This window comes from Capnocytophaga sp. oral taxon 903 (genome assembly GCF_013394785.1).
In the GTDB taxonomy this organism is placed as follows: domain Bacteria; phylum Bacteroidota; class Bacteroidia; order Flavobacteriales; family Flavobacteriaceae; genus Capnocytophaga; species Capnocytophaga ochracea.
The window spans coordinates 1008871-1470243 of the sequence record NZ_JABXYW010000002.1; the positions used below are offsets into that span (position 1 = coordinate 1008871).

Consider the following 461373-nt stretch of genomic DNA (forward strand, 5'->3'; position numbering starts at 1 on the left):
TGCGGCTCGCACCTAATTATTTTGGTATTAACTGAATCTTATCAACTAAATTTTTCCAATTGTTATCCCCTTTGTATATATCTAATAAATCCTTAGGTTTTCTCGGGATATAAAAAGTAGGAAACTTAGTTTTGGCTATCCCAGAAAAAGGATCTCCCTCTAAATACGGCGGGTAAAGCGCAAGAATAGTAACACTCTCTAACGAAGTACAGTTCGCAAACGATTTATCTCCTATCGTCTTTAAGTTCATAGTTACCGAAAGGATTGCCTTTTTCAAAACTTTACAGTTAGCAAAAGCCTCTTTCCCTATATGAGTAACTCCCGCATCTGTTAAATCTACTAATTCAAGAGTTCCACAAGACGAAAAAGCCCCATCGCCTATAATACCCGTTCTTTTAAAAGTAACGTCTTTTAAGTTTCTACATTCAGCAAAAATCCGGTTAGATAACGCTTTAGTATTAGGGAGCACCACTTTTCTAATATTCGAACGATAAAAAACCCTCTCGCCAAAAACAACGTCTGAATAAGAGTTGAAGTTTACACCATCACTGAGGTTCGTTCCTGAAAAGGCATCAGAACCTATTTCTTTTAAATTGTCCGAAAAAGTAATTGCTCTTAAACTTTTAAGGTCTTTAAAAGCATTTTCGGCAATAGTGTTTACTTTCCGCAAATTGCTATCCCCTTGCATATCAACAGAAATAGTACTACTATTAGTCCATTTTATTAAGGTAAGACCATCGGTACTGAGAGTGTAGTCATTAGGCGATACGTTTACCTCGTTACCGTTGTCATCGTTCTTACGACAACTCACCAAAGCAATAGCCACGAAGGCCAAAAAGAAGACTTTTCTCATTGTAAAATCATTTTTATGATGTTAAAGACGCCACAAAGGTACTAAATAAAGAACAATTAACAACGAAATATTCACAAAAAAAATACCGACTATCTTTAAGCCGGTATTTGTATGTTTTCCTATTTTAAAAATCAAATAAATCTAAGCTATTAGGATTTCTTCGATTGTCCCAAAAAGAAAGAATACGAATAATATTGTTTTCTACTCTGTAAAAAATAGAGTAATTATAAAATACTAAAACAGAACGTACATCTTCATATCCTTCTTCTATAGGCCAGATATATGGATCTTCAATAAGAGATTTAACTACTTTTTGTGCCTCTGTATTCAGTTTTACTGAATAAGTATTACTTTTGTTCCGTTTTTTCCAATAAACAAGAATTTCTTTCAGTTCCTCCTTTGCTTTAGGAGTCCAAACTACGACCATAATATCGCATTCATTTCTTGTTCTACATCTTCTTGAGGAATATGTAACCCTGCTTTATCTTCCTCCAAACCTTTTTGTATGCTATACTTTTTCGCTTCTTTTTGTTGTTCAAGAAGGAAGTCGTCTTCAGTTAAGATATTATCTATAAGCTCTGCGTCCATAGTTTTTTATGTTTTTACATTGCAAAAGTATAAAATAAATGTCAATTAGCAATGAATAAAGAACAATTTTAACCACTAATCATTAACCATTAATCACTGCCTCTCTACTGATGCACTTGCATTTGTGGGAATGGTATCTCTATACCAGCTTCGTCGAAGCGGTTTTTGATAGTCTCTAAAGTACGGAATATACACCCTGCGTGCTCGGAAGTCAAGCACCAATAGCGCAGCGAAAGGTTCACCGAACTATCAGCCAATTCCTCTACATACACTACAGGTTCAGGGTCAGGCAAGGCTTTGGGCTCTTCTTTAGCAATTTGCAGGAGCACTTCGCGAGCTTTTTGAATATCCGAACTATAACCTATACCCACTAACACGTACACCCTGCGCTTCTCTTCCCTACTGTAATTGATAATACTATTGCTAAAAAGTTGGGTATTGGGGATAATCGCCTGCTCGTTGTTGGCTTTGTTAAGGGTCGTAGCAAAGAGTCCAATGGTTTTTACTGTCCCTTTTTCGCCATTACCTTCAATGGTATCGCCTACGCGGAAAGGTTTAAAGATAAGAATCATTATCCCGCTCGCAAAGTTAGAAAGCGACCCCTGTAAGGCTAATCCTACTGCTACAAAACCACTGGTAATAATCGCGATAAACTGAGTTGCAGGCAAACCTATCACTTGCACGATAGTAAGGAACAAAGCAATATAGAGTATCCACCGTACTACTTGCAAGAGGAATCCCTGCAACGCCACGTCTACTCCACGGCGTACCATCAAGCCTTTAAGGAGTTTTGCAATAAACCGAATAATGTATCGCCCTATAAAATAAAGCGCAATTGCCCACAATAGTGTAGGCGCAAATTTAATAAGTCCGGTAATCCACTCTTTTATGAGCCCTTCAAAATCCGCAGTCGAAAATTCATTCATTTTTGTTTGTTTTATTTTTTAGTTTCTAAATCTCAACAGCCCCTCTCGTCTCTCTGTCCTATCTCGATTGATGCGCAAAATTACAAACTAATTCTCAACCTCCCAAAATTTATTTCTCGTACCCCTTCATTTGCCATTGTAGAGACGTAGTTAAAAACTCCTTTCTTCCAATTTCTGATTAGGCTCTCGAAATCAATAGCTGAAAATCCTGTCATTTTAATTTAAATATTAAGATTCTGGCGACAAAAGTAAGAATAATTTACGAAGCTACTAATAAAAACTCTAAAAAGAAATTAAAGAAAAGATTTGTTTTGTAAAAAGAAAATTATACCTTTGTGGCATTCTAACCTATATAAACCTGATTTATTATGGACAAAAAGAAATTCATTACAATTCTAACAGCAGGTTTTGCTCTATTTGCGATGTTTTTTGGGGCGGGCAATTTGGTTATTCCCCCTTATATAGGCTTAAAAATAGGAGCTTTAAGCGGTGTGGCTTTTGCAGGTTTTTTTGTGTCGGACATACTACTGTCGTTCTTAGCGGTGGTAATGGTAGCCTCTGTAGGACTTACTTTCACCGATTTAGGCAAGCGCTTCCCTCCGTTATTCGTAAATGCGCTTGTATTTCTCATCATTGTTACCTTAGGTCCTCTTATCTGTGTACCGCGTACGGGGTCTACAACCTACGAGGTGGCAGTACAGCCTTTCTTCCCTCAAATAGGCAAAATTACTTTTGGGGTGCTGTACTTTGGCATCACGCTTTTGCTCTCTATCTCGAAAACCAAAATAGTAGACATCATCGGTAAAATACTCACACCTTTTCTTATCCTTTCACTTACTATCCTGATAGTCGTGGGCACCATCAATGCGCCTAAGGAATTGGTAGACAACGGTTATAGCTTTGGAGAGGCGTTTGCGTTTGGCTTTTCAAAAGGCTACTTAACCTTAGATGTGCTTGCGGGAGTTATTTTTTCGGGGCTTATCATCTCGTCAATCGTACAAGAGGGCTACCGCAGTGAAGCTGAGAAAAAACAAGTAACCATACTCTCTGGGGTGATAGCCGCTGGCTGTTTGGTGTTTATCTACGGAGGATTGCTATATCTGGGAGCTACCTCTAACCTTTCTTCTTCCGAAGGGATTAGCTATATAGATATTCTCAAGCATATAGCTTATAGCGTATTAGGCGACAATGGTGGTATTGTAATATCGGTAGCGGTAGCTTTTGCTTGTCTTACTTCGGCTATTGCTATTGTATCGGCTATGGGTGAGATTTTCGAGAACATCAGCAAAGGGCGTATCCCTTATAAATGGGGAGTGTGGATTTGTACCTTAGTGTCGTTTGCGCTTTCTATCAGAAGTGTAGATGAAATCATACACTACGCTGGCTATCTGTTAGATTTTTCATATCCTATCACCATCGCTCTTACCTTATTTGTGCTTTTCTTTGGCAAACGAGTGCAGAACAATGCTCCTTATATAGTAGGGGTAACACTCACGGCTATATTATCAGGACTTTTCATCATAGGTGATTTGCTACATATAGCCTGGATTAATAACTTCAAAACGTTATTACCCTTGGCTGACTACCGAATAGAGTGGTTTATTCCTGCTTTTCTATCATTTATCATAACGGCAATAATAGTGAAGAGAGTATAGTATTTTTTATAAATAATGTCCGTCCGATGTATAATACTGATTTACAGTTGTACGTATATTGTAATCAGTGAAATCAATCTTTCACATACCCAGCAGAGACCACCTGCTGGCTTTGTGTGAGATTTTAAAGTAGCAAAGCAATTTATTTGTTTGACATATATAACTTTAATAACATTTTCCTCATATCGAATTCATATTAAATTAATTACCCATCGCACTACACCTACCCACCTGGCTCACACCGGCTTGTTGTACTAAGATTTTGCACCGGCTTCCCGTCACCACATTTCCCCTTTTCCGTCGCTACATTCCCCCTCATTGAGGGGGCCAGGGGGAGGTTTCTTTTGATTTTCCGTTATACTCCCGCCTAGTGCCTATGGCCTAAGGCCTATTGCCTATTCCTCTTTTTTTCGCCTCGAAACCCTCTTTTCACCATTTTTTGCATCGCTATATTATATTATGAATCAACTACTTATATACCCTTTCTATACCAATCGTCCAAGATTCGTATAAGCTTCCTATAAGCTCTCTATAAGCTAATCACACCCATCTCACACCCTTTTTTCACCAAAACTTCTCTCAGCTCTCTTCCGAACTTCTCCGTTTTCTTCCGCACGACTCAACCCTTCCCCATTTGCTAATTTTTCCCCGCCTGCCGTGCTACGGCTGCCCGTCGTGCTACGACGGCCTGTGCGACTTGCACCTTTGGTAAAGTTGATTGTTTGGTATTATTGGCATTTCTGGTATTATTGGCATTTACTCCATTTTCTCATTTTCCTCGCCCGTGCGGCTCGCACCGCCCGTCGTGCTACGACCCTTGTAATTAGTGATGTTTAGAGGGTAGTTATCAAAATCATTTATAGCACTATTGATAAAAATATAAGTTAAAAAAGTTGCATTTGGCATTTTTTTTGTAATTTTGCCCCCGAAATAATTTTAAGCAGGTGTACTTCTTCTGAAGAACAGATGTAAGTCTTAAAGAAAACAATTTTTATGAAAAATATAAAAAAGAGGTATTATTGTGCCGTGATGATGGCCGTATTTTTTATGTTGGGTTTTACTGTAAAAAGTGATGAAGAGAGAACTACCGTAGTACCGCCCAGCTTTGTAGTAGATATACCTCGTTTGGTTACCGCTATGCCAAAAGAAATAACAAGCGAACCCAATCTGTTTTCCTTAAATCCACCACAAGTAGGAAAAAGTTTTATAGGCTTTAAAGAAGCCTTAGCCTACCGCGAGTCACGAGGCAATTATTTTATAGTGAATAGGTTTGGCTATATGGGGAAATATCAATTCGGAAAATCAGCTTTGCAGTTCTACGGAGTAAAAGACGCTCAGCAATTCCTCAATTCCCCCGAACAACAAGAACGACTTTTTACCCTTAGTCTTCAGCGCAACAAATGGTATTTGCGCAATGAAATCAAGCAATACGTAGGCACTAAAATTAACGGTATAGAAATTACCGAGTCAGGCATATTAGCCGCAGCTCACTTAGTCGGAGCACAATCAGTAAAAAAATATTTGAAGAGAAAAGGACGCTATGCCTTTGCCGATGGCAATGGTACTACGTTGCAAAACTACCTAAAACACTTTGCAGGGTACGACACAGCATACATTATCCCTGAAAAACTCCCACGTTTTTAGAAACATAAGTTAATCGAAAAACATAAACTTTCTTCATCTTTGTCAAGGTTTTATAATCTTGGCAAAGATTTCTATTTTATTACTTCTCAGCATTTGCCAATCCCTAAATTTGCTCATTTGCTAATTACTTCATACCTTTGCACAAAAATAGAAGAAATATGAGAACTACAAATTACAAAATGATGAATTACAATGTAAGCATTCCTGAAGTTGATATGCCTATTTTTGAATCTCTCTTCAAGAAATACAATGTAATAGTAAAACCCGTGCACATATCCGAACCTACTGAAGAGTATGTACCCAATAAAAAAACCATTGAAGCTATTGAAGAAGGCGATATGTTAGTAGAAAAATACAAAAAAGGACTTGTGAAAGGCTATACCAATACTAAAGAAATGTTTAACGACATATTATCTGAAGATGATGAATGAAGATGATGAAAGCCAAGAGTTTTTGTACACCATTATCCCTACCTCCATTTATAAAAAAGAGTTGAAAAAATATAAAAAGCAACCTAAAAAGTTTGATAAAATAGAGAAGATAGTACAAATCTTAATGGAAAAAGGAAGTGATGGGATTCCTTTTGATAGAAATCCTCATTTGCTGACAGGAAATTATAAAGGTTGTATGGAATGCCATATAGAACCTAACCTACTCTTGATTTGGAAACAATACGAAGAAGAAAAACTAATCACTCTAAACAGAGTAGGAACACATTCCGAATTGTTTAATTAAAACAAAAAGCCCGTGTGGCTCGCACTATGACCTATAATCACAAAGAAATAGAAGCCTTTTGGCAAGAATATTGGGCTAAACACCAAACTTTCAAAGCCCAGAATAATAGTACCAAACCCAAGTACTACGTGCTCGATATGTTCCCTTATCCTTCAGGAGCGGGCTTACACGTAGGGCATCCGCTGGGGTATATCGCCAGCGATATTGTAGCGCGCTACAAGCGTCACAAAGGCTTTAATGTATTGCACCCTCAGGGTTATGATAGCTTCGGTCTGCCAGCCGAGCAGTATGCTATCCAAACAGGGCAACATCCAGCCCTCACTACGGCACAGAATATTGCCCGTTACCGCGAACAATTAGATAAAATGGGCTTTTCTTTTGATTGGAGTCGCGAAGTAAAGACCTCCGACCCCGATTACTATCGTCATACCCAGTGGATATTCATACAGTTGTTTAATTCGTGGTATAACAACGCAACCAACAAAGCAGAGCCTATCGAAACGCTTATCGCTCTCTTTGAAACAGAAGGCAATAGCAAGGTAAATGCTGCCTGTGACGACGATACCCCAACCTTCACTGCTGCCCAATGGCATGCAATGACAGCTGAAAGCAAACAACGTCATTTACTAAAATACCGACTTACCTATTTGGCAGAGACCGAAGTAAACTGGTGTCCTGCTTTAGGAACTGTTTTGGCTAATGACGAGATAGTCAATGGCGTATCTGAGCGTGGGGGTCACCCTGTTATCAGAAAGAAGATGACCCAATGGAGTATGCGCATTACCGCTTATGCCGAAAGACTCTTGCAAGGTTTAGACACCATCGATTGGAGTGAGAGCATCAAAGAAAGCCAACGCAACTGGATAGGAAAATCAGTAGGAGCAAGTATTGATTTTTCAGTGGCTAATAACGACGGCAAAATCACTGTATTTACTACAAGACCCGATACCCTTTTCGGCGTTACTTACCTTACTCTTGCCCCCGAGCACCCCTTAGTATTGCAAATTACTACTGAGGAACAACGCGCTGAGGTAGAAGCCTACATCGCTGCTACTGCCAAACGCTCAGAGCGCGACCGTATGGCAGACACCAAAACCGTATCAGGAGCTTTCACTGGTGTGTATGCTGTGCACCCACTTACCGGCAAGCAGCTTCCTATCTGGATAGGCGATTATGTGCTTGCCAGCTATGGTACGGGTGCTGTAATGGCGGTGCCTGCTGGTGATGACCGCGATTATGCCTTTGCCAAACACTTCAAGGGTGTCAAAGGAATGCCCGAAGTGATTAACATCTTCGATAAAGATATTTCGGAAAACGCCTTTACCGACAAAGAGGGAATGACTTACCAAAACTCTGATTTCCTCAATGGTTGCACTAACTTTGGTGAGGCAGTTACTAAAGTATTAGCAGCCTTAGAAGCCAAAGGAGCAGGTAAAGCTAAGGTGAATTACCGCCTTCGCGATGCTGTCTTCTCTCGTCAGCGTTATTGGGGCGAACCTTTCCCAGTATACTATGAAAACGGCTTGCCACAGATGATAGGCGAGGAACACCTACCTATTCTCCTGCCTGAAGTAGAGAAATACCTCCCTACCGAAGAGGGCAACCCGCCATTAGGCAATGCGACTACTTGGGCGTGGGATACTGCAAACCACAAGGTAGTGAGCAACGAACTCATTGATAACCAAACCGTATTCCCGTTAGAATTGAATACAATGCCAGGTTGGGCGGGCTCTTCGTGGTATTGGTTAGAGTATATGATGGAAAAAGACGCACGTGGAACCTTCCCTACCAAAGCCGTAGTAGACTACTGGCAAAACGTAGACCTTTACGTAGGAGGTAGCGAACACGCCACAGGGCACCTTTTGTACTCACGCTTCTGGAACAAATTCCTCAAAGACCGCGGTTTTGCTCCTACTGAAGAACCTTTTAAAAAGCTGATAAATCAAGGAATGATATTGGGTATGAGTGCCTTTGCATACCGAGTGTTATGGGAAGTGAAAGATGAGCAAGGTAATGAAGTGAATTTAGTTGAAGTAAAAGAGCTTTCATCTAATAACTTTCCTCCTATATTTGTTTCAAAGAAATTCAAGGATGATAAGTTGGCGATTGTTTTATTAGAGAAGATTTTCCCTAAATATCCTCAATGGGTGGAGTTTATGAAAAAACTCTCAGGAAAAATAATTAATACTATTATCCAACCTATTCACGTAGATGTTTCTCTCCTCAAAGATACTTCTGATGAATTAGATATTGAGAAATTTAAAGCGTGGCGTAAAGAATTTGCCAATGCCGAATTTATCTTTGAGGGGCACAATTCCCCTCTTGAGGGGGGTAAGGGGGATGTTTTCCTCTGTGGTCGTGAAGTAGAAAAGATGTCCAAATCCAAATACAACGTAGTAAACCCCGATGATATTTGCGAGCAATACGGGGCTGATACTTTACGTTTGTATGAAATGTTCTTAGGTCCGTTAGAACAAGCCAAACCTTGGAACACAGCAGGTATATCGGGGGTGTATAATTTCTTGCGCAAGTTATGGCGTTTGTATTTCAATGATAACGGCTGGCAAGTAACCGACGAAGCTCCTACGCCTGAGATGCTCAAAGCACTGCATAAAACCATCAAAAAGGTAAATGAAGATATCGAGAATTTCTCTTTCAATACCTCAGTGAGTCAGTTTATGATATGCGTGAATGAGTTATCATCGCTAAAATGCCACCATAGAGACGTTTTAGTGCCTCTTGCGGTACTGGTAGCTCCCTTTGCTCCACATATCGCTGAAGAGCTCTGGAAAAGGCTCGGAAATACCGAAAGTGTAACTTATGCACCTTATCCCGTACACGAGGATAAGTATTTGCAAGAGGACAGCAAGGAGTATCCTGTATCGTTCAACGGCAAAGTACGCTTTAAACGCGCTTTTGCAACCAGTATGAGTGTGGCAGAGATAGAGCAAGCCATCCTCTCCGACCCTCAAACCGCAGAACAGCTACAAGGCAACACTCCTAAAAAGGTAATTGTAGTGCCTAATAGGATTATCAATATTGTAATGTAATAATACAAAGAGGCTTTACCCACAGTGGTGAAGCCTCTTTTTTTGTCGTAGTTGTATTATTGAGGGTTTAAAAACACAACCTCACAGTGAATCAAAAATTAAAAGTATTTATACAATGAATACTATAATTATTCTCATATTCGTGCTTGTAGTTGTTTCGGTATATTTTATTGTGCAGTACAAAAGTAATTTCGAAAAACGCTTGTCCTATCATACCCCTCGACTTCTTACCCCCGAACGACAGGAATATATAAATAGAGCAGAGCGATATATCAAAAAAGTAAGTATAATAATAGGCTTATTTGCTAGCTTTCCGTTAATGGTTGTATGCGCTTTTCTATTACTTGATGCTGGTATTCCTATCATTTTTCTTCTTTTAATTATTTTCATAGCAATAGAGTGTTTGGTTATTTATTTAATATATCGTATTTTAAAAAGAAATATTAAAAACCAACAAGCACTCTTAGAACAAATGAGTGATAGCGATTTTGAGCTATTGCTCAGTGTACAAAAAGAATTATTTCTCTTCAAATACTTTCCTCCTTTTATACTTTGCAAAGATAAGCTGTACTTATTTGTATCTCTTACCGTTGATGAGATTGATCCTACAACAATAAAAGAAGTAAGTTTTGTTTATGCTAGGGGAGGGAGAGTAATTGTACGTATTAAATCGATAAAATCTACTTCAATTGTGATGTATAGGAATGTATATCCTATTTTTGGGGAGATTATCGAGAAATATAATCCTAATGCTCAAATAAGAACTTTAAAATAAACTATGAACTAAACAGAAAAATGAACGATACTATTATCATTTCATTTTTATCTACCAACAAAATAAAACCCTTAACTCTTACCTAAAATTATGGATACAGTTTATTTTCTCTGTTTTGTCCCTTCGTTAGTGTTTCTCTTGGTTTTTATGTACTTTACGATGGTGCGCGAAAACGAATTTGAAGAGCGCTTGGCACTTTATCGCCCTCAACACCAGTTGTCGCAAAAGCGGGAGGCTTATTTGAAAAAAGTGCGTAAGTTCCGCTTGTGGGTTACCGGTTTTATTATTGTGGTGTTTACAGCGCCTTTGTTTGTCTATCTTGTGCTGATGATACAAGAAGGTGTAGAGGTGCTACACTTGTTGTTTGCCGATGAAATAATAGGGGAGACCCTCCTTTCTTTACTCATTACCTTTTTGCTGTATTGGCTTTTCACCTTTGTGCTAAAACGCAAAGAAAAAGCTTTGCGTATGCTAGTAGAACAAATGAGCGATAGTGATTTCGACTTGCTGTTAAAAGTAAAGGATAGTCTGTTCTTTCTCACTCGCTATAATCCGCCGTTTGTGTTGTGCAATAAGCAACTGTACTTCTTTATTTTCTATGCGATTCGTGAAATTGACCCTACTAAAATCACGGATATGGGTTGGGGTTATAGCCAAAATGGTTTATATGTAAAAATCAAATCACCTAAAGTCACAAGGATTACAATGTCGACTGGAGCATTGCCTTACCTCTTGCAAATCATTAAAAAATATAACAAAAAAATATGAACTTTTAATTAGAAAATGAGAAAATGAGAGAATGAGAAAATGGAGTAAATGCCAATAATACCAGAAATGCCAATAATGCCACCAAGGGAAATGGACGAGTCGGACAGGTCAGAGGAGAGGTTGAGTCGTGCGGAAGAAAACGAAAAAGAACGGAAGAGAGCTGAGAGAAGTTTTGGTGAAAAAAGGGTGTAAGATGGGTGGGGTTAGCTTATAGAGAGCTTATAGGAAGCTTATACGAATCTTGGACGATTGGTATAGAAAGGGTATATAAGTAGTTGATTCATAATATAATACAGCGATGTAAAAAATGGTAAGAACGGGGTTTCGAGGCGAAAGAAAAGGGAATAGGTGATAGGCCTTAGGCCACAGGCACTAGGGGGAGTGTGACGGGAAGGAGAATTAGCAAATTGGAAAATTGGGAAATTAGCAATTTATGGAAGAAGTTTAATGGGAGTGTGGTGACGAGAAAAAATGATAAAACATCCCCCTATTCACATACTCCGCTCTCGCGGACTTCCTCAGAGAGGGGGAATTAAGAACGAAAAAAGGGGAATGTGGTGACGAAAGGTGGAGGTAAGATGGAGGAAGTTTATAAGATAGAAAGTCTTTTATTTTGTCCACGAGAAAAGGCGCATATCTCCTGCTTCTAAGGTGTATGTTTTAGAGGTTGTCCAATCGACGGGGAGCAAGCGGGCTTCTTTGCTTACTTCTTGTACTTCGGCAGTGGCTTTTATCTCTAAGGGCAACGTTTTGAGAGGACTGTGGTTTACAATCATCAAATAGTAGCGTGAACCGTTTTGCAAAAGCGAAACAGTTGCCCCTATATCACCTGTTTTGAGAACTTCAAAGTTTTTGGGCAATACTAATCTTTTTGTGCCTGCGGGAATGCTTTTGCCGGTATGCCATACGTTGAGCATTTTTGCTCCCACGAACACGCCGGAAAGTTTCTGTACTTCGGCATTGGCTTGGGCTAATCGGTAATAGGTAGCATTTTTAGAGCCATCGGGCGCAATAGGCGCTTTGTAAGTTAGATTATCAGGAGGGGTGGTATAGGTGAAGAACTGCATCAGTTGCGAACCATAGGCTAAGTTGGTGTACAGTTGCAAGCGGAGGTCGGCAAGAGTAGGTTCTGGGTATCCACCTTCACCGAGAGGGTGGGACGATGATAACACGAGCGTCCATAGAGGAATGCGTAATTCTTTGGCTTTTGCCGAGAAAACTTCTAAGTTTTTATACCACAATCCGTTTACGGTTCTCTCTTTTGCTCCTTTGTTCAGTACAATGGGGTAAAAGGTAGAAGAGAGCATTTGCAGAGGGAGGGTGCGGGTAGCTTTTTCAAGATAAGCATTGAAGGAGGCGCCTAATTGCTTTTCGGAAGTGTCTATTGAGAGGAAATTCACATAGCAGATACCTTTTTTATCAATTTGCTGAAAGCGTTTCATCTTCGCAGCTATCTTATCTAAATCTTTCATTGAGGGTTCGTCTGCCATAAACCAGCCCGCCACAGCAGGGTGGTCTTTTAGAGCTTTAATGGTTGCTTCGGTATCGGTAGAGAGTTCTGAGCAACTTACAATACTCTTCATTTGTAGGTTTTGCATCTTATTTAAAGCCTCTTTCACTTGGGAAAGGGTGGAATAATAGGGGTACATATTGTAATTTAAGCCCGCTTGTTTCATCTCTTGATAGGCTTCAGTAGAGGATTGAGGGGAGAGTCCTATCCACGCCATCATTGGAAAGGGGGTGTTGCTGGAGATAAGAGTGCTATTATCTTCGCTGTTGTTGTCTTTTTGGCAACTTGTGAAAAGGCATAAAGCACTTAAAGTGATGTAAAGAAATCTTTTCATTTGGGTGATGTTTATGGTCTTGATAGTGCAAAAATACAAAATAAATTGTAAAAAAGGTGACGATATTAAGGAAAATGATTACTTTTGTCGCAATAGAAGTCGTAGCACGGTGTGAGCCACACAAGCAGTGTGAGCCACACAGACATCCGTAGCACGGAAGGCATCCGTAGCACGGAAGGCGGAAGAAAAACGATTTGAGAACTAAGAACTCACGAGTGAAAATTAAAAACTAAATAATAGAACAATGAAAAGAACGATTTTAATGCTCCTTATTGTCTTTGGAGGACTCTCTTGTAGTAAAGAGGATATTAAGAGATTAGAAGGTAAGGTAAATGTTACCGTCTACGTAAAAGACAACAACGGTACGCCCTTAAAGAATTGGGAGGTATATGCTTACGATGAATGGGCGTGGGAACACAAAAGTGACTCGCACCCTACTTTTCACGCGAAGCAGTCGGCGACTGATGATGAGGGGATAGCCTCGTTTGTACTAAGTGTGGATGTGATTGATGAGCAGGAAGTGTATCAGTTTGTGGTGTATTACACTGAGGACAACGCAGGGAAAAAGAATCTTTCGGGTACTGAAATTACTAAGAACAGTTTGAAAACAGTGAAAACGGTTACCCTTAAAGCGAAAGAAAAATCAACGATTACAATTACGTTGTAGTAGTTATCGGACAGATTTTCCCCTTGAAACTTAAAAACGCTAAAACATTATGGATAGGAACAGTGTTTTACAGTACAAAAATCTGTTTGACGGCATTACTCATTATATAGAAAGTGAAGATGCCAAAGAGAAAATAGAAGTATGGTTTGCCCGTGAATTACAAACCATATTGGGCTATGCCCGTTGGGAAAACTTTTTAGTGGCTATACACCGAGCAGTTGCTTCGTGTAAGTCGCAACAAATCAATGTAGATGACCATTTTCGTGAGGTCACGAAAATGGTCGAATTAGGCAGTGGTTCTAAGCGTGAAATAATGGATTTTATGCTTACTCGTTACGCTTGCTATCTCATTGCACAGAATGGCGACCCTAAAAAAGAGGAAGTAGCCTTTGCTCAGAGTTATTTTGCTGTACAAACCCGTAAGGCGGAACTCATAGAAGAACGGCTCAATTTACTCTCTCGTTTAGAAACACGCGACAAACTCAGAAGTGCCGAAAAGCAACTCTCACAGAATATTTATGAGCGAGGCGTTGATGATAAAGGCTTTGCGCATATCCGCTCCAAAGGCGATACCGCTCTTTTTGGCGGACATACTACTGAGGATATGAAGCTGCGGTTAGGAATAAAAGCCAACCGACCTTTGGCAGATTTTTTACCAACGCTTACCATTGCCGCTAAGAACCTCGCTACCGAAATGACCAATTACAATGTGGAAAGTAATGATTTGCACGGCGAATCTGCCATTACACACGAGCACGTACAAAATAACCAAACTGTACGACAAATGTTAGGACAGCGTGGTATCAAACCAGAAGAATTACCTCCTGCCGAAGATATTAAGAAATTAGAGCGCAAAGTAGCGCGTGATGAGAAAATGATAGTTGAACGCTCTCAAAAATTGCCTAAAAACTAAAATAATAATAACTTACCTGTTATCTATGCTAAGATTCACCGCTCTTACTACCGCACAAAACCGCAAACCGGTGGCGGTACCCGAAAATGGCAAACGCTCCGAACTGTTTGCCCAAAATGTATTCAACGAAGAGGCTATGCGCCAACTGATGACCCGCGATGCCTTTGCCGCTGTAATGAACGCCATTCACAATGGCACTAAAATCGACCGCCGTGTAGCCGACCAAGTGGCGACCGCTATGCGCGATTGGGCAATCTCCAAAGGCGCTACTCACTATACCCACTGGTTCCAACCTCTTACAGGAGGTACTGCCGAAAAACACGACGCTTTCTTTGAACCCGTTACCCGCGACCGTGCTATCGAACGCTTCGGAGGCGGACAGCTCGTACAACAAGAATCCGACGCTTCCAGCTTTCCCAATGGCGGTATCCGCAATACTTTCGAGGCGCGTGGCTATACCGCTTGGGATCCTTCTTCACCGCCTTTTGTATATGGCACCGTGCTTTGTATCCCTACCATCTTCATCGCCTATACTGGCGAGGCGTTAGACAATAAAACGCCTTTGCTTAAAGCTCTTAGCGCTCTCGACCAAGCAGCTACCGAAGTAGCCCGTTATTTCGACAAGAATGTAAGCAAAGTCACCACTACCTTAGGTTGTGAGCAGGAGTACTTCCTCATTGATAAAGCTCTTGCTAATACCCGTCCCGATTTGATGATTACCGGTAGAACGCTTTTAGGGCATCAAGCGGCGAAAGGACAGCAGTTAGACGACCACTATTTAGGGGCAATTCCTAGCCGTGTGTTGGCTTTTATGCGCGATTTGGAGCAAGAGTGTCTATTGCTTGGTATCCCCGTGAAAACGCGCCATAATGAAGTCGCTCCTAACCAGTTTGAGTTGGCGCCTATTTTTGAAGAAGCCAACCTTGCTGTCGATCAAAACTCTCTGCTGATGGACGTGATGCGCAAGGTAGCCGAGCGCCACGACTTTGTCATCCTATTCCACGAAAAACCCTTTGCAGGAGTGAATGGGTCGGGCAAGCATAATAACTGGTCGCTTGTAACCGATACAGGCGTAAACCTCTTAGCACCCAGCAAAACGCCTATCAAAAACCTGCAATTTCTCACTTTCTTCATCTGCACTATCAAGGCAGTATGTGAATACGAGTCTTTGTTAAGAGCCTCGGTAGCCTCAGCGACTAACGATTACCGATTAGGTGCCAATGAAGCACCGCCTGCCATAGTATCGGTGTTTATAGGCGAACAACTCACCCAAGTGCTGAACGCCTTAGAAGTATCCTCCGATAACCTATCTCCTGAGGAGAAAACCGAACTCAAACTGAACGTAGTAGGCAAAATACCCGACCTCTTCCTCGATACTACCGACCGCAATCGTACCTCGCCTTTCGCCTTTACGGGCAATAAATTCGAGTTCCGTGCAGTGGGCTCTAAAGCCAACTGTGGCAAGCCTACAATGGTACTGAGCACCATCGTAGCCCAACAGCTCACCGAGTTTAAGAAGGCAGTTGATGCGCTCATCGAAGGAGGCAAGAAGAAAGAAGATGCTATCTTTAAAGTATTGCGTCGCTACATTAAGGAAAGTAAGAAAATACGCTTTGAGGGCGACGGTTATAGCAAAGAATGGGAGGAAGAGGCTGCCCGTCGTGGTTTGAGTAATCATAAAACTACTCCTGAAGCGCTGAAAGAAAACATCAGTGAGAAGGCTGTGGCTTTGTTTGAAAGTACAGGAGTACTCAGCAAAGTAGAGCTTTTAGCGCGTTATGAAATTGGCTTAGAAGAATACGTGAAAACCGTGCAGATAGAATCGCGTGTATTAGGCGATATTGCCCGTAATCACGTGGTGCCAACAGCCGTGCGTTACCAAAACACCCTTATTGAGAATGTGAAAGGCTTAAAAGAAATATTTGGCGATAGCTATCAAGAAGTCGCTGCCGAGCAATTAGAGCTCATACGCCATATTTCCGAGCATATCAAGGTGATCCACAGTCAGGTAGAGGCAATGGTAGAGGCGCGCAAGCGCGCTAATCACTTACCCGACTTTGAAGCCAAAGCCGATGCTTATTGCACGCAAGTAAAACCTTTCTTTGAGGTAATACGCTACCATTGCGACAAACTCGAACTTATGGTAGACGACGAGCTTTGGACACTGACGAAATACCGCGAATTGTTTTTTAATTAAGTGCGAGCCGCACAGGCAGTGTGAGCCACACAGGCTGTTGAATTAGCAAATTTGGAGGGTTGAGAAGTTCGAAAGGAAACGGAGAAGTTCGGAATAGAGCTGAGAGAAAATTTGGTGAAAAAAGGGTGTAAGATGGGAGGGGTTAGCTTATAGAGAGCTTATAGGAAGCTTATACGAATCTTGGACGATTGGTATAGAAAGGGTATATAAGTGATTGACTCATAGTATAATACAACAAGGCTAAAAATGTTAAAAACGGGGTTTCGAGGCGAAAGAAAAGGGAAGAAATGACGAGGGACAAATGACGAATGACGAAGGTAATGTGGTGAAAATATTTTCCTTTATACATACTCCGCTTTCACGAGGCACATACTCAGCTATTGCTGGCTATCTTCAAAAGAGGAATGTGGTGACGGGAATGGTGAAGGTAATGTAGGGTCGTGGTACGACGAGCAAGTAGAACCTTTGGTAAAAAGTAGGACGAAAATTCGCAAAGCAATTTTGATAAGCTATAATAAAAAAACACTTTGTCAAAAAGTATCGTAGCAGTACGTGCGGTTAGAGACTTTGACAAAGTGTAGTATGACGCTAACTATGAGTGTTATAACTCCATAATTACTCTGTTGAGAGCTCCGATGGTCTTATCTAAATCTTCGTAAGTAAGGGCGTCATTGAGGAAATAACTTTCAAAAGCGCTTGGAGGTAAGTAGATACCTTCGCGTAGCATTCCGTGAAAATACTTGCGGAAGCGCGCTGTATCGCTCTTAGCTGAGCTGGCGAAATCGGTTACGGGTTCTTCGGCAAAGAAGAGGGTAAACATCGAACCAAAGCTATTGATTTGGTAAGGGAACCCTGCGCGTTTTAGTACGTTGTCGAAGCCTTCGTGCAAGTAAGCTGTTTTTTTCGCCAAACTGTCGAACACCTCAGGTTGTTTATTCAGAGCTGTGAGCATTGCCAATCCAGCACTCATCGCCAAAGGATTTCCGCTAAGAGTCCCCGCTTGATACACGGGACCTTCGGGAGCTAAATAGCTCATCACCTCTTTGCTACCGGCAAAAGCCCCTACTGGGAGTCCGCCACCAATCACTTTTCCGAAGGTAACGATATCGGCTTTGATACCAAAGACCTCTTGCGCTCCGCCTTTTGCTAAGCGGAAGCCGGTCATCACTTCATCGAATATCAAAAGCGTTCCGTTTTCGGTACAGAGTTGTCTCAATCCTTCCAAAAAGCCTTCGGCAGGAGGAACACAGCCCATATTTCCTGCTACGGGTTCGATAATTACGCAAGCGATTTGCTGTGGATTGGCTTCAAAGAGGGTTTTTACGGAGGCTAAATCGTTGTAGTTTGCTAAAAGCGTATCTTTAGCCGTGCCTTGGGTCACGCCAGGACTATTGGGACTACCAAAAGTTGCGCCACCACTACCAGCCTCGATGAGAAAAGCATCGGAATGTCCGTGGTAGCAACCGGCAAACTTGATAATCTTCTCACGACCGGTATAGCCACGAGCTAAGCGTACGGCGCTCATACAAGCCTCAGTTCCGCTGTTCACAAAGCGAATCTTATCAATATGAGGCACCATTGAGACCGCTAATTCGGCGATTTGGACTTCGACTTCGGTAGGAATACCGAAAGATGTGCCTTTCTTGGCGCGCTCGGTTACTGCCTCAATTACCGGAGGATAGGCGTGGCCTAAGATGAGCGGTCCCCAAGAGGCGATATAATCGATGTACTTGCAGTTGTCCTCATCGGTGAGGTAAGCGCCTTGGGCTTCTTTGATGAAAATGGGGTGTCCCCCTACGGCATTGAAAGCGCGTACGGGAGAATTGACTCCGCCAGGGAGTACTTGTTGTGCGGCTGCGAATAGTTCGCTACTTCTTTTGTAAAGCATATCTTTTTAGGTAAGGGGTAAGAGATAAGAGGCAACAGACAATAGTTTTACTTCTTATCTCTTACTTAAGTTGAATGTCAAATTGAGTAAGGTCACGGAATTGTTGTAAACGGGCGTGGCGCTCGTCTTGGGTGAGGGTAAGTAGGCGCTCAGCCCCAAATTTCTCGATGCAAAACGAGGCGATGTTCGAGCCGTGAACAATAGCATTTTTTAGATTGCTGAACGAATAGTCGCGGGTTTTGGTGAGATAGCCCACGAGTCCGCCAGCAAAAGCGTCACCGGCACCTGTGGGGTCGAATACTTCGGCTAAGGGGAGTGCTGGCGCAAAGAACACTTTGTCGCCGTGGAATAAAAGCGCCCCGTGTTCGCCTTTTTTAATCACCACGAACTTCACACCCATTGCCATAATGCGCTGGGCGGCTTTCACGAGCGAATACTCTTTGGTAAGTTGGCGTGCTTCTTCATCGTTGATTGTAATCATATCTACGCGGGCGATTACCTCCATTAGCAAGTCCCAAGTGTGGTTCATCCAGTAGTTCATTGTGTCCATCACCACTAATTTGGGGCGTGATAGCATTTGGTCGAGTACGTCCATTTGCAGAGTAGGGTGGAGGTTGCCGAGTAAAAGCACTTCGGCATTGCGGAAGGCTTCGGGTACTACGGGCTTAAAATTGGCAAGCACGTTCAGTTGGGTGTCGAGGGTATCGCGTTGGTTCATATCGTTACGATACTTGCCACTCCAAAAGAGCGTTTTTCCTCCGTGCACTATCTCAATGCCCGATACGTCGATATGGCGCTGGGCGAGGAGGTTTAAGTAGTCTTGTGGATAGTCGTCGCCTACGATAGAGACGACGGCTGAGGAAACTTCGAACTGAGCGGCAGCAAGGGCTATATAGTTAGCTGAGCCCCCCATAATAGCGTTGCTTTTTCCGAAAGGAGTTTCTATTTGGTCGAAAGCAATACTTCCGAGAATGAGTAGTTTATTCATTTAAAATAGGTAAAACCAGTAAACACTGGATCTGTGAGTAATAGATTTCGGGGGCAAAGGTAATGAAAAAAGTGCATAGAGAGAAGGGAAAGACGAAAAAAAGTTGAGAAAGAGTGTAAGTGGGGAATTATTTAAACAAAAGAAGAGGGGGAGAAAGAGAAACTATTTTTGGTTATCTCATCAAGATGTTATACTTTTGCATTATTAGTTAGTGTTTCTAATTGCAAGAAGACTTATTTGTTTGTTGAGAAATGATAAACAAGTTGCTAAAAAATTGGATATTCTTACTTTCCTTACTAGTTATTGTCTTAGCCTTTTTTCTTTCATATATTTTCCCAGATTTATGGATAAGGGAGGGGTTTAGTAAAGGCTTTTTAAAAGGGGGGTTCTATTTCTGTGGTTTTTTTTCTGCTTTATGGATGTTACAAAATCACTTGATTCTTTTTAGAAAAGAAGAATGTTTACGTTCACTTATAATATGTGTAGGAGCCGCAACAGTTTTTTTGTGGACATATAAGCATAAAATCACATTTCGTATGGATCTACTCTTACTTTTTTTATGTGGTTTTTATTCTTTAGTTTACCGAAAATGGATAATGCCTGATAGAGTGATGATTGTTTTCTTTTTGCTGATAATATTGCGGTTTTTAGGAATACTATGGGCAGAAGACAAAGCCTTTGCTTGGCAAGATGTTAATACAGATAAACTCTATTTTTTATTACTTGTTCTTATTACTTGCATTGGTTTTCGGATAAAAGAACAAGAGAGTATGAGTTTTATTACTCTATGTTTTAAGTTGTTTTTACTATTACTTACTTTGAATATAAGTGCTTATATTTTTATACAAAAAGCTATAAATCTTTATTTTTTTAGTTTTTTGGCTTTTAATAAAGGTTATATGAATTATTATGAGCTCTTATTAGGATGGTCTATTTTTAAGCATCCTAGTTTTATAGCTTGGATAATGCTTGTAATATGGGGATTAGGAGTTTTGGTGTGGAGGAAGAATAAAGAACTTATATCATTACCAGAAGTTATTTTGTATGGAGTTCTCTTGTTTTGTTTTGTTTTTATGCTACAAGCGAGAGTAGCTATAATAGGTTTCCCTTTATGTCTTTTGATATTAGGCTGGTTTTATATTTCTAAAGAATGGACTATTCGAAAGCGTATTATAACTGAAATAGGACTGTTTTCAATGGGCTTATTAGGTATTTATTGGTTAGTTAGTCATACGACCTTTTTTGCTGATTCTGCGCGAGAGAAAATGCTTATAAAAGCAAAAGAAAGTATTAATCATCATTTTATAATAGGGGCAGGCACCTCCTATGAAAAACTTCTAGCAAACGAAACGATAGGATTAGTACACATTCACAATGATTTTTTAGCCACATTTATTGATTTAGGAATGGTTGGGTTTTCTTTGCTTTTATTATGGATATTCACTATTTACCAAAAAGGGATTTACAATAGGGATAATTATATTATATATTGCCTTATGACCTTTCTTTTATTTATGAATACGGATGTTGTTTTAAATTATCAACCAGGGGTGCTTATTTTACTTCCTTTTTTAATATTTGTTTTTTTTAAACAGGAGAAAACACTTAATTTATACTATAATAAGGGTTGAAAGAGATGTAGAATTTTATTCCAAATAGAGATAGTATCTTTTTCCTCTCGTTCCATTGAGTAGTTAGAAAGTACAAAATCAGAAGCTTTCTTCCCTTTCCCTATAATTATTTCAGGAGACTTTTCATAAATCAATAGTAGTTCTTCTACTTTCTTCGCATATTCTATGATGTTACCACCCTCTATAGGAGAAGAAAATTTGGGATTAAAATATTCTCTACCTCCTTCTCCGTGGTAACCAATCACGTAGCAACCACAAGCCATAGCTTCTATTGGTGGAAGTCCAAAACCCTCTCGATGATTGAAACTTAAAAAGAAAACACTTTGTTTCATTATATTAGCGACCTCTAGTTCGTTTTTATTATCAATAGACACCAAATTCCAGTTACGAAGCACTCCCCTAAGTTTGAGAATAAGGATTACTTGGCGTACATCATCAGTTAACTTTCGAGGCATAAAGCATATTTGTTTTTGCTTTTTAGAAGAATAAGAAAAAATCGAAGTGTCAATACCTAAGGTCATTTTATATGTGTTTAACTTAGGGAAAGTATAATTCATATAAGTTAAAGCATCTTTAGAAGCAACAATTGTTGCTAAAATATTAGGGTTATTATAAGGTGTTTGAGTATATTCTTTTTCAAAAAAATAGTGGTTGAAAGTATAATAGCAGTTTTGATTAAAGATTACTTTCTTAATATTTGGGGCTATCTTATCTATTTTATCACCGTATATTTCAGGAAAAACTAATATAGTATTCTTGTCTATAGGAATACTTCTCTTGTTTAAAAACCATAGTTTTATTTTTTTTATAAAAGTAATTTTTCTATTCCCAAGTATATATTTTAGTAATTTAAATAAGTAAGGACTATGTGATATTTGTGCATCACTATGAAACCACTTTTGCTTACTTTTACCTTGTAGTAGGACAGAGGCATTAAAGCCATTTTTTTTTAATGTTTCTGCTTGGCGAAAAATCTGTTTTACCCCACCACTCATAAAATTGTTATTAGGGCAAAGAAAGAGTATTTTAGTTTCCATTAATAATATTATGAATCCAATTTTTAATATGGTATTTTTCTCTTAGTTTTATATCTATTTCTTGATAGTCAGTTTTAAAAAATTCCAAAGGGATAGTAATGTTGTCAATATCTTCTATAACAAAGATGTTATTAGGATTGTAAAAATCATAATTTACAATATCTTTATTAGTGGTAATAAGTTTTTTTCTTAGTCCTATAGCCTCATATGGACGAAAAGACAGCCCTTTTTGGTTAGGATGTGCAATATCCAAAATAATTTTACTATCTAAATAGTATTTATATGATTTTGAAAAAGGAATAATCTCTTTAATACGTTCAATACTTTTAGGGAGCCTTTGTCGCCTACGAACGAACATTTTTCCTTTGACTGAAATATTATGTTCATCAAAATATTTAAAGATACGTTCAGCAACTTTTATTCTCTCATCATAGGTGGCTAAATAACAAACATCGTATAGGTTATTTGAATCATTATTACTTTCTGCAAAGTAGAAATTGGTAATCTTTTTTAAATGGTACTTTGCACAATCGTCTGGTTCGAAACTATAGATAATGTCAAAATCTTCTAAATATTTCTTCTGCATAGGTATTTTTTCAATACTATCCCAAAAAATAACTACTGATAATTTTGTTTTCTTTAAAGCTATTTCTATCTGATTATTAGTTAGAAGGTATGGGGCATTTATTAGTAAAATATCATAATCATTACTTTCGTTAATAAATTTAATAAACTCTTTTATATATTCATCTTTTTTTTCTCTTTTAGATTTCTTCCTAAAAGAGTTTTTAAAAAGAAGTTGTAAATCCTTTCCCCCCAATTTTTATATTGGTACTTAAAGTTTGAGACTATATAGCTCACATCACAATCACTATATTCTTTTAATCCCTTAAGAACAACTTCATTAAAACCATAATAGTCGGGGGCGATGAACAAAAGCTTCCTTTTCATCATTTTAATAGTTGTTTTATCCAACTTGAAAAACTGTATTTATCTTGTATCTCTTTTTCTAAAGGTTGATAAGGAGCGTTTAAAAACTCATCAATGTTATCAAAAGAACCTTTTTCAATTATAAATATATTATTGGGATTATAAAAATCATACTCCTTCACTAAAAGATTGTTTGTTATTAGTTTTTTACCATAGCCAATACTTTCGAATGTCCTAAACGAAAGTCCATTATGTATAGGGTTATGTAAATCTAATAAATATTCTGATTTTTGCATTTTCAAAATACTTTCTTTAAAGCTAAATTCCTTATCAATTATTTTAAACTTATAATGATAAGATTTTTTCCGCTGTGAAACTAAAAAAATATTAGGTATCAATCCTTTATTTTCTAACAAAGTACTTATTTGCTCCAACAATAATACTCTATTTTTCATATAAGTACCTACAAAGAAAACAGTTTTAGGAGTTACTACTTCTTTTGAGATTATATTATCAAAATAGAAATTAGTAGTATGTTTTAGACGCCTGCTTAAATTCAAATCTTTCTTGTCAAAAACATAGAATTTATCAAATAAGTTGATATACTTCTTAGCTAAAGGATATCTGTTTAAACCGTCCCATTGATAAGCTACTGTTTTCTTAGATATTTGTTTTACTTTATCTATTACTTCAAAATCAAATAAATCTGGGCGGATGAAAAGAGCATAGTCTGTTTTTTTGATGTGTGATAATTGGATCAGTATATCTTCTTTTGCCTTCTTATTTTTGATAGAAGGTTTATAACTTCTGTCACCAAAAAATAGTTTCTTATATCCGTGAGTAATTTTATCTTTCAAAGAAATGGCATTTGTTCTATTAGATATATCCAATACAAAAACCTCAAAGCCTAAAAACTCTAAATTATCTTTGAATTGTTCAAGTAACCCAAAGTGGTTAGGCATTGCTATAATTATTGTTTTTCCCTCAAAATCCTTCTGTTTCATCTTTTATAAATTGTGCCCAAATCTCTCTGTTTTCTTTTTCCCACCGATGGCACCCCATAGGCAGAATTTGGTTGTTAAAAGCAAGTGCTTTTTTTACTTTATTTTCAATAGAAAAAAGACAAGCTTCTTTATAGTTTGGCTTTTTAAAATCAATCCCATTTCGCTTAGGTTCTATACTAAAAAAAACATCTTCAGCATAAAAGGTACTTCTATTAGAAGGTTTTAGATACACAGCAGTTTGTTCGGTAAGCTGTTTTAATACTTCTATGAATTTTTCTCTTTTTCGCAGAGAGAAACCTCCGTTGCCTACCTCATTATAAAGCAAAATTTTGTTTTTTTGAGTTTTCCGATTGCCTTTATAGTTTATAGCTTGCTTTATAAAACAGATTGAGCTATCCCAAATTTTCTTAATAATAGGTGCTTTCTCTCTGCGACGAATCCAAGGAGCTCCTATATAATCATAATCTTTTTTACACCAAAATAATAAGTCATCTCTAAAGATATACGCATCAGTCTGATAGATAAGTATATATTTTTCAGTAAAAGCCTCGTAAAAATCTATACTAAGCATCAGTTGATTATAACCATCAATACTTTTAAAATAGGCATCATCGAAATCTCTAAAAGTAACCTTACCAAACTCTTCATAAGCTCTTATATCTAAACTTTTAGGGTGAACGAAGGTAATAGGATATTCCTTTAATACTCTAAAAACACGTTTGATAGAGATTATATCATTGCCAGACGGCTCTTCTTTATATATAGGGATAACTATATTTACCATTTTTCATTTTAATTTAGAAAAGGCAAAGATAAAACCATTTTTAAAAAACAAAATTACTTCAATAACTACTGATATTTTCATTCTTCTACACTATCTTTTGTAGTAGTTTGAGGTTCAACAAGCGTATCCGCCTCCTCATCCATTAGCATCTTCATATACTCATCAAGCTCTTGCGATTTCATAAACGGACTCGCCTTCGCTCTGAGCACCTCTACTTGTCTTTCGTAAAAATCCTTATCCAAAGGCGCTATGAGCAATAATAATTCTCCATAGCGGTCTATGGTATACTGTATTCTGGCAGTATTAGCGTATCGCTCATCTGGCGATAAGTGTGCGTAATAATTCAGTTCTTCTTGATATTTCCCAAATATCTGCAAGGCTAATTTACGAGCGGTTTCTTTCTCACCTACCTTAAAATAACCTTGTACAAAAGGATCGAGAGTGAAGTAATAGCCATAAGCCTCCAAAGGCATATGCTTCATTCCGATATCCAAGATATCTTTGGCTTTATTTAACTTGCCTTCTTCTATCAGTTTTTCGGTAAGACGTGCCAAATTACCGCGGAAGATAATACTGTTCTTACGCGTTTCGGGGTCTAAGTAAATACCTGCTTTACCCATATTGCCCCAATCCCATTTCTTTATGATGTCGTACATCAAATTACTGTCTATACGACCCATATCAAAGGGGTGCTTCTTATCGATTTCTGTTTTAATAGGCACAAGTTTGTACACCAGTCCATCTAATTGCAAGTACTCCTTCATCCAGATATACTCAGCAGAGTCCATACTACCTCCTGAGAAGTATATCGGGCGTTTCCAGTCGTTATAAGCCAAAATATCCAGCATCACAATACGTGCTTTATCGATAGCACTAGGGAGCGTGATATCTATATAGTCTACTATCTTATCAGCGTCTTCGGGTTTTACAATACCGCTCTTTAATACGTTTTCTTTATTTACAGGAATCCGTATTTTGTTCGTAGGGTAGTAGTTAAAAGTTCTACTTTCACTACTACTGCTACTCAGCTGTGTATTGGGGTCATCGCTGGTTACCCATTTCACAAAGTCTTTAATATTCCAGCGGTTCTCGGTGCGTTTTTGGAAATACACCCCTTCACGCACCCCGTGAGCATATTGTTTGTGCACCATTTCACCTGGGATAGGACTACTTTGGTACGCTTGGCGCTTCATTTGGTCTATATACCAATCCGTTTGCAACAAACTTGTGTTGATAACACGCACATCGGTGCGATAGCCTTCTATTTCTTGGGCATACCACAGTAAGAACGTATCGTTATCGCCAATGGTGAATATCATAGCGTCCTTATCTTTAGCTACCGAGCTCAAATAAGCGTCCGCAATAAACTCTGCCGAATACTTTTGCGAGCGGTTGTGGTCGTCCCAATTCTCACTTGCCATCAGCACAGGTACAGCAAGCAAACTCGCTACCACTGCCAAAGGTGCTCCTATTCGTGGCGAAAGCACCTTCCTAAGTGCGTGGAATAACGCGTATACACCCACTCCTATCCATATAGCAAAAGCGTAGAACGAACCTACTAACGCATAATCTCGCTCTCGCGGTTCAAACGGTCGTTCGTTCAGGTATATTTTCATTGCCAAACCCGTAAAGAGGAAAAGCATCATCACTACCCACGTTTGGCGTTCGCTCTTCGTCGCCATAAAAAATAACCCTAAGAGTCCTAAGAGCAGAGGCAGGAAATAGTAAGTATTACGAGCTTTATTGTTCAGCACATCGGCTGGAAGGTTGTCTTGCGAACCAAGGCGCAAACTATCAATAGGCTTAATGCCCGATAACCAGTTGCCGTGGTCATTTTCCATCTTGCCTTGCACATCGTCTTGCCTGCCTATAAAGTTCCAAGCAAAATAGCGGAAGTACATATACCCAAACTGATACTCGAACAAGTAGTGCATATTCTTCCAAAAACTTGGCTTCTCTACTTCTATATAGTCCCGATATTCGGTAAGAAATTGGTCGTAACGCTCAGGCGGAAGCGGTTGTATTTGCATTTGCCTTTGCACTTCTTGTAAGAACTGATAGAGCTTCGGCTCGTTATACGCTTCTTCTTTTATTCTAAACGTAAGTAGTCCTGTGAGCTTCATATAATTCGCCGCGTGTTGCGCACTCCACATTCTCGGCAAAACACCCTCTTGTTTGCTATTCGATGCCATCTGAGCGTTTTTGTACTGATTCACGATGATGTATTTCCCTAAGGCATAATCGCGCTCGTATTTTGGCTTCGCGTCTTCATATGGGTTCTCTTCGTCTAATCCAGCGTATTTATCTGAATACATAGGACCGTAGAACAAATGCGTTTCGGGATATTGTTCAAGGTTGTAATAAGCTAATAGCAAACGCGCATCAGTCGGACTGTTCTCATTGATAACCGTATCAGCATTCGCGCGAATAGGGATCATTAGCCAAGACGAAAACCCTATAAACACAAACAACAAGCATAAAATGCCCGTTTGCAAGCGCACTTTGTTTTGCTTATAAGCGTAGTTCAGCGTAAAATAGAAGAACGCAATAACCGAAAGCCCCGCGATAATAGTCCCTGAGTTGAACGGCATACCGAAGCTATTCACAAAAAATACTTCCAAATAACCAAAGTACGCCAAGGTGTAAGGTAATATCAGTTTAAATATCAACAGCAAAATAGCGATAGAAACTACATTAGCAATGATGAAGTTCACTACCGTTTTCTTGTAGTTACTCTTGAAGAAATAAAGCATACCAATAGCAGGAATGGTCAGTAGCGCCATAAAGTGCACCCCAAACGACAGCCCCACTACTAACGATATCAGTAACAACCAGCGGTCGCCACGTGGTTCGTGCAAACTGTCCGTCCACTTGATGCCTAACCAAAACATAGCCGACATAAATAGCATTGCCATTGCATACACTTCTGCTTCCACCGCGTTAAACCAAAAACTATCCGAGAAAGTATAGGCAAGAGCCCCTACAACCCCACTCCCCAAAACAGCGATAAACTGCCCTTGGGTAAGCGTAGCAGGCGTTTTTTCTTCAACAGAATCGGTTCTTTTTAAAGCGATTTTCTTGGTCAAATTTACAATGATGAAGTACAAGAAAAGAACTGTAAAAGCACTCGATAAAACCGACATATAATTCACAAACAGCGCAATCTTATCCGAGTTCGGAGCAAAAGCAGCTATAAAAGCGCCCATCATTTGGAATAAAGGCGCTCCAGGAGGGTGACCCACTTGCAATTTCGCTGAGGTAGCAATATACTCGCCACAATCCCAAAAGCTAACCGTAGGTTCTACCGTAAGCCCATAAGTGATAAGAGCTACGGCAAAAACAGCCCACCCCACAATGAGGTTATATTTCTTAAATTGATTATCTGTCATCAGTACTTTATATTTCAAAGTGCAAAGGTAAGAAACAATTACCAAATGAGCAAATTTGTCAATCAGATATAACCCCCTCACTTCTCCATTTTCTCATTTTCAAATTTGCTAATTCTCTAATTTCTCTTCCCCTTTTCCGTCCCTACATTCCCCCTTTGGAGGGGGCTAGGGGGAGGTTTCCTCCGCTTTTCCGTCGCTCTCTACTCGTCACTACACCCCCTCTCCTTGGGAGAAGTCTCCGAATAGGAGAGTATGTGATTGGGGAGAGGATTCCTTTTCTTTCGCCTCGAAACCCCGTTTTTACCATTTTTCGCATCGCTGTATTATACTATTAATCAATTTTTTACACACCCTTTCTATACCAATCGTCCAAGATTCGTATAAGCTTCCTATAAGCTCTCTATAAGCTAACCCCATCCATCTTACATCCCTTTTTCATCAAAAACCCTCCCTCCCCTCTTCCGAACTTCTCCGTTTCCTTCCGAATCCTTCTAACCTATCCAATTTGTCCGACAAGTCTGACCTGTCAAAAAAAAGATTTTTATCACTATTCATTTCCTAATTTCCACATCTGCTAATCTGCTAATTTTCTCCCGCCCGTCGTGCTACGACTGCCTGTGCGGCTCGCACCTTTGCCAAAGTTAATCCCCTCCGCTGGTTTACAAGGCGCAGCCTTGATTTTGTTTAAATTTTGTTTGATTTCTGAGGCACAGCCTCATTCCTCTAGCTCGCATCACATTTTCTCATTTCCTAATTTGCTAATTTTTTTCCTGCCTGTGTGGCTCACACTGCCCGTGCGGATCGCACCTCATTTTCCCATTTTCTAATTTTCTCATTTCTCTCACCCGTGCGACTTGCACCCCCTTATTTCCATTTCTTTTTTCGTTATAGATATATTTGTCTTATATTTTAATCATAAAACGTTAAAGATTGTTAAATAAAATAGATTTATCGCTATTTTATTTGTAAATGTGAAATAATTTTTCTTACTTTGCCCAAAAATAAAAAACAAATTGTACTATGGAAAACACAGCAAAACTGATTTTTGAAGGGAAAGAATACGAATTTCCTATCGTAGTAGGCACCGAAAACGAAAAAGCGATTAATATCGAAAAATTGCGTGCCCTCACTGGTTTGGTAACCTTGGATTCGGGTTACAAAAACACGGGTTCTTGCAAGAGTGCCATTACCTTCCTCGACGGCGAACGGGGCATCTTGCGCTATCGTGGCTATAACATCGAAGATTTAGCTGCTAAAGCCGAGTTCCTCGAAGTAGCCTATCTTCTTATTTTTGGAGAACTCCCCACTGCCGAACAGTATGACGATTTCAAAAAAACAATTCACAAGTACACCCTTGTTCACGAGGATATGCGCCATATTATGGACGGTTTCCCGCGCTCGGCTCACCCTATGGGGGTATTAGCATCAGCTACCAGTGCGCTCACCGCTTTCAATCCGGTACCGGTAAACGTACATTGTCCTAAAAACGTGTATCAAGCGGTCTGTAAAGCCATTGCCAAAGTAACTATCATCGCTTCTTGGGTGTACCGCAAACGCGAGGGCTTACCGCTGAATTATTACGACAATAGCAAGGGCTATATCGAGAACATTTTGCGCCTCTTCTTCGAAATCCCTACTGAGGAATATAAAATCAACCCTACGGTAGTGAGTGCTCTCAACAAACTGCTCATCCTTCACGGCGACCACGAACAGAACTGCTCTACTTCTACGGTGCGTTTGGTGGGGTCTTCCGAGGCGGGTCTGTTTGCGAGTATTTCCTCTGGAGTTTCAGCCCTTTGGGGTCGTCTCCACGGCGGGGCAAACCAAGCGGTGATTGAAATGCTTGAAGAAATTCATAAAGACGGAGGCGATGTCGATAAGTTCATTAATAAAGCAAAAGACAAAAATGACCCTTTCCGTTTGATGGGCTTTGGGCACCGTGTATACAAAAACTTCGATCCACGGGCTAAAATCATCAAAGCCGCTGCCGATGATGTGCTCAATGCTTTGGGTATAGAAGACCCTATTTTCAGTATTGCTAAACATCTCGAAAAGGTAGCTTTGGAAGATGAGTACTTCAAATCACGCAATCTCTATCCCAATGTCGATTTCTATTCGGGTATCATCTACAAAGCCTTGGGTATGCACTTAGAGATGTTCACTGTGCTTTTTGCTATCGGTCGTCTCCCTGGTTGGATTGCCCAATGGAAGGAAATGCGCCAAGGAGGAGAACCTATCGGTCGTCCACGACAAATATACGTAGGTGCCACCGAAAGAGCTTTTGTTGAATTGAATAAACGATAAGAATGAAAAATATTATCTATACCATTACCGATGAGTCGCCCTATTTAGCTACGCATTCGCTATTGCCTATCATCAAACGCTTTTGCGCCTCTTCGGGTATCAACTTTGAAGCCAAAGATATCTCATTGGCAGGGCGTATTTTAGCCTCTTTCCCCGATTTTCTCACAGCAGAACAACGGGTGCCTGATGCCCTCAGCGAATTGGGGGCGTTGGCAACACGTCCAGAAGCCAATATCATCAAGTTGCCTAATATCAGTGCTTCGGTACCCCAACTGAAAGCGGCTATTGCCGAATTGCAATCACAAGGCTATGCGCTCCCCGATTACCCTGAAAATCCTGCCAATGAAGCCGAAACAGCTATCAAACAGCGGTATGACAAGGTGAAAGGCAGTGCGGTGAACCCTGTCTTGCGCGAGGGTAATTCCGATAGGCGCGCACCTAAATCGGTAAAACAATACGCTCAAACGCACCCGCATTCAATGGGAGCGTGGAGTGCTGAGAGTCTCACGGAAGTCGCTACGATGCAAGCGGGCGATTTCTACCACAACGAGCAATCAGTAACCCTCAAAAAAGCCGATGTGGTGCGCATAGAGTTGGTAAGCCCTAAACACGAAATGCAGGTGCTCAAAGCCGGACTTCCTTTGCAAGCGGGCGAAGTGATAGATGCTACTTTTATGAGCAAAGAGGCACTTTGCAAATTCTATAAAAAAGCCTTTGTCGAAGCGAAAGACAAGGGCGTACTCCTCTCTTTGCACCTGAAAGCCACGATGATGAAGATTTCTGATCCCATTCTCTTTGGCTATGCGGTTGAAACGTACTTTGCTAATTTGTTCCAAAAACACCCACGTGAACTGAAAGCCTTAGGGGTGAATGCACGCAATGGTCTTTCGGATATTCTGGCGAAAATAGCACAATTACCTGTTGAAGAACAAGAACCTTTAAAGCACGATATCGAGGGAGCACTTACACGAGCAGCAGCCTTGGCAATGGTGAATTCTGATAAGGGGATTACCAACTTGCATTTCCCTAACGACGTGATTGTAGATGCTTCTATGCCGGCAATGATTCGCAATGGGGGTAAAATGTGGAATGCCAAAGGGGAGGCACAAGATACTTTGGCGGTACTGCCCGATAGCACTTATGCGCGTATCTACCAAGTGGTGATTGACTTCTGTAAGAAACACGGGGCGTTCAATCCTGCTACGATGGGAAGTGTTGCCAATGTGGGCTTAATGGCACAAAAAGCTGAGGAATACGGCTCGCACGACAAGACTTTCGAAATCCCTCATAGCGGACGTGTACAAGTGGTAGGCGCCGATGGTAAAGTGTACTTATCGCACAAGGTAGAAAAAGGTGATATTTGGCGTATGTGCACTACAAAAGATACCCCAGTGCAAGATTGGGTGAAATTAGCGGTAACACGCGCACGCCTCAGCAAAACGCCAGCGGTTTTTTGGTTGGACGAGCACCGCGCTCACGATGCGCAACTCATCAAAAAAGTAAAACACTATTTGGCAACCCACGATACCGAGGGGGTAGATATCCGTATAATGTCGCCCGAAACGGCGATGCTCTTCACCTTAGAGCGTACTCGCAAGGGCAAAGATACCATTTCAGTAACCGGCAATGTGTTGCGCGATTACCTCACCGATTTGTTCCCTATCTTAGAATTAGGCACCAGTGCCAAAGTGCTCTCTATCGTCCCTTTGATGAACGGTGGCGGACTCTTTGAAACGGGTGCAGGGGGCTCAGCACCTAAATTAACCGAACAGTTTCTTGCCGAAAATCATCTTCAATGGGATTCCTTAGGAGAATTTCTCGCCTTAGGAGCTTCGTTAGAGCATTTTGCGCAAAAACACAAGAACCCCAAAGCCTCAATCTTAGCCCAAACCCTCGATGAGGCAACGAGTAAGCTGTTGAACAACGATAAATCGCCACAAGCCAAAGTAGGCACGCTCGACAATCGCGGAAGTCACTTCTATTTGGCGCTCTATTGGGCAGAAGCTTTAGCGACACAAACTCAAGACAGCGCACTTGCCAAAGAGTTTGCTCCTATCGCCAAAGCCCTAAAAGACAACGAAGCGACTATCGTGGAAGAGCTGACCCGCATACAAGGCACACCGGTAGATTTAGCAGGTTATTACCACCCCGATTTCACCAAAGTAGCAACAGTAATGCAAGGAAGTAAAACACTAAAAAAGATATTATGATTTTTGATATTGAAATGATAAAGAAGGTCTACGCCCAATTTCCTGAGCGCGTAGACAAAGCCCGACAAGTGGTAGGACGACCCCTTACCCTTGCTGAAAAAATATTGTATACCCACTTGTGGGACGGCACTCCTTCACGTGCTTTTGAGCGTGGGAAAGACTATGTAGATTTCGCTCCCGACCGCATCGCTTGTCAAGATGCGACCGCTCAAATGGCGCTCTTGCAGTTTATGCAAGCGGGCAAAAGCAAAGTGGCTGTCCCCACCACCGTGCACTGTGACCACCTTATCCAAGCCAAAGAAGGCGCGGCAACCGACCTGAAAGTGGCTACCGAACAGTCTAAAGAAGTATTCGATTTCCTCTCTTCGGTATCCAACAAATATGGTATTGGTTTCTGGAAACCTGGCGCAGGGATTATTCACCAAATAGTCTTGGAAAACTACGCTTTCCCTGGCGGAATGATGATAGGCACCGATTCGCATACGGTGAATGCTGGAGGATTAGGAATGCTCGCCATTGGCGTAGGCGGTGCCGATGCCGTAGATGTGATGGCAGGAATGCCGTGGGAACTGAAATTCCCTAAGCTCATAGGCGTAAAACTCACGGGTAAACTCAGCGGTTGGACTGCCCCAAAAGACGTGATTCTTAAAGTCGCCGATATACTCACCGTAAAAGGGGGTACGGGTGCTATTGTAGAATACTTTGGCGAGGGTGCTAAATCGCTTTCGTGTACGGGGAAGGGTACTATTTGTAATATGGGTGCCGAAATAGGGGCTACTACCTCTACTTTTGGCTATGATGAGGCGATGCGTCGCTATTTGCTCGCCACTGGGCGCGAAGAAGTAGCCCTCGCTGCCGATGCGATTGCGCCTTACCTCACTGCCGACCCCGAAGTCTATGCCGACCCCGAAAAGTATTTCGACCAACTCATCGAGATAGACCTCTCTACCTTAGAGCCTTATATCAACGGGCCTTTCACCCCCGATAGAGGTACTCCTGTATCCAAGATGAAGGAGGTAGCCCGTGCCAACGATTGGCCCTTGGAGGTGCAATGGGGGCTCATCGGTTCGTGTACTAACTCGTCTTACGAAGACCTCACCCGCGCGGTTTCGGTGGTAAAACAAGCCTTAGAAAAGAGAATTACCCCTAAAGCTTCCTTTGGTATCAACCCAGGCTCTGAACAAATACGCTATACTACCGAACGCGATGGCATCATAGACGCTTTTGAGCAGTTGGGCACCCGTGTGTTTACCAATGCTTGTGGTCCCTGCATTGGTCAGTGGGACAGAGAAGGCGCTGAGAAACAAGAGAAAAATACGATTGTCCATTCCTTCAACCGCAACTTCTCTAAGCGCGCCGACGGGAACCCTAATACGCACGCTTTTGTCACTTCCCCCGAAATGGTAGCGGCTTTGGCAATTGCCGGTAGGTTAGACTTCAACCCTATCACCGATACCTTGCTAAACGACAAAGGTGAAGCGGTAAAACTCGATCCTCCTTATGGTGATGAATTGCCTTCTAAAGGTTTTGCGGTTGATGACCCTGGCTATCAGGCTCCCGCCGAAGATGGTAGCAATATCGAGGTAGTGGTATCGCCTACCTCTAACCGTTTGCAACTGCTCACGCCTTTCACTCCTTGGGACGGTGAGAATATCACAGGGGCTAAACTCCTCATCAAAGCGCAAGGCAAATGCACCACCGACCATATTTCGATGGCAGGAGCTTGGTTGCGTTTCCGCGGACATTTGGACAATATTTCTAACAATATGCTCATAGGGGCGGTAAATGCTTTCAACGGTAAAACCAACTCTGTGAAAAACCAACTTACAGGCGAATACGACGAAGTGCCTAAAGTACAGCGCGCCTATAAAGCTGCGGGTATCCCTTCTATTGTAGTAGGCGACCACAACTATGGCGAGGGCTCTTCACGTGAGCACGCTGCTATGGAACCTCGTCATTTGGGCGTACGAGCGGTATTGGTAAAATCGTTTGCGCGCATTCACGAAACCAACCTTAAAAAACAAGGAATGCTTGCCCTTACCTTTGCTAATGAAGCCGATTACGATAAGATTCAAGAAGACGATGTAATCAACTTCCTCGATCTCACCGCCTTTGCGCCTGGCACTCCATTACATTTGGAATTTGTACATAAAGACGGCAGTAAAGATGTGATTACCTGCAACCATACCTACAATGCTCAGCAAATAGGTTGGTTTAAGGCAGGAAGCGCACTGAACCAGTTAAAAGAGAAAAGTGAAAGATAAAATGAATGGTGAAAAAGAAGCTGTCCGAAAAGGTCTCAAAATAGCATTTGCGTCGCTACACTTTGCCAAAGTTAATCGTCCGTCGTGCTACGACTGCCTGTGCGACTCGCACCTTTGGCAAAGTTAATATAGCCATCTTTGTCTTTGGTTCTCCCCTTTTGAGCCTCTCCGACCCCTCCCCCGATAGCTTCTTCTTTCCGTCGCTACATTCCCCCTTTGAATGGAAGTCCGCGATAGCGGAGTATGTGATAGGGGGAATGTTATCCCCTAGTGCCTATGGCCTAAGGCCTAGTGCCTCTTCCTCTTTCTTTCGCCTCGAAACCCTCTTTTTATCATTTTTTGCATTGTTGTATTATACTATCTATCAACTACTTATATACCCTTTCTATACCAATCGTCCAAGATTCGTATAAGCTTCCTATAAGCTCTCTATAAGCTAACCCCACCCATCTTACACCCTTTTTTCACCAAAACTTCTCTCAGCTATCTTCCGAACTCCTCCGTTTTCTTCCGAATACACCTAACAGTCTCAATGCGTCGCTTTTTCATCTCAAACTTTGCCAAAGTTAATCGCCCGTCGTGCTACGACCTTTGGCAAAGTTGATTACCTTGATAATCAATTGCATTTAGTTACATTATAGGGGCGTTTGCAAACGCCCCTATAAACAGAATTCTTCAGATAGATTCATTTTTTTATTGGAATAGTTGTATCAAATTTTCTATGACCCCGAAGTTTGTTTGCTGCGCTAATTCATTCAAAAGTGTTTTTGTAATTGTTATTAGTCTTTAGTAAAAAAGATTTGGAAATATTATAAAAATATATTACTTTTGTAGCACAAAATAAGCTATTTAAATAATTGTAAAAAATATTGAATATGAATACTTTACAACAAATAGAAGAAGATATAAAAGAGTTTTTAGATAAAGAACTAAAAGAAGAAGGGAGAGTATTCCTTAATGAATGGGATTTTCAAATGAGCTTATCCCTATTCCTAACACATATAAAAGGTTATAAAGTTCACTTAGAGTATGTTGTGCCTTTAAACTTTTTAAAAAAAAGAGAATATCCATTTGCTAACAAAGAAAATATCAACATTGATATTGTGATAGAGAAAGAAGGTCTTTTTTATCTTATAGAACTCAAATATAAAACTCAAAGAGCAACTATAAAATTTGAGCGATTTGGTGAAATAAATTGTGTTTCATTAAAAGACCAGTCTCGCATACCTATGAGTAAATATGATTTTTGGAAAGATGTAGCTCGTTTAGAATTCCTAAAAGAAAGTTTTGAGAAAGTTAAAGGTGGACTTTGTATATTTCTAACGAATAATAAAACTTATACAAAGGGAGATAAAGGTATTTCAGAAGAATTTACTATGGAGGCTCAGAAGCATCATATAGGTACATTAACTCTTAAAGATGGCAAGACGAAAAAAAAGTGCCCAGAATTTTCATTGTCAAAAGACTATCAGATAGAGAAATGGCACGAATTGACAAATGAGGAAACTAAAATAGCTTTTCACTATTGTATAGTAAGAGTTGATTAAAAATAACGAATTGGCTAATTCTCTCATTTCTCTCATTTCTCTCGCCCGTGCGACTCAAAAAAGTATTAATTGGTATTATTTTTGCATACAAAAAACCATTAATAATAAAACATATGAGTAAAAATGTATCCGACCAATTGGTCGAAATGTTAGTACAAGCAGGCGTAAAAAGAGTTTATGCCATTACCGGCGATAGCCTCAACCCTGTGAACGACGCCATCCGTCGCGATGGTCGCCTTGAGTGGATACACGTCCGCCACGAGGAATCAGCAGCTTATGCAGCCTCTATGGACGCCGAACTAAACGGCATAGGCTGTTGTATGGGGAGTTCAGGTCCTGGACACGTACACCTTATCAACGGACTCTACGACGCCAACCGCTCAGGCAACCCTGTGATTGCCATTGCCAGCACCTGCGCTACCCATAAATTTGGTACCCACTGGTTCCAAGAAACCAACCCCTTCTTGCTGTTTCAAGATTGCAGTAAATACGTATATGTAGCCAATACCCCAAAACAGTTCACCACAATGATGCAACGCGCCATACAAACGGCTATCAACGAGAAAGGCGTGGCGGTGTTGGGACTCCCAGGTGATGTAGCAGGTGCCGACCTCGAAGAGGTACCTACTGCTACACAAACCTTCTTAGCAAAACCTGTGGTACGCCCTTCCGATAGTGAACTCGACAAATTATCAGCCGTACTAAACGACGCTAAAAACAAGAAAATAGCCCTTTACTGCGGTCACGGTTGTCAGTATGCGGTGAAAGAAGTAGAACAGCTTGCCGAAACCCTTAAAGCGCCTATCGTGGCTTCTTTCCGTGGCAAAATATTCTTCGACCGCACCGATAGCCCTTATATAGCGGGAATGAACGGCTTGCTCGGACACCGTTCAGGTTATGATGCTTGCGCCAAAGCCGATGTGCTCGTAATGCTCGGCACCGACTTCCCTTATGCGGAGTTCTTGCCTAAGAAAAGCACTATTATCCAAATAGATGAACGCCCCGATATCATTGGTCGTCGTGCCAAAGTAGATTACGGCTTTGCAGGCGATGTGAAGGATACGATTACCGCCTTATTGCCTAAACTCACCCCTCGCACCGACGATAGTTTCCTCAAAGACATTCACAAAGAGTATTTGGAACTCGAAAAATCATTAGACGATTACACCAAAAAGAAAACCGAAGAGAACCAAATAGACCCCGAATATGCAGCTAAACTCTTAGATAAATACGCCGCCAACGATGCTATTTTCACCGTCGATACGGGTATGAATGTAGTGTGGGCAGCGCGCTTTATCAAAGGTACGGGTAAACGTTATCTCACCGGTTCTTTCAACCACGGTTCTATGGCAAACGCCCTCCCAATGGCAATTGGCGCAGCAGCTTCCTCCAAAGGCAGACAAGTGGTAGCAATGTGTGGCGACGGCGGTCTATCAATGCTCTTGGGCGATTTGGCTACCCTGATGCAATACCAATACCCTGTGAAAATATTTGTGTTCAACAACCGTTCGCTCGCAATGGTGAAACTCGAAATGGAAGTATCGGGCTACCTCGATTGGCAAACCAATATGGTAAACCCACCTTTCGACAAACTCGCCGACCTGATGAACATCAAAGGTTATGAAGTGCGCAAAACCGAAGACCTCGAAGCTACCGTAAAAGCAGCTTTCGAGCACGACGGACCTACTTTGGTGAATATCTACACCAATCGCGATACCTTAGCGATGCCTCCTCATATCACTTTTGAACAGATGAAAGGCTTTGCGACCAACATCATCAAGAAGATAGGTCAAGGCGACTTTGCAGAAGCCAAAGGCAGTATTGCCAACAGTATGAAACACATCAAGGACGTTTTTTAGATTTTAATTTTGATAATAAAAAAGTCGCTAAGCATCTCGCTTAGCGACTTTTTTTTCTTGTATTTACTGTGTTACTCTCATTTTTTCAATTCTTAGCCTTGTACCTCAAACGCACAACCCTTGTCCTAAAATCCTACAATCCTTGCATAAGAATTTGCCCATAAAAAATTATCGCCAGAATTTTGCACCGTAAAAACTTGATAAGAGAAAAGCCGAAAGACAAAAGGTAAATATAAAGTCGACGCCTTCCATCTTTTAGTTCTTGACCTCTTATCTAAAAAATCAATCATTATGGCAAAAAGTAGAAATAATGTAGTAACCGAAGGATTGAGCGGTATGTTAGCTCGCCAAATCGTATTCCGCCAACGCGCAGGACAAACCATCGTAGGGAAAGCCCCCGTTCGCTCTCAGAAAGCAAGCCAAGCACAACAGCTACATCAGCAAAGGTTTGCCCGAGCAGCTTTCTATGCAAAAAGCGCTTTGCAAAATAGTGCACTTAAGCAAAGCTATGCCGAGGAAGCTAAAAAGCGTCCAGGTACCACCCCCTATAATATGGCAATTGCCGATTATCTTAAAGCTCCTGTGATTGACGCGGTAGATACCTCAAACTATACAGGTTCCGTTACCGGAGAAAAGATTGTCGTACAAGTGTCCGACACTTTTAAAGTAACAGGCGTGAAAGTGAAAATCACCGACCACGATGCTACACTTGTAGAAGAGGGGAATGCTACCTTCCAAGAAGGTAAGTGGGTGTATACCACCACTGTGGTAAACGCTTCTCTTACCGGCGATAAGGTAATAGTAACAGCCACCGACCGTCCTGCCAATGTTACCACTAAGGAATTTATCCTTTAAAGTGAGTAACAACAAGAAAGGTAAAGCCAGTTTTACTGGCTTTACCTTTTATCTTTTACTTTATAATCACCCTTATTACAAAATAATTCGTACCTTTGCATCGCTTGTTACCTTTTACCTACTTGTACGGCTCGCACCTTTTACCTTTATCTAAAAAATATTATTATGGAACATTCACACCTCGGTCACGACCATCATCACCACGGTCACGACCACCATCACCACACCGTAACCGACCTCAGTACTCTCAATCGTGCCTTCTACATAGGCATTGGGTTGAATCTGCTTTACACAATAATTGAGTTTGTAGTAGGCTTTCGCGTCGATTCCTTAGCACTTATCTCCGATGCAAGTCATAATTTAAGCGATGTTGCCAGTTTAGTGATTTCACTTATCGGTATGAAACTCACCCATCGCACCGCTACTCAGCTCTATACCTATGGCTACAAAAAGGCATCTATTCTCGCATCGCTCATCAATGCGGTACTACTGATGTATATTGTGATAAAAATCTTTATCGAAGCCTTCGAGCGTCTTGCTAATCCGCCCGAAATGGTAGGTTCAGCAATTATGCTTACAGCTTTTATAGGAGTAATAATCAATGCAGTTTCAGCATTCCTATTCTACAAAGGACAGAAGACAGATATCAATGTCAAAGGAGCTTTTCTGCACCTAATGCTCGATGCTTTGGTATCGGTAGGGGTAATTATCTCAGGGGCAATAGTATATTTTACCGGTTGGAACTTAGCCGACCCTATCAGTAGTTTTATGGTAGGTATTGTGATTCTGTTCTCCACTTGGGGATTGCTCAAAGAAAGTGTAAAACTCATCTTAGATGGAGTGCCTCACGACATCGATAAGGAGCATATACAGCACCTTATAGAAGAGCACCCAATGATAGAAAGCGTACATCACTTGCATATTTGGGCGCTCAGTAGCTCACAGAACGCTCTCACGGCTCATATTGTACTAAAAGAGTGTATTACGCTTAAAGAATTTATGAATATTAAAGCCGAGTTAAAGCACAAGCTCTCACACGAAGGGATTACCCACAGCACTTTTGAAATAGACACCGATAATTGCCACTGCGAAGAAGAAAAATGTAATTAATACCACAATGTTAATAGCTTAAACGAAGAATAAACTACTATATAAAATCACTATTTATTACCAGTATTATTGGCATTACTGGTATTATTGGTATTAGAAAGGATTCCGCCACTGAGGGCAAACTCCATTGCTTTTTGGGAAGAGAAACCTTCAGCAGGCTTTATGTTATCTTTGGAAGTAACAATCACCCAACCAGAAATAGCATATGAATGCGGAAGATAAACACTTACCATTTCGCTGAGTTCAGCAAAATCCATAGAAGGTTGGGTAAGGAACCCAATGCGCCATATTTCGGGCGTTTCATTCACTTTTACCCATACCGGATTAGTAAGCTTTCGTTTGTCACCTACAAAAGAAGCTAAAATATCTTTAATAGAAGAATAAATAACCTTTACACCGGGAATATGGGCTACTAAATAATCTAATAGTCCCACGAACAGTTTCCCTAAAATCAGTCGGCTACCAATGAAACCAATAATAGCAGTACCAAGTAAAACCAAAGCAAAAACTAACCCAGGGTAAGCCTTTGAAATATCAGGCACAAGGTTATCTACACTCTTGAAAATCGACCAAATAATCCAGATAGTAGCGCTCAGCGGACCTATGATAAGAATCCCCTGAAAAAAGTATTTGATAAAGGTACTGAAATAATGTTTTGACATATTATTTATTACTAAAAAATAGAAGTATGTGTTTGTGCGGTAAACTCTTCTAAGAACTTCATTCCTCTATATGAATTGCCTTTGTTATTAAGTTTCGGACTCCATACCGCAATGCTATAATGATTAGGCAAAAGGGCTACAATACCGCCTCCTACACCGCTTTTACCTGGTAGTCCTACCTTAAAAGCAAACTCCCCCGACTCATCATAGAAACCGCACGTTTGCATCAAAGCGTTTACCCGTTTAGTACAAGTTTCAGTAAGGATTTGAACTCTATCGTGCATACGAATACCATCGTTGGCAAGAAACGAGAAGATATATGCCATCGATTTGCAAGTAAGCTCTAATGAACAGAGCTTAAAGTAGAAATTGAGTACCTCAATAGGGTCATTCTCTATGTTCCCTAATGATTTGATATAATAACATAAGGCAAAATTGCGGTATCCTACTGATTTCTCCGATTCGGCTACTAATATAGAGTAATTTATACTATCATCATTAGCTAATTCTCTTACAAAAGTTAAGAAATCGGCTTCAGCATCTTCTAAGATAGAGAGGAGAATATCACAAACTACAATAGCCCCTGAATTGATAAGAGGGTTACGTGGAATACCGTTGTCGGCTTCTAACTGTATTAATGAATTGAATGAAGTGCCCGAAGGTTCTACATCTACACGTCGCCATAGTTGGTCGCCTATAATACTATATGCCAACGAAAGGGCTAATACCTTAGAAATACTCTGTGCTGAAAACTTTTCATCGCAATCACCAATCCCATACGATTGTTTGTTGAGGCTATAAAAATATACCCCAAACTTATCGGGGTTCACTTGTGCCAATTCTGGGATATAAGTAGGAACTTTACCTAAATTATCAGCAGATAAAACAGATTGGTATATAGTGTCAATTATTTTAGAATATTTCATATGTATTTATTGGGGATTGTTCGTTCTGATGATTTTGATTTGCTTGATGCGTTTTTTGTCAAAAGCCTCTACAATGAATTTATAGTTACCAAAGAGAATAGGAGTTCCTTTCTGAGGGAAGTTGCCCGAAATCTCCAAGAGAAAGCCTGCAAGCGTTTCGGCATCACCGCGATTTTCGTCAAATAGAGCCTCTTCTTCATCGGTAAATTCAAGAATGCGATAGAAGTCCTTCAATACCGTTTTTCCTTCAAAAATAAAGACATTATCATTGATTTTGGAGTGTGTTACATCTTCATCGTCAAACTCATCGTTGATATTTCCCACAATCTCTTCTATGATATCCTCTAAGGTAATCACTCCACAAGTACCACCGTATTCATCTACTACAACAGCGAGGTGTATCTTCTTCTCTTGAAACTCGCTCAACAAATCGTCTAATTTCTTGTTTTCGGGAACGAAGAAAGCATTGCGTTTCACACTATTCCAGTCGAAATCAGTTTTGTCTAAATGTGGCAATAGGTCTTTGATGTAAATTACCCCTGTGATATGATCTAAATTCTCGTGGTATACGGGAATGCGCGAATAGCCTATCGCCACTATTTCGTTTAGCAACTCCTGATATGAGAGCTCTTCGCTGAGAGCAAAGATGTCTACACGGGGTACCATTACTTCTCGGGTTTCGGTATTACCAAAAGAAACAATGCCCTCTAATATCTTCTTTTCCTCGTTGGTGGTATCTTCTTCGGAGGCGAGTTCTAAGGCTTGCGAGAGTTGCCCTACTGAAATATTACTTTTCTGTTTGCCCAATTTTTTTTGTATCCATACGGTAAAGTTTTTCATCGGCATACTGATGGGCGTAAAGAAGGTGTCGAGGGAATAGATGAAGTAAGCTATGCGCTGTGAAAACAAAATATTGTTGCGATTGGCGTAGATTTTAGGCAGGATTTCACCGCAGAGCAAAAGCACAAAGGTAACCACACCCACATCGAGTACTGCCCGTACCCAAGGAGTTGTAATTTCTCCGAAGAGGAAGTCGCCTAAATCTACAAAGAGGAGTACGATAGAGATGTTTACCAAGTTATTGGCAATAAGTACCGTTGCCAATAGCTTTTTAGGATTCTCTGCGAGTTTGGCTATAATATTGCCGGTAGGCGTTTTTTCTTCTTTGAGTGTTTCAATCTCAGCAGGAGTAAGCGAAAAGAGAGCTACCTCAGCTCCTGAGATAAGAGCAGAGCAGAATAATAATAGTATAAACACTGCAAATTGAATAACGATACTCAAATCGATGTTTAAGAAAGGCATTAATGAGAGTACCGACAAAGGTTCTGTTTCCAAAATATTATTATTTCGTTACACATTTAGAAAGGAGGCTCTGTGCTTACGGGCGGTTCAGGAGCCTTAGGTTCAGCTGTTTTAAGAGCTGGTTTAGGTTGCCCATCACGTTTAGGATTTGGTAGGAAAGTTACATCGGAAGCGTGGATTTCAGTTGTTTGGCGCATCACGCCGTCTTCCGTTTGCCATTTACGTGTTTTGATGCGCCCTTCGACATAAATAAGGTCGCCTTTGTGAGTGTATTTCTCTACGAGTTCTGCCAGCTTGTTGCGTACGATGACAGTATGCCATTCGGTACTGCTAATGCGCTCGTTGGTAGCGCGATTGGTATACTCATCGTCAGTGGCTAAGGGGAACTGACCAATGCAGTTACCTTCGCTGAAATAGGTAAGCTTTACAACATCTCCCATACGACCTATGAGAATAACTTTATTTAAAGTTCCGTTCATTGATATATATAAATATAAAGTTGATAATCTAAATATTCTCCAAAAGTACGACAAAATTTTAAAACTACCAAAATTTGGTAATGAAATTTGCAGTGAGAGCTGATACGGGATAGCTGTGTATGTCGGTGATAAGTATGCTATTATCAAGGAGTTCGGTGGTGGTAACTATCCAAAAAGAAGTATAAATATGCTGGTGAGTGAGTTTGTGGATTACAGGCATTTCGTTGTACAAACTCACGGTAGCGGAAGGTAAGATAGAGGCTATTTCTTCGGTAGTAGCAGGAGCGTGAGTTTCGAGTAGAGGGAACTCATAGAGTCCGTGCCAGATATCTTTGCCTTTGCGCTTTTGCAAAAGGGTTTGTCCGTAAGGATTGAGCCATACGAGATAGTTGAAATAGCGTTTTTTGATAGTGATTTTCTTGATTTTTACAGGCAGGACGTCCACTTGCTGATGATGAAAAGCCCAACAGTGGTCACGTAATACACAATTTGCACAATCGGGACTCTGGGGAGTGCACTGCAAGGCACCGAACTCCATTAGGGCTTGGTTATAAGTGCCGGGATTGTGCTTGTCTAAACATTCGTAAGCTAATGCTTTGAACTCTTTGGCACCTTGTGTACTGTTAATAGGTGTTGCAACACCAAAAAGACGAGAGAGCACACGGTATACATTACCATCGACTACGGCGCAAGGTTCGTTATAACAAAAGGAAGCTATGGCACTTGCGGTATAATCGCCTATACCTTTGAGTTTTACAAGTTCTTTATAGGTTTTGGGGAAGACACCTCCCAATTCAGTAGCGATATATTGCGCTGTGTGGTGTAGATTCTTAGCACGCGAGTAATAGCCTAAGCCCTGCCATAGTTTGAGCACTTCTTCTTCGGGGGCATTGGCTAAATCGGTGATGGTAGGGTACCGACTGATAAAACGCTGGTAGTAAGGCAGACCTTGCACTACGCGCGTTTGCTGTAAAATCACTTCGGAGAGCCACACCTTATAGGGATTAGCAGTGCCACGCCAAGGCAAAGACCTTTGCGCAACTTTATACCAAGAAGTTAGTTTGTTGATGAGCCAATTTGTCAATTTGTGAATTTGCTAATTAGATAACTACGGCAGTGCCGCTAACAGTAACCATTAGCATACCGCCGTTAGCGCCTACGGTTTCATAATCGAGGTCGATGCCAACGATCGCATTAGCACCTTTTTGGGCAGCACGTTGTTGGAGTTCAGCAAGGGCAGAATCTTTAGCTTCGCGGACTTTTTGCATAAAATAGTCAGTAGGACTTTCTGTATCAAATCCATAAAAAATCTTTTCTGACTTGATATTTTTTATGACCACATTTGCTACAGCAATATCCTTCTTTCCATTTTAAGGAAGCTACTTAGGCTTGTTCATACTTATCATTCCAAAGCCTAACATAGGAATATCTTTTAAAATAAAGAAATCAGTAACGGGAACTCCTTCTATATAGTAATAGGTTTTAGCAGAAGTAAAAAGAAAACTCAAAGTAATAAGAAAAGTAATTGTACAACCTACAAAGGCTAATTTACGCACTATCGGAGAGAATATCCCTATTATCAGTGCTACTGCTATAGCTATCTCTATTACACCTATGAGATTGGAAACTCCTTGCAAACTTAGAATTTTATAAAGCCATGATAGCAGGAAACTTTGTTCTACCAAGGATTTAATTCCCTCTGCCTCAGCATGCGTAAACTTGAATGCGCCTATCCAAAGTAGAATAGTTGCCACTCCAAAAAGACTAATGTAATACCCTATTTTGTAACATAGGGAGATACTACTATTTTTCATTTCTTGTGATTTATTATATTGCAAAGTTGCGATTTTTTTAAGTAAAAAAATTACTGAGGTGCCTGTTTAGTTAGATACTAAGGAATTTGAGTTATATGAAAGTCTTTTATAGGTTTATATCCTTTCCATTCGTCAGTAGTAACTTGTGCTGTTTCCCTTCTTTTTTTTCCTCCTATGGTAATTTTATCAACCTAAACGCTATCATTCATTTTGTGCAATTCAATGGATTTCATAGCTTCACGGACTTTTTGCATAAAATAGTGTTCCTGCAGTAGGTCTTTCTGTATCAAATCCATAAAAATCTTTTCTGACTTGATATTTTTTATGACCACATTTGCGACAGCAATATCCATCTTCCCATTTTAAAGAAGCTAAATATTCTTCGCAATCTAAGTCTGTTTTAAAGCGTTCAGTAAACACTAAGAGGTTTTGTTCATTAAATAATCTCGTAATGCATTAATTTTCAGAGTGCAAAATATATGAAATTATTTTGACATCTCAATTTCTGATTTCTCAGTGTTTTCGGGTTTCTTTTCGTTAGGGTCTTTAGTAGCATCTTTGAACTCGCGAATACCTGTGCCCAAACCGCGCATTAATTCGGGAATCTTCTTGCCTCCAAAGAGCAATAATATAAGGGCTACAATGATGACTACTTGCCAGGGACCTACTACCCCTAAAAATATACTTAGCATAGTTATTAGATTTTAGTTGTTAGTTATTAGTGATTAGGTGTGTCGGAATTGCCAAACTTGTCGGACAATTCTGAACAAAGAAATATAATAGTGCAAAATTACAAAACTTTTTTAAATTGACAATCTTTTTCTAACGACTAAATTCTATCGACTTGATAATGGCTTCGAGTTCGAAGAGCATATCGCGTTTGGCAACGCCTGGGGCATATAAAAAACCTTCGGCTACTACCAGACGGTTATGGGCTTTGTCTTCAATAATATAATTGATATAGGGACCTCCAAGGGCGAAATCTTTTACTTCCCACAAGCCTTTGCTTTCAATGGTTTTTCGTCCTTTTATCTTCGTTTCGCTGATGCTGGGAGCTAAATAGGTTTCGGTAACCATATACATACCTTCTTTGGGGCCTGGAATATATTTTTTGCCTATGGAATCGCGCATCTTTACGATGGTTTTAGCACGCCCTTCTTCATCGGCAGGGATACTTCCCAAAGGCATTTCGTAGAGGATAATACTTGCTCTACCGCCTTTGATAGGGCGTTCTATCCAGAAGAAATTGTCGCCGTATTTTCTCACTTTGTACACGGCGGGCATCACGAATTTGAAGCCTAAGGTTTGTTCTACTTGATTGTCTTTGCTAAGGGCATTGTTAAAACGATGACGTGTTTCTTTGAGGTCGTTGTTCTTGAACGCAAGGATAAACTGGTCGTGAAATTCTTCGACTTTGCAGGCTATATCGCGCACTTGTTTGCCTTGTACTTCGCATACTACTTGTGGTTTTGCGTATACATCGTCGCTGATAGTTGCTTCGTTTTTATTACCGCGATGCACAATGAGCACATTGCGACTGTTACGGGTGTTGCCTTCAAATACTTGTGGGGGTACTTGATGTAACGAAAAGATGGGTTCTTCGGTAGGTAGCCCATCGATAGGAGCGGCGAAGTAACGGCGAATGGTATCGCCTACGGCGCCTTCCCAGAGGTCGTTATCGATGACCACGGCGAGGGTGTTGATTTGCCCTACTGAAGGGGGGAGGTAAGTTTCTCCGTTTTTATTGTTGCTATTGTTACAACCCAATAGGAGCAGGGAGCAGGCGATGCTTGCAAATAAAAAGCGTTTCATAAAAATAACTGATTATTTCTTTATAGGAAAAGATACAGCTAAAATCGTTCCAAAATCACTTTTTTGGTAAAAAATGTTGTTAGATTAGGGAATTAGAGAATTAGAGAATGAGGAAATTAGAAAATGAGAAAATGAGGTAAAAGCTAATAATACCAGAAATGCCAATAATACCACCAAGGGGAATGGGCGGGGCGGACTTTTCAGACGAATCGGACAGTTTAGAGGAGGTATTGGAGGATTCGGAAGAAAACGGAAAAGTTCGGAAGAGAGCTGGAAGAAGTTTTGACGGAAAAAGGGTGTAAGGAGGGTGGAGTTAGGATATAGAAAGGATATAGGAATGATGAACGAATGATGGACGATTGGTATAGAAAGGGTATATAAATAATTGAATAATAATATCATACAACAAGGCTAAAAACGGTAAAAACGGGATTTCGAGGCGAAAGAAAAGGGAATAGGTGATAGGCCATAGGCCATAGGCACTAGGAGGGAGTATGACGAGAAGGAGAAGGGATAATTAGGGAATTAGCAAATTAGAAAATGAGAAAATGGGGTGGTGTGGAGGCTTAGGGCATAGGTAATAGGGGGGAGTATGACGGAAAATCAAAAGAAACCTCCCCCTAGCCCCCTCAGTGAGGGGGAATGTGGTGACGGGAAAGGGGAAGAAAAATTAGAGAATTAGGAAATTAGAAAATTAGTAAATGGGGAGCAGTGGGGTGGGAATCCCTGAATAATATGTAAATTATTAATGGGGCGAATGGTGCTACTTAGGTAATTGTTAGCCAATGAATAATAGGAATAATTTGTTTAAAGGCTTAAATGGCTAATTTGCTACATTGCGAAAATTAGATTTCTGAACAATAACAGTAGCGAGAGCTGTGGTAAAACCCCAATGAGCCAACTTAAAAACATTAGCCATAAGGACTTCTGGTTGAGGTAAGCTTGTGCTGAAATACAGGCTCCGCTGAGGAATAAGAAAAAGGCTACTATATAGGTCATATCTTTTTCTACGGCAATACTGAGCAATACTGAGAAGGTAGTAAGCGCCCCCATTCCCATAGCAAACATATTGACTTGCAATCGCAGAAAATGTAAAAACAAAATTATAAAACAGCTGATGGCTAAGTTCATCACATAGAAGTAGAGGATAGGATAGGGGTCGATAGGGGTGATGCCGAAAGCTACCCCTAAGAGCATTGCTATATAGCCGTACAAAAGCCATTTTTGTTTTTCTAATGGAATGATAAAAGGGTTCTGCAACCAGCCTACTACAAACAAGATGAGGTAGATGAGTGTAGGGATAGCAATGGTAACTATTAGTAATAATAGCCACGTAAACTTCATTTGCTCTACCGGGAGAGGAAAAGGGATATTAAAAAGCACCACCATAGCTCCGTAGATAGGGAACCAGATGGGGTGAGTGAAAAAGGCTATGATATAACTCAAAAAACGCATTGTATTCTTCTTTTTTGCAAAGGTAGTACAAAATAGCAAAATAGCAAATTTGAGAAAGAGCAAAAAAGCCCCTCGCGTGAGCGAGGGGCTTTTTATTTAAGGAGTGTAAATAATGTTTTCTACTAAGTCGTTGTCGGTATTCTTGGCGAGCTGTGAGTTTTTCTCGTTAAAAGGAGTGGTGTAGAGAAACTCTTCGCTACTTAGATGTCCTGTGGGCATCTCGTCGGGGTTCGTCTCGGCAACTTTGTTGGTTCCAGACAGTTCTTTCAGTTCTTCAGCGACAATCTCTTCAAAGAAATTGTCTTTCCTTGTTTTTACATTTTTCATCTTGTCTGCTTTTAAATTATTATTAAACTTTCTTTTACTCCTTAGGAAACACGCCATAGGGCATAGGTTTCAAGGGATAGCGTTTCTCAAAAGAGGATAACCTCTCCCTAATTTCACATACTCAGCTACGCCAGCTGGCTGACTTCTCTTAAATAGGGGGAGAAGGGGACTGAAAAGTGACTTTTCACTTTTTCCTTGTCTGCCTCTTTTTCTTTGTTACTTGTGTAGTTTGCACCTCTTCTTGCTCGTGTGGCTTACATCTTTCGATAAAATCGCTGAGCACATTCATATAGTTGATGAAGGCTTCGTAAGGCGAGTCGTAGGGCAGGCGATACTTGTGATAGTCGGCACCTGAAAAGAGCTTAGTGCGCATAAAATAGAAGTGCTCACTGGCTTGCAGACGAGTATAATCGTCTATCAGGTCGGCGTTCTTTTTCTTTCTTACTTCTGGTTGTATCTTAAAGAGCTCTCGGAAGGCTTCTTTTTGCAACTCGTTACCCAGCCAAGAGGTGGTATCGCGCTCTTCGTCTGTCCACGAAATAGGGTAGGGTACAGGCAAGACATCTTTGACAGGGTGCTTTTTGGCTACTTCCTTCGGTAACAAGAACTGATAGTTGTCGTCTTCCATCATATAGGTGATGAAATAGCGCAAGAAGTCGAAAATGCCACTTTGAGCATTGTTGTAATAACCTATCACTTCGTAGTTCATAAAGAGGTTGAGCACCTCGCTATCTTGTAAGCTGTTTTTCACCCAACTGATATACTTTTCGGAAGTGAGAGGGTATTCACTCCAATTTCTATCGGAAAAGCGTATGGCGATATCATCACTGAGTTTGCTGTTTTTGAGCAAAAGGTTGAGGTTTTCGTCGATAGCGTTTTTATAGACAAAGTTTGGACTCTTCCAACCCAATACGTGCTTAGCTCCATCGGTGAGCATTGTCTTGAAACCGAGTTTTGCGACGCGTTCGCCTATGGCATCTGAATAGATGAGAGAGGTGTTGCGAAAAGTTACAGGCTTCTTGCCAAAGAGCTGTTTGATAGCCGTAGTATGGCGTTTTACTTGTTGTTCGAACTCATCGGTATCATCGGAAAGCGAAGCCAAAGAGTGGGAATAAGTCTCTGCCAAAAATTCTACACTACCGGTTTGGGCGAGTTCTTGGAAAGAGCGTATCACCTCAGGAGTGTGCATTTCGAGCTGGTCGATAGCACTTCCTGTGATAGAAAAAGCTACTTTGAACTTGCCTTTGTATTTATTGATAAGCTCCAAGAGCAAGGCGTTAGCAGGTAGATAGCAATGCTCAGCCAAATCTTCAAGCTCAGAGCGATTGGCGTAATTATCGAAGTAATTATGTTTCTTGCCGATGTCGAAGAATTGATACTTTCTAAGACGTTCGGGGTGATGGATTTGGAAATAGATACAAATTGACTTTTTCATCGTTGGTTATTTTATATTAAAGATTCGTAAATGTTTTTGAGTTTCAAGGAAGCTTTTTCCCATTTCAGTTGGTTTACCTCGTCGTAACCTTCTCGCTGCATATAGTGAGCGAGTGTAGGGTAAGCCAAAATGCCATAAATAGCATCGGCAAGGGCGTTGATATCCCAATAGTCTACTTTGATAGCGTGGTTCAGTACCTCAGCTACTCCCGATTGTTTGGAGATGATAGTAGGTACTCCTGAGCGCATTGCTTCCAAAGGAGAAATTCCAAAAGGCTCGGATACTGAGGGCATCACATACACATCGCTGTATTGGAACATACGCTGTACGTCGTTACCCCTGAGGAAACCTGTGAAGTGGAAGCGGGTTCCTAATCCCAATTGTGCAACACGGCGCACTAAGGGGTTCATCTTCTCGCCACTACCTGCCATTACAAAGCGTACGTTAGGCATACGCTTCATCACTTTTGCAGCTGCCTCGACGAAATATTCGGGACCTTTTTGCAAGGTGATACGCCCTAAGAAAGTAACGATTTTATCCTTAATACCGCGTTCTTCTTTGGCGTCGGTTTCGGCTTTAAAGTCTACTGCATTGTGTACAGTAATCACTTTCTCGGCAGGGATACCGTATTTTTCAATGACGATATTGCGGGTCCAGTTGCTCACGGTTACTACTCTATCGGCAGCTTCCATACCGCGTTTTTCGATGTCGTATACCAGAGTATTGCGGTTATACTCGCCCCCACGGTCGTATTCGGTAGCGTGCACGTGTACGATAAGGGGTTTGCCGGAAATCTTTTTGGCGATGATACCCGCGCTATATGTAAGCCAATCGTGAGCGTGAATCACGTCGAACTCATAGCGTTTTGCAACAGTTCCTGCTACTAAGGCGTAGCGGTAGACCTCCTCCATCAGATTTGCTCCGTATTTGCCCGAAAACTGAAATTTGTTATGATACGAAATGCGCTCGCGGTGTTCACCTTCTTTGAGGTAAGCATCACGTTCGCGGGCGAAGGTTTCGGGGTCGAGGTAAGGCACGAGGTTCGAGCCTATCTCCATAAAATTGATGTGTTTCCAGAAATCTTCAATCTTTTCAGCGTTTTGCAACATCTCTACATCGCTAGCGTTGATAATCTTAGCCACGTTACCGTCCTCATCACCGGAGGCTTTTGGCATCACAAACAGCACTTTTACGCCGTTTTTAGCCAATCCTTGGGCTATACCCAAGCAGGCTGTTCCTAATCCCCCACTGATATGAGGGGGAAATTCCCATCCAAACATTAATACTCTTGCTTTCTTCATATGCTTTTATTTATTCCTTCCCCAATCCCCTCCCACGCAGGGAGCAAGAAGAGCGTTATTCTAATTTTTGTTTTGAGATGATGCTGATTAACTCATAATCATCGGGCAGATTACCATCTTGAATAGGGTAGTCATAGATGATTCTCTTGACTTTCAACTGATATTTATAACCTTTTTCAAGGGTAATACCTTTTATTTGGTCGTTGCCAAAACAAAGTTCTTTATTACCTATTAGTGCTTTAAAACATTCGAATTTCACTTCAGGCCAACTAAAGGCTTCTCCCATTTCTCCTGTAATTGTAAGTGTCACTTTTTGTACTTCTTTAACTCCATTATTGGTGTAATCACTTTCTTTACTAAGGCAAGAACAGCACAAGACACATATCAATAATATTAAAATATTTCTTATCATATTAAAATAACTTTCTCAAAGTGTTGCAGGCATTTGGCTCAGTAGCCATTGAGCACGTAATATCTCAGCTACATTCTTAGCTTTGGCAATACAACCGCGTGAGTGGAATGGTGGATTGCCGTCGTAAATATCCGATATAGTACATACGCCGTGTTCGTTGAGCTCTTCTTCAAAATTTTCCAAGATAGCTTGTGCTTCTGGTAGGTATTGCTCTCCAAAGATTTTCAGATAAGCCTCAACATAGAACCCAATAAACCAAGGGTGTGCTGACCCGTTGAAAGAGGCTTTGTCGCGCACATATACATTGCCTACACTCACGCCTTCATAACGGGGGCTTTGAGGAGATAAACTGCGCAACCCGCGAGGGGTGAGCAACTCTTGGGTGACAATGTCCAATACTCTCTTCTTGGTTTTCTCGTTTATGGGAGCATAGTCAAGCGCACAAACGATGAGCTGATTGGGTCGTACATCTATGTTTTTATTCGTGCGGTTGGCATAGTCGGCAAGGTATTTCTTGTCGTCTATCCAAAAAGTCTCTACAAAGCTCTTTTCGATGGTTTCAGGTAGCGTAAACCACTCGCCTAAGAAAGCCTTGTCTTTCGCTTCTTCTGCTAAGGCAAGCGCGTAACATACAGCATTATACCAGAGGGCATTCACTTCTACTACATAACCGTTGCGTGGCACGATAGCGCCGTAATCGCCTTGCGCATCAAACCACGTGAGCGGACGTGTAAGGTCATCACTCCATATAAGTCCGTTAGCTTCCATACGGATATTCTTATGAGAACCTTGCTTGTACGAGTTTAAGATACTTTTGAGCGTATCGCCATACTCCTTCCAAAGTTGTTTCTTACTCTTAATAGTTTCCTTTTCGTACTGTTGAAGCGTCCAGAAGAACCACAGAGAGGTGTCGGCATCATACTCAGGGTGTATATTGTGTGTACTGATTTCCTTAGCAAAAAGCCCTTCGTAGAAGTATTTTTGAGTAGAGGTGAGCACGTCTTCAAATATCTTGGCTGTACTGCCCGATAAAGCAATACCTGGCAAGGCAATAAAAGTGTCGCGCATATTGCTGTCGAACCAGTGATAACCTGCTTTGATGCGGGTTTCGCCTGCCTTGTGAATAATAAACTGAGAGGCGGCGTACTGCAAGCATTCTTCAAACGAATTGCGGTCGGCGCGTTCTTTGAGGTACTTGGTAAAGTCCTTAGCGAGGTTTTTAGGATTAGCTTCCTCTAAGCTGGCTGAGAAGACGATACTTTCTCCTTTTTTGAGGCTCACTTCGAAAGCTCCTACGCTGAGGAGGTCTTCTTGGTAGTCATAACCACGCTCTTTTTCCTTGGTGTAATAGATGTTGTTGTTCCAATAAGCCCCACCGCCAAAATTAGCGGATTTACTGAGTTGCATATAGAGATAAGGAAACTCTGGGTATAGTTTTACACGCACGCCACCGCCTACCGCTTCAGCTTGGGTGTTGGCTACGGGGTTTTGCTTGCTAAGCGAATGGATATTGCGGAAAGCCAAGAGAGGGTTTAGGCGCAAAAGGGTAGCCGAATGGGCTTCTAGTAGCGTATAGCGTATCAATACTTGGGGAGCATTGTGCATCATCAAGATTTCTTTTTTCAGCAGTACGCCACCTACTTGGTAAGTAACGGTAAATGCTTTTTCGTAGGAAATATCTACGATATACTTATGCCCGCGTGGTTCATAGGTGCCTTCGTATTTATGAACGCCGAAATTAAAATCGCGTCCGTGCTGAATGATACTTTCGTCTAAGGAGGAAAGCATCACGTAGTTCTTGCCTCTGAACTTTTCAATAGGCACTACCAGTAGCCCGTGGTATTTACGGGTATTGCAAAATACGAGAGTAGAGGAGCAGTAACCTCCACCGCGGTTCGTACCGAGAAACTCTCTATCCAGAGAGTATTCAAGATTAATTAGTTGGTCTTTTTTGAATGATAGATAACTCATATTTCAATTAACAATTAATAATTGACAATTGACATTGTCAATTGTCAAATGGGTGTGATTATTAGTTTTTATTAGAACTTTCCTTTTTGATGTTTTCTTTTTTAGTTTTAATTATCGAGATGAGTAGTTTTAGAATTTCTTTGCAGTCAGCTATTATTGATTCATATTCTTTCTCATTAAGATATTGTGTTGCATATAATAGATCTAACCAATATTCAGTTTCGTTAGCTTCTTTGAGTCCTATTTGTAATTTATGTATAAAATCACTATCACTTTCAGCGTGTTCTGATTCTCTTACGCAAGCACCTACTGAAGTAGCACAACGCAACAATTGCTTGCTGATTACAAAATCTCTTTTGTCTTCTTGTAATATTCTTGTAAGTTTTACAATTCGAATAGCAAAATCAAAAGACTTTTCTTTAACAATATTGTTTTTCATAATTTTTCAATAGATGATTAATAGTAATCACAATTAATAATTAACACAATCTGCCTCACAACCAATTGTCAATTGTCAATTATCAATTGTCAATTTTTAGCACTATTCCAATTCTCGCGGGTATATACAACGACAGCAAATTCTCCTTGCCGGTATATTGCGTAAAATGCTCTACGCTTTCATCAATGCGGTTGTCGCCTCCAAAAGCGGGGTTATCAGTATTCAGTACCGTTGTGTATTTGCCTGCTGGCACATCAAACTGATAATCGGTGTAGGAGGTAGTGGGGTTAAAACTGAAAACAAATAAATAACCACTCCGCTCGAATATGAGTAGCTGTCGCTCGATGTCGCGCACCAATATGTGGGGCTCTCGGTCTAGGAACTTGCTATTGGTGGCAAAGTGTATCATCGCACTATCAAAAGCGTTGAGGTATTTAAACTTTAAGTTAGAGTCGTCTACCAAACTCCACAGTCTGCGTGCGTGGGCATAACTCCAACCATTACCTTGGCGAGGAAAGTCAATCCACTCAGGGTGTCCCCATTCGTTGCCCATAAAGTTGAGGTATCCCCCACCTGCAGTACCAAGAGTTACCAAACGTATTATCTTGTGTAAAGCCATCGCACGGTCGATAATCAGACTGTGGTCGAATACGCTCATACCCGTATACACTTCCTTATCGGTGAGCCAGAAAAATATCGTTTTATCACCCACCAAGGCTTGGTCGTGGCTTTCGGCATAACTAATAGTGCGTTCTTCGGTGCGTTTGTTAGTCAATTCGTAATAGATATTGCCTACGTGCCATTGCTCATCGGGTACTTCTTTGAGGAGCTTAATCCAATAATCGGGGATACCCATACTCAGCTTGTAATCGAAGCCTACGCCTTTTTCAGCAATAGGCGAAGCAAGACCGGGCAATCCGCTCATCTCTTCGGCAATGGTCAGCGCTTCGGGGTAGAGCTCGTGAATAAGTTGGTTAGCCATAGTGAGATACACCAAAGCGTCGTCGTCCTCATTGCCATCATAATAGAAACTATAATTGGTAAAGGCTTTGCCCAAACCGTGATCGTAATAAATCATACTGGTAACTCCGTCGAAACGGAAACCATCGAAGCGATATTCTTCTAACCAATACTTACAGTTAGAAAGTAAAAAATTCAGTACTTGTGGCTTGCCATAGTCAAAACAGCGGGAGTCCCAAGCAGGGTGTTTACCGCGCTCACCGCGGTGGAAGTAAAGATAGTCGGTACCGTCGAAGTGGCTGAGCCCTTCTGCCTCGTTGCTCACCGAATGCGAGTGTACAATATCAAGCAGTACACGTATGCCCAAGCCGTGCGCAGCATCGATGAGTTCTTTGAGTTCTTCGGGCGTACCAAAGCGTGAACTCACCGCAAAGAAGTTGGCTACCTGATAGCCAAAAGAACCGTAGTAAGGGTGTTCTTGTATTGCCATCAGCTGGAGGGTGTTATAGCCCAAAGCAGCGATACGGGGGAGTACATAGAGACGGAACTCTATAAAGGTACTCACGCGCTGGTGCTCAGTACTCATCCCTATATGTGCTTCGTAGATAAGAGGGTGCGGGGTAGCTTTGGGGCGTGGGTGTTGCCAAGGGTAGGGGTGCTCCGGGCACCACACTTGGGCGGAAAACACCTTGGTATACTCGTCCTGCACGGCACGGGTAGTATGTGAGGGGAGGCGTTCGCCACTGCCTCCTTCCCATTCCACAAGTAGTTTGTAAAGCATTTCGTGGCGGAGGATATTAGCAGGAACACGCAATTCCCAGTCTTGGTCGTTTAGTTTAGTGAAAGAATAGTGTTTGTTTTTTTGCCAGTCGTTGCTATCACAAAGAAGAAAGATAGCCGTTGCATTTGGAGCCCACTCGCGTAGCACCCATTCTGTATGAGTACGGTGCAGACCGTAGTAGAGGTGCGAATTACAAGCATCAGCCAGGCACTTAGCGTCCCCTTGCACTCTACGAAGTGTATCTATAAAGTGCTGATGCCTTCCCTGAATAACAGGGAGGTATGGTAGCAATAGTGGGTCGTTCATAAGGTTTGGTATTCTGGCTACGGAAAAGTCAAAAGATTGGCTTTTAGGTAAGTCAATTAAATTCGCTGTAAAATTAAAACAATATTTTGATAACTGCAAATTTTTTTGCAATTATTTTACAATAATTTTATAGTCTGTTATGATAAACTTATGTAGTTTAATAGAATACAAACACTTATAAAGTAGAAGACATCACTGTTAAGGCTCTGTAAAAACAACTTTTTGTTACTTTTTACCCACATAAATATACCCCAAAGTGCCTATCAGTAGCAAATGTAAGTAAATAGCATACATCACCAGTTGGGGGTAATCTATCGTGTCGGCAAATTTGTATAGGGCTATTACCTGCGCTCCATACGGGATAAGCCCCTGCGCATAACAAGAGAAGATATCCAATACCGATGCCACACTGCGCAACGGTATTTTAAACTGTTCAGCAATCGTTTTGCTCGTCTTCGAAGCGATAAGAATAGCCACCGTGTTATTCGCCACGCACACATCGGCTACTGTCACCAAAAAGCCCATCCCTAAAAGAGCCGACGAGCCACTTTTGATGCGTTGAGTAATGAGGTTCATCAAAAACCGAATCCCGCCAAAATGCTCTACCAAAAACGCCAATCCTCCTATGATAAAGTATAAGAAAAAGGTATCAGCCATTCCCATAAAACCTTTGTGAATATCGGTAGCAAACTGCAAGAAATGAAACTTGCCATATGTAAACCCTATCACTCCCGAGATAAGAATACCCAAGAAAAGCGACACAAATACGTTTACCCCAAAAAGCGCTATTACCACCACTGCTACATAAGGCAAAATAAGCACAGCGTTAAAATCGCTATACAACTGATTGTGAAGCTGATTTTCGGCATCAGGATTTCCTATCAACAGCAGTATGATAACCGCCAGAATCGCCATTGGTATCGCAATTTTAGCATTCGCCTTCATCTTTTCGTTCATCTGACATCCAACCGACTGCGTGGCGGCAATCGTCGTGTCCGAAATAAGAGATAGGTTATCGCCAAACATCGCCCCCGATAGCAGTGATGCGCCTATGAGTGCCGTGTTCGACTGGCTTTGGGTGGCAAGGTCAAACACTATCGGCGAAAGCGTCATAATAGTACCCACCGAAGTGCCCGTAGCAAATGAAAGAAACGATGCAATGATAAAAATCCCTACCGGGAAATACTCTGGCGAGATATAATACATACCCATATTCACAATACTATGCGTACTTCCCAAAGCATTAGCCACCGAAGCGAATGCCCCAGCCAAAAGTGCAATCATACACATTTGTAGCACATTGCTATCACCTGCCCCTTTAAAGAACAATCCTATTTTCTCCTTCATAGGAGCTCGGTAGATAAGCAAAGCCACTACCACCGAAAAAAGTGCAATAATAGGAGCAGGTAGCGAGTAGAAGTTGTCGAAATACAACCCACTACCTAAAAATAATGCTACGAATACGAGCAGAGGAATAATACTGATGATAGTTGTTTTCTGCATAGTTATTGTCTGTTTTATAGCAAATCAAAATCACTTTTGTGTCCCTTCCCCCCTTCGCTTTTGCAGATTGTCCCCCTTCGGGGGCTCGGGGGCTTTATACTAACACTTGCCAATCTCCTTTATCTTTACCCTACCATAAAAATAAAAAAGCCTTAATTCACTACTGATGAATTAAGGCTCTTGTGCGGGTGAAGGGACTCGAACCCCCACGCCGTGAAGCACTAGATCCTAAGTCTAGCGTGTCTACCAATTTCACCACACCCGCAAATGATGAACGTTTCAATGATTGACGGCGCAAAAGTACAACAGTTTTTTTTAACTGCAAATTTTTTCCGTGTTTTTTTATCCTTAATCTCACCTTAGCTTCACCAATACATTAATTATCAGTTAAATTTATTAACCAAAAATCATTCCTTCATCTTGCTTTCCTCTTGTTATCGCTACCCCTCTCTTTTTTCGTCGCCACATTCCCCCTTTGAAGGTAGCCAGCAATAGCTGGGTATGTGTATCGCGAGAGCGGAGTATGTGTAAAAGGGGAGGTTTGTCTCCTTTTCCAGCTTGTCCCCCTTCGGGGGTTCGGGGGCTTACCGAATAAATGACTCGCCATTGAAGGGGGCTAGGGGGAGGTTTCTATTACACTTTCCCCTTATTGCCTATGACCTAAGACCTCACACTTCCCCATTTACTAATTTTCTAATTTGCTAATTTCCTAATTATCTCTTCTCCTTTTTGTCACTACATTCCCCCTCTCCTTGGGAGAAGTCTCCGGATAGGAGAGTATGTGAACGGGGTGAGGATTCTCTTTCTTTCGCCTCGAAACCCCGTTTTTACCATTTTTAGCCTTGTTGTATTAAGTTATTAATCAATTATTTGCATACCCTTTCTATACCAATCGTCCAAGATTCGTATAAGCTTCCTATAAGCTCTCTATAAGCTAACCCCACCCATCTTACACCCTTTTTTCACCAAAACTTCTCTCAGCTCTCTTCCGAACTTTTCCGTTTCCTTCCGAAAACTCCTAATAGTCCCAATACATCACTTTTGCGGTACACACTTTGCCAAAGTTTTTGCCTGTGCGGCTCGCACCTTTGGCAAAGTTGATTACTGGTATTTCCGGTATTATTGGCATTATTGGCATTATTGGCATTATTGGCATTATTGGCATTATTGGCATTATTGGCATTATTGGCATTATTGGCATTATTGGCATTATTGGCATTATTGGCATTAACCTCATTTTCTAAATATTTTTCTTCATTATTTATTGTCAATTACTAATTATTTTGTACTTTTGCACTTTCTAACACAACAACACCAATTTTCAACAACAAAAAAATGATTAAAATCACACTACCCGACGGCTCTGTAAAAGAGTACCAAAGTGGGATTACTCCCGCCGAAATCGCAGCCTCTATCAGCGAGGGACTGGCGCGTAACGTCCTTTCTGCCAGCTTCAATGGCAAAACCATAGAAACCGTTACCCCCCTGACGACCGACGGTAGTTTAACATTATACACTTGGGATAGTCCCGAAGGTAAAAAAGCTTTCTGGCACTCCTCAGCGCACATCTTGGCACAAGCGCTCGAAGAGCTCTACCCCGGCATCAAGCTCACCATAGGTCCTGCCATCGCTAATGGTTTCTATTACGATGTCGATTTCAACGGCAAACCGATTTCCGAAAAAGATTTTCCTGCTATTGAAGCTAAATTCTTGGAAATCGCTCGTGGCAAACACCCTTTCAAAATGCGCCCTGTGAGCAAAGCCGAAGCCTTGTCGTACTACGCAGGCAAAAATGAGTACAAAACCGAACTCATCGAAGCCCTCGAAGACGGCACTATCACCTTCTGCGACCACAGCACCTTCACCGACCTTTGTCGTGGGGGGCATATCCCCAACACAGGCTTTGTAAAAGCCGTAAAAGTACTCAGTGCTGCTGGGGCTTATTGGCGTGGTGATGAGCACAACCCACAACTTACCCGTGTGTATGGTATCTCATTCCCTAAACAAAAAGAACTCACCGAATATCTCGAACTGCTTGAAGAAGCTAAAAAACGCGACCACCGCAAGCTCGGTAAAGAACTCGAACTCTTTACCTTCTCTAACAAGGTAGGACAAGGCTTACCACTCTGGTTGCCCAAAGGAGCTGCCTTGCGCGAACGCCTCGAAGCCTTCTTGCGCAAAGCTCAAAAACAAGCTGGTTATGAGCAGGTAGTTACCCCGCATATCGGTCATAAGAATTTGTATGTAACCTCAGGTCACTGGGATAAATACGGGAAAGATAGTTTCCAACCGATTGCTACCCCTAACGAAGGCGAGGAATATTTACTAAAACCGATGAACTGTCCGCATCACTGCGAGATATACAATTCACACCCTTGGAGTTATAAAGATTTGCCAAAGCGTTTCGCCGAGTTCGGTACGGTATACCGCTACGAGCAAAGTGGCGAGTTACACGGCTTAACCCGCGTGCGTTGCTTTACCCAAGACGATGCGCACATCTTCTGTACTCCCGAGCAGTTAGACGACGAGTTCAAACACGTAATCGATTTGGTGCTCTATGTATTTGGTTCTCTTGGATTCGACAATTTTACCGCACAAGTATCGTTGCGCGACCCCGAAAACCCTACCAAGTACATCGGTAGTGATGAGAATTGGGCAAAAGCCGAAAATGCCATCATCAACGCTGCGAAAGAAAAAGGTTTGAGCTATGTAATCGAAACAGGCGAAGCCGCTTTCTATGGCCCTAAACTCGATTTTATGGTGAAAGATGCCTTAGGTAGAAGCTGGCAACTCGGTACCATTCAGGTAGATTACAACCTCCCTGAGCGTTTCGACCTTTGGTATAAAGGCGCTGATAATGAAATGCACCGCCCTGTAATGATTCACCGTGCGCCTTTCGGAAGTATGGAGCGTTTCGTAGCCATTTTATTGGAACACACTGCTGGAAACTTCCCATTATGGCTCAACCCAAATCAAGCTATCGTACTATCTTTGAGCGAAAAATATGAAAATTATGCTCAAAAAGTTTTGAGATTGTTAGAAAATTCCGATATTCGCACCCTGATAGACAATCGTGCTGAAACTATGGGCAAAAAAATACGCGAAGCCGAAACCCAAAAAATCCCGTATATGCTCATTGTTGGCGAGAATGAAGAGAAAGAAGGCACCGTATCAGTGCGCAAACGCGGTGGTGAAGATTTAGGAAGTATGAGCGTAGAAGCATTCGCTAAACTCATTAACGACGAAATTAACAAGAGTATTAAACAATTCCAATAGCCCTTCTCCCTCCCCTTGGGGGAGGGATTGGGGTGGGGATAAAATTTAAATAGCCATCATAAAAAAAAGTAACACACCGGGCAGAGATGACAAACAACCTCATCGTATCAATCGCGACATCCGCGTTCCTGAGGTGCGTTTGGTAGGGGAAAACGTCGAAGGAGGCGTATACCCCACTCGCAAAGCATTAGAAATTGCTAATGAATTAGAACTCGATTTGGTGGAAATTTCACCAAACGCCACACCTCCTGTTTGTAAGGTAATCGATTATAAGAAATTCCTTTACGAACAAAAGAAGCGTGAGAAAGAGATGAAAGCCAAAGCTACCAAAGTAGTAATTAAGGAAATTCGCTTCGGCCCTCAAACCGATGACCACGACTATGAGTTTAAGAAAAAACACGGCGAAAAGTTCCTCAAAGAAGGTTCTAAAGTAAAAGCCTACGTATTCTTCAAAGGTCGTTCTATCATCTATAAAGACCAAGGGGAAATCCTCCTCTTGCGCCTCGCTACCGACCTCGAAGACTATGGCAAAGTAGAACAAATGCCTAAACTCGAAGGAAAACGTATGACGATGTTTCTCGCACCCTTACCCAAGAAAAAATAATCCCCTCCCTAACCCTTCCCCAAGGGGAGGATAAAAGTGAGGGCAAAAATAAACTCCCATAACTCCCCTCCTTGGGAGGGGAAGGGGGAGGACGGAATTATATCAATAAAAATCTAAGCAAATGCCAAAAATTAAAACTAAATCTGGAGCTAAAAAGCGTTTCAAGCTCACCGGCTCTGGTAAAATCAAGAGAAAACACGCGTTTAAAAGCCACATCTTAACTAAGAAAGCTAAAAAACGCAAGTTAGCACTCACCCACGCTACACTCGTTCACTCTAACGACGAAGCAAGCGTGAAGAAACAATTAGGCTTAAAATAATTGTTTAAATAGTAGGAAATTAATAACCGTGGAGTAGGTACCCCTAAGAGTTTGTTTTAAGCACAAACCACCTGCTACAAAAATTAAAAAAAGGAATTTATGCCAAGATCAGTAAATGCTGTAGCTCGTAGAGCTCGTAGAAAAAAAATAATGAAGCAAGCCAAAGGTTTCTTTGGCCGCAGAAAAAACGTTTGGACGGTAGCCAAAAACGCTGTTGAGAAAGCAATGCAGTACGCTTATCGCGACCGCCGTAACAAGAAGAGAACCTTCCGCGCTTTGTGGATTGTGCGTATCAACGCAGGGGCTCGCTTGCACGGATTGTCTTACTCTCAATTTATGGGTAAACTTAAAGCAGCTGATATCCAGCTCAACCGTAAAGTTCTTGCCGATTTGGCAATGAACCACCCCGAAGCGTTCAAAGCTATTGTAGAAAAAATAAAATAAACGTTTAACTAAAGATATAATTCCGTATAGAAAAAGCGACTCCTCAGGAGTCGCTTTTTTATTTTTCTTGTTACGGTCTTTCTGATATTCCACCTGCCTGTGCACTTATTTCGCCCATTTCCTTTTGTAGTCAAAGCCGGCATTGAGCAATATTTTTTCCTTGTGCAGGTCTTCTAAATAGGCTAAATCGTTGTTGTAAAGAGGTTTGCTGAGGCATTCTACAGCTACGGGCTTGCCTTCTTTGGGCTCTAACAAAATATCGATAGTATAACCACCAAACTCGTAGTCCATTGTGATGCGCTGGTCGGGGTATTTTTCTTTGAACTGACGGTAGGTTTGTTCTTTAAAAGCACTTTTACTTTGCTGGTCGATATCGGTGTGTTTGTGTCCGTAGAGGTCGAGTTCCGATAGGATTTCACGGCGGAGAGCATCATTGCCGTCGCTTACAGCACGAGCGTAGGCGAGGTAGGCGTAGAGCACAGCGCGGCGGTTGTTAGCACCTTCTTGTGCTAAAGCCTCTTTATAGGTTGCTAACAATTCTTCGGGGATAGAGTTGTACACGTATATCTGTTCCTTGGCGCGGGTGATAATCACGTTTAGCAGTTTGTAGCCTTTGGAGAAGTTCAGCGGACCAAAACTCTGTACAAACTTGCCGCCTTTCTTCTTGCCATAAGTTACCGATAAGATAATGATATCGCGCTCGTCTCCTTGTATGTTCTCCAAGTTCTTGATAAAGAGTCCTGCTTGCTCTAAGGCGTTGATTTTCTCTCGGAAAGCCGTTTGAGTAGGATCGTTTTGCTTTTGGAGTATCTGTTTGCGTATGTAGTTGCGCTGGGTGATGTTGAAGGTCGCAATCCCCACCGATGGGTAACTACCGTCAGGACGAGGCTCTATTTGCGAGAGGATACGCAATACTTCGGCGGCTTCCTCACGGTTGATATGCTCATCGAATGTGCCATTTACCTGAGTAAAATGGATAGGGATACGACTTTCGGTGCTGGGTAGCGGACGCAATCGGGCGTTGTAGAAAGCGTGGTTAGAAAAATCAATCAGATAAGGGTGTTTAGAACGATAGTGAAAATCTAAATGGTTCTTACTGAATTGGTATTCCAAAGCGTAATCCAAGAGCGACTCTATGTTCAGCATCGCATTTTTGTAGGTGAGGACTTCATCTTCTTCCTCGTTGTCGTCCTCATCTTCAGCACTACCGTCGAATACTTTGCTAAAGTAGTTAGACGGTGGCATTTGGTGTTCATCACCTGCAATGATAATCGTCTTGCCTTTGAGCATAGCCGGCAGGTTGTCTTCGAGTTTCAGCTGACTCGCCTCGTCAAACACCACATTGTCGAAATAGAAATTCTTGCCCTCAAATAGGTTGCAACAAGCATCGGGGGTGGTGAGGATAATAGGGAAGAAGCTCGTAAAGAGGTCGGTGTCCTTCATTGCTATTTGTCTCAAGGTAAGTCGGTTGTGCTTTTCACTTTTGCGTTTGTTGTAGAGGTTCGCCACAGTGAGCTCTTTGTTGGTCTCTTCAAACGTTTTTACAGCTTTGCGTTGCTGGGCATTCCAGTATCCCTCGATAAAATCTTTTTGGGCAGAGGCAAAGTAGTGTACTTTCTTTTTAAAGTCAGTGTAATTTTGCTCGTTGAAGTTCAGCGTATCATCGGCATTTCGTTGCAAGAGCAAGGTGTAATAGGCGTAGAGGAAGGAAGCTTCCCAATGGGTTACTTTGGTAAGTGATAAAACAATGCGCTCTTGGAAATCGTTGAGCGATTGGAAGAATGCAAACCACTCGTACTGAGTCACCAAAGGCTGTGCAGGGTCGGCTTGATAGCTGTTGTAAGTCGCCAAGCTGCGGGTGATAAAGGCTTCAAACTCGGCAAAGGTATTGCCAAAATTGATAGCGTCGAGCCAACTGTCAGCTTCTATGCGGTTTTTAAGCGATTTTACTTCGCTTATGAGCTTGTCTAAATCAGCGTTTACAAATGAGCGTTCGTAGTAATTCAGCAGGTCTAAGGTAGCAAAATCAGCATTGGCTTTGCTGTCGAAATCGATTTGCGCTTGGGCAATGGCAGGAGTGTACTCGGCAATGACAGTTTTGTTGAGCAATAAGTTATCCGAAATAGCAATCGACGAAAAATTGCGGTGCAAACTGAGCGCTTTAATGGCAGTACAGAGTTCTTGTAAGCGTTTTTGAGTTTTCAGCACCTGCTTTTTCTCAGAAGAAAAGAGTGCTGAGAGCTTGTAGAAAAATCCTTTGGTGACCTCAGGTTGATACACAGGTGAAGTAGGAGGGAGGGTAGCAGTAATCAGCTCATACTCATTGCGGTATTGCGCTAATATGTCTAACTGTTGTATAAACTCCTCTTTGCGTTTGTGCAAGTAATAGGCTTTATAAACGGCTATTTGTTGCTGGATAACCTCCCACTGTTGTGCGTATTGCTTGAAGGCTTCGGCGAGTTGTTGTTGGGTGTTAAACAGATTGGTAGCGGTGAGTTTTTTGGGGTTGAACAGATGATTTTGAGCGTAGGGCGCATACCGCTGATAGAGCACCTCACCTTGTTGCCAAAGGGGTGCGAGAGAGGCGAATTCTTCATCAGTAAACTGAAAGGAAAAAGCCGAGAGGTCGAGTTCTTCTCTATCTGTTTCGTAGCGCATTAGCTCCGCCATTACATCTGTCCACGACAGTTGGTTGAGGAGCGGTTGGTTGAGTTTGTGGTGAATAGCATTGATATCTGTTGTGATTTTGCGCATTGCTTGCACTTGTTCGGCAAGGAGATTTTCGAGGAAGGCTGGTGTTTCTTTTTTAAACTCGACATTATCAATATGGTTACGCACGGCGTCTACAATGAGCCTGCGGTCGGCAATAGCGTCTTTTATCATTGTACAATACCTGTCCAAACCTTTGTTTTGCAAGGCGTTGTAGAGTACTTCGAGGGCAGTTTGCTTCTCGCAGACTACTAATGTTTTCTGTTTGTTTTCCAAAGCATTGATGAGAATCGCCGTGAGCGTTTGGCTCTTGCCCGTACCTGGGGGACCTTGAATAAGTATTTTCTGCTGACTTTTCAGCGATTCCAAAATCAATTGTTGAGAGGGGTCGGTTTCAATAGCACTCAGCGATTGGAATTGTTCGTTGGCTGTTGTCTGCAAGGGTACAAAATCCTTTTTCAGCGATTCGTAATCGTTGATGATATTCTGTTTTTGCACTTCAAAGAGGGAGAGAATACCGCTTTTTTCTATAAAAGCATCGCCCTTGTTAGGCAAAAGTTCTTCGTATGCCGCTTTGGTTTTTAGAGGGAGAATCTCGGTATAGTTGTTCAGCAGGAAATCCAAGTTTTGGGTAACTTTCAGTTGGTTGAGGATATCCGAGCAAAGAGAGTGCAGTTCAGGTTTATCGATTTTGCCGTCTTCCAGCATCTCGTCGGGGATGGGTTTAAGGCTTACGCCCGAATCGTTTTGCAGGTGGTTGATGAGCACCTCATTTAGGTAGATAGGGTCTTCCTCGCTACGGCTTATTACCCACGTATTCATTTGGTTAGCTGGCTTTATCTTCACCGACCAAATTAGAATAGGGGCAGCCGTTAGTTGTCCATCGCCCATATCCCGACGCAACAGTATCGGAAAGCCAAAACCCAGTGTGTTCACCCCTTTTTCCGAAGTGATAACCTCGCTTTGAAACATCAGGTTTTCGATACTATCTACGAGTTTTTCTAAGGTAGCCTCACGTTCTTTAGGTATCTTTTTAGAGGCTTGTCCCCCTTGGGGGGAACGGGGGATATCTATATCCGTACTTTCGGTATCGTGAATAGAAAACGAAAAGTTGAGGTTGCGTAAGGTGAGTAAGTCGAGAATAAAGCGTTCGGGCAAGCTCTTGAATATAGCTGAAAGTCGTGCGATATCAAACTTATAGCGTGAAGCACCAGGAAGTGCATTGAGGTGCACGCCACGACGGTTACCCACTTTCAGTTTGTTTTGTAGAGCAGTAAATACTTCTTGGTTCATCTTCTATGAAATGCTAAAATAACGAGGCAAAGGTAGTGTATAATTAGTAGATAAGCAAGTACACTCATTAACAAATAAGTAATCTTAACGTAGCAGTCGTAGCACGGCAAGTTTTGTTTGTGATATGAAACTATTGTTGTTTTTAAGTTCTCTTCTTGTAGCGTTTAGCTTTAAGGTCTTTGGTTGTTACACAAATATCGTATCCCTTTTCTTTTAAACCATTCGATAGTTTTAAGTCACAAGTCCAGATTTTATGTCCTTTCTCAAGGTGAAGTGCAATAAAAGGATAGTCATCAGGGTCTATTGATTGTGCTATATCTTTAGCTTTGTTTATATATTCCTTTGGAATATCTTTAACTTTGAAAAAAGTAATATTCTGTATAAATTCTTTGAGAAGGGCATTTGCTTGTTGTTTAGACAAATGATTGTCTTTCATAATTTCAGGCAAGTGCTCTTCTACCTCATCTAAAAGATAATCAGGGGCGGTAAACTGAATTGTTTTCTTTTTATCACTCAATATGGTAGCTATAACTCCTTCTGGTTTATAGAAACAGCTATAAATAATGTTCGTGTCCGAAATTACTATCATATAGCTTGTTTTTCTTCTAATTTTGCAAGGTCTTCGTCCCAACGGCGTGCGATGTTTTTATTAGATTCTTTAGACATTGCCATAATTTTTTCACGGTATTTAATTGGAATACCGTACTCGTCTTCTTCAACTTCTTCAGTTGTTGCAGGTATTACTTTTTTAGTCTCTTTTGTTTTGGTAACCTTTACAAAGTCAAGACTTTTTGCGTACTTTATAAAGTTCATCGCCATTGGGCTATCACTGGTAATAGTAAGGGTATAAGACATAATATTCTGTATTTTTTGAGGCAAAGATATAAAACTTTTATCAATTAACAAAATGGTTTTTTCTGAAGTTCTCTCTGGCTTCTTTCCTAATCCATATAGTCCTCAAACCACTCTTGTACTTTCTCTTCTTCAATAGCAAAAGGCGCACAGGTAGCTAATTGCTATATGGCTTCAGCGGTGTTTGCGCGTTCTTCTAAACCTGTGGGTACTATCATAGAGTGATTGTTCTGTTGCAAAGATAATAAATAATAGACAATCTTTTACTTCAAGTAGCTGATATTTCCGTTCTCGAAAACCCCTATCCCATTTTGGGAGGTGAGGAACAGCAATTTGCCTCTCACAAGTAACAACTTCTTTATCGCCATTTTAGCACCGATAGCCAAGGGCTCTCTCTCCCAGCGAAGCTTAGGTTCGCAGAGCAGTTCTAAGTTGCCTATTTTTCCGCTTTCAGATAAAAAGGTTTTGTAAATACCCTTTTGGGTGGCAATATACAGCGTTTGGGTCACAGGGTCAATGGTGGAGGCTCCTATAAAAATACGGTTGTTTAGGTCAAAATCATCATCATTGAGTATTTTCTCGGCAGTGTAATTGTCTATCTTAAAAATATCGCCCGAGTTGATGAGATGTTGTAAGCCTGAAGCAATATACACGGCATCGGTTTTGCCATCACTGAAAATGCTCTGTGGGAAAAACAATCCTAGCTCAAGGTTTTCGATAGAGCGGTTAAGAGGTTTGCGTTCCTTGCTATCGAACAATTGGAAGCTACCGCCAAATTCACCATAAAAATTGGTCATCCAAATCACGTCGTGCGCATCAACGAACACGCAAGAAGGAAAGCGAAAGAACTCTTTTGCGCGCTTTTCTATCCTAATACCTACAGTGGTCTGCTGCGGAAAGGCTGTCCAATAAGTATGGGTAAGTGGTGCGTAGAGCGCATTGCGGATAATGAGATAAGGTTCGTTTTGCGAATTGAAAACAATATGTTCTATAGTATAAGGCTTTTGCATCCCGTGCAGTAATTGCAAGCCATTATCAGAAAGGGTGAAGAGTTTACCGTTGTTCGTGCCTACTACTACGTTTTGTTGTTTGTCCGAACCGATTGCCGTAAAAGTAAATCTTGAATTATGAGTTACAGTGTTTTTCTTTTCGGTAGAAAGATTCCAGCACTTGAGTTTACCGTCGGTTGTGACGGCATAAAGCAGGGAGTCTTTGGCAATCATATCCTTAATAGTAGGTTGGGCAAAGGTAAAGCAAGAGACGAAAAAGGCAATGAATTTAAGCATTTTAGAGTTTATTATTTAGAGAGCAAAGATAAGAATAATTAACCGAATTGCCTAATTCAGTAATATACTAATTTTGCAGTTTTTTTTAATCATTTTACATTTTCAACATTTTTCTTCAGTATTTCTTAGAACCTCTTTTTCTTATTGATATTCAGTTTTCTAACACCTTATTTTTGCCTTACTTTCGGTCAAAGTAGGTCAAAAGCAAAAGATAGGAGCAAATAAGAAATATTGATTGTTAATGATTTCTATTTAATTGTTAGCTTATCTCCTTATAACTGAAACCTAATTTCTATTTCCTAAATTTAAATAAAAATCCTTTGTGAGCGATTTGTACGCCTCAGTATAAACCCCACGTTCCTTCTCAATAATAAGCACATCGATAGGGTAAGAGGAGAGCTCTTTTCTACTCAGTAGAAGCATACTCCGTTTTAGTTCAGCCATAGCATTGCCTCGCGTATGAGTGATTTTCTGAGGGAAAAGACCATAACCCGACGCAAGAGCGATAAACCCTTCGGTTTCACTATAAGGTAAAATAACACTAAAAACACCCTCATCGGTCAGTAATTGGCTTACCCCTTCTAAGAGCTCCGAAAACGAAAGCGTATCAGTAAACCGAGCCGTGTTGCGCGCTTTTTCAGTTGTTTTATAATCAGCGGTATAGAAAGGCGGATTAGAGATGATAAGGTCGTACACTTCATCTATCTCCAAAGCAAATTCCTGAAACGAAGCGTGATAGCAAAACAAGCGGTCGCCCCATTGGCTCTCTTCGAAGTTCTCCGTGCATTCTATATAGGCTTTTTCGTCTATTTCTACGGCGTCAATCACAGGAGCGTCAGAGCGTTGAGCTAACATTAGCGACAATAAGCCCGTTCCCGCCCCAATATCCAGTATACTTTTAGGATTCTCAATAGGCGTCCACGCCCCCAATAGCACTCCATCAGTGCCTATCTTCATCGCACTTTGTGCTTGCTTTACGTTAAATTGCTTAAACTTAAATATCATATTTTCTTTGCTCCTTCCTCCGAGGTTATCAGAGCTTTTCACAGATACTCCCGTTGACTCCTATTCTCTTTTCTGTTAAAAACTGACAAATCTTTCTTGATTTTTTTATGATTTCACTCATAATCGTCCTGTTTTTAATACACAAAAGTCGTTCTACCCCTTTTTCAACCTCTTTTTTTTAATTCAAGCAAAGATACAAAATAATTACCAATCAGCAACCCCCTTCTAAATGTTTTTTTGACTTTCAGAGTTGGTATCAGTTACATAGGAAATATATTCTACCTATCTACCAATAAAGCAGAATATATTACCGTAAAATCATCTTTTTATAGATTCCCACCTTCCAAAAAAACACCTTTTATCCTATACCAATCGTCCAAGATTCGTTCAAGGTTCGTATAAGGTACCTATATCATAGTATATTTTTCTTTTTGAAAATCCCTATTTTATTCTTCTTAAAAACTACCCGTGCGGCTCACACAAAATGCCCGTGCGGCTCGCACTTTCATTTGCTAATTTTCTAATTCTCTAATTTTCTAATTTCCCAATTTGTATATTAAAAATTGTTTTTGTAGTTTTGCACCCTCAGTGAAGAATTATATAATAAAATAAGCATACAATGATATATTATTCTATTCTCGCAATAAGCGTAGCCTACCTCATTTATATACTTGTAATGCAGGCAACTACCAACTTAAAAAGAGAAAAATCCATTGAAGAAAAACGCCAAAAATGGCAAAATGCTTTGGTAGACGAAGAAGATACCAAAGACAGAATTATGGAGCTCATCAAAAGTGAATACGGTGAGCCCACCACAAGTTCCGTCGAAAAAGGCGTATATACCGAAGGTATGCCCGACTTTTTGGTGAAAATGGCGCTCGGTAAGCCGATAGAAGTCCAAAGTGCAGGATTCAAAGGCTCTACTACCGAACGTTGGCACTACAAAACCCTTACCCTCACATTCCAAAATAACAAACTTATCGGCTGGGAAAGCCACGATAACACCTCTCAAAAAGCAAGATTATAATGTTAAAGGATTACTACGAAATATTAGGAGTTAGCCAAAAGGCTTCTGACGACCAAATACGCGATGCCTACAAAAAGCTCGCAAAAGCTTATCACCCCGATAAACATCAGGGCGACGATTTCTTTGCCGAAAAATTCAAAAGCCTACAAGAAGCTTACGCAGTCCTTTCCGACCCCGAAAGTCGTAAAGACTACGACACCGACCTCGCCGCCGAGTTAAAAGGACAAAAGAAAACCGAAGAACCCAAAAAGCAAGCTAAAAAGAAAACCACACAAAAAAACAGCAATAGCACCTCCTCAAAAGCTCGTACCGTAAAGGATTTGCCCTCTTTAATAGATATTTATTTCGAACAGAAAATCGCTACCGTAAAAACCCGTAAAGAGTACGACACGTTCTTAGCTTCTCCCAAAAAAAAGTACTCCTCTTGGGTGAAAATTGTGCTTGTAGTACTTGTCATCATTCTAAGCACCATTTTGCTAAACCCTTCTTTCGGTCTCCTAAAAGAACTTTTGCCTTAATTAAGCTCAGTCGATAAATATAAATTGGATAATCAATAAAATTTGCGATATACACTTTGTCAAAGAGCTAAGCCTTTGATAAAGTCTATCAATCAGGCAAAAACTTAATTTTTGATTAATTTCTATAGCCCAAGCGATACTTCACTTTAACGAACGACAAAATTCAACTATCAGCAAACATAGATTTTACAGCTGTTGCCTTGGATACTTTTCGGTATCAATACGAAAATAACGAGGTATACCATCGCTTTTGTACCCTATTGAACTGCCTTCCTAATGAGGTAAACACACTTGAAAAAATACCTTTTCTTCCCATCGAATGTTTTAAAACTGAAAAAGTGTACTGCGGTCATACCACACCTCAGCAGATATTCACCAGCAGTGGCACCACAGGCGCACAAACCTCCCGACATTATGTGAAAGACCTCAGTATTTACGAAGAGAGCTTTCGCAAAGGATTTGCATACTTCTATGGCGATATCCGCAATTATGTGGTATTAGCCCTTCTTCCCTCGTATTTAGAACGCACCGGCTCTTCCCTCATCACTATGGTAGTCGACCTTATTGAGCGTTCGGGTAGTGAGTACAGTGGTTTTTACCTCAATGAATACGACCTCTTAGCCCAACGCTTACAAACCCTTGATGCTTCGGGTAAAAAAGTGTTGCTCATAGGAGTGTCGTTTGCCTTACTCGACCTTGTTGAAAAACATACTTTCTCCTTAAAAAATACGATTGTAATGGAAACAGGGGGTATGAAAGGTCGTCGCAAAGAACTCGTGCGCGAAGAATTGCACGCGCTCCTCTGTAAAGGTTTTGGTGTCGAAAAGATTCACTCCGAATACGGAATGACCGAACTGCTCTCGCAAGCCTATTCTGCTGGTAAGGGTATTTATAAGTGTGTACCTTGGCTAAAAGTCCTTATACGCGATACGAATGATGCGCTGAGCTATCTGCCTACGGGCAAAACCGGCGGACTCAATATCATCGATTTGGCTAATAGAGAATCGTGTAGTTTTATCGCTACCCAAGATTTAGGAAAGCTACACCCCGACGGTACTTTTGAAGTATTAGGACGCTTCGACAACGCCGATATCAGAGGTTGCAATTTGCTCATTAGCTAATTTCCCAATTTGCTAAATTCCTAATTATTTTTTATTTTTGCCGAAAATATAAGAATTATGGGTACAGTAAGATTACAAGCAACAGTACAAGAATATGATATTCCATACTTAGAAAGGTTTTTAAAAGGCATTTCAGCTACCGAAATCAACTTTGAAAGAGAAGAAGATGCTTTTGATATTCTTACTCCTGAAGACCTCAAAGCCATTGCGCTCTCAAAAGAGCAAGGAAACCTCGGTATGGTTACAAGCAATGACGATGTTTTTAAAGAGATTCGAGAGTTAAGAGAAAGAAAATGGAAATAGTTTGGACTGATAAAGCTAAAGAAAGCTTCAAAGAAACTCTTGAGTTTTGGGATATACACAATGGGAGCTATTTGTTTTCAGATAAAATATTATTAGAAACAGAAAGATTAATGCTTGAACTTTCTAATAATACACTCTATTTGGGTAGATATAACAAAACATTAAACCTTTATGTAAGACCTATTTTAAAAGGTAGGTATTTTATATATTTTGAGGTTAAGAATAATGGGAAAGAAGATTTTATAGAGATTCAATATTTTAGAAGTTCAAAACAACAACCCTTATTTTAACAGAAAAACTCCCTTGCAACATCAGCTGCAAGGGAGTTTTCTTAAGTAAAGTAACTATTTCGTAATTCGTCTCTCGTAATTTGTAATTCGTCATTCGTAACTATTTTACTTTGGTAAAGTGCATTACTACACGTCCGTTATTGGTATCTACGGCAAAAGTCATATAGTGGTTGTTGTTGGAGAAATTGATGTCCCACAACTCCTTTTCTGCGGGGTTGCTTACGTTGTAGTACTTACCCCCTTCTTTTACCCATTTGTAGCTGTTTATTGTTTTATTACATTGCCCATTCTCTGGATAATTAAGGTATAGGGTAGCTCCCAAAGAGTGGGCTACTATTTCGCCGTATAAGCATTTGCCGTCCTTTACAATTAATTCTTGTTGTCCCACTACGTATTTGGTCATTAGCCAACGACCTGTAAGTGGGTCGAGGTGGCTGTAATCTACACCTTTTTTGTGGCGGACAGTTATTATATCATTTATCCCATCATAATAACGCAAGATGAGTTCTTTATCTTTCATCTCGTATTTAACAGAAGAGGTATTCCCTTTTTTTCCAGTTGGAGAATCGTTGGAAATGGTCATATGAAAAGTACCGTTGGAGGAGGTATAATCATAATAGATAGGGTTATATTGGCAGTTATTGTTATTATCTAACAAATACGATTCCAGCTTTATTTTTTTATCAGCTATTGACCAATAGCTTTGCTCAGAGCAAGTATTAGGAATACTCCATCGCATTCCTTTATTATTTTCATCGGCGTAAAGAACATATCCATACCAATCCCCATTGAGCGAAGTGCTACCTCCGCCGTTGTCGTCGTCTTTCCCACAAGAGGAAACGAATAATGCTGTGGCAATGAATGCCGAAAAAATTAGTTTTTTCATATAATTATTATTATTTAATGTTGTTTATAATTTATTATCAGACGAGTCGGATAAGTCAAACAAAGTAGCCTATAATTGTTCATTTTTAATTGACTTCGGGGCAAAGATAATAAAAAATATCTTTATATCCTAATTTATATAACTAATTAATCATTAACCATTAAAAAATCCTCCCCTTGCAGTTGTACTGCAAGGGGAGGATTTTTTAGGGTAAACTTCACAACCCCACTCATTCTCTCATTTTCTCATTCTCTCATTTTCTCATTCTCTAATTTGCTAATTTTCCAATTTTCCTATCGAATCTTTCATTTTTTCAATTTCTTTTTGAGTCTCTTCTACAATTTTAGTATCTACACCTGCCTTTTCAGCACCGCGTTGTATTTCAGTTTTAATCTCATCGGTAGCATCGCGCAGTTGGCGCATTGCCTTTCCTAAACCCCGCGCAATACTTGGGAGCTTATCAGCCCCAAAAAGCATTAAAACCATAAAAAGTATGAATATAATTTCTGAAAAACCCATAATATAATTAGCAAATTTGTAAATTAGCAGATTAGCAAATGCGGAGCAAAATTACATTTTTTTTGTCATAAAACAGCAAATATCATATTTTTTTTATACTTTTGCCCGTATGAAAAAGGTAAAATATTATTACGACCCCGATACGCTCTCGTATAAACGCATCCTCTCCCGAAAGCGTACAAAGGTGCGCAATGCTTTAATTTTTCTTACAGCTGCTGCACTCTTCGGGATTTTATTCTCTTTTATAATGATTAACTCGCGCTTGTTTTTCACCCCTCGCGAGGTGGTATTGGCACGCGAGATTAAAACCTATGAAACCAACTACCAAATCCTGAATAAAAAGATGGAATTGGCGGAAGATGTGCTTGCCGACCTTGAAGAACGCGATAATAATATGTACCGCCTTTACTTCAATGCTCCTATTATCCCCGATAGTGTTCGCAAAAGCCTCAAAGACCCTAACCGCTATAAAAACCTCGAAAAATACGGAAACTCCAAACTTGTTGCCAATACAAACAAACGCTTAGATATATTGCGAAAACAGTTGGTCGTACAGTCGAAATCGTTAGATGAGATTGCTAAACTTTCTAAGGCAAAGGAAAAATTCTTGTCTTCCATTCCTGCCATTCAGCCTATTAATAATAAAGATTTAAAGCATATGGCATCGGGATATGGTTGGCGTATCGACCCTTTTACCAAAGCGCGTAAGTTCCATTATGGTATGGACTTCACTGCGCCCCAAGGCACTCCTGTATATGCTGCGGGCGATGGAGTAGTAGCACGTGCCGATAGCAATGCCTCAGGTTATGGTAACCACATTCGCATCGACCACGGTTATGGCTATGTAACTCTCTACGGACACCTTTCGGCTTACAATGTGCGTGCAGGACAACACGTCAAACGTGGCGACCTCATAGGAAGGGTAGGAAGTACCGGTCGCTCGGAAGCTCCACACCTGCACTACGAAGTGATAAAGAACGGCGAACACATCAACCCGATACACTTCTATTATGGCAACCTCACCCCGAGCGAATACACCGAGATGCTACACGTTTCTACCCAAGAAAATCAATCGCTTGACTAAGATGATTGGAAATAGTATTTTGTTAATTAAACTCATATGACTCACCATAATCTTCCCCAGAATTGGGACTTCTTTATGTGCCATATCGAAGGCGTCCCAGCTTCTATACGCACCAATTTAGCCTTGTTTGAGGTTGCTCCTCTCGAGGGCTTATCGCAACGTTTACAGTTTTATATAAAAATGCAAAACCCTACTCCTGATGGATTTCCTTCAAAGGAGGAGTATCCTATACTCTGTGATATAGAAGATGCCATAAACGAGAAAGCCGAAGCCACAGGAGCAGTATTGGCAGGTGTGGTAAAATCCGAAGGCTTTTTAGAGCTTTGGTTTTACTGTAATAATGCGGAAGTTTTAGCACAGACTTGCGAAGAAGCGTTACAAGCTTTTGAGGGTTATAAATCGGGATATAATACCGCTGAAGATGCCCAATGGGAAGATTATTTCGACTTCCTTTATCCTGATGAGTTTTCTTATCAAACGATGCAGAACAGAAAAGTGCTAATGCAACTTGAGAAGAAACGGGATAAGCTGGAAGTACCTCGTGAAATCGACCATTTTATCTACTTCAAAAGTGAGGCACAACAACAAGGTTTTGCCGAGAAAGTAGCCGAAAAAGGCTATGAAGTGCGTTTGAGTGATGAAAAAACAGTAGAGGAACGAAAATCCGAAGGACATACTTTTCCTTACACCGTCGAAGCCACACGTGAGGACAGTCCGTTAGATATCAACAATATCGTATGGGAACTGATAGAGCTCGCTTCTTCTTTTGAAGGAGAATATGACGGCTGGGGCTGTGTGAATGTAACTGATAACTGATAATTTCTTAGAGAAATGGATATTGTATTACCCGATAAACTATATTACACCATAGGAGAAATAGCAAAGGCTTTCAATGTGAATGCTTCTCTTATTCGCTTTTGGGAAAAGGAATTTTCTATTATCAGCCCGAGAAAAACGACTTCGGGAAGCAGGAAATTCTCTCCTGATGATGTTAAGAAACTCCAGCTCATCTATCATTTGGTAAAAGAACAAGGCTACACCCTTGAAGGGGCGCGTCAACGTCTTAAAGAAGACAAGCAGAAACCTCTTACAAACCTTGATGTGGTTACAAAGTTAGAGCGTGTAAAGCAAATGCTTATCGATATCAAAGAAAATCTTGAATAACAAAAAAGCTGTACGATGTAACTATACTCGTACAGCTTTTTTAGGAAAAAACATCAATATTAATTTGTATCTATTTCCAAAGAATCACCAACGTTTCTTCAGAGGATAGGCGTGCGGTGTTAGCTGTTGCACTTCCTCCCTTATCCGCAAAAACGACCGAAGGATTTACTCCTTTGGGGCAACGCAATGCCACTGAGGTAGCTTGTGGGCGTTTGTTAATGAGTATCGTAAGATATTGATTGCCTTTTTGCATTGTATACATTTGCACTCCTTTTTGGTAAGTTTCAAACTGAAAAGGGACTGTAGCTTGCGCTTCGGCGAGTAGCAAATGCGAAAGCGCTTCCCCTTTGCCACTGCGCAAAGCGCCCAACCCCAATAGTGATGGAAACCAAAAGGTCTCTCCCCTCGTAAAGCGATGTCGCGTTGCCAACACACTATTCCCCTCTTGGGCAACTATTTGTCCTTGAGTATTGTAGATACTTCCTTTCCAAAGATGGGCGGGCAGGGGTGCGTTTTGGTAATTTACACTGAAATCGGTAGGGAGGCATTTTACTTCTTTCAGAGCTCCTCCCAATACATCTTGTAGCGGAAATCCTGTGTGATGTAGGGCAAACATATTTTCGTCGTAGAACCCGCTGAGTCCTTCCATTATCAGTTTGCCACCATTGCGTACAAAGTTGCGCAGGGGTTCCCAATAACGCGATGGGAGGCTTATTTGTCCTGATAAAATAATCGTTTCGCCTTTGTAAGAGGGTTTGTTCCAGTTGAACTCATCAAAGCACTGAAACTGACTATTGATACCGTTTTCAAGTAGAGTTTCGTACATTGCAAACGCCGATTTCATAGCGCCTCCCGTGTTTCTGCCCTCGTAATCATTGTTGGTATTATCATTTAGTTGCGCTTTCTTTTCTACCCAAAGTGTTTCGCGGGTATAGAGGATATGAATGTTGGCTACTACGGGTTTAAATTTGCTATTGTTGATTTTTCGGAGTGTTTTGGCAACTTCGGAGGCAGCAATGAGTCGGTCGGTAGGTTGGTTTTGGAAATCTACGAGCGCCCATTCACCTGCTTCATCGCCTACAGCACGTGGGTTTAAGCACCAAAACAAGATGTGTTCAGCTCCGTTGCCAATGCTCGTCCACAGCCATTGGGTGATTTCTTCTTTGGTAGGACAGAAGGCTTTATAACCGCTGAAAGTGTTGTTGCCTCCTTGCAATTCGGTTACCCAAAAGGGCAATTCGCCTGCTCCCGAACGTATGATAGCACAATTTGCCCCCAAAGCTGTAGCGTACTGATTTCTGTGAAACATAGTGTAATGCCAACTGGGGTGAGCGGAAGCGCCTAACGAACTGAGGAAGTTGCGCCAAGCAGGGAAGTTGTATTCGGCAATATTGCTAAATATTTGGTGAGAATTGACGTGCAGATAGGCATTAGGGTCGTACTTTTTCACCTCGTTGGCAATCCATTGCAGGTACCAAGTGTTGTAGTGTAGCAAGAACTGTTGAGGGGTGAAATCTACTATTTGTGGGTAGCCTTTGCTGTTGTAAGTAGTAGGTTGTAGTGTTTTGAGCCATTCACTTTTTTGAGCATTGGCAAAAGCATCGTTAGGCACCCAACCCCCAGTGCCAGGTTCGTTCATCAGCACCCAACCATAGAGGGCAGGAGAGGTTTTGAAATGGGTTACTACTTGCTTGATATACGTAGCAATTTCTTGTAGATGCGATTGCGAATAAGGGTGCTTAAAGCCTCCTAACGAATTGTCGGGGGCAGCGGGAAAGAGCGTGCCTACAATCTTCACATTGTACCGCTCTGCTGCTTTAAAAGCCTTGTCAAAAAGAGAGAAATCCCAAGTACCGTCGGGGCGCTTCATATAGTTTTCGAACATACGAATGCGGCAACAGTTCATTTGGTGCTCGCTGAGGAGTTTGAACCAAGTATTTATCTCCTCATCGGTTTGACCAGACTCTATGAACACCTGTGCACCAATGGGTGATACATAGGGTTGCGCTTTCACAGTGGTAGTGATGGAGGCAATCCCAAGGCATAAAAGCCATATATAACTTCTTAAAAACATACAAATACTTTTTTGGTGGTACATTTTGTGCTGCAAAGGTAAGGTGATAAAGCATTTATCCACTTATCTTTTCTTTTATAAAACTTATCAAATTAGCTTATACGCTTCACATTTCACTTTCCCCTTTCAAATACTCTCTCGGTGAGACATTGTAGAACTTCTTAAACGAGCGACTGAAATTCGATAGCTCTTGGTAACCCACCTTATAGGCTACTTCCGAGATGTTCAAATTGCCTTGCTTCATCAGTTGGGCAGCGGCGGTCATACGTATTTGTACAATCACGTTGTAAGGGGTGGTGTTCATAATGGCTTTTACCTTTTTAAAGAGTTGGTTAGTGCTCATATTTAGGGCATCGGCGAGGGCATCGATACCAAACTCGGGGTCGCTGAGGTGTTCCATTACAATGTTGTTCACTTTATCTACAAACTCTTTTTTCCAAGGTTGCCCAATGAGTTTTTCGCGGTACACATTCAGGTCAGATGAAGAGCTGTACTGTTCCCACAGCTTCTTGCGCGAAAGCAGTATATTTTCGATGCGCTTGCTGAGGATTTTAGCCGAAAAAGGTTTGGTAATATAGTCTTCCACTCCCAAACTGTACCCCTCTACCACTTGCGATTCCTTGTCTAAGGCGGTGAGCAAAATGATAGGAATATGGTTTGTTTTTTCGTTGGCGCGCAGTTTTTTTACCATTGAAATGCCATCGCGTTTAGGCATCATAATATCCGATACGATAAGGTCGGGGATATGGGCAATTGCCAATTCTAAGCCCTCTTCGCCGTCGCGTGCCAAGAGTACGTGGAAATGCTCGTTGAGAATGTGCTGTATATAATCGCGCATATCGTCGTTGTCTTCCACTACCAAAATAGTCTCTTCCTTGTCGGTTGCATTTTCTTGTGGAGCTATTTCTTTTACCGCTTGGGTAGTGTCTATCTGTTGCAAGGTGATAGACGCCTCGTCGTGGAGTTGTGGCACATCTAAAATAGGCAACAATACCGTGAAGGTAGCCCCTTGTTTTTCTTCACTTTCTACCTCTATATGTCCTTGGTGTAGGTCGACGAGGTCTTTGGTAAAGGCGAGCCCTAAGCCAGCCCCCTCGTTGTGGAGTTCTTTTTGACGTTTGAATTGCAAGAAAGCGGTAAAGAGCTGTTTTTGTTCTTCTTTGGAGATGCCAATGCCTGTATCGGCTATCTTTATTTGCAAAAACTTCTGCTGATTTTGCACCACAGTGGCAATGAGTACGGTGATTGCACCTTTTTCGGGGGTGTATTGGAAGGCATTTCCGATGAGATTGTAGAGAATTTTGTCTAATTTATCGGCATCAAAAGGCATCCACAAGCTGGTCATTGTACTTTTTATGGTGTATTGTATTTGTTTTTCTAAAGCCAGATAAGCAAAGGTTTCACTCACTCCTTTCACAAATTTCACCACATCGTCGTATTGCAAATTCAGCTCTAATTTGTTTTTTTCTAACTTTCTAAAATCAAGTAATTGGTTGATGAGGCGCATCAGTTTTTGGGCGTTGCGCAACATCATTGTATACTTATCTTTGTATTCCTTAGGAGAGTTCTCATCATCTACCATTTGGTTCAGCGGACCTACAATAAGTGAAAGCGGTGTTTTGAACTCGTGAGAGATATTAGAGAAAAAGTTGGTTTTCATCTCGTTGATTTCGTACATACGCTGTGCTTCCAATTGCGAGATACGCAGGTTTTGCTTGTCTCTTTCCTTGATGGTGTAATACTTGACGATAAGCACGAGTAAGCCTACCCCCAGCAAGGCATAGAGGATATAAGCCCAAGTTGTACGCCAAAGCGGAGGGGCTACTACTATCTTAATTGTAGTAGGTTTTTCGCTCCATACCCCGTCGTTGTTAGTGGCTTTTACTTTGAAAATGTAAGTACCTGGGTTGAGGTTTGTATAGGTAGCGATGCGCTCGGAAGTGTCGTAAATCCAATCGCTGTCGAAACCTTCGAGCATATAGGCGTATTGGTTTTTGAAAGAGGCGCGGTAGTTTAATGCCGAAAAACGGAACGATATTACTGATTGCCAATGTTTCAGGTGAATGCTTTGGGTCTCATCTATCACCTCGGTGAGCACCCCGCCTTCTTCTGGTCGTACCGATTTGTTGAATATTTGAAAATCGGAAATTACTACTTTGGGTTGGGTTTGGTTAAGGGTAAGCTGTTGAGGATAGAAAGTATTAAAACCGTCCTTTCCTCCAATGAGTAGCTCGCCGTCTTTGGCTTGTGCAAAAGCCCCTAATTGAAAGCCCGAATTTTGCAATCCGTCGTACTCGTTGAACACTTGAAACTGCTGGCTTTTTGGGCTGTATTTCAGTACTGCCGAAGGGGTACTCATCCACAGATTGCCACTGTTGTCTTCTGCCAAACCGAAAATAGGGTCGCCATAGTCGGTGCCTTTACGGCAAATGAGCTCAAAGCGTTCGGTTTTCTTGTCGAACTTGTGTAGCCCTCCTTTGGTGCCTATCCACAAGGTGCCGTCCTTGCTCTCGTGGATAGCCGTAATAAAGTCATTGCTCAGGGTGTGTGTGTTGTTTTTTAGGGCTGTATAGGTCTGTTTGAGTTTTAGGTCGCGGGTGTAACAACGCAAGCCTTTTTCGGTGCCTACCCACAAAAGAAGGTCTTGGTCGCGGTGAATTACGTGGGTTTTATCTTCGGGGTAGATAATGTTCTTGCTTTCGAATAGCGGGGTAAAAACACCCGTAGCGGGCTGGTAGTTGACAGCCCCCAACTCGGTAGCAAGCCAAAAGGAATGATCCCAATCTTTGGTAATTTGATAGACGTTGCGGTAGGTGTAGTTCGTACCGGTAGGCACTGGAATGGGTACTTGACTAAAACTGTTGGACGAAGGGTTGTACTTAATGAGGTAATTGGCGTAGTTGCCTATCCAAATATTGCCTTCGGCATCTTCACAAAAAGCCTGATAGAGCTGGGTATTAGGGTTGTAGGACTGGTTGCTAAAAGCGGTGAGTGTCTTTCTGTCGGGGTTGAGTTTATCAATATGGTTTAAGCCACCTAACCAGAGGTTGCCTTTGCTGTCCTTAAAGATAGCGCGCACTTGTTTTTCCGAAAGAAAATTCTTGTACCTCACCCATTTGAATTGGGAAGGGGTAGGACTAAAATAGTAAATCCCTGAGGCGGTACTCACCCACATCAGTTGGCTTTTATCTCGGTAGATGTGATTCACACTTTCATTAGCGAGTTGCGGGTTTTGCAAGTCGGTAATGGAGTGAGTGTTTTTGTTGAGGAGTTTGATGCCCTCGTTGGTCTCTATCCAAATGTTGTGCTGACCGTCATCGGCGACCGAAAGCACGTTCACATTATGCGTGCAATGGGTTGCGCCACACACCGCATAACGTTGGTAGTTTTTTGTTTTTTCATTTAAGCTATACAAACCACCGTGAGCTGATGATACCCAAACAGTGCCTTCTGGGTCTTTGTAGAGGTTGAAAATGTGCTTGCATACCTTCTCATCAGTGTCGTTTGTATGCCAATAAGGGTGTAGCTCAAATTGTTTTTCCTTGCGGTTAAAACGGTACACCCCACCACCCCACGAACTGAGTATGAGCGTGCCATTGGTCGCTACCATACCCGTAAGGGCGTTGTTCAGGGGTTGGGAAGTGCCTTTTTCTCGGATGTCGTAATGAGTGAAAACTCCTGTTTTGGGGTTGAGCATATCCAGTCCGCCACGGTCTACGGCTATCCAAATCATACCCGCTTCGTCCTCTACTATGCCTGCTACATCGTTATAGCTGAGGCTATTACTCCCTTTTTGATGTTTGTAGGTGGTGAAGATACCCGTGCGCAGGTTCAGTTTACTGAGTCCTTCGCCTTTTAAGCCAATCCAAAGGTTATGCTGACTGTCTTCAAACAAACACCTGATAGAGTTCCCTGCAAGGCTGTTCTTCTGGGTGCTATTGTGTTTATACACAGTGATATCATAGCCGTCGAACTTGTGCAAACCGTCATCAGTGCCTATCCATATAAAGCCTTTTGAGTCCTGCAACATACTGGTAACCTCATTGCTTACCAATCCGTTGTGGGTGGTGATTTTGGATAGATACGCCCAGTCCTGCGCTGAGAGCAACGCAGGAAATAACGCCCATATTATGTAGAGTAGTTTTCTCATTTCCAAATTTGCTAATTCTCTAATTTTTCTTCCCCTTCCCCGTCACCACATTCCCCCTCTCCTTGGGAGAAGTCTCCGAATAGGAGAGTATGTGAACGGGGTGAGGATTCTCTTTCTTTCGCCTCGAAACCCCGTTTTTAACATTTTTTGCGTTGTTGTATCACAGTATGAATCAACTACTTATATACCCTTCCTATACCAATCGTCCAAGATTCGTATAAGCTTCCTATAAGCTCTCTATAATCTAACCCCACCCTCCTTACACCCTTTTTTCACCAAAATCCCTCTTAACCTTCTTCCGAACTTTTCCGTTTCCTTCCGAATTTCTCAACCCTCCCCATTTCCTCATTCTCTCATTTTCTAATTTGCTAATTCCCAAAAGTTACTTCACAAGGCGTAGCCTTGATTTTGTTTAATTTCTGAGACACAGCCTCATTCCTCTAACTCAAGCTCGCGCCTCATTTTCTCATTTTCTCATTTTCCCATTTCCAAATTTCCTAATTTTCTCATTTCCCCCCTACCTGAATGCTAAATTCGTAATGATAATACGGTTGGTTGAGCAAAAATTCTTTATGTACGCGTGGCGACCAACTGTCGTCTCCTCCTACACCCATTTGAGCCTCATCGATGTGCAAATAAGTGTGGTCTCCACGGCGCAGTTCTTGGGTTTCTTTGGATTGGTTCAGCGCGTCGTCTGAATAGTCTTGCACGTTGAAATTAAAGAGTTTAGGAGCACTGATGTACAGTTCGGTAGTACCCGAAAGGAGTTTGAGCCAACGGGTATCGGTATGGTTACCGTTTTCAGAAGGCATCACATAAGGGAAGTGCATATCCTTTACTGCACCGCTGTGAATACCCACAAAAGCCGATTCTTTTCTATCGGCATAAGTTTCATAAGGACCTTTGCCGTACCATTCTACTTTGTTAAAACTCTTGTCGAGCGTTAGGAGCATTCCCACTCTTGCCAAAGGAGGCACAGAGGCAGGCACTTCCACATTTGTGTTAATATCAATACGCCCGTCTCCATTGATGAGGTAAGTTACTTGTTGGCTGATATTGCCCGCTTTGGTTTCAATGCGGTTGTGTGCTACTATCTTCACTTGGGTTTCCCCTATGGGCGTAGCTTTCATTTCGGTAGCTGTTACCGTAGCTTCTTTTAGTCCTGCTTTGCGCCAAGCTGAGGCATAGGAGTGCTCAAAACCACCTTCATCGTTATCGGTAGGCACACGCCAAAAAGAGGGCACCATCGCTTCTGAAAGTAAATTTTTCCCTTTATGCGTAAATTGACTTAAACCGCCTGTTTTTTTGCTGAATACGGCTGTAAAATTGTCGCCTTTTACGGTGAAGTTTGTAGCTTCGTCAGTAAAGGTTAGTTTTTTATCGGAAGGCTTGGTGAGTTCTCTCTCAACACGGTTAGGAAAGGCAAGTTGTTCTTTGGCTACTTCAAAATCTTTTGAAGCCCAAGCAGTAGCCTTTTTATTCTTAAAACGGAAGTTCATAAAGTATTCCTTGCCGTTTTGTACTAATTTTGTATCGAAAGGTATTTGTAGGGCTCTTTGGCTTTGTGGGGCAATGTTCAAGTCGTTGATTACCCCATTGGCGATAGACTTTCCATTCTCGATAAGTTCCCATTGCAAATACACCTCATCGCTATTTACAAAGTAGTTGCTATTGCTGATAAGCACCAGACCTGTGTTGATATCAATATCCTTTACATTGAAATACTGATATACCTTTTTCAGTTCGTGCATTTCTGGTTGAGGAACGCCAGTGGCATTTACCAATCCGTCGTTCACATTTGCCTTGTCGATATGATTGATGATGTTCCAATACTCTTTGCCGTTCTTATCTTTGCAACGCAACGCTTGATCTTTCCAGTCCCACGTAAAACCACCTTGGTAGCGCTCATTGGTAGCAAAAAGCTCCCAATACTTGCGGAAGTTGCCTAAGCTGTTACCCATAGAATGGGCATATTCGCAAATAATCACAGGGCGTTTAGGGTCTTCGGTAAAGAGATTGTTCAGGTGGTTGAGCTCGGTGTACATATTAGAGATGATATCGTAATGCGAGAGCACGCCTGCATAAGCAGGGTTTTTGGATTCGTAGTGCACGGGGCGCTTTTGAGGGTCGAGGGCTTTTATCGCTTCGTAAGCCGCATCGAAGTTCTTACCCCAACCCGATTCATTCCCCATCGACCAATAGATGATACAAGGGTGGTTCTTGTCGCGGGCAACCATATTCACATTGCGCTCCACGATATCTTTTTGCCATTCGGGGCGTTCGCCTATGTAGTAGCCACTCTCCCACAATCCGTGGCTCTCGATATTAGCTTCGTCTACCACATATAAGCCATATTCGTCGCAGAGGGTATACCACTCAGGCTGATTGGGGTAGTGAGAGGTGCGCACCGCATTGATGTTATGCGTTTTCATCAGGATAATATCGTCAATCATCGATTGGCGGGTGATGGTGCGACCATTATAAGGGTCGAACTCGTGGCGGTTCACTCCTTTAAACTTCACAGGCTTGCCATTCACAAGGAGCAATCCGTTGCTTAGTTCAATCTTCCTAAATCCTACATTTTGAGTAAACGATTGTAACACTTTGCCTTTGGCGGTGAGCAAACTGAGTTCCACTTTGTAGAGGTTAGGGGTTTCGGCAGTCCATTTCAACGGATTTTTTACAGCTATTTGGGCACTAACGGTAGCTTCTTTTCCTGCAGCAATATCCGTAATAGAGGCTTTTTCAGTGCCTATCACATTGCCTTTGCTGTCTTTAAGGGTGGTTTGTACCACAAGGGCTTCACTTACTTTTTCGCCTAAATTCTGTACCTCTACTTGCACCTGCAAGGTAGCATCGCGGTATTGCGCATCGAGCTGAGGATAAACCGAAAAGTCACGCATACGCAACTCGGGGGTAGCAAAGAGGTATACATCGCGATAAATACCGCTGAGTCGCCAAAAGTCTTGGTCTTCTATATAACTGCCGTCCGACCAGTTCAAGACTTCTACATACAGCTCGTTTTTGCCTTTTTTTAGGTAAGGAGTGATGTTGAACTCGGCAGGTAGCATTGCATCTTCGTGATAGCCCACTTGCTTACCATTGATGAACAACTCCATTGCCGATTGCACTCCCGCAAAGTGAATGAACACCTGTTCGCCTTTCCATTTGTTAGGCACAGTGAACTGCGTTCTATACACTCCCGTAGGGTTATAGTCCTTAGGGGTGTAAGGAGGATTCATTTCAAACGGATATTTGATATTGGTAAAAACAGGAGGGTCATATCGGTTGCTTTGCAGTTGCCAATTTGAAGGTACTTTTATAGCGTCCCATTGGGTAATGCCTTTGCCCAAAAAGAAATCGGCAGGCACTTGTGAAGGGTGCTTGAAGTAGGCAAACTGCCAATTGCCGTTGAGGAGTACTTTTCCAGCCGGCTCATAGTGGCTATGGCTTTTTTCGGTGTTGATACTGCTTACCGCTAAGTTTTCCCAATCGTGGGTTTGCGCTATGCTGAGGCTACTCGCCAAAGCAAGTACTGATAAGAATAAGGTACGTTGTATTCTCATAATCGTTTACTATTTTATGGTTTGTTATTCTTCTATTGTAAAATGTTGTTCGTTACTATTATCGGCAGAATGTAAGCCCACCCACAGCAGGCACTCGCTGGGCTCAGTGTCCTTTTTCCCATTGATGCCGTAAAAGGCAAGAGCTTCAGAAGGCAGTTCAAAACGGACTTGTTTGCTTTCACCTGCTTTGAGAGGGATTTTCTGAAACCCTTTCAATTCCTTTACGGGGCGACTAACACTTGCTACTAACTGTCGAGTATAGAGTTGTACCACTATTTCGCCCTCAGTTGTTCCTGTATTCTGCACAGAGGCATTTACTATAATGCTATCGTTATAGCGTTTTATACTTTTTTTATTCAGATGCACATTACTAATAGCAAAGGTAGTATAGCTGAGTCCGTAACCAAAAGGATAAAGAGGCGTAATGGAACTATCCAAATATCCTGCGTTATAATGAGGACGGTGGTCTACTTCTTCATTGTTTGTATATACAGGTCGCCCTGTGCTCTTGTAGTTGTAGTAAATAGGAATTTGCCCTACACTGCGTGGGAAAGACATCGTTAAGTGTCCCGAAGGATTCACATCGCCTGCTATCACATCAGCAATGCCATTGCCCCCTTGCGTACCAGGAAACCATGCTTGCAAAATAGCTTGTACATTCTCGTTTTCCCAAGAAAGGTCGAGCGGTCGCCCGCTAAAAGTAACGATAGTTATAGGCTTGTTTATGGCTTTTAGTGCTTCGAGCAATTGGCGTTGTGCTTGAGGCAAACGAATGTCGGTGTGCACCGCTGACTCTCCTGCCCAGCTACTTTGTTCTCCTACGGCTACTAATACCCTATCGGCTTTGCGAGCTATAGCAACCGCTTCTTTGAGTTGTTCTGTTGAAATAGTTGTAAAACCACAGCCTTCGGCATAGAGAAGTTTTACATTTGTACCCTTGTATTTCTCGGTAAGCCCTGTGAGTAAACTCACGCTTTGTTTGCCGTCGCCTAAGCACGTCCAACTGCCGTTGATATCACTTGTGTTGTTCATTATAGGTCCTATTACAGCAATCGTTTTACCGCTATCCTTTTTGATGGGTAACGCTTCAGCTTCGTTTTTCAAGAGTACTACTGACGAAGCAACAGCTTGTCGTGCTACTTTCAGATATTCCTCAGTAAAAGTATTTTCTTTGGCACGGGTTTCATCTAAGTATCGGTAGGGGTCATCAAAAAGACCTAAAAGGAACTTCATTTCCAATATATGCCTTACTGCTTTATCAATTTGATTTTCGGTTACTTTGCCTTCTTTCACTAAGGCACTAAGGTATTTAATAAAGGTTGCCCCGTTCATATCCATTTCTATTCCTGCATTGGCTGAGAGGTTTGCCGCTTGTTTATCATCTTTGGCTACCCCGTGTCGCACCAACTCGTTGATACCTGTGTAATCACTCACTAACAAGCCGTTAAATCCCCATTCTTTGCGAAGCAACTCAGTAAGTAGCCACTTGTCGGCGGTGGCAGGTACTCCGTTTATTTCGTTCAAAGAAGCCATTATACTGCCCACCCCTGCGTTTAGGGTCGCCTCATAAGGAGGTAAATAAACATTGCGCAAGGTGTGCATAGAGAGTTCAGCTGTATTATAGTCCTTTCCTGATTCGGCAGCTCCATAGCCGGCAAAGTGTTTACCGCAAGCTAAAAGCGTGTGAGGACTACTCAACGTTTGCCAATTGTCTCCCCCTTGAAATCCTTTTACGCGTGCTTCGGCAATAAGGCTTCCTAAATAAGGGTCTTCGCCTGCGCCTTCCATTGCGCGTCCCCAACGAGCATCGCGGGTAATATCTACCATAGGGGCAAACGTCCAGTTGATACCATCGGCACTAGCTTCACGGGCAGCGAGTTCAGCTGTTTTGCGCATCAATGCCAAATCCCACGAGCAAGACTCAGCTAACGGAATGGGAAAGATTGTTTTATAGCCGTGAATCACATCTTGACCAAAGAGGATAGGAATACCCAAACGCGTTTGTTCTACCGCTATTTTTTGCAATTTTCGTATACCTGCAACCGAAGTAGCGTTAAAAATACTTCCTACCAAGCCTTTTTCGAGGTAAGGTTGGTACTTGTCAGCCATTACAGGTCCTGTAACCGACCAATCGGCTGAGAATTGCGTCATTTGTCCGATTTTTTCTTCAAGAGTCATTAAACGCAGTACCGAATCTACGCGCTGTTCTATGTGTTTATCGCCACTGAAACTCTTTTGGGAGAGTTTTTCATTATCCAATTTTAGGATAGCAGATGTTGCACAACCTATCATAAGTAACGAAATAAGCGTTTTAAAGATGTGTTTGCTATATCTCATAGATACATTAACGTTTTTATAAAAAACACCTTCCTGCCTGTACCCTTCCCTTGAAATGAGAATTACATATTACTTTGTTTTTATAATTTTGCCCTTTGCTCATCTATCAGGGCAATAAGAAAACTAAGGAAAGAAGACAGGAAGATGCTATGGGTTTTCTAATACCACTACTATCGAACGCTTGAAGGCTGGAATCAATGCCTTTCCGTCATACATAGGCATATGTCGTTCCCATTTATCCGTCCAAGGGTCGTAAACACTGTAATGAGTATATTTTATATTTATAAGGTTAAGTGGTATTTCGAAATCTCGTTTCATTTGGGCAGGACGCCCCTCACGCAACTCTGTTTTCCAATTGTTAGCGAGGTCTCTGCACCACAATATCGTTTTTGTCTTGCCTTTTAGTCCGTAACAGGCTACGGTATTTCTTTTGAAATAAAAGGGTTGCATCGCTTCTTTCACGGGGTCAATTCCTTCAATAGCGTTTTTGAAACGTCCAAAGTGATACCACAGTTGGTTAGGCTCGATATAATGATCCCAATGCCAAGTATTGCCCGAACCTGCACTACCTCCAAAGAAAGGTGCAAAGATAAAATCGTGTAATAAGATACCCTCTGTGTCTTTCGGATAAAGCGACAAAGGCCCTGCGTGGTTAGGGTTTACAGCTCCTATCTCATTGATGATAACAGGCTTGGGGTCGTTTTTGGTAAATGTCAATCCCATAGCTACGGCATCGGTTGCTAAAGCACTCACAGCTCCTTTCACTATCGGGTATTGATGCCACTTATCGCCCTCGTCTAAATAACGGTGAATGCTCAAAAACTCGTTGTCAGGTATTACTGCTAACTTCTTGTAGTAGTCGTCCATATAAGGGGCGTGCATACTGCCTAAGGTTTGGGTAACCAACTGATTAGGGCATAACTTTTTCACTTTACCGAGCATCTCTTCGGTAAAAGGTAGCCACTCTGCTTCGGGGACTGCTGAATCCATTTCGTTCCACAACTCCCACCCATATACATACGGGTGGTTTTGGCATTTTTTAGCAATCGCTCTGAGGCGTTTTAAGTAGGACTTTTTCCCTTTTTTAGTACTTACATACTCGCTTACATTCTTGAACTTGGTAGCTAATGAATAGCTGTTACACCAAGAAGCCTCAGGTGAGATGTTATTAGAGATAGTACGCAAGTGATGCAGGGTGAATTTAAGGTAAATATGATACTTTTCTGCAAGTTGCAGCAACTGTTCTATACGCGCTAACTTCTCAGGATTGTATTTTCCTTCCCTTTGGTCTTCTATTTCTAAGAACTCAGTGCTTATCCAAATGCGCATTGCATTTCCACCATTCTCGGCAAAGTGTTTAAAGTACTTTTCTACCTCTTCAAAATTATGCGATGGTAGATAATTGGTGCTAATAGGAATCCACGTCGCACCGTTTTTTTCAAAATAGCGCGGGTGGGTTTTGCTTACCGTTATATTTGCTTGTGCCAAACATAGCAGACAGCTTAGGCAAAGCATTAAAAACAAAGCACTTCTTAGTGTTTTATGTAGGGTTATGTTCATTTTAAATCAAGTAATAGGTAACAAGTTTTAAAAACGTTTTTGTTTTCATATGTAATAGTCTTTTTTATTACTTATTGTTTTATGAGAGTCGTTTTATAACACTTCTATTTTAGTTAAAGTAATATGATTATAACTATAAGTTGCTGGGTGAATCCATTTTTTACAAAGAGTTTTTACCTCTCCTTGAATTTTCACTTTTATAGTAGTGCCCTCTTCCTTATATTTTAAATCTCTTATTTTTTGAGGTAAAATATCCTCATTGCAAACTATAAAAAAATGAAACCCCTTGCCTATCCAAAATGTATTAGGATAATAAGTATTTTGATTGTTTGCATAACTTATTTCTTTTTCAAGAGATTCTTTAATAGTCCAAACAGTAGGACTATTGCACCCACAATCTTCTTGTGGAGGAGTCTCTTTTTTTGAGCAACCGCACTCCACTATTGCCAATAACAGTAGTGCTAAAAACGTTTTTGTTTCCATAATGCTTTATTTTTATAAGTGGTGTTTTTATTTGTCTTACGAAATTCAATCGTACAGAAAGCAGGCAGGTTATTCTGATGAGCCTCTCAGACTCCCTCCAACAAATCTGCTAATAATCCCGTGTGACTCACACCCTCATTTGCTCATTTCCAAATTTCCTAATTCTCTAATTTTCCCACCTGTCTTGCTACGACCTCGTGCCTAAATATCTTTGTTCACTTCAAGAGGCAACACTTCTACGGTTACAGTAGCGTTTTCAGGTAGTTTTTGTACTACCGCACCGTAGTATAACACTACTGGTCCAAATAGTCCAAGTAAGTCGAGGTCTACCGTAAGCACGTAGCTATTATTGTTTTTCTTGCTAAACCTACATTTCGCCTGTGCCATTTCAGAAAGTCCTTTTCTTCCTATGATAAGAGTCTGTGTACCGAAATCAATATCGTTAAATTCCTTTATAGTACTGAGGTCGGTATTAGGGAAGAGAGCTTGTAGAGCTTCTTTATTTTGCACAACTCGGTAACCATCTTGGGTAAGGGCAAAATTCACAAAACTATGCTCAGGTGTATTTTCTACAGTCGCAAAACTCTTAACCATTACAGCTTCAGGGAATGTTGTTTCCTCTTCTGTTTTAGAACAACCGCAAGCTGTTATCACCAATAACAACATTGCTAAAAATGCTTTTGTCTTCATATATAATTGTTTTTAAGATTACTTACTGTTCTTTTCAATTCCTGCACCAAAGCATTTTCTATTATAAAAATACTCTTTGGCAGAAAGTCCTCCTTTGGGATTGTCGGCAACAGTCGAGTATGTATATAGGGTGATGTTTCACCATATTTCCTTCGTCATTCGTCCCTCGTCATTCGTCATTTCTTCCCTTTTCTTTCGCCTCGAAACCTCGTTTTTACCATTTTTTGTATCGCTGTATCATACTATTAATCAATAATTTATATACCCTTCCTATACCAATCGTCCAAGATTCGTATAAGCTTCCTATAAGCTCTCTATAAGCTAACCCCACCCTTCTCATAGCCCTTTTTCATCAAAAAGTCTCTTAGTCTCCTTCTGAAAATCTTCGTTTCCTTCCGCACGACTCAACCCTCCCCCATTTGCTAATTCTCTAATCTGCTAATTTTCTCCGCCCGTCGTGCTACGACTGCCTGTGCGGCTCGCACCTTTGGCAAAGTTAATTCTTTCCGCTGGATTACAAGGCACAGCCTCATTCCTCTAACACAACCTCACTCCCCATTTCCTCATTTCCTCATTTCCTAATTCACACCACAAAGTTATAAAATATTTGTCAATACAGCAATATGCTCTCTCACTTTTCTCTCTAAGTCAGTTTTTTCCTTTATTTATTCTTCGTTCAAGCCTTAACTTACTTTTTACTCACATACCCAGCTCTGAACCCTCGCAGGCTTTACTTTTTACCTTAATTCATTCTCACCACCGCCTCTTTCAGTCCGTTACTTGTAGCGCGTAGCTGTACCTTTCCGCCTTTTTCACCTGAGCGGATAATCACTTGGCATTTGCCATTGAAAAGTTTGCGCTCTACACGCTCTCCTTCGGCAAAAGTATCTTTCTCGTGCGAACTGGGGTCGCCGTTTCCTACTCCTATAATGCGAGCATCTCCTGTAAGCTGAAACTGTATAAGGGCATCGGCATTGGGTACTTCACGTCCTTTTTTATCTACTACACTCACGTTCACTACTACGGCATCTTGCTTACCGGCTTTCAGTTGTGTTTTATGAGGAGAAAGCACAATCGCAAAGGGTTTTTCGGTAGTAGTTATTTCGGAGGTAATCCGCTTCCCATTCTTAGTGCCTACCGCTTTCAGCGTACCTTTTTCGTAGGGTACTTCCCAATATAAGTGTCCAAAAGCAGGTGTTTTTTGTTTGCCGAGCGTCTTTCCGTTCAAGAAAAGTTCCACTTCTTCGGTATTGCTATATACCCACACTTTTACCACAGTGCCTTGGGGCAGATTCAGATTCCAATGAGGGGCTATGTGCAATACGGGCGATTCGCTCCAATGGGCTTTGTAGTAGTAATACACGTTCTTAGGGAAACCACACACGTCCATTACCCCAAAATGCGAACTGATATTAGGCCACGCAAAAGGGGTAGGCTCTCCGCGATAGTCGAAACCCGTCCATACGAAACCGCCCATAAAACGAGTGTCGTTAGCAGTCGTGCTGTACCATTGCTGTGCTTGTGATGCCCAACTGGGGTAACTTTTGTCTTGGTCGAGCAGGTAAGCGCGTAGGGTATCAGCTACAAAATGACCACTGTACCCCCCTGCTTTGTCAAGCACAGTTTCCCGAAGATACACCCCTCGAGTACCCACGGTGCTGGCTACTTCGGTACCGATGATAGGTTGATTAGGGTGTGTTTTTTCATAGTCGGTAAGTCCATAGAGGTTGTAATTGAAGCCTCGTACGGGTATGGCAGCACTCACACCTTCATTTTCATTACCTACGTTGGCGCCATAAGTGCTCACGCGTGAAGGGTCTAAATGCTGTTGTAAACTCACCAACGTACGAGCGATGCGCTCGCCAGTTTCGGTGCTTTGTATTTTTTCTTCTTCATTCCCGATACACCACATAAAAACGCTAGCGTGATTGCGGTCGCGCTTGATAAGGTCTTCAAACTGTTGACGGTATTCTCGCCCGCTGTTTAAGAGTCGGGTTTCGTCCATCACTAATAAACCCAAACTGTCGCAGGCTTGTAACACGGCAGGGCTATGAGGGTGATGGGCAGTGCGGTAGGCATTGGCGCCCATCGCTTTGAGTAACCCGATACGATAATACTGCAATTCGTCTAATAGTGCAGTACCTACGCCGGCGTGGTCTTGATGTACACACACGCCTTTAATTTTCATTTTTTTGTTGTTAAGGTAAAAGCCGTCGGGTTTATAACTAAAAGTGCGTACCCCAAAGCGGGTGTGAATAAGGTCAATGGTCTTTCCGTTGGAAATGATTTTCGTTGTTAAGGTGTACAGATAGGGGTGTTCAGTGTCCCAAAGCTGTGCATTAGGAATGTTAAGGTTACTCTTTACAGTTACTTTTTCATTAGGGGCAAAAGTAGTATTTGTAGATTTGTGAGTAGCTATTACTTTCTTTTCACGGTTAAGAATACTCCATTCCACCTGAAAAGTTTGCGGACTTGTTTCTCGGTTATAAACAGTAGCTTCGGCGTGCATTTCGGCTTGTTTGCCAATGCTTTTGGTATAGATAAAAACCTCTTCGGGGGAAGAGTGAACAGGGCTGTAAGTATTCAGCCACACGTGCCGATAGATACCTGCGCCTTCGTAAAACCAACCCTCGTTTTGAGTAGCGTCTACCCTTACGGTAATCACGTTAGGTTTGCCAAAATGCACCAAATCGGTAATATCGTACTTTATTCCTGTATACCCGCTGAGGAGATGCCCTACATAAATGCCATTTATCCAACACCGACTGTCCCTAAAAATACCGTCGAATTGCAGTTCGATGCGTTTGCCTGCTTCGGATTTGCTGAGGTCAAAGGTTTTTCTATACCAACCGATACTATGCTCGGGGAAGGTACTGCCTAAGGCTTTATATCCGTGTGACCAATCGCCTTTTTCACTAAAAGGGAGAGTTACTGCCCAATCGTGAGGGAGGTCTACGGTTTGCCACGCGCTATCGTCGTAGTCTATGCTCGAAAAGTTAATGCCTTTGGAAAGTGTTTTAGAGAAGTCGTTATACACGCGGTAAAACAAATCTTTAGTAGGGTCGGTAGCGTGCCCTAAGCTGAATTTCCAACCGTTATCTAACAATATATGCTCCCTAATGGCTTGCCCATAGATGGGGTGAGCAAGCCATAGGAGCATACCGATGAGAAAGGGAAGAAACTTGTATGGATATCTCATTTACTTTTTAGGTACATATTTGTATACCTTTACCCAATCTACTTGTAGTTTGAGTTGTTTGGTAAAAGGTTTGTTAATGTCTTTTTCAGTTTGAAAGCATAAATGGTGAGGTGCTTTAGCCATTGCTATAGGGTCTTTAAGAGTCCATTCGAGTTTACCGTCGATGTAAATCTTTATGTACTCAGGAGCCCATTCCATTGCTACAATATGCCAATCGGTTTTGCTGTAGTTGCGAAAGCTCTGTTGATACTGTTGGTCTTTACCAGATACTGCGTAATGGATATAGGTATTCCAAGCGTTGTCCTCGTGATTTGTTTCATAGATGTCGTTTTCGCCATCGTCAGGCCATTTTTCACTCTCAGGCCAAGTAAGTCCTAAACCGCTGGAAGACTTATGAGGATCTTCGTCCATACGTATTCTGAACTCAAACTTGCCGTATTTGTAGATCTTCTTATGGGCTATCCCTCCTGTTATAAACATTCCTTCGCGTTTATAATCTCTGTCGATAAGGCAATTCAAGAAGCCGTCTTTCACTTCTATAGCGTAGGTACGGCGCGTATTCTCAGGTTTGAGTTTACCTTCTTTTTCGAGGTATTCATTGTCGTACACAGCCCAATTATCTGTCTTTAAGGCATTGCCATCGAAGTTGTCTTGGAAGTCTAACACCCATTCAGTAGGGGTTTCAGGCATAGGGTTGTCTTCAATAGGAGCGTCTCCTCCCGATTTGTTACAGGCAGTAAGCCCGCACAATAACATTGTAATAAAACTAAAGGTTGTTGCGTTTTTCATATGTTTTTTAATTATCTATTTAATAAATTCATTTAAGGTGCTTTTTTAATAAAGATATCCGAAAAAGTCAAGTCTTCGTAATTGTTATCCCAGCTACCTATCTTTATCACAAAGTATAGCTTACCACTTTTAGTAGCTGTATAAGTCTTTTCACCTGAAGCTAATTCCGACATCAGTCCGCTTTTAGGTGTTTTGATTTCTCCCGATAGGTCAAACACTTTACCGTCGTTAAAGTCTTTGCCCTCTTCTGGTTCCCACTGACTTATATACACTTGTATCCAGCCCCACGCTTTACCTTTGGCGGTGAGTGTCATATCGTAAGTATAAGTTTCACCTCCGCTTACTTCAATAGGCTGATAAATTACGTGGTTGAGCATCTTTCCTTCGGTGCCCGAAGTGTAATGAATATTACCGTCGGTAATGGTGATATCAGCTTTTTCTGAAAGACCTCCATTGATGCCTTGCAACAGTATTTTCCAAGCGTCTTTCTTGATGCTAGTCTCTACCGGAGGTTTAGGAGGCTTAGGACTATTATCTTTCTTGAATACGATATCAGAGAGGGCTAAATCCTCAAAGTTGTTATCCCAGCTACCTATCTTTATTACAAAGTATAGCGTACCGGTTTTACCAGCGGTATAGGTTTTTTGGTCTTGGATAGATGAAAGTTCGGCAAATGAACCACTCATAGGAGAGGTGATGTTGTTTTGGAGCTCTAATACCTTGCCATTGCCGAAGTCTTTGCCTTCTTCGGGTTCGTGTTCACTCACATACGCTTGTATCCAACCCCACGCTTTTCCTTTGATTTCCACGTGCATATCGTAAGTGTAAGTCTGTCCTTTTTCTACGCTTACTGGTTGATAAATCACGTGGTTGAACTTGCCACCCACTTTACCAGATGAATATTGGATATTACCATCTACGATATTAATCTTAGCATCGGCTGTAATTTTTCCGTCTATACTTTGTTTTAGAATCTTCCAAGCGTCTTTTTTGAGCATATTTTCCACAGGAGGCTTAGGAGGTTCAGGTGGAGTAGGCAAGAACTTCGCCCCGTCAATCACTACAATAGTAGTTGCTTTGTTTTGGAGGATTCTCTCATTGCCATAAATGCTTACTGCCAAAGCGATGCGATTCTTGTAGTAATCGGGGTGGTCGGTAAGGAGCTTTTGCACATCTACGTCCAAGTAAAACGATTCTTCACTTTTACCAGAGGCAACGCTTACGCTTTCAGGTAAAGTGTAAGAGCCTTCGGGTAGTACTACAGCCGGTTTTTTCTCGTCGTTTTTGTACTTTTCTACATAAGCATTAGTAGCTTGTGCGTCAACTTTTACTTTTACAGCAAAGCCATCGGTAGAGAGACCTGAATTTTTCACGCCGAGCACTATTTTCAATTTCTTAGTACCCTCGTCGAAAGTGTAGTTTTCGGAGTTTCCGCCGAAAGGCACATTGTATTCATTACCTCCGTTGTTCAAGGAGGCTTGTGGCATATAGATATTGTTTATACCAGGGTCTTCAAATATATCGTCTTTTTTACAAGCGATGAAGGCTACGAATAGGAGTAGCAATAATGTAATGTTTTTTGTTTTCATATATAAGAGTTTGTCCTCACCCCCTCCTTCTCCCCCTCCCCGAAGGGAAGGGGGAGAGAATCCGCAAAAGCGATGAGGTTTGTTATTCAATTATTTTATCAAATTGACGTATTTCGTCACTCGTCATTCGTCACTACCAACCTGGGTTTTGTTTTACAATTCCGTTAGATTTATTGATTTCGCTATGAGGGATAGGGTAAAAGTACATCTTTTCGGCAAAAGAGCGCTTTTCTACTTCTTTTACTTGATAGCTAAAATGATTGCCGTTTTTAGTAGCTTGTACTCCCGTAAGCGGTTGGTTGAGCACGGTAGTAGCGTCTTTCCAACGGCGCAAATCCCAATAGCGGTGTTCTTCAAAGGCGAGTTCTATACGTCGTTCGTGTTTTACTTTCTCTCTGAACTCCTCTTTTGATGCCGTAGTAATTGCAGGCATTTCCACACCTGTTCTGCCTCTCACCAAATTGATAGCCTCTTTGGCAGTGAGAGCATAACCGTTGTTAGCATCAGGTCCATAGGCTTCGTTCATCGCCTCGGCATAGTTGAGGTAAATTTCAGCCAAACGGAACACTATCCAAGATCGGAGTCTCTTCTCGTCTTGTACTAAATCGAGGTTGTCGTTCAAAAACTTTTTGAGGTAGTAGCCTGTGCGAGAAGCGTTTTTGGCGTTGTAGTTGTCAGTGCCACCTGCGTATATTTCTATCGTGCGTCCGTTCCACTGACTGTTGTTGGTTACTATCGTATAGCCGAGTCGAGGGTCGCGATTGGCGTATATATCATTAGGGTCGGGGGCACCTTTGTACTCATAAGCACTTACCAAATTATGTGAAGGCGTGATGCCACTATTACCTCCTGCACTGCCAATAGGGTAGTTTTTCCTTTCTAAATCATTGGTGGCACTTTGGCGAATAGCAAAAATGGTTTCAGAGCTTTTCGCGCTTCTGTCGCCAAGGAACAAATCGCGGTAGCTATTGTCGAGGCTGTAGAGATTTAAGCTGAGGAGCTCATTAGCCGCACTGGCAGCTGCTTTCCACTTGTTCACATCGTTGGTGGGGTTGTACAGCGGACTTGCCGCATAAAGCAACACTCTGGATTTGAGGGCTAAGGCAGCGCCTTTGGTAATACGCCCGTCCAAGCCAATATCAAAATCTCTTCCCCAATTGGTAATCAAGCTATCTTTGGAAGCATCGATTTCACTTACGATATAGTTCACTACCTCGTCCACTGTGTTGCGGGGTAAATGCGTGTTACTATCGGCGGAAAGCGTTGTTTTTACAATAGGCACCCCTCCATAGCGTTTCAGTAGTTCGAAATAGAAATAAGCGCGCAACACACGGTTTTCAAAGCGTAAAGCCCGTATGCTCTTCACATCGCGATTGTAGTTGTTGATGTCGTTTTGAGTGATAAGGTTGCGGTTCTGCTTTAAGAAAGAAGCATAGTTAGGGAATTTTTCCAAGAAATAAGTAGCCGCTTGTATACCTTCGTAGTTGTAAGCATACGTATTATCGGGGTTGTTGGTGCTATTCCAGCTTCCTTCGTTAAAAACTTGAGTGTTTGAAGGCGAAAGCGTATATTCAGCCTCGTCGCTCACTGCCGCAAACAGATTGCCATCGATGGCATCAAAGCGGTTTTGCAAACGCGTATAGGCAGCATAACCAAAGTCGTACAACACTTGGTAATTGGTTTTTATCTGCTCGTCGGTATCGTAAATATCTTCTTTGGTGTCTAACACATTACACCCGATGAGTGTACTCATCAGCGCAATGCAGCCCACTGCAAAGATTGTTCTGCTCGGTTTATTACTCTTTAACATAGCGATATATTTTCGGTAGTTCATTTGTTTAAAACTTTAAAGACACACCCATAGTAACCGATTTGAGGGCAGGGTAACCCGATAGTACTTCGGGATCTAAGTCGTAATCGGTAAGCAGTGATGAGAAAGTAAACGGATTGGCGGCATTCACATAAATGCGCAATTTGCTAACGCCTATCTCGTCGAGCATTCGTTTAGGAATGCTGTAACCTAACTCTATGTAGCGTACTCTTAGGTAATTAGCTTTCTTTATCCACAAGGTGGAAGGCTGGGTGTTATTGTTGTTGCTCAATAACGACAAACGTGGGTACTGTGCGCTACTACGGGTATCGATGCCTTGTGCAGGATAGTAAGCCCAGCGGTTTTTGGCGATAGCATACACATTGCCGTTGTTCTCGAAAGCAACCGTTTTTTGGCGTGCATCGTCTAATAAATTCACCTCTCTGCCTTGTACTCCTTGCACAAGCACTCCAAGGTCAAATCCTTCATAACCAAGGTTGAGCGTACCAGCATAGGTGAGTGTAGGGAGGTAACTTTTGCCTATTTCGGTTTTATCGGCAGGGTCTATACGGTTGTCACCATTTAGGTCGCGGTATTTCACATCACCAGGAGCAACGTTTCCAAACGAAGGTTTAGGGAGTGAAGGTAGCAGGTTGCCATTGCTGTCAAAATCGTTTATGTCGTAAAATCCAGCAGCTTCATAGCCAAAGCGTGTGCCGATAGGTCTGCCTGTTTGAGCTGATCTCTCGCTAGTAGCATCGTACTCAGCCATATAGTCTATTTTGTTTTTAGCATACGAAGCATTAGCGCCTATACTGTAAGTGAGTTTTCCTGCTGCATTGCTGTAAAGCGTACTCACTTCAAAACCTCGGTTAGTTACTTTTCCTATATTTTTATAGGGAGGGGTAGCCCCAAAGACACTTGAAATACTGTAATCAGGGGTGATAATACCTTCGTGTTTGTTGAGGAAAGCCTCTATCATCACGTCCCATTTGTTGAAGAATTTAGCTTCCGCGCCTATGTTGTACTTATAGGCTTTTTCGGCAAAGATATGTTCATTAGGCACGTATTTTAGTCCGATAGCACTATGCCACGACGGGTCGTCGTTTCCTGTGGCAAAACCGCCTCCTCCGTAAGAACCGTAATAGCGCTCGTACAAGTAGCGACCTTCGTTGTACACATCATTACCCGTAGTACCTACTGAAGCGCGCAATTTCAAACGATTGATATTGGCATTCGCCGAAGGGTGTTGCTCATTGAAAACCTGATAGGCTGCTGAAAGGGCGTGATAAAAACCAAATCGATTGCCTTTCTTGTAATTATCCGAGCCACCGAAAGCAAAACCAAATTCTGCCGATACGCGTTTGTTCCAATCGTAGAACACACGTCCGCCGATGTTCTGATAGGCGTAGTTGTTGTTCAAACCCGCTTTTCCGTTGAGATTATCGTCTATATTATAAACGTATTGAAGGTAGTTTACTGCTGTTTGGAAAGTGTTTTGTCCAAATTCACGGGCATAACCTGCACCCAACAGAAACTGCAAACGGTTCCATTGGTTGGTACCCCAGTCGTCGTCTACTTTGTAGTTGCTATCGCGATGGGTGGTTTGTGCTACCCCATTGAACATACGGGTGTAATCTCTACTTACAATGCGCGTGCCTCGTGTCCACGAACTGAGCGATACGCCTTGTTGTATGTACAACCCAGGGGTGATGAAGTCTAATTTCTCTTTTAGGTTGAAATTAGCCCCTAAAGTGCGGTCGTGTAGCGTTTTGATACCTAAGGCTCGGATAGAGGCGTAGGGGTTATCGGGGTGGATGGCTGTACCAGGGAACGACCCATTGGGGTTTTGCGCCGGATAAATGATATTAGGGTAGCTCGCCAAGTTTTGCCAGAGCTTATACTCGTTGTAATTAGGCGATTTACGGTCTTCTATACGCCCGTTGATATTTACATTTCCTTCAAATATTTTGAGCATACTGAAGTCTAAATTTGCCTTTACGAGATATTGGTCGAACCTTCCGCTGGAATGCGAATCGTCGTTCTTAGAGGCGTACAAACCACTGTTGCCAGCGTGCCCTAATAGCACAAAATACTTAGTAGTAGCCGAGCCCCCGCGTATGCTCACATCTTGCCTATCAAACAAAGCCGATTTTTTGAGCACTTTGTCGTACCAATCGGTGTTGTATTTCACATCGTTAGGGATATTGTAAAAGCTCGTCCAAGCCCCTGCATCGTTACTGTAAGCCTCGTTGTATAGCTGAGCATACTCGGTAGCCGATAGCGGTTTGCTCAGTACCGTAGGCATTTGCACGCCTGTTTGGAAATCTACCTCTACCACAGGCTTGCCTTCTGTACCGCGTTTGGTGGTAATCCACACGATGCCGTGCGCTCCTTTCATACCAAATGGCGCTAAGGCAGCCGCATCTTTCAAAACCGTAATCGACTCGATTTCGGAAGGCGATAGCAGTATAAAATCACTTTGGTAACCATCGATAAAATAGGTAACCGAAGGGTAGTTGTAAGAACCCAACCCACGAATATTTAGGCTGGCATTGTCCATTCCTCCGCCTTGCAATACAGTGAGCCCAGGTAGCACCCCAAACAAACTGTTGGTAAAGTTAGTTGTAGGCATTTTTAAGAGTTGTTCTCCTTTTACCGATGAGGTAGAAAGCGTCGAGAGCTCTTCGGGTACGTTCAGAGGGCTTTGTGCTTGCACAGCACCTGCCCAGAGCATACAGCCCACAAGGCTACAAAATAATATGTTATGTTTATATTTCATTTCAGTTGTTTTATTAATTGGTTATTAGTACCCTGGGTTCTGTATCAAATAGCCTTTGTTCACTTCCGATTGAGGGAAAGGCTCTAAATACTGACTGTTGTCCCAATATCCTGTATAGACAGGTTTCACAGCATAAGAAGCGTAATCCCAAGCGTTCCACCCTTCCGATTTTCCTGGGGCGTACTCAAAAACTACTCCTTTCTTTTCCCCTCCAATGATACCATTAGCAATATCAGTGAGTTTCCAGTGTTTTACATCAAAGTAACGGTGATTCTCTTCGTAGAACTCTACCGCCCATTCTCTTTGCACGAGTTTGCGTAAAGCGTCTTGTCCTATTTCAGTAACATTGGGTAGCCCTGCACGCGAGCGGATAACGTTTAGGTTTTGCAAAGCCTGAGCAGGATTACCTGCTTCGTTATAGGCTTCAGCGAGATTTAAGTAGAACTCAGCCAAACGGTATAAAGGAAATTCAAACCAATCGCGGGTATCAGCCATATAGAAGAACTTCACACGGCGTCCTGCGCCTTCACTACCCGCTCTTTTTTCCCAAGTAGAGGCATTTGCCAAAGTCTCACTCGACCAATAATGCGAACCAGGGTTGTTCCACGCTTGTTGTCCTGCAATCGCTGCTGAGGCTTTAAAGCGGGCTTCTAACTCATTGCACTTGTTCACATAAGTTGCGTAGCTTTCCCAGTTTTCACCTGTCCAGGTTTGGTCAGTTCCATCAGTTTTGTAGTATTGGGTAAGTTGTAAGTAACTCATAGAATTTGCTCCACCTGGTTGGCTGTGAGGGTTATAAGCCTCTATAAAGCTTTGTGATTTGAAGGCGAGGAGCACTTCTCGGTTGTTAGGGGTTGCTACTGCTGTACCGTAATCGGCTAAGGGGTTGCCCGTATTAATGATTTGGTAACCATTGGCAGTTGCCCAGCGTATTACTTGCTCATTTGCCTCTATGGCTTGTTGCCATAACGAAGCATCTTGTGTACCAAAACAAATCAGGTTGTTATTACCTCCCAAACTCATATAAGGCGTATTGCTATTGAACAGCGGACGCGCGGCGTACATCAGCGCTTCAGCTTTGATACACATAGGGATACCTTTGGTTACACGTCCTTTTTCCGAAGCGTTGTAGCTATCGGGTAGGTCGCTAATCGCTTTGTTGCAAAGGGCAATAATGTGGTCTAAGGTAGCGCGCAAGGTAGCGCGAGGGATATTTAGGTCGGAATCTACTGAAAGTGTACCCTCTATAATAGGCACCCCGCCGTAACGTTTAAACATCTCCTCATATCGGTAGGCGATGAGGGTGTACATTTCGGCTTTGATACCTTTCTTTTGTACCTCAGTAAGATCGGGGACTTTATCGATATTCTCAATCACCAAATAGCACTGACGGATAGATTGATAGTTGAACACAAAACCATCGGAGCTAAGGGCTTTGCCATCGGAGTCGCTGGCTACCATTCCAGAACGTTGGATTTTATAGGTGTCTTCCCAACTGAATTTCACATCGTTCACTTCTCCCGATAGGTGAGAGAGCGTTCCCGCTTTCAGTCCGCTAATGCGCCCATTGTCGTAACGCAAGGTAATACCCGATTGCAGGCTCATCGCGTAGGCTTGGGCAATAGCCGAGAGAGATTTCTGTTTGCTCGAAAAGATAGAATCGACATTCACATCGCTTCCTAAACTCTTTTCGAGGAAGTGGTCTTCTAACTTACAAGAAAATACTTGTGAGAAAAAGACGAGGATTAAGGTGGTATAAATGAGCTTTTTCATTGGTTGTATTTTTTAGAATTGAACGTTGAGCCCTACGCTATAAGTGCGGGTCATAGGGTAGAGATATCCAGAGGCAGCGCCGTTAGAATCTTGTTGTTCGGGGTCGTAACCATCGTGCATTTTAGACCACGTATAGAGGTTGTTACCACTCACCGATAGTTTCACCGATGAGATGCCTGCTTTGTCCAACCACATTTTCTTTTGCAAGAGATAACTTACTTCTACGTTTTTCAGCTTGATATGGTCGGTAGAGAGCAACCAGAAGTCACTAAACAATCCGTTGATATTATCACCGGTGCGCATAGAAGCACGTGGAAAAGTAGGGGTAATGCCGTTTTGAGCTTTCTCGGGTGTCCAACGTCCGTCGTACTGATGTTGGAAAGCAGCCCCTGTACCCATATAGAAAGGGTTGCGCGTATAGAAATCCAAAGGCATAGAACCTTGAGCCGTACCAGTGAACAACACCGATATTTCAAATCCTTTGTAACCTACATTGAGGTTTGCCCCAAAAGTATAGCGAGGGAAGTTTGCATAACCAATAGGCACGCGGTCTTTCTCGTCGATAACGCCATCGCCATTCACATCTACATAACGGAGGTCACCAGGTTGCACTTTATTGCCATCAAAACGCGAATAAGGGCGTTGCATTACCTCTTGCCAAGTGTTGTAGAAACCATTGGTGAGATAACCTCTGTACTGCCCGATAGAATAGCCTGTTTCATTCATCCAAGGATAAGGATTGTTAGGCTCATCGCGGTAGTCAATTTTGTTTTTAGCATAGGATACATTCCCCCCGATACCATAAGTGAAATCGCCTATCTTGTCGCCCCAGTGCACTTGTATTTCGTAACCTTTATTGGTTACCTTACCTATATTGCTCGCAGGAAGGTCGGAACCTACAATCCCAGGCACTGTCCCTCTGTTCCACAAGATGTTGTCGCGTTTTTCTTGGAATACATCGGCATTGATAGTAAGCCTATCTTTAAACATATTCAGGTCGATACCTGCATTGCTTTTTTTGGCGCGTTCCCAAGTAACATTGGGGTTCCCAACACGCGTTTCCCAAGCACCAGTATAGAAAGGGTCTTTGGTAGTACCATCACTACTACCAAAATAATAACCTCCTGCACCATAGCCATCGTTGCGGTAGCCTTCATAGCCGTAGCCCCAAGTACTGGGCAAGTATAGAAAACGGTGACCACCTACTTGGTCATTTCCTACTTCGCCATAAGAACCTCTGAGCTTTAAGTAAGTAATAATATTGTTTTTAGGGAAGAACTTTTCGTTAGTAACTACCCAACCCAATGAGAAGGCAGGGAAGAACCCGAAGCGTTTGCCAGGAGCGAAATTTTCGGTACCATTATACCCCATATTACCTTCAATGAGGTAACGGCGGTCGTAATCGTAAGTAACCCTACCGGCGAGCCCCATAATACCAGCAGGCACGTTGAACTCAAAACCAGGGTCATACGTTTTTTGTCCGTTAGCCAAAAGTAAGGCAGTGATATTGTGTTTTCCGAAAGAGCGGTCGTAGTTGGTAGCTACTTCAAAATAGAGGCGACGCCACTTGCTTGACTTAAAGCGGTCGGTAAGGGTAGTGTGTTTGAGTCTGCCGCCAAAGAAGAGTAGTTCAGCAGGGTTTTTAGGGTTGCGAGTTACGCTATACGAAGGGATAGAGCGTTCTCTTTTTACCCCTTTTCTATACAAATCGTTGTAAGAAAAAGTACCCGAAATAGAAAGCCCCTGAGTGATATAATCGAGTTTGTGTTTCAGTTTTAAGTTTAGGTTTAAGTCGGTTTGATAGGTAGTAAGGTAAGGTCGCCAGAGCAAGCTGGACAACACCGAATAACCTGTACCTCCTTTGCCTACTAAAGGATTTACCCCATCTACATACCCATCGATTAAACGCCCGTCTACAATACCAGGACCTGCAAAAGGTGTATTAGCCAAGATATGCACTAACATCGACTTTTTGCGGGCTGTTTCGCTGTTCACATCGCCGTCTTGCTCACTACCTAAAATCCCTCCTACCTTTGAAGATACAGCAGCAAGGTCGAGCGTGAGGTTAGTACGGTCGGTAAGTTCAAAATCGAAGTTAGAGCGGAAGTTGTAACGCTGATATTTAGAGTTTACATCGGCGTTGTGGTAGTTAGTTTCTTTGAAAGTACCTCCTTGATAGAAATACCCCAAAGAAGTAAAATAACGCGTTTTCTCACTTCCCCCTGATACGTTTAGGTTGAATTGCGTTTGAGGAGATACCCCGCCAAAAGCCTCTTTGAAATAGTTATGACTTGTGTAATAAAGCGCGGGGCTATTTAGCAGAGCTTGTTTTTGTTCAGGAGTGAGGTTCATCGCTTCCACCTCTTGAGGCGTATAGTCGCGATTGTTCTTGAACTTCCACAACTCGTTGTGAAAACCGCTTTCGCTGAACAGTTTATCGAAGTTACTTGGGTCGTTGTCATTGCGAATAGCTTCGTTGCGGAAACGAGCATAATCATAAGAACTGAGCAGGTCTAACTGAGTAGCCAACTCACTCATACCAAAGTTATAAGTAAGACTTACCTTAGGAGCGCCAGAGCGACCTCTTTTGGTAGTTACTACCACCACCCCATTAGCGCCTTTCACACCATAGACAGCTGTTGCCGAAGCGTCTTTCAGCAAGTTAATACTTTCAATTTCGTAAGGATCCATTGCGTTTACGGCATTCATAGAGCTTTGGATACCATCTACTACTACCAAAGGTTCTTGGCTACTTGCATTGAAGGTACTCACCCCGCGAATACGAATGGTAGTAGCGTTCCTACCAGGCTCACCACTGGACTGAGTGGAGGTAATCCCTGGCATACGCCCAACCAGCGCATTGGAGACGTTGGCAACTGCATTTTCTACGAGTTTATTTCCTTTGACAGAAGAAATAGCACCTGTTACAGTTTCCTTCTTTTGGGTACCATACCCCACCACCACCACTTCTTTCAGTTCGGTGGTTTCGGGCAATAGCTTTACGGTGATGCTGTTGCGGTTTTGCACCTGCACTTTGGTACTCTTATATCCCATAAAGGATATTTCTAAGGTAGCATTTCCGTTCTTTAAGCTGAGTTGGAAGTTACCGTCGAAATCGGAGGTTACGCCGTTTTTGGTACCTGCTTCCAATACGGTAGCACCCATCAGAGGCATATTGTCTTCATCAACTACTTTCCCTTTTACTGTTTGGGCAAACAGGGATTGTGCTCCTACGCATAGCCCGAACAACCAAGCGAGCATCAGTAGTTTGGTTTTGTATGAATGTAATCTATCCATAATTTTGGAATTTTAGTTATATGGAAAATGTCTTATTTCGATGGGGCAAAGGTAGGGTGTTATAGTTAAAGGGTTGTTATCATTTCTTTTCGTTTATTTATCAAATTCTATCTACTGTAAGAAATATTAAAGTAAAGGAAATGTTTAGGCATTTGTTATATTGTGTTTATCAAAGGTTTATAACAAAATATTTTTTTCTTTAACAAGTGCAATATTACATATTTTAAAATAAATAAACAAATAGAGGTTTTACAGTGGGTCTACAGTGGGTCTACAGTGGGTCTACAGTGGCTCTACAATGGAGACTAACCGAAGATTAATCGAATACCGAATGCACACTGATTGGATTTAGAATGTTACTAAAACCAATCGAGGGCGGGAAAAAATCAGCAAATTAAAAAATGAAAGAATTAGAAAATGAGAAAATTAACAGATTAGTAAACGGAGACGAAGAAAATTGGAGAGGTTCGGAAGAGGTAATTCAGGTAAAAGATAAGGAGAGAAATGAGTGGGCTTAGCTGATAGGAAGCTGTATAAAGAAGAGATATTTTTTTGTTATGATACAAAAATGCAATTTAAAGAGCTAGTGTAACCCATAACAACTGACTTCGACAATTGGTTTGTAATCGGAATCAGCTAAAAACCTTAGGTGTGAGTGAAAAAGGAAAGTTAAGAGGGGAAAAAGCAGAATTTAACCAGTCGGGAAGTTTGAAGAGAAACAATCCGCGTTTAAACCTTAAAACAAAGAGGGCTAACGGAGAAATCTTTGTTAGTCCTCTAATATTATTGTATTCCCCCTATTTTTACTAAACTGCCCAGTACAACCATTACTACCCCTATGAGGGTTACACAGATAATATGTACTGCCATTTCGGGTAATTTGTTGAGCTGACCTTTGCGTAGTTTGGGCAAAACGCGCGTTTGTGCCGAAATAGCAAAACAAATAGAGGTGAGCAAGCAAGTGAGTTTCAGTGATACCACGCGCTCAATAGGAGTAGCGAAAGAAAACCAAGAACTCAAACCTGCATTGTAGTCGTAAGCCATCAGAATACCTGTGATAACTAATACGGCAAGAGAGGGCATACCGATAGGCTCGTAAGTCTTCTCGAAATTGCCTATATAGCTGAAATCTTTGCGTTTAAGAGCTTTTGGCAAAAAGCCAATAGCCAATACTAAGTGTCCGCCTACCCAAATAGTGGCAGCAATGAGGTGCAGAATGAGAATGAGGTGATGTGTGTACATAGTTTGTTAGGTTTTAGGGGTCAGGTTTCAGGGGTCATAGGGCAGGAATGTTATTTCTAATTCCTACTTATTATTAAAGGTATTCATTGTGATATTAAGGCCTGCTAAGCCAAAAGAAAGGACGGCTTGGGCAGATTTCTGTAGGCGTTCGGGCAAGAGGGTTTGCTCTTCGGGAGTCCACTCACCAAGTACATAGTCTATTTGCTTGCCCGATTCAAAATTGCTACTGATACCAAATCGCAAACGCGCATATTGTTGGGTGTTCAGTTGGGCTTGTATATCTTTAAGTCCGTTGTGACCTCCGTCGCTACCTTTGCCTTTGATTCGGATAGTGCCAAAGGGGATATTCAAATCGTCGCAAATGACTAGGAGGTTTTCTAACGGAATGTTCTCTTTTTCCATCCAGTAGCGTACCGCTTTGCCACTGAGGTTCATATACGTGGAGGGTTTCAACAATATAAAAGTACGTCCTTTCACTTTAATTTCGGCGAGGTCACCGAGCTTCTGAGTAGTAAAAGAAGCATTATGGTCTTTCACCAATGTATCGGCTATAAGGAATCCTATATTATGACGTGTGTTGGCGTATTCAGCCCCTATATTGCCGAGGCAGGCGATTAAAAATTTCTTCATAGTGCAAAGGTAGTAATAATTTGCGAATTAGCACGGCTCTCCATACAAATCGTAATCGGTAGCATCGATAATCTTTACATCTGTAAAATCACCTATCTTTACATAGTGTTTTTTAGCATCGATAAGCACCTCGTTGTCTACATCGGGCGAGTCGTATTCGGTGCGACCTACAAAGTAGTTGCCTTCTTTGCGGTCGATAAGGCAACGAAAACTCTTCCCTACTTTCTCTTGGTTGAGCTCCCACGATATTTGCGACTGTATTTCCATAATCTCGTTAGCACGTGCAAGCTTTACTTCTTCCGGCACATCGTCTTCGAGCGCATAGGCGGTAGTGTTTTCCTCGTGACTGTAAGTAAAACAACCCAAACGGTCGAAACGCATCTCTTTTACAAAGTCTTTCAGCTTCTGGAAGTCTTCTTCCGTTTCTCCTGGGTACCCCACAATAAGGGTCGTGCGTATAGCCATTTCGGGTATCGCTTCGCGGAACTTTTTCAGCAGTTTAGTAGTCTTCGCTTGAGTAGTACCGCGCTTCATACTTGCGAGGATAGAGTCAGAAATATGTTGAAGCGGAATGTCTAAATAGTTGCAGATTTTAGGTTCAGTCTTCATCACCTCCAATACGTCCATCGGGAAGCCCGTAGGGAATGCGTAGTGGATACGTATCCATTCAATCCCTTCTACTTTCACAAGAGCACGCAGTAAGTCGGCTAAGGCGCGTTTCTTGTAGAGGTCGAGACCGTAGTAGGTAATGTCTTGGGCGATGAGTATAAGTTCTTTCACCCCTTTGGCAGCCAACTTCTCCGCTTCGGTTACGAGAGCTTCAATAGGGGTCGATAGATGCGCCCCGCGCATTAGCGGAATCGCACAAAAGCTACAAGGGCGATCGCAACCTTCCGATATTTTCAGATAGGCGTAGTTCTTAGGGGTAGTAGTGAGGCGCTCGCCTATGAGCTCGTGTTTATAGTCGGCGCCGAGTACTTTCAAAAGAGCAGGCAGTTCGCTAGTACCGAAGTATTGGTCTACATCAGGGATTTCTTTCTCCAAATCGGGTTTATAGCGTTCAGAGAGACACCCCATCACAAACACCTTATCTACCAATCCGGCTTCTTTCTGTTGCACATAGTCCAAAATAGTGTTGATACTCTCCTCTTTGGCATTGTTGATAAACCCACAAGTGTTAATCACCACAATATTGCCCTTTTGCTCGTGCACCACCTCTTTACCACCTGCTTTGAGTTGCCCCATCAGCACTTCGCTGTCATATACATTTTTAGAGCACCCAAGGGTTACGACGTTTATAGTGTTTTTCTTTATACTTCTTGTTCGCATTTGTTGTTAGTTTCAGGGGGCAAAGATAAGAATAATTTTGTGGTTCACGCTTAAAAATGGAAATTCAGCTGTACAAAGCCTATTTTAGCTAAACGACTCTCAAACCACTCGGTTTGAGCATCGGGGTCGAAGCTTCGGCGATCGCGACGAATGCTGTATTTTACAAAGAAACCTGGCTCGGTAGCTACCGAAAAATTCTTGCTCAATCGAAATAGTACCCCGAAAAAAGGATTAAGAGCAATATTAGTAAAGTGTTGTTGGCGGTCTTTGTAATAAAGATAACGCCCCCAAACATCAATTCCATAGTAGAATTGCCATTTCTTATAGTCTTTGAAGAGTTTATCAATACCTATCTTCAAAGCGAGTTCATAACTGCTATCCTTAGCAGTTTCTGCGCGATAATCTCCCCCAATACGATAGGCAAAAGAAGGTGTTTTTAGGTAACGGTATTCCAATAGGAAAGCATTGCTATCACTGGGGAAAGCAGCATTTACAAATTTGGAAAGCCCTATGCCTATTTGATGCTTACATTCTGGTATATCATTCACAACTGTCGTAGGAGAGGTAGTGGCGACGATACTATCAGTAGTCCTAAAAAGAACATTGCCCTCTTGAGCGAGAGCAATGCCTTTAATTATAGTTAAAATGAATAATAAGAAGTTTCTCATTACTTATTTAGTTTTAGTAAAACGTTTGAATATTTCAGTTACTCTCTCTTCAAAGTCCGATACGTATTTTTCTGCTTTTTCTTTCGTACCGTCAGAGAAAATAAAGTAAACTACCTCTTCGCCATTTTCTTTATCAAATTTCACATCAGCTACTTTACGACCATTTTTGTAGAGCTCTGCTTTTACATAAGTATTTGCTTCTTCCACTGTTAAGTCTCCTATTTTTTTACCTGACTTATGCACTGATTTTACATCTGCTTGTGCTATAATTTGAAAGTCATTTTGAATAGCTAACACGTGAATGTTATCAACTGCTTCTTCAAAAGTAGCAAAGCTATCATAATTGCCAGAAGTAAGTTTTACATTGGCTTTTAATCCAGTTGTGCAACCTTGAGGAGAACTAAAGGCAAAGTCAAAGATAAAGTTCTCAGCGGTTTGTTTGGTAAGTCTGATAGTAGTGGTAAATGGATTGGTAAAAATAGTAATATCTGCTGAAGTAGGAACTGCAAAATTAGCGTTTTGTTCATATCTCACATTGCCAATTGTTACTTCAAGCATTTTTACGTTATCTACCGTAACAACAGCGTGACCTTTTATAGGAAGTTTACTTACATCTCCTCCTTCAAAAGTAGCTTTAAAATCTTCATAATTTTCTACTACCCCACGGGCATTGTTGGTAGTACTGCTAGCCGTAGCTGGGAACAACCAAACAATGTTATTGGTAGTATTAGCCGTTTTGTCCCATTGTTTAGTATTGCTATTCCAAGTGTAGGTACCTTTGAGCTCTTGGTAGTTAAAACCATTGTCTTTGTTCAAATCAAACTGACGGTCGAATTGGTCACCTAATTGGTCAAACCACGTTTCTTTTCTACCATATTGGTCTCTACCTGCTTCTTTGAAAACAGTATTGTAAAAGAAGTTAGCAAAACCGCCGTCGTTGGCTTTTTTAAGACAGTCGTAGAAACTGTTCATCGTAGCGGTAACCGCCGCTTTTGCTTCCTCTGCAGAGTATGCAGGAACATCATCGTTTTTGTCGCCACACCCCACAAGCGTAGCGGTTGCCAAAAGGCTTAATAAAAATTTCTTCATAATGCTAGTATTTAAATTTTGGGGCAAAAGTAATGCTTTTTTTTATTCTCTACTATTAAAGGAATGTTAAACTTTTACACAATGACAAAAAACCAACCTCTTTCAGAGATTCTCCAATTAATCACACTTCTCATTTGCTAATTTCCAAATTTGCTAATTCTCTAATTATTCCTTCTCTTTTCCGTCGCTATATCCCCATCTCCTTTGGAGAAGTCTCCGAATAGGAGAGTATGTGATCGGGGTGAGGATTCCTCTTTCTTTCGTCTCGAAACCCCGTTTTTACCATTTTTTGCATCGCTGTATTATACTATGAATCAACTACTTATATACCCTTCCTATACCAATCGTCCAAGATTCGTATAAGCTTCCTATAAGCTCTCTATAAGCTAACCCCACCCTCCTTACACCCTTTTTTCACTAAAAATCCTCCCTCCTATCTTTCGAATATTTTCGATACCTTCCGAACCCCTCAACGCTTCCACATTTGCTAATTTTTTCCCCGCCTGCCGTGCTACAATTGCCTGCCGTGCTACGGTTGCCGTGTTACGACCTAGCACCTCCGAGCTTTCCAAAAACCTTTCAAATAAAAAACTGCCCACATTACTGCAGGCAGTTTTTATATCACATCTTATTTGTTAATTTCCTCATTTTCTCATTTTCTCATTTTCTCATTTTCTCATTCTCTCATTTTCTCATTCTCTCATTTTCTCATTCTCTCATTTTCTCATTCTCTCATTTTCTCATTCTCTCATTTCCTAATTACCTCCACCCATTTACCATTGGTACGGGTGTTGTAGCGGTTGCTGTACATTGCCTCAGCATAAGTACCTGGCAGATAATAGTGTCCCGCATACGAAGCATTCAGCTTGAGCTTGATATACTTCGTTTGTTTGGCTTTCAACGACAAGTAGAAATTCGCACGGTCGTCACGGAAATCAGTGTAGTCTATATAGCCGTTGCCATCACCTTCGTCGTAATCCGTAAAGCGGGTGTTTACAATCTCCCAGCCCGAAGGGATAATTTGGGTGAGTGCTACATTGTCTACTCTCTCCCCTGTGAGGTTTGTAATCTCAATAGTAGCTACAAACTGAGTGCTTTGGCGCAAATTGGTCACATCAAGTGTGTGTCCGTTGCTATCACGGTAAGTCGTGTTAAGAGCAAGTCCGTTTTGCATAGCCAACTCTTTGCCTACAGGTAATATACCGCTGGTGATGAGGCGTACATAAAGGGTTTGGTTGCCGTTGTTCTTCACTTGTAAAGTCTCATTACCTTTGGCTGTAAGCGTCTTCTGTAGCATTGGCTCGGTAGATTTTAAGTTTTCGGTTTTGCCACTAAGGGTATAGCTTGCATTGATATTTCTACCGCTCTTGTTCTTCTGTACATATTTTGCCATTGCATAAAGAGAATAGGCTGTAGTTTGAGTGCTGAGCCAATCGTTAGTCGAGAGCTTTTCGGCAATTTCCAATGCCCAGCGTCCTGCATCTTCTTTCCTACCGATAAGCAAAGCGGTTTCCATTGCCATTGCTTTATTGCGCAACACCGAGCCGTAATAGCTATCAGCATCGTCGTCTATGGAAGTAGTTTGGAAGAGCTTTTCAGCGGTTTGCTTTTGTCCGGCAAGAGCGTAGGCAGCTGCCAAAGTGCGTTTAGCGTTAGGAGTGAGCTCACTGAGTTCACGCAAGCGGTTCATAGCACCTATGTTAGGATTTCCGGCAAGAGCCAAAGTATAGAGGCGATAGGCTTGGGCGAAATCGTTTTGGTATTTACCCTCGTAACGCCATTGGCGCGCCTCATTGTTCTGATAGTCGAGCCAACGCTGTTTGCTACCTGAGGGTAACACATAACCTTTCTTCTCGGCTTCTACAAAAAACTGACCTATATAGGAGGTTACCCAATCATCGGCATATTTGCCTCCTTTCCAATAGGTAAAGCCTCCATTAGAGAGTTGGTTTTCATACAATTTGCTAATGGTAGCACTTACATTGCGGTTCACCTCATCTGCTTTTTCTTTAGAAAGGGTTACAAAGTCGGCTAAGAAAAGTTGAGGGAACGCCCCCGAAGTGAGTTGCTCGCTACAACCGTGCGGATAAGCGATAAGATAACCCAAACGCTGGGTAAGGTTCACCCCTGGGAAGCTTGATACTTCTAATACAGTTTTGGCTTTTTCACCAAAGAGATTAATATTTAGAGAATGCGACTGTCCGCCTTGTAGTACGGCGTTTTGCACTACATAAGTTACAGGATTAGGGTTGTACACATCCATTTCCACCTCATAAGTCGCTTTTTCTTTACCCGAAGTAGCAATGATTTTTACCTTACCGATACCTGTTTGCGAGGTGGTTTCAAGTTCAAAGTAAGCCATTTGCTCCCCTGTTTTCTCGAAGTGCAACTGTTGGTTGCGTGAGCTTACTACTCTAAACAAACCGTTAGTCTCTACTTGTAGCGATACGTTCTTCACTTGTTTTTCCATAGCAAAAACGGTTACCGGCAACACGATTTTCTCGTTAGGCACTGCTTTGCGTGGTAAAGAACCTAAAATCGATAACGGACTCACCACAGGTATATCCTTTTTCTCAGCACTACCATAGGCGTTGCCTTTCACATCGCTGGCTACTACCATCACACGAGCAGAGCCCATATAATTAGGAATTTTCACGGTGTGAGTATTCCCTGCCCCTTTTTTCAGTTCAAAAGGACCTCTAAATATCACAAACGGTTTGAAACGGTTTGCTTTCTGCGCATCGGCACCGCCTAAATCTTCATCTCCTCCTATACTGAACGCTTGATTGATAGTACCTCCATAAGCACCTATTACATCATCGTACACGTCCCAAGTCTTTACTCCAAGAGCAGTTTTGCTAAAGAAAGTATTCCAAGGGTTAGGAGTTTTGAAGCGGGTGAGATTCAACAATCCATCTTCTACGATAGCCAAAGTGTATGTCATCGGTTTACCCGATTTCTCACTTACTTTTATCTGTACCTTTTGGTTGGGTACCAATCGGTCGGGCATTTGGATTATAGGATTGAGGACGGTATTCTTGTCTACCACCTTCACCGGTATCACCCCATAGAGGCGTATAGGCGCATCATTGAGCGTTTTGTTGTGCGGTTGCAAGAGGGTAACATAGAAATACACATTAGGCGTCATCTTATTGGTGATAGGTACCTCAAAAGTAGTTTCTTTATTAGCGGTCTCTACCCAGTGAGTTTCGAGTACATCGTTCCCGTTTTCTACCGAGATGAGCGCACGTCCACCTTTGTCTGACGGGAAACTAATCTTAGCTTTTTCGCCTACACTGTATTCTTTTTTGTTAGTACCCAAAGCGAGCATTACCGCTTCACTACCCTCACTGCCACGCGATTTGCCAGTCCAGTCACCCCAATCAAAATAAGCAGTCGTGCCACACTTATGACCGCTTTGGTCATCAGTGAGCATAATAAAATAGCGACCCCAGTCGGCATCCGGAATATTGAGTGTAAAACGTGCTTTACCACTGTTGTCGGTAGTGATGTTTTTAGTGGTGTAAATAGCATTGCTACTACTGCTATTATAGGTAGAGATATTCTGGTTCGAAGCGTCCCACCACCAGTTCCATCCTACTTTATACACGGTTACCGATACGTCTTTATGGCTGAGCGGTTTGCCGTCTTCGCTGAGTACTACTGCATCGAAAGTGTGGTTTTGTTGGGTGTTGTAATAATCGTATTTGTTGGTTTCGGGCAAGCGTAAACCTACGTACTCACTATAAGGCGAGAAAGAGGCGGTACTCACATCGGTACTGAAATCGCCACCACTTTCGTTGGCTTGGGTGAGGAAGTTCACTTTTAGCATACCAGGGGCATCTAAGTCGTTCGTTCTGAAGTAGAAATTCGCATTCCCGTTGCTATCGGTACGCCCTTCAAATACGTTCATTTCTTCGCTCTCAAACTGATAAGCGCGATTGTTGAATACGTATTTTTCATAACCTTTGAAGGCAGTTTCTAAGGGGTAGAACTTCGCTTTCACGCTCACACCTGTATTACCTGCTGGAGTGCCGTGTAACCACAACACTTGCAAGCGCACATTGTCGCCCTTTTGACTGATAAGTTTACCGTTGAGGTTGTTCTCTATCTTCAAGCGGTTAGGCTTAATGGTTTCAATTTTGATGCGTTTACTGAATTTCGTAGCCCCTGCCGAGATACTCACACTCCAATTGCCCGTAGGCGCATCGGAGTTAGTTTTCAGTCCAAATACATACTGGTTGGTAGGGTTGCTACTCTGCATACGCTCGGCTATCACCTTTCCGTAAGGGTCAGTAAAGCGCAGTTTGATAGGCAGTTTTTCAGGGGTCTTTTGGGCAAAGTCATTCAAGATAAAGCCCACATAAATGCTATCACCGGGTCGCCATACCCCACGTTCGGTATAGATAAAGCCGTTGAGCCCTTTCTGTAAGCGCATACCATCTACATCGTATTTGCTTACCGACTGTGGTGCGCCGTCGTCTAACTTCACATAAGTAGTGAATTTGTCTTTTTTCACTTTGGCAAAGTAAGCACGGCTACTGAGATTTAACCGTAGTATTCCCTTACTATCGGTTTTGCCTTCTTGTATTTTCTGCTGTTGGTAGCTGAATACCTCTACTATTGCTCCAACTACTGGTTTGGTAGTGAGCAAGTCGTTTACTACTATGGTAAAGTTGTTCGTTTGTCCTTTTTTTACAATCACCCCAAGGTCGGAAGCAAGCACATTGGTACCCACCGTTCTGCCGTAGTAATAATTGTCTTTACAAGGACTATCCTCGTCTTCTTCCCAATAGAATTCTTCGTCGTAATCATAGTATTGAGAGTAGGTTACATCGTCGTCATTTAATGGTTTTTGTTCAAACGAAAGGTCAAGAGGTTCTTCGTTTTTAGCACCACAAGCGTAGAGTGAATAGTTTTTGGTCATTCCTAATTCTACTCGGTAAATTGCCCCTGGTTCGGGTGTAATCACCGAAGCAAGGTCGAGCGAATAAGTGTTCCACTCGTTCAGCGGATAGAGCGCACTGTCATTCAGTTTGAGTACTTTTCGTGCAATAGGCTTGCCTACACGCTGTATATACGAGCCTCCGCCCAAATCGTTATCTTGCAAAAACTGAAAGATATTGTTCTCGAAAATGCGGTATACTGTTACATTCACCGCGCGCAAGTTGATAGTTTGGAAGTTGATTTTCAAATTCTGTGAGCTCGGTAAGATAGTACCGCTCTTAAGGAAGCGAATATCGGGTTTTTGCTGTAAAAATTTGATGTCAAAAGTTGCTTCTTTTTCCAATCGGTCGCCATAGATATTCTTGATACCTTTAGAAACGTGCACCTTGTAGTCACCCTCTTTTTGTTCCTCGCGGAAGACTTTCACTACGTTGCCGTTTACGCTGTATTTCAGTGCAGTATTGGTATTGCTGAGGCTTATGAGTCCTGTAAAATCTTGTTCTTTTTCTAAGGGGTCAGAAAAGTTTACACTAAAAGCCTGGTTGGCACCGTAGGTTTTAGCGTTCAGTGCCTTGAATACCCCCTTTTGCGGAATAGTATAAGAGAAAGGTATGAGGTTTTCTTTAGGTATGTCTTTAACGTCCCATTTTATTTGAAGAGTTTGTTCTTTGTTGAGACGAGGCAAGCTGTCGAAGATAATCACAAACTTGTTATTAGTGCCTTGCGACTGGAACTTCACTCCTACTTTCTTCCCATCAAGAGTCGCTTTTAAAATCTCTTTAGCGGTTTCGTAAGGTATTTGGTCATTAGCCAAGAGTTCAGCACTAAGAAAATAATAATCACGGTTGTACGACTGTAACTCGTTTGACCTTACTCGAAAGGCTTGTTGAAAAGTTTTCACTGTAAAGTTGAAAATCTCCAGTTCCTTTTTTGGTACTGCATAGAGCTTTTTCACGTGAAACGACACGCGGTACTCTGTGTTTTGAGCCAAAGGTTTCTCAGGCATAAACTCTACAAGTGTAGGGTTTACGCACACCACTTTTCCTTTCACCTTAGGCGAAATTTCAAAGAGGTTAAGGTCGCTCACCTTGTCCATTTTGTCTTGTGACAAAGGTTCGTTCAGTAGTATTTTTATTCCTGAGTGAGCAGAGATAAGCCCTGAGGTATACCCTGAAATATAATCTTTAAAAGCCAGTGGGTCGCTGTTGAAATTTACATTCTTCTTACAAGCGATAGCGACCAACAACGCTATCAGTACAAAGCTTATTTTTTTCATATTTTGATGACACTAATATTTTAAGGTACAAAGGTAGGAATTAATTATCAAATTAGCAAATGCTTTCTGAAAAAGCGTACTCTCTAAAAATAATACTTGTGTCGCTCACTCTAATTGCTTGTACTGTTACGACTGCCTGTGTGGCTCGCACTTAGTTAAATATCTGCTCTAATATTTTAAAGGTGATGAGGTAGGTAGGCTTTACTCCCGTAGTGCCCAAGCCTCCTGAGGCAAGAGTGCTACCAGTCTCCAAAGGATTGTCGGAAGCGTAGTAAGCATAACGCACTTTCACATCTTCACGTATACTCTTGCGTATTTTTGATGCCGACTGTATGGCTTTTTGGTAATGTACACCTTCCATCTCCAAGCCTACTGCATTCCACGTAGAGTGTAGGAAGAATTTTAATATATCTTTGTTTTGTAGCGAAGTTCCCAGTACAGTAATCATAGAGCCCTCAAACACTTTCAGTCCATTACCTTCAAAGTCGGCTTTGGTAAATTCGTTGTGGAAAGGATAGTTATCTGCTGTACCTTCAAAGATGTGTGCAGTAGGAATCATTAGGTCTCCTTTCTCGCCTTCCAAGATGCCTGCCTTACCCATAATTGAGATAGAAAGTACGTCTAAGAAATAGGTCTTACCGCCTTTGTGATAAGGTTTTAGTAGCTCATCTATGGTCTCAAAGGCTTGTTCACCAAAAGCGTAGTCCATTACAAAAATCACAGGTTTTTCTCCCTTCTCAAGATGATGTACTTCGTATGGTGTATCTGTAAAGTCTATTTTCGCAGTGTCAAACAGTTGCACATCGATGTTCGTACCAGAAGTATCGTCTACCGAAATCATTCCGTGTTTATGAGCGTATTCCTTCACTTTTTTGCGTAAAGGTTCACTTTCAGGCAGACTTAGGAGCTCGAAGAGTTCTATACGTGAGTTTACTTCCACTTCTTTGGCAAGTGCTTTTTCAGCAAACAAGCTGTTCATCACGCTGTGCATATTGGCACTGATGATGTGTAACGGGCGTTCTAAGAGTCCATTTTTTAGTAATATATGTTTGATGTGTTCCGCCCATATCTCTCCGTGCAGGTGATGCCCGATACGCTCGCGCAATACAGTGCTAAAGGTGATAGTGCGTTTATCGTCATTCACGCGCTCGTTCAGAGCGAGCTTACCTAACCAGTAAATAATGTGGATAAAGCGGTCGGGTAGGGTAGGAGTAGCTAAGGCCTTGTAAGCTCCCAGCACCTCTTCAAAAGTGCGCCCCAAAAGGTTGCCTATGTGTATAAAGGTAGCCTCACGCTCGGCAAGGGTGAGTTTACTCTTTTGTATATTAGCTTCTAATTTTGCCCAATCGTGCGAAATTTTATTGTCGTCTAACAGAATGCGGTTAGCGATTTTGTGTGACTCTATAAAAAGGAAAGTAAGGTGCGTAAGCACGTCGTAAATATCCGAACGACCACGAGTGATTTCAATATTCATCTGCTCAGGGTCTATACGGTAACAATTGCGACGACGCTTCGGTGGGATAATAGGCTTGAAGTGCGATTGGCGGTATCCCTCATCAGCAATTAGGTTGATGTATTTACACTGCTCAATTCCTTCAGGCAGACGGTCAAGTACGTAAATAAGCCCACTCAGTTCCGATTTGCTCTCAGCAATACTGCCATAGATTTCTGGACGCAATACCAGTAGTGATTCCCGTAGTGCCTCGCCCGAGATACCCATAGGTTTATAGAAACCCCTTGAAAAGAGGTGTCTCATCGTTACATACATACGCTCTATAGCGTTCGTTGATTCCTGTGCTCTACTTTTCATATAATTCTTCTACTTTCTCATAAACCAAATCCGGCTCCCAACCGCGGTACAGTAGGTAATTAGCCAGTTTAGCTTTAGCTTTATAAAGGTTCTTTTCTTTAATGGTAGCTTGTTTTTTCTCAGCCACTATCTCAAAAGTATCTATGTATTCTTCTTCGTCAATTTCTTCTAAGCCCACTTCAATATTGTAATCCGAAAGCCCTCTGGTCTTCAGTTCCCGCTCTATGCGCACGCGTCCCCATTTTTTGATGCGAAACTTCCCACGGGCAAAGCTTTTAGCAAAGCGCTCTTCGTTTAGGAAGCCGTTCTGTATCAGGTGTACCACTATATCATCAATAGCCAAAGGTATCATACCCATCGCACGCAACTTCGTTACTACCTCGCGGTGGCAACGCTCTTGGTAGGCACAATAGGCTTCCAGTCGCTCTTTTGCCTCTTGTACGGTATAGGTCTTTGCAGTAGCTTCCATTATATTTTGTAATTGGGCAAAGATACAAGAAAAGCTACCAATACGGTAGCTTTCTTTTAATAATAACTTCTTTACAATCTTTTACTAACTTAATTTTGTGGGAATTAGAGCTGTGATTAGAATATAGCTGCTAAATCTTTTTTGTACTTAGCGAGTAAAGCTCTTGTTATACCATAGTTTGCTTTAGTCGAGTCTACTACTAAATAAATGAAATAACTACCATTTGCTGACACATCAATAATGTGATTTTGGTCAGTTAAAACAATTACAATCTCATCTATTTTTTCCTTAGTAGCCAATCCTAATGCTTGAAGTGCATTTTGTTTAGCCTTCACTACCTCTAAGTTATAAGCAGAACCTAAGTTAGGGTCAAAACTAGGATCTACTGATTCTGCACCGTAAGAAACCCCTGAACGTACTTCAGTTACTGAAACGGCGATAAAACCAGGAATGTTCTCTTTTACATCCTGAATGAATTTGTCTAAAACGTTTGTCATCTTTTTGAAATTTTTACTTTGTGGATTAATTATTTAGTTAAAAAGTGAGGCATCGAGCGGATTTGAACCGCTGTAAAAGGTTTTGCAGACCTCTGCCTAGCCCCTCGGCCACGATGCCTTTTTATGTTTTGTAGTATCAGCGTGCAAAGTTACTACCTTTTTTTTAATTAGCAAGTTTTTTCTGTTTTATTTTTACACTCACCGAGGCTACGTCGCCATTAATAGGGGGATTGATTTTCGCAATTTCAAGTGTTATCTTCTGAACCTCAGAAAGCTCTTTGAATATCCTGTCTATAATGCGACCCGCTACGTGCTCTAATAATTCGGACCGTATAGCCATCTCTTCTTTTACAATCCTGTTCAAGTGTACATAGTCTACCGTGTCAGCAAGTCGGTCGCTCTTAATAGCTTTTTCAAGAGGAACTTTCACCTTCACATCCACGCGGTAATCACTCCCTATAATACCCTCTTCAGCAAGGCATCCGTGATTGGCGCGAACGCGTATGTTCTTTAAGATAATATGTTGCATTCTATATTGTTATACTACTATCGCTGTGCACATTTACAGTTACTTACTCCTTGGAATAGGTCAAGACCTAAGGTTATCACGTGAGTACCTGAGTTGTATCTGATAAGTTCGTTTAAGTGGAGTTGGTAAGAGTATGCAAAGTACACCATTCCGCGTTTGAGCCCCGCCATAGGACCAATGTTTAGTGGTTTGAAGATTTGGTCATTTAACGAGCGATAATTCACCCCTACCCAATAATAATCGTCTAAATCCATCCAGCGGAATTTAAGGTTAAAATCAGTAGTAGAACGCCCGTCGCTTTCGTAGTACTGATAAAGTACTGAAGGCTCTATTTCAAAACGACTGTTCTTGTCTTTTTTATAACGGTATCCTGCGTAAACAAGGTAGTTGCGCAAAGCCTTAGGCTCTTCTTTGTAGAAACGCTCAATATCCTTGTTTAAGATGTTCAAACCCGATAGGTTTACAAACCATCTTTTATAGCGGTAAAGCACCGCTACATCAAAGTTGTGATTCACAGTAAAGCGGTCGTTAGTAACTTGTGGGTCAGGAATATTGTCGAACTTGTCGATATCAATCCTAAAAGTGTTTAAGGCATACGAAATACCAAATGAAATAAAGTGGTTGTCATAACGGTCAAGTGTAAGGTGGTGCGCAAACGTAGCTTTACCCCCCATTTGCTTGGTGTTCCCGTTGCGGTCATTATAAAGCATAAGTCCCACGCCGCTGCGTTCTCCTAAACGCATATCTCCCGCAAGCGATTGATAATCAGGAGCGCCCTTAACGCCTACCCATTGAGTACCTGCTGAAAGACGTATTCTCACAAAGTCCCCAATACCTGCATAGGTAGGGGCAATAAGAAATTCGCTATCTGCCAAATATTGGTTCATTTGTGGCAAGTTCAGCTCTTGCGAAAGAGCTTTCCCCCCCATAGTGCATAGTGCGAGCATTAACAATACTATTCTTTTCATTGTCGATAAAAATTTACTTAAACTATTTTCTTGCTATAAAATTACTAATTATCTCACAACACCTATATAGTACGTAGCTATAGTGTGCAAAATTTTCAGCAAATATACTCATTATTTTTTTACTGCACTATTTTTTTACAAAAAAAATGTGCATATTTAACACATTTATATTTTTATTAACATTTTTAAAGCTGTTTTTCAGCTTTTTATATTTTTATGTTTTGTGAATAATTAACATATAAAAATAGCCTATTTATACTTTTTTATGAAGATTATAATGCTAAAAACGGCTTTTAATACATTTTTTCATATGTGTAAAAAACACCGTATCTTAATAACCCCACCTAAACAATTTTAACGTTTCAAAATGATGATTTTTTTCTATAAACCATAAAACTTCTTCTCAAAACCACCCTAAAATCACCCTTCCGGCATTACATTCCCCCTTTGAAGGGGGCTAGGGGATGTTTTCCCCGATTTATCTATAGCCTAAGACCTCACACTTCCCCATTTACTCCACTGGCGCGAGCTTTTAGCTCTTGCTTTTACTGCTAATTTGCTAATTTTCTAATTTGCTAATTCCCTAATTATCTCTTCTCCTTTCCGTCGGCACATTCCCCCTTTGAAGGTAGCCAGCGATGGCTGGGTATGTGCCCCACGAGAGCGAAGTATGTGTAAAGGCGGAAGTTTGTCGCCTTTTCCAGCTTGTCCCCCTTCGGGGGTTCGGGGGCTTACCCAATAAATGATTCGCCACATTCCCCCTCTCCGAGTAAGTCCGCGAGAGATTTTCATCACATTTTCTTCGTCATTCGTCTCTCGTCATTCGTCATTTCATTATTTTTTCCGTCATACTCCCTCCTATTGCCTATGGCCTAAGGCCTATTGCCTATTCCCTTTTCTTTCGCCTCGAAACCCCGTTTTTACCATTTTTTGCATCGCTGTATTATACTATGAATCAACTCTTTATATACCCTTTCTATACCAATCGTCCAAGATTCGTATAAGCTTCCTATAAGCTCTCTATAAGCTAACCCCACCCTCCTTACACCCTTTTTTCATCAAAAATCCTTCCTCCCCTCTTCCGAACTTCTCCGTTTCCTTCCGACAGCTCCTATGCGTCACTTTTTGCGGTATACACTTTGCCAAAGTTTTTGCCTGTGCGGCTCGCACCTTTGGCAAAGTTGATTAGTGATATTATTGGTATTATTAGAATTTCTGGTACTATTGGTATTATTGGCATTTATCTCATTTTCTCATTCTCTCATTTTCTCATTTCCCTGCCCGTGCGGCTCGCACCCAAATTCTCTAATTTTAATTGTATACAACCTAACACTTTTTTTCTTACCTTTGTAGCTTAATATAAAACATTCTTACTTTCTAAGAATACTAACCAATGAAAAAGCGATTTTTCTTTATCACACTCTTACTCCTTACCGCCTTTGCTTGCGCACAAAAAAAGCCTCTTAAAGTGGCGTGCGTAGGCAATAGTATTACCTATGGCTATGGCATTGAAAACCGCGAGCAAAACAGCTATCCTTCGGTGCTTCAACGTCAGTTAGGAAAAGGCTATGAGGTGGAGAACTTCGGTCATTCAGGAGCTACTTTGCTCAGCAAAGGGCATAAGCCTTACATTCAGCAAGAAGAATACAAAAAAGCACTTGCCTTTGCAGCAGATATTGTGGTCATTCACTTAGGTATTAACGATACCGATCCCCGCAACTGGCCTAACTACCGCGATGATTTCGTAAAAGATTATCTATCTCTCATCGCTTCGTTTAAAAAAGCGAACCCCAAAGCGCGTATCCTCATTGCTCGTATGACCCCACTCGCACATCGCCATAAGCGATTCGAATCTGGTACCCGCGATTGGCACGCCGAAATACAACAAGCCATAGAGCGCATCGCCAAGCAAGCGGGCGTCCAACTTATCGACTTCCACGAGCCTCTATATCACTTCCCTCAAATGCTCCCCGATGCGGTACACCCTAATGTTCAAGGGGCGGCTATCTTGGCACAGGTAGTTTACAGTGCCATTACAGGTGATTACGGAGGCTTGCACCTCCCCGCTATCTATTCCGATAATATGGTATTGCAACACGGCATACCTCTCACCCTCGGCGGTATCGCCAATACGGGTACTAAAATCACTGTGAAGATAGGCAAACAACAACTCACCACTACCGCCGATAGCAATGGCAAATGGCAAGTAACCTTATCGCCACTTACTGCCAAAGAAACCTATACGCTCCAAATCACAGCAGGTAAAGAAAAACGTACCTTTACCAATGTAGTAGCCGGCGAAGTATGGCTCTGCTCAGGGCAATCGAATATGGAGTTTTATATGAATCAAACTTCTACGGGCGAAAAGGATATTCCGCAAGCCGATAATCCTAATATCCGCCTGTTTGATATGAAAGAACGCTGGCGTACCGACCCCGTAGAATGGAATGCCTCAGTGTTAGATTCGCTCAACCATTTACAATATTACCGCCCTACTCAGTGGCAAGTGTGCTCTCCTAAAACAGTAAGTCATTTTTCTGCGGTAGCTTATTACTTCGGGCGTACTCTCCAAAAAGATTTGGATATGCCTGTGGGGCTCATTTGCAATGCTGTGGGGGGCTCACCTACCGAAGCGTGGATAGACCGCCGTACTTTGGAATACAACTTCCCAAGTATTCTTTATAATTGGCGTGAAAACGATTTTATAATGGATTGGGTGCGCTCTCGTGCTTCCGAGAACATCAAAAAGTCTACGGATAAACTCCAACGTCACCCCTATGAGCCTGCTTATTTATTCGAAGCGGGAATACTCCCTTTAAATCATTATGCTATCAAAGGGGTAATATGGTATCAAGGCGAATCGAATGCGCATAACAAGGACGCTCATAGCAAGTTGTTTCCTCTATTGGTGAAGAGTTGGCGCACTGAGTTTGGCAATCCACAAATGCCTTTCTACTACGTACAGCTATCCAGTATCAATCGTCCGTCGTGGGGTTGGTTTAGAGACAGTCAACGTCGATTGATGAAAGACATACCACACAGCGGAATGGCAGTATCTTACGACCACGGTCACCCCACCGATGTACACCCAAAGAACAAACAACCCATAGGCGAACGCTTAGCGCAATGGGCTTTGAATGATACTTATGGCAGGACAAATATAATCCCTTCAGGACCTTTGTTCCGTTCAGCGACTTTCAGTGGGAAAGTAGCCACAGTTTCTTTTCAGTATGCACAAGGCTTGCACACCGCCGATGGCAAGACCTTACGCGGTTTTGAACTGTCTGACGGCAATGGTATTTTCTATCCTGCTACCGCCGAAATAGTAGGTGAAGAAGTGAAAGTAACCAGCGACCAAGTCGCTACCCCTAAAACCGTGCGCTATGGTTTTACCCCTGTTACCGACGCCAATTTAGTAAATCAAGCCAACCTCCCCGCCAGTACCTTTACAAGTGAAGAATAATGGTTAGTGGTTAACGATTAGTGATTAGTATAAAGCAATCGCTTTTGCGTCGCGTTTCGCCCTCTCTGAGGCAGAACTGGTTTGCAAATTTTGCATCGCTACACTTTGCTAAAGTTTTGCCTGTGCGGCTCGCACCTCATTTCCTAATTCTCTAATTTTCTGCCTGTGCGGCTCGCACCTACGACTAAATAAGGCTTCCTGATATCTCATCAGGAAGCCTTCATTACTGTATAATTTAACTAGTTGCGGTGAAGAAAAAAATCACCTTATGAAAAAAACCTTCTTATTCTTGGTCTTAAAATGATGTTCTTAAAAAACTCCCACAGAGGCTAAAAACAGTTTTTGTGTATCATTGTGATGAAGTTCTATCGCCTATTTCTGTGGGAGACTGCCATTACTACTGATTATCTTTCACTACGTTTATTTCCACCCTACGGTTAATTTCCTTTCCGCGTTCAGTCTCATTGCTCTCAATAGGTCGTGTTTGTCCATAACCTTTGGCGTCGAGGCGTTTTTTGCTTACACCGTGGCGAGAAAGGTATTGCTTGATGGCATCAGCACGGTCTTGTGAGAGTTTGAGGTTGTGCTCAGGAGTCCCGGTGTTATCAGTATGACCTTCTACTACAAAGTTAAAATCAGGGTTCTCGTTCATAATGATAGCAATGTTATCCAAGATAAACTCAGCCTGTGGTTTCACTACCGATTTATCAGTGTCGAACAAGATAGTCTTAGCATAAAGGTTTATCTGTTTCACCACGCGCTTAGTACGTTCTTCACGTTCTTCGGGAGTTTCTACACGCGTGATAGCTCCTGTTTTGGTTACGCGTTTGCGCTCTTTCTTTACCTTAGGTTCTTTTACCTTAGTGCGTTCTACGTGGTCTACAATAGGATTCTCACGGGCAGTAAGAGGCAATTTAAGCACTACACCAGCACCCCATTGGTAATAATCGTGACCTGTTCCACCTCCTACGTTGTAGGCAGTGTTCACATTGGCACCTACTACATCAGTAAACCAGAAGTTCACTCCTGCACCAGCGATAAACTTAAACTTGCTCTCATTATCTACTGAGGCAACGCCTACACCCACTTGCGGATAAGGGTCGAGCCAAGGCAATCCGTTCCATAAGCGGTTTAGGTGATAACGACCACGTACATCAAAAGCCCAATAACTCTTGGCATTGGTGAGTTTCGTTTCCTCTACATCGGGGAAGTAATTTTGGTCTTTCTTAATGCTTGCATAAGCAAAACCAGCTTCGGCAGTAATGCCTTTTTTGATATATCGAGCAGCGTTCACGCGGAAGCCCACATTCATATCAGGATACCCGAACCAGTCTTTTACTACACTTCTTTCAGGTACTTTAAAGTCTACGGTGCTCACGCCCGCTCCTACGAGCCAAGGGCGGTAGTTATCTTGTGCTGATAACACACCTGTGCTAAGGGTTGCTAAGGTGGCAACCATAAGTATTTTTATTCTGTTCATTCTCGTTTTGTTTTAGAAATTAGTTTGTCGCTACACGCGCTTTTCTTACATTCCTTTTATTCCCCCTTTAAAAGCTTGTTCTATCCAAGGGAATTTAAGTTTCCAATCATTCACATAAGCAGTTGGCACATACAATGTTGTATTGTTGTTATAACCTGTAGGACTATACCAAGAAGGTGTTGATTGGAAAGTCATTGAAATTTGGTTAGGAGTAGTAACATTTATGCGCACCTCTCTCGTTCCATCAGGGAATATGCTGTATTGTAAACTTTTAAGTTTACTACCAATAATAACTGATTGTATAGGGGTTGACCAGAAAGCATCATACTGTATTGATTCTACCTCAGGTAAGTTAATCCTAGAGATTTTTGTACCCCAAAAAGCTCCTTTATATATGTATTTTACTTTATCTGCCACTACAGTTGTTAAGTTTTGAGAATTATAAAAAGCATATTCATCAACAATTTCTACATTGTTAAGGTCTATTTTAGTAATCTTAGTATTTCCGTAAAGCAAATAACCACCACCAGTACTAGTAGTGCTACCAGGGTAGACTCTTTTTACTGTATAAGGTACTTTTGGTGGATTTTGCAACATATCAAAACTGCGTTTGGTTACGTACGTATCACTAGAAAGCCCTGTCAATCGGGTGCCATTATTATCAGTTCCCCAGAACTTAGTTACACGTTTAATAGTTACCACACGGTCTTCCGCATTGGCTTTTGTCAATCTAAAGGTAATAGGGGTTGTCTCATCGTAATGGTTTTTAGCCGTTACTTTTAATAAATTACCTGTTTGCTTAACGGTTACCCTTTCGCCGGCACCATCTGGTTTTAAAGTAGAGTCATCGTAAGTAAAGCCTTCGGGAACCTCTATGTCTACATAGTCCTTAGCGTCTTTGGTAGTTTTGTCACCGTCAATATTCTCAATAACAAAATTATTGCCGTCCCAACCTCTGTCACGTTCACCCACTATTACAGTAAGGGTAGCAGTAATGCCTACACCATTAGCAGTTTTATCGCTGATACGAATATCGTGACTGCCTGTACTGCCGTCTTCAGCTTCAATAACAAGTGAGGGAGAGGGGTCTGTACTCTTGCTTACAGTCAAATAACCCACAGGAGCTTCATAAGTGAAGTTATCAGTCGCACCGTCAATAGTAACCGTGCGTTTTTCTTTTTCTTGCATATGGATAGTGTGCGTAGCACCATCGCGGAAGAAAAAGTTGGTCTCGGTGCTAGAACGTGGTTTTTCGCCCACACCGTCATCGGCTTCTGATTTGCATCCTAAAGTAAGTGCTGTAAAAGCTACTAATGCAAAGATGTTTTTTCTCATATTTCTTTTCGTTTTTTAGTAAAAATTGAACGTTGCAAAGTTAAGGTGGCTGTCAAGTACTTGCCAAACTTTTTAAGATTAATTTAACGCGTTTTACCTCAATGACGTACTAATGACGTAGTTTTTTAACAATTGTTAATAAAAATTATTTATCCACGTAAAATAAGGGACTGTGACAAATCTCAAAGTACCAAAAACATCCTAAAAACTACCTAAAATTTCATTTGTAACCTATTGTTCTCTAATTATTTACTAAATCTTGTAGTACTTTTGACGTAGTACCTTAAACGCACTGAAAAATTAGTTTTTTTGTAATTCCCTTTTTTTCTCTATTTTTCTTCCATTTTCTACCTATGATTCCCTCTCGTGATTCGTTCCTCGTTCCTCATCATTTGTCATTTCTCCTCAGGTGCATTTCTTTTTTTAGTGAAATTTTGGTCTGTTCCACCTAATTTGTTAGTTATTTTATATCTGATAACTCTACCTAGTAGAACGAGAGATATTAGAAGATAGTAGCTCTATAAGTTCGATTAATGTTCAATTATAATTTAATTAATCATCATCGTAGACCCACTGTAGAGCCACTGTAGACCCACTGTAGACCCACTGTAGAGCCACTGTAGACCCACTGAAGACCCACGATAGTTTCGTTTGAAGTATATTTAAAGTCCATCAGAATTGGTTTGCATATATTCCTCCTCTCTGAAGAAGTCCGCGAGAACGGAGTATGTGATAGGGGGGAGGTCTCTCCGAGTCTCTCCGAGTTCTTCGAAGTCCTCCAAATCTCCAAAATATCTGAACAATCTGAAATCCCAGCCACCCCTCAACTCCCTAATTTTCTAATTTTCTCATTCCCTCATTTCCTAATTTTCTTGAGAGCTTCGGCTACATCGTTATATGTTACGGTTTTATCTTTAAAATAAGAAGAAAGTACACGTTTTTCCTCTTCGGTAGCCCCTAATTGATTAAAAATGTTGTTCAAGTGCATTTTCATATGCCCCTTCTGGATTCCCAAACTAATGAGAGAGCTTACAGCCGAAAAGTTCTGTGCTAACCCCACACAAGCCACTATTTGCATTAGCTCACGGGCGTTAGGCTTTTCAAGGATTTCAAGAGCCGTTTTCACCAAAGGGTGCAATGTAGTAAGTCCGCCCACGGTGCCCAAAGCCAAAGGCAGTTCAAGGGCAAAGAAGAAAGTATCGCCCTCTATCCACGCATCCGATAAGCTCTTGTACTGCCCGCTACGAGCAGCATAAGCGTGCGCACCAGCTTCTATGGCACGAAAATCATTACCCGTAGCCAAAATTACCGAGTCAATACCGTTCATTATACCTTTGTTGTGAGTGGTAGCACGGTACACATCAGCATTGGCAATAGCGAGAGCTTGCACAAATTTCTTCGCAGCTTCAGCTCCTTTTAAGTGAGCAATCTCCAGCTCCTCAATAGGGCATTGCACTTTTGCGCGCACCAAACAGTTAGGCACATAGTTCGAGAGTATCGACATTACGATTTCATACTTATCACCGATAGAGGCGTCCCGTTCCGCTTCTTCTCTAAACGTCTGTGCAAAGGATTCTAAGCACGAATTGATGAAGTTCGCACCCATAGCGTCTAAGGTTTCAAAAGTAGCCGAAAGCTGATAATAGTGCGCCAAAGCATCGGTTTTGTCCACTAAGGTAAGAGAAGTAATACCACCCCCGCGTTTTTCCATATTGGCAGTAATGGGTTGCGCTTTGGCGAGCATCAAGGGTTGTATGTGGTTGAAGAAGTTTTCTAAATTAGTTTTTTCACCGTAGAAGAAAAAATGTACGTGCCCCGTTTTTTCGGTAGAAAGCACTTCAGTATGAAAACCGCCACGGCTTTGCCAAAATTTAGCCGCCCTGCTAGCAGCTGCCACCACCGAGCTCTCTTCAATAGCCATAGGTACAGTATAAGTGCGCCCGTTGATGAGGAAGTTAGGAGCTACCGCAAAGGGCAGATAGTAGTTAGAGACCGTATTTTCAATAAACTCGTCGTGCAGTTTTTGAAGGTCAGTATCAGCGTTGTGGTACTTTTCAAAAAAAGATGCAGCATTCTCTATATTAGGGAAATAAGTATCGCAAAGCCACGCAATCTTTTGGGCTTTGGTAAGTTTAGAAAAACCGTCTATCTGTTTCATCAGTTGTTAAGTATTAGTGTTCAGCTTTTAGTTTGGGAGGCAAAGGTAATAATAATTAATATATTCGCAAGTTTGTTCATTTACAAAATATTTTGTATCTTTGTACTTAAATAACAAAAATCAATATAGAATGAAAAGAACAAAACTATTTTTAGCTGTAATGTTATTCAGCAGTATAGCGATGTTACAGGCACAGGTAAAGCCAGGTTTAGAAGTGAAAATAGGAGGCAATATAGCAGGACTTTATTACGCCGATTCTTCTAATAGTGATAGAACTTTTACCCCAGGTTTTCATACAGGGGCGTTGTTCAGTCTGAACTTCCCTACTGGACTCGCTCTTGAAACAGGTTTAATGCTCAACACCAAAGGGCAAGCCTATGAGTATAAGTATAAAGAAGGTAAAGAAAAACAAATCAGTGAGTTGCATTACACTTATGGTTATTTAGAGATGCCTTTTTATGTAGGCTATAAACTTAAACTCAGGAATGTAAAACTCGTTTGGAAAGCAGGTCCTTATGTAGCAGCAGCTTTGTGGGGCAATAGCCGTGAAGAATGGGCTTACTACAAGAAAGATAAGTTAAAGGACTATAAAGTAACCAATCGCCATTCTCTCAGCATAGGTAATCGTTCTTCTGATGATTTACGCCCTTTTGATGCAGGATTAAACTTAGCCACAGGCGTAGAAATCAAACGATTTACAGCAGGCATTCAGTACGGTATTGGTTTCAGCGATGTGCTCCCTAACCGTTCTGAAAGTACTTCAAACCAAGTGTTTAGCCTTTCAGTAGGATACAGAATATTTTAAATAGGAAAGTATAAAATAAAAAACAAAAGCCTCAGCATTACGCTGAGGCTTTTGCAATTCCTAATCCTTAAAAATATGAAAAATTTCCTCTATGAAGAAGATCTCGTGGTACCTCCAGGAATCGAACCAGGGACACAAGGATTTTCAGTCCTTTGCTCTACCAACTGAGCTAAGGTACCTTCTTTCATTACGGGTGCAAAAGTAATACTATTTTCGAAACTTGCAAAATATTTAGTGATTATTTTCTAAGTTTTTTCACTACTTTTTTTCAATACTTTGACATTCAGAATAATTATTAAAGAGTTTTTGTGTAAAATTCTCTGCTTTTTTAGCTAATGAACCTTTCGTTATTTACTAATCTGCCAATTTATTTAGGTAGAGTTGTATTACATTTTCTAAACCTAAATAGAGTGCTTCACAAATAAGTGCGTGCCCTATGGATACTTCCGATAAATTAGGAATATTATCTTTGAAGTACTTCACATTGTCGAGACTCAAATCGTGTCCTGCATTGAGTCCTAACCCTACTTTTTGTGCTTCTAAGGCTGCTTTTATATAAGGGGCAATCTGGGTTTTATCACCGCGAGCATACTCACGCGCATACCTCTCAGTATAAAGCTCCACACGGTCAGCTCCTATGGTAGCGGCAGCCGTTACCATTGCTTCTACCGGGTCTACAAAAAGAGAGGTGCGAATGCCGTTGCGCTTAAATTCGGCAACTACTTCGGTTAAGAAACTTTTGTGTTTTACCGTATCCCAACCTGCATTAGAGGTAATAGCATCTTCGGCATCAGGAACAAGAGTTACTTGGGTAGGTTTTACTTGCAACACTAAATCTATAAACTTAGGGATAGGGTTGCCCTCAATATTGTACTCGGTGGTTACTACTTTTAGCAAATCGAAGGCATCTTGGTAGCGGATATGACGTTCATCGGGGCGAGGGTGAATAGTGATACCTTCGGCACCGAACTGTTGTACGTCTTTAGCTACTTGTAACAAATCGGGGATATTGCCTCCACGTGCATTGCGCAAGGTGGCAATCTTATTGATGTTTACACTTAGTTTTGTCATTGTTTTTTGTATTATAAACTGTCTTGAGGTTGAGGTTGTGTCTCTTCCTCTTCTACTTCTTTACGAAGAATAGAATCTTTTTTTGTAGGAGTTGTCCTGTAAGCCTTAGGGTCGTATTTAGGGTTGGAGATGTTAAAGCTGGTAGTATCTTTGTCTTGTTGAGGTTTGATATTGCCTACAAGCACCTTTTTCAGTGAAGCGAGATACTCATCATTACTTTGCATTTTGCCTTCTAAGGAATCTACCCTAAAGACCAAATTTAAAGTCTCACGTTTGTTTTCTACGGCGGTATACCCCAAGATATACTGACGTAAAGGTGAATAGATAATCAACAAGGTGGTGAGCGTAATGAGCACAAAGGCAAACAAGGAACCAAACACAAAGATATTAAGACGACTCAAGCGGAAGGAAGTTTTCTCCTCATAAGTACTGTCGTCCATCACTACCAAGCGATATTTACTGAGCCACTTGCGTTTCCAATATTCTTTTCTCGATTCTTTATTCGTTGCCATTATACTGATTAGTTATTCCACACTGATTACCTTTTCTATTTGAGGTACAAACTCTTTGATGGTCATTTCCACTCCGCTTTTAAGTGTGACTTGGTTTACTGAACAGTTAGTACAAGTACCTTCTAATCGCACTTTTACGATTTTGCCATCTTCGATATCCACTAAAGAGATATCTCCCCCGTCGTTTTGCAAATAGGGACGTATCTTATCTAAAGCTTTTATTACTTCTTGTTTAAGTTCTTCTGGGTTCATTGATATTAGATGTTAAGAGTTAAAAGATAAAAGGGTAAGTATAACTCTTTTGGTTTCTTATTACTTACTACTGCACCCTGCCATATTGGTAATCTTGATAGCCTCAGAGGGTGGGAGGTTTTCGTTGCGAGCGACTACATTCTTCACCACTTCTTGTGCTAAGGAGTGGAAGGCTTTTGCTTGCGGACTGCCTTCTTGCAACGCTATGGGCTGCCCAGTATCGCCTGCCTCACGAACGGCTTGTACTAAGGGTATTTCGCCTAAGAAAGGCACTTTTAGTTCTCCTGCCAAGTGTTTAGCTCCTTCTTTACCAAAGATATAATACTTGTTGTTCGGCAATTCCTCAGGGGTAAAGTAAGCCATATTTTCTACGATACCCAACACAGGCACATTGATATTTTCTTGTCCGAACATTGCTACCGCACGACGAGCATCGGCAAGGGCGACGGGCTGTGGAGTGCTCACTACTACTGCCCCCGTGATAGGTAAGGCTTGCATAATGCTCAGGTGAATGTCGCCTGTACCTGGAGGGAGGTCGATGAGGAGAAAATCTAATTCGCCCCAAAAAGCCTCGAAAATGAGCTGGTTAAGAGCCTTGGCTGCCATAGGACCTCTCCATATCACTGCTTGATTAGCATTGGTAAAGAACCCAATTGAGAGTATTTTTACCCCGTAGTTTTCGATGGGCTGAATAAACGATTTATCCTCAATGGTTACTGAACGCGGACGCTCGGTGGCTACATCGAACATCATAGGGATAGAGGGGCCATATACATCGGCATCGAGCACACCTACTTTGAAGCCCATTTTGGCAAGTGCTGTTGCTAAGTTGGCTGTAACAGTACTCTTTCCTACGCCTCCTTTGCCTGAAGCAACGGCTATGATATTCTGAATACCTGGAATAGGTTTCCCTTTGATTTCAGGAACTTCGGGGGCGATTACTTTTACATTTACCACTACTTTGGCTTTCTCGTTTACTTCGCCGTGAATGGCTTTCATCACCTCTACTTCGGTGCGTTTTTTGGCTTGCAGACTGGGGTTGTTTATCACTACATCTACTACCACTTCATCACCAAAAACTACTATATTTTGTACAGCACCGCTATCTACCATATTTTTTCCTTCACCAGGAGCGGTAATCTTGCGGAGCGCTTCTAATACGTCTTTTTTTGAATAATCATTTTTTTAGTTATGAAAGCGAATCAAGGGTTGGATAAACTTACTGATTATAAACATCCCCCTGCCCCCTTCAAAGGGGGAAACGCGACGTAAAAGCAACAACGTGCTGTTAATCAATAATTATTATTTTTCAACTCTTGATTCATATTATGAGTTAAGAGTTAATAGTTAAAAGTTTTGCAAAGGTAGAACTTTAAAATGAGAAAAGCAAATTTAAAGAATTGTTTGTAGGGCGAACAAGCGAAATTAAAGATAAGAGGAAGTATAGCTTGGGCTAAGTGTATGATAAGTAATAAGTAAAAAGGGAAAGACCTAAAATAGTAGTCTTCCCCTTTCTTAGAATGAGAGTATTAATTTTTTATTTTTTAGTTTTTTTCTCTAAGAGGGATATATATTTGCCATAACCTTCTTTTTCCATATCGGCTTTGGGGATAAAGCGCAATGAAGCACTGTTGATACAATAGCGCAAGCCTCCTTTATCCTTAGGTCCATCGTTAAAAACGTGACCCAGATGTGCGTCGCCTAACTTACTGCGCACTTCGGTACGAATCATATTATGAGATTTATCGGTTTTTTCTTCTATGAGTTTTTTATCAATAGGTTTAGAGAAACTTGGCCAGCCACAGCCTGATTCGAACTTATCGGTAGAGATAAAGAGGGGTTCGCCGGTGGTAATATCCACATAAATACCTTCGCGGAACTCGTTGTAATAGGCGTTGGCAAATGGGCGCTCGGTGGCGCTTTCTTGGGTGACGGCGTATTGCTCGGGGGTGAGTTGCTTACGAAGGTCGGCTTGAGAAGGCTTTTTAAAGCCTTTCTGTTTGACTGGATTGGCTTTGCGGGCTATTTCAAACAAGGCTGGTGAAATATGGCAATAGCCTTGCGGATTCTTATCTAAATACGCCTGATGATATTCTTCGGCTTTATAAAAATTCTTTAAAGGGAGCACTTCTACTACTATGGGTTTACTGTATTGAGCGGCAAGTGTAGCAATAGCTTTGTCGATAAGCGGTTTTTCGGTTTCGTTTACGTAATAGATGCCTGTGCGGTATTGCGTGCCACGGTCGTTGCCTTGTTTGTTGAGGGAAGTGGGGTCGATGATTTTGAAATAGAGGTCGAGCAATTGGTTGAGGTCGATGAGTTGCGGGTTGTAGGTTACTTTTACGGTTTCGGCAAAACCTGTATTGCCTGTAGATACTTGTTCGTAACTGGGGGCTTTGGAGAGTTTGCCATTGGCATAGCCTACTTCGGTGGCGAGCACTCCGCGAATTTGTTTAAAGAAGTGTTCGGTGCCCCAGAAGCAACCTCCTGCAAAATAGATATCAGTAGATTTTGATTTGTTTGTTTTTTTCATTTCTGCTTGTTGATGAGTTGAATTTTCGTCGTTAGTGTTAAGTGGGGTTGTTCTTTGGCTATTGCCGTTAGCACACCCTGTTGTGAAAGCTATTGCCATAAGGCAAAAAAAATAGGTTTTCATTCTTAATGACTTTTTAATTGATGAGTTCTTGTTGATGATTTATTTTACCGCAATAGAGCTTCAAAAATAATGCCAGATTGATTAGTAAATTAGAAAATTAGAAAATGAGAGAATGAGGAAATTAGCAAATGGGTAGTGATAAAAAAGGTTTTTTGACGGGTCTGATTTGTCGGACAAATTGGACTGGCCTGAGCTATCGAAAGGAAATAAAAAAGAACGGAAGGGGCTGAGAAAAGTTTTGGTGAAAAAAGGCTATTAGGAGGGTGGGGTTAGCTTATAGAGAGCTTATAGGAAGCTTATACGAATCTTGGACGATGGGTATAGAAAGGGTGTGTAAAAAATTGATTAATAGCTTAATACAACAATACCAAAAATGCCAAAAACGGGGTTTCGAGGCGAAAGAAAGAGAAAGAGGCACTAGGCCTTAGGCCATAGGCAATAGGGGGAAGTACGACCGAAAGGAGAAGGGATAATTAGGGAATTAGCAAATTAGAAAATTAGTAAATGGGAAAGTATGAGGTATTAGGCCATAGGCACTAGGAGGATAACATCCTTCTTTACACATACCCAGCTGTCACTGGCTACCTTCAAGAGGGGGATTAGTGACAGGAAAGATAAAGGAGAGGTGGTGGAAAGGTGTTTTTTACTGGAATTTTACAAAAAAGTCGTACAGGTTATCGGTTTCGGAAAGGTTGAGTTTTTTGCGGATACGGTAACGGGCAGTTTCAACCCCACGAATGGATACACCTTGCATAGTGGCGATTTCTTTGGTGGTGTAATTAAGCCTTATCAGTACGCAAATACGCAAATCGGTGGTGGTGAGTGAAGGGAAACGTTCTTTGAGATTCTTGAAGAAGTTCTTGTGAATCATATCGAAGTTTTCTTGGAATACTGCCCATTGGTCTTCTTCTGAGATATTCTCGCGGATATGTTGCAAAATAAGATGACTTTTGGCTTTACTTACTTTCTGGTTGTCCATTAGTTGTTCGAGCTCTACTATGAGATTGGTAAGGAACTCGTCGCGCCTGATGTTTAGCATAGTGGCTTCGGCAAGAGCCTTACTCTTGTACTCTAACTGGTTGGCGAGTATTTGGTTTTGGAGTTTAGTCACTTCTTGTTCGCGTGACTCGATCAGGCGTTGACGACGTATTCTTTCACGCAAGAAGGAACGCTCTTTTTTCTTCATTTTATAACGGAAGTAGATAGCTGTTGCTACGATACTTACCCCGATGAAGCTGACGAAATACAATATATAAGCCCAAAGGCTTTTATACCAAGGGGTGGTGATTTGAAACGGGAGAGAATAGAGGGAGAGCTCTTTGTTTAGTTCGTTGAGCACTTTTACTTTGAGCCTGTATTTACCGGGAGGGAGATTTTGATAGCTGATGCTAAAATCGGGGTCGGCTTGCGCCCACCGCTTGTCATATCCTTCTAAGACGTACCACAGTTGGTAGTGTTCTTTACTAAAATTGGGATACTGAAATTGGAACACCAAATTGTTTTTGGCGTAAGGGAAAGAAGGATTAGCGGTAATTTCTTCTAAAAGATATTGGTCGGTATCGCGTTCGTAGGAGCGGAGGCTTTTTAGGCTGAGGTTATCAGGGTAGGAGGTTTGGGGGGTGTTATCGGTATAACGGGCGATACTACCGTCTAAACAAAAGAAAGAAGCACCATCGGAGGACACGAATACGGAGGCGCGGTCTTCGGTGGTAGGGTGTTGGAGGTCATCGAAAGCAATCTTTTCGGTTATTTTGTATTGACCATCGACAAACGAAACTAAAAAGTAATCGGTGGCAGTGATAAACCAGAACCGATTATCGTTTACGGGTACTATATTGCGGGTTTTGGTGAGCTGAGGGAGTTGTTCATTGAGGATAGTATAAGGTACAATTTCTTCTTTATCTTCGTTGTAGTAGTAGAATTGAGAGCCGTCGGCAAAGACTACTTTTCCGCGTATTTTGAGGAGGCGGAGGGCTTCTTTGGTTTTAGGTTTATTGAACACTGTTTTGTGTTTCACCTTTTTTAGGTCTTCGGTAAGTGAAAGTTTGCAGACGCCTTTATAGATGTGATTCGTCCAGATGTTGCCCATAGGGTCTATTTCGATGCGATAAGTAAGGTCGAAAAAGCCATCGACGATATGTGAGGGTTCCCACCTGCCAGCTTTGTCTCTCTTGTAAATAGTAAGTACAGAATACGAAGAGCCGACGAGCACCTCCTGACCGTGAATCGTTCCTTTCTTTAAATCCATACCGCCGACGCCTACATTGCTGAGGGGACGTAATTGGTCACCTACGAGTTCGGAGACTCCTTTGTTATGTCCTACAAATAACTGGTGGTCGAATTGCTTTACGAACCACACTTGGCTTGAGAAGTTGGGCAGTTTGTTGAGTTTTCCGTTAGTAAGAGAAAAGACTCCTTTATTAGAAGCTAAGTAATAAGAGTTGCCTTGCTCAGCCATATCGCTGATGAGCTCTACATCGCCATTTAAATTTAAGAAGCGGAGTTTGCTAGGGATTTCAATCATAGCAATACCGTTGTCTAAGGCTACCCAGAGGTTGTGCTGGATATCTTCATAAAGCCCGAGTACGGTGTTATTGTTCAGTCCGTTTTTCTTGTGGATATGCCACAGGACTTTACCTGTGCTGACATTGATAGCATACAAACCTTCGGAAAGGCTTCCTAAGATGAGGTTACCTTCATCGGTAATGAGCGCGCGGTTGAGCCTAATGGAGGGTAATACGGCGTCGATATCGGTAGTGAACTTGCGCAACTGGTCGGTTTGAGGGTTGAAAAAGAACAAGCCGTTCTTATCGGTTACCAGAAGGAGTTCTTTTTGATAGGGGATAGTAGCGATTACCAAGCCTCCTAAGCTGTTAGTAGAGAGTTTTTGGTGGAGGCGATGCTGAGAGTCGATGGTATAAAAGTCGGCATTTACGCCTTGCATATAGAGGGTATTGCCGTCGGAGAACATTGCAAAAGGGGCGGGTTTAGGGCTGAAAGCGCGTACTTGGTTGCCGTCGAACACAAAATAGGAGGAGAAAGTTTGGAAGTAAATTTTATCTTGATGTTTGAATATGCGCCAGACTTCATCGTTGTGAAAACGGTAATCTTTGAGTTGGTCTTTTAGAGAAGTGTAGACCAATTGGTTTTGAGCATTGCGCTGGAAGTAGCCAAACTCTTCAAAAGAGCCTACATAGACGCGCAGTTTGGGATCGTTATTATCGGCAAGAACAGAACGGGCTATTTTTTTCTGGGGCAGGTAGTGGAGTTGCCATACCTGTCCGTCGAAAGTAAGTAGCCCTTGGTTATTAGCCACGTAGAGGACGCCCGTTTTGCATTGGCTTATTTGCCAATTTTGCAAGCCTGCCTTGTATTGAGTTTGAGAGTAGTTATAGATAGGTGGGACAAAAGGCAAGTCCTGATTTTGGGCTGTGGTGGTGGGGAAATGCCCCAAAAGAATGATAAGTAAGATGATGAAGTGCTTCATATCTATCGCACAATAGTGAGCGACAAAGGTACGAAAAAAAATTAAATAAGGTGCATTAGGAGGGTAAAAGATATGAGGGAAATTAGAAAATTAGAAAATTAGAAAATTAGAAAATTAGAAAATTAGAAAATTAGAAAATTAGAAAATTAGAAAATTAGAAAATGAGGAAATGAGGAAATGAGAGAATAAAAGAAAAATCGATTAAAAAAATAAATAATTTAGGTGTGAGTAAAAAGTAGTAACGGTTATGAGGGTGAAAGACAAGATTTGTCAGGAGGTAGAGCGGGGATAAGATGAAGGTAGGGTGAACGATGAGTGGGTCTACAGTGGGTCTACAGTGGCTCTACAGTGGGTCTACAGTGGCTCTACAATGATGATTAATCAAATTATAATCGAAGATTAATTGAGTTTATAGTGCTACTATCTGCTAATATCATTGGCAACTGGTTAGATTTGTCGGACATAAAAAAACTAACGTGAGTTCAATGTAAGAAAAGTGTAGCTTACGCTACAGAAATCTTACAATTCTTTACAAATCAAACAAATAGGCAACAAGTTGCCTTTAGACACATATTCTGCTATGCCAGCTCGCAAACTACACACAGATTACACGGATTGCACTGATAGTCTTTCAATTGACAATTGACAAATGTGATGCGCACGGATTGGCAACTTCGTTGCTGGATTTCACGGATTATAATACAAATACAATTGTAAATCAGTGTTGTATATATTGAACAGATATTATAGTCAAACAAAAATAGATTACGACTCAATAGGCTTGCTTTTAGAGGACGATTTGCAAATCGCCTTTACAATATACTGAAAAAGCGACTGATTATCAGTGTGTGAATTTTACTAAGGGTCGTAGCACGACGAGGTGAGAGCTACACGAGCAGGTGGAAAATTAGAGAATTAAAAAATGAGGGTGTGTAGTTAATCGGAGTTCTCAGAAAATCTCGGAGAGGCTCAGGACATCACTGATGACTAAAAACTAAGTACTAAATTTTGCTAATTTACAAATTAGTTATTATCTTTGTCGCCAGATTACTAATGGAGTGATTACCTTAATAGGGCGAATTGCCTCACATACTCAGCTGCGCCAGCTCGCTGACTTTGCCCCTACGACATAACACAAAACTTGATTTATATTAATAACTAAAAACAATGAAAACATTACGTACTTACAGCGATTTTAAAGATATCGTTTTTGATAAGAAAGAAGTGGCTATTAGCAAAGAAGCTAAAGCCCTCATTGAAGAGAGTTACGCTTTCTTAAAAGACTTTGCAGAGAACAAAATCATTTATGGCGTGAATACGGGCTTTGGACCGATGGCGCAATATCGCATTGAAAAAGAAGACCAATTGCAGTTGCAATACAACCTTATCCGCAGTCATAGTTCGGGCTTAGGGGAGGTGTTTGATGAAGAAACCGTGCGTGCGGCTATATTGTGTAGACTTACGAGCTTGTCGTTAGGCAAATCGGGGGTGCATATAGAGGCAATTGAACTGATGCGCGACCTATTGAACTACCGCATTACCCCGCTTATCTTCCAACACGGAGGCGTGGGAGCTAGTGGCGACCTTGTGCAGTTAGCCCATCTCGCCTTAGTGCTCATAGGCGAAGGAGAAGTGTTCTACAAAGGGGCGCGCAGACCTACGGCTGAAGTATTTGCTGAAGTGGGACTCAAACCGCTACAAATACATTTGCGTGAAGGACTTTCGCTGATGAACGGCACGTCGGTAATGACGGGCTTGGCAGGGGTGAATGTGTATTACGCACAAAAGCTATTGGATTGGACAGTGAAGTTCACAACGGCTATCAACGAGCTAGTACAGACTTATGACGACCATTTTTCGGAAGAGTTAAACAACGCCAAACAACATACTGGGCAAAAAGAAATCGCCCGAATGATGCGCGACTTCTTGCACGATAGCAAGCGCACCCGTAAGCGTGCAGAACACCTTTACAAAGGGCAGCACAACGAAACTATATTTAAAGAAAAGGTGCAAGAATACTACTCCTTGCGCTGTGTGCCACAGATACTCGGGGCTGTATACGACACTATTGCCCATACTGAGCGCATCGTAGAAGAGGAACTGAACTCGGCTAACGACAACCCAATAGTAGATGTGCCTACCCAGCAGGTATATCACGGGGGCAACTTCCACGGCGATTATATATCCCTTGAAATGGACAAGCTTAAACTGGTAGTTACCCGTATGACAATGCTTGCTGAGCGACAGCTCAACTACCTTTTGAATCCTAAAATCAACGAGCTATTGCCACCATTTGTAAACGCAGGGAAATTGGGCTTTAACTTCGGTATGCAAGGGGTACAGTTTACCGCTACTTCTACCACTGCCGAAAACCAAACCCTCTCTACCTCGATGTATGTGCATAGTATCCCGAACAATAACGACAATCAGGACATTGTGAGTATGGGCACCAATGCCGCAACGCTCACCCGCAAGGTGATAGAGAACGCTTTCCAAGTACTCGCCATTGAAGCGATTACCATTGCACAGGCTATTGATATCTTAGGCTGTTATGACGAGCTTTCAAGCACTACCAAAGAATGGTACAACGAAATAAGAAGTATTATCTCATTCTTTAAAGAAGATATGGTGTTTTATCCTTATTTGAAGGAAGCCACAATGTGGTTGAAGAAATAGAATGTTTTTCAACTTTGGTAAAGTTTCAAACTTTGCCAAAGTGTAGCCACATCGTGGTTGAAAAAATAGAACAATCTGACTTGTTGGACTAATGATAGAAAAACAAAAAAAGAAGTAAAACTAAATAAAAAAACAAATGAGAAAGTATGCTATTATTACAGGTGGTTCGCGAGGTATAGGGCGTGCTATATGCGAAAAACTCGCACAAGACACCGATTATCATTTACTCATTACTTACCAAAGCAATGAGGTAGCTGCACTTGAAACCCTCAATCACATCAAGAAATTAGGACGTGAAGGAGAGATTATACGCTTTGACGTATCTGACCACCAAAGTACTACCGAAGCCCTTACCAAATGGCAACACGACAATAAAGATGCCGTAGTAGAGGTGATTGTGAACAACGCGGGTATTAACCGCGATGGGCTCTTTATGTGGATGCCCCAAGAGGATTGGAGCAAAGTGATTTCCACTACTCTCGACGGCTTCTACAATGTAACTAATTTCTTTATCCAAAAGATGTTACGCCATCGTTATGGACGTATTATCAATATCTCATCGGTATCGGGGGTGAAGGGAACCGCAGGGCAAACTAACTATTCGGCTGCCAAAGGAGCCATTATTGCCACTACTAAAGCCTTGGCACAAGAAGTAGCCAAAAGACACATCACCGTGAATGCTATTGCACCTGGTTTTATCCGCACCGATATGACCTCTTCGCTCAACGAAGAAGACCTCGTGAAACTTATACCGGTAGGTCGTTTTGGGGAAGCCGAAGAAGTAGCTGACCTCGTATCGTTTTTAGTCTCTAAAAAAGCTTCGTATATCACCGGAGAAGTGATTAATATCAATGGGGGAGTGTATAGTTAGGTAAAAGATAAAAGGTAAAAGGTAAAGTCAGCCAGGGCTGACAGCTGGGTATGTGAATAAAAGAAAAAAGTATTGCACAAAAAGCGTTGCCCAAGGTCGTAACACGACCTTGGGCAACGCTTTCTTAATAATGTCAATTGTTAATAGAGGATTATCCTTGGTGAGTTTTCTTCAATAAATCGTTTACTACTTTTACGGGGTTGAAGGTGATGATAGGTACTTCTACGAAAAGGGTAATCCAGTGAGCCATAGAACCGTTCCACAAACCTGGCAATTCGAGAGCTTTTAGCGGTCTGCCCATAAAGGTTTTGGAGGTTATAAAGGCTTGGTTAGGGTCTACGTACTGTTGTAGATCGAATTTCTCGCCTTTGTAGTTTTTAGTGCCACAAACCAAATCTACGGGGTTAAAGTGAGTAGATTGCTGGAAAATTTCCTTTTGCTTGGTATCTGACATATTCACCTGTGCAGACTCGATGATTTGTAAACTATAACCTTCACCATCTTTCACCCAGAAAGGACCTCCACCGGGTTCGCCTTCGTTCTTCACCATTCCGCATACGCGTATAGGGCGATTGAGTTGTTCTTTGATGAACTCCATAGCATATCGACGGCGGAATTTATAGAGATAATCGGGAACAGAGATATTAATTTCTTTGAGGAAATCGAGGATATGCTTAATCTCTTTCTTCTTAATCTTATCATTATCTATACGATGTAGGATTTTAAACACTTCGTCTTGTACTTCACATAGTTTTCCGGCGAGCGCTTCTTTGTAAAACACGGTCTCATCGGTGTATTTCTTTACCACTACATTATCAATATTCTTGATGAAGATGATATCGGCATCGATATCGTTGAGGTTGCTGAGTAGCGCTCCGTGACCCGCAGGGCGGAAGAGTAAATTACCTTCTTCGTCGCGGAAAAACTCATTATCCTCGGTTACCGAAACCGTATCAGTACTTGGTTTTTGGTAAGAGAAAGTTACATCGAAAGTAATGTTATAGCGTTCTTCGAGTATAGGTTTGATATGGTTGAGTTCCTTATAAAAAGCTTCGGTATGCTGCTCGGTGATGGTGAAGTGTAGGTGTGCTACTTCCTCATCGGAGGCATAAAGTACTGCTTCGCGGAAGTGCTCTTCAAAAGGAGTAGCGATTTTCTCGGAATGCTTATGGAAAGGTAGTAATCCCTTAGGCATATTGCCATAGCCCAACCCTTCTTCATTGAGAAGCGTATTGACGATGATGTGTTTTTGGATATCTTCGTTTAGTGAGGAAAAGTCGGGGTGATTTTTATCAATAGCAGCTTTTAAGATAGGATAAAAGGCAAAGCGTTCGAGACCTTCGAAGAAGGTTTTAACTTCCTTGTTACCTGTTCTATTGACATAAGCTATAAATGACTCACGGTCGGGTTCGAAGTCGTCTCGAAAAGCGAAAAGAGCTTTAAACATACGGGTAGCCGCACCAGAGGCAGGTACGAATTTGAGGATAGTGTTACCGCGCTTTCGTTTTTGATAAATAGCAGCGTACTTGGCGGCTTCTTCTTTGCTGAGCGGAATAATACCGTCGTCTATCACAGCGGCTTTATACAGTTGTATAGGAGGGACTCCTTGTTTGAATTGCGCTATTTGGGCATTGAGTATTTCTTCGGAGATACCTTTTTTAATGAGCAATTTTCGGTCTTTTTCTGTTAATTCATTCATAATATAATAGTTTCGTTTAACATTCTAAAACTTACGATTGTTTTAGAGGACAAAGATATAAACAAAAAAAGATAAAAGCAAATAAAAAGCAAAAAAAGTTTTTGGAAGATAAAAGATAAAATTTATGACAGCTGAGTATGTGGGAAATGAGGAAATGAGGAAATGAGGAAATGAGGAAATGAGGAAATGAGGAAATGAGGAAATGAGGAAATGAGGAAATGAGGAAATGAGGAAATGGAGCGTGAGCTTGTAGCTCACGCTAACAAAGGGACTCGGAGGAGCGAGCTATATGAGTATTTTTATTATTTAGTTTTTGAAACCACAGATTCTTCTATAGTTATATCGGCTTTTGCGCGGTCTCTTCCTATTTGAAAGCCTATGGTAAGGAGTATTGCTATCGCCCCAATAATAGAAAGTACTAAGCGTCTTTCTTTATTTTTCTCGCGATAAGCACTGGCTAAAAAGATACATAAAAATACAATAACTAACCACATAATATAAGGGTTTAATGAGAGATATAATACAAAAATCCTCCTGTAGCTTTCCCTAATCTATAAATAAAAAATATAGATAAGATAACAGCTACAAGGGTTAGTCTTTTGTCACTAAGAATAAGGCGACGGACTGAGGTAAGAAAATTCATAAGTCTTTCTGGATATTCCCTACAAATTCTCCTAAGGCATAAAAAACGCCATATAAGAACCACCATAGTAGAATGGCTAAGAATATCATTTTGGGTATGGATACTGTTTCTGATTCTTTTGTTTTCATATTACAAACGAGTATTAATGTTAATAACTATTGTCCGAACAATCCTTCAAGGAACCCTTGTTTGGCGGAAGTCCAGTTGTTGTACAGATAGGCGATTGCCATTAGTATTAGGAAAGCACCTAATATTCGGTTTGGTTTTGATTTTTTCATATGCTTATTATTAAAAAGCGAATTAAGGGAAATGTTGAAAGGGTCATCACGTACAGGCATTATAAAATTCATCAGCGGTGTTTACCTGCTTCATAACCCTCATAAAAGGAGTTTAATAGACTGTCGATGTCTTGTGCTAAGAGAGCGACCAAAAGAGCTATAACTATTGCAATTAAGATTTTGTACGTGTTTTTTCATAATGAAACATAATTAAAATTCGGTACAAAGGTAGTGAATTATTTTTTATAAAACAAAAATAATAATGCCAAAAATGCCAAAATGTGAGGAAAATTAGCAAATTAGAGAATTTGGAAATGAGGTAAATGTCAATAATACCAGAAATACCAATAATACCAGAAATACCAATAATACCACCAAAGGGAATGGACGGGTCGGAGTTTTCAGAGGAGTAGGACAGGTTAGAGGAGGGGTTGGAGGGCTCGGAAGGAAACGGAGAAGAACGGAAGAGAGCTGAGAGAAGTTTTGGTGAAAAAAGGGTGTGAGATGGGTGGGGTTAGGATATAGAAAGGATATAGGAATGATGAACGAATGATGGACGATTGGTATAGAAAGGGTTTGTAAATAATTGACTCATAATATAATACAACAACGCTAAAAATGTTAAAAACGGGGTTTCGAGGCGAAAGAAAAGGGAATAGGTGATAGGCCTTAGGCCATAGGCAATAGGAGATAACCTCCCCCTTTACACATACCCAGCTGTCGCTGGCTACCTCCAAAGGGGGAATGTGGTGACGGAAAAAGGAAGAAATGACGGGAGATGAATGACGAGAGGGTATCTGTGAGGAAGCGTTTTCGTAGAAAAAAGAACTATGTAAACAGAGGTTTTGTGGGATATATAACGAATGTAAGGACTTGGAGTGCTGGGGGTGAGAAAATATTTATGAGTGAATTGCTAATTGATAATTATTTTCTATCTTTGCCGAAAATTTACCCATTTATGAATGTAAGATTTACTATACTCACTACCACAATGTTTGCCCTAATGGCTTGTAATAACGGGCAACAGGAAATAGCTGTTGCCGAAGATGCTCTTGCTAACACTCAGAAAGCTGAGGAAGCACGCGATAAGAGCAACGAAAGAAATCCGTTTGGTGCGGGTGGGGCGAATTTTTCTAACAACGTATCGCTACCAGCTACACAGCAAGGAGCAAAGCTCAATCCGCCTCACGGAGAGCCGGGACACCGTTGTGATATAGCCGTGGGGGCTCCGCTACCCAACGACAGCAATGTGATAGCTCAAACGCAAACACAAGCACAGCCTGTGAGCAGTGCCGATGCTAAGCCCGTAGTTTCGGGAGGTATGCCACAAGTGCAACAGGTGCAGGTGGCACAACCTCAGACACAGCAAGCGGTGGCGACGAAGGGACAGAAACTGAATCCGCCTCACGGGCAACCAGGGCACCGTTGTGATATACCGGTGGGCGCTCCGCTGAACAGTAAGCCTGTGAAACAGCAAGCACCAGCTACGCCTAAAACGGTAGAGCAACAAATAGTTATCGACCCGAAAATGGCACAACAGCACACGGGGACTACTGAACCAGGCTTTTCGGGGAAGCCTAATCCGCCTCACGGGCAACCGGGACACCGCTGTGATATAGCAGTAGGAGCGATATTGCCATAGAAAGAAGCGCAAGGGGTGATTTTTAATATGTAAATGAGTGAAAAAATAGCAATACAGGGTATCAAAGGTTCGTTTCACTATCAGACGGCTGAGACTTACTTTGGCAAAGATATAGAGGTGCTGGAATGTCGTAGTTTTGATGCGGTAGTGAAAGCACTGCTGAAAGGCGATGCTGACTGGGGCGTGATGGCTATTGAGAATAGCATTGCAGGAGCAATATTACCTAATTATGCCCTTATAGACCGCCATAACCTGCATATTACAGGGGAGCACTATATGAACATACAGCACCACCTGATGGCGCTAGAAGGGCAACGCTTGGAGGATATTACTGAGGTGCATTCGCACTATATGGCACTGTTGCAATGTAAGGATTTCTTTCACGATTATCCTGATATACGACTGGTGGAATCTCCTGATACAGCTGAGGCAGCACGACAGATACACTTGCAACAACTCAAAGGAGTAGCGGCTATTGCTTCGGCATCGGCTTCTGAGCTTTACGGCTTGCCTATTATTGCGGAAAGCATACAAACCATTAAGCGTAATGCTACCCGCTTTGTGGTACTCAAAACTACTGATGCACACCTGCCCAAAAGAGATGTCAATAAGGCGACGCTTAAATTCCAAGTATATGACAAGAGTGGTAGCTTGGCAACGGTGCTGAACGTGTTACGCGATTACGATATGAATATGACTAAAATACAGTCGTTGCCTGTAATAGAGACTCCTTGGAAATACGCATTCTTTGTAGATGTGGTGTTTGATAACTATGCCCGATACCAGCAAGCGATGCAACTATTGGATATTATGACAGAAGAGCTAAAAGTATTAGGGGAATATGAAAATCGGTTGAACAGTGAGAGCTATTCAAAATCAATTATATAGAAAATAAATATAAAAAAACAGATTAAAAGATAGCTTCTATATCAAAAATATTGACTAATATTGACCGCGAGATTAATAATCAATGGTTAGAGGTTAATGATAAATGACAAAAGACTAATTAGAAATGGCGAATTATGAATTACAAAAGGTGGCTGTATTTAGACGCAATAGAGTGCACCAATGCTTACATACCCAGCTTTTGTTGGCTTTATTTCTTAGCTTTTACTTGTTATCTGCACAGTCTATTTCTTTAGAGAATATCTGGACGCAACACGCTTTTTACCCCGAACGTATGTACAACTTGAAGGCACTGAAGAAAACCCCACAATATACAGTGCTCGAATATAACCGTGACAAACACATTCAGGAAATTAACCTTTACGACTTTGCAACGCTTAGCAAAGTACAAACACTCTTTGAAACTAATGAAAGAGTGAATAGGATTGAGAGCTATGAGTTTTCTCCCGATGAGAAAAAGCTCCTCATCGCTACCCGAAAAGAGGATATCTACCGACATTCGTTTATAGCCGATTATTTTCTGTACGACCTCGCCACTGGCGACCTTAAAAAAGTGAGCGACAAGCGCATACAAGTCCCCACTTTTTCACCTAATGGTAAGCAATTGGCTTTTGTATACGAAAACAACTTGTATTTATACGACCTCACGACGGGTGTGGAAACCCAAATCACTACCGACGGACAGAAGAACGCTATCATCAATGGTACTGCCGATTGGGTGTACGAAGAAGAGTTCGGGATTGTGCGACTGTTTGCTTGGAATGCCGATGGTACACAATTAGCATTTATACGTTCGGATGAGCGCAAAGTACCTGAGTTTTCAATGGACATCTACGGTTACGACCTCTATCCTACGCCTTATACTTTTAAATATCCCAAAGCAGGGGAAGCTAATTCGGCGGTGAGTTTGCATATCTATACTGTGGCTGATAAATCGGTGGCTGAAATACCCTTGAAAGCCTATTATATCCCACGTTTGCAATGGACAAACGACCCTCATAAGCTGACGGTACAAACTCTCAATCGCCACCAAAACGATTGGCAACTTTTACAAGTGAATAGCCAGACGAAGGCAACGACTTCCTTAGTGAAGGAAACCAGCGCGACTTATGTAAGCATCAACAAGGAGATACTATTTTTACCCGATAATAGTTTTATTTACCAATCGGAGAAAGATGGGAATAACCATTTTTACTACTGCAATGCCAAAGGGAAATTAGTACGCCAGCTCACGCGTGGTAACTGGGAAGTAACCGATTGCTATGGTTACGACCCTAAAACCCAACAGTTGTTCTACCAATCTACCCAGACGGGCTCTACCCGCCGAGGACTCTATGCGGTAACCCTCAAAGGCAAAGCCCCTCGCTCACTTTCTACTGAGGCAGGCACAAATAAAGGCACATTCAGTGGCGATTATACAATGTATATTCACGCTTTTGCGAATGCTACTACGCCTCCACGCTATACGCTAAACGATACCAAAAGTGGAAAGCAACTCAAAGAAATTGTTACCAATTCCGAATACGCTCAGCGATTGAAAGCCTATAATTTGCCCGAAAAAGAGTTTATGGAACTGAAAACTGCTAAGGGTACTTTCAACGCTTATATGCTCAAACCTAAGGATTTCGACCCTAAAAAGCAATACCCCCTCTTGATGTACCAATACTCAGGACCAGGTTCACAAGAAGTAGCCGACCAATGGTGGGATATGAATGACTTTTGGCACGCAATGCTCACCCAAAAAGGTTATATAGTGCTATGTGTAGACGGCAGAGGCACAGGTTACAAAGGAGCAGATTTTAAGAAATGTACCTATCAGCAACTCGGCAAATACGAAGTTGAAGACCAAGCCGATGTTGCTCAGCTCGTAGGGGCTTATCCTTATATAGATAAGAGCAGAATAGGTATTTGGGGTTGGAGTTTTGGTGGGTTTATGTCGTCTAACTGTCTGTTTCAAAAAGGCGATATATTCAAAATGGCGATAGCAGTAGCTCCTGTTACCAATTGGCGTTTTTACGATACTATTTACACTGAGCGTTTTATGCGCACCCCCAAGAGAACGCAAAAGGTTACGACGAAAATTCACCGTTGTTTCACGCTGCCAAACTCAAAGGTAAATACCTGCTCATTCACGGTAGTGCCGACGACAATGTACACGTGCAAAATGCAATGGTGCTCATCAATACCTTGGTGAGTTTGCAAAAAGATTTTGATTGGTTAATTTACCCCGATAAGAATCACGGTATTTACGACAACACAGGTAGTACACGCTATCAGTTGTATACAAAAATGACGAATTTTATCATAGAAAATTTATAAACAAAGCCCCCGTCCCCCGAAGGGGGACAATCTGTAAAAGAAAAACTTTACTGGATTAAAAATATTTAATGTAGAATTTTAATTTATAAACAAACTTTTTAATTTATTAAATAAATGGATACAAACGTAGAAAATGCGAAAAAGAAGCACCCTAAGGGGCTTTATTTGGTGTTCCTAACAGGTATGTGGGAGCGTTTCAGTTACTATGGAATGCGTGGTATTTTGATGTTATACCTCACCAAGACGTGGCTTGAAGGCGGTTTGGCTTTCGATAAAGCTACAGCGAGTCTTATCTATGGCTTTGCCACAGGACTTACCTATTTTACTCCACTGATTGGCGGTTGGATAGCCGATAACTTTTTAGGACAACGCAGGGCAGTATTGTTAGGGGGACTCATAATGTTCTTCGGAGAGTTTGCGTTGTTCTCTATAAACACTCACTTTGGCTTATATTTAGGGCTATTTTTGTTGATTATAGGTAACGGGTTCTTCAAACCGAACATTTCAGCCTTGGTAGGAGGACTCTATGAATCAGGTGATAAACGTTTAGACTCGGCTTTCTCGATTTTCTATATGGGTATTAACTTAGGGGCTTTCTTAGCACCACTCATTACTGGATTCCTTACTGATAACATCTTTGCTACTCACGGTGTAGATGCACAAGGAAAAGAAATAATCCTTTCTTACGGTTATAGATATGGATTCTTGGCAGCTGCTATCGGTATGCTTATAGGAGAGTTGATATTTATTTTCTTTGCACAGAAATACTTAGGCGACCTTGGATTGCAACCAAAAGGTGGTAAGAAAAAAATACAAGAACTTTCGGAAGCCGAAGTGCAAAAACCACTTACCAAAGAAGAAAAAGAGCGTATTGCTGTTATCTTTATCTATTTCTTCTTTGCAATCTTCTTTTTTGCAGGATTTGAGCAAGCGGGCTCTTCGCTTACCCTTTATACCGATAACTATATCAACAGGACGGTGATGGGCTTTGAAATTCCTACTGCTTGGTTCCAATCAGTAAACCCATTGTTCATTGTATTATTAGCACCGGTATTTGCATCGTTCTGGGGTACTAAAATGGGACAACGTCTCACTACTCCGTTTAAAATGGGAATGGGAATGATACTCTTAGGGGTAGGGTTCTTCTTTATGCTTGGCGCTGTTTACGAGCGCGGTGGCTCCATAGGGGTAGACCCTAAAGATATAGCAGTGAAAGCGAGCTTGGCTTGGTTGGTGCTTACTTACCTTACTCATACCATTGGTGAGTTGTGTTTATCACCAGTAGGACTTTCTACGGTTACAAAACTTTCACCTCCGCGTTTAGCAGGACTTATGATGGGTGTTTGGATGATGGCTGCTTTCTTCGCCAATGCAGCAGGAGGAGTGATTGCTTCTTACGTAGAGAAACTTGGGGCAAGCGTAGTATTTGCTGCGGTTTCAGGATTTGTAATCCTCTGCGGTTTAGGAATGATACTCCTTAACAAGAAACTTCAAGCGATGATGCACGGAGTAAAATAGTGCGAGCGTCTGAGCCATACAAGTACGTACGAACCGTATAAGTTATATAATAAAGGCTGTCCTATTTTAGGATAGCCTTTTTTGTTGTATATATTCGGAGTTATCGGACGATTCGGACTTGCCGGGCGGGAGTAAGACGAGATTGGAGGCTTTATTGGGGAGAGCTGAGGGAATAGAAAGATATCGGAAAAGAACGGAAGAAGGTAGGGAGGGTTTTTGATGAAAAAAGAGTGTAAGGAGGGTGGGGTTAGCTTATAGCGAGCTTATAGGAAGCTTATACGAATCTTGGACGATTGGTATAGAAAGGGTATGTAAGTAGTTGGTAGTGAATAGTTAAAGGAGAAGGATTGGGAGGTGATAAACGAGAAGAAAAACGAAAGTAAAACAAAGGGCAGTGAGATGTGTCCTGAAAATTGTTTTTTGGTATTGTGTGTTATTTTTGTATTTTTGCACCGAAATAAAAGAAGAAGCTACGAGCTTATTTACTTTTATCGTTTTAGTGAGTTAATAATTATAGAATGAAAAAAATACTTTATATAATACCTTTTTTTGCTGTGGGATTGGCTACGGCACAGGAAAATACAGAAAGCACATCGGGTACAGGAGATGTAAGCACGGAAACTATAACGCAAGTAGAGCCCGAGAAAGAAAGTAGGTGGTTTTACCAAGGGGAATTAAGTTTTACTTTTCCTCGAAATGGTGGCGCAAAATACTCTTATAGCTGGTTAAACCCACGTACAAATTTGTACGAAGGCGGCGAGACATTACTAACTGAGAAGCCTATTATCTCAAGTGATTTTACAGTAAATTACCGCTTGTTTAGGATATTGAGTGTAGGGGCTGTGGGAGGCTTTACACATTTTCAAAACCCTGTAGCCTCAGGATTAAAATTGGGTAGTATACTCCGTTTGAACCCTGTGAAGAATTATCAGGGAAATATTTTCGTACAAGTAGCTGGCTTTCTGCCTTTGAGCACCTTAGTAAAGCCATCAATAGGGGAAGTGAAGGTAGGGCTGTCCATTCCGTTTTTGGTGAGAAATAAGTATAGTATGTTTTTATCGGCTTATACTTCTTACACGAGTTTTGATGTAGCAGAACCTCTTTTTTGGAGTGAGACTCCTGAGATGATGGAGTATAGAGGGATAGGGTTTAGCTTTGGAGTGCGGTTTTGATAGTAGAAGAAGCTATCGTGTTAAATTTATCAATGGTTAATTGCTAATTGTGAATTGTTTTGTATCTTTGCACCCGAAATGAGTGGTTATGGCAAAACTGAAGCTATCGACAGAGTTTTTTTGCGATTATAAACTTATCGCTCTTCACACCCATTTGGAAGACTATCAGCTGGCGTATTTTTTAAATAAAACGCTACATTTGCAGTTGGCTAAGACAAAAGGAAAGGCTTGTTTGACGATGCCTTCGGGAGAACAGTTTTCTTATTATACTTGGGAGGACACCTCTGCGGATATTACTTGGCATTGTATAGCTAACAAACTGCAAGACACACAAGCTCCTACCGCTGTGGTTACCCTTTTTGAAGAACTACCACAGGTGCAATATTTGGTTGAGAACGAAAAGAAGGTGGATTACTTTTTGAAGATAGATACTGAAGGGCGGGTGGATATGCCGAAAATTTTAAATCGGCTTCGTGAAGTTCCTGCCACTACCGCACGAGAAATAGCAATTGATACCCTAGATAAAAAATATAAATTGATTTTTCAAGAATGTTAAATACAAAGAAAACAAAGATTGTAGCGACCTTAGGTCCAGCGACCGAGAGTCCTGAGGTGATAAGAGATATGATGGTTGCGGGGGTAAATGTATTCCGCATCAACTTCTCGCACGCCGATTACGACGATGTACGCAATCGCGTGCAAATGATTCGCCAAATCAACGAAGAAAACGGCTTTCATACCGCTATCCTCGCTGACTTACAAGGTCCTAAGTTGCGAGTGGGGGTAATGGAAGACGACGCTACGGTATACCCAGGTGACCGAGTTACTTTTGTTACCGGAGAGCCTTTCGTAGGAACTAAAGAGCGCGTATATATGAACTACAAAGAGTTTCCTACCGATGTGAACCCCGGAGAACGCATCTTGTTAGACGATGGGAAACTTATCTTTGAAGTAGAATCCACCAACCGCGAAGACGAGGTAGTAGCGGTAGTAGTGCAAGGCGGTCCGCTGAAATCTAAAAAGGGCGTGAACTTGCCTAACACCAAAGTTTCGCTTCCGGCACTTACCGAAAAAGACGTGCGTGATGCCCTTTTTGCTATCACACAAGACGTAGACTGGTTTGCGCTCTCGTTTGTGCGTCACCCTGAAGATATTCAGGATTTAAAAGACCTCATCGAAGAAAATGCTGGACACCGCATTCCTATCATCGCTAAAATAGAAAAACCAGAAGCCTTGGTGAATATCGATAAGATTATGGCGGCTTGCGACGGTATAATGGTGGCTCGTGGAGACCTTGGGGTAGAAATCCCAGCAGAAGAAGTGCCTCTTATCCAAAAGGAATTGGTACGCAAGGCTAAATCACACCACATTCCGGTAATCATCGCTACCCAAATGATGGAAAGTATGATTTCCAGCTTGACACCTACCCGTGCTGAGGTAAACGACGTAGGAAACTCGGTAATGGACGGTGCTGATGCGGTGATGCTTTCAGGCGAAACTTCGGTAGGAAAATACCCTGTACAGGTAATCCAACAAATGACTCGCATCATCAAGAGTGTAGAGGATTCAAATTTGATACAAGTACCACTTGTTACACCTTTTATCCGTTCGTTGCGCTATGTAACTAACACTATCTGTTTTCACGCAGCTAAGATGGCGAACGACACCAATGCCAAAGTGATTACCTCGCTTACAAACAGTGGGTATGCTGCTTTCCGCATTTCGTCGTACCGACCTAATTCGCACATTCTCATCTTTACTTCCAACAAGCGTATCCTCACCCAGTTGAACCTCTTGTGGGGGGTAACTACTTTCTACTACGACCGCTTTGTTTCTACTGATGAGCTTATTGAAGACATCAACCATATTGCCAACGAAAAAGGTTACGTGGATATGGGGGATATAATGATAAGTCTCGTATCGATGCCAATGCAAGGCAAGGGAATGGTGAACACGTTACGCGTATCGGAAATCGACTCGTGTGCGGTGAATTTTGAGAAGAAAAAAAAGAAATAATTTTAGAGGGTTAATATTTAAGAAAGGTCGTTTGGCAAGGTGCTGAACGACTTTTCTTATTATTGGTTGCAGTACGACCGGCGATTACTTGGGCGATCCAGACTGGTTATACGAGACCGAAGACTGACAACTAATTGTTAAATTGATAAATTTGCTTTATCTTTGCACCCAAAGAGGAACAGATACCCAGTTTTTGGAGTGTGATAATTAGCCGATTTGGATAATAATCTAAGAGCTAAAACTAACAACTAATAACAAATACTATGATAAAGAAAATATTTATTTTTACGAGTCTGCTATTAGCAATGGCTTGTAGTGACAAAAAAGAGAAAGAAATAGCAGCGATTCCGATGGACTTTGATTGGATACGTCTTGATTCGCTCTTTATGAAAACTCCTGATGCAAAAATGGGTGAGTTATGTGCACAGTATCCTTATTTTTTCACCCAGAGCGTTACCCCCGAAGAGTGGTGTGAGATACGAAAGGGTTCTATCTTCCCTGATATCCCTGCTTTTGCGAATCTGCATTATGCCGATTTGTACGGAGAAATTGAAAAGAGTGTAGGTACACTTTCTGCTGAGAAGAAAGAGATTAAGAACTTGTTTCAGCATATTAAGTACTATTTTCCCAAGTTTGAACCACCCAAGGTAGTGATGCTCATCAGTAGGGTAGCTTATGAAACCCGAGTGATTTATGCCGATAGTCTTTTACTTATCGGCACAGATAATTACTTAGGAACTCAACACAAATACTACCAAGATATGGATAAGTACATCAGGGCTGATTTAGACAAGAAAAACCTTGTGATAGATGTAGCTGATGCTTTTGCCGATAAACTCGTACCTCGTGGCATACACCTCACTTTCTTGGATAATATGATTTACGAGGGCAAGAAGCTCTATTTAGAAAGCGAGTTATTACCCAAAAAAACACCCGCTGACCTTTTGCGTTATGATGCGAAGAAGTATGCTTGGGCTGAGGCAAACGAAGCTGAAATATGGCGTTATTTTATAGAAAAAGAATTGCTGTATCAAACAGATAAGAAGCTACTTACCCGCTTTTTGTATCCAGCTCCTTTCTCTAAGTTTTACTTAGAATTAGACAACGAATCGCCAGGACAAATAGGTAGATTTATAGGGTTACGCATAGTACAAGCCTATGCCAAAAATCACAAAGAGGAATCTATGTTGAAAATCTTAGCAATGAAACCCGATGAGCTCTTTAAGCAATCACTCTATAAACCTAATAAGAATTAAAAGCGAGTTACGCACGCAATTTAATTTAGAAATTAGCAGATTAGTAGATGAGCAAATGTTTTGATTAGCTAACATCTTTTTACTTTGGAGAAATGAAAATTCTAAACACACAACAAATGCGCGATGCTGATGCGCATACTATCTCTGCTGAAGGTATCACCTCGTGGCAACTGATGGAGCGTGCCACAACCAAACTCTTTGAGTGGATAAAAGAACACCTTCCCAAAGAGCAAACTGTTACTGTATTGGCAGGTACGGGAAACAACGGAGGAGATGGTCTCGCTTTGGCGCGTATGCTCATAGCTGATGGTTGGCAAGTGAATATTTATCTGCTTTGTTTCAGCGAACACCTATCGCCCGATTGCCAGCAGAATAAAGAGCTCTTAGAAGCACAAGGAATTGCGATTACCGAAATAAGAGCCGAGCAAGCAAGTAATATTACGTTTGGTAAGATAGTGATAGATGCTGTCTTTGGCATTGGACTCAATCGTCTAGCTCCTAAATGGATACAACAAATATTTGGGAATTTAAACGACTCTAACAGCTATATATTAAGTGTAGATATGCCCTCGGGTCTGCCTACCGAACGCATTCCGTCTCCCGAGGAGGTTTGGGTACACCCTCACCAAGTGCTCACTTTTCAAGCCCCGAAATTGCCTTTCTTTCTTCCTTCCACAGGTTGCTATATCCGTAAGTGGGAAGTGCTCAACATAGGTTTGGACGAGCATTTTTTAAAGACTCTTCACCCTGATTTCTACTATCTCGAATCCGATATACAGCAATTACAACGACGACGTGCTAAATTTTCGCACAAGGGTACTTATGGGCACGCTTTGCTTGTAGGGGGAAGCTATGGTAAAATAGGGGCAGTAGTGCTTAGCGGGACAGCCGTATTGCGCGCAGGGGCAGGTCTGCTTACCGTTGCTATTCCCCAATGTGGTTATAACATACTGCAAACTGCTCTACCCGAGGCGATGGTACTCACCTGCGAGGAAGAAAAACACTATAAGACAGCAGAGATTCCTTTTACGCCCTCTGCCATAGGCGTGGGTATCGGTTGGGGCACGCATTCCGAAACCGCCTCAGCACTCTTTGGTTTTTTTCAGCAGTACCCCGATACTCCTTTTGTAATAGATGCCGATGCGCTGAATATCCTCGCTCAACATCCTGAACAATTTAAAAACCTTCCAAAAGATGCAATTCTCACACCACACCCCAAGGAATTAGAACGCCTCATTGGCAAGTGGGACGACGACCTGCACAAGCTCACTAAAGCTAAAGCCTTTGCCAAAGAGCACAAAGTAATACTTCTCATCAAAGGAGCCTATACGATGATAACCGATGGAGAAAAATATTGGATAAATTCCACTGGAAATGCAGGAATGGCAACGGCAGGGAGTGGAGATGTGCTTACCGGAATGCTTACGGGCTTACGAGCTCAGGGTTATAGTGCGGTAGAAGCTGCTTGCTTAGGTGTTTTTTTACACGGTTTACAAGGTGACCGTGCAGCAAAAAAAATGGGTATGGAACACCTTATTGCACGTGACCTTTTATAGTCTTGGCACGGTTTTTGCCCATATGTTAGCAGTTTATCATTAAAAACTCACAAATAATGAAAAGACTTATCCTAAGTATGGCAGTAATAGCAACGTTCCTCGCCAGTTGTGGCAACAGTAAAAACGCTGTGAGTTACACTCCCGCTGAGAACTATTTTGTCAATAATACTTTCCAAAATACAAAAGTAGAAACTTTAAAAATCGACTCACAAGCTGATTTTGACCGTATCTTTGGAGGTGCCACTACTATCACAGCTCGCCCTACCGCCATTGATTTCAGCAAACAGAGCGTTTTAGCTATCGTGGCTCCTGCCAGCAATAAGGAAGTAAAAATAGTGGTAAAAGCCTTAGAAACCACACTTACAGGTGGTATTTTGGTGAAATATACCATAGATGAAGGTAAAGATTTAGGTCATACTGCCCAATCTTCTGAAATACTCATCGTAAACAAAACCGATAAAGAAGTAGAGTTTAGAGAAGTATTTTAAACAGTAGTAAAATCCCATCGCTATTATTTTATATAACAATAGGGGAGACAGTTTACATAAACTGTCTCCCCTCTCTTTTTGATTAACATCAGTGGGGTATAACCCAATACTATTTCCTCTTTTATATCGCTATACTCCCCTCTTTACGACCCTTGCATCTGCGAGAACTTACGCTATTTTAAAGCGTATAAATATAACTAAAATTGATGACAGCGTGGTAACGAGTAATGTAGTTACCTTTGTTCCAAAAAGAGCCTCCTATTTCGCCAAAAATTGCTAATTTGCTATGATCGGAAGCGTATAAATCTATTCCTCCAAAAAGATGATAACCGAGGTTGACAGTACCACCTATCCAACCTTTGTTGTTCACATCCTGAGTTTTGAATTGTCGCCACAAAGGAGCACTGAGATGAAGTCCGGCACCTGTAACAATGCCAATATTAGGGCTCACAGGAGTAACCACAGCTAATCTCAAGGGCACATCAAGGGTAGAGACTCTGAGCATTGCGTAGTTACTTTCACTTTGCTGAAAACTTCCTTGTGAAAACTCGCTGACTCCCAAACCCATTTCGAGACGAGCGTTTTTTTCAGGAGAGTAGAGCACTCGCATTTGTATGCGCATTATATCACCTCTCATTTGGAAATTACTACTCACCATTTCGGCAAGCCCTAAGCCTGCATCCATTTGGAAAGCCCATTTATTATATGGAATACTATCTTTGACAGTTTCTTTTTCTTGACTAAAAGCGCTAACAGTAGCACATAATAACAGGGATAATAATAACTTTTTCATTTGTATTTTGTTTAGGTATTAGTACTGTTTTTATTTTCCAAATAGATAGCACAATAAGCAGTAATAGGGCAGTAATACCTATTACTGAGGGCTCATAGAAAATATGGGTAATGAGCAGGAGTACGGATACTATAAGGATAAATTTGTACATTTGGGTTAGAATTTAGAGATTAAATAACTTTGCCAAAGTTTCACACTTTGGCAAAGTTATTGTTATATTTTATGGAAAAAAATTCACTTTTTTTTCATTCTCCTCAGGTATCTCAACATCCTCTGCTCTTAAAGTAACTCCTTTTAGTTTTTTATCTTCTCTAGGGTCATAATCAGCAGGATCATCATAGGTTTTTCCTATAACCTTAAAGCCATCACCATAAGGTTCAAGAATTAAACGTCCATTATCAACCGGAGGCGTATAAGGTTTAGGTGTTTGATTAGTTTTAGGCGTTGTATCAAAAGGAGATACGTCTATATCTTCTTCAGAAAGACTATTTTTATCTATTTGACTACCCATTATGCTTGCATACACATAATAGTTATCAATATATAGAGTATGGTCTTCACCAATGGCAGTCTGAACACCTCCTATTTCCTTAGGGAAATAGGGACCTACATACATAGATTTCTTTATATACTTAAACAAATGATAGAATTTATTATCTTTAATTTCAAAAGAATGGGTTGCTTCATCATATTTTATCTCTCTTTTTAATAAATAGACTTTTTGTTTAGGATTGTCTTTTAAGCGGAATGTTGCAAGCTGTTCTCTAAAGATTAAAGGTCGTCCAATAAAATTAGAAGGGTCATTTTCAATAATTGGACTATAAGGATCTTTAGGAGGATTTGCTAATTGATTTTGTTCTTCCTCTGGACTTAACATACAGACAGTAAATTCAGCTATATAAGAACCTACATTCAAATAAGTGCCAAAAGCACCAAACCCTAACCATTTAGATATTCCAGATACAAAATGCCTTATACCTCCAAAGACATTATGTCTTTCTTCATTAAGAACTTTAATTCCCGCTGTTTCCTTTAAACAGTCCCAAACTTTACTTTCATCAATGTCACCTCCTTTATCTTTCTCTTTTTCTAAAGTAGTGATAAGTGTACCTGCAAAAGCAATTCGAGGGTCGTTAAGGCTACCAAAATCTTGTGCGATTTCCTCATTGCTCATTCCATAGGAATTGAGAAGATGTACCGATTCGTTCACTAAGGGCATTAGTTTCTCACGAGCAACTTCTTCGGTTAAAGCATTACGGCTTCTGAGTACTTGGATTTCTTGTGCAAAAGATTGTTCTTTCTGACTGAAAGACTTCACAAGAGATTTATGCAGTTCTATCTCTTTTTGGGAAGAGAATATGGCATCGGCAGATACTCCATTGCGAGTAGCAAGAGTATCATTTTGTTCGTCAGTATCTTTGTTACAAGCAACAAAGACTACTAAAAGTAAAAGTGTAAGTAACTTTTTCATAGTAAGATATATTTAAGATTTATTAAAAAAACTATTTAGAAGGAGAAAAAAGAAAGTTTTCCTCCTTTATTTCTATTTTAGAAAGAAACCCCAAGAAGGGAAGTAGACATCAGGTGTATGACGACTTTTGAACACATAAACTGTATCAGAATATGGATATTTATTAGGAATAACTTCTACATAAAAACCTTCTTGTGCTATATTTAGGATATAGTTTAGTGCATCTTGACCTTTTTGATAAACTTCTGCATTTTCGGCAGCTTGCCAAAGATTAGAATCTGTCATTCTAGTACTACCTTGCTTTTCTTTAAGATATAATCGTTTGTTTTTAAGCTCGTATTTACAAAAAATATAGATATACGAAGATTTTGGTTGACCTGCAAATGTATGCCCTAAGATAATTAAACAAAGACCACCTTGTCTAAAATCTATTTCAAGCATTCTAAAATCTTGCTTATCATTAATCTTTATTACGTTGTTATAGAAAGGAGGAGAGGTTTCAGATACTTTTTTGAGGTATTTTGTTTCAAATAATAATGTATTAACATCTCCTCCCATTTTTTGATAATCATCTGTAACAAATGCATCAGGAGGTGTTAATGAAAAATATACTTCTGCCGTTACCCCATCTACGGTGGCTTTATAGGTAGGAGGAGTGGTACTATCATCACGGGTTAGTTCGGTAAACTTCTTGCCTTGTATAGTAAGGGCAGGTTTAAAGGCTACTCCTGTTTTAGTAGCCACTGTCGAAGCTAATGAGGGTGTATTGGAGTTGAGAGGTGCCACCCCTATAAGCCCGTTTTGCATATCAATTTCATAATCAGTACTAGTGCCATTAGCAGTTACTTTCATATAATAATTAGACATATTCTCAACCAAGGTACTGAGATTACTTGAAAGAGTAGTAATGTCTGTCCAATCTTGTGCTGTAGCGGGTTCGAAATATACAAACTGCTCAGTAGATTTGCGCTGGGTTTTGAATTTAAGTTTGTTCCCCTCTTTACCATAATAAATAAATTCGAATTCGCCTGCATACCCTGTACCTGGTATTCCTTGCATTGCATCTGCCAATTCGTGAATATAATTTTTAGTGGTGAAAGCAAGCATAGTACCTTGCCCCTCTTGTATTTCATATTTACTGGTGGTAGGAGAGATTGTACTACTATTGAAATCGGATACCATTGTTACAAGACCTTCGGGGGTAAACTTCATCAAAAAATGGTAGCCACCAAATACGCCTTCTTTAGTAAAATAGGTAAGTTTCCAGCCTTGCTGAGCAGTAGTTAGCTCTTTGCGCAATTCGGCTTGACTTTCTTCAAAACGTTCCGAAGGGTTCTTGTCGAACAAGCTATCGGGTTCGTTCTTTTGGCAAGCAACCAGTGTTGCCAATACTATTAGTGTGAATATTATCTTTTTCATCGTTCATTAGGTTTTTATTGTAATACTGAAAGCATTTGTTCTTCTACTTTGGCTTGTAGTGCGTAAAAGTCTATATTCCATTCGCTTTTAAAATAGGCTACTACAAATTCTTCTTTCTTGCGAATAGCTTCCTTAGCCTTGCTATCTGTAATAGCCTCTACTTTAGCATCCCAAGCAGTTTTGCTCATCCCAAGCATTGTAGAGGTCATTTCAGCAAAGTCTTCTACATCATTGGCTCTAGCATAATTAGTAATAAAGCCCAACTCGTTAGCCTTTGCATTGCTATAGTTTGCCCAAACGGAGGTATAGTTAGGGGTTATTTTGCCAAACTCGGTAGAATAGGGTTTTTTCTGGTTGATGATATGGCAATACTCGTGCTGAATGGTATGAAAATACTGGCGAGTGCCAACGTGATTGGTAAGGTCGAGCTGGTCGACATTAAAAAGAGTAATTTTCATACCACTATCAGCAAAACCAAGAGTAATCGTACCGTTTTCATTAACGTTATAACCTCCTACCAATGAAATTTGTCTTGGAGCCACTTCTTTTATAAAGTTAGCTCCTGCTATTTCGGAATAGCTATCTATCCAAACCTTTTTAACTACTTCAAGCATAGGTTTTATCTTGCTTTCGGTAGGGGGATATAGAAACTTGTTAAACTCGAAATCGGAATCTTTCCAGTTGTAAGTAACTATAATGTTATAAGGTTTTTGGAAATTGTCGTATATATAAGTATCCAATTCAGTTTGAGCTGTTACTTTGTTTTTAAGCACACTTTTATCACTAAGTGTCTCTTTTCTGTTGCAAGCCACTAACAAGAGAGTGAACATTGCTATAAAGTATATCTTTTTCATACAATTGTCAATTGTTAAATTATTAATTGATACTTGTTTTTTATCTTGGATTAGGAGTAATACCTGCAGCCAAGGCGTCTTCGGGTATTTGCAACTCACGACGCAAATCGCCTTTGTTGAGTTCTAAGGTTTGGGTTCCCTTTTTGTGGATTACTTTTAAACCAAAGCGTTTGATATCGAACCAGCGCAATCCTTCGAAAACAAATTCTATACGACGCAAATCGAGCAGACATTGCAACATTTGGCGCTGAGGAGTGGTAAGTGTATAGGCAGGAGAGAGCTCAGTACCTTTTCCGTTGTATTTGGTATTAAGAGCTGTTTCGGTAATGTTACTTACATCGAGCGTTTCTCCTGTTTTAAAAGGTAAATACACTTTTAAGTCTTCGATAAACTTAGCTGTTTGTCCTGTCATTACATAGGCTTCCATACGGTTAAGTAGGGCTTCGTCATAAAGCAAGAGGGTAGCCATCCCGTAGGGGTAACCTGTACCTGCTGAAACGTTGTTTACTTTAAAATATTCTTGATATTTAGGAATATTCTGTACATTCTCATTACCTCCTTGGAAATCATATGCCCAAGGCATATCAAGTGGGTGTAAGCTTCTTTGCGATAAGTAGATAGATAAATTAGCCGTCATCCCGTATTTATTACGACTAAGGTTTCTTTGATATTTGGAAGAGGCTCCTATAATCAAAGCGTTGGAAGGCTCACTGGTACTACTGTATTGCGCTTCACGTTGCAAAGTAGTAAGGGTGTTTATCTTGTTTATATCGCGTACTTTGGCAGCAGGATTACTACCAAGAGCTTCATTGGCGTGTGCAATAACTTTAGCCCATTCTCCTTTTACTAAGTAGAAACGAGTAGCAAAAATATGAGCAGCTTCTTTCGTAAAGTGGAATTTGGGCTTGCTATACGAGGTATTATCGATAAGAGGTAAGCCCTCTTCGAGGTCTTTTTCGATAGCCTTATAGTATTCTTCTACCGACAAGCGTGTGTACTTAGCAAATACTACTTTCTCGGCAGCGGTTACATAAGGTAATCCTAAATCGGAAGAGGCGGTAGCAGGGTTGTAGGGCTTACACCACAACAGCCCCAACATAAAATGGGCGTAAGCGCGTGCTACGAGTGCTTCTCCTTTGAGGTAATTAAGAGAAGAACCTCCACCTAGTTTTTCTACGGCTTCTAAGGCGTGGTTAGCAGAGGCTATGGCACCCCAAGCTGCCTCCCAATAGAAAGTAGGGGCATCCTGTCGGGTTTCTTTGCTATCTTTCCACTGATAGAGTTCTGTGTTTAAGATAGAAGTTTCGGTAAGACTTATTTTATCACCTGCATTATCACTCATTGTTTCAGCAATATCCATATACAAAGCATCAGGATAGGCACTTACCAAGAGTTCTTGTACTTTTTCGGGAGTATCGATTTCGGTACGAGTATCAGGGACTTCGTCTAAGAATTTATCACAAGAAGCGAATAGTAATCCTATGGCTACTATTCTTGTGGTGGTATATAGTATATTTTTCATCGGTGTATTCATTTTTAGATTCCTAAATTGATAGTAAATGTATATTGAGCACTTACAGGATAGGCAACTCCACCAGTGCGGAAGAACTCGGGGTCTTGCCCGTTGAGGTCTTTATGGGCATAAATCAAGAACGGATTGGTGGCTTGTAAGCGCAAAGTAAGATTGTTTACGTGCAAAGCATCCAATACGTCTTTGGCAAAAGTATAAGAAAGACTCATACTTTTCATACGAATGAAAGAGCCATCTACTACACGGGCAGTAGAATGGTTGTAGGCATTGTACACGCGACGTAAAGTACCTTCTCCCACCTCATTCAGAGTGAATTTAGAAGGAATAGAAGGTATATTAGTTATCTTTTCGTCACCTGTTCTTACCCATCGGTTTTTCATTTCCTTAGGGAATACACTGAGGTCGTTGTAATCTACAGTATATTGGTCTGCTTTGCGTATTTTGTTACCAGCTGAAGCCGTAATCAAAAAGCTGAATTCCCAATTTTTATATTTGAAAGTATTGGAGAGCCCAGCGGTGAGATTAGGTTCTACCGCTCCTTCTTTTTTGAGATAAGAAAGGATATCTTGACGGTTTTGGAAATCAATATCTGCATAATCGGTACTGCCATTGCGCAAGTTAAACACAGGGAGACCTTTATCATTTAACCCTCTGAAATCATAAGAATACAAAGTGTTGCGGGCACCTCCTACTACATTTCCTCCTACTTCGCGCACTAAGTTAAAAACATTAGGCTTATATAGAAGGCTTGTAATTTCTTGGTTGAAATAAGCAAAATTGATACCTGTATTCCAGCTAAAATCATCAGTTTTGATATTTTTAGTATCCAAAGCGAGTTCAATCCCTTTTGTTACCATTGTGGCATTGTTGGCTAATTTGATAATTTCACCACCAATACCTGAGGTGCGAACATAGTCAATTAGGTCTTTAGAGTTCTTTTGATAAAGGTCTAATGACAAGTTGATACGGTTTTTAAACAAGCCAAGTTCTATACCTACGTTAGTTTCGTATACTTTTTCCCAAGTGAGCTCACTGTTTTGTAGGGACTGAATAGTAATCATACTTTCTCTATCGGCAGAGTTATAACGATTGGCAATACTATTTTCGAAGATAGCCAAAGCGTTGCTGGCAGCTCCTAAACCAGCGATAAGTCCGTAGCTAAGACGGAAAGCAAGGTTAGAGATAGTGTTATTATCTTCGAGGAATTTCTCGTTGGAAGCGTTCCAACGAGCACTCGCATTCCAAGTAGGTAACCAGCGAGCAGAGCGACTGCGCCCTAATTGGTTAGAACCTTCATAGTTCAGTGTACCTGCAAAAACATAGCGGTTATCATAGGTATAGGTACCTTGCAAGAAGAAAGCTATACCACGCTCTTTGGTATATGATTTGCCAAAATAAGGAGTATTTTCTTGTATCGCTTTTTGAATGATGCGATAATCAGTAAAGGCGGTTCCTCCACGTGCAAACTGATAGCCATATCCGTTGAAGAAAGAGTTGTCGCGGTCGGTATGGCGATACTCTTGTCCTAAGAATACTTTTAGGTCGTGTACGTCTTTAAACAAGCGTTTGTACTCTAAGGCGTTGCGGAAGTAATAACTTTGCAAGTTGTTTTCAGTGCGTTTGTATATACCTCCATTAGGCAATGCTACTTGAGGAAGGGCATCAGGGTCGGCAGGATCAGTAAATAAGAAAGGATTGGCTTTGGTTACAACAGTAGTCTGATTGGCGCGATAAGCCCCTGCTACGTTAGAATCTTCTCTCATAGAGTGTTCGTTTGAACTCTTTACGTGGCGTACAGAGCCAAGGAAATTATACTTCAATCCTTTGGCGAGTTTTACTTCTAAGTCACCTTGAATTTTATACTCAAGCACATTCAAATCCATATAGTTATTGTCGAGCTCGTGCAAGATATTCATAGGAGCATAGTTATAACGGTAAAACTCGTACTTACCATCATCGCCATAAGGTCGCAAAGCACGAGTGGTGTTAAGCGCATAGCTAAAAGGGTTGATATCAAAATCACGTTCATAACTTCCTGTTACGGCATTAGCAGCACGGCTATAGGTACCGGGAGCTTTTTGGGTACGGATAGAGCCTTGTGTAAGTACCCCTATCTTTACGCTGGGTGAAAGCGTATAGGTGGTTTTGAGGTTACCGGTTACGCGGTGCACACGGTCAGCAATTGTCCAACCGGGGTCTACAAAGAAACCTACTGAACCATATACCGTTGCATTTTCACCCCCACCTGAAAGGCTCACCGTATGGTTTTGAGTGAGCGATGGACGGAAGAGGGTTTTAAACCAATCGGTATTGGCGTATTCGTATTTGCGCAAGAAAGCAAGGCGTGCTGCTTCGGTATTTTCGAGTAAGAAAGTGCCTGTAGCCGGATTAAAGGTATCGATAGCACGATACATTATATTGTAAGCCCCACCGTAACGCGCTTGGGTATGAGAAGAAAGCGAGAAGTAGCCTTTGCGTTCCAACTCTTGATAAACGTCCATTGTTTCTTGAGAGTTCATAATGTCGTACTGATTATAGTTAGGAATCATACGCACGGACTCTTCTAATTGATAGTTTATCTGTGTTTTTACGTTTTTCTTACCACTTTTGGTAGTGATAATCACGGCACCGTTCAGGGCGCGTGCTCCGTAAAGAGAAAGGGCTGAGGCATCTTTAAGGATTTCGATGCTCTCGATATCGTTGGCATTGATACCAGAGATAGCCGAGCTTACCAGAGTAGAAGCATCACCCGAAGCAAGTTGCTCGAAGCTAAGGTTTACTACCTCTTCTTGTACGGCACCATCGACCACCCATAGCGGTTTGGTATCGCCGAAGATAGATGAGCCCCCGCGAATGGTAATTTTAGGTGAAGTACCAAAAGTACCAGAGATGTTCTGCACGTTTACCCCTGCGGCACGACCTTCGATCATACGACCTACATCGACTACGCCGTCCATTTTGATATTGTCGGCTTTGAGGGTTTGAGCATTACCCGTAAATTTAGAACGGTCAAACTCTTGGTAACCAGTAACGACTACCCCTTTAAGTTCAGTTACGTTCTCTTTAAGGACAACGTTAATCACTTTGGCAGTACCTACTACTTTCTCTACTGAGGCACTCCCCAGCTGAGAAAAGACTAATACGGCGCTGTCATTGGGTACTTTAATGGAGTATTTACCATCGAAATCGGTGGCGACCCCGTGAGAAGTACCTTTTACCAGTACTGAGGCACCGGGTAGTGGAGTGCCTGCTTCATCTTTTACTACCCCTGTTACGGTGCGTTCTTGGGCAAAGGCAACACCAAAGAACAGCACAGTACATAACAGTGCATACATCAATTTTTCTTTCATCGCTATTATATTATTTCGTTCAATTAATTTTGCAAAGGTTCAGAAAAAAAAATTATAAAAGCAAATTTTATGGGTAATTTTTTTCTATGTTAAATAACCAAATGTGTATAATTTCCTAATACTATTTTTTGAATAAAACAAGTGCATTTTCTGAAAATACCCTATTTTTTTTCATCATTTTGCTGAATTCTTTGCAATATTTTCAGAGAATCGCCAAAAACATTGCGTTTTTTTCAGTTTTTCACATATTGTTTTGCAAAATACTTATTTTCAAGCATATAGAGACTCATAATTCGCTTTTAAGTGCTATTTATTAGACTGTAACTTTCTGTGAAATTTAACTTTATTTAACATTTTAGAGTGTTATTCTTTTGTTGAAATTGAAGTGTTTTTAGGCTAATGTGAGTTCGAGTAATTAGTAAATTAGGTGAGAACCGCACGGGCGGGAGAAAATTAGGAAATTAGAAAATTAGAGAATTAGGAAATGAGGAAAAGAGGTACGAGTCGCACGGGCAATTTTTTGGAGCATCAACTTTGGCAAAGTTTTAAACTTTGCCAAAGTTTGAGATGAAAAAGCGATGTGTTGGCGCTGTTAGGGGCATTCGGAAGGAAACGGAAAAGTTCGGAAGAGAGCTGAGAGGGATTTTGGTGAAAAAAGGCTGTAAGAAGGGTGGGGTTAGCTTATAGAGAGCTTATAGGAAGCTTATACGAATCTTGGACGATTGGTATAGAAAGGGTGTATAAGTAGTTGATTCATACTGTGATACGACAAGGGTAAAAATGGTAAAAAGAGGGTTTCGAGGCGAAAGAAAGAGAAAAGGCAATAGGCCTTAGGCCATAGGCAATAGGGGGGAGTATGACGGAAAAAGGAAGAAATGATGAGGGACGAGGGGCGAATGACGAGAGACGAATGATGAAAAGGGTTATATTAACTTTGCTAAGTTTGAAACTTTGGCAAAGTGTAGTGAAACAATGGTGGAGGTAGGGGGGGAGAAGAGATGTATGTGAGACGGTTGTAAAATGATATTTAGAGAGAGAAAAAATGTTATTTTTTGCATATCATTTTTTAGTTATGATTTTATTTTGTACCTTTGCACACTTAAAAGAGTTTGAATTGTTATGCCGAGAATCTATTATAGAGAGAAGAAACTTCATAATCACCCATTAAAGAACGAGGTGATTACCGTTGATTTATTCAATAAAATCATACAACTCAGTGCTTTCATTCCCGAAGATGCCTTGCAGATTTTTCAGCTTCCTCAGAAAACATCGTCGTTGGCTTTTTGGAACAACGCCAAAGGTTTTAAGTATGCCGTAGTGTGGAATACTGAAAAACCTTACACTACCTATGAATATGGAGATTTTTATCTACCGAAATCTATTGTGTTCTTTGATGAAAAAGACGCTTATTTTCCTTCTGATTATTATTTTATTGTAAATATAGACAACCAGTTGGAACTGAGTCATAGTAGGGCAGGAGCTGATACCGCTTGGTATGAACAACCTCAGTTACGCAGTAAAGTAACTAATCCTAAACTCATCAAACGCTTCGAAAAGAGTATCAAAGAACTGTATAAACTTCTAAAGAAAAATTAGCAAATAAGCAGATAAGCACATTTGCAAATTAGACAAATGTTTACAACTGAATACGATGTGATAGTAGTGGGCGGAGGACACGCAGGTGCTGAAGCTGCCGCTGCGGCTGCCAATATGGGAGCCAGCACACTACTGATTACTATGAACTTACAACATATCGCCCAAATGAGCTGTAACCCTGCTGTGGGAGGTATTGCCAAAGGGCAGATAGTGCGCGAAATAGATGCCTTGGGGGGCTATATGGGGATTATCACTGATAAAACCGCCATTCAATTTAAGATGCTCAACCAATCGAAGGGTCCTGCTATGTGGAGTCCGCGTGCACAATCTGACCGTATGCGTTTTTCGGAAGCGTGGCGATTGCAGTTGGAAAGTCTGCCTACACTTGATTTCTTTCAAGGAATGGTAAATGACCTTCTGATTGAGAAAGACAAGGTAGTAGGAGTACGCACTTCGTTGGGGATTACTATCAAAGCGAAGAGTGTAGTGCTGACCAATGGTACTTTCTTGAATGGAGTGATGCACATAGGAATGAAACAGTTTGGCGGAGGGCGTGCAGGAGAACCCGCAGCATACGGCATCACCGAGTGCCTTGTACAACACGGTTTTGAGGCGGGACGTATGAAAACAGGTACGCCCCCACGTGTAGATGCGCGTTCGCTTGATTTCAGTAAGATGATTCCTCAACCGGGCGATGAGCAACCACAAAAGTTTTCTTTCTCTGCTGAAACACAGCCGCTCGCAGTGCAAAAAGACTGCTATATGACGTACACCAGCGAGCGCGTACATAATATATTGCGCACAGGCTTCGACCGTTCGCCTATGTTTCAGGGTATTATTCACGGGGTAGGACCGCGCTATTGTCCTTCGATAGAAGATAAAATCAATCGTTTTGCCGACAAAGACCATCATCAGCTGTTTGTAGAGCCCGAAGGCTGGCATACCGTAGAGATGTACGTGAACGGTTTTTCGACTTCTTTGCCCGAAGAAGTGCAATACGCTGCCCTGAGTCAGGTAGCAGGTTTTGAGAAGGTGAAGTTTTTCCGTCCAGGGTATGCGATAGAGTACGACTATTTTCCGCCTACACAACTAAAACATACACTTGAAACGAAACTTATAGAAAACTTATACTTCGCGGGGCAAATCAACGGAACTACGGGCTATGAAGAAGCCGCTGCACAAGGACTAATGGCAGGCGTGAATGCGGTGCTGAAAATACGCGAGCGAGCTCCTTTTGTACTGAAACGCGACGAGGCTTATATAGGAGTTTTGATTGATGACCTCATTACCAAAGGCACCGAAGAGCCCTATCGTATGTTTACCTCACGTGCTGAATACCGCACCCTCTTGCGGCAGGATAATGCTGACAGGCGATTGACTCCGCTGGGGTATGAAATAGGTACTGTAAGTGAAGCGCGCTATCGTGCGTGGGAAGCCAAAGAACGCAAGGTGAGTGGATTTATCACTTATATAAAGGAATTGAGTGTTACCCCCGAAGAGGTAAACCCTATACTCGAAAAATACGAGTCATCACCAATGAAACAAGGCGACAAGTTCCAAAAGGTACTTTCTCGCCCCGATGTAACTCTTGCTGACTTTGAGGCTATAGACCGTATTGCCGAATATATAAAGAAGAACGAACTTACCGAAGAAGAAAAAACCTGCGCAGAAGTGGAGGTGAAATACGCCGGCTATATAGAAAAAGAACGCAATAATGCTGATAAACTCAACCGCTTGGAGAGTGTGCGCATTCCTGACAACTTCGATTACGACAAGATAGTATCGCTCTCGTTTGAAGGGCGCGAAAAGCTGAAAAAGATACGTCCTGTTACTCTTTCGCAAGCCTCACGCATCAGTGGGGTATCGCCAGCGGATATCAGTATATTGCTGATATATATGGGAAGATAATTGGCGTGAGGTCGTAGCACGACAGGCAGTTGTAGCACGACAGGCGGGAATGAGCCATATAGGCGATTGCAAAACAAAGGAATTGAGAAGGGAAGATTAACTTAGAGCCTAAACATTTAGCGTAATGCGGTGTTTAGGTTTTTGTTTTATAGATATTACAGTTGTTATCGGCAGTTATGGTATTGTAGAATTAAAATTATTTACTACCTTTGCACTCAAAATCATTCTAAATAATAACAATCGTTATGGAAGAAGTGCGCAACCGTGCTTGTACTGTTGCCGAGCTAAAGAAGGGCGAAAAAGGGATTATACAAGACTTTGATATTACTAAAATACCTCAAAAACTCATTGATTTAGGTTGTTATGCGGGCAGTGAAGTGGAGGTACTCCAAAAAGCTACTTTTGGCGACCCTATCTATATCCGTATGAATGAGGCATATCTTTCGATTAGAAAGGATATGGCAGAGAATATTCAATTAGCAAATTAGGTGCAAGCTGCACAAGCAATTTAATTAGCAAATTAACAAATTGACAAGTTTAAAAATCGCCCTTGTGGGCAACCCTAATACCGGTAAAAGTTCGCTCTTCAATGCATTGACGGGCTTGAACCAAAAGGTAGGCAACTACCCTGGTATTACTGTCGAAAAAAAAATAGGATACAGCAAGCTTTCCGATACCCAGCAAGCCGAAATCATAGACTTGCCGGGCGCCTATAGTCTCAACCCAAGCTCGGAAGACGAGCACGTGGCTGTAAATGTGCTTACACATAGCTCTGAGCCTCATTACCCTGATGTGGTGGTAGTGGTGTGTGAGGTGAGTAACCTCAAGCAAAATCTCTTGCTCTTTACCCAAGTAAAAGACCTTGGGTTGCCTACGATACTTGTTATCAATATGGTAGACCAGATGCGCAAAAAGGGTATCAGTATTGAGGTGGAAAAATTAGCGCAAGCTTTGCAGACGAAAGTTGTGCTCACTAGTACTCGCAAGGGCGAAGGACTTACAGAACTGAAAGAAGCGATTGTAAATTATCAACAACTGTCGCTTACTCCTTGTGTGGATATCTCTCGATTAGAGGCAATGACTTTTGGCACGTCGGGAAGTGAGCAACGACGCAAACAGCAAAAAGAAACGATACTTCGCTATCAGTTTATCAACAAAATACTGAAAGAGACATATACGGTAGACCAGCGCAAAGCACAGACGCTTCGAGCACATCTCGACCGCTTCCTCATACACCCCTTCTTTGGCTATGTGGTGTTTGCTGCGATACTCTTGCTTATCTTCCAAGCAGTGTTTACTTGGTCGAGCTATCCGATGGATTGGATAGAAAACGGTTTCAATGTTTTTGGGGAATGGCTTGCTACTAAACTACCCGCTGGGGCACTTAGCGAATTACTAATAGAGGGTATCCTACCAGGAATCGCAGGTATCACAGTGTTTATCCCCCAAATAGCTGTACTCTTCACCTTGATTGCCCTCTTGGAAGAAAGTGGCTATATGAGTAGGGTGGTGTTCTTGATGGACAATGTAATGCGTCGTTTTGGGCTCAGTGGTAAGAGTGTTGTTCCTCTGATTTCGGGAGCAGCTTGTGCCGTACCTGCCGTGATGATTGCCCGCAATATTGAGAATTGGAAAGAACGCCTGATTACGATACTTGTTACTCCGTTTATGACCTGTTCGGCACGTTTGCCCGTATATCTCATCATCATTAACTTGGTAATCCCAGACGGTGATTTTTGCTGGATTAGCTATAAAGCGTGGACGTTCTTTGCGATGTACTTTTTGGGCTTTGCGGTAGCTTTGCTATCGGCTTTCATCTTAGACAAAGTACTGAAGATGCACAAGAACAACAGTTTCTTTATCGCAGAAATTCCCGATTATAAAATTCCGCTTTTGCGCAATGTATGCCTCACTGTATACGAGAAGACCAAAGGCTTTGTAGTAGGAGCAGGGAAGTTCATTTTAGCAATTTCGATACTTTTGTGGTTCTTAGGGTCTCACGGAGTAGGAGAAAAGTACAACAGCATAGAGGCTACCGCCGAGCAGTTGGCACAAACTCACCAGTGGACTGCCGAGCAGAAAGCACATTACATAGAAGCCCAAAGTCTTGAATACTCGTTTTTGGGTTACATAGGCAAAGGAATAGAGCCCGTATTTCGCCCGCTGGGCTACGATTGGAAAATCAGTATAGGGGTAGTAGCTTCGTTTGCAGCGCGAGAGGTGTTCATTAGTACCCTATCAACGGTTTATAGTTTAGGAAAAGATTTGGATACCGAAGGTGAAGAGGGCGAACGTACTATCTTGGCAAAAATGCGCGCTGAAGTACGTCCTGATGGCACGCCTGTATACACACTCGGCACCGGTATTTCGCTCTTGCTCTATTACGCTTTTGCAATGCAGTGCCTCAGCACTGTTGCCGTAGTGCGTAAAGAGACCAATAGCTGGAAATGGACAGCTATCCAATGGCTATTTATGACGGGAGTTGCCTACGTGAGTGCAATGCTGGCATTTATTTTAATTAGATAATTAGCTAATTAGCAGATTGCCCCCGTTCCCCCGAAGGGGTACAATCCGTAAAGACGATAATCGACAAATAATGAAGTTAGGTTTAGTATTTTCAGGTGGCGGGGTGCGCGCTTTGGCACACGCTGGATTGTTGAAGGCTTTGGAAGAAAAAGGCTTGCAACCCTCAATTATTTCGGGTACCAGTGGTGGAGCACTTATCGGGGCACTCTACGCTTGTGGGGTAAAGCCCGAGGATATGGTGTATTTTTTTAAGGAAACACCTGTGTTCAAATGGTCGATGCTCACTTTTAAAAAAGTGGGATTAGTAGATAGCGCCAAATATACTAAGTTCTTTAAAAAACAATTCCAATGTCCGACTTTTGAAGGCTTGCGATTGCCCTTAGTGGTAACAGCTACCAATCTGCTGAATGGTAAAGTACAGTATTTTAGCAAAGGAGAGCTTATTCAGCCCCTCATTGCGTCGTCGGCATTACCGCCTTACTTCTCACCGGTGAGAATAGGAGACAGTTTATATTGCGACGGGGGACTGCTGAACAACTTCCCCATAGAACCCCTCAAAGACCGATGCGATAGAATTATAGGGAGCTTTGTGAATCCGCTAGAAACGATTACCGAGAAGGAGCTCAGCAACTCGTTCCAGTTTATGCAACGGATTTACAACATCACTATGGATGGCAATTATAACCGCAAGTTCAAAAAATGTGACCACTTGTTACTACATAATCTCAGCAATGTAGGCGTACTTGATACTAAAATGCTTGATCACGCCTTCGAATATGGATACGAACAAACAATTACCAAATTAGCTAATTTGTCAGTTATCTAATGAGTAGCGGCAACATTGACAAATTGGTAAATTAAGACATTAACTTTATGAGTGAAATTTCTAAAATTCTATTCTTGGTATCGGATAGTTTGCTGATACCCGACATTATCGTACTCTTGGTGCTTTTTGTGCGCGCTTTATTATTGGTAGGTAGTTTCTACAACCGCTTCATCACTAAATACAAAAACGACAAACAGCTGAATGAAGCCATTAGGACGCTCACACCCGAAAGCGCAGAACAACTTAAAGCCCTATTGCCCGCACGCGATAACGCCCTTTACACCCAATACTTGCGTGATATTCTTAGCCATATACCCGACGAGGCATATTACGACTATATGATTTCCAACTTCGAGAATGAAGGCGAAAAAGACATAGCCACCTCTAAGCTGTTGGCGAAAGTAGGTCCCGTTTTGGGGCTCATCGGTACGCTTATCGCTATGAGTCCGGCGCTCACAGGGCTCTCCACCGGAGACATTTCTAAGATGGCGAGTAATATGCAAGTGGTATTTGCGACGACCGTTGTAGGCTTAGTGATTAGTTTAGTAGGGTTGGTAACCTTGCAGTTCAAACAACGCTGGTATAGCAAAGAAATCAACAACCTTGAATACGTAAGTAGAGTATTAACCCAACCCGCAAGACAATGAAGACAAACCGACGCATATCTCGACTCAAAGACGATGATGCCGACCCGCTAAGTGTAGTGGTAAACCTCTTTGACGTGGCGATGGTTTTTGCCGTTGCCTTAATGGTATCGATGGTGATGAACCTGAATATGGCAGATTTCTTTTCGGGTGAAGATTTTACCATTGTAAAGAAGAAAGGTGATGATATGGAAATCCTTCGCCGTGAAGGACAGAAAATCACTAAATATAAAACAGTAGAAGGTGCAACCCCCGATGCTTCTACCACTCAGAAAAAAGGTAAACGCCTCGGGGTAATGTACGAAACCGAGAATGGCGAAACTATATTGTTGCCTGATGAAGAATAAGCATAAATAAACCTTATTAAAAAATTAAATATGAAAAAGTTTCTCATTAATTTCGTTGTTGTACTGCTACTACTCATAGGAACCCTTTACGTGGCGGGCTATGGTTATATTCTCAAAGCAGTAGTGATGGTCTACGGTACGGGGCATACTACTACTTTCCTTGATGATTATACCTATTTTGACAATCGTACGATTGCTAAAAGTTCTACTCCTCAGCCTTGGCCACTTTCAGCGGATTACAACAAAATACCCGAAACTCCCGAACTACAAAATGCCCATAAAAAATACGGAACGGTAGCTTTCCTTATCATCAAAGGTGATAGTATATGGCACGAACAGTATTTTGAAGGCTATAATACTGAGAGCAAAAGTAATTCGTTTTCTATGGCAAAGAGCTATGTCTCGGCGCTCTTGGGTAAGGCTATTGCCGATGGTTATATCAAGAGTCTCGACCAAAAAGTAAGCGATTTCTTTCCTGAGTACAAAAAAGGCTTCGGAGCTCAGCTTACGGTAGGCGACCTCTCGTCTATGGCATCAGGGCTTGACTGGGACGAGGCGTATTACAATCCGTTTTCTATTACCACACGTGCTTATTTTGATAAACATTTTAGAGAAAAGATGCTCCAACTGAGGATTGTTTCTCCCCCTGGGAAAGCCTATAAATACCTCAGTGGGAATACTTTCCTTTTGGGAATGGTATTAGAGAAAGCTACAAAGAAGACCCTTACTCAGTATCTCACCGAGAGCTTATGGCAGCCGATGGGTTGTGAGAGCGATGCTCTTTGGCAATTGGACAGTGAAGAAGACGGACTTGAAAAGGCGTATTGTTGTATTGCTTCGAATGCACGCGACTTTGCCCGCCTCGGGAAACTCTATCGAGATAATGGTAAGTGGAATGGTAAACAGCTATTAGACTCTACCTTTGTGGCGACTTCCGTACAACCTCGCTTTGCCGAGAGTCCAGAATACGGCTATGGTTGGTGGTTATTGGACTATAAAGATACCCATTTCTTTATGATGCGTGGACATTTGGGACAATACGTAATTGTAAATCCTACTGATAAAGTCATCATTGTGCGTTTAGGGCATCGCACTGCCGATACTTCTCCTGAAGGCAGTAAGTTTACTCAAGACATTTATGATTATATAGATGAGGCATATAAGGTTTTAGGCGTTAGAGGGTAGTAGAGCAATGAGACTTTAAATTAATAGTTGAATTTCAGTAAAAATGCTTAACAAGATTAATCTTGAAGATATTCTCTTCTTAGACATAGAAACGGTACCACTCTATGAACAACACGCTGAGCTTTCGGCTTTAGAACAGGAACTGTGGGAGGAAAAGACACGTTATCAGCGGAAAGATGAGTTTACTGCTGAAGAATTTTACGACCGTGCAGGTATTTGGGCGGAGTTTGGTAAGATTGTATGTATATCAGTAGGCTACTTTTCTTTTCGACATCAGCAACGCACTTTTAGGGTTACCTCGTTTGTGGGAGAGGAAGAAGTATTGTTAAAAGATTTTGTACGTTTGGTAGAAGAACACTTTTCACGCGCTAATAAATTGTTTTGTGCTCATAATGGCAAAGAGTTTGACTTTCCTTACCTCTCACGACGTATGATTATCAATGGTATTCCTATTCCTCAAAAACTACAGCTCTTTGGTAAGAAACCTTGGGAAATTCCGCATCTCGATACTCTTGAACTATGGAAATTTGGTGATTATAAACACTTCACTTCGCTGAAGCTCTTGGCTCATATTTTGGGCATTCCTTCGCCTAAAGACGATATTAATGGTAGCGAAGTGCGTGATGTGTTTTACAATGAAGGCGATGTAGATCGCATTGCTACTTATTGTGAAAAAGATACTATTACAGTAGCCCAAATACTGCTACGTTTCCGGAATGAAGAGCTTCTAACCGATGATGAAATCCTAATTGTAGGGCATTAACTTTTACTTCTATTTTAAATACTGAGGTTCAAAATAAGCAATATCTTCAAAGTCTTGTTTTGTATATTTTTCTATAGCAAACGGAAGCATATCTTTTGCCTCAGGGAAGGCATTGGGTATAAATACAGCATTAGGATGCTTACAGATAGTAGCAAACTTCGTACTACCATCACCTAAAAAAATTACTTTACCCCTATTTAGTTCTTCTTGATAACTATACTCATCGAGGATTTTAGCTTCAGTAGGACTCACAAACTGATAAGCACTATTAAATACAGCGCTATACACCTCCATACGGCGTGCATCGAGCATAGGGATAATACAATTGCCCTGAGCTTGGTGAGCGAGGATTTGCAAGGTGGGAATAGCAATTAAGGGTTTCTCCAAAGCAAAGCAAAGACCCTTGGCAGTAGCAATACCAATGCGCAAACCTGTATAAGAGCCTGCACCTGCACTTACGGCTATAGCATCAACCGCAGAAAGGGGCAAGGAGGCTTGTTGCATTACGTCTTCAATAAAGAGATGTAAGTTTTCGGAATGAGTAAACTTACCTGCATTCTCAGATTTTTCTGCAAGAATATGATTGTCTTTTGATAGGGCTACCGAGCAATTGAGCCCTGAAGTTTCTATGTGAAGGATAATCATTTTTGTTGTATTTTTCAACTTAGCCAAAGTTTCAAAATTTGGCTAAGTTTGTGACGCAAAAGCGTCTTTTTATTTTTCACTTTTCCCAGAAACAATAAGAACTATTTCTCCTTTGATATTTTTGTCTTTATAGTGGTCAAACAGTTGTTGGAGGGTGCCGCGTTGGGTCTCTTCGTATAGTTTAGTGAGCTCACGTGAGAGACTCGCAGGACGGTCGGTACCGAAAGTGGTGATAAAGTCAGTGAGGGTTTTGAGCAATTTATGTGGGGAGATGTAGAAAATCATCGTTTTGGTTTCAGTTGTGAGCTGAGAGAGGCGTGTTTGTCGTCCTTTTTTATCGGGAAGGAAGCCTTCGAAGGTAAAACGGTCGTTAGGCAAGCCACTGTTTACCAAGGCAGGCACAAAGGCTGTAGCTCCTGGTAAGCATTCTACATCTACTCCCTCAGTAAGGCAAGCACGTGTAAGCAAGAAGCCGGGATCGGAAATGGCAGGTGTTCCTGCATCGGTGATGAGTGCTACGGTAGTACCTCCTTTGATGCGCTGTACCCAACCGTCTACCACTTTGTGCTCGTTGAACAGGTGGTAACTTTGCATAGGAGTATGGATATCGTAGTGTTTGAGAAGCTTACTACTGGTGCGCGTATCTTCGGCTAAGATGATATCAACCTCTTTGAGCAAACGGAGTGCTCGCAAGGTTATATCTTCGAGATTGCCTATGGGGGTAGGAATGAGATAGAGTTTGCTCATTACACTTCAAAGCGTTTGAGAAGGAGAGAAAGGAAGCGTTCTTCGTATTCCTCTTTGTCTTTCCAATAGTTGTAAGTAGGTTTTATTTCTTGTTCTAAGTATAAAACAGCATCTTGCATTGTATTGAGTTCTCCGATATGTTTTACAACTTTGTTATATTCGCTTTCACTACCAAGGAAGAGTTTTTGTACAAAAGCCAATTTATCATTTAAACCTATTTGAGCATTTTTACCTAACTTATCGTTAAGAGATTGTACGGGTTTTATATTCTCATCAGTTTCTTTTCTATCGAATACTGTGTTCTTAGACTGAGAGATAAACTCTTCTAAGGAAGGGGATTGCTTTAAGATACGTTGTTCATCGGTGTACTGAGGTTGCTCAATAAACTGTTCGGGCTGTGTTACTTGCTGAGGTTGCTCGATTGCAAAATCTATTTGAGATGTTTCTACTCTTTTGGGTTGTTCCACAGGTACTGCCCATTCAGGTTCGGGCTGATGTACTTCTACTTGGGGTTGCGCTATTTTTGTAGTTTGTTTTTGAACGGGTTTTGGTTCCATTGCTACAAACGAGGTTTTTTCTTTTGTTTGTCCTTTAGCAGCAATAGGTTGCACTTCGGTAGCTTCTACGTTGATATCGAAAATATCTTTTTCTTGATTTTCATCAATGAAATCGGATACTTTTTTCATCATTGAGTTTTTTCGGTTTTCATTAGCACCTAAGTCTTGATAATATTTATCAACGAAACTCAATATAGTGATTTTTTCAGCTAATTTATGAGCCTGTCTATTGAGTTCTATGAGGTTAAGTTTCCCTTGTTTAGCAATAATTTCGGTAGCGAGAGCTACTAAACTTTGTTCTAATTCTTCTTTCATAGATTGCTATTCTTTAGTTAAGATGTGGCAAAGATATAAAATATTTTTGAATAATAAAGAAATAACAAAAAAAACAGACTGCCCCAGAAAATCTTTTTGGAGCAGTCTGTTTTTTTTAGATTACTTAATTGAAGCTTCGTAAATACCTTCGATAGTGTGAGTTAAAGTATCGTTGAACTGAGCATCGGTTTGCTGAGCTGAGAGTCCTTCGGTAAGTGCTCTTGAGAAACTGGCGATTACGCCTTTGTTTTCGGCGAGGATATCATTGGCTTTCTCTCTTGGGTAACCTCCTGAAAGGGCGACTACACGCACTACACGAGGGTGCTTGGTGAACTCTTTGTAGAGATTGTTGATAGTTGGCAAAGAGAGTTTGAGCATCACGTTGAAAGTATCGGGGAGGGCATCGAGGTGTTTTCTTATCTCGTCGCGCAAGATAGCTTCGGCAGGTGATTTATCGGGGATATTGATGTCTACTTCGGGCTCTATAATAGGCACGAGTCCTGCTTTTACGATTTGTTTGGCTATCTCAAACTGTTGTTTTACCACTCGTGCAATACCGTCAGGAGAGGCTTTTTTAATGACTGAACGCATTTTGGTTCCGAAGATATGACGCTCATTGGCACGCTCTAAGAGTTCTGTAAGACCGCTAATAGGTTTCATCAGTTGAACGCCATCGGCGTCTAAGCTTTCTAAGCCTTTATCGACTTTAAGGAAGGGAACTATGTGTTTTTCTTCCCAGAGATAATCGGCGGTGTATTTACCGTCGATTTTTCTATCCATTGTCTGTTCGAAAAGGATAGCACCGATAATTTTATGGCTGTTAAAGGCGGGGCTTTTGATGATGCGGGTACGCATTTGGTGAATGAGGTCAAACATTTGGTCTTCATTGCTATATTGGTCTTCATTCACACCGTAAAGTTTAAGGGCTTTTGGGGTACTACCGCCACTTTGGTCGAGGGCTGCGATAAAGCCCTTGCCATCTTTCATTTGTTTGAGTTGTTCTTTTTTCATAGTGTGTTACTGTTTAAAAGATAGTACAAAGGTACGAAATATTTTTTAATTGACAAAAATTAATAATACTGGAAATGGCAATAATGCCAATAATGCGAGCCACACGGGCGGGAAAAATTAGAAAATTAGCAAATTAGAAAATGAGAGAATGAGAGAATAAGGAAATTAGCAAATGAGAGAATTAGCAAATGGAGTGTGAGGTTGTATTAGAGAAATGAGGCTGTGCCTCAGAAATTAAACAAATTTTAAACAAAATCAAGGCTACGCCTTGTAAACCAGCGGAGCTATTGTTAGTTTATTCAACTTTGGCAAAGGAGCGAGCCACACAGGCAGTCGTAGCACGACGGGCTATTAACTTTGCCAAAGTTTGAGATGAAAAAGCGATGTGTTGGGGTTTGTTAGGAGGATTCGGAAGGAAACGGAGAAGTTCGGAAGAAGGGAGGGAGAGTTTTTGATAAAAAAAGGCAGTAAGGAGGGTGGGGTTAGCTTATAGAGAGCTTATAGGAAGCTTATACGAATCTTGGACGATTGGTATAGAAAGGGTATATAAATAGTTGACTCATAGTATAATACAGCGACACAAAAAACGGTAAAAACGGGGTTTCGAGGCGAAAGAAAGAGAATCCTCACCCCGTTCACATACTCTCCTATTCGGAGACTTCTCCCAAGGAGAGGGGGTGTAGTGACGAGTAGAGAGCGACGGAAAAGTGGGAATGTAGGGACGGAAAGGAGAAGGGATAATTAGGGAATTAGCAAATTAGAAAATTAGTAAATGGGGAATGTAGTGATGGGAAAAAAAGGGAATGTGGGGACGAAAATAGTTGTTGGGCGGGGAGGAGTCGTAGGACGGGGGTCGGATAGAGGGGGCTTGTGAGAAGATGTTATGCGGTTAGCATTTTGGTGCATTGGGCGATGCGTTCCTCTAAGGAACCTTTTAGGATATGGTATTGTATGCCGTGAGCGTTCAGATGTTGCTCAAAAAAAGCAAATACGCTCTCGCGCTCGTGGGGTTTATCGCGGAGGTCGTCGGGTTGCCAAGGGACATCAACATAAGTGAGAAAAAGGGTGTGGTAATGATGTGTGAGGGCTGCGCGCTCTATTTGTGGGTTGCATTTGCCATAGTAAAGGTAAGAATAGACCATTAGTTCGAGCAGACAGGTGTCGCAAAACAAATATTCATTGGCTTGCTGGATACGTTTGTTTTCGAGCAAAACTTGTCCGTGAGCGATGGGTAGGAGGTCGTCCCACGTGCAGGTGAGATGCTGAGTGTTCCACTTGTGTTGTAGGTAAGTGCGCATATACTCCTCAGCCCATACGGTTTGGAACTGCTGGGCAAGAGTACGACTAAGAGTGGTTTTGCCGGTGCACTCAGGACCTACAAAGGCGATACGCTTTATCAGGCTGTCTCGTTGCGCAAGTGTTGTTTCCATTCTCTATAGCCCATAATGGCAATAATGGTGAATAAAAAGTACTGAAAGGAGGTGAATAGCATTCCTTTTTTGAGGTAGAGAGGTACTGAAATGAGGTCGCCGAGAATCCAAAAGACCCAGTTTTCTACTTTGCGTTTTGCCATTAGCCACATTCCTATCAAGAAAATGGAGGTGGTAAAGACATCGACATATTCGGTAGGGAGGAAGTTGTGGAATCCTAAGGAGATTCCCTGCATAGAAAAGTTGTTTTTGATGTAAGGTTTCAGGTAGTATACCGCAGTGACAAAAACCAAGCTAAAAACGCCTAAAAGAGTACAGATTTGCCAATCGCGACGGGTGGTAGCGGAGATAGTAATCACATTGTCTTGGGCGTTCTTTGCCCACAGTATCCATCCGTAGATACTCATCGCTGTATAATAGGCATTGATAAGCATATCGCCCCACAGCACGTAGTGCCATAGCAGGTATACAAATAACACCGTGCTGATGATACCCGTAGGGTATACCCATATATTTCCTTTTTTAGCCAGCCAAACACTGAGGAACCCAAAGAACACACCTATGATTTCTAAAACCACTAAATGGGTAGGGACTCCTTGATACTGACTAAAAAACCAATTGAAAAACGCTTCCATATCAGATATTCAGTTACGCTTGCTCGCAGGCTTTACTTAGAAGAAAGGTTTATACTCGTGGCGGTCGGACTTTACGATTTTCACGTACATCAGTCCGCGTTCTACTAAGTCGAGGGCTTCTTCTATCTCGGTGGTGAGAACATTCATCACTTGGGTATACTCGCCATAGACTTGGGTACTGAGAGGGTTTTCTTGTACGATGAGCCCAGAGGCGCGCAGTTTCTTAATAAAGTGAATGATAGGACGCTCGTAATCGTCTTGCAACGGGCTAAAAGTAAGTTCAACAGATACTTTCATAATGGTGAATGATTAATTATTAAAGGTTAATTTATATTCGGGACAAAAGTACAAATAAAATGGGAAATTACAATTATTTTACTACCTTTGCGCAAAAATATGTATCTCTTTCAGCCAAAAGAGTAACCTCCTTTTTACCTATATTGAGTGAAGATAAAATGAACTAAAAACACCTTTCGAAGAGGGAATTAGCGAATTTAAGAGGGAGTATGCTTGATGTTTTTGGCTTAATGGAGGATAAATTATTTAATGAATGAAAAAACGGCTTTTCCTACTCGATGCTTATGCCCTTATTTTTAGGGGTTATTACGCTTTTATCAAGAACCCGCGTATCAACTCCAAAGGGTTGAACACGTCGGCTATTTTGGGCTTTATGAACTCTCTTTTAGAAGTAATTAAAAAAGAAAAGCCCGACCACCTTGCTGTGGCTTTCGACAAGGGAGGAAGTGTGGAACGCACGGAACTCTTTGCCGACTATAAAGCCAATCGGGAAGAAACGCCCGAAGCCATTCGGTTAGCAATTCCGTATATTCACGAAATCTTGAAAGCCTTGCATATTCCTATCATCGAAAAAGAGGGTTATGAGGCTGACGATATCATCGGGACACTCTCTAAGCAAGCTGAAAAGCAGAACTACCAAGTGTATATGGTAACGCCCGATAAGGACTATGCACAACTTGTGAGTGATAATATCTTTATATACCGACCTTCGCGCGGAGGTAACGATGTGGAGATTTGGGGCGTAAAAGAAGTACAAGAGAAATTTGAGGTGCAAAATCCTTTGCAGGTAATAGACTTCCTCGGAATGATGGGTGATGCGGTAGACAATATACCTGGGCTTCCAGGAGTAGGCGAGAAGACCGCTAAAAAGCTACTTGCCGACTTTGGCTCTATGGAAAACCTTCTCGCCCATACTGACCAACTGAAAGGCAAACTGCGCGAGAATATTGAGAGCAACAAGGAAAAAGGAATCCTCTCTAAACAGTTAGCTACCATTATGCTGGACGTGCCTGTAACGTTTGATGAAGAAGACTTTGCGATGTCCGAACCCGATTTTGAAGCGGTAGGGAGGATATTTGAAGAGTTAGAATTTCGTCAGTTATTGCAGAACTTTCTCAGAACGTATCAGCCCGAGATGCCAACAGCACCCCCGCCACTTACAGGTAATAAGCCCACAGAGGGGCAGTTAAGTCTCTTTACACAAGGCGATTTATTTGCACAACCACAGGTAATCAGCGACAAGAAGAACAGCACTAATACACCTCACTTCTACCAATTAGCTGATACCCCAATGGCGCAACAACTGCTCTTGCAGAATTTATTGCAACAAGCCGAAGTGTGTTTTGATACCGAAACGACCAGTGTGAACGCCTTAGAAGCCGAATTGGTAGGGATTTCCTTCTGCTGGTCGGCTCACAAAGGTTATTACATACCTTTCCCTACTGATAAAGCAGAAGCAACAAAACTGCTTGAAACCTTCCGTCCGTTCTTTGAAAATGAGCGTATTGGTAAGGTAGGTCAGAATTTGAAATACGACCTTAAAGTATTACAAAACTACAACATTGAGGTGCGAGGCGCACTCTTCGACACGATGATAGCCCACTATCTGCTGAATCCAGATATGCGCCACAATATGGATATCCTCAGTGAAACCTATCTGAACTATACCCCTATTGCTATTGGGAGTTTGATAGGTAAAGGTAAGGCACAACGCTCTATGCGTACCGTTCCACTCGACCAAGTGAAGGAATACGCCGTGGAAGATGCTGATGTTACGTGGCAACTCAAAAACGTATTTAAGGAGGAAATGCCCAAAGTGAACGCCGAGAAAATCTATACTGATTTGGAAGCGCCTTTGATAAAAGTGTTAGCCACTATGGAACGCGAAGGAGTGAACCTCGATGTACCCTTCTTAAAAGAATACGCTAAGATCTTAGATGCCGATATAGCACAACTCGAAGCCACTATAGCCGAGCAGGCAGGGGAGAGCTTCAATTTGGCATCGCCGAAACAGCTAGGTGATATTCTTTTTGAAAAACTGAAAATTGACAGCAAACCTAAGAAGACGAAAACAGGTCAGTATGCCACTTCCGAAGAAGTATTAGCCCCCTTTGCTTCTAAGCATAAGATAGTAGCCGATATACTTGAATGGCGACAAGTGCAGAAGCTCAAATCTACTTATGTAGATGCCTTGCCTTTGGAGGTGAACAAACTCACCGGTCGTGTACACACTACCTATATGCAAACGGTAGCTGCGACGGGTAGATTGAGCAGTAATAATCCTAACTTGCAGAATATTCCTATCCGCACTCCTCGCGGTCAGCAGGTGCGCAAGGCGTTCATCGCACGCAATCCTGATTATGTGCTTCTCTCTGCCGACTATTCGCAAATAGAGCTTCGCATCATCGCTGCCTTGAGCGAAGAACACAATATGATTGACTCATTCCTCCGCAATGAGGATATTCACCGTTCCACAGCTGCCAAAGTGTTCCACGTGCCTTTGGAAGAGGTAACTCGTGAACAGCGCAGTCACGCCAAGACGGTAAACTTCGGGATTATCTATGGTGTATCGGCATTTGGACTCTCGGCTCAAACCAATTTGAGTCGTTCAGAGAGCAAGGAATTGATAGACACTTATTACGCTACGTATCCCAACCTGCGAAACTATATCAGTAAGCAAATACAATTTGCTCAAGAACACGGCTATGTAGAGACCGTATTGGGAAGGCGTCGCTATCTACCCGATATTCACTCTCGTAACCAAGTAGTGCGCGGAGCAGCTGAGCGCAACGCTGTGAATGCCCCGATACAGGGCTCGGCTGCGGATATCATCAAAATTGCGATGATACGCATACAACACGAGTTGATTCGCCAACAACTTCAAACCCGTATGCTCTTGCAGGTGCACGACGAGTTAGTGTTCGACGTACCTAAAACAGAGCTCAATACCGTTAAGCCTCTGATTAAAGAAGCGATGGAGAGCGCTTTTACTCTTGCTGTTCCGCTTGTGGCAGACTTAGGGGTAGGGGATAACTGGCTCGATGCACACTAGAATTAGGTAAGAGGTAAGAGGTAAAAGGTAAAGCCAGCGAGGGCTCACAGCTGGGTATGTGAATAAAAGGTAAAAGGTGAGGCGACGCCGACTTTGGCGAAATTTGTGGCATCTCCTTGTTAATTGTCAATGTAAATTATGTACAAGATATTTCCTAAAAAACGCTATCAAAAAACTTTGAGTATTCTCAAACAATATGCCCCTCAGGGTAGCACTATCCTCGATGTGGGGGTGGAGAATCCTTTTTCGGCAGTAATGCAGCAAGAAGGCTATACTGTGCTTAACACTACGGGGCAGGATTTGGATTTTGAATCACACACCCTACAAGCCTTTAAGGCTGATTTTACAGTGGCTTTGGAAATTTTAGAGCACTTGGTAAACCCTTTGGCAGTTTTGCAGAATCTCCCTACTAAAAGGATACTCATTACTGTGCCCTTGCACCTTTGGTTTGCCAAAGCTTACCGCAATACGTCTGACCCTCGCGACTGTCATTATCACGAGTTTGAAGATTGGCAATTGGATATGCTGGTAGAGAAAGCGGGCTTTCGTATTATTTATAGAGAGAAATGGACACACCCTGTGAAGAAGTTAGGTTTACGTCCGTTATTGCGATATTTTACGAATAGATACTACGCCGTAGTGGCAGAGAGAAAATAATAGTTGAATCTCTCTTCGGGAGAGAAATTAAACAAATTGCAACAAATCAAACAAGCTATAGCACGACAGATAGGAGCGAGCTAGACGGATTTAGCACAGATGATTCTTTTGTAAAACATCATTGTTCCACGGATTGGCTCAGCTTTAGCTGAGGAATTTCACGGAACAGTAATGAAAAGGCAATTGTAAATCAATATTGTATATATCGAACTGACGTTAAATTATATTAGGATTGAACCAGTCGTCGGTGCGGTCGAAGAGGAGTTGCCAAAGGGTGCGATTGGTAAGATAGAAGCGAGCTGTAAAGCTCATTCCTTTATTTATATTACCACGATAGCCATTTTTCAGTTGTAAATAACCTTGTCACGTCCTAAAAAAGGTTGTCATAATTAATTATTGTTTTATTAGTAATATTTTTCTTATTAAGCTACCTTTTGAAAGTATACCTGATCAGGAGTTTTTAAGTTCAATGCATAGTGAGGACGTTTTTGATTATATGTCTTTATAGCCGAACATACCGCACTAAGAGCTTGTTGTTCAGTATTAAAAGTAACTCCTAAATTAAACTCTTGCTTGAGAATCCCATTGATACGCTCCGCGTGAGCATTTTCATAACAGTGATTCTCCTGAGTCATACTAATTTGAATGTCCTCTTTTTGCAATAACAATATATACTCTTTGCAACAATATTGAACTCCTCTATCCGAATGATGTATTAAAGACTCTGACCTTTTCTTCCCTTTTAAAGCCTTCTTCAAAGCCTCTAAACACCCTTCAATAGATAGACTATTACTTAAACAATATCCCACTATCCTTCTTGAATATAAATCAGTTATAAGCGATAAATACCTAAAACCTTCTAAGGTACGAATATAAGTTATATCACTTACCCATACTTAATTTTTAGCACTCACTTCTACATCTTTAACAAGATTTGTCCACTTTCTAAAAGAATGATTAGAATAGGTCGTACGAGTATAACTCCTCTTCCTTTGAATGAGTAAATCATTATTATTCAATATCATAAAAAACTTATCTCTCCCTATTTTTGCTACCTGATGTATCTTATCTGATAACATATAATAAAGCTTCTTTCCTCCTATCTTGGGCAGTTCTCGACGTATTTCCTGTACCATCTCAATAATTATACTCTCACTGAGTGCTACCTCCTTGAACGATTTAACTGCTTTATAATGAGCTTGTCTGCTAATACCAAAACACTTGCAAAGAGCGCTTATCTTTTCTGTTTTGGAAAGTACTTCAATAACTCTTGTTCTAACTTTTTTTTTATTTCATCGCCCATTCCTGTTTCCTGACCAAGAATTTGAAAATAAGTCTTATAAACTTTATTCTCTAAAGTCGTTTCAGCAAAAGCCTCTTTAAGGGCTTTTAACTCCTTTTTAAGAGCTTGAAGCTCCCCGATTTCATCAATTGTTTCCACGCGTACTATTTTATTTAATAAGTGATTTTTACCATACTTTTTGAGCCATTTTTGAATTGTTGTACTTCCTCCAATGCCGTACTTACGTCGACAGTTTTCAATACTCAATCCGTTTTTCTCTATCTCTTCTACGATACTCAACTTAAAGCAATCACTGTACCGAACTGTTTCTTTCCTCCCTTTTGTCATATCTTTTTATGGTTTTTAGTGTAAACCTATTTCAGGATATGACAATGAGTAAATATTGTCAGTTTATTCAACTTTGCCAAAGGTGCGAGCCGCACAGGCAGTGTGAGCCACACGGGCAAAAACTTTGGCAAAGTGTGTACCCCTAAAAGTGACGCATAGGAGAATTCGGAAGGAAACGGATAAGAACGGAAGAGAGGAGGGAGAGATTTTGATGAAAAAAGGGTGTAAGGAGGGTGGGGGTAGCTTATAGAGAGCTTATAGGAAGCTTATACGAATCTTGGACGATTGGTATAGGAGGGGTATATAAATAGTTGATTCATAATATGATACAACGAGTATAAAAATGGGAAAAACGGGGTTTCGAGGCGAAAGAAAGAGGAAGAGGTACTAGGTCTTAGGCCATAGGCAATAGGGGGAATATGACGGAAAAGGGAACGAATGACGAGGAACGAATGACGAATGACGGAGGTAATAGGGGAATGTAGCGACGGAAAGGTAAAAAGTAAAGCGAAGGTAGGAGAGAGATGTAGTGAACAATATAGCAAAAAAGAAGAGGTAAGAATGCTATGGCAATTCTTACCTCTTTTTATTATAGTTCAATACAATTAAAATATCGCAGAGAACAATTTAGGATTGATGTTTAGGCTACACCAGAACCAGTCTTGGTAACCGCGTTGGTTAGCAGTACCTTTGAGGGCTTTAGTGCCATCGTTAGCAAAATAAGTAGAGTAACCTACTTGCAATCCTATAAAAGGTTGTACTTTTAAGTTGTACACCAAGTCGATTTCACTACCGAGGCTACTGTGCTTCTTATCAGTTTCGAACTTAGCAGCGGGTGCAAAGAAGTGATAAGTAGCGCTGAGGTTGCTCTTTTCGCCAGTGCGTACATTGGCAGTGAGATAAGGATTGAGCAAACCTACAGAAGGAGTGAAACCTACATAGTAATAATCCATAAAACCGTAGAACTTGTGGTTGGTACCGCTGAATGGATTGAATTTCTTGTCTTTACCCGAAGTGTCATCAGAGGCGTTGCCACTGAGGTAGTCTACTCCAGCGGTTAAGCCAAAGATAGGAGAGAACTTGTAGCCTGCGTTCACTGCAAACATATAAGCGCTTTTATCGGCACCTGCAGCGTTTTTACCAGTTTGCATATAAGCAGAAGCACCATAGGTCAACTGGTTACTTTTGCCAGTGTAGTGCGCACCGAAAGTTTGCATATTTTGGTCCGCACTATCATTGGTACGGTAACCTAAGTTAGCAAACAAGAGCGACAATTGGTGCGCTTCACTGATGCTATAGTGCGCGTGAAGAGCTTGCAAGTGTTGATAATCCTGACCTGCACCTGGAGTAAAATTCTGTCCGCTAGGAGTATTTACATTCAGTAGTGTACCTGTAGCAGTCCCTGATTGGTTGTAGGCAAAGAAACCGCGAAGTGTCCACTTTTCGGAAGGTGTCCAATTGAGGTTCACTGCATCGTGGCTACGTCCGGCAGGGTGCCAATCGAGAGAGCCGAAAATACGGTCGTCGTCCAACGCAATTACTTGTCTACCTACTTTTGCGCTAAGAGTATTAATGAGAGGGAATTCGGCGTAAGCCTCGAAAACCGACATACCGCCTGTTCTATCGACGGCTTGTATTTGTTGTGCTTGCCCCCAAACGTTCACGTTTTGGAGAGAAACGTACAAATGTAGGCGGTCGCTATGCTTATAGTCGAAGTTTAAGCGCACGCGGTTGTTGGTGAGGATAGCAGGCGATTCACCTTCTACTAAAGGGCGATATGCCCCATTGCGGTACTCGAAGCGCGGACGAATTTGTGCTGATAGCGTGAACTCGTTATCGGCAGGTGGCGGAGGAGGTGGCGTCATCATCTCTTCCATAGGAGGTTGTGGAGGAGGAACACCTTCATTAGGGGCAGGAGGATTTTCTACCTGCGCAGTTGCTAAAGAGGGGTACAAAACGAAAGCGGTACCCAAAGCAAAAAATGATAATAAATGTTTTTTCATTGGTATAGTGTTTTTAAAATGTTTTACGTTTAAAATAGGTTAAAATGCTGAAAATAAGACACAAGACCACAGCTTCTTATTTAGAATTACAATAAAATAAGGATATATCTTTATTTTCTTTTGCAAATGTAAGGAAACTATTTTACATTTGCAACGAAAAGCAACGAAAAAAATATTTTTTATATAATGGCGACAACAGATAACAACACCCCATCTACTAAAAAAGGACGATGGTTTCGTTTCTTAATTCCCTCGTTAGTAGGGATACTGATAGGGCTTTGTGGATACATATTTTATATATCCAAAGCATACACCTATCTGTCCGACGACCCCAAGGCGTGTGTGAACTGCCATATTATGGAGCCTGAGTATGCTACGTGGATGCACTCTTCGCACGGTCGCAATACTGTGTGTAACGATTGTCACGTGCCTCACGACAACGTTTTTCGCAAATATTATTTTAAAGCGAACGACGGACTTCGCCACGCTACAATGTTCACCTTCCGTATGGAACCACAAGTGATTAAGATGCACACTCCAGGGCAAACAGTGGTACAAGAAAATTGTATTCGTTGCCATAGTACTTTGGTAAGTGAAGTGCAAGCGGGCAAGGTGACTGCTAAAATGGCACACGCTGATAACGGTAAATTGTGCTGGGACTGCCACCGAGAAGTACCTCACAGTCGCGTACGAGGGCTTAATGCTGCTCCTCATTCGCCTGTGCCTATTGTGGACAATATGCCTAGCAACACTCCCGATTGGCTTGACAAAATGGTGAAAAACAGAGAAAAATCAAATAATTAAAAAAAACGAAATATAATTTATACAGCGATGAAAAAGAAACATTGGTTAATTGCAGGTTTATTAGCAGTGGTTACCTTTTTATTAGGTCTATTGGCTAATTCGATAATGAACAGATCAACAGAAGCTCAGTTAATAGCTAGAGGTGGTAATAACCTTAAAGAAGGTGAATGTCGCAATGAGCTTTACGAACCGTTCTATCCTCGTGAATACGCTTCGTGGGCAGCTACTGCCGACACTACTTTCCGCTCTAAGTATATGAGTAGTAATGATGATGATTTGCTCGCTTTGCGCCCCGAAATGGTAATCCTTTGGGCTGGTTATTCTTTCTCTAAGGGATACAACGCTCCACGCGGACATATGCACGCTATTGAAGACGTTACTAAAATCCTCCGTACTGGCGCCCCTACCGATTCTACCCACTCTCCTCAACCAGGTACTTGCTGGACTTGTAAAAGCCCTGATGTGCCTCGCCTAATAAAAGAAGTAGGTGCTGAAACTTATTACAGCGCTCCTTGGGATCAATGGGGTAGCCAAATCGTAAATCCTATCGGTTGCGCTACTTGCCACGATACTAAAACTATGAAATTGCAAGTAAGTCAATTGGCTTTACAAGAAGCCTTCAAACGTCAAGGTCGCGATATCAATAAAGCTACTCATCAAGAGATGCGTTCTCTTGTGTGTGCGCAATGCCACGTAGAGTACTACTTCAAAGGTGATAAAAAATATCTTACTTTCCCTTGGGATAAAGGTATGACTGTTGAAAAGATGGAAGAGTACTACGATGCAGAAGGTTGGACTGACTATGTACACCCACTTAGCCGTACTCCTATCCTCAAAGCACAACACCCCGACTATGAACTTTCTCAACTCGGTATTCACGGACAACGCGGCGTTTCTTGTGCCGATTGCCATATGCCTTACAAAACTGATGGTGCTGTGAAATTCACCGATCACCAAATCAGTAGCCCTTTGCGTAACGTATCTGCAAGCTGTCAAACTTGTCACCGCCAAAGTGAAGAAGAATTGGTGAAAAACGTATACGATCGCCAAGATGCTGTATATGGTATGCGTATGAAACTCGAAAAACAATTAGCAAAAGTACACTTCAAAGCTAAATTCTTGTGGGATAACGGTGCTACTGAAGAACAAATGAAACCTACTTTGGCACTTATCCGCAAATCACAATGGCGTTGGGATATGGTACACTCTTCACACGGTGCCGCTTTCCACGCTCCTATCGAATCTGAACGCCTCCTTAGCGATGGTCTTATCTATGCTTATCAAGCTGAAAATAATTTAGATGTGCTTAAAGAAAAACTAAACATCAAAACAGCTTTCGTAATGCCTGATATCAGCACTAAAGCTAAAGCCCAAAAAGAAATCGGTCTAGATATTCCTAAAGAAGAAGCTGCTAAGAAAAGATTCTTGGAAACTATCGTCCCTAAATGGATTAAAGAAGCTAAAGAAAAAGGACGCTTAGTAACCCAAAAGTAATTTAACGAATTACGAATGACATATGACGAGTAGGGGCGAATGTAATTCGCCCCTATTTCTTACCTCTTATCTCTTACCTAACTATGAAACAATATCCTTTCGCTATTCTCGTAGCGTGCATATCCCTTATCATAGGGCTGATACTACAACTTACCTTAGGAAGTATCAGCAAAAGTTGGTTTAGCTTTCCTTACAATGTAATAGGAGGCTTTGCCTTTGTGGTACTCACTACAGCTGTATATTTTATTTTTAGAAAAACAAATTTTATCGTGCGCTTTTCATCAGCGCCTTTTGCTATTGTTACGGTCGTAACCCTTGGGGTACTCACCATTGGTTTGGGGAGCATCAACGTAAATCCTCAAGAGGTAGCAAATAGCTTTCTAGGAAAATTAGGATTAGACGACCTTACCAAAACTTGGTACTTTGGCATTATCTTCGTATTGGCTCTGATGAATCTTTGGTTTTCTATCCTCAAACGCTCGATGGTCTACCAACGCAAAAACATACCTTTCCTCCTCAATCACTTTGGCTTATGGCTTACAATGTTCGCTGGCATATTAGGTCAGGGAGATATTATACGTCTGAAAATGAACCTCTATAAGGATAAACTCGAATGGCGCGCTACTACTGAAGATAATCAAATGGTAGAACTCCCCATTGCAATGGAACTCAAAGAGTTCAGTATTGATATTTATCCTAACAAACTATTTGTGATTGATAGTACAGGTTCTGCTTTGCCTACTGAAAAACCTCAAGGCTTTATGCTCGAAAAAGACGGCGACTATGCAACCCTGCTGAACTGGAAAATTACTCTTCACCAATATCTCGAAAAAGCTATTCCCGATACCGATAGTACCTACATCAATCACACGATGTGGGGTGCGACCAATGCGGCTAAGGTAACCGTAGAAGACCTTCGTACTCACAAAAAGAAAACCGATTGGATTTCTGCAGGTAACTTCCAATTCTCACCTCGTGCCATTCATTTAGACGATGAGCATACCTTGGTAATGGCTCCTGCCGAAGCACGTAAATTCCAATCTGAGGTATTAGTATATCAAAAAGGAAAACAAGAAGTTTTAGAAGAAAAAATAGAGGTGAATCACCCTATCAGTGTAGGTGGTTGGCGTATTTACCAATTGAGTTATGACGAGCGTATGGGACGTTGGTCAGAACTTAGTGTGGTAGAACTCATTTCCGACCCTTGGTTACCTGTCGTTTATGTAGGAATTTTCTTACTACTTGCTGGCGGTATTGCTCTACTCTTTGAAGTAAAAACTAAAACAGCTAACAAGTAACAGCTAACGCTGTTGTTAATTATTAATTGTCAATTGTTAATTAAAAATGTGGCATTATTTTAATCTTATAACATATATCACAGTAGCTTTGTGGCTACTTTCAGGTACGCTTATCTACAGCAAGAGCAAAGCGCTTAGAGGAGTGAGTATTGTAGCTCACTTGGTAGCTACCTTAACCATAGGAGGTTTTATTGTTGCCTTATGGCAAAACTTAGACCGTCCGCCATTGCGCACACTTGCCGAAACGCGTATTTGGTATGCCTTTTTTATGGGACTCATAGGCTGTGCTATCTATTGGCTCTATCGCCAAAAGTGGATGCTTAGCTATTCAGCAGTAATGGGTATTGTATTTATAGTGCTTACCTACACTCACCCCGATACAATGAACAAAGCCCTGATGCCTGCCTTACAGAGCGTGTGGTTCATTCCACACGTAATCGTGTATATCTTTGCTTATGCGATGTTGGGTATGGCTTCACTTACTGCTTTTTATGGCATTTATCGCTATAAAAAAGGACAAGAAGTACAATCAATTTTTATCGTTATCGACCAACTCGTAAAAATAGGTTATGTATTTCTCACCTTTGGATTGCTTTTTGGAGCCCTTTGGGCAAAAGAAGCGTGGGGACACTATTGGACGTGGGACCCTAAAGAAACTTGGGCGTTTATCACTTGGCTCGGCTATTTAGTATATCTCCACCACAAGTACAATCACAAAGAAAAGAAACCTTTTCAGAGTTTTATCATTGTAGGGCTCGCATTCATACTGTTGCTCATCTGTTGGTTTGGCGTTAACTACTTGCCAACGGCACAAATGAGTGTACATACCTATTCAGGATAAATAATTAAAAAAGCTGTTAAGCGAAGGGATTAACAGCTTTTTTACTTGTTGTGCTACGATTTTTGCTGAAAGTTATAACTGCCCGTGTAGCTTACACCTTCCCATTGGCTAATTCTCTAATTTCTCAACCCGCCTATCCTCTTTCCGTCAAAACCCTAGTGCCTATGGCCTAAGGCCTATTGCCTTTTCCCTTTCTTTCGCCTCGAAACCCTGTTTTTAACATTTTTAGTGCTGTTGTATTACATTACGAATCAACTACTTATATACCTTTTCTATACCAATCGTCCAAGATTCGTATAAGCTTCCTATAAGCTCTCTATAAGCTAACCCCACCCAATTTACAGCTCATCTTTTACCTTTTATCTAAAATACTACTTTTGAAAATCTCCGTTTCCTTCCGATATACTCAGACTCTCTCTGAAAAGTTGTTTATCAATACTCAAAAAATAAAAATACGTCCTTTTTGTTGTTTTTTTTCGGTAGAGTTGCTACTTTTGCAATTTAACTACTTAATGTAGAGAATCATTTTTTTTAATGTTACAAAGCAATTCTTTTAGGCATTTATTTTGGAGTTCAGTGGATAATTTCCTACAACAAATATTGAATTTTGTAGTAGGGATTATTTTGGCTCGTATCCTCGTGCCTGAAGATTTTGGTCTTATTGGTATTGCTACCTTCTTCATTACTGTAACAAATGTTTTGGTAGAAGGAGGTTTTGGGGCAGCACTTATCAATAAAAAGAACACTACACAAACCGATTATAGCACTATCTTCTTTATAAACATAGGGTTTTCAGTCTTTTTATACCTACTCCTCTATGTCTCATCAGCAGGGATAGCCTCTTTTTTTGGTAACCCTCCTATTCAGCCTCTATTACAGTTATTAGGACTTAACATTGTATTAGTTTCCTTTGAACTTATACATCGCACTATACTTATAAAAGAATTAGCTTTCAGAAAGATTGCTGTTGTTTCGTTCATTTCTGTAACTATCAGTGCCGTTTGCGCTATCGTAATGGCAAAAAGAGGCTGGGGCGTGTACAGTTTGGTGTATAGAGTGCTTATTGGAGAAGCTATTACAGTCGTACTTTTTTGGATTTTAAATAAATGGCGTCCCAGTTGCTTGTTCTCTTGGCACTCGTTTAAACAGTTGTTTTTGTATGGAGGGAATTTGCTGTTTTCAAACCTGCTAAATATCCTGCAAACTAATATTTACTACGTGTTTATTGGTAAGTTTTTCAGTGCAAGTGCTTTGGGTTATTACACTCGTGCAGTAACCTTTCGCGATTTGTTTTCTTCCAATATTTCTACGATTGTAAAAAAGGTAAGTTTCTCAACTCTTTCTAAGGAAGAAAATCTCAAAGCCAAAAGTGATAAGTTCTTCTTTTTGAAAAAGTTACTTTCTTATTAGTGAGTTTTGTGAGTTGTGTGCTATTTTTTGCTTCAAAGGAGATAATTATTATTATATTATCAGAAAAATGGACGGAAAGTATCCCGATATTACAAATCCTTTCCCTTTCAGGAGTCTTTATAGTGCTTTATAACTTAAATATCGATTATTTTGCGGTATTAGGTGACACTAACCAATATTTACGGATAGAACTCATCGGGAAACTGCTCATTATTCCCGTTCTTTTGATTGTCTACTGCGGAAGTTTTCAGTGGGTGCTCTACGGAATTGTAATCCACAGTGTGATAATGTTCCTTTGGGTGAGTTTCTCTCTTGATAAAGTACTCAAAGGAATTTTAAAGCATCAGTTATGGAATCTGCTGAAAGTAGCCATTATATTTGTAGGGCTATTATTGATAGCCTATTTTACCCGAGTTATTGAATTTCAAAATTTATACCTCTCTTTTGTGTTAAAATGTTTAGTGATAGGGCTGCTTTTCGCTGTGTTTTATGCAAAGGAAGTGAAACAAATTATGTATAAAAATAAAAAACTATGATTACACCATTAGGAATTTCAGAAGCGTATTTTAAGCTATTGTATAACGTTGGTTATGCACTAATGGCTATTATAGCCCTCGTTTGGGCATACCAAATGGATAGAGGTAATGAAGATAAATTACCTTCTTTTATTTCAAAACACGCTTTACCTTTCTTTGTGCTTTATTTTATCGTGATTGTAGGGTTTAGAGATGTAACTGTAGGTACAGATACGGTAAATTATCACTACTGGATGGCAGGCGATGTACCCCAAGAGGCGAAAATGGAGGTAATGTTCAGCTGGTTGATGGCGGGATTAAGTAGTATAGGCGCTCCTTTTTCGGTATTTTTACTAATAATTGCAGGGCTTTTCTACGGAATCATAGCCTATGCTTTGAAAAACTTAAGTAACAAATACCAAGCGAATACTTTTTTTGTTTTTTTCTCCTTTGTGTCATTGTTTTTTGCAGAGAGTTTAGCCATTAATATTATCAGACAAGGACTTTCTTTAGCTTTTTTAATATTTGCTTATAGTTTATGGGAAAGAAAGCAATACATAGCTTATTTATTTCTATTATTAGCCTTTATTACTCATACCACTGTAATAATTCCTATTGTCGTATTTCTGCTATTGCAATTAGTAGCCAAAAGAATTCCGTTGTACTATTTTTTAGCCTTATACGTATTGGGGATTGTTTTAGCCTATCTAAATATAGGGCTGTTAAATATTGCTTCGGTTATGGAAGTTATTTTGCGGAAAGACCCAGGGCGATTTAGTACTTATTTTCTAAATGATGATGGCTTATATCAAGTGGGATTCAAGCCACAATTTGTAGCTTTTACCACGCTATTTCTGGGGATAGGGCTCTATATACGTAAGCAATCGTTTATGGTAGCGAGCGCTTGGAGTACCTCTTACGACCAGCTTTTAAAATACTTTGTAAGCGTAAGTTTTCTGTTTTTTATGGCATTCCAGATTCCGTATTCCGACCGTTGGGGACTTTTTGCTTGGATAGCAATTCCGTTTATTGTACTGCCTTGTTTTTCAAAAGACTTTAAACCTAAGACCGCCGTGATTGCTTTTTTCATTTTCCTATACGCTTTTTTCACTTTGTACAACACTTTAAAACACGCATAGATGGTAACCATTGGACTCCCTTTTTACAATGCCGAAAAGTATTTAGCTTTAGCCATTGAATCGGTACAAGCTCAAACGTATAACGATTGGGAATTGTTGCTATTGGACGATGGAAGCACTGACAATTCTTTATCTATTGCTCAAAGCTATGCTCAGAAAGACAGTCGTATAAGAGTGTTATCAGATAACAAAAATAGAAAATCGGGCTATAGACATAATCAAGCTGCTCAATTAACAAAAACTAAATATCTTGCTAAAATGGACGCCGATGATATAATGCACCCTAACCGTATTGCTCGACAAGTAGAGATATTAGAAACACACTCCGAAATAGATGTATTAGGTACCAATGCGTATATCATCAATGATGATAACAAAGTGATAGGAACGCGATACCCCATTGATTCCGAAGAAAGACTGGAACAAGTGAAGGATTTTATGCAACCTACTATAATGGCAAAGACTGAATGGTTTTTAGCAAACCCTTACGATATCGAGGCTATTCGCTTAGAAGATGCTGAGTTGTGGTATCGCACCCACTCAAAATACCATTTTGTGCGTTTGAATGAGCCGTTGCTGTTTTATAGAGAAGTGGGCAATAACTATTACAAGAAGTATTTTTTAGCTCAGCAAAGTAAAGCCTATATTTTTAGTAAATATCCTGATGAAAGCTATTGGAAACACTATTTTAGAGCGAATTTTCTCAAAGGTATTGTATATAGAATAGCTCATATTTTTGGTATGGAGCAATGGCTTGTGAATAGGCGCAATGTAAAAATCAACCCTGTAAAACCTTATACAGCTTATCAAGATGAAAACAAAACTATTTAGAACTGCCACTGTACCCTCGTCTTTAAACTCACTGCTAAAAGGGCAACTAAAGTTCTTGAACGAGACTTTTGAGGTAACTGCTATTTCGGGTGAAGGAGAAGACTTGGAAGAGGTAAAGAGGCGAGAAGGGGTAAATACCTTTGCTATCGCAATGTCGCGCCCTATTGCTCCCTTGAAAGATTTGAGTTCTCTACTGAAACTTTATCGCTTGTTTAAGAGAGAAAAACCTACTATAGTACATTCTATTACTCCAAAGGCAGGCTTATTGAGTATGCTGGCTGCAAAAATGGCAGGAGTACCTATCAGGATACATACTTTCACCGGACTCATTTTTCCCACTCGCAAAGGTTTAATGCAACGGCTACTCATAGCGATGGATAAGTTACTATGCTGGTCGGCTACCGATATATATCCCGAAGGTGAAGGAGTAAAAAGAGATTTACAGCGATTTCATATTACAGCAAAACCCTTAAAAGTATTGGCTAATGGCAATATCAACGGGATAGATACCGATTATTTTTCTAAAACACATTTTTCGGCTACTGATAAAGCTACTTTACGAGCATCGTTAGAGATAGGAGCAGGAGATTTTGTATACATATTTGTAGGAAGATTAGTAGGTGATAAGGGCATTAATGAATTGGTTACCGCTTTTCAAGCACAGAAACAGCAAACAACATCCCCTATAAAACTGCTATTGGTAGGCAGACAAGAAGCTCATTTAGACCCCTTGCAAACTAAAACATTAAGCGCCATAAATACAGACCCTGATATTATATCCGTAGGAGAGCAAAAAGACGTGCGCCCTTATTTGGCAATAGCCAACTGTTTTGTATTCCCAAGTTATCGCGAAGGCTTTCCCAATGTAGTATTAGAGGCAGGTGCTATGGAATTGCCTTGTATCGTAACCGATATCAACGGTAGTAACGAAATTATTATAGAAAACAAAAACGGACTTATCGTTCCTCCTAAAAATGCAAAAGCTTTTCAAAAAGCAATGACAGAGTTATTAAATAACAAAGAACTATATGAATATTTACAGCTGAATAGCAGAACTCTTATCGCCAACAGATATCAGCGGGAAGAAGTGTGGAAAGCTCTTTTGAACGAATACAATAATTTATTAAAAACTAAAAATTTATAGATTAATATGAAGATGATAAAACGTTTATTAGCATTTTTAAAATTACATTTATTTGAGATATTACTACTTGTCTTTTGTATTGTAATGCCTTATACTTTAGGGAGATATGTTTCATTAAGAGGAGTGTTGGCAAGTTTTTTATTTTTTCTTGTTTTGAAACGCATACACTATTGGGTATTTTCAATAGTTTTCTTGCTTATTGTTATTACTTGTATGTTGTTTGCTCCGATAATAATGTGGTTTGGAGCACCTCCTGCTACTCTGGTAGGAGCTTTTTTTGAAACTAATTATCAAGAGAGCAAAGAATTTTTAAAAACTTTACCTTTTTATACCTATCTTATTTCGTTGCTAATCCTCCTATATGGAATACTAATTTTATATTTAGGAAGAAAAAAGAAAGGATTTTATTACACTAAAAAACAACTATTGATAACCTTATTATTTTGTGTATTAGGAGGTTATTTCGCATTAGGAAAATCACACGTGAAGACCAATACGGAAAGCAGATGGGAATTATCTGCATCAAGAGTTTCTTTTATAGGTTTTTATGATTTTATGTATCAAAGCGTTACAGAATACCAACAGTTAAGAAAATCACTAAGTAAGGAAATTAAAGAAAAGGCTTCTTGGGAAATAACCTCAGTAGCCCCTACTTACAAGAACTATGTATTAGTGATTGGAGAAAGTGTGCGAAGAGACTATATGTCGTTATATGGTTTTCCTTTAGAAAACTCTACGTTTCTAAAAAATGTAAAAGGCACTGTAATAGAAGGATATACAGCGGCTGGTGCTAATACTACAACTGCTTTGTTGCGAATGTTTTTACAGATAAAAAACAACGATTTTGTATATGCAAACAATATTGTATCATTAGCAAAAGAGGCGGGATTTGAAGTTTATTGGCTTTCTAATCAAGGTACTGTAGGAGAATACGATACACCTATTGCTAAAATAGCAGCTTTGTCAAATCATTATGATTTTACGAAAACGGGAGATTATTCTTCTATTAACTATTTTGATACTGTTTTGTTACCTACTTTTGAGAAAAGACTGAATGAAAAGAGTTCAAAGAACCGTTTGTTTATCATTCATATAATGGGATCCCACGAATATTTCGAAGATAGGCTTTCAAATGCTATTCATTACAATTATTACAACAGAATTATTTCAGCTTATCTACAAACCATAGAACAAACAGATGATTTCTTAAAACAAATATACGAAAAATTACAACAACAAGGAGAACCTTTTTCTATGATATATTTTTCAGACCACGGATTAGCTACTAAAGAACGAGAAAGTAAAAATGCGTGGTTGGTACACGGATACAGTAAAGAAGCTTTCGAAACACCTTTTATACAAATCAATAGCGATGACACAGAACACAAGATGTTAAAGGTACAAAAATCGGGATTTCATTTCTTAAGTGGTTATGCGCATTGGTTAGGAATTCGAGAGAAGAGCCTTAATCCTGATTACGATTTTCTTTCAGACAAGAATGATATAATAGAGGAGTTTAACCAATATGTACCATTTGATACTTTGGAAGAAGATCCTATTTTGATAGATAAAAAACATAGATAATGTGTTGCTTCTTCTAAAAAATAATTGTACATTTGTAGCCTGATTAACCATTTTAGCGTTTTATACGAATGAGAAACCTATTTGCTTTTACCACTCTATGGGTGGCTTTATCACTACACGCACAACAGCAACCCGTGGATTATATCAATCCGCTTATTGGTACTTCTAACTTTGGTGCTACGCACCCTGGCGCAATTGCTCCCCGCGGTATGCTTAGCATTTCGCCTTTCAATGTAGCTTTCGATACTACGGGAGTGAAAGCTCCTCTCGAAAAAGATAGTCGCTGGCTTTCTAATCCTTATGTAAATGAAAATAAATTCTTCACCGGACTTACCCACGTGAACCTCAGCGGTGTGGGTTGTCCTGAACTCGGGGTGATTATCGCAATGCCTACTACTGGTAAATTGGAGGTAAATCACCTAAAATATGGCTCAACCTACCAAAATGAGGTGGCTAAAGCGGGCTATTACAGCAACTTCCTTACTAAATACCATATCAAAACTGAAGCTACCGCCACTACAAGGGCTGGTATTACTCGCTATCACTTCCCGAAAGGAGAAGCTAACCTACTTATCAACCTCGGACTTGGACTCACCAACGAAAAGGGTGCGATGCTGAAATTCGTATCGCCTACCGAGGTGGAAGGTATGCGTATGGTAGGGACTTTCTGCTATAACAGTCCGGAGCTGGCCTATCCGGTGTATTTCGTAGCTAAAGTAAGCAAAGTAGCACCTTCTTATGGCGTTTGGCATACGCCCGAAAAACACCAAGGGGTGGAAGCTCAATGGATGTGGTACAATGGCAAAACTCGCCTCAAAGAACAATTTGCCCGCGAGGTAGTAGGCGATAGTATAGGGGCGTATTTCCGCTATAAATTCGACAAAGAAGAGGTGGTTGAACTAAAAGTGGGCATTTCGTACGTGAGCATAGCCAACGCCCGTGAAAACCTTGAAAAAGAGATAGGCAACCGCACTTTCAACGAGGTGTACACCGCTACCCGCCAAACGTGGAACGATACCCTCCGCGCTACCGTAGAAGGCGGTACTGATGACCAAAAAACGATATTCTACACAGCGCTCTATCACGCGCTTATTCACCCCAACCTTCTGAACGATGTGAATGGTGATTATCCTGAGAGCAAGACTAACAAAATAGGCAAAAATCACCAGCGTTATACGGTGTTCTCGCTTTGGGATACCTATCGCAATTACCACCAATTGCTCACCTTGCTCTACCCCGAACAGCAACTGCAAATAGTGCGCACGATGCTCGACATCTACAAAGAAAGCGGTTGGCTGCCCAAATGGGAACTCAATTCTACCGAAACCTTTACGATGGTAGGCGACCCTGCCAGCATAGTATTAGCCGATACTTACCTGCGCGGTCTCACCGATTTTGATATACAAACAGCTTATGAGGCGATGCTCAAAGGGGCAAATACCCTTGAAAATAACCCTATACGCCCAGGGGTAAAAGAGTATTGGAAATTGGGCTACCTGAGTGTAGACGGAGGGGTAAAAGGTCCTGTGTCTACTACCCAAGAGTACAATGCTGCCGACTTTGGCATTGCACAAATTGCCAAGAAACTCGGCAAAAAATCCGATTACGAGAAATTTAACAAACAAGCCTATTCGTATAGAAAATTATTTGATAAAGAAACCCATTTATTGCGTCCGCGTCACGCCAATGGCAAGTGGTATGCGCCTTTCAACCCCGAAAGTGGAGCTAATTTTGAAGAGAATGTGGGCTATATCGAGGGCAATGCTTGGCAATACGTATATATGGTAACCCACGATGTAAAAGGAATGATCAAGCTAATGGGCGGTGAAAAACCTTTTGAAAAGCAACTCGACCATATTTTCGACAGTAAACAGTACGATATGGCAAACGAACCCGATATTGCCTATCCGTATCTCTACAACTTCCTAAAAGGCAAAGAGTGGAAAACCCAACAGAAAGTAGACCAACTCATCAATGAGTATTTTCAAAACAAACCTGCGGGGCTCCCAGGCAATGAAGACACAGGAGTAATGTCGGTTTGGCTCATTTATGGAATGGCAGGTTTTTATCCTATTACTCCCGCTGAGCCTAACTATACTTTCACCTCGCCTAAGTTTACTAAAATCACCCTCAAACGCAATCCGCAGTACTATCCTGCTGGTGATTTGGTAATAGAAAGTAATGCTTCGCCTGAAAACATTTACATTAAGAACATTTACATCGACGACAAGCCTTACAAAACCTATTTTATCAGTCACGAGGCGCTGAAGAATGCGAAGAAAATACGATTTGAGTTAGGTAAGAGATAAAAAAAGTGTGATACTGAGGCTATTCAAAAAAAACTAAATCACATTTCCGTCACTACACTTTGCCAAAGTTTCAGACTTTGGCAAAGTTGAAAATAAATCAGTAAAAAAACCACCGCTGTCGCGAGCTTATAGCTCGTGCTAAACAAATTAATAAATCAACACATTAACAAATTGCCTTTGCGTAATTCGTCACTCGTAATTCGTAATTATTATGCGTAAACTTCATTTAATTCTTTCCCTGATAGCAGGGGTATTCATTTTGCTGGGGGCTCTCACGGGGGGCATCTTAGCAGGTGAATCGGTGTATAACCAAACGTTACTACCTTATAAAAGTGTAGCGTTTGAAAGCACTACTCTTGCCCAAACAATTGCCGTTTTGAAGGAAAAGAATATAGATGCGCTCAAACTCTCTATCGACCGCAATCACTTTGTGCAAATAGAGACTGCTGAGGGCGAAAAACTCTTTATCCATCCGCAATCGGGGGAGGTCATCAAAGGGGATTACAAACCCTCGAAGTTTATACAATTCGTCAAAACACTACACCGCTCGCTCTATATGGGCAAAACGGGACGGGTGATTATGGGAGTTACAGCTTTGTGTTTGTGTGTAGTAGCCTTGTCGGGTATATGGCTCATCGCGCGCAAACAGCAACGCTGGGGCAGGTTCTTCCACAAACTTCCTCAAGAAAAATTCTACAATCATTACCACAGTGCTCTGGGGCGCTGGGCGCTCGTGCCTATCTTTATCATTGCCCTCACGGGGGTGTATATGATGCTCGAAACAGTGGGAGTGTTTCCTAAGTTCAAAGCCGAACACAATTACGATGTTAGCACACTACAAGAAACGCCCGCAAAACCCGCTAAAGACTTCCCCGTTTTCCAAGTGCCTCTCGCCGAAGTGCGCCAAGTGGAATTCCCTGCTTTTGAAGATGTAGAAGAGGTCTATAAAGTAGATTTCATCGATAAAAACATCGTAGTCAATCAGTTTACGGGTGAGGTGATTAGCACCTCCACTTCTCCTTACAAAGGCTTGGCGTATTTGGTGCGCACCCTGCACATCGGCAAAGGGCATTACCTCTGGGCAACCGTCTTGTTGCTCTCGTGTGTGGCGCTGTTGTTCTTCCTCTACTCTGGTTTTGCGATGACCCTCAGAAAACGAAAGAAAGGCATCAACAATCCGTTTGATAAAAGCGAATGTGAATACATTGTGTTAGTAGGCACTGAAGGAGGCACCACCCGCAGGTTTGCTATCCTTTTCCATAACGAACTCCTCCGTTTAGGCAAACGTTCTTACCTGACCGATATGAACGCCTACACTCGTTTTGCTAAAGCAGAGCAACTCATTGTATTTACTTGCACTTATGGCGATGGCGAGGCACCTATCAATGCGACTCACTTTGCACACTTATGGGCGAAATATCCCCCCGCACAACCTTTGGCGTATAGCGTACTCGGCTTTGGCTCTGATACTTACCCCGATTTCTGCAAATATGCCAAAGAAGTAGACCAACTATTGTCGGCTACTGCACAAGCAGAATGTGTGCTGCCTTTGCATACCGTAAACGACCAAGATTTTGGTCAGTTTAAAGCGTGGGCAACGGCTTGGGCTATGACGCAAAAGCTCTCTTTGGCTTTGCCTGATGATTTCAGCGTACAACCTCAGCGCAAACCGCTCTCTTTTACGGTAACAGAGAAAACGCCCGTAATGGACGACGATATTTTCCTAATAGCGCTACGCCCGTCCCAAAAAAGTAGTTTTGTATCTGGCGACCTCTTGGGCATTACCCCTGAAGATGGACGCGAACGACTCTATTCGGTTGCCAAATACCAAGGAGATGTGTGGTTGAGCGTGAAGTTACATTCACAAGGGGTGGTGTCTAACCTGCTGAACAATTTGCAAATAGGCGATACATTGCAAGCTGCTTTGGTAGCCAACAAACACTTCCATTTTCCTAAAAAAGCACCTCAAGTGGTCTGTATTGCCAATGGTTCGGGGATGGCGCCCTTTATAGGAATGATAGCCGAAAATACCCAAAAGAAACCTATCACCCTGATATGGGGTTGTCGCCGTGAAGCCTCTTTGGAAATCTACCGCCCTTATATAGAACAGTTTACTCGCGAAGGAAAGATAGCCAACTATTGGCAAGCTCTCTCGCGTGAAGGGGATAAATTCTACGTGCAAGACATCTTGCGAAGAGAAGCCTCTTTCTTTGCTAAACTCCTTAAAAACAAAGGAATTATAATGATATGCGGGTCGGTTGCAATGAAAAAAGCGGTGACCGAAGTCTTAGAGGCGATTTGTAGAGAGCATTTAGAAAAACCGCTGAGCTACTACCAAAACAAAGGGCAAATCAAAACGGATTGTTATTGATTAGATAAGAGCAAAGAATATGACAACACATTTTTTATACATAGAACCTAATACTTCAATAGAGGAAGTAAAGTTGCTTTTTGAGGCGCATTTGCTTTCAGCTTTGCCCGTGTGCGAAGGCAATACTTTTATAGGGGTACTCCGTAAAGAAGCAGTAGATGAGGAAGATAAAGAAACTACAGTAGCCGATTATCAGTATGCGTTAGAACGCTTTTTTGTGCCGCTAACTGCTACGTGGGATACCGTAATAGAAGCTTTCGCTTCCTATCACACCGATATGCTCCCCGTAATAAATGAGACTCAGCAATTTATAGGTTATTACTACTTGGGAGACTTTATACAACAACTCACCAAAACGCCTTTTATACAAGAAGCGGGTCGGATACTCATCTTAGAGAAAAGTGCTCACAATTATTCTTTTACTGAAACTAGTAAGATAGTGGAAGGAAATGGAGGTAAGGTATTAGGGATTTACCTCTCTAATCGCACGGAAGACAACGTGCATATCACACTCAAACTCGCAAGCGAACGATTTTCGGATATACTACAGGACTTCCGTCGTTATGGCTATGGTATCCTTACCGAAAAAGACGACGATCACTACCGCCAAGAACTCAAAGACATCGCTGATTATTTTGAAAAATACTTAGACTTAGGTAACAGATAAGAGGTAAGAATAATCTTTAACTAAATATATTATGAAACGTTTTTTAATCACTGCTATGCTTTTAAGTATTTCGGTATTTAGCTATAGCCAAATAGCCGTAGGGGTGAAAGTTGCTAATCCGTTTGTAGCAGTTAATGTAATGAAACATCAAATTGCAAATACACCTAAGGGGATTAGAAACGGAGGAGGTATTTTTGGTGAGTTTTATATAGGGGCTTTTAATATAGGAGCTTTTATGCGAATGCCTCTAAAAACACATTGGGCACTACAAACCGAAGTGTTGTTCAAGCGTGAAGGGGTTTGGTTTTTTCATCAAGAGGAAACAATAGAAGAACTTCTCTCTGATCGTGGAACATACGAATTTTGGTATGCTGAGGTTCCTATCCTGTTACAATGGGAAGGAAAGCGCACCGTAAGAGGATTTGTACAATTAGGCATTGCGCCTAAGTTCTTAACTTCAGCAAAGTACTCTGCTGTTTTAGAAAAAGACGACCATAATGTTACGAGCTCTTTTAATAGGGTTGTTCTCAATTTAAATGTTGGGGGAGGTGTTTTATGGAACAGAAGAGATTGGGTTTTTACTGCTGATGGAAGACTCGCTACCAACCTTACACCACTTACTTCTGAAAAGAACACCCCTGATATTGATTTCAGTAAGGCGCAAAGCTATTATTTTGCATTTTCTTTAGGGGCAGGCTACAAGCCTTTTAAAAAGAAAGCATTGCCTTTAGAAAGGGCTACTCCCCAAGAAGAGCTCCCAACAATTACTAATGATAGTATTCCTGCTGAGGTGAATACACCACAAGAACAAGAATTTTAACTTTTAACAACATATATTATGAAACGTTTTTTAATCACCATCGTTTTTTTGAGTGTTGCTACACTCGGTTTTTCTCAAACAGCCATAGGAGTAAAACTTAATAATCCTTTGGCAACGGTAAGCGTTATAACTCCTAAAACAGCCAATGAAAGCTATAATATAGAGTACTTTGGGCATTCAGGAGTTTTTAATACAGGCGTATTCTTCCGCCTTCCGCTCAAGACCCATTGGGTATTCTTACCCGAAGTGATGTACAAACGCGAAGCTATTCCTTTTCGCCCCGAAGGTTCTGATTTAAAACTATCCGACCGTCATTTTATTCGTTTTGATTGCTTGGAAGTGCCTATTTTACTACAAATAGAAGGTAAAAAGAAATTTAGGGGCTTTGGACAAATAGGAGTAGCTCCTAAATTCTTACTTTTAGCCTCTTATTCCGAGAAACAATACAGTGAAAAGTATGATATCACCTCACATTTCAATAGTGTTGTGATGAATTTGCATTTAGGAGGAGGTGTGATGTGGGAATTTCCTAAAATCATCCTTACCGTAGATGGTCGTTTTTCTACCAATCTATCGCCTCTCACCAATCAAGAACCTACTCCTTATCTAAACTTTAAAGACGCTCAAAGTTATTACTTTGCCATTTCGGTAGGTGTAGGTTTTAAACTCTCTAAAAACAGACCTTTACAGGAGCAAGAGCCTCCTGCAATTGCACCACAGCCTGAGAGTACAGCACCTGTAGAAGCACCTACTGAGGAGACAACAGAGGTGAAAGAAGAATAGAAAAGTTTGAGAGGCTACCCGAAAATATTTTAAACTCTTCGGGTAGCCTCTCAATTGCTAACATAAATATTCTTATTTCCTTATTTCAGTTCTCTGATAAGGTACATATATACTGGGAAGTGGTCAGAATATCCCCAAGTGTAATTACCATTGCTCATACTGCGGAAAGGATATCCCTTATAGCGCCCTTTGGGGTTAGCCAAATACGAGCGATTGAATATCCCCGTTTTCCAGTAGCGGTAACTACTCTTGTCTTCTTTTAGCAAATCATAAGTAAAGTAGAATTGGTCAAAGAGGTTCCAGCCGTCCTGATAGGCTAACGTTCCCATTCCTTTTTTCAGCATAGCCTCCATAGGGTCAAATAACTCCCCTTGTTTTACATCTTCTTTTTTGTCTTTGGTTTTTAACACATTCTTAAAGCCTGAGTTAATAGGGTCGTCATTAAAGTCACCCATTGCTATCACTTTAGCATTAGGGTCTTTGCTGAGGAGTGAATCTATAATTTTCTTGTTCAAAGCCGCCGCTTTTTCACGACTGGGTCTACTTTTAGCTTCTCCTCCAAAACGCGAAGGCCAGTGGTTTACTATAAAATGAATCATTTCACCGTCCAATTCACCACTTACTAACAGTTGATCGCGAGTGTAAAGAGGCTTCCCGTCATCTTTGGTGAGGTATAAAGGGTGTGGAAATGAAGCAGTAGGTTTAAACACGCTTTTCTTGTAGATGAGAGCTACATCCACCCCACGAGCGTCGGGTGATTCGTAATGTACAATCCCATAATTATATCTCTTCAAATATTCGGTATTGATAAGGTCTCTCACTACCGCTTCGTTTTCTATTTCGGCAAGACCTACTATATCGGGGGCGTGTTTAGTAACATCACTTCCTATTTCCGAAATTACTTTGGCTATCTTGTGTACGTGGTCGTTATACACCTTACTTGTCCAGCGGTCAGCTCCCTCAGGAGTGCGGTCATCATCAAACTTATGAGGGTCATTAATCGTGTCGAAAAGGTTCTCAACGTTGTAAAAAGCAACGGTTCTCACAGCAAACTTCTTTTTTTCTTGTGCGTTTATGTAAGGTGTCATCAAGATGAATGACACCATTAAAAATACTATTCTTTTCATCTATATTAGTTTTAATTTGTTAGTCTTTAGTTATCTCAATATTTTATCGTCTCTCTTAAAATCTTATTCTTCCTCATTTCCTTCATTTGCTAATTTTCTCATTCCCTAATTTCCTCATTCAATTGTCTGTCGTGCTACTTCTATTGCCTGTCGTGCTACGACTAATCGCCTGTCGTGCTACGACTAAAAATCCTATCCAAAAGCCCTTTTTTCTTTTCTTTTCCTTCCTGTGTAGCTGTTTGAGTGCTTGGTGCTGGCGCAGGTGTATTGGCAGGATTTACCACATCGTCTACCGATATATCTTCCTCATCTTCCACATTGTGTAGCTTACCTTTGCGCTCATAAATCCGATAATGCACATCTCCTGCTCTTATGGTATCTTTGGCAGTACTGCTCAAAAGGCGGTCAAAGAAACCTTCGCGTACAGTAGGCTCACATTCAGTTACCTCCGTACGTATCTCTTCGCTTACCTTAAAAGTAGCTCGCGTTAGGTCTTTATACTTGCTGTTGCGGTTCAGTTGCGATACAAATAAGGCAGCAATAGGCAATGCCGAGTTAGCTCCTTGTCCCAAACGCGTACTTTTAAAACCTATCTGCTGGTCGTTACCCACCCACGTAATCATTACAAGGTTGGGGAGCATTCCCGCAAACCAACCGTCTTTATTGTCTTGGGTCGTACCTGTTTTACCCGCAAGGTCATTGGTAAGTCCGTATTGTCCACGCATACGTGATGCGGTACCTTCGTTCACGGTCGAGCGCATCATCTGTATCATTATTTGCGCAGTGCGTTCACTCAGTGCAGGAGCTAAAACCTTAGGTTTGCGTTCCCATATTACTTCTCCTTTTTTGTTCTCTATTCGGGTGATAAAATAAGGCTCTACAGGCACTCCTTTGTTCGCAAAAGCCGTATAAGCCTTAGCTACTTCTATCACCGATAGTTCAGCCGAACCCAATGCTATCGAAGGCACATTCGGTAGGGGAGAAGTGATGCCTAACTGTCGTGTTTTCTTTATCACATTCTTTAGCCCCGCATAAAAGAGCGTTTGTACAGCTATGGTGTTCAACGATTCTCGTAATCCCTTGCATACTGAGTAATATATGTTAGGGTCATCGTCAGTCTTAGAAGCGTTGCGTGGCGACCAATATTCGTAATCAGCATAGGTCAAAGGCAGAGGCGAAAAGTGCGTGCACACAGGCATTCCCATCTCTAAGGCAGTAGCGTATACTATCGGTTTAAAAACTGAGCCCACTTGGCGACGGCTTTGTAGGATATGGTCGTACTTAAAGTAGCGGAAGTCTGCCCCACCCACATAAGTTTTAATTGCCCCTGTTTGAGGCTCTACACTCACAAATCCCGTGTTTAATATGCGTATAAAACGCGACAAACTGTCCAATGTACTATGCCTTTTGATACTGTCTTCGGTATAGAGAGATAAATCCATCGGCTTCTTCTCACTCAGTTTCGCCCATATCTGCGCTTCCGAGAGTTTCTGCTCTTCAAGTTCTTTATAAGCAGGCAACTTCTTCACTTCCTCCTTAAACCAATCACTGTCCAAGTTCCAAGGGGCACGCTTGCCATAGGTCTGTTCAAAATCTTGTTGTAACGATGTCAAATGCTTTTCCACTGCTTTCTCAGCATACTCCTGCATTGTCTTGTCAATGGTAGTATAGATGCGCAATCCATCTTTGTAGATATTATAAGGCGAACCGTCTGGCTTCTTCACGTCTTTCAGCAGTTCAGGTAATAGTAAGCGTATTTGCTCTACAAGATAAGGCGCTACACCCTCTTTTTCAGCCGTAGTTGCCGTAGTTTTAAGAGTGTCTCTGGTATGAACTTTAAAGTCGTCTTCGGTCAGCAAGTTGTTTTTCTTCATCTGTGCCAACACCACATTCCGACGCTCTTCACTGCGCTTGGGTGAGGTACGCGGATTATAGCTATTCGTCGCTTTAAGCGTACCGATAAGCGTAGCCGCTTCATTAAGCGTAAGGTCTCTCGCCGATTTGTCAAAGAATCGTTGCGCCGCACTTTCTATCCCGTAAGTATTATCGCTGAAAGGCACAGTATTGAGGTAAAGCGTCAAGATTTCCTCCTTGCTGTATACCTTTTCTATGCGTCGGGCTATAATCATCTCCTTGATTTTGTGTATAGGCATCGAAAGTTTCCCGTAGCGTTGTCCACGCCCATAAATATTTTTAGCCAACTGCATTGTAACAGTACTTCCCCTCCCGATGAGTCGTCTTGCAAAAGCAGTGATTTAAAGAAAACCCTAAACAAACTCTTCGTGTCTACCCCTCCGTGCAAGTAAAAACGCTCGTCTTCGGTAGCGATAAGTGCGTTGATAAGATAAGGAGGAAAGTCCTTGTATTCTATTTTAGTACGGTCGAAGATATAAAATTTCCCTATCAATTGGTTCTCGTAATCGTAAACAAGACTCGCTTCCGATTGACGCAACTCTTTCAAATCCTCCTCTGAGGGTAACCTGCCAAAAGCCCCAAAGTAAATTAACAAGATGAGCAACAGTATACCTCCTACGCCTATCCCAATCGGTATACTTATCCATTTGAGGTAAAACTGATAGGGTTTAGCCCGCAACCATTGCCAACTGCGGTGGAATATGTTGCCTGTATATACTATCTGTTCCTGTTCCTTTTTCGGAGCGTTTTTTCTATTCTTATACCTTTGGTAAAGTCTAAAAATACCATAAGGGATTATAAGCAAAGCGAAGATAAATACCGCCCAGAGCACTTTTAAGGCATAACGTAGTAATTTATATACCATCGAAGCCAAAGCGATACAGCCTTCTAACAACCGTGATAGCAGGGTAGCAAGCGCAAGACCGCCTTGTGTAAGTAGCTTCTTAAACGATATATTTTTCAGATTCATACTTAGTTTTAATGATGTTTAAAGTACAAAAGTACGATATAATTTTCAATTAACAAAGAATCCCACCGTTTTTCTTACTCCACTTTATAGCAATTTAGGCTCTACTCCCTTAATAAGTTTCTCTCACCGCTTACACCTTTCCTGAGCCTCTCTGAATTTCTTAACCTCTTTTCCATTTGCTAATTTCCAAATTTGCCAATTTGCTAATTCTCTAACCCGCCTATCCTCTTTCCGCCACCTCCCTATTGCCTATGCCCTAAGACCCCACACCTTCCCATTTACTAATTTACTAATTTGCTAATTCCCTAATTATCCCTTCTCCTTTCCGTCGCTACATTCCCCCTCTCCTTAGGAGAAGTCTCCGAATAGGAGAGTATGTGAACGGGGTGAGGATTCTCTTTCTTTCACCTCGAAACCCCATTTTTGGCATTTTTGGCATTGTTGTATTAAGCTATTAATCAATTTTTTACATACCCTTTCTATACCAATCGTCCATCATTCGTTCATCATTCCTATATCCTTTCTATATCCTAACTCCACCCTCATTACACCCTTTTTTTATTAAAAACCCTTCTTCACATCTTTTGGTTTTCTCCGTTTCCTTCCGAATCCTCCAACCCCTCCTCTAAACTGTCCGACTCGTCTGAAAAGTCCGCCTCGCCCATTCCCCTTGGTGGCATTATTAGCATTTCTGGTATTTCTGGCATTATTAGCTTTTACCTCATTTACTCATTCTCTCATTTCCCCATTTCCCTGCCCGTGCGGCTCGCACCTCATTTTCTAATTTTCTCATTTCCCTCGCCTGTGTAACTTACACCGCCTGTCGTGCTACGACCTCGCACCTCATTTTCTAATTCTTTCATTCTCTAATTTGCTAATTTTCCCCGATTTTTCACCCTTTTTTTGCTCTCAGAAAAATCTAACAATCAAAATGTTGTATTTTCTTGTAGTACTTTTGACGTAGTACGTCATTTCGTTAATTTTTCATTGTAGTAGTTTTGACGTAGCTCTTTTTTTGGAGATAAAAGAAACTTTTAGCAATTTTGCGGTGAAAAAAAATCAATAACATATGGAAATAAAGAAAATATTGTTTTTCTTCCTGATGTTTTCTCTAACCGTTACCCTGTACGCTCAACAAATTACCGTACAAGGTACCGTTTATGAAGAAGGGACTAAAAACCCCATTCCAGGAGCAAACGTAATTGTAAAGGGTACTACCCAAGGTACTTCTACCGACTTCGAAGGGCACTATACACTTCCCAATGTGCCCTCCAATGCCGTCTTAGAAGTCAGCTTCGTAGGTATGCAGACCCAAAATGTAAAAGTAGCAGGACGCTCCCGCATTAATGTTACTTTAAGAGAAAATACCCAAGAGCTCAAAGAAGTAGTAGTGATTGGGTATGGAGCCGCTCAAAAACGAGACCTTACAGGCTCTATTGTAAGTCTTAAAACCGATGAATTTGCTGACCGTCCGTCTACCAACCCCTTAGCCTCTATCCAAGGAAAGGTAGCTGGCGTGCAAATCGTTAATACAGGGCGGGCAGGGCAAGACCCCGAAATACGTATCCGCGGTACAAACTCTATCAACGGCTATACACCTCTATACGTAGTCGATGGGCTCTTTACCGATAATATCAACTACCTCAACCCGCAGGATATCGAGTCTATGGAAATCCTCAAAGACCCCTCGTCTCTCGCAATCTTCGGGGTTCGTGGTGCCAATGGGGTGATTATCATTACCACCAAGAAAGCCAAAAAAGGACAAACCATCGTAAACATCAATTCTTCCGTAGGCTTAAAAGTCATCAACGACCGTGTTGCAATGACTGATGCCGAAGGCTTTAAAACTCTTTATGACGAAGAGTTAGCCAATAAAGGTGCCAATCCGTTTGATTATACCCATTGGCAAGCTAATACCGATTGGCAAGATGAAATCTTCCGCCGTGCGTGGGTGTCCAATCATAACGTGAGCGTAGCTAGCTCAGGCGAGAAAGGGCGCTTTTATATGGGGGCAGGCTATACCGATGAAGAGGGCTCTATCAAGCACGAAAAGCTCTCCAAACTCACCCTCAACCTCAGTAGCGATTACAACGTAACCGACTTTTTGCGTTTTGGTTTCCAAGCTAACGGCTCACGTATCCTACCTGCCGATGGACGCGGTGTAGAAGCAGCGCTCAAAGCGGTTCCTATTGCCCCCGTGAAAGATGAAAAAACAGGTTTGTTTTACGATATGCCTAACTTCCAAAATGCACAGGTATACAATCCTATGATACGTATAGAAGAACAAGCTAATAATGCCAAAGCTTCTATTCACCGTTTAACAGGGAACATCTATGGAGAATTGAAGTTCTTGAAAGACTTTACTTTCAAAGCCACTTTCTCCGCCGATTATAACGTGCACGAAGAACGCAGATTCGACCCTCTTACCTATGTGTATAGTCCTTTAACTCGCGATAAAAAACACATAGGAGGACAGTATGAAACCCTTTCACAATCTAAGGCAACCACTTTGCGCACTCAGCAAGATTACATACTTTCGTTTAAAAAGCAATGGGGAAAACACAATCTCAATGCAATGACAGGGCTTACTACTGATTATAAAGAATATTCTAAGTTAAATGGAGCGCGTAGTCAGCATATGGACGATATTATCTTTTCTCCTAACGGCAATACCGATAAATGGTGGCTTTCTTCTTTTGGAGCTAAGAATTCTTCCAATGGTTCTTCACAAAACAGACGCTTCACGATGTCTTACCTTCTTAGAGCTCTTTATAATTACGACAGTCGTTATTTGCTCAACGCTTCTTATCGCCGTGATGGAGCTTCAGTATTTCATCGCTTGGGTAATACGTGGGACAACTTCTACTCCTTTGGTGCAGGTTGGGTACTCAGCGAAGAAGCCTTTATGAAAAACCAAAAAGTAGTAGATTACCTCAAACTAAAAGGTTCTTGGGGCGTTTTGGGTAACCAAAACACAGGAAATGACTATCCTCTTTACCCTAGATTAGTAAGTTCAAGTAGTGCTGTGTTTGGCGACCGTATTATTACAGGCTATGTACCTGCCTATTTAGTACAAAACTTAGGTTGGGAAAAGACCTATGCGTGGGAAGCCGGTGCCGAGTTCCGTTTCTTGGGCAATCGCCTCAGTGTAGAGCCTGTTTACTATCACAAGAAAACCAAAGACCTTATTGTAAATCTGCCTAGCCTTGCAGGTACACAAAACTCTTTGGAGAACCTCGGAGAGATAGAAAATAAAGGGTGGGAGATTTCAGCCTCTTGGCAAGACCAACTCAAAGAAAGCGGATTTAGTTATGGTGTAAGTGCCAATATCACCACTATTGATAACAAAGTGCTTTCATTAGGTCGTAATGCTGAGTATGCCGTTTATAGTGGTCCAAACGACGTAGCGCGTAGCTTAGAAGGTTATCCTATTGGTCATTTTTACGGCTACAAAGTGATTGGTGTATATCAAAACTATCAAGACATTGCCAATTCTCCAGTAAATTCTTTTGGAGCTAAACCTGGTGACCTTAAATTTGCCGACCTCAACGGTGATGGCGTGATAGACACCAAAGACCGTGAGATGATAGGTAATCCTACCCCAGACCTTACCTATGGTTTTAGTCTCAATCTCGGCTACAAAGGCTTTGACCTTTCAGCAGAGTTTATGGGAGCTTATGGCAACGAAATCTATCGCGGTTGGGGCGAAAGTGGTTATGCGACCCTTAACTACCAAGCACACCGCTTGAACCGTTGGCACGGCGAAGGCACTTCTAACTGGGAACCTATTGTAGATAACAGTCGCCCCATCAATCGTATGAACTCTTCATACTATATAGAAGATGGTAGCTTTTTCCGCTTGCGCAACGTGCAGTTAGGCTATAGCTTGCCACAAGACGTATTACAACGTCTAAGAGTACAGAAATTGCGCTTCTATGCTAATATGCAAAACCTCAAAACTTGGCATAAAAACACGGGCTATGTTCCCGAAATAGGAGGTAGTGCCTTATCTTTCGGTATCGATACGGGTACTTATCCTATGCCAATGATTATTACTTACGGTATAAATATCACTTTTTAATTAACAATTATGAAAAAGAATATAAACCATATTATAGCAATAGGATTAATGGTAACAAGCGTTGCCCTCTTCACCCATTGCAACAAGTTCGACCAAGAGCCTCAAGGCGAATGGTATGAAGGAGAACAAAAAGGAGCAGCTGGTACTTATGAAGCCGAAGTATTCGGGATGTATGGTAAAATACGAGCTTCTTCTATCACATCAGGATTGCCAGCTTTGGCGGTGCACAGCTTCCGTAGTGAAGATGCTGAAAAAGGCTCTAACGCAGGAGACTCAGCTGATTCTAAGAATGTAGACGAATTCAATTACGTAGCTACCAATGCTCTTGTATCACAGTATTACGACGGAAACTATGAATTGATTTTCGCAGCCAATACCGTAATTGACAAGATTAATAATGCTGATCAAGCCTCTTTGGCAGAAACAGATAAAGTGAACAGAGGAGAAGCTCATTTCTTCCGTGCTTATGCTTTTTTCAATTTGGTGCGTGCCTTTGGTGAAGTACCTCTTATTAACTTCTCGGTGAAAAGTAGAGATGAAGCCAATAAACCAAAAGCATCAGTAGAAAAAATTTACGCACAAATTGATGCTGACCTCGCTATTGCCGAGCGCGATTTACCACGAATGTGGCCTACTACTTTTGTAGGACGCCTTACTTGGGGAGCTGCTCGTGCCTTGCACGCTCGCACCTATATGATGCGTAGTAATTGGCAAGAAATGTATACTGCTTCTGTAGATGTAATTAACTCAGGATTGTATAATCTAAGTGCCGATTACAATAAGATTTTCCGTGAGACAGGTGAGAATGGACCCGGTTCTATTTTTGAATTGCAATGCACTTTTGATAAGGCATACAAAGCAGAACAAGTAGGAAGTACTTTTGCCCAAGTACAAGGAGTGCGCGGTTCAGGGCAATGGGATTTCGGTTGGGGTTTCAACTGTCCTACTCAATACTTAGCTGATGCTTTTGAAGCAGGTGATCCTCGCAAAGATGAAACTTTGCTTTATTTTGCTAAAAATATAGCAGAAGCCAACGCTATGCAACCTAATACACCCTATGGCGAAAAACCTATTGCTAATAATGATGTAGTGAATAAGTATTACAACAAGAAAGTATATACTGATCCTGCTTTGCGTCGCACCAATAGCAAGTTTGGTTATTGGTTCAATATTCGTCTTATTCGTTATTCAGATGTACTCTTAATGGCTGCCGAAGCAGCTAATGAGCTTGGTAACAGCGTCGAAGCCCTTACCTACTTAGAACAAGTGCGCGCCCGTGCAAGACGGACTAGTAGTACCCCTGTGCTTCCTGCCATTACTACCACTAATCAAAGTGATTTGCGTACGGCTATTCGTCACGAGCGCCGTGTAGAACTGGGTATGGAGTTTGACCGCTTTTATGACTTAGTACGTTGGAATATAGATGTAGAAACTCTTCATAATGCAGGTAAAGCCTCTTATCAAGTAAAACATCGTTTGTTTCCTTTACCACAAACACAGATAGACCGTTCTAATGGAGTACTCGTTCAAAACCCTAATTATTAATTGAGATAACAGGTCTAAACTTAGCCAAAATTTCAAACTTCGGCTAAGTTGAAAATCTAAAATTTACTACAATGAAAAAATATGTATTATATATCAGTTTTATGGTGTGTCTGACAGCCCTTACCAGCTGTTTCCAAGACTTAGACCAAGACCCTGCGTTTGATTATCCCAAGCAACCTCCTATCTTAGACTATGTAAAGCCTAAATTAGCTTTTACTTTTGAAGATAATAGTGAGGATATGAGTGTGTATAAAGCAACTACTCAAGTAGTAGGAAATGCTTCTTATACACAAGGAAAAGTAAAGAAAGCTTATCAAGGAGCTGATAATAGCTATATACTTATCACGCCTCCTACTACTCCACTTAATGGTGGTAAATCGTTGCACGATGTATTGGGTAACTTAGGTAGTTTTTCTATCGCTTTTTGGATGAATGCCGAAAAACCTACTAAGGCAACAGGATTATTTTCTTTAACCAATAACAAAGGCTTTTGGAGTTATATAGACCTATTTATGGAGCCAGGTAATTCAACTCAAACCAATGGACGTTTTAAACTGCATTTGAGCAACGGTACCGAAAATGGTTGGGTAGATAAGGTAATCCCAGAAACATTAGGCAAATGGGTACATTTGGTCTTTCGTTATGATGCTACCACAGGTAAGGTTACTATTTTTCGGAATGGAGCAGAGGTACATTCGCAAGAGTTTAAGACTTTGGGAGGCATAGCGTGCCCCAACTTAGGTACTCTTGTAATAGGAACGCTTCCTTTTCAAACTACTCCTCCGCTCACCACTGGGGCAGGTGCACAAGGATGGGCAGGATTCTACAAAGGTCAGTTAGACCAGTTTTATTTCTTTAATGAACCTATTAATGATGTTCAAATAAAAACATTAGCGAGTGAAAAATAGATATTTAATAATTTTTATCATCTTTCTTTACAGCATCAGTATCAGTGCTCAGAATGAGGCGTATACCAAAGGCGTATATGTGGATAAGCAAAAGAACAGTATGCCTTACCGCTTTCTTCAACCTAAAAAAATGGAGAAAGGCAAGAAATACCCTTTGGTGCTCTTCTTGCACGGAGCAGGCGAAAGAGGGAACGATAATGAGAGTCAGTTGCGCAATGGGGGCACAGTGTTTAGCAATCCTGCGAACCGAGATAAGTACCCTTGCTTTGTGCTCTTTCCGCAGTGCCCTGAGGGTGCATACTGGTCGCTTGAAAAGCGTCCTGAAAAAGGTTATAAAAGCGGTAATCCTTTACCAAAGGACACTCCCATTACCAGTTATTTGCGGTTGGTGAAGGAACTTTTAGACGAGACTTTGTCTACATATCCTATCGACCCTAAACGAGTGTACATTATGGGCATTTCGATGGGGGCGATTGCTACTTTGGATATGGTATATCGCTTCCCCGATACCTTTGCCAAAGCTGTTTCTATATGTGGGGCGACTAATATAGAGCGTATGTGTGAGTTCAAAGGGAAGACAAAATTCCGTTTCTATCACGGTGATATTGACGATGTGATACCGGTGACTTACTCGCGCGAAGCCTATGAGGCATTGAAAAACTCTGGCAAGAAAGTAGAATACATAGAGTTCTACGGAGCTAATCACAACGCTTGGCATCCCGCTTTCAACACTCCAGACTTTTTGCAATGGACTTTTAAAAAGAAATAATATACTTATGAACAAAAACAAACTTTTCACGATTCACTTTTCACTTTTAGCTTTCCTTCTGCTCTTCGTTTCTTGTGGTTGTAGTAAGGACAATAAAAAGGTGGTAGAAAAACCTACTCCTCAGCCGCCTACCGAAAAGAACCGTCCAATGGAATTTACTTCCGACGATGCTTTCTTAGATTATATCCAGCGTGCGCATCTCAACTATATGTGGGAGGGAGCAGAGCCTAATTCGGGTTTAGCCCCTGAGCGCATTCATATAGATGTCCCTTCCGATGATGCTCATATCGTCACTACGGGAGGTTCGGGCTTTGGGATTGCAGGGCTATTGGTGGGTGTAGAGCGCGGTTTTATCCCTCGTGCACAAGCGGTAGAAAGATTTACTAAAATCGTAACTTTCTTAGAGAAAGCCGACCGTTATCACGGTGTATGGTCGCACTGGATAGACGGGCGTACGGGTAAAACCAAGCCTTTTGGGCAGAAAGACAACGGGGGTGACCTTGTGGAAAGCGCTTTCTTGATGCAAGGATTGCTTTGTGTACGTCAGTATTTCAAAGACGGGAACGATACCGAAAAAGCCTTAGCTTCTCGCATTGATAAATTATGGCGTGAAATGGAATGGGATTGGTACTTAAACGGACAAGATGTGCTCTATTGGCATTGGAGTCCTGATTATGCTTGGCAGATGAATTTTCCTCTGAAAGGTTATAACGAGTGCCTAATTACCTATATTTTGGCAGCTTCTTCGCCAACCCACACCATTCCTGCTTCGGCTTATCACAACGGTTGGGCACGCGGAGGAGCTATTAAAAGCACTCAGGTAACTTACAATTTGCCACTTATTCTCAAACACAACTTCGCAGAACAATACGGAGGTCCCCTATTTTGGGCGCATTATTCGTACATAGGGTTGAACCCCAAAGGGCTCAGTGATGATTACGCCAATTACTGGGATTTGAATCGCAATCACACCCTTATCAACTACAAATATTGCCTAGAAAACCCCAAAGGTTATAAAGGTTATGGGGCGAACTGCTGGGGACTTACCGCCAGTTATTCAGTAAAAGGATATTCAGCCCACAGCCCCAGTAACGATTTAGGGGTGATAGTGCCTACTGCTGCCCTTTCCAGCTTCCCTTATACGCCTCAAGAATCTATGGCTGCGCTCAAGCATTTCTATTACGATTTGGGCGATACTATTTGGGGTAAATACGGCTTTTATGACGCTTTCAGCCAGCAAGCGGTATGGTATCCTAAGCGTTATTTGGCTATCGACCAGCTCACTATTGCCCCGATGATAGAAAACCACCGCACGGGTCTCATTTGGAAACTGTTTATGAGTTGCCCCGAAGTGCAGGAGGGATTAAAGAAGCTGAATTTTAAGGTGCAGTAAAAAAGATAAAAGATAAAGCCTAACATTATCTTATATCTAACCTAACCAGAAGTTTATTACTAACAGTGTTTTGAAAATTAGGTTTTAACAAAAGGCGATGTGTGAACATCGCCCTTTGTTTGATTAATGACTAAAAATAAAGAACACCAATTTTAATACAATAATACCAAAAATGCCAATAATACCAAATCAGAGACGAATGATGAGGGAGAAATATGCGAAAAGAGACTCTCATTGAAAATAGAGGATGTTTTTTGGAATATTCAAAATAAAATAGTTATCTTTGCCAGCAACTAAACTTTAATACCTTATGCGTATGCGTGTTTTTCTGTGTGTTTTGATGGGATGGTTTGTAGGGACGATACACGCTCAGTTATTCCCACCTATCTATAACTACGCTCCTTCGGTATACTCGGGTGAGAGTCAGAATTGGAAAATATGTCAAGCGATAAATCAAAAGATATATTTTGCTAACAATATAGGTCTATTGGAGTTCAATGGGGTGGTATGGCAACATTACCCCTTGCCCAATGGGGCGATAGTGCGCGCCGTAAACGCCAAAGGTAACACTATCTATACGGGAGGTTTTGCTGAATTTGGTTATTGGCAAGCAGATGCTTTCAACCGTTTGCAATATACTTCACTAAGTAAACGCTTGCCACCTAAGGATATAGAAGATGAAGAGGTATGGAAAATTGTTTTTTTTGACCATTGGGTGCTCTTCCAGTCGTTGCACAAACTTTATATTTACGACTCTCAGCACGACCGCTTTCACATTGTGCATTCGCAAAACAACTTACCCAAAATCTTCAAAGTGGGCGAGCATATCTTCTTTCAAAAGATGAATGAGGGGCTTTTTGCTCTTGTGAATGGTAAAGAGGAGTTGCGTTCGGAAGCGTCTCTTTTCCGCGAGCATATTGTTATTAATATCTTCCCATATAAAGGTAAGTTTCTATTTGTTACCCAAGACAAAGGCATTTACGAAGGAACACCTGCTGAGGTGAGACCTTGGCAAGTGAGTACTGGAGCGCTTACTTCTTCTTTAAATATCTACAGTTGCGAACAACTCTCTGACGGTTCTATCTTGCTGGGGACGATTGCCAATGGTGTATACCGATTATCGCCAGAAGGACAACTGTGGGAGCACCTTCATCAGAAGCAAGGCTTGCAAAACAACACGGTGCTTTCTATCTTCGAGGACAAAGAACACAATGTGTGGTTAGGCTTAGACAACGGCATTAGTATGGTGAATTTCTTTTCGCCTTTCCGCCAGTATAAAGATAACGAAGGAGTGTTAGGAGCCGTTTATACGTCTATTGTTTACCAAGGTGATTTGTATTTGGGTACCAATCAGGGGCTTTTTTATGCGCCTTTTCCTTTGAAAGCAGGTCAGCCATTTCAGTTGGTTGAAGGTACTAAAGGGCAAGTGTGGCAACTGAAAGAACTACAAGGCACTTTGTTTTGTGGGCACAATTCAGGTACGTTTGTGATAAACAACCATCGTGCACAGTTGGTGTGTAATCTTTTGGGTACTTGGGATATTAAACCTGTGGAAGGACATCCTAATTGGCTCTTGCAAGGCAATTATGAAGGTTTATATCTTTTGGAACTGAAAGAAGGGCGTTGGCAATACCGCAATAAGATAACAGGATTCAACGTATCGAGTAGGTTTTTTGAGTTTATTTCGCCTACTGAACTATTGGTAAGTCACGAGTACAAAGGCGTGTTCCGGTTGCAACTCTCCCCTGATTTTACCAGAGTACTCCAAGTGCACAAAGAGGCTTCTGCTCCAATGGGGCGCAAGTCGGCGATTGCTAAATACCGCAATGAGATTTGGTATTTCACCGAAAAAGGCTTGTTTAAATATGATATTACCGCACGTAAGTTTGTGCAAGATGGAAGCCTTACCCATCGGCTATTCGACCAAGATGCCTACTTATCGGGCACTATGTTACGGGGTAAAGAGGACGGATTGTGGTTTTTTACCCAATACAATATAGTGAAGGTGAGTCAGGGTAAGTTAGACAAGGCACTTCAGCTGAAAAAGATGCCTCTCTCGGCTGCTTTTCGCAAGGATTTGGTAGGGTTTGAGAACCTCAATGAGTACCGAGAAGGTGATTGCCTTTTAGGTACGAGCACCGGCTTTATGGATTTTGCGTTTAATCCGTCGCACCATACCGCTTATGAGGTGCATATAGACCATATAGACAAAAGCAAAGTGGAAGGCGTATGGCAACCTATTGCTCTTAATAGTACTGATAACCGCTGGGCACACAACCAAAACAATCTGCGTTTTAGCTATAGTGTGCCTGCCTATAATGTGATGTTTCAAACTGTATATCAATATAAATTGGAAGGACTTTACGAGCATTGGAGCGACTGGAGCAAGGAGGCAAGTGTGCAGTTTGATAATCTGCCGGCGGGTGATTATACCTTTTTGGTAAGAGCCAGAGTGGGAAATGCTGTTTCGACCAATACGGCTACTTTTCACTTTGTAATTGAAAAACCTTGGTATGCCACTAATGTAATGATAGCTACCTATATAGGACTCTTACTGCTTTTGCTTTTTATAATTCACCGAGTGTATAGAGTTCATTACAAGCGTCATAAGAAGAAGGTAGAACAAGAAAAAGAGAAAGAACTCGCCCTATTGCAATTGGAAAATGACCGCACGGTAATGAAACTCCAAAACGATAAGCTCCATAGTGAAGTGGAGAGCAAGAACCGCGAGCTGGCGGTGACTACGATGAACATCGTGCGCAAGAATGAACTGCTGATGAGCATCAAAGAGGCTCTTTTGAATAGTGGCAATAGCAAAGAAGTGTTACACATTGTGGAAGATAACATCAACAGCGAAGGTGACTGGGAGCATTTTCAAGAAATCTTTAATCAAACTGACCGTGACTTCCTTAATCGGCTTAAATCACTTCACCCTGACCTTACTCCTAATGACATTAAACTGTGCATTTACCTGCGTTTGAACCTTTCGAGTAAAGAAATTGCTCCACTACTGAACATTTCTACGCAAAGTATAGAGATAAAGCGCTACCGCTTGCGCAAAAAGATGCGTTTAGCGCGCAATCAGAACCTTACTGACTATATTCTAAAGCTCTAAATTAATGATTAATGGTTAATGATTAGTGGTGCGAGCTACACAGGCAGATGTGAGATGTACGAGTGAGTAGAAAACATAAATTGATTTTCTTAAAAAAATATATACATTACCTATACAACACCTCTTTTTAAGAGGTGTTTTTTATTTGTTGTTACCTTTACATATCTTTTTTGCATATAAGTTTAAATGTAAGATTTACAATGGTTTGTTTTGTAATTCTCGTTAATAGCAACTATACATTCACATTAAAAATACTCCTTGTATATTTTTTGTATAGGTAAAATATTTTGTGTGTTGAATAATTGCGTTTATCTTTGTTGCGTGATTGAAAGAGAAATAAAGGAAAGAGAAAGTAATACTGAGTTAATGCCAGAAATGCCAATAATACTGATTGAAAAGTATAAATTTAGAGATAGTAGGAAAAAGCAACTGAAAAAGGTGATTTGTTGTTTTGAAATTAAGGCTGTAATTTATCCTTTTTGAGATAAAACTTATCAAAAGTTACCACGGGGAATGGAAGAACGAAAGCGTACGAAAATTATTCTTAACTTTATCCAAAAAAAGAGAGGGATTTTTACTAGATGAATGATGGACTTAGCTTATAGAGAGCTTATAGGAAGCTTATACGAATCTTGGACGATTGGTATAGAAAGGGTATATAAATAGTTGATTAATAATACAATACAACAATGCCGGTAATATCAGTAATAGGTAGTGAGGCGAAAGTAAAGGAAAGAAAAGAGCAAGTTATAAACAAGTTAAACCTAATATAATACATTAACATACCATTTAAAAAGAGCAATTCAGATGAAAGTATTTATTTTACCAATGTTGCTATTTTTATGTACGAGTTTGGCAGTGGCACAAACTTATAACATAAAAGGAAATGTGAAAGAAGCTCCTAACAGTCCGATGATGGGGGTTTCGGTGGTTGTAAAAGGCACTACCCACGGCGTCTCTACCGATTTCGAGGGGAATTTTGCCTTAGACAATGTGAAGAGAGGTCAGGTTCTGGTGTTTTCGTATGTGGGTTACATCACTCAAGAAATCACTGTGAACAATGGCAATGCGCTGAACGTTACCTTGAAAGAAGATACCCAAACCCTCGGTGAAGTGGTAGTTATCGGGTATGGCACTCAAAAGGTAAAAGACGTAACAGGTTCGGTATCAGTAGTAGATGCTAAAACCATTACCGAACTAAAGCCTGTGGATGCGGCTACTGCCCTACAAGGTACTACCTCAGGGGTGAGCGTAAACAAGGCTTCGGGCTCACCTGGAGGGAAGATAAACATTCTCATTCGCGGAGTGAGCTCCAATGGTAGCAACGAGCCTTTGGTAATTATCGACGGTTACGAAGGGGCACTGAACAGTATCAACCCCGAGGATATTGAGAGTCTTACTGTATTGAAAGACGCTCAAGCGGCTATCTACGGTATTAAAGGGGCGAATGGGGTAGTACTCGTAACTACTAAGGGTGGACGCAAAAACACACCTTTGGAAGTAAAAATTAGCTCATACAGTGGTATCCAGCAAACTACCAAAAAGTTGGATTATATGAACGCTACCGAGTATGCTGCCTTGCTCAACGAGAGTTATGCTGCCAACGGACAGGCGTTGCCTTTTGGCAATTTAGCTTCTTTAGGCAAAGGCATCGATTGGCAAGACGAGGTGTTTAAGAATTCTGTTATTTCAGATATGACAGCTAGTATCTCGGGTGGAGGTGAGAAATTTAGTTATTACTTAGGGGCATCACATCTTACCCAAGACGGTATTGTAGCCCCCGAAAAATCCAACTTTAAACGCAACAACGTGAAAGTGAGTTTGGGTGCCGATATTTCACCAAAACTTAAGATGAACTTCACTGCCAATTATTACAACAACAAGCGCAAAACCATTGAGGAAAACGGCTTGGGAGCAGTGCTTTTCAACGCTTTGAACTTCTCGCCTACTTACGGTTTGCACGATGAGGATTTAACGGGCTTTTTGGGCAATGAGGTGATTAACCCTTTGGCACAAATAGACAATACTTATAATCAGTACGATGGTAATGGATTGGAGGGGAATTTCCAGTTGAGCTATAATCTTATAGAAGGCTTAGACCTCACTTCGCGTATCGGGTTTAAGACTTATAGTGATGAGAAGAAAGATTTTCAACCTCTGAGCTTCTTTGGTACGGGCAAAATCTTTAACCGCAGTCGCAGTACGGTAACTCAGGAAAAGAACGAAACGCACGCCTATACGTGGGAGACTTTTGCTACTTATAACAAAACTTTCTGGAAAAACCACAACACTTCACTCACTGTGGGAACCAGTGCGCAACGGAACTGGGGCAGTGGACTCAGCGCTACGGGTTACGATGTGCCTAATAACTCTTGGGATTTTGCCGATATAGGGCTTACTACAGGTACGAACAACAGCAAAACTGATAACTCGTATATGAACGATTCGCGTCTTACCTCTTTCTTTGGTAGATTGCAATACGATTATAAGAGCAAATACTTGCTATCGGCGATGCTTAGGCGTGATGCTTCTTCAGACTTCCCGAAAGACAACCGCGCCGACTTGTTTTCATCAGTAACAGCAGGTTGGAAAGTATCCGATGAAGGCTTCTTGAAAGACAGCAAATGGATAGACTTCCTCAAATTGCGCGGTAGCTATGGTACGCTAGGTAACAATGCCGGTAAAAACCTTTATAAGGCTATTTTGAACGGGGAAGCTGTGTACGTGTTCAACGGACAGATAGTGCGTGGAAAAGCTGTAGGCAAATTGCCCAACCCAAGTGCCAAATGGGAAGTAGCTGAAAAGTTAGACGTTGGTTTTGATTTCAATACCTTGAAGAACCGTTTGTCGTTAGTATTTGATTACTTTATAGAAAACCGCAACGATTTGCTCATTTCTAATTTCCCTGTCTCAGGTATTATAGGAACGGCTGCACCAGGAGCATCAAACCCCACCGTGAACGCTGGTAATACTCAAAATAACGGTTTTGAGGTGGCGTTAGGTTATAGAAGTGATGTAACCAAACCTTTTTCTTGGGGCTTTAACTACAACATTACCCGTTTAGACGGCAAAGTGGTATCAATCAATGGCGATGTGATTCCTGAAGGAGGAGCGTTCAGTGTGGGTCAGTTAGCGCCTGCACGTATGGAAGTGGGTCAACCTATTGGTTACTTCTACGGTTTGCAAGCCGATGGTATCTTCCAAAACCAAGCTGAGGTAGATGCACACCCTTCACAACTTGCCTTAGGGGCTCCTGCCAAACCTGGCGATATCAGGTATAAAGATGTGAATGGCGACGGAGTAATCGATTTTAAAGACCGTACTTATTTGGGTAAGCCTACCGCCACTTACTATATGGGCTTGAACCTCAATGCTAAGTATAAAAACTTTGATTTCTCGACCTATATGTATGCCGAGCTCGATAAAGAGATGGTGCGCAACTACGAGCGTTCACAACCTAACGTAAACCGTCAGCGTTTATATCTTGACCGTTGGCGTGGTGAGGGTACTAGCAACAGCACACCTCGTGTAACTACGGGAGCAACTACTAATAATCTGTTCTCAAGTTTCTTTGTAGAAGACGCCTCATTCTTGCGCGTTCAGAACATACAGTTAGGCTATTCTATCCCTACATCGGTATTAGAGAGTGTGAAGATGAAGAGCTTCCGTGTGTACTTTTCAGTAAACAACGCCTTTACGTTTACTAAGTACAAAGGTTATGACCCCTCAGCGACCTCTGGCGATGCCATTGGTGGAGGTATCGATTACGGCTTCTACCCACAAGCTCGTCAGTTTATCTTAGGATTTAATACATCATTCTAAAACCCATACAAACAAATGAAAACGATACATAACATACAGAAATGGACTATAGGGCTAATGCTCCTCGCTTTTGCCCTTGCTTGTTCCGACGATTTTCTCGACAAGACTAAACAGTACGAGATAAATTCCGAAAGTTACTTCAATTCTAAAGAAGACTACCAAAATGCGCTGATTGCAGCTTACAATTTGTTACATTCTACGTATATAAATGTGCTTATGGGCGAAATTGCCTCCGATAATACCCTTTGCGGAGGGGAAGGAGCATCAGACGTAATAGGCTTTCAGCAAATAGACCAGATGATTCATACTCCTGTCAATGCACAGCTCAAAGACTTGTGGGACTGGATGTTTGCCGGTGTAAACCGCTCGGCTTATATCTTGGAATTCCAAAACAAAACAGCCTTTGAGGGCAAAGAGGTGATCATTGCCGAAACACATTTCCTTCACGCTTATTACAATTTTGAACTCGTGAAATGGTTCGGAGCAATTCCACTCAAAGAAAACAAACGCTTTGAACGTGGCGACGAACAAAAAATACCTCGTTCCCCTGTGAGTGAGGTCTATGCTTCTATTGAGAAAGACCTTTTGGCTGCCATTCCTCACTTGCCTACAACACCACCCGACGGACAAGTAGGGCGTGCTACCAAAGGCGCCGCTCAAGCGCTACTCGGCAAGGTGTATTTATACCAAAACAAATTTGCCGAAGCTGCTCAAGTATTAGAAACCGTGATACACAGCAATACCTATTCACTTGTAACCGACTATGCGTCTATCTTTGAAAAAGAAGGTGAAAACGGGGCTGAATCGGTATTCGAGATACAATACACCGATGCTGAAGGTGCGAGCTTCGACTGTTTGCAATGTAGCAAAGGGAATGTAGCGGTAGGGTTTAACAGTATCCGCAACTACAACGGCCCTGTGTTCGATTCTGGCTATAGTTTTAACGTGCCTGTGCAAGAGGCAGTCGATGCTTTTGAAGCAGGCGACCTCCGCAAAGATGTAGCTATCTTGGATATCGTAGCGTGGGCAGCAGCGAACAACGCTACTTATGCCGAAGGTTACAAACATACAGGCTATTTCAATAGAAAATACATCGCTCGCAAAGGTGACCTCAATAGCCCCGACCCCAACCTTACCAACCCTAATAACTATCGTGCTATTCGCTATGCCGATGTGCTCTTAATGGCTGCCGAAGCACTCAACCGTGGTAATATCAGCGATGAACGTGCTCGCGATTACCTCAACCAAGTGCGCAAACGTGCCTTTGGCGATGAAAATCACAATATTACGGTGTCAGGCACTGCCCTTACCGAAGCAATATGGAAAGAACGCCGTGTAGAGTTCTTAGGCGAAGGCTTGCGCTTTTTCGACTTAGTCCGCACGGGTAAAGGTACCGAAATACAAGGCTTTACTACTAATAAAAACGAAGTCTTCCCCATACCCCACGAAGAAATACGCTTTGCTAATGGCAATTGGCAACAAAACCAAGGATATTAATGACGATTTACGAATGACAAATTACGAAGTAAGTCTCTTTTGCAGCTTGTCCCCCCTCGGGGGTTCGGGGGCTAAAAACTCTTATCTCTTACCTCTTATCTAAATTAAAATGAAAGCACTCAAAACCCTAATAGCACTACTGCTCCTCATTGGAATGGTAGCTTGCGAAAAAGATAAGGACGATCTCAGTTTCGTCCAAAATGCCACGGCTCCTACCGATGTCTCAGCTAAATTTCAGGTGAGCACCGATAACTCAGGATCTGTAACCATCACACCAATAGCTACGGGAGTAACCTCCTATAAGGTCTACTTTGGCGATAGCACTGCAACTCCCACTGTGGTAAAAGCAGGTGGTTCGGTAACACACACTTATGCTGAAGGTAGTTACCAAGTGAAAATAGTAGCTGTGAACATCGCTGGCAAGGAAGCCGAAGCAACTTTGCCTTTAGAGGTGTCGTTCCGCGCTCCTGAGAATGTAGAAGTAACTGTGGCTAACGACCAAGCGGTTTCTAAGAAAGTGAATGTAACGGCTAAAGCTAACTTTGCGATTACTTACGATGTGTATTTCGGTGAGAGCGCCGGTGAAAAACCGGTGTCTGGCAATATAGGTGAAGTTGTTTCACATATTTATAAACAAACAGGTACTTACACCCTTACGATAGAGGTGAAAGGTGCTGGCAAACAAACTACCAAAGTGCAAAAATCGGTACGAGTAATTGCTTTGCAACAGCCTACTACTGCGGCTCCTCAACCTCCAATTCGCAAAGCACAAGAGGTCGTTTCGCTTTTCAGCGGACGATATACCAATGTGGCAGGCACCGATTTCAACCCTAATTGGGGGCAAGCCACTGCCTACAACCTCTTTAAGTTGGGCACCGATGAAATCTTGCAATACGCTCACCTCAATTATCAAGGTATCCAATTTGCCCGAGAAATCGACCTATCAGCGATGGAGTTCTTGCATTTAGATGTTTGGACTGCCGATGCTACCGCTTTAGATATCTATTTGATTAGCAAAAGCACAGGCGCTGACGGTGAGAAGTTTGTCAAAAAGACCCTCACTGCCGATAAGTGGACAAGCATCGATATTCCGCTAAGCGACTACACCAAACAAGGATTTGTAATCACCGATGTACACCAAATCAAATTAGTAGGACAAGGTACGGTATTTATCGACAACTTGTATTTCTACAAAAAATCGAATATCGTGATAATCGAAAACTTTGAAGGTACAGCTCCCGAATTTACTACCTTTGGCAATATGGCAGATGTGGAAGTAGTAGCCAACCCTAAAAAAGTGGGTAATACTACAGCCAAAGTAGTAAAAATGGTGCGCACCAAAGGTTGTGAAACGTGGGCAGGTGCGTTCTTTACTTCCGAAAGTTTGGATATGAAAACCCACAAGGTATTGAAGCTAAAAGCCTTGTCACCTAAAACAGGTATTGTTGTAAAAGTGAAATTAGAGGGAGCTACTAGCAATGAAGCAAAAGAAGTAGATGCTCGCATCACCAAAAAGAACACTTGGGAAGAACTTTCTTTTGACTTTACAGGCATTGATACCAGCGCAAAATATACTAAAGTAGTTGTTTTCTTCGACTTTGGTGAAAAAGGCGATGATACCACTTATTACTACGATGAAATAACACTTAATTAATTGCCCGTGCAACTCACACTAAATTGACAAATTAAAATGAAAACCTTAAATCTTTTAACCCTATTAGTAGCTTTTGTCTTTATAAGTTGTAAAGATAAGCACGAGTTTGGAGACCTTACACCTCCTTCTAATGTAAATGCCTCATTCAGTATCGTGGGGACTGATAACGCTCATCCTCACGGCGATGGCACGGGCTTGGTGAACTTTGTAGTAACCGCCCAAAACGCCATTTCTTACCGTATCGATTTTGGCGATGGTAAGACCGAAATGGCTCCCTCTGGTAAAATCCAACACCGCTATACCAAAGTAGGTACAAACAAATTTACAGCAGTAGTAAGTGCTGTAGGTGCAGGAGGCTCTATGAGTTCTGTGTCTTTAGAATTGGAAGTATATAGTTCCTTCTCCGATGCTGAAGCCGAAAATCTGTTGGCTGGTAAGAACATAGGAGATAGTAAGACGTGGTACTGGGCAGCCAATGTAGCGGGATATGCAGGCTTAGGCCCTCAAGAGAGTGGCGACAATGGTGAATATGGCTACCCCGCTTGGTGGCAAGCAACACCATTCGATGCTACTCGTACTTGTATGTTTGAGAACTCTTTCATCTTCACTCGTACCACTAATGGTGTTACCTATAAACAAACTGCCGACCACGTGTTTGTACCAGGAGCCTATGCAAGTGTGTTGGGCGTTGCTAAAGACCAATGTTACGGTACCGATGTGATACCTACTATTACAGGGGAAAAACAAGTATCGTTTGTTCCTTCTACTTCCAAAGCGGCTACCCAAGGTAAGTACGATAACAAAGCATACCGTGGTACAGCTATTGAGCTTTCCAATGGAGGTATGCTCGGTTGGTGGGTTGGCGCAAGTACTTATGATATTATCAGCCTTACTGATACCCAACTTATCGTGCGTGTGATGCAACCTAACAGTCAGTTTGCTTGGTATCACATTTTTACCACTACCAAACCTTCCGAAAATAGTTTTACGAACCTTGTGTGGTCTGATGAGTTCAATAAAGCGGGCACCCCCGATGCAACAAAATGGACGTATGATTTGGGCAAAGGTAGCAATGGTTGGGGTAACAACGAGTTGCAAACCTATACCAAAAATCCCGAAAATGTGAAAGTGGAAAATGGTGTGCTAAAAATTACTGCTAAAGCCGATGGTAAAGGAGGTTACACTTCTGCTCGCATAAAAACCGAAGGGTTATATGGTTTCAAATACGGCAAATTGGAAATCAAAGCCAAACTCCCCGCTGCACAAGGAACTTGGCCAGCAATGTGGCTATTGGGTAATAACTTCGCTACAGAAGGCTGGCCTAAATGTGGCGAAATAGATATGCTCGAGCAAAAAGGTAATAAAAAGACCCATATACTTGGCGCTTGCCATTGGTATGACACCGATAACAACCGTCAGGGTGATTACGACAAAGAAACTGAATTTGCAAACACTTCTGCAGATTTTCATATCTATACGATGACGTGGACAGAAAAAAAGATTATCTTTGCAGTCGATAACAAGAACTATTTCGAGATGAATAACAATGGCAAAATGCCTTTTAACCAAAAATTCTTTCTCATTTTCAACATAGCGATGGGAGGTACTTTGGGAGGTAATATTGCTGCTAATTTCACTCAGGATAGCCTTGAAATCGATTATGTAAGAATTTATCAATAATCATATATTTATGAAGAGAATAACATATTGCATTCTTATGGCTATTGCCATAGTAGGGTGTAATCGTTCCTCTAGTGAGGACGCTAGCACCCCCGTCAAATGGGAGTCGTTCAGTGGCGATAAAAACATCGAACGCAAGGTAGATTCTTTGCTATCGCTGATGACCTTAGAGGAAAAAATAGGACAACTTACTCAGTTTGCCGCTAATTGGGATGTTACAGGCCCCGTAATGTCCGATGACTTTCAGCCTTATCTCGAAAAAGGTCTCGTGGGCAGTGTGTTCAACGCTGTTACCGTGCCTGGGGTGCGCAAAATGCAGGATATTGCTGTCAAAAAAACTCGTTTAGGCATTCCTATCCTCTTTGGTTACGACGTGATTCACGGTTATAAAACCATCTTCCCTATGTCGCTCGCCGAAGCCTGCTCTTGGGATTTAGACCTAATGCGCCAAACCGCTGCCATTGCTGCCGAAGAAGCTGCTGCCGATGGTATCAAATGGACGTTTGCTCCTATGGTCGATATTGCTCGCGACCCGCGCTGGGGGCGTGTGATGGAAGGCGCTGGCGAAGACCCTTTCTTGGGAAGTGAAATCGCCAAAGCTCGCGTACAAGGTTTTCAAGGGGGAACCGACTGGCATTCGCTTAGCAAAACCAATACTGTCTTAGCGTGTGTAAAACACTTTGCTGCCTATGGTGCTGCCGAAGCAGGACGCGACTACAATACTGCCGAGCTCTCTCAGCACACCCTTTGGAATGCCTATCTACCACCTTATAAAGCAGCAATTGATGCTGGAGTGGGCACCGTAATGGCTTCCTTCAACGAGGTGAATGGTATCCCTGCAACTGCCAATCGCTACCTAATGACGGATATCCTTCGCAAGCAATGGGGCTTTAAAGGCTTTGTAGTAACCGATTATACCGGTATCAACGAACTGGTTCCTCACGGTGTTGCGGTTGATAATAAGCACGCTGCCGAGCTAGCAATCAATGCTGGTATTGATATGGATATGACAGGCGCTAACTTTATCAAACACCTCAAAAAATCAGTCGAAGAGGGTAAGGTAAAAGAAGAGACTATCAACACCGCTGTACGCCGTATCTTGGAAATGAAATTCGTATTGGGCTTATTTGACGACCCTTACAAGTTCCTCGATGAGAATCGCGCCAAAACAACCCTTATGAAACCGGAGTTCTTGCAAGTAGCCCGCACTGCCGTTGCTAAATCAGTGGTATTGCTCAAAAACAACGCCGAGGTATTGCCTATCACTCCCGATATGCCGAAAAGGGTAGCCCTTATAGGCCCTATGATAAAAGATTCTATTAACCAAAATGGCGAATGGCAAGGTCGCGGTGATCGTACACTCAGTGCATCTCTTTTTAAAGGATTACAAGAAGTGTATAAAGATAGTAAGGTGCAGTTCAGCTATGCCAAAGGTTGTACACTTACCGCCACTACTTCTGCCGATATTGCCAAAGCAGTAGCTACAGCACGCGCTGCCGATGTAGCGGTGGTAGCCTTAGGTGAAGATTATAACTGGTCTGGTGAATCTGCTTGCCTTACCGATATACGTTTGCGCGCGCCTCAACGCGAATTGCTCCGCGCGCTCAAACAAACAGACAAACCTATAGTATTATTGGTGTATAGCGGTCGTCCGCTCGATCTCAGTGAAGAGAGTGAGTTAGCCAATGCTATTTTGCAAGTGTGGTTCCCTGGTACCCAGTCAGGTTATGGCATCGCCGATGTATTATCAGGCAAGTACAACCCTTCAGGGCGTTTGGTGATGAGTTTCCCTCGCAATGTAGGTCAAGTGCCTATCTATTACAATCACAAGAATACTGGTCGCCCCGTTGATCCTAATAACCCAACAGTTGATTACCGCTCTAAATATGAGGATGCGCCTGTCACACCACTCTATCCTTTTGGTTACGGATTGAGCTACACCACCTTTAATATTAGTAATGTACAGCTCAGCAGTGCCACCCTCAGCAAAGGAGGTAAACTCACTGTTACAGCCCAAGTAGCCAATACCGGCAAGCGCGATGGTGAAATAGTAGTGCAATTGTATATTCGCGATTTGGTGGGTAGTGTAACCCGTCCGGTGAAAGAGCTCAAAGGCTTCCAAAAAGTTGCACTCAAAGCCGGCGAAAGCAAACAAGTACAGTTTGAAATCACCGAAGACCTCTTAGCCTTCTACAACGCCGATTTGAAAAAAGTAACCGAACCCGGCGCTTTCAAACTCTGGGTAGCTCAACACTCCGCCGATAACAGCAACGAAAGAGATTTTGAACTAAAGTAGATTTTTTTCTTTCATTACACGCAAAAAGGATTGCTCTTCTAGGGCAATCCTTTTTTTGTTTTAGTGTATGATATCTTATTCGCTAATCTTAGCCCACGTATCTTTTAAGCCGACGGTTTTGTTGAACACCAATTTTTCGGGGGTAGTATCGGGGTCTACACTGAAATAGCCCAAACGTTGGAACTGTACCGTGTCGCCTGCTTGGGCGGTCTTGAGGCTTGGCTCTACATAAGCAGTTACTACTTTTAGAGAATCGGGGTTGATGTAGTTTAAGAAGCTATCCTCTTGGCGGTCGGGTTCAGCAACGGTAAAGAGGCGGTCATAGAGGCGCGCTTCGGCTTCTATTGCGTGGGCTACTGATACCCAGTGAAGTGTACCTTTTACCTTGCGCATACTCGCTTCGGTACCACTACCGCTACGGCTATCGGGGTCGTAAGTACAATGTATTTCGGTAATATTTCCTTGAGCGTCTTTCACTACGCTTTCAGCTTTGATGATATAAGCATTCTTCAAACGTACTTCTCCTCCTAATTTTAATCGGAAATACTTCTTGTCAGCCTCTTCTCTAAAGTCATCTCTCTCGATATAAATTTCTCTACTGAAAGGCACCTTACGATAGGTCATAGGGGTTATCTCAGGATTATTTTCGGCGTCAAGCCATTCTTCTTGTCCCTCAGGATAATTGGTAATCACCACCTTCACGGGGTCGAGCACTGCCATTACGCGGTTAGCTTTTTTATTGAGGTCCTCGCGCACGCAGAATTCCAATAGCGATACATCTATTAGGTTTTCGCGTTTGGCAATACCGATGGTGTCAGCGAATTTACGAATAGCTTCAGGGGTATAACCACGGCGACGTAAACCTGAGATAGTAGGCATACGGGGGTCGTCCCAGCCAGCAACATAGTTTTCGGTTACCAATTGCAACAACTTACGTTTACTCACAATCGTATGACTGAGGTTACGGCGGGCAAACTCACGTTGTTTAGGACGGGTACGAGTGTTGTCGTATACCTGGTCTAAAAACCAATCGTATAACTCTCTGTGTGGTAAAAATTCCAGTGTACAAAGAGAGTGTGATATTTGTTCGAGGTAGTCGCTTTCTCCGTGCGCCCAGTCGTACATAGGATAGATATGCCATTTGTCGCCTGTGCGGTGGTGTGAAGCGTTCATAATACGGTAGATGATAGGGTCGCGCATTAGCATATTAGGCGATGCCATATCAATTTTGGCGCGGAGTACATACGTGCCATTTTCGAATTCACCGTTTTTCATACGCTCAAAAAGGGCGAGGTTTTCCTCAGGAGAGGTATTGCGATAAGGGCTCTCAGTTCCTGCTACCGTTGGCGTGCCTTTTTGAGTGGCAATCTCTTCCGATGTTTGTTTATCTACATAGGCTTTCCCTTGTTTGATAAGCATTACTGCCCAGTCGTAAAGTTCTTGAAAATAGTCGGAAGCGTAGCATTCTTTATCCCATTTGAATCCGAGCCACGCTACATCACGGCGAATCGCATCTACGTATTCTTGTTCTTCCTTAGAAGGGTTGGTATCGTCGAAACGCAAGTTTACAGGGGCGTTGTAGCGCAAGCCCAATCCGAAGTTAAGGCAGATAGAACTCGCGTGACCGAGGTGCAAGTAGCCATTCGGTTCTGGAGGGAAGCGAAAGCGTAAGGCGCTGGCGGGAAAGCCTGCCTCAAGGTCTTCCTCAATGATATTTTCTATAAAGTTATTAGAGCGTTGTTCTTTTAATTCTTCTGACATCTTTTTTAATGATTAATGATGAATGGTAGATAGTTAATTCTTGTTTTCAAGGTGCAAAGATACAAATAATTTCCTAATTTACTAATTAACCAATTACTCTCATTCTTTTGGCGAAGGCAATAGCTTCCACATTATCAGCGTGTGTTTTCTCTTAGGATATTTTGCCTATAATGGTTTACTGTATGTACACTGATATTCAGCTTTTCGGAGATTTCTCTGCAAATATTTGTCATTTCCCTAAAAACACCTACCTTTGCCACCTCAGTAGCCACTAATCATTATAACTTATGCCTACTTACAACAAAATATTTGAAAACAATCGTCAATGGGTAAAACACCGCAAAGAGGGCGACCCTCATTTCTTCGAGAAACTCGCCGAAGACCAGAACCCCGACTATCTTTATATAGGTTGCTCCGATAGTCGTGTAGCTGCCGAAGAGTTAATGGGTGTAGGTCCTGGTAAAGTGTTCGTACACCGCAATATTGCCAATGTAGTAAACACTCTCGATATGAGCTCTACCGCTGTGATACAATATGCCGTAGAACACCTGAAAGTAAAGCATATTGTCGTATGTGGTCATTACGATTGCGGAGGTGTAAAGGCTGCTATGCAAGCCAAAGACTTTGGTTTGTTAAACCCTTGGTTGCGTACCATTCGCGATGTATACCGCTTGCATCAAGCAGAACTCGATGCCATTACTGATGCCGACCAGCGTTACCGCCGTTTGGTAGAACTGAACGTAGAAGAACAGTGTTTCAATGTTACCAAAATGGCAGTTGTGCAAGAAAGTTATCTCAAACACCAATATCCTGCTGTTCACGGTTGGGTATTCGATATTCACACCGGCGAACTTATAGACCTTAATCTCGACTTCGAAGCCTTCCTTCATAAAATCCAAAAGATATACGACCTCACCGGACAAGAATGGTATAAACCCTACTAATTTCACTCAATAGTCAAAAGTCAAAAGACGTCATATATCAGCTCCAACTATTCTCTGGCTACTTTACAACGAACTTATATTAAATACAATTTCTCTCAAAAACTTCTTTATAAACACCTATTCTACCACGTCTATCTTTTCGCTCCCCTAAGTCTCTCCGATAGCACCCACTTTTTTAATCTATCTCATAAAACTTTTTCACCGCCTCACCCTCGTTATTCGTCCCCCGTCATTACTTCCCTTTTCCGTCACTACATTCCCCCTCATTGAGGAAGTCCGCGAGAGCGGAGTATGTGTAAAAGGGGGAGGTTATCCCCTATTGCTTATGCCCTAAGACACCACACCACCCCATTTTCTCATTTCCAAATTTGCTAATTCCCTAATTATCCCTTCTCTTTTCCGTCACTACATTCCCCTTTTTCTGTCCCTACATTCCCCCCTCTCCTTGGGAGAGGGACGGGGTGAGGATTCTCTTTCTTTCGCCTCGAAACCCTATTTTTGCCATTTTTTGCATCGCTGTATTATACTATGAGTCAACTATTTATATACCCTTTCTATACCAATCGTCCAAGATTCGTATAAGCTTCCTATAAGCTCTCTATAAGCTAACCCCACCCTCCTTATAGCCTTTTTTCACTAAAATTCCTCTCAGCTCCCTTCTGAAAAATTCCGTTTTCTTCCGAAAACCCTAATCAGTCCCAGCACATCACTTTTTCATCTCAAACTTTGGCAAAGTTTTAAACTTTGCCAAAGTTGAATAAACAAACAATATTCCCTCATTCTCTAATTTTCTCATTTTCTCATTTGCTAATTTTCCCCGCCCGTCGTGCTACGACCTCACACTTTCTTCCTTTTTCTTTTGAAAAGTGTTAAAATTAATAAAAATACACTTTCTTTTATTTTCTCCTTATCTATTGTAATTCATATGATTATCCCCTCTATTTAGCGAAGTATATAAAATTATTTAAAAATATTAGCTATAATTATTTGGTAGGTATAATAAATAGTCGTACTTTTACGCCGTAAATTTCATTTAATAGCCAAACTTATGAAAGAAAAGTATTTAACATTTGTTATGTTTGTGTTAGGTTGCTTTTTAACAACTCTTATGGCACAAACCATCTCAGTAAAAGGTAAAGTTACTGACGATAAAAAAACGCCTTTACCCGGAGTTTCCGTAGTGGTTAAAGGCTCTACGCACGGTACATCTACTGATTTTGACGGTAATTACCAAATCCAAGCCAAAGTAGGCGATGTGCTTGAGTTTAGCTTTGTAGGATTTACTACCCAGACTAAAAAAGTTGTAGGGGGGGGTAATTCTTATACAGTTAATGTACAGCTAAAAGAAGATACCCAGCAACTCAGCGAAGTAGTAGTGGTGGGGTTTGGTACCCAAAAGAAAGTAAACCTTACGGGTTCTGTCAGTTCTGTCGACTCTAAAGCTATCGAAGCACGTCCCGTAGCTACCGTCACTGAGGCTTTGCAAGGTATTGTTCCGGGGCTGAACATCTCCACTTCCACCGCTGGAGGTCAGCTCGATGCTACCAAAAGCTTTAACATTCGTGGAGCAGGTACCATTGGCGATGGCTCTAATGCAAGCCCGTTAGTACTTATCGATGGTATGGAAGGCGATATGAATGCCCTCAACCCTAATGATATCGAGAATATTTCAGTACTTAAAGATGCTGCGGCTGCTTCTATCTATGGTTCAAGAGCTCCGTTTGGGGTAATCCTCATAACTACTAAAAAAGGAAAATCTGGTAAAGTAATAGTAAACTATACTTCTAATTTGCGTGCTGATTCTCCTATCATTCGCCCTAAAATGGTCGATTCTTACTCTTGGGCTACTTATTTTAACGACGCCGATGTAGGCGGTACGCAATTCCAAGATTGGAAACTTCAACAAATAAAAGACTTTCAAGAAGGAAAGATTACCAAATCAATGTTCGAAAACTCTTCTGGTAAATGGGAAGCTTGGGACGCTCACGACTTGCTCCCTATTGCAAATACCAACTGGATTGAAGAACACTACAAGAAAGCTTATTATTCTTATGAACACAACCTCAGTGTAAGTGGCGGTAGTGATAAAAACCAGTATTACATCTCTGCTAACTACTTAAACCGCGATGGACTTTTCCGTTATGCCTCCGAAGACTTCGACCGCTATACCCTTACAGGTAAAATAAACGCTAAAATTAATGACAAACTCTCTATAGGCTATAGTTCTCGGTTAGTGCGCCAGAATTACGAAGCCCCTTCCTACCTTACCCACAATGCCGTATTCTTCCACGATATCATTCGTTATTGGCCTATTATCCCTCTCAAAGACCCGAATGGCAATTATACTCGTGAAAGTAAAGTGCCATACCTGAGAGAGGGTGGTAAACAAAAATCTGAGAAGGATTGGTTGTATTCTCAACTCACTGCCAATTACAAAATCACTGATAAATGGGACGTGGTAGCTGAGTTTAACTATCGTATCTATACAGAGTTCAATCACACCGACCATCTTACTACTTATGCTAAAGATGTCAAAAATCAACCTTATATTGTAGATAACGAGACTTCTTCTATATATGAATATGCTAAGAAAGAAAACTTCTTAAACCCTAACGTATTCACAAATTATCACATCAATTTAGAAAGTGGTCATAACTTTAAGCTTATGGCGGGCTTCCAGTCCGAACTTCTAAAGAGTAGAGATTTATCAGGCGATAAAAAGAATGTGATTACCCCTTTAACTCCTACTCTAAATACCGCTTCTGGTAAAGAAGTAACCAAAGGAGGTTATAGCCATTGGGCTACCTTAGGTTTCTTTGGTCGTATCAACTACGATTACCAAGGTAAATATTTGTTAGAGGTAAATGGTCGTTATGATGGTACTTCTCGCTTCTTGCGCAATCAACGTTGGAGCTTCTTCCCTTCTTTCTCTGCTGGTTGGAACGTAGCTCAAGAAAACTTCTGGGAACCCTATCGCGACTATGTGAGCACCTTCAAGATTAGAGGCTCTTGGGGTGAATTGGGTAACCAAAATACCAAAAACTGGTATCCTCTTTATACTATAATCGATTACAAAACCAATGAAGGTAAGTGGGTTTTAGGAGAATCTCGCCCTAATATTGCTGGTATACCTGCACTTATCAGTACTACTTACGGCTGGGAAACCGTACGTTCTTGGAATGCAGGTCTCGATGTAACCGCTCTTAAAAATCGTTTGAACTTCACGTTCGATTACTTTGTCCGTGCCACTTACGGTATGATAGGACCTGCTCCCGAGCTACCTCAAACCCTTGGCGCAGCAGTCCCCAAAACTAATAACTCCGATATGGAAAGCCGTGGTTTTGAAGTAATGCTCAGCTGGAAAGACAAAATCGGTGAAGACTTTCGCTATGGTCTTACCTTTACCCTTGCCGACTCTCGTCAGAAAATCCTTAAATACCCTAACCCTTCTAAGAGTTTAGGTGACAAAAGAGATAATTGGTACGAGGGTCGTTATGATGGTGATATCTGGGGATATACCACCAAAGGAATTGCCAAAACACAAGCCGAAATGGACGCTCATTTAGCTAAGGTAAACCAAAGTCAGTTAGGAAGTAACTGGAGTGCGGGCGATATTATGTACGAAGACCTTAATGGCGACGGTAAAATATCTAACGGTAAAAACACTGTCGATGACTCTGGCGACCTTTCTATTATAGGTAACAAAACCCCTCGATATAACTATGGTATAACCCTCGATGCCTCTTACAAAGGGTTCGACTTCCGTCTCTTCTTGCAAGGGGTAGGCAAACGCGACTTTGCCACCAGTGGTTCTTACTTCTGGGGAGCAAGTGGCGGTAAGTGGCAAACCGTAGTCTTTAAAGAACATTTGGACTATTTCCGCAATGACCCTAATCACCCATTAGGACAAAATCTCGACTCTTACTATCCTCGTCCCGACTGGGATTCAGGTAGAAACCGCCATACACAAACCCGCTATTTGCAAAATGCCGCTTATCTAAGGGTGAAAAACATACAGCTCGGATATACGATCCCCCAAGAAGTAAGTGAGAAAATAGGCATTAGTAACTTACGTGTCTATATTTCAGGTGAAAATATCCTCACCTTTACCAAGCTCAGTAAACTTTACGACCCCGAAATGTTAGGTATCGGTTATGGCGACGAAGGTGCTAAAACTTATCCTATCTCAAAAACTTGGGCAATTGGTTTAAATATAACTCTTTAATTTTAGTAAACTATGAAAAGATATTTAAAATATATAGCTTTATCAGCAGGAGTATTACTCGCCTCTTGCGATAAGTTCTTAGATAGAGAGCCTTTGGATAAAGTAACCCCCGATAACTTCTTTAATACCGAAAGCGACTTACTCTCTTATGCTATCAACCTCTATCCCGATGTAAGTTTCTCTACTATTCCACCAGGACAATACGGGCTTTCCGTCTTCAAATCGGACGATGCAACCGATAACCAAGTTGCCCCAGCTGGTAATGCTCGATTCTTACCCGGTGAATGGCGTGTGCCTAGTACTAGTAAAGAATGGAATTTCGAGTCTATCAGAAAGTGCAACTACTTCTTTGAGAAAGTACTTCCTAAATACGAAGCCAATGAAATTAAAGGAAGTCCTGCTAATATTAAGCAGTGTATAGGAGAAGTCTATGCGCTCAGAGCACAAATCTATTTCGTAAGACTCCAAAACTTTGGCGACTTCCCCATCATTACTGAAGTGTTGCCCGACGAGAACGCTATCTTAACTGAGCAAAGTAAGCGCCGTCCTCAAAATGAGGTCGCTCGCTTTATCCTTTCCGATTTAGACAAAGCCATCGCCCTGCTCAGCGAAAGTACCCCTAATGGCAAAAATCGCATCAATCTCAACGCTGCTTATCTCCTCAAGTCTCGTGTAGCACTCTACGAAGGTACTTGGCTTAAATACCACAAAGGTACTGCCCAAGTGCCAGGAGGAGCTGGCTGGCCTGGTGCTCAAGCAAGCTATTTGAGTAACTTCAGTATCAATATCGATGATGAAATTAAGTTCTTCCTTACCGAAGCCAAAAACGCTGCTAAAGTAGTCGCCGATAAGATGGTAAATAACCTTACCCCTAACTCTGGCGTGCGTGTAGCTCGCGATGCCAGTATGGCTATTAAGAATCGCTATTTTATGATGTTTGCCGATGATAATATGGAATCTTATGACGAGGTTATCTTCTGGCGTAAATATTCTAAAACTGAACAAACGCATAATATCCAAATGGAATTAGCTCGTAACGGAGGTGGCTCTGGCTATACCAAAGGGCTCGTAGACTCTTACCTAATGAAAAACGGCTTGCCCATCTATGCATCAGGATCAGGCTATTTAGGCGATGAGACTCTTTTCAATACAATAGAAAAACGCGACGACCGCTTGCGTCTCTTCACTAAGTTAGATAACGACACCTTGTATTACCACGAAGGGACTCCTGTAAAAGCCCCTGTGCCCGAAATCCTTAACCCTGCCGAAACCCGTGCTACCACAGGCTATCGTGTGAAAAAAGGGTTGAACTATTCAGAAGCCGATGCCACTACTCACGACCACGGTATTACAGGCTCTATTGTTTTTCGTGGTGCCGAAGCTTTACTCAACTATATGGAAGCTCAATATCTCCTCGATGGTACCCTCGATGGCTCTTCTCAAACCTATTGGCGCGCTCTTAGAACACGTGCTAACGTAGATCCCGATTTCCAAAAAACCATCTATGCTACCGATATGGAGAAAGAAAAACTTGGCGACTGGGGAGCTTACTCCGCAGGAACTTTGGTGAATACAACGCTTTACAATATCCGTCGCGAACGTCGTAACGAGTTTATTGCCGAGGGTATGCGTTGGGCTGACCTAAAACGTTGGCGTTCTATGGAACAGATCAAAAACACTCCTTATATTGTCGAAGGATTCAAAATTTGGGGAACTATGAAAGATTGGTATAAAAACCAAGATGGCACTTCCAAATTAGTAGTAAGCGACACCGATAAAGGAAATGTAAACCCACAATCCAACAGCGTCTACTTGCGTCCTTACCAACGCAATAAAGTGAACAATCTCTATTACGATGGTTATAAGTGGAATGACGCTCATTATTTCGAGCCAATCCCTATGGACGCCTTCCGTCTTACTTCTCAAAATCAAGCCAATTTAGATGGTTCAGTAATCTATCAAAATCCAGGCTGGAGCAAAGTAGCCGGCGAAAGTATAAAATAACATCTTTCATAACATAATTTTTATTGCTTAGACAGAAAAAGCTACCTTTGAGGGGTAGCTTTTTCTATTTTATAGCTATTTGCTATAAACTTTTTCATCGCTCCACTTTTCATCATTCGTCATTCGTCCCCCGTCATTACTTCCCTTTTCCGTCACTACATTCCCCCTCATTGAGGAAGTCCGCGAGAGCGGAGTATGTGAGAAGGGGGAGGTTATCTCCTAGTGCCTGTGGCCTAAGGCCTAGTGCCTATTCTCTTTCTTTCGCCTCGAAACCCCTTTTTTAACATTTTTTGTATTGCTGTATTATACTATGAGTCAACTACTTATATACCCTTCCTATACCAATCGTCCAAGATTCGTATAAGCTTCCTATAAGCTCTCTATAAGCTAACCCCACCCATCTTACAGCCTTTTTTCGCCAAAATCCCTCCCTCCTCTCTTCCGCTCTTTTCCGTTTCCTTCCGAACTCTCCAATCCCTCCTCTAACCTGTCCTACTCGTCTGAAAACTCCGACCCGTCCATTCCCTTTGGTGGTATTATTGGTATTTCTGGTATTATTGGCATTTACCTCATTTCCTATTTTTCTCATTCTCTCATTTCCTAATTTCCTAATTTTCTAATTCTCTCATTTTCTCATTCTCTAATTTCCTCATTTTCTTTAAATTATTTTAAACTCAAAATTCTGTTCTCATCTTTCTTGCACAATTCAAAAAAAGAAAGTACATTTGTAGCCGTTAATAACCCATAAAATTTCACATTATGCCTTATTTATTTTACATTTTATTCTTTTTTGCATTAGTATTTTTACTATCTACTTTCTTCACCGTGCGCCAACAAACCGCCGTGTCAGTAGAACGTTTCGGTAAATTCGAAAGCATTCGTCATTCGGGTTTACAAATGAAAATACCTATCATCGATAAAGTAGCCGCTCGCATCAGCCTCAAAATCCAACAGCTCGATGTCATTGTCGAAACCAAAACTTTGGACGATGTATTCGTCAAAATCAAAGTATCAGTACAGTTCGTGGTGATCAAAGAAAAAGTATACGATGCCATTTACAAGCTCGAATACCCACACGACCAGATTACCAGCTATGTATTCGACGTAGTTCGTGCCGAAGTCCCTAAGATGAAACTCGACGATGTTTTCGTTAAGAAAGACGATATCGCCATCGCTGTAAAACGCGAAGTACAAGAATCAATGGAAACTTACGGTTACGACATCATCAAAACCTTAGTAACCGATATCGACCCCGATGCCCAAGTAAAAGCCGCAATGAACCGTATCAATGCTGCCGAACGCGAAAAAGTAGCGGCTCAATACGAAGGTGATGCACAACGCATCCTCATCGTCGAAAAAGCAAAAGCAGAAGCCGAAAGCAAACGTTTGCAAGGTCAAGGTATTGCCGACCAGCGTCGTGAAATTGCTCGCGGATTGGTAGAGAGTGTAGACGTATTGCATAAAGTAGGTATCAGCTCGCAAGAAGCTTCTGCGCTTATTGTAGTTACTCAACACTACGACACCTTGCAAGCCGTAGGTCAGCAAACCAATAGTAATCTTATCCTACTTCCTAACTCACCCGAAGCAGGTAGTGAGATGCTCAACAATATGATTACCTCCTTCACCGCTTCAGCTCAAGTAACCGAAACCTTGAAGAAGAAGAAAAACGACTAACTCACTGTTAAATAATATAGATTTTAAAAGCTATTCATTTTTTTTGAATAGCTTTTTTTTGTGGTTATTGCTAAAATTGCTAATTTTGCACTCTGTAATAATTTTTTGCCGTATACACTCTGCCAAAGTGTAGTAACGCTTGATTGAAGATTGAAAAAAAACAACTATGAAAATATCATATAACTGGTTAAAACAATATTTGAAGTTAGAAATGCCTGCTGAAGATACAGCGGTCATCCTTACTGATTTAGGCTTAGAAGTAGAAGGGATTGAACACTTCGAAAGCGTAAAAGGGGGACTCAAAGGGGTAGTGGTAGGTCACGTACTCGAATGCGAAAAACACCCTAACGCCGATAAACTTAAAATCACCAAAGTAGACGTAGGGGGCGAAGCTCCTTTGCAAATCGTTTGTGGAGCTCCTAACGTAGCACAAGGGCAGAAAGTACTTGTAGCTACCATTGGCACAGTACTCTACGACAAAGAAGGTAAGCCTTTCGAAATTAAAAAAGGTAAAATTCGTGGCGAAGAGAGTTACGGTATGATTTGTGCTGAAGACGAACTCGGCTTAGGCGAAAGTCACGATGGCATTATGGTGCTCAACGATAAGTACGAAGTAGGTACCCCTGCCAGTAAGGTGTTTGAGGTAGAAACCGACGAGGTATTCGAAATAGGACTGACTCCTAACCGCGCCGATGCAATGAGCCACTATGGCGTAGCACGCGACTTACGTGCAGGCTTGATGCAAAAAGGTATTTCATTAGAGCTCATCACCCCTTCTATTACAAAATTCCACGTCGATAACCGCTCAATAAAAATGGATATAGAGGTACAGAATAAAAAACTCGTACCTCGCTATACCGGTGTTACCATTAGCAATGTACGCGTAGACGAATCGCCTGAATGGTTACAAAACAAACTCAAAGCCATAGGCATTACTCCTAAGAACAACGTAGTAGATGCTACAAACTACGTACTGCACGGAATGGGACAACCGATTCACGCTTTTGATGCCGACCATATCATTGGTCGCAAGGTGATTGTAAAAAATGCCGAGGAAGGCACGAAGTTTAAAACCCTCGACGGAGTAGAACGCACCCTCAACGCTGAAGATATTATGATTTATGATGCCGAAAAACCTCTCTGTATAGCAGGGGTATTAGGCGGTGAAAACTCAGGTATCACTCATTTTACTCACAATGTATTTTTAGAAAGTGCTTATTTCGATGCTGTATCGGTGCGCAAAACAGCCAAACGTCACGGTATCAATACCGATGCTTCTTATCGCTTTGAGCGCGGTATTAATATAGAAGATTGTAAATACGCCCTAATGTATGCCGCAGTACTGATTGAAAATATTGCAGGAGGGGTTATATCATCCGATGTGATAGATTTTTATCCTAAAAAGCAAGAAGATTTTCAGGTATTCCTTACTTTTGAGAAAATAGATAAACTTATCGGTCAGAAGATTTCACGCGATACAATTAAGGCTATCTTACACTCTTTAGATATCAAAGTAAATTCGTTTACCGAACGTGGGTTAGGTTTGTCAGTTCCTTCGTACCGCGTAGATGTACAGCGTGAAGCCGATGTTATCGAGGAAATCCTTCGTATCTATGGCTATAACAATGTCATTTTCTCTGAAAAGCTAAATGCTACAATGGCGCATTCTAACAAATACGACGACCACAATATACAAAATGTGGTAGCCGACCAGTTGGTAGCGCAAGGCTTTTTTGAGATAATGACCAACAGTCTTGTGTCAGAAAAAGAGATTACTACTTATGCCGGAAATCCAGAGCAAGCAGTAAAGCTCCTCAATCCTTTGAGTAGCGATTTGGGCTATATGCGTAAAAATCTAGTGTTTTCAGGCTTAGAAGTGATTGCTTATAATAACAATCGCAAACGCTCCGACTTGAAGTTGTTCGAGTTTGGCAAGAACTATCACTATATCGATGGTAATTATACTGAAAGCAAGCATTTGGTGTTATATCTCACAGGCAATACCCAACCTGAGTATTGGGGTGCTCCCGCTCAAAAAACCTCTTTCTTTGAGCTCAAAGGAGTAGTAGAATCTCTCTTCGAACGTCTCGGCTTGAAGGAAATCACTATTTTGCCTTTAGAAGCTAACGACACGTTGAGTAGTGAAGGGTTCCGTTGGCAAATAGGGGAGACCCTTTTAGGAACGATAAGAGTAGTAAAAAGCAAAGTGCTTAAAGATTTCGATATCAAACAAGAGGTGCTTGTAGCTGATTTGCATTGGGAAGTGATTTTAGAACAAGTGCAAGACCATAAAGTGGTATACAAGGAAATCTCTAAATACCCCGAAGTACGTCGTGATTTAGCCCTTTTGCTCGATGAGAAAGTAACCTTCGCCGACCTTTACGAAAAGGCATATGCTACCGAGAAAAACCTCTTAAAACACGTAAATCTTTTTGATGTGTACCAAGGCGACAAACTACCCGAAGGCAAGAAGAGCTATGCCCTCAGTTTTGTACTCCAAGACAACAATAAAACTCTTACCGATAAACAAATCGATAAAACAATGCAACGCCTACAAGACGCTTTTGAAAAGCAATTTGGTGCAGCATTAAGAGAGTAAAAAATAAAACTTAGAACAAAAAAATAAGACGACGTTTTTACGCCGTCTTATTTTTTTATGCTCCTTAATGGTTTAGTTCTCAAATTAAGACTATTGTTATAGGACAAAATTAGAACTATTTTGTGATATTTGTAACAAAATACAACTTTTTCATAACTACTTATGTTACACTAATTTCTAAAACTCAATCTCGTTAAAATATTGGTAATCAACAATAATATAGTGTCTACACCTCTTGTTTCTCATCTCTTATCTCTTATCTCTTATCTCTTATTTCTCACCTCTTATTTATCAGATACTTTTGCAGTTTTAAAAAATAGTTGTACTTTTGCACCCGCTTTGGATATTAAGTCCAAACCTCTAATGCTTATGGACTAATGTCTATGGACTGACAACAAGTAAACAAATAAACAAATATATAGTATTGTAAATTATGCCAACAATTTCACAATTAGTACGAAAAGGAAGAACCAGAATTACCAAGAAGAGTAAATCGGTTGCTTTGGATTCGTGCCCACAACGCCGAGGTGTATGTACACGTGTGTACACCACAACGCCTAAAAAGCCGAACTCTGCTATGCGTAAAGTAGCTCGTGTTCGCTTGACTAATGGCAATGAGGTGAACGCTTACATACCTGGTGAAGGTCACAACCTCCAAGAGCACTCGATAGTATTGGTACGAGGCGGAAGGGTAAAAGATTTACCAGGTGTTAGATACCACATTGTTCGTGGTGCTCTCGATACGGCTGGTGTAGCAGGTAGAACGCAACGCCGTTCTAAATACGGTGCGAAACGCCCTAAACCAGGACAAGCAGCTCCCGCCGACAAAAAGAAAAAGTAATTTAACACACAAAATCTTTTAACTGAAAAGAAATGAGAAAAAGACAGGCTAAAAAACGCCCCCTTTTACCAGACCCTAAGTTTAACGACCAATTGGTTACGCGTTTCGTGAATAACCTTATGTGGGACGGTAAAAAGTCAGTGGCTTTTAAAGTATTCTACGACGCAATTGACATCGTAGAACAAAAGAAGAATAACGACGAAAAGTCGGCATTAGAAGTTTGGAAAGACGCTCTTAGCAATGTGATGCCTCACGTTGAGGTGCGTTCACGCCGCGTGGGTGGTGCTACCTTCCAAATTCCTATGCAAATCCGCCCAGACCGCAAAGTGTCTATGGCGATGAAATGGCTCATCGGTTTCGCTCGTAAACGCAATGAGAAATCAATGGCTCAGAAATTGGCTGCCGAAATTATCGCTGCCTCTAAAGAAGAAGGTGCTGCTGTGAAGAAAAAAATGGATACGCACCGTATGGCTGAAGCTAACAAGGCATTCTCACACTTTAGATTCTAATAAAACACGATGAGTAGAGATTTAAAATATACAAGAAACATAGGTATTGCCGCGCATATCGATGCCGGTAAAACCACTACTACCGAGCGTATCCTTTTCTATACCGGTAAAACGCACAAAATTGGTGAAGTACACGATGGTGCTTCTACTATGGACTGGATGGAACAAGAGGCTGAACGCGGTATTACTATTACTTCAGCGGCTACTACCTGTAAATGGAACTTTCCTACCGAAAATGGTAAACCTACCGCCGATGCCAAAGAGTATCACTTCAACATTATCGATACCCCAGGCCACGTCGATTTTACCGTTGAGGTAAACCGTTCCTTACGTGTACTTGACGGCTTAGTATTCCTTTTCTCTGCCGTTGATGGGGTAGAACCTCAATCGGAAACCAACTGGCGTTTGGCTGATAACTACAAAGTACCTCGTATTGGGTTTGTAAACAAAATGGACCGTCAAGGAGCTAATTTCCTCAACGTTTGCAACCAGGTGAGAGATATGCTCAAATCTAACGCGGTTCCTATCGTATTGCCTATCGGTGACGAAGCAGATTTCAAAGGTGTTGTAGATTTGATTAAAAACCGCGCCATCGTATGGCACGAAGAAAATTCAGGTTCTACTTTCGACGTAGTAGAAATTCCTGCCGATATGAAAGAGGATGTAGCCAAATACCGCGCTCAATTAATTGAAGAAGTAGCGGGCTATGACGAAGGATTACTTGAGAAATTTATGGAAGATGAAAGCTCAATTACTGAAGACGAAATCCATAAGGCATTGCGCGCAGCAGTAATGGATATGGCTATCATTCCTATGGTATGCGGTTCATCATTCAAAAATAAAGGAGTACAATTTATGCTTGATGCGGTATGTCGTTATTTGCCATCACCGCTTGATAAAGAAGCTATTGAGGGTACTAATCCTGAAACAGGTGAGCCTGCACTCCGCAAGCCATCCGTTGACGCTCCTTTTGCAGCCTTGGCATTCAAGATTGCTACTGACCCTTACGTAGGTCGTTTAGCATTCTTCCGCGCTTATTCTGGTCACCTCGATGCAGGTTCTTACGTATTGAACACCCGTTCAGGTAACAAAGAGCGTATTTCTCGTATCTACCAAATGCACGCTAACAAGCAAAACCCTATCGAATACATCGAAGCAGGTGATATAGGGGCAGCAGTAGGATTTAAAGATATCAAAACAGGTGATACCCTTTGCGATGAGAAATATCCTATCGTACTCGAAAGTATGGTATTCCCTGATCCAGTAATTGGTATTGCAGTAGAACCTAAAACTAAAGCCGATATTGATAAACTCGGTATGGCATTGGCTAAATTAGCTGAAGAAGACCCTACCTTCCAAGTGAAGACAGACCAAGCTTCTGGACAAACTGTCATCTCAGGAATGGGTGAGTTACACTTGGATATCATCGTAGACCGCCTCAAACGCGAGTTCAAAGTAGAAGTAAACCAAGGACAACCTCAAGTAGAGTATAAAGAGGCTATCACTGCTAAAGCTGATCACCGCGAAGTCTACAAAAAACAAACAGGTGGACGTGGTAAATTTGCCGACATCGTATTCCGTATGGAACCAGCTGAAGAAGGCAAAGTAGGTCTTGAGTTCGTAAACGAAATCAAAGGTGGTAACATTCCTAAAGAGTATATTCCATCAGTTGAAAAAGGTTTCAAAGAAGCAATGAAGAACGGACCTTTGGCAGGATTCGAAATGGACGCGATGAAAATCGTTCTTATCGATGGTTCATTCCACCCTGTCGATTCAGATTCATTGTCATTCGAGTTGGCAGCCAAATTGGGGTACAAAGAAGCTGCTCGCGCTGCAAAAGCTGTATTGATGGAGCCAATTATGAAGTTGGAAGTTATTACTCCAGAAGAAAATATGGGTGATATCGTAGGAGACTTGAACCGCCGTCGTGGCCAAGTAAATAATATGGACGATCGTAACGGTGCTAAAGTAATCAAAGCATTTGTTCCACTATCAGAAATGTTCGGTTATGTAACAGCGCTTCGCACTCTTTCATCAGGTCGTGCTACTTCTACAATGGAGTTCTCTCACTATGCCGAAACTCCTTCAAACATTGCAGACGAAGTAATTAAAAACGCCAGAGGCAACTAATTTATTGAAAAAATGAGTAATCAACAAAAAATAAGAATAAAGTTAAAATCTTACGACCACAACTTGGTAGACAAATCTGCTGAGAAAATCGTAAAAACAGTAAAAGCAACAGGTGCAGTAGTTACAGGACCTATTCCATTACCTACACACAAAAAAATCTTTACTGTGTTGCGCTCACCTCACGTAAATAAAAAAGCACGTGAACAGTTCCAATTGAGCTCTCATAAACGTCTTTTAGATATCTATAGCTCGTCATCAAAAACTATTGATGCTTTGATGAAATTGGAATTGCCAAGTGGTGTAGAAGTAGAAATCAAAGTTTGATAACTTTACTAAAATGTCCCGAAACTGCGGGTTAGGGAAAAACGGATAAAAATGATTCAGGGTTAAAAAGCCTCGGGCATTTTTTGACCCTGAACCATTATAATAATTGTCAATTATCAATTGTTAATTGTCAATTAAAAAGAACTAATAACTAATTTAATATTTAATTTTATGTCTGGGTTAATCGGAAAAAAAGTAGGAATGACCAGCATTTTTGATGAGAACGGTAAAAATATACCTTGTACCATCATTGAAGCAGGTCCTTGCGTAGTTACCCAAGTCAGAACCAAAGAGGTTGATGGCTATGATGCTCTTCAACTTGGTTTCGATGACAAAGCAGAAAAACGTGCTACCAAAGCAGAGCTTGGTCACTTCAAAAAAGCAGGTACTTCTGTAAAGAAAAAAGTTGTTGAATTCCAAGGTTTTGAAGACAATTACAAATTAGGTGATACTATCACCGTCGATTTCTTCACCGAAGGAGAGTTTGTGGATATCACAGGCGTTTCTAAAGGTAAAGGTTTCCAAGGGGTAGTGCGTCGCCACGGTTTTGGCGGAGTAGGTCAAACTACTCACGGTCAGCATAACCGCCTCAGAGCACCAGGTTCAGTAGGCGCTTCGTCTTATCCCTCTCGCGTATTCAAAGGTATGCGTATGGCTGGGCGTATGGGAGCTGAAAAGGTAACAGTACAAAACTTGAAAGTATTGAAAGTGGTTGCTGAGAAAAATCTTTTAGTTGTAAAAGGTTGTATCCCAGGTCACAAAAATGCTTACGTAACTATTCACAAATAATGGAAGTAGCAGTATTAAACATAAAAGGAAAAGAAACAGGTAGAAAGGTAACCCTTTCTGATGCTGTGTTCGGTATCGAGCCTAACAATCACGTAGTATACTTAGATGTTAAACGCTATTTAGCTAACAAACGTCAAGGTACTCACAAGGCTAAAGAAAGAAACGAAGTGGCTGGAAGTACTCGCAAAATTAAAAAACAAAAAGGTACTGGTACAGCTCGTGCAGGTAGCGTAAAATCTCCTGTATTTGTGGGTGGTGGTCGCATATTCGGTCCTCGTCCTAAAGACTATACACAAAAACTTACTAAAAACGTAAAACGCTTGGCTCGCCGTTCTGCCCTCAGCGCTAAACTACAAAACCAAGCCCTCGTTGTAGTTGAAGATTTAAATTTCGACGCTCCAAAAACTAAAGATTTCACCGCAGTTGTAAAATCTTTGGGCTTAGAAAATAAAAAATCACTTTTTGTGTTACCAAATACAAATAATAATGTATATTTGTCCTCTCGTAACGTACCTACTTCAAGTGTAGTAACCGCTTCAGAGTTAAACACTTATCAATTAGTGAATGCTTCAAACGTAGTACTTACTGAGAGTTCAGTAGCAGTTTTAGAGTCAATTTTAACAAAATAAGAAGGAAATGAGCGTATTAATTAAACCTGTAAATACAGAAAAAGCAAACGACAATAGCGAGTTGAGAAACTGCTATACGTTCGTAGTAGCTAAGGACGCTAACAAGATTCAAATCAAAAATGAAGTTGAAGCTACTTATGGCGTTAAAGTGAAATCCGTACGTACTCTTAACTACGGACCTAAACGATCTACTCGTTATACAAAAACAGGCTTGCAAATCGCTAAAACTAACGCTGTTAAAAAAGCAGTTGTGCAAGTAGAAGATGGAACTATAGATTTTTATAGTAATATATAAGTATTTAACAAATAGACAAAAATGTCAGTTAGAAAATTAAAACCGATTACCCCCGGTCAGCGTTTTAGAGTAGTAAACGAATTCGACACCATTACTACTGATAAGCCGGAAAAGAGCTTGCTCGTTCCGTTGAAAAAGACCGGTGGTAGAAACAATCAAGGAAAAATGACCATGCGTTACATTGGTGGTGGTCATAAGAAAAAGTACCGTATCATCGACTTCAAACGAAACAAATTCGGCGTAGACGCCAAAGTAGTTTCTATCGAGTACGACCCAAACAGAACAGCGTTTATTGCTCTCGTTCAATACACCGACGGTGAAAAGCGTTACATCATCGCTCCCGCTGGTTTGAAAGTAGATCAAGTAATCGTTTCAGGTCAAGAAAACATCGCCCCTGAAATCGGTAACGCAATGCCGCTCTCTCAAATCCCTCTCGGTACTGTAATTTCTTGTATTGAATTGCGCCCTGGACAAGGAGCTAACATCGCTCGTTCTGCAGGAACTTTTGCCCAACTAATGGCAAAAGATGGTAAGTATGCTACTGTAAAGCTACCTTCAGGTGAAACCCGTATGATCCTCCTCACTTGCCTCGCAACCATAGGAGCCGTATCAAACTCCGATCACCAATTGGTACTTTCAGGTAAAGCAGGTCGCTCACGCTGGTTAGGACGCCGTCCTCGTACCCGTGCAGTAGTTATGAACCCTGTCGATCACCCAATGGGTGGTGGTGAAGGTCGTGCTACCGGTGGTCACCCACGCTCACGTAAAGGTATCCCAGCAAAAGGTTATAGAACTCGTTCTAAAACCAAAGCAAGTAATAAGTATATTGTAGAACGCAGAAAAAAATAAGAGACTAACAAATGGCACGTTCATTAAAAAAAGGACCTTACGTTCACTATAGCTTGGAAAAGAAAATCCAACAAAATATACAGTCTGGTAAGAAAAACGTTATCAAAACTTGGTCACGCGCTTCTATGATTACTCCAGACTTCGTTGGCCAAACTATTGCAGTTCACAACGGTCGTCAGTTTGTCCCTGTATACATCACTGAAAATATGGTGGGACATAAATTAGGAGAATTTTCACCTACTCGTTCCTTCCGTGGACACGCAGGTGCAAAAAATAAAGGTAAAAAATAATTAAGGCTATGGGAGTTAGAAAAAAATTAAGAGCAGACGAAATTAAAGAAGCTAAAAAAAGCTTGGCTTTCGCGAAGTTAAATAACTGCCCTACTTCTCCTCGAAAAATGCGCTTAGTAGCGGATTTAGTACGTGGACAGCAAGTAGACAAAGCTTTGGCTATTTTGAAATTCAACCAAAAAGAAGCAGCCGCTCGTTTAGAAAAATTGTTGCTTTCAGCTATCGCTAACTGGCAAGCTAAAAACGAGGACGCTAACTTGGAAGAAGCAGGAGTATTCATCAAAGAAATCCGCGTGGATGGTGGCGCTATCCTTAAACGCTTACGCCCAGCTCCACAAGGAAGAGCACACAGAATTAGAAAACGCTCTAACCACATAACTTTGGTGCTTGGAGCTAAAAATTTTAACACAGAAAGCTAAGATAAACTATGGGACAAAAGACAAATCCAATCGGAAATCGCCTAGGAATTATCAGAGGATGGGAGTCTAACTGGTATGGAGGCAATGATTACGGAGATAAACTCGCTGAAGACGACAAAATCAGAAAATATGTTCTCGCTCGTTTATCTAAAGCTAGTGTTGCTCACGTGATTATCGAACGTACTTTTAAACTTGTAACCGTTACTATCACCACCGCTCGCCCTGGTATCATCATCGGTAAAGGTGGCCAGGAGGTAGACAAGTTGAAAGAAGAACTTAAGAAAATCACCGGTAAAGACATCCAAATCAACATTTTTGAAATCAAACGCCCTGAGCTCGACGCAGCTCTTGTTGCTGCAAGCATCGCTCGCCAAATCGAAGGTCGTGTTTCTTACAAACGCGCTATCAAAATGGCTATCGCTTCTGCTATGCGTATGAACGCCGAAGGTATCAAGGTAATGATTTCAGGTCGTTTGAATGGAGCTGAAATGGCTCGTTCCGAAAGCTTTAAAGAAGGTCGTATCCCTCTTTCAACCTTTAGAGCTGATATTGATTACGCTATTGACGAAGCTCACACTACTTATGGCCGTATGGGCATCAAAGTGTGGATTATGAAAGGCGAAATCTATGGTAAAAGAGAACTATCACCACTCGTAGGTATGACTAAAAAAGCCACCGGTGGAAATTTCTCTGGTAAATCAACTGACAAGCCTGCTGGTGCACCCAAAAGAGCGCGTCGCAAAAAGTAATTTTTTAAAGAACAAGAAAGATGTTACAGCCAAAAAGAACGAAATATCGTAAACAACAAAAAGGCAGAATGAAAGGCGTAGCTCACCGCGGTGCGCTCCTTTCTAATGGTACTTTCGGAATTAAATCGTTAGATTCAGCATTCATCACTTCTCGCCAAATCGAGTCAGCTCGTGTAGCTGCTACCCGTTATATGAAACGTGAAGGTCAACTTTGGATCAAAATCTTCCCAGATAAACCTATTACCAAAAAGCCTTTGGAAGTACGTATGGGTAAAGGTAAAGGTGCCGTAGAATACTGGGTAGCCGTAGTAAAACCAGGAAGAATAATGTTTGAGGTAGGCGGTGTGCCACTCGACGTAGCTAAAGAAGCGCTACGCCTCGCAGCTCAAAAGCTACCTGTCAAAACAAAATTCGTTGTAGCAAGAGATTATCAAAATTAATTAAAGAACAATGAAACAGTCTGAAATTAACAAATTGACAATAACTGAGCTACAAGAAAAGCTTGGTGAGTTTAAGAAATCGTATGCAGATTTGAAAATGGCACACGCAATTTCGTCATTGGAAAAACCAATTCAATTACGTAATGTAAGAAGAACTATCGCGAGATTGGCTTGTGAGCTAACTAAACGAGAATTACAATAATTCGAACCTGCCTTATGGAAAAAAGAAATTTAAGAAAAGAAAGAATAGGGGTTGTTACAAGCAACAAAATGGATAAATCTATCGTAGTTTCAGAAGTGAAACGTGTAAAACACCCTATGTATGGTAAGTTCGTGTTGCGCACTAAAAAATATGTTGCGCACGACGAAAAAAACGATTGCAACATTGGTGATACTGTGCGCATAATGGAAACACGTCCATTGAGCAAAACCAAATGTTGGAGATTAGTAGAAATCATTGAAAGAGCTAAGTAATTATGGTACAACAAGAATCAAGACTAAAAGTAGCCGATAATACTGGCGCTAAAGAAGTGCTAACAATCCGTGTACTCGGTGGTACTAAGCGCCGATACGCCTCTGTTGGCGATAAGATTGTAGTTACCGTCAAAGAAGCTACCCCTAACGGAAACGTTAAAAAAGGACAAGTTTCTACCGCGGTGGTAGTAAGAACTAAAAAAGAAGTACGCCGTGCCGATGGTTCTTATATCCGATTTGATGAAAACGCTTGCGTTCTCTTGAACGCAGCTGGTGAAATGAGAGGTACCCGTGTGTTCGGACCTGTAGCGAGAGAACTTCGTGATAAACAATTTATGAAGATCGTTTCATTAGCACCAGAAGTGCTTTAATTTTTAACTAAAGTAAATGATGAAACTAAAAATTAAAACTGGAGATACCGTAAAAGTAATTGCTGGAGACGAAAAAGGTAAAGAAGGCAAAGTATTACGTGTAGATCGCGAGAAGAACAGAGCGATTATTGAGGGAGTTAATCTGGTGAAAAAACACACCAAACCTAACGCTCAAAAACCTCAAGGTGGAATCGTAGAAAAAGAAGCATCTATTCACATTTCTAACCTCGCCCTCATCGACCCTAAAACGAAAAAAACTACTCGTGTAGGATTCGAAGTACGTGACGGTAAAAAAGTGCGAATTTCTAAAAAATCTAATGTAGTAATATAATATGGCTTACGTACCTAGATTAAAACAAGAATACAAAGAGCGCGTCATTGCGGCTCTAAAAGAAGAATTTGGCTATAAAAACGTAATGCAGGTTCCTAAACTTGAAAAAATAGTTGTGAGCCGCGGTGTTGGTTCAGCCGTAGCCGATAAAAAACAAATCGACTATGCTGTAGACGAACTTACCAAAATTACTGGTCAGAAAGCTGTTGCCACTTATTCTAAAAAGGACGTAGCTTCTTTCAAACTCCGTAAAGGTATGGCTATCGGTGCCAAAGTTACCCTTCGTGGCGAAAGAATGTATGAGTTCTTAGACCGCCTTATCACTACAGCTCTTCCTCGTGTAAGAGACTTCCAAGGCGTGAAAGCAAATGGCTTCGATGGTAGAGGTAACTACAACTTAGGTGTTACCGAACAAATCATATTCCCTGAAATCGACATTGATAAAATCAACAAGATTGCAGGTATGGATATTACCTTCGTTACATCAGCGCACACTGATAAAGAAGCTAAATCATTATTAAGCGAATTAGGATTACCTTTTAAAAAGAACTAAGTATATGGCTAAAGAATCAATGAAAGCCCGCGAGGTGAAACGTCAAAAGTTAGTAGCTAAATACGCTGCTAAACGCAAAGCTCTAAAAGAAGCTGGTGATTATGAAGCACTTCAGCTAATCCCTAAAAATGCTTCTCCTGTCCGTCTGCACAATCGTTGCAAACTTACGGGACGCCCTAAAGGGTATATGCGCACTTTTGGAATTTCACGTGTGTTATTCCGCGAAATGGCAAACAAAGGATTAATTCCTGGTGTAAAAAAAGCAAGTTGGTAATAATTTAAAAGGACAAATTTATGTATACAGATCCTATCGCAGATTATTTAACAAGAATTAGAAATGCTAATAGCGCAGGTCATAGAGTCGTAGAAATCCCTGCATCTAAACTCAAAAAGGAAATTACTAAAATCCTTTTCGACCAAGGATTCATCCTTAGCTACAAATTTGATGACTCTACCGTACAAGGTACCATCAAAATAGCTTTGAAATACGACAAAGTGACTAAAGAACCCGTTATTAGGCATATTGAAAGAGCCAGCCGCCCAGGTCTGAGAAAGTACGCGGGCGCTGATAACCTACCTCGCGTATTAAACGGATTGGGTATTGCTATCATCTCTACATCACAAGGCGTGATGACAGGTAAAAAAGCTAGAGAGCTCAATATCGGTGGAGAGGTAATTTGTTACGTTTACTAATCAATAAAAAGACAATAAAGAATGTCAAGAATAGGTAAAGCACCCATCAATATTCCCGCAGGCGTTACCGTTACTATCAAAGATAACGTTGTAACCGTAAAGGGGAAATTAGGCGAATTAACCCAAGAGGTTAAAGACATTGCTGTAAAGCAAGAAGATGGACATTTAGTGTTTGAAACTAAAGATACCACTAAAGACCAAAACGCTAAACACGGTCTATACCGTGCCTTAGTAAACAATATGGTCGTAGGCGTTTCTGAAGGATTCACTAAAGAATTAGAGTTAGTAGGGGTTGGATACCGTGCAGCTAACCAAGGTCAAAAGCTAGACTTAGCCCTCGGTTTCTCTCACAACATCATTCTCGAATTGCCAAGCGAAATTAAACTCGAGACAATCAACGAGAAAGGTAAAAACCCAATCATTAAATTAACTTCTCACGATAAACAACTACTCGGTCAAGTAGCGGCCAAAATCCGTAGCTTCCGTAAACCTGAACCTTACAAAGGTAAAGGTGTGAAATTCGTAGGCGAAGTATTGAGAAGAAAAGCAGGTAAATCAGCTTAATAGTTAGAACAATGGCATTATCAAGAATAGAAAGAAGACAACGTATTAAAAGCAGAATCAGAAAAGTAGTAAAAGGTACTGCTGAACAACCTCGTTTGGCTGTTTTCAGAAGTAATAATGAAATCTATGTACAAATCATAGACGATACTAAAGGAACTACTCTGTTGGCTGCATCTTCACGTGATAAAGAAATTAGTGCCGCCAAAGGTACTAAAACTGAAAAAGCAGCATTGGTCGGTAAAGCTATTGCTGAAAAAGCTTTAAAACAAGGTATCGAAAAAGTATCCTTCGATCGCGGGGGATACCTTTACCACGGACGTGTAAAATCATTAGCCGACGGTGCTAGAGAAGGCGGACTTAAATTCTAATAACTATGTATCAGAAATATAAAAATGTAGAATATGTAAAACCAAGTGGTTTGGAATTGAAAGACCGTTTGGTAGGAGTACAACGTGTTACTAAAGTAACTAAAGGTGGTCGCGCTTTCGGTTTCTCTGCTATCGTTGTAGTAGGCGACGAAAACGGCGTGGTTGGTCACGGCTTAGGAAAATCTAAAGAGGTTTCTGAAGCTATTGCTAAAGCAGTAGAAGACGCTAAGAAAAACTTAGTGCGTATCCCTCTTAACGGTACTACCTTGCCCCACGAACAAAAAGGAAAATACGGCGGAGCTCGTGTATTCTTACAACCAGCTACTGAGGGTACCGGAGTAATCGCAGGAGGTACAGTACGTGCCGTATTGGAATCAGTAGGTATCCATAACGTACTTTCTAAATCACAAGGTTCTTCTAACCCTCACAACGTGGTAAAAGCTACTTTCGATGCTTTATTGCAGTTGCGTAGCGCTAAAACTGTTGCTGCTCAACGTGGCATCTCTTTAGAAAAATTGTTTAAAGGTTAATTTTTTATAGCAATGGCAAAACTTAGAGTAACACAAATTAAAAGTAGCATCAAACGTCCAAAAGACCAAAAACTTACTCTTGAGGCTTTAGGACTTACCAAAATCGGTAGAACCGTGGAACACGAAGCTACACCAAGTATCCTTGGTATGATCAATAAGGTAAAACACTTAATTTCTGTAGAAGAAGTTAAATAATATTTTTTATACAAAGTTATGAACTTGAGTAATTTACAACCCGCACAGGGTTCAATTCACAGAGAAGGGAAGCGCGTAGGTCGCGGTCAAGGTTCCGGTAAAGGTGGAACCGCTACCCGTGGTCATAAAGGAGCTAAATCTCGTTCAGGCTTTTCTAATAAGATTGGCTTCGAAGGTGGACAAATGCCCCTCCAAAGACGCGTACCAAAATTCGGTTTTAAAAACTTTAACCGTAAAGAATACGTAGGTATCAACTTGGGTAGACTACAAGAACTCGTTGATAATGGTAAAATTACTGATAAAGTAGACCTTGAAATCTTAGTTCAACTAAACCTCATTAAAAAAACTGACTTGGTGAAAATATTAGGTGGTGGAGAACTAAAATCTAAGCTAAAAATATCTGTTCATAAGTTTACAGCAAGTGCTAAAGCTGCTATCGAAGCAGCTGGTGGTGAAGCTGTAACCTTGTAATATTTAATTTATGAAGAAGTTTATCGAGAACCTGACCAACATTTGGAAAATTGAAGAGTTAAAAAATAGAATTATTTTAACTCTCGGAATTTTGTTAGTTTATCGCTTTGGAGCTCACATCGTCCTCCCTGGTATCGACTCCGCTCAACTCCACGAGTTAGCAACGAAAACCTCAGGTGGCGGATTGCTTGACATCCTCAACGCTTTTACAGGGGGCGCTTTCTCTAATGCCTCAGTATTCGCACTCGGGATTATGCCCTACATCTCGGCTTCTATCGTAGTACAGTTGATGGGAATCGCTATTCCTTATCTCCAAAAACTACAAAAAGAAGGTGAAAGCGGACGAAGAAAGATAAACCAAATCACTCGATGGCTTACTATTGCAATATGTATTGTACAAGCACCTGTATACTTATACGGTATCAATAGATTAGGAGTCCCTGATTCTGCCTTCCTTTTAGGTAAGGGACTCAATTTTATTGTTCCAGCAGTGCTTATCTTAGTAACAGGAACTATTTTTGCAATGTGGTTAGGTGAGAAAATCACCGATAAAGGAATAGGTAACGGTATCTCCCTCCTCATTATGGTAGGTATCATCGCCCGTTTGCCTCGTGCATTCTTGTCTGAAACAGCCTCTCGCCTTACAGGTAATGGAGGTCCCCTATTGATTCTTATCGAGATTATCCTCTGGTTCGTAATCATTCTGCTTTGTATCTATCTAATCAAAGCAGTACGACAAATCCCAGTACAATATGCACGCAGAACAGCTGATGGAGGAACTACTAACGAGAGAAACATCTTCGGAGCTCGCCAATATATTCCTTTAAAAATTAACGCTGCAGGGGTAATGCCTATCATCTTCGCTCAAGCCTTGATGTTTATCCCAGCTACTGTAGCCGGACTATCACAATCAGAATTTGCAAAAAGCGTTCAAGCAGCCTTCTCAAACGTCTTCGGATTTTGGTACAACCTACTCTTTGCAGCTATGATTATACTCTTCACGTATTTCTATACTGCAATCACAGTGCCTACAAACAAAATGGCTGATGACCTAAAACGCAGTGGAGGTTTCATCCCAGGCATACGACCAGGTAAAGAAACAGGCGACTATTTAGATAAAATTATGTCGCTCATCACTCTCCCAGGTTCTATATTTATAGCCTTGGTAGCGATATTTCCTTCACTGCTCAAAATCATCGGAATGCAAGACCAATGGGCATTGTTCTATGGTGGTACCTCACTACTCATCTTAGTAGGGGTTGCTATTGATACTATGCAACAAGTAAATTCATATCTGCTCAATCGCCATTATGATGGTTTGATGAAAACAGGTAAAAACAGAAAAGTATCTTAATTAATATATGGCTAAACAGGCAGCAATTGAGCAAGACGGAACCATTGTAGAAGCTTTGTCTAACGCAATGTTCAGAGTTGAATTGGATAACGGTCACGTAGTGATTGCCCACATCTCAGGAAAAATGCGTATGCACTACATCAAGCTTCTTCCTGGTGATAAAGTGAAACTTGAAATGAGTCCTTACGACCTAAGTAAAGCTCGTATCACTTACCGTTATTAGTTAATTAAGAGAATTCTTCCAATATTTTGGTTGTTAGTTTCTCACAGATATTCTCCTATTTTAGTAGTATCTGTGAGAAATTATAATCATAAAAAAGAATTTTTTATTTGTAGTATTTTTAGCATAAAGCATTTGTATTCAGTATCTTGAATATGGTTTTTTATGCTTAAAAATGAGTGAGTGGAATGTATAATTGCATTTTTGTGAGCTAAAAATGTGGCTATTACAAAAAAAAATTGTAGTTTTGCGCACTCTATTGATATAAACAAAACGAAATGAAAGTTAGAGCATCAATTAAAAAAAGAAGTTCAGAGTGCATCATTGTGCGCAGAAAAGGACGATTGTACGTAATTAACAAGAAAAATCCTAAATTTAAACAACGACAAGGATAATTATGGCACGAATTGCAGGTATTGACTTACCAAAAAACAAAAGAGGGGTTATTGGTTTAACCTATATTTTTGGTATTGGAAAAAGTAGAGCTAAAGAAATCTTAAGTAGAGCTCAAGTAAACGAAGACACAAAAGTAAGCGAATGGAATGATGATGAAATCACTCGTATTCGCGAAGTGGTTGCGTCTTATAAAATTGAAGGAGAATTGCGCTCCGAAATCCAATTGAACATCAAACGTTTGATGGATATCGGTTGTTATCGCGGTATCCGCCATCGTAACGGATTGCCTTTGCGCGGACAAAAAACTAAAAACAATTCTCGTACAAGAAAAGGTAAAAGAAAAACTGTTGCGAACAAGAAAAAAGCAACTAAATAATAAGTAGTAGAGTATGGCAAAACAAAATGCAAAGAATGCAAAAGTCTCTAAGAAGAGAAAAGTAGTGGTTGAGTCAGTAGGCGAAGCACACGTTTCAGCTACTTTTAACAATGTTATCATTTCTCTTACCAACAAAAAAGGAGATGTAATTGCGTGGTCATCAGCAGGGAAAATGGGCTTCAGAGGGTCTAAAAAGAACACTCCTTACGCTGCCCAAGTAGCCGCAGAAGATGCAGCTAAAGTTGCTTTTGACGCAGGTCTTAAAAAAGTAAAAGTATACGTGAAAGGACCAGGTAACGGTAGAGAATCTGCTATCCGTACTATCCATAATGCAGGTATAGAAGTAACCGAAATTATCGACGTTACTCCACTACCTCATAACGGATGTCGCCCTCCTAAAAAACGTAGAGTCTAATTTCAATACTAACAAGTAAGAAAGGTGAGTTGTTATCGAAGGAATGCCTTAATTCATAACTACCTTTCATTTAAACAATTTAAAATGGCAAGATATACAGGACCAAAAACAAAAATAGCTCGTAAATTTGGTGAAGCTATCTTCGGAGATGATAAATCTTTTGAAAGAAAAAACTATCCTCCCGGACAACACGGTTTGGCACGCCGTAGAGCAAAACGCTCTGAATATGCTATCCAGCTACAAGAAAAACAAAAAGCTAAATATACTTATGGTATTTTAGAAAAACAATTCCATAATCTATATGAAAAAGCAAAAAGAAGTAAAAGTATTACCGGTGAGGTACTTCTTCAACTTTGCGAATCTCGCTTAGACAACGTAGTATACCGTATGGGCATTGCTCCTACTCGTAGCGCAGCCCGCCAATTGGTATCTCACCGTCACATCACTGTAAACGGAAATATTGTAAACATTCCGTCTTACTCTCTTAAACCAGGTGATGTAGTAGGCGTTCGCGAAAAATCAAAATCTTTAAGTGTGATCGAAAATTCATTGGCAGCTCATAGTGCTGTATACGAATGGATCACTTGGAATCCTGAAAAAATGGAAGGTACTTTCGTAGCAGTACCTCAACGTATTCAGATTCCTGAAAATATTAAAGAACAGTTAATCGTAGAGTTGTACTCTAAATAATAATAAAGACAGCAGTCAAATTATGGCATTATTCAACTTCCAAAAACCAGATAAAGTTATAATGATTGAATCATCTGATTTCGAAGGACGATTTGAGTTTCGCCCTTTGGAGCCAGGGTATGGTTTAACAATAGGTAACGCATTACGAAGAGTTATGCTTTCTTCGTTAGAAGGTTTTGCAATCACTTCTGTGAAATTTGATAAAGTAGGACACGAATTTTCTACTATATCAGGAGTAAGAGAAGATGTTACTGAAATTATTCTCAATTTGAAACAAATACGTTTTAAACGCCAGATTGAGGATATAGAAAACGAAACAGCAACTATTACTGTTTCTGGTAAAAGACAATTGACTGCCGGTGATTTTCAAAAAGCTCTTTCAGGTTTTCAAGTATTAAATACTGATTTGGTGATTTGCAATATGGATTCTTCAGCTTCTTTTACAATAGAGGTTACTATTGAAAAAGGACGTGGTTATGTTTCGGCTGAGGAAAATGCAAAACCAAATGCGCCGATAGGTGTAATTGCTACTGATGCAATTTTTACCCCTATTAAAAATGTGAAATATTCTATTGAAAATTATCGTGTTGAACAAAAAACAGACTACGAGAAGTTAGTCTTTGAAATTAAAACCGATGGGTCTATACACCCTAAACAAGCACTCACAGAAGCTGCAAAAACACTCATTCATCACTTTATGCTGTTCTCTGACGAGAGAATTACTTTAGAGGCTGATGAAATAGCACAAACTGATACTTATGATGAAGAATCATTGCATATGCGCCAGTTACTAAAAACTAAGTTGGTGGATATGGACTTATCCGTTCGTGCACTCAATTGTTTGAAAGCTGCCGAAGTAGAAACATTAGGTGATTTGGTATCTTTCAATAAAGCCGATTTGATGAAGTTTAGAAACTTCGGAAAGAAATCATTAATTGAGCTTGATGAGTTGGTAGTCAATAAAGGTTTAGTGTTTGGTATGGACACCTCGAAGTATAAATTGGATAAAGATTAACTCGCTCTTGCGATATTTTAACTAAGGAAAAATGAGACACGGAAATAAAATTAATCATTTAGGAAGAAAAACTGCTCACAGAAATTCAATGCTTGCCAATATGGCGAGCTCACTGATTGAGCATAAACGCATTAACACTACTTTGGCAAAAGCAAAGGCTTTAAAACTATTTGTAGAGCCTTTGGTAACCAAATCTAAAGAAGATACCACTCACAACCGTCGTATCGCTTTTAGTAGATTACGCAATAAATATGCTGTTACCGAGCTTTTCAAAGAAGTGGCTGTAAAGGTAGGCGACCGCCCAGGAGGATACACTCGTATCATTAAATTAGGAAACCGTTTGGGTGATAACGCTGAAATGGCTATGATTGAGTTTGTAGATTACAATACTACTTACAACGTAGCTAAAACCGCTAAGAAGAAAACTACCCGTCGTGGTAGAAAGAAAGCAACTGCTGAAGAAACTCCAGCTACAGCCGAAGTTAAACCAGAGGCTACTGCTGAAGCTACTGAATAATATTGCAGTTTATTAGGTTCGTAAATTATAAAAAAGGGCTTGCCAACGGCAAGCCCTTTTTTATTGTGTAAAATTCTTTTTAAAGGCTGTTTTTAGTCTTTTATATAGTGTGTAGCTTACGCTACAGAAATCGTACAAATCTTTAAAAAAAATCGAACAAATAGGCAACAAGTTGCCTGAAAAAGCCAATAATACTAGAAATATTTAACTTTGTCAAAGGTGCGAGCGGCATAGGCGGTGTGAGCCACACAGGCTGTTGAATTAGCAAATTTGGAGAGTTGAGGGGTTCGGAAGGAAACGAAGAAGTTCGGAAGAAGTAGTTCAGATAAAAAGTAAAAAATGAGCTATAAGGAGGGTGCTCTTAGCTTATAGAGAGCTTATAGGAAGCTTATACGAATCTTGGACGATTGGTATAGAAAGGGTATATAAGTAGTTGATTCATACTGTGATACAACAACGCAAAAAATGTTAAAAACGGGGTTTCGAGGCGAAAGAAAGAGAATCCTCACCTCGTTCACATACTCTCCTATTCGGAGACTTCTCCCAAGGAGAGGGGGTGTAGTGACGAGTAGAGAGCAACGAAAAAAGGGGAATGTGGCGACGGAAAGGAGAAGAGATAATTAGAGAATTAGCAAATTGGAGAATGAGAAAATGGGGGGTGCAAGCCACACCGGCAGTTAAATTAGGAAATTTGGGAATGAGAAAATGGGGTGGTGTGAGGTCTTAGGAAATAGGTACTAGGGAGGAGTGTGACAGAAAGGAGATTTAGCAAATTTGGAAATTAGAAAATTAGAAAATTAGCAGATTAGGTGTGAGCTGGACGGGCTGGAAAATTAGAGAATTAACAGAGTAAGGTGTGAGCCAGACGAGTAGTGTGAGCTGCACGAGCGGGAAGGTTGGCAAATGGTTTGTGTTATATGTAAAACAAAAAAAGATGATGAAATATTTGGTGGGGAACAAAAAAGTGTGTATTTTTGTACCGATTAACAAATACTTTTTAAACGATGAAGAAAATATTTTTAGCTTTAATAGCAATAGCTACTTTTGTAGCTTGTAATAAGGACAATGGGGGAAGTGAGGAAGGTGTTTCAGCTAAACATCCTAAGAAAATTATTTCAACAAGTCCTTATCTTCGGGTAGAACGTATATTTGAATTGTATGACGATGCCCGCCCTAAGAAAGAATCTTATACACACTATCAAGCGGATACAGTTTCGTATTCTTCTGTTACAGAATATGAATATGAAGGCAAACGCCCTGTAAAAGAGAGATATGGAGATACCGAAGTTTCATTCTTTTACAATAAAGGAAAATTAGAACGAAAAGTGTCTAAATCTAAATATAATAGCACTCCTTCAACAACAGAATATCAATATGATGGCAATGGGAGAGTCATTAAAAAACTAACTCGTTACCGTCAGGATAATTATGAAGAAGTAAACTATCAGTATAGTGAAGGAAACAAAATAATCGCTAGTAAAGAGAGATTTGTAGAAAACAAAAAAATATATTCATCACGTACATATACTTTAGATGCTAATGGGAATGTAGTAAAACAAGAGTATAAAGATTATAAAGATTATGACATTGTTATTACTTATGAATATGATAATAAAATAAACCCTTTGTTTTCTCCTACAGTTAGAGATTTATATCCGGATTATTTTACAATGGGGGTAGGTAAAAACAATATTATCAAGCAAACCGAAATAGGGACTAACCCCAAGGAACCTAACAAGGTTTCTAAGGAAACTTTTAGAACCGTTTATGAATATAACGGCGATTATCCTGTAAGAAATACGCATTACTCAGTTCCTAATGAAGAAAATAAACCTGAGGAAAAATTGTCTGTTACAGAATATATTTATTAGAAAGAACACTATTTTTCAATTTTAGAAGAAAACGTTCAGAATAAAAACAGCTTAAAAAAGTAGAGAAAATAGCATTTTTCTCTACTTTTTTGTTTTTATGAGATAGATTAAAATTAGTAGAAAGCCTCAGTTTTCGGAGTACTCTGAGTTTTCATACTTTCTCGGAGAGGATCAGAGAATATCTAGGAGGCATTACCCAATCGACAAATTTGGTAATTCACAAATTATTCGTACCTTTGCACTAACAAATGATGTTTCTCAAACAAATATCGGTCGTAAACTACAAGAACATACTCTCACAAGCGTATGCCTTTAGCCCTACTATCAACTGTTTTGTAGGGGATAATGGTGTAGGGAAAACGAATCTGCTTGATGCTATTTATCACTTAGGTATGGCGAAGAGCTACTTTACTACTTCGGCAGTGCAGAACGTACGCCACGGCGAGGAGTTTTATCTTATCGAAGGACAGTTTCGGCAAGAAGAACGTGAAGAGCAGATAGTGTGTAGCCTTAAAAAAGGACAGAAGAAAGTAATGAAACACAACGGTAAAGCCTATGAACGCCTGGCTGACCATATAGGTAAATACCCTATGGTGCTCATTTCACCTTCCGACCGCGACTTGATAGTAGAAGGTAGTGAAACACGCCGTAAGTTTTTGGATAGTGTGATTTCGCAAACTGATAGGGCTTACTTAGAACTGCTCTTGCGTTACAACCGCACGCTCTTGCAACGCAATACGTTACTGAAACAAATGACAGAAGGAGGCGTTTTCTCTTTAGAGACTTTGCACATTTACGACGAGCAGTTGGCGCCCTTAGGACAACACATTTATGAGAAACGGCGAGCTTTTATGAAAGAGTTTTTGCCTATCTTTAGCGAGCAGTACGCTTATATTTCGGGAGGTAAGGAACGAGTGAGTTTGCAGTACGACAGCAGTTTGCACCAAAGTGATTTGGCTACCCAGCTTGCCGAAAATACTGAGCGAGACCGCAGTGCGCAATACACTACCGTAGGTATTCACAAGGACGATTTGCTTTTTGAGATTGAGGGCTACCCGATGAAGAAATATGGCAGTCAGGGGCAACAGAAGTCGTTTTTGATAGCCTTGAAGCTATCGCAGTTTGAAGTGTTGAAGCAATCGTTAGGGATTACGCCCATAGTGCTTTTAGATGATATTTTTGATAAGCTCGACGATACTCGCGTAACGCAGTTGGTGCAGTTGGTTACTCAAAAACATTTCGGACAGCTTTTTATTACCGATACTCATTCCCAACGCACCGAAGATGTAGTAAAGCAAACGGGACTGGCGTATGAGATGATTCAAATAGGTGCGAGCCACACGGGCAGTAAGAGCGACAAAAGCAGGTAAAAGATAAGAGATAAAAGGTAAATGAGATTGTGAAAGCGACTTTTACAGATATTAATTGTTAATTAAAATAATATGTGTTTATTAGTGTATCCTAAGAATGAAATACAAAAAGCTGAATTAACCTCTTTGTTTGAAAAAATGGGAGTGGAATTTGAGTATGAACAATCTTTTTTATCTGATTCTCTTAAAAAAGAGTTGGATAGAAGAGTTATAGAGATAAAAGAGAACCCTTCTATTGGAATTCCTTTTGAAGAAGTAAAGAAGAAAATATCAGAGAAGTATGTCATTTAGTTTAATTTTCCACCCCAGAGCAGAAAAAGAGTTAAATGATGTTATAGATTATTACAATGTTTTTAGAGAAAATTTAGGTCTCGAAGCATATAATGAAATAGTAGATTATATAGAAACATTAAAAGACTTTCCCTTTGTTGCTCCAAGGAAATATGAAGAGGTTCGTATTTTCTTTACTAAAAGATTCCACTTTGGAATTCATTATATTGCTTTGGAAGAATTGTCAGAAGTGATTATCATAGCCATTATTAACACCAAACAACAAATAAAAGAACACCAAATATTCAATAGAATTTCTGATATAAAAGACTGATTATAATTGGAGGTAACTATCAAGATATAAGTAATTAAGAAAATTTATATAAATACATAAGATGAAACCCAATAAGAAGAAAACACCCAGCAAGAATCCTATTAAACCTACCCCCACAGTGAGTGAGGAAGGGAGTTCGAGTATGAAACTTTTGGCGAGTGTCTTGCTCATTGCCTATGGCTATGTAACGGTACTTACCCCTAACTGGATGGCATTCGACTCCAATGCTACAAAGTTTTACACCTTTGCCATTCTGAACTTGGTAGTAGTAGGGCTTGTGTTTTTTATTAAAGAATTCAGAGAACGCACACAATTACTGTTTGGCTTTTTTACTAATAAAATAGGGATTGCTTACTGCCTAATAATGGTATTGGCATTGCTCTCGTTTACCAAAGCTATTGATATAGAAGAAGCGATTTTGCACTTCTTTAAGATATTTACAGCTTTCTCAGCTGCTTGGATGGTATCGGCTTTGGTGATTTACAACAAAAAGAGTTTAGTACATTTGGCAGTTGCAATGACAATTCTTTTGTGTTATGACTTTTTGGTAACCCTCGACGGGGTAAAAGGTATCATCAAGGGTATTAGTGCAGATTACAATATCAAAGGCTCGTATTCTAACAAGAATATTTTGGCTTCGGCTATGTTTATTAAGATACCTTTTGCTATCTGGTTGTTTTATTTTCATAAAAACACCTTGCGTATCATTGGGGGGATAGGTGTTTTGGTTGGTACTTTAGCAATCTTCTTTATGAGTACCCGTGCTTTCTACTTAGCAACTATTCTTACAACGCTTATTTTCATCACTTATGGTGCTATCGACTATTTTATCTTAAAACGTCGTGAAACGGGCGTAAAAGTACTCATGCACGTAGGCTTGGTAGTTCTTGCTTTTGGTATTTTCTCGTTTGTACAGAACTATTTATACCCTCAACAAGTGAGACAAAGCACCAGTTTCGGGGCTCGTTTGGCTGAGGTAACTAACCAAGAGAATACCAGTAACAACTTGCGTAAAACTGCTTGGGTGATTACCGCTACCGATATGATCCCGAACGACCCACTGTTGGGTGTAGGCATTGGTAACTGGAAGGTACGTTTCTTACAGTATGAGAATTCTTACAGTCCGCATTATATTTATATGTATAAGAATCACAACGACTTTTTGGAGCTCACCGCCGAAGCGGGAATCTTCGCAGGATTGGCGTTCTTGGCTATATTCCTCTTGGCAGCTTATTATTTCCTAAGAGGTACTTATAAAAACAAGAATCCCGAGCAAGAACAGTGGTTTTTCTTACCATTGTTTGGACTCTTTGCTTATTCGTTTGATGCGTTCTTTAACTTTCCTCAAGACCGTCCCGAAATTCAAGCCCTCTTTGGTATTTATGTAGGGATAGCAGTAGGCTTGGCAGTATTGTATTTCAGTAAGAAAAAAGCAGAAGAGCGCAAATTGCCAATGAGTGTTCTAGGTTTTATAGGAGCAGTAGCCCTGGTGGCAATGGTTTTGAATGTGGTAGTAGAGCGTATGTACTTTGATTCTTCTAAAATACAACGTATGGTAAAAGAAGAGCAACAAGGTGTGCGCCCTACCAAATCACCTTCGGATTACTTGATTCGTAACTATCCTCGTATTCCAAATCTCACGGCAGTGGCTGAGCCTGTAGATGTAGAAAAAGCACGCTACTTGATAGACGAAAAGAAATTCGATGAGGCACGTAAAGTACTTTCTTCAATTCATTATCATCCTTACGACGCACGTCCCGAGTATTTTACTGCTGTATCATACTTTATGGAAGAGAACAAAAACAACGATAGTATTTATAAATATGCCCATAAAGCCCGAATGATAAAGCCTAATTTCTTTGGTAACCTAAATTTAGAGACCTTTGCGCTGAACAATATGGGTAAAGAGCAAGAATCGATTCACTTGCTCAAACAGTATTTAGGCTTGGAGAAAGACAGTGTACAGAAACCACAACCTAAGTGGAAAACTATACTGAAAAACCGTTTCCACGTAGATGTAGATAGAGACGCCCTTCGCGGTAATCGCAGTGAGGTACAAGCGTGGAACTCTTTGGCTTATTTGCAAGAGAAAAATAACTTAATAGCTGATGCTCGTGCTACCTTAGATAGTGCTATTGTGTATTTGCCCGATAATAAAGATATAATTAATAACCGCAACAAGATTATCTCGCGTATGCAGGTAGAGGAATTTGCACCTCTTTACACTCAGGCAATGCAACTCTATATGCAACAGCGCTACGCTGAGGCAATTCCTATATTTACGAAGTTCTTGGAAAAAGTACCTGCTCATATAGACGGGCTCAGGTATCGTGCTATTAGTTACTACAACACTCAGCAATACCAGAAGTCCATTAACGATATGGCTGAAATGGAGAGCTTAGGAGTGCCCGTAGATGCTGTACTGAATAATTATCGTGCCTCTTGCTACTATATGTTGGGCGACAAGGCGAATGCCAAAGTCTTTTTCCAAAAAGCCGCTAGCGAAGGCAATGCCGATGCTCAACGCAACTTAAATACCCTCAGTTTTTAAGTCAAATGAATACCTATACAAAACAAATCCTCAGCGAGGAGGAACTCCAAGTGATGCTACACCGCCTCGCTTGTGAGCTGATAGAAAACCATAACGATTTCTCGAATACGGTTTTTATCGGTATCCAGCCTCGTGGCACTTATTTAGCGGAGCGATTGGTAGAACTACTTACTAAAGAATATCACATTGCTGATATTCCATTAGGCTTATTAGATATTACTTTCTTTCGCGATGATTTTAGGCGCACAGGTAGACCTCTTGAAGCCAACTCTACCGCTATCGACTTTATCGTGGAAAACAAGAGAGTGGTATTCATAGACGATGTGCTCTACACAGGGCGCAGTATTCGCGCTGCTCTCAGTGCCATACAGAGCTTCGGGCGCCCTTCTGAAATAGAGCTCTTAGTGCTTATAGATAGGCGTTTTAGTCGTCATCTTCCCATACAACCCGATTACAGCGGTAAGCAAGTAGACGCTATCAATGATGAGCGTGTGGTAGTACACTGGAAACAAAACGACGGAGAAGACTCAGTAGAGGTAATAAGTAAAGTCGGTGAGCTGGTGTAGCTGAGAATGTAAGTAAGAGATAAGGGATATGTGATATGGTAATAGCAATTCTTACAGTCTTTATAATGCTGAACGTAGTGCTGAAACTCAGTTTTTGGAAACTGTGGCAACAGGTGTTATTTGCAGCTGTTTGTTTCTTGTTTGTATGGTTGGCTACTGATTTTGCCTCAGAGCAGTCACAAGTTACCCTCCAAACAATGCTCAGCGACCCCAAAGTGCTTGGCAATATTACCGTACTGCTCACCGTAGAAACTGCTGTGTGTATGGCGTATTGTTTTACTTCACTACGCACGCTTTTTAAAGGTAAAGAAAGTCGTTGGCATAAAGTTTTGCAGTGGTATCCTAACCTGCTTATTTTTCCTGCATTGTTCTACGTGCTCACTCAATCTATCTTTTATTATACAGGGGTATCGTTTGAGCATATTGCCTTTTGGATAGGTGCGAGCGTGGTAGTTTTCATAATATTAGGTTCTTTGGGTCTTCAAAAGCTGTTACCTGAGAAAGACCTGCGCTTAGAATTACACTTTTTGGTGAGTTTGCTTATCACTCTCTTAGGACTTATAGGTACTGCTAACGGACAAATACTCTACGTTCCCCAAAGTGAACCTATCAATTTAAAAGTATTGGGAGGTATATTTACTTTCTTTATAGCCTTGTTTGGCATAGGCTTTGGATTTAGTAAATTGTATTGGTTCTTACGCCAAAGAAAACAAAAGAATTAAATTTATATTGATGATGAAAAACATATTTATAGCTGGAATACTATTGCTCACAAGCGCTTCCTATGCACAAATAACTATTAGTCAGGAAAAGAATATAGCCGATGCTATGGAACTCAAAAAGGAAATAGCTCGTACCGAGAGCGCTTTCCAAGTACAAATCTATAATGGCAATATCACCGAAGCTAATAAAGTAATGCTCGATGCCAAAAGCAAATACAAACAATACCCTGTATTGCTCACTTTCGAGTCGCCTAACTACAAAGTGCGCCTTGGTAGTTTCCGTACGCGTTTAGAGGCTGAGAAGAAACTTGTAGAGATTAAAAAATCTTATCCCGCAGCCTTTGTGATAGGCTTAAAATAACCTGTAATAAGGGGACACTATGTTTAAAAAAAACACCCTTCGCTTTCAGATATTCCTCAGTATGACCCTACTCGTGCTAGTAGCTTTCGCTATTTTGGCTTTCGTAATGATTGGGCAGTATAAAAAACAGGCATTAGAATATCACGATGAGCGACTTATCGACAAGGAAAACCAAATCAAGATGCAGATACAATATGTATTCTCGCAAACCACTTTCCCTGTCGAAACCCCTTATATACCTCTTATCTTTCGGGAGGATATCTACAGCATTGCCAATATCCAAAACCTAAACTTTGCCCTCTATGACCTCGACGGTGTGCTACTAAAAAGCTCCAAAGCCTCTCTCTCGCCGGACCAAGATGCGTTTTTCATTCCTCCTGATGTATTGCATCAGCTTTCCGCTACACTCAATAAACGTCTTGTTGAGCACCACGAATTTGCAGGGCGTGGTTATCAAACCTCTTACAGTTATATTACCGATTTGCAGTTCAAGCCTATCGCTATTCTCAACATTCCTTATTTCGAGAACGACACCTTCAACGAGCGCGCTTTAAAAGGGTCGCTGTATAACTTAGCGATGGTGTATTTCTCGCTCTTAGTAGTTGCCCTTGCGGTAGCTTACTTCATTTCTAAATATATTACCAAATCGCTTAAAACCATCGAAGGTCGTTTAGAGAAAACTCGTTTGCTCTCCCAAAACGAAAAGATACTTCTCAAATCTGCCCCTGCCGAGATTACCGAGTTGGTAAATGCCTATAATGGAATGATTGATGAGATTGAGAACAGCAAAGCCCTTTTGGCGCAATCCGAACGCGAACAAGCGTGGCGCGATATGGCAAAGCAGGTAGCACACGAAATCAAAAATCCTCTTACTCCTATGCGTCTCTCCGTGCAAAGTTATCAACGCAAAGCCCTTCGAGAGCCTCAAACCGCTGAACAAACTAATGAATTCTGCGAATCTCTTATCCAACAGATAGACATATTGAGTAATATTTCTACTGCCTTCTCGGCACTTACCAATATGCCTGCTAAAAACGATGAGGAATTCGATTTTGTGTCTGTTATCAAACGCACTTTAGATATTTTTAATTCTGATGAAATTCACTTCACCCATTCTCACGATGAGATTATAAGTGTATTCGATAAAGACCAGCTCGGTCGTGTAGTTACCAATTTGGTAAAAAATGCGCTACAAGCTACCGAAAACGAACCTTTCCCTTCTATTGAAGTAAGCCTCAATAAAAGCGATACCGATATTACTCTAAAAGTAAAAGACAATGGTACGGGTATCCCCGACGCCGATAAAGAAAAGATATTCGAACCGAAATTCACTACCAAAACCAGTGGTAGTGGCTTGGGATTAGCAATGGTCAAAAACATCGTGCTTTCCTACGGGGGTAGCATTCATTTTACTTCCGAAGTAGGAAAGGGAAGTGAATTTACTGTAGTATTGGTACACTTTTTGAATAAGTAAACAAATAAACATTATATTTTATGAAAAATCACATCTTAACATTAGGAGTTGCTGTGCTTATGTTCGCCTCCTGTCAAAACAATCCTTCGCAAAATGCCAACAATATGGTAAGCGACACCACTACTATGATGGAAAACACTATGGACAACGTATCTGAAAAGATGACTCCTGAGTTAGTGGCTACTTATGTAGGTACTCTTCCTGCAGCCGATTGCGGCGGAATGGCTACCGTTATCCATCTCTATGCCGATGACACCTATGTAAAACAAGAAAACTGTGCAAGCAAAAACTTCGAATCTAAAGAAGAAGGTAAAGTAGAACACACTGATAAAGGTTTTACACTCGTTTCTAAAGCTGATAATCACAAATCTTTCTATATTACCAAAGGCGATAATATCGTACAGGTAGGTGAAGATGGTAAAGAACCTAAAATGGTAAAAGAATATACTCTTACCAAACAAATGTAACAAGTAAAATCTTATGTAATGCGAAGGCTGTTCAATACAAGATTGAACAGCCTTTTCTTTTACAAAGAAGAAAAAATATGTTAAAAATCTTTTGTAGTTAAAATAATTGTTATAACTTTACCCCCTAATTTATATTTTATGTTAGTAACCTTCCAATGGATTTAGTGCGTCTTTTCATAAAAAGGATATCATACAATCAATCGCAGAACGATGCCTTTGTGCTTATAATGCACGAGGTCGAGACCGATTTAAAGCTACCCATCGTCATTGGTACCTTTGAAGCACAATCTATTGCCTTGGAATTAGAGAAGAGTCTTGTACCTCCTCGACCCCTTACACACGACCTCTTCAAGATATTCGCCGATACTTTCAGTATACAGATAAAAAGAGTCGTGATTTACAAATTAGAAGAAGGCATTTTCTACTCCAATATCCTCTGTGTACAAAATGGTCAAGAATACACCATCGAAGCTCGTACCAGCGATGCCATCGCCATTGCCTTGCGTTGCAACGCACCCATCTACACCTATCGAGATATCATTCAAAGAGCCGGCATTTATATCCCTCTGCTCAACGATGAGCCCTCCAATACCATAAGTCCTTCGTTAGATAATGTTGATGAGGAAGACAGTAGCCGAAACAGATATACTAAATACGCCTTACCCGAACTAAAAACAATGCTAAATGACTGTATCGAAAATGAAGATTACGAAATGGCAGCACTTATCAGAGATGAAATCTCTAAACGCGATAGTACTTTTTAAAACTATATACCAATGAAAAAAAACATAACCATCGGAAGTCTTAGCTTCCTTTTACCACTCATAAGTGTCGCCCAAGACGCTACACAATCTCCTACTACACAAACCGCCACTACACAAGTAATGAAGGCTGTCGCTAGCGAAGGTTTCTCTCTCGAAAGTTTTACTCGTGGTGTGGTAGGTATGATTACCCTCCTGTTTATCGCCTATCTTTTCAGTAGCAATAGGCGCGCTATCAATTGGAAGACTATTGGCATAGGCTTAGCCCTACAACTCTCCATTGCAATAGGTATTCTAAAAGTAGGCTTTATACAAGACGCCTTCGATTTTGCCGGTAGTATCTTTGTGCTCATATTAGATTTCACAAGAGCAGGTAGTCAGTTTCTCCTCGGTAACTTAGTCGATACCAATAGTATAGGTTATATCTTCGCTTTCCAAGTGCTCCCCACCATCATCTTCTTTTCTGCACTCACCTCCCTATTGTTCTATTTAGGTGTTATTCAGGTAATAGTGCGTGGTATGGCGTGGGCATTATCTAAACTGCTGAATATCTCAGGTGCCGAAAGTCTTTCGGTTACGGGGAACATCTTTTTAGGACAAACCGAAGCCCCTCTGATGATTAAAGCCTATTTAGCCAAAATGACTCGCTCCGAAATCCTCCTTGTGATGATAGGCGGAATGGCTACCGTAGCAGGAGGCGTAATGGCTGCTTATATCCAATACCTCGGTGGCGACGACCCCCAAATGCGCTTGCTCTTCGCCCGACACCTCTTAGCAGCTTCCGTAATGGCTGCCCCCGGTGCTATCGTAGTTTCCAAGATGCTATGCCCTCAAACCGAGCAATTCTCTAACGATTCGCACGTCTCTATGGAGAATGTAGGTTCCAATGTGCTCGACGCTATCGCCAATGGTACTACCGAAGGACTTAAACTCGCTGCCAATGTAGCAGCTATGCTTTTAGTATTTGTGGCTTTTATCGCAATGATTAATTATTTCTTTAATTGGGTAGGTTATCAAACACATCTCAACAATATCATAGCCAGCAACACTCCTTATAACGGACTCTCTTTAGAAATGATTTTAGGTACCGTTTTCTCACCCGTTATGTGGCTCGCCGGTATTGCCAAAGAAGACGTTATGCTGATGGGACAATTGCTCGGTATTAAGCTCTCCTCTTCGGAATTTGTGGCTTACACTCAGTTAGCCACCTTAAAGGATATGACGAGTGCTCCTCACTTAATGTATAACAAATCTATCATTATGGCTACCTATATGCTTTGCGGTTTTGCCAATTTCGCCTCCATAGGCATTCAAATAGGTGGTATAGGCGCCTTAGCCCCCAACCAACGCAAAACGCTCTCTCAATTCGGCTTAAAAGCCGTTCTTGGGGGTACTTTAGCCTCTCTGTTATCCGCAACTATCGCCGGAATGATTATCGGGTAACTACACTTTTCTAAATAACACAAGCTTAAAATCACTTTTTATATCATACATACTTTGCCAAAGGTTCTGAACACCTATCGTTCTACAACTTTGGCAAAGTTTTTATTGCCTATTTTGCTACAATCGCCCGTGTGGCTCGTACCCGCTCGTCTGGCTGACACCTAATCTACTAATTCTCTAATTTCCCAACCTGCCAACTCTATTTCCGTCGCCATATCCCCCTCTCCTTTGGAGAAGTCTCCGAATAGGAGAGTATGTGAACGGGGAGAGGATTCTCTTTCTTTCGCCTCGAAACCCTGTTTTTAACATTTTTTATATCGCTGTATTATACTATGAATCAACTACTTATATACCCTTTCTATACCAATCGTCCAAGATTCGTATAAGCTTCCTATAAGCTCTCTATAAGCTAACCCCACCCTCCTTACAGCCATTTTTCACCAAAAATTCCCTCAACCCTCTTCCGAACCTTTCCGATTTTCTTCGTCTCCGTTTACTAATCTATTAATTTTCTCATTCTCACATTCTCTCATTTTCTAATTATTAAAAAAGCTATTCACATTTAAAAAAAAGCTATTTATATTAAATCTATGTAAGAGCTTTTTACAGTATTTTTGCTCCGTTAATCAAACATTTAAATAAAATGATTCGCAATTTACTGTATATTACAGCTTTTAATAAAAAAGGTACGTGGCAGAGCGTGCTGTGGGAAATTGTGCATAACGGTTTTATCACAGCTCCGTCGGGCATATTACTCATAATATTATGGGAGCTTTTTAAACCGCAACCCAATCTGTCCCTTATCTGGGAAATGGTAGCCCTAATGGGTATCCTACTCCTATTACAGTTCTTCGTTGCCTCGCGCACCCTTGTGTCGTCCAACCTATTAGTATATGGTATTTCCGAAAAAGTACGCATTCGCTTAGGTAATCATATCCAAAAATTCTCATTAGGTTTCTTCAAAAAGCGCGACCCCGGCGAAATAGCTTCAGTGATTATGCAAGATGTCGCCTCGTTTGAGCATATTTTCAGTCACAGTTTTGGCAATTTAGCAGCCGCTCTTTTCGGTACACTTATGCTCTCAGGATTCCTCTTCTATTGCGATTGGCGACTCACCCTTTGTTTGTTCATTGGCATTCTACTGGTAATACCGTTCTTAAAGCTCGGTATTTTTATGGTCGATAAATGGGAACTCAGCAAAGGGCAAGTAAAGGCACGAAACGAAGTATCAGCTAAATTCTTGGAATATGTACAAGGAATACGACACCTAAAATCCTATGGTCTTACAGGTAGTAATTACCGAATGCTCGAAAAGGCTTATGAGAATTTGCGCCAAAAGAGCATCCGCTTAGAAGCTATACCAGGACCATTTGTAATGCTTTCGTTCACTGTTTTGGAAATAAGCTTTGTGTTGATGCTCGCTTTAGGCTTGTACTATCTCACTCACAACACCATTACTATTCCTGTGCTTATCGTTTTTCTAATTTTAGGCTATATCTTGTACAACCCCATCAAAGTAGTATTAGTAGATTATATGATGTTGCGCTATATGAACGAAAGCCTCAGCCGTGTCATTGACGTACTGAAAGAACCCACTATGGAAACCGATAAAAACGAGTTCCCTTCTCACTTTAATATCAATTTTGATAATGTAAGTTTCTCGTATTTAGAAGATAAAACTACACTTAACAATCTTAATTTCAGCATTCCTCAGCACAGTATGGTAGCATTGGTAGGACATTCGGGCTCGGGTAAAACCACTATTGCTTCACTCATTGCGCGTTTTTGGGACGTGAATAATGGAAGAATTACCATTGGTGGAGTAGATATTAGAAATATCCGGCAAGACCGCTTCTATGGACTTATCAGCGAAGTATTCCAAGATGTATACCTATTCGATGATACTATTTACAATAACATCAAAATAGGGAATCCTAACGCTACCGAAAGCCAAATTATAGAGGCTGCCGAAAAAGCACAAGTACTTTCGTTTGCGTGGGAATTACCGCAAGGAATGCACACTCCCGTAGGTGAAGGAGGCAACCATCTCTCTGGCGGACAAAAACAACGTATCAGCATCGCACGTGCTTTGCTGAAAGACGCTCCTATTATCTTGTTAGACGAAGCTACTGCCAGTCTCGACCCCGAAAACGAAATATACATTCAAAAAGCCATTCAGGAACTTGTAAAAAACAAAACAGTAGTGGTGATAGCCCATAAGCTCTCCACCATTAAAAATGCTGATAAAATACTTGTTTTAGAAGAAGGGCATATTGCCGAAGAAGGTACGCACCCCGAACTCTTGGCTAAAAAAGGTATTTATCATCGCCTCTGGACACTCCAACAACAAACCTCTGGCTGGACAGCAATTAACAATTAACGAACTATGAAAAGATTATTACAAATAGCAGGACAGCGTAAAACCTTACTCTTAGCCTCCTGCACTTTAGCCATTATTCACGCAGTACTGAGCTTGATTCCTTATGCCTTGGTATTCTATATCATACAAGAACTCACACAGCAAATACCCAATTTTGCTACTGCTCAACAATATGTAATCTACGCCATTGTAATGATAGCCGTGAGTATGGTCGCTTTCTTCTTATCGGGTATTTTATCACATATCGCCGCTTTCAACATTCTTTACGGTCTTAGAAAGACGATTACCGAAAAGGTCGGCGTATTGCCTATGGGCTATCTTTCTAACCGCAATTCAGGAGCTTTTAAGAAAATTATTTCGGACGATGTAGAGCGTATAGAAACCTTTATCGCTCACCAAATCCCCGATTTTGTAAAAGCTATTGCCTTGCCTTTGTTCACCTTAGGATATCTGTTCAGTCAAGATTGGCGATTAGCTCTTGCCAGCTGTTTGCCTTTATTGTTGCTACTGCTTATTTTCCCAATAATGTTTGGAGGAAGAAACAAAAATCTTACCCAGCTATATCACCAATCGTTAGAAGAGATGAGCTCAGGTATCGTAGAATACGTACGTGCTATGCCTGTGATGAAAATATTCCAACAATCAGCTGAGAGTTTTGATAAATACGGCAAGAAAGTAAAATCTTTCAACCGTTTTGTAAGTCAGTGGATACGTCATAGCTCACCTCCTTACGCTATCTTTATGAGTTTTGCTAGTAATGCAATGTTGCCTGTTTTGGCATTAGGTCTATATCTTTATTTTCACAATGGGGTAACCCTTGCCACTATGCTCTTTTTCCTCATCATAGGTACAGGCTATATGCGTCCCGTTTTTGCCATTAGCAATATGGCAATGCAACTACAGCTGATAGAACAAGGCGTACAACAGATTGATAAAATTCTCAATCAACCCATTCTTTCCGAAGGATATAATGCACAGATACCTACTCACTATAATATCTGTTTCGACAAGGTTAGCTTTGCTTACGACGGCGAGAACTATGTGTTGAACAACATTAGCTTCACAGCCAAAGAAGGTACAGTTACTGCCTTAGTAGGTCCCTCAGGGGCAGGTAAAAGCACCGTAGGGCAATTGCTCTCTCGCTTTTGGGATTGTCAAGAAGGACGAATTACTATAGGTGGAATTGACATCAAAGAGTTACCCACCGAAAGTTTGATGCAAAAGGTATCATTTGTTTTCCAAGATAGCTTTATGTTTCAACAAACAATGTACGACAATATTCGTATGGGAATGGATAAAACAGAAGAAGAAGTAATAGAGGCTGCCAAAGCAGCTCAAATACACGATTTTATCATGAATCTGCCTAATGGGTACAACACATTTTTTGGTCAGCAAGGGGTACATCTCAGCGGAGGAGAACAACAACGCTTCCAGTTGGCACGTGCTATTCTTAAAAATGCACCAATCCTCATCTTAGACGAAGCTACTGCCTTTGCCGACCCTGAGAACGAGCATAAAATACAGCAGGCTTTCAGTACGCTTATTCGCAACAAAACCGTACTTGTGATAGCACACCGCCTTAGCTCTATCACCACAGCTAACCAGATTATTGTATTCAACAAAGGCGAAATCAACGCTATAGGCACTCATAGTCAGTTATTACAAGAGAGTGAATTGTATGAAAGAATGTGGAATGCTCACAACCGAGCTAAAGAATGGGCTTTATAAGAAGATAAAATAAAAAAAGCACTTACATAATGTAAGTGCTTTTTTTTGTTGCTCCCCCTACTGGACTTGAACCAGTGACCCTCTGATTAACAGTCAGATGCTCTAACCAACTGAGCTAAGGAGGAATATATTCTACTTATGTTTTCCTTAATTGCGGTGCAAAGGTACAACTATTTTTGAAACCTGCAAATTTTTAAGCAGAAAAATATTTAATATTTTTTAGCTGTATTGCTAAGTCGTTTATTTTCAACAATAATATAAAAAGACTTTACCAAAAATTTAATAGTCTCTCGTGCTACGAGTTTTGGTAAAGTCTTTATTACTATCTATATAACTCGTATTCCTTGTTTACAAAGTAGAGATAGAACCACGGAATGGTTTCAATACCTTTTAGGAAGTTGAAAATACCGTAGTGTTCGTTAGGCGAGTGGATAGCATCGCTATCTAAACCAAAGCCTAAGAGAATAGATTTGCTACCTAATTCTTCTTCAAAAAGGGCTACAATAGGGATACTTCCTCCTGAACGCACAGGTATAGGCTCTTTGCCAAAAGTTTGTTGGCAGGCTTTTACCGCTGCTTGGTAAGCAGTAGTATCGGTAGGAGTTACATAGCCTTGTCCGCCGTGGTGCGGAGTTACTTTCACGCGCACACCTGCTGGTGCGATATTCTCAAAGTGTTTGGTGAAGAGCTCGGTAATTTCGTGGTTGTCTTGGTTAGGCACTAAGCGCATTGATATTTTGGCATAAGCCTTACTTGGGATAACCGTTTTAGCTCCTTGTCCGGTATAGCCACCCCAGATACCATTTACATCAAGGGTAGGACGTATAGAGGCACGCTCGGTAGTGGTATAGCCTTTTTCGCCATATACCTCATCGATATCTAAGGCTTTTTTGTAGGCTTCGAGTGAGAAAGGTGCTTTTGCCATTTCATCTCGTTCAGCTTGTGAGAGTTCTTCTACTTTGTCGTAGAAATGCGGAATGGTAATGCGGTTGTTCTCGTCGTGCAAAGAAGCAATCATTTTAGTAAGCACGTTGATAGGGTTTGCTACGGCACCGCCGTATAACCCAGAGTGTAAATCGCGGTTGGCACCGGTAACTTCCACTTCCACATAGCTAAGTCCGCGTAAGCCCGTAGTGATAGAAGGTGTATCGTTAGCCAGCATACTGGTATCGGAAATAAGAATAATATCGTTTTTGAGTTTTTCGTGGTTGTTTTTTACAAACCAACTAAGGCTTCCTGAACCTATTTCTTCCTCGCCTTCAATCATAAACTTCACATTGCAAGGGAGCACGTTGTTTTTCACCATATATTCAAGGGCTTTCACGTGCATAAACATTTGCCCCTTGTCGTCGCAAGCCCCACGAGCGAAGATAGCTCCATCAGGGTGAATATCGGTTTTTTTGATAACAGGCTCAAAGGGGTCAGATTCCCAAAGCTCAATAGGGTCGGCGGGTTGTACATCGTAGTGCCCGTATACCAAAACAGTAGGCAGGGCAGGGTTGATAGTTTTTTCGCCATATACGATAGGGTAGCCAGGGGTTTCACATATTTCCACCTTGTCGCAACCAGCCTTTTCTAAGGCGTTTTTTACGGCATCGGCGGTGTTGAGCACATCCTGAGAATAGGCAGCATCAGCACTAATAGAAGGCATTTTGAGCAGTTCTATCAGTTCCGCAATAAAGCGGTCTTTGTTTTCATTGATATAATTTTTTACTGAATCCATATGTCAATTAACAATTTACAATTAATAATTATCAATTTGTGGTTTTAAAACGCAACAAAGGTACATTATTTTTCTAAAATACCAAAATTTCATCTATAAAAAGCCAAGCATCACCTCCTTTTGGGGGTGTTTTTACGTTTTTGAGAGTGAGCTTGATATAGCGTGCTTCCGTTGGACTAAACTTCAACACAAAATCTTTTAAAGAGGACTTTCCTCTCACTACACAAGGCTCATTGTGAGTTGCTACTTCACGGTAGTTTTTACCGTCGTTTGAAAGGGATACTATAAATTCTACGGGAAAGTAAATACCAGATGCTTGGGCATCCATTGCTCCTATGCGCACCTCTCTCACCTCAGTAGCCTGCTCTAAATTAAGGGTGAGGGTTACATCGTCGCCTAACCAACCGAGCCATTGCCCATCGTGAAAGTTTTTGGTACCGCGAATGATATTGGTGAGCGTCGCTTCTCCTTGCCCTTGGTAACTCTTGTGATAAAGTGGACTGTAACTTACTTTCTTATCTATCGCTTTGTGGAATGTTACCTCGCCAGTGGTAATGGTGTTGGTCGCTTTTCCACTGAAAACAGTTGCTTTAAAGGTAGTACTTCTATTCAGCGCAATAGGCTGGTGGTATTTCGTAGCTTTCTCTATAGGAGTATCTCCCAAAGCGTAGCGAATGTCGGCGTTGGGGACTTCACAGTCTAATTTTAGAAAAATATTCCCCTTTTGGTTTTCAACGGTAGGGACTACTTGGTACATAGAGCGGGCATAGTTCACCTTCATCACGTCCAAACGCTTCATAAAGGCTTGAGTGCGATTTATAAAGTTGTCCCAATTCTTCAAGTTATCGGTTGTCCAACTGATTTCAGCAAGCGCCAACAATCGCGGAAAGAGCATATATTCCGAATGTTCAGTGCTACCCACGTTTTCTGCCCATAAGTTGGCTTGCGTACCCAAAATATTTTTTTGCAGTGCTGGGCTGAGGTTTTCTTTTTCAAGACTGTAATGGTAAAGTTTTTTGAGCGGTAAGTAACCACCATTGGCTTGAGGCTCATAGTCGGGAAGACCTTGATAGTTGTCTATATAGCAATCGCTAGTGAGCACAACAGGGTTACCACCTTGTTCGAGGGCTTTTTTACCTACCTCAATACCGCGCCAATTCATCACCACTGCATTGTTAGCTAAACCACCATCCATTATCTCGTCCCAACCTACCAAAGTGCGCCCTTTGGATACTAAGAAATCATTTATACGTTTGATAAAATAACTCTGTAATTGGTGCATATCTTTTAAATGATGGTCTTTCATACGTGCTTGGCATTTGAGGCACTTTTCCCATTCGGTGTGAGTGGCTTCGTCGCCACCTACGTGAATGTATTTGCTGGGGAAGAGTTCCATCACTTCGGTAAGTACATCTTCCAAGAAAGTGAAAGTCTCTTCTTGCCCCGCACAATAGATGTCGGTGATAGGCCATACAGCGCCTGAGGGCACTCCTATGGGGCGTTTGTGGCAAGATAGTTCGGGGTAAGCCGCTATGGCACTCATTGCGTGGGCAGGCATTTCTATTTCGGGGATTACCGTAATGCCACGTGCAGAGGCGTAAGCTACAATCTCTTTAATATCTTCTTGAGTATAGAAACCTCCGTATTTTTTAGGAGCTGTCGCAGGATTGGCAAAGGCGTTGGCGGAGTTTGGAGTGCGCTCATTCCATAGTTTATCTTCTTGGTCTACACGCCACGCACCTATTTCGGTAAGTTTAGGATACTTTTTAATTTCGATGCGCCAACCTTCATTGTCTACTAAGTGGAAGTGGAAGGTATTGAGCTTGAGCATTGCCATACGGTCGAGAGTTTTCAGTATATATTCTTTGGGGAAGAAATGACGAGAAACATCGAGCATCAGTCCGCGCCAAGGGTACTGGGGAGCATCAGATATAGTAACTGCAGGTATGACCCAGTCAGTTTTCACGGGGGTGGAGCTTTCAAACTCTTTGGGTAGTAGCTGACGCAGGGTTTCGAGGGCATAGAGTGCCCCGTTATGGTCGGCTGCGGTGATAGAAATCTTATCAGGTTTCACTACAAGGGTATAGCCTTCTTTTGGCAGAGATTTATCAAGAGAAAGCAGTATATAGCTCGTTTGTATAGCTGCCTTTCTAAAGAACATTCTGAAGCCTGTTGCCTTTTCGTATTGTTCAACAAACGAGTTGGTCATAGGATATAGTTCAGGAGCGGTCACAAAAACAGTTTCCTTAGTAAACCGGAAACTACCCTTACCCAGCACCACCGATTCAGGTTGCGGAATAACAGCGAGGTCTTTCATCGTAAAAACTGCCTCTTTTTGCGACTGACAGGCTACTACCCATAAAACACTAATGCATAAGATTTTTTTTATTGTCTTCATTGGTTAATTTACGAATTTGCTAATTCTCTTTTATGTAAGATATGCTACCGCAAATCCTACACAAACACTTAAAAACTTTAGCAGGTTAAAACGGTGTCCTTCGGCACTTTCAAATAGAATAACGGTAGATATATGTAAGAAAATACCTATTACAATAGCCGAAAGCTCGGTGTGGTAACTGATAAGGCTTGGTACAGTACTGCTTAAGTAAGTGCCTAATGGCGTCATTAGAGCAAAAAAGAGTAAAAACAGTGCTGTCTTCCACTTGTTCACTCCTGAATTAATAAAAAAGGTGGTAAGCACAATAGCGACGGGCAACTTATGAACAAATATACCATACACGAGGTCGTGATTATGCCCGTGAGATAGCGGGAAACCTTCTAAAATGGAGTGAATACTAAGGCTGATAAACAGTGAGAGTGGGAAAGCACTATGCTGATGCAGGTGTGGGTGCTGGGTGTGACCGTGTTCGGCTCCGTGCGAAAAGAACTCCAAAACAATTTGCAAGAGTACTCCTACTATCACAAATAGCCCTATGTATTTAAAACCGTGTGTATGCTCATCGTGAGAGTGATATACTTCGGGTATCAGCACGAATACAGTGAGTGCTAATAGGTAAGCACCACTGAAAGAGAGTAGTAGTTTGGTGTATTGCTGTTGGGCAGGTTTAAAAAGGGTAACGGATGAGTAGCCTAATACTACTGCCAGAAAAGGGAGAAGATAATTCATTTTACATTTAATCTCTTACCTGTTTTTTAAAGGTAGCACGGCGAGCAAAGATAACGGGGTCAAAGCTCTTCCAAAGTTGCTGAATAGCAATATTTTCTTCAAGTTCAGGTGTAATCACGCAATGAGTAACCCCATTGCGGGTGAATATATCATAATAATAGTCGAACAACAAGGCGGGAATACCCTTACTTTGGTATTCGGGGGCTACCCCAATAAGGTAGAACTCCACCGTATCGTGATGTCGTTTCGATTGTAACAAATACCACCAGCCCCAAGGAAAGAGTTTGCCCTTTGCCTTTTGTAATGCTTTAGAGAACGAAGGCATCACAATGGCAAAACATATCAGTTTACCGTCCTTATCTTCAATAAAACGTACGTACTCAGGATTGATAAAAGGGATATACTTTTGTTTGAAGTACTCTCGCTGACGTTCGCTTATAGGCACGTAGGAAGCTAACTTAGAATAGGTTTCGTTGTAAAGGTCAAACATTGCATCTACGTGCTTGAGCACTTCTTTAGTAGTAGGCGTATCGATGAACTTTACCCCATAGCGTTTTTTTATGGCTTCAGCTGTTTTCTTAAAAATCTCAGGTTTAGAGTTCTTTACTAAAAATTCCATCTCTACAAAGCCTTTTTCTTTGGTAAAGCCTAATTGCTCTAAATGCCGATTATAATAAGGATAGTTATACCACGTCATCATATTCGAGAGATGGTCGTAACCTTCAGTAAGCAATCCCACTTTGTCCATATTCGAAAAACCTATCGGACCTTCCATATACTCCAATTGATACTCACGAGCTTTTTCAGCTACCTTATCCAAGAGAGCTTGTGTTACTTGAATGTCGTCTATCATATCCAGCCAACCAAAGCGCACTTTCTTTATGTTCTGTTTAAGGTCGTGCTGATTAATAATAGCTACTACGCGCCCAACCATTTTACCTTTCTCATTGTAAGCTCCGTAAAAGAAGGCTTCGGCATTGTCGAATACAGGGTTCTTGGTTTTGTCAAAAGAGGCTACCTCGTCGCTGATGAGAGGTGGCACCCAATAAGGGTTGTTTTTGTATAAAGACAAAGGGAACTTCACAAACTCGGTAAGTTCCTTTTTAGTGGTGAGTTCTTTAATCAGGATCAATGGCATTACGTCTGTTTCTTTTAGGTTTTTTCTTGTGTTGTATTTTGGTGGTTTCTATTGTTTCACTCAATACCTTCTTGATATAGCTGTTGTGGTTATCGATGCGATAAGAAGCCCCGAACAATCCCATATAGCGTTGTGGGGTATCTTTCCAGCCAAAGCCCATATCGGCATTGAGTTGTATTTTATCGGAAAGCAAGAAGGCAACGCCAAGACGCGTAATCTGGTCGTTGTAATGCTGGCTGTGAATACCTTGATGCTCTGCAAAGATACTAAACCAACCATTGTCTAAGTTATGAGTAACGGTGAACAAATAGCTGTATTCGGTGTTTTTACCGCTTAAGAACCTATCAATGATACCGTTTGCTACCAACACTACACGGGGGATAGGTTCTGCTTGAAAGATAGCTGCTATTTTAGGAGAGAGTGCTGGTATTGACTCGTAGTAATATCGTTTGTTTGGTAAGAAATTCACCCCTGCATAAAGAGATATAGAAGGTGTGAGATTACGCCATCTAAAAGAGTTATTAGCCTTCCAACTGTAAATACTCGGCTCTTCATCTAAAAAAGCAGGTTTAAAGAGCAAATACTTAGCTCCGATAGTATTGTTCACAAAACCAAAGTGCGAAGTCGTACCATTAGATGCAATTGTACGGTCATAAGCAAGAGTACCATTGAGCATCACTTCCAATTCTTCTTTATAAAAACCATAACGCACTGCATAGTTCATTCCAGTAAAATCCATAGAAGTGCCTGTCTCTTTGTGGTGGTTGTGCTCGTACCATAAACCTCCTTCAAATTGTAATACTCTCGCCCCTACTGCGTAAGCACTTTGTGAATTACCTGGGAGGTTTGAGTTAATAATTTCAGTGTATTGTGCCTTTGCCAAAAACGGAAAAGCACAAAGCATTAGCAAGTATATTTTCTTCATTGTATGTGAATATTTTAGGCGACAAAGGTAGGAAAAAGTTTTTTACTATACAACTTTTATAACCTAAACACATTCTTCTTCACTTTTAACTTCCCCTTTACGTCGTAAACGATACCGTCTTCTTTTAAGTAATTTCCTATATTCATTTGCAGAAACTCTTGGTGCGCCACGCAAAGCACCACTACATCGTTGTGGGTAGGGAGGTTTTGTGGTTTAGTAGCTACCTCAATGCCGTACTCTTCAAGAGCGCGCTTAGGGTCTGCCCAAGGGTCATACACTGTAATATTGTTAGTAAAATTTTCAAGAGTACGGTAGATATCCACTACTTTCGTATTGCGAGTGTCGGGGCAGTTTTCTTTGAATGTAAAACCTAAGAGCAGGATTCGGCTGTCCTTCACAGGCATACCTTGCAAACATAAGCGGTTGATAATCTGATAGGCGATATAGCCTCCCATTGAGTCGTTTGTCTTGCGGGCTTCCATCATTAAGCGTGGCGATACGCCGTGTAGTTTAGCTTTTTGTATGAGGTAGTAAGGGTCTACCCCTATACAGTGTCCACCTACCAGACCGGGGCGGAAGGGCAAGAAGTTCCACTTGCTACTCGCTGCATCTATCACCGCATTAGTATCAATCTCTAAAATATTGAATATCTTCGCTATCTCATTCATAAAGGCGATATTCACATCGCGCTGAGCGTTTTCTATCACTTTGGCGGCTTCGGCTACTTTTATAGACGGGGCAAGGTAAGTGCCTCCCCTCAGCACTGAATTGTAGAGCGTATCTATTTCCTGTGCTACCTCAGGGGTAGAACCTGAGGTAATCTTGCAGATAGTCTCCACGGTATGGTGCTTATCACCAGGGTTGATGCGCTCGGGCGAGTAACCCACAAAGAAATCGCGGTTGTATGCAAGCCCCGACACGCTTTCCAAGATAGGCACACACACCTCTTCCGTCACTCCTGGGTAAACCGTCGATTCGTAAATCACTATATCTCCTTTTTTTAGCAATGCGCCTACTGTTTGGCTCGCTTCGCGCAAAGCGGTAAGGTCAGGTTGCTGATAGAGGTCGATAGGTGTAGGTACTGCCACTATGTACACATTGCAATCCTTAGCGTCCTCAGGGTTTGCAGTGCAAATGAGATGGGTAGCCAATCGTTCTTTAAGAGTTTCACTACCGATTTCGCCCGTAGTGTCAATACCCGTGTTGAGGCTCTCCACTCGCGCCGTATAGGGGTCGTAACCCACTGTGGGATATTTTTTGGCAAACAGACAAGCTAAGGGGAAACCCACATAACCCAGCCCAATAATGCCTATTTTATATGATTTCATCTAAATAATTAACAATTCACAATTAATAATTAACAATCCTTTCCCAAAACTCCGCCTCTTCCGGCTGAGCAGAAAGTTCTCACCTCTGACCTCCTATTACCTGAGGCTTATGCCCCAAAGCTTAGTGCCTAAATCATATTATACTGTTTTAGTTTGCGATATAGCGTCCGCTCCGAAATCCCCAAGGCTTTGGCGGTTTCCTTGCGCTTGCCACCGTTGTGTTCTAACGACTTGCGTATCATCTCGCGTTCTTGCTCTTGGAGTGAAAAACGCTCTTCTTCCGCAGCTTCCTCATAGTCGTACACCTCTTCGTGAGATAGGATTTCCTTCTCGGTAGGAGGTACGGGAATGATAGAATAAGCCGGAGAGCTCGCCTCATTCTTGTGCGAATCATTGCCGTAGATGCGGTGAATAAGTCCCTCGTTGTCCTGTTGTACTTGGGCTGAATTGCCGTGTTGTAACAGTTCAAGGGTAAGCTTTTTCAAGTCGTTGAGGTCAGATTTCATATCGAAAAGCACCTTGTAAAGCAATTCGCGTTCGTTGCTAAAATCACTATCCTGGCGCGTTTGCTGAGGTACAACCTGTGGTAGATTGCTACCCTCATCGGGTAAGTAGGTGCGCAAAATGCTCGCCGTAATATCCCTGCGCTGTTCAAGTACCGAAATCTGCTCGGCTACATTGCGCAACTGACGGATATTCCCGCTCCAACGGTAGTTCGTGAGCAGATGTACCGCATCTTCGCTGAGCTTCACAGGAGGCATTTTGTATTTCTCGGCAAAATCCGAAGCAAACTTGCGGAAAAGCAAGTGGATATCGTCTTTGCGTTCGCGCAAAGGAGGTAAATGTATCTCTACTGTGCTGAGTCGGTAGTAAAGATCTTCGCGAAAACGTCCTTTTTTAATAGCTTCTTGCATTTGCACATTGGTAGCTGCCACAATGCGTACATTTGTCTTCTGCACTACCGACGAACCTACTTTTATGAACTCGCCGTTCTCGAGCACCCGCAAGAGGCGCACTTGGGTAGTGAGGGGCAATTCACCTACCTCGTCCAAGAAGATAGTCCCGCCATCCGCTTCCTCAAAATATCCACTACGGGTAGCGGTAGCTCCCGTAAAAGCGCCTTTTTCGTGACCAAAAAGTTCCGAATCGATAGTCCCTTCGGGGATTGCTCCGCAGTTTACGGCTATATATTTACCGTGTTTGCGTAGAGACAGCGAGTGAATGATGCGCGGTATAGCCTCTTTTCCCACCCCACTTTCTCCGGTGATGAGTACCGAAATGTCAGTAGGGGCTACTTGTATAGCTTTTTCGATAGCGCGATTCAGCTTAGGGTCGTTGCCAATAATGCTAAATCGCTGTTTTATAGCTTGTATATTTTCCACTTTTTTAGTTGAGAGTTTATGAACGGCAAAGATACAAATATTTTTTTGAATTTATGTCAGTTCGATATAACAAAAAGCTATTTTTCAATCGTTTTTCCTCCGCCTTTCTGCCACCACACTCCCCCTAAACTCCTCCCGCAAATTTGCTAATTTCCTAATTTTCTAATTTGCTAATTCTCTTTCCCGTTACACTCCCCCCTAGTGCCTATGGCCTAAGGCCTATTGCCTTTTCTCTTTCTTTCGCCTCGAAACCTTGTTTTTAACATTTTTAGCCTTGTTGTATTATGTTATTAATCAATTTTTTACACACCCTTCCTATACCAATCGTCCAAGATTCGTATAAGCTTCCTATAAGCTCTCTATAAGCTACCCCCACCCTTCTCATAGCCTTTTTTTACCAAAACCCCTCTTAACTCTCTTCCGAACTTTTCTGTTTCCTTCCGAATACTCCTAACAGTCACCAACACATCGCTTTTTCATCTCAAACTTTGGCAAAGTTTTAAACTTTGCCAAAGTTGAATAAACTAACAAACCCTCCGCTAGTGCGATTCTTGTAGCCTCCTCCTCATTCTCTCATTCTTCCATTTTCTCATTTCCTAATTCTCTCATTTCCCACCCTCTTGTCACTTTTTCGTCGCATTCCTAGTGCCTATGACCTAAGGCCTAAGGCCTCGCATTTTTTTCATTTCCACATTTTATTTATCTTTGCAAAAAAAATATGTTTTTAATGAAGAAATATATCATCACTTTATCGCTTTTGTGCCTCGCAATGGCCTGCAAAAGCCCCTCTACCGGACAGATAATCCCCCAAGAGGAGATTACTAACCAAATGTATTTCACCTCCAAACCCATTGTTTCTGCTCATCGGGGTGGGGGAGGAGAGCAACTTAAAGGCTATCCCGAAAACTGTTTGGAAAGCATTCAATACCTTTCCAAGAAAGGAATACACAGCTTTGAGATAGATATCTTCGAGAGTGCCGACGGCGATTTGCTCCTGATGCACGACGATAAGTTAGGACGTACCGCCACAGGTCAAGGAGTTGTATCAGCTCTTACTACCGCACAGTTGCGTACTGAAAAACTCAAAGATGAGTTCGGTAATGTAACTGCTTTTCAGATTCCGTTTTTAAAAGATGTACTTTCGTGGTGTAAAACCCATAAGGGGTACTTAATGTTAGATTTTAAAAAGGGTATTTCTTATCAAAAAGTGGTAGATTTAGTGCGCGAAGAGAAGATGGAAGCGCAAGTGGTGCTTATCAGTTATAATACTGCACAAGCCGAAGCCTTGCATAAGGTAGCTCCTGAGATGCTCCTTTCGGTGAGCGCCCGCAATGAAGACGAACTAAACCGTATTTTGCAAACAGGCATTCCTAAACAGAAGTTGTTGGCTTTCACTGGTATTCGTTTAGCTCCTGATCAGCTGTACGAGCGTTTAAACCAACTAAAAATACCTGCCATATTAGGTACATTAGGTAACTTAGATAAGCGTGCTGCTACCAAAGGCGACCACCTATATACCGAGTGGGCAAAGAAAGGTATACAAGTTTTCTCTACCGATAGACCTTTGGCATTCAAGTAAAAATAAGAGGTAAGAAACTTACTTCTTACCTCTTATTTTATCTAAAACAAATCGTTTTCGCTAATACTCTTGTCGTGTTTAGTATAAGCAGTAGGGCGTTTGGCAAAGAAGTCGTCAAGCTCATTGCTGAACACTTCCTCCTCAAACCACATCATCGGTTTAGCTTCCTCTCCCGAAATACCAAAAGGTTTTCCTAATCCCAATTGTGTAAGCGAGTCGTCCAAACGATAACGCATATAGTTCGACAAGTCTTTTTTGCTAAAGAACTCCAATTCACCTTGTTCAAAAATCCAGTCTAGCATCTTGTCTTCCAAAGTGATATAACTACGGATAAAAGTAGTTGCATCTTCTTCGGCTTTAGCTTTCATTTCTGGATTTTCTTCAAATATCTTTTTGAGAATATAAATACCTGCATTGGCGTGTAACTGTTCGTCTACCGATGTCCACGCAATAATATTCGCTACGTTTTTCAAGAACCCTTTAAAACGCGTAAATGAAAGAATAGTAGCAAACTGACTGAACAACGAAGCATTCTCAATAATCAATGTGAAAAACAGAATCCGCTCCATAGCGTTCTCACGATTTTTAGTCAAGTATTCTTTTAATACATTACTGCGTTCTTTAAAAACAGGTACCTCCAATAAGTTTTCAAACTCGTTGTTGTAACCCAAAACCTCCAATAAGCGTGCATAAGCCTCGCTGTGGCGGAACTCACATTCGGCAAAAGTAGCCCCTAATCCGTTGAATTCAGGTTTAGGGAAGAGGTCATATAGGTCTCCCCAGAAAGTCTTTACCGATACTTCCACTTGGGCGATACCTAATAAAGCACGCTTTACTGCTTCTTTTTCCACAGGTGTTAACTCCGATTTAAAATCCTGAATATCGGCAGTAAACTCCACTTCTGAGTGTACCCAAAACGATTTGTGCATAGCGTTCACAAACTCCATAACCTCAGGATATTCAAAAGGTTTGTAGTTCTCGCGTTTGTCAAAAATTCCCATAATGATAAATGTTTTTTTATGAATGTTTTAATGATGTTTTACAGAGCGCAAAGATAATAAAAATACTATAAACTCCAATAATTTTTCTAATTTGCTAATTCCCACATTCCCTAATTTTCTAATTTTCTCATTCTCTAATTTTACCTTTTACCTTTTACCTAAATTCCTCCTGTTGATAACTCTGTTAATAACCTGTTGATTTAAATTGATAACTATTTTTTGTCAATAATAAATTTATTCGTACTTTTGCCTCGTCAAACAATGATTAAACATTTATAGAACTATGGAAGAATTTGTAAAATTAGTAGAACACATTTTGTATATGGAGAATTTCAACACTGCAATTACTCCTGACTTAAAACAAAAGTTTATAGAGCTTAACAGAACTTATGGCAATAATGTGCCCGATAAGTATAAAGCAGATGTAAACAGATTATATAATAGCTTTCGCGATAAACAAAGCGTAGAGGTAGATAGTAACGCTTACGCTGTTAGTTAACAGTAAATGAATGTTTTAGTAACTGGAGGTAGTGGGCAATTAGGTTCTGAAATTCAGGCTAATCCTCACAAGAAAAGTTGCTACTATTTCACGGATATAAATAGCTTGGACATCTGTGATGTCCAAGCTATTCGTGCTTTTGTGCAACTTAATAATATTGATGTCATTGTCAATTGCGCAGCTTATACCAATGTTGATAAAGCCGAAGACGACTCAGCTCTCGCTACTCTTATCAACCATACAGCTGTCGAGAATTTAGCAACTGTTTGTAAAGAACACAACTTGCCTCTTATTCATATTTCCACCGATTATGTATTCGGAGGAAGTAAAAACACTCCTTATACCGAAAACGACCCAACCACACCTCTTGGGGTCTATGGGCGTACTAAATTAGCAGGCGAACAAGCAATACAACAAGCAGGTATTGAACATCTCATTATCCGTACAGCGTGGTTGTACTCATTGCGTTTCGGTCATAACTTTGTAAAAACTATTCAGCGTCTCAGTGCCGAACGTACTGAACTAAAAGTAGTATTCGACCAAGTAGGTACCCCTACCAACGCTTCTGATTTAGCCGATTTTATTGTGCAAGCAGTCGAAAACCTTTGGTATAAAGGCAAACGTGAGGTCTATCACTTCTCTAACGAAGGGGTTTGCTCGTGGTATGACTTTGCAGTAACTATTGTAGCGCAATCGGGTAATAATTGTAAAGTATCGCCCTGTCGTTCCGATGAGTTTCCAAGCAAAGTAATGCGCCCTGCCTACTCAGTGTTAGATAAAACCAAGCTAAAAAAAGACTTTAATTATCCAATTCCTCATTGGAGGCATAGTTTTAATTGTTAATATTAATTGTAAATAATTAAATTAAATATGGGACTTATAATAACCATCGCAATCATAGTGATTGTAGTATTTTGGTACATTAGTGCCAACAACAAGCTCGTGGCATTAGCCAATAATCGTGAGAATGCCTTTGCTGATATCGATGTGCAACTTAAGCAACGTCACGACCTTATTCCTCAACTTGTAGCAGCCGTAAAAGGCTATATGACTCACGAGTCCGATGTGCTCACCAAAATCACTCAAGCGCGCAGTCGTGCTATGAGCGCTACTGATATAAACGATAAGATTGCAGCTGAGAAAGAACTCTCTTCTGCAATGGGTGCTTTCAATATCCAAGTAGAAGCTTACCCCGATTTGAAAGCGAATACTAACTTTATGCACCTCCAACAAGAAATTGCCGATATAGAAAATAAATTGGCGTCAGTGCGTCGCTTCTTCAACTCTACTACCAAAGAGCTGAATACCGCTATCCAATCGATACCTACTAACATCGTAGCAGGTTTCAAAAAGATGACCCCACAACCCTTCTTCGATTTGGGTACAGAACAACGCCAGCAGTTGGATAAAGCTCCCGAGATTTCGTTTAGCTAATTGAATGCACAGAAGATATATAAAGGAGATGTTTTATAGCGTCTCCTTTATTTGTTTTTTTGAACATTGTTTGGTATTCTCATATAAAACTAATATCTTTGCCACTCCTATCTTTGCAAGTAAAGAAAGATTGGTAATAATAAAAACTTAAATTATGCAATATCTTGGTATCCGACAACAAATTGCACGAAATAACACCAAGTCTGTTCTGTATTTATTAGCCTTCCCCTTGCTAATCCTTGCGGGAACCTATGCGGTATTGTATATGCTTAACGACCAAGATATAGAGGCTGTGAATGCTCAATTCCTTTCAGTAGTCCCTATGGTGCTGATAGGGGTAGCTATATGGTTTGTAATCTCCTACTTCTTCAATACCCAAATGATACAAACCGCCACTCACTCTCGTCCCTTAGAACGCCGGGAGAATATGCGGGTGTATAACCTCACCGAGAACCTTTGTATGAGTGTCGGAATGCCTATGCCCAAACTTTATATTATAGAAAGCGACGCACTCAATGCTTTTGCTTCTGGTATCAACCAAAAAACCTTTGCCGTCACCCTCACTCGGGGTATTATCAACACGCTTAACGACGACGAACTCGAAGGGGTGATAGCTCACGAGCTTACCCATATCCGCAACCGCGATGTCCGTTTGCTTATTGTTACCATTGTGTTTGTAGGTATTTTTGCCACGATTGCCAATATCGCTTTCCGCACGATGCTCAATAGTCAGTTGTGTTCTTCACGCAACAGGCGAAACGAAAAGGGTGGGGGAGGAGCTGTTGTGCTGGTAGTCTTGTTAGTCGCAGGGGTTGTCTATTTCCTTTCAATACTCTTTAAGTTGGCACTTTCTCGCAGTCGCGAATATATGGCTGATGCAGGAGCTGTTGAAATGACCCATAAGTCTTTGGCATTAGCCAATGCCTTAAAGAAAATCTCAGGGCACTCCACCATCGAAGGTGTGGATAACGACGAAGTAAAAGAACTCTTCATCGACTATAAAGCCGAAGGCTTTTTTGCAATGTTCGCCACCCACCCACCTATTCGCAAACGCATACAAGTATTAGAGCAATTTTAAAGACTTGTTTTAGCTCAAAACAACCAAAACATTGTTGCGCATAAGCTTCCCTTCTACAACTCCCCTTGATTCTTTCGGCAAACGTAGCTTCCCTATGTATCAATCATAGAAGTTTTCTTCGTTTATTCTTCGTCCTTTGTTTGTCTTTCCTTCATTCTTGACCCACTGTAGACCCACTGTAGAGCCACTGTAGAGCCACTGTAGACCCACTGTAGACCCACTGTAACACCACTTATCCTTCGTTTAAACCTTATTACTTGTCCGTATACCTCACACTTGCTCGTTGCGGTTCGCATCGTACTTTTATTTACTTTTATATCGCAAAGCTTTGCCAAAACCTTAAACTTTGGTAAAGTTGAAGTTACTCAAAAAGCTCTTTTTATCATCATTTTTATCTTTCAGTCTTAATTTTTGTATAAACAAACCCTAATTTGCCAATTATTCGCGTAAGCTAAAAAAATAGCAATAAAGTTAAAACATATTATTTAGAAAATACATCTGATATTCAAATGTTTATATTTACAATTAAAATATTTTCGTAAAAAAAGTGCTAAAAATTTTGTTGATAAAAAAAAATGTTATACTTTTGCGCTCTGTAAAAAGATAGACGCCGGCATAGCTCAGTTGGCCAGAGCACGTGATTTGTAATCTCGGGGTCGTGGGTTCGAATCCCTCTGCCGGCTCAAAAAAAGTACATATTTTAATAGTTCAAATATTCGGGGGAGATACTCAAGTGGCCAACGAGGGCAGACTGTAAATCTGCTGGTTTTACCTTCACAGGTTCGAATCCTGTTCTCCCCACTGTCATATTTTTATTTTTTTTGCGGGAGTAGCTCAGTTGGTAGAGCGTCAGCCTTCCAAGCTGAATGTCGCGAGTTCGAACCTCGTCTCCCGCTCTTTTTTTGTATGCTGATGTAGCTCAGGGGTAGAGCACTTCCTTGGTAAGGAAGAGGTCACGAGTTCAAATCTCGTCATCAGCTCTCACGTATTTTGTACACACATCAAACACTCATTTATATAACTAAGATTTAAAATTTATTTAAAAATGGCAAAAGAAACATTTGATCGTTCCAAACCCCACTTGAATATTGGTACTATTGGACACGTGGATCACGGTAAAACAACTTTGACAGCCGCTATTACTAAAGTATTAGCCGATGCTGGTCTTTCAGAAGTTCGTAGCTTCGATTCAATCGACAACGCTCCCGAAGAAAAAGAACGTGGTATTACCATTAATACCTCTCACGTAGAATACCAAACAGCTACTCGTCACTACGCACACGTAGACTGTCCTGGCCACGCCGACTACGTAAAGAATATGATTACAGGTGCTGCCCAAATGGACGGTGCTATCCTCGTAGTTGCTGCAACCGATGGACCTATGCCTCAAACTCGTGAGCACATCCTCCTCGGTCGCCAAGTAGGTATTCCTCGTATCGTTGTGTTTATGAACAAAGTAGATATGGTAGACGACCCAGAATTGTTGGAACTCGTAGAACTCGAAATGCGTGAGCTTTTGAGCTCTTACCAATACGATGGCGATAATACTCCTATCATACAAGGTTCAGCTCTTGGTGCTCTTAACGGCGAAAAGAAATGGGTTGATAGCGTTCTTGCCCTTATGGACGCTGTTGATAAATGGATCGAACTTCCAACTCGTGACATCGATAAACCATTCTTGATGCCTATCGAAGACGTGTTCACTATCACCGGTCGTGGTACCGTTGCTACAGGTCGTATCGAAACTGGTGAAGCTAAAACAGGTGATGCAGTTGAAATCATCGGTATGGGTGCTGATAAATTGACCTCTACTATTACTGGGGTTGAAATGTTCCGCAAAATCCTCGACCGTGGTGAAGCTGGTGACAACGTAGGTTTGTTGCTTCGTGGTATCGACAAAAAAGACATCAAACGTGGTATGGTAATCTGCAAACCAGGTTCTGTAACTCCACACGCTAAATTCAAAGCTGAGGTGTATATCCTTTCTAAAGAAGAAGGGGGTCGTCACACTCCATTCCACAACAACTACCGTCCTCAATTCTACGTACGTACAACCGACGTAACCGGTACTATCCACTTGCAACCAGGTGTCGATATGGTTATGCCAGGTGATAACGTAACTATCGAAGTAGAATTGTTGCAACCTATCGCTCTTAATGTAGGTCTTCGTTTCGCTATCCGCGAAGGTGGTCGTACCGTAGGTGCTGGTCAAGTAACTGAAATTCTTGACTAATTAGCTTAGAAGGTTAGGTTAAATATTATTTAATACAAAAAAGTTTTGAGCATAAAAACTCAAAACTTTTTTAAAATACGGGTGTAGTTCAAGGGTAGAATAGCGGTCTCCAAAACCGTTGATGGGGGTTCGAATCCCTCCACCCGTGCTTAACATTGCTAAAGTCACAAACTTTGGCAATGTTTTTTTTGTTTTTATCTTCTAAAAATCATATCTTTGTATCACATTATTTTTTATCTTTTACCTGAATATACTCCATATTTTTGATGATAAATAAAAAAGTTGAGTCGTCCTTTTTGTATTATTAAAACGACTAAAACACGTAAGAAAATGGTGATTAAGAGTAATATCTCTACTAGTGGAATTATAGATTTTTAAAACAATTTCCTTAAAACATTTGTTTTTTAATGACAGGTTTAATACCTTTGCGGGGTAGTTTATTAGGTGTCAGACGTTAGAGTTTTTTTCAGAAACTCTCCGAGCTTCTCCGAAAATTCAGACACTCCTAAACAACTTTACTCAAGAATTTCAACTAAATATCAATTAACAAGAAGTAAAGGTATCATCTCTTACCTCTTATCTCTTACCTAAACAAAATGGATAGTAAATTTAACATAGGACAACGCGTGTGGGTTTCTCCTCAACTCACAGGGAAACCCGATTGGGTAGAAGCTACCGTTACCGAAATAGAACAAAATCCTTTTATAGGAATTGTCATTGAAGTAAAAACGGACAATGACGAATTATTCTTTGAAAAAGAAGATATGTTTAAACCCGTTGAAGAGGAAGAATTATGCACGCTATAGCTTTTGACTTAATAGTTTCTGAGCTAAAGAAACATTATAAAGATCCATATCACAACGCTTATGCTGAAATTAGAAAAGTACTTAAGCAAAATAATTTTTATTGGATACAAGGGAGTACTTATGCTACTGAAGGCGATTTGCGAACCCTTTTTCGTGCTATACAAAGCCTAAAAAATATCAAATGGTTTTGCCTCTCTGTAAGAGATATTCGCGCTTTCAAAATAGAAGACTACTCCGATTTTACTCAAGAATTTCAACTAAATATCAATTAACAAGAAGTAAAGGTATCATCTCTTACCTCTTATCTCTTAGCTAAATAAAATGGAAAGAATAGCAAGTTTTTGTATCGACCACCTCAAACTCGAGCGTGGCATTTATGTATCGCGTAAAGACTATGTAGGCAAGGAAGTGCTTACCTCTTTCGATATCCGTATGAAGCTCCCTTACCGTGAGCCCGTACTCGGTAGTCCCGAAACGCATACTATCGAGCACCTCGCTGCTACTTGGTTGCGCAACAACCCCGAGTGGAAAGACAAGATTATCTATTGGGGACCTATGGGCTGTATGACCGGTAATTACCTCATTCTCGCTGGTGACTATACTTCTAAAGATATCGCCCCCTTGATTACCGAACTCTTTGAGTATATCGCTAATTTTGAAGGTGATATCCCTGGTGCATCGGCTTTAGAATGCGGCAATTTCTACAACAACAACCTCCCAATGGCGAAGTATGAAGCTAAGAAATACTTAGAAACTCTTCACCACCTCACTGATAAAAATCTGAATTATCCAGAATAAAAACTATAAACAATGAATACACCCGAAAAATTATCCCTCTTGCGCTCTAAAATGCAAGAAAACAACATCGACGCTTTTGTGGTATTCAGCGCCGACCCTCACCTTAGTGAATACCTACCCAAAGAATGGCTCGAACGCGCTTGGCTCTCTGGATTTACAGGCTCTGCGGGTTTTGTAGTGGTTACCAAAGATAAAGCCGGCTTGTGGACAGACTCTCGCTACTTTGTACAATCGGCGATTGAGCTCAAAGGCTCAGGTATCGACCTCTTCAAAGACGGTGTAGAAGGCACTCCCGATTATGCCGATTGGCTCGTATCAGTACTTCCTGCTGGGGCTACTGTAGCACTCAACGCCTTAGCAACCTCTCACATCGCTTGGGAAAAACTACAAGCTACTTTAGCCGCTCACAATATCAAATTGGTGCATAAACCTCTTATCGACCTTATCTGGACAAACCGCGAAAAAGACCCTCTTCACCACATTTTCGTACACCCCGATAAATGGGCAGGACAAACCGTAGCCGAGAAACTCACCGCTATTCGCAAAGCAATGGCTACCTACCGCACTACCTTGCACCTTATCACTGCCTTAGACGATGTAGCGTGGACACTCAACCTCCGCGGTAGCGATGTGGCTTACAACCCTGTATTCCTCGGTTATATTGCCCTCACCGATAAAGAAGCGACCCTTTTTGTAGATAAAGCTAAACTCACCCCTGAGGTAGAAAATCATTTGGCAGCAGCCAAAGTAAACGTGCGTGCTTATGATGAGTTCTACAACTATTTGGCTACCGTAAAAGGACAAAATATACTCCTCGCCCCTAATACCAATCAAGCGATATTTGAAGCTCTCCAAAAGGACAATAAACTCGTGCAAGCTCCCGCTCCTGGCAACCTGATGAAAGCCGTGAAGAACGCTACCGAGCTCGAAGGATTCCGCACCGTAATGGTACGCGATGGGGTGGCAATGGTGAAGTTTCTCTATTGGCTCACCCACCAAGTAGGCAAAGAGCCAATGACCGAATACAGCATCGGCAAGAAGCTACGCGATTTCCGTGCCGAGGGCAAAAACTTCGTAGGCGAAAGTTTCGGCAGTATCATTGGTTACCAAGGTAATGGCGCTATTGTACACTATTCAGCTCCTGAGCACGGTAGTAAAGAGGTACACCCCGAAGGTAGCGTTTTGGTAGACTCTGGCGGACAGTATCTTGAAGGCACTACCGATATCACTCGTACCATTCCATTAGGCAAAGTAAGCCAGCAGTTTATTGACGATAGTACCCTCGTGCTCAAAGGAATGATACAACTCGCAATGGTGCAATTCCCCAAAGGTACTCGTGGCGTACAGCTCGACGCCTATGCGCGTATGGCACTTTGGAAAAACCACAAGGACTACGGTCACGGTACAGGTCACGGAGTAGGTAGCTTTATGAACGTACACGAAGGCCCTCAAAATATCCGTAAAGACCTCAACCCGCAAGTACTTTTAGCGGGTATGGTATGCTCCGACGAACCTGGGGTATATCTCGAAAACCAATACGGTATTCGTCACGAGAACCTCATTACAGTGCGTGAAGTAGCTACCAACGAGTTTGGTACGTTCTACGATTTTGAGACCCTCACCCTTTGCCCGTTTATGCCCTCAAGCATCAATGTAGTGCTCCTCACTGATGTAGAGCGTAAATGGCTTAATGCCTACCACAAAACCTGTGAAGAGAAACTCGCTCCCCTTTTGGAAGGCGAAGTAAAAGAATGGTTCTTAACTCTTGTAAAACCTTTGTAGTTTAGCTTCTATTTGTTTTTAAATAATATAGTGAAAAGGCTATCCAAAACTCTATTTGGGTAGCCTTTTTTAATTATTACGCTTGCCAATTGTTTATTATTTTGTACTTTTGAGCCCAAAATAAAATAAGATGTCTGTAGAAGTTCAACAACTAACAAAAATATACGGACAGCAAGTGGCTGTCAATGCTATCAGTTTTAAACTTGAAAAAGGTGAAATTACCGGCTTTTTAGGTCCTAATGGCGCAGGTAAATCTACTACTATGAAAATGATTACAGGAGCGCTGACCCCTACTGATGGAACAATAACAGTAAATGGCATTGATATACTAAAAAATCCTATTGAAGCACAGAGAACAATAGGGTATTTACCTGAACACAATCCGTTGTATACCGAAATGTACGTGCGCGAATACCTGCGCTTTATGGCTCAACTATACCCCAAAGTCTCCTCCGATAGGATTGAAGAGGTAATTGCTCTTACAGGGCTTTCTTCCGAAAGCAATAAGAAAATAGAAGCGCTCTCCAAAGGCTATCGCCAGCGTGTAGGCTTGGCTTCTGCACTTATTCACGACCCCGAAATTCTTATCCTCGATGAACCTACCACAGGGCTCGATCCCAATCAGCTGGTAGAAATACGCCATATTATCAAAGAGTTAGGTAAGCGTAAAACAGTGTTGCTATCTTCTCATATTATGCAAGAAATTCAAGCTTTGGCTGACCGTGTGATTGTATTGCATAAAGGTAACATCGTGTTAGATAAGAAAATGGCCGAACTGCAAAACAAAGAACAAATTATAGAAGTAGCTTTTGATTTTCGTGTCGAAGAACGCCTCTTACGCGCTTTGCCTAACATCGTATCTGTGCATAATGTCTGTGATTTTCTATATCAGTTACAGTTCGATACCTCAGAAGATATGCGCCCCACTGTGTTCGATTTTGCCAAAGAAAACGGATTGAAAATACTACAAATTAATCACAAGCATAAAGACTTAGAACAAACCTTTATTCAACTAACGGCTAATAATTAAAAAAGTTGCTTGAAAAAATCAAGCAACTTTTTTTATTGACCATTAGGCATTATTTTATTCAGAAACGCCTCCCTACAATTCTCAGCAATCGTAATGCGTTGTTTGCCAAATACTATTTGGTTGCGCTCCACTACTTCTACTTTGTCCAGAGCTACTATAAACGACCTATGCACTCGCATAAACCGTTCTTCCGGTAATTCCTCTTCCAATTTCTTCAAGCTCATCAGCGTTACAATAGGATGTGGCTGACTGTTGAGGTATATTTTTACGTAATCTTTAAGACTTTCTATATACAAAATATCATCATACATCACCTTTATTTGCTTGTAATCCGCCTTTACAAACATATAATCCTGCGCTACTTCGAGCGGTTTTTCAGTAACAGAAGGTGTGCTTAATATCAAAGCCTTTTGAGCCGTCTCCAAAAACTCAGCATAATCAAAAGGTTTCAATAAGTATCCAATAGAGTTTACCTTATATCCCTCAATAGCGTATTGGTCAAAAGCCGTAGTAAAAACAATTTTAGTTGAGGTAGGTATCTTTTTAGAAAGCTGGAGCCCTGTAAGCTCAGGCATTTGGATATCCATATAGATAAGGTCGGGTGCGCTACCTTCATATAAGAACGTCAATACATCAATAGCATTGCTAAATTTGCCGACTAACCTCAGAAAAGGAGTCTTTACCACATAACTTTCCAGCAGTTGGAGCGCCATAGGCTCATCGTCTACAATGATACAAGTAAGTTGCATTTTGCCACAGATATAAAATTCCAAAGGCAAAGATACACTTATTTTTCCGTTATATACCCAAATAATGATATTTTTTTCCTCCCGCACACTCCTACTAAACTCCTCCAACAAATTTGCTAATTTCCAAATTTTCTAATTTGCTAATTCTCTTTCCCGTCACTACATTCCCCTTTTCCGTCGCCATATTCCCCCTTTTCCGTCATACTCCCCCCTATTGCCTGTGGCCTAAGGCCTATCACCTCTTCCCTTTTCTTTCGCCTCGAAACCCTGTTTTTCTCATTTTTAGCCTTGTTGTATCATATTATGAATCAACTATTTATATACCCTTTCTATACCAATCGTCCAAGATTCGTATAAGCTTCCTATAAGCTCTCTATAAGCTACCCCCACCCTCCTTACACCCTTTTTTCACCAAAATCTCTCTCAACCTTCTTCTGAAAATCTCCGTTTCCTTCCGAAAATTCAAAACCTCTCTAAGATTCTCTAAAAACTCCGACGAACCTCTCTCCCCATTTCACAAGGCGCAGCCTTGATTTTGTTTAAAATTTGTTTAATTTCTGAGGCACAGCCTCATTCCTCTAACTCAACCTCGCACCTCATTTCCTCATTTCCAAATTCTCTCATTTTCTAATTCTCTCATTTTATAATTTTCTAATTTGCTAATTATAACTATCTTTGCATTTTAATTACTCAAAAAGCTATGGCAGATAAACACCATTACAAAGGTCTTACCGATGCACAAGTCCTTGAAAGTCGTGCCAAACACGGCGAAAACTCCCTCTCATCAGTAGAGGGCGAACCGCTTTGGAAACAATTCTTAGAAAAGTTCACCGACCCCATTATCATCATTCTTCTCGTTGCCCTCGTCTTCTCTTTTGGAGTATCTACTTATGAGTATGTGGTGCATAATGAAGGTTTCGATGCTTTCTTAGAGCCCATAGGGATTCTCTTTGCTGTACTTTTGGCTACAGGTGTCGCTTTCTATTTTGAACATAAAGCCAATAAACAATTCGAGATTCTCAATCAGGTAAACGACGAGATTTACTACAAAGTCATTCGCAACGAACACATTACACAAGTGCTCAAAAAGGATATTGTAGTAGGCGATATAGTGATTTTGGAAACCGGTGAAGAAGTACCCGCCGATGGCGAGCTCCTCGAAGCCGTATCAATGCATATCAACGAGTCTACCCTTACCGGAGAACCTTTGGTACACAAAACCACCAATCCAGCCGATTTTGAGGCAGAAGCTACTTACCCTTCTAACTACGTTTGTCGCGGTACTTCGGTATCCGATGGTCACGGTATTTTTGAAGTGAAAAAGGTCGGCGATGCTACCGAATACGGCAAAGTGTTCGAGGGGGTTCAGATAGACAACACAGTGAAAACTCCTCTCAACGAACAGTTGGATAAACTCGCAGGAATGATTACCAAAATCAGTTACGCCATTGCAATTTTGGTGATTGTAGGTCGCCTTATCCTATATTTTACGCTTCCTGCTCATAACATAAACCAAATCGATTGGATTGATTTTGGTCACTATCTTCTCAATACAGCGATGATTGCTATTACCGTAGTGGTAGTTGCGGTACCCGAAGGCTTACCGATGAGTGTTACCCTCAGTTTGGCTTATAGTATGCGCAGTATGATGGCTACCAATAACCTCGTGCGCAAGATGCACGCTTGTGAGACGATGGGCGCTACTACCGTGATTTGTACCGATAAAACGGGTACACTCACCCAAAACCAAATGACTATCTACGAAACTTATTTCAATCGTTTTACAGATGAACAATTAGGTGAAAAACTCATTGCCGAATCGATGGCAGTGAACTCTACGGCTTACCTCGATTTTACTGATAAAGAAAAACCAAACGTGCTGGGGAATCCTACCGAAGGAGCACTCCTATTGTGGCTCTATGGCAAAAGAACCAACTACTTGCCCATACGCGAAGGGAGTGAAGTGCTTAACCAACTCACTTTTTCTACCGAACGCAAGTATATGGCTACTTTGGTGCAATCACCTGCCTTGGGCAAACCGGTATTGTACGTGAAAGGAGCTCCCGAAATCGTGATGACTTTTTGCTACGAAGGTGGTAAATTCCTTTCCGATATTCCTCAAGCCGATTTCGAGGCAAAACTATTACAATACCAAAACCAAGCGATGCGCACTATCGGTTTTGCATATAAAGTAATCGACGACCCGAATACGGTAATATCCGAAAATGGTAAGTTAGTGATAAATGGCTTAAATTTTATAGGTATTACCGCTATTTCTGACCCCGTACGCCCTGATGTACCTGCTTCTATTGAAGAGTGTTTGCACGCAGGCATTCAGGTGAAGATTGTAACCGGTGATACACCAGGTACCGCTCGCGAAATCGCCCGCCAAATACATTTGTGGGACGATACTTGCACCGAGCGTAACCAAATCACCGGCGTAGAATTTGCCGCAATGAGCGATACCGAACTCTTAGATCGCATTACCGACTTACGTGTGATTTCACGCGCGCGTCCGCTCGACAAAGCACGCCTCGTGAACCTATTGCAACAAAAAGGTGAAGTTGTAGCCGTAACCGGTGATGGTACCAACGATGCACCAGCCCTCAAAGCTGCTCAAGTAGGTCTTTCAATGGGCGACGGAACCTCAGTAGCCAAAGAAGCTTCTGATATCACTATCTTAGACAACTCGTTCAGTAGTATCGGTAAAGCCGTAATGTGGGGGCGTTCACTCTATTTAAACATTCAGCGTTTTATCCTCTTCCAGATGACTATCAATGTGGCAGCGTGTATCATCGTGCTCATTGGGGCATTTTTAGGGGTAGAGTCACCGCTTACCGTAACCCAAATGCTCTGGGTGAACCTCATTATGGATACCTTTGCAGCATTAGCGTTAGCGTCCTTACCACCGAGCAACCGCGTAATGAACGATAAACCTCGTGCGCGTGGTGCTAATATCATTACAAAGCCAATGACGAAAGGCATTTTTGGTGTAGGAGGATTCTTTGTAGTGTTGCTTTTTGGTTTCATTCAGTACTTTAAAAATGAGGATATCACCAGTCTCACTCAATTTTCAATCACTGATTATTTCACTCATTTCTTTCACTTCGGAACACCCAAAAACGGACTATCGGCTTATGAACTTTCCTTGTTCTTCTCGATATTCGTGTTCTTGCAATTCTGGAATATGTTCAATGCCAAAGCTTATCGTACTGGCAAGAGTACTTTTTATAATATAGGCAAGAGCCAAGGTTTTATACTTATCGCTACGGTGATTGTCATCGGTCAAGTGTTTATCACTACTTTTGGTGGACAGATGTTCAACGTAACCCCACTCAAGCTCACCGATTGGACAATCATCATTGGTGCTACCAGCCTCGTACTCTGGACAGGAGAAATTCTCAGAGCTGTAAAAAGAGAAAAGTAATAGTCGCTTTTGCGATACATACTTAGCCGAATTTTCAAACTTTGGCTAAGTTGATTACCTTGATAATCAAAATGCTTTAGTTACATTGTAGGGAAGATTGGCAAATCGCCCTCACAAAACAAAACTTTCCAGATAAGCTCTTTTTTTGTATTAAAACTTTGCTGATTTGCTAATTTTCTCCTATCTTTGCCCCTGTATTAACTCAAATAAAAGAAATGAAAAAGGCTTTTTACAGCCTTATTGCTATTGCGGTAACATTAGTAACCTTTACTGCTTGCTCCTCTGATGGAGGAGATAATTAAAACCTAAAAAATAATCATTAAAACATCAACAATATGACTTTTTTTAAGACTCTCTTAGCCACTATCCTCGGATTCTTTATCTCTATGGGGATATGTTTTATTCTTTTCCTCATCTTCATCTCTGTGATGATAAGCTCAGTGGTAGGTGGTGCCAAAGGTGAAGAAGTGAGTGTGAAGGACAATTCTGTACTCGAACTCTCTTTTGAAGAACCATTAGTAGACTACGGCGAACGCATAACCTTTAAGGATTTCGACTATACCTCTGAATCCTATAACGGACTTAATGCAACTCTCAAAGCTATTGAGAACGCCAAAACCGACAAGCGTATCAAAGGTATTTACCTCAAAAGTACGGGTAATATCGGCGGATTAGCTTTCGCTCAAGAACTTCGTAAGGCTTTGGAGGATTTCAAGACTTCTGGCAAATTCGTCTTAGCTTATAGCGATGAAATTTCTCAACTCGATTACTATCTCCAAACCGTAGCCGATAAGGTGTATATTAGTCAGCTCGGAAGTGTTGCGCTCCGAGGTCTCTCTTCTGAAGTCCTTTTCTTCAAAGGGCTCCAAGAAAAAAGCGGTGTACAAATGGAAGTGATTCGCCACGGTAAATACAAAAGCGCTGTAGAACCTTTCTTAGACAATAAGATGAGCGATAACAACCGCAAGCAACTCACCGAATTACTCTCTGCTATGTGGAACGTCATCGTTACCGATATCGCTAAAAGTCGTAATATTCCCGTAGAAAAACTCAATGAAATAGCTACCAATGTAAGCGGACGTACTGCACAGTTAGCTAAAAACAACGGACTCATAGACGGCATTCTTTTCCGTGATGAATTCGAGCAAATCATCTGTGATAAAACCGGTAGTAAAAGTATCGATAAGGTTGATTTTATCAATATTGAAGACTATGCCGAAGCCGTAGTAGGCAAAGCAACGGGCAAGCACTCCAAAAATAAAATAGCCGTTATCTATGCCGATGGTGAGATTATGCAAGGCGAAGGGCGCGCCGAAATCGTAGGTAATGAAACCATTATCCGTGCCTTGCGCAAAGCCTCTGATAATAAAGATATAAAAGCTATTGTGCTTCGTATCAATTCCCCTGGTGGCGATGCCTTAGCCTCTGAATTGATGCACCGAGAAATCGAAGTTACTAAAAAGAAGAAAAAGGTATATGTCTCTATGGGCAACTATGCCGCTTCTGGTGGCTATTATATTGCTTGCAATGCTAACCGCATTTTTGCAGAAGCAGGTACTATCACCGGTTCTATTGGGGTATTTGGGGTAATTCCTAATGTAAATGCCTTAGCTACCAACTGGGGTATAAATGCCGAAACCGTAAGCACTCATCCCAACGCTCAGTTTTATAGTGTATTCCAAAAACCTACTGAACAATTCAAAAAAGAAATGACCGAATCTATTGAGCAAGTATATACTGTATTTTTAGACCGTGTAGCCAAAGGGCGTGGTAAAACGGTTGCCCAAATAGACTCCATTGCACAAGGAAGAGTATGGAGCGGTAAAGAAGCTCTTGCTAATGGTTTGGTAGACGAAATCGGCTCGCTAAACGATGCTATTGCCTACGCTGCTAAAGACAACGGACTCAAAGAATATCGCACTGTTTCTTACCCCACTTTCGAAATGGACTTTAAAGCAATGTTCCGTCGTTTTGGAGCGAATCTGAGAGGTGAGAACTTGCGCAATGAGATGGGTGTAGAAGCTTATGAAGTTTATCAGCAGGTAAAACATATCGCTCAGCAACGTGGAGTGCAAGCCCATTTAGAATACGATGTGAAACTGAAATAGTTATAAAAATTAACACAATATTAACACCTAAAAACTTGCTTAGTTCATTTTAAAGAAGTACATTTGTACAGTGAAATTCTAAATAGATGAAGTTATGAAACGAGCTACGTTTGAATATACCACAATGATTTTATCGAAAGTGAGTTTCGACCCTAACCTATTTTGTAAGGAACTTAAAAAAGCTATCGACAGACTGTTGCCTTATGAAATAGAAGAACTGAAAGTTTGGTTAGATGACTACACCAAAAATAAGCCCGAGCTGATGCAATGTATGGTGCTTATGGATAAATGATAACAAAAGCTGCCTACGAGAGTAGGCAGCTTTTTCTTACTTCTTATCTCTTACCTAAAAATGAACATCACCAGTACTCAAAACCCCCTGATAAAGAAAATAGTTCTCCTCAGCGAGAAATCACGCGAACGTAAAAAAGAAGGAATATGTGTAGTAGAAGGTGTCCGCGAGATACGCTTAGCCCTTGAAGGAGGCTACACTCTCGAAACACTGCTATATCAGCCTGAGATTTTTGCAGAAGAACACTTGCAAAGACTCCTTAGCTATACAGCTCAAAAAGTGAATCCTATCGCTATTAGCAAAGAAGTATACCAAAAGATTAGTTATCGCAGTTCTACTGAGGGGGTTATTGCCTTAATACAGACTAAAAAACACAGTTTAGACACGCTGGCTTTTGCAACTGATTCTCCTTTGTTTTTGGTAGCTGAAGCTCCTGAAAAACCAGGGAATATAGGGGCTCTCCTTCGTACTGCTGATGCTGCTAATATAGACGCTGTGATTATTGCCAATCCTAAAACTGACTTGTACAACCCTAATATTATACGCTCGAGCGTGGGGTGTGTGTTTACTGTTCCTATCGCAACGGGAAGCACTACTGAAGTGATTGATTTCCTCAAAGCAAAAGGTATCAATAGCTATTGCGCTGCTCTTACTGCCTCTAAACCTTACTACGAAGTATCGTTTGAGAAAGCCAGTGCTATCGTAGTAGGTACGGAAGACCAAGGTCTTACAGAGGAATGGCTTACCCATAGCACCCAAAATATCATCATCCCAATGGAGGGCGTAATCGACTCTATGAATGTATCAGTTGCTGCTGCGGTGCTTATTTTTGAAGCGAAAAGACAAAGGGTAAATCTTAATTAATAAAATATTTATAGAGAACAAAGAGCTCCACTTAGCAAGCTAAGTGGAGCTCTTTGTTATTATTTGTGTTCGTGTAGTCCGCATTCTTTTTTACTATTGCTTTCCCACCACCAACGACCTGCGCGAAAATCTTCACCCTCTTTGATAGCACGAGTACAAGGGGCACAGCCTATGCTCACAAAACCTTTGTCGTGTAGCACATTATAAGGAATGTTATGTGCCTTGATAAAGGCTTTGGTGTCTTCAAACGTCCAATGGAGGATAGGATTGTATTTAAAGAGCTGGTAAGTATCGTCCCATTCGAGTATAGGGAGGTCTTTACGAGCATTACTTTGGTCAGCACGTAAACCTGTTACCCATACTTTCTTGCCTTTTAGTGCTCGGCTAAGGGGTTCAACTTTGCGTATATGACAGCACTCTTTACGCAGTTCTACTGAGCGATAAAAAGACAAAGGGCCATTTTTGTGTACATATTCTTCTATATCGTGTGTTTTGGGATAATAAGGCAAAATATGTGTGTTGTAGCGCTGTTCAGTGCTTCCCCAAACTGAGTAAGTTTCGTTGAACAAACGACCGGTATCTAAGGTGAAAATACTGATAGGAATTTGGTTTGCGAGAATGAGGTGAGTAATAGCTTGGTCTTCTAACCCAAAGCTGGTTGAAAAAACTATCTCATTAGGAAATTGTTCAGCTAAAAAAGCGAGACCTTCTACTTCTGTTTTTTGTAAGAGAGCGTTATGTAATGTTGTTAATCGTTCTTTCATAGTGTTATTTATTGTCAGCAAAAGTGAGGTAAGGCATAATTTCTTTTATAGGTACTTTCACTTCAAAAGGCGTATCTACATAAGGAGCTATCTCAAAAGGTTCATAGAACAAAATGAGAGCATCGGCTGCTACACCCATTTGGTTAGGAAGACGAAAGGTTCCATCTTCAAAATCAAACTTCTTATTATCTAAAGGAGTGATGGTGGCGTTTTGTTGTGCTTTCTCAAAATAACGTTTGGCTATTTGGGTTACTTTTTCTTCATCGGTAAAGAGGTTTTCATTGGTAATTACTTCCCCATTATCTAACGCAAAGTGAGTGAAAACTTTGGTTTGTATAGGTTGTGCTTCACCGGTAAAAGCATAACGGTTGGACACTAAAGAAAGCATCTTACTGTTTTGCCACATAATGCTATCGGTAGCGATAAACTCGAAAGCAGGGAGCTCAGGGAAATGTTCGTGAAGCTTATAGTAATCTTTTGTGAGGCTATCTAAAGCTTTTTGTATACTGATACCTTCCACTTGTAGAGAGTCGTCGTTGGAAAGAAGAAAATTGGAGAGTTGTAGCTCTATTTCTTCATTGAAATTCTTAGCGAACTCGCTATTACCGTTACAATATAGATAGTTTAGGCTTACAGAGAAACAGTTATCTTCGCAATTCTCATCGCTACGTTCTATAGTTTTCTCTTCAAAGCTAATTTTTTGAGTACGGGTATAGTGGCGGTAAATGCAGTAACCGCAGTAACCGATTATTATAATGAATATAAGACCTAAAATAAGGCTTAATTTTTTTATATTGTTTTTTTTCATCTTTTTAAAACCTTTGTCTGTAAAATTTCAACTTTACCAAAGTTTGGGACGCAATTAATCATTTACAATTAATCACTAACCATTGACATAAATATTTCGGCAAACCATTGCTGATAGGTTGATTTGTTTGTCGTTTACCAGTAGAGTCATAGAGTTGTCGAAGGGTTCTTTGCTGAGTACTTCTATTTCGTCGCCAAGAGCTATATTCATTTTGTTGAGATAAACGAGAAATTCCTTAGAGGTGTTCTTTACTGCTGCACATATACCTTTATCGCCTTGTTTGAGCTCGCTTAATAGGGTTTGAATAGTGGTGGTAAAAACGCCTTCTTTGTTAGGAATCGGGTCGCCGTGGGGGTCTTTTTTAGGAAAATCGAGGAAAGCATCGAGGCGCTCTATAAGTTTTTCTGACTGTATATGTTCTAACTCTTCGGCTATTTCGTGCACTTCGTCCCAAGAGAAATTGAGTTTTTCGACTAAGAACACTTCCCAAAGACGGTGTTTGCGAATGATAGCAATAGCTTTCTGAGTGCCTTTTTTAGTAAGTGTTACCCCTTGATATTTCACATAGTTGATGAGCCCCTTATCGGCTAACCTTTTAAGCATATCGGTTACTGATGAAGCTTTGGTGTTCATCACTTCGGCAATAGCATTGGTATTCACCTCTTCTTTCTTTTCGTTATAAAGGTGAAAGATAGCTTTCAAGTGGTTTTCTTCAGATAAGGTCATTTTGCTTTGTTTTTAAGAGAAAAACCGCCTTTTACAGCGGTTCTATTACTAAATGCATCAGCTATTTTCTAATTCAGTAAAGAGAGCTTTTAGCTCGGTAGCGTCATGCGGACTGAGTTTACCTGCAAGCACAAGACTTAGTTGGCGACGTTGTAGGGCACCGTTGTAACGTTCTTTTTCGAGCTGGGTTTCTGGTTCTATCTCAGGTACTTTTACGGGGCGACCGTTTTCGTCTACCGCTACGAAAGAGTAAATCGCCTCGGTAGCTTTGGTACGTTCGCCATAGATATTTTCCATCCACACATCGATATATACTTCCATAGAAGTAGAGAAAGCGCGTGAGATGGCAGCTTCGACCGTTACGATGCTTCCTATGCGTATGCTGTGAGTAAAAGCCACGTGGTTTACTGATACGGTAACGGTTAAACGTCCAGAGTGGCGTTGTGAAGCAATACTAGCAGCTCTATCCATACGGGCGAGGAGTTCACCTCCAAACAGAGCGTTGAGGTGATTGGTTTCGCCTGGGAGTACGAGGTCGGTGAGTATAGTACGTGAGTCAGAAGGTTTTTTCTTGAGTTTCATCATTATTTTAGGGTTGAGTTAGTATCCAGCCACCGTCGAGTTTTTTCTCTTCTTTAGAGTTTTGCACTTCTTTTTGTTGTAGTTTAGCTTCGTCCATAGAATCGAAACCGCCATAACTTACTTGGTACAAACCTCTGGCGTTCATTCCTAATACGAAAGCGTTTTTATACCCCAGCTTTTGGAGTTGTTTCACTCGGGTTTCTGCGTTTTTCTCGTCCTTAAAAGCCCCTGCAATCACTTGATATTTTTTAGCTGACATTGCCGAATTTGTACGTACAGGGGTAGAGGCTACACCTGAGGTATTGGTTTGAGCGGGCTTAGGTGTTGTAGTGGTTTGTGCAGGTTTGGGCGCAGTGCTAGTTTGCGCTGGCTTAGGCGTAGCAGTAGCTTGTACAGGCGTGTTAGCGGGCTTGGTTGTCGCTACCGTAGTGGCAGCTTGATTAGTGGACTGAGTAGGTTTTTGTTCAGGCTTTACTTGCTCAGGTTTTACTTGTTCGGGCTTTTTAGCCTTTACTTTTTCTACTTGCAAAGGAATAGCAGGAATAGTAATAGGCGGGGTGAACACGGCTGCTTCGCTGAGTTTTTGGTTAAGACGTTCTTGTACTAAGCTGTCAGTAATTGCAAACTGTTGTTCGTTATTGCCATCGTTTACTACTCTTTCACCGAAGAGCAGGTAAGCCCCATAAGCCAAAAAGGCTAAGCCTACTGAGGCTACTGCTGTATATTTTACATACGGCATTATTTTAGCAGGTTTCTTTTCCTTAGCTGGCGGTGGGGTAGTACCTCTGTGGGTTTTAGGAGTATTGGTTACCACAGGAGCTGTAACTTGGCTCACAGGACTTTCAGTAGGAGTTACTACGGCATCTTCTTCTTCTGGCGGAAGGTTAGGAATGCCGGTATCGGTACTTGAATGGTCGAGTGTAGGACGGATTTGATTTTCTTCTATTTTCAAATCGGAGGCGGTTACTTCGTGAGGTACGAAAGGCGCCATACCGAAAGAATCGGTAAGGAAATTCACGTCGTCAGCGGGTTCGAAAGAGATACGATTTTCGCCGACTAACCTAAGAGTCCCGATTTTTTCGAGATTTAAGGTTTGGTCTTGCTTTAAGATGCGTTTCCACCCTTCGACAGCTAAGTTTACGTAATCTTCTACCAAGTTATACTCAATGCCTGTTTGTTCGGATATATACTTGATGAGCAAGCCGTCGTTAGAAGTGAGGCTTGCGTTGAAACTGAGCTCTCGTTTAGGAGGGTCGAACGTTTTATCTTCAGCCATTTGGGCTGATTTTCTATTAGATATAAATGCTCCGAACTTAGGGATAATCACGCATTGGTGTTTGTAGAGCAATTCTTCGATGTATACATTTAGGTCTTTCATAATTCCGATATTTTAAGTTATTAAAATGATGGATTTGCCTTTTGAAACAACAAAGGTACGATATTTTTTTATACCGACCAAGTTTTTTGATAAAAAAGTGGTCTTGCCAAGAATCGAACTTGGATCAAAAGTTTAGGAAACTTCTATTCTATCCGTTGAACTACAAGACCTGTAATTAATTTTTTGCAAAGGTACGACTTTTTTTGAAACTACGAAAAAATGTGATGAAAGATGAGGAGTTAGGAAATTAGAAAATGAGGAAATGAGAAAATTAGGAAATGAGAGAATAAGTAGTGATAAAAATAGTTTTTTGATAGGTCGGACGTGTCGGACGGAGGTTAGGCGAGATTGAGGACTTTATTGGGGAGGGTCTTTGAGATTCGGAAGATATCGAAGAAGTTCGGAAGAGGGTTGAGAGAGGTTTTGGTAAAAAAAGGGTGTAAGGAGGGTGGGATTAGCTTATAGAGAGCTTATAGGAAGCTTATACGAATCTTGGACGATTGGTATAGAAAGGGTATATAAAAAGTTGATTCATAATATAATACAACAAGGCTAAAAATGTTAAAAACGGGGTTTCGAGGCGAAAGAAAGAGGAACAGGTGATAGGCCTTAGGACATAGGCACTAGGGGGAAGTGTGATAGAAAAGAGAATTAGCAAATTAGAGAATTTGGAAATTAGCAAATTTGTGGGAGCAGTTTTTGGGGAGTGTGATGACGGGAAACTTTTCTTATAATGAGGTATAATTGAATAAGAATTTTATTATTTTGGGCTTTGGGTTGTATTTATATACAATTTTTGATTTATCTTTGCGTTTTAAAAACTAAGAATAAAATGGATTTTCTTTTTACTGCTGATGCCTTTGTGGCGCTTATTACTCTTACGTTCCTTGAAATTGTATTGGGGATTGATAACGTGATATTTATCTCTATCGTTACGGGGAAGCTGCCCGAACATCAACGTAAGCGCGCTACACGCTTAGGGCTTTTCTTGGCGATGTTTTTGCGCATTGCTCTTTTATTGGGTATTTCGTTTCTGATTAGATTGAAAGACCCGCTTATCAGTCTTGACTGGGGGTGGTTTTCAGCTCATTTTAACGGGCAGGCTCTCATACTGCTTGTGGGAGGTATCTTCCTGCTCTATAAATCGACTAAGGAAATTCACGCGAAAGTGAATCATATAGAACACGTTACACAATCGGATAACCCTAAGGGGCGACAACACGCTTCTTTCGGGGGAACTATTGTACAAATACTGCTGATAGACCTTATTTTCTCGATGGATAGTATTCTTACGGCGGTGGGAATGACCAGCGGGCTGACAGGGGCGATTTATATAATGATTACAGCGGTAGTGCTTTCGGTGGGCATAATGATGCTTTTTGCAAACCCTGTGGGCAACTTTGTAAACCGTAATCCTTCGATTCAGATATTGGCACTTTCGTTCTTGATACTCATTGGTTTTATGCTTATTACTGAGAGTATGCACCTATCGGAAGCGGTATTGGCAGGGCAAACGGTGGGCGCTGTGCCTAAGGGATACTTGTACTTTGCAATAGCGTTTTCGTTAGGGGTAGAGTTTCTGAATATGAGAATGAGAAAGGCTTCACCTTCAACCTCTCTCCCAAGTAGTGGCGAGCAAAGTGAAAAAGAGGTAGAAAAATGATGAATGGTTAGTGATGAATGGTTAATGATTAATGATAAGAGGAAGTGTATGTAGCTCACGCTATAGAAATTCGATAAAAAATAAGCAAAAATAGAGGCTTTGTCTTTTTAGAGTCAAACGAAAATAGATTGCAAATGAATTTTGATAGACTATAAGTAAAAAGCGGGCAGTTTGAGACCTCAAGAGATAAAGGGCAAGTGAGACTCTTTTGAGTGAATACTTTTGATTACGAATGGGAACTACCACGAGCCTACCGCAGAGGAAATAATGAATAAAATATGTGAATAACTATGGAAACAAATCGTATTAGAGGGAAAATAGCTTTTATCTCGGGTGCCAGTAGTGGGATAGGTAAAGCGGTAGCCGAAAAGTTGGCACAAATGGGCGTTAATTTGATTCTCTGTGCTCGTCGAGCTGAGGTATTGGTAGAACTGAAAGCAAAACTCGAAAAAGAACACGTTGTGAAGGTTATAACCTTAGCTTTCGACGTGAGAAACTACCAAGAGGTTGCAAAAAATATCCAGTCCTTACCCGAAAAATGGCGACAAATAGATATACTCATCAACAATGCGGGCTTGGCAATAGGATTGCAACACCTCTATACTTACGCCATAGAAGATATAGACCAGATGATTGACACCAACATCAAAGGGTTTACCTATATTGCCAACAGTGTGATTCCGCTAATGATTGCCACCGACAAGGTGGGGACGATAGTGAACGTCGGGTCGGTAGCGGGTGAGATAGCTTACCCCAATGGCAGTATTTATTGCGCGACCAAGTTTGCCGTAAGAGCCCTAAGCGATGCGATGCGCATAGAGCTAATGGACAAGAAGCTGAAGGTAACGACCGTAAAACCAGGGTTGGTAGAGACCAATTTCAGCAAAGTGCGTTTCAAAGGCGATGAGCAGAAAGCCGAGAATGTGTATAAGGGTATCACGCCCCTATATGCCGAAGATATCGCCGACACCATCGCTTATATCGTCAATCTGCCCGATAAAATCCAAATCACCGATATCACCGTTACCCCGCTCCACCAAGCGGATGCTATCCACGTGTATAAATTAGCAGATTAGATAATTTGCTAATTGCTAATTAGTAAATTATACTTACCTTTGTCACAAAATAACGTATGATGTGGTTTGTTTTTGCACTACTTTCGGCTATCTTTGCTGCTCTTACCGCTATTCTTGCCAAAATAGGCATTGAAGGGGTCAATTCTAATGTAGCGACCGCTATCCGCACAGTGGTAGTTGTGTTGCTGGCGTGGGCAATGGTTTTTATCACCCAAAGTCAGCATAATATTGCCCAGATAAGCCAGCGCAGTTGGGTCTTTCTTATCCTCTCAGGAGTTGCCACAGGGGCATCGTGGTTGTGCTATTACAAAGCCCTGCAAATGGGTGAAACCACCAAAGTTGTTTCGGTAGATAAACTAAGTATCGCCATCACCTTTGTTTTGGCTATTATCTTCCTACACGAGGACTTCACCCTTAAATCAGTGGTAGGTGTCTCACTCATTACCATAGGTACCTTGGTGATGATATGGTGAGAGTAGGAACGAAACACTTGCACTAGCAGGGCGGGCTAAATTTCCCCATAGAGAGGTTCTTAAAGAAATTAGGTTATTTACGATAGGTATAGGGTGTCTGTACCACACCTAAACCACGTATGTGGCACGAATATAAGGAGGAGATAGGAGAAATATTTTTTGTCTGTTACGTCAAAAAAGACTACCTTTGCTCCCTAATTTAATAAAAGAACCGTTATGAGAAAGCTGTTAATTTTAGCAAGCCTTGCTCTCATTGGAGTTGCTTGCCACAAAAGTGATGATGACAATAACAATAATAACAATAAAAAAACTCCTGACCCGTGGGAAGAAAAGACATTATTGCCTACTAAGTACATTATAGAACGTTCAAAGGATGATATCTCCGAAATGGTTTACACCATAGAGGACGGATTTATTAAGGAAGCAAGAGAGTTTAAAACTTATCGTTCAAAGCGAAAGGAAGTCAAACATTTGATTATTAAGCCTCTAAAGGGTAAGAAACTTCCTGCCAGGATAGATATTGATAAAGACGGTATAGCTCAAGGAGTTGTAGAATTTAGTTTCAATGACCAAGACCAAGTTACTGAAATTAGAAAAAGTAGAATAGGAAAGCATCCTATGTCTATTACTTTTGGCTACAAAGATGGAAAACTAAGTGAATTTTCTCCTTCAATCGTTTACAAAATTACCTACCCAGATGCTCATACTGTGGTCGCAACGAGTGCTTCTGGACACGACAGAAAAACCTATACTTTTAGTCCAGAAGGCAACTTGACAAAGAAAGTAAAAGATAAACTCAATGACGGAGGAGAAGTTTTTCTTAGAGAGACCTATCTATATGAGTATGACCTGCAGAAGAAAAACCCCAAGAGAGACTTGCAAATACAACTTGTCACGTTAGCAAACACTCCTTTAGATAAGTACATCTTTTATGAGCTTTATGAAGCCACTAATAGCAAAAACCTTGTAGTAAAACAAACTAAACTAACCCAAGTACAAAAAGACTCTAACAACCCCAGCTTAGGACTTACTACAGGTACTCCATATTTAACTGAATATAAAAATGAAGCTAATAATCCGCAAGGTTACGCTACTAAAATTACCGAAGTGACGATGGGATATGATAGTACTATTGAAAAATATGAGTACTAATACAAGCTCTATCATACTTTGTAGTTAGAAGAGAAGTTCACAGAAGATATTTTGTGTGTTTGACCTAAATGCAGATACTGAGCCTTTTTTATCTCATTTTTTGTCCGTTACACCAAAAAAGACTATCTTTGCTCCCTAATTTAATAAAAAATCGTTATGAGAAAACTGTTAATCTTAGCAAGTCTTGCTCTCATTGGAGTTGCTTGCTGCAAAAGTGATGATGACAATAACAATAATAGCAATAACAAAGCTCCTGACCCTTGGGAAGAAAAGGTTATATTACCCACTAAGTACATCATAGAATATTCAGCAGATAGTTCCACCGAAATGGTTTACACCCTAGAGGATGGTTTTATTAAAGAAGCAAAAGAGTACGAAATTTCTGGATCAGAACGAAAGGAGGTCAAACATTTGATTATTAAACCCCTAAAAGGTAAAAAGCTTCCTGCCAGAATAGATATTGATAAAGACGGTATAGCTCAAGAAGTTGTAGAATTTAGCTTTAATGACCAAGACCAAGTTACTGAAATTAAAAAAAGTGAATTAGGAAAGTTTTCTATGTCTATTACTTTTGACTACAAAGATGGGAAGCTAAGTAAATTTGCCCCTATCCCTTCAGTAGTTTACAATCTTACCTACCCAGATGCCCATACTGTGGTGGCAACGGGTGATTCTGGATACGACACATATATCTATACTTTTAGCCCAGAAGGCAACTTGATAAAGAAGGTATACGATAATCTCACAAACGGAGTAGTTTCTTTTAGAAAGACCTATCTATATGAGTATGATTTACAGAAGAAAAACCCCAAGAGAAACTTGCAAATACAACTTATCACGTTAGCAAACACTCCTTTAGAAAATTACACCTTCTATGAGCTTTATGAAGCCACTAATAGCAAAAATCTTGTAGTGAAAGTATTCGAACGAACCCAACAACTAGAAGACTCTAACAACCCTAGCTTAGGACTTACTAAAGGTAGCCCATACTTAAGTACAGAATATAAAAATGAAGCTAATAACCCGCAAGGTTACGCTACTAAAATTACCAAAGTGACGGACGGAAATGATGGTACTATTGAGAAATATGAGTACTAATACAAGCTGTGTCATACTTTATAGTTAGAAGAGAAGTATCACTAAACTCAATTAAGAATGTTAATAATAAAAAATCTCCACGCAGGTGTGGACGGCAAAGAAATCCTTAAAGGAATTGACTTGGAAATAAAAGCAGGCGAAGTACACGCTATTATGGGACCTAATGGAGCAGGCAAATCTACCCTTTCGGCGGTGATTGCGGGTAACGAAAACTTTGAGGTAACAGAGGGTGATATCCTCCTCAATGGCGAAAGTCTGTTAGAAGATGCTCCCGAAGAGCGTGCTCATAAGGGTATCTTTATGTCGTTCCAATACCCCGTAGAAATCCCTGGAATATCGGTAACCAACTTCATCAAAACAGCTATCAACGAGAGTCGCAAGGCACAAGGACTCCCCGATATGCCTGCTGCGGAACTTCTCAAAAAAATACGCGAAAAAGCAGCTTTGCTCGAAATCAACCCCGATTTCCTCTCTCGCTCCCTCAACCAAGGATTCTCTGGCGGTGAGAAAAAACGCAACGAAATCTTCCAAATGGCAATGCTCGAACCTAAAATTGCTATTTTAGACGAGACCGACTCTGGTCTTGATATCGACGCCCTACGCATTGTAGCTAATGGGGTGAATAAACTCAAAAGCAAAGATAACGCTGTGCTTGTCATCACCCACTACCAACGCCTCTTAGACTACATCGTCCCCGATTATGTACACGTGCTTTCCGACGGTAAAATCGTAAAAACAGGCGACAAAAACCTCGCCTTAGAATTGGAAGCAAAAGGTTATGATTGGCTGAAAGGATAAGCAAATTAGACTATGAATTTAAAAGACAAATGGGTAGCTACTTTTGAGCAGTTCCCACATAAAGGCGATATATTAAAAGATATTCGCAAAGAAGCCCTTAGTTTCTTTGCCGAAAAAGGTTTTCCACATAAGAAAGTAGAAGCGTGGAAATACACCTCACTCTCTAACCTCCAAGCTACTGACTACAGCTTGTGGCAACCTATTCACAATAAAACAGCCCTCTCACCCGAAGTATTACACAAGTACGCTATCGCGGATTGTTATCAGCTTGTATTTGTAAACGGCTATTACTGCCCCGAAATGTCGAGCAAAGAGATTGCAGGCATTACCATTACTCCTCTATTAGAGGCGCTACACAAGGGCGGAGAAGTATTTATCAAAAAATACTTCAACGCCAATACCGAAAAGGGTGATGTATTCACAGCCCTCAATACGGCTTTTGCCTCAGAAGGGCTCTATATAGAAGTACCCAAGGGGAAAGTAGTAGATAAACCCATACAGTTGCTGTATTTCAACGACAGAAAAGAAACCACTTGCTACCAACCGCGCAATATTATTGCAGTGGGTGAGAATGCACAGCTCAAAGTCATTGAAGTACACCAAAACTTATCAGATACTGCTACGGCTATCCTTACCAATGCAGTAACCGAGGTATTTGTAGCCAAAGATGCTTTCCTCGATTATTACAAATTGCAAAACGACCGTTTGACGGCTTCCCTTATCGATAACACCTATATTTCGCAAGAAGCAAATAGCCACGCCAGTGTACATACCTTCTCGTTTGGCGGGACACTCACTCGCAACAATCTCAATTTCTATCACCAAGGCGAGTATTTAGAATCTACCCTCAAAGGGTTGAGTATCCTCAAAGGCATACAACACACCGACCATTATACGTTGGTGAACCACGCATATCCTAACTGTGAGAGTCATCAAGATTATAAGAGTATCGTAAGTGATGAAGCGACCAATGTGTTCAACGGTAAGATAATGGTAGAGCAAATCGCCCAGAAAACGAATGCTTATCAGCAGAACGACAATATCCTTCTCTCCGATAAGGCAACGGTATACACCAAGCCTCAGCTCGAAATCTTCGCCGATGATGTGAAGTGTTCGCACGGTTGTACCGTAGGCTCTCTCAGCGCAGACTCCTTGTTCTATTTGCAAACACGTGGGATAGGCAAAAAAGAAGCCTCTGCCTTACTCACTTATGCTTTTGCAAATACCGTATTAGAAAGCGTAAGCATTCCAGCTCTTTCGGAGTATATCAATGCGATTATTGCTGAGAAGTTAGGGGTAACCGTAGATTTTTAATAGATGAAGTATTTATAAAAAAGAAAAGCCTACTTGAAATTTTCAAGTAGGCTTTTTTATTGGATATTGTGGCTGTTGTTTTAAACTCCCGTATAGTTCTCGGGCGTTATGACTTTTAGTTCTGCCTTTACATCTTCACTTACTTGCAAGGTATCGATAAAACTACTGATAGTCTCGGCAGTGATAGCTGTATTAGTGCGCGTGAGGGCTTTGAGGGCTTCATACGGATTAGGATAACCTTCACGACGCAAAATCGTTTGGATAGCCTCGGCTACTACTGCCCAATGGTCTTGCAAGTCTTCACGGATTTTATCCTCATTTAAAAGGAGTTTATTGAGCCCTTTGAGGGTAGATTGTAGGGCTATGAGTATATGACCAAAAGGCACCCCTACATTGCGCAATACTGTGCTATCGGTGAGGTCGCGCTGTAGGCGGGAAATAGGCAATTTTGCCGATAGATGCTCTAAAATAGCATTGGCAATACCTAAATTACCTTCGGAGTTTTCAAAATCAATAGGGTTTACTTTATGAGGCATAGCCGAAGAGCCTACCTCTCCTGCTTTTATCTGTTGTTTGAAATAATCCATAGAGATATACGTCCAAATATCGCGATTCAAATTGATGAGAATCGTATTGATGCGTTTGAGCGCATCGAAAAGCGATGCAAGATGGTCGTAATGTTCAATTTGGGTAGTGGGGAAAGAATGGTGCAAGCCTAATATTTCCTCTACAAAGCGGGTGCCGAAAGCCTTCCAATCGATATTAGGATAGGCTACTTTATGAGCGTTGTAGTTACCGGTAGCTCCCCCAAACTTGGCAGCATAAGGCACTGCTATAAGGGTTTGTAACTGCTGTTCCATACGAACGACAAACACCTCGAATTCCTTGCCTAAACGTGTAGGGGATGCCGGCTGACCGTGAGTGCGCGCTAGTAGAGGGATATCTTTCCATTGGGTTACTAAACTTCTCAGTTTGCTGAGCAATTGCTCCAAGGCAGGCAAATACACTTGTTGTACGGCTTCCTTGATGCTAAGTGGAATAGCAGTATTGTTGATATCCTGAGAGGTGAGACCAAAGTGGATAAACTCCTTATATTTTTCTAATTGCAATTTATCAAAAGCCTCTTTAATGAAATATTCAACCGCTTTTACATCGTGATTGGTAGTTTGCTCTATTTCTTTTACTTTTAGAGCTTCCTCTTCAGTGAAATTTTGGTAGAGTTTCCTCAAATCGGTGTATTTTACCTTAGGAAAATTAGCGAGTTGAGGCAAGGGGAGTTCGCATAGAGCGATAAAGTACTCTACTTCCACTTGCACACGATAACGAATGAGTGCCATTTCGGAGAAGAAAGGCACAAGGGAGGTCGTTTTATCGGCATAACGACCATCGATGGGGGAAATTGCGGTTAACATAATTTCAAATTAGAAAATTAGTGAATTAACGTCAGTTTGCTGTAAGAAAAGTGTAGCTTACGCTACAGAAATCTTACAAATCTTAAAAAAATCAAACAAATAGATAGCAAGCTACCTAAAAGTCTCGCACAGATCTCACGGATTACACAGATAGTTTTTCAATTGACAATTGATAATTGACAAATGTGATGGGCACGAATTGGCAACTGCGTTGCTGGATTTCACAGAATAGTAATGAAAAGACAATTGTAAATTATTATTGTATATATAGGACTGACGTTAAATTAGAAAATTAGAAAATTGTCTCATTGCTTAGTGTGTAATAGTCGGGTGAGTTTGATAGCTAAATCGGTGAAAATGACTTTGCCATTGCCGTTGCGCTCCACGTGTAACTGGGCTTCTTCGAGGAGGTTGTGTATTGCCTCGATATTACCGCCGTGAATAAAAGGGGCAAATTTGGCAAGTTGGAAAGTAGGATCGGCGAATTGCATATATACCAAACCAGAGGCGGTATAGTTCAGTAGGAATGCCTGACGGAATACTTCAGCGCAGTATTGCAAAAACTGTTTTTGCGCCTCCCGCCCTACGGTATTGATTTCGTCACTCCACTGCAAGAGACCTTGTATAGAGGCTTTGTTACCACGCGCGCGGTAAGCAGTGCGCACCCACGCAATAAACCAACGCTCAAAAATGGCCTCTTCGCTTTCTTTGTTGTTCATCAGTTGGAGGGCTTTGTTGAAATTTCCTTGAGCGCGTAGAGCTATTTTGGTCGCTTTGGCATCAGCTAAACCACGTTCTACGAGGGCTTCTTTAATAGCATTCTCACTTAGGGGCGGGAAACGCAGGATTTGGCAACGTGATTTGATAGTGTCTAATAAAGCATTCTCATCTTCAACCACTAAGAGGAAGAGCGTTTTATCGGCGGGTTCTTCGAGGAGTTTGAGAAGCTTGTTAGAGGCTTCGGCATTCATCTTCTCTGCCATCCAGATAATCATTACCTTATAACCACCTTCAAATGATTTCAGTGCTAACTTATTGATAATCTCTTTAGCCTCATTTACCCCTATGTTGGCTTGTTTTTTCTCTATACCAAGGAACACGAGCCAATCAAAAAGGGAACCATAAGGCTGTTCTTTTACAAAAGCGCGCCATTCGTCCATAAAGAGAGCACTAATAGGGTCTTTTTTCACCTTGTCATTAATAGCTGTGGGGAAAGCAAAATGAAGGTCGGGGTGAGCGAGTTGGGCGCATTGAGCCTTTGCCTTGGGGTTATCGTGCGAAAGAATGAGAGTTGCGTAGGCGATTGCCATTGGCAGAGCGCCTTGTCCTTCGCCTGCCACAAATAATTGAGCGTGTGGAATGCGACCTGCTTCCACACTGGCTTGCAAATAGTTCTTTATTGTATCGTATCCTAAAATATTGTCCATTGTTTAGGTGTTAGATGTTAGGAGTTAGTATATACTGATTTTAATAAAACAAAGGTAATAAAAATAATACTGTTCCTAACAAAAATAGTACTGCCAAAAAGTGAATTACAAAACTATTTTTCCTCAGAAATATATATTGTTGTACCAAACGTATTGCCCAGAACAACGAGTTGTCAAGTAAGAAAACCTTACCTAAATCAGTAGTGAGAAGTTCGTTAGTAAAACAAAAACAAACTATTGCTACTGCTACAAAATAATAAACTATTTGTATATTGAGGATTTGGATAATTCCGCGATTAGCAAAACTGAGCTTGCGCACTTCTTCCTTCCATTTAAAAAGTCTCCAAAACAATAAATGGAAGACAGCGAAGAGCAAATTATAAAATCCTAAAAAGATAATAACAGTATACATTCTATTGTTTATAAATATTATTCTCCCTGTTGATATCTACACTTCTGTTATTAGGGTCTAATACTATACTCTGGATATTGTTCAATGGCATATCGAGTTCAAAAGTGTAGGTAAGGTTACCCCAACCCCAAGCAGGAACTACCGTACGGGGATAATTAGGATAAGTGTTTGGTTTTTCGCCGTAAGTCATTCGCAAAGGCACATATACGTATTGGGTTTTACCAGCTTTATCGGTTACAAAAAGGTCGATAGAAAGAGGCAGGCGTTCTAAGCGTTTGAGGGTAATTGCCGTTTTATTTCCTTTGGCTTCTACCTTGTCGATAGCGTAATCGGCTACGTGGTCAGTTTGCATAAACTCATTGAGGAACCATTGCAATTGCATTCCTGATACTTTTTCGGCTATGCGAATAAAATCATTGGGGGTTGGATTCTTGAAAGCATATTCGCGATAGTAGCGTTTGAGAGTTTTCATCAGTGCTTCGTTGCCCATTAGATAATCTAACTGAGTGAGGAAGAGCTGTCCTTTGTAGTAAGCGGCAATACTATAAGCGTAGTTCGTTGCATAACGGTCGGAATGAGTGATGGTAGGTTCTTGTAACCCCGATTTCACTAAGTTTAGGTAACCGTTGTACGCTTTAGTAAAGGGATAGTTGGTTGCAGGAATGAGGTGCAACACTTGTTGTTCGGCAAGTGTTTGGATATAGGAGGTAAACCCTTCGTCCATCCACGGATAAGCTGCCTCATCGGTAGCTAAGAGGTGTTGAAACCAAGCGTGAGCCAGTTCGTGAATGGCAGTGCCTACTAAACTCTCATATTTCTTACCGCCTTCCATAAGGGTACACATTGCATACTCCATACCGCCATCACCTCCTTGAATGAAAGAGTATTGAGGCCAAGGATATTTGCCTATAAGTGTATTGAAATAATCGAATACTTTGAGCATATCGGGCTGGATACGCTTCCAATTCTCTGGATATTTTTTATAGAAGAAGTGTATGGTTTTACCGTCGGTGAGAGTGTGTTTATCGTGAGTAAACTGAGGGTCGGCAGCCCAAGTGAAATCGTGTACACGTTCGGCTACAAAGTGCCACGTTTTGGTTTTAGCTTTGGTTTGGGGTATTTTTACGCCCTTATCTTCATAACCACAGCCCATTTCGTTAGGATTTTGCAACACGCCTGAACCTGCTACCACATAGGTTTTGTCGAGGGTGATTTTTACATCGAAGTTACCCCAAACGCCGTAGAACTCACGACCTAAGTATTCGGTAGTATGCCAACCTTGATGATCGTAAGCTACCATTTTAGGGTACCATTGTGCCATTGAAAGCGCTACGCCATCGGGGCTATTACGACCTGCACGACGTATCATTACGGGCACTTGACCTTCAAAGGTCATATCGAGTACTGTTTTGCTGTGAGGTAGAATAGGGGTGGGGAGGGTTACTTTTAGGATTGTACTTTCGTGAGAGAAGGTAGCTTTTTGTCCGTCCTGGCTCATAGCCGTAATGCGCAATAGTCCGATTTCAGAAGGTGAGAGTTTGGCTATGCGACTCTCGTAAATGGGGTTTTTATCGGTGCCGAGATTGTTAGTCATACGTCTATCGGGGTCGGGGATGGATTGCAGTTTGCTATCCATTTCGCTATTTGGCTGAAAAGCGTTGAAATAGAGGTGGTAGAATACCACGCGTAGGGTATCGGGAGAGTTATTGGTATACGTGAGTTTTTGGGTGCCTTTATACTGAAAGTTTTTCACGTCCATCGTTACGTTCATTTGGTAATCAGCTTGTTGTTGCCAAGGGTTATCTTGGGCTATTGCATTCAGCGTAAAAGCGAAAATAGAGAGTGCTAAGAGTATTTTTCTCATTATTATATTCTATTGATAGTTATTGAAAGTGCAAAGGTACGAAGTAATTAGCAAATTAACAAGTCGTGGCACGACGGGCAGGTGGAAAATGAGGGAATGAGGTGCGAGCCGCACAGGCAGTTAAATTAGCAAATGGGAAAGGGTTGAGAGATTCGGAAGATATCGGAGAGATTCGGAAGAGGGGAGGAAGGAATTTTGGTGAAAAAAGGGTGTAAGATGGGTGGGGGTAGCTTATAGAGAGCTTATAGGAAGCTTATACGAATCTTGGACAATTGGTATAGAAAGGGTATATAAATAGTTGATTCATAATATCATACAACAAGTCTAAAAATGTTAAAAACAGGGTTTCGAGGCGAAAGAAAAAGAATCCTCACCCCGTTCACATACTCTCCTATTCGGAGACTTCTCCCAAGGAGAGGGGGAATGTAGGGACGGAAAAGCGGAGGAAACCTCCCCCTTTACACATACCTAGCTGTCGCTGGCTACCTTCAAAGGGGGAATGTGGTGACGGAAAAAGGGAAGAGAAATTAGAGAATTAGCAAATTTGGAAAATGAGAAAATGGGGTGGTGTGAGGTCTTAGGGAATAGGCACTAGGGGGGAGTGTGACGGAAAAGAGGGAGAGAAATTAGAGAATTTGGAAAATTAGCAAATTTGTTGGAGGAGTTTAGTGGGACTGTGGCGACAGAAAGATGAAGCGCGGTGATATATAGAACAAAGATAAGGGAAAGGTAAGGTATGTAAAAAATTGGAAATAAATGGGTTGATAGAATGAGAGGGGTTAGGGTATTGGTATTTTTTATTATTGTTGTATCTTTGCACCGATTTAACTTCTTAGGTTTAACACTTAACTAAAAATGCAAACATATCACGACCTCTTACGCCATATTCTCGATAATGGCTATTCTAAAGATGACCGTACCGGCACGGGAACGACTAGTGTATTTGGTTACCAAATGCGCTTTGACCTCAATAAGGGTTTTCCGCTGGTAACGACTAAAAAGATACACTTAAAATCGGTTATCTATGAATTACTTTGGTTTTTAAAAGGAGATACTAATATTAAATATCTCACTGACCACGGGGTGCGCATTTGGAACGAATGGGCAGATGAGAACGGCGACCTCGGTCCTGTTTATGGAGCGCAATGGCGCCACTGGAATGGCGAGGCGATTGACCAGATAAAAACGGTGGTAGAGACCCTTAAACAAAATCCTGAAAGCCGACGGATTATCGTTTCGGCTTGGAATCCGTCGGTATTGCCTGATACGGGAAAATCGTTTGCGGAGAACGTAGCCAATGGTAAAGCGGCATTGCCTCCTTGTCACGCACTGTTTCAGTTTTACGTAGCCGATGGGAAATTGTCTTGTCAGTTATACCAACGCAGTGCCGATGTGTTTTTAGGGGTGCCTTTTAACATTGCTTCATATGCTTTACTGACAATGATGCTTGCGCAAGTATGCGATTTGCAATTAGGGGATTTTGTGCATACTTTTGGTGATGTGCACATCTATAACAATCATCGTGAGCAGGTAGCTTTACAGCTCAGCAGGACGCCACGCCCTTTGCCTACGATGCACTTGAATCGGGCAGTGAAGGATTTGTTTGCCTTTGATTATGACGATTTTCGTTTAGAAGGCTATGACCCTTACCCTACGATTAAAGCGCAGGTATCGGTATAAAGTTAAAATTTCGTTAAAAAATGCTTAAAATTTTGCTATATGGAGCTTTTTTGTTTCATTTGTACGTTTAAAATAAAGTAAATACTATAAAAAAATGAAGAAATATCTTACAATCGTTATCGCTTTGGTAACCTTACAAAGTGCATTTTCACAGGTTATTTCGGAGACTTTTTCGTCAGGGAGACTCAATAGAAAACAGAAGATAGGTATCTACAAGCCTGAAAAGTACACGGATAGACAGGCATATCCGCTGATAGTAGTGCTCAATGCCGAAACGCTGATGGAACCTGTTGTTTCGATGGTGCGTTATTACGAACAGTTTGGTGAAATGCCTAAGTGTATAGTGGTGGGTGTGTATGAACCCAAACAAGAAGATGTAACGGTGGTAGAAGAGGTGGGTCGCCCTATTAATGAGTCGGCTCGTTTTTTTGAGTTTGTATCGGCAGAATTAGTGCCTTACATACAAGGGAAATACCCGATAGCTGACCTAAAAGGGGTTATTGCTTCGGAAGAGGCGGGTTTTTTGGCTAATTACTATATGCTTGCCGAGAAGAAACCTACTTTTAATATGATAGTAAGCCTTAATCCAGTGGCTCTTCCACGTATGGGAGAAGAGTTTTCGCACGCTTTGGCAGCGGGAGTGCCTAACCGTTTATTTTACTATATGGCTACTGCCGATGTGGAAAACAAAGTAGTGTACGACAAGGCAATTCAGTTTGAAAGAGCGATGCGCTCGGCGCCCGTGCACGAATCGGTAGAATATCACTTTGTTGATTTTAAAGGAAGCTCAGTAAACGCTGCTAAATTGCAGGGGATAGCACAGGCACTTGATATGTGTTTTGACATTTATAAACCCATAGGAGGCAAGGAGTTTAAGACCCAAATGGAGACTCTTGAAACGGGGATTTATGAATATTTGGAGAACAAATATAACACTATTTATAAACAGTTAGGCGTAAAGAAAGTGCCTATACTAAACGATGTGATGGCTACTTATACAGCTATTAATTCGTCGCAAGACTGGGAATCGCTTAAGAAATTGGCGAAATACGTAGAGAGCAATGGCTACCTAAAAACAGCGATGCCCAACTTCTTTTTAGCTGAATATTACGAAAAGATGGGCGATGATAAAAAGGCACTGAAAACCTATCAGAAAGCGTATACTGAGCCTAATATAGATTTCATCACAGGAGACTTGATAAACGAACGTATTACGCGCTTGCAAGCTACTAAACGCAAGAGTAAACGCACAAAAGTAATAGAACCCATAGAACCAACAGAAGAAGTGGCACCTGCACAAGAAGAACAAAATCCTACCGATGAAAGTAATCAGAACTAAGATAGAAGGTGTGGTGATTATTGAGCCACAGGTGTTTTTTGACGGAAGAGGTTACTTTTTTGAGTCGTTCTCGCAACAGCGATTTAATGAGTTAGTAAGCCCCACTGTATTTGTACAAGACAACGAATCGCAATCGACTTATGGGGTATTGCGCGGATTACACTTTCAGAAACCACCTTTTGCACAGGCTAAATTGGTGAGAGTGGTAAAAGGAGAAGTTCTTGATGTAGCAGTGGATTTACGAGAAGACTCACCTACCTTTGGGCAGTATGAGTCTGTGATACTAAACGAAGAAAACAAGCGCCAGTTTTTTATCCCGAGAGGTTTTGCTCACGGTTTTGCTGTATTGAGCGAAGAAGCTATTTTTCAATACAAATGCGACAATTACTACGCTCCCGAGAGTGAGAGTAGTGTGCGTTGGGACGACCCTACCATAGGTATTGATTGGCGACTACCAGCTGAGGTGATACAACTTTCGGAGAAAGACAAGAAAGCGCCATTACTAGTAGAGGCAAAAGGTAAAAGATAAAAGGTAAAGCCAGTGAGGACTCGTAACTGGGTATGTGAGTGAAAGGTGAAAAGAGATTGAAAATCAAAGAGCTAAATGTTCCTAACACTTAACACTTAACACTTAGCCAAAAAATAGTTGTCTAAATATTTGGTAGATTGGGAAAAAGGAGTTACTTTTGCACCCGAAAATACAGACGGTGGTCTTAGCTCAGTTGGTTAGAGCGTCGGATTGTGGTTCCGAAGGTCGTGGGTTCGAGCCCCATATTCCACCCTATTAATAAAAAAAGTGCCTTTTAAGGCGCTTTTTTTATGCTCATACGCTATGGCTTATACAAAGCTAGTATATTTCTGAAAAACGACTTTTAGTTTTTTATTAATTAGCTTAATTTAGACGTAAGGAAAGTGTAGCTTACGCTACAGAAATCTTATAAATCTTCACAAATCAAACAAATAGGAACAAGCTGCCTGAAAGTCTCGCATAGATTGCAATGTAAACATAACTATTATAAATCAGTATTATATATCGAAATGATGTTAAAATAAACCTCTATTCACTGATGAATATAAGTGCATTTTTGCTTTTGATATAAATAAAGTTGCTAATTCGAAAAATAATATTTACTTTTGTAGCTTTAAAATGACTATTGCTATGAAGATAAGAAGCATTTATTTACTACTTTTGCTATTGTGCTATACTGGTTTAAGGGCACAAGAGCAAGAAAATTTCACTTCATTAGAAAATAAGACCCATTGGGTAAACCAAATCCAAGATATTACAGAACTTCCTGTGGGAATTAGAGAAAATAAGAATGGGGTAGAGTATGCAATGATGGTTACCAAAGCTACTTTTTCTCCTAACGAAACGAGGGTAAATATTTACGCTCGTATTACTTTCCCTGACACCCAAAATCCTTCAGGCAAACGCGAACTGTACTTTGGAGCTACTGAAATTCCTTTTTCGTATGAAGGTCAGTTAGTAGGGGATGTACACTTGTCGTTATTGGGTGATGTAACCCTTAGTAATACCAAAAACTGGTCGTTTTTACTCAAAGGAGGTAGAAATGTAAAAGGGGAAACGGTAGGCGACCAAACATACGTGGAGGTAGATTGTAACGGATTGAAAAAAATTGCTTTAAGAGGGATAATACGCATCTCTAATGAACTTATAGTACCAGTTGACAATAAGTTACAACCTATAGCCAATGGCTATGTAGAAAGTGAGGTAGCTATAGAAGCTGAAGATTTTAACAACTTGTTAGTAGAGCTTAAACTACCTGCTTTTGCCCTCACAAGGCAGATACAAAACAAAGATAAAGGAGCTTTTATCTTTCACCCTGAGCGAATGGTCTTGGATATGAGTGATACTAATAATGCTCCAGCAATGGTATTCCCTCAAGGATATGACGAGTATTTAGTAGCAGGACAAGAGAGTTGGCGAGGTTTTTATATCCAAGAACTCACGGTTACCTTGCCTGAAGAGTTCAAAAAAACGGAAGGGAGAGTAAGTTTAAAGGCGACTAACTTCCTTTTGGACGCTTATGGTTTTTCGGGGAGCTTATCGGCAGACAATATCATTAGCTTTAAGGAAGGACGTACGTCAGAGGATAAAAAGAAAGGTTGGAAATATGCCATACATCATATACAAGCCGATTTTGTAGCTTCTAAACTCAAAGGGGGGCTCTCTCGGGGGCTTTTCGGATTCCGATAGAGAAAGAAGATTCACGCGGAATTCATTTTGACGGTAGTTTTTCTGAAGATAACTATATGCTTCGCGTTTCGTCGTTGGACTCTATTTCCTTTGATATGTGGAAAGCAAAGGCTGTAATTCTCCCTTCTTCTTATGTTGAATTACAAGTAAAAAATAAAGAATTTCTTCCTAAAGTAGTACTTGATGGCTCGATGGTTTTAGAAGCCCCTAAGAGCGATAAAAACCTTTACAGAATAGAAGGTATTAACTTCCAAAAATTCACCTTACAAACACAAGCACCTTACATATCAGCTGAGTATTTTGGCTGTGAAGGAGAACAGAAAATAGCAGGTTTTCCTGTGAGTATCAAAGATGTAAGTGTAGCTTTCAGAGAAGAACGAGCTCAATTACATTTCGGTATACGGGTGGGCTTACAAAAAGATAAGTTTTCAGCCGAAGGTGATTTTAATATCTACGCTAAAAATACCGATGAACACTGGAGTTACGACAAATTTGAAATCAACCGACTCAAATTGGAGGATGTAGATATAGTAGTAGCTAAAGTAAGTGGAGAGTTAAATCTAATGAAGAACGACCCAGTGTATGGCAATGGGTTTAAGGCAAAACTTTCAACCAAGATTACATCTTTAGATGTAGATGTAAATGCTAATGCTGTATTTGGTAGTAAAGACTTCCGCTATTGGGGGTTTGAAGCTATGGTAGATGGACTAAATATCAACACCCAATACGTAAAAATAACAGGATTTATAGGAGGAGCGTATTACCAAATGCGCCCTTTGGGGAATCCTAAAGATAAAGAGGCATTAGAAGCCTTTTCGTTAGTTCCCGATGAAAAGATAGGGTTAGGACTCAAAGCAGGAGTATTAGGGGCTTTTCAGGACAAAAGAGTGATTTCCTTTATAGCCTTATTAGACATTCAAACCTATAAAGGAGGAGGTCTCTCAAAAATTGGTTTTTATGGCAATGCAACGGTAATGTACGCTTTGCAAGATAAGCTATCCAATCCGTTTGCTACTGTACAAAAAGGCTTTGCTGACAATGTGCAGAAAGTGGTAAAAATGGAAGAGTTGGCTAAAAATGAGAAATACAAATATTTAGACAACTCAGGGAAAGCAGATATCCCTGATGATTTTACCATAGATAAAACCAATGAAAGCAAAAAAGCACCTATCTTTGCACAGCTAAATGTGAGTTACGACTTTGCCCAAAAAGCCTATCACTCTAATATGGAAGTATACGTGAATGTAGCAGGTGGAGTAATACGAGGGACTGGTAATAGTGGATTGGCAGGACGTGCGGTATTGCATATAGACCCACAAGATTGGTATTATCACTTGGGGACTACTCGTGAGATGATGGGATTACAAGTGGGTTTTGGTGATTTCCTAAATATCAAAGCGCAAACTTACTTTATGGTGGGTACTAAAATAGGTGAAGCGCCTCAACCCCCTGCGAAGGTAGCCGAAATACTAAAACTCAATCCTGACGAGATAGGCTATATGAAGAGTCTTAACCAGATAAAAGAAGGTAAAGGGTTTGCTTTTGGAGCGCATTTGAATTTCGATACTAAATTTGATGTAGGGTTCCTCTATGCGAGTTTTGCAGCAGGCTTTGGTTCAGACTTAATGTTAAAGAATTACGGCAATGCCCATTGCAAAGGCAGAAGTGGAGAACTGGGTATCAATGGATGGTATGCTAACGGACAAACGTATGTTTACTTACAAGGGGAATTAGGTATTAAAATAAAACTGTTTTTCATTCGCAAACGTATCCCAATACTGAGTGCTGGAGTAGCGGCTTTACTACAAGGGTCGGGACCTAATCCTTTCTGGGCACGAGGTTATTTAGGAGGCTACTACAACGTACTAGGAGGATTAGTAAAAGGACGCTTCCGTTTAAAAATGGAATTTGGAGAACAATGTGAATTGGCAAGCGATCAAGTGTTAGGAGGTATGAAAATTATCTCAGATGTATCCCCTTCTGACCGTAGTGAAGGGGTAGATGTCTTCCTCTCTCCTCAAGCTACTTTCAACTTAGAATTAGAGAAACCTATTGTAATTCCCGAAGACGACCGCGACCATACGTATATCGTGAACTTAGAAAAATTTGAAGTACTCGATGCGCAAGGGAATACCATAGAAGGGAAACTAACTTATGGCAAGAGTCAGGATGAACTCAACTTCACCCCAAGAGAAGTGCTTCCTTCTCATCAAAAACTAAAAGCAGTAGTAAGTGTAAGCTTTAAAGAACTTAAAGGGGGAAGTTACCATACTGTGATGGTAGATGGTAAAAAAGCCGTAGAAACCGAAGAGCGAACCTTTACTACAGGCGAAGCACCTGAGTATATCCCTAATAAGAATATAAAATACGCTTATCCTGTGTTAGACCAAAAGAATTATTTCATAGGAGAAAGTAATGAGAGCTTTGTGCAGTTAAAGCAAGGACAGTCTTATTTGTTTGAGGATGCGCATTGGAATACCCGCTTGTTTATAGAGCCCGAAGGAGGAGGAAAAACTCTTGAGCTCAACCCGACTTACTTAAAAGCAGAGAACAAAATTTCCTTTACAATGCCTAAACTCTCGAAAGCTACTAAATATGGGCTTTCTATTGTGAGCTATAGTAAGCAAGGTGCAAAAGTAAGTGCCACAGGTAAAACACAGCAGAAGAAAAATAACATTAAAGTTTCAGAAGGTGATTTTGACAAAGGAGAAGATGAAACTTCTTACACCTTTGAAAACAAGAAAGCACAAGCCAATGTGGATAGAGGAGGCTTTGAACGTTTGTCGTACCAATTTAACACTAGTAAATACGAGCGTCTGAGCGACAAGATGAAGAAGTTCAATACGAAACATTTGTGGATAAAATACAACTCGGCAGTTGCTTTGTTACAGAACGATATGAATACTGATGAACCCTTTGAAGAGAGCGAACTCATAGGCACCACTTATTCAGGAATTCCTCTCATAAAAGCTGAAGCCATATTAGACGATAAGTTTGATGCTTTATTTACTAAATATTTATATAACAACCCTCAAGGGCAAACGTGGTTTAGCAGAGATAATGATGTTGTAGGTTATCCTCCAAAAGAGGCTGTTACTGTTTTCCCGTTCTATCCTGAAGAACTGAAATGGAATAGTTATGATGTAAAACGGATATTTCCTTATCGTTATGATGTGTTTATGTATTATCAAAGAGACTGGGATGATCAGCATTATTACTTTGCCAATCATTTAAATGAACTGGCTAAAAATCCTTTGTACAATGAGTTTATGGAGCTCTATTTTCCTGTGCTTCCTACAAAGAACTACAAAGCAGTGTTAAAATACCGATTGCCTGACGGGAAGATTACTTCCGAAACACCTTACAAATATAAGTTTTAACAGAAAATGAAACGAGTTTTATTTATAGTTATATATAGCATTACTTTTCTTGCCTTTTCACAAGAAAATCCTTCTTTGCAAATGAGTAAGGAGGTACGAAAAAACAGCATTGCCTTACGTTGGGCAGTAGATGCTCCTGTAGCGTGGCAGAAAGCCAATAATATAGGTTTTCAGTTGGAACGGACTACATATCTTCGCAATGGTAAAGTGCTCGCTACCCCCGAAACCAAAGTGTTAGGCACCTTCAAAACCCCTCCGTTAGAAAAGTGGCAAGAATGGGTAGAAAAGAACGATAATGCAGCTATTGTAGCACAAGCTATTTATGGAGAAACCTTTGAAACGGAAATTTCTAATAACCAAAACCCCATAGAAGGCATTGCTAATAAAGCGCGCGAAATAGATGACCGTTTTTCTTTTGCTCTAATGGCAGCCGATTTAGACTTCTCGGTAGCTTGCTTTGCAGGGTGGGGATATGTAGACAATGAGGTATTACCCAATGAAAATTACCTTTATAAAGTAAAGCTATTACCTAATGATAAGCTTAGTGTAAAAGAAGGAGGGGTAGTAGCAGGGCTCAAAGATTTTCAAGAATTACCAGCTCCTTTCGGTTTTAGAGGACATTTTGAAGATAGGAAAGTAACCCTCACGTGGGACTATCAAACCCTTAGCCAACTCTATAGTTATTACTTTATTGAAAAGGCTGAAGGCGACGCTCCTTTTGCTCCAATAACTGAACACCCCGTGGTAAATATGAATCAGAATAGTCGTTCCTCAGCGATGATTTATGTAGATTCATTAGCTCAGAATGATAAGGAATACCGCTATCGCCTAAAAGGAAAAACAATCTTTGGAACTTATAGTCCGTATTCTCAAGAGATAAAAGGCAAGGGTATTAAGGCTATTACGCAAATAGCACAACTTACTGAGGTAGTTCCTATAGATGAAAAGCAATACCGATTGCGTTGGAATTTCTCTAAGGAAAACGAGAATGAGATTACACACTTTTCTCTCTTGCACTCGCCTGACGACAAGGCTTATAAAGAGATAAAAACTCCTATTGCTGTAAGTGATAGACAGATACTTATAACCCCTACAATGCCCTCTAATTACTACAAATTGCGCACATATGGTAAAAATGGTACTACTTTCGATTCATTCGCAATGTTAGTACAGCCTGACGACGAAACCCCTCCTGAAAGGGTACAACAACTCACAGGAACTATAGATACTTTAGGGGTCGTAACTTTGCAATGGAAAGCCAATACCGATGCAGACCTAATGGGCTACTATGTTTTTAGAGGTAACCAAAAAGGTGAAGAGATGATGCGTATCACGGGCTCTCATATCACCGATACCTCCCTTAAAGATACCGTAGTTCTCAAAAGTTTAAACGCTAAAGTATATTATTGGGTAACTGCTATCGATTTTCGTAAGAATGAATCTGCTCCCTCTGTATTGTTAGAACTCACCAAACCCGATAAAGTCCCTCCTACCACCCCTATTTTCACTGAGTATACTGATGACAAAAGTGGGTGGAAACTTACTTGGCGTAAGAGCTTTAGTGACGATGTAACCCAATATTTGCTCTACCGAAGAGAAAAAGGAGCTACCGGTTGGAAACTCATTCACTCTGAAAATAATAGTAAAAAAGAAAACTATACTTATACGATTCCTCCTAATGTATCAGGAGTTTATGAGTATACCGTACGTGCAAAAGACCATAGCAATAATTTTTCCGACTACTCGCCTATAATACAAATCAATCACAAACCTAAAACTGATGATAGGGTATTACGAGGACTTCAAAGTCGTGTTAAAAAAGGGAAAGTTACTTTGCAGTGGTTACCTATAAAAGATGGCTTTAATGAAATGATAATTTACAAGGCTATCAATGGAGATAAACCTATGTTGTGGCGCAGTTTTACTACGCCTATTACCTCGGTTGAAGATACCGACATACAACCTGATAACACTTATCTCTACCTTTTTAAAGTCATTTTAAAAGACAATTCACCTACCCCTACTGAAAAAATAGAAGTCAAAACAATTAATAATTAACAATCCATAATTACTATGTTCTTACGTCGTTACATACTCTTTTTCTTCACCTTGCTGAGTTTCACTCTGCAAGCTCAGCAGTACCCTGTGGACGTGCAAGTGTTTGTCACTCCGCCCTATCCACAGAGTCTGAGAGGGTATGCTGATACCTTTGAACAGAAGATACAAGCACACTTTCTGCTTAAAGACCTCTCTACCGGCGGACGCCCCTTTGTGCTCCGGTTCTCGTTAGAGGACTTCCAAGGACAAGTCATTGCACAAACTCCTGACTATATTACTCCCTATTTGGTAAACCTCTCCCCAGGCGTACGACGCACACTTACCAATATAGATTTCAAAACCCTACTGCGCTACGAAAACCTCTACGGTATTAATGAGGCGACTTATAACGGACTGCTTCCTGAGGGTACTTATTTTATTGGCTTATCGCTTTACGATGTAGCTACTGGACGCCCTGTGTCCAATAAAGGACGGGCGATGATACAAGTGCGCCGCTACTCACCCCCTGTGCTTACGATGCCTCAAAAAGGCGAAGTGCTTACCAAAAAGAACGCTTTTCAGCATATTGTTTTCCAATGGATGCCCCGCGATATAGCCCCCTTTATGCAGTATGAGTTCACCCTCAAAGAAGTATGGGACTTGGCATTGGTGCCAGAAGAGGCGTTTATGACGGGACGATTGGTGTACCAAACTAAAACCTTTTCACCAGCCTTGGCATACACTAATATGATGCCTATACTGTTGGAAAACAAGCGCTACGTATGGCAGGTACGCGCTTTTACAAATAACCCCAATAACCCTAACGAACAATCGTACTTTAAAAACAACGGCAATTCTGAAACTTTTTACTTTGATTTAGTCTCTCATTGTGAAGCGCCGAAGTTCCTCACAGCGATAACTGAAAGCACCTCGGCACAACTGCGCTGGAGTGCTCAGGCGATGATGCCCAACCAAGAGTACCCTTACAAGGTGATGTACCGCGAGAAAGGCAAGACGTGGAAATCGCAAAAGGTGAGTATGCCCTATGCCAAAGTTACAGGACTCAAACGCGGACGTACTTACATTTATAAAGTGGGAGTAGCTTGTGGCTTAGAAACAGCCCATAGTAGCTCGGTATTTGGTGAAGAGAGCTATGTGTATAGCACTGAACAGGAGTTTACTACCACCGAGCAGATAGACGAAAAGAGTCAAGTACAATGTGGGGTAAAACCCGAAATACGCATCAAGAACACCGAGCCTTTACAGGATAACCTCTATCCTAACACCACCTTTACGGCAGGTGATTTCCCGGTAACGGTACTCAACGCTACAGGTAGCAATGGCGTATACTCAGGTGAAGGCTATGTGAAAGTACCTTATCTGCAAGACACTAAGATAAAGGTAGTGTTCAACGGCATCAAGCTCAACACCGAACGTCAACTCATAGACGGAAAACTCGTAACCACTTATGATGAGACGGAGAGGAATGTGGTGGAAGTGCCTATTATTAAAACACTTAATGACGCTATAAATTCATTAAAGAATGTAGGCAAGCAACAAGAGGAGATAGTTCAGAATCAAGAAAAGTTAGAAAAACAGCTTTCTGAAAATAAAATAGACAAAGAAGAATATGACAAGAAAACTAAAGAGAATATCTCTCAATGGGAGAAAACATTATCGGTTTATAATGATGTAGAAAGTTTTACAGAGAAACATCCTTTAATAACAAAAGAAGAAGTTAATGAACTGAAGGAACTTCAGCAACAAAAGAGTTTTGCAGGAAATAGTGTTAGCAAAAAAGACTTAGAGAATACAAAAAAGATTAATGCGAGACAAACAGAGATTCTAAGTAAAATTGCACAACGTGAACAGAATGCGATTGCTGACATAAAACAATATTTAGAAGATTTTGTACACGAAAGCACTAATACTTCTACTACTCATTGTAAAGAATGGAAGAAAGCAAAAGGAGGCATTGGTAAAATTGGGCAATACAATCTTGATTATATAGAATATCAAGAGTGTACTAATGGTACGATGTATAAAGCAAAAGGAGGAGTCTTTTATTTCTTCCATACTCAATATAATGTGTATGCCAATGCTTTATCACAAGATCACGACAAAGAATACTTTTATGTATATGAGCCTAATTCTCAAAAATGGGAGCGCTTTTTTCCTGACTTTAGGGAGTTTAAAAGAGCCCCGATGCCTGATGAATTACGCAATTTCCTATTTACAGTAGTAGATTATATTATTCCTATAGAAAGTGGCTATATTTTAATTACAGGGAAGAATTTTGAAGGAGAAGAAAGAAGTCGTCTTGTAGCGGGTACTTCATTTGTAATTGAAGCAGGGCTAACGTTTACAGTAGTAGGTAAGGGCTTTTATAAGGCAGGGAAAGGAGTTTTAAAAGCGGGGAAAAACGCTACTTCTGCTATAGTGAAAAGCAAAAAGGTTTTAAAGGGATCGGCAAAAGAATTAGAAGTAGCTACTGAAGTTGTTGTTAAGAACGCTGGAGAAATTGAAAATCTTATAAATAAAGCACTTATACAAGAGCTAAAAGAAAAAGGAGTAAAATTCACAGAAGAAAATTTAAAATTTATTACAAAAAACGTAGATGGTATAATTATATTTTTAGAGAAAGGTAGTACAAAATCAGGATTAGAACATATTATAAAAGGGAAATGGAATGGAAAAATAGACTTTCAAGATTTATTTAATGGGAAAATAGAGGAGATGGTAGAAAATATGTATAAAGCCATAAAGAATGAAAAATATATCAAGAAAATCATAGATAGTAGTGACAGAATTTCTTATATATATAAAATTCAAACTACAAAAGGATTAAGAGAATTTAAGATAGCTGTAGGATCAAATGGATATATAGTTACATTTTTTCCTAATTGGTAAATTATGACTATGATAGAAATATTTATAAAATCTGTTTCAGTCTTCGCAGAATATGAAGATAAAGTATATTCATATAAAGTTGTAGGAATTTTAAATAATGGATTAGAAATAACTTTTATAGATGAGATTCCTATAGATTTGACAAAATATATCTATAAGAAAATAAACATAACTTTATATTCTTATTTTATAAGTAAAAAAGGACCTTATGGACAATGTTTTATTGGAACCATAAAACGAAAGGGAGATATTTGTTGTTTTGAAAATAGCTTTATAAAAATAAACTTACCAACTGATATTATAGAGGAGAAAAATATTCAGTTAAATAAAATAGACCAATATTTTTTTGACGAACTACTCTTGAAAGAAATAAAACCAATGTAAAAGAAGAAAAGTTACTATAAAATTGTTTAATTTGGTATTTTCAAATCTAACTCAAGGGTTGAAAAAAAAGCTATTGAAATTATTAATAAAGGAAAGAAACTCTTTAAAATAGCTCCGAGAATTGATGAAGCTCTTTTAAATGAATTGAATTCATTAAGAAATTCTGATGTAGAAATAGCTAAATTTGTAGAGCAAAATATAGATGTATTGAGCAAAAACAGCAAGACAGTATGGGAAATGAATAGTCAAGTAGTGCGTGGAAGAGTTTGGGAGCAAATAAGAATACAAACAGATTTAAAGGGTTGGGAATTCATAGGAGGTCAAAATCAAAAACTTTTAGACTTCTTCTATGATAAAACAGGAATCATAATGCAACAAAAAACGATAGGTTCTATAACAGAAGCTACTCTAAAAAGTTATAAGAGTTCTTACACAAAAATAATAAAAGAATTAGATAATGTTGTAAGAGCGAAAAGCTACGTATTGCAAGGAGGTAAAAGAGTTTTACAAGTAAAGAGAGCTAGATTAGATATTGTTGTGCAAGAAGGTGTTGATATTTCAAAATTAGAAAGTTATTTAAATAGCAAAATTACTCAAGATCGATTAAATGTCATAGTAAATATAATTATTAAATAATTTCAAATGAATTACAAAGGTTTTTATTATGATGGTTTTTACCAAGAATTTAGTTTTAATAATAAAAGTGTTAATATTATACTTTTGGAATTGTTAAAACATAATATTACTTATCCTATAAATTGGGAGTTCGAAGAGCTTAAGATTTATGAAAATAATCATTTATCAAATGAATGGTATGATTATACCACAAGAATAGATTTTAATAATGAATCTTTTATTCTAAGAGATGATAATTACCAATCTTTTTCTATGAGTAGATATTTACGAAAATTTGACCTACTTAATTTTGAATTTTCAAAATTAGAAGCTTTCCCAAATTCAAGTATAATCATTAATAGTTCTCTAAAATCATCTTTTTTAAATCTTTCTAAATATAATTTTATGCAATCTACAGATAATCCACAGACTTATAATTTATATAAAATTAAATATGATAAATCAAAACTTTATTTTAATGAAAGTATTCAAATGGAATTATTAGATATTTCGGGAAATATAGGGAGGAAGAGAGACTTAGGAGTCTTTGATTTTTATCCTGCTTATAAGATTTGGTTTGGTGAAGAAGCACAAGAGCTTTTCGGTAAAGAAAAGATATTGCAATTTAAAGAAGCTATTTATATAAAAGTGCTTCCTTGTGGAGTTATTGAAATGCAATTAATGGATGATATAAACAAATGTCATCTTCCTTATAATCAAGAAAAACAAAAAGCAATAGTTGAATATTTAGAAATAGATAAATTGGAAATTCCTAAATATGAGTAATAAACTCATTACATTTATATTACGTTCTTTGACATATTGAAATAGACTTTTCGTGATTTAGCCACGAATACTCACCGCGATAACCGAGAGCACCTACATCAACAAAGTGGGGGTGGCTTGTGGCTTAGAAACAGCCCATAGTAGCTCGGTATTTGGGGAAGAAAGCTATGTGTATAGCACCGAACAGGAGTTCACTACCACTGAGCAGATAGACGAAAAGAGCCAAGTACAATGTGGGGTAAAACCCGAAATACGCATCAAGAACACTAACCCACTACAGGACAACCTGTATCCTAACACCACCTTTACGGCAGGCGATTTCCCAGTAACGGTGCTCAATGCTACGGGTAGCAATGGCGTATACTCAGGCGAAGGCTATGTGAAAGTACCTTATTTGCAAGACACTAAAATAAAGGTAGTGTTCAACGGCATTAAGCTCAATACCGAACGGCAACTCATAGAAGGGAAGTTAGTAACGACGTATGATGAGACGGAGAGAAATGTGGTGGAAGTGCCTATTATTAAAACACTTAGTGACGCTATAAATTCATTAAAGAATGTAGGCAAGCAACAAGAGGAGATAGTTCAGAATCAAGAAAAGTTAGAAAAACAGCTTTCTGAAAATAAAATAGACAAAGAAGAATATGACAAGAAAACTAAAGAGAATATCTCTCAATGGGAGAAAACATTATCGGTTTATAATGATGTAGAAAGTTTTACAGAGAAACACCCTTTAATAACAAAAGAAGAAGTTAATGAACTGAAGGAACTTCAACAGCAAAAAAGTTTTGCAGGAAATAGTGTTGGTAAAAAAGACTTAGAGAATACAAAAAAGATTAATGAGAGACAAACTGAGATTCTAAGTAAAATTGCACAACGTGAACAGAGTGCAATTGCTGACATAAAACAATATTTAGAAGATTTTGTACACGAAAGCACTAATACTTCTACTACTCATTGTAAAGAATGGAAAAAAGCAAAAGGAGGCATTGGTAAAATTGGGCAATACAATCTTGATTATATAGAATATCAAGAGTGTACTAACGGTACGATGTATAAAGCAAAAGGAGGAGTCTTTTATTTCTTCCATACTCAATATAATGTGTATGCCAATGCTTTATCACAAGATCACGACAAAGAATACTTTTATGTATATGAGCCTAATTCTCAAAAATGGGAACGCTTTTTTCCTGATTTTAGGGAGTTTAAAAGAGCCCCGATGCCTGATGAATTACGCAATTTTCTATTTACAGTAGTAGATTATATTATTCCTATAGAAAGTGGCTATATTTTAATTACAGGGAAGAATTTTGAAGGAGAAGAGAGGAGTCGTCTTGTAGCGGGTACATCACTTGTAATTGAAGCAGGGCTAACGTTTACAGTAGTAGGTAAGGGCTTTTATAAGGCAGGGAAAGGAGTTTTAAAAGCGGGTAAAAACGCTACTACTGCTATAGTGAAAAGCAAAAAGGTTTTAAAGGGATCGGCAAAAGAATTAGAAGTAGCTACTGAAGTTGTTGTTAAGAATGCTGATAAAGTTGAATTGTTAAACAAAAAACTCATTCAAGAGCTCAGAGAAAAAGGAGTAAAATTCACAGAAGAAAATTTAATGTGGTTGTTTAAAAATAAGGATGGAAAAATTATATTTCTTGAAAAAGGTAAAAATAGTGGAGGATTTCAACATATTTTAAAACATAAGGAGGAATTTTTAGATAAAGGTATTTTTGAAGAAGATTTAGCAGAATTTATTATGGAAAGTTTAAAAAATGGTAAAATTGTAGGGAAAGAAGGTTCTCGCTTTGTCTATGAATATATCTATAAAGGAATAAAACAAACAACTGCAATAACTGTTAGCTCAAATGGGTTTGTTGTAGGAGCAAATCCTGTATCTAAATTTAAAAAATTGTAATAATGGAAAAAATAAAATTCTTTTTTGAGTATGAAATAAATACTCCTTTTTATTCAAAAGATAATTTTTGCTTTATCAAGATTAATAATTTGTTACAGAATAAATATTTGATCAAAGAAATCGAAGAATTAGAGTGTATGTATCAGCAAACTTATAATGACAATTATCCTCCAGAACCCTTACACAATGATAAAATTAGAGAATACATTTTTATAAATAGAGTTTTAGTTTCTGCAGAATTACTACAGAAAGAATTAGAAGGTAAATATAATTTTGAATTTGATTGGGAAGAGTGGATAGATAAATTAAAAAGAATAAAAGAAGAGATTTTCTAAATATTTATCCATATTCTTAGAAAAAGACAATACAAACTCTGGTTTATAATGATGTAGAAGGAAGATAGAAAAAAGACTTAGAGAATACAAAAAAGATTAATGCAAAACAAACAGAGATGGAGTTGGTGCTTGGATATGAACTACAGATAGTGAATATAAAATGCTCAATAAGCTTTCAGAAGATTTAGGAAGTAAATATAATCCTGATATAAAAGGAAAAATAAAAATAATATCAGAATTAGAGTATTGTAAATCTTGTACAGGTATAATACAACAATTCAATGAAATGTTTCCAAATATAAAGTTAATATTAGTAGATGGTGTAAAATAAAATATTATGGAAGAAAATAAAGAATTAATTTTTGAGGTAATGGTAATGGATTATGTAGTCTTAAATAAGGCTATAGAACAACATAACAATTATAATAATACAGATTTTGAAATAGTAGAAATAATAGATGATGAAGCTATTTTTTGTAAGATAAGAGTCTCAAAATATTATCCAGAGGATCTATTTAATCTTGGTCATAGGCTTTCTGTTATTGAACACTTAATGAGAGAAAAGGGAGAAATGGATTGGTAAAATAGATTATCAAGGAGGGATACAACAATTCAATGAAATGTTTCCAAATATAAAATTAATATTAGTAGACGGTGTAAAATAAAATATTATGGAAGAAAATAAAGAATTAAATTTTAGGATAATGGTTACATCACCAGATATATTGGAAAAAGAAATTAAAAATTATAATCTGTTTTTTGAAACAGATTTTAAAATTATCAATATAATTGATGATGATGTACCTTTTTGTGATATTAAGGTAACTAAATGGAAAATTCAAAATATATTTGGATTAGGATATAGCTTAGCTGTTTTAGAAGATAAACTCAGACAAGATGGAAAAATAGACTGGTAATTCTTGACTATGAAATATTGATAGCGAATATAAAATGCTTAATAGATTGGCTAATGAATTGGGCGTAGAAAAAGGAAGAGTATATGGAAAAAAATAAACTATACAGGAGAGATTAAGATAAAACCTAAAGAAGAATTTAATATATGCTGTGTCGAACTAAAAGCAGGTAATTTAACCTATAACGCAAAAGAGACAAACCAAATATGGTTCCTAAATGACAAAAATATTTATACAGCAAAATTAATTTTCAGTTCAAAAGATGATATTGATTTAGTTTGGAAATACTATTATATCAAAAACAAGAATGAGACTAAAGAGAATGTGATAAAAGAATATGATAAGATCCATAAAACTAATTTTTATAATCTAATCCTTAGGAAGGTGAAAAAATGAAGAAAAGAATAATTACATATAGCTCTATTATATTAATAATAGCTTTTTTCATAGTTAAATATATTGAATTCTTAGATGTACAATTTAATGTTATTTATATAGAAAATAGTTTATTATACAAAAATTATAATGATCTTTATGCAAGTCAAGGAGGCAATCCCTCATATGAAACTTTTTTAAAAGTAATGCAGAAAAAAGATAATAGGATTTACCATCTTTTAAAAGAAGGTAAACTTCGTTTGCAAAAAGATGATAAAGAAAATGTAACATTTATTTGGTTTAGAACTAATGAGGGGGAAACTGTAAGAAATAGTGACTTAACCTTTTTTAAATACTTGTTTTTTAAAAAGAATATATTTATAAACTTTAATTTTAAAGAGTATTTTGATTACAAAGAAAATATAATTTATAAACTCAACGGGAACTCTTTTATAGCAACTGACCCCCTAAACACAAATAAAATTCAGTTACAATACGCTAATAAAATCAACTGCAAACCGTGTAAAATTTTTGTCGATGACTATTTTACACAACACACTTATTTACTAATCCAAGCTAACAATATAAAGTTTATTAATTCAACTTTTAGTAATTATAGTAAAGATATTATCTACCAAACATTTAAGGATATGTATAAGAATAATAAAGATACCTTTCTAATAAATCTTTGTTATTACAATATAGAGGATTTAGAATGTTTAGATTAATTTTTTTTCACGTTCTTTGACATATTGAAATAGATACCTCGCAATATAAAAAAAAACAAGTTTCTCACAGCGATAACTGAAAGCACCTCGGCACAACTGCGCCGGAGCGATCAGGCGATGATGCCTAATCAGGAATACCCGTACAAGGTGATGTACCGCGAGAAGGGCAAGACGTGGAAATCGCAAAAGGTGAGTATGCCCTATGCCAAAGTTACAGGACTCAAACGGGGACGCACCTACATTTACAAAGTGGGGGTAGCTTGTGGTCTAAACGCAGCCAATAGCACCTCAGTTTTTGGTGAAGAGAGCTATATGTATAGCACCGAACAAGAGTTTACCACCACCGAGCAGATAGACGAAAAGAGTCAAGTGCAATGTGGGGTAAAACCCGAAATACGCATCAAGAACACTAACCCACTACAGGATAACCTGTATCCTAACACGACCTTTACGGCAGGCGATTTCCCAGTAACGGTGCTTAACGCTACGGGCAGCAATGGCATATACTCAGGTGAAGGCTATGTAAAAGTACCTTATCTGCAAGACACTAAGATAAAGGTAGTATTTAACGGCATCAAGCTCAATACCGAACGGCAACTCATAGAGGGGAAGTTAGTAACGACTTATGATGAGACGGAGAGAAATGTGGTGGAAGTTTCAAAGGAAATAAAGGGACTGAAAGAATTTGCTGAAGAATTGAAGAGAGAAATAGCTAATAAAAAAGAAGAAACTATAGCTCTTTTTGGAGAACAAGATGAGAATTTTGATAAAAGTTTAGAAGAGTGGGCTAAGGAGAAGGAAAGAGAATATACAGAAACGGCTAAAAAGGAATCAGAAATAAATACATCTGTAGCAGTTGAAGATAACGAAGTAAAACAAACAGAATCACCTAACAATTTGCAAAAAAGTAAAGAAACAACTCCTGAAAATAACAAGAAAGGAGATGTTACTTATTATATTAAACATAAAAATAAAAAATACTACACAGGGGATAAAATAAAACTTCCTTATAAGCGGAATATGCTTGAAACCTTTGAAATGGGAGATGTAGCAGATACAACTAAAGTGAATTTTAATATTTATTATCCCAATGGAGGAGGTTTAAAAACTATGCAGGATTTGAAAAGAAAAAAACATTTTTCATAGAGAAACATTCTGAAGAACTTTTAAAATTGGATATTTATGCATTTGCTAAAGTTCCAGACTCTATAGGAGTACGAATAGAGATAGATAAGGAAGTAAAGAAATTTGATCTTACGGAGTTAAAAGCTATTGATTTAAGAAATGGAAATAGAGTAGCAAAAAGTGGGGAGACTTTATATTATGTAAATTTTCCTTCTATAGAAAAGGAAAGGCGGGATACCCAATTTATAGCTGAAATAAAACCTAATATTCCTAAGGAAGAAATTCCTGTGAGTTTTATTAATTGGACTGTAAATAGCAAAGAGTTTGAAACAAATCAAGGGGAATTAGATCTCAAGACCTCTATTAATGAAAAACAAGATAAAAAAATAACAGTAAAAACAGGTAATCCTACTCAAACGAGTAAAAGTGTACAAATTAAATGGGTTGATGGCTATGATATTTCTGTAAAAGTAGTTTCTCCTGCTGTACAAAATGCTTTACGAAAACTTAGTGAATATGTAAATAGCATTGGTAGTGTTTTGAATAAATTAGATAATACAGGAAAGTTAGAGTTTAATATTTCTTTTCAAGGAGAAGAGTTTTTAGAAGAAGACGAAGCAACAAGGTTTTACAATATAGTAAGGAAAGGTGGGTTCTCAGGCGGAATTAATTTAGTTTTTAAAGGTTTTACATACGGAGCAGATTTAAAATTAGCAAAAGCAAAGATATATCTTAAGCCTATTATAGGACTTATAGCAAGTGGGCAAATGCAATATGAAAAACGTAATGATAAAAAAGATTTTATAGAAAAAGATTTTACAATGAATTTTGGACTTCAAGCAGACTTACAAGTAGGAGGAGAATTAGGCCTTGATTTAGGAGTTGTAAACATAAATGCAAACCCTTATGCAGGAATATCTTCTTGGGGAAATATAAGATATTCTAATATAAACAAATCGATAGAAGGTAAAATAGGGATAGGAAAACCTTATGTAGGAATAAAAGGAGGAATGACTTTAGGAGGGTATAATATTATTCCTAGTGGTGATTTTAAATATATTTGGAAAGATATTAAGTATGAAACACCTCCTTTAAAAATAGATATAAAATAGAATGCTATGTGGTTTTTTAAGCTTTGGTTATTTTTATTAGCTTCTTTGATTCTTATAATGAATCTTTTTGACATTAAGCGGATATATGATGCTTTATCAGGGAATTACTCTCCGAAAGTAATGATTATCTCAAAGATAGATTATTATACTGGCAGTGGAGGAGAAGATAATGGGTCACCGAGTGTTTTTGTGAGAGGGTATATTGATAGTCAAGAAGTATATTTTATTAGAAACTTAGATGAAAATGTATATGATATTGCAGGAAAATTCAATATTCCAAATGTTGAGATAGGAAATTCAATAAAGGTACTAAAATTTAAGCATTCTGATCAAGTTATGGTTGTATACGATAATGAATTTGCACGATGGAAGAGAATGCGAATAATCTTCTCTTCTATTGGAATAGTTGGTATGATTGTTTTCTGGCATTTGATGAAGACCCATAAATTCAAAAACAATCAATAATAGATAACACGAAGTATTAATCTTATTAAATAAAGGGAAAAATGAAATTACAAATAACTTTTATTTTATTATTAAATAGTATCTTAGCTTTTGGGCAAATTGAATTTGAAGCTAAGGAATTAGCCGTTATAAATGAAGTGGAAGGGAAACTGACTATAGAAAGTTATGAGAATATATTTTTTTATAAAGGTAAAAAATGTAAATTTTCAATCAACACAGTGGAAAAGCAGTTTTGTGATTTTTTCAATTTGAGTACTCAGCAACAGTTGGAAGATTTTTTCAAACCTTATGAGATTCCTACAAGTTATAAGAAAGAGGATTACTTAAAGAATATGAGACTATATGATGATAATAAGAATAATTATTATCAGTTAGACTCTAAATACATTTTTAATAATGGTATTACTGAAGATATTTTCGTTAAGTATATCAATTATAATAGCACATTTCCTAAGCCTATCTATTCAGTATTTTACATTCAATCTTTCTCTCAGGGTTTAATAGTTAAAGATATGGGAGAAAATCTTGATATAGCACTGTTTTTGGTCGGAACAAACACTACTAAAGTGTCTGACTATTTAAAAAATGAAAAGAATATTAATATAACAAAACTATGTGATGATTTTTTTAATTGTATAAAAAATGATGATTCATCAAATATTAATGTTTTTAACTTATTAGATAAGCAATTCTCTCCCTTTTATAAAAAGGAAATAGCGAAAACAGGGGAAATGAGCAAAAACACAAGAGGAACACCTATTAAGAATTCTTTGAAATATAAAAAAGAATTTCACGATGTTATAAGTGGAGTAGTTCTAAAAAAACAAGTTTTATCAAAAGAAAAAATCTCAGAAAAATATAGAATACCAATAGAACTTTTAAAAAGAGATAGTTTAGCAGTAAAAGAAATTATAGATATAAATAGCTCTAATGACACCTTTTCTATATTGAAATTTTATGATAATGATCCCATCATAAAAAAGGGAAATCAGATTTTAGATAGAGAGATCGCAAAAGGGAATAATACTTTATTTGTCTTAACAACAATAGATTTTGATGTGTTTGTAGATATTTGTTTTTCCGAGACGCCAAAATATCCTAAATTTCAGAAATTTAAAAAGGTAATAGAAAAAGATGGCAACATAATGATTAGAAATTTGCGTGATATTATAGAAGAAAATAAGAATGCTTTTATGTAAAGGCATAAAAAACATTGATAACACCTTAAACATTTTCAAATTAGCTGATGTTATAGAGAAGAATAGCAGTTGCTTATCAAAATATTTTTCTAAGTAAGAATGTCCCTCCGCCTTATCATATTAATTCTCTGTTCATTACTTGGAATCGCGGAAGAAGAGCACAGGAATATTTTGATGGTAATTATACATATAAAAGAGTAGAGGCTGGTGCGAGTTCTGGCTCAATAACAGCAGGGGTAGGTATTTCTGTCGGAACTTCAGGAACCATAGCAGAAGGCAGTGATTGGAATGTATTCTCTATAGAGAATAATGTAGGTATTGGTGCGGGAGTTTCTACTGTAATAACAGGAAGTGTTACTTATGGACAAGGAGAAGTACACTTTATAAACAAAGAAACATTTGATACTCCTAAAAATAATTGGGGAAAAATTAAAAGCTTTATAAAAATAATGGTAATAGAATTATGGTAATAAAAACGAGTAAGACAGCTAATATAATAATGGCAACCTTTTTTGGGATAATGTGTTTTCTAATGTTTTATGAAAGTTGTTATAATTCTGAAAAAGAACAGAATAGTAGGCGTATATATGAAGAAAATACTTCTTATTATATATCAGGTCAAGTCTTAAAAACAACTGAAATCTCATCAGAAAGATATTGTCTTTATGTAAGACCTGATTCTATCAATATAGGAAAAATCTCACCAGATCTATATTATTTTTCAGGAATTTATGATAAAAAGAATGATATTGTTCTTGTAGTTGCCCATTTAGCTTTTATAGATAAAAAACATCAATACAAAAATGAAAAATATCCTTATATTATAGCTCAGTTTGATAGTGATAAAAAAATAGATACTTTAATTCACTCAAATGATGACTATGGGTTTCGTGGTGTAAACAATTTAATTTATGTTTCTAATAAGTTTTACGGAGATTTTCTCACTAAACAGATGGATACGATGTCTGACGCTATAAAATTCTGAAAAAACAAATAATGTTCCTTGACATATTGAACCTTTTGATATTAGCGACCAACTCAAAAACGGCACTTTGCGCACAGAAAACGAGTTTGGCGATCTTTCTACCTATAGCCCTGAACAAAATGCAGTCATTGCTAAATTTACAACCAACAGAAAGCCAAAAGAGAACACTTATTACATCTTTTTGGTAAACGACGGCACAGGCAATCACGGCTATATGCGATTAGGCGGGCAATACGGCTTTGTATACAGCACCAATGCACGCACCATAGCCCACGAACTGGGGCACGGCATTTTTAAACTCGAACACCCTTTCAAAGGTAAAAATGCCGACAAAGGCAAAGCCTCTGCCCTAATGGATTACAATGAGGGACAAGACTTCTTCTACCGCGATTGGAAGCAAATCAACGACCCTAAAGTAAAACTCTATGCCTTCCAAGGACAAGGGGAAGGAGAGTTTGCAGGTAAAATATGGCTTACTCCTGATTGGCGACCTTTTAAATATGATAGATCCCATATCACAGCTATTGATAGAGAGGAACTATCAGAAATACCACAAGGAGCTTTGCCCGCAATTTTAGGAGAAGATAAAAAAGCCTACTACGCCGAGTTCTCTAATAAAGAATTTGTAGGTTATAAAAATTTAGATGGACTCTTTTTAAAACTTGATTATCAAACATCAATAAATGATGAAACAGAAATTTATCTATATAGAACAGGTAATTTTTGTGGTAGTGATACTTACTATAAAACCACTTGGAGATATATTAAAGATAAAAAGGGAACTGTTAGTTTTACAGTAACTCCTATTACTTTTGTAAATACAGTAACCTGTACCAATGCTAACCCGACAGTCAATCCTTGTGACAATTTTAGAGTAATTAAAACCTCTGACCTTGCTGAAATAGAACAATATCGTAAAGATTTAAAAGAGTATTTAGCAAATGCTATTAAAAAAATAGCAACTTCACGAAAAAAAGAAGTTGTTGCTGTTGGGCAATACAACCATATTGTAAATAACTTTGTAACTAATGTACCTGAAAAACAACTTTATGAGTTAGAGGAAAAATTACATCTATTATCGTATTATACAAAAATAGATGTAGTACTTACATTTTTACCATTAAGAAAAAATTCCTATATACCAGAGCATATACTTTCCGATTTAGCACAAAAAGCAATAGAGGGCGTTTCTGGCAATAAGTCTGATCGTAAGTTAGTATATTTAGTGGTAGCTTCCTCTGAATATGAGTCTATTTTCAAAGAAGGTACTATTAAAAAACTAAATTGCTATACAATAAGTTTTGCTCAGACAGATAATAGCATTATCCGAAGCAAATATAAAGGGAATTCCATTTTTGAAAAACTTCTTACCCTATATCAAGATATTCCTAAGCCTTTGATAATGAATAAATATTATCAATATGCTGATGGAAGTGTAAGAAATTATACCTATAAATCAAAAGAAAACTTACGAGGTTATCCTTTTATTAAAAGTTTAACTTTTTACCAGTCAAAAGAGTTTAGAAGAAATAAAAGTCTACTTCTTGATTTTGATTTAGATCCCCAGCTTTGGAAAATAAAAAATGAGACACGTTTAAAAGAAAGTCTAAAAGGTGAATACGCACAAGATGGATTGAAAAATAAAGCACTTTGGGAAGAAGTAGACATTCATCAGTTAGGCAGGTTTAGAGAGGTGTATATGGATTATGGAATAGACAAAACACCTAATTATCCTCTCTACCTATGGCAAAACTCAGTTGATACTTGGCAGTTTAAGAATAAAGTAAAAATAGCCTTAGAAAAAGGAACGTTCCCTCCTGAAGTCTTTTATGATTTTGAAAAACTAAAGGTTTTAGACGATGCCGTTTATGGCACTTTAGATATCATAAGCCTTATTCCAGGGGCTGATATTTTCACCGACCCTCTATGTGCCGCCTATGCCTCTGCGCGCAACGATGCTACTAATTTAACAATTTACTCAGCTGGAGCTATCTTGCCTTTTGCCAGTGGTGCCTATATAAGAGGAGGGGCAAAAGCTCTCAATGAAGAGATTATGGTTGTCGTAGCTAAAAAAGCTGACAACGGCGAGGTTGAGTTAGTTTACAAAAACATAAATGATATAGCCCCTAACGAGCTTTATATTGCCACAACTATCGACAACAAACAAACCCAAGCCTTTTTAGATGAAACTAAAAAACAGTTAGACCTTCATTCTATAAACACTCAGTTAGATAACTTAGGAAAAACTGGAAAACAAATAGCAAATCTTGCTGAAGACCTCTCTAAAAAAACAAACAACATACTTACTAAAGCATTCTCCGAAGGCTCTAAGTTTATAGATGATAAGAAAACAATAGAAAAAATCACTCATTATTTAGCCCCTGAAAACGCTGAAAAACTAAAGGCTATTGGAGGAGAACAAGGACTAATAAATTTCTTGAAGAAATATAAAGATGCTCCTTGTGGTAATTGTAAAGATGCAGGAAGGAAAATTTTTGGAGGTCGCACCATAGATGAGATGCTCGAAAACTATGTAGAAGTAGCCCATACTTTTAGAAACCGTCCTGATTTATGGAAAAAAATAGAAGAAGGCGCTTTAAGTAGCAATGCCGCTATGCGTGAAGGTACGCAGCATATGTTATCCACCTTTAAGAAAAACCCTAAAAAATATACACCTGAAAACATTGAGCATATAGATATGAAGTTTGGAAAAGCTTTAGATGATATCTGTCCCAACTGCCGTTATGATGTGAAGTTTAACAATAACCGAAATGAAGGTCTACCTTTATTTGAAGAGTTCAAAAGCTATAATACTGAAACTTGGAGTAAAATAGCTAATGATAAAGGGTTTATCAAGCAATTTGAAAGCTACTTGAACACAGAAGGTATCGAAAAAATAGAAGATTTAGCTTATGTGATTAATAGTAATAAAGCTAATATAAATGACGTAAAACAAGCTTTTAAAGAATTGTTTAAGCGTAATAGTAATGAAATTTTAAAAGTCATGAGTCCTAAACTAAAAGAAAGTTTAGAGCTTATTCCACCTAATCATAAAGTAAGATTAGAAAAGTTGATAAACGATACAAATTCAGCACTCTATAACTTTATAAAAACAGAATAAAATGTTTAAACTAAATTCTAAAATAGATAATGTAAGAGATTATGTTATCTATAAAGGTAAACCTTATTACATCAATACATCTGATGAAATTCAATGTGGTGAAAAAAAACAGATGCTTTACAAAACGCCACTAAGTCCGCTTGTTACTTTTAATGGTAAATTCTATTGTAGTGAGTGGGAGAATAATTATAAAATTTTCGACGAAAATTTAGAATTAATAGAAGAAGGAAAAGACAAAGCTTTTTTGTATTTATCTAAAGAGTTTTTAGAAACTTATTTTTTAGATGAACAACAAAAAATATTCATTACAGCTCTCTTGGATAGAGAAGAGAATCTTATGGTATTGGGAGATATAGATCGATCTGCCATAAGTGTTTTCTCAAATGAATATATATATATATATATATATAAGAAAAATAAAATATACGATGATGTAATGTCTATCAGAGCCTTTTCTATTCAAAAGAAAGAGCATTTATGGGAGTTTTCTCTTGCTTCATTTGGAAAGTGGAAAAATTCGTGGGATGAAGAAAGATATTTTAAGGTATATAAACTTATAGGTATATACAACAATATTTTTTGGGCTTTTATAGAGTTGGGGGGCTTTGTAGGTTTAGATATTGAAACAGGAGAATTAAAATACCGTATTCCTGAATATGATCAAGCTATAGGAAAAACTATTTGCAAAGGCAAAGATTTTTTTAGAAGTGATTATTTCTTAAATAGTGAAAAAAGAAAAATTCTTGGTATGGCTATGGATGTCTTTATTGAAATAGATTTAACCCAAGAGCCTCCTTTTGTTACTCAATATGGCTTACAAGAAGAGTTTGAAAAGTACAACATCAAAAAAGCAAATGATACCGCAACGGATTATGTTGTTCAAGATGATTTATTGTATTTTTCCCTCTTTAATCAACTAAGATTTGGTATTTTAGACATCAATACTAAGGAAATTATCTATATTTCAGATCCTATTGCTGTAGTGGAAAGAGATGATTGTTTTACCCAGCTTAAAGATTTAAAAGTCTCAGAAAATAAGGTGTATATCTTAGATAGTAACCATACTTTGCATATTTTTGAACGTGAAGAATAACGGTTAAACTATATGAAAAGTAAGATCTCATCATACAAACTATTTGCTAAACAATACGTCTCTTGACATACTGAACCTCCTTTTGATATTAGCGACCAACTCAAAAACGGCATTTTGCCCACAGAAAACGAGTTTGGCGACCTTTCTACTTATAGCCCTGAACAAAACGCAGTTATCGCTAAATTTACAACCAACAGAAAGCCAAAAGACAACACTTAGTAGCTTTATTACTTTTAAAAGATAAGAAAACGAAAATATAAATAAATGGGGAAGGTGCTTTTTGCTTGAAGGAATCTTATGCTTAGCTTATAGAGAGCTTATAGGAAGCTTATACGAATCTTGGAAGATTGGTATAGAAAGGGTGTATAAAGAGTTGATAATGAATAGCTAAGAGTGAAGAATTAACAGTGATTTTAGAGAAATAAAGCGAAAGAAAAACAAAGGGGAGAAGGAGAGAATATTTTTTTAGATAAGTTTTCTGGTACAGAAAGGGAATAAGTAGATTTGTAAGAAAATATCTCACATATTATTTGCACATCTCACAAAAACAGCTTACCTTTGTCGCATTAATAACACTTAAAAAAATGTACGATGAAAAAAATCTTTACTTTGGCTTTTGTAGCCTTAACACTATTAGCCACCGCCTGTGGAAAAAACAATAATGACACCCCTTCTACTCCCCAAAATGATGCTAAAAAAGCATTGATAGGTACGTGGAAAATTGAAGCTTCTTTTGTTAATGGAAAAGAAATAGAGCTTACAGAATGTAGTAAAAAAGAATACTTAGAAATCACACAAGATTCTTTTAGTGTGTTCTTTTCAGAGTCCTGTATTTTAAAAGAGACTAAAAATAGCTATACTGTATTAGGGAATGTTATTACCCTTGATAATGGAATTAAAACTACTTTTAGTATTGAAAATAATAAACTAACTATTATACCAGATGAAAATAACAAGACAATTTATTTAAAAAAATAACTTTAAGAAGCTGTTTGAGTTATATTGTTTTGCTCCAAACTTTTCAGTACAAAACTTAAAAAGATTTGAAAAACACTAACTTTATGTACTAACAGTTATTACATTTAGTAATACTAATATCCCATCTATTCGTTGAAGTATGAAAAAAATCTTATTTTTATATATAATATTGAATTATTCTTCTTTATTAGGTCAAAATGATTTTTTACCAATTGGTGTCCATGAGCAACTAAAAAAAGATTATATGTATGCTTTAAAAATATCAGATTTAAGTTTTCATATTACAAAAAGGTCAGAAGGAATTTGTTATAATGGATGGAATATCAAATTTACTAATAGATCAAATAATCCTACTATAATATACAATAGAAATGAACAAGATGTAGATAATTTGGAAGGTATTTTTTTTTCAAATTCTGAAATTATAGAAGTTAGCTACTATGCAAGAAGTACTGATAAAAGAAGAGATTGGTGGAATTGGCGCTGTGATCAACATGCTATTATCAATATAAAAAGAAATAGGTTTCAGGATTTAGAAAAATGTAGAAAACACTCTGTATATACAATTGGTAGGCATGGAGGGAATGAAGTTCGAAATAAATTGTCTTTTTACTATGAAATACTTCCCCTTCACACTTTAAAAACCTCTGATGCCAATAGTGCTAAACATCTTCCTATTGAAATAGAAATTCCTTTAATAGGAAAAGAAGGATTTGCTTCTGATTTATATGAATTTCGTTATAAAGAACCTGGTAAAGATTGGAAAACTCTAAAAGAATCTCAATACTCACGTCATAGTTGGTATGATTATCCTCATACAATTTACACATCTGCTTCAAAGATATTTGGCGCAAAAGCAGAGAGTATGATAGGTAAAACCATAGACTTCCAAATAGTTTCAAGGGATAAAGATAATGGCAATGTATGTTCTACTTCAAATATTATTCCTCTTATAATCACAAAATCAGCTCCTTTTATTGGTGTTATTGATATTAAAAATCCTTTGTGCTACAGTAATGAGCCCACGGCTACTTTTACTGTTAAACTCGGTAGAAAGTTATTAGGTGACCTGCAAAAATATAAAACAGATAAAAATAATTATTTAGGAGAAACCTTAAAAATCACCATTCAGAGAAAAGACAGTAGTAGAGCAGAAAGACCTGAAAATTTACCAGAAGAGGAAAGTAAAACAACTGAATATTTTTTACAACATGATCGTATTGAAAACGTAGTATTACACACGGCTTCTGTAACAACTGACTACACAATAAAATTGAAGGGAAATCTTTATTATTTAAATAGTGAAGGCAAACGAGCTAGTATCCCGTTGTATTCTGATCACTATATGCATAGCTATCCCTTTACCATAACTGTTCCTAAACCTCTTACAGCCTCTGCTTTTCCAACAGACAATAAGTGTTTTGGAGATACCAAAGGAAAAATAGAAGTCCGAGTCTTAGGCGGTACCCCTCCTTATAAATACGTTAAGAATGATGAGCCCCCTGTAACGGTTGGTGGGAATAGTTTTTTCCTTACAAATTTACCCACCGGTATTTACACCCTTACTATTACCGACAAAAATAATTGTCAAATTCTTAAAAATGGGGTAGTATCTCCTGTGGTTGTAAAAATAGGAGGTCCTGCAAAGCCTATTACTATTGTTAATGAAGGAGAGCCAGATTTTGTTAAGCACGTTAGTGGTTATAAAAGAAGTAATGGTTCTATTACAACTATTATTACAGGAGGGACTCCTAAGAAGAATGATTTGCTAGAATATACTGTTAAAATAGAGTCAGATAAAGGAATAAAAAGGGAGATCTCTTTATATGAAACAGACTCTTCTAGAAGAGGATTTAAATCTACTTTTGAATACCTTGATGCTGGTACTTATACGCTTACTATTATAGATGGCAATGATTGTACACTTACTAAGAAAATTACCATTACTGAGCCTGATGAACTTATCATAAATAGCATTGAAGCTACACCTATCAGCTGTAACCCTCGTAATAGTGACCCCAATAATAATTCGAGCATCAATAGTAATGGTACGCTGACGGTAAATGCTAAAGGAGGAGTACCTACTTACAGATATGTATGGAAAAGATTTAACAAGCCATATACCGAAACAAGAAATAAGACTATTACAGATCTTGTAGATGGTATCTATCAAGTAGAAGTTATAGATGCTAATGAAAATAAAGCTGTCGGAACTTATACTCTTACTTATCCTGACCCTCTTTACTTGAAGGTTACTAAATCAGAAATGACCTGTAGTGCTCCTAATGCGGGACAAGCAACTGCTATAGCCTCTGGAGGTACGCCTCCTTATACTTATCTTTGGAATACAGGGTATACAGGCGCTCATATCACAGGACTATCAGCTGGAAAGTATTTCGTAACCGTAAGTGATAGTCGTGGTTGTTCTGTGCAAGAAAAGGTAGTACTTTCTTATCCTGAGGAAGTAGAGGTAAACAATGCTATCATCACTCCTGTAACCTGCTATGAGGGGAATGATGGTAAGATAGCGCTTACACTCTCAGGAGGAAAAGGAGCTGTTAATGTTTTGTGGTATGATGCTGATGGTACTCTCATTACACAAGGCACTACTAATGGAGGTAAAACTATCAGTGGGTTAAAAGCAGGTAAATACAAAGCAGTATTTCGTGACCAAAGCGACTGTCCGGCGTTAGAGCAGTTTTACGAAGTATTGCAACCTGAAAAAACGGTTATTAATATTCCTTCACAAATCACGATATGCCAAGGCGACAGTCGATCATTCGATTTAAGTACAGCTTTTCCTTCGGCTACTTTCCGTTGGACAGATAGCACAGGTAGCCTCCTTAGTACCGAACCTACCTTTACCGTATCGACAAAAGGTAATTATAAAGTAGAAATTACTGACCAGAAAGGCTGTAAAGAGGCAACAACCTTTGAAGTTTCACAAAGTGATAAGATATTAGAAGTAGACTTTTTGGCTGCTACCAATTCATATTACAACTATACAGTAAAATTGGTAAGCTTATCTCACAGTATCACTACCCAGTGGGTATTACCTCGAGAAGTGACTCTTATCAAAGAAGAAAATGGAGCTGCAGAAGTGCGTTTTTCTAACGAAGGGACTTATACCATAGGCTTAAAAGGCTTTTTGGACGGTTGTGAGAAGACCGTATACAAAACGCTTTGGGTAGAAAAAGACCGATTGGGTATCGGTAAGGAAAATACATCTAAAGAAGTACTTATAGATGATTTTGGTATTTTTAGTAATCCTAACAATGGAACTTTCCGCATAAGGGTAAATCTCAAGAGAGCTTCTGCGATAAAGGTATATTGTATTGATATTTTAGGCAGAGAGGCTTTTCCTGCGATTGAGCAACCAGAAGGCACAACTTTCGACATTCCTATTGAAAATAGAAGAATATCAGCAGGACAGTATTTGGTTATTTTAGAGGCAGGGGGCGATGTGATGGTGCAGAAGATGATTGTAAAATAATTAAAAATAATGCTCCTCCGTCGTTACATACTCCTCCTTCTTACCTTGCTGAGTTTCACTCTGCAAGCTCAGCAGTATCCTGTGGACGTGCAAGTGTTTGTTACTCCGCCCTATCCACAGAGTCTGAGAGGGTATGCCGACACCTTTGAACAGAAGATACAAGCACACTTTTTGCTTAAAGACCTCTCTACCGGCGGACGCCCTTTTGTACTCCGCTTCTCGTTAGAGGACTTCCAAGGACAAGTCATTGCCCAAACACCCGATTATATTACCCCCTATTTGGTAAACCTATCCCCAGGTGTACGACGCACACTTACCAATATAGATTTCAAGACCCTACTGCGCTACGAGAATCTCTACGGTATTAATGAGACGACTTATAACGGACTACTTCCTGAGGGTACTTATTTTATTGGCTTGTCGCTTTACGACGTAGCTACTGGACGCCCTGTGTCCAACAAAGGACGCGCGATGATACAAGTGCGACGCTACTCACCTCCTGTGCTTACGATGCCTCAAAAAGGAGAAGTGCTTACCAAAAAGAACGCTTTTCAGCATATTGTTTTCCAATGGATGCCCCGCGATATAGCCCCCTTTATGCAGTATGAGTTCACCCTCAAAGAAGTATGGGACTTGGCATTGGTGCCCGAAGAGGCGTTTATGACGGGACGATTGGTGTACCAAACTAAAACCTTTTCACCTGCCTTGGCATACACTAATATGATGCCTATACTGTTGGAAAACAAGCGCTACGTATGGCAGGTACGAGCTTTTACAAATAACCCCAATAATCCTAACGAACAGTCGTACTTTAAAAACAACGGCAATTCCGAGACATTTTACTTTGATTTAGTCTCTCATTGTGAAGCGCCGAAGTTTCTCACTGCGATAACCGAAAGCACCTCGGCACAACTGCGCTGGAGTGCTCAGGCGATGATGTCTAATCAGGAATACCCGTACAAGGTTATGTACCGCGAGAAAGGCAAGACGTGGAAATCGCAAAAGGTGAGTATGCCCTATGCCAAAGTTACAGGACTCAAACGGGGACGCACCTACATCTACAAAGTGGGCGTAGCCTGTGGCTTAGAAACAGCCCATAGTAGCTCGGTATTTGGGGAAGAGAGCTATATGTATAGCACCGAACAGGAGTTCACTACCACCGAGCAGATAGACGAAAAGAGTCAAGTACAATGTGGGGTAAAACCCGAAATACGCATCAAGAACACTAACCCACTACAGGACAACCTGTATGCTAACACGACCTTTACAGCAGGCGATTTCCCGGTAACGGTGCTCAACGCTACGGGTAGCAATGGTGTATACTCAGGAGAAGGCTATGTGAAAGTGCCTTATTTGCAAGACACTAAGATAAAGGTAGTGTTCAACGGCATCAAGCTCAACACCGAACGGCAACTCATAGACGGAAAACTCGTAACCACTTATGATGAGACGGAGAGGAATGTGGAGTTTCTACAAGAAGCCTTTGGAGAGATTTTTGGAGATAAAGGCAAGAAAGACCAAAAGATGCCTTTTGAGGTATCAGAAGTACAAGTAGACACTCTTGGACGCATTATTGTTATAGGTAAGGTAGACCCTAAGACCGGTATAGCCCCAAAAGTAACGTTACCTAAGGGCAGAGACTATGTAATTACCGATAGTAAAGGAAAAGTCTATCAGTTAGATGAGAGTGGCAAGGTAACTGCTGAAGGAACAAGAGAGCAAGGCACTCAGTTAGCCCAACAAGCTGGAAAGGGAGAAAGTAAAAATCCGCCTATTAGCAACAAACATTTTAAGGTAGAATGGCTCTTCAACGATGAGTTAGCAAACGACACCACTGGAGAAATACCTTATAAAGCGCTTGTAAAAGGCAAAACCTCCAGCTTTGAACTGCGCATACACCCCGCCGACACTACCAAATACGATTTCTTCTTCCATACAGAAAATGGTGTAAAAGTAGAGGCTGAAAGCAAAGGTGAAGGACTATATAAAATCACTCGTAAGGGAGCTTTCGACTTTGCGCAGGAAGAATTATGGGTCGTTGCCAAAGAAAAGAAAGACAAAAAAGGCAAAAAAGAAGAACTCATTGGCAAATGTATTTTAGTACACCTCTCGCCTAAAGAAGTAAATGTAGCTTTAGTGCCTACCCGAAGCGGACAAAACCTTCAAGAGGCAATCGCTCAAGTACAACAGATTTATGAAAAAGTAGGGGTAACACTACACATCACCACTGAACCCCCTTTTGATATTAGCGACCAACTCAAAAACGGCACTTTGCCCACAGAAAACGAGTTTGGAGACCTTTCTACCTATAGCCCTGAACAAAATGCAGTCATTGCTAAATTTACAACCAACAGAAAGCCAAAAGACAACACTTATTACATCTTTTTGGTAAACGACGGCACAGGCGATCACGGCTATATGCGATTAGGTGGGCAATACGGCTTTGTATACAGCACCAATGCCCGCACCATAGCCCACGAACTGGGGCACGGCATCTTCAAACTCGAACACCCTTTCAAAGGTAAAAATGCCGACAAAGGTAAAACCACCGCCCTAATGGATTACAACCAGGGGCAAGATTTCTTCTACCGCGACTGGAAGCAAATCAACGACCCTAAAGTAAAACTCTATGCCTTCCAAGGACAAGGGGAAGGAGAGTATCATTATAGTTATTCATTACAGAAACTATTGGAGTGGCTTAAAAAGAATAAGGGAAAGATTGTGAATTTTGATCCTCTTAGTACAGAATATAGATGGTCAGGTTCTAAAGAAAAAAATGCTCCATCAGATACAGAGTTTGTAGACAATAATAAACAATTGTTTTTTATTAAGTCTCTAGATGTTCGTAATAAAACAGCAAAAATAGATCTATCTGCAATAGGAAATGTAGTATTAAGAACAGGGTATAGTGTAGAATTTGGTAGAATGACTACTACTTTCTATATGGAAATTTACTATGCACAAGGAAAAGATTATGCTATAAAAATTACTACCGAAAAATACTATATACTAAAAAAATTACTTGATTATATTGGATTTGATATTACCAAAGGTAGTAAAGAATACATTGTTAAACAGTATAAAGAGAACTTAAAAAGTAGTGGTAATTATGATTGCAATAAAGTAGATGTTATTTTTGAAGATATACCCTCTTTCGTACTTCCTAGTTTAGACAACAATAGTAAATGGGAAAGTTTAAAGAGTTTGTTAGAATGTTCAAAAAGTAAATGGGGAGTTGATGAATACCGTGCAATCTTAAACTTATTAAATGGATTTGAATCATCGTTTATTTATAAAAAAATACAAGAAAATAAGATCACATTTAGAAAACTACTAAATGAAATTCCAAAACGTATATTCTCTGAGTACTTATACGCTTTTAGTAGGATAGGAAGTGATGTTTGGACAGAAAAAGAATTACACGGAATAGGGAATACTTATGCTTTTCCTTTTGAGTATGACGTTGAAAAACCTACAACAGTATTTAGTTTAGAGAAAAAAAATTACTACGAACGTTGTATAGGACTTTATGCTCCTGAAGATAAAGATAATTTTACTATTACAAAGTTTAGGTTAGGAAATAATTGTTCAGTTTTTGAATATGGACTTAATATACTTGCAGTAGAAACTACTGGTAATACGTTATCTTCTTATGATTATTTTTCTCCTATTCACGTGTGGTTTGGAGATGAATATTCTATTATATTGCCCGCTTTTGTAGCCTATGAATTAGTAACAAGAAATGCTCTTGAAAGCCCTCAAAAAGAATTTCTTAAAGAGGCTTCTTCTCTTATGCTACCAGAGCTTACTTTGGCAAAATTTAAGGGGCTTGGCAGTATTTTTAGGTATAGAAAAACTACAAAACCTTTAGCATATGTAGAAAAAGGAGTCTCCAAGACAACTAACATAATAGGAAAAACTGATGAAGCTACTACATATATAAATAATTTATTTAAAGGAGCTAGGGAAAGAGCAATAGCTAAATTTGGTAAGGAAGCAGAAGAACTTATCTATTTCAAATTTAATAAAGACGGAGGAGCTGCTGCTGAAATTATAGACCACTATGGGGCAGAAGGACTAAAAGCTCTTAAAAAAGCAAATAAAATAGATGATGTAGCAAATGAATTAATAAAAGGGAAAATAGCTTACAGACATATAGATTCTAATGTGTCATATTTGGAGGGGTTAAAAAAATCAGGAAAAATACCCGAGAATGTTAATGATATCTATTTCAGCTTAGACAGAATAGATGACCCTCTAAAGGCTATTGATAAAATGCAATTAAATGCAGAGAAAACGGATGCAGTATGGAGGTTAGAATTTGATGCTAATCAATTAATTGGAAAAACTTCATTTCCAAAAGCAAAATGGAATAAGGCTGAATATATAGAAGTTATAACGAGGAGTTATCCGAATTTTGGAAAAGGAGGGGCAACACAATTTATAACTAAATCCGAAATTAGACTAAAAAGGATGATTAATCTAAAAACAGGTGAAATAATCAATTTTAAATAACACTATGCTATGAAACGTTCAAAAATAATAGAGATAATAATTGATAATATTTGTCATGATCCCTCTGCCTATAATCCTAAATGGAGATGGAATGCCTTCTCTAAAAATATCAAAGCTGAATATCAAAAAATTTTACCAATTCTCAAATACTGGGAAGAAAAAAACTATATTTCTATAATAAATGATGATGAATATATATTTATGCTATTTCCCGAAAATTTACCCGCAAGAGATGTTCTATTATTAGAAAGTTTATCTTATGAAAACAAAAAAAATTATTGATGATTTTCTATATAAAATAGAATTTTTTTACAGGAATTTTGGAAACGAATGGTCTATTAGTGATTTTACTCAACATGAAAAACAAAAGAATGTAATAAAAGAGTTTTTGCCTTTTTTAGAAAAAAAAGGGATTATTGAAATTATATCTGAAGAGAAGTTTAAAATTATAGACTTACCTTCTAATAGATTATGACTCTTTCATAAATTATTAAAAGTATGAGGAAAATAATAATATTTAAAGAAATATGAAGCGTAAAAATCTTATCAAATTACTAGTAGACACTATTTACCGTGATAATATTTATTTAATAACTCCAATAATAGATTGGGATTTAATGGATATAGTGAATAAACATTTCAGAGATAATTATAACAAAGTGCTACCTGTTTTATTAAAGTGGCAAGAAAAAGAATATATTTCATTGATAAATGACGATAATGTTATTTTTATTTTTTATCCTGAAAAATTACCTTTAAAAGAAGATTTGTTAGCAGAGAGTATTCTATAAAATATTAATGTTTTTATTTGTAAGATAGAATTATTTTATACAAGTTTAAAAGGTTGTATGATTACAAACCTTAAAACAACGTTCCTTGACATATTGAAATAGACCCTTCGTGATGTAGCCACGAATGCTCACTGCGATGACCGAGGGCACCTCAGCACAATTGCGATGGAGTGCTCAGGCGATGATGCCTAATCAGGAATACCCGTACAAGGTGATGTACCGCGAAAAAGGCAAAAGCTGGAAATCGCAAAAAGTGAGTATGCCTTATGCCAGAGTTACAGGACTCAAACGCGGACGCACCTACATCTACAAAGTAGGCGTAGCTTGTGGTTTAAACGCAGCCCATAGTAGCTCGGTATTTGGGGAAGAGAGCTATGTGTATAGCACCGAACAAGAGTTCACTACCACCGAGCAGATAGACGAAAAGAGTCAAGTGCAATGTGGGGTAAAACCTGAGATACGCATCAAGAACACTAACCCACTACAGGATAACCTGTATCCTAACACCACCTTTACAGCAGGTGATTTTCCGGTAACGGTGCTCAACGCTACGGGTAGCAATGGCGTATACTCAGGTGAAGGCTATGTGAAAGTACCTTATCTGCAAGACACTAAGATAAAGGTAGTGTTCAACGGCATCAAGCTCAACACCGAACGGCAACTCATAGACGGAAAACTCGTAACCACTTATGATGAGACGGAGAGGAATGTGGTGGAAATCAAAAGTCTGAGTGGTGTAATTAATGATGTTAAGAATATCTTTAAAAAGAAAAAGCTTACAGAAGAAGATGTTAAATCTCTTCAAGAATTAAAGAAACAATGGGATTTCTATTTAAGCAATGCTGATGAAATAGGTATTTCAGAAGAAGACAAAACGGCTTTTAAAGAAATAGGAGCTAAGATGTTTTCTGCCTCTACTGGAAAATTGTCTAAAGAAGAAAAAGAAACTCTTATGACAAATACAGAAAAGGCTGAAAAACTGTATGATAAATATAAAGTAGGTTTTGCTGAACAAAAAGAAAGAAAAGAGTTTGTATCAGAATTTGAGGAACTTATAAATAGTATTTCTGATGAGAAAGTAAGTACTTTATATGTTACTGTTTCGGATAGCATTCCTAATAAGCTAAAAAAATATAAAATATTAGAAGGCGATCCTCCTTCAGAAAAAGGGGAGTATATAGGACATATAAAAATAGGGAAGGAGGCTAATCCCACATATTATATTTGGACAGGGGAACTATGGTCTAAAATAACAAAAAATAAAGATGGTACTTATACCGCAAGAGCTTATTCAAAGATTCATAAAGATATTACAAAATCTATTACTTGGAATGAAAATACTTCACTTGAGGAAATAGAGAAGAAATTTCTTGGAGCAAAAAATAGTGCTAATTTTATTGAGGGATTTAGAGAATTATGGCCTTCTTTTGAGATTGCTTTATCAGTGGGAGCAATAGCTCCTTCAAGTACTTATTATAAGATATCTCAAGGGAAAAAGGTTTTTGAATTAAGACAAGTTCGAGCTGTCAAATCTGTTGCTGTTCCCAAAGTGGTAAGTAAATTGGTTGAAAAGCTTAATTTAGGAAAGTTCGTTAAAAAAATAGGAGATTATCAAGTTTACGAAAAAGGAGAAGTGTTTTATAGGGCTATGACAAAAACAGATTTAGAAACACTAAAAAGTACAGGAAAATTAACAGCTTCCTCTGAAACATTCACTTCTCCAACTCTTTCATATATTAAAAACACTGGTTATAATGGGACTATTGTAAAGTTTCAGATGAAAACAGGAACAATAGACAAATTAGTAAAAATAGGCGTTAGGAATGATAGTGGGGAAAAAATGATGTTTAACTTTTCAAAAATGGATAGAGTAAAAAAAGGATGGACAACTAATAATGCTTTATCTAAAACGGAAGGTGGAAATTACAATATAGAACAAGTTAATATAGGATTAGGAAAAGGAAAGGCATTAGAGACTTTTAATGAGAATATTATTAATTTTGAAATAATAAAATAAAATGGAAATAACAGAAAAAGATAAAGAACTAATACTTTTATTATGTGAAAGAAAAATTTCTATTGAAGATTTTAAAACTCTTACAAAATTTATAGCAAATAAAGAAATCTTAAAGGAATTATTATATGAAACAAAGAATAGAATTAATGAGTATAATGACAATAATTACTTTGAGGCTCTTTTTTGGCGTTTACCTAAAATTTTGACTTTTAAGGAAAAAGAGGAAATATACCAAGAGTTTTTATTACAAAAGTTTCATCATGAACACGAAGAGATGGCAAGTGCCTTTCAGACTATTTTTAACAACAATACTGAAAACATTCCAATCCTATTAAAAGCAATAGACAACATTCCTGAGTATTTAGAAGACGACGACTTCAAATATCCTTATATACGAAAAATCATTTATGCTATAGGAGCTCAACCACAACCTGAGAGTCTTTTAGCATTAGAAAAATTGGCATCTGAGACTAATGATATAAAAATAAAGGAATTGGCTTTACATCAGCTTGAAAAGCGAAAGGAATTGGGACGATGGGAATATGAAAAGAATCTCGAATCAAAATGATGTTTGATGTTTAGATTAATGTCCCTCCGCCTTATCATATTAATTCTCTATTCATTACTTGGTTTTATAGTTTTAAGCTAAAAAAACTGTAAGAGATGTGATGGTGCAGAAGATGATTGTAAAATAATCACTGTTGCCCAAAGCGGTAAATTAGGTTAATTTTAAAGGTGTTGAATGGATTGTTATAGGTGGAGAATGAAAAAGGATAAGCTACGTCCATTTGCCAATTGTTAAAGGCAAAACCTGCTCCTATGGATAGAAACTTTCGGTCGCCTTTGTCCTTGTGTTGGTAGAAGAATCCTGAGCGCAAGAAAAATGATTGGTTATACTTGTATTCCAAACCTACTGCCCAATTAATCTCGTGAAACTCTTCACGGAAACCATTAGGAGCATCGTAGAAAGAGGTTATTAAGGCTTCTATAATATCTTTGTCGGGGACACCTTGCTCATTAGGGGTAGGCACAAGGTATTTCTGAGCTTCTATCGAGAATTCCCACTCGTTATAACTATCGGTTTGCAATAAAAAACCTGCTCCTAATTTCAGTTGGGTGGGAAGATAGAAAGACCTGCCCAAGTCGTCGTACTTCACCTTTGTTCCCACATTAGAAAGTTGGAATCCCCAAGTGTATCGGTATAACAAACTACTAATAAAGTGCTCTTGTGAATAAAAATAGCCTGCTATATCAAAAGCTAATGCTCGGGCAACACTCTTCCCTTGCGAAGGAATAGATAGTTGTGAGCTTAAAAAACGAGAGGTAACCCCCATAGCGAACGATTGACTTAATTGTAAACTATAAGAGCCCTCCAATGAAAGCTCAGTAGGCTTGAAAGTGCCTAACATATACGATTGTTGCCCTATGTCTTGGGTTAAGTTCACATCACCGATACTGAAATATGAGAAATTTGCCCCGAAAGCATCGCGTATTCTCTTTTTGTAAAAAGTAATCGCCCCTAAAAACACATCGCGCACAGCTCTGTGGGTGAAGGGCATATAATTAATAGCTACTGCTGAAGAAGTAGGCAGAAAGATATATTTGGAAGCATTCACTCTTTGAGAAAACACATCGGGAGAGGAAGCTACCCCTACTTCTCCTTTTCCTGCTGATATAGCATCAGAATTAAGGATTAAGAACGGAAAAGCGGTAGAAATAGACTTTTCTTCTTGACAAAAGAGGGGTGTTTTCGCAAACAGAAACACACAGAGGAAACAGAATAACCGAGTGCAGTTCATTTTATAGTATTTTTGCAAAGATACATCAAATAGTTGAATTATACAATTTTTTGTAAAAGAGGAGCGAAAAATTAGCAAATTAGGTGCGAGCCACACAGGTAGTGTGAGCCACACGGGCAGATTAATTAGTAAATTAGAAAATGAGAGAATTAGAAAATGAGGAAATTAGCAAAAGGGTAGTGATAAAAAAGGTTTTTTAATAGGTCTTACTTGTTGGACAAATCGGACTGGTCTGAGTTATCGGAGGAAAACGAAAAATATGAAAAGTGTATTGGGAGGTTTTTGGGAGAAAAAAGGCTGTAAGGAGGGTGGGGGTAGCTTATAGAGAGCTTATAGGAAGCTTATACGAATCTTGGACGATTGGTATAGAAAGGGTATATAAGTAATTGATTCATAATATAGTACAACAACACCAAAAATGCTAAAAACGAGGTTTCGAGGCGAAAGAAAGAGAAAAGATAAGAGTAGCACAGACAGGTGTGAATCATAGGGTAGGGGGAATTAGCAGATTTTTTAGTTCTTAGAGGGTTAAGGATGACATATTAGACTTAAAAAAAGTAAATGTTTTTTAGGTTTATTCTGTAAAAAGTATTACTTTTGTAGCCGTTTTAGAATATGATACAATGCGTTTAGTTTTAAAGATAGTAATTTGTTTAGCACTATGGTTTTGCTTTGCTTGTGAGCAAGAGCAAAATATGCCTATTGAGGGTGATTTTAGCATTGCAATGGTAGATGATAATTACAATGTTCCAGCACAAGTGCGCATCATAAACAAAATCACAGGAGCTGATGCCTTTCAGTGGGAATTTCCTAACGGTAGTTATACTTCTTCTAATGCCTTTTATCCTGAGGATATTCGTTATACCGAGCCCGGCACTTATACTATTAGAGCACATACCACCAATTTAGACGGTGAGGCGCGCACTTTCCAAAAATCGTTTACAGTTTATCCTGAGCTATCGGCTTTGTTTAGTTTTACTCAACAAGGGAGTGATATAGCACCTCTTACGCTTACTCTTAGCAACCAAAGTGAGGGAGCGACTACTTATCAATGGTCGTTTGAAGGAGGAACGCCTGCTTATAGTTCGGAGAAAAATCCTACGGTAACCTTTGAAAAAGGGGGGATATTTACATTGCGATTGGAGGCGAGCAACCACTCTCAGCGTCGGGTAATGGAGAAAACAGTAGTAGTACGTGCGCCTTTAGTTGTTGCTTTTGAAATGACCAATGAATACCCTCATAATACACAAGCCCCTGTACGCTTGTTCTTGAAAAACCAATCGATAAATGCCACTGCTTATCGTTGGAAAGTGAGTAGCGGGGCTTTTCAGCAAGAGAGCACTGATGAAAATCCATCGTTTATACTTCCTACCGCAGGAACGTATCAGATAGAGCTTACAGCTAATAACGACAAGCAAACTTTATCTGAAGGAAAGAACTTTACGGTAACAGCAGGTGATAATCTTATTACCTTTACAGATATAAAATTAGGTATCAATACTAATAAAACAGTAGGTTGCTATTTTTCTTCTTTTTTAGGGGAGGTACTAAAGCCTAATGAAGTAACAGCGGAGAACGGCAGGCTTATTGATTTTGTATATTTCGGGCAGAGCACTTCTTTTGCTTATAATGTATTCTTATCACCAGATGAAGCACAAACAGCTGTTTTTGACCCTATTCCCAATGCTACAAAAAGTTACTTTATCAACAAACAAGAGAATAAGGGGCAGGTGTTTTTCTCAGTAGCTGATTTCGATGCGCTTTCTTCGGGCGCTACTCTATCTTCATTGTCTATTAAATCTAATAGCAACAAAGCACCTTTCAATAAGGAAATGGCAAATAGAATTGTGCTTTTTGAGACAGCTAACGGGCGAAAAGGAGCTATTAAGATTAAGGAATACGTAAGCAATGGTGCAGAATCTTATATAGTTGTTGATATTAAAATGCAAAAAAATCATTAATCAATGGCGCGAACTTACCTACTTGTATTCTTTGTATTACTTTCTCTACCTCTTTTAGCTCAGCAGGTAGATTTAGAGAATATAGATACTCAGCTGAAAGAAAAACTCAAGAAGAAACCTTTTTCTATCTCGGGGAGTGCTTCGGTAAGTGGTGTGTATAACCAGGCGTCTGATAGTCCTACTAATGAACCTTTCTTGTATTTCTTCAATGGTAATATCACTTTGGGCTTTTACGATTGGACGATGCCTATTAATTATCGATACACCAATCAAGGAGATGCTTTAGACTACCAAATTCCCTTTAAGTTCAATCGCCTAAGTCTGCACCCTAAATACAAATGGATTTTAGCGCATATAGGCGATGTGAGTATGAGTTTTTCTCCTTATACATTCAATGGTCTACAATTCACAGGAGGAGGCTTAGAGCTTACTCCTGAAAAATATCCTTTAAGAGCTTCGTTTATGGGAGGTAGACTTGCCAAAGCAACTGAATACGACGGTCGCCCTCAAACCATACCTACCTATGAGCGTTGGGGTTATGGCACGAAGCTCTCCTATAAAAAAGAAGATTTAGAAATAGGCGGAATTCTCTTCTTTGCTAACGATAAAGCTAATTCTCTATCGGTACCTATTCCCGATGAGAAGAAAATATATCCACTATCTAACCAAGTGTATTCAGGATTTGCTAAATATAAACCTCTGCATTTTGTGGAAGTGTTTGGTGAATATGCTTTGAGTCTTTTGGGCAATACTCAAAGCCAAAAGCAGGATTTTACAGCTTACAACGCAGGTATTAACTTTATTTTCACGAAGGCGAGTGTAGGGGTGCGTTACGAGAAAGTAGACCCCGATTACAAGACCTTAGGGGCTTACTATTTTGTAAACGATATGGAGAATATCACCCTAAACAGTTCGTTGAATTTATTTAATGGCAATGTGTCAATAGCTACTAGTATAGGACGACAACACGACAATTTAAACCAACAAAAACCTAAACAGTCCAACCAGTGGGTAGGTTCAGCCAATGTAAATGCCAAGGTTACGTCTAAACTATCTCTTTCAGGAAGTTATAGCAACTTTACGATGTTTACTAATAAACTTATCAATCCTTTTGATAGAATCAACAATCCGCAACTCTATGAACACCCTCAAGACTCTATCAACTACCGACAAGTATCACAAAACACGAATGCCAATATAGCTTATGCTATAAATGAAAAACAGAATATAACTCTTTCATATTCTTTTAACGATGTGGTGAACAAACAAAATGACATAGTACGCAGAGGAGGTATTTCGCGCTTTCACAACGCGGGTGCGACTTATATACTACAATTCCCTGAAAGCAAACTCAGTTTGTCTCCTTCGTTCAACTACTCGTACAGTATTGTATCAAGAGAAAAAACAGAAGTGATGGGACCTTCGCTTACAGTAGGTAAAGCGTTTTTTGAAGACAAACTCAACACGACACTGTTAGGAAACTATAGTATTTCACAATCGGATACCTCCAAAGGTAGTACAGCTAATGTGCAACTAAATGTAAACTTTCTCCCTTGGAAAAACCACCAGTTTACCTTGAGCGCCTTACAGTCATTCCGCAATGCTGAAAGTGATACTCAAAACACTTCGGCACAAAGTACTAATGTGAGTGTAGGCTATACCTACCATTTTGAAAAGGTAGAATTGCCTTTCCCATCGTTTAAGTTTAAGAAAAAGGAGAAAACTCCTAAAGAGAAAAAGCCTCGTAAGGAGAAAAAGCAAAAAGTTGAAAAAGCAGAAGACCTTGAGAGAGCTAAGGATACTATTTCATTACAAGAGGAAAAAGTAATGCCAGAAGTTCCTGCAACTACCGAAGAACCTATTGAACAAACAACTAAAACTACTGAAGAAGTGGTAGTTATAAAAGATATACCTGAGCTTTCAAACATCACTGATTTGAGTTTTATGGGAGAACTGAATACTCAAATTGCAGAAGTACACCGTCAGTTGCAAGTAAGCGCTAAGAAAGATAAGAAACGTTTGTTACAAGAACAAAAGCTACTTGTAGAAAAAGCTAAGAAGCAACAAGCTGACTATCGTTATTTTGTATTCCGTTGTTTGAAGAATTTGTATAAACAGGCATTGGAGAGTGATGACAAGTTTAAAGCAGACCTCTTTGCTAAGAAACAAGCCTATGACTTGAATAATACTGCTGAAAATCAAGAATTGCTATACAAAGCAGAGGAAGGCTATCAGGCACATCTTTGGATGCTTAATGAGCTGAAAGATATTACTATGGAACATTTGATTCAAGAAAAAGGACTGCTGAGCAACTTTGCTGAACAACATAAAGAAGAGATTTATCAAACCATTGCTCAAAAGCTATCCCCTCAGCAAAAAATGGACGCTATCTCAGTGTTATTAGCTGATTTTTACCACAAAGCTTTTTTCAATAGCAGTAGTAATTAGTTCAGAGATTTAAAAAAAGCGCCTTAAGGCGCTTTTTTTATTATATCACTTTTTACAGTTTCTTCTTTACAGCTACTTCTTGGAAGGCTTCTATCACGTCACCTTCGTGAATGTCGTTGTAGTTTTTGATCTGCAAACCGCAATCATAACCTTTGCTCACCTCTTTTACATCGTCTTTGAAACGTTTGAGTGAAGAAAGTTCACCTGTATAAATCACCACATTGTCACGCAATAGACGTATCTTAGAGTTGCGGTAGATTTTACCATCGGTTACCATACAGCCCGCAATGGTGCCTACTTTAGAAATTTTGAAGAGTTCGCGTATTTCTACAGTACCAGTAACCTCTTCTTTGAATACTGGTGAAAGCATTCCTTCCATTGCGTCTTTGAGGTCGTTGATAGCGTCGTAGATGATAGAGTAGGTACGGATATCGATAGATTCTTTTTCTGCCAAGGCGCGTGCGTTGGTCATCGGACGAACGTTGAAACCAATGATAATAGCATCGGAGGCAGAAGCCAATAATACATCAGACTCGGTAATCGCTCCCACGCCTTTATGAATGATAGACACTTGAATCTCTTCGGTAGAGAGTTTTTGGAAAGAGTCGGTAAGAGCTTCTACCGAGCCATCCACGTCCCCTTTGAGGATGATGTTCAACTGTTTGAAATCGCCGAGAGCAATGCGTCGTCCTATTTCGTCGAGGGTGATGTGGCGTTGCGTACGTACTGATTGTTCGCGTTGTAACTGAGCGCGTTTAGCTACTATCTGTTTAGCTTCTTTTTCGTCTTCGAATACGTAGAATTTATCACCTGCTTGTGGAGCACCATCTAATCCCAAGATAGAAATAGGAGTAGAAGGGCCTGCTTCATTTACCTTCTTGCCTCGTTCGTCGTGCATAGCACGTATTTTACCAGAGTTCGTACCTGCCAGTACATAGTCGCCTACGTGCAACGTACCCGATTCTACCAATATAGTAGAAACATATCCGCGACCTTTGTCAAGAGCTGCTTCCACTACAGTACCTACTGCTGGTTTGTTAGGATTTGCTTTCAGTTCGAGGATTTCGGCTTCTAAGAGTACTTTTTCCAAGAGTTCAGATACACCGATACCTTGCTTTGCCGAAATATCCTGTGACTGTATTTTACCGCCCCATTCTTCTACGAGGAGGTTCATAGTAGCCAAGTGTTCTTTAATTTTATCGGGGTTCGCATTCGGTTTATCAATCTTGTTAATGGCAAAGATAATAGGTACTCCTGCGGCTTGTGCGTGACTAATAGCCTCTTTGGTTTGAGGCATCACATCGTCATCAGCAGCTACCACAATAATAGCAATATCGGTTACTTTGGTACCACGGGCACGCATAGCGGTAAAGGCTTCGTGACCAGGAGTATCAAGGAAAGTGATACGTTCACCACTTTCTAATTTCACGCTATAAGCCCCAATGTGCTGAGTAATTCCCCCGCTTTCGCCTGCGATTACATTTTCTTTACGAATGTAGTCTAAGAGCGATGTTTTACCGTGGTCTACGTGACCCATTACGGTAACGATAGGTGCACGGGGTACTAAATCTTCGGGTTGATCTTCTTCGGTATGGATAGCTTCTTCGATGTTAGCTGTTGCAAATTCCACCTCATAGCCAAACTCATCAGCTACTATTGAGAGAGTTTCGGCATCAAGGCGCTGGTTCATTGTTACCATAATACCGAGAGACATACACGCACCAATTACCTTATTGATAGGCACATCCATCATTGTAGCCAATTCGTTTACTGTCACGAACTCGGTTACTTTTAGTATTTTCTCCTGTTGTTCTTGTTCAGCGAGTTCTTGTTCTACCTTTTGTCGGTGTGTTTCTCGTTTTTCTTTGCGGTATTTAGCTCCCTTAGATTTTGTACCTTTACCTTGCAAGCGTTCTAGGGTCTCGCGTACTTGTTTTTGTACCTCTTCTTCGGAAGGTTCTATTTTGGCAATAATCTTGTTTTTCTTCTCTTTCTTTGCGTTGTCACCACCTTTAGCTACATTCACTTCATCTTTGCGAATGCGTTTGCGTTTGCGTTTTTCGCTGTCGCCGGTAGCATCAGTAGTGCTATTAACAGTAGTTTGAGTCTCTTTATCCTTGTCTTTGTGACGGGTGCGTTTGCGTTTTTTCTTCTTTTTCTCAAACTGACTAAGGTCTATTTTCTCACCCACTACTTTAGGGCCTGTGAGCTTTTGGTATTGAGTTTCAATCACACCTGCAGGGATTTCAGTGGTGAGTTCTTCTTTAGAGTTATGGTTCTGTTGTTCTTTCTTCTTTTGCGTAGCAACGGTTTGTGCCAATGGATTTTGATAAGCAGATTTATTCTTTTGAGCGTCGGGTTTGTTGTTGTCTTTTTTCTTGTCCTTGGCAGGCGACTGAGATTGCACTGTTCCAGGAGTTGTTTCTTGCTTCGGGGTTGTTGTCTCTGTTTTAGAAGTAGTTACTTCCTGTTTTGGAGTAGTAATTTCTGTTTTGGGCGCTTCTTGAACAGAGGCTACCCCTTCTTTTTTATTGCCTCCTTCAAGGTCTATTTTACCCACAGGTTTGAGTCCAGCCAGTTGAGCTTTAGCTTTTATTACTTCTTGCTCCTGCTGTTTGCGCTTCTCTTGGTTTTCTTTCTCTTGTTCTATGCGGATAGCCTCGCGCTCTTTGCGCTTGTCTTCCACTATTTCTTTTGAAACCTCACGCTTACTCTTGTCCGCGTTAAATTTGTTTGAAAGGAACTTCACAATATCTTCTGTAATAGAAGTATTAGGGTTAGATTCTATTTCTATCCCTTTCTCCTTCTTCAGATATTCTACGGCTGTTACCATAGAGATATTGAACTCCTTTAAAACTTTGCTTAATCTTATTTTTTTTCCCTCGCTCATATATGTTTATTAAAATCCATTCCCCTTTTAAGAAGAAAGGATACATTATTCTTTGTTTAAGTTGTAAGGAATCTACCTCCCTCATATACTCTGCTCTCGCAGATTTTTCCTTTTATCCTATTCAAACTCTTCTGCCAAAATGCGAAGCACTTCGTTTACAGTCTCTTCTTCGAGGTCAGTGCGTTGCATTAGCTCTTCGGCAGAAAGTTCCAATACACTCTTGGCTGTATCAAGTCCTGCTTTTTGCAGTTCTTCAATCACCCATTCTTCAATTTCGTCGTTGAACTCGCTAAGCTCGATATCTTCTTCAGTTACCCCTTCGCGATATACATCGATTTCATAGCCTGAAAGCTGACTCGCCAAGCGAATGTTATAGCCCGATTTACCAATGGCTTTCGATACTTCTTCATTTGCCAAATATACATCGGCACGTTTTTCTTCTTCGTTGATAACCACTGAAGATACACGTGCAGGTGCCAAGGCACGGGTGATGAGCAGTTGTGGGTTATTGGTGAATGGTAATACATCGATATTCTCATTGCCCAACTCGCGCACAATACCGTGAATACGAGACCCACGCACACCTACGCACGCACCTACTGCATCAATACGGTCGTCGAATGAATCTACAGCCACTTTTGCTTTCTCTCCTGGGATACGTACCACCTTGTTAATAGTGATAAGTCCGTCGGCAATCTCAGGGATTTCTTGTTCAAACAAACGCTCCAAGAATAGGGGAGAAGTACGCGACATAATAATGGTAGGTTTAGTGCTTTTCAGCTCTACTGATTCGATAATTCCGCGCACGTGCTCGCCTTTCTTAAAGAAGTCTGACGGAATTTGTTTTTCCTTAGGAAGGATAATCTCATTGCCTTCGTCGTCTAACAAGATGATAGCTTTGTGACGGATATGATGTATTTCGGCTACGTATAGCTGACCTATCAAGTCTTTGAAACGCTGATAGATAGTCATACTATCGTATTCGTGAATTTTAGAAATCAGGTTTTGGCGTAAAGCTAAGATAGCACGCCGACCCAAGTCATTAATTTTAATTTCCTCTGAAACGTCTTCTCCTACCTCAAAATCGGGTTCAATTTTGCGAGCTACCGAAAGTTCAATTTGCTGATTGTCGTTCGTTACTGCACCGTCTTCCACTACCACACGGTTACGAAAGATTTGTAAGTCGCCTTTATCGGGGTTGATAATAATATCGAAATTATCGTCAGAGCCATATTTCTTTTTTAGGGTATTGCGGAAAACCTCTTCCAAAATAGCCATCAAGGTTTCGCGATTGATGAGTTTATCATCTTTAAACTCCGAGAATGATTCGATTAATTCAAGACTATTCATATACGTTTAATTAAAATTTAATGATTACTTTAGTTTCTTTTATATCGGTGAGCGCAAACAAGTGCTCTTTTTTTACAGTGGTTTTACCTTTACCTACGGGTTTCGGTTCGCGAGTTTCAGTTTCGAGTACGGCTTTACCTTCAACAATGCCTTTCAGTACTCCTTCGTGTGTTTTGCCGTCGAGTGTTGTGATTTGCACGGTTCTACCCACATTTTTAGTGTATTGGCGTTCCATTACAAAAGGCTCAGTAGCACCAAACGAAGTAACCTCCAGGGCGAAATCTACCACCTCGCGGTCTAAAGAGTTTTCAATAGCACGGCTAAGCTCTATACAATCGTCAATACCCACGCCCTTATCCCCGTCGATAGTCACGCGAATGGTATTGTCAGTTCCTACGCTTAAATCGGTTAGAAACAGTTCAGGGTGCTCGCTTAAAGCCTTATTAACTAACTCTTTAACTTGGTCTTTGAAATTCATTTGCTATAAAAAGAGGGGACTTAAATGTCCCCTCAAGTATTACTTTTCGGTGCAAAGATACGACGAATTTTCTAAATAACAAGAAAAAAAGTAAAAAAGTTTGGAAGTTATAAAAATAAGTAGTACCTTTACCACGTGAAATTTAACTAACGCATAAAGCTATCAATATTTGTATAGATAGGCATTCGGTAAGTCATAAAGGCGTTTAAAGTACTAATAAACTGATTGTTAAGAATAATAAAAATAGTAATTACCGCCGTTGTAACACCTTTTTTTCTTGATAAAAACACCTGATAAAAACCGCTGTGAATAAATGCTTTATATGCTCTTTGTATAACAATCGTTCGAGATTCGTATAAGCTTTGTATAAGCTAAACCTAATTTTAGAGTAGGTCGTTTTCATAACTCTAAACTCATAACTTTTAACTAAAAAAATAGATTCTTATGAAAAACATTTTAGTAACCACCGATTTTTCAGAAAAGTCAATCGCTTCACTACACGTTGCGATTAACTTAGCTAAGCAACACAATGCCAAAGTATATGTGTTGCACGCCATTGAACTTCCTATCCGCTTAATGACCGAAAGTCAAGTATCGGTACCCGAAGCAATGTATTTTCTCAACCTTACTAAACAGCGTTTCAACGACCTTAAAAAGGAAATTGATACCACTGTCGAAGTGATTGACCTTGTTGAAACTGCTCCGCTACCCGAAGCTGTGGAAGAAGTTGTAAAGAAATACCATATCGACCTTGTGTTTATGGGCTCTAATGGGGCTTCAGGCGCCAAAGAACTCTTTATAGGCTCTAATGCTGAAAAAGTAGTCCGCTCTGCCTCTGTGCCTGTATTGGTAATTAAAAATCCACACGAAAAACTCAAAATTAAACATATGATGTTTGGTTGCGATTTCTCTAAACGATTTTTAAAACCTTTTGAAAAGGCATTGAAACTTGCTAAAGTATTTGGTGCTAAGGTTGATTTGGTGTATGTTAATACTCCTTACCAATTTCTCACTACTTCCGAAATAAACAAACGTATGGAAGAGTTCCTTAAAGAAGCTGAACACTCTCATCAGCATTTTGAAACACACGTTTATAACGATATTCGTGTAGAAACAGGAATCTTAAACTATGTGAAGGAAAACAATATAGACCTTATCTGTATGTTCCCTAACGGACGTAAGGGTATTGCTCACTTCTTCAATGGAAGTATCAGTAGCGACCTTGTAAATCACTCCAGCACACCTGTGCTCACTATTAAATTAGAAAAGTAGGAGAATGTTAATGTAAAAAGGCTGTAAGAGTTTTCTTACAGCCTTTTTATTAATCATTAGTCATTAATCATTATTTCACTAATCTTGCTATTTCCTTAAATCCCGGGTGCTCGGCAGTGCGCAAGAGAGCAAAGAGTGCCGCTTCGGTGCTTAATAGAGTAGCTCCTGCATCACGTAGCATTGTGAGCCCGATGTGCTTATTGCTTTCGGTACGCGAAGATACTGCATCGGCAATTACGGATACTTCATAACCTTCAGCGAGCAAATCGAGTGCAGTTTGGTAAATACAGATATGGGTTTCAATACCTATGAGCAATACGTGCTTGCGATTGTTAGCCTTAAGTTCTTTGCGGAACTCAGCATTACCCCAAGCTGAAAAGCTACTTTTCTTCACGGAGGTTTTGCCTTCTAATATCTCAGCAATCACAGGGTGAGTAGCACCCAACTTATCGGGCATTTGCTCCACCCAAATGATAGGAAGCTCTAAGAGCTTGCACCCCTCAATAAGAATCCTGCTGTTGTGTAACACCTCTTCCGATTTATAAACGATTTGCGATAACTTTCCTTGAATATCAAGGATTACCAATTGTGTATTTTCTGTTGTCATACTATTGATTATTATTAATTGATACTATTTTATCTCTTATCTAAGTCGAATCCTGCTCTTCTCATTAAAGCATCTATAGAGGGCTCTTTTCCACGAAAGCGTTTGTAAAGGGTCATTTCCTTCTCACTACTACCTTTGCTGAGCACTTCTCTGCGGAAACGAGTAGCTACCTCAGTATTAAAAATACCTGCTTCCTTAAAGACTTCAAAAGCATCAGCATCTAACACTTCCGACCATTTGTAACTATAATACCCTGCGGCATAGCCTCCACTAAAAATATGTGAAAAGGCGGGCGAAATACACATCGCTTCCACAGTTGGATACAGTTGGGTTTCTTTGGTAACTGTTTGTTCGAAAGTGCGAACATCTTCAAGGCGTTCCAAATGAGGATAGGTATGCCACGCCATATCTAAGAACCCAAAGTTTAACTGACGCACACTTAAAAGTCCTTCCATAAAGACACTGGCTTCTTTTATTTTTTGCACCCATTCTATGGGCAAAGGCTCACCTGTTTGGTAATGCGTTGCAAAAAGGCGCAAGGTTTCTTCTTCGTAACACCAGTTCTCCATCAGCTGGCTGGGAAGCTCTACAAAGTCGCGGGCTACATTAGTGCCGCTTAGAGAAGGATACGTAACCTTAGAAAGCATACCGTGAAGAGCGTGCCCAAACTCGTGGAAGAGAGTTGTCAGTTCGTTGAAGGTGAGTAAGGAAGGAGCCGAAGCAGTAGGACGCGTGAAGTTACACACTATGGAAATGTGTGGACGCGAATCTTTTCCCTCAGTATCAGTATATTGCTCTTTATAAGAGGTCATCCACGCACCATTGCGTTTGCCTGTACGTGGAAAGAAATCGGTGTAGAAAAGGGCGAGATATTCTCCTTTATCATCGGTTACTTTGTAGGTTTGTACTTCGGGGTGATACTTTTCTACCTCATCGGTAAGGGTGAAGTGCAAACCGTAGAGCTTATGTGCTACTGCAAACATTCCTTCCACTGCTTTATCCAAAGATAAGTAGGGTTTTAATAGAGAGTCATCTATTTGATAGCGCTGTTGTTTCAGTTTTTCGGCATAATAAGCAAAATCCCATTGCTGAAAGTCATCAAGTCCTGAAAAGGCTTTTAGCTCTTCCAATTCTTTGATTGCTTGCGGTTTGGCTTTAGCTAAAAGTTTATTTAAGAAATCCATAACCTTTTCTGATGTTTCTGCCATACGTTCTTCTAATACCAAAGAGGCATAATCGGGATAACCCAACAGTGAGGCGCGTTGGGTACGTAACTCAGCGATACGCAACACATTGGCTTCGTTATTATAAGCACTATCACCTGCACAACGGCTATGATAGTCAATAAAAAGTTTACGGCGTAACTCACGGTTATTAGCATATTTCATCACGGCGGTATAGACAGGCAGGTCGAGGGTAATCACCCAGCCTTCTTTATGGTGCTTTTTGGCTTCGGTAGCGAGCATCTCTAATACAAAGTCGGGTAGACCGCTGAGCTCTTCTTTATGGGTAATCACCCATTGGTAATGCTGTGTTTCAGCCAATACATTTTCTGAAAACTTCAGTTTGAGGCGCGCCAATTCCTTGTCAATTCTGCGCAAATGCTCTTTATCATTCGATGATAAATTTGCACCATTGCGAGTAAAACTCTTATAAGTCTTTTCAAGGAGAGTATGTTGTTCTGGTGAAGCGGAAAGGTAATTGCGGGTTTTGTAAACTGCTTCAACACGTTTAAAAAGCGCTTCGTTCAAACGGATATCGTTGCTGTAATCAGTGAGCAGAGGCGAGATGCGTTGAGCTTCTGCTTCCAGGGTTTCGTTCGTTTCGGCACTGTTCAAGTTGAAGAACATCGCCGTAAGTCGGTCGAGTTCTAATCCCACATAAGCCAAAGGCTGTATTGTATTCATATAGGTAGGCACTTCTGGATTATGAGCAATGGTATCGATTTCTTTGAGGCTTTTGGCAATAGCTTTTTGGATGGCTGGTAGATAGTCGGTAGGAGCAAAGCGCGAAAAGGGCGCTGCGTTATAAGGTGTTTGGAACATATAGGTTGTTTTTTATTATAAGAGTGCAAATATATATCTTTATGCGGGAATTAGCAAATTAGCAGAAGAGTAAACAGATAAATGATACTAATTTTTTTAGTAAAAAGAAAAATATTGAAATATAAAGGTAGAAAAAGGAAAATGAATTTTGGAGCCTTCTGAGACGAACCTAAAGCGAACCTAAGGCGAAGGTAAGGCGAAGCTAAGACGAAGAAAAGGTGTTTTTAAGTTGATTTTGAGGTGATAAGAAGAGGGTTTTAAGTTGACTGAAGTTTTAAATTTTGTTAAAGCCAATTTTCTAAACGAAACATTTCTGACTATAGCCAACAGAAGACAAATTTGTCAATTAAAAAATGTTTTGTACCTTTGCACTCATTATGAAAATACTCTATTTACACGGTCTCGATAGCTACTTACAAGATGATAGGCGCGCAGTGCTCACCCCTTACGGTGAAATCTTCGCCCCTACGATTGACTATCGGAATGCGCCTAACCTCTTTGCTGAGTTACAAAAAGAGTATGCTGAGGTTGATGTGCTTGTAGGTTCGAGTCTTGGAGGGCTCATTGTCTATTACCTCGCTCAAAAGCTTGAAAAACCTTGCTTGTTGTTCAATCCTGCGCTTACCTATCGACACGAAGTGCCTTTTAACACCCAACCCAACCCTAATTACCGCGCTTATATGCAGATAGTTATCGGTTTGCAGGACGACGTCATTACACCGTGGGAGTCGCTATCAGTTCTCCGAGAAGATATGAGTCCTCAGCAAAATATAGAAATTCACCTCTTGAATACTATGGCACACACTTACCCCATAGAGATTTTTGAAAAAGAAGTGAAGGAGTTTTTTGAGGTAAAAGGAGGGAGCCACACGGGCAGATAGCAGGTAAAAAGATAAATAAGGACTAAATATTAATCATTAAAAATTAATAACTAAATATAATGTATCCACTGAGAAGAAACCGCCGTTTGCGCGTAAACGATACGGTACGTAGTTTGGTAAAAGAAACGATTGTTACCCCGAATGATTTTCTTGTACCTCTCTTTGTAGTTGAAGGTACTGGCGTAAAAGAAGAAATAGCCTCTATGCCGGGTTATTACCGTTATAGCCTCGACCTATTGGCAAAAGAAGTAAAAGAGCTCTGGAGCTTAGGACTCAAATCGGTATTACTGTTTGTGAAAGTGCCTGACGCTCTCAAAGACAACAAAGGCGTAGAAGCAGCCAACCCCAATGGTTTGATGCAACGCGCTATTAAAACTGTGAAAGAAGCAGTACCCCAAATGCTCGTAATGACTGATGTAGCACTCGACCCTTATTCTATTTATGGTCACGATGGGATTGTGGAAAACGGACGCATTGTGAACGATGCTACTGTAAATGCTCTTTGTACAATGGCACTCTCACACGCTCAGGCAGGTGCTGATTTCATCGCGCCCAGCGATATGATGGACGGACGTATCCTCGCCTTGCGTGAAACCCTTGAAGACAATAGCTTTGAGCACGTAGGGATAATGGCTTATAGTGCCAAGTACGCCTCAGCTTTCTACGGACCTTTCCGCGATGCACTCGACAGTGCTCCCGTAGACCAACAGGATATTCCTAAGGATAAGAAAACTTACCAAATGGACTATCACAACCGCCTCGAAGCTTTACGCGAAACCCGTATGGATATAGAGGAAGGTGCTGATATTGTGATGGTAAAACCAGGGCTTTGCTATTTAGACATCGTTCGCGAGGTGAAGAATATGAGCGAAGTGCCCGTGGCTGTTTACCAAGTATCGGGTGAATACGCGATGCTGAAAGCTGCTGCTGCCAACGGTTGGCTCGACCACGATGCTGTAATGATGGAACAAATTGTGAGTATCAAGCGTGCCGGTGCTGACCTTATCGCTAGCTATTTTGCTAAGGAAGTCGTAAAACTTTTATAGGCAACAGTCTCCCTGAGGGAGATAAATTGAACAAATCACACCAAATCAAACAGGGAATCTATATCTTTGTTTAATTTTCTTATTGATTTTTGTTTAATTTCTATGACTTTAGTCATACTTCTTTACAAAACAAGAATACTTAATTAATTTTCATAGCGCAAGCTATATTTCTTTATACACTAATGAAAAAACACTTTTTAACATTCGCCACTATGGCACTTTTAACCGCTTGTGGTGGCGGAACGAACAACAATAACACCACCACTGATAGTACTACCCAAGAGGCAACTACTACTGCACCTGCCCCTTCAAACAGTGCACCAGAGCCCGATTTTCCCGATTGGCAAAACAACAAAGGGATAGGTCCCGTGAAGACCATCACCCCACCCTTAGCCGATACCCCCGATGTAGCAATGGTAGCCAAAGGAGAAGAAACTTTCAACACCTATTGCACTGTGTGCCATCGTCCTAAAAAGCGACTCACAGGACCTGCGATGATAGGTTTGCTCGACCGCCGTACGCCAGAGTGGGTGATGAATATGATTCTCAATCCCGATGTGATGGAGAAGCAAGACCCTATCGCCAAGAAGTTGGTAGAAGAGTATAACACCTTAATGCTCAACCAGCGCTTGAACGAACAGCAAGCTCGTGAAGTTTTGGAGTACATCAGAACAATAAAATAAGAAATAATTGTTCATTATTTATTTTTTTGTATCTTTGCCGAGTGAATAACTTAAAATAAGAATCACTAATGAAGAAGCTTGCACTCAGCTTAGCTATTATAACAAGTGTTACACTTATATAAAAGGCAGTTGGTAGCGACTGCCTTTTTCTATTATACCCTTATGGAACCTATTTCTGTAATAATTATTCTTACTACACTCGTGCTTTCAGCCTTCTTTTCGGGGTTTGAAATCGCTTACGTGTCGTCTAACAAAGTACACGTAGAAATCCTTAAAAAGCAAGAAGGAGTGATTGCTAATGTGCTTACCAAACTCACCCGAAAGCCTTCTAAACTGCTGGCTACTATGCTTGTGGGCAATAACGTAGCTCTTGTAGTGTATGGGTTTGAAATGGGAAAGGTAATGACAGTTCTTTTGCCTCCTTTCTTCCAAAATGTCCTTTGGCATACCATTATTTCTACCCTCATAATTCTCATCACGGCAGAGTTTATGCCCAAAGTGTTCTTCCAGATTTATGCAAACCAACTTCTAAAAGTATTTGCTATTCCTGCGTACTTTTTCTATCTGCTGTTCTATCCGTTTTCCAGCTTTGTGATGTGGATATCCGACTTTGTCTTACGAGTATTCTTCAAGACGAAAGGCGATTATGTGCCTCTTTCGTTCTCTAAAGTAGAGCTGGTAGATTACATCTCCGAACAGATGGAAAACGCTCCTAAAAAAGAAGAGGTAGATAGTGAGGTGCAGATGTTCCAAAACGCCTTGGAGTTCTCGGGCGTAAAAGCACGTGAAATAATGATTCCGCGTACTGAAATAGTAGCCGTGGAGCTCAATGAATCTATTGAAAATCTTATTGCTACCTTTGTGTCATCAGGGTTTTCCAAAATATTGATATACAACGAAAATATAGATGATATTCTAGGTTACGTGCACTCTTTCGATATGTTCAAGAAACCAAAAACCATCAAGGAAGTGCTTATTCCTATTGTGAACATCCCTGAAACTATCCAGATAAACGAAGTACTAAACATTCTCACCCGCAAACGCAAGAGTATGGCAGTAGTGCTCGATGAGTATGGTGGAACTTCGGGCATTGTAACCTTAGAAGATATCGTAGAAGAACTCTTTGGCGAAATAGAAGACGAGCACGACAAAGATAAGTTTATAGAAGAACAAATATCCGACACTGAATATCTTTTTTCAGCGCGTTTGGAGGTCGAATACCTCAATGAAACCTATCATTTGGATATCCCAGAAAGCGAGGAATACGAAACGCTTGGCGGTTTTATAGTGCTTCACAACGAAGGAATTCCTACTCAAGGCGAAGTGATAGAGATTCCTCCTTTTATCTTCACCATCGAAGCCTGCTCACAGACTAAAATAGAAACCGTAAGACTTACTGTGAATAACGAATAGCGAAAAGAGATTAATCCCCTTTAAAAATAATGTATCAACCCCTGTTAAAGAATTAAGGTACAGGGTCGAAAAAGGATTACTGCAATACCTTATTAACTATTAATCACTAATCATTAACCATTAAAAAAAGACCCTCCCTTTCGGAAGAGTCTTTTTTCACAATGCATATAAATACTACTACTAACTCCAAAATGAATACTTTTAAGTTGATAAAATTTTATGAACTTAAAAGTATTTGTTTTTTCTCATAAAATTTTGTCTTTAAATAGCCTAATAAATGACTTTGTAATTTAGTTTTTTCAGTCTTTGCTTTAATGATTCAATGTTTCTTATAGTAATTTTGATTAACAATGTTTATTTTAGCAATCTCTGTGTCTTCTCAAAATCTTGTTTCAATGAATAATTTTTATCTAACAATGTTTCTTATAGCAATTTTTCAGTAATTTTGTTTAATTCAGTTTTTTCAAGCAATTTTTAGTGTCATCATTTATTATGATTTAAATGCACTTGCAAGTTTCACTAACATCCCGTCTGTCAAACTTACATTATCTATATAGAAAATAGCGTGCCAAAAATGATAAAGTAGCCTTTTTTATATTTAAACATCTTATTATCAGTGTTTAATACTATTTTGGATTCTTTGTCTCAATATCCCTAAAATCTCTATTTTGTGTATACGCTACACGATTGACCTGTATAATATTCTCATTTTACACGGCTCATTTTCAGTTTTCTCCCGCACGAAAAAGAAGTAGTATCAAAATTCACACTAAACAAGATAATTGATATTATTCTGTTTCTTCAGTTCTTAATACCATCGTCTTACCGCCCTCTTAACTTTCCTTATTTGTCGATTTATTTCCCTCAAAAATCCATTTTATTCTTTATTTTTATCTATTCATAATCAACTATTTATATACCCTTTCTATACCAATCGTACAAGATTCGTATAAGCTTCCTATAAGCTCTCTATAAGCTAATCCCACCCAATTTACAGCTTATCTTTCACCTTTTACCCAACTCACCTCCTTCGAACTTCTTCGTTATCTTCCGGAAGTTCAAATTCATTTCTGATACCTCAAAGTTTTTCTGATATTTTCTAAGTCTCTCAGAGATTCCTCAAGTCTAAAATTTAAAAATCTTCTTGCTTTTCAGGAAAAAATCAGTATCTTTGTAAAAAAAAATAATAGAATTATGAGTATTGCAGTATTAACACAGAATCCAAATGTTCAGTTTATAACCGATAGTAATGGAAGAACAGTATCAGCCATAGTTCCTATAAGTGAATATAATACTATGTTGAAAATCATAAAACAATATGATTCCGATGATGAGTTTACAGAAGAAGAACTAAAAAGAATAGCTTTATCACATCAGCAAGCTAAAGAGGGAAAAATGGTGAAGAGTGAAGAAGTTTTTAAAATGCTAAGAGCTGAGTATGGAAATAAATTGGACTAATGAGGCTATTGAAAGCTTTAGAGATACACTTCGCTATTGGAGTAAACGAAATTGTAATAACGATTATTCCAATAAAATTATTGATGAGGTAGAAAAAACTGAAGTTTTTCTAAAAGAAAATCCTATGTTACTTTCAAAATTTGTAGAAGAGGTTAAATTATATAAAATACTAATTATGAAAGGGAAGTTTGCTTTGTATTACGATTTTATAGAAGAAGAAAACCTAATTGTAATAAAATTTTTTAGAAGCACCAAGCAAAAACCTTTAGAGTAGTTTTTTAAGTTGCAAAAAGAAATGATTACCACAGAAGAGCTAAAAAACAATTCTTTTAAAATAGTAGATTAACAAAACTTATGACCGAATCCCTATTTTTTACTTGTGAAGAAATAGAGCTCAACCCTCGTGCATATTGGGGAGAGCTTTTGCAAATAGCTTTTGTAAATAAGGGGCAATATTTTTCTATAAGTAGATTAGCTTATGAAGAAGAACTTTATTTTGAATACGATGAGCAAACACATTATATTTACGCCTTGTGCCAAGATGTAGAGTTTAATTTGAAAGCCAATGCCTTGCATATCCATATCACAAAAGCCCTAAAAGGGAATTGCCCTTTCAGTACTATTACAATACAATTACCTTCTTCCTCTGTTGATTTAGAAGAAGTGTTGCAAGAATTAAAAAAGAAAGTCCGATAAAAGAATTATCGGACTTCTTCATTAACCAACCAAAACTTTAAATTATGAAAACTATTATTTGAAGTTTACAATGAGCTACCACCCTCATTGCGAGGCAAAGGTACGAATAAAACAGTACTTGTCAAGTGTATTTTTAAGTTTAACAAAAGTTTAATATAAAAGGGGCTTATATAGCCCCTTTTTAGCGTAATTTTAATACTTACGACACTTATTCTTTAAGATTTTATTTACCATTTTTATTTGGCATTACGCGCTTCAATCCACTTGCGGGCATTGATAAACGCCTCTAACCAAGGACTAACCGCTGTTTTTTCACTCGGATAGTACGCCCATTGCCAAGGGAAAACCGAACGCTCTATATGAGGCATCGTTACCAAATGTCGTCCTGTTTTGTCACATAGCATAGCTGTGTTGTAATCAGAGCCATTAGGGTTGGCAGGGTACTCCTGATAAGCGTATTTACCTACGATATTATATTCGGCTTCTGCCAATGGCAAGTGGAATTTCCCTTCGCCGTGTGATATCCATACCCCTAAGGTACTACCGGCAAGGGTGGAGAGCATCACCGAGTTGTTCTCTGGAATGGTTACTGATACAAAGCCACTTTCGTGTTTGCCACTATCGTTATGCCACATTTTTCCGTGTTCTGCGTGCTCAGGATTGATGACTTCTAATTCCATAAATAACTGACAGCCATTACAGATACCTACCGAAAGGGTGTCAGGGCGGGCAAAGAAGTTGTCTAACGTTTTTTTAGCTTGCTCGTTGTAAAGCAAAGCACCTGCCCAACCTTTGGCACTGCCTAACACATCGGAATTAGAGAAACCACCTACAGCTCCTATAAATTGTACATCTTCTAAGGTTTCACGTCCGCTGATAAGGTCGGTCGTATGCACATCTTTCACATCAAAGCCTGCTAAGTATAGGGCATTTGCCATTTCGCGCTCGGAGTTGCTACCCTTTTCGCGTATCACTGCTGCTATAGGGCGTTTGCCTGCGGGGCGTGCGGGTTTTTCGCCCGTGAAATGCGCTGGGAAAGTGTATTGTAAAGGCTGTTCGGAGTAGTTTTGATAACGCTCGGTCGCCTTGTCATTTTTCGTTTGTTGTTTGTCTAACAAATAAGAAGTGAGATACCACACATCGCGCAATTCGGGGATATTGAAATGGTACGATTTTCCGAAATGGTGAATAGTAAGTTCTTGTGAAGTAGTTACTTCGCCTATATTAGCCCATTCTAAGAAGTGTGCTTCCAAAGTAGCTTCAATGCTGCTATCGGCTTGAATTACTACCCCTGCGTTTTCAGCAAAAAGGGTTTTGATAAGGTCTTCATCGGCTGAAAGTCCGCTCAAATCGATAGTAGCTCCTAAGTCGTTTTCGGCAAAACACATCTCTAAAAGCGTTGTGATAAGTCCGCCACTACCAATGTCGTGTCCTGCTTGTATTTTACCTTCTTTTATCAGTTCTTGGAGTGCATTAAAGGCGTCTTTAAAGTAGGTAGCATCTTTGATGGTAGGGGCTTCCTCGCCTATACGGTTGAGGATTTGGGCAAAAGCTGAACCTCCTAATTTAAAACTATCGTCCGAAAAGTTGATATAGTAAATATTACCTCCGTTCTTTTTGAACACAGGCTCTACTACTTTTTGCACGTCGGTACAATGGGCAGCCGCCGAAATAATCACCGTACCTGGGGCAATCACATCACCACCGTCGGGGTATTTTTGTTTCATCGATAGGGAATCTTTACCGGTAGGGATATTGATACCCAATTCAATCGCAAAATTAGAAGCGGCTTCTACAGCTTCGTACAAACGCGCATCTTCTCCTTTATTACGGCACGCCCACATCCAGTTGGCTGAAAGCGATACACTTTGCAAGCCGTCTTTTAGTGGCGCCCAAACGATGTTAGTCAGTGCTTCGGCAATAGCATTGCGACTGCCTGCGGTAGGGCTGATGAGTGCCGTAAGAGGCGAATGACCAATACTGGTAGCGATTCCTTCTTTGCCATTGTAATCCAAAGCCATAACCCCAACGTTGTTCAAAGGGAGTTGTAGTGCGCCTGCACATTGTTGTTTGGCGACTTTGCCCCCTACACAACGGTCTACCTTATTAGTAAGCCAGTCTTTACAAGCCACACTTTCTAATTGTAGTACTTGTACCAAATAGTTCTGTAACTGACTTGCATAGTAGTGTAACTCTTCGTAATTAGTAACTACTGTTTCATCGGTCATTATCGTTTTTGGCGAACTGCCAAAGAGCGCGCTGAGGTCTAAATCCATTGGGTGAGTACCTTTCTTTGCAGAAGCAATGCTGAAATGCTTGTCGCTGGTAACTACGCCCACTTCGTACATAGGCGCACGTTCACGGTCGGCAATGGTTTTCAGTTTGGTAATAGCCTTTTCGGGCAAAACCAATCCCATACGCTCTTGAGATTCATTGCCTATAATTTCCTTGTCCGATAGGGTAGGGTCGCCTACGGGCAGTTTGTCTAAGTCGATTTTACCACCAGTTTCTTCTATGAGTTCTGAGAGACAGTTGAGGTGTCCGCCAGCTCCGTGATCGTGTATAGAAATGATAGGATTCTCGTCCGATTCTACCATTGCGCGGATCGCATTGGCAGCGCGTTTTTGCATTTCGGGGTTAGAACGCTGTACCGCATTGAGCTCGATACCTGCACCAAAAGCGCCAGTATTGGCAGATGATACGGCAGCCCCTCCCATCCCGATGCGGTAGTTTTCACCGCCTAAGATAACGATTTTGTCGCCTTCCTTGGGGGTGTGCTTTATGGCTTGTGAGGCTTTGGCATACCCCACGCCTCCTGCTTGCATAATCACTTTGTCAAAGCCTAATTTGCGTCCGCCTTCTTCGTGTTCAAAGGTGAAGAGAGAGCCCGTAATGAGTGGTTGCCCGAATTTATTACCAAAATCACTTGCCCCGTTAGAGGCTTTGATGAGGATATCCATTGGCGTTTGGTACAACCATTGGCGTTCAGCCATTCCTTTTTCCCAAGGGCGGTCTTCTTCTAAGCGAGGGTAAGCAGTCATATACACCGCTGTTCCTGCCAAAGGCAAAGAACCTTGTCCGCCAGCGAGACGGTCGCGTATTTCACCCCCCGAACCGGTAGCTGCCCCATTGAAAGGCTCTACCGTAGTGGGGAAGTTGTGGGTTTCGGCTTTGAGTGAGAGTACAGCCTCAAAAGGTTTTACCTCGTAGAAATCGGGTTTATCGGCACTTTTTGGTGCGAACTGGTCGACAGTAGCCCCTTTGATGAAAGCTACATTATCCTTATAAGCCGAAACAATGCTATTAGGGTGTTCTTGTGAAGTCTTTTTAATGAGTTTGAAGAGGGTAGAAGGTTTTTCCTCACCATTGATAACAAAAGTGCCGTTGAAGATTTTATGTCGACAGTGTTCGGAGTTGATTTGTGAGAAGCCAAACACCTCCGAGTCGGTGAGTTTGCGCCCCAATTGTTGAGAGAGATTTTGTAAATAGGCAACTTCTTCGGCGCTTAGCGCAAGTCCTTCTTGCTGGTTATACACCTCGATATCATCAATTTCAAGTGTTGTTTGCGGGGTGATAGCTATTGTAAAGCTGTCTTGGGTAAGACCGTTGTATCGCTCAAAGAGCATAGGGTCGAAAGGAGTATTGGGGTCGGTTACCTCGTGGAACTCCTCAATACGGGTAATCCCGTGGATGTCCATATTTTGGGTAATTTCCACCGCATTGGTACTCCAAGGGGTAATCATCGCCGCGCGGGGTCCGATGAAAGTACCGCTAAGGGTAGGGGAGGGGAGTTGCTGGGCATTGCCAAACAGCCATTTCAGTTTGTTGAGGTCGGTCTCAGTAAGGGTAGCTTCGGTAGCTACCACATAAATAGTGTTTTTGGGGTTTTTAAAGAAGAGAAGCATTATTATCCAATTAACGATTAGCAATTAACAATTAATAATTCAGTTATTGAGTAGTATTTTTCAAAAAGTTAGGTAGCATTAGTAAGAAAGGTATGCTGTTTTTGCAAGCTACCATTGCCATTGCTAAAAGAGCTACCATACCTAGTTTTTTCATAGGTGTTTTTTCTAAGATGAAACTTGCGACAAAGATACAAAATAATTATGAATAATATATTAAAAACTTTCTAATTAAAAGAATAAATTATTTTTATAGCAGGAGTACTCATTATACACCTCTAAGAACCCAGATTTGTACCACTGTTCTTCATCTTTTGTTCGTTGTTTCTTCGTCTTTTGTTCGTCTTAGCTCCGAATAACGTTTGATTATAAAGCTATTACAGCTAAGCTGTCTACTGCTTTCGTCATAGATTATTTCTATAATAGAACTTGCTCCAAAGGTATGAAACAAATTGTAATTGGCAACAGATAAAGCCTTCGTTTTTATTTATGAGTCTGGAAATATTCATACACTTTCTTACCCATAAAACCTGCTACTTGGGTAAGCTCCTCTAAAGTAGCTTCTCTTATGCGTTTTACCGATTTAAAATGTTGCAAGAGTGTTTCTTTAGTCTTTTCTCCTATACCCTCTACACCATCAAGCTCCGATACAATAGCCGATTTACTCCGCTTCTGCCGGTGGAAGGTAATCCCAAAACGGTGAGCTTCATCACGTAACTGCTGTATCACTCGCAAGGTTTCCGAACGCTTGTCTAAATACAATGGAATACTATCCTCAGGGAAATATATTTCTTCCAAACGCTTCGCAATACCTATAATAGCTATCTTTCCGCGCAGTTCTAATTGCTCTAAGGCTTTTAATGCCGAAGACAATTGTCCCTTCCCGCCGTCTATTACAATCAGTTGAGGCAGAGGCTGCTCCTCGTCCAATAATCTTCGATAACGTCTATACACGGCTTCTTCCATCGAGGCAAAATCGTTAGGCCCTTCTACGGTTTTCACGTTAAAATGGCGATAATCTTTCTTGCTCGGCTTCGCATTCTTAAATACTACACACGCCGATACGGGATTCGTACCCTGAATATTCGAGTTGTCAAAACACTCAATATGTACCGGTGGGACAGAGAGGTGCAAGTCGCGTTGCATCTGGGTGAGAATACGGTTCGTATGGCGTTCGGGGTCTACTATTTTCTCCTGTTTGAATCTATCTTGACGGAAGTGTTTGGCATTGCGCATCGATAGGTCTAAGAGTTGTTTTTTCTCACCTGCCTTAGGAATAGTCGCTTGTAATCCTTCTGAAAGAGTAACCTCAAAAGGCACAATAATCTCTTTGGAATTAGAGAAGAAACGTTCACGAATATCAATAATAGCGTATTCCAAGAGCTCTCTATCGGTTTCTTCCAATTTCTTTTTAATCTCCAAAGTATGAGCTCTCACAATCGCTCCGTAGGCTACTTGTAGGAAATTTACATAACCGTACTCTTCGTCCGAAACGATAGAAAATACATCTACATTGCTAATTTTACTACTTACGATGGTCGATTTTGCCTGATAGTTCTCTAAACTCTGTATCTTTTGCTTGATGAGATGTGCTTCTTCAAACCGCATTTCCGAAGCCAGTGCCATCATCTCCTCCTTAAACTGATGTAATGCATCTTTGAAATTCCCTTTGAGGATTTCTACAATCTGCTGAATATTCTGGTTGTAATCTGCTTCGTTTTGGTATCCTTCACAAGGCCCTTTACAATTTTTCAGATGATATTCCAAGCACACTTTAAACTTGTGGTTAGCGATGTTTTGCGGAGATAAATCGTAATTACAATTGCGCAGAGCGAAGAGCTCTTTTATCAAATCTAAAAGTGTGTGTACGGTTTTCATACTGGTATAAGGGCCAAAGTACAACGAACCGTCTTTCACTACCCTACGCGTAGAGAATACGCGTGGAAATCGTTCTTTCTTCACACATATCCAAGGATAGCTCTTGTCGTCTTTTAGGAGAATGTTATAGCGCGGTTGGTATTTCTTGATAAGGTTGTTTTCGAGTAGTAATGCATCACTCTCGGTAGCTACGACTATGTGTTCTATACGCACAATTTTCCTCACCAAAATACGTGTTTTGGCATTGTCGTGTTCCTTTTGAAAATAAGAAGAAACGCGCTTTTTCAAATTGACGGCTTTCCCTACATAAATAAGCGTGTCAGTAGCATCGTAAAACTGATAGACACCAGGATTATTAGGTAAGGTTTGCAATTGAATTTCGATAGAAGGAAACATAAACAATTAGTAATTAATAACTGATAATTAATAATTAAAAAGAGGTTGTCCTTACGGGCAACCTCTTTTTATGTGTAACAAAAGAGTTAGAGAAACAACTATTTTACTAAGTTGATTTCAACACGACGGTTGAGCTCTCTACCTTTCTTAGTTTTGTTAGAAGCGATTGGTTTATCAGGACCAAAACCTTTAGCAGTAAGACGAGCAGGGTTTATACCTTTATCAATTAAGTAAGCTTTAACAGCGTAAGCTCTATCTTCTGATAATTTTTGGTTCTTAGCTCTCTTACCACTGATATCAGTGTAACCCTCAATAGAGAATTTAGCGTTCTTGTATTGGTTCAATACGTCAACGATTTGGTTCAATACAGTAGCTGATTCAGGACGGATAGTAGCTTTGTTCACATCAAACAAGATAGTTTTTGCAAAATCGTTCAATTTCTTTTGAACTTCTTGAGTTACTTCAGGGCAACCGTTGTTTGAAGCAGGACCAGGTACATCTACGCATTCGTCGTCTTTGTCAAGTACACCGTCACCATCGGTATCAGGCCAAGGGCAACCGTTGTTTTCTTTAGGACCAGCTACGTCTTTACATTGGTCTACGTTATCTGGCACACCATCACCATCAGTATCAGGGCAACCGTTAAATTCAGCTGGACCAGCTTCATCAGGACAAGCATCATCTTTATCAGCGATACCATCATTGTCTCTGTCTGGGCAACCTTTCAATTCTGGTTTACCAGCTTCATCAGGACAAGCGTCGTCTTTATCAGCTACACCGTCATTATCGCGGTCTGGGCAACCTTTCAATTCTGGTTTACCTGGTTCATCTGGACAAAGGTCATCTTTGTCAGCTACACCATCTTTATCGCGGTCTTTTTTACCAAATTTAATGGTAATACCGGCAGCGTGTTGGAAGTAATCCTCTTTTGAATCAGATTGGAAAGTAGGGTGGTAAGCTGTCTGCAAGTTAATACCGATGTTTTCGGTAAACCAAAAGTTTACACCACCACCACCTAAGGCGCGGAATTTACCTTCGTTGTCAATAGCGGCATAACCACCACCTACTTGTAAGAATGGGTCAAACCATTTTACTTTCTCTTTGTTCCAAAGAGATTTAAAGTGGTATTGCAATGCTAAGTCTGCAGACCAGAAAGAAAAATCTACTTTTTCTCCGTCTTTAACATAACCGAATCCTTTTTCGATTTTGTTTAAAGAACCTGATAATTCAGCAGAAAAACCAGCTCCGATATATCTACCTACTGAAAGACGAGAAACTGCTGGAAGGATATTGATATCGCTTGGACCTCCCCAGTCTTTCATTAAGTCCCCGAATGCATCAGGGGTACGAATATCAACGGAGTTCACTCCAAATCCTATTTGCCAAGGACTGTCTTCATCTTGTGCTTGAACTGCCACTGAAAAAGCAGCAGCTAAAGCAAATAAAGTTACTTTGATTTTCTTCATACTTAAAAAATGAATTTTGATTACTATTTTAATTTTGGTGCAAATATAAGTATTATTTTAATACAAAATCATTTTAGAGATATTTTTTTATTAATTTTAACATTTCTTATTCTTTTTAATCTCTCCAAAATAGAGGTTTTTTAACCTTTATATATTTGCTTATTTTCTTCGTATATACTTTAAAATGAAGTACTTATTTATTTGTTATAGCCATTTTACCAAAGCGAAATCTTGGCGGTGTGGCAATAAATTATTTTTAGGGAAAATTCTTATTGCTAAGTGTAAAGCACCTGGATATTCTGAGGCAATTTCCAATTGATAGGTGGCTTTGTTGCCTTCTTGAGCCACTACCGTAAACTCACTTGTCGAGAGTACTTTAAACTTATCGTCTTTATGTTGGGCTACTACCAATTCTACTCCTACGTCTTCAGGACGTAATTCTCCTAATTCTAAGGTAATTTCACCTTTGTATATCTTGCCAATAGAAATGAGTTGCTCGTTGCGATTAGGCACTTTAAAGCTCACTACCTTTATGTTATCCCATTCTTGAGTTACTTTGCGTTTCCAGTTCGAAAGTTCAATAGCGATTGCAAAGTGATTGTCTTTAATCTTGGTTACGCGCTCAGTCATTGGGTAATAGTATTGCTTTTCGTAATCAGTGAGCATACGAGTAGTGGTAAAGTTTACCGCCACTTTGGCAATCGTATTCTTAATGAGTGCACACCAGCGTGATGAGATGCCATCTTTATTCTTATCATAGAATATAGGAGCTATCTCGTCTTCAATAATGTTGTAAATCGTCTCTGCATCCATTTCGTCTTGATACTGCTGGTTTTCGTAGGAGCGTTCCATAGGGAGAGCCCAACCGGCATCTTCCCGATAACCTTCTACCCACCAACCATCAAGTACGCTGAAGTGCATTACTCCGTTCATCGCAGCTTTTTCACCACTGGTTCCTGAGGCTTCTAGCGGACGTGTAGGGGTATTCATCCATACATCTACCCCTTGTACCATATGGCGCGCGAGCTCCATATCGTAGTTAGGAACGAATAATATCTTGCCTAAGAACTGTGGTAATTTCGAGATTTCCACAATATTCTTAATCAAATCCTGTCCTGCTTTGTCGGCAGGGTGGGCTTTACCGGCAAAGATGAACTGTACAGGACGCTCAGGATTGTTCACTATTTTATCCAAACGCTCTATATTGGTAAAGAGCAAATGAGCGCGTTTGTAGGTTGCAAAACGACGCGCAAAACCAATGGTGAGGATATCTTCGCGTAAGTTCTCTTTGATTTCCACTAACTGACGTGGAGAGAAATAAGGGGTGTTCTTCTCTAAACGTAGCTTTTGTTCTACACGGCGCAAGAGCTTAGAACGAAGAGCCGTTTTGATTTCCCACACGCGTTGGTCAGATACCTTATAGATGCCCTCAAAGCTCTTAGGGTCGTAGTGGTGTGTTTTGTAGTCTTTGCCAAACACCTCGTTTTCTACTTCTTTCCACAAGCCAGCTGTCCACGTAGGTTGGTGTACCCCATTGGTTACATAGCTAATGTGAAGTTCTTCGGGCATATAACCTGGCCACAAGTCTTTGAGGATTTCTTTACTTACCTCGCCGTGTAGCCAGCTCACACCGTTTACTTCTTGCGAAAGGTTCGCTGCGAGGTTACTCATCGAGAATTTCTCGTGTGGGTTTTGCAAGTTTATTTTACCCAAAGCGAGTATTTGTTCCCAATTCACGTGCAATATGTCGGCGTAATTTCCTAAATAAGCGCGTAATAAGCCTTCTTCAAAAGCGTCGTGACCTGCGGGTACTGGGGTGTGAGTAGTAAAGAGTGACGAAGCGCGCACCACTTCCATCGCTTCCGAGAAAGTAAGGTTCTCGTTTTGTATATACTCGCTGAGGCGTTCCAACCCTATAAAGGCAGCGTGCCCTTCGTTGCAGTGGTAAATATCACTGTCGATACCTAGCTTGCGCAACATCTTAATACCTCCTAAACCTAATAACATTTCTTGTTTAAGACGGTTTTCCCAGTCACCTCCATACAAGTGATGGGTGATAGAACGGTCGTCTTCGCGGTTGTTCTCAAAGTCGGTGTCGAGAAGATAAAGCTCTATACGACCTACGTCCACACGCCATACACGTGCATATAGGGTTCTGCCTGGTAAATCTATTGATATAATCAACCATTTTCCACTCTCATCTGTTACAGGTGTTACCGGTATCTTCGAGAAATCTTGTGCCTCGTAGTCGGCTTCTTGGTTACCTGCTGAAGATAGTTTTTGAGTGAAATAACCATAGCGGTATAACAAACCTACCCCAGTAATTTTGGTTGCCTTGTCGCTGGCTTCTTTTAGGTAATCGCCCGCCAAGATACCCAAACCTCCTGAATAAATCTTCAAGGAAGAATGCAAGCCGTATTCCATACTAAAATAAGAGATAGACGGACTTACCATCTCCGATTTCTTAGCCATATAGGCTTGGAAATCACCATATACTTTCGAAAGATTGCGCATAAATACCGCATCTTGCTCCAATTCTTTATAACGAGTAAGTGAGATGCTGTCCAGCAAGGCAATAGGGTTTTTACGCACTTCTATCCATTGGGCTTTATCTATGTATTTAAAAACTTCGTAAGCCTCGTCATTCCAGCACCACCAAAGGTTTTTAGCGAGTTCTTCGAGCGGTTGTAAGGCTTCGGGAATTGCACGGTGGATAATCACACTGCGCCAGTTAGGCGTGTTCACCACCTTCGATTTCTCTAAATATGCCACTCCATCAGTTTCTACCGGAGGCAGACTCTCCACTCTGTCCTCTATATTTTCAAGAGTGAGTTCATAACACTTTATGTAGTATTGTACTAAGTTCTTCCACAGAGCGATTTCTGATACTTTACCTGCTGTTTCGCGAAGCTCTTGGAAGTCTTGTTCTTTCCTGTCTAATAAATTCTGAATATTCTTAGCAATCGCGCCTACTACCTCACCGTAGTTGCTATCGGTGCGCGGTACTACTTCTATCGCTTTTTGTTTTTCGGAGTAATAATCGTTCACCCACTTGCCAAAACCTGCCAAAGTAGTGGTAATGGTAGGCACTTTAAAAGCCAAACTTTCAAGCGGTGTATAACCCCAAGGCTCGTAGTACGATGGGAAAGCGGTGCCGTCTAACCCGATGAGCAAGTCGTAATAAGAAAGGTTGAACACCCCGTCGTTGCCATTGAGATAACTTGGACAGAAAATCACTTTTACCTTATCTTCCTTCCTATTGAAGAGCTGTTGCTCATAAATACGAGTCATTATCACATCGTGATACACATCAGGGAGAATATGGGTAAGGTGCTTTTGTTCGTTTTCGGTAGTTTGCTGAGAGTTGTGCAAATTGTTTAGCAATCCTTGGTTAGGCGCATCGTGAGCTGTAGGAATTAAGATGTAAGCCAAAAGCTCTTTCTTGTTATTAGAATTCCTATTCAGTGCTCCCAAGGCATCAATAAAGGCATCGATACCCTTGTTGCGGAACTCATATCTACCGCTGATAGCTACAATTTTGGTATCCTTGCTAATAGGTTGGGTTACCAAAGCCTGTGCTACGCTGATAAGACGCTGTTTAGCTTCTGTCCGCTTCTTATCAAAATCTTTTTCAGCTGGTACTATGGCGTCGTTGAAGCCATTAGGCGTGATGATATCAGTTTTTCTACTGAGGAAGTGCAACGCTTCTTGGGCAGTAATTTCGCTTACCGTAGTGAAGCAATCGGCTACTTTGGTAGTTTCTTTTTCGAGGAAGTGTTTGTGTTGTACCCCAAACCGATAGGCCATTTCTTCGGGTTTGTAGTTCTTCATATCGTTGTAGAGCGGATAACCATTGCCGGCAATCGCACGACCTACTACGGTAGCGTGAGTAGTGAATACCGAACCTATTTTAGGCATTTCTTCTTCCAAATAGAGTAGCGCACTACCGGTCATCCATTCGTGGAAATGGCAAATCACGTTTTCGCGTGAAGCAGTGTTGAACTTCACAAAGCTCTCAATCACCTTCCCTACTGCATAACCAAAAAGCACCGACTCTACGTAATCCCACGGACTATTGTAAGAATCGAGCTTGTAGTTATCCCAATAATAACGCAAAATCTCGTTTTTGGCACTTACATAATGAGAAAAATCTACCAGAATTACTATGGGGCTGCCTTCTATATTCCAATTCCCCACACGCACGCGCAAGCCCTCAGAAGTAGCTTTAGCACGCCACGATTTGAAGAGTTCGGGGTTTTCTACAAATTCTTTATTTTCGTTGTGTTGCCAAATATCGGGACCAATCAGAATGTATTTCCTTCTGAATTGTTTCGCAATACTCGGAGCTTTCGTGGTAATCACCGTGTGAATACCTCCTACTTTGTTACATACTTCCCAACTGGTTTCAAACACATAGTCGGGATTAATTTTCTTTGTACTAGTCATTATATTTAGTGTTTAGTCGTTAGTTGTCAATTTTTAGATGTTTTATGTATCATTAGTTTCATACAATACCATTTCTCAATCGCTTTCCCCTCATTTCAGTTCCCCCTTATAATATTATCTTCTTCATCTGTTATTTGTCATTCGTCAATCGTCACTCGTCATTTCTTCCTTTTTTCGTCATACTCCCCCTAGTGCCTATGGCCTAAGGCCTAACACCTATTTCTCTTTCTTTCGCCTCGAAACCCCGTTTTTAACATTTTTAGCACTGTTGTATTGTGTTATGAGTCAATCACTTATATACCCTTTCTATACCAATCGTCCAAGATTCGTATAAGCTTCCTATAAGCTCCCTATAAGCTAAGTACACCCTTCCAATACCCTTTTTTCATCAAAAATCCCTTCAATCTCCTTCCGAACTTTTTCGATATCCTTTGAATTGTCCAAAAGGCTACTTTTTATACCAAACAAAAAAAGTACCTTTACAAGCAACGTTGCAAAGGTACAAAGTTTTTTTTGATTATAATACTATTTTCAGGAAAATAAATTTTAGCTAAGAGATATAAAACAAATCTTTTAATCTCCAAAACGTATCCCTATAGAAAAAGGATACTCGTTTACAGGATTGTTGCGGAAAAGAGGAGCAAGGCTATATCGAGCGTAAAGCACACAACTTTTATATCCTAAATGCGCTGAAAGTCCATATACCCAAGGACTGATATTTAAGTCCTCTCTTATAACATTTTTATGAATAGAACCATCGTCATATCTTATTTTCTGACTGTTGCCTATAGATACCCCTACATAACCCCCAAAACCTACTCTGAAACTGTCGTGAATAGGGTAAATGGTCACTCCGTTCTTAGTTTTAGGAGGTGTAAAATCGAATTCGAAGTCCACAGGTACGATGAGGTAATTGGTGCGCAATTTCGATTTGTTAAGTTTATTAGCGGTATACTCCACCGATTTTGTTACGCCGTTTTCTCTTACAAAGTACTCGCTCTCTTTGAATTTGAGTCCGTCGTGCATCCAGGCAATTCCATAGTTGATATGCAACAAATTGTTCGTTTTAAGCAAGCGAAACCCTGATGTAAAGCCCAATTCAAACGATTTAGAACCTAAGGGTTTAAAACGATTATCACCAAAGCCATTACTACTGTTTAAGTTGTGAAAACCTATGGCTGTATAAAGATTTATATCGTGAGAAGCGCGATCGGTATTTGGTTTTTCGTATTCTTTACTTCGGAAAATCTTTTCTAATTCTTGCATTGCACGCAAATAGTCCTTGGGTTTATTCACACTAAGAGTATCAAGAGTATTTACAGTAGCCTTTGAATCTACTTGCTCGCGTATAAGTTTTGCCAAATGCTCAGCCTCGGCAGCGGTTTTTTCTTTGATATTCTTCTCGGTAGTGGCTGTGAGGTCTTCTTTTATCTGTAAGCCCAGTTCTTCGGTGATTTTCTTATCTTTAAGCAATTCATTAACGGCTGAAAGTTTTTTCTTGAGCGTTTCTTTTTCTGAAGAAACTATAGAATCAATTGTGGCTTTTGATTTTTTGATAGCCTCTTCGGAATTATTTTGTGCGGTGATGACGCTTGTCGCCAACAAGCAAGTCATCCATAATAGATGTAATGTTTTCATTTTTTGATACTTGTTTTTAACTTTTATTATTTAATACGACACGTGTTCCTATTTCTTTGAGTAGCTTTTCAGCTAAGAGTTTTACTTTGTCCTTCAGTTGTTCTTTCTCAATAGTATTGAAGGTTTTATCTTGCTGATATTTTTCAGTAACATACTGGTTGAGTTCTGCTTGAGTAGTAGCTACAAGTGCTAAATATTCGGGGGATAGGTGCTGCAAATCGGCAGCCATTTGGTTTTCCATCTGCTTGGTGATTTGGTTTTGTATAGCATTGGCGGTATACTGAGTGAAAAGAGTATCTACTGCATTGATATCAATAAGGGTAATCACCTCTTCTGAGGAAGTGAGATATGAGTCATACTGGCTATTTTTGAGAATTGAAGGGTATGAACTGCACTGGCTGTCTTTAAGAGTTGTAGGCACTGTAGAGTGCGGGCTGGTTGTGGGAACTGATGACTTTATAACAATGAGTTTTTTTGAGACTTGAAGGTCATTATTGATTTCAGTGTGTTGTTGCCACAAATATCCTATTGCAAGGCATAACAGCACCGCAGCTGCAGCAGTGTAATACCACAGTTTTCCGCTCTTTTGCTCAGTTGGCAAGGTTTCACTCTCGGCTAATTGGGCTTCTAATTGTTCCCACAAAGCAGATGAAGGGTTGATTTTTCTATACCTAAACAGGCGTTGTATATTGTCTTTCCACATTTTTAAGCTCTTTTTTTATAAGTTGTTACGTGTTGTTGCAAAAGTTTTTTGGCATACGCCAATTGTGATTTAGAAGTACCTTCGCTGATAGAAAGTTCTTCGGCGATTTGCTTGTGTGAATAGTCCTCAAACACATAGAGGTTGAAAACGGTACGGCACGCGGTAGGCAATTGGTCTACAAAGGATTGTATTTTGGATTCGCTAAAAGTTTCATTCTCTAAGTAGACATCATCTATTGTGTCGTAAGTATCACTCCAATCGGTGAAGGATAGCTTTTGGGCTTTGCTTTTGAGAAAATCTATACATTCATTTACAGTAATCCTGCGTATCCAAGCATAGAAGTGCTCTTGTTCTTCATATTTAGAGAGACTGGTAAATATCTTGAAAAAGGCTTTCAGTAAGGCATCTTCGGCGAATTGCAAATCACTAATGTACAGTCTGCACACACTCAGCAAAGCAGGAGCGTACTGGTCGTACAACTGCTTTTGCGCTAAGCGGTCGTTGCGCTGAGCTTTCTCGATGAGACGATGGTCGATTTGCATTTTTCTTTAAATGATGAATGATTTATTCTTTTTAAGGTTCAAATTAAGTACGATGTAGAAAAACAGGAGATTGTTCAACTTCATCGGTTACGGCAGTTTGATTGTACAGCCCTTTCCTATGTTGTTTTTTTTAAACCATCCTTGAGGCACTTCAAGAGCATAACGCACAGGTTCCGATGAGTCCACACTTTGATGGCTAAACGGTGTCATATCGCGTGTTTCGCGAATTTCGCCATTCGAGTTAATGAACGCAATAGAAAGGGGAGTAGGCGTATCTTTCATCCAAAAGCTTAACTTTTCGTCTCTTTTAAAGATAAAAAGCATACCCGTTCCTTCGGGAATATTCTCACGCCCCATATAACCTTTTGACATCTCTCGTATGGAGCGAGCAAGCTCAACTCTTATGGGAATGGTCTTGCCGTCAAGATTTGTAATGGTCAAGTCCCTCTCTTCAAACTCAAGCGTGAGAGCTGAACAAGCGCTAAAAACAAGGTAGCACAATAGGATAACTCCCATTAACAATAGTTTAGCAGATGTAAATATTTTCTTTTTCATAAGTCCTACAAAATTAAAAGTTCAGAAAATAAATATATGAATTTTGATATCTCAATTATCCTTTTTGCCCTTATAAACGAAGAAAAAATAAAAAGGTTGGAAAATAATTAGAAAATTTACCACTTAGCAAATTATTTAACTTTGGCAAAGTTTAGTACAAATCACATTCAAAAGAATTTTGAGCCAGAAGAGCTGATACTGAAAGAATAGCAATAAGTAATAAAAGCTGTTTCATAGAAATGTCTTAATTTGTTCATTAACAATCGGTAAATTGAGGGCAAAGATAGAGAGAAATCAGTAAATTGACAAATTAGAAATTTTAAATACGAGTTGTACAGGCAGTTTGATTAGCAAATTATTTGTACTTTTGTAGCCTTAAATCATTAGCTCATCGGTAAATTTAAAATGCTTACACTCATTCGTTTTATAAAGAATTGGACACTGCCTATTTCTATGGGCATAGGCGCTTTGGTATATCTCATATTTTACTACGTGCCTGCATTGGATACTCTCTCACAAAAACTTGCTCCTACGTTCGACACTATACTGCCTCTGTTTATGTTCCTGATACTGTACGTTACTTTCTGCAAGGTAAACTTTAAGAAGTTGTTGCCTGTACGATGGCACTTTTGGGCAAGTCTCTTCCAAATCGTTTTGGTAGCAGCGATTGTAGGGGTGATTCTTTATTTTCGGATTGGTGGAAAGGAGTTGATACTCTTGGAGAGCATTCTTGCTTGTGTGATAGCCCCTTGTGCCGCAGCCGCAGCCGTAGTAACCTTAAAACTTGGGGGCAATTTGGAACAGATGACCACCTACACTTTCCTCTCTAATCTGCTTTGCGCCCTACTGATTCCGATTTGTTTTCCGCTGATAGAACCTGCATCGGAGTTTACTTTTTGGACTGCTTTCTCACTCATAATGCAGAAAGTGTGTTTGGTGTTGGTTGTGCCTATGCTCTTAGCTCTACTTACCAAGAGTGTACCACAACTTCACCGCTTTCACCAATGGCTGATACACATTCCTGACCTCTCCTTCTATCTTTGGGGTTGTTCACTGATGATTGTTACCGGTACGACTCTTAAAAATATCTTCCACGCACAATCGGGGATAGGTTTTTTATTGCTCATTGCTTTTTTGGGGCTACTATTATGCCTAATGCAATACGCTATTGGGCGGTATATAGGTCGGTTTTTTGAAGCTTCGATTGAGGCAGGACAAGCCTTAGGACAAAAGAATACGGCTTTTGCCATTTGGATAGCTACTACTTACCTACACCCTCTTTCCACCGTAGGTCCTGGCTGCTATATTTTGTGGCAGAACATTATTAACTCAATAGAAATTTGGGAAAGAGGAAAGTATAAGGCTTAACCCTTTGAAATAAGGTTAAGTAAACGTCTTATAAAAATGAAATTTCGTATATTTACTTATTGAAACCATACAGAGAACTTTATTGCTATCTACACCGAAGCTATACCGAACCCACAGTGGGTCTACAGTGGGTCTACAGTGGCTCTACAGTGGCTCTACAGTGGCTCTACACCGAACGATAGGCAGTCTTAAACCGGAGAGCAGATGGGCATATTTGCATTTAAAGGCCTCACCCCCGTTCCCCCTCTCCCAAGGAGAGGGGGCAATCCATAAAAGCGACTTTTTTAATAAAAAACATCTTATATTTCTTACTATTATAGACATTATTCTCAGGATATATAGACCGTTGTTTTAAAAGCGAACGCCAGTGGAGAGCAGATGGGCACATTTGCTAATTCAGTAAATGTTTTATAATTTTGCAGTACTAATTAACAAAAGAACAAATTAACTAATAGACCTATGGCAAAAATAAAAGACAACTTAGCAATGCAAGGCATCTCGGGGAAACTCGGCAACCAAGTAGTATACCGCAGAGTAGGCGATAAGATTATTGTTGTTGCAAAACCCCGCCGAAAGCCTACTACTCACCCTACTCTCATCTCGCAAAATAACCGATTTAGGCTTGCTAGCACCTATGCCAAAAACGCTTTGCAAGACCCTGTTCTGAAAGACTTATATACAGCAGAAGCTAAACGACGTGGTGTTATCAACGCTTATAATATGGCAGTGTCCGACTATCTCAAAGCTCCTGAAATTAGGCACATCAACGCCGAAGCCTATACAGGTACCCAAAAAGGAGAGTTTATAGCCATTGAAGTAAGTGATAATTTTAAGGTTGTTCAGGTGAAAGTGACGATATCGCACGGTGAGAGAACCGTTGAAGAAGGCAATGCTGTACTTACCGCTGACATTTGGCAATACGCTACTACTGCCCTGAACCCTGCTCTTTCAGGTAGTAAGATAGTAGTTACAGCCCTTGATAGACCCAATAATAGAGTTACCAAAGAGAAATTTTTAGGTAAAAGGTAAGGATTGGAAATTAGCAAATTAGGGAATTAGAGAATTAGGGAATTAGCAAATGAGCTCAAAAAGTATTATCAATACCAATCAAGGGTTATTATTTTTTTAACTCTTGCTTCATATTTAAATAAAGAATTTATGTTTCAGAAGTATGTAAAACTCTTTTTGCGCATAGCAGTTAGCCTTACGATGCTTTCGGCTGTTGCTGACCGTTTTGGATTATGGGGCGAAGGAGCTGTATGGGGCAATATGGACGCTTTCTTGGCGTATACCCAGCAGTTATTACCCTTTGTGCCTGCCACGCTTGCCAACATAGCGGGTTGGATAGCCACCGTGCTCGAAATCGTCTTTTCTATTTGTTTGCTTGTAGGCTTTAAAACCCAGTTGGTAGCAAAGCTTACCGCTTGTCTTATCGCGTGTTTTGGTCTGTCGATGACAATAAGTTTGGGTATCAAGTCTACTTTCGACTATTCGGTATGGAATGCTGTAGCCGCCGCTTTGGCGATTGCTATTATTGATAATGGCAAATCGTAGGTCGTAGTACGACAAGCGTAAATAAAACTCCCCGTGGGACGAGCTGGAGAGGCAGTAATTATGGAGAGTTTATTAGCTAACTTGTTAATTAACTAATATTATCTTTGCAGTAGCACAACAGTAAATAGCTTCATCTTCCACTTATTCAGTAGTGATTAGACAGATGTTTTTACACTATTATTAGACTTAGAGGATGAAAGCTCCGTAAGTAACACCTAACAGACTTACAAATGCAAATATCAAAGAATAACAATGACACATAACTTATTTCAAAATATCTACAAACATCCTCTGATAGGGGCGCAAGAACTACAACAAATAGAAAAAGTCCATCAGCCTATTGTTTTTCGCAAGGGTGATTTTATCTTGCGCAAGGACGAAATAGCTCGTGGTTATCTCATCTTGCAGACAGGAGTTGCTCGCGCTTTTGTATATGACTATGAAGGGAATGATATCACTACCGACTTCTTTTGTGAAGGTGAAATTATCGTGCAAGAACTCTCTCTTTTTAAGCATCTGCCTTCTGCCGAAAATATCCAAGCCCTTACGAATTGTGAGGGCTGGCATATAGATTATGAGGATTTTCAAAAACTTTATCACAGTTTGAAAGGATATTCGGAATGGGGGCGACTCTTTATGACAGAGAAATTGTTTGAGGCAAAAAAACGATCGCTTGAAATGATTACACTCCCCGCCAAAGAACACTATATGCAGTTTATAAAGGAAAAACCCAGCGCTATAAAGTACGCCCCCTTAAAACATATAGCTACTTATTTAGGCATTACAGATACTTCGCTAAGTCGTATCAGGAAAGAAATGTGAAAAATTAATTATTATAAAATGAAAAAAAGATTTTTAGATTTAAAAAATATTATATTTATGATATTAACTTCAATTATATCATATTTAATTTACAACAATTATGAAAATAATGAGAGTAATAAGAAACTCATTAGCACTACAATAATGGCTATGAATAATAAAGTATCTGAAATATCATTTATGAATATCGAACCTATCTGGACAAATTATAACGATAAGGACACTTTATTTTGTTATAAAAATCCTATAGAATTAGAATATTTAATTTTCTATGATGAACTCTTAAAAAGTAGAGGGTTGGACGATGAATTTCGTGTAAATATACTAGATTTTCAAAAGAAAAGTAGAAAGTTACTAAAAGATTACACAACAAAGGATAGTGACTTTTTAAGAAAAAAAATAAGTAATACCATTGTTTTAGAAATACAAGAAGAAAAAGACATATTAGAGGGAGAACTTAATTATCTTAATGGTGAAATATCAAAAGATTCATTAAAAAAAGTTAGAGAAAATACATTTAGAAAATATATTTCTTTTAATCTAGATAATTACTAAGAAAAAAATCTTGTCTTATGGCAAGATTTTTTTTGTTTGAAGGCAGTACTTTTGCCCCCGAATTTTAAAAAGCATTTAAAAATGACAAAAACAAAACACTTTGATTTTCTTTTATCCATTCGCAAAAACCTATTGACTTACTTGGATAATCTTACTCCTGAACAATTAGGTTATATCCCAATAGGTTTTTCTAATAATATCTTTTGGAATATAGCACATTGTATTGCTGTACAGCAATTCTTATGTTATCAACTCAGTGGAAATAAACTGCTAATAAGCAATGATTTTTTAGAGAAATACAATCGTGGCACCTTTCCTCAAAAGATTGCACCTTCAAAGGAAGAAATCTACCAAGTAAAGGAATTGTTACTCAGTACAGCCAATCAATTACAAGAAGATTATCAAGGAAGGTTATTCAATGAGTTTCCAACGGTTAAGGTAGGTTTATTTTCTATTGATACTATAGAAGATGCTATGTATGTAAACAATATGCACGAATCGAGACATTTGGGAACTGTAGTAGCTTTAAACTATTTTAGTTCAAAAATCTAATAAAAAAATGGCTTATAGTATAACACTTGCAAATAGAGTCCGCGAATATTTAGCTGAAATTCCTCATATCACAGTAGAAGAAAAGGCGATGTTTGGCGGTTTGGCTTTCTTGGTGAATGACAAGATGTGCATCAACATAGGAGATGATTGCCTAATGTGTAGGTTTGACCCTAAGCAGACAGAAGAAATTGCCGAAAGGCAGGGCTTCTCGCCAGTAGTAATGAGAGGCAAAGAACTCTCTGGCTATTGCTATGTAGACCCTACGGGATACAACCAAAAAGAAGACTTTGATTTTTGGTTACAACTCTGTTTAGAGTTCAACAGTAGGGCAAAGAGTTCAAAAAAACAATAAAATAATAACTAATTCGCAATAATATATGTTTGATTTCCTTACAGAACTTGCAGAAAACAACAATAAAGAATGGTTTGATGCTCATAAAGCTCAATACGAATCGGCTAAATTGGAAGCCACTACACTTTTTAAGCATATTTATTCTATACTTACTGAGTATGACACTTTGTCTTCACTAAAAATATATCGCATTCATCGCGATTTGCGTTTTTCTAATGACAAAACACCTTATAAAACGCACTTTGGGTGCTATATACAGCGCAAAGAACCCTACTATCTTGGTGGATATTATGTATGTATCAGTCCGCAAGAGACTTTTATAGGAGGTGGTTTTTTTGAACCCAATAAAGATGAATTATTACGTATCCGTCAGGAGATATCATTTAACGCTGAGAAATTTAGAGCGGTAATGAAGAATGAGGGTATACAAAAAGAATTTGGCGGACAATTATGGGGAGAAGAAGTTAAAACAGCCCCTAAAAGTTTTCAGAAAGACGATCCAATGATAGACTATCTGCGTAAAAAGCAATTCCTTCTCAAGCACGATTACTCCTTAGAAGAAGCTACATCAAATAACTTTGCTGAGAAAGCAATTCAAGGATTATTAGCTATGCGTCCTTTTTTTGACTTTATGACCGAAGCTCTCACTACAAATCTCAATGGAGAACAGCAGTTTTACAGATAAGTTTGACATTAGCTGGATGCTTATGTGCTAACCTTTTTAAAAAAAACTAAAAAATTCCCCGTGTGATACATACCACATGGGGAGTTTTATTATTACTGATAAAATTCACTCGGATTTATCCCTAAATGTTGTTGTACAAAGCGAGAGAAGTAAGCGGAAAAATGAAAGCTAAAAAGATAAGGAAAAATTGGTAAAAACTACCGACTTTTGTATAACAATCTTTTATAAAAATTGTTTATCTTTGCAGAGTCAAAAATTAAAAATAAGAAATACAAATGAAAAACATCCAATTAAACAATGGAATAGAAATGCCTCTCTTGGGTTACGGTGTATACCAAGTAGACCCTAAAGAATGTGAGCGTTGCGTAAGCGATGCTATTTCGGTAGGCTACCGAATGATTGATACTGCCCAAATCTATCGCAATGAAGAGGGTGTAGGCAATGCTATTAAGAAAAGTGGTATCGAGCGCAAAGAGTTCTTTATCGTTACCAAAGTGTGGATAAGCAATGGTGGCTACGAAAAAGCAAAAGCCTCTATCGAAACCTCTTTGCACAAACTACAAACTGATTATATAGACCTCTTGCTCATTCACCAACCTTTTGGCGACTATTATGGCTCTTATCGCGCTATGGAAGAAGCCTACAAAGAGGGCAAAGTGCGCGCTATTGGGGTGAGCAACTTCTATGCTGATAGATACCTCGATTTGGCATACCACTGCGAGATAAAACCTGCTGTAAACCAAATGGAAACACACGTATTCTACCAACAGCAAGACCTCCAAGAGCTAATGAAGAAATATGACACCAAGCTAATGTCGTGGGGACCTTTTGCTGAGGGTAAAAACGATTTTTTTGCCAATCCTACTCTCAATACTATTGGAGAAAAGTATCACAAAAGTGCTGCCCAAGTAGCTTTGCGCTATCTCTTGCAACGCGATATTATCTGCATTCCTAAGTCGGTGCGCAAGGAGCGTATGGAACAAAACCTTAATGTATTTGACTTCCAACTCTCAGCAGAGGATATGAGCCAAATAGCCGCTCTCGACACCAAGCAAACGCTCTTCTCTTCTCACCGAGACCCTGCTTTTGTAGAGATGATACTACAATATGGTAATTAGCAAATTAGCAAATGTGTTAATTTTTAATAAAACATCTAACTTGCATCTATTTGCTAAATTCTACTTCAGCATTTAGTTTAGTTATCTTTTCTTGCAATTTAGTGATGTCTTTTTGCAATTTCTCAATACGGCGATTACTTTTTGCTAATTGCTTATTAGCTTTACTAGCTTTGCGCAAAGCCTTTTCAGCTTTGTTCGCTTTTTTAGCACTTGCCGAAGCCGAACTCGCATCACTAAAAGCATCCGTACGATCAGTAGCTTCTTCATTAGCTTGTGCAGCCTCAGTTTGCAACGACTGATTATTGGTTTGCTCTTGTGTGAGTTTCATTTGCAATTCGTTGAGCTCGGTATTGAGTTTCAAGGCTTGTTGTTGTTTTTCCAAGCGTTTCATCTCTGGTGATTTAGCTGTACCACAACCCGCTAACATAAAGGAAGCTAATACTCCCATTAAAAGTGCTTTTTTCATCTTTTTTATATTTAAATTAATTCGGCAAAAGTAATACTTAATCGGCAAACATGCAAATCAAAAAATCATTTACACCTAATAAAACGCCTCTTTTTCAGCTGAAAAAGAGGCATTTTGTTAATTTACTAATTTTCTAATCAACAAATTAGCTAATTTTCTTAATTTGCGCTACTAAGCGAGCAGCGTGTTCTTTCGCTTTTTGTTGTACTGCCAAAAGTGCCTCCTGAGGCATCACATTAGGTTCATAGTGCATTGCGTAAGAGACTACAGGGTCTAAAAACTCCATTTTGGTAAAGTTAGCTGTCTGCCGGTGAGGATAAAAGAAATTAGAAATAGGACACTTTTGGTAGGCTTCCTCAGGAGCTCCCGTAGTGAAAGAAAGCAGTAGTTTTTTGCCTTCTAACCGATAAGCTGTATCATAAGCAAAACCAAAAGCAAAAACATCGTCTACCCATTTTTTCAATAGGGCAGGAACTGAATACCAATTCAAAGGAAACTGCCATACAATCACATCAGCCTTCACAAGTTTAGCTTGCTCGGCAGCTATATCAAACTGATAATTGGGGTAAAGCGCTTGCAACTCACTTACCTCAACCTCAGGAAGCAGGCGTTTTACCTCTTCCAAAATAGCCTTATTGGCGTTGGACGTCTCCATAGCGGAGTGTCCGTTGATGATTAATACGTTCATATAGAATTATGATTTAAAACTTTAAGTCTGACAAAAGTACTAATTAATCGGCAAATATGCAAATTTGAAAAATGGGGTAAAAAGATAATTATTAGCTGTTCCTAGTTAAAAGCTGTTATCTCGCAAAACCTTACAAGTTGGTTGCTAGCCTTTTGCAAGTCACTCTTCCTTACTTTGGTTTTCTCAGTAAAAAGGTCGGTAGTTAGGTTAGTTGCTTGTTTATCAATACTCGCTTTCCAATTGCCTATAACTCTGCCTTCGTGCAGAATAACCGGTTTAAATATACCAAACTTATTATGTGCCTTTGCTTCGTGCTTTTTGTCGAGAGCTACCCAACGGCTTTTATAACCTATCAGATACTCATCGTATGGCGGAAGCAAATGCATTGTTTTTGTGTAATCGGTAGCTTCAAAGTTATTGCAATACAGATACATTGGAGTACTTTCTACCAAAACTTCTTCTAATTCAGAGGCAATTCCCTCTATAGCTTTCTTACATTGCATTTTAGGCAATCCCGACCACCACGTAAAATCCTCTAACGAGGCAGGCGAATGACTCCTGAAATACTTCTGTGCCAGTCGTTTCAAAGCTTCATCAAGGGTAATAATAGCTGTTGTAGGTACTCTTTCCGACAATAGAGCCCAAGTAGCTTCCTTGCCTTGCATCACCCCCGAACACAAAAGCCCTTCAATCTCAGCACGCAATAATAAAGGGTTGAGCAGTTTGTCATCAGGTAAAAGTCCCAAAGCTGTGAGTCTGTTAGCAATAGCTTTTTTAGACAATGACTTACCACCAACGAACAATTCACGTAGAGCGTGGGTTACCTCCTTAAAGTAATTTTGGGCAAACGCTGTACTGATATTCTTTTGCCAAGATTGCAAAGTACTCAGATTGCGTTCCTCACATAAAGGAAGTAGCCAGCCTATATCCGTTTTGCTCACCACTTGCACCGTACAACGCAAGAGATGAAGACGTAAAAGTTCAGCCTTAGCAAAAGCCTCTTGGAGTTGGGTTAATTGCGGAGTACATTGCCGTATACCTATCGCCCAACGAAAATAGTTATAGTCCTGTGCTTGCATAGCCCCTTGCCACGTTACAATTTCCTCAGGTTTTTCATATTGAGGAGAAAGCAATTGCTGGTGTAACAATCTCAGTGTAATAGCCTCTTGCCTACTTATTGTTCTCATCGACTCACTTGCTTATTAACTAATTGATTCATCTTGGAGAGCGTTTCCTCTATCATCGCCATACGCTTCTTTACTTTCTCTACCGAAGCATCTAACGTATACCCCTCATCAAGAAGCTCTTTGATAAGGAGTATTTTTTTGATATTCAGGTAATCATACCTTCTATTTTTCCCTTCCTCTTCTGTTAAACTGCTGATAATTCCTTTCTCTTCCCAATAGCGTATTTGTCGGGTAGGGATACCAGTGATTTGTGATACTTCCCCTATTCCCACTACCAATTTCCGCAGAAAATCAAAGTCTAACAAGAGTTCTTTTTGTACTTCTTTTGCCATAAATTGTAAATAAATTACGACATAAGTTGCAAATATACAAATAAATACTTTACCTTTGCACTTTGTAAATAATCTACAATTAAAGAAGATAATTAACAAATGAAAAACTTAAACAACAAGAACGCCGTGATTACTGGCGGAAGTGACGGTATTGGCTTAGGAATAGCCAAAGCCTTTGCCCGTGAGGGCGCGAACCTATTGCTCATAGGCAAAGACCCTGAGAAACTACAAAGAGCCCAACAAGAGCTACTAAATGAGTTTGGCGTGCAAGTACACACCCTCTCTGCTGATTTATCAAAAATAGAGACAGTAACTGAGGTAGTGAAAGACATTGAGCAACTGCTACCTGCGGTAGATATTTTAGTAAACAACGCCGGTTTGGCGAGGTTCGTGCCTTTTGAGCAAGTGGACAACACCTTATACGATGCTCACTTCAACCTCAATGTAAAAGCGCCTTATTTCCTTACCCAAGGTCTGCTTCCTGCTTTGGTGAAAAGCAAGGGGAATGTCATTAATATCTCGTCGTATTCTGTGCACCGAATGCTTCCTAACCGCGCGGCTACCGTCTATTCGGCTACTAAAGGAGCGTTAAACTCTTTTACCATAGCCTTAGCTTTTGAAGTCGGACACTTAGGCGTACGCGTAAATGCCATTGCTCCTGGAAATATTTCTACACCGCAATTCAACCGCAATTTGCAAGCTCTCACCCCCGAAAAACAAGCCGCTTTTGAGACTATGGTAAAGGAAATATACCCTTTACAACACATTGGCACGCCTGAAGATATAGCCCAAGCAGCGGTATTCTTAGCCAGCGACAATGCTTCGTGGATTACAGGCACTGTGCTCGCCGTTGATGGCGGACTCACCACAAATTAGTTGTGCACGACGCGCAATGTGAACCACACAGGCAGAGGGAAAATTATCGAATTTGGAAATTAGAAAATGAGGTACAGGCTACAAGAAAAGCACCAGCGGAGGGAGAGTAGAGAAACTTGGAAAGGCTCGGAGTTATCGGAGGAAAACGAAAAATATCAAAATAGGTTGAAGGGAATTTTGGAGAGAAAAGGCTGTTAGGAGGGTATGCTTAGCTTATAGAGAGCTTATAGGAAGCTTATACGAATCTTGGAAGATTGGTATAGAAAGGGTGTGTAAATAGTTAAAAATGAGGAGTTAAGAGAGGGGAGTGAGAAGTGATTTTGAGGATAATAAATCGAAAGTAAAGAGAAGTGAATACGTTGGTGTATTGAATGTCAATAGAAGAAGAGTGCTATCTAAATTATTGAAGGGGAAGTGATTAAATAGCATTTTCTCTTCTCTCTGGTAGGCGTATGCTAGTGGAAGGTAGGAGAATAAAGAGGGATTATGAAATAAAAAAGAGGGCAATTGTTGTGAGTATGATTATTTTTTGTACCTTTGCACCGAATTACAGAAATGAACACTTGGGGTCGACCGGTTTTGACAGTAAGTGGCATTAAATAGTAAGCATACCGAGCTGTGAAATGAATGCTCGATAATCTCTATTTCAAAATTTTAAATGGCGAGAATAACTACGCTCTTGCTGCCTAATCTGAAGTTTAGTAAGATTGCTGGCTAAGTCCCTACAAGGTAGGGAAGCGAGATGTCTCTGAAAAGCCCTTGTTGACGGCGTTTCGTACAGAGGCACCATAAAAGTCAACATTGAACCTGCGGTACGCTTCTGCTAACGGTTCTTAATTTTAGGAAGCTAAGCGCAAAATGGGCGGTGCTCGGTCAGTTTTGCGACGAAAATCAAACGAGGACTAAGTATGTAGAAAGCTTTTTGATGACTTATTTGGACGAGAGTTCGATTCTCTCCGACTCCACATTACAATCTCATTATAAAACGAGAGCTAAATAGAAAAACACTTCTATTTAGCTCTCGTTTTTATTCATTTTAGAAGTCTTGTTCACTATATATTTGTTATATTTTTTCATTTATTTATCATTAAGTAGTAAAGTTATTGGCGTTTTCTTGTATTATCTTTATATTTGCGCCTTTAATAACAACAAAGATAATAATGAATACGCTCTTTACTATCGGCATTTTCCTTTGCTTTTTTCTTTCTGTATTGCTCTTTACCAAACGCCCTCAATCCTTATCGGATAAGGTATTGGGGATATGGTTGGTGTGCATTGGTATTTACCTGCTGAATTACTACCTGCATTATTTGGGCTATTGGGAGAAATATCCTCATTTGGTAGGAGCGACGCACCCTTTTCCGCTTTTGTTTGCTCCTTTTGTATATTTGTACGTGTTGGTGTGTTCACGTGAAGACCAACATTTTCATTGGCGCGATAGCTTGCATTTTTTACCTTTTTTGCTCACCTACGTTGTGATGTTTCCTTTTCTTTTTGGCTATTCGGCGACTGAAAAAGCAATGATAGACCAAGCCGATTACCATAGCCCCTATCAATGGTTATTTACAACTTCGTTTGTAGCTTTTGTGACCGTGAGTGTGGTGTATATTCTATTGGCTTATCAGAAAATCAATCAGTATGAGCGGGTAATAGGCGACAATTTTGGCTATAACGAAGGTATTAGTTTGCAATGGCTACGACTGTTGCTCATCGGGTTCGGGCTGATTTTCTCAGTGATGATAGTGGGATATATAGTGCAATTTCTCTTAGAAATAGAGATAGGAGTTAATATAGAACTTATTTTCTTAACACTCTTTGTCTTACTTATAGGGCTAATTGGCTTCTGGGGCATACGACATCAGGGAATTTTTAGTGTTGAAAAACAAAAGCCTTTTATAAAGAATTTAGTCTTGTCTGACAATTCTCATAGGTCAGACAATATTGAACCTTCTTCATTCTCCAAAACTCCTGAATACCGTAAATCCGGATTGAAAGCTGAGGACGCAACTAGCTTACACCAACAGTTGCTCACACTAATGACTACCGAAAAACCTTATCTCGAACCTAAACTCTCCTTAGCTCAATTAGCTGAAATGTTAGGTGTACTTCCTAACCACCTTTCACAAATTATCAACCAATACGAAGAAAAGAATTTTTATGACTTTGTGAACAGTTATCGTGTCGAAGAGTTTATCACTTTGGCAAAGAAAGACATTGATAAGAATTTTAATCTTTTGGGGCTTGCCTATGAAGCGGGCTTTAACTCTAAGTCCTCTTTCAACCAAGTTTTCAAGAAGATTACAGGTAAAACACCAAGTGAATTTCTGAATTAGGTGCGAGAAGCATAGTTTAGCACGTCCAAACTCTCACGCTACCCCTTCTTTTCAACACCTCCTCCCATTCGCTCCACATAATTCTTCCCACGAACAAAACTTCCCTAACCCCTTGCGTCACTACCATTTGTCAATTGTCAATTATCAATTGTTCATTACAATTACGTCCATTCCCTCACGCTTGGGCGATGCACCTTGTTTTCCACCATACCTTTGCCCCAGAATTTTAAACGTATTACGCAATGAAAACCTTTTTGAACATCGTTCTTTTTTTAGTGCTTCCGCTTGTAGCACACGCACAAGATATTACCCAAACACTTAGGGGTACTATTTATGACCAAAGCAGACAAATAGAGCTCAGCAAGGCTACTTTGGTTATCCCTAATATCAGTTATAAAATAGAAATCTAACTTCTTATCTTTTACCTCTTATCTCTTATCTAAATAAAATGAAAAAGTATAATCACCCTATTTTGTTTTTCACCCTTTCCCTTGTGATTCCTTGGGTATTGTGGTTTGTGGTGGCTTATTGGAGCCACCAGCCAAAAGCACCTAATGCTTTTTGGACAGGCTTTTTTGAATTGGCAGGTTTGTTATCTCCTATGGGCGTGGCTACCTACCTCTTTGCACGCAATAAGGAGCTCTTAACCGACCTCAAAACGCGTTTTATTGGCAGAAATTTGCTCACCAACCGCTATTTTTGGATTACCCTCTTGTTTCCACCCCTTTCCATTGTCGTGGCACAGCTACTTTCGCTCGATTTAGGGCATAGTCTCGACCAGTTTTACATTTCAGGAGAGCCTAGTTTCAGTTCAGCCCCTTTCAAGGCTTGGTTTGTGCTCTGTTTGGCGCCAGTGCTCGAAGAATTGGCTTGGCATACTTACGGCACTGATGCCTTGCGCAGTAGGTGGAGCTTATTCACCTCGTCGCTTATCTTTACCGTGTATTGGGGTTATGGCATTTGCCCTTGTTCTTCGTAAAGAACTATTACCAAAGCAACATACAAGCTGAGGGGTGGCTCTATACAGCCAACTTTTTCGTAAGTCTGTTTGCCTTTGTGTTTATCATCAACTGGCTGTATTACAAATCGGGGCGCAACGTGCTGATAGCCATATTGTTCCATTTGGTAGCCAATATTTCCAACGAAATCTTCGCCACCCACCCCGATAGCAAGGTAATACAAACAGGTTTATTCGCTGTACTAATGGGCTATATATTAGTGAAAGAGAGACGATTGTTTTTTAGTAGGTAAAGCCTTCATTCCACCGAAAAAGCCAATCCTCAAAGGTAAGAAATCACTGATATTCAGGTAGTGTTCGGTGAATCTATAATTAGTGTCCTGTGTAGACCCACTGTAGACCCACTGTAGAGCCACTGTAGAGCCACTATAGAGCCACTGAAGACCCACTCTAAATTCGTTTAGTGTATAGTTTAAATATATCTATCTGTCATTCGTCATTCGTTATTTGTTATTTTATTTGGCGGTTAGTAAATAAAGAAGTACTTTTGTTAAACCAAATTGTATGCTGACTATGAAGAAATCAAAATCAGGTGTCATTCATTTTCTTACCAAAGAAGAAGGCGGACGGCAATACCCTCCTACCGGTGAGGTCTATTATGCCACCACTTACATCGAGCAATTGCCTCAACCAAATTGGAGCATTATTATTGAATTTGAAGAGCCTATGAAAGAGAGTGAATACAGTGCTTTGTGCCAAGTGAGGTTTCTCTTTGACCACGCCCCCGCTTATATCTTAGACGAACTTCAAGAGCTCAAAGTGTATGAAGGGGCTAAAATTGTAGGAAAAATCGTGTTTGATTAGTTATTTTTCTGTCGCAAATTTAGCCAAAGTTTAAACATTAGCTAAGTTGAAAGTCTTAAATCAATTTATTAAAACAGTATGAAATCATCAGAAGAAATATTATTAGCCGGAGCGACCGGTTATTTAGGTCAGTTTATATTAGCTGAACTCTTAAAAAAAGAATACCCTACCCGCATTATAGTGCGCAATAAGTCGAAAATAGCACCCGCCTTACTTACCCACCCGCTATTAGAAGTGGTCGAGGCTGAGGTAACAAAACCTAATACTTTACTCGGTGTGTGCGAGGGGGTTACCCAAGTGATTTCCACTGTCGGAATTACTCGGCAGAAAGACAAACTCACCTACGAGCAAGTAGATTATGCGGCTAACAAGAACTTGCTTGACGAAGCACTGCGCTCAGGGGTACGTAAGTTCGTATATATTTCCGTATTAAACGGCGAAGCACTACGTCCTATTGCCATTGGGGCTGCCAAAGAGCGTTTTGTAGATACCCTTAAAACCAGTGGAATGGACTACTGTATCGTGCGTCCATCGGCTTTTTACAGCGATATAGCTACCATCTTTTCAATGGCAAAAGAAGGTAAAGTGCGTCTCTTTGGCAAAGGGCAATACGCTATGAATCCTATTCACGGCGAGGATTTAGCCGAGGTATGTGTAGCGCAATTAGAGAGCTCCGAAAAGGAAGTAAATGTAGGAGGGGCTGAGGTGTTCACCCAGTATGAAATCGCTGCTTTGGCTTTCGAGGTGTTACATAAGCCTGTGAAGGTCGGTTTTTTGCCTGATTGGGTACGGAAGTCCGTTTTGAAAATAGGCAAATATCTCTTGCCTAAAAGTGCTTACGGCACTATAGAATTCGTTTTCACCGTAATGGCAATGGATTCGGTAGCGCCAATGAAGGTAGGAAAACATAGGTTGAAGGTATTTTTTGAGGAACTTCGAAATAAATATTTGCATTTGTAGTATAAAATTACTATTTTTGCAAAGTTATTCTCTACCTCTATGCATCATATTCGTAAAAGCAAATGGAAAACTATTACCACCGTAGGCTTCGCTTTATTTGCGATGTTCTTTGGGGCGGGTAATCTTATATTACCTCCGTTCATAGGTTTAAGAACGGAAGGGGAATGGGGTATGGCGTTGTTAGGCTTTTTTATCACCGCTATTTTAGCTCCTTTCTTAGGGGTGTTAATGGTGGCTAAAACGGGCACTCACTTCACTGATTTAGGGAAGAAAACGCACCCTTGGCTCATTAAAATCCTTACGTTATTAGTTATTTTATGCATAGGTCCTTTGGTAGCTATCCCACGCACCGCTGCTACTACTTTTGAAGTAGGCATACAACCCTTATTACCTGCTTTTCCTAAGGTGTGGTTCATCGTTTTATTCTTTGCCGTTGTAACCGCATTATCTATATCGAAATCCAAGATTGTAAGCATTATAGGAAGGTTTCTCACTCCTTTTCTGCTGATAGTTTTAGTACTGCTTATTGTTTTAGGCGTATGCTTTCCCCCCGATAGTATTACCTCTACGGCATTTACCGCCACCGAAAGTTTTTCGTTAGGGTTCATAGAAGGCTACCAAACAATGGATTTACTGGCTTCGGTTATCTTTGCAGGTATTGTTATTGCAGCAGTAATAGATAGTGGCTATACCTCACGCAATGAGCGTGTTTCTGTTACTTTTGCGGCTGGAATGCTTTCTACGCTTTGTTTGTTGTTTATTTATGGAGGGCTTATCTACTTAGGCGCCACTACCGATTACCCCTTAACTGATAGCGTACAACGCACTGAGCTTTTGTTACACATTTCTCATTCTGTTTTAGGGAAATGGGGCACTATTACTATTGCCTTAGCTATTGGGTTTGCTTGTCTTACTACCGCTATTGCTCTTACATCGGCAGTGGGCTTGTTCTTTGAAGAAGTAACTCACCAACGTATCCCTTACAAAGTAGGTGCTATAGCCTGTACGCTCATTTCATTAGTATTATCAATTAACACGGTGGATAATATCATCAATTATGCGATTTATATTCTACTATTTATATACCCGATAGTCTCTACTCTCATTATAACCGTTTTATTCTTCGACCGCTTTGTAAATACCAAATTACCCTATATTTTAAGCGTATTGGTCACTGCTATTATTTCCACTATTGATAGCTGTCAAATGTTAGAGCTACCCTTTGATAAGCTTTATGAAATTAAAAGCCTATTACCTTTGAGCCATTACGGTTTAGAATGGTTTTTACCTGCCTTGCTAATTTTTATTATTACAGCTTTCATAAAAGGCTTTCAGAAAAAATAATTAGCGTATTATTTGCGGTTTTGGTATTTATTTGTACTTTTGCGCCGTCTCATAAGGGGTGCTGTAACAGGCTGAGATTATACCCATTGAACTTGAACGGATAATCCCGTTGAAGGAATGAAACTAAGCAATTGGAGCTTGTTTTTGCTTTTGGGTAGCATAAACAGGCTTTTTTATTTTATTAACACACCAAATAATAGCCTCTTTTATTTGTAAATATTTATTTTACAATGAAAAATGTACTTTTGTACACTGCTATTTGCCTTACTACATCGGCAATGGCACAACAGGCAATAGAGCCTGACTCTATCGTCCCTTCTCCTAAGCCCATTCAATTAGACGAAGTATTAGTATCGTCCGTGAGGGCTACCAAAAAACTTCCCGTAACCTTTTCTAACCTCTCTAAGGAGGAAATCAAGACCAAAAATTTCGGTCAGCAAATGCCTTTGTTGTTAGGTCAGTTACCTAACGTGGTGAGCTATTCCGAAGATGGTTCGGGCTTCGGTAGTAGCAATATGTTTGTACGTGGGAGCGACTTGTACCGTACCAATGTTACTATCAACGGCGTACCGCTCAACGACTCCGAATCACAAGGGGTATTTTGGTACAATCTCTCCGACTTTGCTTCCTCTGCCGAGAGCATACAGTTGCAACGCGGGGTAGGAACTTCTTCTAATGGAGCAGGAGCTTTCGGCGCAAGCCTAAACGTCCTCACCGATGCTGTACAAGAGCAGGCATCAGGAGAACTCGCCAACTTCTACGGCAGTTATAATACTCATAAACACAGTCTTAAACTTTCCACCGGAAAACTCAACGACCGTTTTGAGCTCAACGGACGCTTTTCTGTTATCAAGAGTGATGGTTACCGTGACCGCGCTTCCTCCGACCTTAAATCCTACTTCTTACAAAGCGCTTATAGCCACGGGGGGACGCTCATCAAAGGATTGGTGTTTGGAGGCAAACAAAGTGTCTATCTCACTTATCTGGGAGTAGATAAAGAGACTTTACACAGTAATCGCCGTTATAATCCTGCGGGTGAATACAAAGATACCGCTGGTAACAAACGTTTCTATGAAAACGAAACCGATAACTATCAGCAAGATCACGCGCAATTACACTGGACGCAACAGTGGAATACGGCGTGGCATACGCAACTTTCCTTCCACTACACCAAAGGTAAAGGCTATTGGGAGAACTATGAGAAGAAAAAATATTCTAAGGTAGGCTTGCCCAAAGTGCTCGACGGAGCAGGCAAGGAGCAAAAAGCATACATCATTCACCAACAAGGATTAGACAACGATTTCTGGGGAACTACCTTTTCGGTGAACTATCAGAAAGACGGTGTGCAACTGCTCTTTGGAGGATTGCTCAATCGCTATGAAGGTGCCCACTACAAAGACTTGTTATGGGCAGAAAAAGCACCTTTTGTGTATGGTAATCGTTATAGTTACGAAGGACTCAACACCAAAGAAGAAGCGGCAGGTTATGGCAAACTCACTTGGCAATTTGCCCCTAAATGGAGCCTGTTTGCCGATGTACAATTCCGTCACGTAGGGTATAAGGCGAATAAATACAAAGTAGACGAAAGCCTTAACAGTTTCAACCCTAAGGCGGGTATTATCTTCTTCTTGAATGCACATAACGACCTTTACCTCTCTTATGCTCGTGCTACCAAAGAGCCTAACCGTTCCGATTACAAGAGCTATTACGAAGCCTTACAGGACGACCCTAATGCAAAGAAACCTATCGCCGAGAAGCTCAACGATATCGAACTCGGTTGGCGACTCACCACCCCCAAAGTGCGTTTAAATCTCAATGGTTATTATATGGGCTATGAAGACCAATTAGTGCTTTCAGGGAAGCTCAATAGCACCGGTTATCCTATCCGTGAGAATGTGGGTAAGAGCTATCGTGCAGGAATTGAAGCCGATGCGATGGTGCAACTCTCAGAACGTTGGTTCTGGTCACCCAATTTGGCTTTTAGCAAAAATATAAACAGAGATTATAAGAGTCAAGATGCTGAGGTAGCTACTCGCACTATTAGCTGGGGCGATACCCGCATTTCCTATTCTCCTGATGTAGTGCTCGGTAATACCATTACTTTTATCCCTATTGATGGTTTTCAAATAGGGTTGACTTCTAAATATGTAGGTGCACAATATGTAGATAACACCGAGCGTGAGGAAGCAAAACTCGATGCTTATTTCGTGAATAACCTCAGTTTGCAATACGAGTGGAAGCCTAAAAGCACTTTCAAATCGGTATTGTTTTCGGTAATGGGTAATAATATTTTCAATACCAAATACACTCCTTACGGCGATAACGGTTACGGAATGGTGTATATTCCCGCTGCCGAAGCGAATTACTTAGCAGGCGTAACACTCAGTTTTTAGGAGATAAAAGAAAAGTCTGCTATAGTTTTTGTTACTTTGTTTTCAAGTTTCCATTTCTTTTATTATCTTTGTCGCGTAATAAAAAAACAAACCTTATATGAGAAAGTTTTTACCTGTTTTTATCGTAGCAGGACTCTTCTTTTCCTGCCAACGCGAAGAGGCAGACGCCCCGTTCGCAACCGACACTGATATTTCAGTATTACCCAGTACTGAAACGAAGGCTTCCGACAACGGACTTTTAGGTTGGGTAGCTCTCACAGGGCAAACCCATATTTCGGCGGAGGAAGCCCAAGAAACCGCTCTCGCTACCGCTATGCAAATGCGTGAAGTAGAAGGTATTGTTACCAAAGCCCCTTTAAAAATTGGCTCAATTGAGGTAGTAAAAGGCGACACTCGCAAGCCTTACGTACCTACCAAAGGCAACGCAAAACCCGAACAAGCCGATGTCTACATTGTAAACTTTGCCAATAACCAAGGTTATGTAATTACCTCAGCTGATAGGCGTGTCCCTAGTGTATTAGCCTACAACTCCTACGGACATTTGGGGGACACAATCACCAACCCAGGACAAGCGATACTCTTTAGCTATATGCAGGCGTATATAGAAGAACAGCGTGCCGCCTTTGAAGCTAATAAAGAGAGATTGGCTACTGAGGCAGAAGAAGCCATTTTCAAACAGCTTTCTAAAGAACGACAAGCAGAACTGATTAAAGAAGGCTACTTTGATGAAAATGGGAAGAGGATAATTAGCAAAGGCACTCCTGACCTTCTTCGTACTTGTGCTTATGTGGGACCTAGACGTATTTCAACAGGTCTGGATGAAAAGCAAGACGAAGATGACCATAGAGGGGTACTGCTAAAAACAGAATCTACCGGATTGAAAACAAATGTAGTTAAAGCTCCATTAATAAAAACGCTATGGGAACAAAGTAGAGATTATAATGATAAAGTACCAGTAAAATGCACTAAAAATGAAGAAGCTCTAGTAGGCTGTGTAGCTGTAGCTGTAGGACAAATGTTAGCCTATTATAAAAAACCAGCTGTTTTCAAAGGTAGAACAATGCATTGGAACGATATGACCAAAGTGGATGCTGGCGCTATGTTTTCTTCTATTGATAACTATAGCGTGGGAAGTAACCCAACTGCTGTAGAAGATATTCAACACTTGTTAGCTTATTTAGGTGATGGTGATCTCTTGAATATGGATTATGGCTGTGGTAGTAGTGGTTCTAATATAGTAAAAGCTATTGAAACCTTTATAGAATTAGGGTATATAGTAGCTCAGCAAAGTGATTATAACAATGACTTAGTTGTTCAACAAATAGTAAATAATAATCCTGTTTATATAAGGGGCAAAAGTAAAAAGAAAGAACATCGCCTTTTAGGCATAAACTTCTACAACACCTATGATGGTGGACACGCTTGGTTACTTGATGGGTATGTATATCAGAATGAAAGAATTACTTATTATATTGAATGTCCTATATGGAGAGGCTTAGAAAAAACTACAAAAGTAGTTGTTCAAACGGATTCTAAGTCTATAGAATTAATACATAATAATTTCGGTTGGGGAGGTAGTACTTATGGCTATAGTGGTAGTACAGGTTGGTATCACGCTGGTATTTTTGACACTAAAGAACGTCACAGTTCCTCAAATACTTATAAATCAGGTTCCGAAGGGAATTACCAATACGACATAAAAACTATGTATATTAAATAATCATTGTCCTATGAAAAAGTTTTTATTTTTAGCAATAATGTTAATGACATTGACATATTGTAAAAAAAATGTGGATTGTCAAACCCCACCTCCTGAGTTTAGTTTACTTATAAATAAAAACTCTGAGGTTTATAAGGAGTTTATTAATCAAACCGAAGAGATTGATAAGTCTCATATCACATTCTACAAACAAGTGAATAGCACAAAGAAACCGTATGATGTTAGGTTGTACTATACTGCTAATAATGATTATTTAGTAGTAACAACCCAACTTTGGTTCACAAACGATGTATATACAGGAAAAACAGAAACCCTCTACCTTCAAAACGCTTCTAAAACCTATAAAATAGAAGTAAATGGTTATATGAAAAGTGGTGAATGTGGGGAGTATGCAGTTACTAATGAAATTCGTGTAGATGGCACTAAAATAGAAGTACCTTACTTAGCAAAATAATAACCTTAACTCCTCTGGCACCCCCCCTGCCAGAGGTTTTTACCATTTTTCTATGCGTTACCTTATATATCTATTTGCAGTCGTTGCCCTATCTTGCTCTAAAGAAGCCATAGAGCCTGAAAACTATACTCTGCACGTACAAAATCGCTATTTTGAAGCAGTAACCATTTCGGTAGGTGAGCATTTTTCTGAAAAGCTATCACCCAATACTGTTTCTAAGGCATTTACTTTGCCTAAAGGTACTTATAAAGTAGTAGCTATCACAGCTTCACGCCTACACTTGGAAAGCACGGTACAAATACAAGGCAGTAAAGGTGAACTCACTATTGAAATCTGTCCTAAAGGGAAAATCTACATTACTCATTAACCATTTTGCTAAACTATGCGTTTTTACTCTTTGTTTCTTATTAGCTTGGGGTTACTTTCTTGTCAAAAAGATAGTTCAACCCCTGAGCCTTTACCTCGTTACGAAATTACGCTGGTGTATATGGTTGCTGATAACGACCTCGCTCCCTATGCCTTAAAAGACCTCAACGAAATAGAACGCGGGTTTCTGCCTAATGGGCGCGACAAACTTTTGGTGTATATCGATAGCAATACCTCTACCGCTTTGCCTTCACACCCTGTACTTTTAGAAATTGTACCTGATACTACTGAGGTGATAAGGTCTAAAATCATCGCTTCTTACCCCGAACAAAATTCAACTGATAAAACCGTAATGAGCAATGTGTTGAGAGATGCTTTGAGCTATTACAAAGGCGACAATCGTTATAAAGGACTTGTGCTTTGGTCGCACGGCAATGCTTGGTTGCCGGAAGGTTATCATATAGAAACCGAAAACAAATCAGGAGTGGTGGTAAAATCGTTTGGGAAAGATATGAGTCCGCGAGAGGGGGCTATGGAGCTTCCTGATCTTGCGGAAGTTTTAAGTCCTTATCGGTTTGATTATATCCTTTTCGACGCTTGCTTTATGGGGTCGGTAGAGGTGCTCTATGAATTACGACATTCTGCTCGTTACTTTATTGCTTCACCTGCCGAAATTCTTGCCGATGGTTTTCCTTATCACCTCCTATTGCCTTACCTTATAGGGAAATTACAATTAGAAAAAGCAACCGAGGCTTACTACAACTATTACAATGCTTTGGAGGGTGCACGACAGTCGGCTACGGTTACTTTGGTAGATAGTGAGCAGTTGGAGGCATTAGCTTCTTTCTGCAAACAACTCAACACTTCTGAGTTGTCTTTAGCCCACTTGCAACAATACAGTAGGAATAACGAAAAGTATTTGTTTGACTTAAAACAAGTGCTTTTGGAGAGCAAAGCCAGTGTGGCTATGGAACCTATTTGGCAAAAGCTTTGTAAAATTGAAAGACACACACCGAGATTTGCTAATATTGCGCTGACACATTGCAACGGACTGAGTGTTTATTTGTTTGGTAAAAATGAAACGCTGAACAACTATTACAAACAATTGTCGTGGTATAGAGCTACAAGGTTTCATTTCTCGTATAAATAGCTTATAATTTTCTAATTCTCAAATTTCTAATTTGCTAATTTTTCCCTACCTTTGTCGCGTAATCCTAAAAACTAACCTTATATGAAAAAGTTTTTATTTTTAGCAACAATGTTAATAACATTGACATATTGTAAAAAAAATGTGGATTGTTCAACTCCTCCTCCTACTTTTAGTATGTGGGTAAACAAAAACTCTGAGGTTCATAAGGAATTTATCAACGAAAGAGGAAATATTGACACTACTCATATTGCCCTATATAAACAAATAGGTAATACAAAGAAGAAGTATCCGATAGGATTTTATTATGAAACAGACCCTCGAGGAGATACATATTTACATATAGGAACTCAGCTTTGGTTTAAAAACGATGTGTATACTGGTAAAACTGAAACTCTCTACCTTCAAAATGCTTCCAAAACCTATAAAATAGAAGTAAATGGTTATATGGAAGACGATAAGTGTGGAGAGTATGCTGTAACAAATGAAATCCGTGTAGACGGTGTAAAAGTAGAAAATCATTATTTAGCAAAATAACCTTAACCCTTTTGCAGGGAGTTCCCTGCAAAAGAGTAAAAAAATAATCAATATGAAAAACTTCTTACTCTTTATTCTATTGCTTTTTGCATTGCAAATAAGCGCTCAAGAAGCCTACACCAAAGGCGATGTATTTATTGATGTGCAAACATCAATAGGTAATGCAGGAGTTGGTTATGCTGGAGAAATACACTATGCTTTTGCTCCATTGTTTTCGGTGGGTGCTCAGTTCAATAGTCAAAGTTTTAACTTCAACGATAAGTACATTACTTCTTTTCTACCCGAACTCACTGCCAATTTTCACTTTGGCAAACGTGCTACTATCGATTGGTATGCAGGACTTTCAGGAGGTTATTTTATTTGGCAAAGCAATGACCCTTACGAAAATGCAGGCAACACTGGCTGTGTGATAACACCTCCTACTTATGATATTAGTCTTAGAAACAATCACGAAAATAATTTTATAGCTTGGAACGCTCACTTAGGCTTCCGTTACTTCATCTTCAAAAACGTAGGACTCAATGGTGAAGCGGCTTTAGGTAATGTACGTTGGTTTAAAGTGGGGGTAAGTGTGAAAATCTGAAAATTTTAAGACTTTTTATATATAGGGGTAGATATGCTTAGCTTATAGAAAGCTTATAGGAAGCTTATACGAATCTTGGACGATTGGTATAGAAAGGGTATATAAAACTTTGAATTTCATACTTTTATAAGTTTGAAAATTTAAAGGAAAAACTATATGATTTCTTAATTTTAGTAAAAATCTCTAAACTAAAAAATCGTTATTTAATTATCTTCTATTTACAATTATTTACTATCTTTGCACTTCTAACAACAAAGATATCCTTATTGGTTATTTGTCATTTGTAATTAGTATTATGATTTTTTCTTTTCTTACAGACCTCGCTAAAAACAATAATAAAGAGTGGTTCGATACTCATAAGGAGGCTTATGAATGTGCTAAATTAGAAGCTACATTGCTTTTCAATTATATTTATACGGGGCTTGCTGAGCACGACACCCTTGCGCCACTGAAAATATACCGCATCTATCGCGATTTGCGCTTTTCTAAAGACAAAACACCTTACAAGACACACTTCGGTTGCTATATACAACGGAAACAACCGCACTACCGCGGTGGGTATTACGTACATATTAGTCCGCAAGAGACCTTTATAGGGGGAGGTTTTTTCGACCCTAACAAAGAAGATTTATTGCGTATGCGTCAGGAAATCTCTCTCAATGCTGAGGATTTTCAAAAAGTGATGAATAGTGAGGGGATAAAGAAAGAGTTTGACGGGAAACTATGGGGTGACGAGGTGAAGACTGCTCCCAAAGGCTTTGAGAAAGACGACCCGATGATTGCCTATTTGCGCAAAAAGCAGTTTCTGTTAAAACACGACTATACACAACAAGAAGCCACAGCGAAGGACTTTGATAAGAAAGTAGTGCAGGGACTTTTGGCAATGCGTCCGTTTTTAGATTTTATGACGGAAGCTTTGACGACGGATTTGAATGGAGAAAGTTTGTTTTAGCTAAGAGGTAAAGCTAGCGACAGCTAGGTAAGTGTGATATGAAACTAACATTTAACAAAAAGTACTTTATATGGGCGTTGGCACTGTTGGGGGCAGAATTGCTTATTGCGACAGTGTTTAGCAGTATGGGCTTTATCAGAGGCTATATAGGCGATGTACTGGTGGTAATATTGCTGTACTACTTAGTGCTTTCGTTCGTGAAAGTGAAGCATAAAGATAAACTCATCTGGGGTATATTTGTCTTTGCGATAGCCGTAGAAGCGATGCAGTACTTGGGTGTGGCTACTTATTTGGGCTTCACGAGAGGAAGCTTGGGGTATATCCTCTTAGGCAATCACTTTTCGTGGGCAGATGTGGTGTGTTACGCCATTGGATGTCTTATTTTGCAATTCACAAGTAAGAATAAATAAAAAGGGGGTGAATGGTTATTTGCCCTACATAATGTAATGCACAAGCTATTGTAAAATCGGGATAGTATTATATTGAACTAAGGTTGTATTATTAGGATAAATGAAGAAAATATTAGTAACCGGAGGGGCAGGATTTGTAGGTTCTAACCTTTGTGAAGCTCTTGCCAAAGACCCTAACAACGAGGTCTATTCGTTAGACAATTATTTCACCGGTAAGCGTGAAAATCACGTAGAAGGGGTGCAATATATCGAAGGAAGTACCGAACATATCTTCGAACTTATCAGTTTTTCACCTGATATTATTTATCACTTAGGTGAATACTCACGGGTGGAACAGAGTTTTGAGGATATCGACAAGGTATTGTTGTTTAATAAAATAGGTACGCTGAAAGTATTAGAGTTCTGCAGAAAACACGGGGCTAAACTCGTGTATGCGGGTAGTAGCACCAAGTTTGGTGACGGGGGTTTAGGGAAAGACCAAAGTCCATATGCTTGGAGCAAATCGTCGAATACAGAGCTTATCAAGAACTATGGTATGTGGTATGGGGTCAACTATGCTATTGTGTATTTCTACAATGTTTATGGCAAAGGAGAAGTTGGCACGGGAAAATATGCGACGCTTATAGCACTCTTTATAGAGAAGAAGAAGAAAGGTGAGCCCCTAACAGTAGTAGCCCCAGGTACTCAACAACGCAATTTTACGCATATAGATGATATAGTAGCCGGCTTACTCTTGGTAGGTGAAAAAGGTAAAGGCGACGGTTATGGTATCGGCAGTCCGGAAACTTATACAGTTTTAGAAATCGCTCAGCTCTTTGGGGGCGAGATACAAATGCTACCGGAGCGCAAAGGTAACCGTATGACTGCTGAAGTTATTACCCAAAAAACAGAAGCTTTGGGCTGGCAAGCGAAGAAGCATATTAAAGAATATATAGAACTATTGTCAATTGATAATTAACAATTAGCAAGCGGGAAATGAAAATAGCTATTACAGGGGCGAGTACCCTCGCAGCTGAGGCGCTCTCCCTTCACAATAATATCCTACAAGGGCGACTTTCTGACCGTGACCAAAAACTCATAGAACAACTCAGAGCTTCTAATTCTGCTTATGAGCCCTTAGACCCCACCGTTCTTTATGCCTTACATACTGCACGAAGAGCTGTTGCACAAACAGGCTGGCAAGGAGTTCGTTTTGGCATCAATATAGGGTCGTCGCGAGGAGCAACAATGTTGTTTGAAAAGCATTTTAGTCATTTTCTGAAAGAAGGCAGTTGCCAAACCTTAGCTTCGCCTACTACTACTTTAGGCAATATTAGCACTTGGGTAGCACAGGATCTTAGCAATGAGGGTTTTGAGCTCTCACATTCTATTACTTGCTCTACCGCTTTACACGCTGTCGCCAATGCCATTGCTTGGTTAGAGAGTGATATGGAAGACCGATTCTTGGTAGGTGGTAGCGAGGCACCTCTCACTCCTTTTACTATTGCACAAGTGAAAGCTCTGAAAATATACAGTAGTCTGCCTTTGCCTTATCCTTGTAGGGCTATGGATATGAGCAAAAAACAAAGCACTATGGTGTTAGGGGAAGGGGCAGGTTGTTTCTGTTTAGAAAAAGGAGAACGACCTAACGCCTTAGCTTATATTGTAGGTTTAGGCTTTGCTACCGAAAAGCTCACTCATAGTGTATCACTCTCCAAAAATGGACAGTGCTTGCAAGATGCTATGCGTCGTGCTTTGACAAGTGCTGGGAACCCTAAGATAGATGCGATTGTAACTCATTGTACCGGTACTATCAAAGGTGACCAAGCTGAACTCAACGCTATAGAAGCTGTATTTGGCGAAGAAAAACTCCTACTCACCAATAATAAATGGCAACACGGACATACCTATGGAGCGAGTGGAGCACTGAACCTCTCAATGGCAATACGAATGTTACAGAATAACCGTTTTGAAGGAGTGCCTTACCTTAGTTACCTCGAATCTGTACCCGATAAATTCGAACATATATTAATTAATGCGGTAGGATTTGGCGGAAATGGAATAAGTGTGATAGTGAAAAAGTGAAAAAAGCAAAGTAAAAAGTAGTATATTTATAAAATGATAAATCTATGATAATAAGTAGGTTTGTACTTTTTAAAAGTAAAAAAGAAGAATATTTGTACGAAAAAGATTGTGTTTCAAAAAAAAAGTGTTACTTTTGCCGGCAGTAATTATTATCAAATTATAAAAAAAGAAAATTATGTCAGACATTGCATCAAGAGTTAAAGCCATTATCGTTGATAAATTAGGCGTAGACGAAAATGAAGTAACCGCAGAAGCGAGCTTCACTAACGACTTAGGAGCTGATTCATTAGACACTGTTGAATTGATTATGGAGTTTGAAAAAGAATTTGATATTCAAATTCCAGATGACCAAGCTGAAAACATTGCAACTGTAGGTCAAGCAATCAAATATATTGAAGACGCTAAACAATAATTGGCTCATAGGCAGTAGGCTATCAACGTATATACTTGGTAGCTTACTGCCTAATGCTTTTTGTTCTAAACCTAAATGCTAAAAAGTTGAAACTAATATGGAGAAAAGACGTGTTGTAGTTACAGGTATAGGGGCACTTACCCCTATAGGTAATACCGCCCAAGAGTTTTGGGAAGGACTCGTAGCCGGCAAGAGCGGTGCTGCGCCTATTACCCATTTCGATGCTTCAAAGTTTAAGACAAAGTTTGCTTGCGAAGTAAAGAACTTTAATGTCGAGGATTTTATAGACAAAAAAGAAGCACGTAAGCTCGATAAATTTGCTCAATATGCCTTAGTGGTTGCTGATGAAGCCGTAAAAGACGCTCATCTTGATATGGATACGCTTGATAAAGACCGCATAGGGGTAATTTGGGGCTCAGGTATTGGGGGATTAGAAACTTTCCAAAATGAGGTAATCAACTTCAACGAAGGCGATGGTACACCACGCTTTAATCCATTCTTTATACCTAAAATGATAGCCGATATCGCAGCAGGAGTGATTTCTATACGCTATGGCTTTAGAGGTCCTAACTTCACTACGGTTTCAGCGTGTGCCTCTGCAGCTAATGCTATGATAGATGCGCTAAACTATATTCGCTTTGGCTATGCTGATATGATGGTATCAGGTGGCTCGGAAGCAGCGGTTACTATTGCTGGTATCGGCGGTTTCAATGCCTTGCACGCTCTTTCTACTTTCAATGAAGACCCCGCCAAAGCTTCTCGTCCGTTTGATGCTAATCGTGATGGTTTTGTATTAGGCGAAGGAGCGGGAGCAGTAGTACTTGAAGAGTACAATCACGCAGTGGCTCGTGGGGCTACTATCTACTGCGAATTGGCAGGAGGAGGTCTCTCAGCTGATGCTTACCATATGACGGCACCTCACCCTGAAGGGCTTGGTGCTAAAAACGTAATGATTAACTGTCTTAAAGACGCAGGAGTATCAGTGAACGAAGTAGATGCTATCAATATGCACGGTACCTCTACTCCATTAGGAGACATCGCTGAATCTAAGGCAGTATTAGATGTATTTGGTGAGCACGCTTACGATATCAATATTAACTCTACCAAATCGATGACGGGGCACTTGCTCGGAGCTACGGGAGCAATAGAAGCAGTAGCGTCTATCCTCGCTATTAAACACAGCATCGTTCCTCCTACCATTAACTTTGAACACCCCGATGAAAAAATAGATCAACGCCTTAACTTTACCTTCAACAAAGCGCAACACCGCGACGTGAAAGTAGCGATGAGCAACACCTTTGGTTTCGGTGGACACAATGCGTGCTTATTATTCAAAAAGATATAAACTATAAGTGTTCGGCTTAAAGAAAATATTAACTTTTCCCCGTCTTATTCCTAAGAAGAAAGACGGGATTTTTTATACTAAAATCAAAGAGCTTTTAGGATTTCCTCCTAAAAACTTATCGTATTACAGCGAGGCTTTTACACACCCTTCTTACCAATTCCAAAAAGCGACGCGTAAGAGCTATGAGCGCCTTGAATTTCTGGGTGATGCGATTCTTGGCGCCGTGATAGCCGACTATATTTTTACCAATGCTCCTGAACAAGATGAAGGCTATCTTACCAAAATGCGCTCTAAAATTGTAGAACGTCGCAATCTTAACCAGCTCGGTAAGGATATGAGGCTCTTGGACTTCTTGCGCACTAAACTTACTCCACGACAGTTAGGTAATAATATCACTGGTAACCTCTTCGAGGCACTTATAGGAGCAATTTATTTAGACAGAGGTTATAAGGCTTGTTTTAAGTTCATTGAGCGTGAGCTCATTTTGCCGTATATCAACATCAAGAATTTAGAAGGAAAGGTTATTAGCCATAAGAGCTTGTTAATAGAATGGTGTCAAAAACATAAGTTAGACTTTGCTTTTGAGGCTGAAGAAGATATAGAAGATTGTTCTGAGACTAAGTTTTTCGTTGCTAAAGTGCACGTACAAGGCTTTTCGGTAACTCGGGCGCGTTCTACGTCTAAGAAAAAAGCTGAAGAGATTGCTGCCAAACGCGCTTGTTACAAGATTCAGGGTAAACAACATCATAAATTAGATGTACAATGAAAATCCTTCTTCTCTCCGATACCCATTCGTATATAGACGATCGTATATTGCACTACGCCAGCGAGGCAGACGAAGTGTGGCATTGTGGCGATTTTGGTAACTTGGCAGTGATAGAGGCGTTGCAAGCCGTAAAACCTTTGCGTGGGGTTTATGGTAATATCGATGGCATAGAGATACGACAACAATTCCCTGAAGTAAATCGGTTTGCTTGTGAGGGTGTAGAGGTACTGATGATACACATAGGCGGTTACCCTAATAAATACAGTCCGTTGGCAAAACAAGAAATCCTAACTTGCCCTCCTAAACTCTTCATTTCGGGACATTCACATATTCTAAAAGTGCAATACGATAAACAGTTTCAGTTGCTACACCTCAACCCAGGAGCTGCTGGTCTTTATGGTTGGCAAACCGTGCGTACGATGCTTCGTTTTGAGATAGAAGCAGGAGAGATTAAAAACTTAGAGATTATAGAGTTAGCTCGTAGCGCGACAGGTAATTAAGTTATAATATTATCAGAACTAAAAGTAATACAAAATAGGCTGTCCCTTAACCGGACAGCCTATTTTGTTTCTTCTCTATTGTCTTTCATTACTAATTTTTATAGCTTTTCCTATTAGGGTAGTAGAAGTACAATCTGTAATTTTTACCATTACAAAATCGCCTATTTTATAATCTTCTTTGGGGAATACTACTACGGTATTCTGACTATTGCGCCCCATCCACTCTTTATCCGATTTTTTAGAGTTTCCCTCTATGAGCACTTCTACCGTTTTGCCTATTTGTGCTTGAGTGCGGTACAAGCTGTGTTTCTGTTGCAGGTCGATAATCTCAGCAAGACGGCGTTTCTTTACTTCTTCGGGTACATCATCTTCTATTTTGCGTGCTGCTAATGTACCAGGACGCTCCGAATAAGCAAACATAAACCCAAAATCATACTTTACATATTCCATTAGCGAAAGTGTATCTTGGTGGTCTTCTTCAGTTTCGGTGGGGAAACCAGCAATCATATCCTGCGAAATAGCACACTCAGGAATGCGTTCGCGTATGCTGTCTATCAGCGCAAAATATTCTTCGCGAGTATGAAGGCGGTTCATCGCTTTCAAGATACGATTGCTACCGCTCTGTACCGGCAGGTGGATATACTTGCAGATGTTAGGGTGTTTTGCCATCGTATCAATCACATCAAGGGTCATATCCTGCGGATTGGAGGTAGAAAAGCGGATACGCATTTCAGGCTGAGCTGTTGCCACCATATCGAGGAGTTTAGCAAAGTTGATAGCGGTGGCTTGTTGCATCTCACTTGCTTTGCTGAAATCCTTTTTGAGTCCGCCTCCATACCAAAGGTAACTATCCACATTCTGCCCCAGTAGGGTAACCTCTTTAAATCCACGCGCTTGGAGGTCGGCGATTTCGTTGAGGATAGAATAAGGGTCGCGACTGCGTTCACGTCCGCGAGTGAAAGGTACAATGCAGAAAGTACACATATTGTCACAACCGCGCGTAATCGACACAAAAGCTGTTATACCGTTGCTATTGAGACGGATAGGCGCAATATCGGCATAGGTTTCGTCCTTAGAGAGAATCACATTTACCGCTTCACGACCTTCTTCCACTTCTTCAAGTAGGTTAGGTAAATCCTTATAAGCATCAGGACCTACCACCATATCCACTATTTTTTCTTCTTCGAGGAAGGCGTGTTTTACCCTTTCTGCCATACAGCCCAATACGCCCACTTTCATAGCGGGTTTCTTGCGTTTATACACATTAAACTGCTCCAAACGCTTGCGAATGGTCTGTTCTGCCTTTTCGCGTACTGAGCAGGTGTTGATAAGTACCAAATCGGCTTCGTCAATAGTATCGGTAGTATTATATCCCGCTTTGGAGAGAATAGAAGCTACGATTTCACTGTCGGAGAAGTTCATTTGGCAACCGTAACTCTCGATATATAGTTTTTTGGAATTGTTATTATCAGCTTGTAAAACAAGGCTTTGTCCTTGTTTACTTTCGTCTATTTCTTTAGCCATAGAGGTTTGAGTTTCTGAATTGAGGGCGCAAAGATAAAGATAATTTGGCAATTAGCCAATTTGTCAGTGTGCCAATTCTACCATTAAGGGCAATTGGTGAAATGGGTGAAATAAAATTATTGTCAAAAAGTTTTGTGTATATCACTTTTTTGTTGTACCTTTGAGGCTTGAATAAAATTATTGTAGTTTTAGATATATGAAAACCATAGACAATTTTAATTTTGCGGGCAAGAAAGCCCTTATTCGCGTGGACTTTAATGTACCATTGGACGAAAATTTTAAAGTAACTGATAACACTCGTATTGAGGCTGCGAAACCTACTATCGAGAAAATTCTCAAAGATGGAGGAACCGCAGTACTTATGAGCCATTTAGGTCGCCCTAAAGGGGAACGCAACGACAAGTATTCTTTGCGTCACATTGTAAGTGAAGTGGAAAAAGTATTAGGTAAAAAAGTGATTTTTGTAGATGATTGCGTAGGCGAAGTAGCCGAAAAAGCCGTAGCAGCTGCTCCTGCTGGTAGTGTGGTATTACTTGAAAACTTGCGTTTTCATAACGAAGAAGAAAAAGGAGATGAAGCATTCTCTAAACAGCTTGCTAAACTCGGCGATATCTATGTGAACGACGCTTTTGGTACCGCTCACCGCGCTCACGCTTCGACCACTATTGTAGCGAAATTCTTCCCTAACCACAAATGCTTTGGTTACCTCCTCGCTAAGGAGATTGAAAGTATCGATAAAGTGATGAAGAATGGCGAAAAACCTGTAACAGCTATCCTTGGTGGTTCTAAGGTTTCTTCTAAAATCACTATCATCGAGAATATTTTGGATAAAGTAAATCACCTTATCATAGGTGGAGGTATGGCTTATACTTTCATCAAAGCACAAGGCGGAAAAGTAGGTAGTTCTATCTGCGAAGATGATAAACTTGACCTTGCACTCGATATCCTTGCCAAAGCCAAAGCTAAAGGAGTAGAAGTACACTTGCCTATAGACGTAGTAGCTGCTGACGCTTTCGATAACAACGCCAAAACACAAGTAGTACCTGTAAATGCTATTCCCGATGGTTGGGAAGGATTGGACGCAGGACCTAAGACTCTTGAAAACATCAAGTCGGTATTGCTTAAATCGAAAACTATTTTGTGGAATGGTCCTATCGGAGTATTTGAAATGCCTAACTTCGCAAAAGGTACCATTGCCGTAGGTGATTACGTGGCTGAAGCTACTAAAAAAGGAGCTTTCTCACTCGTAGGAGGTGGCGACTCGGTAGCTGCTGTAAAACAATTTGGTTTTGAGCATAAAGTAAGTTATGTTTCTACCGGTGGTGGAGCGATGCTTGAAAGCCTTGAAGGATTGGTACTCCCTGGTATTGCAGCTATTAACGAATAGTTAAAATATAGAAAAAGAAAAAGAGGTAACTAAAAATTAACTTAGTTGCCTCTTTTTTATATCTTCATTATTTCTTCCCTGTTACTTGGGTGATAAGGTTCATTTTCTTCTTCTTATTTTGCTGTTTTTGGTATTCATCGAACTGCATTAGCAGGTTGTTATTAGCACGGATGAGCGCATTGGTTTCTAATAAAATACTAAAATATAATTTAGTAGTTTTATGACTGGTTTCGGTAGTGCGAATACGGTCGATTTGTTTTTGTACCATCTTTGACACTTCGTTTTTCAACACCTTACAATCTTCGAAAATTACGTGTAACTTGTTATAGTCTGAACCTTTGAATATTTCGGCTTCAGCCTTAAACACATCTTCCATCTTATCGGAAATGTATTTTAAGTCACGTAGCTGATTAAATTTGAGGTTCTTGTGATTGTTGTTTACGTGTTCATAACTATTGAGTGTAATAGCCGTGAGACATTGTGCCATATCCTGCAAACAGTCCAAAATAAGGATATAGAACTTGCTGGACGCCACTGAACTTTCATTCAGCGATTTGATAAAGTAGTATACATTACCTTTCAGCTCATCGAGTTCTTTTTCGAGTTTTTTAGCATTCTTTTTGTTTTTGGTGAGTTTGCCTAAATCTTGAGTACCGAGATTCTTCACCACTTTGCTATAAAGCTGGTCGATGCGGAAAATCGTTTCGGATACATAGTTAGAGCTTTCTTTGATGACACCGCCAATGGTAGCCAAGTCGGCGCGCTCAAAGCGTTTGCCTTGTGCTTTGGCTTTCTGTTTATTGCGGTAGATAATTGCGTTCCGAATAAGCACAAAGCCTACTACCATTATCATCACAATAAGCCCAATCACGCTTCCGTAATACAATATGCCTGCTACTAAAAATGCCCCGATAAAGGCAACAATAGCTGTTAAAAACCAACCGCCGATTACGTTTAGTACCCCTGCCACGCGATATACAGCACTATCGCGCCCCCAAGCTCTATCGGCAAGGGAAGAACCCATTGCCACCATAAAGGTTACATAGGTAGTAGAAAGTGGGAGCTTAAAGGAAGTACCAATGGCAATCAAACTACTGGATACCACGAGGTTGATAGCAGCACGCACGAGGTCGAAAGCAGGAAGGTCTTCTTCTTTTACATTAGGGTCAGGTTCAGGTTTTTCAAAACGGTGGTCTATTTTGTTGCTAATCGACTTTGGCATTATGAAGTTCACGGCATTGGCACAAATCACTGTAATACGCACCAAGAATCGCGATAAGAAATTAGAAGAAAACTTCTCTTCACCTCCTTCGTTCTGACGAGATAGATTGACGCCTGTATCAATTACGTGACGTGCTTTTTTGGAAAACCAAAGGGTGAGAATCATCACAAAACCGGTGAGCAATAGCAAGGCGGTAGGAGTAGAGATTTGCCCATCGGCTAAAGCACCCATTAGCAAGCCGTCGTGTGCTACTCCTGAATTATGCCATATATCATACGACTGATAAGCTGCTACGGGTACCCCTATGAAGTTCACTAAGTCGTTACCCGCAAAAGCCATTGCCAAAGCAAAAGTACCGCTGAGGATAATTACCCTAAAAATATTTACTTTCATACGGATAAGCACTTGTGAGAGCACCGAATAGAAAATAAAACAGCCTATGAGTAGCGGCACTATATTCGTGTCTATCCACGCAATAGCTTCTTTAGGAATGAAAGCGACGTCTTTGAGACCTTTAAAGATAATGAAGTAGGAAAGCCCTGTAAGCGAGAGCCCGCCGAACACGCCTCCTACATATTTTACATTTTCTTGATATTTAAATGAGAATACTAATCGGGCTAAGTATTGTACAATCGTACCGACTGTAAAGGCAATGGCTACCGAGGTGAAAATACCGGTGATAATTTTGCCTGCTTCGCTTGTATTGATATAGTTGAAAGCGTTAAAAAGCGATTCGTCACTCATAAACGTTTTGATAGTGGCGACACACATCGCAGCGCCCAAGAGTTCGAATACGATAGAAACGGTTGTGGAAGTAGGTAGACCGATAGAGTTGAAGAGGTCGAAGAGGAGAATATCGGCAAGGATGACCGACATAAAGATAACCATTACCTCATCGAAATAGAAGAGCTGAGGGTTAAAGATGCCTTTACGTGCGATTTCCATCATTCCGCTAGAAAAGACGGCACCAATGGCTACTCCCACGCTGGCGACTATCATAATGGTGCGAATGGTGGCTACTTTGGAGCCTACGGCAGAGTTAAGAAAGTTAGCTGCATCGTTACTCACACCCACCACCAAATCGATAACGGCGAGCACCAAGAACACGAACAGCATAAAGATGTACACCTGTTCCATAACACTATATCAGTTTTATGGGGCAAAGATATGAATAATTTGTCAATTAGACAATTTGCTGATTAGTAAATTTAGGGAGGAGGTTTATTGATGCTTTCTTAGTTATATAAATATGAGGAACTAAGGATGTTCTTTATTTTGAGAATCTTTTGGTAGGAGAGATACTTTTTTATAGATATTGGTTTTTAATTCTTGTGTAGAAATACATATATCGTAGCCCATTTCTTTTAATCTTTTAGAAAGGATGTTGTCACAAGTCCATATTTTATGTCCCTTTTCAAAGTGTAAAGCTATAAAAAGATAATCATCGGGGTCTATATTTTTGGCTATTTTACTTGCTTTGTCTCTATTTTGTTTTTTTATATCTTTTAATTCGTAGAAAGTAATGTTTTGGGTAAATTCTTTCAATAAAGCGTTTGCCTTTCTTTTAGTGAGAAGGTTGTCTTTCATAATTTCGGGCAAATGTTCTTTAACTTCTTCTAATAGAAAAGAGGGGGCTATAAATTGTAACTTATTCTTCTTGTTTTTAAGAATAGAGGCTATTACGCCATTAGGGGTGTAAAAGCAACTGAAAATGATATTGGAGTCGGAAATGACTATCATATTTTATGCTTTTTTTCTTCTTTGGCGATAGCTGCTTCCCAACGTTTGGTCATATTGCGATTTGCTTGTTTTGACATAGCCATTATTTTATCTTTAAATTTTAGAGGGATGCCATTTTCATCTTCCTCTAAAACTTCGGAAGTAACTGTTGCATTTTTTTTGGATTCTTTTTTCTTAGTAACTTTCACAAAGTCAAGAGTCTTAAGATAATTTATTACCTCTAAGGCTTCAGGATTATTACTGTTTATAGTTGCTATGTAAGGCATAATATTTAAGTATTTTTTATTTGTATGAGGCAAAGGTAGTAATAAATTAGGAAATTAGCAAAAAAAGGTTAGGTTTTACTAATTGGGGGTTGGTAATTGGATTTTTTGGGGTATCATAAGATACCGAAAGATAACGGAAGAGAGCTGAGAGAGCTTTTGGTGAAAAAATGGTGTAAGGAGGGTGGGGTTAGCTTATAGAGAGCTTATAGGAAGCTTATACGAATCTTGGACGATTGGTATAGAAAGGGTATATAAGTGGTTGATAAATAGTATAATACAACAAGGCTAAAAATGGTAAAAACGGGGTTTCGAGGCGAAAGAAAGAGGAAGAGGTGCTAGGCCTTAGGCCATAGGCACTAGGGGATAACATCCCCTAACCCCCTTCAAAGGGGAATTGTAGTGACGGAAAGGAGAAGGGATAATTAGGGAATTAGTAAATATGGAAATGAGGAAAAGGGGAAGTGTAGTGAGCAAAGCGGAGTTATCATATGTTTAAGAGAGGCTTGCGGGAGAGGGACAATAGAGACGCAAGGGGAGTTGTGGTGATGATCATATCGAACTAATGTTGATTAATGTGAGTTTGATAGTCTGTTTTATTGCTAATTGTAAATTGTTTTGTATCTTTGTCGCATTAATGATTAACCATTTACAACTCATCATTAACTATTATGAAATATTTACTATTCAGTCTTTTAGCTTTCTTATGTACCATAGGAGTCAAGGCGCAAGAAAAACTTCCTAATGTTATCTTTATTTTGGCTGACGATTTAGGTTACGGCGATATAGAGCCCTACGGTCAGCAAATTATCAAAACGCCCCAACTCAGCAAACTCGCTGATGAAGGAATGAAGTTTACTCAGTTTTATACGGGTACATCTGTGTGTGCGCCCTCTCGCGCTTCGTTTATTACAGGGCAAACTACGGGTGAAACGCACATACGCGGTAATGAAGAAGTGCGTGAGCCAGTAGATGGGCAAGCACCTTTACTTGCCAACGACCCATCAGTAGCACAACTTTTTAAGAAAGCAGGCTATAATACGGGTTGTTTTGGTAAATGGGGTTTAGGTATCGTTCCTTCCGAAGGGAATCCGCTAAAACAAGGGTTTGATACCTTTTTTGGTTATAACTCACAGTTCCGCGCTCATCGCCGTTATCCTGCTTTCTTGTGGCACGACAATGAAAAAGTGCTCATTCCCGAAAACGGAAACTATGAGCGCCAAGAGGTTTATGGCGAAGACCTCATACAAGAAAAAATATTGAATTATATAGGCAAACAAACAGCTGATAAGCCTTTCTTTATGTGGCTTACCTATACACTCCCACACGCCGAATTGGTAGTGCCTCACGACAGTATTTACGCTTCGTACGAATATCTTCCCAAGAAACCTTATCAAGGGGTGGATTACGACAAGATTACTCCTAAACCTTTTGGCTGGGCAGGTTATATGTCGCAACCGCATACTTATGCCACTTATGCGGCTATGGTGAGTCGGTTAGACAAGTATTTGGGAGAAATACGCAAGCTCCTTAAAGTTAAAGGGCTTGATGAGGATACCATTATCATCTTTGCGAGCGACAATGGGGCACATCGCGAAGGAGGTGCTGACCCTAAGTTCTTCAACTCCTCAGCAGGATTGAGGGGTATTAAACGCGACTTGTACGAAGGCGGTATACGTACCCCTTACATTGTGTATTGGAAAGGTAAGATAAAGGCAGGTAGCGTAAGCGACCATATAGGGGCTTTTTGGGATATGATGCCTACTTTTGCTGAGATTACGCATCAGAAGTATGTGCCTAATAAGCATCAAGTATCGTTTTTACCTACGCTTTTAGGGAAGAAACAACAGCAACAGCATAAATACCTTTATTGGGAGTTTCACGAAATGGGAGGTAGACAAGCAGTGCGTTATAAAAACTGGAAAGGAGTACGCCTAAACGTGAATAAAGATAAAAAGGCTCCTATTGAGTTGTACGACCTTACTACTGACCCTGCTGAACAGCACAACCTCGCCGAGAAATATCCTAAGATATTGAAGAAAATAGAGCGATTTATGGAACAAAGCCATACACGCTCAGAGCTCTTTCCTTTTGATTGGGAGGCAAAGAAATAAAACTTACTAAGGAGAAAGAATGATAACTAAAAAGCCTTTACCTAATCAGTATTTAGGTAAAGGCTTTTAAGTATGAGTATTATAGACTTTAAAAATGCTCTAAGAAGTAGGTTTAAAGAGCTTTTTCATCTATCTTATGCTGCTTGGAGTCATAAGTAAAAGGCACTTTCCAAGTGATTAATAGTGCAGGAATAGTGCAAATCATTACCAATAAGAAGAAGTGCTGATATCCTAAATATTTACTGAGGAAACCACTAATCATACCGGGAACCATCACTCCTAAGTTCATCAGGCTATTGGCGAAAGCATAGTGAGCCATTTGGTATTTACCAGGAGCTATTTGTTGCATCATAAAGAGGGTAAGGCCTACAAAACCGAAGCCATAACCAAAGTACTCACCTACAATTCCCAAAGCGATAGTAGGCAAGTGAGAGGGCAAGAAATAAGCAAAAAGTAGATACACTACAAATGGAATATTAAAAGCACACGCCAAAGTGAAAAGAGCTTTGCGCAACCCTACACGAGAGACAAAATAGCCAGCTGAAATAGAGCCTACAATAAAAGCAATAACTCCCGCAGTACCGTATACTAAGCCATATTCTTGTTCGGTGAGCCCTAAGCCTCCTTTATCAGTTTTAGCAATGAGGAAAAGAGGAGCTATCTTCATAGCTAATCCTTCTGCAAAACGGTATAAGAAGATAAAAAACAAATAATAAAAAATATATTTCTTTCGGAAGAAAGCTACAAAAATATCCCATAGTTCTTTCATTTTCACATTAAAATCACCAGCTTGCTGAGGTTTAGTATCTTTTGGCAAAGCATAAAGGTGATATAGACCTACGAGACCTAAAATAGTAGCACAAATGCTAAGAATCAGTTGCCAAGAAGCAACTACACTCATACCTTTTGTTTTTACGAGCCAACCTGCTAAGAAGATAAGACCACCATTGGCAAGCACTTTTGCTAAGTTATAGAAAGCACCTTGCCAGCCAGAATATACACTTTGGGTAGCAGTGTCCAATTGTTCCATATACATTCCGTCACCTGCAATATCGTGAGTAGAACCGCTAAGGGCAATCACCCCTAATAAGGCTAAACACACAGTGAAAAAGTTGGGCAGAGGTAACGAAAATACAATACAACCGAATAAAGCTGCTGATACTAATTCGGTAATGACAATATATTGTTTTTTAGTACCATAGAGCTCCATTATTACACTGATAATAGGTTTTAATGACCAAGGTAAGATGAGTAAAGAAGTCCAAAAAGCGTTCTGGTCGTCAGGAATACCTAATCCTTTGAAGATAATAGGAAAAACTAATGAAAGCATCACAAAGGGAAGCCCCATAGCGAAATAGGTGGTAGGCACCCAAGTAATAGGATTTTTCTTTTTCATAATGGTTGTTTATATTACTTCATTTTAAACAATCAGACAAAAGTACAAAATAATTACAAATTGGCAAGTTAGCAGATTAACAAGTTTGAAAATACCCTTAATATACCAAAATAACTTATCAATTAAGTGCTTTAAGTGCGGTTATTATTCTTTTGTTTTCTTAGCATTCATTGCTTTATAGAAGGCAGCGCGACTGAGAGGCTCATAGCTATCAGCTTCTCCTAACAAGCGTTGCTGGTCGTTAGAAACCTTGCGAAAACTATAATTGGCGAGGTTGCCGGTACGTGTACAAACAGCGTGTACCTTAGTAACATACTCGGCAGTAGCCATCAAGAAGGGCATAGGTCCGAAAGGTTTTCCTTTATAGTCCATATCGAGTCCTGCTACGATTACACGTACCCCGCGATTGGCGAGCTCATTGCACACGTGTACAATCTCGTCGTCGAAAAACTGTGCTTCGTCTATCCCCACCACATCGCAACCATCGGCAAGAAGCATAATGCTGGCGGCGGCTTCTACGGGTGTAGAAGGAATTTCATTGGCGTTGTGCGATACGATATTGGTATCATCATAACGCGTGTCGAAACTGGGTTTGAATATCTCTACCTTCTGTTTTGCAAATTGGGCACGACGTAATCGGCGAATCAGTTCTTCGGTTTTGCCTGAGAACATCGACCCGCATATTACTTCTATCCAGCCTGTCTTTTCGTTGTCGTTTACTGTATTCTCTAAAAACATCACTTAAAAAGTATATAATATTCCTACCCCTAATACTTGCTTGAATTGAGTGCGTGCTCCATAGTTGTGCACTTCGCCATTAGGTGTTTTGTAAGAATAGAACTTCACATCGTCGTCGTATTTGATATGTACCCCTATACGCGCCTGCACGTAGCTATTTACCTTCAAGTTGAGATTAGTTTCCCAATCTACATCTATATTTCCGAAGTTTTTAAGGTAATCGCCATAGAAGTTAAAGGAAGTATTGAGTATCATATTCTCCATCACTTTCTCGTCCCAGCGACCGGACACTGAAAAACCGAGTTCGTTATGGGTGCGCTTACCTTTCTTCAGAATAGTACCGTCAGGAGCACGCTGGGCTTTTTCTACCCCGAAAGCACCTTCATCGGCTAAACGTTGGTCGAGTACAGCAGTAGTTTTAAGCGTGATAGGCGAAAGGAAAATACTAAATTTTATCTTTGAAGGAGCATATTCAGTACCCAAACCAAAGGTGATATAAGCAGGGGCAAAAAATTTGGAGATAGGCTTTTCTACATCGGGATAGTTGTATCCGTTGCTGATTTGTGAAAGAAACTGATAGCGCGCCGTGTAATACCAAAACGATTGTGAGTCGCCTCGATAGCCAAACGATGAGATGAGTGAGAGTTTATCGTCGGTTTTGCGCACTTCGCGCCCTTTTTGAGCGTTAATACCGTAGTTGATTTCTAATTCGTTGTCCCAAAAGAAAGTGCGTTCGGTATAACGACGACGGAATTTGGCATTAAATATCCCCGAAATAGAACTTTCTCCTCCTGCACTCCAATTAGAAAAAGCTACCTCGCTCATATTAAGGCTCACTTGATTGAATTTGAACCATTTTTGTTGTGCTAATTTAAAACGGTTGAAAGTGAACTTTAACGCTTCGGTATCTTTCATTACCTTTACCGTATCGGACTTTACAGGGGCTTCGTACGTTCTTGCTTTGCGCACTTGCCCAAAAGCGGTAAAGGAGGTAAGAAACAGTAGAACAATGAGTTTTTTCATACAGAGAATCGTGCTAAATATTTCAGGGTGCAAAGGTAATGATAATTTGCTAATTTGGCAATTAGCAAATGAACTAATAAATGTAAAATGGAATGAATATAGCTGTTGGATACTTGACAGACAAAGCGTAATGAAAATATAATAGTAGGGTAGAGGTATAGAATGAGAAGTAATTATCAGATTAGAAAATTGGAAGCTTGACAGATTGCTGAAAAAATCTTAATGTTTGTTAAATGTATGTATTTTTTTCAATTATTAAAAAGAAAAATACAACTTAGTCTCTTACACTGTAAAAAGAGTTAAAATATTATTATTCAGTTAAATAAAAGATTTATCATACTTGTCTCTTCACCGAAGCTTAACCGAAGGAAGAGCGAACCTAAGACGAAGGAAAGACGAACCTAAGACGAAGGAAAGGTGTTAGTTAATTGAATGTCAATAGGAAGAAAGGGCTTTTAAAACTGTTGAGGAAAAAGTGTTAAAAACGTGAAATGGTTGAAGAAAAAGCAGTTTTTGTTCTTTCACACATTGGCTTATTTTGTCAATCTGCTAAATCTCTAATTTTTAAAAACTCTTCTTTGAGCGTCTCTACTTTGCCGTGAGGAATAAAACTATCAGGAAGGGTGATGATTTTCAGCGGAGTGGTATAGCTGTGCTGGGTAGCAAATTCGGCTACGGCACTGCCTAAACCGCCTGTGCTTCCTTCTTCTGCTGTGATTACTTTTTTATAAGAACGGAAGATATGATGTAGCATCGCCTCGTCCAAAGGTTTGAGAAAACGGGCATCGTAATGGGCATATTTTTCGGGTTCAGCAGTTTGAGTGAGCTGTTGTTGTACATTTTCGGCAATAGCGCCAATGGTGAGTACGGCTATCTCGCTACCTTCTTTTAGCTGTTCGCCTTTGCCTATAATTAGCTGTTGAAAAGGTTGTTGCCAATCGGTTTGTGCACAACGACCACGAGGATAACGAATGGCAATGGGGTGCTCGAGCGATTGCTGAGCAGTATAGAGCAAATTGCGCAACTCGGTAGCATTACGCGGTGAAGCGATAATGAGGTTAGGAATAGGGCGCAAGAATGCCATATCAAACACTCCGTGATGGGTGGCACCGTCTTCGCCTACAAGTCCTGCACGGTCTATACAGAATACTACGGGCAGGTTTTGGAGGGCTACATCGTGGATAAGCTGGTCGTAAGCGCGCTGTAAAAATGTGGAATACACCACACAGTACGGTATAAAACCTTGTGTAGCCCAACCGGCAGCAAAGGTAACCGCGTGTTGTTCGGCAATACCCACGTCCATTACCCTATCGGGGAATGCCTTTTGCATAGCTGTGAGTCCGCTACCACTACTCATCGCAGGGGTGATGACAACTATCTTGGAGTTCTGCTGGGCGAGTTCGGTGAGAGTTTGCCCTACTACGTCTTGATATTTAGCAGGGAGAGCAGAGTTTTCAGGCAGAGGGTTGCCTGTGATTTTATCGAATTGCGAAGGGGAATGGAAGAACACTTGTGAGGCTTCGGCTTTAGGGTATCCTTTACCTTTGGTGGTGACAACGTGCAAGAGGCGTACTCCACGGGCTTGCTTTTCGGCTTTGAGTGCCGAGATGAGCGCGGGGAGGTTGTGCCCGTCTATTACACCTTTGTAGGTAATCCCCAAAGCACTAAAAAAAGCACTGCGGGTAGCGTGTTCGGTTTTCAGTTGGGCAAGGTAATGAGAGAACGCTCCTATGGTGGGGTCGATAGCCATTGTATTGTCGTTCAGTATAATGAGCATATTGGCATCGGTGGTGCCTGCATAGTTCAGAGCCTCGAAAGCCATACCACTCACAATAGAAGCATCGCCTATCACGGCTATATGTTGTCGCTCTTTATCGCCTGCCAAAGCCGATGCCATTGCCATACCCAAGACAGCGGAAAGAGAGGTAGACGAGTGTCCGGTGCCAAAAGCATCGTACTGACTTTCTGCACGTTTAGGAAAGCCACTGATACCTCCTCGCTCGCGTATATGCGTAAAATCCTCGTTTCTACCGGTGAGGATTTTATGAGCATAACTCTGGTGCCCTACGTCCCATACCAACACATCGTGAGGAGTATCGAACACATAGTGCAACGCAATAGTAAGCTCTACCACTCCGAGACTTGCACCTAAGTGCCCACCTCGTGTAGCAATAACCTCTATAATGCGGTTGCGGATTTGTTGCGCCAAAGCAGGAAGAGAGGTTATAGGAGTATTTTTTAGTTGTTGCATATTAAGCTTACGCTATATAAATTCAACAAAAAAGTTAAAAAGGATAAGGTTTGCGCCTTAGAAATCAAACAAATCTATTCAAATCAAACAGTTAGAAAAGAAGTGTAGCTTGTGTTTGAAACTTTGGCTAAGTTCGCGACGCACTCATTGGCTAAAATGTTAATTTTTCAAATTTGCTAATTCTTTTCTTTATTGACCAATTTTACAACTAACATTATCAGAGCCCCCATTGCTACAAAAGCTATTAAAGAAAAGTACCAATAGGTGATGAACAAGCCTTTTAGTATCACGGCGAATACCACTACAAAGAGGATAATTGTCGCTACTTCGTTGAGCATTCGCAGTTGTACCGAAGTAAGAAAGGCACGCCCCGCTTGGAGTCGTTTCATTATGCGCCAAGAATAGTAATGATATACAAACAAAAAGACGATGAATAGCAGTTTGACGTGAAACCATCCTTGTTTAATAAGCGTCCACTCGCCACCGTCGTATAGCATATAGAGTCCGCTAAGAGTCATCAGCACCAGCGCCGGCACGGTAATGATGTTCCACAAGCGCTCTTCCATAAAGCTGAATTGTTTGTGGAGAATTGAGCGTTCGGGGTCATCTTTTTCCAAGGCTTCGGTGTGATAGATAAATAGTCGCACCATATAAAAGAGCCCTGCGAAATAGCTCACTACAAAGATGATATGTATGCTTTTAGCAATAAGGTAATCGGTCATTAAAAATATTTTAAGCGTTTCAGATTACAAAGATAGGAACTAATTAGCTAAAATAGAAAAAGAAGTCGTCCGAAAAGTTTTAATCTTATCTTTCATCTCTTGTCTCTTCATTAATCCAAGAGGAGAGAGCTTGTACCCATAGGTCGGAGTCGTTGAGGCAGGGAATCATTTTAAAATTTTCGCCACCATTTTTGCGGAAAGATTTACCTCCTACTATTTCTATTTCTTCAAGAGTTTCTACGCAATCGGCGACAAAGGCAGGAGCGATGACCGCTAATTTCTTTACACCATTTCGGGCAAGTTCTATAATTTTATCGGAAGTGAAAGGGGTAATCCACTTATCCTTCCCCAAACGCGATTGAAACGCTTGTGAGTATTTTCCTTTTTCTAATCCCAACTTTTCTGCCAATAAGCGAGTAGTCTCAAAACAATGACTGCGGTAGCAGTGTGTTCCTTCTTCGCTGTAAGGGTCGCAACAAGTTACACCTTCTACAATGTGTTTGTGTGCAGAGGTAGGTGTGGTTTTGTAGAGATGGCGCTCGGGTACACCGTGATAAGAAAAGAGCAAATGGTCGAAAGGAGCTGTTCCTAAATGAGCGCGTACGACCTTTGCTAAAGCCTCGATATACTCGGGGCGGTGGAAGAAAGCAGGAAACTTGGTGAGGCGCATATTAGGATAAGAGGTTTTGATGAGTTTTTCGGTGAGGACTTCAATGGTTTCGGTAGTAGCCATTGCGTATTGAGGATAAAGAGGAATGAGGAGTACTTCATCAACTCCTTTGCTGTGTAATTCTTTTAGTGCATTGGCGATATTTGGGTTGCCATAGCGCATAGCTAATACTACGGGTACAGAGACTTTACGCTGTACTTTTTCAGTAAGCCAACGACTAATGACAATGAGAGGAGAACCTTCGCTCCACCATATTTTTTGATAGGCTTTACTGGTTTTAGGTGGACGCGTATTGAGGATAACCCCGTGTACCAAAGCATAGCGCAATAGGTAAGGCAGGTCGATGACGCGTTCGTCCATTAAAAATTCTTTTAGATATCGTTTAATGTCTTTTATTGCGAAGGAATCGGGTGATCCTAAATTTACGAGTAATACTCCTTTGGGCATTTTTAGTTAAGTAAAAAATTAAAAGAGAAAAATGAGTATATCATTCATCGTTTTTCTAAAATGTGAATATATTCGGTAGTGCTGTTGGTTTTATGTTGTCTATTTTCTTCCTTATCTGCTTTAAAACGATTGTATTGAGTACTTTGTAGGTCATATTTTCCATATTTTTGCATAGTATTTCTTATTTGTTCGAGAGACATTAGTCCTTCGTTGTTATAACTGAGAAATATATATTCAAATTGAGCATTTTTAATTAATTCATCAAAAGTTTCTACTACCTTAGTTCTTTTGCAATAGTTAGATTTGTGATAAGGGCGCAAGCCTGTTTTCCCTTGTGGAGCAAAAGTATCGTATTTGGCAATAGTGTTGAGCAGATGATAATTAGCCCCATATTCTCGATGATTGTAAGGAGGGTCGAGATAGAGAATATCCCCATTGATTTTGGTAATAAGGATGTTGCTATCTTCATTAAACACCAAGTGGTCATTTTCGTTTTCCACAAAGAGAGCAGGCTCAAGGCACAAATCTTTCTGAGCTGTTTTTTTGATATGTTTCAGAAAAGCGCCATACACCGAAGCAGTGTTGGCTACCTTATCAGCATTTTCAAGCAAAGAAGCTAATAAAAAAAAGTACACATTTTCAGTGATATGATTTTCTTTTTTCCAAAGTTCAATTCTTTGGCGTATAGCATCAATGCGTTTGCCGTTGTTTTCTTTGAAGTAATTCCTGCCTGCAACACCATTTTCAGAATATTCATTGAATATAAAACCCTCAGTACCTTTTAGTAAATTGAGTTCTGAGAGATGTTCCCAATAGTTGAAAGTAATGTGATTTTCTATATAGTTTTTGTTTAGCACATAGCTATAATACTCTATATCATTACTGATAACTTGCTTTACATTGGTCTTAAACCCTCTCCCTACGGTTCCTGTGCCAGCAAAAAGGTCGCAAAATACTTTTTTAGATAGGTCTTTACCTGCAACACTATAAATAGTTTGCTTAATAAAGGGTAATAGTTTGTATTTTGAGCCTATATAGTTCATTTTTTAGTTATGCAAGAGTATTACAAAAGCTTCTGTTCTATAGGTTTTCAATCCTATATTTTTATGATTAAAATCAAAAGAGATAGTGAATGGTGTTACTAAGTTCGTATTTTCTATGATTTGTTGTATTCTAATAGGTGAAATATCTTCATCTAAATAGACTATCAGTAATCGAGGGTTTGCCCCGAATCTACCTTCATCTTGGTACTTGTACAGATATTCGGCTACTTTTTCAGGGTGCTCAATAGCTGTTGTTTTCCAATGCTCACCGAAATCTCTTTTAAATTCATTGGTAGGACTACGCGATACTTTTTGGTCGTAGCTTACGCCATCGATAAAGAAATCAACCCCACGAATATGCGAAAGAGTAGGTATGATATTGTCGTTTTTCAGAAAAACTAAAGTCTCTAAAAAGTCGTTGCGCTCGGTATTAAGTTCCTTTATACGTCTGTACTTTACAGCAGCTAATTTTACTTTTTCATCTTTCTCTGAACGTGTATTGTTTTCTGCATTAAGTGTTTGTACAAAACTATCGAACTGACCTTGAGAAAAAGGCCAATTGAGTTTTCCCAATTCTAATGTATGCCATTCTTCTAACAGAATAGCAATATTCTCTTCTCCGTTTAATCCGTTTTGAAACTTAGGTAAGGACTTAAATATATGTCTTATTTTGTCTTTTGCATCATTGTAATTCCATATCTTTACAATCTCACTAAACAACTCGTTAGATGATTGTTTGATGAGAGCTCTCCTTTCATAGCCGTTATATAATTCCAGAAAAGCAACAGCATTAGCTTTATTGCTAAAAATCTTCTTAACAATATCTTGATTAATAGTCCTTTTTATATCCCTAATATCATTCATTGTTGGTGTTTTTCTTCATTTGTCTGAGAGCGCTTTCAGCGAGTTCTTCCTCTACGTCGGCTTCGGGTTTGTCTTTCTCCATCTTACCGTCTTTGCGCTTTTGGGCACTTACGGAGAGAATACACCCTAAGGCTAAGCACGTCATCCATAGTGATGTACCCCCACTACTGATGAGAGGTAGGTTCTGCCCTGTTACGGGAAAGAGTTCTACTGCTACTCCCATATTAATGATAGCTTGCAAGAGTATTGGGAAACCTAAGCCTAATACTAATAACTGTCCGTAGAGGGTAGGTGCTTTTTGTGAGATGACTACAATGCGAATGAGCAATAGTATGTAAAGCACCATTATAACGATAGCTCCTAATGAGCCATATTCTTCGGTGATGATAGCATAAATAAAGTCGGAGGAACTTTGAGGGAGGAAGTTTTTCATTGTGCTTTTGCCTGCTCCTTGTCCCATTATACCTCCTTTGGCAATAGCCATTTTGGAACGCTCTATCTGATAGCCTTCTTTGTTGTCCTCGCCTCCCATAAACGATTCGATACGACTCATCCAAGTATCTACCCTATTGGGGAAAGCTTCGGGGAAGGCTTTTACTACTAATAAGAAAAGTGCAAGGAAAACAATTGCAATGCCTATAGCTGAAAAGATATGTTTCATTGGGAAACGACCCAAGAAAGTGAGCATCAGCACTGAGCTGAGGATTAGCATTGCGGTGGATAGGTTAGAAAGAAGCACTAAGGCTGCAATCACTCCTACGGGCATCCACAGGGGTAAGATAGTTTCTTTGAAAGAGAGTTTTTTGCCGTAGTTTTTAGCTAAATAAGAAGCTACATAAGCCATCAGCATTACCATTGCAAAGGTGGAAGGCTGAAAAGAGAAACCCCCTACGCTGAGCCATCGGCTGGCGTTTGCTCCTTCGATGGTGCTTCCTGAAAGGTTTGCAAAGATGAGCAGGAGCACCGCTAAGATAAGCCCCAGTTTAGAAGCAGGACGAAAAAAACGATAAGGTGTACGATGCACGATATAAAGAGTGAGATAGCCGACCCCTACAAACACCAAGTGCTTGATGAGGTAGCCAAAAGGAGTACCCTTACCCACTACATACACTAAGTTGGTACTGGTGCTGTACACCGCCAAGAAGGAGAAGAGGGTAAAGACGAGTATGAGCGCCCAAAGGGTTTTATCGCCTTTGATATGTGAGGCTATCCATTCGCGCATTATTACAGTTTCTGAACGGCTGCTTTAAAGAGGTCTCCGCGTTCTTCGTAGTTTTTAAAGAGGTCGAAGCTGGCGCAAGCGGGGGATAATAGTACTGTATCACCTTCTTGAGCAAAACCTTGTGCTAATTTTACAGCTTCGTCCATTGAGCGGGTTTCGACAAGCGTGCCTATTGTGTTGTAAAACGATTGAATAATAGGGGAATTATCGACTCCGAGGCATACAATAGCTCTTACTTTTTCGTGTACATAAGGCAAAAGAGAGTTATAGTCGTTGCCTTTGTCTTGTCCGCCAACTATCCACACGATAGGAGTTTTAATGGTGTCGAGAGCGTAGAATACTGAATTTACGTTAGTAGCTTTAGAGTCGTTTACGTAAGTAACGCCATCTACTACTTTCACCTCTTCGAGACGGTGGGGAGCACCTTTAAAGCCTTTGAGACTTTCGCGCAATGAGTTGTTGCGGATATTTACCAAGCGGGCAGCTACACTTGCTGCCATTGTATTTTTAATGTTGTGCTTGCCACGAAGGCTAATTTCTTCAACGTCGATTTCAGTAGTTTGATTCTCTAACATAATGTATATTTTATTATCTTTTAAGAAAGCTCCTTGTGGGAGTTCTTTCTCTATAGAAAAAGGTATGAGTTTAGATTTTATAGTATGGGTGCTGAGCCACTGTGTAATTACCTCGTCGTCGGCATCATAGATAAGGTAATCATTTTCAGTTTGGTTCATCGCGATACGGAATTTAGAGTTGATATAGTTTTCGAACTTATAGTCGTACCTATCCAGATGGTCAGGAGTTATGTTAAGCAACACGGCGATATGGGGGGCGAAATGCTCTATGCCGTCTAACTGAAAACTACTGATTTCGAGTACATAATATAGTGGATTTTCGGTAGCTACTAATTCGGCGAAGCTATAACCTATGTTTCCACCAAGTCCCACTTGCAATCCCGCTTCTTTGAAAATGTGATAAGTGAGCAAGGTGGTAGTGGTTTTACCATTACTACCTGTGATGCCTACAATGAGGCTATCGGTATATTGGCTTGCAAATTCTATTTCAGAAATCACAGCAATGCCTTTTTCGTGGGCTTTTTTGATGATAGGTGCTTTATCGGGGATACCTGGGCTTTTCATAATCACATCGGCTGAGAGAATTTTCTCTTCGGTGTGTGTGCCTTCTTCCCACTGAATGCCTTCTTTGTTAAGAGTTTCGCGGTAGTGAGGTTTTAGGGAGCCTTTATCGGAAAGGAATACTTCCCAGCCTTTTTGCTTACCGAGAATGGCAGTTCCTACACCACTTTCACCACCTCCTAATATTACTAAACGTTTCATTGATAAAACCTCGTTTTGTTGAGGTGCTTATTATTTTTGGGCAAAGGTACAAAACAAATAGGAATTAGCAAGGGAGAAAGCGAAAAAAAATAAATAATGACAGAAATGCCAATAATACCAGAAATGCCAATAATACCAGAAATGCCAATAATACCAGAAATGCCAATAATACCAGAAATGCCAGAAATGCCAAAAATACCATAATAATCAACTTTGCCAAAGGTGCGAGCCACACGGGCAGTCGTAGCACGACGGGCAGTAGAAAATTAGCAGATTAGCAAATTTGAAAATTAGCAAATGTGGAGGGGTGGGGAGTTCGGAAGGAAACGAAGAAGTTCGGAAGATAGAAGGGAGGGTTTTTGATGAAAAAAGGCTGTAAGGAGGGTGGTCTTAGCTTATAGAGAGCTTATAGGAAGCTTATACGAATCTTGGACGATTGGTATAGGAAGGGTATATAAATAATTGATTAATAATATAATACGACAATGCAAAAAACGGTAAAAACAGGGTTTCGAGTCGAAAGAAAGAGGAAGAGGCAATAGACCTTAGGCCATAGGCAATAGGGGGGAGTGTGACAGAAAAGAGAATTAGCAAATTAGAAAATTTGGAGATTAGTAAATTTTTGGGAGGAATTTAGAGGGAATGTGCTGGAAAAAGAGGATTAGAAAATTTGGAAATTAGTTGGAGGGACTTAGAAAAACTTTTCTCTTTATTCACTTACTCGGTTACTACGGATAACTCTTAGAGAGTATAGGTGAGTGATTTTCGATTTTGCCAAAGGTCGTAGCACGGCGGGCGAATAGAAACTTTGGCAAAGTGTAGGGCTCATTGGATAAGCATTGAACTATATGGATTGGATAGACGTTAAACGAAGAAGAATTTGAGATAGAATACATAATATAAATAAGGTGATAAAAGTTTTTGTGTAAAAACTTCCAATTATCTGTGTAAAGGAGGTGAAAAAAGAGTGAAAAAAGAGGGTGTTTTTTACCAAAATAGCGTCTTGGAAATGTTAAATTTTTGTATACAAAAAGTTAAAATATAGCTAAAAAATAGCGGTCTAAAAGGGTAGATTGTTTTTCTTTTTTACAGTTGTATGTAATTAATAATGTTATAGTTGTATAAGATTTTTCCGTTAAAAGAGCAGGGTAGGGAAGAGGTAGAAGAGCAACTTTTGTTTTAACATTTGCAATAAAAGAGTTTTGCTGTTTCGAGAAAAATATATACTTTTGTGCATTAAAGTATAGTGATACTATTGTTTCAAAATAGCATATATAGCATTATGAGAAAGTTTTTTCTAACAATTGTTTTTATAGTAATGACGGTCTTCGGGCTTTCGGCTCAAACACCGCTGAACTTAAACAACTTTAATGTTTCCACAACACCAGGGCAATGTGCCTCAGATGGAAAGATTAAGGTGACACTTCCTACTACTATGGGACCTGTAGGTACCAAGTTGCAGGTAAAACTCGATGTACCTGGTGACCCGAGCGGTCGTACGTGGCCTATGGAAATAGGAGTGACGGGCAAAGATGAACACGAGTTTACTACGCTTAAAGCGGGTACGTATACCGTTACAATGGTGAATGTAGCTAATAACCAGAAATCTACTTTACCTAAAGTGGTAACGGTTACTTCTTCGTACGTACCACCAACTTTTAAAAGTTTTAAATCGGTACCGCCGTCTTGTACAGGGAATGGTAATGACGGTAGCGTGGTTTTCAGAATACAGAAAGGAGCCAAAGGACCTTTTAAAGTACGCCTTACCAAAGGGGGTACTGAGCTGTATAATGCCACTCATAATGCTGTTGCGGGGCAAGACTTGGAAATCACTATTCAAGGGACTAATGCTAAACCGATTACTACAGGAGATGGTTACGAGCTTACCGTAGAAGATACAATGAATGGAACTCCGAATTGTGGGGAAACCAATAAAACTACTTTTTCAGTAGCGGCTTCTTCATTGAATATTGACTGTATGGAGTTTGAACTCGACAATGAGAATTCAGGCATACGCGTAGGAGCTGATTGTAAGTTTAATTTTTCATTTCGTATAAAACGAAAAGACAATGTAGGTATACAACAAAGTTTAGAGAATGAAATTAAAGGGAAACCTGGTACCGCTGTTATAAAACGATATGACTCAGCAGGGCATTATATAAATAGTTATGATATTACCTCTTCTTATCAAACGAGTGCTCGCCCACAAAAATCTAGTGCTTATTCTTTTATTACCAATAATACAGTACAATTTCAAGAAGGAGATATTATTGAACTGACTATTAAGTTAGGGAAAACACCTATAGTTAAGAAGTTCAAACTTGATAAGGACTTAGTAGATGTTCTAAGAAACAAATTGAACCCTACGAATTCACAAGATCCTTTTATATATATGGACAGAGCAGGTTCGACAGCGATAGCAGCAGTGAACCGTTCAGACCTAAACGCTGACCCTGCTAATCCTTGCCCCAGTGGTTCTTCGGCTAAGTATCTGTACGTAGAGGCTAATTGGAAAAAAATAGAATTGCCTAACCCAGACAGTGCTTCTGATAAGATGTACTTTGGGTTCTATAACTGGCAGAACTTTACTCCAGCAGAATGGGTAAAAAATCCATCAGCAGCAGGAGCCAAAGGATTTTACTTTGAAATATACAAGTATATAGGTGCAGGCGACCCGAGTTGGAATGCTACTTATACACAGTCAGAAATAAGCGACTCTACTAAATGGCAACTTCTTATACCAGGGACTGACTATACTTGGATAAACAACAACGGTAGTTTGTATGCCGATTTAGCTTCACAAGCTAATGGCTACTATAAGGTGAAGTTTAAAACTAAGGGAGCGGGAATTACTCAGTGTTATGAGCCGGAGCGTATTGTAAATATGACTCCTCTGCCTAATAAGATAGATGAGCGTTTTGACGGGATAGAAATTAATAGAGGGATATTTAAAGGTACTGTATCTATACGCAAATGGGTAGCAGGAAACCAATTTAATTACCCTATCACTGTGACTGTTGATTATTTAGACGATGGGCACAGTGGTACTACTCGTACTTTTGACTTCCAAACCGCTTTACCTTTTGAACCACTACACAAGGTAACGTATACTTTCCCTATGGTAAAAGAGGTGAGAAACCCTGATACTGCTAATGAGACGTATCGTTTTGAGTTTGGAGACCTTCCACAAGGTAGATATAATATTACTATTAAAGACCGTTGTGGCAATGAAGCAACCAAAGAATTCAACTTAAATACTCCGATGCAGTATGACAAAGATGAGGTGAAAGTAGAACAAGGATGTGTGGGAGCGGCAAAGGTTTCGTATGAAATAGGAACAACTCCTGTAGGAACACTACGTTATGCACAATATACTTTATTAAAAAAGACTGCCACAGGCTATGACCAAGTAGTAGGAAGAAGTAATGACCATTCACACACCTTTAATAACTTATCAGCAGGAGAATATCTGTTACAGTCTACTTATTTTTATTACGCACGTATAAAACAATTGTGGGATGTAGGGAAAGCTTCACAGAGAGAACAGTACTTTACTGATCCAGCTAATAGTATGAATTTGTATAGTGTAATCCCTTCTCCTGACACTCATAAACCTTCTGACCCAGTGAATGATGGTACAGGAGCTTTTCACGTCAGTCGTGTGTACTTAACCGTGAGTCCTACGGGGGAACTCAAACGCGATGTGGTAGGTACTTCGTGTAGTGCGGCATCGGGAACAGGACTTATAGCGGTGAACGTTACCAATCCTGAATATATCCGTTATCCATTACAATTCAGCATTAAGAATACCGTTACAGGAGTAGAAACTAAATCGCCAGTATTTGGAGCTACTTCTACCGCTACGGGGTACGTATTTAAGAACGTGCCTGACGGTACTTATGCTGTGACCACTTCTCACGCTTGTGGTGATTACCCTGATTCGGCTTTGGTAACGGCAAATAACTATACTTCGCCAGGGGTTACCTATGTGGCAAGAAGCACGAACCCTTGTAATGGTGATGTGGTAGACCTTACCTTTGGCGGTTCGGCGCAACTTTTCAATATAGATTGGTTCCGTATAGAAGCTAATGCCACTGAAACTTTCTTGGGTAGTGAACAAACTATTAGTGATACGGTAACACGCAATACCCAGTATGTGGTGCGTTACAGTTTGAAAGACCTCGGGTTGTGTACTACTAACTCGGGCAGTCATACTATCACTGTAAACTTTGCTCCTGACGCCATACCTCCTGTGATTACAGGTTGTCCATCGCAAAATATTGAAGTAAATGCGGTAGCTAACCAATGTTACGGAATAGCACATTGGGGAGTGGTAACGGCAACCGATAACTGCCG

Annotated in this window: 374 protein-coding genes, 11 tRNA genes, 1 other RNA gene, 8 pseudogenes and 1 riboswitch (1 of these 395 only partly in view); of the genes and pseudogenes, 236 read left to right on the plus strand and 158 right to left on the minus strand. The window is 40.3% G+C overall.

Features of this window, described 5'->3' with window-relative positions; translation table 11 throughout:
* Positions 1–16: 16 nt before the first annotated feature.
* From HW279_RS04215 to HW279_RS04230, 4 genes are all read right to left on the minus strand, one after another.
* Positions 17–853, minus strand: a complete 837-nt coding sequence (locus tag HW279_RS04215; RefSeq protein ID WP_178958092.1) for a leucine-rich repeat domain-containing protein — start codon at positions 851–853, stop codon at positions 17–19.
* Between the two features lie 124 nt (positions 854–977).
* Complete coding sequence (locus tag HW279_RS04220; RefSeq protein WP_178958093.1) at positions 978–1280, minus strand: type II toxin-antitoxin system RelE/ParE family toxin; 303 nt, start codon at positions 1278–1280, stop codon at positions 978–980.
* Entirely contained in the window at positions 1271–1441 is a 171-nt protein-coding gene (locus HW279_RS04225) for an antitoxin (protein ID WP_178958094.1), read from the minus strand. The genes HW279_RS04220 and HW279_RS04225 overlap by 10 nt, the downstream gene beginning before the upstream one ends.
* A 104-nt stretch (positions 1442–1545) precedes the next feature.
* Positions 1546–2367, minus strand: a complete 822-nt coding sequence (locus HW279_RS04230) for a mechanosensitive ion channel family protein (protein ID WP_178958095.1) — start codon at positions 2365–2367, stop codon at positions 1546–1548.
* Between the two features lie 368 nt (positions 2368–2735).
* Between HW279_RS04230 and brnQ (HW279_RS04235) the strand changes: the two genes are divergently transcribed.
* The 7 genes from brnQ (HW279_RS04235) to HW279_RS04265 all read left to right on the plus strand — a co-directional run bounded on the left by brnQ (HW279_RS04235) (position 2736) and on the right by HW279_RS04265 (position 10994).
* Positions 2736–4022 (plus strand): branched-chain amino acid transport system II carrier protein, encoded by a 1287-nt coding sequence (brnQ, locus tag HW279_RS04235; protein ID WP_178958096.1) that lies wholly within the window; start codon positions 2736–2738, stop codon positions 4020–4022.
* 993 nt (positions 4023–5015) lie between these two features.
* A complete protein-coding gene (locus HW279_RS04240; protein ID WP_178958097.1) occupies positions 5016–5666 on the plus strand; it encodes a peptidoglycan-binding protein LysM in 651 nt (216 codons plus the stop codon).
* A gap of 158 nt (positions 5667–5824) precedes the next feature.
* Positions 5825–6097 (plus strand): flagellar motor switch protein FliM, encoded by a 273-nt coding sequence (locus HW279_RS04245; RefSeq protein WP_178958098.1) that lies wholly within the window; start codon positions 5825–5827, stop codon positions 6095–6097.
* Positions 6090–6401, plus strand: coding sequence for a type II toxin-antitoxin system YafQ family toxin (locus tag HW279_RS04250; protein WP_178959026.1), 312 nt, complete (start codon positions 6090–6092; stop codon positions 6399–6401). Before HW279_RS04245 ends, HW279_RS04250 begins: the two co-directional genes overlap by 8 nt.
* A 26-nt stretch (positions 6402–6427) precedes the next feature.
* A complete protein-coding gene (locus HW279_RS04255; RefSeq protein ID WP_178959027.1) occupies positions 6428–9451 on the plus strand; it encodes a leucine--tRNA ligase in 3024 nt (1007 codons plus the stop codon).
* A 115-nt stretch (positions 9452–9566) separates the two neighbouring features.
* A complete protein-coding gene (locus tag HW279_RS04260; protein ID WP_178958099.1) occupies positions 9567–10226 on the plus strand; it encodes a hypothetical protein in 660 nt (219 codons plus the stop codon).
* Positions 10227–10316: 90 nt separating this feature from the next.
* Complete coding sequence (locus HW279_RS04265; RefSeq protein WP_178958100.1) at positions 10317–10994, plus strand: hypothetical protein; 678 nt, start codon at positions 10317–10319, stop codon at positions 10992–10994.
* Positions 10995–11602: 608 nt separating this feature from the next.
* On the opposite strand, the gene HW279_RS04270 is transcribed toward HW279_RS04265, so the two are convergent.
* Positions 11603–12838 (minus strand): hypothetical protein, encoded by a 1236-nt coding sequence (locus HW279_RS04270; RefSeq protein WP_178958101.1) that lies wholly within the window; start codon positions 12836–12838, stop codon positions 11603–11605.
* A 244-nt stretch (positions 12839–13082) separates the two neighbouring features.
* On the opposite strand from HW279_RS04270, the gene HW279_RS04275 reads away from it, so the two are divergent.
* Genes HW279_RS04275 through HW279_RS04285 form a run of 3 tightly spaced genes read left to right on the plus strand, consistent with a single transcriptional unit; the run spans position 13083 to position 16615 of the window.
* Entirely contained in the window at positions 13083–13505 is a 423-nt protein-coding gene (locus tag HW279_RS04275; protein WP_178958102.1) for a hypothetical protein, read from the plus strand.
* A gap of 49 nt (positions 13506–13554) precedes the next feature.
* Entirely contained in the window at positions 13555–14418 is an 864-nt protein-coding gene (gene dinD, locus HW279_RS04280) for a DNA damage-inducible protein D (protein ID WP_178958103.1), read from the plus strand.
* Between the two features lie 25 nt (positions 14419–14443).
* Entirely contained in the window at positions 14444–16615 is a 2172-nt protein-coding gene (locus HW279_RS04285; RefSeq protein ID WP_178958104.1) for a glutamine synthetase III, read from the plus strand.
* A gap of 601 nt (positions 16616–17216) precedes the next feature.
* Here the strand turns inward: HW279_RS04285 and hemL are convergent.
* The gene (gene hemL / locus HW279_RS04290; RefSeq protein ID WP_178958105.1) at positions 17217–18503 is read right to left on the minus strand and encodes a glutamate-1-semialdehyde 2,1-aminomutase; all 1287 of its coding nucleotides are present in this window, start codon (positions 18501–18503) and stop codon (positions 17217–17219) included.
* Positions 18504–18564: 61 nt separating this feature from the next.
* Complete coding sequence (locus tag HW279_RS04295; RefSeq protein ID WP_178958106.1) at positions 18565–19491, minus strand: PfkB family carbohydrate kinase; 927 nt, start codon at positions 19489–19491, stop codon at positions 18565–18567.
* Between the two features lie 251 nt (positions 19492–19742).
* On the opposite strand from HW279_RS04295, the gene HW279_RS04300 reads away from it, so the two are divergent.
* Positions 19743–21122, plus strand: coding sequence for an O-antigen ligase family protein (locus HW279_RS04300; RefSeq protein WP_178958107.1), 1380 nt, complete (start codon positions 19743–19745; stop codon positions 21120–21122).
* Here the strand turns inward: HW279_RS04300 and HW279_RS04305 are convergent.
* The 5 genes from HW279_RS04305 to HW279_RS04325 form a co-directional block, all read right to left on the minus strand.
* Complete coding sequence (locus HW279_RS04305) at positions 21107–22159, minus strand: glycosyltransferase (protein WP_178958108.1); 1053 nt, start codon at positions 22157–22159, stop codon at positions 21107–21109. The genes HW279_RS04300 and HW279_RS04305 overlap by 16 nt on opposite strands.
* Positions 22149–22979, minus strand: coding sequence for a lipopolysaccharide core biosynthesis protein rfaS (locus HW279_RS04310; RefSeq protein WP_255495767.1), 831 nt, complete (start codon positions 22977–22979; stop codon positions 22149–22151). The genes HW279_RS04305 and HW279_RS04310 overlap by 11 nt, the downstream gene beginning before the upstream one ends.
* A gap of 130 nt (positions 22980–23109) precedes the next feature.
* Positions 23110–24093 (minus strand): hypothetical protein, encoded by a 984-nt coding sequence (locus HW279_RS04315; protein ID WP_178958109.1) that lies wholly within the window; start codon positions 24091–24093, stop codon positions 23110–23112.
* Positions 24074–24877 (minus strand): DUF5672 family protein, encoded by an 804-nt coding sequence (locus HW279_RS04320; RefSeq protein ID WP_178958110.1) that lies wholly within the window; start codon positions 24875–24877, stop codon positions 24074–24076. Before HW279_RS04320 ends, HW279_RS04315 begins: the two co-directional genes overlap by 20 nt.
* A gap of 77 nt (positions 24878–24954) precedes the next feature.
* Complete coding sequence (locus HW279_RS04325; protein WP_178958111.1) at positions 24955–28266, minus strand: DUF2723 domain-containing protein; 3312 nt, start codon at positions 28264–28266, stop codon at positions 24955–24957.
* 1020 nt (positions 28267–29286) lie between these two features.
* On the opposite strand from HW279_RS04325, the gene HW279_RS04330 reads away from it, so the two are divergent.
* From HW279_RS04330 to HW279_RS04360, 7 genes are all read left to right on the plus strand, one after another.
* The gene (locus HW279_RS04330; protein ID WP_178958112.1) at positions 29287–30570 is read left to right on the plus strand and encodes a citrate synthase; all 1284 of its coding nucleotides are present in this window, start codon (positions 29287–29289) and stop codon (positions 30568–30570) included.
* Positions 30571–30572: 2 nt separating this feature from the next.
* Positions 30573–32780, plus strand: a complete 2208-nt coding sequence (locus tag HW279_RS04335) for an NADP-dependent isocitrate dehydrogenase (protein WP_178958113.1) — start codon at positions 30573–30575, stop codon at positions 32778–32780.
* A complete protein-coding gene (locus tag HW279_RS04340; RefSeq protein ID WP_178958114.1) occupies positions 32777–35044 on the plus strand; it encodes an aconitate hydratase in 2268 nt (755 codons plus the stop codon). The genes HW279_RS04335 and HW279_RS04340 overlap by 4 nt, the downstream gene beginning before the upstream one ends.
* A gap of 875 nt (positions 35045–35919) precedes the next feature.
* Complete coding sequence (locus tag HW279_RS04345; protein ID WP_178958115.1) at positions 35920–36591, plus strand: hypothetical protein; 672 nt, start codon at positions 35920–35922, stop codon at positions 36589–36591.
* Positions 36592–36704: 113 nt separating this feature from the next.
* Positions 36705–38450 carry a thiamine pyrophosphate-dependent enzyme gene (locus HW279_RS04350; RefSeq protein ID WP_178958116.1) on the plus strand — a complete coding sequence of 582 codons (1746 nt, stop codon included), beginning with the start codon at positions 36705–36707 and terminating at the stop codon, positions 38448–38450.
* 291 nt (positions 38451–38741) lie between these two features.
* Positions 38742–39305, plus strand: coding sequence for a hypothetical protein (locus HW279_RS04355; protein ID WP_009418197.1), 564 nt, complete (start codon positions 38742–38744; stop codon positions 39303–39305).
* A 165-nt stretch (positions 39306–39470) separates the two neighbouring features.
* Positions 39471–40415: a cation diffusion facilitator family transporter gene (locus HW279_RS04360; protein ID WP_178958117.1), complete on the plus strand. Its 945-nt coding sequence runs from the start codon at positions 39471–39473 to the stop codon at positions 40413–40415.
* A gap of 50 nt (positions 40416–40465) precedes the next feature.
* Here the strand turns inward: HW279_RS04360 and HW279_RS04365 are convergent, their stop codons facing one another.
* The 22 genes and pseudogenes from HW279_RS04365 to HW279_RS11260 all read right to left on the minus strand — a co-directional run bounded on the left by HW279_RS04365 (position 40466) and on the right by HW279_RS11260 (position 59571).
* Positions 40466–41077: a DUF502 domain-containing protein gene (locus tag HW279_RS04365; RefSeq protein ID WP_048745609.1), complete on the minus strand. Its 612-nt coding sequence runs from the start codon at positions 41075–41077 to the stop codon at positions 40466–40468.
* A gap of 11 nt (positions 41078–41088) precedes the next feature.
* Positions 41089–42003, minus strand: coding sequence for a glutaminase (locus HW279_RS04370; RefSeq protein ID WP_048745610.1), 915 nt, complete (start codon positions 42001–42003; stop codon positions 41089–41091).
* 6 nt (positions 42004–42009) lie between these two features.
* The gene (gene gldE / locus HW279_RS04375; protein ID WP_178959028.1) at positions 42010–43305 is read right to left on the minus strand and encodes a gliding motility-associated protein GldE; all 1296 of its coding nucleotides are present in this window, start codon (positions 43303–43305) and stop codon (positions 42010–42012) included.
* 56 nt (positions 43306–43361) lie between these two features.
* On the minus strand, positions 43362–43784 hold the full coding sequence (locus HW279_RS04380; protein WP_002674608.1) for a single-stranded DNA-binding protein: 423 nt from the start codon (positions 43782–43784) through the stop codon (positions 43362–43364).
* 64 nt (positions 43785–43848) lie between these two features.
* Positions 43849–44868, minus strand: coding sequence for an A/G-specific adenine glycosylase (gene mutY, locus HW279_RS04385; RefSeq protein ID WP_178958118.1), 1020 nt, complete (start codon positions 44866–44868; stop codon positions 43849–43851).
* Between the two features lie 16 nt (positions 44869–44884).
* Positions 44885–45028: pseudogene (locus tag HW279_RS04390) on the minus strand (heavy metal-binding domain-containing protein); the annotation flags it as partial.
* A gap of 135 nt (positions 45029–45163) precedes the next feature.
* The gene (locus HW279_RS04395) at positions 45164–45598 is read right to left on the minus strand and encodes a DUF417 family protein (RefSeq protein ID WP_106096079.1); all 435 of its coding nucleotides are present in this window, start codon (positions 45596–45598) and stop codon (positions 45164–45166) included.
* A gap of 252 nt (positions 45599–45850) precedes the next feature.
* Positions 45851–46051: pseudogene (locus tag HW279_RS11040) on the minus strand (IS1595 family transposase); the annotation flags it as partial.
* A gap of 32 nt (positions 46052–46083) precedes the next feature.
* The gene (locus tag HW279_RS04405; RefSeq protein WP_178958119.1) at positions 46084–46290 is read right to left on the minus strand and encodes a twin-arginine translocase TatA/TatE family subunit; all 207 of its coding nucleotides are present in this window, start codon (positions 46288–46290) and stop codon (positions 46084–46086) included.
* A gap of 130 nt (positions 46291–46420) precedes the next feature.
* A complete protein-coding gene (locus HW279_RS04410; RefSeq protein WP_178958120.1) occupies positions 46421–47410 on the minus strand; it encodes a DUF4837 family protein in 990 nt (329 codons plus the stop codon).
* 831 nt (positions 47411–48241) lie between these two features.
* The gene (locus HW279_RS04415) at positions 48242–48865 is read right to left on the minus strand and encodes a hypothetical protein (RefSeq protein ID WP_009411522.1); all 624 of its coding nucleotides are present in this window, start codon (positions 48863–48865) and stop codon (positions 48242–48244) included.
* Positions 48866–48961: 96 nt separating this feature from the next.
* Positions 48962–49192 (minus strand): hypothetical protein, encoded by a 231-nt coding sequence (locus HW279_RS04420; RefSeq protein WP_002675780.1) that lies wholly within the window; start codon positions 49190–49192, stop codon positions 48962–48964.
* A gap of 184 nt (positions 49193–49376) precedes the next feature.
* Positions 49377–50627, minus strand: coding sequence for a glycoside hydrolase family 57 protein (locus HW279_RS04425; protein ID WP_178958121.1), 1251 nt, complete (start codon positions 50625–50627; stop codon positions 49377–49379).
* An 11-nt stretch (positions 50628–50638) separates the two neighbouring features.
* The gene (locus HW279_RS04430) at positions 50639–51928 is read right to left on the minus strand and encodes a glycosyltransferase family 4 protein (RefSeq protein ID WP_178958122.1); all 1290 of its coding nucleotides are present in this window, start codon (positions 51926–51928) and stop codon (positions 50639–50641) included.
* A 55-nt stretch (positions 51929–51983) separates the two neighbouring features.
* Positions 51984–52340 (minus strand): DUF4377 domain-containing protein, encoded by a 357-nt coding sequence (locus HW279_RS04435; RefSeq protein WP_009420546.1) that lies wholly within the window; start codon positions 52338–52340, stop codon positions 51984–51986.
* Between the two features lie 15 nt (positions 52341–52355).
* Positions 52356–54311: a glycogen debranching enzyme N-terminal domain-containing protein gene (locus HW279_RS04440; protein WP_178958123.1), complete on the minus strand. Its 1956-nt coding sequence runs from the start codon at positions 54309–54311 to the stop codon at positions 52356–52358.
* Between the two features lie 61 nt (positions 54312–54372).
* A complete protein-coding gene (locus HW279_RS04445; protein ID WP_178958124.1) occupies positions 54373–54750 on the minus strand; it encodes a four helix bundle protein in 378 nt (125 codons plus the stop codon).
* Positions 54751–54832: 82 nt separating this feature from the next.
* Positions 54833–56797 (minus strand): alpha amylase C-terminal domain-containing protein, encoded by a 1965-nt coding sequence (locus tag HW279_RS04450; protein ID WP_178958125.1) that lies wholly within the window; start codon positions 56795–56797, stop codon positions 54833–54835.
* 225 nt (positions 56798–57022) lie between these two features.
* Positions 57023–58300, minus strand: a complete 1278-nt coding sequence (locus tag HW279_RS04455; protein WP_178958126.1) for a Na+/H+ antiporter NhaC family protein — start codon at positions 58298–58300, stop codon at positions 57023–57025.
* A gap of 183 nt (positions 58301–58483) precedes the next feature.
* Positions 58484–58565: transfer RNA gene (locus HW279_RS04460), tRNA-Leu, on the minus strand.
* A 131-nt stretch (positions 58566–58696) separates the two neighbouring features.
* A complete protein-coding gene (locus HW279_RS11255; protein ID WP_317165732.1) occupies positions 58697–58897 on the minus strand; it encodes a phosphinothricin acetyltransferase in 201 nt (66 codons plus the stop codon).
* A 380-nt stretch (positions 58898–59277) separates the two neighbouring features.
* Positions 59278–59571, minus strand: coding sequence for a hypothetical protein (locus tag HW279_RS11260; protein ID WP_178957494.1), 294 nt, complete (start codon positions 59569–59571; stop codon positions 59278–59280).
* Between the two features lie 64 nt (positions 59572–59635).
* Here HW279_RS11260 and thrS point away from each other — a divergent pair, with 64 nt between their 5' ends.
* From thrS to rplT, 4 genes are all read left to right on the plus strand, one after another.
* Positions 59636–61576 (plus strand): threonine--tRNA ligase, encoded by a 1941-nt coding sequence (gene thrS, locus HW279_RS04470; protein ID WP_178958127.1) that lies wholly within the window; start codon positions 59636–59638, stop codon positions 61574–61576.
* A 106-nt stretch (positions 61577–61682) separates the two neighbouring features.
* Positions 61683–62180: a translation initiation factor IF-3 gene (gene infC, locus HW279_RS04475; RefSeq protein WP_106096058.1), complete on the plus strand. Its 498-nt coding sequence runs from the start codon at positions 61683–61685 to the stop codon at positions 62178–62180.
* A 121-nt stretch (positions 62181–62301) separates the two neighbouring features.
* Positions 62302–62499, plus strand: a complete 198-nt coding sequence (gene rpmI, locus HW279_RS04480) for a 50S ribosomal protein L35 (protein ID WP_002674635.1) — start codon at positions 62302–62304, stop codon at positions 62497–62499.
* A 99-nt stretch (positions 62500–62598) separates the two neighbouring features.
* The gene (rplT, locus tag HW279_RS04485; RefSeq protein ID WP_106096057.1) at positions 62599–62943 is read left to right on the plus strand and encodes a 50S ribosomal protein L20; all 345 of its coding nucleotides are present in this window, start codon (positions 62599–62601) and stop codon (positions 62941–62943) included.
* Positions 62944–63048: 105 nt separating this feature from the next.
* Here the strand turns inward: rplT and HW279_RS04490 are convergent, their stop codons facing one another.
* The 5 genes from HW279_RS04490 to HW279_RS04510 all read right to left on the minus strand — a co-directional run bounded on the left by HW279_RS04490 (position 63049) and on the right by HW279_RS04510 (position 70088).
* The gene (locus HW279_RS04490) at positions 63049–66945 is read right to left on the minus strand and encodes an AAA domain-containing protein (protein ID WP_178958128.1); all 3897 of its coding nucleotides are present in this window, start codon (positions 66943–66945) and stop codon (positions 63049–63051) included.
* A 142-nt stretch (positions 66946–67087) separates the two neighbouring features.
* Positions 67088–67534 carry a PIN domain-containing protein gene (locus HW279_RS04495; RefSeq protein WP_048745660.1) on the minus strand — a complete coding sequence of 149 codons (447 nt, stop codon included), beginning with the start codon at positions 67532–67534 and terminating at the stop codon, positions 67088–67090.
* Positions 67531–67800, minus strand: coding sequence for a glutaredoxin-2 domain protein (locus HW279_RS04500; protein WP_178958129.1), 270 nt, complete (start codon positions 67798–67800; stop codon positions 67531–67533). The genes HW279_RS04495 and HW279_RS04500 overlap by 4 nt, the downstream gene beginning before the upstream one ends.
* Before the next feature lie 260 nt (positions 67801–68060).
* Positions 68061–69083 (minus strand): hypothetical protein, encoded by a 1023-nt coding sequence (locus HW279_RS04505; RefSeq protein ID WP_178958130.1) that lies wholly within the window; start codon positions 69081–69083, stop codon positions 68061–68063.
* A 285-nt stretch (positions 69084–69368) separates the two neighbouring features.
* Positions 69369–70088 carry a tRNA1(Val) (adenine(37)-N6)-methyltransferase gene (locus HW279_RS04510; RefSeq protein ID WP_178958131.1) on the minus strand — a complete coding sequence of 240 codons (720 nt, stop codon included), beginning with the start codon at positions 70086–70088 and terminating at the stop codon, positions 69369–69371.
* Positions 70089–70707: 619 nt separating this feature from the next.
* Between HW279_RS04510 and HW279_RS04515 the strand changes: the two genes are divergently transcribed.
* The 5 genes from HW279_RS04515 (at position 70708) to HW279_RS04535 (ending at position 73347) form a co-directional block, all read left to right on the plus strand.
* The gene (locus HW279_RS04515; RefSeq protein WP_178958132.1) at positions 70708–71115 is read left to right on the plus strand and encodes a hypothetical protein; all 408 of its coding nucleotides are present in this window, start codon (positions 70708–70710) and stop codon (positions 71113–71115) included.
* Entirely contained in the window at positions 71115–71633 is a 519-nt protein-coding gene (locus tag HW279_RS11265; protein ID WP_178958133.1) for a J domain-containing protein, read from the plus strand. The genes HW279_RS04515 and HW279_RS11265 overlap by 1 nt, the downstream gene beginning before the upstream one ends.
* Positions 71634–71794: 161 nt before the next feature.
* On the plus strand, positions 71795–72754 hold the full coding sequence (locus HW279_RS04525; protein ID WP_317165733.1) for an acyl transferase: 960 nt from the start codon (positions 71795–71797) through the stop codon (positions 72752–72754).
* Between the two features lie 57 nt (positions 72755–72811).
* Positions 72812–73057, plus strand: a complete 246-nt coding sequence (locus tag HW279_RS04530) for a hypothetical protein (protein ID WP_009410999.1) — start codon at positions 72812–72814, stop codon at positions 73055–73057.
* Positions 73048–73347, plus strand: coding sequence for a type II toxin-antitoxin system RelE/ParE family toxin (locus HW279_RS04535; RefSeq protein WP_178958135.1), 300 nt, complete (start codon positions 73048–73050; stop codon positions 73345–73347). The genes HW279_RS04530 and HW279_RS04535 overlap by 10 nt, the downstream gene beginning before the upstream one ends.
* Positions 73348–73447: 100 nt before the next feature.
* On the opposite strand, the gene HW279_RS04540 is transcribed toward HW279_RS04535, so the two are convergent.
* Together HW279_RS04540 and HW279_RS04545 are read right to left on the minus strand one after the other, a co-directional pair.
* Positions 73448–74233, minus strand: a complete 786-nt coding sequence (locus HW279_RS04540; protein WP_178958136.1) for a lipocalin family protein — start codon at positions 74231–74233, stop codon at positions 73448–73450.
* Between the two features lie 276 nt (positions 74234–74509).
* On the minus strand, positions 74510–74752 hold the full coding sequence (locus HW279_RS04545) for a twin-arginine translocase TatA/TatE family subunit (RefSeq protein WP_178958137.1): 243 nt from the start codon (positions 74750–74752) through the stop codon (positions 74510–74512).
* A 109-nt stretch (positions 74753–74861) separates the two neighbouring features.
* Between HW279_RS04545 and HW279_RS04550 the strand changes: the two genes are divergently transcribed.
* From HW279_RS04550 to HW279_RS04560, 3 genes are read left to right on the plus strand one after another with little or no spacing between them, the layout of a single operon-like run.
* Positions 74862–75836 carry a M23 family metallopeptidase gene (locus HW279_RS04550; RefSeq protein WP_002675822.1) on the plus strand — a complete coding sequence of 325 codons (975 nt, stop codon included), beginning with the start codon at positions 74862–74864 and terminating at the stop codon, positions 75834–75836.
* A 36-nt stretch (positions 75837–75872) separates the two neighbouring features.
* Positions 75873–76652, plus strand: a complete 780-nt coding sequence (locus tag HW279_RS04555) for a DUF695 domain-containing protein (RefSeq protein ID WP_178958138.1) — start codon at positions 75873–75875, stop codon at positions 76650–76652.
* 15 nt (positions 76653–76667) lie between these two features.
* Positions 76668–77000, plus strand: a complete 333-nt coding sequence (locus HW279_RS04560) for a MerR family transcriptional regulator (protein WP_178958139.1) — start codon at positions 76668–76670, stop codon at positions 76998–77000.
* A gap of 70 nt (positions 77001–77070) precedes the next feature.
* Here HW279_RS04560 and HW279_RS04565 read toward each other — a convergent pair whose 3' ends face one another.
* The 27 genes from HW279_RS04565 to HW279_RS04695 form a co-directional block, all read right to left on the minus strand.
* On the minus strand, positions 77071–79137 hold the full coding sequence (locus HW279_RS04565) for a beta-galactosidase (protein WP_178958140.1): 2067 nt from the start codon (positions 79135–79137) through the stop codon (positions 77071–77073).
* Between the two features lie 43 nt (positions 79138–79180).
* On the minus strand, positions 79181–83224 hold the full coding sequence (locus HW279_RS04570; protein WP_178958141.1) for a two-component regulator propeller domain-containing protein: 4044 nt from the start codon (positions 83222–83224) through the stop codon (positions 79181–79183).
* Between the two features lie 506 nt (positions 83225–83730).
* A complete protein-coding gene (locus HW279_RS04575; protein WP_178958142.1) occupies positions 83731–86790 on the minus strand; it encodes a glycoside hydrolase family 2 TIM barrel-domain containing protein in 3060 nt (1019 codons plus the stop codon).
* A gap of 24 nt (positions 86791–86814) precedes the next feature.
* On the minus strand, positions 86815–89127 hold the full coding sequence (locus HW279_RS04580; protein WP_178958143.1) for a glycoside hydrolase family 3 N-terminal domain-containing protein: 2313 nt from the start codon (positions 89125–89127) through the stop codon (positions 86815–86817).
* Between the two features lie 147 nt (positions 89128–89274).
* Entirely contained in the window at positions 89275–90687 is a 1413-nt protein-coding gene (locus HW279_RS04585) for a cellulase family glycosylhydrolase (RefSeq protein WP_178958144.1), read from the minus strand.
* Between the two features lie 93 nt (positions 90688–90780).
* Positions 90781–91170 carry a hypothetical protein gene (locus HW279_RS04590; protein WP_178958145.1) on the minus strand — a complete coding sequence of 130 codons (390 nt, stop codon included), beginning with the start codon at positions 91168–91170 and terminating at the stop codon, positions 90781–90783.
* Positions 91171–91371: 201 nt separating this feature from the next.
* On the minus strand, positions 91372–91860 hold the full coding sequence (locus tag HW279_RS04595; protein ID WP_178958146.1) for a hypothetical protein: 489 nt from the start codon (positions 91858–91860) through the stop codon (positions 91372–91374).
* A 742-nt stretch (positions 91861–92602) separates the two neighbouring features.
* Positions 92603–95059 (minus strand): beta-galactosidase GalA, encoded by a 2457-nt coding sequence (galA, locus tag HW279_RS04600; RefSeq protein WP_178958147.1) that lies wholly within the window; start codon positions 95057–95059, stop codon positions 92603–92605.
* Positions 95060–95848 carry a glycoside hydrolase family 16 protein gene (locus HW279_RS04605; RefSeq protein WP_178958148.1) on the minus strand — a complete coding sequence of 263 codons (789 nt, stop codon included), beginning with the start codon at positions 95846–95848 and terminating at the stop codon, positions 95060–95062.
* Between the two features lie 32 nt (positions 95849–95880).
* Positions 95881–97437: a DUF1735 domain-containing protein gene (locus HW279_RS04610; RefSeq protein WP_178958149.1), complete on the minus strand. Its 1557-nt coding sequence runs from the start codon at positions 97435–97437 to the stop codon at positions 95881–95883.
* A gap of 133 nt (positions 97438–97570) precedes the next feature.
* Entirely contained in the window at positions 97571–99271 is a 1701-nt protein-coding gene (locus tag HW279_RS04615) for a RagB/SusD family nutrient uptake outer membrane protein (protein WP_178958150.1), read from the minus strand.
* 4 nt (positions 99272–99275) lie between these two features.
* Positions 99276–102029, minus strand: a complete 2754-nt coding sequence (locus HW279_RS04620; protein WP_178958151.1) for a SusC/RagA family TonB-linked outer membrane protein — start codon at positions 102027–102029, stop codon at positions 99276–99278.
* A 24-nt stretch (positions 102030–102053) separates the two neighbouring features.
* Positions 102054–103802 carry a RagB/SusD family nutrient uptake outer membrane protein gene (locus tag HW279_RS04625; protein WP_178958152.1) on the minus strand — a complete coding sequence of 583 codons (1749 nt, stop codon included), beginning with the start codon at positions 103800–103802 and terminating at the stop codon, positions 102054–102056.
* 12 nt (positions 103803–103814) lie between these two features.
* Positions 103815–107099: a SusC/RagA family TonB-linked outer membrane protein gene (locus HW279_RS04630; RefSeq protein ID WP_178958153.1), complete on the minus strand. Its 3285-nt coding sequence runs from the start codon at positions 107097–107099 to the stop codon at positions 103815–103817.
* Between the two features lie 783 nt (positions 107100–107882).
* Complete coding sequence (locus HW279_RS04635; RefSeq protein ID WP_178958154.1) at positions 107883–108341, minus strand: CopD family protein; 459 nt, start codon at positions 108339–108341, stop codon at positions 107883–107885.
* Positions 108342–108404: 63 nt separating this feature from the next.
* Positions 108405–108971, minus strand: coding sequence for an aminoacyl-tRNA hydrolase (gene pth / locus HW279_RS04640; protein WP_178958155.1), 567 nt, complete (start codon positions 108969–108971; stop codon positions 108405–108407).
* A 27-nt stretch (positions 108972–108998) separates the two neighbouring features.
* A complete protein-coding gene (gene rimO, locus HW279_RS04645; RefSeq protein ID WP_178958156.1) occupies positions 108999–110300 on the minus strand; it encodes a 30S ribosomal protein S12 methylthiotransferase RimO in 1302 nt (433 codons plus the stop codon).
* Between the two features lie 50 nt (positions 110301–110350).
* A complete protein-coding gene (locus tag HW279_RS04650) occupies positions 110351–110968 on the minus strand; it encodes a hypothetical protein (RefSeq protein WP_178958157.1) in 618 nt (205 codons plus the stop codon).
* Positions 110969–110971: 3 nt separating this feature from the next.
* Complete coding sequence (locus HW279_RS04655) at positions 110972–112057, minus strand: hypothetical protein (RefSeq protein WP_178958158.1); 1086 nt, start codon at positions 112055–112057, stop codon at positions 110972–110974.
* Between the two features lie 748 nt (positions 112058–112805).
* A complete protein-coding gene (locus HW279_RS04660) occupies positions 112806–118280 on the minus strand; it encodes an alpha-2-macroglobulin family protein (protein WP_178958159.1) in 5475 nt (1824 codons plus the stop codon).
* Positions 118281–118431: 151 nt separating this feature from the next.
* Positions 118432–120090 carry a DUF6909 family protein gene (locus HW279_RS04665; RefSeq protein ID WP_178958160.1) on the minus strand — a complete coding sequence of 553 codons (1659 nt, stop codon included), beginning with the start codon at positions 120088–120090 and terminating at the stop codon, positions 118432–118434.
* A complete protein-coding gene (locus HW279_RS04670; RefSeq protein ID WP_053581482.1) occupies positions 120080–120559 on the minus strand; it encodes a regulatory protein RecX in 480 nt (159 codons plus the stop codon). Before HW279_RS04670 ends, HW279_RS04665 begins: the two co-directional genes overlap by 11 nt.
* 116 nt (positions 120560–120675) lie before the next feature.
* Complete coding sequence (locus HW279_RS04675) at positions 120676–121056, minus strand: hypothetical protein (RefSeq protein ID WP_178958161.1); 381 nt, start codon at positions 121054–121056, stop codon at positions 120676–120678.
* Between the two features lie 47 nt (positions 121057–121103).
* Positions 121104–121174 (minus strand) — tRNA-Cys (locus HW279_RS04680).
* Positions 121175–121219: 45 nt separating this feature from the next.
* Entirely contained in the window at positions 121220–121585 is a 366-nt protein-coding gene (gene folB, locus HW279_RS04685; protein WP_009411038.1) for a dihydroneopterin aldolase, read from the minus strand.
* A gap of 17 nt (positions 121586–121602) precedes the next feature.
* Positions 121603–122553 carry a type IX secretion system membrane protein PorP/SprF gene (locus tag HW279_RS04690; protein ID WP_009411039.1) on the minus strand — a complete coding sequence of 317 codons (951 nt, stop codon included), beginning with the start codon at positions 122551–122553 and terminating at the stop codon, positions 121603–121605.
* 567 nt (positions 122554–123120) lie between these two features.
* A complete protein-coding gene (locus HW279_RS04695) occupies positions 123121–123309 on the minus strand; it encodes a phosphinothricin acetyltransferase (protein ID WP_178958162.1) in 189 nt (62 codons plus the stop codon).
* Positions 123310–123946: 637 nt separating this feature from the next.
* Here HW279_RS04695 and HW279_RS04700 point away from each other — a divergent pair.
* On the plus strand, positions 123947–126016 hold the full coding sequence (locus HW279_RS04700; protein ID WP_178958163.1) for a GDSL-type esterase/lipase family protein: 2070 nt from the start codon (positions 123947–123949) through the stop codon (positions 126014–126016).
* Positions 126017–126413: 397 nt separating this feature from the next.
* On the opposite strand, the gene HW279_RS04705 is transcribed toward HW279_RS04700, so the two are convergent.
* The 3 genes from HW279_RS04705 to HW279_RS04715 all read right to left on the minus strand — a co-directional run bounded on the left by HW279_RS04705 (position 126414) and on the right by HW279_RS04715 (position 130989).
* A complete protein-coding gene (locus HW279_RS04705) occupies positions 126414–127496 on the minus strand; it encodes an OmpA family protein (protein WP_178958164.1) in 1083 nt (360 codons plus the stop codon).
* Between the two features lie 45 nt (positions 127497–127541).
* Positions 127542–128831 carry a leucine-rich repeat domain-containing protein gene (locus tag HW279_RS04710; protein WP_178958165.1) on the minus strand — a complete coding sequence of 430 codons (1290 nt, stop codon included), beginning with the start codon at positions 128829–128831 and terminating at the stop codon, positions 127542–127544.
* Between the two features lie 856 nt (positions 128832–129687).
* Positions 129688–130989: a hydroxymethylglutaryl-CoA reductase, degradative gene (locus tag HW279_RS04715; RefSeq protein WP_178958166.1), complete on the minus strand. Its 1302-nt coding sequence runs from the start codon at positions 130987–130989 to the stop codon at positions 129688–129690.
* Positions 130990–131119: 130 nt separating this feature from the next.
* Here HW279_RS04715 and HW279_RS04720 point away from each other — a divergent pair, with 130 nt between their 5' ends.
* The gene (locus HW279_RS04720; RefSeq protein ID WP_009750564.1) at positions 131120–131794 is read left to right on the plus strand and encodes a porin family protein; all 675 of its coding nucleotides are present in this window, start codon (positions 131120–131122) and stop codon (positions 131792–131794) included.
* A 106-nt stretch (positions 131795–131900) separates the two neighbouring features.
* Here HW279_RS04720 and HW279_RS04725 read toward each other — a convergent pair.
* From HW279_RS04725 to HW279_RS04755, 7 genes and pseudogenes are all read right to left on the minus strand, one after another.
* A tRNA-Phe gene (locus HW279_RS04725) sits at positions 131901–131973 on the minus strand.
* Positions 131974–132148: 175 nt separating this feature from the next.
* The gene (locus HW279_RS04730; protein ID WP_178958167.1) at positions 132149–132865 is read right to left on the minus strand and encodes a pyridoxine 5'-phosphate synthase; all 717 of its coding nucleotides are present in this window, start codon (positions 132863–132865) and stop codon (positions 132149–132151) included.
* A gap of 11 nt (positions 132866–132876) precedes the next feature.
* Entirely contained in the window at positions 132877–133377 is a 501-nt protein-coding gene (locus tag HW279_RS04735) for a peptidase M23 (protein ID WP_178958168.1), read from the minus strand.
* A gap of 12 nt (positions 133378–133389) precedes the next feature.
* Positions 133390–133629 carry a NifU family protein gene (locus tag HW279_RS04740; protein WP_009419040.1) on the minus strand — a complete coding sequence of 80 codons (240 nt, stop codon included), beginning with the start codon at positions 133627–133629 and terminating at the stop codon, positions 133390–133392.
* A gap of 60 nt (positions 133630–133689) precedes the next feature.
* Positions 133690–134799: pseudogene (locus HW279_RS04745) on the minus strand (P-loop NTPase); the annotation flags it as partial.
* A gap of 367 nt (positions 134800–135166) precedes the next feature.
* Positions 135167–136285 carry a peptide-methionine (R)-S-oxide reductase MsrB gene (msrB, locus tag HW279_RS04750; RefSeq protein WP_178958169.1) on the minus strand — a complete coding sequence of 373 codons (1119 nt, stop codon included), beginning with the start codon at positions 136283–136285 and terminating at the stop codon, positions 135167–135169.
* A gap of 643 nt (positions 136286–136928) precedes the next feature.
* Positions 136929–139772, minus strand: a complete 2844-nt coding sequence (locus tag HW279_RS04755) for a triple tyrosine motif-containing protein (protein ID WP_178958170.1) — start codon at positions 139770–139772, stop codon at positions 136929–136931.
* A 1167-nt stretch (positions 139773–140939) separates the two neighbouring features.
* Here HW279_RS04755 and hutH point away from each other — a divergent pair.
* Both hutH and fabG read left to right on the plus strand, forming a co-directional pair.
* Positions 140940–142448, plus strand: a complete 1509-nt coding sequence (gene hutH / locus HW279_RS04760; RefSeq protein WP_178958171.1) for a histidine ammonia-lyase — start codon at positions 140940–140942, stop codon at positions 142446–142448.
* Positions 142449–142584: 136 nt separating this feature from the next.
* Positions 142585–143319, plus strand: a complete 735-nt coding sequence (gene fabG / locus HW279_RS04765) for a 3-oxoacyl-ACP reductase FabG (protein WP_178958172.1) — start codon at positions 142585–142587, stop codon at positions 143317–143319.
* 151 nt (positions 143320–143470) lie between these two features.
* On the opposite strand, the gene HW279_RS04770 is transcribed toward fabG, so the two are convergent.
* From HW279_RS04770 to HW279_RS11060, 4 genes are all read right to left on the minus strand, one after another.
* Positions 143471–145018 (minus strand): DUF4301 family protein, encoded by a 1548-nt coding sequence (locus HW279_RS04770; protein WP_178958173.1) that lies wholly within the window; start codon positions 145016–145018, stop codon positions 143471–143473.
* A gap of 302 nt (positions 145019–145320) precedes the next feature.
* Positions 145321–145512 (minus strand): hypothetical protein, encoded by a 192-nt coding sequence (locus HW279_RS04775; RefSeq protein WP_178958174.1) that lies wholly within the window; start codon positions 145510–145512, stop codon positions 145321–145323.
* A 145-nt stretch (positions 145513–145657) separates the two neighbouring features.
* Positions 145658–145789, minus strand: a complete 132-nt coding sequence (locus tag HW279_RS04780; RefSeq protein ID WP_009419051.1) for a hypothetical protein — start codon at positions 145787–145789, stop codon at positions 145658–145660.
* A 27-nt stretch (positions 145790–145816) separates the two neighbouring features.
* A complete protein-coding gene (locus HW279_RS11060) occupies positions 145817–145939 on the minus strand; it encodes a hypothetical protein (RefSeq protein ID WP_255495770.1) in 123 nt (40 codons plus the stop codon).
* Between the two features lie 958 nt (positions 145940–146897).
* On the opposite strand from HW279_RS11060, the gene HW279_RS04785 reads away from it, so the two are divergent.
* From HW279_RS04785 to HW279_RS04830, 10 genes and pseudogenes are all read left to right on the plus strand, one after another.
* On the plus strand, positions 146898–147581 hold the full coding sequence (locus HW279_RS04785) for a hypothetical protein (RefSeq protein WP_178958175.1): 684 nt from the start codon (positions 146898–146900) through the stop codon (positions 147579–147581).
* A gap of 33 nt (positions 147582–147614) precedes the next feature.
* A complete protein-coding gene (locus HW279_RS04790; protein ID WP_178958176.1) occupies positions 147615–148469 on the plus strand; it encodes a prephenate dehydratase in 855 nt (284 codons plus the stop codon).
* Positions 148470–148593: 124 nt separating this feature from the next.
* A pseudogene (locus HW279_RS04795) lies at positions 148594–150806 on the plus strand (S9 family peptidase).
* Positions 150807–150920: 114 nt separating this feature from the next.
* Positions 150921–152324, plus strand: a complete 1404-nt coding sequence (locus HW279_RS04800) for a peptide MFS transporter (protein ID WP_009417397.1) — start codon at positions 150921–150923, stop codon at positions 152322–152324.
* 518 nt (positions 152325–152842) lie between these two features.
* Positions 152843–153496, plus strand: a complete 654-nt coding sequence (locus HW279_RS04805) for a hypothetical protein (RefSeq protein WP_178958177.1) — start codon at positions 152843–152845, stop codon at positions 153494–153496.
* An 88-nt stretch (positions 153497–153584) separates the two neighbouring features.
* The gene (locus HW279_RS04810) at positions 153585–154052 is read left to right on the plus strand and encodes an IPExxxVDY family protein (RefSeq protein WP_178958178.1); all 468 of its coding nucleotides are present in this window, start codon (positions 153585–153587) and stop codon (positions 154050–154052) included.
* Complete coding sequence (gene pyk / locus HW279_RS04815) at positions 154046–155512, plus strand: pyruvate kinase (protein ID WP_178958179.1); 1467 nt, start codon at positions 154046–154048, stop codon at positions 155510–155512. The genes HW279_RS04810 and pyk overlap by 7 nt, the downstream gene beginning before the upstream one ends.
* A 263-nt stretch (positions 155513–155775) precedes the next feature.
* The gene (locus HW279_RS04820) at positions 155776–156768 is read left to right on the plus strand and encodes a gliding motility lipoprotein GldB (protein ID WP_178958180.1); all 993 of its coding nucleotides are present in this window, start codon (positions 155776–155778) and stop codon (positions 156766–156768) included.
* 92 nt (positions 156769–156860) lie between these two features.
* The gene (locus HW279_RS04825) at positions 156861–158324 is read left to right on the plus strand and encodes an NAD(P)H-hydrate dehydratase (RefSeq protein ID WP_178958181.1); all 1464 of its coding nucleotides are present in this window, start codon (positions 156861–156863) and stop codon (positions 158322–158324) included.
* Positions 158325–158380: 56 nt separating this feature from the next.
* Entirely contained in the window at positions 158381–158812 is a 432-nt protein-coding gene (locus tag HW279_RS04830; protein WP_178958182.1) for a hypothetical protein, read from the plus strand.
* A 178-nt stretch (positions 158813–158990) separates the two neighbouring features.
* Here the strand turns inward: HW279_RS04830 and HW279_RS04835 are convergent, their stop codons facing one another.
* The 7 genes from HW279_RS04835 to HW279_RS04865 form a co-directional block, all read right to left on the minus strand.
* Entirely contained in the window at positions 158991–159605 is a 615-nt protein-coding gene (locus tag HW279_RS04835) for a hypothetical protein (protein WP_178958183.1), read from the minus strand.
* Positions 159562–159756: a hypothetical protein gene (locus tag HW279_RS04840; RefSeq protein ID WP_178958184.1), complete on the minus strand. Its 195-nt coding sequence runs from the start codon at positions 159754–159756 to the stop codon at positions 159562–159564. The genes HW279_RS04835 and HW279_RS04840 overlap by 44 nt, the downstream gene beginning before the upstream one ends.
* Positions 159757–159825: 69 nt before the next feature.
* Positions 159826–161076 carry a hypothetical protein gene (locus tag HW279_RS04845; RefSeq protein WP_178958185.1) on the minus strand — a complete coding sequence of 417 codons (1251 nt, stop codon included), beginning with the start codon at positions 161074–161076 and terminating at the stop codon, positions 159826–159828.
* Positions 161077–161148: 72 nt separating this feature from the next.
* Entirely contained in the window at positions 161149–162495 is a 1347-nt protein-coding gene (locus HW279_RS04850) for a DUF4302 domain-containing protein (RefSeq protein ID WP_178958186.1), read from the minus strand.
* A gap of 14 nt (positions 162496–162509) precedes the next feature.
* Positions 162510–163349 (minus strand): putative zinc-binding metallopeptidase, encoded by an 840-nt coding sequence (locus tag HW279_RS04855; RefSeq protein WP_178958187.1) that lies wholly within the window; start codon positions 163347–163349, stop codon positions 162510–162512.
* Between the two features lie 40 nt (positions 163350–163389).
* Positions 163390–164871, minus strand: a complete 1482-nt coding sequence (locus HW279_RS04860) for a RagB/SusD family nutrient uptake outer membrane protein (protein ID WP_048747816.1) — start codon at positions 164869–164871, stop codon at positions 163390–163392.
* A gap of 14 nt (positions 164872–164885) precedes the next feature.
* Entirely contained in the window at positions 164886–168230 is a 3345-nt protein-coding gene (locus HW279_RS04865) for a SusC/RagA family TonB-linked outer membrane protein (protein WP_178958188.1), read from the minus strand.
* Positions 168231–169349: 1119 nt separating this feature from the next.
* Between HW279_RS04865 and HW279_RS04870 the strand changes: the two genes are divergently transcribed.
* The 9 genes from HW279_RS04870 (at position 169350) to HW279_RS04910 (ending at position 178025) form a co-directional block, all read left to right on the plus strand.
* Positions 169350–169826, plus strand: coding sequence for a hypothetical protein (locus HW279_RS04870; RefSeq protein WP_178958189.1), 477 nt, complete (start codon positions 169350–169352; stop codon positions 169824–169826).
* A 36-nt stretch (positions 169827–169862) separates the two neighbouring features.
* Entirely contained in the window at positions 169863–171734 is a 1872-nt protein-coding gene (gene mnmG, locus HW279_RS04875; protein WP_178958190.1) for a tRNA uridine-5-carboxymethylaminomethyl(34) synthesis enzyme MnmG, read from the plus strand.
* A 245-nt stretch (positions 171735–171979) separates the two neighbouring features.
* Positions 171980–172222, plus strand: coding sequence for a ferrous iron transport protein A (locus tag HW279_RS04880; RefSeq protein ID WP_178958191.1), 243 nt, complete (start codon positions 171980–171982; stop codon positions 172220–172222).
* 40 nt (positions 172223–172262) lie between these two features.
* A complete protein-coding gene (gene feoB, locus HW279_RS04885) occupies positions 172263–174260 on the plus strand; it encodes a ferrous iron transport protein B (protein ID WP_178958192.1) in 1998 nt (665 codons plus the stop codon).
* Positions 174261–174330: 70 nt separating this feature from the next.
* Positions 174331–175086: a patatin-like phospholipase family protein gene (locus HW279_RS04890; protein WP_178958193.1), complete on the plus strand. Its 756-nt coding sequence runs from the start codon at positions 174331–174333 to the stop codon at positions 175084–175086.
* Positions 175087–175133: 47 nt separating this feature from the next.
* Positions 175134–175733 (plus strand): MotA/TolQ/ExbB proton channel family protein, encoded by a 600-nt coding sequence (locus HW279_RS04895; RefSeq protein ID WP_009419083.1) that lies wholly within the window; start codon positions 175134–175136, stop codon positions 175731–175733.
* The gene (locus HW279_RS04900; RefSeq protein ID WP_002674860.1) at positions 175730–176077 is read left to right on the plus strand and encodes a DUF2149 domain-containing protein; all 348 of its coding nucleotides are present in this window, start codon (positions 175730–175732) and stop codon (positions 176075–176077) included. The genes HW279_RS04895 and HW279_RS04900 overlap by 4 nt, the downstream gene beginning before the upstream one ends.
* 30 nt (positions 176078–176107) lie before the next feature.
* Positions 176108–177262 carry a serine hydrolase domain-containing protein gene (locus tag HW279_RS04905; RefSeq protein ID WP_178958194.1) on the plus strand — a complete coding sequence of 385 codons (1155 nt, stop codon included), beginning with the start codon at positions 176108–176110 and terminating at the stop codon, positions 177260–177262.
* A gap of 43 nt (positions 177263–177305) precedes the next feature.
* Positions 177306–178025 carry a 3'-5' exonuclease gene (locus tag HW279_RS04910; protein WP_009421820.1) on the plus strand — a complete coding sequence of 240 codons (720 nt, stop codon included), beginning with the start codon at positions 177306–177308 and terminating at the stop codon, positions 178023–178025.
* Positions 178026–178034: 9 nt separating this feature from the next.
* On the opposite strand, the gene tsaB is transcribed toward HW279_RS04910, so the two are convergent.
* From tsaB to HW279_RS04945, 7 genes are all read right to left on the minus strand, one after another.
* Positions 178035–178670: a tRNA (adenosine(37)-N6)-threonylcarbamoyltransferase complex dimerization subunit type 1 TsaB gene (gene tsaB / locus HW279_RS04915; protein ID WP_178958195.1), complete on the minus strand. Its 636-nt coding sequence runs from the start codon at positions 178668–178670 to the stop codon at positions 178035–178037.
* A 69-nt stretch (positions 178671–178739) separates the two neighbouring features.
* The gene (gene rsmI, locus HW279_RS04920; protein WP_178958196.1) at positions 178740–179417 is read right to left on the minus strand and encodes a 16S rRNA (cytidine(1402)-2'-O)-methyltransferase; all 678 of its coding nucleotides are present in this window, start codon (positions 179415–179417) and stop codon (positions 178740–178742) included.
* The gene (locus HW279_RS04925; RefSeq protein WP_178958197.1) at positions 179417–180289 is read right to left on the minus strand and encodes a hypothetical protein; all 873 of its coding nucleotides are present in this window, start codon (positions 180287–180289) and stop codon (positions 179417–179419) included. Before HW279_RS04925 ends, rsmI begins: the two co-directional genes overlap by 1 nt.
* 120 nt (positions 180290–180409) lie before the next feature.
* Positions 180410–181300 carry a fructose bisphosphate aldolase gene (locus tag HW279_RS04930; protein WP_009419089.1) on the minus strand — a complete coding sequence of 297 codons (891 nt, stop codon included), beginning with the start codon at positions 181298–181300 and terminating at the stop codon, positions 180410–180412.
* A gap of 881 nt (positions 181301–182181) precedes the next feature.
* Positions 182182–182730: an AAA family ATPase gene (locus HW279_RS04935; RefSeq protein ID WP_178958198.1), complete on the minus strand. Its 549-nt coding sequence runs from the start codon at positions 182728–182730 to the stop codon at positions 182182–182184.
* Positions 182697–183365 carry a nicotinamide riboside transporter PnuC gene (gene pnuC, locus HW279_RS04940; RefSeq protein WP_178958199.1) on the minus strand — a complete coding sequence of 223 codons (669 nt, stop codon included), beginning with the start codon at positions 183363–183365 and terminating at the stop codon, positions 182697–182699. The genes HW279_RS04935 and pnuC overlap by 34 nt, the downstream gene beginning before the upstream one ends.
* A gap of 36 nt (positions 183366–183401) precedes the next feature.
* On the minus strand, positions 183402–183662 hold the full coding sequence (locus HW279_RS04945) for a thiamine-binding protein (protein WP_002674885.1): 261 nt from the start codon (positions 183660–183662) through the stop codon (positions 183402–183404).
* Positions 183663–183915: 253 nt separating this feature from the next.
* On the opposite strand from HW279_RS04945, the gene polA reads away from it, so the two are divergent.
* Together polA and HW279_RS04955 are read left to right on the plus strand one after the other, a co-directional pair.
* Positions 183916–186714 (plus strand): DNA polymerase I, encoded by a 2799-nt coding sequence (gene polA / locus HW279_RS04950; protein ID WP_178958200.1) that lies wholly within the window; start codon positions 183916–183918, stop codon positions 186712–186714.
* 138 nt (positions 186715–186852) lie between these two features.
* Positions 186853–187371, plus strand: coding sequence for a class I SAM-dependent methyltransferase (locus tag HW279_RS04955; protein ID WP_178958201.1), 519 nt, complete (start codon positions 186853–186855; stop codon positions 187369–187371).
* 422 nt (positions 187372–187793) lie between these two features.
* Here HW279_RS04955 and HW279_RS04965 read toward each other — a convergent pair.
* The 4 genes and pseudogenes from HW279_RS04965 to HW279_RS04980 form a co-directional block, all read right to left on the minus strand.
* Positions 187794–188255, minus strand: a pseudogene (locus HW279_RS04965) (transposase); the annotation flags it as partial.
* Positions 188256–188267: 12 nt separating this feature from the next.
* On the minus strand, positions 188268–188507 hold the full coding sequence (locus HW279_RS04970; RefSeq protein ID WP_178958202.1) for a hypothetical protein: 240 nt from the start codon (positions 188505–188507) through the stop codon (positions 188268–188270).
* A 98-nt stretch (positions 188508–188605) separates the two neighbouring features.
* Positions 188606–188953 carry a transposase gene (locus HW279_RS04975; protein ID WP_255495771.1) on the minus strand — a complete coding sequence of 116 codons (348 nt, stop codon included), beginning with the start codon at positions 188951–188953 and terminating at the stop codon, positions 188606–188608.
* A gap of 653 nt (positions 188954–189606) precedes the next feature.
* Positions 189607–191004, minus strand: coding sequence for an alginate export family protein (locus HW279_RS04980; RefSeq protein ID WP_178958203.1), 1398 nt, complete (start codon positions 191002–191004; stop codon positions 189607–189609).
* A gap of 186 nt (positions 191005–191190) precedes the next feature.
* Here HW279_RS04980 and nrfH point away from each other — a divergent pair, with 186 nt between their 5' ends.
* The 15 genes from nrfH (at position 191191) to HW279_RS05055 (ending at position 209014) form a co-directional block, all read left to right on the plus strand.
* Complete coding sequence (gene nrfH, locus HW279_RS04985) at positions 191191–191808, plus strand: cytochrome c nitrite reductase small subunit (RefSeq protein ID WP_009409942.1); 618 nt, start codon at positions 191191–191193, stop codon at positions 191806–191808.
* A gap of 27 nt (positions 191809–191835) precedes the next feature.
* Positions 191836–193302 carry an ammonia-forming cytochrome c nitrite reductase gene (nrfA, locus tag HW279_RS04990; protein WP_178958204.1) on the plus strand — a complete coding sequence of 489 codons (1467 nt, stop codon included), beginning with the start codon at positions 191836–191838 and terminating at the stop codon, positions 193300–193302.
* Between the two features lie 83 nt (positions 193303–193385).
* Positions 193386–194600, plus strand: a complete 1215-nt coding sequence (locus HW279_RS04995) for a cytochrome c biogenesis protein ResB (RefSeq protein WP_178958205.1) — start codon at positions 193386–193388, stop codon at positions 194598–194600.
* A gap of 46 nt (positions 194601–194646) precedes the next feature.
* The gene (gene ccsA, locus HW279_RS05000; RefSeq protein WP_178958206.1) at positions 194647–195441 is read left to right on the plus strand and encodes a cytochrome c biogenesis protein CcsA; all 795 of its coding nucleotides are present in this window, start codon (positions 194647–194649) and stop codon (positions 195439–195441) included.
* Positions 195442–196041: 600 nt separating this feature from the next.
* Positions 196042–196851, plus strand: coding sequence for an oligosaccharide flippase family protein (locus HW279_RS05005; RefSeq protein ID WP_255495772.1), 810 nt, complete (start codon positions 196042–196044; stop codon positions 196849–196851).
* 122 nt (positions 196852–196973) lie between these two features.
* Positions 196974–197387 (plus strand): hypothetical protein, encoded by a 414-nt coding sequence (locus HW279_RS05010; RefSeq protein ID WP_178958208.1) that lies wholly within the window; start codon positions 196974–196976, stop codon positions 197385–197387.
* Positions 197384–198505: an EpsG family protein gene (locus HW279_RS05015; protein WP_178958209.1), complete on the plus strand. Its 1122-nt coding sequence runs from the start codon at positions 197384–197386 to the stop codon at positions 198503–198505. Before HW279_RS05010 ends, HW279_RS05015 begins: the two co-directional genes overlap by 4 nt.
* Positions 198506–199336 carry a glycosyltransferase family 2 protein gene (locus HW279_RS05020; RefSeq protein WP_178958210.1) on the plus strand — a complete coding sequence of 277 codons (831 nt, stop codon included), beginning with the start codon at positions 198506–198508 and terminating at the stop codon, positions 199334–199336.
* Complete coding sequence (locus tag HW279_RS05025; RefSeq protein WP_178958211.1) at positions 199317–200480, plus strand: glycosyltransferase family 4 protein; 1164 nt, start codon at positions 199317–199319, stop codon at positions 200478–200480. Before HW279_RS05020 ends, HW279_RS05025 begins: the two co-directional genes overlap by 20 nt.
* Positions 200481–200486: 6 nt before the next feature.
* The gene (locus HW279_RS05030) at positions 200487–202064 is read left to right on the plus strand and encodes a phosphoethanolamine transferase (protein WP_178958212.1); all 1578 of its coding nucleotides are present in this window, start codon (positions 200487–200489) and stop codon (positions 202062–202064) included.
* 68 nt (positions 202065–202132) lie between these two features.
* The gene (locus HW279_RS05035; protein ID WP_178958213.1) at positions 202133–204373 is read left to right on the plus strand and encodes a GH92 family glycosyl hydrolase; all 2241 of its coding nucleotides are present in this window, start codon (positions 202133–202135) and stop codon (positions 204371–204373) included.
* Positions 204374–204584: 211 nt separating this feature from the next.
* The gene (locus HW279_RS05040) at positions 204585–206744 is read left to right on the plus strand and encodes a PepSY domain-containing protein (RefSeq protein ID WP_178958214.1); all 2160 of its coding nucleotides are present in this window, start codon (positions 204585–204587) and stop codon (positions 206742–206744) included.
* A gap of 19 nt (positions 206745–206763) precedes the next feature.
* A complete protein-coding gene (locus HW279_RS05045; protein ID WP_178958215.1) occupies positions 206764–207411 on the plus strand; it encodes a CBS domain-containing protein in 648 nt (215 codons plus the stop codon).
* A gap of 31 nt (positions 207412–207442) precedes the next feature.
* Positions 207443–208231: a porin family protein gene (locus tag HW279_RS05050; protein ID WP_178958216.1), complete on the plus strand. Its 789-nt coding sequence runs from the start codon at positions 207443–207445 to the stop codon at positions 208229–208231.
* Positions 208232–208249: 18 nt separating this feature from the next.
* Positions 208250–209014: a porin family protein gene (locus HW279_RS05055; RefSeq protein ID WP_178958217.1), complete on the plus strand. Its 765-nt coding sequence runs from the start codon at positions 208250–208252 to the stop codon at positions 209012–209014.
* Between the two features lie 80 nt (positions 209015–209094).
* Here the strand turns inward: HW279_RS05055 and HW279_RS05060 are convergent, their stop codons facing one another.
* The 3 genes and pseudogenes from HW279_RS05060 to HW279_RS11070 all read right to left on the minus strand — a co-directional run bounded on the left by HW279_RS05060 (position 209095) and on the right by HW279_RS11070 (position 213732).
* Positions 209095–210141 (minus strand): endonuclease/exonuclease/phosphatase family protein, encoded by a 1047-nt coding sequence (locus tag HW279_RS05060; RefSeq protein WP_178958218.1) that lies wholly within the window; start codon positions 210139–210141, stop codon positions 209095–209097.
* Positions 210142–210302: 161 nt separating this feature from the next.
* A pseudogene (locus HW279_RS05065) lies at positions 210303–213025 on the minus strand (penicillin-binding protein 1A).
* A 575-nt stretch (positions 213026–213600) separates the two neighbouring features.
* Positions 213601–213732 (minus strand): hypothetical protein, encoded by a 132-nt coding sequence (locus HW279_RS11070; protein ID WP_255495775.1) that lies wholly within the window; start codon positions 213730–213732, stop codon positions 213601–213603.
* A 362-nt stretch (positions 213733–214094) separates the two neighbouring features.
* Here HW279_RS11070 and HW279_RS05070 point away from each other — a divergent pair, with 362 nt between their 5' ends.
* The 11 genes from HW279_RS05070 (at position 214095) to bglX (ending at position 235785) form a co-directional block, all read left to right on the plus strand.
* Entirely contained in the window at positions 214095–217106 is a 3012-nt protein-coding gene (locus HW279_RS05070; RefSeq protein ID WP_178958219.1) for a SusC/RagA family TonB-linked outer membrane protein, read from the plus strand.
* 9 nt (positions 217107–217115) lie between these two features.
* Entirely contained in the window at positions 217116–218651 is a 1536-nt protein-coding gene (locus tag HW279_RS05075) for a RagB/SusD family nutrient uptake outer membrane protein (protein WP_178958220.1), read from the plus strand.
* A 71-nt stretch (positions 218652–218722) separates the two neighbouring features.
* Positions 218723–219559 carry a LamG domain-containing protein gene (locus HW279_RS05080; RefSeq protein WP_178958221.1) on the plus strand — a complete coding sequence of 279 codons (837 nt, stop codon included), beginning with the start codon at positions 218723–218725 and terminating at the stop codon, positions 219557–219559.
* Positions 219549–220328 carry a prolyl oligopeptidase family serine peptidase gene (locus tag HW279_RS05085; RefSeq protein ID WP_178958222.1) on the plus strand — a complete coding sequence of 260 codons (780 nt, stop codon included), beginning with the start codon at positions 219549–219551 and terminating at the stop codon, positions 220326–220328. The genes HW279_RS05080 and HW279_RS05085 overlap by 11 nt, the downstream gene beginning before the upstream one ends.
* A 7-nt stretch (positions 220329–220335) precedes the next feature.
* The gene (locus tag HW279_RS05090; RefSeq protein WP_255495776.1) at positions 220336–221721 is read left to right on the plus strand and encodes a glucoamylase family protein; all 1386 of its coding nucleotides are present in this window, start codon (positions 220336–220338) and stop codon (positions 221719–221721) included.
* Positions 221722–222031: 310 nt separating this feature from the next.
* Positions 222032–224836, plus strand: a complete 2805-nt coding sequence (locus HW279_RS05095) for a triple tyrosine motif-containing protein (protein WP_178958223.1) — start codon at positions 222032–222034, stop codon at positions 224834–224836.
* A gap of 807 nt (positions 224837–225643) precedes the next feature.
* On the plus strand, positions 225644–228658 hold the full coding sequence (locus HW279_RS05100) for a SusC/RagA family TonB-linked outer membrane protein (protein WP_178958224.1): 3015 nt from the start codon (positions 225644–225646) through the stop codon (positions 228656–228658).
* A 15-nt stretch (positions 228659–228673) separates the two neighbouring features.
* Positions 228674–230155 carry a RagB/SusD family nutrient uptake outer membrane protein gene (locus tag HW279_RS05105; protein ID WP_178958225.1) on the plus strand — a complete coding sequence of 494 codons (1482 nt, stop codon included), beginning with the start codon at positions 228674–228676 and terminating at the stop codon, positions 230153–230155.
* A 109-nt stretch (positions 230156–230264) separates the two neighbouring features.
* Positions 230265–231809 carry a PKD domain-containing protein gene (locus tag HW279_RS05110; RefSeq protein ID WP_178958226.1) on the plus strand — a complete coding sequence of 515 codons (1545 nt, stop codon included), beginning with the start codon at positions 230265–230267 and terminating at the stop codon, positions 231807–231809.
* 36 nt (positions 231810–231845) lie between these two features.
* Positions 231846–233489 carry a family 16 glycosylhydrolase gene (locus tag HW279_RS05115; protein ID WP_178958227.1) on the plus strand — a complete coding sequence of 548 codons (1644 nt, stop codon included), beginning with the start codon at positions 231846–231848 and terminating at the stop codon, positions 233487–233489.
* 10 nt (positions 233490–233499) lie between these two features.
* A complete protein-coding gene (gene bglX / locus HW279_RS05120) occupies positions 233500–235785 on the plus strand; it encodes a beta-glucosidase BglX (protein WP_317165714.1) in 2286 nt (761 codons plus the stop codon).
* Positions 235786–235860: 75 nt separating this feature from the next.
* Here the strand turns inward: bglX and HW279_RS05125 are convergent, their stop codons facing one another.
* Complete coding sequence (locus tag HW279_RS05125) at positions 235861–237546, minus strand: glutamine--tRNA ligase/YqeY domain fusion protein (RefSeq protein ID WP_178957491.1); 1686 nt, start codon at positions 237544–237546, stop codon at positions 235861–235863.
* 134 nt (positions 237547–237680) lie between these two features.
* Positions 237681–237779 (minus strand): LuxR C-terminal-related transcriptional regulator, encoded by a 99-nt coding sequence (locus HW279_RS11285; RefSeq protein WP_410493740.1) that lies wholly within the window; start codon positions 237777–237779, stop codon positions 237681–237683.
* 54 nt (positions 237780–237833) lie between these two features.
* Here HW279_RS11285 and HW279_RS05130 point away from each other — a divergent pair, with 54 nt between their 5' ends.
* From HW279_RS05130 to HW279_RS05380, 51 genes are all read left to right on the plus strand, one after another.
* A complete protein-coding gene (locus HW279_RS05130; RefSeq protein ID WP_178957490.1) occupies positions 237834–238490 on the plus strand; it encodes a carbonic anhydrase in 657 nt (218 codons plus the stop codon).
* Positions 238491–239538: 1048 nt separating this feature from the next.
* A complete protein-coding gene (locus HW279_RS05135; protein ID WP_178957489.1) occupies positions 239539–242715 on the plus strand; it encodes a SusC/RagA family TonB-linked outer membrane protein in 3177 nt (1058 codons plus the stop codon).
* Positions 242716–242727: 12 nt separating this feature from the next.
* The gene (locus HW279_RS05140) at positions 242728–244719 is read left to right on the plus strand and encodes a RagB/SusD family nutrient uptake outer membrane protein (protein ID WP_178957488.1); all 1992 of its coding nucleotides are present in this window, start codon (positions 242728–242730) and stop codon (positions 244717–244719) included.
* Positions 244720–245478: 759 nt separating this feature from the next.
* Positions 245479–246393 (plus strand): SPFH domain-containing protein, encoded by a 915-nt coding sequence (locus tag HW279_RS05145; RefSeq protein WP_002675001.1) that lies wholly within the window; start codon positions 245479–245481, stop codon positions 246391–246393.
* A gap of 166 nt (positions 246394–246559) precedes the next feature.
* Positions 246560–248992: a phenylalanine--tRNA ligase subunit beta gene (pheT, locus tag HW279_RS05150; RefSeq protein WP_178958228.1), complete on the plus strand. Its 2433-nt coding sequence runs from the start codon at positions 246560–246562 to the stop codon at positions 248990–248992.
* A gap of 433 nt (positions 248993–249425) precedes the next feature.
* Positions 249426–249833, plus strand: coding sequence for a 30S ribosomal protein S12 (gene rpsL, locus HW279_RS05155; RefSeq protein WP_002675007.1), 408 nt, complete (start codon positions 249426–249428; stop codon positions 249831–249833).
* A 32-nt stretch (positions 249834–249865) separates the two neighbouring features.
* The gene (gene rpsG / locus HW279_RS05160) at positions 249866–250342 is read left to right on the plus strand and encodes a 30S ribosomal protein S7 (protein ID WP_106095968.1); all 477 of its coding nucleotides are present in this window, start codon (positions 249866–249868) and stop codon (positions 250340–250342) included.
* Between the two features lie 9 nt (positions 250343–250351).
* Positions 250352–252472, plus strand: a complete 2121-nt coding sequence (fusA, locus tag HW279_RS05165) for an elongation factor G (RefSeq protein WP_178958229.1) — start codon at positions 250352–250354, stop codon at positions 252470–252472.
* 12 nt (positions 252473–252484) lie between these two features.
* Positions 252485–252796, plus strand: coding sequence for a 30S ribosomal protein S10 (gene rpsJ, locus HW279_RS05170; RefSeq protein ID WP_009417400.1), 312 nt, complete (start codon positions 252485–252487; stop codon positions 252794–252796).
* A gap of 171 nt (positions 252797–252967) precedes the next feature.
* Positions 252968–253585, plus strand: a complete 618-nt coding sequence (rplC, locus tag HW279_RS05175; protein WP_002675012.1) for a 50S ribosomal protein L3 — start codon at positions 252968–252970, stop codon at positions 253583–253585.
* Positions 253585–254214 (plus strand): 50S ribosomal protein L4, encoded by a 630-nt coding sequence (gene rplD / locus HW279_RS05180; RefSeq protein WP_002675013.1) that lies wholly within the window; start codon positions 253585–253587, stop codon positions 254212–254214. Before rplC ends, rplD begins: the two co-directional genes overlap by 1 nt.
* 7 nt (positions 254215–254221) lie before the next feature.
* Positions 254222–254509 carry a 50S ribosomal protein L23 gene (gene rplW / locus HW279_RS05185; RefSeq protein WP_002675014.1) on the plus strand — a complete coding sequence of 96 codons (288 nt, stop codon included), beginning with the start codon at positions 254222–254224 and terminating at the stop codon, positions 254507–254509.
* Positions 254510–254530: 21 nt separating this feature from the next.
* The gene (gene rplB / locus HW279_RS05190) at positions 254531–255358 is read left to right on the plus strand and encodes a 50S ribosomal protein L2 (RefSeq protein WP_002675016.1); all 828 of its coding nucleotides are present in this window, start codon (positions 254531–254533) and stop codon (positions 255356–255358) included.
* 11 nt (positions 255359–255369) lie between these two features.
* Positions 255370–255648 (plus strand): 30S ribosomal protein S19, encoded by a 279-nt coding sequence (gene rpsS / locus HW279_RS05195; RefSeq protein ID WP_002675018.1) that lies wholly within the window; start codon positions 255370–255372, stop codon positions 255646–255648.
* A gap of 8 nt (positions 255649–255656) precedes the next feature.
* A complete protein-coding gene (gene rplV / locus HW279_RS05200) occupies positions 255657–256067 on the plus strand; it encodes a 50S ribosomal protein L22 (RefSeq protein WP_002675020.1) in 411 nt (136 codons plus the stop codon).
* A gap of 8 nt (positions 256068–256075) precedes the next feature.
* On the plus strand, positions 256076–256816 hold the full coding sequence (gene rpsC, locus HW279_RS05205) for a 30S ribosomal protein S3 (RefSeq protein ID WP_002679516.1): 741 nt from the start codon (positions 256076–256078) through the stop codon (positions 256814–256816).
* 20 nt (positions 256817–256836) lie between these two features.
* Positions 256837–257256 (plus strand): 50S ribosomal protein L16, encoded by a 420-nt coding sequence (gene rplP, locus HW279_RS05210; protein WP_178958230.1) that lies wholly within the window; start codon positions 256837–256839, stop codon positions 257254–257256.
* 10 nt (positions 257257–257266) lie between these two features.
* Entirely contained in the window at positions 257267–257458 is a 192-nt protein-coding gene (gene rpmC, locus HW279_RS05215) for a 50S ribosomal protein L29 (protein ID WP_002675028.1), read from the plus strand.
* Positions 257459–257472: 14 nt separating this feature from the next.
* Positions 257473–257730, plus strand: a complete 258-nt coding sequence (rpsQ, locus tag HW279_RS05220; protein ID WP_002675041.1) for a 30S ribosomal protein S17 — start codon at positions 257473–257475, stop codon at positions 257728–257730.
* A 2-nt stretch (positions 257731–257732) separates the two neighbouring features.
* Entirely contained in the window at positions 257733–258101 is a 369-nt protein-coding gene (gene rplN, locus HW279_RS05225) for a 50S ribosomal protein L14 (protein WP_002675043.1), read from the plus strand.
* A gap of 16 nt (positions 258102–258117) precedes the next feature.
* Positions 258118–258432, plus strand: a complete 315-nt coding sequence (gene rplX, locus HW279_RS05230; RefSeq protein WP_002675045.1) for a 50S ribosomal protein L24 — start codon at positions 258118–258120, stop codon at positions 258430–258432.
* A gap of 1 nt (position 258433) precedes the next feature.
* Positions 258434–258985, plus strand: coding sequence for a 50S ribosomal protein L5 (gene rplE, locus HW279_RS05235; protein ID WP_002675047.1), 552 nt, complete (start codon positions 258434–258436; stop codon positions 258983–258985).
* 4 nt (positions 258986–258989) lie between these two features.
* Positions 258990–259259 carry a 30S ribosomal protein S14 gene (gene rpsN, locus HW279_RS05240; RefSeq protein ID WP_002675050.1) on the plus strand — a complete coding sequence of 90 codons (270 nt, stop codon included), beginning with the start codon at positions 258990–258992 and terminating at the stop codon, positions 259257–259259.
* Between the two features lie 20 nt (positions 259260–259279).
* Positions 259280–259678: a 30S ribosomal protein S8 gene (rpsH, locus tag HW279_RS05245; RefSeq protein WP_002675052.1), complete on the plus strand. Its 399-nt coding sequence runs from the start codon at positions 259280–259282 to the stop codon at positions 259676–259678.
* Positions 259679–259699: 21 nt separating this feature from the next.
* Positions 259700–260242, plus strand: a complete 543-nt coding sequence (gene rplF / locus HW279_RS05250; protein ID WP_178958231.1) for a 50S ribosomal protein L6 — start codon at positions 259700–259702, stop codon at positions 260240–260242.
* 11 nt (positions 260243–260253) lie between these two features.
* Positions 260254–260610 (plus strand): 50S ribosomal protein L18, encoded by a 357-nt coding sequence (gene rplR, locus HW279_RS05255; RefSeq protein WP_002679484.1) that lies wholly within the window; start codon positions 260254–260256, stop codon positions 260608–260610.
* 5 nt (positions 260611–260615) lie between these two features.
* Positions 260616–261140, plus strand: a complete 525-nt coding sequence (gene rpsE, locus HW279_RS05260) for a 30S ribosomal protein S5 (RefSeq protein WP_002675058.1) — start codon at positions 260616–260618, stop codon at positions 261138–261140.
* 12 nt (positions 261141–261152) lie between these two features.
* Positions 261153–261335, plus strand: coding sequence for a 50S ribosomal protein L30 (rpmD, locus tag HW279_RS05265; protein WP_002675060.1), 183 nt, complete (start codon positions 261153–261155; stop codon positions 261333–261335).
* Positions 261336–261353: 18 nt separating this feature from the next.
* Positions 261354–261806: a 50S ribosomal protein L15 gene (rplO, locus tag HW279_RS05270; RefSeq protein ID WP_009751575.1), complete on the plus strand. Its 453-nt coding sequence runs from the start codon at positions 261354–261356 to the stop codon at positions 261804–261806.
* A 10-nt stretch (positions 261807–261816) separates the two neighbouring features.
* Positions 261817–263160 carry a preprotein translocase subunit SecY gene (gene secY, locus HW279_RS05275; RefSeq protein WP_002675064.1) on the plus strand — a complete coding sequence of 448 codons (1344 nt, stop codon included), beginning with the start codon at positions 261817–261819 and terminating at the stop codon, positions 263158–263160.
* A gap of 7 nt (positions 263161–263167) precedes the next feature.
* Complete coding sequence (gene infA / locus HW279_RS05280) at positions 263168–263383, plus strand: translation initiation factor IF-1 (protein ID WP_002675066.1); 216 nt, start codon at positions 263168–263170, stop codon at positions 263381–263383.
* A gap of 275 nt (positions 263384–263658) precedes the next feature.
* Positions 263659–263775, plus strand: a complete 117-nt coding sequence (gene ykgO, locus HW279_RS05285; RefSeq protein ID WP_002676536.1) for a type B 50S ribosomal protein L36 — start codon at positions 263659–263661, stop codon at positions 263773–263775.
* 2 nt (positions 263776–263777) lie between these two features.
* Positions 263778–264152, plus strand: a complete 375-nt coding sequence (gene rpsM, locus HW279_RS05290; protein WP_002675068.1) for a 30S ribosomal protein S13 — start codon at positions 263778–263780, stop codon at positions 264150–264152.
* Between the two features lie 13 nt (positions 264153–264165).
* Entirely contained in the window at positions 264166–264567 is a 402-nt protein-coding gene (gene rpsK, locus HW279_RS05295) for a 30S ribosomal protein S11 (protein WP_002679512.1), read from the plus strand.
* A gap of 84 nt (positions 264568–264651) precedes the next feature.
* On the plus strand, positions 264652–265257 hold the full coding sequence (gene rpsD / locus HW279_RS05300; RefSeq protein ID WP_002675073.1) for a 30S ribosomal protein S4: 606 nt from the start codon (positions 264652–264654) through the stop codon (positions 265255–265257).
* A 22-nt stretch (positions 265258–265279) separates the two neighbouring features.
* Positions 265280–266272: a DNA-directed RNA polymerase subunit alpha gene (locus tag HW279_RS05305; protein ID WP_002675075.1), complete on the plus strand. Its 993-nt coding sequence runs from the start codon at positions 265280–265282 to the stop codon at positions 266270–266272.
* Positions 266273–266303: 31 nt separating this feature from the next.
* On the plus strand, positions 266304–266789 hold the full coding sequence (gene rplQ, locus HW279_RS05310; RefSeq protein WP_178958232.1) for a 50S ribosomal protein L17: 486 nt from the start codon (positions 266304–266306) through the stop codon (positions 266787–266789).
* Positions 266790–267793: 1004 nt separating this feature from the next.
* The gene (locus HW279_RS05315) at positions 267794–268660 is read left to right on the plus strand and encodes a peptidoglycan-binding LysM (protein ID WP_178958233.1); all 867 of its coding nucleotides are present in this window, start codon (positions 267794–267796) and stop codon (positions 268658–268660) included.
* A gap of 251 nt (positions 268661–268911) precedes the next feature.
* Positions 268912–270030 (plus strand): DNA replication/repair protein RecF, encoded by a 1119-nt coding sequence (recF, locus tag HW279_RS05320; RefSeq protein ID WP_178959033.1) that lies wholly within the window; start codon positions 268912–268914, stop codon positions 270028–270030.
* 72 nt (positions 270031–270102) lie between these two features.
* Entirely contained in the window at positions 270103–270321 is a 219-nt protein-coding gene (locus tag HW279_RS05325) for an addiction module protein (RefSeq protein WP_015782355.1), read from the plus strand.
* Positions 270311–270634, plus strand: coding sequence for a type II toxin-antitoxin system RelE/ParE family toxin (locus HW279_RS05330; RefSeq protein WP_178958234.1), 324 nt, complete (start codon positions 270311–270313; stop codon positions 270632–270634). Before HW279_RS05325 ends, HW279_RS05330 begins: the two co-directional genes overlap by 11 nt.
* A 61-nt stretch (positions 270635–270695) precedes the next feature.
* Positions 270696–273185, plus strand: coding sequence for an O-antigen ligase family protein (locus HW279_RS05335; RefSeq protein WP_178958235.1), 2490 nt, complete (start codon positions 270696–270698; stop codon positions 273183–273185).
* A gap of 5 nt (positions 273186–273190) precedes the next feature.
* Complete coding sequence (gene pyrR, locus HW279_RS05340; protein ID WP_178958236.1) at positions 273191–273751, plus strand: bifunctional pyr operon transcriptional regulator/uracil phosphoribosyltransferase PyrR; 561 nt, start codon at positions 273191–273193, stop codon at positions 273749–273751.
* Positions 273752–273786: 35 nt separating this feature from the next.
* Complete coding sequence (locus HW279_RS05345) at positions 273787–274473, plus strand: hypothetical protein (RefSeq protein ID WP_178958237.1); 687 nt, start codon at positions 273787–273789, stop codon at positions 274471–274473.
* 10 nt (positions 274474–274483) lie between these two features.
* Complete coding sequence (locus HW279_RS05350) at positions 274484–274834, plus strand: SPOR domain-containing protein (RefSeq protein WP_009410186.1); 351 nt, start codon at positions 274484–274486, stop codon at positions 274832–274834.
* Positions 274835–274853: 19 nt separating this feature from the next.
* Positions 274854–276308, plus strand: a complete 1455-nt coding sequence (locus tag HW279_RS05355; protein ID WP_178958238.1) for a sensor histidine kinase — start codon at positions 274854–274856, stop codon at positions 276306–276308.
* Positions 276309–276328: 20 nt separating this feature from the next.
* Positions 276329–276775 carry a copper resistance protein NlpE N-terminal domain-containing protein gene (locus tag HW279_RS05360; RefSeq protein WP_178958239.1) on the plus strand — a complete coding sequence of 149 codons (447 nt, stop codon included), beginning with the start codon at positions 276329–276331 and terminating at the stop codon, positions 276773–276775.
* A 155-nt stretch (positions 276776–276930) separates the two neighbouring features.
* Entirely contained in the window at positions 276931–277539 is a 609-nt protein-coding gene (locus tag HW279_RS05365; protein ID WP_009410183.1) for a bifunctional nuclease family protein, read from the plus strand.
* 12 nt (positions 277540–277551) lie between these two features.
* Positions 277552–278979 (plus strand): NupC/NupG family nucleoside CNT transporter, encoded by a 1428-nt coding sequence (locus HW279_RS05370; protein ID WP_002675080.1) that lies wholly within the window; start codon positions 277552–277554, stop codon positions 278977–278979.
* Positions 278980–279622: 643 nt separating this feature from the next.
* Positions 279623–281359 carry an ABC transporter ATP-binding protein gene (locus HW279_RS05375; RefSeq protein ID WP_002675114.1) on the plus strand — a complete coding sequence of 579 codons (1737 nt, stop codon included), beginning with the start codon at positions 279623–279625 and terminating at the stop codon, positions 281357–281359.
* Positions 281360–281365: 6 nt separating this feature from the next.
* Positions 281366–283087 carry an ABC transporter ATP-binding protein gene (locus HW279_RS05380; protein WP_178958240.1) on the plus strand — a complete coding sequence of 574 codons (1722 nt, stop codon included), beginning with the start codon at positions 281366–281368 and terminating at the stop codon, positions 283085–283087.
* A gap of 51 nt (positions 283088–283138) precedes the next feature.
* Here the strand turns inward: HW279_RS05380 and HW279_RS05385 are convergent.
* The 8 genes from HW279_RS05385 to HW279_RS05420 form a co-directional block, all read right to left on the minus strand.
* Positions 283139–283212: transfer RNA gene (locus tag HW279_RS05385), tRNA-Asn, on the minus strand.
* A gap of 197 nt (positions 283213–283409) precedes the next feature.
* Entirely contained in the window at positions 283410–284810 is a 1401-nt protein-coding gene (locus HW279_RS05390; RefSeq protein ID WP_178958241.1) for a dipeptidase, read from the minus strand.
* A 73-nt stretch (positions 284811–284883) separates the two neighbouring features.
* On the minus strand, positions 284884–287208 hold the full coding sequence (locus HW279_RS05395; RefSeq protein WP_178958242.1) for a glycoside hydrolase family 20 protein: 2325 nt from the start codon (positions 287206–287208) through the stop codon (positions 284884–284886).
* A 30-nt stretch (positions 287209–287238) separates the two neighbouring features.
* On the minus strand, positions 287239–287937 hold the full coding sequence (locus tag HW279_RS05400; protein WP_178958243.1) for a ZIP family metal transporter: 699 nt from the start codon (positions 287935–287937) through the stop codon (positions 287239–287241).
* A gap of 7 nt (positions 287938–287944) precedes the next feature.
* A complete protein-coding gene (locus HW279_RS05405; protein ID WP_178958244.1) occupies positions 287945–289075 on the minus strand; it encodes a GNAT family N-acetyltransferase in 1131 nt (376 codons plus the stop codon).
* Positions 289056–290000, minus strand: a complete 945-nt coding sequence (locus HW279_RS05410; protein ID WP_009419827.1) for a transporter — start codon at positions 289998–290000, stop codon at positions 289056–289058. The genes HW279_RS05405 and HW279_RS05410 overlap by 20 nt, the downstream gene beginning before the upstream one ends.
* A gap of 56 nt (positions 290001–290056) precedes the next feature.
* Positions 290057–291328: a nucleotide sugar dehydrogenase gene (locus tag HW279_RS05415; RefSeq protein ID WP_178958245.1), complete on the minus strand. Its 1272-nt coding sequence runs from the start codon at positions 291326–291328 to the stop codon at positions 290057–290059.
* Between the two features lie 128 nt (positions 291329–291456).
* Positions 291457–292710: a sigma-54 interaction domain-containing protein gene (locus tag HW279_RS05420; RefSeq protein ID WP_178958246.1), complete on the minus strand. Its 1254-nt coding sequence runs from the start codon at positions 292708–292710 to the stop codon at positions 291457–291459.
* 718 nt (positions 292711–293428) lie between these two features.
* Between HW279_RS05420 and HW279_RS05425 the strand changes: the two genes are divergently transcribed.
* Positions 293429–294289 carry a glycerophosphodiester phosphodiesterase family protein gene (locus HW279_RS05425; RefSeq protein WP_002675127.1) on the plus strand — a complete coding sequence of 287 codons (861 nt, stop codon included), beginning with the start codon at positions 293429–293431 and terminating at the stop codon, positions 294287–294289.
* Between the two features lie 41 nt (positions 294290–294330).
* On the opposite strand, the gene HW279_RS05430 is transcribed toward HW279_RS05425, so the two are convergent.
* Positions 294331–295290 carry a ribonucleotide-diphosphate reductase subunit beta gene (locus HW279_RS05430; protein ID WP_178958247.1) on the minus strand — a complete coding sequence of 320 codons (960 nt, stop codon included), beginning with the start codon at positions 295288–295290 and terminating at the stop codon, positions 294331–294333.
* Between the two features lie 283 nt (positions 295291–295573).
* Between HW279_RS05430 and HW279_RS05435 the strand changes: the two genes are divergently transcribed.
* The 15 genes from HW279_RS05435 to gldA all read left to right on the plus strand — a co-directional run bounded on the left by HW279_RS05435 (position 295574) and on the right by gldA (position 304950).
* Positions 295574–295789 (plus strand): hypothetical protein, encoded by a 216-nt coding sequence (locus HW279_RS05435; protein WP_002675130.1) that lies wholly within the window; start codon positions 295574–295576, stop codon positions 295787–295789.
* Between the two features lie 6 nt (positions 295790–295795).
* Positions 295796–296632 (plus strand): dTDP-4-dehydrorhamnose reductase, encoded by an 837-nt coding sequence (gene rfbD / locus HW279_RS05440; protein ID WP_178958248.1) that lies wholly within the window; start codon positions 295796–295798, stop codon positions 296630–296632.
* Between the two features lie 27 nt (positions 296633–296659).
* Positions 296660–297223 (plus strand): LemA family protein, encoded by a 564-nt coding sequence (locus HW279_RS05445; RefSeq protein WP_009410846.1) that lies wholly within the window; start codon positions 296660–296662, stop codon positions 297221–297223.
* 154 nt (positions 297224–297377) lie between these two features.
* Positions 297378–298301, plus strand: coding sequence for a M48 family metallopeptidase (locus tag HW279_RS05450; RefSeq protein WP_178958249.1), 924 nt, complete (start codon positions 297378–297380; stop codon positions 298299–298301).
* Between the two features lie 609 nt (positions 298302–298910).
* Positions 298911–298984: transfer RNA gene (locus HW279_RS05455), tRNA-Thr, on the plus strand.
* A gap of 36 nt (positions 298985–299020) precedes the next feature.
* Positions 299021–299102: transfer RNA gene (locus HW279_RS05460), tRNA-Tyr, on the plus strand.
* A gap of 22 nt (positions 299103–299124) precedes the next feature.
* Positions 299125–299197, plus strand: a tRNA-Gly gene (locus tag HW279_RS05465).
* A 12-nt stretch (positions 299198–299209) separates the two neighbouring features.
* Positions 299210–299281 (plus strand) — tRNA-Thr (locus HW279_RS05470).
* Positions 299282–299346: 65 nt separating this feature from the next.
* The gene (tuf, locus tag HW279_RS05475) at positions 299347–300534 is read left to right on the plus strand and encodes an elongation factor Tu (RefSeq protein ID WP_178958250.1); all 1188 of its coding nucleotides are present in this window, start codon (positions 299347–299349) and stop codon (positions 300532–300534) included.
* A gap of 77 nt (positions 300535–300611) precedes the next feature.
* A tRNA-Trp gene (locus tag HW279_RS05480) sits at positions 300612–300682 on the plus strand.
* 448 nt (positions 300683–301130) lie between these two features.
* Positions 301131–301340, plus strand: coding sequence for a hypothetical protein (locus tag HW279_RS05485; protein WP_009419840.1), 210 nt, complete (start codon positions 301131–301133; stop codon positions 301338–301340).
* The gene (locus tag HW279_RS05490; RefSeq protein ID WP_015782379.1) at positions 301328–301612 is read left to right on the plus strand and encodes a virulence protein; all 285 of its coding nucleotides are present in this window, start codon (positions 301328–301330) and stop codon (positions 301610–301612) included. Before HW279_RS05485 ends, HW279_RS05490 begins: the two co-directional genes overlap by 13 nt.
* A gap of 49 nt (positions 301613–301661) precedes the next feature.
* Positions 301662–302138 (plus strand): S-ribosylhomocysteine lyase, encoded by a 477-nt coding sequence (locus HW279_RS05495; protein WP_002675138.1) that lies wholly within the window; start codon positions 301662–301664, stop codon positions 302136–302138.
* Positions 302139–302150: 12 nt separating this feature from the next.
* Positions 302151–303920, plus strand: coding sequence for an aminopeptidase P family protein (locus tag HW279_RS05500; RefSeq protein WP_178958251.1), 1770 nt, complete (start codon positions 302151–302153; stop codon positions 303918–303920).
* 130 nt (positions 303921–304050) lie between these two features.
* Positions 304051–304950 carry a gliding motility-associated ABC transporter ATP-binding subunit GldA gene (gldA, locus tag HW279_RS05505; RefSeq protein ID WP_178958252.1) on the plus strand — a complete coding sequence of 300 codons (900 nt, stop codon included), beginning with the start codon at positions 304051–304053 and terminating at the stop codon, positions 304948–304950.
* Between the two features lie 32 nt (positions 304951–304982).
* On the opposite strand, the gene HW279_RS05510 is transcribed toward gldA, so the two are convergent.
* Positions 304983–305699: a LytR/AlgR family response regulator transcription factor gene (locus HW279_RS05510; protein ID WP_178959034.1), complete on the minus strand. Its 717-nt coding sequence runs from the start codon at positions 305697–305699 to the stop codon at positions 304983–304985.
* A gap of 700 nt (positions 305700–306399) precedes the next feature.
* On the opposite strand from HW279_RS05510, the gene HW279_RS05515 reads away from it, so the two are divergent.
* The 4 genes from HW279_RS05515 (at position 306400) to HW279_RS05530 (ending at position 312390) form a co-directional block, all read left to right on the plus strand.
* Complete coding sequence (locus tag HW279_RS05515) at positions 306400–309126, plus strand: calcium-translocating P-type ATPase, PMCA-type (RefSeq protein ID WP_178958253.1); 2727 nt, start codon at positions 306400–306402, stop codon at positions 309124–309126.
* Between the two features lie 335 nt (positions 309127–309461).
* Complete coding sequence (sppA, locus tag HW279_RS05520; protein WP_178958254.1) at positions 309462–311234, plus strand: signal peptide peptidase SppA; 1773 nt, start codon at positions 309462–309464, stop codon at positions 311232–311234.
* A gap of 94 nt (positions 311235–311328) precedes the next feature.
* Entirely contained in the window at positions 311329–311526 is a 198-nt protein-coding gene (locus HW279_RS05525; RefSeq protein WP_002675145.1) for a hypothetical protein, read from the plus strand.
* Positions 311527–311586: 60 nt separating this feature from the next.
* Entirely contained in the window at positions 311587–312390 is an 804-nt protein-coding gene (locus HW279_RS05530) for a TrmH family RNA methyltransferase (protein ID WP_178958255.1), read from the plus strand.
* Between the two features lie 59 nt (positions 312391–312449).
* Here HW279_RS05530 and HW279_RS05535 read toward each other — a convergent pair whose 3' ends face one another.
* The 6 genes from HW279_RS05535 to HW279_RS05560 form a co-directional block, all read right to left on the minus strand.
* Complete coding sequence (locus tag HW279_RS05535; RefSeq protein ID WP_178958256.1) at positions 312450–313154, minus strand: phosphoadenylyl-sulfate reductase; 705 nt, start codon at positions 313152–313154, stop codon at positions 312450–312452.
* 4 nt (positions 313155–313158) lie between these two features.
* A complete protein-coding gene (locus tag HW279_RS05540) occupies positions 313159–313962 on the minus strand; it encodes a DUF3298 and DUF4163 domain-containing protein (RefSeq protein WP_178958257.1) in 804 nt (267 codons plus the stop codon).
* A gap of 75 nt (positions 313963–314037) precedes the next feature.
* Complete coding sequence (locus tag HW279_RS05545; RefSeq protein WP_009410558.1) at positions 314038–314688, minus strand: metal-dependent transcriptional regulator; 651 nt, start codon at positions 314686–314688, stop codon at positions 314038–314040.
* 57 nt (positions 314689–314745) lie between these two features.
* Positions 314746–315273, minus strand: coding sequence for an acyl-CoA thioesterase (locus tag HW279_RS05550; RefSeq protein WP_002675152.1), 528 nt, complete (start codon positions 315271–315273; stop codon positions 314746–314748).
* 4 nt (positions 315274–315277) lie between these two features.
* Positions 315278–316648, minus strand: a complete 1371-nt coding sequence (locus HW279_RS05555) for an SPOR domain-containing protein (protein WP_178958258.1) — start codon at positions 316646–316648, stop codon at positions 315278–315280.
* 98 nt (positions 316649–316746) lie between these two features.
* Positions 316747–316818: transfer RNA gene (locus HW279_RS05560), tRNA-Arg, on the minus strand.
* Positions 316819–317480: 662 nt separating this feature from the next.
* Here HW279_RS05560 and HW279_RS05565 point away from each other — a divergent pair.
* The 7 genes from HW279_RS05565 to sufD all read left to right on the plus strand — a co-directional run bounded on the left by HW279_RS05565 (position 317481) and on the right by sufD (position 324222).
* Entirely contained in the window at positions 317481–318311 is an 831-nt protein-coding gene (locus HW279_RS05565) for a TerC family protein (RefSeq protein WP_178958259.1), read from the plus strand.
* A gap of 290 nt (positions 318312–318601) precedes the next feature.
* Positions 318602–319387 carry an SDR family NAD(P)-dependent oxidoreductase gene (locus HW279_RS05570; RefSeq protein ID WP_178958260.1) on the plus strand — a complete coding sequence of 262 codons (786 nt, stop codon included), beginning with the start codon at positions 318602–318604 and terminating at the stop codon, positions 319385–319387.
* A gap of 56 nt (positions 319388–319443) precedes the next feature.
* The gene (locus HW279_RS05575; RefSeq protein ID WP_178958261.1) at positions 319444–319860 is read left to right on the plus strand and encodes an EamA family transporter; all 417 of its coding nucleotides are present in this window, start codon (positions 319444–319446) and stop codon (positions 319858–319860) included.
* Positions 319861–320076: 216 nt separating this feature from the next.
* The gene (locus tag HW279_RS05580; protein ID WP_178958262.1) at positions 320077–321012 is read left to right on the plus strand and encodes a hypothetical protein; all 936 of its coding nucleotides are present in this window, start codon (positions 320077–320079) and stop codon (positions 321010–321012) included.
* 156 nt (positions 321013–321168) lie between these two features.
* Positions 321169–322110 (plus strand): hypothetical protein, encoded by a 942-nt coding sequence (locus HW279_RS05585; protein WP_015782397.1) that lies wholly within the window; start codon positions 321169–321171, stop codon positions 322108–322110.
* A 57-nt stretch (positions 322111–322167) separates the two neighbouring features.
* A complete protein-coding gene (sufC, locus tag HW279_RS05590) occupies positions 322168–322908 on the plus strand; it encodes a Fe-S cluster assembly ATPase SufC (RefSeq protein WP_178958263.1) in 741 nt (246 codons plus the stop codon).
* A gap of 12 nt (positions 322909–322920) precedes the next feature.
* The gene (gene sufD / locus HW279_RS05595; RefSeq protein WP_178958264.1) at positions 322921–324222 is read left to right on the plus strand and encodes a Fe-S cluster assembly protein SufD; all 1302 of its coding nucleotides are present in this window, start codon (positions 322921–322923) and stop codon (positions 324220–324222) included.
* An 80-nt stretch (positions 324223–324302) separates the two neighbouring features.
* On the opposite strand, the gene purB is transcribed toward sufD, so the two are convergent.
* From purB to HW279_RS05615, 4 genes are all read right to left on the minus strand, one after another.
* On the minus strand, positions 324303–325634 hold the full coding sequence (purB, locus tag HW279_RS05600; RefSeq protein ID WP_178958265.1) for an adenylosuccinate lyase: 1332 nt from the start codon (positions 325632–325634) through the stop codon (positions 324303–324305).
* 305 nt (positions 325635–325939) lie between these two features.
* Entirely contained in the window at positions 325940–327061 is a 1122-nt protein-coding gene (locus HW279_RS05605; protein ID WP_178958266.1) for an ATP-binding protein, read from the minus strand.
* Between the two features lie 40 nt (positions 327062–327101).
* A complete protein-coding gene (locus HW279_RS05610) occupies positions 327102–327473 on the minus strand; it encodes a hypothetical protein (protein ID WP_178958267.1) in 372 nt (123 codons plus the stop codon).
* Position 327474: 1 nt separating this feature from the next.
* Complete coding sequence (locus HW279_RS05615) at positions 327475–329337, minus strand: M1 family metallopeptidase (protein ID WP_178958268.1); 1863 nt, start codon at positions 329335–329337, stop codon at positions 327475–327477.
* Between the two features lie 855 nt (positions 329338–330192).
* On the opposite strand from HW279_RS05615, the gene HW279_RS05620 reads away from it, so the two are divergent.
* The 32 genes and pseudogenes from HW279_RS05620 to HW279_RS05790 all read left to right on the plus strand — a co-directional run bounded on the left by HW279_RS05620 (position 330193) and on the right by HW279_RS05790 (position 370406).
* Complete coding sequence (locus HW279_RS05620) at positions 330193–331017, plus strand: thymidylate synthase (protein WP_009410566.1); 825 nt, start codon at positions 330193–330195, stop codon at positions 331015–331017.
* A gap of 94 nt (positions 331018–331111) precedes the next feature.
* Positions 331112–332356 (plus strand): alpha/beta hydrolase-fold protein, encoded by a 1245-nt coding sequence (locus tag HW279_RS05625; RefSeq protein ID WP_178958269.1) that lies wholly within the window; start codon positions 331112–331114, stop codon positions 332354–332356.
* Complete coding sequence (gene rfbC / locus HW279_RS05630; protein ID WP_178958270.1) at positions 332337–332885, plus strand: dTDP-4-dehydrorhamnose 3,5-epimerase; 549 nt, start codon at positions 332337–332339, stop codon at positions 332883–332885. The genes HW279_RS05625 and rfbC overlap by 20 nt, the downstream gene beginning before the upstream one ends.
* Before the next feature lie 177 nt (positions 332886–333062).
* Positions 333063–333138, plus strand: a tRNA-His gene (locus tag HW279_RS05635).
* Between the two features lie 377 nt (positions 333139–333515).
* A complete protein-coding gene (locus HW279_RS11095) occupies positions 333516–334574 on the plus strand; it encodes a hypothetical protein (RefSeq protein ID WP_255495779.1) in 1059 nt (352 codons plus the stop codon).
* A 56-nt stretch (positions 334575–334630) separates the two neighbouring features.
* Positions 334631–337954, plus strand: coding sequence for a hypothetical protein (locus tag HW279_RS05640; protein WP_255495780.1), 3324 nt, complete (start codon positions 334631–334633; stop codon positions 337952–337954).
* 6 nt (positions 337955–337960) lie between these two features.
* Positions 337961–340012, plus strand: a complete 2052-nt coding sequence (locus HW279_RS05645) for a fibronectin type III domain-containing protein (protein WP_178958271.1) — start codon at positions 337961–337963, stop codon at positions 340010–340012.
* 15 nt (positions 340013–340027) lie between these two features.
* The gene (locus tag HW279_RS05650; protein ID WP_178958272.1) at positions 340028–342901 is read left to right on the plus strand and encodes a fibronectin type III domain-containing protein; all 2874 of its coding nucleotides are present in this window, start codon (positions 340028–340030) and stop codon (positions 342899–342901) included.
* A 3-nt stretch (positions 342902–342904) separates the two neighbouring features.
* Positions 342905–343285 (plus strand): hypothetical protein, encoded by a 381-nt coding sequence (locus HW279_RS05655; protein WP_178958273.1) that lies wholly within the window; start codon positions 342905–342907, stop codon positions 343283–343285.
* A 144-nt stretch (positions 343286–343429) separates the two neighbouring features.
* The gene (locus tag HW279_RS05660) at positions 343430–343921 is read left to right on the plus strand and encodes a hypothetical protein (protein ID WP_178958274.1); all 492 of its coding nucleotides are present in this window, start codon (positions 343430–343432) and stop codon (positions 343919–343921) included.
* 6 nt (positions 343922–343927) lie between these two features.
* The gene (locus HW279_RS05665; protein ID WP_178958275.1) at positions 343928–344686 is read left to right on the plus strand and encodes a hypothetical protein; all 759 of its coding nucleotides are present in this window, start codon (positions 343928–343930) and stop codon (positions 344684–344686) included.
* Between the two features lie 379 nt (positions 344687–345065).
* Complete coding sequence (locus tag HW279_RS05670) at positions 345066–346592, plus strand: hypothetical protein (protein WP_178958276.1); 1527 nt, start codon at positions 345066–345068, stop codon at positions 346590–346592.
* Positions 346593–346594: 2 nt separating this feature from the next.
* A complete protein-coding gene (locus HW279_RS05675; RefSeq protein WP_111972895.1) occupies positions 346595–346927 on the plus strand; it encodes a hypothetical protein in 333 nt (110 codons plus the stop codon).
* 154 nt (positions 346928–347081) lie between these two features.
* Positions 347082–347258 (plus strand): annotated as a pseudogene (locus tag HW279_RS05680) (deaminase domain-containing protein); the annotation flags it as partial.
* Between the two features lie 6 nt (positions 347259–347264).
* Positions 347265–347510 carry a hypothetical protein gene (locus HW279_RS05685; RefSeq protein WP_111972897.1) on the plus strand — a complete coding sequence of 82 codons (246 nt, stop codon included), beginning with the start codon at positions 347265–347267 and terminating at the stop codon, positions 347508–347510.
* 88 nt (positions 347511–347598) lie between these two features.
* Positions 347599–347844, plus strand: coding sequence for a hypothetical protein (locus HW279_RS05690; RefSeq protein ID WP_178958278.1), 246 nt, complete (start codon positions 347599–347601; stop codon positions 347842–347844).
* A 389-nt stretch (positions 347845–348233) separates the two neighbouring features.
* Complete coding sequence (locus HW279_RS05695; RefSeq protein ID WP_178958279.1) at positions 348234–348944, plus strand: hypothetical protein; 711 nt, start codon at positions 348234–348236, stop codon at positions 348942–348944.
* A 117-nt stretch (positions 348945–349061) separates the two neighbouring features.
* A complete protein-coding gene (locus HW279_RS11100; RefSeq protein WP_255495781.1) occupies positions 349062–350090 on the plus strand; it encodes a hypothetical protein in 1029 nt (342 codons plus the stop codon).
* A gap of 26 nt (positions 350091–350116) precedes the next feature.
* The gene (locus tag HW279_RS05705; RefSeq protein ID WP_178958280.1) at positions 350117–351181 is read left to right on the plus strand and encodes a hypothetical protein; all 1065 of its coding nucleotides are present in this window, start codon (positions 350117–350119) and stop codon (positions 351179–351181) included.
* 6 nt (positions 351182–351187) lie between these two features.
* The gene (locus HW279_RS05710) at positions 351188–351646 is read left to right on the plus strand and encodes a hypothetical protein (RefSeq protein ID WP_178958281.1); all 459 of its coding nucleotides are present in this window, start codon (positions 351188–351190) and stop codon (positions 351644–351646) included.
* A 41-nt stretch (positions 351647–351687) separates the two neighbouring features.
* Positions 351688–352845 (plus strand): hypothetical protein, encoded by a 1158-nt coding sequence (locus tag HW279_RS05715; RefSeq protein ID WP_178958282.1) that lies wholly within the window; start codon positions 351688–351690, stop codon positions 352843–352845.
* 499 nt (positions 352846–353344) lie between these two features.
* A complete protein-coding gene (locus HW279_RS05720) occupies positions 353345–353830 on the plus strand; it encodes a hypothetical protein (protein WP_255495782.1) in 486 nt (161 codons plus the stop codon).
* 67 nt (positions 353831–353897) lie between these two features.
* The gene (locus HW279_RS11105) at positions 353898–356951 is read left to right on the plus strand and encodes a hypothetical protein (RefSeq protein WP_255495783.1); all 3054 of its coding nucleotides are present in this window, start codon (positions 353898–353900) and stop codon (positions 356949–356951) included.
* 1 nt (position 356952) lies between these two features.
* Entirely contained in the window at positions 356953–358044 is a 1092-nt protein-coding gene (locus HW279_RS11110; protein WP_255495784.1) for a hypothetical protein, read from the plus strand.
* 591 nt (positions 358045–358635) lie between these two features.
* Positions 358636–359022 (plus strand): lipocalin family protein, encoded by a 387-nt coding sequence (locus tag HW279_RS05745; RefSeq protein ID WP_178958285.1) that lies wholly within the window; start codon positions 358636–358638, stop codon positions 359020–359022.
* 139 nt (positions 359023–359161) lie between these two features.
* A complete protein-coding gene (locus tag HW279_RS05750) occupies positions 359162–362515 on the plus strand; it encodes a hypothetical protein (RefSeq protein WP_178958286.1) in 3354 nt (1117 codons plus the stop codon).
* A gap of 9 nt (positions 362516–362524) precedes the next feature.
* Positions 362525–367030: a fibronectin type III domain-containing protein gene (locus HW279_RS11115; protein WP_255495786.1), complete on the plus strand. Its 4506-nt coding sequence runs from the start codon at positions 362525–362527 to the stop codon at positions 367028–367030.
* A 9-nt stretch (positions 367031–367039) separates the two neighbouring features.
* The gene (locus tag HW279_RS05770; protein ID WP_178958287.1) at positions 367040–367312 is read left to right on the plus strand and encodes a hypothetical protein; all 273 of its coding nucleotides are present in this window, start codon (positions 367040–367042) and stop codon (positions 367310–367312) included.
* Positions 367290–367505, plus strand: coding sequence for a hypothetical protein (locus HW279_RS05775; RefSeq protein ID WP_178958288.1), 216 nt, complete (start codon positions 367290–367292; stop codon positions 367503–367505). Before HW279_RS05770 ends, HW279_RS05775 begins: the two co-directional genes overlap by 23 nt.
* 52 nt (positions 367506–367557) lie before the next feature.
* On the plus strand, positions 367558–367821 hold the full coding sequence (locus HW279_RS05780) for a hypothetical protein (protein ID WP_009412280.1): 264 nt from the start codon (positions 367558–367560) through the stop codon (positions 367819–367821).
* A gap of 136 nt (positions 367822–367957) precedes the next feature.
* On the plus strand, positions 367958–369838 hold the full coding sequence (locus HW279_RS05785) for a hypothetical protein (protein WP_178958289.1): 1881 nt from the start codon (positions 367958–367960) through the stop codon (positions 369836–369838).
* A 1-nt stretch (position 369839) separates the two neighbouring features.
* Positions 369840–370406, plus strand: a complete 567-nt coding sequence (locus HW279_RS05790) for a hypothetical protein (RefSeq protein WP_178958290.1) — start codon at positions 369840–369842, stop codon at positions 370404–370406.
* Positions 370407–370533: 127 nt separating this feature from the next.
* Here the strand turns inward: HW279_RS05790 and porV are convergent, their stop codons facing one another.
* Complete coding sequence (gene porV / locus HW279_RS05795; RefSeq protein WP_178958291.1) at positions 370534–371637, minus strand: type IX secretion system outer membrane channel protein PorV; 1104 nt, start codon at positions 371635–371637, stop codon at positions 370534–370536.
* A gap of 623 nt (positions 371638–372260) precedes the next feature.
* On the opposite strand from porV, the gene HW279_RS05800 reads away from it, so the two are divergent.
* Together HW279_RS05800 and HW279_RS05805 are read left to right on the plus strand one after the other, a co-directional pair.
* Entirely contained in the window at positions 372261–373598 is a 1338-nt protein-coding gene (locus tag HW279_RS05800; protein ID WP_178958292.1) for a PKD domain-containing protein, read from the plus strand.
* 3 nt (positions 373599–373601) lie between these two features.
* Complete coding sequence (locus tag HW279_RS05805) at positions 373602–376046, plus strand: TonB-dependent receptor (RefSeq protein WP_178958293.1); 2445 nt, start codon at positions 373602–373604, stop codon at positions 376044–376046.
* Positions 376047–376098: 52 nt separating this feature from the next.
* Here HW279_RS05805 and infB read toward each other — a convergent pair whose 3' ends face one another.
* The 3 genes from infB to rimP all read right to left on the minus strand — a co-directional run bounded on the left by infB (position 376099) and on the right by rimP (position 380764).
* Positions 376099–378936 carry a translation initiation factor IF-2 gene (gene infB, locus HW279_RS05810; protein ID WP_178958294.1) on the minus strand — a complete coding sequence of 946 codons (2838 nt, stop codon included), beginning with the start codon at positions 378934–378936 and terminating at the stop codon, positions 376099–376101.
* 117 nt (positions 378937–379053) lie between these two features.
* Positions 379054–380286, minus strand: coding sequence for a transcription termination factor NusA (gene nusA / locus HW279_RS05815; RefSeq protein ID WP_048747011.1), 1233 nt, complete (start codon positions 380284–380286; stop codon positions 379054–379056).
* A 10-nt stretch (positions 380287–380296) separates the two neighbouring features.
* A complete protein-coding gene (gene rimP / locus HW279_RS05820; RefSeq protein WP_178958295.1) occupies positions 380297–380764 on the minus strand; it encodes a ribosome assembly cofactor RimP in 468 nt (155 codons plus the stop codon).
* A gap of 444 nt (positions 380765–381208) precedes the next feature.
* Between rimP and HW279_RS05825 the strand changes: the two genes are divergently transcribed.
* Complete coding sequence (locus HW279_RS05825; RefSeq protein WP_009422677.1) at positions 381209–382036, plus strand: universal stress protein; 828 nt, start codon at positions 381209–381211, stop codon at positions 382034–382036.
* Positions 382037–382106: 70 nt separating this feature from the next.
* Here the strand turns inward: HW279_RS05825 and HW279_RS05830 are convergent, their stop codons facing one another.
* Positions 382107–382643 carry a hydrolase gene (locus tag HW279_RS05830; protein ID WP_178958296.1) on the minus strand — a complete coding sequence of 179 codons (537 nt, stop codon included), beginning with the start codon at positions 382641–382643 and terminating at the stop codon, positions 382107–382109.
* A 29-nt stretch (positions 382644–382672) separates the two neighbouring features.
* Positions 382673–384688: a M3 family metallopeptidase gene (locus HW279_RS05835; protein ID WP_178958297.1), complete on the minus strand. Its 2016-nt coding sequence runs from the start codon at positions 384686–384688 to the stop codon at positions 382673–382675.
* A gap of 353 nt (positions 384689–385041) precedes the next feature.
* Here HW279_RS05835 and HW279_RS05840 point away from each other — a divergent pair, with 353 nt between their 5' ends.
* The 7 genes from HW279_RS05840 to HW279_RS05870 all read left to right on the plus strand — a co-directional run bounded on the left by HW279_RS05840 (position 385042) and on the right by HW279_RS05870 (position 390865).
* Complete coding sequence (locus HW279_RS05840) at positions 385042–385569, plus strand: YqiA/YcfP family alpha/beta fold hydrolase (RefSeq protein ID WP_178958298.1); 528 nt, start codon at positions 385042–385044, stop codon at positions 385567–385569.
* A gap of 59 nt (positions 385570–385628) precedes the next feature.
* The gene (hemB, locus tag HW279_RS05845; protein ID WP_053581641.1) at positions 385629–386615 is read left to right on the plus strand and encodes a porphobilinogen synthase; all 987 of its coding nucleotides are present in this window, start codon (positions 385629–385631) and stop codon (positions 386613–386615) included.
* A 182-nt stretch (positions 386616–386797) separates the two neighbouring features.
* On the plus strand, positions 386798–387298 hold the full coding sequence (locus HW279_RS05850; RefSeq protein ID WP_178958299.1) for a c-type cytochrome: 501 nt from the start codon (positions 386798–386800) through the stop codon (positions 387296–387298).
* A gap of 162 nt (positions 387299–387460) precedes the next feature.
* On the plus strand, positions 387461–388711 hold the full coding sequence (locus HW279_RS05855; protein WP_178959037.1) for a hemolysin family protein: 1251 nt from the start codon (positions 387461–387463) through the stop codon (positions 388709–388711).
* A gap of 1194 nt (positions 388712–389905) precedes the next feature.
* Positions 389906–390169: a hypothetical protein gene (locus tag HW279_RS05860; RefSeq protein ID WP_178958300.1), complete on the plus strand. Its 264-nt coding sequence runs from the start codon at positions 389906–389908 to the stop codon at positions 390167–390169.
* Positions 390150–390443 carry a type II toxin-antitoxin system RelE/ParE family toxin gene (locus HW279_RS05865; protein ID WP_009420238.1) on the plus strand — a complete coding sequence of 98 codons (294 nt, stop codon included), beginning with the start codon at positions 390150–390152 and terminating at the stop codon, positions 390441–390443. Before HW279_RS05860 ends, HW279_RS05865 begins: the two co-directional genes overlap by 20 nt.
* Before the next feature lie 80 nt (positions 390444–390523).
* Positions 390524–390865 carry a transcriptional regulator gene (locus HW279_RS05870; RefSeq protein ID WP_178958301.1) on the plus strand — a complete coding sequence of 114 codons (342 nt, stop codon included), beginning with the start codon at positions 390524–390526 and terminating at the stop codon, positions 390863–390865.
* Between the two features lie 236 nt (positions 390866–391101).
* Here HW279_RS05870 and purL read toward each other — a convergent pair whose 3' ends face one another.
* From purL to HW279_RS05910, 8 genes are all read right to left on the minus strand, one after another.
* A complete protein-coding gene (gene purL, locus HW279_RS05875; protein WP_178958302.1) occupies positions 391102–394770 on the minus strand; it encodes a phosphoribosylformylglycinamidine synthase in 3669 nt (1222 codons plus the stop codon).
* Positions 394771–395250: 480 nt separating this feature from the next.
* Entirely contained in the window at positions 395251–397041 is a 1791-nt protein-coding gene (uvrC, locus tag HW279_RS05880; RefSeq protein ID WP_178958303.1) for an excinuclease ABC subunit UvrC, read from the minus strand.
* A gap of 98 nt (positions 397042–397139) precedes the next feature.
* Positions 397140–398507 (minus strand): OmpA family protein, encoded by a 1368-nt coding sequence (locus HW279_RS05885; protein WP_178958304.1) that lies wholly within the window; start codon positions 398505–398507, stop codon positions 397140–397142.
* A gap of 204 nt (positions 398508–398711) precedes the next feature.
* Positions 398712–402953, minus strand: a complete 4242-nt coding sequence (glgP, locus tag HW279_RS05890) for an alpha-glucan family phosphorylase (protein ID WP_178958305.1) — start codon at positions 402951–402953, stop codon at positions 398712–398714.
* A 573-nt stretch (positions 402954–403526) separates the two neighbouring features.
* Positions 403527–404591, minus strand: coding sequence for a TonB-dependent receptor (locus HW279_RS05895; RefSeq protein WP_178958306.1), 1065 nt, complete (start codon positions 404589–404591; stop codon positions 403527–403529).
* A 16-nt stretch (positions 404592–404607) separates the two neighbouring features.
* Complete coding sequence (locus tag HW279_RS05900) at positions 404608–405294, minus strand: anti-sigma factor (protein WP_178958307.1); 687 nt, start codon at positions 405292–405294, stop codon at positions 404608–404610.
* 2 nt (positions 405295–405296) lie between these two features.
* Complete coding sequence (locus HW279_RS05905) at positions 405297–405836, minus strand: RNA polymerase sigma factor (protein WP_178958308.1); 540 nt, start codon at positions 405834–405836, stop codon at positions 405297–405299.
* Positions 405837–405923: 87 nt separating this feature from the next.
* Positions 405924–406391 carry a DUF192 domain-containing protein gene (locus tag HW279_RS05910; RefSeq protein ID WP_009420227.1) on the minus strand — a complete coding sequence of 156 codons (468 nt, stop codon included), beginning with the start codon at positions 406389–406391 and terminating at the stop codon, positions 405924–405926.
* A 405-nt stretch (positions 406392–406796) separates the two neighbouring features.
* Here HW279_RS05910 and HW279_RS05915 point away from each other — a divergent pair, with 405 nt between their 5' ends.
* From HW279_RS05915 to HW279_RS05955, 9 genes are all read left to right on the plus strand, one after another.
* On the plus strand, positions 406797–407759 hold the full coding sequence (locus HW279_RS05915; RefSeq protein ID WP_178958309.1) for a transporter: 963 nt from the start codon (positions 406797–406799) through the stop codon (positions 407757–407759).
* Positions 407760–408218: 459 nt separating this feature from the next.
* On the plus strand, positions 408219–408788 hold the full coding sequence (locus HW279_RS05920; protein ID WP_178958310.1) for a hypothetical protein: 570 nt from the start codon (positions 408219–408221) through the stop codon (positions 408786–408788).
* Between the two features lie 129 nt (positions 408789–408917).
* Entirely contained in the window at positions 408918–409313 is a 396-nt protein-coding gene (locus tag HW279_RS05925) for a DoxX family membrane protein (RefSeq protein WP_178958311.1), read from the plus strand.
* Positions 409314–409565: 252 nt separating this feature from the next.
* The gene (locus tag HW279_RS05930) at positions 409566–410135 is read left to right on the plus strand and encodes a Crp/Fnr family transcriptional regulator (RefSeq protein ID WP_178958312.1); all 570 of its coding nucleotides are present in this window, start codon (positions 409566–409568) and stop codon (positions 410133–410135) included.
* 18 nt (positions 410136–410153) lie between these two features.
* A complete protein-coding gene (locus HW279_RS05935; RefSeq protein WP_178958313.1) occupies positions 410154–410690 on the plus strand; it encodes a hypothetical protein in 537 nt (178 codons plus the stop codon).
* A gap of 81 nt (positions 410691–410771) precedes the next feature.
* A complete protein-coding gene (locus HW279_RS05940) occupies positions 410772–411242 on the plus strand; it encodes a DinB family protein (protein ID WP_178958314.1) in 471 nt (156 codons plus the stop codon).
* Between the two features lie 7 nt (positions 411243–411249).
* Positions 411250–411594 carry a TfoX/Sxy family protein gene (locus HW279_RS05945; protein ID WP_178958315.1) on the plus strand — a complete coding sequence of 115 codons (345 nt, stop codon included), beginning with the start codon at positions 411250–411252 and terminating at the stop codon, positions 411592–411594.
* A 25-nt stretch (positions 411595–411619) separates the two neighbouring features.
* The gene (locus HW279_RS05950; RefSeq protein ID WP_178958316.1) at positions 411620–412279 is read left to right on the plus strand and encodes a DUF2461 domain-containing protein; all 660 of its coding nucleotides are present in this window, start codon (positions 411620–411622) and stop codon (positions 412277–412279) included.
* Between the two features lie 275 nt (positions 412280–412554).
* Positions 412555–413397, plus strand: coding sequence for an aldo/keto reductase (locus HW279_RS05955; protein WP_178958317.1), 843 nt, complete (start codon positions 412555–412557; stop codon positions 413395–413397).
* A 46-nt stretch (positions 413398–413443) separates the two neighbouring features.
* On the opposite strand, the gene HW279_RS05960 is transcribed toward HW279_RS05955, so the two are convergent.
* The 4 genes from HW279_RS05960 to HW279_RS05975 all read right to left on the minus strand — a co-directional run bounded on the left by HW279_RS05960 (position 413444) and on the right by HW279_RS05975 (position 416070).
* On the minus strand, positions 413444–413863 hold the full coding sequence (locus tag HW279_RS05960) for a SlyB protein (protein WP_178958318.1): 420 nt from the start codon (positions 413861–413863) through the stop codon (positions 413444–413446).
* 145 nt (positions 413864–414008) lie between these two features.
* The gene (locus tag HW279_RS05965; RefSeq protein WP_178958319.1) at positions 414009–414551 is read right to left on the minus strand and encodes an NAD(P)H-dependent oxidoreductase; all 543 of its coding nucleotides are present in this window, start codon (positions 414549–414551) and stop codon (positions 414009–414011) included.
* A gap of 101 nt (positions 414552–414652) precedes the next feature.
* Positions 414653–415738: a winged helix DNA-binding domain-containing protein gene (locus HW279_RS05970; protein WP_178958320.1), complete on the minus strand. Its 1086-nt coding sequence runs from the start codon at positions 415736–415738 to the stop codon at positions 414653–414655.
* Positions 415735–416070, minus strand: a complete 336-nt coding sequence (locus HW279_RS05975) for a MerR family transcriptional regulator (protein ID WP_178958321.1) — start codon at positions 416068–416070, stop codon at positions 415735–415737. Before HW279_RS05975 ends, HW279_RS05970 begins: the two co-directional genes overlap by 4 nt.
* A 99-nt stretch (positions 416071–416169) precedes the next feature.
* Between HW279_RS05975 and HW279_RS05980 the strand changes: the two genes are divergently transcribed.
* The 23 genes and pseudogenes from HW279_RS05980 (at position 416170) to HW279_RS06090 (ending at position 437054) form a co-directional block, all read left to right on the plus strand.
* On the plus strand, positions 416170–416946 hold the full coding sequence (locus HW279_RS05980; protein ID WP_178958322.1) for an SDR family NAD(P)-dependent oxidoreductase: 777 nt from the start codon (positions 416170–416172) through the stop codon (positions 416944–416946).
* A 565-nt stretch (positions 416947–417511) separates the two neighbouring features.
* Positions 417512–417914, plus strand: a transfer-messenger RNA (tmRNA) gene (gene ssrA, locus HW279_RS05985).
* A gap of 192 nt (positions 417915–418106) precedes the next feature.
* Entirely contained in the window at positions 418107–419279 is a 1173-nt protein-coding gene (locus HW279_RS05990; protein WP_178958323.1) for a helix-turn-helix domain-containing protein, read from the plus strand.
* A 242-nt stretch (positions 419280–419521) separates the two neighbouring features.
* On the plus strand, positions 419522–419689 hold the full coding sequence (locus tag HW279_RS05995; protein ID WP_009417675.1) for a hypothetical protein: 168 nt from the start codon (positions 419522–419524) through the stop codon (positions 419687–419689).
* Between the two features lie 38 nt (positions 419690–419727).
* Positions 419728–420530: pseudogene (locus HW279_RS06000) on the plus strand (type II CAAX prenyl endopeptidase Rce1 family protein).
* 280 nt (positions 420531–420810) lie between these two features.
* Positions 420811–421101 (plus strand): hypothetical protein, encoded by a 291-nt coding sequence (locus HW279_RS06005; RefSeq protein ID WP_178958324.1) that lies wholly within the window; start codon positions 420811–420813, stop codon positions 421099–421101.
* 78 nt (positions 421102–421179) lie between these two features.
* Positions 421180–422061 carry an SDR family oxidoreductase gene (locus HW279_RS06010; RefSeq protein ID WP_178958325.1) on the plus strand — a complete coding sequence of 294 codons (882 nt, stop codon included), beginning with the start codon at positions 421180–421182 and terminating at the stop codon, positions 422059–422061.
* A 39-nt stretch (positions 422062–422100) separates the two neighbouring features.
* A complete protein-coding gene (brnQ, locus tag HW279_RS06015; RefSeq protein ID WP_178958326.1) occupies positions 422101–423405 on the plus strand; it encodes a branched-chain amino acid transport system II carrier protein in 1305 nt (434 codons plus the stop codon).
* 44 nt (positions 423406–423449) lie between these two features.
* Positions 423450–423540: riboswitch (TPP riboswitch) on the plus strand.
* 95 nt (positions 423541–423635) lie between these two features.
* Positions 423636–425798, plus strand: coding sequence for a TonB-dependent receptor (locus HW279_RS06020; RefSeq protein ID WP_178958327.1), 2163 nt, complete (start codon positions 423636–423638; stop codon positions 425796–425798).
* A gap of 97 nt (positions 425799–425895) precedes the next feature.
* On the plus strand, positions 425896–427518 hold the full coding sequence (locus HW279_RS06025) for a C10 family peptidase (protein ID WP_178958328.1): 1623 nt from the start codon (positions 425896–425898) through the stop codon (positions 427516–427518).
* Between the two features lie 10 nt (positions 427519–427528).
* On the plus strand, positions 427529–427972 hold the full coding sequence (locus HW279_RS06030; protein ID WP_178958329.1) for a hypothetical protein: 444 nt from the start codon (positions 427529–427531) through the stop codon (positions 427970–427972).
* A gap of 52 nt (positions 427973–428024) precedes the next feature.
* Positions 428025–428339, plus strand: a complete 315-nt coding sequence (locus HW279_RS06035; protein ID WP_178958330.1) for a hypothetical protein — start codon at positions 428025–428027, stop codon at positions 428337–428339.
* A 15-nt stretch (positions 428340–428354) separates the two neighbouring features.
* A complete protein-coding gene (locus tag HW279_RS06040; protein ID WP_178958331.1) occupies positions 428355–429488 on the plus strand; it encodes a clostripain-related cysteine peptidase in 1134 nt (377 codons plus the stop codon).
* An 81-nt stretch (positions 429489–429569) separates the two neighbouring features.
* Positions 429570–430022, plus strand: coding sequence for a hypothetical protein (locus HW279_RS06045; RefSeq protein ID WP_178958332.1), 453 nt, complete (start codon positions 429570–429572; stop codon positions 430020–430022).
* A 52-nt stretch (positions 430023–430074) separates the two neighbouring features.
* Positions 430075–430605 (plus strand): hypothetical protein, encoded by a 531-nt coding sequence (locus tag HW279_RS06050; RefSeq protein ID WP_178958333.1) that lies wholly within the window; start codon positions 430075–430077, stop codon positions 430603–430605.
* Positions 430606–430900: 295 nt separating this feature from the next.
* Positions 430901–431557: a DUF2461 domain-containing protein gene (locus HW279_RS06055; RefSeq protein ID WP_178958334.1), complete on the plus strand. Its 657-nt coding sequence runs from the start codon at positions 430901–430903 to the stop codon at positions 431555–431557.
* Positions 431558–431595: 38 nt separating this feature from the next.
* Positions 431596–431967: a DUF2809 domain-containing protein gene (locus HW279_RS06060; protein ID WP_178958335.1), complete on the plus strand. Its 372-nt coding sequence runs from the start codon at positions 431596–431598 to the stop codon at positions 431965–431967.
* Between the two features lie 100 nt (positions 431968–432067).
* A complete protein-coding gene (locus HW279_RS06065; protein WP_009417622.1) occupies positions 432068–432925 on the plus strand; it encodes an NAD-dependent epimerase/dehydratase family protein in 858 nt (285 codons plus the stop codon).
* A 17-nt stretch (positions 432926–432942) separates the two neighbouring features.
* Positions 432943–434031: a beta-ketoacyl synthase N-terminal-like domain-containing protein gene (locus tag HW279_RS06070; protein WP_178958336.1), complete on the plus strand. Its 1089-nt coding sequence runs from the start codon at positions 432943–432945 to the stop codon at positions 434029–434031.
* Between the two features lie 175 nt (positions 434032–434206).
* Positions 434207–434443: an acyl carrier protein gene (locus tag HW279_RS06075; protein ID WP_002675303.1), complete on the plus strand. Its 237-nt coding sequence runs from the start codon at positions 434207–434209 to the stop codon at positions 434441–434443.
* A 97-nt stretch (positions 434444–434540) separates the two neighbouring features.
* On the plus strand, positions 434541–435788 hold the full coding sequence (gene fabF / locus HW279_RS06080; protein ID WP_178958337.1) for a beta-ketoacyl-ACP synthase II: 1248 nt from the start codon (positions 434541–434543) through the stop codon (positions 435786–435788).
* Between the two features lie 7 nt (positions 435789–435795).
* A complete protein-coding gene (rnc, locus tag HW279_RS06085) occupies positions 435796–436554 on the plus strand; it encodes a ribonuclease III (protein ID WP_009417665.1) in 759 nt (252 codons plus the stop codon).
* Complete coding sequence (locus HW279_RS06090; protein ID WP_178958338.1) at positions 436551–437054, plus strand: metallophosphoesterase family protein; 504 nt, start codon at positions 436551–436553, stop codon at positions 437052–437054. The genes rnc and HW279_RS06090 overlap by 4 nt, the downstream gene beginning before the upstream one ends.
* A 75-nt stretch (positions 437055–437129) precedes the next feature.
* On the opposite strand, the gene miaB is transcribed toward HW279_RS06090, so the two are convergent.
* Positions 437130–438578, minus strand: coding sequence for a tRNA (N6-isopentenyl adenosine(37)-C2)-methylthiotransferase MiaB (gene miaB, locus HW279_RS06095; protein ID WP_178958339.1), 1449 nt, complete (start codon positions 438576–438578; stop codon positions 437130–437132).
* 196 nt (positions 438579–438774) lie between these two features.
* Here miaB and HW279_RS06100 point away from each other — a divergent pair, with 196 nt between their 5' ends.
* The gene (locus HW279_RS06100) at positions 438775–439965 is read left to right on the plus strand and encodes a phosphoglycerate kinase (protein WP_002675311.1); all 1191 of its coding nucleotides are present in this window, start codon (positions 438775–438777) and stop codon (positions 439963–439965) included.
* Between the two features lie 67 nt (positions 439966–440032).
* Here HW279_RS06100 and HW279_RS06105 read toward each other — a convergent pair whose 3' ends face one another.
* From HW279_RS06105 to HW279_RS06115, 3 genes are all read right to left on the minus strand, one after another.
* Complete coding sequence (locus HW279_RS06105) at positions 440033–442324, minus strand: inorganic phosphate transporter (protein ID WP_009411219.1); 2292 nt, start codon at positions 442322–442324, stop codon at positions 440033–440035.
* 120 nt (positions 442325–442444) lie between these two features.
* A complete protein-coding gene (locus HW279_RS06110; RefSeq protein WP_178958340.1) occupies positions 442445–442927 on the minus strand; it encodes a PIN domain-containing protein in 483 nt (160 codons plus the stop codon).
* A complete protein-coding gene (locus tag HW279_RS06115; protein WP_178958341.1) occupies positions 442924–443193 on the minus strand; it encodes a glutaredoxin-2 domain protein in 270 nt (89 codons plus the stop codon). Before HW279_RS06115 ends, HW279_RS06110 begins: the two co-directional genes overlap by 4 nt.
* Positions 443194–443861: 668 nt before the next feature.
* Here HW279_RS06115 and HW279_RS06120 point away from each other — a divergent pair.
* Complete coding sequence (locus HW279_RS06120; RefSeq protein WP_178958342.1) at positions 443862–445304, plus strand: arylsulfatase; 1443 nt, start codon at positions 443862–443864, stop codon at positions 445302–445304.
* A 112-nt stretch (positions 445305–445416) separates the two neighbouring features.
* On the opposite strand, the gene HW279_RS06125 is transcribed toward HW279_RS06120, so the two are convergent.
* From HW279_RS06125 to HW279_RS06175, 11 genes are all read right to left on the minus strand, one after another.
* On the minus strand, positions 445417–446700 hold the full coding sequence (locus tag HW279_RS06125; RefSeq protein WP_178958343.1) for an MFS transporter: 1284 nt from the start codon (positions 446698–446700) through the stop codon (positions 445417–445419).
* 144 nt (positions 446701–446844) lie between these two features.
* On the minus strand, positions 446845–447438 hold the full coding sequence (locus tag HW279_RS06130) for a thymidine kinase (RefSeq protein WP_009417664.1): 594 nt from the start codon (positions 447436–447438) through the stop codon (positions 446845–446847).
* A 3-nt stretch (positions 447439–447441) separates the two neighbouring features.
* Positions 447442–448461, minus strand: coding sequence for a DUF3078 domain-containing protein (locus tag HW279_RS06135; protein ID WP_178958344.1), 1020 nt, complete (start codon positions 448459–448461; stop codon positions 447442–447444).
* A gap of 541 nt (positions 448462–449002) precedes the next feature.
* Positions 449003–450712: a 1-deoxy-D-xylulose-5-phosphate synthase gene (locus tag HW279_RS06140; RefSeq protein WP_178958345.1), complete on the minus strand. Its 1710-nt coding sequence runs from the start codon at positions 450710–450712 to the stop codon at positions 449003–449005.
* Between the two features lie 176 nt (positions 450713–450888).
* A complete protein-coding gene (locus HW279_RS06145) occupies positions 450889–451434 on the minus strand; it encodes a CopD family protein (RefSeq protein ID WP_178958346.1) in 546 nt (181 codons plus the stop codon).
* An 85-nt stretch (positions 451435–451519) separates the two neighbouring features.
* Positions 451520–452551: a ferrochelatase gene (gene hemH / locus HW279_RS06150; protein WP_178958347.1), complete on the minus strand. Its 1032-nt coding sequence runs from the start codon at positions 452549–452551 to the stop codon at positions 451520–451522.
* A gap of 44 nt (positions 452552–452595) precedes the next feature.
* Positions 452596–453594, minus strand: coding sequence for a DNA adenine methylase (locus HW279_RS06155; RefSeq protein WP_178958348.1), 999 nt, complete (start codon positions 453592–453594; stop codon positions 452596–452598).
* Positions 453595–453597: 3 nt separating this feature from the next.
* Positions 453598–454458 (minus strand): hypothetical protein, encoded by an 861-nt coding sequence (locus HW279_RS06160; RefSeq protein WP_178958349.1) that lies wholly within the window; start codon positions 454456–454458, stop codon positions 453598–453600.
* Complete coding sequence (locus tag HW279_RS06165) at positions 454451–455680, minus strand: FtsW/RodA/SpoVE family cell cycle protein (RefSeq protein WP_009411231.1); 1230 nt, start codon at positions 455678–455680, stop codon at positions 454451–454453. Before HW279_RS06165 ends, HW279_RS06160 begins: the two co-directional genes overlap by 8 nt.
* A gap of 2 nt (positions 455681–455682) precedes the next feature.
* On the minus strand, positions 455683–457017 hold the full coding sequence (murD, locus tag HW279_RS06170) for a UDP-N-acetylmuramoyl-L-alanine--D-glutamate ligase (protein WP_009417704.1): 1335 nt from the start codon (positions 457015–457017) through the stop codon (positions 455683–455685).
* A complete protein-coding gene (locus HW279_RS06175; protein ID WP_178958350.1) occupies positions 457014–457250 on the minus strand; it encodes a hypothetical protein in 237 nt (78 codons plus the stop codon). Before HW279_RS06175 ends, murD begins: the two co-directional genes overlap by 4 nt.
* A gap of 1049 nt (positions 457251–458299) precedes the next feature.
* Between HW279_RS06175 and HW279_RS06180 the strand changes: the two genes are divergently transcribed.
* Positions 458300–461373 carry the 5' portion of a T9SS type B sorting domain-containing protein gene (locus HW279_RS06180; protein ID WP_178958351.1) on the plus strand. Its footprint extends 9088 nt past the window's final position, so 3074 of the gene's 12162 nt are visible here — the first part of the coding sequence; the start codon lies at positions 458300–458302; its stop codon lies off the right edge, out of view.

Excerpts from the sequence above, each read along its gene's own strand:
- rpsC (WP_002679516.1), top strand. The coding sequence starts at position 256,076 with ATGGGACAAAAGACAAATCCAATCGGAAATCGCCTAGGAATTATCAGA.
- HW279_RS04430 (WP_178958122.1), bottom strand. The coding sequence starts at position 51,928 with ATGAAGAAAGCAAGAGTATTAATGTTTGGATGGGAATTTCCCCCTCAT.
- HW279_RS05935 (WP_178958313.1), top strand. The coding sequence starts at position 410,154 with ATGAAAAAAAGATTTTTAGATTTAAAAAATATTATATTTATGATATTA.
- HW279_RS04720 (WP_009750564.1), top strand. The coding sequence starts at position 131,120 with ATGAAAAGAACAAAACTATTTTTAGCTGTAATGTTATTCAGCAGTATA.
- HW279_RS05110 (WP_178958226.1), top strand. The coding sequence starts at position 230,265 with ATGAAAGCACTCAAAACCCTAATAGCACTACTGCTCCTCATTGGAATG.
- HW279_RS05960 (WP_178958318.1), bottom strand. The coding sequence starts at position 413,863 with ATGAAAAAAGCACTTTTAATGGGAGTATTAGCTTCCTTTATGTTAGCG.
- HW279_RS06165 (WP_009411231.1), bottom strand. The coding sequence starts at position 455,680 with ATGCGCGAATGGATAGCCTCACATATCAAAGGCGATAAAACCCTTTGG.
- infB (WP_178958294.1), bottom strand. The coding sequence starts at position 378,936 with ATGAGCGAGGGAAAAAAAATAAGATTAAGCAAAGTTTTAAAGGAGTTC.
- HW279_RS05355 (WP_178958238.1), top strand. The coding sequence starts at position 274,854 with ATGTTTAAAAAAAACACCCTTCGCTTTCAGATATTCCTCAGTATGACC.
- HW279_RS05445 (WP_009410846.1), top strand. The coding sequence starts at position 296,660 with ATGGGACTTATAATAACCATCGCAATCATAGTGATTGTAGTATTTTGG.
- HW279_RS05860 (WP_178958300.1), top strand. The coding sequence starts at position 389,906 with ATGAGTATTGCAGTATTAACACAGAATCCAAATGTTCAGTTTATAACC.
- pyrR (WP_178958236.1), top strand. The coding sequence starts at position 273,191 with ATGAATACCTATACAAAACAAATCCTCAGCGAGGAGGAACTCCAAGTG.
- HW279_RS05950 (WP_178958316.1), top strand. The coding sequence starts at position 411,620 with ATGTTTGATTTCCTTACAGAACTTGCAGAAAACAACAATAAAGAATGG.
- HW279_RS04365 (WP_048745609.1), bottom strand. The coding sequence starts at position 41,077 with ATGTCAAAACATTATTTCAGTACCTTTATCAAATACTTTTTTCAGGGG.
- rpsM (WP_002675068.1), top strand. The coding sequence starts at position 263,778 with ATGGCACGAATTGCAGGTATTGACTTACCAAAAAACAAAAGAGGGGTT.
- HW279_RS04935 (WP_178958198.1), bottom strand. The coding sequence starts at position 182,730 with ATGGAAACAACACTTGCGCAACGAGACAGCCTGATAAAGCGTATCGCC.
- HW279_RS05430 (WP_178958247.1), bottom strand. The coding sequence starts at position 295,290 with ATGGGAATTTTTGACAAACGCGAGAACTACAAACCTTTTGAATATCCT.
- HW279_RS05550 (WP_002675152.1), bottom strand. The coding sequence starts at position 315,273 with ATGATGAAACTCAAGAAAAAACCTTCTGACTCACGTACTATACTCACC.
- HW279_RS04560 (WP_178958139.1), top strand. The coding sequence starts at position 76,668 with ATGGATATTGTATTACCCGATAAACTATATTACACCATAGGAGAAATA.
- HW279_RS04245 (WP_178958098.1), top strand. The coding sequence starts at position 5,825 with ATGAGAACTACAAATTACAAAATGATGAATTACAATGTAAGCATTCCT.
- HW279_RS05365 (WP_009410183.1), top strand. The coding sequence starts at position 276,931 with ATGGATTTAGTGCGTCTTTTCATAAAAAGGATATCATACAATCAATCG.
- HW279_RS05770 (WP_178958287.1), top strand. The coding sequence starts at position 367,040 with ATGAAACGTTCAAAAATAATAGAGATAATAATTGATAATATTTGTCAT.
- HW279_RS05965 (WP_178958319.1), bottom strand. The coding sequence starts at position 414,551 with ATGAACGTATTAATCATCAACGGACACTCCGCTATGGAGACGTCCAAC.
- bglX (WP_317165714.1), top strand. The coding sequence starts at position 233,500 with ATGAAGAGAATAACATATTGCATTCTTATGGCTATTGCCATAGTAGGG.
- HW279_RS05640 (WP_255495780.1), top strand. The coding sequence starts at position 334,631 with ATGCTTCGCGTTTCGTCGTTGGACTCTATTTCCTTTGATATGTGGAAA.
- rplX (WP_002675045.1), top strand. The coding sequence starts at position 258,118 with ATGATGAAACTAAAAATTAAAACTGGAGATACCGTAAAAGTAATTGCT.
- HW279_RS04345 (WP_178958115.1), top strand. The coding sequence starts at position 35,920 with ATGAATACTTTACAACAAATAGAAGAAGATATAAAAGAGTTTTTAGAT.
- HW279_RS05070 (WP_178958219.1), top strand. The coding sequence starts at position 214,095 with ATGGAAATAAAGAAAATATTGTTTTTCTTCCTGATGTTTTCTCTAACC.
- infA (WP_002675066.1), top strand. The coding sequence starts at position 263,168 with ATGGCTAAACAGGCAGCAATTGAGCAAGACGGAACCATTGTAGAAGCT.
- HW279_RS05370 (WP_002675080.1), top strand. The coding sequence starts at position 277,552 with ATGAAAAAAAACATAACCATCGGAAGTCTTAGCTTCCTTTTACCACTC.
- HW279_RS05500 (WP_178958251.1), top strand. The coding sequence starts at position 302,151 with ATGAATACACCCGAAAAATTATCCCTCTTGCGCTCTAAAATGCAAGAA.
- brnQ (WP_178958326.1), top strand. The coding sequence starts at position 422,101 with ATGCATCATATTCGTAAAAGCAAATGGAAAACTATTACCACCGTAGGC.
- HW279_RS04490 (WP_178958128.1), bottom strand. The coding sequence starts at position 66,945 with ATGAACCAAGAAGTATTTACTGCTCTACAAAACAAACTGAAAGTGGGT.
- sufC (WP_178958263.1), top strand. The coding sequence starts at position 322,168 with ATGTTAATAATAAAAAATCTCCACGCAGGTGTGGACGGCAAAGAAATC.
- HW279_RS05145 (WP_002675001.1), top strand. The coding sequence starts at position 245,479 with ATGCCTTATTTATTTTACATTTTATTCTTTTTTGCATTAGTATTTTTA.
- rpmI (WP_002674635.1), top strand. The coding sequence starts at position 62,302 with ATGCCAAAAATTAAAACTAAATCTGGAGCTAAAAAGCGTTTCAAGCTC.
- HW279_RS05775 (WP_178958288.1), top strand. The coding sequence starts at position 367,290 with ATGAAAACAAAAAAAATTATTGATGATTTTCTATATAAAATAGAATTT.
- HW279_RS05805 (WP_178958293.1), top strand. The coding sequence starts at position 373,602 with ATGGCGCGAACTTACCTACTTGTATTCTTTGTATTACTTTCTCTACCT.
- HW279_RS05690 (WP_178958278.1), top strand. The coding sequence starts at position 347,599 with ATGGAAGAAAATAAAGAATTAAATTTTAGGATAATGGTTACATCACCA.
- hemB (WP_053581641.1), top strand. The coding sequence starts at position 385,629 with ATGTATCCACTGAGAAGAAACCGCCGTTTGCGCGTAAACGATACGGTA.
- HW279_RS05920 (WP_178958310.1), top strand. The coding sequence starts at position 408,219 with ATGGCAAAAATAAAAGACAACTTAGCAATGCAAGGCATCTCGGGGAAA.
- HW279_RS05565 (WP_178958259.1), top strand. The coding sequence starts at position 317,481 with ATGGATTTTCTTTTTACTGCTGATGCCTTTGTGGCGCTTATTACTCTT.
- HW279_RS04325 (WP_178958111.1), bottom strand. The coding sequence starts at position 28,266 with ATGACAGATAATCAATTTAAGAAATATAACCTCATTGTGGGGTGGGCT.
- rplR (WP_002679484.1), top strand. The coding sequence starts at position 260,254 with ATGGCATTATCAAGAATAGAAAGAAGACAACGTATTAAAAGCAGAATC.
- hutH (WP_178958171.1), top strand. The coding sequence starts at position 140,940 with ATGAAAACATTACGTACTTACAGCGATTTTAAAGATATCGTTTTTGAT.
- HW279_RS05835 (WP_178958297.1), bottom strand. The coding sequence starts at position 384,688 with ATGTTCCAAACACCTTATAACGCAGCGCCCTTTTCGCGCTTTGCTCCT.
- HW279_RS04700 (WP_178958163.1), top strand. The coding sequence starts at position 123,947 with ATGAAAAAGCGATTTTTCTTTATCACACTCTTACTCCTTACCGCCTTT.
- HW279_RS05525 (WP_002675145.1), top strand. The coding sequence starts at position 311,329 with ATGAAACGAGCTACGTTTGAATATACCACAATGATTTTATCGAAAGTG.
- HW279_RS05075 (WP_178958220.1), top strand. The coding sequence starts at position 217,116 with ATGAAAAAGAATATAAACCATATTATAGCAATAGGATTAATGGTAACA.
- HW279_RS04570 (WP_178958141.1), bottom strand. The coding sequence starts at position 83,224 with ATGAGAAAACTACTCTACATAATATGGGCGTTATTTCCTGCGTTGCTC.
- HW279_RS05825 (WP_009422677.1), top strand. The coding sequence starts at position 381,209 with ATGAAAAACATTTTAGTAACCACCGATTTTTCAGAAAAGTCAATCGCT.
- HW279_RS04770 (WP_178958173.1), bottom strand. The coding sequence starts at position 145,018 with ATGAATGAATTAACAGAAAAAGACCGAAAATTGCTCATTAAAAAAGGT.
- HW279_RS05685 (WP_111972897.1), top strand. The coding sequence starts at position 347,265 with ATGGAAGAAAATAAAGAATTAATTTTTGAGGTAATGGTAATGGATTAT.
- HW279_RS04285 (WP_178958104.1), top strand. The coding sequence starts at position 14,444 with ATGCTAAGATTCACCGCTCTTACTACCGCACAAAACCGCAAACCGGTG.
- HW279_RS05925 (WP_178958311.1), top strand. The coding sequence starts at position 408,918 with ATGTTTCAGAAGTATGTAAAACTCTTTTTGCGCATAGCAGTTAGCCTT.
- HW279_RS05855 (WP_178959037.1), top strand. The coding sequence starts at position 387,461 with ATGGAACCTATTTCTGTAATAATTATTCTTACTACACTCGTGCTTTCA.
- HW279_RS06020 (WP_178958327.1), top strand. The coding sequence starts at position 423,636 with ATGAAAAATGTACTTTTGTACACTGCTATTTGCCTTACTACATCGGCA.
- HW279_RS05335 (WP_178958235.1), top strand. The coding sequence starts at position 270,696 with ATGAAACCCAATAAGAAGAAAACACCCAGCAAGAATCCTATTAAACCT.
- recF (WP_178959033.1), top strand. The coding sequence starts at position 268,912 with ATGTTTCTCAAACAAATATCGGTCGTAAACTACAAGAACATACTCTCA.
- HW279_RS05490 (WP_015782379.1), top strand. The coding sequence starts at position 301,328 with ATGCACGCTATAGCTTTTGACTTAATAGTTTCTGAGCTAAAGAAACAT.
- HW279_RS04865 (WP_178958188.1), bottom strand. The coding sequence starts at position 168,230 with ATGAAAGAAAAATTGATGTATGCACTGTTATGTACTGTGCTGTTCTTT.
- HW279_RS05345 (WP_178958237.1), top strand. The coding sequence starts at position 273,787 with ATGGTAATAGCAATTCTTACAGTCTTTATAATGCTGAACGTAGTGCTG.
- HW279_RS04860 (WP_048747816.1), bottom strand. The coding sequence starts at position 164,871 with ATGAAAAATATACTATATACCACCACAAGAATAGTAGCCATAGGATTA.
- HW279_RS04635 (WP_178958154.1), bottom strand. The coding sequence starts at position 108,341 with ATGTACACACATCACCTCATTCTCATTCTGCACCTCATTGCTGCCACT.
- HW279_RS04970 (WP_178958202.1), bottom strand. The coding sequence starts at position 188,507 with ATGGTACAGGAAATACGTCGAGAACTGCCCAAGATAGGAGGAAAGAAG.
- HW279_RS06070 (WP_178958336.1), top strand. The coding sequence starts at position 432,943 with ATGAAAATAGCTATTACAGGGGCGAGTACCCTCGCAGCTGAGGCGCTC.
- HW279_RS04650 (WP_178958157.1), bottom strand. The coding sequence starts at position 110,968 with ATGAGAAACTTCTTATTATTCATTTTAACTATAATTAAAGGCATTGCT.
- HW279_RS04500 (WP_178958129.1), bottom strand. The coding sequence starts at position 67,800 with ATGTCTTATACCCTTACTATTACCAGTGATAGCCCAATGGCGATGAAC.
- HW279_RS04420 (WP_002675780.1), bottom strand. The coding sequence starts at position 49,192 with ATGAAAAATGTAAAAACAAGGAAAGACAATTTCTTTGAAGAGATTGTC.
- nusA (WP_048747011.1), bottom strand. The coding sequence starts at position 380,286 with ATGAATAGTCTTGAATTAATCGAATCATTCTCGGAGTTTAAAGATGAT.
- HW279_RS06110 (WP_178958340.1), bottom strand. The coding sequence starts at position 442,927 with ATGATAGTCATTTCCGACTCCAATATCATTTTCAGTTGCTTTTACACC.
- HW279_RS05095 (WP_178958223.1), top strand. The coding sequence starts at position 222,032 with ATGCGTATGCGTGTTTTTCTGTGTGTTTTGATGGGATGGTTTGTAGGG.
- HW279_RS04790 (WP_178958176.1), top strand. The coding sequence starts at position 147,615 with ATGAGTGAAAAAATAGCAATACAGGGTATCAAAGGTTCGTTTCACTAT.
- HW279_RS04575 (WP_178958142.1), bottom strand. The coding sequence starts at position 86,790 with ATGAGAATACAACGTACCTTATTCTTATCAGTACTTGCTTTGGCGAGT.
- HW279_RS05375 (WP_002675114.1), top strand. The coding sequence starts at position 279,623 with ATGATTCGCAATTTACTGTATATTACAGCTTTTAATAAAAAAGGTACG.
- HW279_RS06130 (WP_009417664.1), bottom strand. The coding sequence starts at position 447,438 with ATGTTTTTAGAGAATACAGTAAACGACAACGAAAAGACAGGCTGGATA.
- rfbD (WP_178958248.1), top strand. The coding sequence starts at position 295,796 with ATGAATGTTTTAGTAACTGGAGGTAGTGGGCAATTAGGTTCTGAAATT.
- HW279_RS05575 (WP_178958261.1), top strand. The coding sequence starts at position 319,444 with ATGATGTGGTTTGTTTTTGCACTACTTTCGGCTATCTTTGCTGCTCTT.
- HW279_RS04945 (WP_002674885.1), bottom strand. The coding sequence starts at position 183,662 with ATGAAAGTATCTGTTGAACTTACTTTTAGCCCGTTGCAAGACGATTAC.
- HW279_RS04995 (WP_178958205.1), top strand. The coding sequence starts at position 193,386 with ATGAAACAATATCCTTTCGCTATTCTCGTAGCGTGCATATCCCTTATC.
- HW279_RS04515 (WP_178958132.1), top strand. The coding sequence starts at position 70,708 with ATGATATATTATTCTATTCTCGCAATAAGCGTAGCCTACCTCATTTAT.
- HW279_RS04255 (WP_178959027.1), top strand. The coding sequence starts at position 6,428 with ATGACCTATAATCACAAAGAAATAGAAGCCTTTTGGCAAGAATATTGG.
- HW279_RS05785 (WP_178958289.1), top strand. The coding sequence starts at position 367,958 with ATGACCGAGGGCACCTCAGCACAATTGCGATGGAGTGCTCAGGCGATG.
- tuf (WP_178958250.1), top strand. The coding sequence starts at position 299,347 with ATGGCAAAAGAAACATTTGATCGTTCCAAACCCCACTTGAATATTGGT.
- HW279_RS04380 (WP_002674608.1), bottom strand. The coding sequence starts at position 43,784 with ATGAACGGAACTTTAAATAAAGTTATTCTCATAGGTCGTATGGGAGAT.
- porV (WP_178958291.1), bottom strand. The coding sequence starts at position 371,637 with ATGAACTGCACTCGGTTATTCTGTTTCCTCTGTGTGTTTCTGTTTGCG.
- HW279_RS05020 (WP_178958210.1), top strand. The coding sequence starts at position 198,506 with ATGGTAACCATTGGACTCCCTTTTTACAATGCCGAAAAGTATTTAGCT.
- HW279_RS04225 (WP_178958094.1), bottom strand. The coding sequence starts at position 1,441 with ATGGACGCAGAGCTTATAGATAATATCTTAACTGAAGACGACTTCCTT.
- HW279_RS04830 (WP_178958182.1), top strand. The coding sequence starts at position 158,381 with ATGAAAAGACTTATCCTAAGTATGGCAGTAATAGCAACGTTCCTCGCC.
- HW279_RS04855 (WP_178958187.1), bottom strand. The coding sequence starts at position 163,349 with ATGAAAAAGATATACTTTATAGCAATGTTCACTCTCTTGTTAGTGGCT.
- rpsJ (WP_009417400.1), top strand. The coding sequence starts at position 252,485 with ATGAGTAATCAACAAAAAATAAGAATAAAGTTAAAATCTTACGACCAC.
- HW279_RS06155 (WP_178958348.1), bottom strand. The coding sequence starts at position 453,594 with ATGAACTATATAGGCTCAAAATACAAACTATTACCCTTTATTAAGCAA.
- rplV (WP_002675020.1), top strand. The coding sequence starts at position 255,657 with ATGGGAGTTAGAAAAAAATTAAGAGCAGACGAAATTAAAGAAGCTAAA.
- HW279_RS04800 (WP_009417397.1), top strand. The coding sequence starts at position 150,921 with ATGGATACAAACGTAGAAAATGCGAAAAAGAAGCACCCTAAGGGGCTT.
- HW279_RS11060 (WP_255495770.1), bottom strand. The coding sequence starts at position 145,939 with ATGAAAAAATCAAAACCAAACCGAATATTAGGTGCTTTCCTAATACTA.
- HW279_RS04350 (WP_178958116.1), top strand. The coding sequence starts at position 36,705 with ATGAGTAAAAATGTATCCGACCAATTGGTCGAAATGTTAGTACAAGCA.
- HW279_RS05040 (WP_178958214.1), top strand. The coding sequence starts at position 204,585 with ATGCGTAAACTTCATTTAATTCTTTCCCTGATAGCAGGGGTATTCATT.
- HW279_RS04215 (WP_178958092.1), bottom strand. The coding sequence starts at position 853 with ATGAGAAAAGTCTTCTTTTTGGCCTTCGTGGCTATTGCTTTGGTGAGT.
- rpsN (WP_002675050.1), top strand. The coding sequence starts at position 258,990 with ATGGCTAAAGAATCAATGAAAGCCCGCGAGGTGAAACGTCAAAAGTTA.
- HW279_RS04755 (WP_178958170.1), bottom strand. The coding sequence starts at position 139,772 with ATGAAGCACTTCATCATCTTACTTATCATTCTTTTGGGGCATTTCCCC.
- HW279_RS05605 (WP_178958266.1), bottom strand. The coding sequence starts at position 327,061 with ATGGACAATATTTTAGGATACGATACAATAAAGAACTATTTGCAAGCC.
- HW279_RS04585 (WP_178958144.1), bottom strand. The coding sequence starts at position 90,687 with ATGAACATAACCCTACATAAAACACTAAGAAGTGCTTTGTTTTTAATG.
- HW279_RS04605 (WP_178958148.1), bottom strand. The coding sequence starts at position 95,848 with ATGAAAAACGCAACAACCTTTAGTTTTATTACAATGTTATTGTGCGGG.
- sufD (WP_178958264.1), top strand. The coding sequence starts at position 322,921 with ATGAATTTAAAAGACAAATGGGTAGCTACTTTTGAGCAGTTCCCACAT.
- rpsS (WP_002675018.1), top strand. The coding sequence starts at position 255,370 with ATGGCACGTTCATTAAAAAAAGGACCTTACGTTCACTATAGCTTGGAA.
- HW279_RS04305 (WP_178958108.1), bottom strand. The coding sequence starts at position 22,159 with ATGGAAACTAAAATACTCTTTCTTTGCCCTAATAACAATTTTATGAGT.
- HW279_RS04330 (WP_178958112.1), top strand. The coding sequence starts at position 29,287 with ATGGAAAACACAGCAAAACTGATTTTTGAAGGGAAAGAATACGAATTT.
- HW279_RS04840 (WP_178958184.1), bottom strand. The coding sequence starts at position 159,756 with ATGTACAAATTTATCCTTATAGTATCCGTACTCCTGCTCATTACCCAT.
- HW279_RS04740 (WP_009419040.1), bottom strand. The coding sequence starts at position 133,629 with ATGAACCCAGAAGAACTTAAACAAGAAGTAATAAAAGCTTTAGATAAG.
- HW279_RS04665 (WP_178958160.1), bottom strand. The coding sequence starts at position 120,090 with ATGAAAAGTAGAGCACAGGAATCAACGAACGCTATAGAGCGTATGTAT.
- HW279_RS05530 (WP_178958255.1), top strand. The coding sequence starts at position 311,587 with ATGAACATCACCAGTACTCAAAACCCCCTGATAAAGAAAATAGTTCTC.
- HW279_RS04925 (WP_178958197.1), bottom strand. The coding sequence starts at position 180,289 with ATGAAAGAAGAATTAGAACAAAGTTTAGTAGCTCTCGCTACCGAAATT.
- HW279_RS05030 (WP_178958212.1), top strand. The coding sequence starts at position 200,487 with ATGAAGATGATAAAACGTTTATTAGCATTTTTAAAATTACATTTATTT.
- HW279_RS04590 (WP_178958145.1), bottom strand. The coding sequence starts at position 91,170 with ATGGAAACAAAAACGTTTTTAGCACTACTGTTATTGGCAATAGTGGAG.
- HW279_RS05555 (WP_178958258.1), bottom strand. The coding sequence starts at position 316,648 with ATGAAAGACCTAAATGTATACATCGAAGAATTGCTCTACAAACACCAA.
- HW279_RS05870 (WP_178958301.1), top strand. The coding sequence starts at position 390,524 with ATGACCGAATCCCTATTTTTTACTTGTGAAGAAATAGAGCTCAACCCT.
- HW279_RS04695 (WP_178958162.1), bottom strand. The coding sequence starts at position 123,309 with ATGTGGCGAATCATTTATTGGGTAAGCCCCCGAACCCCCGAAGGGGGA.
- thrS (WP_178958127.1), top strand. The coding sequence starts at position 59,636 with ATGATTAAAATCACACTACCCGACGGCTCTGTAAAAGAGTACCAAAGT.
- HW279_RS05580 (WP_178958262.1), top strand. The coding sequence starts at position 320,077 with ATGAGAAAGCTGTTAATTTTAGCAAGCCTTGCTCTCATTGGAGTTGCT.
- HW279_RS04615 (WP_178958150.1), bottom strand. The coding sequence starts at position 99,271 with ATGAACTACCGAAAATATATCGCTATGTTAAAGAGTAATAAACCGAGC.
- pnuC (WP_178958199.1), bottom strand. The coding sequence starts at position 183,365 with ATGGAAGCGTTTTTCAATTGGTTTTTTAGTCAGTATCAAGGAGTCCCT.
- HW279_RS05545 (WP_009410558.1), bottom strand. The coding sequence starts at position 314,688 with ATGACCTTATCTGAAGAAAACCACTTGAAAGCTATCTTTCACCTTTAT.
- HW279_RS05390 (WP_178958241.1), bottom strand. The coding sequence starts at position 284,810 with ATGGATTCAGTAAAAAATTATATCAATGAAAACAAAGACCGCTTTATT.
- HW279_RS04295 (WP_178958106.1), bottom strand. The coding sequence starts at position 19,491 with ATGAATAAACTACTCATTCTCGGAAGTATTGCTTTCGACCAAATAGAA.
- rpmC (WP_002675028.1), top strand. The coding sequence starts at position 257,267 with ATGAAACAGTCTGAAATTAACAAATTGACAATAACTGAGCTACAAGAA.
- HW279_RS04890 (WP_178958193.1), top strand. The coding sequence starts at position 174,331 with ATGAAGTTAGGTTTAGTATTTTCAGGTGGCGGGGTGCGCGCTTTGGCA.
- rpsE (WP_002675058.1), top strand. The coding sequence starts at position 260,616 with ATGTATCAGAAATATAAAAATGTAGAATATGTAAAACCAAGTGGTTTG.
- HW279_RS05055 (WP_178958217.1), top strand. The coding sequence starts at position 208,250 with ATGAAACGTTTTTTAATCACCATCGTTTTTTTGAGTGTTGCTACACTC.
- HW279_RS04785 (WP_178958175.1), top strand. The coding sequence starts at position 146,898 with ATGAATGTAAGATTTACTATACTCACTACCACAATGTTTGCCCTAATG.
- HW279_RS04410 (WP_178958120.1), bottom strand. The coding sequence starts at position 47,410 with ATGAAACGCTTTTTATTTGCAAGCATCGCCTGCTCCCTGCTCCTATTG.
- HW279_RS05675 (WP_111972895.1), top strand. The coding sequence starts at position 346,595 with ATGGAAAAAATAAAATTCTTTTTTGAGTATGAAATAAATACTCCTTTT.
- rplB (WP_002675016.1), top strand. The coding sequence starts at position 254,531 with ATGTCAGTTAGAAAATTAAAACCGATTACCCCCGGTCAGCGTTTTAGA.
- rplQ (WP_178958232.1), top strand. The coding sequence starts at position 266,304 with ATGAGACACGGAAATAAAATTAATCATTTAGGAAGAAAAACTGCTCAC.
- HW279_RS11110 (WP_255495784.1), top strand. The coding sequence starts at position 356,953 with ATGTTTAAACTAAATTCTAAAATAGATAATGTAAGAGATTATGTTATC.
- nrfA (WP_178958204.1), top strand. The coding sequence starts at position 191,836 with ATGAAAAAGAAACATTGGTTAATTGCAGGTTTATTAGCAGTGGTTACC.
- HW279_RS05115 (WP_178958227.1), top strand. The coding sequence starts at position 231,846 with ATGAAAACCTTAAATCTTTTAACCCTATTAGTAGCTTTTGTCTTTATA.
- HW279_RS04835 (WP_178958183.1), bottom strand. The coding sequence starts at position 159,605 with ATGAAAAAGTTATTATTATCCCTGTTATTATGTGCTACTGTTAGCGCT.
- HW279_RS05315 (WP_178958233.1), top strand. The coding sequence starts at position 267,794 with ATGAAGAAAATATTTTTAGCTTTAATAGCAATAGCTACTTTTGTAGCT.
- HW279_RS05135 (WP_178957489.1), top strand. The coding sequence starts at position 239,539 with ATGAAAGAAAAGTATTTAACATTTGTTATGTTTGTGTTAGGTTGCTTT.
- HW279_RS05980 (WP_178958322.1), top strand. The coding sequence starts at position 416,170 with ATGAAAAACTTAAACAACAAGAACGCCGTGATTACTGGCGGAAGTGAC.
- HW279_RS05645 (WP_178958271.1), top strand. The coding sequence starts at position 337,961 with ATGAAACGAGTTTTATTTATAGTTATATATAGCATTACTTTTCTTGCC.
- HW279_RS04405 (WP_178958119.1), bottom strand. The coding sequence starts at position 46,290 with ATGCTAAGTATATTTTTAGGGGTAGTAGGTCCCTGGCAAGTAGTCATC.
- HW279_RS04730 (WP_178958167.1), bottom strand. The coding sequence starts at position 132,865 with ATGACAAAACTAAGTGTAAACATCAATAAGATTGCCACCTTGCGCAAT.
- rplD (WP_002675013.1), top strand. The coding sequence starts at position 253,585 with ATGGAAGTAGCAGTATTAAACATAAAAGGAAAAGAAACAGGTAGAAAG.
- HW279_RS05380 (WP_178958240.1), top strand. The coding sequence starts at position 281,366 with ATGAAAAGATTATTACAAATAGCAGGACAGCGTAAAACCTTACTCTTA.
- HW279_RS04870 (WP_178958189.1), top strand. The coding sequence starts at position 169,350 with ATGCCGAGAATCTATTATAGAGAGAAGAAACTTCATAATCACCCATTA.
- rplC (WP_002675012.1), top strand. The coding sequence starts at position 252,968 with ATGTCTGGGTTAATCGGAAAAAAAGTAGGAATGACCAGCATTTTTGAT.
- gldE (WP_178959028.1), bottom strand. The coding sequence starts at position 43,305 with ATGCCTTTCTTAAACATCGATTTGAGTATCGTTATTCAATTTGCAGTG.
- ccsA (WP_178958206.1), top strand. The coding sequence starts at position 194,647 with ATGTGGCATTATTTTAATCTTATAACATATATCACAGTAGCTTTGTGG.
- brnQ (WP_178958096.1), top strand. The coding sequence starts at position 2,736 with ATGGACAAAAAGAAATTCATTACAATTCTAACAGCAGGTTTTGCTCTA.
- HW279_RS04580 (WP_178958143.1), bottom strand. The coding sequence starts at position 89,127 with ATGAGATATAGCAAACACATCTTTAAAACGCTTATTTCGTTACTTATG.
- HW279_RS06160 (WP_178958349.1), bottom strand. The coding sequence starts at position 454,458 with ATGAATGATATTAGGGATATAAAAAGGACTATTAATCAAGATATTGTT.
- HW279_RS04265 (WP_178958100.1), top strand. The coding sequence starts at position 10,317 with ATGGATACAGTTTATTTTCTCTGTTTTGTCCCTTCGTTAGTGTTTCTC.
- msrB (WP_178958169.1), bottom strand. The coding sequence starts at position 136,285 with ATGAAAACCTATTTTTTTTGCCTTATGGCAATAGCTTTCACAACAGGG.
- HW279_RS05015 (WP_178958209.1), top strand. The coding sequence starts at position 197,384 with ATGATTACACCATTAGGAATTTCAGAAGCGTATTTTAAGCTATTGTAT.
- rpsH (WP_002675052.1), top strand. The coding sequence starts at position 259,280 with ATGTATACAGATCCTATCGCAGATTATTTAACAAGAATTAGAAATGCT.
- rplF (WP_178958231.1), top strand. The coding sequence starts at position 259,700 with ATGTCAAGAATAGGTAAAGCACCCATCAATATTCCCGCAGGCGTTACC.
- pyk (WP_178958179.1), top strand. The coding sequence starts at position 154,046 with ATGTTAAATACAAAGAAAACAAAGATTGTAGCGACCTTAGGTCCAGCG.
- HW279_RS04735 (WP_178958168.1), bottom strand. The coding sequence starts at position 133,377 with ATGGCAACGAATAAAGAATCGAGAAAAGAATATTGGAAACGCAAGTGG.
- HW279_RS04510 (WP_178958131.1), bottom strand. The coding sequence starts at position 70,088 with ATGATATTTAAGTTTAAGCAATTTAACGTAAAGCAAGCACAAAGTGCG.
- HW279_RS04910 (WP_009421820.1), top strand. The coding sequence starts at position 177,306 with ATGCTTAACAAGATTAATCTTGAAGATATTCTCTTCTTAGACATAGAA.
- pth (WP_178958155.1), bottom strand. The coding sequence starts at position 108,971 with ATGAAGAAATTTTTAATCGCCTGCCTCGGCAATATAGGGGCTGAATAC.
- HW279_RS11115 (WP_255495786.1), top strand. The coding sequence starts at position 362,525 with ATGCTCCTCCGTCGTTACATACTCCTCCTTCTTACCTTGCTGAGTTTC.
- HW279_RS05130 (WP_178957490.1), top strand. The coding sequence starts at position 237,834 with ATGCCTACTTACAACAAAATATTTGAAAACAATCGTCAATGGGTAAAA.
- rpsK (WP_002679512.1), top strand. The coding sequence starts at position 264,166 with ATGGCAAAACAAAATGCAAAGAATGCAAAAGTCTCTAAGAAGAGAAAA.
- HW279_RS05435 (WP_002675130.1), top strand. The coding sequence starts at position 295,574 with ATGGAAGAATTTGTAAAATTAGTAGAACACATTTTGTATATGGAGAAT.
- HW279_RS06100 (WP_002675311.1), top strand. The coding sequence starts at position 438,775 with ATGAAAACCATAGACAATTTTAATTTTGCGGGCAAGAAAGCCCTTATT.
- HW279_RS04825 (WP_178958181.1), top strand. The coding sequence starts at position 156,861 with ATGAAAATTCTAAACACACAACAAATGCGCGATGCTGATGCGCATACT.
- HW279_RS04845 (WP_178958185.1), bottom strand. The coding sequence starts at position 161,076 with ATGAAAAAGTTACTTACACTTTTACTTTTAGTAGTCTTTGTTGCTTGT.
- HW279_RS05305 (WP_002675075.1), top strand. The coding sequence starts at position 265,280 with ATGGCATTATTCAACTTCCAAAAACCAGATAAAGTTATAATGATTGAA.
- HW279_RS05995 (WP_009417675.1), top strand. The coding sequence starts at position 419,522 with ATGAAAACCTTTTTGAACATCGTTCTTTTTTTAGTGCTTCCGCTTGTA.
- rpsQ (WP_002675041.1), top strand. The coding sequence starts at position 257,473 with ATGGAAAAAAGAAATTTAAGAAAAGAAAGAATAGGGGTTGTTACAAGC.
- rplN (WP_002675043.1), top strand. The coding sequence starts at position 257,733 with ATGGTACAACAAGAATCAAGACTAAAAGTAGCCGATAATACTGGCGCT.
- HW279_RS04555 (WP_178958138.1), top strand. The coding sequence starts at position 75,873 with ATGACTCACCATAATCTTCCCCAGAATTGGGACTTCTTTATGTGCCAT.
- HW279_RS05710 (WP_178958281.1), top strand. The coding sequence starts at position 351,188 with ATGTGGTTTTTTAAGCTTTGGTTATTTTTATTAGCTTCTTTGATTCTT.
- HW279_RS05905 (WP_178958308.1), bottom strand. The coding sequence starts at position 405,836 with ATGCAAATCGACCATCGTCTCATCGAGAAAGCTCAGCGCAACGACCGC.
- uvrC (WP_178958303.1), bottom strand. The coding sequence starts at position 397,041 with ATGTTTCCTTCTATCGAAATTCAATTGCAAACCTTACCTAATAATCCT.
- HW279_RS05400 (WP_178958243.1), bottom strand. The coding sequence starts at position 287,937 with ATGAATTATCTTCTCCCTTTTCTGGCAGTAGTATTAGGCTACTCATCC.
- HW279_RS05060 (WP_178958218.1), bottom strand. The coding sequence starts at position 210,141 with ATGAAAAGAATAGTATTTTTAATGGTGTCATTCATCTTGATGACACCT.
- HW279_RS06045 (WP_178958332.1), top strand. The coding sequence starts at position 429,570 with ATGAAAAAGTTTTTATTTTTAGCAACAATGTTAATAACATTGACATAT.
- HW279_RS04880 (WP_178958191.1), top strand. The coding sequence starts at position 171,980 with ATGGAAGAAGTGCGCAACCGTGCTTGTACTGTTGCCGAGCTAAAGAAG.
- HW279_RS05535 (WP_178958256.1), bottom strand. The coding sequence starts at position 313,154 with ATGAAAGAACGATTAACAACATTACATAACGCTCTCTTACAAAAAACA.
- rplE (WP_002675047.1), top strand. The coding sequence starts at position 258,434 with ATGGCTTACGTACCTAGATTAAAACAAGAATACAAAGAGCGCGTCATT.
- HW279_RS04445 (WP_178958124.1), bottom strand. The coding sequence starts at position 54,750 with ATGAAAAACAATATTGTTAAAGAAAAGTCTTTTGATTTTGCTATTCGA.
- HW279_RS05080 (WP_178958221.1), top strand. The coding sequence starts at position 218,723 with ATGAAAAAATATGTATTATATATCAGTTTTATGGTGTGTCTGACAGCC.
- HW279_RS04980 (WP_178958203.1), bottom strand. The coding sequence starts at position 191,004 with ATGAAAAAACATTTATTATCATTTTTTGCTTTGGGTACCGCTTTCGTT.
- HW279_RS04545 (WP_178958137.1), bottom strand. The coding sequence starts at position 74,752 with ATGGGTTTTTCAGAAATTATATTCATACTTTTTATGGTTTTAATGCTT.
- HW279_RS05865 (WP_009420238.1), top strand. The coding sequence starts at position 390,150 with ATGGAAATAAATTGGACTAATGAGGCTATTGAAAGCTTTAGAGATACA.
- HW279_RS04660 (WP_178958159.1), bottom strand. The coding sequence starts at position 118,280 with ATGAAAAAAATAAGCTTTGTACTGATAGCGTTGTTGGTCGCTATCGCT.
- HW279_RS05780 (WP_009412280.1), top strand. The coding sequence starts at position 367,558 with ATGAAGCGTAAAAATCTTATCAAATTACTAGTAGACACTATTTACCGT.
- rfbC (WP_178958270.1), top strand. The coding sequence starts at position 332,337 with ATGAAAGTAATCAGAACTAAGATAGAAGGTGTGGTGATTATTGAGCCA.
- HW279_RS04805 (WP_178958177.1), top strand. The coding sequence starts at position 152,843 with ATGAAAAAAATACTTTATATAATACCTTTTTTTGCTGTGGGATTGGCT.
- HW279_RS11265 (WP_178958133.1), top strand. The coding sequence starts at position 71,115 with ATGTTAAAGGATTACTACGAAATATTAGGAGTTAGCCAAAAGGCTTCT.
- purB (WP_178958265.1), bottom strand. The coding sequence starts at position 325,634 with ATGTTAACCGCAATTTCCCCCATCGATGGTCGTTATGCCGATAAAACG.
- hemL (WP_178958105.1), bottom strand. The coding sequence starts at position 18,503 with ATGCTTTACAAAAGAAGTAGCGAACTATTCGCAGCCGCACAACAAGTA.
- HW279_RS04495 (WP_048745660.1), bottom strand. The coding sequence starts at position 67,534 with ATGATAGTAATTTCGGACACGAACATTATTTATAGCTGTTTCTATAAA.
- HW279_RS05895 (WP_178958306.1), bottom strand. The coding sequence starts at position 404,591 with ATGAAAACATTACATCTATTATGGATGACTTGCTTGTTGGCGACAAGC.
- HW279_RS05125 (WP_178957491.1), bottom strand. The coding sequence starts at position 237,546 with ATGTCAGAAGAATTAAAAGAACAACGCTCTAATAACTTTATAGAAAAT.
- HW279_RS05050 (WP_178958216.1), top strand. The coding sequence starts at position 207,443 with ATGAAACGTTTTTTAATCACTGCTATGCTTTTAAGTATTTCGGTATTT.
- HW279_RS05945 (WP_178958315.1), top strand. The coding sequence starts at position 411,250 with ATGGCTTATAGTATAACACTTGCAAATAGAGTCCGCGAATATTTAGCT.
- fusA (WP_178958229.1), top strand. The coding sequence starts at position 250,352 with ATGAGTAGAGATTTAAAATATACAAGAAACATAGGTATTGCCGCGCAT.
- HW279_RS04360 (WP_178958117.1), top strand. The coding sequence starts at position 39,471 with ATGGAACATTCACACCTCGGTCACGACCATCATCACCACGGTCACGAC.
- HW279_RS06065 (WP_009417622.1), top strand. The coding sequence starts at position 432,068 with ATGAAGAAAATATTAGTAACCGGAGGGGCAGGATTTGTAGGTTCTAAC.
- HW279_RS04540 (WP_178958136.1), bottom strand. The coding sequence starts at position 74,233 with ATGAAAAAACTAATTTTTTCGGCATTCATTGCCACAGCATTATTCGTT.
- HW279_RS05910 (WP_009420227.1), bottom strand. The coding sequence starts at position 406,391 with ATGAAAAAGAAAATATTTACATCTGCTAAACTATTGTTAATGGGAGTT.
- HW279_RS05045 (WP_178958215.1), top strand. The coding sequence starts at position 206,764 with ATGACAACACATTTTTTATACATAGAACCTAATACTTCAATAGAGGAA.
- HW279_RS05750 (WP_178958286.1), top strand. The coding sequence starts at position 359,162 with ATGAAAAAAATCTTATTTTTATATATAATATTGAATTATTCTTCTTTA.
- HW279_RS05830 (WP_178958296.1), bottom strand. The coding sequence starts at position 382,643 with ATGACAACAGAAAATACACAATTGGTAATCCTTGATATTCAAGGAAAG.
- HW279_RS05650 (WP_178958272.1), top strand. The coding sequence starts at position 340,028 with ATGTTCTTACGTCGTTACATACTCTTTTTCTTCACCTTGCTGAGTTTC.
- HW279_RS04895 (WP_009419083.1), top strand. The coding sequence starts at position 175,134 with ATGAGTGAAATTTCTAAAATTCTATTCTTGGTATCGGATAGTTTGCTG.
- HW279_RS04930 (WP_009419089.1), bottom strand. The coding sequence starts at position 181,300 with ATGAAAAAAGAACAACTCAAACAAATGAAAGATGGCAAGGGCTTTATC.
- HW279_RS05610 (WP_178958267.1), bottom strand. The coding sequence starts at position 327,473 with ATGTATACTGTTATTATCTTTTTAGGATTTTATAATTTGCTCTTCGCT.
- HW279_RS04655 (WP_178958158.1), bottom strand. The coding sequence starts at position 112,057 with ATGAAGAAATTTTTATTAAGCCTTTTGGCAACCGCTACGCTTGTGGGG.
- rplP (WP_178958230.1), top strand. The coding sequence starts at position 256,837 with ATGTTACAGCCAAAAAGAACGAAATATCGTAAACAACAAAAAGGCAGA.
- HW279_RS06010 (WP_178958325.1), top strand. The coding sequence starts at position 421,180 with ATGAAATCATCAGAAGAAATATTATTAGCCGGAGCGACCGGTTATTTA.
- nrfH (WP_009409942.1), top strand. The coding sequence starts at position 191,191 with ATGGCGACAACAGATAACAACACCCCATCTACTAAAAAAGGACGATGG.
- rplW (WP_002675014.1), top strand. The coding sequence starts at position 254,222 with ATGAGCGTATTAATTAAACCTGTAAATACAGAAAAAGCAAACGACAAT.
- HW279_RS11070 (WP_255495775.1), bottom strand. The coding sequence starts at position 213,732 with ATGCCAGAAATACCAGAAATGCTAATAATGCCACCAAGGGGAATGGGC.
- HW279_RS06040 (WP_178958331.1), top strand. The coding sequence starts at position 428,355 with ATGCGTTTTTACTCTTTGTTTCTTATTAGCTTGGGGTTACTTTCTTGT.
- HW279_RS04810 (WP_178958178.1), top strand. The coding sequence starts at position 153,585 with ATGGCAAAACTGAAGCTATCGACAGAGTTTTTTTGCGATTATAAACTT.
- rpsD (WP_002675073.1), top strand. The coding sequence starts at position 264,652 with ATGGCAAGATATACAGGACCAAAAACAAAAATAGCTCGTAAATTTGGT.
- HW279_RS05745 (WP_178958285.1), top strand. The coding sequence starts at position 358,636 with ATGAAAAAAATCTTTACTTTGGCTTTTGTAGCCTTAACACTATTAGCC.
- HW279_RS05405 (WP_178958244.1), bottom strand. The coding sequence starts at position 289,075 with ATGCCATTGATCCTGATTAAAGAACTCACCACTAAAAAGGAACTTACC.
- HW279_RS04780 (WP_009419051.1), bottom strand. The coding sequence starts at position 145,789 with ATGAAAACAAAAGAATCAGAAACAGTATCCATACCCAAAATGATATTC.
- HW279_RS05620 (WP_009410566.1), top strand. The coding sequence starts at position 330,193 with ATGCAAACATATCACGACCTCTTACGCCATATTCTCGATAATGGCTAT.
- HW279_RS05585 (WP_015782397.1), top strand. The coding sequence starts at position 321,169 with ATGAGAAAACTGTTAATCTTAGCAAGTCTTGCTCTCATTGGAGTTGCT.
- sppA (WP_178958254.1), top strand. The coding sequence starts at position 309,462 with ATGACTTTTTTTAAGACTCTCTTAGCCACTATCCTCGGATTCTTTATC.
- rplO (WP_009751575.1), top strand. The coding sequence starts at position 261,354 with ATGAACTTGAGTAATTTACAACCCGCACAGGGTTCAATTCACAGAGAA.
- HW279_RS04300 (WP_178958107.1), top strand. The coding sequence starts at position 19,743 with ATGATAAACAAGTTGCTAAAAAATTGGATATTCTTACTTTCCTTACTA.
- HW279_RS04905 (WP_178958194.1), top strand. The coding sequence starts at position 176,108 with ATGAAAAAGTTTCTCATTAATTTCGTTGTTGTACTGCTACTACTCATA.
- HW279_RS04425 (WP_178958121.1), bottom strand. The coding sequence starts at position 50,627 with ATGAAAAAGTCAATTTGTATCTATTTCCAAATCCATCACCCCGAACGT.
- hemH (WP_178958347.1), bottom strand. The coding sequence starts at position 452,551 with ATGCCCAAAGGAGTATTACTCGTAAATTTAGGATCACCCGATTCCTTC.
- rplT (WP_106096057.1), top strand. The coding sequence starts at position 62,599 with ATGCCAAGATCAGTAAATGCTGTAGCTCGTAGAGCTCGTAGAAAAAAA.
- HW279_RS04670 (WP_053581482.1), bottom strand. The coding sequence starts at position 120,559 with ATGGAAGCTACTGCAAAGACCTATACCGTACAAGAGGCAAAAGAGCGA.
- rsmI (WP_178958196.1), bottom strand. The coding sequence starts at position 179,417 with ATGAGCAAACTCTATCTCATTCCTACCCCCATAGGCAATCTCGAAGAT.
- murD (WP_009417704.1), bottom strand. The coding sequence starts at position 457,017 with ATGAAACGTTTAGTAATATTAGGAGGTGGTGAAAGTGGTGTAGGAACT.
- pheT (WP_178958228.1), top strand. The coding sequence starts at position 246,560 with ATGAAAATATCATATAACTGGTTAAAACAATATTTGAAGTTAGAAATG.
- HW279_RS06050 (WP_178958333.1), top strand. The coding sequence starts at position 430,075 with ATGAAAAACTTCTTACTCTTTATTCTATTGCTTTTTGCATTGCAAATA.
- HW279_RS04900 (WP_002674860.1), top strand. The coding sequence starts at position 175,730 with ATGAAGACAAACCGACGCATATCTCGACTCAAAGACGATGATGCCGAC.
- HW279_RS04435 (WP_009420546.1), bottom strand. The coding sequence starts at position 52,340 with ATGATAAGAAATATTTTAATATTATTGATATGTGTCTTGTGCTGTTCT.
- HW279_RS04240 (WP_178958097.1), top strand. The coding sequence starts at position 5,016 with ATGAAAAATATAAAAAAGAGGTATTATTGTGCCGTGATGATGGCCGTA.
- HW279_RS04450 (WP_178958125.1), bottom strand. The coding sequence starts at position 56,797 with ATGAACGACCCACTATTGCTACCATACCTCCCTGTTATTCAGGGAAGG.
- HW279_RS04550 (WP_002675822.1), top strand. The coding sequence starts at position 74,862 with ATGAAAAAGGTAAAATATTATTACGACCCCGATACGCTCTCGTATAAA.
- HW279_RS05715 (WP_178958282.1), top strand. The coding sequence starts at position 351,688 with ATGAAATTACAAATAACTTTTATTTTATTATTAAATAGTATCTTAGCT.
- tsaB (WP_178958195.1), bottom strand. The coding sequence starts at position 178,670 with ATGATTATCCTTCACATAGAAACTTCAGGGCTCAATTGCTCGGTAGCC.
- HW279_RS04630 (WP_178958153.1), bottom strand. The coding sequence starts at position 107,099 with ATGGATAGATTACATTCATACAAAACCAAACTACTGATGCTCGCTTGG.
- polA (WP_178958200.1), top strand. The coding sequence starts at position 183,916 with ATGAAAAAACGGCTTTTCCTACTCGATGCTTATGCCCTTATTTTTAGG.
- HW279_RS06005 (WP_178958324.1), top strand. The coding sequence starts at position 420,811 with ATGAAGAAATCAAAATCAGGTGTCATTCATTTTCTTACCAAAGAAGAA.
- HW279_RS04775 (WP_178958174.1), bottom strand. The coding sequence starts at position 145,512 with ATGTGGTTAGTTATTGTATTTTTATGTATCTTTTTAGCCAGTGCTTAT.
- HW279_RS06145 (WP_178958346.1), bottom strand. The coding sequence starts at position 451,434 with ATGACCGATTACCTTATTGCTAAAAGCATACATATCATCTTTGTAGTG.
- HW279_RS05885 (WP_178958304.1), bottom strand. The coding sequence starts at position 398,507 with ATGAAGAAAATCAAAGTAACTTTATTTGCTTTAGCTGCTGCTTTTTCA.
- HW279_RS05035 (WP_178958213.1), top strand. The coding sequence starts at position 202,133 with ATGAGAAACCTATTTGCTTTTACCACTCTATGGGTGGCTTTATCACTA.
- HW279_RS05360 (WP_178958239.1), top strand. The coding sequence starts at position 276,329 with ATGAAAAATCACATCTTAACATTAGGAGTTGCTGTGCTTATGTTCGCC.
- HW279_RS05790 (WP_178958290.1), top strand. The coding sequence starts at position 369,840 with ATGGAAATAACAGAAAAAGATAAAGAACTAATACTTTTATTATGTGAA.
- HW279_RS04710 (WP_178958165.1), bottom strand. The coding sequence starts at position 128,831 with ATGAGAAAAAACATCTTTGCATTAGTAGCTTTTACAGCACTTACTTTA.
- HW279_RS04270 (WP_178958101.1), bottom strand. The coding sequence starts at position 12,838 with ATGAAAAGATTTCTTTACATCACTTTAAGTGCTTTATGCCTTTTCACA.
- HW279_RS05970 (WP_178958320.1), bottom strand. The coding sequence starts at position 415,738 with ATGAGAACAATAAGTAGGCAAGAGGCTATTACACTGAGATTGTTACAC.
- HW279_RS04715 (WP_178958166.1), bottom strand. The coding sequence starts at position 130,989 with ATGAAACAGATAGACGGTTTTTCTAAACTTACCAAAGCCCAAAAGATT.
- HW279_RS04705 (WP_178958164.1), bottom strand. The coding sequence starts at position 127,496 with ATGAACAGAATAAAAATACTTATGGTTGCCACCTTAGCAACCCTTAGC.
- HW279_RS04675 (WP_178958161.1), bottom strand. The coding sequence starts at position 121,056 with ATGACAAACGTTTTAGACAAATTCATTCAGGATGTAAAAGAGAACATT.
- HW279_RS05415 (WP_178958245.1), bottom strand. The coding sequence starts at position 291,328 with ATGAAATCATATAAAATAGGCATTATTGGGCTGGGTTATGTGGGTTTC.
- HW279_RS05940 (WP_178958314.1), top strand. The coding sequence starts at position 410,772 with ATGACAAAAACAAAACACTTTGATTTTCTTTTATCCATTCGCAAAAAC.
- HW279_RS05955 (WP_178958317.1), top strand. The coding sequence starts at position 412,555 with ATGAAAAACATCCAATTAAACAATGGAATAGAAATGCCTCTCTTGGGT.
- rimO (WP_178958156.1), bottom strand. The coding sequence starts at position 110,300 with ATGCGAACAAGAAGTATAAAGAAAAACACTATAAACGTCGTAACCCTT.
- HW279_RS04230 (WP_178958095.1), bottom strand. The coding sequence starts at position 2,367 with ATGAATGAATTTTCGACTGCGGATTTTGAAGGGCTCATAAAAGAGTGG.
- rimP (WP_178958295.1), bottom strand. The coding sequence starts at position 380,764 with ATGAATTTCAAAGACCAAGTTAAAGAGTTAGTTAATAAGGCTTTAAGC.
- HW279_RS06105 (WP_009411219.1), bottom strand. The coding sequence starts at position 442,324 with ATGGAACAGGTGTACATCTTTATGCTGTTCGTGTTCTTGGTGCTCGCC.
- HW279_RS04820 (WP_178958180.1), top strand. The coding sequence starts at position 155,776 with ATGATAAAGAAAATATTTATTTTTACGAGTCTGCTATTAGCAATGGCT.
- HW279_RS04535 (WP_178958135.1), top strand. The coding sequence starts at position 73,048 with ATGGAAATAGTTTGGACTGATAAAGCTAAAGAAAGCTTCAAAGAAACT.
- HW279_RS04395 (WP_106096079.1), bottom strand. The coding sequence starts at position 45,598 with ATGAAAAATAGTAGTATCTCCCTATGTTACAAAATAGGGTATTACATT.
- HW279_RS05025 (WP_178958211.1), top strand. The coding sequence starts at position 199,317 with ATGAAAACAAAACTATTTAGAACTGCCACTGTACCCTCGTCTTTAAAC.
- HW279_RS05900 (WP_178958307.1), bottom strand. The coding sequence starts at position 405,294 with ATGTGGAAAGACAATATACAACGCCTGTTTAGGTATAGAAAAATCAAC.
- HW279_RS05990 (WP_178958323.1), top strand. The coding sequence starts at position 418,107 with ATGAATACGCTCTTTACTATCGGCATTTTCCTTTGCTTTTTTCTTTCT.
- HW279_RS06115 (WP_178958341.1), bottom strand. The coding sequence starts at position 443,193 with ATGCCTTACATAGCAACTATAAACAGTAATAATCCTGAAGCCTTAGAG.
- fabF (WP_178958337.1), top strand. The coding sequence starts at position 434,541 with ATGGAGAAAAGACGTGTTGTAGTTACAGGTATAGGGGCACTTACCCCT.
- HW279_RS04415 (WP_009411522.1), bottom strand. The coding sequence starts at position 48,865 with ATGCGTTTTTTGAGTTATATCATAGCCTTTTTCACTCACCCCATCTGG.
- HW279_RS05615 (WP_178958268.1), bottom strand. The coding sequence starts at position 329,337 with ATGAGAAAAATACTCTTAGCACTCTCTATTTTCGCTTTTACGCTGAAT.
- rpmD (WP_002675060.1), top strand. The coding sequence starts at position 261,153 with ATGGCAAAACTTAGAGTAACACAAATTAAAAGTAGCATCAAACGTCCA.
- HW279_RS04455 (WP_178958126.1), bottom strand. The coding sequence starts at position 58,300 with ATGCAGAAAACAACTATCATCAGTATTATTCCTCTGCTCGTATTCGTA.
- rpsL (WP_002675007.1), top strand. The coding sequence starts at position 249,426 with ATGCCAACAATTTCACAATTAGTACGAAAAGGAAGAACCAGAATTACC.
- HW279_RS06120 (WP_178958342.1), top strand. The coding sequence starts at position 443,862 with ATGAAATATTTACTATTCAGTCTTTTAGCTTTCTTATGTACCATAGGA.
- HW279_RS04440 (WP_178958123.1), bottom strand. The coding sequence starts at position 54,311 with ATGAGTTATCTATCATTCAAAAAAGACCAACTAATTAATCTTGAATAC.
- folB (WP_009411038.1), bottom strand. The coding sequence starts at position 121,585 with ATGCAACATATTATCTTAAAGAACATACGCGTTCGCGCCAATCACGGA.
- HW279_RS06090 (WP_178958338.1), top strand. The coding sequence starts at position 436,551 with ATGAAAATCCTTCTTCTCTCCGATACCCATTCGTATATAGACGATCGT.
- HW279_RS05330 (WP_178958234.1), top strand. The coding sequence starts at position 270,311 with ATGTCATTTAGTTTAATTTTCCACCCCAGAGCAGAAAAAGAGTTAAAT.
- secY (WP_002675064.1), top strand. The coding sequence starts at position 261,817 with ATGAAGAAGTTTATCGAGAACCTGACCAACATTTGGAAAATTGAAGAG.
- HW279_RS04335 (WP_178958113.1), top strand. The coding sequence starts at position 30,573 with ATGAAAAATATTATCTATACCATTACCGATGAGTCGCCCTATTTAGCT.
- HW279_RS05655 (WP_178958273.1), top strand. The coding sequence starts at position 342,905 with ATGACTATGATAGAAATATTTATAAAATCTGTTTCAGTCTTCGCAGAA.
- glgP (WP_178958305.1), bottom strand. The coding sequence starts at position 402,953 with ATGACTAGTACAAAGAAAATTAATCCCGACTATGTGTTTGAAACCAGT.
- HW279_RS05840 (WP_178958298.1), top strand. The coding sequence starts at position 385,042 with ATGTTTTGTACCTTTGCACTCATTATGAAAATACTCTATTTACACGGT.
- HW279_RS05100 (WP_178958224.1), top strand. The coding sequence starts at position 225,644 with ATGAAAGTATTTATTTTACCAATGTTGCTATTTTTATGTACGAGTTTG.
- HW279_RS05325 (WP_015782355.1), top strand. The coding sequence starts at position 270,103 with ATGTGTTTATTAGTGTATCCTAAGAATGAAATACAAAAAGCTGAATTA.
- HW279_RS06060 (WP_178958335.1), top strand. The coding sequence starts at position 431,596 with ATGAAACTAACATTTAACAAAAAGTACTTTATATGGGCGTTGGCACTG.
- miaB (WP_178958339.1), bottom strand. The coding sequence starts at position 438,578 with ATGGCTAAAGAAATAGACGAAAGTAAACAAGGACAAAGCCTTGTTTTA.
- HW279_RS05515 (WP_178958253.1), top strand. The coding sequence starts at position 306,400 with ATGGCAGATAAACACCATTACAAAGGTCTTACCGATGCACAAGTCCTT.
- HW279_RS05395 (WP_178958242.1), bottom strand. The coding sequence starts at position 287,208 with ATGAAGACAATAAAAAAAATCTTATGCATTAGTGTTTTATGGGTAGTA.
- HW279_RS04340 (WP_178958114.1), top strand. The coding sequence starts at position 32,777 with ATGATTTTTGATATTGAAATGATAAAGAAGGTCTACGCCCAATTTCCT.
- HW279_RS04955 (WP_178958201.1), top strand. The coding sequence starts at position 186,853 with ATGTACAAGATATTTCCTAAAAAACGCTATCAAAAAACTTTGAGTATT.
- HW279_RS04850 (WP_178958186.1), bottom strand. The coding sequence starts at position 162,495 with ATGAAAAAGATAATATTCACACTAATAGTATTGGCAACACTGGTTGCT.
- HW279_RS05540 (WP_178958257.1), bottom strand. The coding sequence starts at position 313,962 with ATGAAAAAAAACAATATAAAAAAATTAAGCCTTATTTTAGGTCTTATA.
- HW279_RS04315 (WP_178958109.1), bottom strand. The coding sequence starts at position 24,093 with ATGAAACAGAAGGATTTTGAGGGAAAAACAATAATTATAGCAATGCCT.
- HW279_RS04690 (WP_009411039.1), bottom strand. The coding sequence starts at position 122,553 with ATGAAAAGAATAGTATTGTTAATGCTCGCACTATGCACTATGGGGGGG.
- HW279_RS06030 (WP_178958329.1), top strand. The coding sequence starts at position 427,529 with ATGAAAAAGTTTTTATTTTTAGCAATAATGTTAATGACATTGACATAT.
- HW279_RS04505 (WP_178958130.1), bottom strand. The coding sequence starts at position 69,083 with ATGCTTAAATTCATTGCCTTTTTCGTCTCTTGCTTTACCTTTGCCCAA.
- HW279_RS04595 (WP_178958146.1), bottom strand. The coding sequence starts at position 91,860 with ATGAAGACAAAAGCATTTTTAGCAATGTTGTTATTGGTGATAACAGCT.
- HW279_RS05665 (WP_178958275.1), top strand. The coding sequence starts at position 343,928 with ATGAATTACAAAGGTTTTTATTATGATGGTTTTTACCAAGAATTTAGT.
- galA (WP_178958147.1), bottom strand. The coding sequence starts at position 95,059 with ATGAGATATCCATACAAGTTTCTTCCCTTTCTCATCGGTATGCTCCTA.
- HW279_RS05350 (WP_009410186.1), top strand. The coding sequence starts at position 274,484 with ATGATGAAAAACATATTTATAGCTGGAATACTATTGCTCACAAGCGCT.
- HW279_RS05625 (WP_178958269.1), top strand. The coding sequence starts at position 331,112 with ATGAAGAAATATCTTACAATCGTTATCGCTTTGGTAACCTTACAAAGT.
- HW279_RS05720 (WP_255495782.1), top strand. The coding sequence starts at position 353,345 with ATGGCAACCTTTTTTGGGATAATGTGTTTTCTAATGTTTTATGAAAGT.
- HW279_RS04530 (WP_009410999.1), top strand. The coding sequence starts at position 72,812 with ATGGGTACAGTAAGATTACAAGCAACAGTACAAGAATATGATATTCCA.
- HW279_RS05695 (WP_178958279.1), top strand. The coding sequence starts at position 348,234 with ATGAAGAAAAGAATAATTACATATAGCTCTATTATATTAATAATAGCT.
- HW279_RS05105 (WP_178958225.1), top strand. The coding sequence starts at position 228,674 with ATGAAAACGATACATAACATACAGAAATGGACTATAGGGCTAATGCTC.
- HW279_RS11100 (WP_255495781.1), top strand. The coding sequence starts at position 349,062 with ATGATGCCTAATCAGGAATACCCGTACAAGGTGATGTACCGCGAGAAG.
- HW279_RS05410 (WP_009419827.1), bottom strand. The coding sequence starts at position 290,000 with ATGAAGAAAATATACTTGCTAATGCTTTGTGCTTTTCCGTTTTTGGCA.
- HW279_RS05975 (WP_178958321.1), bottom strand. The coding sequence starts at position 416,070 with ATGGCAAAAGAAGTACAAAAAGAACTCTTGTTAGACTTTGATTTTCTG.
- HW279_RS11095 (WP_255495779.1), top strand. The coding sequence starts at position 333,516 with ATGAAGATAAGAAGCATTTATTTACTACTTTTGCTATTGTGCTATACT.
- HW279_RS04355 (WP_009418197.1), top strand. The coding sequence starts at position 38,742 with ATGGCAAAAAGTAGAAATAATGTAGTAACCGAAGGATTGAGCGGTATG.
- HW279_RS04220 (WP_178958093.1), bottom strand. The coding sequence starts at position 1,280 with ATGGTCGTAGTTTGGACTCCTAAAGCAAAGGAGGAACTGAAAGAAATT.
- HW279_RS04320 (WP_178958110.1), bottom strand. The coding sequence starts at position 24,877 with ATGGTAAATATAGTTATCCCTATATATAAAGAAGAGCCGTCTGGCAAT.
- HW279_RS11285 (WP_410493740.1), bottom strand. The coding sequence starts at position 237,779 with ATGACAAATATTTGCAGAGAAATCTCCGAAAAGCTGAATATCAGTGTA.
- rpsG (WP_106095968.1), top strand. The coding sequence starts at position 249,866 with ATGAGAAAAAGACAGGCTAAAAAACGCCCCCTTTTACCAGACCCTAAG.
- HW279_RS04260 (WP_178958099.1), top strand. The coding sequence starts at position 9,567 with ATGAATACTATAATTATTCTCATATTCGTGCTTGTAGTTGTTTCGGTA.
- HW279_RS04275 (WP_178958102.1), top strand. The coding sequence starts at position 13,083 with ATGAAAAGAACGATTTTAATGCTCCTTATTGTCTTTGGAGGACTCTCT.
- HW279_RS06055 (WP_178958334.1), top strand. The coding sequence starts at position 430,901 with ATGATTTTTTCTTTTCTTACAGACCTCGCTAAAAACAATAATAAAGAG.
- HW279_RS04250 (WP_178959026.1), top strand. The coding sequence starts at position 6,090 with ATGAATGAAGATGATGAAAGCCAAGAGTTTTTGTACACCATTATCCCT.
- HW279_RS04625 (WP_178958152.1), bottom strand. The coding sequence starts at position 103,802 with ATGAAAAAGCTCATTTATACCACCTTAATCCTCGTCTTTTTCTCACAA.
- HW279_RS05915 (WP_178958309.1), top strand. The coding sequence starts at position 406,797 with ATGCTTACACTCATTCGTTTTATAAAGAATTGGACACTGCCTATTTCT.
- HW279_RS05510 (WP_178959034.1), bottom strand. The coding sequence starts at position 305,699 with ATGCAACTTACTTGTATCATTGTAGACGATGAGCCTATGGCGCTCCAA.
- HW279_RS06125 (WP_178958343.1), bottom strand. The coding sequence starts at position 446,700 with ATGAAAAAGAAAAATCCTATTACTTGGGTGCCTACCACCTATTTCGCT.
- HW279_RS05140 (WP_178957488.1), top strand. The coding sequence starts at position 242,728 with ATGAAAAGATATTTAAAATATATAGCTTTATCAGCAGGAGTATTACTC.
- dinD (WP_178958103.1), top strand. The coding sequence starts at position 13,555 with ATGGATAGGAACAGTGTTTTACAGTACAAAAATCTGTTTGACGGCATT.
- HW279_RS05485 (WP_009419840.1), top strand. The coding sequence starts at position 301,131 with ATGGATAGTAAATTTAACATAGGACAACGCGTGTGGGTTTCTCCTCAA.
- HW279_RS04620 (WP_178958151.1), bottom strand. The coding sequence starts at position 102,029 with ATGAAATATAAACATAACATATTATTTTGTAGCCTTGTGGGCTGTATG.
- HW279_RS05450 (WP_178958249.1), top strand. The coding sequence starts at position 297,378 with ATGCAATATCTTGGTATCCGACAACAAATTGCACGAAATAACACCAAG.
- HW279_RS05090 (WP_255495776.1), top strand. The coding sequence starts at position 220,336 with ATGAACAAAAACAAACTTTTCACGATTCACTTTTCACTTTTAGCTTTC.
- HW279_RS06025 (WP_178958328.1), top strand. The coding sequence starts at position 425,896 with ATGAGAAAGTTTTTACCTGTTTTTATCGTAGCAGGACTCTTCTTTTCC.
- HW279_RS06140 (WP_178958345.1), bottom strand. The coding sequence starts at position 450,712 with ATGCAACAACTAAAAAATACTCCTATAACCTCTCTTCCTGCTTTGGCG.
- HW279_RS05425 (WP_002675127.1), top strand. The coding sequence starts at position 293,429 with ATGTTTTTAATGAAGAAATATATCATCACTTTATCGCTTTTGTGCCTC.
- HW279_RS05930 (WP_178958312.1), top strand. The coding sequence starts at position 409,566 with ATGACACATAACTTATTTCAAAATATCTACAAACATCCTCTGATAGGG.
- fabG (WP_178958172.1), top strand. The coding sequence starts at position 142,585 with ATGAGAAAGTATGCTATTATTACAGGTGGTTCGCGAGGTATAGGGCGT.
- HW279_RS04610 (WP_178958149.1), bottom strand. The coding sequence starts at position 97,437 with ATGAAAACAAAAAACATTACATTATTGCTACTCCTATTCGTAGCCTTC.
- HW279_RS04370 (WP_048745610.1), bottom strand. The coding sequence starts at position 42,003 with ATGAAATATTCTAAAATAATTGACACTATATACCAATCTGTTTTATCT.
- HW279_RS06075 (WP_002675303.1), top strand. The coding sequence starts at position 434,207 with ATGTCAGACATTGCATCAAGAGTTAAAGCCATTATCGTTGATAAATTA.
- HW279_RS05495 (WP_002675138.1), top strand. The coding sequence starts at position 301,662 with ATGGAAAGAATAGCAAGTTTTTGTATCGACCACCTCAAACTCGAGCGT.
- HW279_RS05570 (WP_178958260.1), top strand. The coding sequence starts at position 318,602 with ATGGAAACAAATCGTATTAGAGGGAAAATAGCTTTTATCTCGGGTGCC.
- HW279_RS06035 (WP_178958330.1), top strand. The coding sequence starts at position 428,025 with ATGCGTTACCTTATATATCTATTTGCAGTCGTTGCCCTATCTTGCTCT.
- mnmG (WP_178958190.1), top strand. The coding sequence starts at position 169,863 with ATGTTTACAACTGAATACGATGTGATAGTAGTGGGCGGAGGACACGCA.
- gldA (WP_178958252.1), top strand. The coding sequence starts at position 304,051 with ATGTCTGTAGAAGTTCAACAACTAACAAAAATATACGGACAGCAAGTG.
- purL (WP_178958302.1), bottom strand. The coding sequence starts at position 394,770 with ATGCTTCTCTTCTTTAAAAACCCCAAAAACACTATTTATGTGGTAGCT.
- ykgO (WP_002676536.1), top strand. The coding sequence starts at position 263,659 with ATGAAAGTTAGAGCATCAATTAAAAAAAGAAGTTCAGAGTGCATCATT.
- HW279_RS06135 (WP_178958344.1), bottom strand. The coding sequence starts at position 448,461 with ATGAAAAAACTCATTGTTCTACTGTTTCTTACCTCCTTTACCGCTTTT.
- HW279_RS05850 (WP_178958299.1), top strand. The coding sequence starts at position 386,798 with ATGAAAAAACACTTTTTAACATTCGCCACTATGGCACTTTTAACCGCT.
- HW279_RS05800 (WP_178958292.1), top strand. The coding sequence starts at position 372,261 with ATGCGTTTAGTTTTAAAGATAGTAATTTGTTTAGCACTATGGTTTTGC.